The following is a 461,373-nucleotide window of genomic DNA, read 5'->3' as shown; positions in this document are numbered from 1 at the left end:
AGAAAAGTCCTACCCGAGCGGCCACCTCGCGATCGGGATGATAGAGACAGTCACCTGCGGAAATTTTATGAACACACTGTCAGAGTTTCAAAACCGCTATCCGGATGTGTCTCTCTCCATTGTAACCGGCGTATCGCAGGAGCTTGCGTCCATGGTGCTGAATCATCAACTGGACGGGGCCTTCATAACAGGTGACGTAGAGTCACCTATGTTGACAACTGAGTACGTCATACAGGATGAACTGGTCTTGCTGAGCAAAGAAGCGGGGACCGATACTCTCGATATGAATAAGGTGAAATGGGCGGTTCATCCAAAGGGATGTCCATACCGCAAAGCGTTGGAAGCATGGCTCACGAGTAGAGAGATTCCTTTTGAAAACATGATTGAAATCAGCTCGCTAGAAACGCTCCTGAGCTGTGTCAAATCCGGGCTGGCGGCGACGCTGCTTCCGGCGACCATACTTTCGGGAGAATATCAAACCCTGGCGGCTCATCCCATTTCAGAGGAGTACGGCATGGCGACCAAAAGACTCGTACGCCGTAAGGACCGCTTCTCCAGCAAGGCCTTTGCCGCTTTTGCCGAGATGATCAATCAAAGAGGGCTGTAGGGACGGAATCTTCGCGATCCCGTCATTCCCACTATAGCCTTCAGATATTTACTTAAATATCAATCCATTTTTCTTGGAATGTAGAAGCAGAACCTCCCACCTGAACATATATAACATCACCTAAGTGAACAGATACATTTACAGTAATTTCTGAGGAGCTGTTCATTGTATACCCTTGTTCAAAAGTAAAGGTTCTTTCTCTGCTTTTTTTCTTGTCATTATATTTTACTAAGTAACAAGCTAAAGCAGCATTTGATGTACCGGTAGCACTTTCTTCAGGAATGTCGTATAAAGGTGCAAAGTTCCTACAATGAGCTGTGGAATCATGTAGGGTTTCTAGTGTAAATAAATGATACCCCGTTACATTATACTTTTTACTTATTTTAGTGATGTCTTCCATATCAGGGTCTATTTCTAATAAGTCTTTAAGACTTTTTACAGGTACAATGATGTCGCGTAAGCCTGTAGAAACAATTTGGATAGGCATATTAGGCATTAATTGGTCCTCATTTATACGTAATGATCCTATTATCTCTTTAGAAGGAAGTATTTCTAAAAAACTCGGGAGGTTTTGCTGTAAGAAAATCATCTGATTGTCATAAATTTGTACATGTAGTACCCCCGCTTTTGTTTCCGTGGTATAAATTCCTGGATGTACGATTCTGCTTTGAGCTAGTAAGGAAAAAGTTGCAACCGTGGCATGCCCACATACATCTACTTCTTCATTCGGTGTAAAATACCTAATTTTATAATCTGAATTTATAGAAGGGAATATAAAAGCAGTCTCTGAAAAACCTAATGTACTTGCGATAACTTGCATATCTTTCTCTGTGAGATCTTTTGTATCTAGAACTACTCCCGCAGGGTTTCCCCCTTCTCCGTTTTTAGTGAAAGCAGATAAAACGTATACTTTAGTTCTCAATGCATTTTCCTTCTTTCGTAATTTTTACATTGATTATTTCCTATGTTACAAAGTTTGGATAGCATTTCGTCAGAAATATTATTAATAATATGAACACTTTGCTTATTTAGCGTCTGAAAAAGGCAGCCTTTAAAGCTGCCTCAGATAAAAGTAAACACTCACTTAATTATTGGTGGCTGTATTCCATGTAACCAATCTAAAATAAATGGGGCTTGATGAGGGTTTAGGTTACTTGGCATATCCTTTTTATGTATGAATTGAAGTCGTGTACTTTCCTCATTTCCTTGAACTGTACCTTCGTATTTCGTCACGTGAAAAATGATCTGTACACTAAAAACTTTGTCTCCATTTGCATATTGAGCAAAGCCATTCTTTCCAGAATATATTCCAAACAACTTTATTTGACTGATTTGAAGATTCGTTTCCTCTAAAACTTCCCTTCTAACAGTCTCTTCGAATGTTTCCCCAATTTCCAGAAGGCCACCAGGAAGACCCCAAATATCTCTTTTTTGTTGTAGTAGAATTCGTCCAGAGTCGTCTTCAATTATTGCCCCACAGCCAACGGTTAATAGAGTTTCATGACCAATGTATTTTCTCATTGTTCCTATATAGTCATTCAAAACAACTTTACCTCCCATGTACTTTTTCCAAGCTGAATTCGTCATACTAAGCTGAACTCCTTGTTAGAATAATCTTGATCATGTTACTCGTTAATACTTGTTGATTTTTATCGATAATATTGCCTTTTGTCCTTTTCTTTTACGGATACTCTTAGTTTCCAAAGTTCTTGAGCCAATTGAAAAGCTTCTTTATCATTTCCTTTTTCAATGGCTATTCCCCTTGCTTTTAATAGAGCATTCGCAGCAGGAGATAGGTCAGGAGAATCCACAACCCATATTTTAAAATCATGTTGAAATGGATCGGTATCGCTCCAAGCATAATCATGTTTTCTAAATGCAGCACCTACTGTGCTTTTAGTAAGCTCTTGCTTAGAACGAAATAGTTCTTTTTCATCATTACCTAAAAACACCAATTGCTTTTTATCCATAAATACAAGGGAGATATCTTTCTTTTTGAAAAGAATTTCATCATCTCTAAGTTTACAGGTAACTTTATCATCGTATACAGACGTTTCTAAGCTTTCATGAAAAGAGAGTAGAGTCAAGGCAATGCCCGCAATCAAGCCAAGGATCATTGTAACAATGCCTACCCATGCTCCACTATAGGATGCAATGAGTTTTAAGGGCCCCTGGAAAGGGATCCAAGGCAAAGAACTGCCCCATTTAGCAATACTCGGAAGAAACCAGCCGAACACTAAGCCGATAAGAGGGAAACCAAGCCACAAGATAACCTTGTCCGTTTTTGAAAAATTTAATAATGTATGATTCTCACTCATTTAAAGTCTCCTTTTTTAGATAATACACTTGTAATGGTTTCTCTCCATACAGCTGAAACATCAAGTTCAATGCCAATCATCGGATAATTTGATAAGTTATCAAGTGTTAACGCTAATACACATGCTTTTTCACGTAAGCCTTTTGAATCAGTGTGACCAAATTCTTCACCTTTTTGTAGTAGTCTTAAAAAACCGTCAATAAAGCCTTCTTGTACGGCCTTAATTTTTAATCTGTACTCTTTATTATGGGAAGATTCTCGGTTTCCATATAAAAGAAACTCATTTAATACCTGTACAACAAGCATTTGTGTATCTGTAGTCTCTTCACCCAACAATTGCAAGCCGTCACTAATCATCTTCTCTACAAAATTATTTTTCGTATACTCATTAATCTGAAAATATTTTTCAAAACTATATCCTTCTAAAATCCAAGCGAATACAGCGTCTACTAGTTGTTCTTTCGAAGAGTAATAATAATAGATGGATGGCTTCTGTATGCCTACAGAATTAGCGATCATGGAAAGTGAAGCTTTTTCAATTCCATACTGTCCGATCAACCATGTGGTCGTTTCAAGAATTTTTTGTCGTGTTGCTTCGCTTTTATTCATTTCCTCACCATTTTCTACCTAACGTTAGTTAGATAATATCGCCTGATTTCGCTGATTGTCAAGATGATTCATTAGAGGATTTGCTTATCCACTATGCGTGGTTGTTTTATTCGCTTCCCAACATAAAAAGAAGCCGAGAGAATACGGAATAACTCCCTGCATTCTTCTCGGCTTTTCGCCTTACTGCCTATCCGTTTTCACCACAAACTCAATGCTTCCGAGGCCACCCCATTTAGCGCTTACGACATCCCCTTCCCGTAGCTGGTGGGAACCAGTAATGCCCCCGGACAAAATCAAATCTCCCTTGTGCAGCTTGCGTCCTTCGCGAGCCAGCATGTTCGCCAGCATCGCGACCGAGTGGGCTGGATGACCGAGAACTGCCGCACCAGCCCCCAAGTCTTTGAGCTCGCCATTGATCGAAAGAGTAACACCTACCAAATCGAGTTCAAGTTCATCAGGCTTTCTCCACGTCGATCCGATAAACACACGGGAAGACGAAGCATTGTCGGCAATGACATCAGGCAAGGTAAACTGGAACTGCGCATACCTGCTGTCGATAATCTCCAGTGCGGGAACTACATAGTCAGTGGATGTCAGGACATGAGCCTCAGTGATGCCGGGACCTTCCAAATCCTCACTCAAAACAAAGGCGATTTCCGCTTCCACCTTGGGATGAATCAATTCATTGATCGGCAGAATGCCGTCCTCGATATTCATATAGTCAAAAATGTAGCCTCGAATCGGTTCGTGCACATTCATCTGCTTCATTTTTGCCTGACTGGTCAAACCCATTTTAGAGGCAAAGATTCGATGTCCCTGCTCAAGCTTGAGGGAGACCAGTTCATTTTGAATACGATATCCATCTTCCACTGTCAGCTCAGGGTATTCAGCCGTTAGTTTTACGACCTCCTCCCTATTCAACTCCGCATCCACCAGCTTCTGAGCCAACCTTTTGTACAATAGTTCCGATTGCACGCTGATCACCCCCTATCTGATTTTGGTAGAGCTATTCAATTGGGCGATTTCCGCTGCGACATCCACGATCATGTCTTCTTGTCCCCCCACGGCCTTTCGTCTTCCCAGCTCGATCAAAATGTCCCGGGAGTCGATGCCGAACTTCCTGGCTGCACGCTCGGCATGAAGCCGGAAGCTGGAATAGACCCCCGCGTATCCGAGAACGAGAGCGTCTCTGGTAATTTCCTGTGGTACTTGAAGAATCGGCGATACGATTTCCTCTGCCAGGTCCATCATTTTGTACAGATCGACGCCCGTCTGAATGCCCATTCGATCCAGTACAGCAAGGAGAACCTCGGTTTGTGTATTGCCCGCACCTGCACCCAAGCACCGAACACTGCCATCAATCCAGGTGGCACCCTCTTGAATGGCGACGAGTGTATTGGCCATGGCTAAAGACAAATTGTTGTGTGAATGGAAGCCGATGGGAATATTCAGACATTGCTTCAATGCCCGGACTCGTTCCCCTGCTTGATCAGGCAGCAGAGCGCCAGCAGAATCGACGATGTACACGACATCGGCTCCATAGCTTTGCATGAGTCCAGCTTGCTCTGCCAGTTTTTCCGGAGCAGCCATATGCGACATCATCAAAAAGCCAACTGTTGTCAAGCCAAGCTCTTTCGCCCGATAAATATGCTGAGCGGAGACGTCCGCTTCGGTCGCATGTGTGGCGATTCGTGCCATGCCTACGCCTAGCCCTGCTGCCGTATTTAAATCTTTGATCGTGCCGATTCCCGGCAGCAAGAGCACGCCCACTTTCGCTTGTTTACAAACGGAAACGGCAGCCTCGATCAGCTCCAGTTCATGGGTCCTGGACAGCCCATATTGCAGGGACGATCCGGCCAATCCATCTCCATGGGAGACTTCGATATGCGGTACGTTCGCTTCATCTAATCCTCGCGCTACCTCGACTACTTGCTCCACAGTAAACTGGTGATTGATCGCATGGCTCCCATCTCGAAGCGCTACCTCGGTGAGCACAATATCACGACTCATATGCGGTTCCTCCTTTCATCCGTGGCTATATACCCGTGCCGGTGCCGACAGCATGCTTGGCATATTCCTCTGCTACTTTCACCGCTGTCGCCGTCATGATATCCAGATTGCCTGAATACGTAGGGAGGTAGTCACCCGCGCCTTCCACTTCCAAAAAAACGGTGATTTTGTTTTCATCAAAGATCGGTTCTGAGCGCAGACGGTAACCAGGAACGAAAGATTGAATATAGGCAACGGTCTGGTGAATAGCCTTCACGATCTCCTGTCGATCCGCCTCTTCCTCCACTATTGCATAGACGGTATCTCTCATCAGGATCGGCGGCTCCGCCGGATTTAGGATGATGATCGCCTTGCCTTTCTTCGCTCCGCCGATCGCTTCGATACCACGTGCGGTCGTCTCCGTAAATTCGTCGATGTTGGAACGTGTGCCAGGACCCGCGCTTTTGCTGGAAATAGTGGCCACGATCTCTGCGTAGCTGACCGGACTCACACTCCCTATTGCATGAACGATCGGAATAGTAGCCTGGCCGCCGCATGTGATCAGGTTAATGTTCTTTTCATTCAAATGCGCACCGAGATTCACAGATGGTACTACATAGGGGCCTACAGCAGCAGGCGTCAGATCGATGGCGAGCTTTCCTGCCTCCTTGAGCGCCTTGGCATGACCAATATGTGCTTTGGCAGAAGTAGCGTCAAAGACGATATCCGCAAGATCCGCATCGCTTTCCAAAAACGGTTTCAATCCGTCGTTAAATACGTAGTATCCAGCTGCTTTTGCTCTACGCAGACCATCCGAATCAGGATCGATTCCAATCATGGACGTCAGTTCAAGAACTGGCGACCTTCCTAGCTTGATCATCAGGTCTGTCCCGATGTTCCCCGAGCCCAGTATTGCTACTTTTACTTTCTTCATGCATGCACTCCTTTCCTATTTTTTATCTGCCAAACCTGACTCCTACTGAACCAAGTCCAGCAATCCGTGTGTGAAATACATCGCCAGGCTTAGCTTCAACCGCTGCTGATAACGCACCAGACAAGATGATTTCTCCTGCTTTGAGTGTAATCCCTAATTCATACAGCTTGTTCGCCAACCACGCCACACAGGATGCGGGATTGCCCAATGCGGCGGCACCCACACCGGTATTGACCAGCTCCTGATTTTTATAAAACGCCATTCCTACTAGGGGAAGATCCAGATCTTGCGGTTTCACGGGATGCCCACCCAGCACATAGAAGCCCGAAGAGGCATTGTCCGCAACTGTGTCTTCTAGTTTGATTTGCCAGTTGGCTATACGGCTGTCCACGATTTCTAAAGCAGGCACTACATATTCCGTTGCCATCATGACGTCATAGATGGTTACATGTGGCCCTTCCAGATCGCGCTTCAGCAGGAAGGCAATTTCTGCTTCTACCTTTGGCGAAAGGACATACTCGAAAGGTAGTTCTCCGTTGTTTTCCACGACCATGTCGTCCAATAGATGTCCATAGTCTGGCTGATCCACGCCAAGCAGTGTCTGCATGGCACGAGAGGTCAGGCCGATTTTCTTCCCTGTAATCCTCGCGCCATCTTTCACTTTTCGCTCAATCGTCTTCAATTGAACGTGGTATGCCTCTATCTCGCTGAATTGCGGATCCAGTAAAGTGAGTGGCGCTACTCCCACCCCTTCACGACTCGCCGCCGCTAAATGATCGGCGAATCGCGTGATCTTTTCTTTGTCCACACGGTTCCCTCCCTGATTTGCTGTCCTTGTCCTTCTCGCTATAATTTCATGGTGACTGTCTTGACCTCGGAGTAGAATTCGAAGCTGTGACGCCCGCCTTCGCGGCCAATCCCGCTGTCCTTGGCACCGCCAAACGGAGTTCGCAAGTCACGGACATACCAGCAATTGATCCATAAAAGACCTGACTTCACTCGATCAGCCACGCGATGCGCGCGCCGCAGGTCGTTGGTCCAAACCACTCCTGCCAAGCCGTAAGCCGAATCATTGGCGATCCGAATAGCGTTCTCTTCTGTACGGAATGGAATGATCACGATGACAGGACCGAAAATTTCTTCCTGGGCCACCCTCATTTTGTTGTCTACATCATAGAGAACGGTTGGCTCTAGGAAATTGCCGTCACCCAGCCCGCTGATCCGTTTTCCGCCGTAACCGAGCTTGGCTCCTTCTTCCAGTCCGAGCTGAATGTAGTGCTCCACCGACTCCATGTGACTGCGGGACACCAATGCTCCCATATCCGTGTCTGGTTCCAGAGGATTTCCCACCTTGATCCTTTGAACAGCCGCCACAAATTTGTCCAGAAACTGATCATATACGCTTTCTTGTACCAATAAACGCGATCCCGCCAGACAAATCTCACCCTGGTTGCGGAATATTGCCTCGATCGACCCTATTACCGCTTCATCAAGATCGGCATCTTCAAATACGATATTGGCTGATTTGCCTCCCAATTCGAGCGATACCGGAATCAATTGCGAAGCGGCATTTTGCATGACAGTCTTGCCAGTGTTAGATTCTCCCACAAAAGATATCCGGCGCACATGGGGATTCGTCGTCATCGCAGTCCCGACAGTCCCACCCGGACCAGTCAGGATGTTGAGCACGCCAGGAGGCAGACCTGCTTCATTGGCAATCTCTCCGAGCATCACCGCAGAGAGAGGCGTGTACGAGGCTGGCTTTACAACGACGGTATTTCCTGCCGCTAAAGCCGCCGATGCTTTCCAGGTCATCTGCATGAAGGGCAGATTCCATGGAATGATCAGACTTGTCACACCTGCCGGAGCATATTTGGCGTAGGACATAAAATGACGCATTTCATAATGCTCATGAACCATGTACTTGGCCATTTCGGCAAAGAATCGCAAATTGGCCGCCGCTCTCGGAATATCAAAGCCCCGGCTTTCTTTGATCGGCTTGCCGACATCGAGCGTCTCCACCAAAGCCAGTTCGTCCACACGTTCCATCACCAGGTCAGCCATTTTGCAGAGAATCTTGGCGCGCTCATCTACAGACATCTCACTCCAAACGCCTGACTCAAACGTACGCTGCGCCACGCCGATCGCCCTTTTTACATCCTGTTCACTTGCATTAGCTACAGAAGCCAGCTTGAGATTTGTCGCTGGGTTGATCGTATCAAAGGTTTCACCGGAAACAGCGTCCACGTAATCTCCGTCTATGAATAGCTTGGCGTCTTTTCGTACCCGGTTTTCCTTGGCAGTCTGACTCATGGGAATCCTCCTAATTCTCGATTTCCAAGATCATCTCTACTTCTACGGCGTTATTTAGCGGGAGCTGGGCCATCCCTACAGCGGACCGCCCATGCCTGCCTTTCTCGCCGAATAGTTCCACCAACAAATCGGATGCCCCATTCATGACTTTAGGCTGATCTATGAAAGCTGGATCGCTGTTAACGAATCCGAGTATTTTGACTACTCGTTTGACTCTCCCCAGTTCCCCTAGCTCATGTTTGGCAACAGCTAGCAGATTGAGCATGCACTGCCTGGCAGCTAGGTAGCCTTCCTCTATCGTGACATCCTGTCCCAGCTTCCCGCGATATTCGTTTGTCCCTTGACCTGCCAGAAAGAGGAGATTGCCCGCTTGGACACAACCGACATAATTACCGGCCGGCTGTCTCGGTTCTGGCAGGTCAATGCCCATTGCCTGTAGACGTTGTTCCGGCGTTTCAGTCTGATGCTTCACAGTCCATTCATCTCCTTTATGTTCAGGAAGCGTAGCGCGTTTTCACCCAGCAACGCCCGCTTCTGTCCGTCCGTTAGCTCCAAAGTATGATCGATGACATCCCCGGGAGGTGTTTCACGAAGCAGGAAGGGATAATCCGAGCCCATCATGATTCTATCTTCGCCAAAGCGCTTCATCATGTATGGGATGTTCAATGGGTCGTACGTCAAGGAATCAAAGTAGAATTGTTTCGCGTACACACTAGGTGGTTGATCGGTCAGACGCAGATGCGGCCATACCTTCCAGCCTTGGTCCAGTCTGGGTAGGATAAAAGGAAAAGAGCCGCCGCCATGGGCAAAGCAGATTTTCAGGCGCGGAAACTTCTCGATCACGCCTCCCAAGATAAGACTTGCTGCGGCAAGCGCTGTCTCGCTTGGCATCCCGACGGTGTACATCAGGTTGTGCCGTGGCATCCGTTCTCTGCCCAGCGTCTCCCATGGATGTACGAAGAGTGGCACATCCCATGTCTGACACATTTCAAAAAAAGGAATCAGTCCCGGATCGTCCAGATTGTTGCCATTTACGTTGGTACCGATTTCGATTCCTCTCAGGCCGAGCTCGTGCATGCAGCGATCCATTTCCCGAATGGCTACTTCGGTGTCTTGCAATGTAACGGTACCCAATCCGATGAAATGATTCGGATGTTGGTTAACCGTCTCTGCGATAAAATCATTTTGAATCCGCGCCATCACTTCCGCTTCGGCTGCCGGGGCCCAATAGGAAAATGTAACCGGAATGGGTGACAACACCTGCATATCCACGCCTTCCCGCTGCATGTCATAAATCCGTTTTTGGGGATCCCACACCTGATCCGTCACTTCGCGAAATACTTTTCCCCCGACCATGATATTTGCCCCGCATGTGCAAGTGCGGTGCAGAACTGGCCAGCGCTCCCCATGAAATCGCTCAGTCAGGTTGGGAACATCCTCTGGAATAATGTGGGTATGGAAGTCTACTCGCATTTCCACTCACTCGCTTCCGGAGACATGACGTGCCCGCATTTTTGGCATGTCCGCAGCTCCTGATTGCTGTTGAATCCTTCGATCGCCTCTTTTACCTGCATCTCTATGTTGGTCAGTTGAATCCGTACGCGATGCATTTCGTGGTCGCAGTTTTCGCAGAACCAAGCAAAGTCCTCCAGTTCTCCCTCAGATCTGTTGCGCTCAATCACGAGTCCGATCGTATCCGCGATCCGGTGTGGGGAATGAGGAACATTCGCAGGAAGAAGGAACATTTCGCCTTCTCTGACCGTAATGATCTCACGCTTCCCATCCTGGTTCATGATCTCAACAAAGCAATCACCCTTGAGCTGGTAAAAGACTTCCTCGGATGGATCAATGTGAAAATCCCGCCGTTTATTCGGCCCTCCCACTACCATGACCATTAGTTCTGCATCTTTCCAAATCACCTTGTTATTCACCGGTGGCTTGAGCTGATCGATGTGATCCTCGATAAACTTCCACAAATGGATAGGTGCCAAAGTATGCATGTTCTATTCCCTCCTTTGTTTTTTTAACTCCTAGCGATTATGTGAGAGCGTTTCTCCTGCTGGTTTCAATGCCTTTTGCATATGAACCAGCTCTCGTGCCAATTCGTTGATTCTGCGCAAAACATCTTCGTCTGAAATTTCGTTTTGTGAGTTGAAATGATCGGCGTGTACATACACCGATCCTGGTGCTACGTAAGCGCGAAAGAAGCCCGCAATTGGTTTCAGCTGGTTTTCGATCACGAGGTAATGCTGATACGTCCCACCATTTGCCACGAAGCCCATTACTTTATGTCGAAGAACCTGAGGCTGAATATGATCAAACAAATTTTTCAGCGCCCCTGTCATCGAGCCTTGGAAAATAGGCGTACCAATCAGATAAAAGTCAGCGGATGATACCTTGTCGATCACCTTTTTTGTATCATCCGTGTATGTCGCCGGATCTCGTCCATCACACAGAGACATCCGGTGCTCGCGCAGGTCGAGTAGCTCCACTTCGATTTCCGGTGCCGTTTTTTTCACTTCATCCAGTACGCTTTGCACGACGATGCTTGTTTTCGCCCCAATTACTGTGCCTGCTATGCCCAGTAGTTTCATGGTTTTCCCTTCCCTTTCGTCTGGACTTGTTTAAAGAACCTGTTCCCTCTGCGATGCCGATTTGGCAGCAAAAACACTGAGCGCGTCATCCACCATCGTACATGCATGAGACTTCTTATAATTGTTGTAAAAAATCGCTAATTTGCGCACCGGATCACCGGTATAGTATCGCTCGTATTGCAGCAAACGCTGTCCGAAGGCTTCCCCGCACAGGTCCCAAGCGAGCTTAAACAGGCGAACCCGATCTGTACCGGAAATACCGTCACGTCCCGCATAATACTTTTCCATGTCCGCCGCAAGCTCGGAATGCTCCATGTCACTGTCTGTCGGGGACATGAGCAAACCGCCTGCTCCAATAATTTGGATGACTTCAATCGCCCGTGGGTACAGCTTCGGAAGCAGTCCGCGAATGGTTTCGAGCTGTACGTAACCCGGCATGAGCTCGCCCGACGGCAAGGTCTCGTATTCCAGTTCAGCTGTCCTCAGGAGGGCTCTGATCGATTCCAGCGATTGCGCTAGCTCCCCGAGAATGTTTTGGACATTCGGATAGACGTCTACCCCGATGGAGTCTGCCAGCCGCATGGCAACTTCCGTGGCAAATTGGAGCTTCAACAGTCCTCTCACCCCTGTCTGGTGCGCCGGCTGCTGTCCGATGCCTGTCTTTGGATAGAGCAGGTTGGCTGCTTCTACATTGTTGTACAGGAATAATCGCTCCCAAGGCACGAGTACATCATTGAAGACGAGAACAGCATCCATTTCCTCGAAGCGCGATGCCAAAGGATGGTCATAGACCGAACGATTTCCATCTTGCATGGGCTCCCTGCAAATGATGCGCAAGCCAGGCGTGTCAATTGGAATGGCAAATGCCAGGGCATAACGTTCATCGCCAGGCTTGAACCCAGGGAACGAATAAATGATGACTTCGTCCGTGATCGGTGCCAATGTCGCGAGCATTTTCGCTCCTCTGACAATCAGTCCTTCCGGCGTCTCCTCTACTGCCCCCAAATGGGTGTACACATCGTTTTGTTCGTGCGAGGACTTGCTGCGGTCATTTTGCGGATTGATAATCGCATGCGTTAAAAATAGGTCTTGGTCGCGAACATACTTGTAATAATTCTTCACGTTTTCCGCCCACTGCGGATTGTACTTCTCCAAGAAAGACGCATTGCTGTATAGCGACGTCAAGACGATATTGAGAAAATCCGGCGTTCTTCCCATCAAACCAAAAGTGGCTTCCGCATAAGCTTCGTATATGGCTCGTTTCGCTTGCAATTCCTCAGGGGTCTTTGCAACGAGAAAGGCGTTGTTCACACGCTCGCCAGTCTCCTGACAAATATGGGTAATCTTCGCTTGATACTTCTCGTCATGCTGCATGTCATACAGTTTCGCTATTTCATGAATCGGCTGTCGAAAAACAGCTTCCTCACATACCTTTGTCACCTTTCTTCCTTGCAGCCAAATCTCCGGTTGCCGTGATTTCAAGCCCCGAATGTATTGGTCACCTGTACGGATCCCCACCACAATTCCTCCCTGTTGGTTTTGGTTGGTTGAGTCGATTTTGTTCTTAAACCGCATTATAGTGTCTGGCTTTTCTGAAAAATGTAACCCGCTTAACATCACGGCTGAAAAATATAAAAGGCCGCTCACCTGATTCGTGGGCAACGGAGGATATGTAAACGAATTAACATCCATTCTGTTTTTCTTTCGACTGCTCGTCATTTTCACGTTGAAATATTGGTAAAGAGCTTTTTATTTTCATATAATCAAAAGTGATAAGTTCAGAAAATTAAGACTTAACATTGAGTGGATGATTGGAAGAGGCAAGATCATTGATGGGGAAAGGAGCGGTGATGATGGTATCTCCTTTTGAAACGGATTTGAAATGGGAAACCCTTTTAGCATACGGCACCCGTCAATTTGTGAAAGGAAAAACAGCTATCTATAAGCAAGAGACGATGGGAGAAGGTTTTTATTATCTACATAAGGGATTAGTCAAGATTGTGACCTCTACCTTCAAGGGGAACGATCGCCTGGTGAACATCGTAGTCCCTGGTCAAATCATGGGATTTCAAACCATGGATCAACAACCTCATTTCACCACGGCTATTGCTGTAAAGAATGCAGTCGTCTACCATTTCTCCTGTTTGCAATTCCTCGAAATGCTGAAGGTACGCCCTGAACTCTTGTCTCTTTTCACCCAAACCATCAATCAAAAAATGCGGATTCTTCTAACCGCCATCAACATGAAGGCACTGACTTCAGAAGAGCAAATCGCTCGTCTCCTGCTCAACATTTGCGAAGACTTTAAAAACCACGAGGTTCCCCTCACTCAACAAGAGCTAGCTGAATGTGCTGGCCTCACCCGTATCACTGTCTACAAGATCCTGAAGGCATGGAAGGAACAAGGCATCATTGAAATCAATAACCGATCCTTTGTCGTCAAACGCCCAGATATGCTGAAGCCTCCACAACTCACAGCAACTCCCTTCCCTTCTATCGAGAAGCGCCGTAACATCCATTAAGTGTGAAAGGTGGTCACAATGGCCTGTCTCCGCTATCAGTGGACCCCGTACCTCATGTATGGCAAGAAGATCGAAATGGGAAAACATACAACGATCTACCATCAAGGCGATGTGGGAACTGGATTTTATTATCTAGACAAAGGGAGCGTAAAGATCACTCTCTTATCTGAGAACGGGCATGAGCGGACTATCGATTACATTCCCATAGGTGGGTTGTTCGGGGAGCACGGCGCCTATAACGGCTCATACCTGACATCAGCCATAACCACTTCTCCTTCCGTCATTTACTTTTTCTCCGACGAGGTCTTATCGCGCATATGCCAAGACTACCCACAGTCGGCAGTGATCTTCACCAATTCACAAATCTATAAGCTCCGTCTCCTAGCTGAAATCATCGCATTCACTGACAGTCCAATTGAGCTACAGATGGCTAATTATCTGCTCAAACTGATCGCTGTGCACGGAACTAATCATATCCCTATCGATCAGACGTCTTTTGCACGCTATATTGATACGTCTCGCATTACGGTGAACAAGACTTTGCAGAAATGGCGACAGCAAGGCTTGATTGAGCTATCTGAGCGTAGTGCCATTCGAGTTGTGGATGTAGAGGGACTGCGTGGGATTTATTCTCGCATCCAATGTAAATAGGGCGAAGCCTAATCAGGCTCGCCCCTCCGCATTGAAAATAACCGTTGAAAATCTTGATACAGCCCTGTTCAGTTCTGCTTAGAGCAGATGCATCTTGGCTTCTGCTTCGTCCCATGGTACCGAGTAGCCTGCCCCCTTGGCACAAAAGATCGAGGAGGATGTATAAACCGGATCTGCATCCTTTTCATAGCTTTTCCTTTCCATCACTTCCTCCGCGTTATGGCAGCGATCGTATCCGCCAAATACACAGCGGATGCTGCCGCGTCCATGGGTGAAAGAAGCGAATTCGGTACTGTAATTCATGAATGTTGCTACGGGCACCCTTCCCGTAATCACCGCATGCGTATCCAACATCTGCGGTGGCTCGAACGAACCTGAGGCACGCTGAATATCCGAAAGTACCCTCCCCATCTCGTTCATTCCCACCTTTATTTTGAAGTCATAATAGGGTTCTAACAGCATATTCTCCGCTTTCTCCAACCCCTGCCGCAGCGCGCGGAAGGTGGCCTCACGAAAATCGCCCCCATGCGTATGTTCGTTATGCGCACGGCCTCTTAGGAGCGTAATTTTCATGTCGGTGACTGGCATGCCTGTCAATAGCCCATGATGCTCCCGTTCGTAGAGATGAGACCGAACCAGATTCTGGTAGTTAAAACTCAGTTCATCAGGATGACATACACTATTGACGTGGATTCCGCTGCCTCGCTCTCCCGGTTCAAGCAGGATGTGCACCTCCGCGTAATGCCTGAGCGGCTCGAAGTGTCCATATCCCGTCACAGCAGACTGTATCGTTTCTTTATACAAGATTTCTGGTTGTCCGAAAGAGACCACGAAACCGAAGCGTTCCTTCACAACCTGCTCCAGCACTTCTAATTGGATCAAACCCATGACGCGAATGTGAATCTCTTGCAAACTCTCTTCCCAAACCACATTTAGAGACGGGTCCTCCGCATTCAGAATGCGAAACGCACCGAGCACTTGCTGCACGTGAAGCGAACCGTCAAACTGTACTTTCGACTGTAGTGTCGGCTCAGTCTCATAAGCAAACTTGTCTGAGTAGAGCCCCACCCCTTGTCCAGCTTCGGCCTCGGACAAGCCGACGACCGCAAACAAATCGCCGGCAGCTACTTGTTCAACCGAGTGTGATTTCCTACCATTAAACATGAAGATTTGTGTGATCTTCTCTTCGTATCGCAGTCCACCGCTCTCATAGCTAAGCAGCTCCCGTACCTTCAGCTTGCCGCTCAGCGCTTTGACAAACGTTAGCCTCAACCCGTTTGCAGCGTGTTGAATTTTATAAATGCGCCCCCCGAACGGAGCCGTCTCGTTATAAGACGCAGTCGTCAACAAGGACAGTTGATTCAGGAACTCTACAACGCCATCATCCTGCAGTGCCGAGCCGCAGGTGCAGGGGAAAAGATTTCCATCTCGTATCATCTCCTGCAAGGCACCTAGCCAAAAAGCTTGATCGTCCCTTTCCTCTATGAACGCTTCTAGCAATGACTCGTTCCGCTCCGTCATCATCTCCCGTAGCCCCTCACCGACGAAACCGTTGGCGAAGTTGTCCTTGACGGAACAGACATCCCTTGTCAACTGACTGCGTATCTCCTCTTCCGTCCTGCGGGCATCCGCGCCTATGCGATCTGTTTTATTGATGAAGAAAAATGTCGGTATCCGATGTTTGCGCAACAACTGCCAGACTGTCTCGGTATGACCCTGGACACCTTCTACCGCACTGACAATCACGATAGCGTAATCCATTACCCCAATCGCCCGCTCCATCTCGGAAGAAAAATCGACGTGTCCAGGCGTGTCGATCAAATAATAAACGTCGCCCTTATGGTGCATAACCGCCTGATCGGCGAACACGGTAATGCCTCTTTTCCTCTCGATATCGTGGCTGTCCAAAAAGGCATCTTGATGATCCACCCGGCCCCGTGACCGGATGCTGTTCGTATGATATAGCAACTGTTCGGCGAAAGTAGTCTTGCCCGCATCCACATGGGCAAACAAGCCGATCGTTAGACGCTTCATGTTATCCCTCTTCCATAGCTACTCGACTGCCATTTCTTTTCTCATTAAAACATAAGAATGGAGAAGAAGAATAGTTGACTAACACTTTCTTGTAAATTGCCGTATCAATTCGCACATTTTCATATACTAAAGGCTCGTATCAGTTGCCAAACTTCCCCCATTTGCATGCTCTATACCATGCAGAGAGAAGCGAGGTGATTACTATGACTGACGTGGTAGTAATACTATTTAGACGTATCAGAGTGAATGGCGTACGGAGGCGAATTATTCGAGACGTTAGCATCATTGGAAGTGCCGCACCATGTAACCGATTTTTAATGATTGGTAGACGTGTGGGTCCTGCTGCACGTTGTCTTTTGAATAACGGGTTCCAACGTGTGTTATCAAGAGATAATGTTTTGGTGTTTATCCGAGTAAGATAAATGGGTCCGTATGAAAACGGTAGCTAATAGGGTTACCGTTTTCTTTTGTTACAAAATACTACGCATGAGGGCGGTTTGTCAGAAAAAGGACCCACCCTGTCAGAATCAGGATAGGTCCCTTTATCGTTAAGAGTCTCTGTGTAGCTACACTCATTTACATCCCATGCAAAAGGATTTGTCATCGTGACTTTACCTCAGAGCTTCGTCAAACACAGATTCTATTTGATCAACCTCTTTCGACACCGCGAATAAAACAAACGTCCCTTTCGTCTTCAAAACATGTTTTTCGATGAGAAAATACTCCTCTGGGCGATAGTCTTTCAATTTAATTGTTTGTGCCTCGATCCGTTGTTGTATTTTCTCTTTTATATACTCGGTGTCGCTCGCATCGTTGACTTTGATCACAGCCAGTTCATCCGCTTTCACATTGGATGAAGCCGTGTACAGGATGAAATCCTCTACTTTTCCTGCCTCGATCTGATACAACTTTTGCAGTTTCTCCAGATCCCCTTGCTTCATATCCTGAAAACTTACTGTTTGTTGAATTCTTTCTCCCACTTCTGCGGCCGAAAGTTCTTCGGAAGTCCCGCCGCCACTGGAGCATCCGGCCAATATGCCCATTCCGATAGCAAACATAAGCAGTACAGACAAAAATCGCTTCATTCCATTCACTCCATAATGTTCAGAATAGAGGTGTCTTCAAAAAACGTTTTGACGTTGTAAAGGAATAGCATGTCATGAAACTGCCGATCTTGTATGAGCTTTGTTACGGATTCCTCATAATAGCGAAGGTCAACGACATCGATCTCTGTGAAGTGTTCGGCCAAAAAGGGAATCAGACTATTGGCGTACGAATCTTTCACGATCAGCAGCTTCTTCCCGTCCGGATGCTCCGTTGTGATTCGGACCAGTGCATGGTTGCCGTTGAGGAATAGCGCATACTTATCCTTTTTGGACAGATTGTCCATTTGGTACAAGGAATCCGCGGTACGGCCTTCGTCCACGTACTCCACTTTCTTTTTGCTTTCCTCTTTCGGCAAATAAAGATTGATACGATCAGGCTGTAAATGGCGGAATCCGCTCTTCGAATAGAGCGATCCGTAGAATGCATCCGTCACCTGTCGGATGTTGAACGCAGCTTCGTCTTTTGGAACAATCCCCATCTGCTTGCACAACACCCGATAAGCATAATAAGCACCTTTGCTCGTCCAATGATGATCCGTTTTATAAAAAATGGCTTCTTCGCGTCCGGCATACAGCGCGGGATAGACATCAACGAAGCGAATATCAGGTTGAAGCGATTGCCGTACTCGATTCAGAGCAGCATGTTCGTCACCAATTGGTGCGTAGGCGGGCAGTTTATCCCGAAGCAACGCGGCGGCGGTCGGTACCAGCATGATGTACTTGCGAAGGTCGGGCGTTGTCTGGTGAATAGAATGAATGGCTTTCATTCTATCATTCACCTCGGCGTCTTGCGGCGATGAGAAATGTTGAATCAGGTACCCATCCTTCCCCAGATAAACACCGTTGCTATCCTTTTTGCCCATAACACGATCCGCATCCGTTTTTAGTCCGATCCAAACGTCTCGGAAAGCAAATTGATCGGTGATATAGGTCTCGTAATCTGATGTGAACTTCCCCGCCAGTAGTGATCGCAGTAAAAAAGGCGGCCTGGTCTCGAGCACCCTGTTTTCCGATTCCGAAAATGCCTGATCAGGGGTCAGTATGTTCAAAACAGCCACCATGAGGATAAACAGCGAGAACAACAAGCCCGTCACGGTTTGCGTGCGTTTGTCATATCTGGTCAAACTGCTCCCTCCCCTCAAAACCGAAAATATAAGAATGGATTGTAATCCTCAAAGACCAAATAAGCGGACGACAAAACCAAACTGATGATAGAAAGTGCCAAAGCAGCGATCATGCCTACCGAATTCCATCGGGCTTTCATCTGCTCCAATCCTTTCCGGGGCAACGGTGTCGCGCACAAGGCCAACAGAACGAGCAATCCGCCATACGTCGTCAGGTCGTAGAGCGCCTGATGATCCACCCATTCGTGACCCCCGAAACCAAACATCGCACGGATGAACATCCACGCGGAAGGCAAATGTTCAAATTCAAAAAGGACCCACCCGACAACGACAATCGTCAGCGTGTAGAGATGTCCTGCCCAGTTCGGCCAACGATTCAGCCACTTCAGCAAAAACAGCTTCTCAAACGCAACAAAACAGCCGAAATACAAGCCCCATACGATAAAGTTCCAGCTCGCCCCATGCCACAGACCGGTTAAGAACCATACGATCAAGAGGTTACGGAACTGCTTTCCCAAGCCCACCCGGTTGCCGCCGAGCGGAATATAGACATACTCCCGGAACCAAGAACCGAGGGAAATATGCCATCTGCGCCAAAATTCCGAAACGCTTCTTGAAATATACGGATGCTTGAAGTTTTCTGGGAGGTCGAAACCGAACATTTTGCCGAGCCCGCGCGCCATATCTGAATACCCGCTGAAATCGAAATAGATTTGAAACGTAAACGCCAGGATGCCAAGCCACGCGGAGAGGACAGTCAAGTCCTCCATCGGCGTCGACTTCACGTTGGTCCATAGCAGTCCAATATTGTTGGCTAGCAGCACTTTTTTGGCCAATCCCCGGATAAACCATTCCGCCCCTTCTCCGAACTGCTCCAGCGTCACTTTACGAAAGACCAGTTGCTCCGCGATATCCCCATATTTGACGATCGGACCTGCGACCAGTTGGGGAAACATCGTGACGTAAGTGCCGAAAGCGATGATATTTCGTTGTGCCGGCACTTTACCGTGGTATACATCCACTACATAGGACATCGTTTGGAACGTATAGAAGGAAATACCGACGGGCAGTGGCAGATCAGCCACTTGTATATGCAGACCGAATAGATCATTCACATTCGAAACGACAAACCCGGCATATTTGAAGAAACTGAGAATCGCCAGACTGCCGGAGATAGAGCCGAACAACACTGCTCTGGCGATCGGCTTACGGTGACTGTACTTGTCGATCACAAGCCCGTTGATATAATCAAATACGGTTGTAAAAATCATGATGATGATATAAACTGGTTCGCCCCATGCATAAAAGATGAGGCTCGCTGCGAACAGAACAGCATTTCGCAGCTTCTTGGGCGACACATAATAAACGAGCAGCACGGCGGGAAGAAATTGAAATAGGAATATCAGACTGCTGAATACCAACGTTCGCTTCCTCCCGCGCCGCTATTTTGCGTTCTTCTGACGACCCAGCTCATCTTTTACGTAATCGAGCAGGATCGGGTAAAACTCGGCTTGGAAATGAATGCCGTCCGCATCGTACATGTCAGGATGAGCGGACACGATTGACGACACATCGATGAATCCGACTTGTACCTTGCTTGCCAGCTCCTTCAGTCCCTTATTGTAGTCGCCGATATTTCGATAACGGGGCTCCGCTTTTTCTGCCTCTGCCGTAACCGGGGTAACGGATAATATCGTGATGGACGCCTCTGGAAGCTTTACTTTGATGAGATCGATCAATTGGTCGTAATACGACAACGAATATTCCTTGGGATTGTCGGTCGGCCATAAAATGTCATCCGAACCTAGCTGGATAAAAATATGCTCGGGCTTGCGCTTGACCAATTCGTCCACATCTTGCAGCGCGAATTCAGCCGTTTTCCCTGCACCTGCCAGCACGTTCTTGTCTTTCAGCACATCATGGTAAGACAATCCCTCCGTAATCGAATCTCCGAGAAAAACGCTTGTTTGATACTGTGATGCATATGAGGTTTGCTCCGGAGTGGAGATGTCTACGGCCTGCCTAGTCATCTCGGAAGCAGGTGGTTGTCCATTGGTGCCGCATGCCGCAACCGATAAGGCGACCATTACGATCAGTGTAATACCCATCATTTTCTTTTGCACTTTCATCTTTCCCCTTTCTTCTTGAACAAGGTAAAGAGTAAACGTCGGAGATCAAGATCAGATGCAGATCGTGTGCAGATTGGGTAGAAATGCAATAAAAAAAGTGCAGAACCAAGGTTCTACACTTTCTTTTTCTTTAATTCAAAATAGAACAAGACGCCTTCCTCCGTATTCATTGCCCCATAGAACGACCCATGCAGTTCTAATATCTGCTTGGAGATCGCCAGGCCCAATCCGGTTCCTCCGGTCGCACGGTTGCGGGAGTGCTCGCCGCGGTAGAAACGATCCCATATCTTCTCCAATTGCTCGGCCGGAATATGGACGCCTTTATTTTCGATGCAAATCTTGACGGTATCCTCCCCTTCAACTGTCGAGATGACAATGTCCTCTTGCTCCGGCGTGTAGCGTATGGCGTTTGTCAGGAAATTCACGATCACCTGCTCGATTCGATGCTGATTGGCGATGACTTCGACTGGGGCGAAACGGTTGTGCAACTGCAACTGCTTGCCGGAGAGGTCCGGTGCCAACTTTACGCAGATTTGCTCCAGTACCACATTAATTCGGAACGAATCCATCTGCATTCTATACGTACCGGATTCATATTTTGCCAATTCCAGCATATCCGCAACTAGAAGGTTCATCTTCTTCACTTCATCTTCCATCGCAGCAAAATAGTAGTCCCGCTTTGGGCTGTCCGCCTTATCCTTCAAAATGTAAAGGCAGCTTTCCATGACGCTGAGCGGAGTTTTCAGCTCATGCGACACATCAGCTATAAATTCTTTACGCGTTTGCTCCAGCCGCTTTTCTTTCTCGATATCCTGCTCCAGCCGGACAATATGGGCATGCAGCATATCCGAAAGCCGATTAATATTCCGTGACAGGCTGCCGATCTCATCCTCTGTCTTGATCGGAATTTTTTCAGAGAAGTCCAGTTTGGCCATTTTTTGCGTCATGTCGTCCATGCGGAGCAAAGGAGCTGCTATTCTGCGGGAATAATAGAAGGAGGCGAGCAGAACGAGCAGCAAGGTACCTGCAAGGATGTAGCCGTAATAACTTCTCATGACCTCTGTAGCTTCGTTTACAGGCTGCAATGATGTCATGGCGAATAGATAGGCGGGATTCCCTGTTGGATCGGTCACGCGCTCTACGAATATTTTGTAGTCCATATCGTTCTCATTGTAGTCCGTTATGGTGCTTGTTTGCTCCACATAATCCCCGTATAGCAGATCTGCTTGAAAAGCTTTCACCCGTTCAAGAAATAAGCGGTTCGTATAGCGGGATACATCCGCGCCTTGCGGTGTCCGGACCTGTGTGATGGTTCCGTGCACCAGTACGCTGGGATAACGCTCATGGTATTCGGTAGGACTCTTGAATCTCGGGACGACCTCATACTCTTTTTTGACGAGGGGCTGATTCTCTAGTCGATTTTCCTCTCTGAGATTGGAGACACTCCTCCCGATCCGCTGCGGAAACCATTGATTATCGATCATGATCCCTTCCATGGCAATCTGTTGACCTGCTTTCACAAAGGTATCGATGAAGGGGTTATCAGCGCTTACATCCTCCACATCCATGACCGTGTACAGCGGAACGACAATCGACTTGCCAGAAAGAGCAGGGGTGGCGTCCGAGTGCTCTAGCCGGACCTCCATCTCGAAATCGTCGGTGTATTTCAAATGACCTTTATCATCCAAACGAGCAAACCAGGCATTCGTCTTTTGATAAAACTCCTGTTCTTTCCTGACTTCATCCTGGGAATCCCCGGCATGAGTCAACTCGGTTTGCCGATAGAATTGAAGGGCTTCCTTCACCTTCTCTACCTTTTGATGCACATAAAACTGCTCGAAAAATACGGTTTGTCCGATAAAAATACTCGCGATCACAAACAGGCATAATCCCGTTGTGAGGAGAAACAGCTTGAGTACAATGCTTGTTCTCATGGCCGATCCTCGAATTTATAACCGGAACGAACAACAGTGACGATATGCTTCGCATGCTCTCCCAGCTTGGAACGCAAATTGCGAATATGGCTGCTGAGCGTACGATCCTCGCCGTCAAAGTCGTAACCCCAGATTTTTGTAAGGAGCTGTTCTCTGGTTAGGATGATGCCTTTGTTTTTCATCAAGTAGGCCAGAATTTCGAATTCCGTGTGTGTCAGGCTATAATTCTTTCCCTCAATCGAAACGGTTCTGGACGGCAAGTGAATCGTAATCCCGCCGCCGGACAACATATCCCCCGGTTCTTGAATTTGCCGATTTTCCAGCAACCGTTTGGCGCGTGCCAGCAGGATGGGAGGACTGCACGGTTTCACCACATAATCGTCCGCTCCGAGCTCGAATCCAAGCAACGTGTCATCCTCATCCGCACGAGCTGTTAACATCAGAATGGGGACGTTGGAAACTTTGCGAATGCGTCTGCATACTGACCACCCGTCCAATTCCGGCAGCATAATGTCCAGAATGATCAAATGTACTTCATGCTCTTGAAATAACGTCAGCGCCTGACTCCCGTCCCCGGCTTCCAGCACTTCGTATCCTTCGTCCATCAAGTATTCCTTCATAATCTCTCGCAAAACCTGCTGGTCTTCCACTATCAGTATCGTTTTTGTCATGCTAATGACCTCTCGTCCTCTATCTCTCCAGAAGATATTTTTTAGAATGTTATCATGAGTTTGGGGTCGTCACAATATGGCAGTACTGTCAAAGGTCGTTGAGGACGCATTTTCCATAAAAATTTTCCTCGACAGCATCTCGAATGAATCCGCTACTAACTTGATCTCCCCGGTATCGTGATAACAGATGAAAACCTTTCCTGCCGGATTGATGATAATCGGATTTTGATAACCTAGATAGAATACTCGAACAACAAAACCTAAAGGGTGTAACACAAAAAGTGACCAAATGAATGGTCACTTTTAATATTGGATGGTTCTATTATTATCTCGTAGGCTAACGATGGATGTACCTGTTGTTTTATTAGTTGACAATGAAGAAAAATAGAGTGCAAAGACATGAAGAACTTTTTTATTAGCGCTTTGTGATTAATATGCTTGATGTAATGTCGTTAAATCCGTGGGGAACCAAATCGGGAATCGTGGTGCCCTCTAGATAAGCATTACCACTAAAACTCAAACTTCTTCCAGTAAAGTTTGCATGTTCGAATATCGTTATATCATATGGTCCGACGATACGAATGGACGAAATCTTGTCATTAAGTGGGATAGTGTTCGCGCTTGAGGTAACCTTGATCCAATCGCCGCTCATTCCGTAGTTATCGTACAAGTAAACTCCATTTAGCTCTTCTTGATGTCCAGAAACATAAAGAGAAGAAGCTTCATCGTTCCCAATCTTTTCGTCACTCATGTCACGATCACTGAACAAATAAGTAGTGCTACGTCCAGTCCAATTTAAGTGTTCGAAAACAGTTACGTTGTATCGATTATCTAAAATCTTGATCGAGGAAGCTTTGTCATTGAAGAATTTTTCATCAAGTGTATTAATTCTAGTGCCCGCGTATAGACCTAAGCAGTAACCTTGATAGTCTGCATCTTCGCACAAATATGCTACTGGTGAACCTGTCCCATTCGCTGATACTGGACCTGACCCTAATACAATGAATGCCAACACGAACGTTGTTAAAGCACTTATTAACTTGATTACACCTTTCATTTTAAATCCCTCCTATTCGGTAATGTTTCATACAGCTATATGCTATTACTTTTTCCAAAATATGGCAATTAAATAATTTGTAAATATTTTGTCAATGGTTCAACAAACCCCGTTCGGGACTTACACTCTAGAGCTATCGCCCTTGCTGGGCGCACAATAAAAGCCAAATCTTGTCAGCTAACAAGATTTGGCTCATTTCTACTTAATCCTACTATCTCCATATTTTCCTGCTCCATGAGCTGGACAGTCATCCTCATCGCTTATTTTTCAATTTTGTAATAGCGATCCCCGGTCTTCGGATTGAAGTATACACGACGCTTTTCCTGCGTTACCGGATCGATCGTCACTTCATTCGTGGGCTCAAATCCGGGCGGGACGACTTCTCCGTGGTCTTGGTGCAGTCGCTTGTCCTTTATTTTGGAAATGATTAGCAAGGTGATGAAAAGCAAGATCTGAAACACAATGTAATAAACAACATAAATCATTCATTACACCTTTTCAACGACAACTGCTGTACCGTACGCGACAACCTCCCCCATATTTCCCATATTTCCAGAGTCGTAACGACACATTACCACAGCGTTAGCTCCCATGGCAGTTGCGTTTTTAATCATACGGTCAAGCGCTTGTTTGCGCGCGTCCTCCAAGAGCACCGTGTATTCCTTGATTTCTCCGCCAACTAATGAACGAAGACCTGCCATGATGTCTCCGCCAATTCCGCGTGCTCGAACGATCAAGCCGAAGGTGGTTCCTTTTACTTCAACGACACGATATCCTGGAATGTTTTCTGTTGTGACAACTATCATTTGCTTCTCCTACTTTCTATGTATTTTATTTTTCAAGATCACATGTAGCACGATGACAGCGCTAAAATGACTAATGATCGCAGCTTCTACACCATATCGCCAATATAGGAAGCCAAACAAAATGCCCAAAACAGTCATAACTCAGACGCATGAGCACCCCTCCGTAAAAAGACGACAGAATGTCGTAGAACCGTGATGAAATCGGTTCTTTACCCATTATTGTGGTCGATACCTGTACCAATAGATACCACCCAAAACGATCAGATGGAAAAAGGTAGCTCCACTCCGGACACCCAGTGATGACGATAAGGAAGACAGCCATATGTTGCTTCAACGCCCAAGATAACGCTGATGAAAGTTGATGGAAACCACACGTAACGCATTTTGGCATGTAATTCGTCAAGAAATCGAACATAAATAAGCACTTGAGTTCCCATAACATTTCTGTACTTTCTTATTTGGTTTGGCTAAATATTTTATTACATAGCACTTTTCGAAGTATGTATCATGTCGAGTGACATAAGCATTTTCTGGCAACACACAGTCAGTATTCTTGGTTACATCACTCGACAACAACTTGTCAATTACGATTCGAAACGTGAATATCTAAATGTATGCCAAATTTCATTATCATCCTTAATAGTTAGATAGATTTGCCCCGCACCATAATCCGCCATGGCTGCGTATACTTTTCCAGGGGTATATTCGCCTACATATTTACCATAATAATCGCTATCAAATGTTAATCTTCTTTCCGATATCTCAAAGGTTACCGATGTCCCTGTCGCTGCTATACATTTGACATTTACTTTATCGACTGCTGGCTGTTGATAGGTTTGATCATTTTGAGTTTGCACAGGGCTTTGCAGTCTAACAACTTCTAAATCCTTTTTTAATCCGTCATTCTTTTTCATACATGCTGACAAGGCTTCTTGTACTTCTGCCAAACGTCGCTCTAATCTGGCGATGTGTCTCAGTAATTCGTAATCGTTGTAGCGTCTGCCTTCTCCCGCCGAAATTGGATAATAACCCTCTTGTGGATACCACCCGTACATAATTTCCCTCCTCCATTGGCTTTGATACACTTTACGTTATGGTTTTTCCGCCTATTCGTTCGCCTATTTTACCAGAAACTGGTTTCAGACTAACTCCACAAAATGAAACAGCGGCCAGCTAAGACCTGAAAATAAAGTCTTATACTGGCCGCTGTTCTTATTGAACGAACGTTTACGTTAGGTTCATGTCATAACGGGGTAAGGCATCATCAAGATTTTGCCACCGCCACCAAATCGTTTCTCACTTGCGATCACAATGCTGACTTATCGCTTATCAAATTCTACGCCGTATTTATGGAAGATGGCCGTGTATTTATTCTCGAATATGGTCCATCGCTTTTCTGTTCCGTACTTTTCCTGCAACGTCTTCCAATAATGTTTAGCCGCTACTACATCATTAGATTGTAAGAGCAAATGAAAGCTTTCTTCGCTCAGATGTAAAAATGGACCTGAAGTGTAATAATCAACAATGGATCTGGCACTGGTCATCGTATCATAGAAATGGATAACCTCTTCTAATCCACTTAGCAGCGTTTTTCTTACATCATCCATATTCGTATCAGGAGTGATTGAAAATCGTTCCGGAGCAGACTCAACCATTTCTCCAATTCTTGCTCTGAAATGACACTCCGCTTCTTTAGGTGCTGTTAGAATCTCTCTCGACTGTATTTGTGCCAACTCCGCTGCATAAATGCCGCAGTTCACATAAAACATGACATTGTCCGCTGCATTGCCAGCAGATTTTTGGAAGTTGAACATGTAGATGAGGTTTTCTGTACTCTTATGGAAATTCAAACTCTTCTTTGCGAAGCCATGCTTGGAAAGGAACGGCTTTACGTCCTGTTTAATCATATCGTTAAAGAGCTGCTGCAACATGATCCCTCCTAAAGTCTACGATAGATTTCCGCCAAAAATCACGAGTGCTTACGCCAAGGCCAAGCGAGGTCGAGCAGAGAAGAGACGGCAACTCCCGCAGTGTACCGCACAAGGTCCGCCGTCAAAAAGCCTTTTCCTAATACCAACGCCCCCATAGTTGTCGCACGGAGGTAATTGATCCAATCGGCCTGATACAATTGGCTGCCCTCGATCGCAAAGCAAAACGCGAGGCTCCACCACAGCGCGAAAGAAATCTTTTTATGAGCATAAAATGTGCGAAAGCCGAAGTAGATCATGCACGCCCATAATGCATCGCCAAAATGCTCAGCTACAAAGACAGGCAACACATCAGCGAACGCTCTGGACCCTAAGCCCAAAGCCATGACAACAAAAACGGCCACGCTATAGGCGACCCTCTCTCTCCATCGACACGGGGAGCGCTCGTTACTTATGCTCATAGGTATCGTCCGGTAGTACTTCCATTCGGCTTTGTGCATACACCATCAAACTTCCTCTTTTATGTATCTATTTTTTTCACAGTCTAACATTTTATTTTTAAGTCTAAAACATTATTTTCAGTGAACAACAAGATTGAGCTACGTTATCGCCACCACGTATTTTCGTCTACTTACTACTTTGCAAGTTTTTCACTTTGCGACCTTAAATGATGTTTGGCAACGCTAAAGCTACTTCAGCGCTGGATTCAGGGAATCAGGTTTTTTTAGGATCATCCAACGTTTCATTAATCATGAATCTCTTCATCCTGAAACCAGACTTTAACATTTTCAGATTGTACTCCCTGTCTAGAAAGTTAATAAAGAAGGTGTTCGTGAGTGTACCTACACGATCCGTGATCAGCGATTGGATCAAGTACGGCAAAGCTTTCTTCATCTAATAGTTAAAAACTAATTGGATAATTGTACCTTCACCGAGCTTACTTTCTATTCTTATTTCAGCGTCATGAATGTTAGCGATCTCCTTACATAATGAAAGCCCGAGCCCGAGGCCTCCTCCATTCGCTCTCGATCTCGATTTGTCGGACATAAAGAATGGCTCAAAGACTTTTGTTATGTCGTCATCAGGAATACCGATCCCTGTATCTTTCACTTCCAGAATAATTTTCGACTCAGTATCTCTGTAAGAACGCAGAAGTATTTTATCGTTGTTCTTCGATGCTTTAATCGCATTGTCTATCAGGTTTGCAAGTAAAATTTTCATCAAATCTTTATCCATTAAAACACTAAGATGCTCCGTCGATATTTCCAGATCTATATTCTTTATGTTCAGCTTTGGAATAAAGGAATGTTTGATTTCCACAAAAAGTTCGTCAAGTTTTCCCTTTTTTAACTCAAAATCTTCTTTTCGCAAAACAATGAGCTCCATAAGCTTAAATGTCAGTTTCTCTAGCCGCTTTCCTTCTTCATAGATAAAGCTTAATGAGTTGATATAAGTCTCTTCATCATATTTATTCGTTCGTAAATAATCCGCATAGCCTATGATCGACGTTAAGGGAGTTCTTAGTTCATGTACCAGGTTATCGATAAACCTTTGCTTGTCTTCTGAAGTTTTTTTAAGCTGGTTTACTTTATCTTCTATATCAACGGCCATCAAATTGAAATTTTCCGCTAACAACCCGATTTCATCATTCGATTTCACCTTTACTCTTTCGCTGAAATTCCCGCCTGCAATAATTCTTGTTGACTTGATAAGTTTATTAATCGGTTTTACTATAAACTTGCTCATTGTTATGGTAACGATGACCAAAATTGCTGAGATAAGAGCATTTAACTTGATTAAAAGGCTTAATAAGTCTTTTCTATTTTCATAAACACTGGAAATATCTTTCACGTAAGAAAGCTTATAGTGATTATTTTCCAAATAAATATTCTTAGCTATAAATACGTAAGTCTTTTCGCCTAGATCCCGTATGATGTAATTTACTTTATCTGATGGTATGTTTAATTCTTCACGATGAGTAAGAGTTATCTTGTTGTTTTTAAAATGACTGAAAATAACCTTATTATTTTCATCTATTACATCCAGATATACATCCTGTTCTCCGAGGTTGTCCAAGTATGTACGAATCATTGAATCGATGTTTGGTTTGCCAACTCCTTCAGCATCCGGGTTTGAAGATTTTTGAACTTTAAGCAGATATAGATTTGATTCTAAAGAGTTAGCAAATCGATCCTGTTCGCTTATCCCGGAACGGATCTCCATATTGAGATTGAGTTCAAAGCTGCTATTAATCAGGTAAATGGATGCTGGTACAAAAAAGATTTCAAATATGATTAATGTACATAAAAATATCCTCTGCCAAAATTTCATTTATTCCTCCAGCCTATATCCCAATTTAAATACGGTTTTAATTTCATCTTTCCATCCCAGCTTTCTTCTTAGCTTTTGTATATGGTTGTCAATCGTCCGCGTCTCGCCAACGTAGTCATATCCCCAAATTTTTTCTATGATTTTTTCCCTCGTTAATACGATGTTTTTATTTTGCACTAAAAACACCAATAATTCGAACTCTTTCAAGGTAAGCTCAATCATTTCACCGTTCTTTTTCACCTTCATTTCTTGCAAGTATACTTCTGTGTCTTTAAAATTTATGATGTTGCTTTTTTTATTGTAATGTCTTAATACATTTTCAATCCTGGCCAGCAATTCAATTCCTTCAAAGGGTTTCGTCATATAGTCATCTACTCCCGCTTTTAATCCATACACCTTATCTGTGACCGAACTTTTCGCAGTTAAAAAAATGACAGGTATCCCTAAAGGTTTAATTTTTTCGAATAAAGTAAATCCATCCACTTTTGGAAGCATCACATCCAAAAGTATGAGATCAAAGCGATCACTTTCAATAATATTTAGGGCTTCCTCTCCATCAAAAACGACTGTACTCTCATAATTTGCCGTATTTAAATTCAATTTTATTAAATTTGCTACTGCGATATCATCTTCAACCACTAAAATTTTTATCATTCCGTTTTTACCTCGTTCCTTTTGTAACGGTTAGATGGAGTATGTACCATTTCGGGCACGTACTCCATCTAATCCATCCTACAATTTTTAATTCACTTTCAGGACTCTGAAATTCTCACGGTAGTCTTTTGCTACGGAAGGTAGAGTGATTAGTCTATCATAATTAATCTCATAACTGGATACTGAATAATTTTTCAGACTAATTGTCATTTTTACATCCCTTCCATCTTCCAGGTTGCAAAGAACACGTATGGTTCCAGAACTAGCACTCTTACTTACCTTCAGCGTATTTTCCTTCACTTTTTTCTGTTGTTTCCCAAAAAAGTTGATAACCGCAGATTTAACTTTCGCATCATTGATTGTTGTCTCTTTGCTTCGATCTTCATCAGTGAAAGCAGCTAACGAAACAATTTCGCCTGTTTTTTCATTTATGACAATGTTATTAGAAGCACCCATTGGCTGGTTTAAATCTTCAGCACGAACAAACTGTACCACGATAACATTTGCCGTATCTTTTTTGGCGTTTTCTTTTAATACAGCTGCATCTTCTTTTGAAACTATACCCATTAAGAACTTAAAGTCTTCTTGCGCGTTCGTTCGCTTTACATGCGCCTCACCAAAAGACTTCGCGTCAAGGCCCCTATAGTCTTTTAGAGCTTTGGTTGCCATTTTTACCGCTTCTGCATCACTAATCTTCCCATTTGCTACTTTGGCTACAGTGGTTTGATTTGTGCCATTTCCTGCTTTGCTTGCCATTGTTACGACGTTGTTTTTAGTAGAAGGAACCGCATTTTCGCTTGCAAATACAGCTGCAGTAGAACCGCCTACAATGGATAGTGCCATCGAAAAAACGAGAATGTTTTTTTTGTTCATGGTAATGCCTCCTGGAATTTTTGGGTTAGATGGAGTAAGTACCATTTCGGGCACTTACTCCATCTTATCCGTCCTACAATATCTTCATTTACTTACAGTTCTCTGAAATTCTCACTGTGGTCTTTTTCATCGGAAGGTAGAGGGAGTAGTCTGTCATAATTAATCTCATAACTAGATACTGAATAATTCTTCAGACTAATTGTCATCTCTACATCTCTTCCATCTTCCAGGTTGCAAAGAACACGTACGGTTCCGGAACTAGCACTCTTACTAACCTTCATCGTATTTTCCTTAACCTTTTTCTGTTGTTGATCAAAAAAGCTGATAACCGCAGATTTAACTTTCGCATCATCGATTGTTGCCTCTGAGCTTCGATTTTCATCAGTGAAAGCAGTTAGAGAAACAATTTCACCTGTTTTTTCATTTATGACAATGCGATTAGAAGCGGGCATTGACTGGTTTAAGTCTTCAGCCCGAACAAACTGTACAACGATAACATCAGCCGTATCTTTTTTGGCGTTTTCTTTTAATACAGCTGCATCTTCTTTTGAATATAAATCCATAAAGAACTTAAAGTCTTCTTGGTTGTTCGTTCGATTTACATGCGCCTCACCAAAAGATTTCGCGTCAAGCCCCCTATAGTCTTTTAGAGCTTTCGTTGCCATTTTTACCGCTTCTTCATCGCTAATCTTTCCATTTGCTACTTTGACTACATCATTTGTAGTGGTTTGAGTTGTGCCATTTCCTTCTTTGCTTTCCAACGTAACGACTTTGTTTTTCGTAGAATTAATTGCGTTATCGCTTGCAAATACCGCTGCTGTGGCACCGCCTACAATTGTTAGTGCCATTGACAAAACGAGAATATTCTTTTTGTTCATGGTAATGCCTCCTGAAATTTTTTGTTTTTGGTTTGGGCACGAAACCCTTGTTACAGTTCATAGAATATAGCGTTCATATGTTAAAAGTATCTTTCAGTTGTCTCCAAGTTGTAAATTCTATAAAAACCATTTCGTTCGTTGTTACAGAGAAGATTGAAAACCACCTGGAGGCTTACTTCAGATGGTTTTCAAGAGCAGTTTTCACATTCCTACCAATGAATGAGAGTAGAACATCGTAACCGATTCGATTTCTACTATGACTATAGAAAATATAAAGCAAAGAACAGTATCCAACAACAAATACTGTTCTTTGCTTTATATTTTCAAATTATGCTTCTTTAAGATCGAAACGATCTGCATTCATTACCTTCACCCATGCCGCTATGAAGTCACGCACAAACTTTTCTTTGTTATCGTCTTGCGCATAAACTTCTGCAATGGCACGCAGAACAGAGTTTGAACCGAATACGAGGTCAACTGCAGTCGCTGTACGCACGACTTCACCTGTTTGGCCATCACGTCCTTCAAATACGCCTCCGTCTACAGGTTTCCACTGTACGCCCATGTCTAGCAAGTTAACAAAGAAGTCGTTTGTGAGTGTGCCTACACGATCCGTGAATACACCGTGTTGTGTGCCATCGTGGTTTGTACCAATAACACGCATACCGCCAACGAGTGCAGTCATTTCTGGAGCAGTAAGGTTTAGTAGCTGTGCCTTGTCTATCAGGAGCTCCGCAGGACTGACACGATATTGCTTCTTCTGATAATTCCGGAAACCATCAGCGATTGGCTCAAGCACAGCAAAGCTTTCTGTATCGGTTTGCTCTTGTGTTGCATCGCCACGTCCAGGAGCAAAAGGAACGGTTACATCAAAGCCAGCATCTTGTGCAGCTTTTTCGACTGCGGCACTACCGCCGAGTACAATCAAATCGGCCAAGCTGACTTTCTTGCCGAAGTCCTCTTGAATGACTCCCAGGATCGTTAGCACTTTTTCAAGTTTTTTCGGCTCATTTACTTCCCATTCCTTCTGTGGAGCAAGACGGATGCGAGCACCATTTGCGCCGCCACGCATATCCGAGCCGCGGAAGGTACAAGCGGAAGCCCAAGCCGTTGTTACCAGCTCGCTGACGGTAAGGCCCGAGTCTAAGATCTGTGTCTTCAGCTCTGCTACATCTGCATCGGTTAACTCATACTCAGCAGCAGGTACAGGATCTTGCCAAATAAAATCTTCTGCTGGAACTTCTGGACCTAAATATCTTGTACGAGGCCCCATGTCACGGTGTGTGAGTTTGAACCATGCACTTGCAAATGCATCTGCAAACTCCTCTGGATTCTCATAGTAACGACGAGAAATCTTTTCGTATGCTGGATCCATACGCAAGGCCATATCCGCAGTGGTCATCATGGTTGGAACGCGAACGGATGCGTCTTCTGCATCTGGTGCAAGATGCTCAGCAGCAGGATTTACTGCAACCCACTGGTGTGCACCTGCAGGGCTCTTGGTCAGCTCCCATTCATAGCCGAACAGTAGTTCAAAGAAACCATTATCCCATTGAGTTGGATTCGCAGTCCAGGCACCTTCAATACCGCTACTGATGGTGTCGCGACCTTTACCGGAACCGTGTGTGCTCTGCCATCCTAAGCCCATTGCTTCCACAGGAGCAGCTTCCGGTTCTGGTCCAACAAGAGCAGCATCTCCTGCGCCGTGAGCCTTACCGAACGTATGGCCACCTGCCACGAGTGCAACGGTTTCTTCATCGTTCATTCCCATGCGTTTGAAGGTTTCGCGAATGTCGCGAGCGCTTGCAAGCGGATCTGGATTCCCATTCGGACCTTCCGGGTTCACATAAATAAGACCCATTTGAACAGCAGCAAGCGGATTCTCGAGATCACGATCGCCGGAGTAACGCTTATCGCCTAGCCATTCCTTTTCAGCACCCCAGTAAATATCTTCTTCTGGATGCCAAACGTCCGCGCGTCCGCCTCCAAAACCGCTTGTCTTCCCACCCATGGATTCAATAGCAGCATTACCTGCTAGAATGTACAAGTCGGCCCAAGAGATCTTGTTACCGTATTTTTGCTTGATCGGCCATAGCAGTCGACGAGCTTTATCAAGGTTGGCATTGTCTGGCCAGCTGTTAAGTGGAGCAAAACGCTGTGTGCCAGTTCCAGCACCTCCACGTCCGTCTCCTGTACGATATGTACCAGCGGAGTGCCAAGCCATACGGATAAATAATGGCCCGTAATGTCCGTAGTCGGCAGGCCACCACTCTTGGCTGTTTGTCATTAGATCATAAAGATCCTGCTTGAGAGCCTGATAGTCCAACTTTTTGAATTCTTCTGCATAATTGAAGTCTTCGCCCATAGGGTTAGATTTTCTGTCATGCTGATGCAAGATGTTCAAGTTCAACTGGTTGGGCCACCAGTGTTTATTCGACGTAGCACTTGGGTTGTGATTCGTAGTGCTACCGTGCGAAAACGGGCACTTTCCAGTGTTAGCAGTTGCCATAGAGTCCATTTGTCCCTCTCCCGTCATTTAAATTAAGTATTAAATAATAATACTTCTAATTAATTTATATAGCAGTTAACAATAGAAATCAACATCTTTTTGCTTTTTTCATCTTAAGGATTTATGGACAGTAGTAATTGGCATTGTATTGCAGGCAGAGAGGGAATCGTAAGAACACGATAAAATATATGAACTCTTTCATTTCCGAATGGCTGATTCTAACGTATGCAGGGACCGGCTAGATTATGATCTTGTCACCAGCTCGATAGCCTCTCTTCCATCACAAAAAGCCCACTATTCTCCTCTTCACGGAATGTGTGGGCTTTTTATGCGTAATCGTTTCAACTTCGCATCCTTGTTTATGTTGATCATGTCTTCCTACCATGTGATCAAAAAGAATGGTTCGAGCACTATGACATGAGATGGGATTCTCAGTCAGTAGAATCCGGAGAAATCACTTCCCATTTTCCAAACAGTGTGAAACCCGCTGCCTTCGCCAAGGCAGTAGACGCATGGTTATCGAGTTGGCATCGGTACTGTGGTTCGTATCCCTGACCATAGGCGTATTTACAGATGGAACGCACCACTTGGCGGGCGTGCCCTTGTCCTCTAAAGGACGTCAGCGTCAGTACGCCGAGATCCGCAATTTGCAGATCCTCTTCCCATGGATACATACTGGCAGCGCTAGCCAGGCAATTTTGCTCAAAAGAGCCGAACACCGCCCAGTGATCCAATTCTACATAAGCGTCGTCCAAGTCTTGTTCCGATGCGGAAGATGTGAACTCGAAGAAAACAGCCTCATCTTGCTCGGTTAGCCGGCGCAAGTTACCTTCCAGATTTTCGTGCAGCAATACGTTTTTATCCGCTTTTGAAAAATAAAAAAGATAATCTGCGCCATGCAGTGTGATGTCCGCTTCATTCAATTTCTGGCGAAAGGTCGACTCAGACAAGGATTGTTGTTGAAAGAGACCTATCTTATCAGCCAGCGCAGGTGTCAAGACCGCCATAACACGCCCGTCGGAGGTTTCCAGCATCATGACCCGACTTTCTTCGTCAAGTGTAGGATTTATGGCAACAGTAAAGGATTCATCGCTATAGAGGACGTCACCGTTCAAAAATTGCTCCCGCCAAAAGTCAGTGATCGTTTGTGAAAATACAGGTACACTACTTACTTGATCTGTCATTATGTACAATTCCTTTCATAAGGTCGATCGGATTTATTGCGTATTATAGTAAAGGTTATTTACATCTCTGATTCTTTTGAAAATAGGGTGGATCATGAAATTGATCGAGATTCGGAAGCCCCAGTAGTTTCCGCATCATTTTCGTAATACAAGCTGAATAACATGGGCTAATCCATTGTGGGCCTTACCTGCCACACGCTCTTGTTCACCATAGAAGAAATGGATCACTTCATGACCTTCGCACCAAGCAAGGATATCTTTGGGATCATATAGCATTTCAAGTTCTGGAGGCCCGCCCGTTCCATACTTTACTTGTTCCTTGGAGAAGACCTCAAGCATGAGAATTCCTTTGGGCTTTATCGCCTTTTTCATTTTATTAAGAACGGAGATCTGCGCATCTTTATGAAAATGGCCATATACCATAATCGCGACATCATATTCTTCGCTCGGCACATCCTCTTCCAAAAGGTCAATTTTTTGGGTAAGTACGTCAACGGAATGCTTCTGAGCCAGTATTTTCGTTTTTTGCAATCCGCTCTCCGAAATAGTCAATGGCTGTCACTTCAAGATTTCTTTTTGCTAAAAAAACTGCATTCCGGCCTTCACCCTCTGCAAACGCGATCACTTTTTGTCCTTGTTCTATCCGATAAGCCTGTTGTTGAATAAAAACGTTAGGTTCTTCCCCATAATAATATTCTTCCGAATGAAAGCGCTCATTCCAAATATTCGCCATACTCACCGGCCTCCTGTCATGAAAATCTATTGTAGATTTATTATATCTACAATATCTCCAAATGCATGGATGTGTCAATATCGCTTGGTATCGAGAGCATCTACAAAAGAGCCTTTCTTTGAACGTACATCTTGACCTTAGGTCTGACCTAAGGTGTATGGTTGAGATATTCCACAACATCCATAGGGAGTAACGTTTATGAAGAGTGATATTACCATTAGCGAATTAGCTAGGCTTATGAATGTGTCTGTTCATCAGATTCGTTATTTTGAAGAGAAGGGGGTTCTTCTACCTGCTTACCTAGATAACAATCAGTACAGGATGTACAGCATGGATCAAGTTTACCAGCTATCCCATATTCTGTTGCTGCGCAAATTGGGGGTGCCTGTCCAGTCGATTAAAGAATGCATGACTTCCTATTCTACTGATCAATACGGGCAGCTACTCAATCATTCTTTGAAAGAAATACATGCAGAGATACTTCGCCTTCAAGAACTACAGCATTTCATAAACAGGGTATTGCATGAACAAAAGAATTTTATTGTGCACTCCAATGACTACCAAATAAAGTGGCGTGAAACCACCTATTTGGCACGTTGGATAGAAATGGATTCACAAATAACGCTAAACGCCAAACTGTTGACTGAACAGGCCAAGTCTGTCCCGAACTTGTTCGAATCGGACCTTCATTTTATTGAGGATAATTCCAGTACCATTACGTTATACACGGAAACAGAAGCGCCTGGCGATTTTTCATTGCCCAGCGGCAACTATCTGTCTACCCAGAGGCTGATCCATGAAGAGGATGAGCTTGAACAAGTGATTGAACAGTTTTACTCCTATGCCGCAGCACAGTCTCATGTTATACAGGGACCCTTGATCCTCATTGAAAGATCTTACTTATCCCTATTTAGTCAAAACCAACTGCACTATGAACTACAAGCTTTGATCGAACCGACTACCCATTCCGAAAGGGGAAACCGATCATGACTGGATCACCAATTACAATAGAGCCGATGCATTCCACGTACAATCAACAGATTGGTCAACTTCTTGTTCACGGGTTTCGTGGGAAATTCCAAACTCTTACGAAGCTCAATGATGGCGAGCTCGCCCTCTTTTTCGAAAAATTATTTGATCATGTTCCTACAGATCGTGCGAGTCAACGAATGGTCGCGCTACAAGAGGGAGAAGTTATCGGGACGATATCCATCAAGTGGAAAACTGAATTTGATAGTAGGCGAATATTTCCTGCATGGAAGAAGAACTTCTACCGTTTTGGCAGATGGAATCTCCTGAAAATGTTCATCGGGTTATCTTTCCTAGACCATAAACCACAGGCTGGAGAATGCTATATTACAGATGTTGTTGTCCATCCGAATCATCAAGGCAAAGGAGTTGGAAACCTGCTATTGCATTGGGCGCACAATTTCGCACAAGCGCAGCCAAGCCTAGACAAGTTAAGCTTGTACGTCGCAGGTAAAAACCCTCGGGCTGAGCAGCTTTACCAGCGATTATCGTTCCATACGCAATTGCGAGAAAGCAGCCTCCTATCACATCTTTTATTTAAAGAGAAAAAATGGAGTTACATGGTGAAGAAATTGAAATGAATCATGACAAAGGGCGAATCGTCTCTACTAGACATCCGCCCTTTCGAAAGTATCGCCTTTTCCCCCTAATCTACTTCACATAAAATCTACTTCACATAAAAATCTGATTAGTCGGCAGCTCTCTAATTCTTTCATTTGTACGTTGTTTATTATCTCATTCGCAGCTAAGCGGCTGATAATAGGCGCTAGTGTAACAGCTGAATGCATAACGGTCAGATAAAGACCCTTTATTTCGTCATGAAATCCAACAATAGGGTAACCGTCTTCAGGCATGGGTCTCAAGCCTACCTGGATGCTTTCCAGTTCCAACTTCTCTCCGCCTTTTAGATTGTGCCGTAGAATTTCAAACGCCCGCTTTCCAACTGCCTCGGGTCCATTTTGTTCAGACTCATCAATATAATCTTCCGCTGCTAGTAACAGATCATCGGTTAGTTGTCTCGCTTCAAATTTAGAATTTGAAACTAAGGTGCGGATCAACTTTTCTTTCGATTTCATTCGGATCAGTATAGAAGGTGAAGGAGCGACAGGAACATCAAAGCCTAATGGCTTACAGAGTTCGGGTATAGCTGCGCCAGTGGCTACTACAATAACATCTGCTTCTAGAAAACCATTGGAGGTGTTTACCCCAACAACCTTAGATCCCTCTGTGATTATTTGCATCGCCTTTGTATCAAACAGTACGCTCGCTCCATTTTCTTCTGCTTTTTTCACCAAAAGTTTTGCAGTCAAAATTGGATCTAGTGCGCCTTCTTCGTACGCATAATAAGCTTCCTCGGGGTATTCCTTTAGATTCGGTTCTAATTCTATGATTTGCTGCCGATTTAATGGTTGTTTACGAGACTCCTCATAATCTATAGGGACTTCCCAAGTCAGTGCTCCATCCCATTTTATTTCTAGATCAGGTATCTCTTTTTCTAATTCATGATATTCGGCTATCGATGCATCATACAAATGTCGATAATTTTCTGATACCTGATACGATGGATGAATCCAACCGAAAGACTTATTAGTGGCTTCACATGCAGCAGTTGAATTCGTCTCTATTAAAGTGACATTCTGATTCTGCTTTGATAAGTAGTAGGTCATGGATGTACCAACAATACCTGCACCAACCACTACAATTTTTTGAATCTTCTTCATGAGCGCTCCCTCCTGACAACATCCCCTAAGCAAATTCTACCCCTAGGGTAATCTCAAGTCTTTTTGATAGGAAGATGAGTTTTATTAAGGATATCCCGTGATCAGGATCTTTGCTCATACAGCTTAACGATTTCGATGATGGTGTTTACAGCGTGCATCATGTTGTCAACGGAAACATACTCGAACCGCCCGTGGTAGTTTTCCCCGCCAGTGAAAATATTCGGTGTTGGCAACCCCATGTAGGATAGCTGAGAGCCATCTGTACCACCGCGTATCGGCTGAATAATCGGCAGGATTCCAAGGTTTTCTAGTGCTTGTGTAGCGATGTCCACTACTTCCATTACAGGCTCAATCTTTTCCCGCATATTGAAGTATTCGTCTTTGATTTCGAGCTCAATTCGCTTCTCTCCGTATTTTTTCTGTAGTTCTTCTACGATACGAGCTAGGTGGGACTTTCTCTCCTGAAACCGATTACGATCGTGGTCCCGGATCAAATAACGCAGCTGAGTTTGCTCGACGTCACCTTGTATGGAAGACAGATGATAGAAGCCTTCGTAGCCTTCCGTCTCCTCAGGAGTTTCATGAATCGGCAGCCTTCCATGCAGCTCCATGGCTATTTTAGCAGCGTTAACCATTTTACCTTTGGCAGAGCCAGGGTGAACATTCTTTCCTTTGCAAGTAATGATAGCTGATGCAGCGTTAAAGCTCTCGTACTCGATCCCGCCAAGAGGACCGCCATCCATCGTATAGGCATATACTGCGTCGAAGGCGGACACATCAAACTTGTCTGGGCCTCTGCCGATTTCCTCGTCCGGAGTGAACGCTACTCTCACTTTCCCGTGTTTTAGTTCTGGATGTCGAATCAGATAAGCCATAGCGGTCATGATTTCGGCAATACCGGCTTTATCGTCAGCGCCAAGTAATGTGGTACCGTCTGTCGTTATTAACGTGTGCCCTTTGTAGCCAGTCAGCTCTGAAAAATCACGCGGCGAAAGGACAATAGTAAGTGCTTCATTCAAGACTATGTCTTGTCCGTTATAATTTTCGATGACTTGCGGCTTCACGCCAGCGCCGGTAAAATCGGTGGCTGTATCCATATGAGCAAGAAAACCGATTGTTGGAATCTCTTTGTCTGTATTGGATGGTAGGGTTGCCATTACATAGCCGTTCGAATCCATCGTCACTTCCTGCATACCTATGGCTTGCAGCTCGTCCACGAGCATTTGGGCCAACACTAGCTGCCCTGGTGTTGAGGGGCAAGTTTCGCTGTTCTCATCGGATTGTGTATCAACTTGTGCGTAAGAGATGAATCTATTTATGATCTCCGTTTTCATGGTTTATATCAGCTCCAATACAATTCGTCATAGCTATTCAAGAAAGAGGCCATCTCGTGACAAATTCTACCACGATCCTCATCGATTCTTCAATCCGCACGCCATATTGACGTGCTGCCACCTGGTTATATAACTGTAAAGTGATGAAACCAACGAAGTAATCTCCATTTTCATAAAAGTTGATTTTGGACTGACTTTGAATAATAAAACAGAGGCGACCCATGACCTGAAAGTCTTTGGCTCACCGCTGTGATGATTGAAATAGCTAACCTCGTTCGTTGAAGAAGTGACATACGATCCTGAATATTACTTCCCATTCAAATGATAGATGAGTTGCACAACGCCAGAGGAGAAAGTTTTTGTATTCACCAAACTCAAATTCACCCTCTGCTTTATATCCATAAACAGCGGTTTTCCTTCTCCCAAAATAACAGGGTGAACAGATAATCGAAATTCATCTACAAGCTCTAAATGGATAAAAGTTGTAATAAGACTAGCTCCACCATATAGCCAGATGTCTTTACCAGGCTTATTCTTTAATTGATTGACTACTTCAAGAATATGATCGTTGATGAATATTGCTTTATGATCAGTCCCTTTTTGTGTCTTGGAAAACACATATTTTTCTTTACTATGAACCAATCCCCAAATCTCTTTTTCCTTATCCGTATGTTCCATTTCTGGCGAAAATTGTCCCCATAAATCATAACTTTTTCTTCCATATAGAATCGTGTCAATTTGATGTAAGAAATGAACAAACCCCATTTCAGCGTCCATTATGCACCAATCAATTTCCCCATTTTTCCCTTCAATAAAACCATCTAAGGTAACGGCTAGATCTAAAATGATTCTTCGTTTCATGAATAGTTACTCCTTTCGTTGATCATCTACTCCCATTTTAGACCTTTAAATATGTCACCTTGTGTCTTATTTGTAACAGAAGGGTTTATCACTATGGGGCGTTCTCATGTCCATGCATCGGGCAGCAAATGTCCTTCTGCTACCAGCTTTGAGTTGCCTTCCAAGTAAACGGATTCGGCAGCATAATCTGTGAGATGATAAGAAATTTTAAGTGGTCCCCCTCGAGTAAGCACGTTCACAGAGGTGTCTACATGTCCTAAAATACCGGCAATGATTGCTGCAGCAGTCGATCCAGAACCGCACGCGTAGGTCTCTGCCTCTACTCCGCGCTCATAGGTTCTGATGCTAAGCGTTTGCCTATCAATCAGTTCCACAAAATTTACATTAGTACCATGGGGAAACTGCTGCTGATCATTTCTGACCATTCGTCCCCATTCTCTGAGCTGGTCGTCCGCTATCGCGATAACATTTTCGACAAACCAGACCGTGTGGGGAACTCCGACAACACCGTAGTGGTAGACGCCGCTCGGTCCGTCCCACTCATATGGTTGATTCAGCTTCAGCGCCTGCAATTGAACGTCGGGGAACTTGACATTTACGCCGTTCTGATTGAGCTCTGCCTGATAGATGCCGGCCATCGTTTCGAAACTCATCTTCGTCTTGGCTGCCCCGATGTGGTACGCAAAGCGCGACATGCACCTTGCACCGTTACCGCACATTTCTCCTTCACTGCCATCAGCGTTAAAATACCTCATCTTAAAATCGGCGATGTTGGAGTTCTCCAGCAGCATGAACCCATCCGCACCGATTGAAGTGCCTCGCCTGCATACATTTTGGACAAAGGCTGAAAGCGCAACCTCGTTCAACAGGCCATCGCGATTGTCTACTACAATAAAGTCGTTGCCACAGCCATTCATTTTTTTAAACGGGATCCCAAGATCAAACATTTCTCTCCTCCTTTTATCCGATGTACCGTGCAAACTACAAGTTCCAGAATTATAGAGCAGTCACCTTGCTTTAAGAAGGATCGATTGCGGGAAATGATTGATAGAGATGACAAGCGACCGATTGCCCTTCTATTTCACTCAGCTTTGGCAACTCGACTTTGCATATTTCCATGCTGGACCGGCAGCGCGGATGGAATTTACATCCCTTCGGCGGATTAGACGGAGACGGGAGATCTCCGGACAACACAATTTGCTCTCGCGTATCATCAGGATCGGTAATGGGTTTGGCTGAAAGCAATGCTTGTGTATAGGGATGCAGCGGTCGTCCAAACAGCTTCTCTTTCTCAGCATACTCGATGATTTCACCTAAATACATGACCGCCACTTTATCGGCAATGTGCTCAACTACGCTCAAATCATGTGAAATGAAGACATAGGTCAACGAAAATTGTTCTTGCAAATCCTGCAGCAAATTAAGAATTTGCGATTGAATCGACACATCCAGTGCGGAGACAGGCTCATCTGCGATAATCAGCTTTGGCCGAAGAATCAGGGCGCGGGCGATGCCAATTCGTTGTCTTTGCCCTCCGGAAAATTCGTGAGGATAGCGAGATAGATGCTGCTTGCTCATGCCGACAATCTCAATCGTTTCTTCCAGTAGCGCTTGTCTCTGCTCTCGAGGAATACCGTGCGAAATCAGCGGCTCCGTCAAGATGTGCCCGATCGTTAGTTTCGGGTTCAATGTTTCAAATGGATTTTGAAAAACCATTTGCATATTTCGCCTTACTGCACGCATTTCGTTTTTGTTCATTTTTCCTATTTCGTTACCTTGGAAACGAATTTCGCCTTGGACCGGCTCCAGCAAACGCAGAATACATTTTCCCAATGTAGACTTTCCGCAGCCTGACTCCCCGACAATCCCCAGCGTTTCTCCTTCATAGACGCTCACATCAATCCCGTTTAAAGCATGAACATCATGCGGTTGTTGAAACCACCCTTTTTTCATGCGAAACAGCTTGCGCAGCCCTTTCACTTCCAGGATTGGAGTCGTCATCCACCTACCACCGAGCTTTCCTGTTCATGATCCTTGTCTTGGGTAAATAACCAGCATCGACAAGAAGAATGCTGATCCACTGGACGGAGCACAGGATTTCGCTCCCAACATATCGCCATCGCTCTATCGCATCGCGGGGCAAACCGGCACCCATTTGGTTTGTTTTCCGGTGTCGGCACACTGCCTTTTATGCTGTGAAGCCTCTTTGTGCGTTGCCTTGGTGTCGATTGGAGCAAACCTACGGTGTATGGGTGCTTCGGATTGCGCAGCAACGACCGTACGTCGGCTGTTTCAATCGCTTGTCCCGCATACATCACTATGACGCGGTCGCACACTTCAGCTACCACCCCTAAATCATGCGTAATCATGATCACTGACATGCCGATGTCCCTTCTGATTTTTTTGATCAGATTCAAGATTTGCGCTTGAATTGTCACATCCAATGCGGTCGTCGGTTCATCAGCGATCAGTAATGACGGATTACATGCGATCGCCATGGCAATCATCACCCGCTGCCTCATTCCTCCTGACAAACGGTGCGGGTAATCCCTGTAAATCTCTTCTGCTCGGGAGATGCCCACCACGGTAAGCAAATCCAGTACCCGTTGCTTTACCGCCGCTTTGCTTTCATCCTCATGCTCATGCAGTACCTCACTGATTTGTCGGCCGATCGTCAACACCGGATTTAACGAATGCATCGGTTCCTGAAAAATCATCGCCATTTCCTTGCCTCTGAGACTGCGCATCTCGGCTTCACTCAGCGCAAGCACTTCTTTCCCGTTGAATCGAATGCTTCCAGTCAAAGTGGCATTATCGTCCAACAGTCGCATGAGCGAGAGCGAAGTGACGCTCTTGCCACACCCCGACTCTCCGACAATTCCCAGCGTCTCCCCTTTTTTCACATATAAATCAAGCTGATCAACAACCGTAACCGTACCCGACTCTTTCGAGAACCGGGTTGTCAGCCCTGTCACTTCCAATACATTGTCCATAAATGGAGTCCCCCTCTCCAATCCTCTTATTGCCCATTTACTTTTGCGTACGAGGATCAAAAATATCACGCAAGGCATCTCCCAGTCGGTTTACTGCCAACACGACAATGGTGATGGCCAATCCCGGGTATGTCGCAAGCCACCAGGCATCGGACAAATAATCTTTTCCTTCATTCAACATAGTCCCCCATTCGGGAGTCGGCGGCTGCGCGCCCAAGCCGATAAAGCCCAATGCAGCCGTATCGAGAATCGCTCCCCCGACGAACAGTGTCATGTAAACGAACAATACATTCGTAATATTGGGGAGAACCTGGAAAAGAATGATCCACCAGCTCGGCGTCCCGATCGACCTGCTGGCTTCCACATATCCAGACGACATGATGACGAGAGTCGCTGCCCTGATCAGACGCGCAAAGCTGGGAATCGAAGAAATGCCGATTGCGATCATCGCATTGGTTTGACTCGGTCCAAGCGCCGCGACAATGGCCAAGGCCAAAATGATCCCCGGCAAGGCAAGCAAAATATCCATAATCCGCATGAGCAGGTGATCAATAAATCCTCCCATATACGCACTGATGACACCAATCATCGTTCCTGCCGATACGGTGATGCCGACCGCCATGACAGCAACCACAAGCGTAACGCGCGTTCCGTATAAAATACGGGAAAACAAATCGCGGCCGATCGCATCCGTTCCGAGAACATGCTTGGCAGACGGGCCTTGCAAAAAGGCTTCGTAATTACTTTCAGTAGGGTCATAAGGAGCGATCCAAGGCCCGACGATTCCGATCACAGAAATGAGTAAAAGCACCACCAAGCTTAGTTTTGCTGCTCGCTGTTTCTTGATTTTTTCCCAAAAGGCAAGCTTGGGGAAAATCGGGGAGTTGGCATGCGTCGCCCCATGTGCGACAGTTTTGCTCACCTCATTCAAGTTACCGCCCCTCCTTTTCCGTAATGAGGTCGACACGCGGATCAATCAAACCATAGAGGAGGTCGACCATCATATTTACCACGACATAGACGAAGCCCATAAGCAGCACAATGCCCTGAATCATCGGAAGATCACGGGCTGAAATCGCACGGATAGCCAATGTGCCGATACCAGGCCAGTTGAACACTTGTTCGATGATAACCGCCCCACCCAGCAGAGTCGCGATTTGCAAGCCTACCACCGTAACAACAGGAATCATGACATTGCACAAGGCGTGTCGAAATAGGATTATCGACTCCCTCAATCCCTTGGCTCGTGCCGTTCGAATGTAATCATGGGAAAGCACTTCGACCATACCTGAACGCGTCAGTCGGCTGATCATCGCGGAAGACAAAACGCCCAAGGTACAAGCAGGCAAAACAAGATCCTTCCATCCCGTACCGCCCGCGATGGGAAACCAGCCTAATTGAACAGAAAATAACATGATTACGATTAACCCCAGCCAGAAGCTCGGCAGCGATAATCCGATCGAAGCTGCTGCCATCAGCATAAAGTCCAAGAGCGTATTTTTGTATTTCGCAGCGATCATTCCCATCGTTAAGCCAATCACGACCGCGATGCCAATCCCAGCGAAGGCTAGCTTGGCCGTTGCCGGAAACCGTTCCATTATTTCCACGATGACAGGTCTTTCTGTTTGTAAGGAAGTCCCGAAATCCCCTTGGATGACTTTTTCCATGTAGGTCAGGTACTGATGAGGAAGGGGTTGATTTAGCCCCATTTGATCACGTAACTGTTCCACTTGTGCTTTTGTAGCCTTTTCCCCTAACATGATCCGTACTGGATCTCCAGGAATAAAATGAACGAGCGCAAACGAAAAGATGGAAATGCCGAGGAGGACAATCACTCCTGAGAGCATCCGATTCAACAAATACTGTTTCATGATTCGTTCGCTCCTCTCTTCCAGAATGCGTATTCATTGCTTACGGCTAAACTCGCTTGGGAATTTGGCGATAGGAGCCCATCATGCGAATTACCGTGTGACTTCCGTCTCGTATAAAGCGTACGGTTTGATCCGAACCTTCAACGTTCGCGAGAAAAACGTCTTCGTCGATAGCTTTTAAAGAGAATGAGTCCAAATGATCGACCGTTACGATCAGCGTGCCTGCATCCACGCTTACCTGAAGATGAATTCCTTCCATAGATCCGTACTCGCCCGCATATTCAAGCAGACGATCTGTCGGGAGGTCATATTCCTTATACGTGACATGCGTTGATTTCGCAGGACGATTCTCGATGCAGTGAAACGTGCCATGTGCCAATGCGGCAGCCGGCGAACCGCTGAGATTGGTGAGCGCCACGGCAGCCAATCCGTTCTCGGGGATAATGCTCATGTAGGCTTGGATCCCTTTTTCTCTGCCGCTATGGCCCAGCATCACAGCGCCGTAGAAATTGGGTGTAATCGCTACACCATACCCGTAATATTGGTTTTGCTCGCATCGGAAATAAGGGGTGGTCATCTGCTGCACACTTTCCGTGCGAAGAATTCGTTCCTTGCCAATCAAACCTTTCGTGCGAAACAGCTCGGTGTATCTCATCATGTCGGTGAGCGTTGATTTTAATCCGCCGGATGATTGAAACGGCGGTGTCTCAAATAGCGGTGTCCTATCCTCGTACCCGTGCAACTCTTCCAAAGAAAAGCAACTATGCTGCATTCCAGCTGGTTGGAGAATATGCTCCTTCACATACGTCGAATATGGCTTGCCGCTTGCCCGCTCAACAATAGCACCCAGGAGCGTATAGCAATCATTGGAATAACTGAACTCCGTACCTGGTGCGCCCAATAAAGTAAATTCCAGTTGTGCCATATAGGTCATTAATTCCTCATAGGTGTTGATTCCACGCTTGAGTGCTTCATCGACGCAAGATAATGGCGGCAAACCGGAGGAATGAGTTAGAAAGTTGTGAATGGTGATTGCTTCCGTTCCACTTCTCGTTTTTACATGAAACTCTGGCAAAAAACGGGAAACAGGATCGGCAACGGTCAGTTTTCCGGCTTCCTGTAGCTGCATGATCGCAATAGCGGTGAACGATTTCGTAATCGAAGCGATTCCGAACAAAGTATCAACTGTCGCTACCTGACCTTGCTCGGTATCACGATAGCCGAAGCCTTTGGCATAAACGAGCTGTCCGTTTTTGGCCACTCCAATTGCAGCCCCAGGCACCTTGCTTCCCATCATTGTTTCCCGGACAAACTCCTCATAACTCACGATCCATTCCTGATTGTTCATGACCTGTTCTCCTTGTTTTTTGTTTCCTCGTTTACTTAACCCACACGTCCTGATACAATTTCAGTCCGGATGGATCAAGCATCAGTCCCTGAACACGGTTGTTTACTACGACAAACCGTTTTTCCGTGTAAATGGGAATCCAAAACGCCTCCTCCACAGCGCGCTTCTGAAGATCTTCATAAATTTTCGCTCTATCGTCGCTCTTCATCGTCACCTGTCCCTTTTCCAGCAAGGAATCGATCGTTTTGTCATGGATGGCTGACCGATTCATCCCACCGATCTGAGTTGAATGCATGAACGGAAACAAGATATCAGGGTCATCAGCCACGTATCCATCCAGCGCCAAGTCAAATGTGCCGGCAGCAGTTAACTGGTCGACTGCGCTGCCTTCCAGAGTAATGATTTTCACGTCTACCCCAATCGCTTTGAACATTCCTTGCATCAACTGGGCAGGTTGAGACCATACTTCCATACTCAACAATTCGAGATGAAGCGGTTTTCCTGCTTTCTCCCTTATCCCTTGTGCATTCAGTTTCCATCCGGCTTCTTCCAGGAGCTTCACTGCTTCCTCGGGGTTGTATTTGTATGCATATTGGGCAATGGATTGATCGTATCCGAACAAATTTGCTGGTAGCGGACCATCTGCAACAATTCCTTCGCCTTGCAGATGCGACTGCACGATAGCATCTTTCTTTACTGCCATTTGCAATGCTTTGCGTACATTTTTATCTTGTAAAATCTCGTTATTCAAGTTCAGCTCGACAAACAGCCCCAAGCCGCGCTTTGTCTGCTCAAGTACCGTAAAACGATTGTTGTTCTTGAATTTCTTCGCGTCTTTCGCAGGGAGATCAGCGATGTCGATGGTTCCACTCTCCAAAGCAGCGACAGCCGTTTGCGGATTTCGAATCAATTTCAGAACTAATTTGTCCGGCCTCGGTGGTCCTTGATTTTTAAAGAAGGGCGTTGCCCAGCGATACGCATCATTTTGAATCAGTGTGATAGAGTCTCCTGATTTCCAGCTCTCCATCTTCCATGGACCGACACCAACCGGATTCCTTCCGTATTGATCCCCAAACGTTTGCACCGCGTCCCCCGAGAGCGGCTGCATCCAGCTCGCGGAAGTGAAATAGGTGAGGAGCGTGGCAGATGGTTCATTCAACTCCAAAATAAGGGTCTGATCATCTGGTGTTTTGATCGATTTGATGATGCCAAGAACCATCCCTACGCCTTTCGGAGCGATTTCCGGTGCCATAGCCCGCTCAAACGTTCGCTTGTACGCCTGTGCAGTAAGCAGTGTCCCATCATGAAAGGTCACGCCTTGGCGAATGCGAAATGTCCATGTCTTCCCATCTTCCGAAATGGAGTACGATTCGGCCAGATGGGGCTTGACCTCATTTGTTTGGGGATCTCTGTAAAGGAGAGCCCCCCCTAGATTGAGCGCGACCCCCTCCGTGCTTAACGCTGTTGATTTGTGGACATCCAGTGTATCTGGTTCACTGCCGATCGCAACGGTGATCGTACCGCCCTTTTTCTCGGATATATTGGCATCTTTTTTTCCTTCATCCGTATCTGGTTTCGTGACAAGCGTCCCGCAGCCGACCACGCTTGCCAACAATACGAAACAGGAAAGGACAATGCTCACAAACGTGGTGGTTTCCCGCTTTCTTATCCCCATGAATGGCACCACTCTCCCTTGTTTGGGACATATCCTTGCCTCCTACAATCTGAGCCAATCAACCGTTTTTTGATCCAGCTTTTTGACGAGAGCCGTCAGCAATTTCACCGTATTTTCTACATCATCATGATGAAGAATCGAAGCGTGACTGTGAATGTAGCGCGCAGGGATTGCAATAACAACTGATGGAGCCCCTTTGCCAACCATATGTGCAGCTCCTGCGTCCGTACCCGCACCTGCAATAGCACCATATTGATACGGGATGCCTTCCTCTTCAGCCGTATCAAATAACAGTTCCCGCAATTTTCGATTGGGTACGAGCGAGCCGTCGAATAGACCAATTGTAGGCCCGCCACCGCACTTGATATCAGGCAAATTAGGAGAGTCGGCGCTTCCTGGCGTGTCAAACGTTATCCCCGTCTCCAATGCAATGAATATATCTGGCTGCACCATATACGTGCTCGTGAATGCACCGCGGCATCCCACTTCTTCTTGTGCAGTAGCGCCGCTAAAGACGATGTTGGGGTGATCCGTTTCTTGTAACTGTTTCATTACTTCAATGGCTGTAAGGCAACCGCCGCGATTATCGAGCGCTTTTGCCATATACATCTTGTCATTCGCCATCACCGTGAAAGGGCAGATCGGCACAATCGGATCACCTGGACGAATCCCCAGTTCCTTTGCCTGTTCTGCACTGGATGCTCCGATGTCGATGAACATACGCTCGATCTCAACCACTTTCTTTCGTTCTTCCGAAGACAGCAGATGCGGCGGTTTTGACCCGATTACGCCGACGATATCCCCTTTGCGTGTTTTAATGTTCACGCGCTGTGCCAGCATCACCTGCGACCACCAGCCACCAAGCGGCTGGAAGGCGATGAATCCATCCTTCATGACACGCGTTACCATGAACCCCACTTCATCCATATGGCCCATCATCATGATTTTGGGTCCATTGGCCAGGCCTGTTTTCCGCCCGATTATGCTTCCCAGATTATCTGTGAACACTTCTTCTGTAAGCGGTTCCAAGTACGTGTGCATTAATTCTCGCACTTCCTGTTCTTGTCCGGGAACTCCGGAAGCCTCTGTCAGCTCTTTCAGTACCTTTACCCAACTATTCATCCCTATCTTCCTCTCCATTTGCATGTTATCTCCAGCTATCATCCATGCGATCATAGGAACCGATGCGAAGATCTGCTTTTTCGTTCGCCAGTACATGCTTGGCTATACGCTCAGATGGGGTACGAGGCAATTCACTTCGGTATTCCCAATATCGTGGAACCTTGTAGTAAGCAAGATGCTCGGCGCAATAAGAGATCAACTCATGAGGAGGCACCGTTTGGTCCGCTTTCACTACCACGTATGCCTTGATTTCTTCCCCGCGTATTTCGTCTTTCACTGGAAGACAGGCAGCATATTGCACGGCCGGATGCATTTTCATGACTTCCTCAACCTCAGCAGCCGAAATATTTTCCCCGCTCCGGCGAATCATCTCCTTTTTTCTGCCGACATAATAGATGTATCCGTCTTCGTCCATTCGCACCAAATCTCCGGTGTGGAACCAGCCGCCCTGAAAGGCAGCGCAAGTCGCATCAGGGTCTTTATAGTAGCCATCCATCATCCCCAAGCCCCGTAGGACGAGTTCGCCAACCTCGCCTCTCGAAACGGGGCGGTTGTGAATATCAACAATGCGGACGGTCCGGTCTTTATCCGGTTTTCCGATGCAGCCTGTTCCGAGCAATCGGTCATGATCGTGTGGTTTTACCGAAATATCTCCACCTGTCTCTGTCATGCCAAAAACTTCATACCACGGCGCGCCCCATCGCTCTTCCAATTCGCGGTGCAGATGCGGGGGAATGGCCGAGCAAAAGATGGTGCGAACGTTATTTTCCCTGTCTAAGGGCGAGCGTGGTGTTTTGACCATTAGCGTGGGCATGATCCCCAGGCAGTAGAAAAAGGTAACGTCATATTGCCGTACTTTCTTCCAAAATGTAGAGGGATGAAATCGATCGAGAACCACAAGCTTTGCCCCCACAGCGATCGCACCCAGCAAATTCCATTGCGGGTCCATATAGTAAAAGGGCTGCGCCGTTAACAGTACATCTGAATGGGTCAAATTGGGATGCTGCTCGATCATCTTTTTTGCTATGGTGAGCCAATATTCATGGGAAAGCATACACCCCTTGGGGAAGCCTGTCGTGCCGGATGTATATTGGATGTTGACTAAAGTTTCAGGAAAAACGGTAAGTGCTGTTGGTGTCGTGGGCGCTGTTTCACACATCGTTCTGAAATCGACAGCGTTGGGATCGTCTGATTGGTCTACTGAGAGGATTGTTTGGAGGGTTTGTAAGGAAGGTCTGATCTTCTGTAGCAGGGATAAAAACTCCTGTGAAGTTACGATAACGATTGCTTCGGAGTGGTGGAGGATATATTGTGCATCGTACTCTTTGTAATTTACATTTATCGGCACGATAGTCGCGCCCAGTTTTGCCAACGCCAGCCAAGTAAGCGGGAATTCCGGCTGGTTCCTCAGCATGACGGCTACCCGATCCCCATAGCCTACGCCCAGCACTTGGAGCATGTTGGCGATCTGGTTGGAACGGTCTTCTATCTCCTTAAATGATAGTTGTTCATTCCATTCATCAAAGACAAGCCCGATTTTTTCTCCCCATCGTTTGGCCGCCCGCGCCGTCAAAGACTTGATTTCTTGCAAGTCCAAAAGGTTTCAGCCCTCCTTCTTTATACCGATCCTTTTTTTCGGAACCCTTCAGCCGCCTGCTTGGATTCGATCGATTGCACGGTTGCCAGCGCATGCTCGATCTCCAATTCAAAAGCTGCCTCCAGATCGCATTGTGCTCCGCGATTTAGCGCAAATTTGGCTTTTGCAAGCGCTACTTGCGGGAGCTCAGCTAACCGTTTCGCCCACTTGTCAGCTTCTTCAGCTAACACTTTATGATCCACTACCTTGTTGATGAGTCCTAGATGCAGTGCTTGCGATGCACCAAACCTTTCGCCCGAAAACAGCAATTCTTTCGCCCGGACCAGTCCAATCGCGATGGGAAGGATATGTGAGATTCCTCCAGTAACACTAAGTCCGACACTCACTTCCGGAAAGCCGAATTCGGCATCTTGAGCGGCGATGATCAAATCGCATCCGAGTGCAAACTCACACCCTGCTCCTAATGCATAACCATGGACCGCAGCGATCACCGGAAAAGGAACGCGCTGAATCTTTCGTGTTATATCCTGAATTTTCTGTAGATTAAGGCGTATCTCAGCCTCATTTGCAGGCTTTTCTTCATGACGCAAATCATGTCCTGCACAAAAAGCATTCCCGCGGCCAGCCAGTATTGCCGCCCTTACTCCTTCCCGTTCCAACTTATCGAGCGATCCATACAGCTCCTCTACCAATTGTGGAATCACCGCATTTAACCGCTCGGGGCGATTCAGGTGAATCCAGCCTATCTCTTGATGGATCTCACACTCTACCACCGCCTTACGTGTTGTCATTCTTTTTTACCTCCGCCTTTATTTTGGAAAACAATGCTCTTGCATTCGAACCGAGCACCTTCTCTAGCACCTCGGGCTTTATGCTTAATTCCTTCCATTCTGCAATCGCGCGTTTCAGAGGAAATACAGGCCAGTCTGTTGCAAAGAGGATTTGATCTTGCAAGAGGTTGTTTGCTAACCTGTACATCATCTCCCACCCTGCTCCTTGCACCCCCAAATACCTTGGAGAAAGCCCGCCCAAATCCATCAGAACATTGGGGTGCTTGCGCGCTACGGCAACCATTTCAGGCACCCAGGGCCACCCCCCATGACACGCGATCAATGTTAATTCTGGGAAATCACAGGCGACTTGATCTAGTAACAGCGGGTGTTCATTCCGGATGGGATGAATCATCGAATAATTAATTCCCGTATGAATGGCAACTGCCAAGCCTAACTCGGCAGCCTTTGCGTATACGGGATATAATTTGCGATCATCGATCGGCATCTCAAAAAATGCAGGCTGGATGTTTACTCCCAGAAAGCCCAACTCTCTGATGCGGCTCACTTGTTGGACAGCGCGCATCGGTCTGAAATGCTCCATTGAAATCGTACCGAATCCTGAGAAGAGCTCAGGGTGAGCGGATATGACTTTTGCCAATGCATCATTCAGCGCATCTCCATTCTCGCCGAATTCGTATTCTGCATGCATAATGGCATGGTGTACTCCTGATTCTTTCATTTCTTGAATCAAATCGTCGAGCGTTTTCGCGATAGTCGATCTTACTTGTAACACCGCATCATATTGAGCGACGTACTCATTTCGCATTTCACCGATGCGTGCCTCACGGAACTGCTGTGGCAAGCGGACACGGGCATCAAGAATGTTCATGCGCAGCAGCCCCCAGCCATGGTTTCATAAAAAAACGAGCGGGTTCAGGCAGATCTAAATCGGAGACAGTCAGTTGCTGACCGTTTCGCTTTGCCTGTACGAGTGCAAGCGCCATATCGGAAAAATTCAAGCTGATTTCTTCCAATGAATTTGGGCCATCGGGTGAGTACCAATGGGCGACACCCGTGCACATTTGAAGCAAAGCCAGGACGGTAAGCTTGGTATTTTCTATCGTAAATACGCCCCCCTCTAATCCGTCCGTTAAAATACGATGCCAGAGCAGCTCATATTCACTGCGCAACCTGGCAATTTCTACGCGCGTATTTCCTGTCAGCGCACGGAACTCGGTATCTACTACTAACGCTGTTAGCTTGTCAATGGCATGGCTGGTAACATGAAGCTGTACAAACGCTGCCAATTGTTGTTCGGGCGCTTCAAGTTCAGCGAGCACTTCCTTTGCATTTCCAAGTAGGGTCTGTAACCCTTCTTGCATGATGGCAACGAGCAGATCCTCTTTTGTTTTCATGTAATGATAGAGGGTGGAGGAGGTTACCTCTGCTTCTAGAGCGATATCACGTATGCTGGTTGCTTCAAATCCTTTTCTTGCGAATAGCCGTAATGCTGCTTGAAATATTTTTTCTTTCGTCAAAAAAGCGCGCTCCTTTCTACTGATGATTACAGAAAACTCGAGTCGATCGATCGATCGATAGGTTGCTTGTAATCCCACTTTACTAACCACCTGGTTTAATGTCAAGATTATTTTTTATTTTCTGATATTTCCCTTAGCATAACAAAAATCTCCTCCGGTTTCCCCATGAGGAGATCTGAATTCGTTATGCCATAGCAGCTTTTACATTGGGCTCCCATACATTACGAAAGTAGATTAGATGCATTACTTCAAATATCTTCCCGTGATCGACTGTTCCGCATGGATGATCTGCGGAGGTGTGCCCTCGAAGACCACCTGACCGCCGTTGCTGCCTCCGTCCGGTCCCATATCGATAATCCAATCCGCTTGGCTGATCACATCGAGATTGTGCTCGATGACGATTACCGTATTGCCTGTATCCACGAGGCGGTTCATGATCTCCAGAAGGTGACCGATATCTGACATATGTAGGCCAGTTGTCGGCTCGTCCATCACGTAGATGCTGCCCTTCTTGTGCAGCTCGCTTGCTAGTTTGATGCGCTGGCATTCCCCGCCGGAGAGCGTGCTAAGTGGCTGGCCGAGTGTAATATAGTTTAGCCCCACATCACTCATCGCCTGGAGCTTGCGCACAACTTCTTTTAGCTCAAAAAATTCCAATGCCTGCTCCACCGTCATCTCCAGTACTTCTGCAATTGACTTGCCGTTCAGCTTGTATGCGAGCACCTCTTCCTTGAACCGTCTTCCTCCGCAGACTTCGCACGGCAGCTTGACGCTTTCGAGGAATGCAAGGTCTGTATACACAACCCCTAGACCTTGGCAGTTCTCGCAAGCCCCCTTGGAGTTGAAGCTGAACAAGCCTTGGTTGACCTTGTTCGCGGAAGCAAACGCCTTGCGCACATCATCCATGATCCCTGTGTAGGTCGCGGGATTGGAGCGTGTTGACACGCCTACCGCCGATTGGTCGATGACGATCGCATCCGAATGGTTGCTAAGGAATACTTCGTTTATCAGCGTACTCTTACCTGAGCCGGCGACACCCGTAACTACGGTCAGCACTCCGGTTGGAATATCAACACTCACGTTCTGCAGGTTGTGCAGTTTGGCATCCACAATGGATAACTTGCCGGACGGCTTCCTGTAATCTTGCTTCAGCTGGATCGGCCGCTTCATATGGGTACCTGTCAGTGTCCCTGACTCCAGCAGACCTCCAAAGCTGCCTTCATACACGATGGTACCGCCGTGGCTACCGGCGTGAGGTCCGACGTCGACGATATGATCTGCCACCTTGATCACATCAGGATCATGCTCGACGACAATGACGGTATTGCCCTTGTCGCGCAGCTTCTGGAGCAATTCATTTAATCGGTGTACATCACGGGGATGTAAACCAACGCTGGGCTCATCAAAAATGTAAGTAACATCCACCAGACTGCCGCTCAGATGCTTCACCATTTTGACACGTTGCGACTCGCCGCCGGACAAGGTATCCGTCTCACGATCCAGCGTCAAGTAGTCTAGTCCGATATCCACTAGATGCTGCAACCGTTCCGTCAACGACTTGACCATCGGTGCGGCGACCGAATCGTCAATCCCCTGAATGACGCGAATGAGCCGACCGACCTCCATGGAAGACATCTCTGCAATGTTGAGGCCATTGATTTTGCAGTTCAGTGCGGCCTGATTGAGTCTCGCACCATGACAGCTGGAGCAAGAACCTTCGGAGATGAACGGCGCAACCGCTTTTTGTGTACGCTCAGATTTCGTCTTTAGATCCTGCTTGATGTATTTGTTGGTGAATTTCTCCATGACGCCTTCTACTGTAATATTCACGGCTTTCCCGGCGAATTGCATCTCCACTTTCCTCGCCTTGGCGTACAACAGCTGCTCTAGCTCCTCATCCGAATAATCGCTCAGCTTCTTGTCAGGATTAAAGCCCGTCTGCACGAGCATATTCCATTCCATGCCGTCTACCTTATAGTCCGGCAGCATGATTGCCCCTTCATTCAACGACTTTGACATGTCCAGCGCCTTGCTCATGTCAACGCTCAGACTGCGACCGATCCCGTTGCATTCGGGACACATGCCTTGGGGGTCATTAAAGGAGAACATATGCGCTTGTCCAACATTGGGCTGACCTATTCGGGAGAAGAGCAGGCGAAGAATAGGAGAAATATCGGTAATTGTGCCCATCGTGGAATGGGAGCCGCCCCCCAGTCGCTTCTGGTCCACGATAACCGCCATACTCAGGTTCTCGATCGCGTCCGTATCCGGCTGCGGATAACGGGGCAAGAAATTGCGCACGAACATGCTGAAGTTCTCATTCAGCAATCGCGTGGATTCTGCGGCGATCGTATCGAAGACGATCGATGACTTGCCGGAGCCAGATACACCGGTGAAGATCGTAATCTTCCGCTTGGGAATGCGTAAGGATACGTTCTTGAGATTGTTTTCCCTCGCACCGGAGATTACGATATACTCCTGATTAGATTCGCTCATGCCAAACATCCTTCCGATAGTATTCATTTCTACTTATATTTACATTGTACCATTCAGAAGGAGATCTTCGCTTCTGGCAGTTCTCGCTTACAACCAAGCACTTCGCCTACCTATTATTTCCAATGGACAGCCGTTATTTTCACCAAAGCGCCCGCAAGGTGAGTATTATCCTCTAAGCATCAAGGCACAGACAAGTTCACCTTGTAGCATTCCCTTTCCTCCAGATGGAATCTTGATCAAGCAATCGGAATCTTTAATGGATACCGTAACGCTTGATTGATCCATCCCAACAGGTTTTACGAACACCTTGCCATCGATTACATAAGACTTTCCGCGAACATACCGAGGATACCCATTTATCTTTGTAAAGTCTTCGCCTAGAAAAGCAGTAAAGTCTCTCATGTATCTATTTTGAATACCCTGCATACCCAAAATCACAGGACGGACGAAGAGCTCAAAACCAACAAAGCATGCTCCCGGATTGCCTGACAAAGCAAACAAAAATTGATCATTCCAAACCCCTGCGGATGTAGGACTTCCGGGTCGCATCGCTACTTTGTTAAACAGGACCTTCCCTTTCCATTTTTCAAAAATATCTACGAGAATGTCGTAGTCGCCTACCGATACTCCACCTGATGTGATCACGAAATCCGCAACGGAAAATGCTTCAAGAATACGAGTTTGTGCCTGATCCGCTTCGTCTGGGATGGAACCCATCAGTAATGGAATCCCTCCTGCCCCCCGAATAAGTGCCGCCAGCATATAAGAGTTACTGTTTCGAATTTTACCTGCGCAAAGTGGCGCATCTACAGGTAAAAGCTCTGAACCTGTTGCAAAAATTGCGATGGTTGGGCGCTTATATACTTTGACGCGGGAGAAACCGAATGTAGCCAACAATGCGGTCTCACCAGCGAGGATTTCTGTACCTTTTTGCAGAACACAATGGCCCATTGTGATTTCGTGGCCAATCGGAGTCAGGTTCTGCCCAGGATGGACTTCTTTTTTAATGGAAATGTACGTTTTGCCCTGCTCCTCAAGGTCGTCTGTCATTTCCAGCATAATGACTGCGTCTGCATTTTCAGGTACCATGGCTCCCGTCATGATTCGGGAGGCCGTTCTTTGCGATAATTCTTTTGTAGGTAGAGCTCCACACGGAATATTGTCGATCACTTCCAAAAGGACAGGAGATTCAGATGATGCCCCTCGAGTTGAACTGGACATAATCGCAAAACCATCCATCCCAGAACGCCGGAAATGAGGCATATTGTCTGGCGCAATGATATCCTCCGCCAACGTACGACTGTAGGCATTTTCCAATGAGACTTCTTCCACATCCAGACGGTTCAGATGTTGCTCAATTCTGCGCTGTGCTTCCACAACTTGAACCGCATTTCGATGAAACCGATTCACGCAATCTACTCTATCCATGTCGTCTACACTACCCTCCAATTTGAGACATGCGCCTACCTGTTGGTACATGCGACTGACTCTCATCAACTAAAGCTTTGGCCATTTCGTGATTCAGTGGTTTGATATGCAATGCTCGAAAAAAGAGGTCGCGTACCGCTTCATCATCTCCAATGCACGTACGAACATTAAACTCATCCGACCAATATAGGCATGGCTTTATATTTCCATCTGCTGTCAAACGAAGCCGATTACAAGTTTCGCAGAAATGATCGCTCACGGGATGAATAAGCCCAAAACTCCCCTTGGCGCCTTCTATCCGAAACGTTTGTGCAGGTCCGTTGCCTCGCACTTCATGACTCTCAGCCACTTTCCAGCCCAAATGATGACAGCGTTCCAATACGAAGGACGACGTTCAACTTAATTGGATCTATCCCTACTTGTTGGCATGCAGCTATGCTATCCAAAACGCGATGGACATCTCCACCGCGGGTAATCAACGAAAAACGATCCGCTTTCAATGTATCCAGACTGATATTCACACGGTTCAAGCCGGCTTCTTTTAATTGTTGAGCCTTTCTCGCCAAGAAAATCCCATTGGTAGTCATTGCGATATCTTCGATTCCTGGAATTCCCGCTATCGCGGATACCAAATGTTCAATGCCTTTGCGGACCAATGGTTCTCCACCTGTCAGCCTTACTTTTTTGACCCCCATTTCGGCCAAAACCCTCACAACCTCGGTTATTTCGTTCAAAGACAAGATATTTTCATCAGGTTCAAATTCCATCCCATCAGCAGGCATGCAGTAAACACACCGCAAGTTGCAACGATCCGTTACCGATATGCGTAAATAGTCATGGACACGACCAAAAGCGTCCACCAATTCACTTGGAATCACTGGACTTCCCCCTTTCAACCTCTGCAATTCGTTCGGGCCACGTGTACACATTAAACTTTTGATTTCGAATAAAACCAACCGTGGAAATGCCAAGACCCTGCTCCAGACGAAGAGCCAATTCAGTAGGAGCTGACTTCGATCGGTGATTCTGTCACGATGGAATCTACCACTTCCTTCAAAGTACCATATTCATCATGCAGGAGATGTGATAAAACGCACACCGGTTGAATCATGAGCGTTTCTCTCCTTTCCTCCCATCCTGATCAAGAAATTGATCTATCTAAAACATAGACGGTCATGGCAATGTCCTCTTCAATGTTAATATCTGAAAAAATCCGCAAGACCTTTGCGTGGATGATATCTTCGAGTTTTGCTACCACCTCAGGGTCGTTATAAATGTTCTTCACGAGCTTCGTGCGTGCATCGTGTACCATTCGTTTGCCTTCATCAGACAGAATCATAAATTTTTCAACATTTGTCAGGTTCCCTTTCATCTCACAGATCACCCATGGACCACAAAAACGTGTAACGATTTCTTTCGGACCGTTACCGACGTATTCTTTTCGTATCTCACGAACTAGCATGCTGAATTGATGTTCGAGGTTTTTCGTCATTCGATGCTCTCCTTTCATTCCCCTTGTTTGTTCTTACGAGGAGCCAACAATAGGTAACAAATGACCAGGATAAGAATCACTAGCGATAGAATCAGATTATTCATAGCGTCATCACGATTGACGATGATAAAACGTATCGTGCCGGTAATGCCGATATAGATGAGGTATCGTAGCGGAAAGTGATACTCTTCCTTAAAATATTTGACGATCATAGAAACAAAAACAAAGTACAGGAAAAAGGCTAAGACTTCCTCCAAAATATCATGAACGTTAGTATTACCAAGAAGTGCAGCTGTCACAATGAAATACAGTTCGCGTACTAGATAAAAGCTCAAGACAAGCCCCAGAATGATGAGTGAAGTATTTAGCATCCGTTGATAGAAGTGCACGATTGATGTCTCGTTCATCATTCCTTTAAACCCTCTCCTAATCCTTTCAGCAGGTTTATACCAAAACCCATTGCCCGATTGATGTCTGGATCACGCAGAGCTTTCATCAAATCGAAGACACCAACCTTTTTTCCAGAGCGAAGAGCATCATCGACCCTTTGTAGACCCTTTGTAACACCGCCCATCAGCTTTTTTGTCATATCAGGATCTAGCTCTGTTAACCCACCTGCGGCAGCCATCGCATTGTTGATCATAGTAGTGACAGGTGGACGTACCATTTGCCCTACGACAATTTTGGCAATATCCTCCTTCGCCTCTACGACGGCGTTGAGTGCTCCAAGAATTCCACTTTTATGGAGTTCCTGGAGCAGCTTGATCGTTGCCTGAATCCCTTCCGGATTTTTGGCGAGCGCTTGTATGACACTTTCTACCGATTGATCTTGTTTTTCTCTTTCAGTAAGAACAGGTTCTACCACTTTTGAAATCGGTCTTGCCATTATTTTTTACCTCCCACCATGTTTACATCTGCAATCGGTTCATAATCGTCTCTCGCCCATTTGCGCTCTACCTGGACACCCAACTGAGGGTTTCGCTTTGCATAGCGGGGATTGTACATGGGCAGTGGAGTCATTCCTTTTTCTTTGAGAAACTCCATACGTACTTTTGCTTGCTTGTAGGCAGGGGTTTGCGTGCGAACGTCCCCAACGCTGCCGGTTAAAAGGTTAATGGCATTTTCATGGCTAACAGAGTGCATGGGTACATACAATTCTTTACCGCTGACTCGATCTGTCACGAGAACACGAAGCTTAATGGCTCCGTATGGAGAGACGAGCCGAACCAACGAACCGTCTTTTAGCCCCCGCTCGCGAGCAAGCTCAGGGGAAACCTCCACAAATACTTCCGGTAGCTTATATTGGATGCCTTTTGATTTATTCGTCATATTTCCTTCATGGAAATGCTCCAGTAGTCGTCCATTATTTAAGGTAAGATCAAATTCCGATGGATACTCCATAGGCGGAACATATTCAACGAGCGAAAGTCTTGCTTTTCCGTCTGGGAAGTTGAATTGATCTTTGTACAGAAGCGGCTCGTGGGTACCATCTTGTTGCACTGGCCAAAGCAAGCTGCTCCATCCTTCCAAACGATCATAAGAGACTCCAGCATAAATCGGTGCCAGGCTCGCAATTTCGTCCATGATCTCTCCTGGGTGTTGGTAACTCCAGTTTGCGCCCATTCGTTGTGCGATTAGTTGGATGATCGACCAGTCCGGTTTTGATTCTCCCAGTGGTTCCATTACTTGATACAACCGTTGGATACGTCTTTCCGTATTCACAAAGGTACCCTCTTTTTCCAGGGATGGAGACGCAGGTAAAACGACATCGGCAAATTGAGCCGTCTTGGTCAGGAATATGTCTTGTACGACAAAGAAATCAAGCTTGCTGAGCGTATCATGCACGTGGTTGGCGTTGGAGTCGACCCAAGCCATGTCTTCCCCCATCAGGTACATAGCTTTCAGTTCGCCTTTCTCCACCGCTTCCAGCATTTCAATATTGGTTAAGCCTGATTTGTTCGAGATCGTTACGTCATACGCCTTTTCAAATTTGGCCCTCGCCTGATCATCCCTAATTGGCTGATACCCTGGCAGCCAGGTGGGGAGTGTCCCCATGTCGCAAGCGCCTTGTACGTTGTTGTGTCCACGCAATGGATAGGCTCCTGCTCCTGGTCGACCGTAGTTTCCTGTTACCAGCAAGAGATTAGAGATAGCGGCTGACGTATGCGAACCCGCGATATTCTGCGTCACACCCATTCCCCACAAAATGCAAGTACCATCCGCTTCGCGAATCATTGTGGCTGTTTCAATTAACTGTTCTTTTGTCAGCCCGGCTACTTCCACAGCATACTCCAGCGTGTATTTTTCAAGCATTTTCCGATAAGAATCAAAATCGTTTACCCGGTTTTGGAGAAAGGCTTCGTCATGCCAGCCTTGATCGATGATGTACTTCGCGACTGCCGTCAGCCAGACAAAATCGGTCCCTTGCTTTGGATGCAGGTAAAGATCGGAACGTTCGACCATTTCATGCTTGCGCAGATCTGAGACAATCAGTTTTTGACCGTGTAGTTTCTTTGCCCGTTTCACGCGGGTTGCCAAGACGGGATGACCCTCTGTTGGATTCGCACCGACGATGATGACTAATCCAGCACTTGCGATATCTTGAATGGTACCCGAGTCACCACCGTATCCTACCGTTGCAAGCAACCCATCGGTGGCAGGTGACTGGCAGTACCTGGAGCAGTTGTCAATATTGTTTGATTCAAATACCTGCCGCGCCAGTTTTTGCATGAGGTAGGCATCTTCATTGGTCGTTTTGGATGAGCTAACAAATCCAAGCGCGTTGCCTCCGTAGTTTTGCTTGATGGAACCCATTCGCTCGGTGATCAGTGCAAGCGCCTCATCCCACGTAGCTGGCACAAATGCGTCTCCCTTTCGAATCAAAGGTGTAGTCAAACGTTGATCACTGTTAACAAAATCCCAGCCGAACTTCCCTTTTACACAAGTAGAGACACTGTTGACTGGAGAATCTTCCGTTGGTTCTACTTTTAGAATGTGGCGGCCTTTGGTCCATACCTCAAATGAACAGCCTACCCCACAGAACGTACATACGGTTTTCGTTTTCTTGGTCCTTGTTTCCCGCATCGCCGCCTCTACTTCAGAGATAGCAAAAATGCTGCTGTAGCCAGGCTCGACTTCTTTAATGAGATCGACCATCGGATTTAACAGGTCTTTTTTTATCCCTGACAGAAAGCCAGCTTCACCGAGCATGGATTTCTCCATTAGTGCATTGCACGGACAGACTGTCACACACTGACCGCATGACACACAAGATGATTCATTAATCGATTTATTATCATCCCAGATCACTCTGGGAATCTCTCGTTCCCAATCGATGGTGAGCGTTTCATTTACCTGTAAATCCTGACAAACCTCCGTGCAACGGCCACAGAGAATGCATTGATCGGGATCATAGCGATAAAAGGGATGCGACATATCCACTTCTTCCTTTTTTTCTCGGAACGGGCGTGTTTGGTGCTCAATTTCGAGCAGCTCTGCCGTATTGTGAACCCGACAATTTCCGTTGTTGTTGTCGCAGACGGTACAATACAGCATGTGGTTTTCCAAGATCCGGTCCATTGCTTCTGCCTGTGCACCTTTTGCCCGTTCGGAGGATGTAAGGATATGCATCCCTTCCTCGATAGGAGTCGAGCATGCCCGCATCATTTTCCCGTCAATTTCACACATGCATGTATCACAAGTTTGAATGGGCCCTAATATGGGTGAGTAGCAGATGTGAGGATGCTCTATTTCCTGTTGCAGTAAATAATCTAGGATACGGGTTCCTTCCTCCGCTTCATGCTTCACTCCATTTAGTTCAAAGCTAATTTTTTGCATCTTCTCTAAAACCTCCAAGAAAATAATAAAAGCCCACCATCAAACAACCTGAGCATGAACACATGGCCATGCGCAAATCGTTTGATGGTGGGCTAATTTCGAAGCATCCAATGATACTCGTTATCCGTCCCAACATATCTATGGGTGAGATCAGGATGATTGAGCAATTCGTCATTACTCACCAACTATGATCAGCTACGGCAACATTATATCACCGGATCTACATGGAAATCCAACTTTTTTTATGGAAGGATTGGGCACATGAAAAAGCTGTCAGGGAACATCAGTTCCTCCGACAGCGTATCTGTGTCAATCATCCTATGATTCTACTGCTTACAGAAGAGGCAAGATTGCGTTTGCGTACGCTTGGGCTCCCTTTTGATTGGGATGACCGATGGAGGCACGCTTGCAAATCTCGAAATCCAAGCCTGTGCACCCTGCTTCTGTGCAGGAGACGAGGCGCTCGGCTGCGATCAGGTCTTGAGGAGTCAGGTCCAAATTGATGCCGAATACATAGGGATCATCCGTCAGCGCCGCATGCTCCGGACCAAAATTCGGATCGGCGAAAAAGATACGCGGTTTATCGAGCTCCGCATTTCTCTCATCGATGGCTTTCCGCAAGTAGACCTTTGATTCTGCTTCAAGCTGGGCACAGCGTTTGTATACCTTTTCCAACTCAGCTGCACCCAGAATTCCTCCGGCTGCACCGCCGCCGACACCTCCGACAATGGCCCCTACGCCGATCAATAGTGCTTCTACCACAGCCATATCGCTCTTTTCAGACACAAGTGGATAATAACCGGTAACGATGACCTTGGCTTGTGTAAATTTATTCGTCACCTCGACCAGCAATTTCTTCATGCTCACAAAGAAATAGTCATAATGTAATTTCCCCAAATCGGCTGGATGGAAAGGATTCAGAACTGTCCGAACATCGACATCGTTCATACCTCCATCCAAAAGAATCAGATCCACCAAGTCAGCCTCGCCTTGGAAGAACGCACATTGCTGTAGGATCGTTGGGAATGATTTAGGTACCTCGCAGTCTACGGGGGCCACTACATCATCCTTACCCTCTCCAATAATGGCGCCGGAATGAGCGAGTACTTGTGTATATTGCTTGATATTTCCTTCTCTGGCCTGAACGGCTGCACCCACGATGGAATAAAACTTCTCATGCTCCTGCAAGCCTTGCCCCCAGCTCACGGAATCGCCCATCACGAGCATATGGAAAGTTTCTAGGGTCAGTGGAATTTCATTCGAAGGTGTCCCATCGGAAAGCCGCACTTTCAGGGTCACCTGTTCACCCGCTGGATTGCTCGCAACATCGGCCGGTCGAATCAAGGTAAATTCCATTTGTGTCGAGCTTAACATCCGTACATCGGGCATTTCTTGGTTGTTTACCAAGACAAGTGTCCCTTCGGAAAAGCCGCTTCCGTTCACGATCACTTTTTGTCCGGGCCTCACCCGTGTTTTCACTTGATTTTCCTGTTGGGCTGAAATGACTCGTGGATTCACGAAGACGGATGCCTTGTTGGAAAGAGTCGTATCTGATTGTCGTACTTGGAGCGTGCGGGAGCCCCCTGTCACGAAAGGCAAGACAAAATGGAGCATGGTATCACTTACTACCTGAGTTTTCGTTTCCGTGCCATCGATCAGCACGACATCGGTTTTGGTATAACGACTTCCTTCCAGCGTCACTGTATCACCTGCGAATGCATAGCGCGGAGATACATGGCTAATCGATGGCTCCAAGAGCTTGCGTCTGAATTCATCTGCGTCGATGGCTCGAAAGCTGACAGGTTCAGACAATCGGCCTCCCGCATATCCGACACGACCAGCATCGGCAAATGAACCCTGTTCTCCCGGTTGACCTGCTGTTCTTGGCCCTGGACCGCATGCCGTACCGAATTTTCCATTCTTGGTGTCACCCACCCCACCACCCGGTCCGCCTGCTCCAGGATTACCAGGAATTCCTCCTGCCCCCGGGCTGCCTCCCTCAATCGTAATCGCAAAGCCTTGCGAATAATTTTGGATGATCGTTTGTGGCGCGTACAGGGTCAACCGACCACCAGCGCCTCCATTGCCTCCCGGACCTCCGTATCCTGCTGCACCGCCGCGCCCTCCGTTTCCACCGGCTCCCGCTCCGGCTTTGCAGAAACCTGCCCAATCCAATTCAGCTGGCTTGCCTTTTCCTCCTCTGCCACCATCTCCACCGTCTTGCCCAGGCCCACCTTGTGTGCCATCTTGCCCTTTCAAGTCAAAATGAGGACGTCCCGCCAGATTAAGTACCCATAATTCGAGTTCAGGAGCAGCAGCGCCGTCGAATCCACGGTCTCCGGGCAATCCATCTGTTCCAGGTGTCCCCGGAATGCCGGAGAGCGTCGAAGACATCGGTGCATCAGAGGGTGTTATTGGTTTTTGTCGTTTGGCTGGAACATAGCGGTAAGGGCGCTCCCATGTAAACGTAACATTTTGTCCGACCGTCAACTTTTCGGCGATGATGATCAAGTAGCGCTGCGGATATTTCAAAATAACATTGGTTCCATCCTCGATATAAATTTCCGATGCGGCCCAATAGGCAGTGTCCACCGATATATTCAAGGCCGAAGCAGGAGATGGTACCGCTAATGTAGCCGTCATTTTTTTAGGAAACGGGATGGTTTGCAACAGTTCTGCTTTTCCACTTAACATTTGCAACGTTGATGAAGATTTAGCTGAGTCGATTCGGTACGCAGACTGAATCATGGTATTCCCACTGACGAGAGTTGGGCTTGGTTTCGTCAATCCCGACTGAGGTACTACCGTCCCACGGTTCTTGAGCGACCCCAGACTAGACAGGGATGTAATTCCGAATGACTCCAGCACCGCTTTGTGATAGGTCATTCGATCCTGAACCATTTGGGGGGCTGCTTGGAAGGTTGTCGGATTCACAGCCATGGTCGTAATCCCGAGCGTATTTCCCCCTGCATGGAAAGTGTTTGTAGAAGTTGACATTCTTTTTCCTCTCCCTTATCACAATGAATGAAATAGTTTGTGCGAGCCAGTCTCCATTGCACGGACGAATCATTCTTGGCTTACGCCGAATTCCTCTAACTCCCGAAAGCTGATTTTTCTTCTTTGTGCATGTGGTGTTTCTCCTCGATGCGCCCATATGATCTCCACATGATTGCCTTCCGGATCAAGAAAAGAAAAATGTGCATATTCGCTCTCCACATAAGGACCATGTGCCAAAATTCCGTGATCCGTCAGCCTCCTCCACACTTCCTTGAAGTGATCCAACGTATCTACCCAAAATGCCAGATGCACATGATGCGGATTGTTCAGGATGAGCAAATCATGCCTGCCCGATTGCGGATCAATCGCCAAGCATGCCGTTTCGTCGCTATGGTTCACCACTGCAAGATCAAGTGCGGTTTCATAAAAAGAGGCCAATCTGCGAACATCATGCGCATATAAGGAAATGTGACCCATGCGGCTTAGCTTTGACATGTTCCCTCCATCCTTTCGTATTGACTCGCCTGTTTCATCCTAACACCGACTATACGGGGCTCGATATTACTCGAAAGGATACATCCAAAAGGATACCCGTGCGATAAATATGAGTACCCAGTATAAAAGAAGCGTAGTAAAATCGTAGGAAGAAAAAGGAAAAACCTTGTGATGGAGCAGGTGATGCTATGAATTATCAGGATAGCCTTGAAGAGCTGGAAAGTCGTCTGTTGGTAGGACGAACCGAGGAAGTCCTTCATTTTTTGAAGTTGCTTGCGGATGAGCGGCGCTCCAAAAAAATCATGAATCTCTTCGGGACCGCAGGCGTAGGAAAAAGCTATTTGCTCGACGAGCTCAGGCGGCAGGCTCATCTGCGGCAAGCAGCTACTCTCTCTTTGGACAGCGAGCAATTTTGGCACACGCCCTCTGATTTTTGCCTGCATATTTTGCAGGCATTGCATGTCTATCATAAGGGAGAAGAGCAGCATCCATCCCAATTGTTGGAGGAATGCGTTTCGAAGCTGAATGAAAAAGCGGCCGATCAAAGACTCGTCCTCTTTCTCGACATTTACGAGAACTTGGACGGCTTGGACCATTGGTTGCGCGAATATTTTTTCAAACGATTAAGCGCGAATATCCTGATCGTGATCGCAGGGAGGCATCCGCTGTCTGAAGCTTGGCTTCTTTCGCCCGGTTGGCGGCACTTCATCAGTAGGGTCCCTTTATCCCATCTTCCTTACGATGCTGTCGAGCGGTATGCGCATTACTGTCACATTTTTGAACCGACTATCATCCAAGAAATGTGGCGGCGCTCCAAAGGGCATCCCCTTACCCTGTCATTGCTGTCCTTTACCTTGCAGCCGAAAGATCAGGAAGGAAACGGGGCTTTTCATGAGGAAATGGACACGCTGCCGTTTGTCGTAAGCCAATGGCTGCGCGAAGTTCCCGGCGAGCATTTGCGTCCTCTCGTGGAAGCAGCAGCCGTATTGCGACACTTTAATCAGGATAATCTGTCTTTTTTATTAAAAAGGGAAATCACCGCGTCCGAGTTTTTCCAATTGATCCGATTTTCGTTTGTACGGAAAGTGGACAGCGGCTGGACGATTCATTCCTTGATGAGAGAATCTATTGCCCAGGATATGCGGGCACGGACTCCGCTTCATTTTGCAGATTTGCAAAAGCGGGCCGTTCACTACTATTATGAGAAGTTCACCAAGTCAGCTCATTCGGTCCGTACACCAGAAGCTTTAGAGCTTACCTTCTTTTTAGGTGACGCACTCATCCGAGCCTTTTTAAATTGGTTCGACCCATTACCCAAACCGTTCGAATCAATCCACACTGGTCATCGGGAAGAACTATTGGAGTATATCCGCAATCAGCGGCACTGTCCCTCCCCTAAAACTATCAAGCTATTTGATCCGCACACGAACCGACATTTTGATTTTCACCTGACAGCGGAGCAAACCTTGTACCCATTGAATTGGCTTGATCATGACCGTCTATTCTCGCTGGGATACGACGTGCTTCGCGTTTTGCGCAATGATAAGGGAGCGATCTCGGCACTTGCTGCAGTTGTTCCCATCAACGAAAAAACCCTTCCTTACCTGATGGAACATTCCGGTTCTCGTTCCTATTTCACTGCTCTATCCAAAAAAGAGCTAGAACGGTTTCGCGTGCCGGAACACACACGGGCTGGCTGGTTCATCCACACCATTCATCAAGATGATTACGAGGATGTTTCCCAACATACAGCTATTGGCCATATGTTGCACGGTTTGATGTTCTCCGGAGAGTTTTTGTTGTGTTCACCTGCACCATTTCCTTTTTTCAAAGCTGCCCACGAAAGTTTGGGGTTTGATATAGCCGATTTCGCCACCCACACCAACTATGACGGAGTAACACCCACTCTCGTATTTTTCCGTGATACGCAAGGCGAGCATCTTCCCGCTTATTTGCAAAAACTGCTTAAACGATCCGGATTGGATGCGGATTTTCGCCTGGAAGAAGAAGCGACTCCAGCTGCTGCTCCACCGACATCACCTGGCATAGTCACAACGATAGAAATGAGTACGCTGACGGCACGAGAACAGGAAGTAGCCAGCCTTGTGCTGGAGGGATTGACGAATGCGGAAATCGCTGCCCGCTTGTATTTGAGCGAAGTCACAGTGAAAAAACATTTGAAATCGATCTTTGACAAAATGGATGTCAGCAACCGGACACAGTTGGTGAAAAAAATGCTTGTGTAGGACGAAAAAAGAGGAACCGTCGATGGCGGCTCCTCTTTTTATATGGCTATGGAATGTCATACGGTCGTTCAAATAAAATATTCTCGATTGCCTCTACAGCCTTTTCTGTCAAATCACGTTCCTGATCCACGTTTGTGAGATAAATAATCGTTTTATCTGTTTGAATATATCGTATCAAGTAGCTTCGATACCCCGGCCAGCCTCCACTGTGATGCACAACTTTTCCTGTCACCTGATTTTCACGCAGCCGCCAGCCATAACCATAATTTGATAAGCTGTTGTCAGTAAGCTGAACGGGGGAAAACGCTCTCTCTAGCGTTTCTTTTTTTACCAGCTTTTCTGTGTAAAGAGCTCTGTCCCACTTACGCAAATCATCCAGTGTTGAACTGACCGCGCCGTCTCCCTGAATGCCATCCAGATAAATGACAAAATCGTGCTCACTGGAATCATCCGGTAACACAAATGCTTCAGATTGAGCAGAATACACGTATCCATACGCGTAATGCTGGATCAACTCAGGCGAATATCTTCGGTTGTACACTTTCGTATGCTGCATACCTAGTGGTTGAAATATCTGTTGCTGCAAGAAATCGGCAAATTGTGTATCAGCTACGTGTTCTACGATAGATGCTAATAAAGCATAGCCGGTATTACTGTACGCATACTTTTCATTGGGTTGAAACAAGACGTTGGGTCGATGCTTGATTAGCTGTTTGAGTATGTCTTGATTCGTAGCCACTTGCGTTTTATCCCAACATTCAGAAAACAACTCCATGTAATCAGGCAAACCGGATGTATGCACCAGTAGATTCTCTACAGTCATATTGGCATAAGGAAAATCTGGAAGGAGGTCGTCAACTTTATCTGAATAGTCGAGCTTCCCTTGCTCTTGCAAGATCATGATTGCCATTGCTGTAAACGCCTTGGAAACCGATGCGAGTTCAAATACCGAATCTGGTGACAATCTTTCAGCCGTTTCTAGATTGGCCAATCCTATGGAATTTTGATAATAAGGTTTCCCTTCTTCCAAAATCAAGATGTTACCGCTCCAATTGTTTTGTTCGGCAAGCGTAGAAAAAAGCTCATCAAGCTGGCGGCATCTCGCATCGCTTACATTGGCTTGTTGGGTCATTTCTCGTTTCCCCCACTCGTTTTATAAAATTGTCTTCCAGCAAAAGACACTCGAACAATCTCATGATTTCTCAATCTGATAAACCGTGCCGAGAAATCTGTTCCAAACGCCTGTACTACAAAGAGATCTTCAGCAAATGGTCTCATTACGTAATTTTCTCCCAAAAAGGAGAGCATCAGTTGACCATTTTCTAATCTGATCGGCAATGTCCCCAACTCACTCGATTGATAATCCCCCACGAATTGTTTCATGGCTTCCTCGGTTAAAAAATCAATCTTGCTAACCAGATGAGAGGTTTCAGGAGGGCGGTTTTCCAGACTATTTAGCGCACCTACCATTACCGCCAAAACCGGCGACAATTCTAGATTGGACAGTGCCACTCCGGCCAGTCCTGTTTCGGGAAAGAAGCACATTTGAGCCGTAACCCCTTTAATACCACCACTATGTTCAACTAACTTTTTCCCGTAGTAGTCAGAAGTTATGAGCAAGCCGTACCCGTAAAATTGACCAGGTACCAAGTCAGTCGGAAAGTAAGGGGTTATCATGAGTTGTACACTCTCAGGTGTCAGGATACGATTTTCTCCTGCTGTAAGCCCACCTTTGCAGAACATGTCCGTATATCGCAACATATCCCGCACCGTTGATTTAATAAATCCTGCCGCCCGAGAAGCGGGAGTATCCCACCAATTCGGAGATGGGACCACTTCCTTGTGATCGCCTCTGTCTCGCATGATATACAGATTTGTAATATTCTCATAGCCATTCAGCTCTTCCAGAAAAAAGCTCGTGTGCTCCATCCCGATTGGATCTATGATATGCTCCTTGACATAAGTCTCATACGACTTCCCGCTGACGCGTTCAATGATCGCTCCCAGCAAGGCGAAACAATCATTGGAATAACTGAACTCTGTACCCGGTGGCCCTAAAAGCTCTAAATCTAATGTAGCGATAACACTCATCAGGTCTTCGTACGTATCGATTGGTACCGTAACATCTGTCTCGTTTTGCAGAAATGGATAGTCTTCTGCCTCATTCTCTTCCAAACTTCGCATCACACTTGCAAAAAACGTTGGCAAGGGAGGAATCCCACTCGTATTCGTCATAAAATGATGAATCGTGATTTGTCCTACATCATTATTTTTCAGTCGAAACTCCGGCAAGTATTTGACAACAGGGTCATGTACGGATAACTTACCAGCTTCTTGTAATTGCATGACCGCCACACAAGTAAAGGATTTTGTGATGGATCCAATTCCAAATACCGTATCGACTGTAACTCCTAACTGCCGTTCCACATCACGAAAGCCAAATCCGTTACTATAGAAGATTTGACCATCTTTTGCTATTCCCATAGAAACACCAGGAACCTGACCTTTTGTTATCCATTTTTGAGCATATTTTTCAAAAGACTCAATCCATCCGTTATTTGGCATGCGCTTCTCTCCTTTGTTGACATGTAGTTAGTTCTCGATCCAGCTGTCATTATATGTTGGCATGACAGATGTCCACTTGACTCCTTTTACTCGAGAATTGATGACAGTAAAGGCCTTATCGTAATAGATAGGGACAACATACGCTTGCTCAATCAGATGCTTCTGTACATCCATATACACTTGCTTTCTGGCATCAGTCTGCATGGTAGTACGCCCTTTCAAAAGGAGGGCATCCAGCTTGTCATCTTTTACTCCCGATAAGTTGTAGGGACCGCTGGAATGAAAATAAAAGTATAAAATATCAGGGTCATCATAGACGCCCGATATCAGCGTTACATCAAAATTTCCTTTGACGACTTCCTGCATGTACCCTGCTATTTCTAGATTCTGAATCTTCATGTTGATACCCGCTTCTCCCAGCATGGCTTGAAGCAATTGGGCTTCTTTGTCTAGATCTGCGGTACTCAGCAAATTCAGACTAAATGTTTTTCCGTCCTTTTCTCTCACACCACTTCCGTTTACTTTCCAACCAGCCTCGTCCAACAGCTTCTTTGCTTCGTTCACATGATACTGGTACCCGTACTTCTCTAAGGATTTGTCATACCCTAGCGTAGATGGAGATAACGCCGTATGGGCTACTTCGCCTTCTCCCTGCGTAACAGCTTGGACAATGGCTTCTTTATTGACGAGCATATTAATTGCTTTACGTACCTGAATATCCTGGAACTCCGGTCTTGTCAGATTCATTTCCAACATTAAACCCACTCCAGGACGTAAGTATTCCATCACTTGATATTTCGGATTATTCCGATAACGATTTGCATCTTTCACAGGTACTTCCGTTGCTACATCGATAGCACCACTCTCTAGCGCTGACATTCTGAGCTGGCTGTCAGCAATTGCTTTTATGATAAGTTTGTCTGCTCTAGGAGGACCTTGATTTTCATAGTAAGGCTCTCCCCACTGAAAGGCTTCATTTCTAACATAGGTGACACCTTCGCCTGTTTTCCAGCTCTCAATCTTCCAAGGCCCTACTCCCACAGGATTCCGGCCATAGCTCTCTCCAGCCTTTTCAATCGCTTTCAACGATAACGGCTGCGTTAAATAATTCCCTAGCGCATCGCGAAAGGCAGCATAGGGTTCGTGTAGTTCCAAAACGAGAGTCTGATCGTCTGGCGCTTTCACACTTTTTATTGGAGCCATTAATTCAGCAGCTGTTTTTGCTTTTGTCTGCGGATTGAGAGCACGATCGAAGGTTTCCTTAAAACTTTTTGCAGTAAGAGGTGTCCCATCGTGAAAGGTAATCCCGGAACGAATCGTGAAGGTCCACGTTTTGCCATCCTCAGAAATTTTATAGTCACTAGCAAGAGAGGGCTTGTATTCGTTTGTGGCAGGATCCTTATATAGCAGTGATCCACCGAGCAACCAGGTATAGACCCCAGCAGATGCAACAGACATGTGAGCATCTAACGTATCCGGTTCAAAGGGGTACGCTACTGTAATCGTTCCGCCTGTTTTGGGTTCAGCACCCTCCTGCTGCGCGGCTGGCACAGTTGTTTGCGTGCTGCAACCAACCACCAAGATCATACATAGAATGACAAATCCCCGCCAAAAGACACTGTACGTTTTTCGCTTGTTTTTCTTCATATGTCAGCATGCCACCTCCTTCCCTTTTCTTTTTGAAAGAGCTTCCGATGATGACAGATGATTTCACCTCCTTCGCAACTGTAACAAAGAGTACCTTTACTCTTTATCCATTTGTTGAAGTTTCCACTGTAATGCTTGGTAGAATAATTCATTTGTTTTCATATAGGATTGCAGACTAGGATACAGGATTGAGCAAATTCTTCTGAAACGTTCGAGATTTTCTGATTGGCTTGAAAGCATCTTTTCAGCAAACCGACGGAAAAATGACTGCGACACAGGGAGTTCGTCAACATCGGCAAACATCAAGACATACTCTTGAACATTCGCCTGTACGACAGGACTGTCTGGAGTTGCATGTTGCTCAGCTGCTTTTAACAACTGTTTAAGGTTTTTAAGCATTCTGGCGCTCCACATCTCCACACTGATCTTAGGCAGGTGAACTATTTCTAGGAAGGACATGACATCTTGCTTCATCTCCCGGACAATCTCTGGATTATTAAACATTTCCTCCAACTCATCTAATGCAGCCGTTTGTGCTGCCGAAAGCTTGCCTTCCAGCAACGAGGAGACGTTAACCCCTAATAAAAATATCTCTCGCCATTCCACCGGGAATTGTTCAGGAAAAACGGACGAAATCATTTTTTCCAAAATAAACTTTTCTCGTTCCAATGCATCTGTAGAAATTGATTCAATTAAATCGTGCATATAGCTCAAAGAATCACTGTTACCCTTACTCTGCTTTGTTTGTTCCAAAATGGATTTCATGCTGGCAAGCGTACGCATTTGGATGTCCAAAGCTTCGATTTGCCATTCTATCGCCATATCAACAGGTATATCCCCAGCTAACATTCTCTTAATCTCATCAATACCAAAGTTTAAATAGCGAAGGGTTAGGATCAGTTTTAACCGCCAGATTTCCTCTGCCGTATACATGCGATGACCTCCAGAAGTTATCTCAGAAGGTGAAAGCAGGCCGATCTCGTCATAATAACGAACAGTGGGTACAGAAGAACCTGTCATTTTCGCCACTTGTCCGATGAAGAACTTCACGTCCTTCATTGTTCGATCAGTTTGTTGATTTTGTGTGGTGTCTAATCTGTTCCTCGCCTTTCCGTGCACGTGACAACACCCCCTAGCCAATTATAAAACCTCTAGTAACTTGAGATTCAAGAGGCAATATGCCAACTGATGATCATGCGTTCACCGTCGTGTAATTTGAATAGGAAAAAGCCAGGTGGTTGTGACACTTGGCTTCATAAACTCGCATGATTGGACGGTTGAAGTTATTCATAGAGATCTGTGCTTAAATATTTGAGACCTGAATCATTAATCGTTAGCACAATATTGGCCCCTTTTTCTTTCCCTTTCAAAAGCTGTAAGGCAGCCGCAACATTTGCTCCCGAAGAAAATCCTGCGAATATTCCTTCTTTTCTTGCCAGTTCTCTAGCAACTTGTGTCGCTTCTTCATCTGTAACATGGATGTAGTCTGTAACGAAGTTCTTATCCAGAAGAGGTAAATCCATGGAATATCCCCCACCTTGGATCTTGTGATTGAGGTTAGTAGCAGCTTTACCAGAGTAGAACGGTGCGGTGTAAGGTTCAACTAAATAACAACGAATGTTGGGATTATACTTTTTTAACGTTTTTGCACAACCTGTAAAAGTGCCACCAGAACCAGCAAAATCAAGGAAAACGTCTACTTTTCCATTTGTTTGTTTCCAAATTTCTTCACCCGTGTGAAATTCATGAGCATGGAGATTGCCAATGTGATGAAATTGGTCAGCACGAAACGCATTCCTTTCTTTTGTGATTTGCTGTGCTACTTCTTCCACTTTAGCAAGGTCTTCACCAGAAACTTGCCCTACAGGGGAACCAGGCGCTTGGTCTACTAAAACAACTTCTGCTCCGAGCGCTTGCATCATTCTCGCTCTTTCCATTGAATTTCCTTTTGACATAACAGCAACGAATTTATACCCTTTGACTCCACAAACAATCGCAAGCCCAGTCCCTGTATTGCCACTCGTTAATTCCACAACGGTGTCATTCGGTTCTAGTATTCCAGCCTCCTCAGCCTCTTCAATAATCTGCAAAGCGATTCTATCCTTTTTGCTAAAGCCTGGATTTACATATTCCAATTTGGCGAAAATATTTCCAGCGAGATTTTCTGTTAGCCTAGAAAGATGGACCATGGGAGTGTTACCAATCGCTTGATGAACGCCTGATAAAATCGTGTTCTCCATAGACATAGCGCCTCTTTTCGTATATTTTGGACTATATAGTGTCTGCTTCAAACTATATATAGCTCGATTGTAAAGTATAACGTACACACGTGCAATATAACGTCCAAACTCTATGGAGGGCATTTTGATGGAAGAGTTTCACACAAATATCGGAGAGAACATAAAGCGTATTCGGAAAGAAAGAAACTTGAGCTTGGATAAAACTTCTGAATTAACAGGAGTTAGTAAAACGATGTTAGGACAAATTGAAAGAGGCAAGTCTGCTCCAACAATCACAACCCTTTGGAAAATAGCTAGTGGGTTGCGCTTATCCTTTTCTTCACTCGTTAGTCAATACAAGCCGAATGTTACGATCGTAAAAAAGAAAGAAGTAAATCCCATTATTGAAAATAACGGACAATATCGTGTGTATCCACTTGTCCCCTATAATCCTGAACAACAGTTTGAGATCTTTTCAGTAACCCTTGAACCAGGATGCGAGCATATAGCAGAACCGCATACAACTGGGGTTGAGGAATTCATTCTCGTAAATGAAGGCACGTTAGAGGTTGTTGTCAATGAACAAGTTTATATCGTTGAACCTGAGGATACTTTGATTTTTAAAGCAGACAGGCCACACCTTTATCGCAACACTGGAGATCGTATCGTAAAGTGTTCCGTAGTCATTCACTACTCAAGTCAATGAAAACAAAGAGAAACCCCACTACATGTAGGGTTTCTCTTCCGTTAGACACTTGTATAGATGCTATCCGCTAGCATTGTTCTCCCCATTCCTGTTTCCGTTCATGGAGCGAGCTCGCAATAATACGGTCCAGCAGCTGCGAAAAGGTCATACCTGCTGCAGCTGCACTCTTTGGAAACAGGCTGTTGGCGGTCATCCCCGGTAAGGTGTTCACTTCTAGCACGTAAGGCATATCCTGACACAAAATCATATCGACCCTTGCATAGACCTTACACTGTAGCAGTCGGTAGCTAGCAAGCGCCGCCTCGCGCACACGCTGCTGGGTAACGGGAGGAAGCTCAATCACCTTCTCCTCCGCACCGCCGTCCTCATATTTCGCTCGGTAGTCGAACCACTCTGAATGCGCGGAGCGAATGCCGATAATCGGTAGTACCTCGCCATCCAGAATCGCGCAGGTAATCTCCGTCCCTTTCAAATAGGGCTCAATCAAGATCCCCTGATCCAAATGGCTGGCTTCCTGAACAGCCGACAGCAGCTCCTTCTCATTATGCACGAGCTGGACACCGATGCTGGATCCTCCCGTATTCGGCTTCACAATCACCGGGTAACCCAATTGCTCTACCGCCTGAAGATCATAAACGTCCTTCCAGTAAAGCCCTGCAGGCGTTTGAATGCCTGCCTCCTTCAGCAGCATTTTGGACAGTTGCTTATTCATACATAGGCTGCTTGCCAGGACACCGCTTCCTGTATATGGAATACCCAGTGTCTCCAGCGCGCCCTGTACCGTGCCATCCTCGCCATATTGCCCATGCAGCGCCAATAGCGCAAAATCGATGCCTGCCTGCTGGACCTGTGTGATTAAATCCGCTCTCTGCGTAACGACAATGGGAACTGCCTCATAGCGACTGCGATCCAAATGATTGATCATCTCTTGGCCAGTCTTCAGAGAAACCTCACGCTCAGAAGAAATACCACCCATAATAACGCCTATCTTCATGATGACACCTCATTTTTCTTCAAAATGGTTGTGCGGTTTGTATTCGTTATGCCTTATGAAAGCGACGCGCCTGTTTGCCGATTATCTGAATACCTCGCTCGATATTTTCTTCCGTTACTCGTGAAAAACCAAGCCGCAACGTATTCGTCCCTGTTCCTTCTTGAATAAAAAATTTGTCGCCCGGTGTAAAAATGACACCATGTTCTGTGCAAGCTTCTAGCAGCTCGCGTGTATTTACGCCTGACGGAAAGGTAAGAAACAAATGCAAGCCCCCATCGCCAGACAGCTGCGCCAGAGGGAGATGTGCTTCACAGCATGCCTTCGTCAGCTCATATTTGCGCTTATATTCCATGCGGGCTTTTTTTACATATTTATCAAAGTTTCCGTTCAGCAAATATTGATATAAGATCGATTGATCGATGGTAGATGTATGAATGGTGCGTGCACGCTTAATGCTTTCGAGGTTGTCGATCAGTGCGCTGTCTCCAAGCACCCAGCCCACTCGTAATCCAGGGAACAGTACCTTGGAGAAGCTACCAATATAGATGACTCCGTTCCCTTTTCCTGCTGTGGCGATTAATGGCGCAACATGCGCTCCCGAGTAGCGCAGCTCTTCATTGAATCCATCCTCGATCACCGGAATCTGATAGCGCATCAGTAATTTCATAACGGCACTGCGCTTCGCTGGCGACATGACTATGCCTGTCGGATTGTGATAGGAAGGAGTCAAATAGGCCAGATCGAAGCTGTTTGTCTGCTTGTGCAAAACTGCCTCGAGCTGCTCCACATCTATACCATCACTCTCCATCGGAATGCCGGTAATCTCAAATCCTTGCAGCTTCAAATTCTTGATCGCAGTATGATGGGTCGGATTTTCACAAATGGCTGCCCCACGGCGAACAGAAGGGCGCAGTGCCGACAACACTATGTCAAAACCTTCTGTAAACCCGCTTGTAATCAGCATATCCTTGCCGCTTACATCGACGCCCTTATTCTCCATATAACGCATCAAGTAATCAATTAATGGCTTGTAACCCTTGGCATAGCCGTAGTTGAGCAGCACCTGTCCTTCGATTGCCATTCGATCCATAAAGGCTCTCTTTACATCCCCCAGATCAAACAACTGCTCATCCGGCGCGATGCTTGTAAAAGAAATGATTCCTTTTTTGGCGCGAATGCCCTGCTTCATCATGTCCAGCTCTGCAGCGGATACAGCATATTCGTTCATTCGTGCCTTCCAGTCGATCTGCCAAGAGGCGGAACTGTCAGCGCCTCCGTTATCCGCAGCCAAATGGCCCACCATAGCGGTAACATAGCTGCCTTGGCCGGGAATCGCATACGTAAAGCCGTCGTCCTCTAGGCCTTCGTAAGCTGCGATGACTGTATTCCGGCTCACCTTAAGCAAACTGCTCATTTCTCGTGTGGAGGGCAGCCTCTGATCCGCCTGGAGCGCGCCTTTGATTATTAAACGTTTGACGTATTCTTTCACTTGTATCGCAACTGGACGGTCACCAACAAGCTTGAAATCCTGGAACATCCTTCATCGCCCCCATTTATAATGATGGCATGGGAGACGCGAGAAAAAAAGAACCACCGCACTGGATTTTTCATCCTTCGGTGGTTCCTCGGTAGCAATCAGCATCCACCCAGCGGTAAAAATGAAAGTAAAAAAGAACCCATTTATCTTAAGGGTTCCTCTTTTGTAGTCATTTTTAGTAGGCCGATAGTGAATCCTTCACCAGATGCTATCCGCTTTATGGTTGTTTTGCGCCATTACAATATATTTGTCCAATTGCTGGCTTACACCCAAAACTACGTCACTTGAAAGTCCATGTTTTCCTGCCAATTCAATCATTTGCTGTCGTAGTTGTTCGATGCTTGTTTCTAGATCTAAGTGGTGGCGACTTGCTTCTATTCCCGCGCCCCAGATCTTACTCTTGCTTTTCGGGGATGTTCCTGGGTGCACAAGAACGTCCCTTTCTAATGAACTTGCGGTAGCCTTTATGTTAAGCACCTCCTATGATTTACAAAATATGACAATAATAACTATAAATGAATATGCAAGAATTCACCGACTAAGAAAAAATTGAATAGAAAAAAACATCCTATCGAAAGGATGTTTTTTGTTTGTCTTATCAACTCTTTCTAAAAATCTGCACCATGCTGATAATTAATAACGTGTGGTGTGCCAGACTTTTGGGGTTCGTAAACGATGCCACTGCTCAACCCAAACGTTAGAAGAACTGCTAGGAATACATATTTCATTCTTTTTCATCCTCTCTACTTATCATCTTTTTCGTTATTGTTGATACATCATCCTACAACTAGTTTATAAATGTAGCTTCGGCCTTCTTCTCTCCAATTACAATAGCTTGATATTGGAGAATTTGTGATGGCGAGGCAAGATGGCGATATTTTTCAAATAACTGCACACATTGCAGAGCATCATAATGGCGATTCATCAAATCCGATTGAACTAAACAGTGTAGGGTTTCATTGAGTCCACTTTCAATGCGTCCCTTTGTAAAATCATATTTTGCTTTTTGATATCGATATTGGAGGTGCTGAACCATATTAACCAACAATGTTCGTTCATGAAATCTAGCAATATCTTTAGAGAGACGTAATAAAACTTCATCCACGCAAAAATGATATTTATTAGCAGCTTCCATAATCGTAACGAGGCCCGGAAGTATTTCAGCAGGCTGTTCCGCTAGATAGTCGGTATATTCCTTAATGATTTCTTCATTCCCCATTAATACTTCCAGTGTGTAACAATTCGCCTTCGCAAAGACTGCAAACCGCTCAACGATTCTTCTCCCTTCATCGTCAAGAAGTTCAAACCAATGTAAATCGGCGTATGTTTGTACATATTCTTTGGATTGGGAATAACCGCCTTGCATCTGTAGGACCAAGCCTTTATATAAATAACCCATTCCATAGTAGTAGACGAGCGGACGTTCTGTTTTTATCAACTCTGCCTCTCGATTTTTTCTGCGTTTTTGCAGCTCATCTTGATAGATAATTTTGGAAAGCACTCTTAGCTCATCTGCGTAAGTTTCCGCTTCACTCCATTTTTGCAAAGTGAAACAAACCTTAGCCAAATTAAGTAAAGCGTCTAATTGATCCGTTTCTGGTAATCGCTTTCGATATGGGGAAAAGCGAATAACAGCCTTCTCATTTTCATCAGCATTTGTCCCGAGTATTGCCTGAAATAACCGGTAGTGACTTATCACAAACTGGGTAGAGTAGCTATCTTTCTCGTTCTCAATTACGTACTCATAGAATGGCACCGCCTTTCCCAGTTTCCCATCCTCGTATAATTGCTCTGCCACGGTAAAAAGGATGGAGATATTTTTGGGATTCTCCAGCAATTGGGAGGCAACTGCTTCAATGCAATCCTTTCGTCCATTCTCGGCGCTTCGAATTAAGTAAGGTATCAATCGGGGGCGCGAGATTTTCCCTTCATATAGACATTCATCGGGGTATAATTCATACAACCAGCCAGGCTCGTAGTCAAACACGGCAGCGAGTGCGTCTAATTGACCAATGGTGATAGCCCGAGGCGGGTTTCCATTTAGAATCTCGCTCAATGTTCCCGGATTAATTCCAGTTAGATCCCCTAGTTTGCTCAAAGTATAAGCGCGCGCTCGCCGATGTTGTTCGATTTCTGACCGCAGCGACTGGTGCATTGTCCCTAGCAGTCCCCCCATAATGGATCACCCTCTTATTTTTCCTTTATTTTACAATCAAATGATTTATTATGGAAGGTGCACGAAACATTTCTTTATCATTTTAATCGTTTTTGTAAGAGGATGTTCACATGCAAATAACCATAACAGAGATTGCTATGGTTATTTGCATGTGAGCGTGTGCGGCTGCACAGATTCTTGGGATTGTGGGAAGTACCTTAAATTGGAAACTACGAGAGTTCGGAATTGAAGCTAGTGACCGTAATGGATGAACTCATTTGCTCGCAAGCGTTCCCTATTCCTTTTTCCCGATCAACAATTCCACTTCTTCGATTTCCTTCGGGATCTGCGATGAGAGCACCTCGCAGCCGTCTTCTGTTACTAACACATTATCTTCAATCCGAATGCCAATCGCTTCTTCCTCTATGTACAGACCTGGTTCAATCGTGATTACCATACCAGGTTGCAAAGCAACATTGTAATCCGGGATATCGTGCGTATCCAGGCCAAGGTGATGAGACACGGGATGATAATAGTATTTGGACAGCTCACTGCTCTCTTGGATGAGACCGAGACGTAGCAGGCCATCTGTCAAGACATGTTTCGTGACATCATTTAGTTGTGGAAGTGTGACACCAGGCTTCACCGCTTCGATGGTCTTGATTTCTGCTTCGAGCACGAGTTGATAGATCGCTTTCTGACGCTCTGTAAAGCGACCATTCACGGGAAACGTTCGCGAAATATCAGCCGCATAGTAGTTCGATGTTGCACCGAGGTCGAGGAGAACCAAGTCACCATCTTCCGAACGCTGATTATTCGCTTCATAGTGCAAGATAGTAGCATTGATCCCACTAGCAATAATGGGTAAATAAGGTAGCTCGCGAACACCATGCGATTTCAACGCGAAATCATAGTGCGCCTCTAGCTCATATTCCATGATTCCAGGACGTGCATGCAACCACATGCGTCGGATTGCTTCATCTGTGATCGCAATCGCCCGTCTAATTTCTTCGATCTCAGCCGGACTCTTCACCTTGCGCAGTTCTTTCAGCCATAGTCCCGCATCGTGAATCTGCAGGTTCCGGTATTTCTTCTGCGCGTCTTCGGCAAAAGTCTCTGCGGGGGTCACCTCATCGCTCCACAGATAGCGATACAAGTCAAGATAGAGGGAGTACTTGCCTTCGCAGCGCCTCATAAAGGTTCCAAATGACTCTAGCCACTCATCGAGATAGTCGAAGTGTTCGATACCAGACTGCTCCTTCGCCTCTTGATCCGATAAGACGGCCCCTGTCCATTTCGCTTCCAGTTCATTTGGGCGCTGAAGAAATAACGTTTCGGTCACGATGCCAGCGCGTTTTGTGATCATGAGAATGAGGTTGCTTCGCGCAATGCCGGTTAGATAATAGAAGTTGCGGTTTGGGGTAAACGGATATTTATCGTCATGGCTGCGTGTCTTGACAACCCCTGAAAATAGTACAACCGCGCTGTGATCAGGCATTTTTTCTGCGAGTCTTTGACGGCGATTGATGAACTCTTTTGAATCCATGGTTATTGTCATTTGTTTTATACCCCTTCGCCTTAGAGTTCAGTATAGTCTGATAATTATCTGCCGATTTCACTTTTGATAGGTCGTCATATCTCCTCCGTTCTTCTATATTTTAGGATACTTTCATCATTTGGGAAACGACTTTCGTAATAAAGCTATTGTTGAGTCCATAAAACAAGGAGCAGTTGCATTAAGCAAGCTGCTCCTTGTTTTAATAGATTACGTTACTCCGCGACTCTTTTCGCCCAGCGCAGGTCCGGTGTCCCGGTTACACTAAAGCGGATGCCTTCGATCTTTTTGCTGTTGAGGTAGTTTTCGTTATTGAAATAAACCGGGATGACGGGCATGTCCTGCATCAAAATGGTTTCAGCGTCGTGCAAAAGCTTCATGCGTACTTCCTCGTTTTGTTCGACCTTCGCTTTTTCGATCAGCTCGTCAAACTTTGGATTCGCCCAGTTGGTGAAGTTGCGGGAGCTTTTCCCTGTGTACAGCTCCAGCATCGCGAGCGGATCTAGGTAATCGCCGCCCCAACCCATGCGGGCCATCTGGAAGTTTTTCTGCTTGAACGTATCGATGTACGTCTTCCACTCCTGATTTTCCAGCTTCACTTGGACGCCCATGTTTTGTTTGAACATTTCTTGCAGCGCTTCGGCGATCTTCTTGTGGTTTTCCGCGGTGCTGTATTTCAATGTAATTGGAGGAAGCTCTGTCCAGCCTTCTTCCTTCAAGCCTTCAGCTAGAAGTTGCTTCGCCTTGGCTGGATCAAACTGATAGTAAGGGGCCACTTCTTCTCGGAAGTCCTTACCCGAAGGAGTTTTCACCCCGAATGGCGTATAACCGTACGCCGGGAGCTGGCCTCCCTTGGTCACGTTTTTCGTCAGAATATCACGGTCGATCGCGTAGGAAAAGGCCTGACGAATTTTCGCATTAGTAAACGGCTTTTCCTCTACGTTAAACGTGTACGTATAAATGCTGTAGTCCGGGAATGATTTGTACTCTTCTTTTTCTTTTTCCTGCTCAATCACGTCGATCGGCAGGGAGTCAATCAGATCGAGCGCTCCTGTTTTGAACATCTGGTAGTAGGTGGTTGCTTCGTTTACCATCTTGAAGTGGACGGTGTCCATCGTTACCTTTTCTTTCTCCCAATAGCTCTGGCTTTTGGCGATTGTCAGCTGACTGTTGTGGTCCCAGCTCTCTACGGTGTATGGGCCATTGGTCACGATGCCTTTCGCTTCGACCGCCCAGTTTTTGTCTGGATCCACGACTTTCTTGTTCACCGGCAGATAGGCGCGACTCATCATGATTTTCGGGAAATAGGTGATCGGGTCTTTCAGTCCGACGATGAGTGTTCGGTCATCCTTTGCCTTGATCTGAACGTCATCCACGCTGCCTTTGCCCGTGTTGTATGCCTCCGCGCCTTGTATGTAGTAGAGTGCGGATGGTTCATAGGCGGCGGTCTGTGGATTCAGCACGCGCTTCCAGGAGTATTCGTAGTCATGTGCCGTTAACGGATCGCCGTTCGACCATTTCATTTCGGGGCGCAGGGTAAATGTGTAGGTTTTTCCGTCCGGGGAGACGTCCACCTTTTCTGCTGCGCCTTCGCTGATGTCTCCATTTTCGCTGTAACGGTACAATCCTTCATACAGATGGTCTATCACCCAGTACGAAGTGGTATCGGAAGCGAATGCCGGGTCTAATGTGTACGGTTCGCCCCGCAGGTTAGTGGTAATGACTTGTTTGACGGCTGCTCCCGTCTGTTGTTCGGAAGACGCAGCCTGTTTATTGCTGCCACACGCAGAAAGCGCAGGCACAGCGAGCACCAGCAATGCGGCAATAGCGAGTAATCCCTTTTTCATTATGATTTCCTCCTTGTTCTCCTCTATCTACTGTACAAGATGGCAAGCGATCCAGTGTCCGTGCCTCACCTCCTTCCAGACCGGCGCTGTTTCGGCACAAACACCTTGTGCAACCGGACATCTGGTGCGAAACGGGCAACCACTTGGCGGATGAATGGGGCTGGGCGGTTCTCCCGTCAGTACGATCTGCTCCCGCTCTTCGCGCTGGGCTGGATGGGAAACCGGCATAGCCGAGATCAAGGCCTGCGTGTACGGATGTAGCGGTGTGGCAAACAACTGCTCGCTCGGTGCAAGCTCCATCATCTGTCCCAAGTACATCACGCCGATCCGGTCGCTGATGTGCTTCACCATCGACAGGTCATGGGCGATAAACAGATAGGTGATAGACCGCTCTGCCTGAAGATCGGCCAAAAGATTGACGATTTGCGCTTGGATGGACACATCCAGTGCAGAAATGGGCTCATCTGCCACGATAAAACTTGGCTCCACCGCAAGTGCGCGGGCGATGCCGATTCGCTGCCGCTGTCCGCCGCTGAATTCATGCGGAAAGCGTTTTGCGTGGCTTGGGTGTAATCCTACTAGCTCCAGCAGCCGATAGACGCGTTCTTCTCGCTCTTTTCCTTTTGCCAATCCATAGGAGTCGATTCCCTCTGCGATAATGTCGCCCACTCGTAAACGCGGATTGAGTGAGGCTTGCGGATCTTGGAAGATCAGCTGCATGTGGCGGTTTGCTTCCCGTCGCTCACGTCTATCCATCCTGGCGATGTCTTTGCCTTGAAACAGGATGCGCCCCGCACTAGCTGGGTACAGGCCCACGATAGTCCTGCCCAGCGTAGACTTGCCGCATCCGCTTTCCCCAACGATTCCAAGCGTCTCCCCTCGTCTGATTTCAAAAGAGACTCGATCAACAGCTCTTACCTGTTGTCCCCCGCCAATCTCAAACGATTTAGCGAGATTCTCCACCCCTACAATGTTGTCAATCATGTGTCTCCCTCCCTGCCATCATCCACGCTTCTGTTCTCATGGCACGCGGGTCGTTCAGCCAGCAGCTTGCCTCATGCTGATTGAAAAACGAATTCGCTTGTGGCATATGCTCCAGGCAAATTTCCATGGCAAATCGGCAACGGGCAGCGAACGGGCAACCGACAGGCGGACGAAACAGATCCGGTGGTGTCCCTTCGATGGGGATCAGCCGCTCTTTTTTACCTGCATCGAGACGTGGCACAGACTGCAACAGCCCTTGTGTGTAGGGATGGCGTGGGTTGTCAAAGATCTCTCCCACCGGGCCGCTTTCCACCACTACGCCTGCGTACATGACCGCTACATGGTCGGCCACCTCTGCGACGACACCCAGATCATGGGTGATCAAAATGATCGACGTGTTCAATTGTTCCTGCAACTCTTTCATCAGACGAAGGATCTGTGCCTGAATGGTCACGTCGAGCGCAGTCGTCGGTTCGTCGGCGATAACTAACTGCGGTTGGCAGGCCAGCGCCATGGCGATTCCGACACGCTGCCGCATGCCTCCGCTTAGCTCGTGAGGATACTGCTCAAATCGCCTCGCCGCCTCCGGAATGCCTACCCTTACAAGCAGTTTCAGCGTCTCTTCCTTTGCTTCTGTCTTCGTCTGCTTTCGATGTTTGATCAGGCCTTCCGCAATCTGCTGGCCGATTTTCATTGTTGGATTCAGCGAGGTCATCGGGTCCTGGAAGATCATACCGATCTGCGACCCGCGAACCTGCTGCCATTCCAGCTTCGTCAGCCCAGTCAGTTCACGCCCGCGAAACCGAATGCTGCCGTCTTTTACATGACCGGATCGCGGAGGAATCATTCCCATCAATGCCCGGGCGGTCACACTTTTTCCGCAGCCGCTTTCTCCGACAATTGCCAACGTCTCCCCCTCCTTCACAGAAAAGGAAACCCCTCTTACCGCCTGCACCTCTCCACCGTACGTGCGAAAGGAGACGCGCAACTGATCTACTTCCAACAATGGCTTCACGATGTACTCCTCCTCATTTCCTGATCCGCGGGTCCAGTGCGTCCTGCAAACCGTCCCCGAGCGCGTTGCAAGCGAACATGGTAAGGGAAATCATGAATCCCGGAAAAAACAGCCGCCACCACTGTCCGCTCAGCATAACTGCCAGCGCGTCGTTGGCCATGGTTCCCCAGCTGGCGGTTGGTGCCTGCACTCCCAGCCCAAGAAAGCTGAGAAACGATTCGGCGAAAATCGCATGTGGTATCGTAAAGGTCAAGTTCACGATGATGACGCCGATCGTATTCGGCAACAGATGTTTCATGATGATTTTGGCATGAGAGGTACCCAGCTTTTCTGCAGCCAGCACAAACTCCTGACGCTTGATCTGCATGATCTGTCCTCTGACCAGACGGGCCATGCCGACCCAGCCGGTTAGTGAAAGGGCAATAATGATCGTTGCGAGTCCAGGCTCCAGAACCACCATCAGCAGGATTACCACCAGGAGATACGGAATGCTGTACAGAATTTCAGCCAATCGCATCAGGATGTTGTCCACACGGTCGCCCAGCTTGTTCCTCCCTGCCATGTAACCGGATATCCCGCCGATGCAAACACCGATCACTAGGTCGATGGCAGCTGCCGCCACACCAATAAATAAAGAGATTTGACCGCCTACCCAGGTACGTGCCCACATGTCCCGACCCAAGTCATCCGTTCCAAACCAGTGCTCGCCCGACAGTGGCAGATTTCCCTTCGTCAATGACTGTTCATGCGAGCTGTGGGGAACGAGCATCGGCCCGATGATGGAGAGGGTCACCACTGCCAAGAGAAGGAAGAACCCGAGCATTGCCAGCTTGTTGCGGAATACTCGCTGCAATACCTCCTGCCAATACCCAAGACTGGGACGTTCCCGAATTTCCTCAGATAGCCGGATTCGGTCTACTGGTCGAAACAGCGAATCCAGTTGTGTTGCCTGATTGGCCATAACGCTACTTCCCTCCACTCGTCAATCTGATGCGCGGGTCAATCACCCGATACAGCAGGTCGATGATGTACAAAGTAAAAATGAGGACAAAGCTGTAAAATACTGTGGTGCCCAAAATAACAGGGTAATCACGGTTAAAAATACTTTCCACGAAGTATTTGCCGAGCCCGGGAATGGCAAAAATCTTTTCCACCACAAAGGTTCCGGTCATCAGGTTGGCAAACAGCGGACCGATAAAGGTAAGAACCGGCAATATGGCATTGCGCATCCCGTGTCTAACGACAATAGAAAAGGTGCCAAGCCCTTTCGCCTCCGCTGTGCTTATGTATTCCTGTTGCCAAACCTCAAGCATGCTGGCTCGTACGAAACGAGCGATAATGGCGAGCGGACCGATAGCGAGCGCAAGCGTTGGAAGAATCGAGTGTTCCCAGCTCCCCCACGCAGCAACGGGAAACAGCTCCCATTTGACCGCCAAGTACTTGATCAACAGTGGCGCCAGAATAAAACTGGGGACGGAGATCCCGATGATGGCTGCAAACATAGACAAGAAATCCAGCGTTCGATTGTGATAGAGTGCCGCTACGATTCCCAGTGTGATTCCACCTGCTAGCGCGACAATAAACGACTGGAGTCCCAGAATAGCCGATGCGGGAAATCCTTCTGCAATCAGCGTGTTCACATCCCTCGTCTTGGACTGGATAGAGGGCCCCAAGTCAAATTGCAGCAATCCTTTCAGATAGAGCAGGTACTGTACCGTGATTGGCTGATCCAGGTTGTACTCCGCCCGCATGTTCTTTACCACTTCTTCTGGAAGCATTTTGGCGTCAGACGCGAACGGGTCACCCGGAATCAGGTGCATGGTCACAAACGTTACCGTGACAATGATCCACAGCGTAACGATCATGAGAAGGCCACGCTTGACCGCATAATGAAGCACGTTGTTTCCTCCTTCACATAACACACAGTAAAAAGATATGAATACTAAGGATTGTAAATATAGAAAACCCCTCTCCGAAAAGAAGAGGGGCGATTGCACGGTTCCCACCTTCTCATCTCGCAGAATAACTCCGCAGGAATTAGCACCGTAAGGTCAATAAGACCAAGGTTGCCGGGTTTCATCGGGCCAGCCCCTCCACCACTCTCGATAAGAATGTTCTATGAAATTTAATTTCATCGTAAAATTCTTTTTTATCTTATCATTTTACTCGGATATGTCAATGCTGTTCAATGACAATTGATTTTTCTTTATAATTTATGGAAAAAGTAAATCTTCACACACGTGTGGATATAAGGATGTCAGCCCAAATCTTAATTGTGGTAGCTAGGATCAACAAGGCAAGAATGGTCTGGAGAATCCGGGTGCCCAAACGTTTGCTGACCTTCGTACCGAGTGGCGCTGCCAGGATGCTGGCGATTACCATGATCACGGATGGCCACAGCAATATGTCCCCCGCCATCCATTTCCCTATCGTCGAACCGATGGAAGAAAGAAAAGTGATGGCAAGAGATGAAGCAATCGTAACTCTTGTCGGAATCTTGAGGATGGTCAACATGATGGGAACCAAAATAAAAGCGCCAGCTGCCCCGACAATTCCGGAGGCGCCTCCGACAATCAAAGCGGATAATACGGCTGTTGGTTTATGAAAGATAACCTCGGTCTGTTCACGTCCGTCCATCCGCTTTTTTGGCAGAAACATCAAGATTACAGCAATGGTGGCCAAGATGGCGTAAACGATATTGATAGCATCTGCCGAAAGAAATTTTCCTCCATACCCTCCAAGCAAGCTCCCAACAATAATGGCACTTCCCATATACGCAACGAGCTGGTAATGAATAAGCTTATCTTTGCGCAGAGTCCAAACAGCAGCTAGGGTGGCAAAAAATACTTGGACTGCACTTATTCCGGATACTTCGTGAGCTGTGTAAGCAACGAATCCAAGGGCGGGCGGAATGTACAGAAGCATCGGATACTTGATGATGGAGCCCCCGATTCCGACGAGACCAGAGATAAATGATCCCGCGAAACCGATAACAAACAGTGTGATCACAAGGTCGATAGTCATACGCTCACCCTTTGCAATACCTCGCTTCGTTTTATCCTCGTTCTACGATTGCCAAGCCGTCTATTTGCCATTTCAAGATTCCGCCGCTCAAATTCATGACATCCTTGAATCCGTTTGCTTTTAGAATGCTTGCGCCAATAGCGGATCGGGCACCGGAACGGCACTGTACGAGAAGCGGCTTATCGAGAGGAATCTCATCCAGCCGCTTGGCGAGCGTACCGAGCATGATGTGCTGTGCATCCGGAATATGTCCTTCCTTCCACTCAGCCAGATTCCGTACATCCACTACGTGTACTTCTCCCTTTTCCACCCGTTCTGCAATCTCCAACGGTGTTACCTCTTCGATTGTCTCGAGTGAAGACATTTCCCTTTCCATTAACTTGCCACTGTCGATAAAGCCTGTGACATAATCAATCCCTACGGAATGCAAGGCTTGCAAAATCCCGTCCAGATCATCTGGGGTGGCCATGAAGTGAACCGGGCGATCGTAATCGACAATCCAGCCCGCCCAGTTGGCAAATGACTTGTTAAAAGGAATGTGAAGTGTTCCCGCCAGATGCCCCTTCGCAAATTTCTGAAAAGGACGCGTATCAATAATCTGTCCGTTTTCCAGCGATTCCTTTACCTGTTCAAACGAGTTGAACTCTTGAACAACAGGGAGTTCCTTAAGCAAGGCAGGGCCTTCCTTATTCACGCGTTTCATCACTGCAAAATACGTTGGTGGCTCTGGTTGTCCATCCAGGAGTACCTTGACGAATTCCTCTTCACTGGCGTGTGACAGCGCCCAGTTGAACAGCTTTTCATAACCAACGGTAGAAGACGGCACGGCCCCCAGTGCTTTGCCGCAAGCACTTCCTGCGCCATGAGCTGGCCATACCTGCATATAATCCGGCAGTTGCTTGAATTTTTGGAGGGACTGGAACATGGCTCTTGCACCTGACTCGGACGTACCCTCCATTCCCGCCGCTTTTTCGAGCAAGTCCGGTCTTCCGATATCGCCGACAAAGACGAAATCTCCCGTGAAGATTCCGATTGGGCGATCTGCATTCCCTCCGAGGTCTGTCAAAAGGAAGGAGATACTTTCAGGTGTATGACCAGGGGTATGCATGACTTCAAATAGCAAGTTCCCGATAAAAAAGCGATCTCCATCTTGTACAAGCTGATGGTTCAAACCATCCAAGTATTGATACTTCCAATCTTCATCACCCTCATTGGATAAAAACAGCTTCGCCTGATAAGCTGCGCCCAGTTCCCTGGCACCAGAAACAAAATCAGCGTGAATGTGGGTTTCCGTGGCGGCTACAATGGAAACCCCCTCTGCTTTGGCGACTTGAAAATAAGGAGCCAGATTGCGGGCGGGATCGATCACAATCGCCTCTCCAGTTTTTTGGCAGCCGATCAGATAAGATGCATGGGCCAGTTTTTCATCATAAAAGTAACGTAACAACATCGTGCATTCCTCCTTTTACACCTCTATTATTTGTTTGATTTTTCCGCGAGTACTTCGAGCAGCGATTGGGTAAAGCGAAGTGTCTTTTGGACGGTCGGATCCTTCATGAGCTTGTAAAGCGTGAACACGGAAACGGGTTCGCTATTATGTTCGGCTCTTCCTTTTGCTTCTTGGAAGACAGCCATTCCATGCTCCACTTTCGCGGACACAGGAGCCATGTACGTTTTCATACCGTTGAGCAAATATTGCTGCGATTGCTTATCCTTTCCGAGACTTTCCAAAAAATCAGCAGCTTGTTCGAGAACGCTGACATACTTAACGAGCTTTGGCATCTTATCAAGCAATGTAAACAGGGCGTCTATCGATTCTTTTTCCACAAAGAAATTGGACAGTTGACCATCTACTCGCTCGAACAAATACCGTAGTGATTCCTGATCGCGCAAGATCGATGTGGCTACTTCAAGTCCCTCTTCGGCTGCCAGGATCGTATCTTTTATCTTCGGGAGCTTTCGGATCAATATAGTGATCGATTCCTGAACTTCTGGATCAGATAAATCCTCTAAAAACATGTCAGAGCTTCTCTGTTCCTTCCTGTCATTCAAAATGTTGCTCTCCCCCTCTCTTTCAAAGACTACCTTACATCAAGCCTTTTAGCATGCCATTCCAATAAAGGATGGGAAGCAGCTCGCTTTTCATCAGGTACATACTGAATCTCTCTTTAGATTGGTCAAAAGGAAAGGTTTCACACGGCATTAGGTTGTAATCAAACTCAGCCAGCACCAGTTTGTTGTACCCCGTTACGAGTGGGCAGGATGTATAACCGTCATACTTGGCAGTCAATGGATTACCATTGATCAGTGCGAGCAGGTTTTTCTCGACGACTGGCGCCTGTTTGCGAATAGCAGCTCCGGTTTTAGACGTGGGCAGATTCGCGCAATCGCCTATGCCGAAAATAGTAGGGAATCTTTTGTGCGCAAGCGTAAATGGATCGACATCGACCCAGCCTCCTGCGTCAGCCAATGCGCTGTTTGCAATGAAATCAGGTGCTTTCATGGGAGGGGTCACATGAAGCATGTCATACTTCCATACGTGCTGCTCTTTGGTGTCCAGATTCTCGAATACGGCTTCTTTGGTATCCGCCCGCACTTCCATTAGGTTATGCTTGTATCTGGTTTCGATGTTCTTGCGACGAATGACGTCATTGAGGGTATTTGCATACGTGGGAACGTCAAAAATGCTTCCCTTCGCCGATGCAAAAATGATCTCTGACTGGTTGCGAACATGTAACTTGCGAAAGTAATCATCGGCCAGATACATGATTTTCTGAGGGGCTCCGCCGCACTTTACGGGTGAGTTCGGGTGCGTAAAAATGGCAGTGCCGCCTTTAAAACTCCGGATAGCTTCCCATGTACTTTCTACTGTTTGGTAAGCGTAGTTGCTGCAAACACCATTCTTGCCTACGGAATCTTTCAGGCCCTTTACCCCCTCCCACTCTATTTGCAGACCAGCAGCTACAACGAGATAGTCATAGGAGAGGATGGTTCCTTGTTTCGTATGAAGTGTGTGTTGTTCCGGTTGAAACATGGTGACCGCATCGCAAATCCAGTCGACGCCTGCGGGAATCAGAGAGGAAAGTTCACGCTCGGATTCCTCCTTTTTCGCAGCACCCCCTCCGACTAATGTCCACAATGGCTGATAATAATGCTTGGACGCGGGGTCGATGATGGCGACTTGTCCCTTGAGCTTTTTGGAAGCCCGGACAATACGAGCAGCAACAGAGATACCGGCTGAGCCTGCTCCCACGATGACAACCGCATAATGAACTTGTTTTGCCATAGTTCCTCCTTCGACGACGATATCGTTTTCAATCGTACGATGATGGTTCATGAGGTGAAGTCTCTCTATTCAGTTTATTCCTCTGTCATTTTTTCCATATAGGGGAAGTCCCCTACTTTTTGATCTATGCGATCAAAATGCCAGATCGAGATATCTATTTTTTATGGCGTATTGGATCAATTGATGCTTGGAATCCAGTCCTAGTTTCTGCATGATATTCGTTTTGTGGTTCTCCACGGTTTTGACACTGATTAACAGCTTGTCTGCCATTTCCTTATTGGTATAGCCAAGCACAATGAGTCTGACAAGCTCCTTTTCACGTAGCGTTAAAACAGAAGGCATCGTCTTAGCATCCGATTTCAGCCATAGATGGATGATCTCTTGCGATACGGAAGTCTTGTAAAAGCGCTTTCCTTTGTAGACCTCCACAATGGCTTGAAACAGCAGCTCACCATGGCTGTTTTTTAAAATGTACCCATGGGCTCCGACGGTAATAGCCTTCTGGACAAAAATCTCCTCGTCATGCATGGTCAATATGACGATTTTCACGAAAGGATTCGACTTGCGAATCTCATTGCTTGCTGAAAACCCATCCAGCCCATTCGGCAATGACAAATCCATCAGCACCACATCGGGTTCCAACTGATTGGCTTTAAGGATGGCATCGTTCCCTGTATGACTCTCTCCGACAATTTTAATTTGAGAGTAACTTTCGAGAAGCACACGCAATCCCTTCCGAATCATCGTGTGATCATCAACCAAAAGCACTCGTATCACTCTGCTCTCCCTCCTTACCCACTACCGTTACCTTGATCGATGTACCTTCGTGGAGCACGGAGTGAATCTGAAGAGTCCCCTCCATGTGATCCACTCGTTCTTCCATATGTTTCAGACCCAGACCAACCTGCACCTGATCGCGAACAAATCCGATTCCGTTGTCCTGAATTAGTAAAGTCAGTTGGTCGTCTTCCTTGTACAAGATGACTTCAATGAGTGTCGCCTTCGCGTATTTCAGTGCATTATGTAAGGCTTCTTGGATCACACGGTACAAATTGATTTCCAAGATTGGCTGAAAATGATCGCTAACCTTGCTGTAGGAAAAGGTAATGGAAACATCCTGATGTGTTTTGTTCAAGCTAGAAACAAGATGCCGTACTGTAGGAATCAGCCCCAATTGATCGAGACTATGCGGACGCAGCTGTAGAGAATAGAGCTTGACGTCTTGTATCGCTTTTTCCAGCTCATTCACGATCTCTTGCATGAATTCCCGGAAATGCCCTTCCTTGTTGAGGCGCGCTTGAATCGCCTGAATGCCTACCGAAACGGAATACAAGGATTGTCCTACGCCGTCGTGCAGCTCCTGGGCCAAACGCTTATGTTCGTTTTCCTGGGCTTCTAGCGTTTTTTGCAGCACCTGCTTGGAGATTCTGACCTCCTCTTCTTTTTTCTTGACCGTCATATCTTTCAAGACTAAAAGGACATCCTGCATGTTATGTTCACCATTTTCATAGATGACCGCCGTGCTCATTTCCATGTCGACGTACCGCCCTTCATACGTGGGCATCGCAGAAAGAAAATAGGGAACCTCCCGTTTGGCGAGCAAATAACATCGTTCTTCTCCCGGTTCCAGCTCTCTGTTTTGGCAGTAGGAGCAGAATGGCACCTTTTCTCCTCGTTTCCAACCGGTCATTTTCTCTGCGGATGGATTCATCACCATAATTTTTCGTTCCTGATCCATGAGAATTATCCCGTCCTGCAAGTGGTCGAAGATTTGCTTCAGATAACCGTTATCCATCGCCTTCCCTTCATCGCCAGAGCGTTCAGAATAAGTCGGACTTTGATCCATTATTGGTCCTCCAAGCTACAAGTTTTGTTTTTATCCAATCGTAAGAGACAGAGGGAGTGTTTCAAATAGGTACCTTCCCCTATCTTATTGGGTTTCTGACATAATGCGAATGCCGGATGGATGATCAAAGGTTCTCCTGATAACGAATAAAGCGGTAATTCCTTCTTGCAGGAATTGCCGCTTTTTAAATATATGCGTAAAAAGAATACCTTGACTTAACTATATGGAACAGGTAATCTTTACCCGCACCACAAACGGGATTTCATAATGCAGAAAGGTTGTATTGACTTCATGGCGTTATCTCACACTACTACCAAGAAACAGGTCAACAAGGAAAAGTCTTCTATCTCTTTGCTCTCTCTTACCGTAGGCTCATTTGCCATTGGGATGACGGAATTTGTCATTATGGGTCTGCTGCCGAATGTTGCAGCGGATTTGGATGTTAGTATCTCATCTGCGGGTCAACTCATTACCATGTATGCGCTAGGGGTAGCCATCGGTGCACCGATACTGACAGTCCTCACTCACCGAATTCCCCAAAAGAAGTTACTCTGTCTACTCATGGTTCTGTTTATTCTCGGGAACGGAATCTCTGTTTTTGCTCCCAACTACGCCATATTGATGGGAGCACGCCTGATCACTGCTTTGACACACGGGACATTCTTTGGAGTTGGGGCTGTTGTAGCCTCCAGTCTTGTAAGTCCTGACAAACGTGCCGCAGCCGTTTCCATTATGATGGCAGGTCTGACGATCGCCAATATTATTGGTGTGCCTCTGGGGACTTTTATCGGTCAACATATGGGGTGGCGAGCTTCATTTGGCTCTATTGCGATCATGGGAGTCATAGCACTGATCGGAATACTCGTTTTCGTCCCAAAAATGCGACAAGAAAACACCGGGAGTATCACTGGGCAAATTACCGCTCTTCTCAAGCCCAAGCTCCTTCTGTACCTCCTTATTGGAGCACTAGGCAACGCAGGTCTATTCACCGTGTTTACGTATATTACGCCACTGCTAACGCAAATTACCGGTTTTGCTGAGTATCATGTAACGTGGATTCTTGTCCTCTTCGGCTGTGGAGTGACCATCGGAAATATCGTGGGCGGAAAGCTTGCGGATTGGAAGCTGATGCCTTCCATGCTCGGTCTTTACTTTACGATATGCATCATTCTCACGCTGTTTACGTTTACCGTATATAGTCCAATTGCTGCCGTATTGACCATTTTTCTATGGGGAGCTGCTTCTTTCGCTGTATTTCCAGGGCTGCAAGTACGTGTGATGAACCTCGCTCAGAATGCACCGGCGCTTGCTTCTACCTCCAGTCATTCTGCCGGAAATCTAGGCAATGCAGCTGGTGCTTTCATTGGCGGATGGGTTATTACTCATCTGGATATAACCGCCCTCCCGTGGGTCGGTGCTGTGCTCGTATCACTGGGTTTGATTTTAGGAATCGCTTCTTATATAGCTGAACGCAAGCTGCAACATAGTGAAAAAGGGTACTCCATTTGAGCACCCTTTTTCTTTTTCTCTGGACTAAGCCGTTCCGTACGGTTTTGCCAGGATTCGCTCCCACATCGGAATAAACTGCTTGATCAGTGGTCCGATCGCAAGGGCCGTCACAAAGGTTCCCACCGAAACGGGCCCACCAAGCAACAAGCCCAACACCATGACCGTGCACTCTATACCGATCCTGACTTTACCGACGCCCCATCCCATTCGCTCATGTAGAGCTAACATAAAACTGTCACGTGGACCGGCTCCCAATCGCGGTGAAATATACATGCCCGTGCCGATCGTATAGATGAGCAGACCAACAGCAAACAAAATGGCTCGTTCTATAACGGTCTCTCCTGTAGGAATCCAGTTCAGCCACATAAATAAGTCAATAAACAGCCCGAAGAAAAACATGTTTAAAAACATACCCACGTTAGGCCGGATCTTGCCAATGATGTAGGAAGCGAGAATGATCATGGCTCCCACGATTTGCGACCATATGCCGATGGTCAGTCCAAATGTCTTCTGTAATCCGATATGCAGTGTATCCCACGGTGCAACACCTAAATGAGCCTCAATCATCATGCCAATACCAAACGCCATGACCGCAAGTCCGATCATAAACACACTGTATCGAACGGCAAGCGGATGAAGTAGTAGCTTCCTCCACATCATTTTCTCCCCCTCTAAAAATTCTGGATTTTTCAGCACACGTAGGTGGGGATTTGGTGAATGTTACCTTATTGGCAACGATTAAATTATTCACTAGGATCACCTTCCTATTTCGAAATGGGCAACATGATTTCCACGATGGTACCCTTGTTGATCTCACTTGAGATGGTGATGGTGCCTTTATGATCTTTCATTATTTTATTGCTGACAAGTAAACCTAAGCCTGTTCCTTTCTCTTTCGTGGTATAAAAAGGTTCACCGAGTCTAGGTAGCAATTCTTGGGAAATGCCACATCCATTGTCAGTAAAGCGAATCAGCACGTGGGTTTCATGTAGGCATGTGGTTTCTATGCTGATTTCGCCATTCGCCGTGATCGCATCCAGAGAATTCTTCAAAATATTGATAAAGACTTGTTTTACTAGATTTTCTTCTCCATTAATGGCTATCGGAATATGGCTGAATATGGTGTTGATCGTAATGTTGGTTAGATTCGCTTCTGATTCGAGAAACTTTACCACACTTTCAATGAGAGGATGTAAAAGAATCCGTTTCACATTCAGAGTTTGAGGTTTAGCCAATACAAGCAGCTCACTCACGATAAAGTTGATGCGATCTAGCTCGGCCAACATAATGTCTGTATAAATGACGCCATCTGATAGTGTTGGACGCAAGTACTGAATAAAGCCTTTTAATGACGTAAGCGGATTTCTTATTTCGTGCGCGATACTTGCAGCCAATTCACCAATTACGGACAGCTTTTCTGTTCTCCTGAGAAGTTCTTCATTTTGCTTCCTCTCCGTAATATCACGTGTAACGTTGATGAAATATTGTCTTTCACTATCCGAACTGAAAAAAGGCATTCCTTTTGATTCGAGGTAGATCCATTTCTCGTTTTCCAGTTTGTATCGATACTCACATGTAATAGGTATATGGAATTGAAGCATAGTGGAAAATCGCTCACAAACGAGTGATGCATCTTCTGGATGTATGTTTCCAATGATAATTTGGCTCGTCCCTAATTTCTTCAGATGTGAAGGTGAACTATACAATACGTGACCATTCTTATCAATCACGGAGATGAAGTCTGCTGTGTGTTCGGCAATGAATCGATACTGTTCCTCGCTCTTGCGCAAAGCTTCTTCAGACTGTTTTCGCTCCGTGATATTGCGTGAAACGAATAAAAAGCTATCGTCCTCTTTGTTCTCAGACATGATCGGAACACAACGCGACTCCCAGTACACCCACGATCCATTTTTATGGCGTATTCTGATCTCCATTTGTACATTTTGGGGATTCGAGGAGAGTAAGTAACGCAGGTCTTGCACGATTTTCACATCATCGGGGTGAATGAGATCAAAACTATTCGTTTGCAGAAATTCATCCGGTGTGTATCCCAAATGGTGCTCGATAGAAGGAGATACAAAAAGATTATTCATGTGTACATCATGTTGACAAATCACATCGCTTGTATTTTCTACGAGGATACGGTACTTTGCCTCGCTTGTCACGAGAGCCTCTTCCGCCATTTTGCGGTCCGTAATATCCCTTGCGATGACGGAAGTGCCTACGATCGTTCCTTCTCGATCTCTTATAGGGGAAGCTGTTAGACCAACCTGCACGATCTGGCCATTTTTTCGTTGACGCACGGTCTCATAGCCCGTAATATTTTTTCCTTCATATTTAACCTCGTGGAAAATTTCCTTTGTTTCGTTAATGAGATCTTCAGGTACAAGACAGTACGGGTCATTCAAGAGGTCTTGATATGTCCAGCCATAGATTTTTTCAAAAGCACTATTCACAAAAAGTATACTACCCTGCATATCCCTAATTGAAATCGCGTCCGTAGTCGTTTCAACAAGTGACTGAAGCAGCTCTTTCATATTGAACTGTTCTTGTCTAAGGTCGATTCGCTGAGTTTCTTTATCCATATGTTTATACCTTCCTTAAACGAAGATTGTGAATAATGATAATATTCTATGCTTGTTGAAAATATCCTTGAGAAAATATCTATGCCACTAAAAAAAATACCGCCCCTTAAAAAGGAACGGCATCGATCATGATACCCGGTTAACCTTTCTTAGGTATCAAACAGAAAAACCACCTGACCAATCCTAGAGGTGGTTTCTGTGATGTCTGGTACCATTTCCTATCGACTCGATTCTTATTCAGGGCTTTGCTCAGAAGCCATGGCACTGGCTTTCGTCTCATGAACGGTGCCAAATGGATGATGAGGTGGTGCGTAGATGGAATATACTTTAAGCGGCGTATTACCCGTATTGATAACATTGTGCCATGTACCCGCAGGGATCATGATGGCATCGTTATCGTTGACTCTTTGTTCAAAATCTAAATGATCTTTGCGATCCCCCATCCGAACAAGTCCCTGACCTTCTTCCACTCGGATGAATTGATCCGTATTCGGATGATTTTCTAAACCAATGTCGTCTCCAACATTTATACTCATCAGCGTCACCTGCAAGTGCTTCCCTGTCCATAATGCCGTACGGAATGCGTTGTTTTGCTTTGTGGCTTGCTCAATATTCACGACAAACGGCCTTGGTCCATAATCTCTTAATTCGATGGTACGCTGATAAGGATTCCGGCTTCTATTCCAATTTGCATGGTTCCCATTGTAATAATGAGGACTCCATCCATAGTGAAAATGGTTGTTATTCCAGCTGGCAAGCATGGGATAGTGCCATTGATAGTAATAGTAAGAGTTGTTGTACATCTCCATCCCCTCTTCAGTGTATAGGATTTACCCTTTAGCCTATGTGGCTACCTGATGATAGGTAACTATCCTGAAGAGCAATTTCAGATGGTTCTTACTTCGTCTATTGCGATTGGTTGCCGGTCAGCCTTTCACGGGTATCAATTTCCACGCCAGATAATCGTTTGGTAAAGGTCGCTCGCCAATTTGTGGACAGTTCCTCTACTTCCAACAGCTTTTTCATGCCAGCGATATTGTCTTTCTCTTGATGCATGATTCGGTTTGCGTACGACACCGTTATTGCCTTTGGATGGCGAGAGAGCCTTGTCAAAACATCTGAATGAGATACCAGCCCTTCTTTCAACACGCGAAAATAGAAGCCGGTATAGCCTGTCTCTTGTACCTTTAGCAGCATGTCAGGTACGCCGTATCGTACAGACAATTTGTAACAGGGTTGCCTCGGTTGACTAACTTGTACGACCGCTTCCCCTAGCTGAAAGGTATCACCGATACAAACATCCGTTTCTACTAACCCACGGATCGTCAGATTTTCTCCGAATGCACCGATTGCCAACTCTCTTTGTAATTCAGCCTCCCAAAATGGGTAGTGCTCATACGGATAGACGCATATAGCCTTTTCCTTCCCTCCATGGTGGACAAGATCTGCCTGCCCATCTCCCTCCAAGTTCAAAAAGGATAAATAAAGAGCTTTTGTGGTCGGGGCTTTGTAAATGCCGGTAGAAACCTCTTTGTTTTGATACTGTACCTGTTTGGGTTTCCCTACATTTATGGAAAGGATTTCGATATTCACAAGAGTTCACCTCATTCTTTCATGGAATATGCATTGTGCACTACATCCATATAAATTGATAATGATTTGTTCTATAATGATAGGAAAATCCTATTATTTGGTCATAAATCGCTGGAGGGATGGTCGTTGGAGCTCAAGCAATTAGAATACTTTATGGCACTGTGCCAGGAGTTGAATTTTACTCGCGCAGCCGAGAAATTGGGCATTGCGCAGCCTTCACTCAGTCAGCAAATCCGTTTGCTTGAGCATGAAATCGGCATGCCCTTATTTGATCGTGTAGGCAAACGAACGGTTATGACGGAAGCAGGCAAAACATTGCTTCACCATAGCTATAACGTGTTTCATGAGTTGTCACAGGCACGTGCAGCCATTAGTGAACTGCAAGGCTTAAGCAGAGGCGCTTTAAAAATTGGCGTACTGCTGACAGTTGTCAATTACTTGCTCCCGCCTACTGTTATCGAGTTTCACCAGCGTTATCCGAAGGTTGAATTGTCTATTTTCGGTTTAAGAACAGGTGATATTTATGAAGGACTTTTGAAAAACGAACTCGATCTCGGCATTGTTTTTTTGCCGATGGAGCATGACGATCTGGAAACCATTCCGCTCTTTACAGAAAATCTGGCCCTAGCAGTACCAGTGGACCATCCAATCGCGAAGGAACCATTTGCTTCGCTTGCGATATTAAAAGAAACCTCCTCCATTTTATTGCCCAACACGTACTTTTTGCGTCAGTTGATTGATGAAAAGTGCCAGGAGCTGGGCTTCTCGCCACAGCCTGTTTTAGAGATGACCACAATGGAATCGATTACGAATATGGTCGGGCAAGGTGTCGGTGTCACAGTACTTTCGAAAGGCTACCTCGACTATCTCGATGATAAACGGATTCGCACAATTCCGATCCAACAGCCCACTATCACGGCACAAATCGGTATCGTTTACCGAAAAAACAAGTATTTGTGTGCAGCAAGCCGCGTTTTTATGGAGCACTTGATTGCCACAGTAAAGCGTGATGATGTTCGCTGATGCAGAGGTCAAGATCAGTTTATGACGGGCCAAATCATTGTTCAATAGCATAGTTGTTATCATTTCAATAGGTATTGCCTATCATTATTTAGTTGTTCCCAGCGGAAATATGCTCGGGGCATTCTTTCAAGGATGCTTCGTGCGAGAGATGCTTTTCCATGAACGCGCAATAATGGGGTGTATTGGAATCGCCTGTATTCGGCCGAAAATGAATGCACCCTAGACAGGGCTCTGCTACAACGAGATGGCCACGTCTTTGCATTGCTGTTATCACGGAGCCGAGCCCGTTCTCGAAATCTTCCAGTATCTCATCTGGAATAGAATGAAGGGCTTCCTCCAGTGTATACCCCCATTTTTCAAGGCTTGATGCAGCTTCTTCCCCTTTTGCAGTCAGTTGAAGCAAGGTCACTCGACGATCTTCTTTTTTAGGTACTTTCGTCATGTGTCCTTTTGTTACGAGCCCATTGATGATCTTAACAGCTGTCACATGCGTCGTTCCGATTGCTTTAGCAAAGTTACCAATGGAAGCCACGTCGCTTCTCGTATACAAAGTGAACAGTAACGCCTGAATTTGTACGGGTGACAATCCCTGTTCATCACTCTCTGCCTGGGTCACCTTTTTTATCGCCTGGGACATACGAAATAGCGCCATCATGATACGGGCTGAGCGATTTTCCTTACGTTGTTGGGGATCAAACATCATGAGCTTACCTTACCTTCCATGTTCCATTCTTCTATCCATTGTAAATGGAAACATGGTCGTGTAAAAGCAGAGGAAAAAGGAGGCGCCTCAAAAGCACCTCCTTTTCTCATTTAGCCGTTTTTCACATCTTCCAAGCTTGCCCCAAAGTTAATGTGGTAGACGTTTCCGCCAATCACGAGAGCAGGTACTGATTGAATACCAGCCTTCTCTGCTTCTTCAAGGCGATTCCGCTCTGTACCAAGGTGAACAATTTCGAGATCGATCTTTGATTGATCCAGGTAATCAAGGACGACTTGCTCTGCATCTACACATACTGGGCAACCTGCATGATAAAAAATGGCTTTCAACATTTGGAATCAGCTCCTATTGATTTTATGTAGCATTGCTACGTAATTTATTATAGGAGCGACCTTCTTTCGGAACAATTACAAATTCCCTATGATTATCATAGGGAATCACGATAAGAAACGAAGGCTCTGGAATACACGCACGCCCGATCTGACCTGTTTCTAGGAAAAGGCAAACGAACAGAGCCCCATCGGTATTCATTCCTGTCGTTAGTCCATTCCTGCTTTTTTCAACAAAACATGAACAATCAAGCCTCTTTCCGCGGAAGGAGCAATAGTGATGCTTCCCTCGTGATCTGCGACAATCGCTTGGGCGATGGCCAGACCGATCCCGCTACCTCCCCTTTTTCGTGTACGGGATTTGTCCACACGATAAAATCGCTTAAAAAGGTGGGGAATCTCTTTTGCTTGAATACCGATCCCTGTATCCTCTACCACAATGTGCACGGCCTCTTCGTCCCCATATGCTCGTACCTTCACTTGACCTTCATCTGTGTATTTCCGTGCATTGTCCAAAAGGATGTCCAATAGCTGTCGAATCCGCTCCCGATCCATCAAAAGGACAAGAGCTTCTTCCCATTCAAAAAGCAGCTTAATTTGTGGAGGGAAAATGGGTACCCACGCTTGCTTTACCTCAAGGAGCAGAGGGGTTAATGGCTGCACGACTTTCGTTGAGCCTGGTTGTGAGGTATGCTGCAATTTGGCTAGCGCCAACAGGTCATCAATGAGTTTGAAAAGTCGTTTACACTCTTGTTGAACAGCAGCGAGTGCTTCGTCCCTTACTTCTGGCTTGTGCTGCCCCCATCTTTGCAGAAGACTTACATACCCTTCAATAATGGAGAGCGGTGTACGCAACTCGTGAGATGCATCTGTGACGAATCGCTGCTGATAGACCATTGCTTCTTCCATACGATCTAACAACAGATTAAAGGCATGAATTAGCTCGTAGATTTCAGTCTCTACGTGATGATGGTGAATTCGTTGGGAGAGACGTTGAGGGAAAATGGAATGGATTTGCTGGATCAGATGATCGAGAGGCTTAAGTCCCCAGTTACTCAACCAATAGCCTCCAATCCCCGAAAGTAGCAAGGTAAAAAAGGAAGAGAGGAAAAGAATCGTGAGCAAGATGGAAAAATACCATTCCAGCGCTTCTGTCGTAGTAGAAATTTGCACAAACAAAAGCTCCGATGTAAACGGCAGCTGCACAGGTTCTTTTGCGACCAATGTCCTTTCATAATAGTCTTCCGGCTCTTTTGTCCAATTGGCTCCCTGTATCGAAGCGATTTCCTTGCCGTTTTGGTCGCTGATGTTTATGAATTGATTGACGTCAGCGTAATTCGTTAACAAACGCGTCAAATAGGTAATGGTCAGCGATGCTTCTTCGGTGATTTCTGTTTTCAAATCGGCTGCAATGGCCGTTGCCTTTTGATTGAGCAATTTTTGCTCATGTTGATGGACGAGATTAGAGGTGCTGAAAAAAATAAATATAGACAAAAAGAGAAGCAAGACCAGCATCCCGGAGCTAAAAAACAGCGTGAGTCTCCATTTGAGTGAGTATCTGCGATGTGTAAGCACTGCGTTCTCCTTTAATCTCGTAGTGTGTATCCAATTCCTCGCACGGTATGAATCAGTTTGACGGATGGATCACTTTCAATCTTGTTCCGTAAATACCGGATATACACATCCACGATGTTGGTATTCCCCATAAAGTCAAAACCCCAAACGGCTGTGAGAATTTGCTCTCGCGAGACCGCTTGCTCCTTGTTTTGAACCAGATAATAAAGCAAATCGAATTCGCGCGGTGTCAACATGATTTCCTCTTCATCGAGGAACACTCGCCGCGCGTTGGGCTGGATACGCAATCGGCCAACCACTATCTCCTGGTTCGCTTTTGATTCCCGCTGACGCAATAAGACCCGAATCCGGGCGAACAACTCCTCGATTGCAAACGGCTTTGCCAGGTAGTCGTTTGCTCCACTGTCTAATCCCGTCACGATATCCGGAACCTCTCCACGAGCCGTGATCATGATAATAGGGACATCTTTGGTTTCCCGAATTCGTCGGCATAATTCTATCCCCGATAATTCGGGCAGCATGACATCCAGGAGGATGAGGTCGTACTCAATCGTTAGTGCCTTTTCTAATCCAGAAAGCCCATCGTATTCAATATCCGTCGAAAACCCTTCATTCTCCAACTCCAACTGTAAGTATCTTGCTAAGTTATGCTCATCTTCCACGAGTAGCAAATAGCCTTTTCCATCTGGTGTAGGCATGTATATCATCTCCGTTTGAATATCTTACCAACAGTTTTCTCAGGAAACTCTCATGAAATTCTACCGGGAATCTTAGTTTTGTTCTGTACGATAAGAGCGTGGATGAGAAACACACAACAAGATCAACCATTCAGAAGGGGGAACATCATGACAAAGCGAAACTGGAAAGGTACAACTACTACGGTCGTAGCTATTCTAATGGGGACTTCTCTTCTCATGAACGGACAAGCCTACGCGGCTTCTGAGACAAGTCTCACCTCCACAACTACACAAAATCTGGATCAACAGTCAGTTGACGATCAGAACAATCAACAGGCTGAAAATGTGCAATTTGATCAAATGGTGCAAGATGGTACGAATATCGACCTGACAGCCAATGAGGAAAGTACTACTGTTAGTAATCAGAATAAACAGTCAGATAGTAACACTGCTTCCTCTTCCGACATTGCCGATCAGGTCATTTCAGAAGGATTGAAGTATAAAGGCGTACCTTATAAATTTGGTTCGAGCAAAAAAACAACACGTACATTTGATTGCTCTTCCTTTACACAGCGAGTGTTTAAAGAGGTCGGAGTAAGTCTGCCGCGAGACTCACGTCAACAGTCCAAAGTCGGTCAAAAAGTCTCGAAGAATCAGCTGCAAAAAGGAGACCTCGTTTTCTTCCGCAGCTACGGTAGCTCTTCTTCTCGCATTACCCATGTTGCTATCTACGCTGGAGACAATAAGCTGCTGCATACGTATGGTAAGCCGGGAGTTACGACAACCAAATTCAAAGGGACTTCCTGGGAAAAACGCTTTGAGCTTGGAAGACGTGTGATTTAATCATCTTCTGGGGCGCAACAAAAAAAGGCTGCTGAGCACTTCAGCAGTCTTTTTTCATCATCTTCTTAAAACTAACGCTTGATTCCCTCGCCGTGACGAAGGAAGTGGGAGTAAAAGAATGAGCAAACTACAAGAACTCTGTTACAATGACACCACCCTGATTGTCGCCAGAAAGCACATACTTCCCATTGGTAGGCACTTGAATCATGATACTAGTCGCCACTGGATAATAATAAATTTTGTAGTCACCACCATTTATCGTCCCTGACACTTCCTTGGCCTCCCGCAAGCTATTCACGTACTCCTCCAAAGATAATTGACGCTCTTGCATAATGGCGCTGTGCGGCAAACCTACAAATCGGTAATGCATAGGATTGTAAGGAACACCAGTAATTGTGACCTTTTCCTTCGGATAGCGCAGAATGAACCCGTATTTCCATGCGTTTTCTTGTAGCCACTTCCCTTCTGGGGATTGGTCGATTTTCATTTGTGTGGATGTAACGTCCAAGGCTGTACCCAGATGATGTTCGTGAAAACAATCTGACAATGCATCGTGGGCATGTCCCTTCTCTTCAGCCAGTTTTCCCGGTTTTCCCAAGCTTCGATAGCCGCTTTTGATCATAAAATGCTTTACATTGTCACTGCTTGCTGCATGGACCATCTCGTTGAACGCCTCCGCTGCGTTCTCAGACAATTCAATGGAATTGTCTTGCAAGCGATAGCCCTCCACTAAATATTTGTGCGAAGACAGAGGGATCACATCGGATGGCACCGCCTCTGAATGGATCGGATTGTTCTTGTTGACCAGTAACAGATCGCCCTGATAAATCTGGTCTTGTTCAACGCGAATCTCTTTGTATTTCGGGAAAGCTGTAGCATCCGGCTCTGTTTGCCATACGTCCTCTACAAGAGAGTGCAAAAATGGATAACCCAGTAGCAATAAAAGGATACTTAGTAAGAGAAATTGCTTTTTCATTTCCTTTTCCTCCATGGTTCAAACACTATTCTTTTTCAATATGATGATAATAGGCAATGATAAATGAAATCGTGGGCAAAAAATAAAATTTTCCTTAAATCATTTTGTTGGAAAAGGAGTGCGAAAGAAAACTGAAACGTTGTCAATTATTCCTCGTCAAATGGAGTGAAACTTCAAAAATTGACGAGGTGACTACCATGAATGTCAGACAAAATATGATGTCTCTTTCTATCATTGCTTTGTTAACTGTGTCTTTCGCCCAACCAAGCTTAGCTGCAATGACTCCTTTTACGGATCTTGCCCACTCGGGAGCGAAAGATAAAATTCTTGCCTTACAGCAACAAGGTGTGATAAAAGGCGTAGATGATAGCAAATTTGCCCCTAACGAAACGATAACGGCTGCTCAAGGTGTTCAACTGATTGTAAATGCCTTTGATTTGAGTCTGGCAGCGATCCGTTTTGTAAAGGCGCCACAAGCCACTGACTTTTTTTCCAAAGCAGATAACGATGCTTGGTATGCAGAGAGTCTGATCATAGCGGCTGCGAACGGATTGGAGTTACCAGCTGATCTCGATCCGAATGCAGAATGGACGAAAGAGCAGTTCATTCACCAGCTAATGAGAGTCATGGAGACCAAGGGTAATCTGCCCATGATCAAACTAGTACCGGTAGAAATCCAAGATAATCATGAACTCACCGTAGATTACCAAGGCTCCATTCAACGAGCTTTGGCAAGAGATATTATCGAATTGGATAAGGAAAACAAGCTTCATCCGCAAAAGCACATCACGCGTGAAGAGGCAGCCGAAATGATATATAATGCCCTTGCGTATTTGAAAAGCCATAAGCCTCTGAACTAAAACGAAAAAAATGCAGCGATCCTCGTGATGAGGAGCTGCATTTTTGGTTTACTTAACCAGTAATCATCCGATTCACTTGCCCCGTTACCAATAGCATCGCTTGCAAAACGGGCATCATGCTAACAAGATCAGGCGAATGGAAGCGTACCGTCCGTCCTTCGATGAGTTCAATTCCTGGCATCCAGCTGACTGCTGTGGCAAATTGTGATTTCGTAAACTCTACTTCTATCGTATTCTCTACTCTTTGCTCGAGCGGTTTCACTGTACTGCGATGGAGCAATGCTTCTTTTGCTTGCTGACGGATCAACTCTCTCGCACGAACGGGATGCATCGCTTGCGACGAGAGCCCCGTTATTCCTGTCTTCACAGCGACTGTAAAGACTCCAGGGATGTCTTCTTCGACCTCTTGGGATGTTTGGGAATCTCCGGTAACGAGTACGACTGGAACACCAAAGGCTCCCGCGATTGCTGCATTTAAACCTGCTTCGCCCACTTCTTTGCCATTTAAGATAAGCCGATGGATAGCGAGCCCAGACAACGTATGATTGAGTACCGCATCTCCTGTACCCGCTTTTCCATGATAACCGATGAAAAATGCGGCATCGCAGCTACTGTCGATCCCCTGCATCATACAGAGAGGCTTGAAAAAACCACGGATGACATCTGCCTGTGGGTGCAATTCTTCCAGAATGATATTGTTCATCGGTCCATGAGATTCATTGACGATAATTTGGGTAGCTCCTGCTTCCAGTGCACCCTCAATCGCCGCATTAACATCTTGGGTCAGAAGTCTTCTCCCCGCTTCGTAATGTCTGCGTCCGGGGATAACATCCTCCCATTCGCTTAGTCCAGAGATCCCTTCCATGTCCAATGAAATAAACACCTTCATGAGAAACTACCTCCCTATCTTTGATTAGGTTTCTTTCGGTATTTGGCGCGATCCCAACGCCAAGCGCTTGATCTCACCGTCTGGTTGGCGAACAAAGCGGATGAGTGAATCGACGTTGTGACGCGTGAACAGAAACGTATCTTCGCCAACAGAACGCAGCGGGAACACATCACTGCCTAGAACGAGTACGAGCTGTCTCTGTGCTTCATCGAATCTGATCTCTACTACGTCTCCTTCTCCGGATTTATATGTACCGGGACATTGCTGCAAGTAAGCAAGCGGCACTTCACAATCGGAAAACGTGGCGAACTGCGTCTCGAGCGGGCGACCGAACATGCTGTTCAACAAACCTAATGTCAGATTGGAAATGGGGGCATCATCCATGTTGGTCAAAAGAATACCGGTTACTCCCGCCTCTGGAACGATGAACATTTGCGCGGTCATCCCTTTTAAGCCGCCGGTATGGGTAAGTAAGGTGTAATCTTCGGAAAATGGAAACACGCCGAGTCCGTAACCATAGCTGCGGCTCAAGTCAATACGGACATGAGGCGTAGTCATTTGGGAGGCGCTATCTCCCGAGATGATTCTCGCTCCATTTGAAAGCCCGCCTGTCCGATAAACATCCGCATACCGAAGCATGTCACGTGCGGACGATTTGAGGAAGCCTGCAGCACGCATGGAAGGTGCATCCCACCAACCAGGGGCACGTACTACTTCACGAACTCCATCATTCATGCGCCGTGTGTACAGCATGGTAGTATTGTCGTCCTCGCCTAATTCCTCCACATGAAATACCGTGCGTTCCATGCCAAGTGGCTGTAAAATATGCTCTTGGACAAAGGCTTCGTATGGTTTGCCGCTGACACGCTCAATAATCGCCCCAAGCAAGCCAAAAGCTTCGTTCGAATAGCTGAATTCTATCCCAGCAGGTCCCAACAATTCAAAGGGCAGCTTCTCTATATATGCCATGAGGTCTTCGAAGGTATCGATTGAGTGTTTACATTGCGCTTCAAACTGGTGAAGTAATTTTTCTGCTGTCGGATCGGCTTGTAAGCTGGGTAGCATTGCGGGAATGAGAGATGGAAGTGGTGGAAATCCGAGGGTATGTGTCATGAAATGATGAATGGTGATCCTTTTCGTTTGGGCTTCATCCGGTGTGCGAAACTCCGGCAAATAGGTGATAACCGGATCATGCACGGAAAGCTTTCCTTCTTCCTGAAGCTGCATGATCGCCATGCATGTAAACGACTTCGTAATTGACCCGATGCCAAATACCGTATCCAGATCGATAAGAGCTTGCTTTTCACGGTCCCGATAACCAAACGCTTTTTCATAAGTGAGTTCTCCGTCTTTGGCTACGGCAATAATTGCACCGGGAACTTGAAAATCATCCATCAGCCTTTGGACGTATGCTTCAAACGACGCTTCCCACTCATTCATCTTCATGTCATGCCTCCTTAGGTTCATTTCTTACAAACAGGAAAGCAATTTCAGGTTTCATATCGAAGTATACACTTCAAAAAAATAGGGATATGAAGTTTGCGCACTAGTAGAATTATAAGCGGCAGATGAAAAAACAACAATATATAATTCTGAAAATAAAAAATATTGATAACAAATCGCAGTCAAATAAAAAATGGCCCTTCGTCTTGTATGACGCCGGGCTCTGAAATGTCGCTGGTCAAATCCAGCATTCCCTCTTTTCACTTGATTACGAGTATTCCTTACATAGACGACCTGCGATGATGTTCTTTTGGATTTCCGAGGTGCCTTCATAAATCTTAGTAATTCTGGCGTCCCGGTAATAACGCTCGATCGGGTATTCTTTGATGTATCCGATCCCCCCATGTATTTGTACCGCTTTATCTGCCACACGGTTATAGACTTCGGAGGCAAACAGTTTCACCATCGCGGCTTCTTTGATTACATGTTTGCCTTGATCAACGAGCGATGCGACATGATACGTAAACGCTCGCAGTGTTTCGCAGTCCAGTGCTATTTCTGCCAAGTAGTGCTGGATAATTTGTTGTTCAAAAATCGGCTTGTCAAATTGGATGCGCTCCATCGCATATTTCATAGACATATCCAGTAGTTTTTGGCAAGAACCGAGATTTCTGGCTGCCAATCCCGCCCGTCCATTCGCCAAAATTTTAAGAGCATTGGTATAGCCCATTCCCTCATGGCCAAGGACGTTTTCTACAGGCACTTCACAATCTTCAAAGAATATCTCAGCCGAATGGGAGCCCCGTAAGCCCATCTTTTCTTCTATTTTTCCGATCTGGAAGCCTGGGAAATCTTTCTCGACTAAAAAGGAGGTGATCCCTTTTGCTCCCTTGGAAGGATCGGTGACAGCCATGACCGTGAAAATGCCAGCGATGGGCGCATTCGTGATGTAATGTTTGGAGCCATTCAGGATGAACTTGTCTGCTTTTCGTACAGCCCTTGTCTTTAAATTAGTCGCATTTGAACCTGCACTTGGTTCTGTTAAAGCAAAAGCGCCAATCATTTCACCGGTAGCCATACGCGGCAAATATTTTCGTTTTTGCTCCTCCGTGCCCATCTCGACAATCCCTACAGAACCGATGCCGTTATGGCAACCAATGACGGTCGTAAACCCATTGCTTGTTTTCCCTACTTCTTCAAAAATGGCGCATTTTCCAAACATATCAATACCGAGTCCGCCGTATTGTTCTGGGATGCTCAGGCCAAACAATCCCACTTCTTTGCACATATCCATGATTTGAACTGGTATATGATCTTCGCGTTCAATAAGATCAGCGACTGGTTCGACCTTCTCGCTGATAAAACTCCTCACAGCTTTGCGCAGCTCTTCTATTTCACTGCTGAATGTAACGCTCATGTCATCCGCTCCCCTTCTTACCGTGACGTCGGTTTACTACTTCACTTCGTCTGGTATGTGATTGGTGTAGAGGGTGTTCTCCTCCACAAAGTCGTATAGCTTCTGTGCCATGCAATCTTTCCTGCCGGATTCGATTTCTTCCACAATGTGGGCAATTAGTCCGACGGCCCTCGCCGCGACTGCAAATGATTTCACGACACTGTAGTGCAACCCCATATCCGACAGCACAGCTCCAATCGCGCCTGCCGCATTTAGTGTGATCCGTTTGCCTTTTTTCGTGCTGAATTGTTCGTGAATTTCTTGCATGATAGCCGTATGGTTTCCGGCAAACCCTAGCTCCTCTGCCAATGCAAACAATTTTTCAGTGCGTGGATCAACAGGTCTATGAATCGGATGTCCGAACCCTGGCATTTGCAGTCCTTTTTCTTCACGTTCCTTCAGGATTCGTTTGGCGACCTCTTTTCTGTCGCAATCGGCACCGTACTTTTGCAACGCTTCTTGAAGCATTTGAGCAACGTATTCCATGGCTCCTAGATAGACTGAACCCGCCCCCAACAATCCGGCTGCGACTGCAGCTTGCACAGCTTCCGGTGCTCCCAGATAGGTCAAACGTGCGGAAATCGAACTGGGCGTAAATCCATGTTCACATATGGCAACCATGCATGCATTCAACATCTTTGATTCATTCTGGGTAGGCTTCCGGTGTGTTGCTCCTAGGAATGCCATATCCGCCAACGTGATCTGTCCCATTAAATCTTCTGTCAAATCATAGCCATGAACATAAATCTTGTCTGATTTTGATACACCGATGTTTGTCTGAAATTCCATTCTCTTTCCTCGCTTTCGTATGCATAGAGCTGGTTTACCTTTTTGACATATTAACAAGCAATTACCATGCCACCCTGTACACTTCCTCTCCCAACAATAAAACCGCCCTTACTTGGCGGTTTCGTGTAAAGCATCGATTTTAGCCTGCTGATGTGGACTCTGCAAACTGACTGTTGTATAAATCAGCATAAAAGCCCTCTTGCTCCATCAACTCGTCATGTGTTCCTTGTTCAATGATCGTTCCCTTGTTCATGACGAGGATCAAGTCTGCATTTCTAATCGTAGACAGTCGATGGGCGATCACGAAGCTAGTACGTCCCTTCATCAGTTCATTCATCGCTTCCTGGATATGCACTTCGGTCCGTGTATCAACGCTGCTTGTTGCTTCATCCAAAATCAGAATCGTAGGGTCTGCCAAAATAGCACGAGCGATGGTCAACAGCTGTTTTTGCCCTTGGGAGATATTGGAGGCCTCTTCATTTAACACCGTCTTGTATCCCTCTGGTAGCGTGCGAATAAAGTGATCGGCACGAGCCGCCTTCGCTGCGCGAAAGATATCTGTATCAGAGGCCTCAGGTTTTGCATAGGCCAAATTATCATGGATCGTTCCGTTAAACAGCCACGTATCTTGCAGGACCATGCCGAACAGAGAGCGAAGATCGCTTCGTTTCATGCGTGTAATATCAACGTCATCAATCAGAATCGCTCCGCCATTGAGCTCATAAAAGCGCATCAGCAAATTAATCATGGTCGTCTTACCCGCACCTGTTGGGCCCACGATCGCAATCTTTTGTCCAGGTTCTACTACGAGATTGATGTCTTGCATCAGTAAATGCCCTTCTTTATAACCAAACTTGACATGCTGAAATTCCACCTTGCCTTTAGGCGCTGCGATCGTGACTGGTTGCGTACTTTCAGGCACTTCCTCTTCTTCATCCAAAACCTCAAAGACCCGCTCCGCTGAGGCGATCGTCGACTGGATCAGGTTGGCAATGTTCGCGGTTTGCGCAATGGGCATCGTGAACTGCCGAGTATATTGGATAAAGGCTTGGATATCCCCGATTTCAATGGAACCGTTCGTAGCGAGAATCCCGCCGACAATGCAGACGAGCACGTAGCCAATATTTCCGATGAAGCTCATTACCGGCATGATAATCCCTGATATAAATTGCGCCCTCCATCCGGCTTCGTACAGCTTGGCATTGATTTGATCAAATGTCTGCTGTGACTTCTTCTCATATCCAAACGCCTTTACAACCTGATGCCCCGTAAACATTTCTTCCACATGCCCATTCAATTCACCAAGGGAGCTCTGCTGTCCGATGAAATGCTTTTGTGATTTCGAGGCGATCTGTTTCGTAGCAATGGCACTGAGCGGCAACGTCAAAATTAGAATGAGAGTCAATAATGGGCTAATCGTCAGCATCATAATGATGACACCGATGATCGTCACGATGGAAGTGATGAGCTGTGTCAGGCTTTGCTGGAGCGTGTTGCTGATATTATCAATGTCGTTCGTGACACGGCTCAAAATATCCCCATGCATTTTCGAATCAAAGTATTTCAGCGGCAGGCGGGACAATTTCTCATTTACCTGCTCACGCATGTCATAGACGATCTTCTGCGATACTCCTGCCATCACGTATTGCTGCAAATAGCTGAACAGCGCACTAATGACATACAAGACGATTAATAGGAGCAGGATATTTGCAATATACCCAAAGTCAAATACGATTTCCTTAGGCTGTCCCTGCATGAGACCGATCATGCCTGCGAAAAGACTCGTTGTCGCCTTCCCCATCAGTTTGGGACTAACAATGGCGAAGATCGTACTCAAAACGGCAGCCAGAAACACGATGATCAGCTGTATACGGTGTGGCCGAAAGTAGCCGATCAAACGCTTGAGTGTACCTTTAAAGTCCTTTGCTTTTGCTCCTGGTATCACCATTCCCATCGGTCCACCCATGTGGCCGCCACCCTTTGGAGCTTGCTTACCTCCTCGCGGTTCACTCATGCGATCTCCTCCTCTGTCAGTTGGGATCGTACGATTTCTTGATAGACTTCACAGTTTTGCATGAGCTCTTGATGTGTACCCATACCCGCAATCGAGCCTTCATCCAGCACGATAATCTGGTCTGCGTCCATCACAGTACTAACCCGCTGAGCCACGATGATTAACGTGGATTGGTTCTTCTCGATCTCTTCTTTTAAAGCTACTCGCAATAACGCATCTGTTTTGAAATCCAACGCAGAAAAGCTGTCATCAAACATATAGATGGCCGGTTGCCGGACAATTGCCCGCGCAATCGATAACCGTTGTTTTTGTCCACCGGACACGTTCGTACCGCCTTGGGAAATGTGTGCCTCGTATCCGCCCTTCATACTCGCAATAAAATCGCCTGCCTGCGCAATTATCGCGGCATGCTCGATTTCGGCGTCTGTCGCGTCCTCTTTACCGAAGCGAATATTGTCAGCGATCGAGCCTGAAAAGAGCAGCACTTTTTGTGGGACATAACCAATTTTTGCTCGCAATTGCTCTAGAGGCAGGTCACGTGTATCAAGGCCGTCTACCCGTATGGCTCCGGAAGTCACATCGTAGAATCGCTCAACCAGATTGAGTATCGTCGATTTACCGGAGCCTGTCCCTCCGATAATCGCGGTGGTCTGCCCCGGACGAGCTGTAAAGGTGATCGAGGTCAATGCGGGATGTTCCGCACCAGGATAAGAAAATGTCACATCCTGAAACTCCACCGTGCCTGGCGTTGTTGTTTTCGTTTGCGTCACAGGCTCAGAGCGATCATAAATGGTCGAATGTAAATCCAACACTTCGTTAATTCGGATAGCGGATGCAGAAGCACGCGGAACCATGACGAAGATCATCGACAGCATAACCAATGAGAACATAATCTGCGTCGCATATTGGATGAACGCCATGAGATCACCAACTTGCAGATCCATATTACTGACACGAATGCCACCAAACCAAAGAATGGCAACGGCAGACAAGTTAAAAGTCAGCATCATAATCGGCATCAAGGCTGCCATGATTCGATTCACGTTAATCGCTGTCTGTGTCAAATCAGTATTCGCCTCGTTAAAACGCCTTTTCTCCAAATCTATACGGTTAAACGAGCGGATCACACGAATTCCCGTCAAGCCTTCCCTCACGACCAAATTCAGCTTATCCAGCTTCTTTTGCATGGCTTTAAAAAGAGGCATCCCCTTGCGTGCGATCAGGAAAATAGCTAAAGCTAGAATGGGAACAACTACTGCAAGAACAAGCGTCAGCTTGGCATCCTTGGATGAAGCCATAATAATTCCACCGATACACATCATGGGAGCAGCCACCATGATACGCAAAATCATGATCAAAACCTGCTGGACTTGATTGATATCGTTCGTTGTCCTCGTAATGAGCGAGGCTGTACCAATTTGGTCGATCTCCTGCATGGAATAGTGTTCTACTTGGTTAAACACCTTGGCACGCAGCTCACGACCAAAACTCATGGCAACCTTGGATGAGAAGTAACTGGCTCCGATGGCACATAAGCCCCCACCAGCAGCGACGAGCAGCATAAAACCGCCAACCTTCCAAATAAAGAAGGTGTCGCCATGCACAATCCCGACATCAACGATATCCGCCATTAATGTTGGTAAGTACAGATCGGATAACGATTGGACGAATACAAGCACCAATATCGCTGTGATCGGCCATTTGTAGGACGTCAAGTATCGAAACAGCCTCATCATACAGATACACGCTCCCTTTCCTGCCTCTTCCATACTACAATTCCAATCGCCTTACGGTTGTATGCATGTATTTGCGATGTACGCTTGATTGCTGCCTGCACTTACCATAGGGACTACCGAAGGAGCTCTTACATCTGGATTTGCCCATGCGCTTTTCCACTGGTTCTTTTTTTGTATCCCACCAACGAAAAAAACGACCCTTTATCAGAATCGTTTCGTAGTTTGTTCTTATGAATGGAACTACATCGTTCTTTTTAGCCCACTTCCTTTTTTGAGTTCGGAAGGGGGAAAACCAAATCTGTCCTTGAACACTTTTGAAAAATGTGCAGCGTTTTCGAATCCAGTGGAGAAACAAACATCTGTAACGGATAATGACGTATTTGTAAGAAGTTCTTTGGCTTTGTCTAGCCTGCGGTTACGAATCCATTTTATAGGGGATGTATTGTACATAACTTGAAAATCCCGTTTGAACGTCGACAAGCTTCGTCCAGATAAATAAGCCAAATCGTGAAGAGAAACGGGATTCATCAGGTTTTCCTCTACTACCTTGTCAATGTTATTCCATTCTTTTCTCTTAGGTTGCAAGAGCTGGGATGAGATCTGTTCATTTGCATCAATCACATGAAACAACAGTTCCATTACTTTCACCTTAACAAGACCCTCTACGATTTCATCTGGATTATCAAAATAGGGCTCTAATGATTCGACGTATTCCAAAATACACGTATTAACCGGATTCACCGATACTGGTACTGGTGACTCAGGGTAAGTGGGCTTTATATCGCCTAATTTGATGAAATCATCCAGTATCTCTTCTTTTAGGAAAAACATCAAACCATTCAATCCGTCCCCTGAATCCAGCTCGCCCGATTTTTCAAATTCGATTGCAATTGATTTCTGCAGAAACATCATTTCATTACTGCGGACCTTGTATACTTGATCACCGTACCGAATCGTGTACACTCCCTGAAGAACGATTAACAAAAGATGATCCTTTAGAAACATCGTCCCTGTTGTGGCTTCTGCGTCAAAGCAGAAGTCGATCACAGATATCCCTTTCATTTTTAGACTTCCAATTTTAAAATCTGTTTTCGTTAACCCTTGCGGCGCCTTGATTATCCTAGTGGTTCCTACAGACAAAAATAGTCGCCTCCTTCCCCTTCCGATCAGAACGACAAACCCGCTGCCTTGCACGGAAGCAAGATTAGACGGGTTTGTCTTTTTCTGACGTGATCGGCTTTTAAGAACTGGGTTTACGTATGACGGTGGAACAGTTTCGCAATCACTTTCCATTCGCCGTTTATTTTCAGCAATTGCAGAAAGTCAGAGTATACCGCGCCATCTGAACTTTCTAAAACGACACGAACGCAAGCGGCCGTGCCTTCAATATCAAGGATATCCACTCTTGCTTGAAGATTTTGTGCAGGACCCGCTTGATCCACATAATCATATAAATATTGAATAGATCCTTCCACCAAACCAATAGGTTCGTATCCATACATAATCGCATCTTTATGGAAGCTTGGTTTCATGACTTCGCTTTTTCCAGTGGCGATTCCTTCCACATACTTATTCATCACTTCCAGAATTTCCTCGTAATCTTTGATGGGTGCTCTGCTCATCTGGCAATCCTCCTCAATTGATTTTCCAGTATGAAGGGAATGTTTTATCGACATTCCCTTCATACATCAAGAATATCAGGGGATTACGATCATTCCTTTGCTAATAAGCTCAATGAATTTGTTTATTTAGCTCAAAAATGGAGTGGTGAATGGTAATTGGTCTTGGAGCACGAACACAACAGGCAGCTTCTATTTACAGAAGCTGCCTGTTGTAAAATAGCGTTCAGCTCAATGTTGTTAATGCTTCTCGCGTAAATGGTTGAAGTTCTTCGGTATTCCCGTTACGAATTTTTGATACCCAAGCCGGATCACTCAGTAGCGCACGTCCAACTGCCACAAGATCAAACTCTTCTTGCTCAATACGCTCAATCAGATTATCGATGTTAGCGGGCTGACTACCCTTGCCTTCGGTGAATAGACTCAGGAACTCAGAGTCCAATCCAACAGATCCAACGGTGATCGTTGGTTTTCCCGTCAGTTTACGAGTCCAGCCTGCCAGGTTTAGTTCAGAGCCTTCAAACTCCGGCTCCCAGAAGCGTCGGGTGGAAGCATGGAAGATATCCACACCGGCTTCGGACAGAGGTGTAAGGAAAAGCTTCAATTCCTCAGGCGACTTTGCCAGTTTGGATTGATAATCGCTCGGTTTCCATTGGGAAAATCGAAAAATAATCGGGAAGTCTGGACCGACTGCGTCCCGCACAGCCTTAATCACCTCTACAGCAAATTTGGTGCGGTCTACGAGATCACCGCCATATTCATCTGTACGCTTGTTGGTGACTTCCCAGAAGAACTGGTCAATCAGGTAGCCATGTGCCCCGTGAATTTCCACTGCGTCAAAACCAATTTTCTTAGCTTGAGAAGCGGCTTGTGCGTAAGCCCGAATGAGATCGTTGATTTCTTCGATGCTGAGTGGTTCTGATACCTTTTCACCAGTAAGACTTAGACCAGAAGGACCGATTGGTTCGGCATCTGATTCTGGGAATTTCTCTTTTTGGCGAGCCATGCCGGTATGCCAAATCTGCGGAGCAATTTTTCCTCCCGCCTCATGTACTTCTCGAACAACGCGTGCCCATCCGTCCAGTGCTTCCTCTCCATAGAAATGGGGGACATTCTGGTCTGCACCCGCAGCTGGATGCTCGATTAGCGTTCCTTCGGTGATGATTAAGCCCACCTCGTTCTCTGCGCGGCGACGGTAATAGTCAGCTACATTGGGCCCTGGAATCCCTTTCGGTGAAAAACTGCGGGTCATGGGTGCCATAACAAACCGATTTTCAAGTTTCAGTCCTTTGTATTCAAACGGGGTGAATAACGCTGTTACAGATTTTGACGAATTCATGTGATTCCCTCTTTCTTTTCACTATTTTTTCATACTAATTTTTCCTTATCAGTCTTGTGCAATAGATGTAACATCACATTATATTAGGATTTGTTAACTCTACACCTTTGAAACCCCCACTCCATTACTGATTTTTGTGAGTAGAGCTTTCTAATGTTTTTAAATGCATGCGCACGCATCTAATTTACCATCATCCTTTTTCACCTGTCAACCGATAAGTGTAACGGCGATCCCTATAACTAATGGGAGATTAGTTTAAGATCAAACGGAGAACCGTATCTCAAATGACGGCAAGTTTATTGGTTGAAACGTAAAGAAGACAATTCAAACTGCTTCTGAAAGATGATATCTTGAATACAGATTATGCCGAGAGCGAGTGATCTTTGATGATAATTAAATTGTACAGCGAAAGGGTGAGTGATCAATAGAGGAGGTAAGCATTTGTACCACCATTTAGAACTAATGAGCATTCAAGCAAGAGTACTCTATATTCATGATCATGCTGGACGTATCACAACGATTAATGAGCCAACGAACCAGCCTGCTCCTCGATTTTTTTGGGGACAGACCGTTGCTGGCAGTATTGTAAGATTTCACAGCGACGTACCAAATCACATAATCCATGACATCATACAATTCCTGAATCAGGGTGATTCAACCAAGCGACTGCCTAATGTTATTCACGCGTTGGAGAAAGACAGAGAAATTAGAGACTTATGGATGGGGCCGGCTTTTACATTTCATGAAACCGTAAAGGATTACACAGACGCCACCTTGGTCACTGAAGAGAATAAATACTGCTTGGAACCAGGGTTTCCTACCCTTTTATCGGAACTGAAGTTTCGAGGACCTTGTTTTATGGTGACGGAAAACAACATGGCCGTATCTGTCTGTTTTAGCGCAAGAAGTAACGATAAGGCTGCAGAGGCCGGAGTCGAGACATAGAAAGATTATAGAGGAAAAGGATATGCAATGCACGTAACGTCCTCATGGGCCCAAGCGATAAGGCGGTCTCAACGGATTCCTTTATATAGTACATCTTGGGATAATTATTCTTCGCTGTCCATTGCAAAACGCCTGCGTCTTCACTTTTATGGAACGGATATTTCAATCTATTAAGGTTTACATCAAAATGAAAGGCCATATTCCGGAAAGCATGGCCTTAAAACTTACCGTTTCAGACAGCGTGGTGAAACGTATCACATGTTAAAGCAACGAGTACCTTAGTTGAATAACACGCTGAAACAGCAGGGGCTGTCTAAGACTTTACTTTCATGGTCATAAACCACCGCTTTTTCTTTAAATAGATCAATCTAAAACATTATCTTCATCAGACATATACGAAAAAAAGCCGCTATTTCCGTTGGGTAGGAAATGGTGGCTTTTTGCAATTACTTCTTTTGCACTAACAATTGTAATGCTTCATCAAATTTTCCATCTGAAAAAGCAGATTGGAGAATTTCATTCATCGTCACGAGGTATCTCTGGAGTTTTTCTTCACCTAATTCGGTCAACTGAGTATAAACGCCTCTACGGTCGTCTTCACATACATTCCTCTGTAAAGCTCTGCAATTTTTTGCCTCCAGTCTTCCAACCAGCCTTGATATCGCACTTTGACTTAATCCAACCCGTTCCTGTAATTGTTGTAACCTCAGTGTTTTATTACTTTCTTTCGATAAAAAGTAAAGGACGTAAAACTCTTTTAAAGAAAGATTGTAATTTTCTCGTAAATCTTTTTCAAGCATATTGGAAATACTTTCAGTAATGTGAGTAAGTGCCAACCAATCGTTTATAAGTTCATGATTAGGGTCGGTTTTCATAGTAAATTCCACCTGTTCTCGACTATATATCATGTTAATCCGTTTCATTATAATACAGAAAGGTATCACGCTCCAAACTCTCGTCACGAATACTTCTTTTGTTCGATTCTATCGGACTGGAAGCCAAAACAAAAAAGCCCTCACTTTCCATGAGGGCTGTGAAAAAATGAAAGCGAAATTTAGACTTGGTTAACTCGTTCAAGTATCGCCAATAGCAAAAGATGCTTCTTATTGGTCTTCGATTTCGCCATCACGATCTGTTACCGCAAAGTTGTAATTAATAGAGCGTGTAAATGGTTCGCCGTCCTCATTGATGCCAGTTACGTCAAAGGAGAGATTATAAACACCTGGTTTAGTCGGCACATTAAAATTGCCAGTAAGCTCATCTTCTTTTATGGCAAACTTCACTTCATCAAGGACGCTTGCTTTTTCGCCGTTCAGTGAACGTGTCAGGTTTGCTTTTTCCAGTAGCGATTGATCTATTTCGTTTTTACCCAAGTCGACGGAAATCTTCGCCTTGTCGCCTTTCTTGAATACCTTTTTGCTCGCCTTTACTTTCGCTTCTTCTCCGCCATTCACGGAACCCACCATGAAAAAGGCATCGTCAGAGCCCTCCACTTCAAGTGTCCATTCGCCTGCTTCAGGCTCCTCAACTTCAATGAAGTGATGAACAGCACCTTGGAATATCTCGGATTCATCCTCCGATTCGCTTTTTTCACTGCGGTCCGCTTCATACTTTTTGCCAGACGGACTGATCAGGGTCACAACAGTGTCTTCCGACGAAGTCATCGTATCCACATTGAACTGATCGATTCCGCTCTCCAGGAAAAATGTTTCCGAGACGTTGTCTTCCACTTCGCCACCACGGAGAATGACGGAGCTCTCTTCCAAAGTGCTTGATTTTGACTTGTCTTCGCTTACTTTATTTGCACGTAAAGAAGCCTTTTGCAATTTCGGTTCGACCAGATCCCATGTTTGCGAGGCTTTCGCGATTTGACCGTGGGAAATATCTTTTGTAAAGCTCTTGATCCCGTAAGTCAAACCGAAGGCAGAATCAACGGAAACAGCGCCATCATCTTCACCGGGAAGAACCGCATGACCAAACCAGGTAGGACTAAACATGCCATCATCCCCTGTTCCGGCAGCCATGTATGTCTTGGTTGAACGAATTTCGGTACGGTTGTCAGTCTGGGAACGGAAGTTTGCCATGTATGACGTTTGCAGGGAATACACCGCATCGTCTTTTTTGCCAAGAATATCAGCAAGCCAGCCTGCCCAATTGCTGTAAGCTAAGTCAGCCAATTCTGAACCTTTGTTTGGCGTGGAAAGCTGGTGAACAACATTGACATACGGATGCGCGCCATAGTGGACGAGCGCTGCCTGTGTATCTATGCCACCTTTGGAATGTGCAATGATATTGATTTTGGAGACACCATAATAATCTGCGACCTTTTTAATAACTTCGGCGAGCTTGGCTCCGTTTGTCCACATGTTGCCACCAGTACCATCCGCGTCCTTCAACTGCACAAATGCGGTACGATACCCGGCGTTATAGGCTGCATCATAATATCCGTCTGTTGTATACCAGGTTTTGTAGGTGGAGTGCAGACCTTGAACAAACAAGATCACGGGCTTGTCTTTGGATGCATTGGGAGGAACCGCACCAGTGTACCAGTCACCAAAATGACCACTTGGGTTGTCATCATGCAGAGCCGGAGGTGGAGCCGCTGCGCTTGCCGCTTGCGGGTAGACCAGCGCCGTTGATAATGTAACGGCCGTCAGCAAACGAGATAGTGCTTTCTGATTCATAAAAAGAACACCAACCTTCACCTTAGGATTTATTGTTGCCGTGCACAATCGTTAGAATTGTGCACGGATTGCAACTGCCCGTTCTACATTCAATGTGTCTTGAATGATCGCTAGGATCGGATTCATTTGGTGATGAATAAAGAAATGCCCACCAGGTATTGGAAAGAATTTGCATTCTCGCCCGCAATAGTCTCGCCACGCCACAATATCTTGGATTTCAATAGAATCTTCTTTCCCAAACAAAACCGTCATGTTGACAGGGATTTGCTGAGGAAGCTCGTTATTCATTTCGTAAGTTTGCACGGCTTGGAAATCAGCGCGAATTGTTGGCAAAAATAGCTCCAAGAGCTCGTGATTATCCAAAACTTCATCGGGTGTGCCACCAAGTGTTCGTAGTGATCCGATGAACTCGTTATGCGGCAGGTGGTATGTTTTCGCCAGTTTGTGATACGCATGTGGCACGCGGGATGCAGACAAGAACAAGTGCTGGGGCAGTGGCTTTCCATTCTGCAACAGCTTTCGTGTCAGTTCAAACGCGATTAATCCCCCCATGCTGTGACCAAAAAAGGCAAAAGGTTCTTCCCCCAGCTCTGGTGTGATCCGTTTGTATACATCCTCCAAGACCTCATAAAACGAGGTGAAAAGAACCATGCTATCACTCTGAAATGAAGGCCGTACCTCGAATGGATCAATTTCCAATAACGCTGGCGACAATCCCCGTCTCCAACTGTAATAAATGCTGGGAAGTCCACCTGCGTACGGAAAGCAGAACAATTTCATCTCTTTCCCCGCCCTTTCTTCATTACGTAATTACCTCGATATCTTTCTATGAAAAATGGACTGATACAAATCTTGTAAATCCTTCATGACGACTTGAGCAGCAAACTGATTGGTAGTCGCGCATACTGACAATTTATAGCCTGGATCGATCTCATACTGATGAAATGCCCAAGCATCGCGCGAATCATTTTGCGATATCGTAATCGATTGGTCTAGTTTTTTTCTAATGGCGAATGATTGTAGTGGAATAGACAGTCCCATGCCTCTCGCTTTGATATAGCTCTCCTTCAAGGTCCAAAGGTCGAAGAAATACGGAAGCTGTTCATCCGGATGTTTTGCCAAGAGATCTTCTACTTCGGCTGGTGCAAAATAATGAGTGGCAATATCCAAGTCAATCGGACATATTTGCTCCACATCAATCCCCACTTGCAAATCATGCGTGGCGCAGACCACCCATTCTCCGGAATGTGAGACGTTAAAGCAGAAGTTGGGAAATGATTTCAAAAAAGGTTTTCCGTATGCATTGTAGTCATACTCGATTTCGTCATTGGAAATCGAGTATGCTTCACAAATGAGAGAGCGTACGAGCACGTCCGCGAGCAACGCCCGATAGGAATCAGCCGGATTTCTGAAACGGTTGATCCGTTCCCTCTTCTCTTCGGGCAGTGCTTGCAAAAATCGGTCGAATAACTCTTTCTCCATGACAGCTGGACATTTCAAAGCGTAAATGGCAATCACGTAGCACTCACTCTTCTTTCTGTCAGTTCAAGGCCACTAACTTGTTCTGCTCGATCCTTTCGCTGCTGCACTTCATACAATTTGGCATACGTGCCGTTGTGCTCCATTAACTCTACATGGCGACCTTGCTCGATGACTTTTCCTTGATCCATCACGTAAATCACATCGGCATCCTCTACAGTCGACAGGCGATGAGCAATGACAAGTACCGTTTTATCTTTCATAAGTGCGGTTAATGCTTGCTGCACCCAATATTCCGATTCTGCATCCAAAGCGGAGGTTGCTTCATCCAGTAGAAGAATCGGCGCATTTTTCAGGATGGCCCTGGCAATGGCAATTCGCTGACGCTGTCCGCCAGATAGCTTGGCACCGCGTTCTCCTGTTTTTGTCTGGTAACCATCTGTCAGTTCCATAATAAAATCATGCGCATACGCTGCTTTGCTTGCTTTGATGACATCCTCTTCCGAAGCATCCAGGCAGCCGTAACGGATATTGTCTTCGATGGTTCCTTCGAACAAAAAGGCATCCTGAGGCACGTACGAGATCAAGCTTCTAATTTCTGCAAGAGAATAGGCTCCCATGGGCTTGCCCAGTAAATAAAGAGAGCCGCTCGCAGGTGGGTAATACCCCAACAGAAGTTTCATGACGGTGCTTTTTCCACTTCCACTCGTTCCGACTAGCCCAGCCATTTGGCCTTGCTCGACTCGCAACGAAACACCATCCAGCACGTTTGTAGCTTCGTTGTATCCGAAAACGACCTGCTCCAACTTCAGCATACTTTCGCATGGCCGGTATTTGTCGGAGCTCTTCTGATACTCTTCTGGTTCGAGAGGTTCATTCAGAAAATCGACGACCCGAGAAGCGCCTGCTAGCGAACTCTGTAACGCTGTGATGACTTGGCCAAGCTGGAGAAATGCCAGTGTCACAAGCATCTGTTGTTGAACCAAAGCGACCAGCACACCCAACCCGATCATTTGTTTGGATACCATCATGATGCCAAAAACAAGCATTCCCCCGAAGCTTAAGAATTGGATGAAAAAATTGGTCCCTTCCAATAATCCGTGTTTATGCCCTTGCTTGATCGCAGACGAAGCTACTTCTTCGTTTGCTTCCGTGTAACGTGCGGTGACAACGTTATGTAAATGGAACATTTTAATGATGGGCAACCCTGACAAAAAATCGTTTAATCTTTCTGTCCCCATTCCCATCTGCTTCTGCATTCGGTCTCCAATGCGCCGGACTGACTTGGCAAACAGCATATTCACATAAAGAGTCAATGCGCTTACGAGCAACAGGACGACGGCAATTTTCCAATCCATCGCAAACATCCCGATGATCGAGCCGATCAGTGACAGCAGGATGATGCTTAACGTTTTCAATTGCTCAGCATACGCGTTTTCCATGAGGACAACATCGTTGCCCAGCCTCGACATCGTATCTCCCGAATGGTGCTGCTCATAATAATCGAAAGGCAGCTTGCTCAAACGTTGATAGACATGAAGCCGAATGTTGGCAATGAGCTCGCGGACACATCGTCGATAGATGTAGCTAAAAAATGGAGACAAGATACTCAGCAAGAGGAACATCACAGCCATGGTGGCAATCGCTCTCGTTAATAAAACAGGGTCTTTTGTGTTCGCAAAATCCGTCAGATCCTTGAACACGAAAGGTAAAGATACCAATACAGCTGCTTGACCGATTCCGTCACCCACGAGTCCCAAAATATACGCTCGCTTTTTCGATTTCATAAACGACAGCAGTTGAAGTAGTTCCCGCATCAAATTCTGGATGAACATGCCTATACCCCCCCTGCAGCCAGCGTGCTGTGCATCTCTGTGGCAAACTGTTTTTGATACAATCTGGTGTAAACGCCGCCTTGTGCAAGCAAATCGTAGTGTGTACCTCGTTCTACAATTTGTCCTTGCTCCAAAACAAGCACTTCATCCGCGTCTTTTATCGTAGACAGTCGATGAGCAATGACGAGAACACTCCGATTTTTCATCACATTTTCCAACGCTTCCTGGACCAAAGCTTCCGATTCTGTATCTAAGGCAGACGTTGGTTCATCCAGCAGAAGAATCGGGGCGTCCTTCAAAATCGCTCGGGCAATCGCGATACGCTGTTTCTGTCCTCCGGATAAACGAGAGCCTCGTTCTCCCACTTTTGTTTGATATCCTTGCGGCAGCTCCATGATGAAGTCATGCGCATTGGCCGCTTTTGCCGCTGCAATGATCTCGTCTTGTGTCGCATGAATGCGTCCATACGAGATATTTTCTGCAATAGATACGGGGAATAGCGTCGTATCCTGAGAAACCATGGAAAGATAGCTCCGCATGTCCGTCATATTCCAATCAGTCATGGAATGCCCGAAAACATTCAGTCTTCCGTTGCCCGGCTCCATTGGATAAAACCCGCACAGCAATTTCATGATGGTACTCTTTCCACTCCCGCTGGCGCCTACTAAAGCAACGATCTTGCTCGGATGTAACGTAAAGCTAACGTTATCAAGAATCCTTGCCTGATCGTAGGCAAACGTAACGTTTTCAAACTGTACAGGAATCGCCTCTGGATCAACAGGAATTTCAGGCTGATCATTTTGTTCGACTGACTGTGTAAAAATTTCTTGCAGTCGCTTTGCCGCACCTGATGTCTCTTGTACTTGGGCAAACAAAACGGGTGCGAGTGAAAGTGGTTCGATAATAAAGTGAAGCAAATAGCTGAAGATGACCAAGCTGCCCAGATCCAATTCTCCCGCCTGAATCAAGTACCCACCATAAGCGACAAAAAACAGGATTGGGGAAGAAAACAATAAAATCCCTGGTGCCGTCATCCACGCGCGTTTTTTCTCTGCCTGGAACGCATTTTTCAATACCTGCTTCATACCCGCATGGTATTTACGATACAGAACGCCTTCCAATTGAAAAGCTTTGACCATGTGAATCCCGGAAAGCGTATCCTGAGCGATGGCGTTCGTTTGACCCAGATGGTCCTGCATTTGCTCCGAATATTTTTGAAGCGGTCTGCTCATCCACCCTGTGATAGCGATGGCAACGGGAAGGATTGCGACGCTGAAGATGATTAACTTCCAATTGATCGTCAACAACAGTCCAAGAGCTCCCACAAAAACAACTGGCAAATAAAAAAGCTGGAAAAAATGCTTTTGCAAAAAGCTTTGCAAGATTTGGGCGTCTGTTGTTAAGCGAGAAACGAGATCGCCGGAATGATATTTATCCATGGTGGACATGGGAACTTTTTCGAGATGAGAAGCCATGCTGTTTTTCAAATCTCTCATGGCTCTTGAACTGAATCTAGCTGCCGAATACGTGATGAAATATTTTGAGAGAAAACCGACGATGGTCAGACAAAAAATGATGAGAGCAATACTGACCAGCTTGTCGAAGTTGTTCGTATGTTCGACCATGGTTTTGATCAGGATTCCCATCCAAATGTTTGCCACAGCCACAAGAAGCGAGGCAATGATACAGATTATGACCCAACCTCGATAAGGCTTTACATATGAGAGTACCCAGCCAAACACGGGCGCTTTCTTTCTGTGCTGAGCTTGCTTGGTAAAAATCATTTGCTGCTCCTCTCCAAGGATGTAATGGATGAACTCCCCTTGGAAAACGTGTTCCCAAGGGGAATCATCACAAAGCCGCGACCTTATTTCAGAATGAACAGCTCTTGCAGGATGTCTCGGAGGATGGAGGCATTCATAGACACGTAATTTCCTCCCAGCATTCTGGAGTGGATTCCGTACCCTTCGTACGTCATCAGTCGTTTCGTAGCCTGTGCCCAAGCGGCTTCATTCCATTTGACTGCGACTAGATCTTCCTCGCCCGATTCCAGCTCTGATTGAATGAGATGGATCGCTGCGTTCGTTGCACCCGTATTGATCAGTTGATTGTGGTGCATGACGTAGCTGACCGTTTTTCGAATGAAGCTTTGCTTGACGAATTCATTGGCAGCGTACAAATTGAAGTCTTCTTGTGTCATGTTGAACATCTCGATGTTTTCTCCAATTTCGGCAAATAACTGGGCAATGTCACTCTCTGTTTCCGCCAGAGTCCTTTCCATCACCTTGTCTTTCCAGTATGAATCGAACAAGATGAGGTCGGTCACGACATATCCTTGGTTTTCCAGTTCTTTTGCAACATCAAACGCCAGATTGCCTCCTGATGAATATCCCATGAGCGTATACGGACCTTTTGGATCAATCGCCACGATGGCTTCGATGTACTGCTCAAGTCGATTGTCTTCTTCGATAAAATCAAAGCTGTGCAGGGAAACGCCCTTGATTTCATCAGCAAGCTTCTGGTAATAGACGCTCTGGGCACCAATTGGCGTAAAGCAGAATACCTTTCTAGCCGTCTCTTCATTTAAGAGAATGGCTCTTCCGGAGTTGCCCTCAAAGTTCTTGTTCGTGATGAAATCCGCTACCTTCTCAATGGTTGGATGCTGGAAAATGAGGTTCAACGGCAGTTCAATCTGCATGTACTCATACACCTTTGCAACCAGCAGCGTTGCTTTCAAGGAATGTCCACCCAGTTCAAAGAAATGGTCAGTGATGCCGATCGGTTCGATTCCCAAAACTTCCTGCCAAATGGATGCCAATTGATGCTCAGTCGCAGTTCTTGGTGCCACGAACTCACGTGTGGTCGCATCTGATGACTGTGGCTTCGGTAACGCTTTGCGATCCACTTTTCCATTGGCCGAAAGCGGCAGTTGATCCAACTGGACAAAATAGCTTGGAACCATGTACGCAGGCAGTTCCTTCGCCAGATGCCTTCTCAGCTCAGAAACGGATACCTCTGCTGCTGGAACAAGATACGCGCAAAGATACTGTCCGGCCGTTACGTCATCCTCATGCACAACCACCACTGCTTGATCGATGCCATTGTAAGCAAGTATGGTGCTCTCGATTTCCCCTATCTCGATGCGGTACCCTCTCACCTTCACCTGTTCGTCAGCCCTACCGATATAATCGATCGTGCCATCTGTCCGCCATTTCACCAAGTCACCTGTTTTGTACATGAGCTCTCCTGGCACAAACGGATTCGGAACGAACTTCTCTTGTGTGAGCTCTGATTTATTCAAATAACCTCTTGCAAGTCCGGGTCCTCCGATGCATAGCTCTCCCACTACGCCGATCGGTTGCAAGTGATGTTGTGTATCTACGATGTAAACCTGTACATTGGCTAGCGGTCGCCCAATCGTGATGTCTTGCCCTGCTTCGATCGAACGAGAGATGGTAGTGACGACGCTGTTTTCGGTCGGACCGTATTCATTGTTGATCTCGATTGCTGGATGTTTTTCTTTCGTTTTTTGCACAAGCTGCGCAGGTAGTTTCTCGCCTCCCAATGTTACGCAACGCAGAGGAGTGAAATCTGCAGCAGTTGAGCAATCCAGAATCGCTTGGAACAGACTCGGTACACCGTAATAATGTGTGACTCCCGTTGAGGCAATCAGCTTTTTCAGCGCTACTGGATCTTTGGCTTCTTCCTCTCTCGGCAAGACGCAACTAGCACCACCGAGAAGCGGAGCGAACAAGCTGGCTACAAACCCATCGAAGGCAAAAGAGAATACCTGCAACGCCTTGTCACCCGGTCCGAATCCATACTCATCTCTTCTCCACTGCAAGCAATTGACGATTCCCTGATGTGGAATCATGACGCCCTTCGGCTTACCGGTCGTCCCCGATGTATAGATCACATAGGCGAGATCAGTGGGTTGATTGAGTGATGCGAGATTGGCGCCATCCATCTCGACATCATGCTCTGCGTTCAGATCGAGCCAATCAAGCCCGCTCGACACGCGAGACAATAGTTCTGACAGATGAGACTGGCAGAGAAGCAGTGCTGCGTCGCTATCCTCCAGCAAGTACTGAATGCGTTCTTGCGGATACGCCGGATCGATCGGAACATACGCACCGCCTGCCTTTAAAATACCAAGGATGCCAATGATCATCTCTGGTGAACGCTCCGCCATGACTGCTACAAGACGATCAGGTCCAATTCCTTTGGTGCGCAGAACTCTTGCCAGTCTGTTGGCTCGTTCATTGAGCTCGCTGTACGTCAGTGACAGACCGTTAAAGAGAATAGCTTCCTGATCTGGCGTCTTCGCAACTTGCTCTTCGAATAATTGATGCAGCGTTTTGTCTTGTACATAGCTGACAGATGTATCATTGAAATGCTCGAAAATTTGCTGTTTCTCCTCCGCTCTGAGCATGTCGATTTCACTCAAGCGGATATGCGGATTTTGCACAACGATTTGGGCAATAGCCATGAAGTGATTGCTTAACCGTTCAATCGTCTCTCTCGTAAACAAGCTCGTGCTGTACTCCACGCCAATGCTAATCTCTTCACGCTCTTCTGTGGCAATCAGCGTCAAATCGAATTTGGAATGGTTGCCAGCCTGATCAGTCATGAAAGGAGCAAGTGTCAATCCGAGCAAATCGATGGAATCATCCGTGTTGTTCTGCACAGTAAACATAGTGTCAAAGAGCGGGTTTCTGCTTAAGTCTCGAGGAATGTCGAGTTTTTCCACCAGCTCCTCAAACGGATAATCCTGATGAGCGTAAGCGTCCAGTGCATTCTGCTTGACTTCCAGCAACAACTCGGTGAATGTTTTCCCAGCATGCGGCTTGTTTCTCATCGCCAATGTGTTTACAAACATACCGACGATTGGTTCCAATTCAGCATGGGATCTGCCTGTAATCGGCGTACCGACGATGATGTCCTCCTGCCCGGAATACTTGGAAAGCAGTACGTTGTACGTCGCAAGGAGCACCATGTACAGCGTCGTTCCCGTTTCTCGAGCCAGCTGGTTCAAGCCTTCCATGAGTTGTTTACCCGTTCCGATGGTAAACTGATCCCCTGCGAAATTTTGAATGCTTGGTCGGGTGAAATCCGTTTGCAGGTTTAGTACTGGAATTTCGTCTGCAAACACTTGTGCCCAGTGCTCTTCTTGCTTGTTGAAAGCATCGGATTGGAAAAGCTCCTGTTGCCATACGGAGAAGTCCTTGTACTGGATTCGCAGTTCTGGCAAAACGTCCCCTTGGTACAGCTGCACTAAATCTGTCAGGAGAATACCAGAAGATACACCGTCGGAAATGCTATGATGCATGTCGGTAAAGAGCACATGACGATCTTCTCCGATTTGCAGCAGACGGACGCGAAGCAACGGCGCTACTCCCAGATCGAATGGCTGAACGAGGGTTGAAAGGACCTCTTGTGCCTGGTCTTCTGTGATCGTTGTATACGAAACTTCAAAAGAAACTTCCTCGTGAACCTTCTGAACAGGTTCTCCATTTACAACGGCAAAAGACGTACGAAGACTCTCATGTCGCTCTATCAGCTGCTTGAACGCTGTCTCTAATCGTTCCGGTTCCAGCTTCCCTTCGATCAGCATGGTCGAAGGCATATTGTAGCTGATGCCGACTCCCTCAAATTGATGGAGGATATACATGCGCTTTTGAGCCGATGAAACAGGATAATACTCTTGCGCAGGTGCTGGTTGAATCGAAAGGACATATCCTCTTGCTGTCTCTTCGATGTGTGCAGCCAACTGTTGAATCGTCGGTTTTTCGAACAAAACACGAAGCGGAATATCGACTTGATATTCGTTATGCATGCTCGAAATCACACTCATCGCACGCAGGGAGTGACCGCCAATTGCAAAGAAATCATCCAGAATCCCTACTTGCTCCATATTCAGCACTTGCTCCCATACGCGGGCCAATTGCGCTTCCAACTCCGTACGAGGTGCTACATACTCCGTCGTTCTAAGCATGGATACATCTGGCGCCGGCAAGGAACGTCTGTCGATCTTCCCATTTGCGGTTAGAGGCAGCGCTTCAAGCGTTACGAAATACGATGGAATCATCGCTTGAGGCAAATCTTTTAGCAATTCCTGGCGTATTTGTGCTGTGTCGATCTCGTGCTCTGCCACCATGTACGCGCATAAATACTTTTCTTGTCTGTGATCCTCTCTTGCGATGACAACTGCTTCCAAGATTCCGTCCAGCTTGCGTAGCTGTGTCTCGATTTCGCCCAGCTCGATACGGACACCCCTGATTTTCACTTGATGATCGTTACGACCCAAGAATTCCACATTGCCATCCGCGCGCCACTTCGCCAAATCACCCGAACGATACAGCAGCTCACCTGGCGCGAAAGGATTCGGTACGAACTTCTCCAGTGTTAGATCAGGTCTGTTCAAATATCCGCGAGCGACCCCTGCTCCACCGATGCACAACTCACCCACGACTCCAACAGGCTGAAGATTCAATTGTTGATCCATCACATACATCTGCATATTCGGCAGCGGTTTTCCGATCGGTACCGTTCCCGAGCGAATGGATGAGACATCGGTTTCTTCGTAATAGCTGGAATCGATGCACGCCTCTGTTACCCCATAACTGTTAACAATGCGTAACGAATGGCTGAATCTCGTGAGCAAGGTCTTGAAGTCTTCTGCTGGACAACTGTCTGCTCCGAGAATCAGGAGCTGCATCTGACTGATGTCGAGCTTGTTTTCGTAAATGTAATGCATCAATGGCATGATCAAAGCTGGTGTCGCTTCGAAAATAGTGATTTCATACCGCTTGATAATTTCGTACAAGGAAGCAGGGTCCATTTTAACCTCATTCGGGCAAATGACCAGCTGCCCTCCTGTGAGCAATGCTCTGGCAAAATCGCCAGTCGATACGTCGAAGGCGAAGCTCGCCATTTGCAGCAAGCGAACCGGGAAGGTGTCCAAGTGATACTCATCCTGCCAGGCAAACGCGACATTCGCATAGCTCCGGTGTTCGATCACGACCCCTTTTGGCTTGCCAGTCGTACCAGAAGTATAAATGATGTAAGCCGCGTGTTCCGGCAGTGCCACAGGCTCTAGATTGCTCGCTTCTCCCTGATACAGCCCCTCTGCATCCAGATAGAGAGTCTCGTGAGGGAAAGCAAGCTGCGTATTCAACTTTTGCAAGGTAAGGAACAGCTTCGCATCGCTATCTTCCAAAATGAATGCTTGACGCTCCAATGGATAGTCTGGATCAATCGGAACGTAGGCGCCGCCGGCCTTCAAAATACCTAGCGTCCCTACTACCATGTGCAACGAGCGGTCTACCATGATGCCGACCGTGCTCTCTGGCTTGACTCCCTTTTGGCGCAAAACACGTGCGAGCTGGTTTGCTTTTTCATTTAACTCCCGATACGTTAGCTGTTCATCCTCGAAGATGACAGCTACCTGGTTCGGTGTTTTTTCGACCTGCTCTTCGAATAGCTCCTGGAATGTTTTATTCGTTGGATAAGCGGCTTTTGTTGCATTGAAATCATGCAGCATTTGTTCCATCTCATCTTTTGACAAAACACTGAACTCTGCCAGCTTGCTATCTGGATTCGCGATGATCGTCTTTAGGAGGTTGACGTAATGAGTTGCCATGCGATCAATCGATTCTTTTGCAAACAACTTCGTGCAATAGCTGAACTGCACGAGAAGCTCATCCTGTTGTTCCATCGCATCCAAAGCGATATCGAATTTCGCGATATTTCCATCTACCGGGTAAGGAGACATGTTGAGTCCTGCAATTTCTAATGCAGATGAGTCCGCAAGCCCCAGACTGAACATCGTATCGAACAGTGGATTTCGGCTTAGATCGCGCCGCACTTGCAGCTTATCTACGAGATGTTCAAACGGATAATCCTGATGTTCAAACGCATGTAGCGCATTTTGTCTCACGTCACCCAAAAACTCGCGGAAGGTCAGGTTGCCTCCTGCCACATTTTTCAAAGCAAGCGTGTTGACGAACATGCCGACGATTCGTTCCACATCTGCGTGGGATCGACCTGCAATCGGTGTGCCGACTACAATTTCTTCCTGTCCTGCGTATTTGGACAGCAGCACATTGTAGGCTGCCAAAAGCACCATGAACAGTGTGGAGCCTGTATTTGCAGCGAGTTGTCTTAATTCCACAAGCAATTCATTTCCTGTACCGATCGCTACTGTGTCGCCTTCGAAGCTTTGAACAGTAGGTCTTGGGAAGTCATTTGGCAAGTTGAGTAACGGGATCTCCCCTGCAAAGACATTCGCCCAATAATCCTCCTGTTTTTGGAAACGCTCAGACTGGGACAGTTTTGTTTGCCAAGCAGCAAAATCTTTATACTGAATGCGCATGTCAGGGAGCTGCTTTTCTTCGTACAAGCTCGCAAACTCCTTGGCGATGACTGCAAGCGATACACCATCCGAGATAATGTGGTGCATATCCATGAAGAACAAATGTCGTTCTGCTCCCAGTTTGATCAAGTCAACCCGGAACAACGGAGCCACTTCCAGATCAAACGGCTGGACCAACTCCTGAATGCGTTGCTCTACTTGGTCTTCTGTCGCCTCGGAAATACCGATGAGAAGTGCGACATCCTCATGTACTCGTTGTACGGGTTCCCCGTTTATCGAATGGAAGGATGTTCGCAAGGATTCGTGTCGTTTTACCAGTGTTCGAATCGCATGTTCAAAGCGTTCGTAATCCAGATGGCCATCTATTATCAGCACATTTGGCACGTTGTAGCTAATCCCGCTTCCTTCAAACTCATGCAGGATGTACATTCTTTTTTGTGCGAACGAGACTGGATAATAATCTGCTTGCTCTACTGGTTCAATGGTCTCGAACTGTTCAATCTCACTCGTGGTGATATACCCAGCCAGTTCATGGATCGTAGGAGATTCAAACAGTGCTTTTAACGGAAGCTCAACCTGAAATGCTTTGTGCACCTGCGTGATCACATTCATGGCTTTCAGGGAATGTCCGCCCAGTTCAAAGAAGTTGTCGTGAATACCTATCGCATGAATACCCAGTACCTCTTGCCAAATTTCAGCCAGCTTCGTCTCAGTCGCATTTTGTGGAGCGACATATGTGGAGCTTTGAACCCGATCACCAGTTGGTTCCGGCAATGCTCTTCGATCGAGCTTTCCGTTTGCAGTCAAAGGCAGTTTATCCATTTGGACATAGAAGGCTGGCACCATGTAGCCTGGCAATTCTTTGGAAATCGCTTCTCTCAACTCTGCTGCGTCGAGTTCCGTTTCTGGAACAAAGTAAGCGCAGAGAGCTTTTTGGCCGTTCGTATCATCCATCACCGTAACGACAGCTTCTTTTACCTTTGCCAGATTGGTGAGAACGGTCTCGATTTCCCCAAGCTCGATCCGATAGCCTCTGATCTTTACCTGTTGGTCGATACGTCCCAAATACTCAATTGTTCCATCCGCCTTCCATCTCGCCAAATCCCCTGTGCGGTACATGTTTTCACCAGAAACAAACGGATTCGGAACAAACTTCTCGGCAGTCAATTCTGGCTTGTTCAAATAACCTCTGGCTACCCCGTCTCCACCTACGCACAATTCACCCGGCACCCCAATTGGCTGCGGCTGATTGTAGCGATCCACGATATACGTAGTGGAGTTCGTGATCGGCTTCCCAATCGGAATATTGTCTTCGAATTCCTTCTCAATCAAATAGCATGTAGAGAAAGTAGTGTTCTCTGTCGGGCCATATCCGTTCCAAATTTCCAGAGCGGGATGGGCGCTGTTAACTTTGTTGATGTGTCTCGGAGACAGTGCTTCGCCACCGACGATTAACGCACGCAAGCCATCAAACATCTCCGGGTTATCTTGCGAAAGCTGGTTAAACAGTGGTGAAGTTAACCACATCGTTGTAATCCGATTCTCTCGCAGGAAGCTGCCTAGCTTCTCCGCATCCAACAGAACATCCTTGGTAACCAGGAACAAGCTAGCACCATGCAACAGAGCTCCGAAAATCTCAAACGTCATGGCGTCGAAGCCAATAGCGCCCGTTTGAATCATGCGATCTTCTTCGCGTACTTGAACGTAATTCGTATTTTTCACCAATCGGGTGACATTGCGATGCTCGACCATGACCCCTTTTGGTTTGCCCGTTGAACCCGACGTGTACATCACATAGGCCAAGTCTTTGGCATCATTGAAATTAGCTAGGTTGCTGGCATCTTCTTTCTCCAGGCTCTCGTCTTCCAAAATGATTGGAATGAGACCTTCTTCGACGAGATGCAACAGATGTCTTTGAACAAGGACAACCTTCACACCGCCATCTTCAAGCATGTAAGAAATGCGCTCGGATGGATGCTCTGGATCAATCCCCAGATAGGCGCCTCCCGCTTTGATGATCCCCATTATGCCTGTGATCATCTCGAGAGAACGATCTGCGATCAGTCCGACCACGGAATCCTTCCCGATTTCCTCACGGCGAAGAGCACTTGCGATCTGATTCGCTTTTTGATTCAGCTCCCGATACGTCAGCATCTGTTCGTTCATCACAACTGCAGTATGCTCGGGCGTTCTTTCCACTTGCTCCTCGAACAGCTCTTGAATCGTGCCTTCGCGAGGATATGCGGCAAACGTATTGTTGAATGCAACAGTTACAAGGTGTTTTTCTTCCTCACCGAGCAAGTTGATTTGACGCAACGCCGATGTTTGGTCTGCAATGACTCCTCGCAGCACCTGGAGGAAATGACCTGCCATTCTTTCAATCGTGTCTCTTTGGAACAATTTCGTGGAGTACACGAGACCAAAATGAATTCCTGTCTCATCTTCATGCGCTTCCAGTGTGAGATCGAATTTAGCGTTGCCTTGCTGCCCATCTCCGGAGTAGGCTTCAAATTTCAGCCCATCCAGCTCATAAGCTTTTTTGTCCAGGTTTTGCAAAATAAACATGGTGTCAAACAGCGGGTTTCTGCTGAGATCCCTCTGGATTTCCAGTTTTTCGACCAGTGCTTCAAACGGATAATCCTGGTGGGCGTATGCTTGCAGCGTATTCTGTTTGACATCTTCCAAAAATGCCTGGAACGATTTCGTTCCGTCAGGGTAGTTACGCAAAGCCAATGTATTGACAAACATCCCCAAGACTTTTTCTACATCCGCATGAGATCTGCCAGCGATCGGCGTTCCCACTACGATGTCTTCTTGGCCGCTGTATTTGGAAAGGAGCACATTGTAAGCCGCTAGCAAGACCATAAACAGCGTGGTTTGGTTCTCATGAGCGAGCTTGTATAAATCGTCCATCAGCGTTTTGTCTGTTTGGAACGAAATGCAATCTCCCTCAAAGCTTTGAACCATCGGACGAGAATAATCGGCAGGCAGATTCAGTACCGGAATGTCACCCGCGAAGGACTTCAACCAGTAGTTCTCGTGCTTTGTATAGATGTCTGTTTGGAACAGCTCAGTCTGCCAGACAGCAAAATCTTTGTATTGAACAGCAAGCTCTGGCAAATTTTCGTTCCGATACAGCTTCGAGAATTCTTCCATGATGATTCCGACAGAGACTCCATCCGAAATGATGTGATGCATATCCATCAGGAAGAGATGCCGCTTCTCTCCCAAGCAGAAGAGTCCGACCCTCAACAACGGAGCCTTCCCCAGATCAAATGCTTGCACAAATGATTCGATGGTTTGCTCGACTTGGTCTTCCGTCAAATCCTCATAGCGCACATCCAGTTCGACTGCCTCATGTACACGCTGAACAGGCTCGCCATTCACTGTGTGGAAGGATGTTCGCAACGATTCGTGTCGATTAACTAGCCCATGTATCGCGGTTTCAAAGCGTGCACGATCCAGATCGCCTTCGATATACATCACGCTTGGCATGTTATAGACTGTGCCGGTGCCTTCAAACTGGCGCAGGACAAACATCCTTTTTTGTGCAGAGGAAACAGGATAATACACTTGCAACGGTACAGGCTGAATCGGTACATGTGTGTCTTTTCCACTTGTCTCGATATACTGGGCCAATGCCTGGATGGTAGGTGTCGCAAAGAGTACTCTGAGTGGAACCTCGACTTGATACTCTCGATGGATCTGTGCGGCGAGCGACATGGCTTTCAAGGAATGCCCACCTAGCTGGAAGAAGTTGTCGAGAACACCAATGTCGTTTACCCCAAGCACACGTTCCCAAATCTCTACCAGACTGCTTTCCACAGGACTTGCTGGAGCCACATATTCTGCTCCCGTTACAGGTCTGCCTTCTGGTTTTGGCAAGGCTTTCCTGTCGATCTTTCCATTAGGCGTAAGCGGGAGAAGATCGAGCTGGACCAAGTGCGCAGGAATCATGTAAGACGGCAAGCTTTGAGACAGATACGACCACAGACTCGAGACTTCAAGCTTTTCTTCTGCCGTGTAATAAGCAGCAAGCGACGATTGGCCCTGTTGGTCCTCATGGACAATCACAACTGCCGAAGTCAGCTTTTCAAAGGAGAGCATAACCGACTCAATCTCGCCGATTTCAATCCGATATCCCCTTACTTTTACCTGTTCATCCAAGCGACCGACAAATTCAATCGTTCCGTCAGGGAGCCACTTTCCTAGATCGCCAGTCTTGTACATGCGATCGCCTTCCAAATAAGGATGGGAAACGAACTTCTCTGCTGTGAGTTCCGGCTTGTTCCAATATCCACGTGCCAAACCGTGGCCACCGATGCAAATTTCCCCGACGACGCCGATTGGCTGTAGCTGATGGAATTTGTCCACGATATAGATGCTGGTATTAGCAATGGGACGTCCGATCGTTATCGCAGAATCCAGTTGCGAAATTCGCTGCCAGGTGGCGACGACGCTGCTTTCAGTCGGACCGTATTCATTGACGATGACCAATTGCGGATTGTGCTGATTGCTCTTCTCAACGAGCTGAGCAGATACTTTTTCGCCCCCAAGTGTGACTGTTTGTAGAGAACTGATATCCGCAGCAGAACTGCATTCCAATATAGCTTGGAACAAACTTGGCACGCATGTCATTTGGGTGCATCTCGCAGCTGCAATGAGGTTTCTGAGAGATACAGGGTCTTTGGCTTCATCATCCTCCGCCAAGACGACTGTTGAACCTGAAAGGATCGGTGTAAAGAAGGAAAGAACAAAGGCATCAAACGCAAAGGATAGGGGCACCAGACTTCTATCATCGACGCTAAACTGATACTCCTCTTTCTTCCACAACACGCTGTTGACAATGCCACGATGCTCGATCATTACTCCTTTTGGCTTGCCTGTTGTCCCTGATGTATAGATGACATAAGCCAAATCGGAAGTGGTTTGAATCGGCTCGAGATTCGAACGATTGGGAGAATAGTTCTTCTCCTCCTCCAGGTACAAGCATTCCACGCTCACACTAGAAGCTAGCTTAGCTCCAAGATGTTTTTGGGTAAGCACGAGACGGGCTTCGCAATCCTCCAGCATGTAGGCTACACGATCTTCCGGATATTCAGGATCGATCGGCACGTAGGCTCCACCTGCTTTCAAAATGGCCATGATTCCCACAACCATTTCCACAGAACGGTTTGCCATGATTCCTACGAACTGGTTAGCCTTTACTCCCCGTTCACGCAAGGTAACGGCAAGCTGATTTGCTCGCTCATTCAATTCGTGATAGGACATCTGCTTATCGCCGATTTCCACCGCAGCAACCTGTGGTGTTTTTTCCACTTGCTCTTCAAATAGCTCATGGAGTGTCTTGTTCTGCGGATATTCCTTATGCGTATGGTTGAATTCTACTAACAAGCGATGCTTTTCTTCATCGGAAAGCATCGTGATTTCAGACAAGGTAATGGCTTGTTGCTCAATAACGGCATGAAGGATTCGGATGAAATGTGCCGCTATTTTTTCAATCGTTTTTCGTGTAAACAATTTGGTGCAGTAATCAAGACTAAAGACAATCTCCTCATCTTCTTCATACGCCTCTAATGACAGATCAAACTTGGCCTGATTCACTTCTGCCATATAAGGTGTAAACGTCAGTTGCTCCATTTCGAACGGCTTTTGATCCATATTTTGCAAGATAAATACGGTGTCAAACAAAGGATTGCGGCTCAGATCCCGTTGAATGTTCAGCTTATCGATCAGCTCATCCAGTGGGTAATCCTGATTCTCAAAGGCTTTCAGCGTATTGTTTTTCACTTCTGCCAAAAAGCTAAGGAAGGTCTTATCCCCCACAGGCTCGTTTCGCAAAGCCAGTGTATTGACAAACATACCGATGATCGAATCCGTTTCTGCATGGGACCTGCCAGCAGTAGGCGCACCGACAATAATGTCCTCTTGTCCAGCGTATTTGGAGAGAAGTACATTGTAGGCAGCCAAGAGAACCATGTAGAGCGTAGCTCCTGTACCATGGGCAAGTCGATTCAATTCTTTTTTCAAAAGGGCACCAGAGCTGAAAACAAATCGCTCACCCTCGAAGCTTTTCACAGTAGGTCTCGGATAATCCGTTGCAAGATTCAATACAGGAATTTCTCCCGTAAAAGTATCGATCCAATAGGCTTCCTGCGCAGCAAACTCTTCTCTCTCGAACCATTGATTCTGCCAATGGGCAAAGTCCTTGTACTGAATGCTCAGTTCTGGCAGCTCTTCCCCGTGGTAAAGCTGAGCAAGCTCTTGAACAAGAATGCCAATAGATACACCATCCACCACAATATGGTGCAAATCCAGCATGAAAAGATGGCGTTCCGGATTCAGTTTGACCAGTCCAGCGCGAATCAGAGGAGCTTTTTCCAAATCAAACGGTTGAATAAATTGCTCGACGATTTGTTTAAGCTCTCCCTCTGTTGACTCCATCAACGAGATTTCCAGCTCGACATCTTCATGTACACGCTGAACAGTCTCTCCTTTCATGGAGTGGAACGAGGTACGCAGAGATTCATGACGTCTCACCAGACTCTTGAGCGCTTGCTGCAAACGCGCTGTATCCAGCTTGCCATCGATGTACAGGATGCCCGGCATGTTGTAGCTGATGCCTGCACCTTCCATTTGTCGGAGAATAAACATTCTCTTTTGTGCAGAAGACACCGAGTAATACTCCTGCTTTTGGACAGGTTCAATCGTCGTATACTTGCCTTTGCTAGCAGTCGCGATGTATAACGACAAGTCAGCGATCGTAGGCGATTCAAACAGTGTTTTCAACGGCACATCTACTTGAAGGGTGCGATGGATCAAAGAGATGACGTTCATCGCCTTCAAAGAGTGTCCGCCCAACTCGAAGAAATGATCGTGGATCCCGATTTCGTTCACGCCAAGTACACTTTGCCAAATATCTGCGAGCGTGGCTTCCACTTCATTGCGCGGCGCTACATACACGGTTTCAGATGAAGATGCTCCCTCAGGTTGAGGCAATGCTTTGCGATCTACCTTGCCATTTGCCGTGAGCGGCAGCTTCTCCAAATAAACAAAATAAGAAGGAACCATATAAGATGGCAAATGGGAAGCCATGTAAGCTCTCAGGTCGGCTGTCTTGATTTCCTGATCGGAAACGATATAGGCGTACAAGTTGTTTTGCCCTTTTTCATCTGGACGAGCAAGGACAATGGCCGTTTTTATCCATTCATGCTGCAAAAGCCTTGCTTCGATCTCACCCAGTTCGATCCGGTGGCCTCTGATTTTGACCTGATGGTCGATGCGTCCGAGATATTCCACGTTGCCGCAGGCTAGGTACCTGACCATGTCGCCAGTACGGTACATCCTGCTATCCGGTTCAAACGGATTGTCAATGAAGCTGGCTGCTGTCAGTTCTTCACGATTCCAGTAGCCGCGGGCCAAACCATCGCCAGCAATGCACAGTTCCCCTGCAACCCCTACAGGCTGGAGCTGGTTGCTCGCATTTACGACGTACAAACGGACGTTATCAATCGGTTTGCCAATGGGAATCACTCCATACTCCGGCAAACGAGGGCAAATCCAGTATGTCGCATCAATCGTGGACTCAGTTGGGCCATAGAGGTTAATCAACTGTGCCGTTTGAGTCTCGTAAAAGCGCGAAACAAGTGCAGGTGTCAATGCTTCTCCACCGCAGAAAACGCGTTGCAAGCTCGTGCAAGAGCTCCATGCCGGTTCGGTCATGATCAGGTCCAGCAAGGAAGGAACCATCTGTAATGTCGTGATCTTCTCCTCACTGATCATGCGAGTCATGTACTCGATGTCACGATGTCCGTCTGGCTTTGCAAGGACCAGGCGTCCCCCTGTGATCAGTGGCAAATAAAATTCCCATACGGAAGCATCGAAGGAAAACGGCGTTTTTTGCAAGACAGCATCCTCTGTAGTCAGTGGGAAGGCATTCTTCATCCAAAGCATGTGATTGCAAATCGCTTGATGCGCGATCATAACCCCTTTGGGATTTCCGGTCGATCCAGATGTATAGATGACATAGGCCAAGTCATCCCGGCCAGAGACATGGTCAAGATTGGTGTCGTCACCTGCATAAATCGCTTCATCATCTACGTCGATGATTTCTCCTGCATACTCTACTGTTTCTTTCAAATGACGCTGTGTCAGTAGAATCGGAGCTTTGCTGTCGCTGAGCATGTATTGGATTCTTTCTGGCGGGTAAGTAGGATCAATTGGCGTATACGCGCCACCTGCTTTTAACACGGCCAACATGCTCACAACCATCCCGATAGAACGGTCTACCATAATTCCGATCAACGTATCTGGTTGCGTTCCTTTACTCCGCAGCAAACGAGCTACTTGATTGGCTCGGGCGTTCAACTGTCGATAGGTCAAGGTGTATCCGTCATAGGCTACAGCTACTTGATCTGGCGTAAGCAATACTTGCTCTTCAAACAATTGGTGCAAAACCTGATCAGCGGAACGTTCGACAAAAGTATCGTTGACATTCAGCATGAGAGCACGTTTTTCTGCTTCTGTCATCATGTCGATTTCTGCTAACTTGGCATTCGGTTGTGCACTAAGGGTACGCAGGATTTCCAGATAATGATGGGCCATTCTTTGGATGGTTTCTTTCTTGAATAGCTTCGTTCCAAATGCGAATTGGAATTGAATGTCAGATTGCGATTCACTCGCATTCAAAGCAAGATCGAACTTTGAAATTTTGTTAAATATCTCATACGGAGCTGCTGTCAGTTGCTCGATTTCCAGCGATTGCTGATTCGCATTTTCTAAAGAAAACATGGTGTCAAACAAAGGATTTCGGCTAATGTCACGTTGAATGGCCAGCTTTTCCACCAGCTCTTCAAATGGATAATCCTGATTGTCATAGGCCGCTAGCGCATTTTGTTTCACTTCTTGCAAGAAGTGGGTAAAGGTTTTGTCGCTCGCAGGATGATTTCTCATCGCCAACGTATTCACAAAGATCCCCATGATGTTTTCCACATCGGCATGAGAACGACCAGCGACAGGCGTACCCACAATGATATCCTCTTGGCCGGAATACTTAGACAGCAGTACATGGTAAGCCGCGAGCAAGACCATATACAGGGTTGTACCCGTATCTGCTGCTACCTTGCGCAAACGCTCGGTCAATTCTTTTCCTGTATCAAAAAGAACAAGATCCCCTTCAAAGCTTTGAATGGTTGGACGCGGATAATCAGTCGGCAGATTGAGCAAAGGAATTTCATCAGCAAACGTATTCAACCAGTGGAGCTCCTGCTTCTTGTACACGTCCGTCTGGAACAGCTCATTTTGCCAGGCAGCGAAATCCTTGTATTGGAGAGGAAGAGGCTGCAAGGCTTCCCCTTGGTACAACTTGGCAAATTCACTCAGCAAAATTTGGGATGAAACACCGTCCGAGATGATATGGTGCATGTCGAGCAGGAACAAATGACGGTCTTTGCCCAACTTGACCAAGCCTGTTCGAATCAACGGAGCGGTTCCGAGATCAAATGGACGGACAAAATCGCGCATGATCTGCTCCGCCTGGTCTTCCGTTGACTTCAGCATCAGGGTTGGTACTTCTACCTCATCATGCACTTTTTGTACAGGCTCACCATCGATACGGTGGAAGGAGGTGCGCAAGGCTTCATGGCGCTCCGCCAGTCGTTGGACCGTGCTAGCAAAACGATTGTAATCCAGCTTTCCTTCCAGCAACATTGCTCCCGAAATGTTATAGCTGATGCCACTTCCTTCAAATTGCTGAAGGATGTACATTCTTTTTTGAGCAGAAGATACGGGATAAAATTCTTTTACCTCAACCGGTTGAATGGCTGTGTACTTGCTTTTCCCCGATTTCGAGATAAAAGCAGCGAGCTGAGATACGGTCGGATTCTCGAACAGTGCCTTTACTGGCAAATCCACTTCCAACGCTTTAGAGACTTGAAAGATGACTGTCATAGCCTTCAGTGAATGTCCGCCCAAATCAAAGAAATGATCGTGAACGCCTACTCGGCTAACCCCCAGGGCCTGCTGCCAAATTTCAGCCAATTTTGTTTCCGTTTCATTCTGAGGAGCAACGTACGCTGTTCCCGTTACAACTGCACCGTCAGGCTTCGGCAATTTCTTCCGCTCTACTTTTCCATTGGCTGTCAGCGGAATTTCCTCCAAACGGACAAAGAAGGACGGGATCATGTAGGAAGGAAGTGTACTTCCCAGATGCTCTCTCAATTCCGATACGGTCAACTCCTGCTCGGAAACAATGTAGGCATACAGCACATTTTGACCACTGTCATCCTTCTCAGCAATGACGACGGCTTCCTTGATCCATTCATGCTGCGTCAAACGCGTCTCAATTTCGCCCATCTCAATCCTATGCCCACGAATTTTGACTTGATGGTCGATTCTTCCCAAGTATTCCATATTGCCGTCGGGCAGCCATTTCGCCAGATCGCCTGTTCGATACATTTTGGTCCCCGGACGGAACGGATTATCGATGAACTTTTCCTGAGTCAGATCTGGTCTATTAAAATATCCTTTGGCTACGCCATCTCCAGATATATACATCTCGCCAATGGAGCCAACGGGTATTGGCTGCATAGAGGAATCGAGCAAATAAAGCTGGACGTTGTCTGCAGGGACTCCGATTGGTACCGATTCTTGGATGGTTTTTTTAGGGTCATACAAATAAATCATGCAGCCCACAACCGTTTCGGTAGGTCCATACTCATTGAAAATCTTGACATTCTGTCCAAAGTTCTCATAGATTCTCTTCGCCAATTGGGTTGGCAAGTTCTCACCACCGACAATAAAGCGTCGGATGCTGCTGTTTGTTCCATCTATTTCTTCAATCAGCTTCAAATGTGTTGGCGTCAGCTTGATGATTCCCACTTGATTATCTTGGATGATGTCTAAAATGACCTGTACTTTATCTGTTCCCCTGTAGACATAGATCGTATTGCCTGACAGAAGCGGCGTGAAGATCGAGGTGACAGTCAAATCAAACGAAATGGAAGAGTATAGCGGAAAGTCTACAGCTTCCCCTTGGACATACTCCTTGTTAGCCCACCATATGTAATTGACTAGACCTCGGTGGGTAATCATCGCGCCTTTTGGATTCCCCGTGGACCCGGAAGTATAAATCATGTACGCCAAATCGTCCGGTGTGCATGCTGTGTCAAGATCTGTACTGTCTCCTTCAAACATGGAAGGATTGTCTAGGTAGAGGATGTCACCTTCAAACTCGACTTTTTCTTGAAGATGAGACTGTGTCAAGAGAATCGTCGTCTGACTGTCATCCAGTAAATACTGAATTCTCTCTATCGGATACTCGGGATCAATCGGCAAATAGGCGCCGCCTGATTTTAGAACTGCCATAATAGCCACGATTAACTCGAGTGAATGCTCCGCCATAATGGAGACGATACTGCCTTGGGTAATTCCTTTCCCACGCAGAGCTCTGGCCAACTGGTTGGAACGCTCCTGAAGCTCCCGATAAGTAAAGCGATCTTCACCGCAAACAACCGCAACTTTCGAAGGCGTCTGTCTTGCTTGCTCCGCGATCAGCTCGAAAATCATTTTGTCGCTTGGATAATCGGCGGTCGTGTCGTTATACGCTACCAGCAATTGCTGTTTTTCCTCATCCGTGATGATTCCGATATCTTCAAGCAGTACATTCGGATTGTGAATGACCTGCTCTATGATCGTTTTCAAGTGCCCTTCTACTCGGTTCATGAATGACTCCTCATAAACCGCTGCATTATAGCTCAACTTCACATACATCTCATTCGAAGGTGCAACCGCGACTACAACGTTAAAATCATAGGAGGTCTGTTCTTCCCCATTTTCCACGTTGAATTGAAAGCCTAAGGAATCCTCGAGATCATTCAAACCACTATCCGGGTAATTTTCATACGTTACCAAATGATCGATTAACTCCTGCTTCAGTACCGTCTTGCTCTGAATTTCGTACAGCGGAGCGAAATCATACGAAGCAGAAGCCAAGGCTTGCTTCTGAACTGTTTTTAGCAGCCCACTAAAGGTTAGTTTTTTATTCGTTTGCACGCGGGTTGGAATCGTGTTAATGAACAATCCAACCATGCTCTCAATCCCCTGGATCCCTGGCGGACGACCTGACACAACCGAACCAAATACCACATCGTCCGAATTTTTGTACTTGCTCGCCAAAATACCCCAAAGAGATTGAAACACGCTGCTCATCGTAGCCTGATTCTGATTGGCAATCTGCATCAGCTGCTGAGTCTTCTCAGGTGCGACGGTGAAAAGATTCTCCACATGGACATAATGGCCATCTTCCGCTACATTCTTCTTTTTAGGGAAATCAGCCTGATGGTCATAGCCTTCCAGATAGTTCTGCCAGTAAGTAAGTGCTTCTTCTTTGTTTTGCTTATCCAGCCATTTGATGTATTCGCTGTATGGTTTGGTCGCTTCCCGCGAAACAGCCTCGCCTTTACGAATTGCGGCATAGTACCCGAGTAGCTTATGGAGCAACACGCCCAAAGACCAACCGTCGACGATGATATGGTGGAATGCCCAAACGAACTGATATTGGTTCTCCCCCGTTTGGAAAATGGCTGCTTTCATCAAGACGTCTTTCGTCAGCTCAAATGTATGATGCTGGCTGGTATACGCTTTTATGTATTCGTTCTGATCATCTATTGGCAAATGCGCAATGTTTTCGAAATGAACGGTAACTTTTCTCTCTTTAAAAACAACCTGTCGAGGTCGCTGCAGATTTTGATAAACAAACACAGTGCGCAAAACCTCATTGTTCTCTACGAGCTTGTTCATGCTCTCTTCAAAAATGGGCAGGTGAAAATCACCTTGGAGCTTTGCGGACATCTGCAGGCAGTAGGCGCTGCTGTCCGTATCTTTGACAGCATGAAACAACATACCCTCTTGCAATGGGGTTAACGGGTAAATTTTTGCAATATTCTCTTGCTTATTCATTCTGCACCTCAACTCTGTGATTTATCGATTTATAGAGGGTTCCTCCAATAAAAGCGAAATGACACAGCTTTTATTGGAGGAATAGCATTTCTTATGTCGCCTGATTAGATTAATTCCAGGATGTTCTCCAGTTCTTCCATGGAAAGGTCATCATCTCCGAGATCGCTCGGGGTCAATTCTCCATTTTCTTTTGACATGCAATGCCCAATAATGCTGAGCAAGTGATTCCGATAGCTGTCTGCCAATTTCAAAATGGTTTCTTCCTTATACTGGAGACTGCTGTAACCAAAACTGATCTGGAGCTTTCCATCCTCGATCATGCCGGAAATATCCAACAAGAATGCTCTCTCCGATTCTGGACTGAAAAGCTGACCCGTACCAAGTGGCGAGAAAGTAAGTCCGCCTGATTTTACATCCGAATCAAATTGTCCGAGGTAGTTAAAGCTGATTTCCGGTTGCAGGCTAAATTGCAGGGATGGACGCAGCTTATCCGCCGTCATCGTGCGTAAAATCTCGTAGCCAATTCCTTTTTTCGGAATATGGCGTAAGCCCTCTTTGATTTGCTTGATTTGGTATGACAAGTCCTTTGATTTTTCCATATCAAGCACGACAGGGAACTGGGATGTGAACCACCCAATCGTTCTGGTCACATTCATTTCATTCTGAATATCTTCGCGACCGTGACCTTCCAGGTTGATGACAGCGTAGTTGGTATTTGCCCACTCTTTCACGGTTAATCCCAACGCAGTCAGCAACAGGTCATTTATTTCGGTGTGATAGGCATGATGAACGTGACGTAAAAGGTTTTCTGTCTCTTGAGCTGTCAACTCGATCTTCGCTGTACGGGTGTGCTTTTGTTTACGATCTGCTGTAACAAAATCGGTTGGCAACTTTTCTGCCGTGGTCACGCTCTCGAGGTTGTGCCAATACGCAGCTTCACGTAAAAGCTCGTCACTCTCTGCATAATCTTGCAATTGAGCCGACCAATCCTTGAATGAATCTGTCTTTTTCGGCAAGACGATCTCCTGATTGTGGAGAGCCTGCGAATAGGCAGATGAAAAATCTTCAAACAAGATGCGCCATGAGACACCATCCACGACCAGATGATGAATGGCAATTAGTAAATGGTCCCCTTCAGTTGTGGAGAAGAGTGCCAAGTGGACGAGTGGTCCCTGTTCCAAATCGATACTGCTTTGGATATGATCAGACAACTCCAAAATACGAGCTGCGCTATTTGCATGATCTTTCAAGTCATACGAATGGAAGCGGAATCGCTCACCTGTCAGCGCTCGATTGATTTGCGTGATTGTCTCATTCTCCAGTTTGTATATCATGCGCAACGCATCGTGGTGCTCGACGATTTTGTAGAACGCCTGCTGAACAAGTCCCGGATCAAAGCCATCCTCTCGGAACAGCATGACAGCCTGATTCCAGTGATGACGGTCAGTGAAATTGCATTCGAAGAACCACTTCTGGATGGGCGTCAAGCCAATCTCGCCTTCTACTACTCCCTGATCACTCTCTCTAGTGTTCGGTATGACATGGGCAGCAACTTGTTCAATGGTCGGATATTGGAACAGTTCCTTCATTGCCAGCGTCCACCCTGATGCGTGCAATCGCGTGGATACCTGAATGGCTTTGATGGAATCTCCGCCCAATTCAAAGAAGTTGTCTTTCATTCCCACTTGCTGAATTCCCAATACCTCTGCCCAGGTCGTTGCAAGTAAATGTTCCAGTTCGTTTTGCGGTGCTTCATATTCTCTGCCCGATTTCTCTTCGTGGCTTGGCTTCGGCAATGCTTTACGGTCAATTTTGTCATTTGGTGTCAACGGCATTTTATCCAACTGAACAAAGAAGGAGGGAACCATATAATTTGGCAATTCTTTTCCCATGAATTCTCGCAGTTGAGCCGGACTTACTTCCCCATCAGCTACATAGTATGCGCACAGGTAAGGTTGCCCCTTGTCATCCAAATGTGTGATGGCTGCTGCCTCAATAATCGTCTCAAATCGCAACAGAACACTCTCGACTTCGCCCAGCTCTACCCGATGACCGCGCACCTTCACTTGATGATCGATTCTGCCGAGATACTCGATATTTCCGTCTGGAAGCCATTTGGCCAGATCCCCAGTGCGATACATCTTCTCTCCTGGCACAAACGGATTATTGACGAATTTTTCAGCCGTCAATTCTGGTCGATTCCAATATCCTCTCGCGAGCGACACTCCGCTGATGCACAATTCACCTATTTGACCGACTGTCTTCAATTGCATTTGTTCATCCACGATGAACAGCTTCGTATTCTGAATAGGTTTGCCAATCGTAATGCTCTGACTAACTGGTTCATGCGGCAAAGCTTTCCAGAGTGTCGCGCAAACCGTACTCTCTGTCGGGCCGTAGCCATTGATATAGGTCACTTTCTCTTTCCATTGCTCTACCAATGCGGTAGATGCTGCCGATCCAGCAGTAATCAGGATGCGCAATGACGGCATACGGTCAGGCTCAAGATAAATGGCATACGTCGGCGGCAACGTGAGAATAGTAATTCCGTTTTTGTAGACGTATTCCTCAAATTTGCGGAAATCATTGATCGTATCGCGGGAGATGATATACAAGCTCGCTCCTGTCAAAAGAGCAATAAACATATCCCACACCGATGCGTCAAAAGAGATACTTGCAAAATGCCCTGGCCGATCTTGTGGCGTTACGCCAAGTTGATTCCTGAACACCGCTTGCAGATTGGCCGCTCCTTTGTGCTCCAGCATGACGCCCTTTGGATTGCCAGTGGTACCGGACGTGTAAATGATATAGGCAAGATCAGACGGCTTGTTGATGCAAAGCAGATTGTCTGTATGCGACGAATAGCTCCCTGCGTCGTCCAAATCGATAATTTCTGCCTGACTGGACACCTTGTGGGTCAGATGATTATGAGTTAGCACGTGCTTCGCTTGACTGTCCTCGATCATGTACCGGATTCTTTCCTCGGGATAATCCGGATCGACCGGCAAAAAGGCGCCGCCAGCTTTTAAAATGGCGAGTGTGGCAATGGCCATTTCCAAGGAACGTTCTACCATCATGACGACGATTTGCGATGGCCCTACTCCTCTTTCACGCAATACGGTGGCTAGCTGGTTCGCTCTTTCATTGAGCTCTTGGTACGTCATCTGATTCTCTTCAAATACAACGGCCGTTTGATCAGGCGTATTTGCTGCCAGTTCCTCAAAGAGCTGTTGTATGGTCTGGTTTTCCGTGTACTCTCTGTCTGTATGATTGAACTCCACCAGCAACAACTGCTTTTCTTCTGCCGTTAGCATCTCAATTGCTTGAAGTTGCTTATCAGGTTCTGCCGTAACATTTCGTAGAATTTGCATGAAATGACGCGACATTCTGTCTACGGTGTCTCTTCTAAACAGCTTGGTGCTGTACTCCAGTCGCAGCAACAGGTCTGTTTCCCGTTCAGTCAGGTGAAAAGACAGGTCGAACTTTGAAATAGCAAGCGTGCTCGTCGATTCATAGGGATGATAGGTCAGTTGACCCAGTCTTTTTTGGTACAGTTCGTCGGTTTGCAGAATGAACATGGTATCAAAAAGTGGATTGCGTCCCGGATCACGTTGAATGCCAATCTTTTCAACCAGACTCTCCAACGGATAATCCTGATGATCATAGGCATCCAGGGCATTCTGCTTGACTTCCATCAGAAACTCCTTGAAGGTCTTCTCTGCTGTCGGTTTGTTTCTGATTGCTAGCGTATTGACGAACATACCGACAATCGGTTCGAGCTCAGCGCGTGTCTTGCCGGAGATTGGCGTTCCGACAACGATATCATCCTGCGCCGTATACTTCGAAAGCAGCAAATTGTAGGCGGCTAGCAAAACCATAAACATTGTCGTTTTCGTTTCCGCAGCCAGCGCGTGTAAAGCTTCCAGCAGAGGTCTATCGGTAGCAAGTACGATTTGATCACCCTCAAAGCTTTTCACAGCTGGGCGTGGAAAATCTGTCGGAATCTCCAAGACAGTGTTATGCCCCTCAAACGCATGGCGCCAATATTCTTCCTGCTTTTTGAAGTCATCTGACTCGTTAAAGCCTTTTTGCCAGACAGAAAAGTCTTTGTATTGGATACGCAGCTCCGGTAATTGTCTGCCTTGGTACAATTCCGCCAATTCATTGAAAATAATCGTGATAGACGAGGCGTCCGAAGCAATATGATGCATGTCATACAAGAGAAGATGACGTTCATCCGAGATTTGCACGAGCCCCATGCGCAGCAGTGGCGGAACAACCAGATCAAATGGACGGACAAACGCATGGAAAATTTCATCGATCTGATCTTCTTCTGCACGCTGATACTCCATTTCCACTTTCACGTGGTCATGAATTTTTTGGACTAGCTGATCTCCTACCATCTCAAAGGAGGTTCTCCAGATTTCGTGACGATCTACCAATGCTTGCAGTGCATGCACCAATTGATCCCGATCCAGTTGACCCTCTAGCATGATCATCCCAGGCGTATTGTAGCTGATACCCGCGCCTTCCAACTGATGGAGCACGTACATCCGCTGTTGGGCAGATGATACCGGGTAGTAATCTTGTGGTTCTGCTGGTTGAATCGATGCCTCTGGCGCATTCTCACTGTTTGCTATCAGACTGGACAAGGCTCGAACGGTGGGCTGTTCAAAGAAATGCTTCAAAGGAAGATCGGTTTGAAACTCCCGATGCACATGCGCCACTATCGTCATAGCTTTTAAAGAATGTCCACCCAGCTCAAAAAAGTTATCCATCACTCCGATACCGGAGATGCCAAGGACGTTTTCCCAAATCTTTGCCAGTGTTGCCTCTACTTCATTAGCAGGCGCGACATACTCCACACCTGTTGTAGGCTTTCCTTCAGGCTTCGGCAGTGCTTTGCGATCGATCTTGCCATTTGGCGTGAGCGGGAAAGCATCCAGTTGAACGAGATAGGTCGGTACCATATACGCTGGCAGTTCTTGAGATAGATGTGTTCGAAGCGCCGCTTCCGAGATGTTGTCTTTTCCGGTGAAATAGGCAGTCAGATACGCGTCTCCGCTTCCATCCTGATAAGCAACGACAATCGCTTCATTTGTCGTTTCATAGCTGAGAAGAACCGATTCTATCTCCCCAATCTCAATCCGGTATCCTCTCACTTTTACTTGTTCATCCAGGCGTCCTGCGAATTCAATCGTGCCGTCAGGGAGCCATCTGCCAAGGTCACCCGTCTTGTACATGCGTTCACCTGGCTCAAATGGATTGGAAACAAACTTCTCTTCGGTAAGTTCCGGTTTGTTCCAATATCCGCGTGCCAAACCGAGTCCGCCTATACATATCTCTCCCACTACACCGATTGGTAGCAGCTGGTGCGAATGGTCCACGATGTATATGCTTGTGTTTGCTATTGGCCGTCCAATGGTGATCGGAGCATCCGGGAGCGTATCGCACAGATAGGTGGCGATAACACTGCTTTCTGTCGGACCGTACGCATTGACTGCAATCATCTGCGGATTCATCTCTTTGCACATCTCAACTAACTTCGGTGATAGCTTTTCTCCCCCGAGCACGGCCATTTTCATCGGACTGATCTCATCGGTGGTGCTGCATTCCAAGATCGCTTGGAACAAACTTGGCACGCATAACGTGTAGCTGCAACTCCATGTTGAGATCAGGTTTTTGAGCGCTATCGGATCTTTGGCTTCTTCATCCTTCGTCAAGACAACAGTTGAACCGGATAGAATCAACGCAAAGAAGGTAAGGACAAAACCATCAAAGGCAAAGGATAGAGCCAACAAACCTCTGTCATGGACAGATAAGGTAAACTCTTCTTTGTTCCACGTCACACTGTTGACAATACCGCGGTGCTCCACCATAACGCCTTTTGGCCTACCTGTCGTACCCGATGTGTAAATGATATAAGCCAAATTGGTAGCCGTATGAATCGGGTCAAGATTTGTGGTGATCCGAGAATAGTTACTCGTATCCTCCAGATACAGGCATTCCACTCCAGCAACAACCTTTGTTCCAAGATGCTCTTGGGAAAGCAGCAAACGAGCTTCGCAATCTTCGAGCATGTAAGCAATGCGATCATTCGGATATTCTGGATCGATAGGCACGTATGCTCCGCCAGCCTTGAGAATGGCGAGGATTCCGATCACCATCTCCAAGGAACGATTTGTCATAATCCCAACTCGTTCGTCAGCCTTTACTCCTTTTTTCCGTAATGTACGAGCAAGCTGATTGGCTTTCTTATTGAGCTCCAGATATGTCAACTGTTTGTCCCCGCAAACTAGCGCGATTTGATCAGGGGTTTTCAGTACTTGTTCTTCAAATAGCTGTGGAAGTGTGCTTTCCAACTCAACAGGCTTGAATGTGTCATTGAAATGGACCAGCAATTCCTGCTTTTCTTGCTCGGTGAGCATCTCCATCTGATAGAGAGCCAAGTCCGTGTTCGTGATGACTTGTTGCAAGATTTGGATGTAATGACGCGACATTCGTTCGATGGTCTCCTGCTTGAACAGCTTGGTGCAAAATTCGAAGCAGAACATGAGACCTGCATGGTTTTGGGTTGCTTCGAGCGACAAATCGAATTTCGCCATTTTGCCCTCTGGCACGAAAGGTGTCACTGTCATGCCTTCGATCTTGATCGGATCGGCATCCATGTTTTGCAAAATGAACAAGGTGTCAAACAATGGATTGCGGCTTCGATTTCGATTGACCGCCAGCTTTTCAACGAGTTCCTCAAACGGGTATTCCCCATGCTCAAATGCAGCGAGTGTATTGTCCTTCACTTCTCGTAAAAATTGCTTGAAGCTTTTGGTTGCCACCGGCTGATTTCTCATTGCCAGCGTGTTGACGAACATACCCGTTATGCTTTCGGTGTCAGGGTGCGTTCTTCCAGCTGTCACGGTTCCGACTACCATGTCTTCTTGCCCGGAGTATTTTGCGAGTAAAACATGATAGGCTGCCATGAGCACCATGTAGAGCGTAGTCCCCGTATCGGCCGCCACTCGTTGCAAGCCATCTAGCAGCTGTTTTTCTGTGCGGAATGAATAACGTATCCCCTCAAAACTTTGAACAGACGGTCGAGAGTAGTCCAAAGGCAGATTCAAAACAGGAATTTCACCAGCGAATCGCTCGGTCCAAAACGCTTCCTGTTTTCTGTATTCGTCTGTCTGTGCCAGACCCTTTTCCCAATCCGCGAAGTCTTTATATTGAATGCGTTGCTCTGGCAAGGATTTGTCTTGATAGAGCTGTGCAAGATCGTTCAGGATGATTTGCGAAGACACTCCGTCTGAGATGATATGGTGCATATCGATGATCATGACATGGCGCCGCTCTCCCAGTTTGACCAGTCCAACCCGACTTAATGGAGCCTTTTCCAAATCAAACGGACGCATGAAATCCGTGATGACTTGATTCAAACGTTCTTCTGCCGCTTCCATGTAAGTGATTGGCAGTTTGCATTCCTGATGGATGCGTTGAACCAGCTCACCGTTGATGGTATGGAAGGAGGTTCGCAGCGATTCATGACGACTCACCAGATTGGAAATGGCATACTCCAGCTGCTGCACATTCAATTCCCCATCGAGTACCGTCACAACGGGCAGATTGTACACCGTACTATCCGGATCGAGCTGGTTTAAAATCAGCATGCGTTTTTGCGCTGAGGATACAGGATAGTGCTCTTGCATGACGACCCGCGGAATAGCGAGATACGTTCCTTCCTCTTCACCTTCCACATACTTGGCGATTTCTTGAATGGTTGGTCTATCAAACAACACGCGAAGCGGAACATCTGCTTGGCAGTCTTTTTGCATCCGGGAAATGAGATGAATCGCCTTTAGCGAATGACCCCCCAGTGTGAAAAAATTATCCCGAATGCCAATCGGGGACACGCCGAGTACGTTTTCCCATATGGCTGCCATTTTCTGTTCCAGTTCGGTTGTCGGAGCGAGGTAATCCGCTCCCGTAAAAGCATTCCCCTCAGGTACGGGCAAGGCTCTTCTATCTGTTTTTCCATTAGGTGTGACCGGAATCCGCTCCAAGTTCATAAAGAAGGAAGGGATCATATACTCTGGCAGCGTTCGTGATAAGTAAGCACGCAGCTCCTCGTTACTGACTTCGTCTGTCAAAACGACATAGGCGCACAAATACTTTCCGCCTGTCTCATCCGTTCTATCGATGACCACGGCTTCCTTAATCAATGCGTGGTTGAGCAAGTGCGATTCAATCTCTCCCAGCTCGATACGATGACCCCTGATTTTTACCTGATGGTCGATTCGCCCTAAAAACTCGATATTGCCATCTGGCAGCCAACGAGCGAGATCACCCGTTCGATACATTCTTTCTCCTGATTGATACGGGTTCTCGAGAAACTTCTCCGCAGTCAGCTCTGGATTGTGCAAATACCCTCGCCCTACGTTCGCACCAGAGATATACAGTTCCCCAACAATACCGTTTGGTTTCATCTGCAGCTTTTCATCCAGGATATAAATGCCTGTGTTACTGATCGGTTTTCCGATTGGTGGCAGCTCTGGAATATCCATGCTTGGGTCCATCGTGTAGGTGGTTACCACATGTGTCTCCGATGGCCCGTAATGATTGTGTAAAAATACATGATGGTTCCGCAGATATTTCTGTAGCTCATGAGTGACGACGAGCTGTTCCCCGGCTGTGATAATGTGCTTGACGCAACGCGGGAAGCTTTGCGCATAATCTTTTTCGTTAAAGATAAATTTCAAGAAGGATACAGGGAGGGACAAAATGCTGATCTGTTTTTCCTGGATAAAGGCAAACAGTTTTTCTACATGACGTCTCATCTCATTCGTGATGAGATAGAGCTGTCCCCCGGAAAGCAGCGTGGAGAAAATCTCCTGGTAGCAAACATCAAAGCTGCATGTGGTATACTGCAATACTTTTTCATGAAAATCGATGTTGGTCTTGGTAAACGTAAAGTGCATCAGATTTGCCATGTTTTTATGCTCAAGCATGACGCCTTTTGGTTTCCCTGTCGTTCCTGAAGTGTAGATAATATAAAACAAGTCATCTGGATGATTGATCGTTTCGACAGATGCACTACTCTCTTCCCAGATGGCTGGAGCGCTGATATCTATTTTTTCAGTAGAAGTAGTGACTTTCTCTAGTAGATGATGCTGGGTCACTACCAATTGAATCCCGCTATGCTCGAGCATGTAGGCAATTCGTTCTTCTGGCAGTTCTGGATCAATCGGTACAAACGCACCACCGGCTTTCAAAACCCCAAGAATTCCTACAATCATCTCGATGGAGCGATCCATCATCGTACCAACCAGACTGTCTGCAGCAATCCCTTTTCCTCTCAAAAATCTGGCGAGCTGATTGGACTTTTCATCTAGCTCCCGATACGTCAACTGCTGTTCTCCGAATATGACAGCAACCTGATCGGGTGTCCTTTCCACCTGTTCCATAAAGAGCTCGTGCATGGTTTTTGTTGGATAAGCTGCTGAAGTATCGAGGTTTCTGTCCATTAGCTGTTGTTTTTCAGCTTCTGTCAGCAAGGTAACCTGTTGAATCGTGACCTTCGGATTGTTTGCCACGCAAGCCGCAATCTGATTGAGATGTCCAGCCATTTTTTGGATAAAGGCTTCATCGAAAACAGCAGCATTATAATCAAACCGCATCGCAATCTCTTCTTTGGGCATTACCATGACAGTCATGTCATAATTGGTAGGCTCAAACATCTCGACATCAGAAATAGTAAAGCCTACTTGCTGTGTCGAGGCCTTTTTCTGCAAGGCCTCAACCAACGGATAGTTTTCGATGACCATCAGGTGATCGATCAAATCTTGCTTCAATACGGAATCGTTTTGAATATCGTACAAAGGCACATGCTCATATGACTGGGATTGCAGTGTTCTTTGGTGCACAGCCTGTATCAAGTCGGCAAAGGTTTGATCGTTTTTCGCTTGAATGCGGAATGGAATGGTATTGATGAACAACCCAACCATTTTGTCGATTCCGATGATTTCAGTTGGTCGCCCGGATACAACAGAACCGAATAGCACATCATTCGTAGCGTTATAGGATTGGAGGAGAATCCCCCATAAGGTTTGAATCACAGTCGGCAATGTCACTTGATTTTGACTTGCGATCGCAGAAAGCTGCTGCGTCAGCATGCTGTCCAGCACAAAACGATATTGAGCAGGTAGAAAGGCATTGCTAGAAGACTTCCCAAACTTCGGCAAGGAAGTTTGCTGTTCAAATTGTCCCAGATAGTCTCTCCAATATGCGAGAGCAGCCTCTTTATCTTGCTTTTCCAGCCAACGAATAAATTGGCTGTATGGCTGCACCGGATCGAGGGCAATTGGAGCCCCGTTCTTTAAGGATAAATAGACGGAAAGCAGGTCATCAAAAATAATGCTAAAGCACCAACCATCCATGAGTATGTGATGAAAGCTCCAGATGATTTGGAATTCGCTCTCCGTCATTTGGAAAATAGCCACTCTCATCAACGAATCTTTCGCCAGATGAAAGGTTTTCTCTTGGTCATTCCTTTTGTATTGTGTGTAGCGATGCTGCTTTTCTTGCTCGTCGTATGCAGTTAAATCGCAAAATAGGATGGGAATGGGTCGTTCCTTCAAGACAACCTGCAAAGGCTGCTTTATTTTTTCATAGAGAAACAGCGTGCGGAACACATCATATCTCTCTACCAGCACATGCAAGCTATTGGTAAACAAACCAACATCAAGATCGCCCTGAATCGAAATGGACATCTGTACAAGATGAGAATTATGTTCTTCATCTAGCAAGGCGTGAAATAACATTCCCTCTTGCATGGGCGTCAATAAATACATATCTTGTACTTGTTCTTTGCTAAAAACACTCATTCCGGCACCTCGATATCAACTGTATTTGTCATATTTTCATAATAATGTAAGTCAAGAACATGTTTTTGCCCACAAAATATTAGCAAGCGCTTATTTAGTTAAGTGTATTGGCAAGTAATTCAAAGATGTCGTCCATTTCTTCCATTTGAAGTCCTTTCATACTAAAGTCACTGGGAGTCCGTTCGACTTCTTTTTTCTGCAAGCAATGAGTGATGATCGCCCGGAGATGTTTTCGATAGCTCTCACTCAGTTGATGAATGGACTCTTCTCTAAACTGCTCCTCGCTGTAAGTAAACGTGATGAGAAGCTCTCCACCTTCCATTCTTCCTGTAATATTCAAGGCGGTATAAATCTCGGAATCGGGACTCAGATTGTTCTTTCCATCAGCACCGAGCGAGTTACCTGAACTATACGGAGAACGGGTAAACAATTCGTTGTTAAGGCCTGAGTCAAATTGACCCAAGTAGTTAAACGTCACTTCGGGAGACAAGGAATAGGACAAGGAACGTCGTTTTTCCGGTTCTGTCATATATTTTAAAATTTCATAGCCAATGCCTTTATTGGGGATCTTCCTCAAGTTTTCTTTCGTGCATTTGATATGTTCAGGTAAGTGATTCATTTGACTCAAATCTAGTAAAACTGGATATTGGGACGTAAACCATCCGATTGTTCTTGTCACGTTAGCGTGTTCGATCACATCCTCGCGTCCGTGCCCTTCCAGATTAATCACGATTTGGTCAAGCCTGCTCCACTCTGCAACGGCCAGCCCCAACGCTGCCAGTAACAAATCATTAATTTCTGTTTGATAAGCAGAATTAGCCTGCTTCAACAATTGTTCGGATTCCTCTGCTAACAATCCGACCTGTATGTTGCGGATACTCTTCTGTTTGCAGCCATTCGTTTCATAGTCTTTCGGAAGGGAAGCATGCCTAGCTTCTGATTCAAGATTCTCCCAATACGGGATTTCTCTCACCAACTCATCACTATTTGCATACTCGTTCAGCCATACTGCCCAATTTTTAAAAGAATCCGTTTTTTCTGGGAGAATGATTTCTTTTCCTGCTAGAACTTGACTGTAGGCAGTTGCTAGATCCTCAAACAGAATGCGCCAAGAGATTCCATCCACGACTAAATGATGGATGGCCAAAAACAAATGATCGCCTTGGAGCGTATGAAACAGCGCTGCCTTTACCAACTGTCCCTCTTCTAAATTCATGCTGCTATGCAAACGTTTCGTCTCTTCTTCGATTGCTTGCTGGACATCCGAATGCGAGGTCAGATCATATTGAAGGAATTGGTATAATTCGCTACCCAATCCACGATTCTGTTGAACGATTCTCCCATTCTCGTTCCGATAGACCATGCGTAGCGCGTCATGATGCGAAAGGATTTTATCTAAGGCCTTACGGATGGCTTCAGGCTCAAATCCCTGCTCACGATACAACACATACGATTGATTCCAATGAAACATATTTGTAAAGTTCTTTTCAAAGAACCATTGTTGTATGGGCGTTAAGGTAACAGGACCTTCGATGATTCCCTGCTCGCTTCTCCTCGTCGTACTTTTGACATAGAGAGCAACCTGCGAAATTGTCGGGTAATTCAGCAAATCTTTCGTGTCTAGTTTTAGTTGATAGGCATGCAAACGAGCAGCGACCTGGATCGCTTGAATGGAATCCCCACCAAGTGAATAAAAATTATCGCGAATTCCAATTTTCTCGATTCCCAATACCTCTTGCCAAACGGTTGCGAGAATCGATTCTGTCTGATTTCTGGGAGGTTCGTAAGCAGGATTTGTCTCAGCAGTAACATCAGGTTCTGGCAATGCTTTGCGATCAATTTTGTCATTCGGCGTGAGCGGCATTTTATCCAGCTTCACGAAATAAGAAGGAAGCATGTACGCAGGTAGCTTTTGAGCGGCAAATTCTCTGATCTGCGCAGGAGTTACTTCCAGTTGCGAAATATAGTAAGCGCACAAATAGGGTTGATCGTGTTGGTCTTCCCTAGCGATTACCACTGCCTCTTTTATTTGTTCATGTTTCAGCAAAACGGACTCGATTTCTCCCAACTCAATCCGATGACCCCTGATTTTCACCTGATGGTCGATTCTGCCGAGAAACTCGATTTCTCCATTCGGCAGCCATTTGGCCAGGTCACCTGTCCTATACATCTTCTCTCCTGGAACAAACGGATTATCTACAAATTTTTCGGCGGTCAAATCTGGACGATTCCAGTATCCTCTGGCTAAGCCTACTCCACCTATGCATAATTCGCCTTCACTGCCAATTGGCTGCAATTGTAGCTCTTCATTGACAATATAAGCGTACGTATTTTGAATCGGTTTACCGATTGGGATCGTTTGGTTGAGGAGCACATTGGAAGGTGCTTCCCATATGGTCGCGCAAATGCTTGTTTCCGTAGGTCCGTATGCATTCACGTACCTAACTTTATTTTTCCATCTATTTACTAAAGGGAAGTTAGCAGCTGAACCTGCCGTAATCATGATGCGAAGTGTTGTAAAATGATCTGGGTTGAGGTGAGTCAAATAAGTGGGTGGCAACGTGATGATGGTCAATTCATTTTTATTCAAATAGTTTTCAAAACTGATGAAATCATGAATCGTCTGTTTGGAAAGGATGTAGAGGCTGGCACCGGTTAGTAAAGCCATGAACATTTCCCATACCGATGCGTCAAAAGACATGCTAGCAAACTGTCCAATCCTGTCTGCAGGTGTTACACCGAACGTATTTTGAAAGAATGATTGCAAATTAGCGATCCCTTTATGCTCCAGCATGGTTCCTTTCGGCTTGCCAGTTGTGCCTGAAGTATAGATGACATACGCCATATCAGTAGGTTTGCTTGGCAAGTGAAGATTGGAATCCGAGCGAGAATCCAGCTGTTCTTCCTCGAGTACGACTACAGGACCACGGTATCCGACGTCATAAACAAGGTTACTGACGTTTTTCTGGGTGATGACGATTTTGGTTTGACTGTCTTGCAGGATATATTGAATCCGATCTCGGGGATATTCGATATCGATGGGAACATACGCTCCGCCAGCCTTGAGGATGGCCAGAATAGCTATCACATTTTCAATGGATTTCTCCATCATCACACCGACGATGCTATCTGTTGTTATCCCTTTTTCGATCAGTGCTCTTGCTAATTGGTTAGCCTTCCTGTTGAGCTCCTGGTAAGTTAATCGCTCATTTTCATAAACGATGGCAACTCGGTGTGGCACAGCTTCTGCCTGTTCCTCGAACAACTGATGAATCGACTTATCCTGTGGATATTCAGCCTTTGTATCATTAAACAAGGCTACCTGTTCTTTTTCCCGCTCCAAGTCGATGAGATTGGTATGATTTCCCAACATGTGTCCCCTCCGATAATTGGCAAACTTTTGTCTATCATGAAGTGTGACAATACAATGTGATGGCCAAACAGGTAAACGAAACTGCAAGGAAATGGTCCGCTAAATCTGAAGATGAAGCCTCAGTGACGAATGGATCACATGGGAAACTCCCTCATCAACACCATTTAATATAATGGCCAAATGTAACAAAATATGTGGGTTTTTGTATCTTTTTTGTAAGTATTAACCATTTCTATATTACTATGGTCATGAACCAATTTTCACCTACAAATTCTCCTCGATTTTACATTTTTTCACAATGGGGATAATTCCCTGTTTGCTCAAAGCGGTTTTCAGGACAAAAGTCACTTTCCACTTTTTGGTCGAAACATGTGCGCTGGTACTCTAGACTAATGGAATCAGGACATGAATCCTGACCAATTCGAATGGAAAAAATACATTACCTGAAAACTAATGTGCTGGCCTGCACACCTCCTTACAATCCAGCAGAATAACGTATTCATATGCACCTGTTTGAGAAACTGTTATTCATTATAACAGAGAGTGTTTTGGAAATCAGTTAAAAATTAGGTATTTTTTGTTAATTGTGCTACTTTTTACCCAAACCACTCTTCAATCCCTGCAAAAAAGGCTCACACTTTCTGGTTTCATTCGAAAGTGTGAGCCTTTAGATTTACGATTTCATTGAGGAATTGAAACGGTGGACACCTATTCTTTCAGGATAATATTCTTGTCCTTCAGTCGCTTATTTGTCGTGCTTCTGACGAGGGTATATACGACGGCAAAGGCAGGGATTCCTAGCAGCATTCCCATCAACCCGAACAATGCTCCCCCAACCAATAAGGCTGCTATCACCCATAAGCCATCCAATCCGATTGAATTACCTACCACTCTTGGATAGATAAAATTACCTTCGATTTGCTGCAAGACAAGAATAAAGACAAGGAACCAAATAGCCTTCACTGGATCGATCATTAAAATAATAAAGGCACTCGGAATCGTCCCGATATAAGCACCAAAAATCGGAATGATGCTCGTTACACCAATGATCACACTCACAAGCAGTGCATACGGCATGTTAAACGCCCACATCCCCACAAAACAAAGCCCGCCAAGAATGAGAGCCTCTGTTAGCTGGCCTGAGATAAAGCCACTAAAAGCTCGATTGGTGATTTGTCCAATTTCTACAGCCCGATCCGCCTTTGCTTTTGACGAATAGGCATAAACGAGTTTTTTCGCAATGAGCGTCAACTTTTCCTTATAGAGGAGCAAATAGACGGACAACATCAGCCCCATGATGACATCGATAAAGCTAACAGTAAACATTTTCGTATACGTCAGTAATACAGGGATGGAAGTCAGGAAAAAATGGCCGAACTTATTTACAATTTCATTCCACTTCTCCATAAGTGTATTCCATAAATCGCCGGACAAGTTAAATCTCTCTGCAAAACCATCGACGAAAGCCTTTAATGATTGCATGTCATTCGGAATACTTGACGCGAGCATGGAAATACTCGTGAGAAGCTGAGGGACAATAAACCACATGAGAAATGTAAAAAATACCAGGACAGTCGCCAGCGTTAACAGGATTGAAAAAGGACGCCTTACTTTTAACCAGATTCGATTGTTACCGCGGTTAAGGGGTGAGAAAAGTCTTTCTTCATAAAATCTCATTAAAATGTTCAAGATGTAAGCAATGGCAATCCCATAAATCACAGGATCTAATAAGTCAAATATTTCATAGATAAATGACTTTACAGAAGGAAAATTCCAGACCACAGCAAACAGCAATACGGTGTAAGTCGCGATCATTATGTACTTCTTTATATCTCGCCAGTGTACTTTCTCCATCATTTTCTAGTTGACTCCTAACCTTAGTGAGTTCTAAGTTGATCTGTTTGTTCATAAACTTTTCCATTAATATGTCCACCCAAAAGTATACTATGATTTTCAACCGTTCGTTATCATTTTTCTACTTTCACTAAAACTTCCCTCGAACTTTCCACAATCATGCGTATCAAAAAGACTGCGGAAAAAATAACAGGCTACCGACTAAGGGCAGCCTGCATATCTTCTATAGGGGGCCAAACTCCCCCTTTTTTACTTGGATGAGTTAGGCAGCACGCATCAATTCCCGATCTCGTTTTCCGTGTAGCCAGTAATAAAGCGGGATACTGAAAAGGATGAAGGCAACCATCCCGACGAAAATCGTACGATATCCTGTATGCGGTACGATAAAACCGAGCAGATAGGGCCCGATTCCTAATCCTAGATCATACAAAATGTAGTACGTAGAGGTTGCTAATCCAAAACGATGCGGAGCTGTTACCTTCACAGCTACGGTTTGGGCAATGGAGTTAAAGTTACCGAAGCCTACTCCAATCAATGCAGCAGATAGCAGCAGCATCCAGGAAGTTGAGGTTTGACTGAATAGAAGCATCCCGAGCGCAAATATCACCAGGCTTGGGTATGTCACGATGTTCGCCCCTCTTGCGTCCATTAGCTTTCCTGAGAATGGTCGCGAAAGGATAATGACAATGGCATACACCAAGAAGAAATAACTGGAAGCTGAGGACAGATTAATTTCTTCCGCATAAAACGATAGAAATGACAAGACACCCGAATAGCTGAAGCCGATTATTAAGGCGATGAATGAAATCGGCAAGGCTTTCGGCTCGATGAATTTCGAAAGCAGAGAACCTTTTGCTTCCTCTTTCACATTTGCTGAAGCAAGCGGAACATTGATTTTTGCCATGGCATAAAACATCAAACAAATCAGGGAAAACACAACATTCATCGTAAAGATCCAGGTGAAACCATTTTCAAGCCGCAATAAGATCATGCCGAGAAAAGGACCAATCGCAGTGGCTAAAATCGCACTTAAACTGTAATAGCCAATCCCCTCACCCTTGCGAGACGCTGGCAAGATTTGAGCAATAATGGTACCTGTTGCTGTACTGGCAATACCAACGGCAATCCCTTGCAGCAATCGATTGACCAGTAAAAAGCTGATATGGACTGCAAAAAAGTAAAGCAACGAGGTGACAGCAAAAAATCCTAACCCAATCCAAAGCGTTTTTTTCGTACCAATATGACTAATAGCTCTACCGGTGAGTAATCGGCCAATCAAAGCACCAATGATAAAGATACTGGAAACCAGTCCTGCTGAACTAGTTGAAGCGTGAAATTCTGTTTTGGCATAAGAAGCAATCGTAACCATTAGTAAGAAAAACATAAGTGTCAAAAGAAAATTGATGAAAGAAACAATAACGAACTCTTTCGTCCAAAGCCTATCCTTTTTCACTGATTACCCTCTTCTCTTTAGGTTCATGATTATTTTTTCGAGTACTGTGGCTGCTGCGTCTCTTTCTTCTGGTGAGATGCCCTCCAATATTTCTTCCAAGAACGGATCAGTCGCTTCCATAATCGTCTTATGTAGCGCTTCACCTTTCTCTGACAGATACATAATTTTTTGCCGTTTGTCTGATCCAGATGAAATCGAAATGATTTCACGAGCGGCTAATTTTTGCGCAATGGGTGTTATGGCCGGCTTCTCTACTTGCCAATAATCGGCGACGTCACTAAAAGTAGCAGAACCGTTATTTTTCAAATAACGAATTAACGCCCATTGCGTGACGGATATACCGAATGGAAGTAACTCCTCTTGCAATTGGTTATTGTACATACGATGTGTGAATGCGACTTTTGAAAAGAACGGGTACATGTTAGCTCCTTTGTATTAGTTAATTAATTTAATTAATTATATATCTATTCTTGCTGTTTGAGAAGGTCTAAATCATGATGGCTTACCTTGTGGATTTTTCGGTGCACATTCGTCTAACGTATATCATCATACAAAAGGAGAAAATCATGCGGGCAAAAAGGTTTTTCGCCATTCCCTTCTTATTATTGCTATTCTTGGTACTTTCTTTTCCAATACCTACGCTTGCGAAGAAGTCCTTTCAAAATCCGTATTATGTGTTTAGCTGGGATGAGGCAGGCAATGTCCGCATTACTGATCTGGCGAAAAATGAAATCCTCTCTTCCATTCAGTACCAAGCCGAATATGGCACGATTTACAATGCAATGACTCCTTCCCTTCCGAAAGGAGCCAATCAAATAACGTTGGATCAAAGTCCAGCATTTCAACCAGGAGCAATCATAGAAATTCGCTCCGAATCGTTTGGCGGCATTTTGTACCATGCTCCCAACGTATCGTCACTTGAATTGAATGCAACGCAAAAACAGCTCATCGTCAATCTGGATCACATGAATGATCACAGATATGTACAGATATGTACAGCAAGGCTCAACGAATCAAGTCGGAAAAATCCGCCATGCTTCCGAATATCGTGCAAACGATGAACGGACCAATTCATTTTCGCTGGTAGTTGGGTATCAACCGAAGCTCATGCTGCGATTTATGAGTCAGCCTTCTGGTTTTTTGGCTACGCACGTATGGACAGAGCATGCTGACAAGCAGACGCTGCAAACAAATCGGGCTGTTTATTTCGGCTCCGAGAAGATTACATCGTCGGCACAAGCGACAGGCGGTTTTGTCAAACATCGAATACCAGTTACGAAAAGCGTTTTTTACTCGAATCCGTATTTTCAAGCAAAATCGCCTGTCAATGTCGCCATTGCGCAATGCCCTGAATTTTTGCAGTTTCTGGATGATCTGAATCGGAACGATAATGACATGGGTCTACATACCCTCTATCCTTACGAAATCAGGCACTATCAAAAGACTACGGAAGATGCGTTGCAAGTAATGAAAGATCACTTCCAAAGCAGTACATGGATTGACCATGGGTATTTGAAGTCCAGCTTTGCGTTTAACGCGCTAGACAACCAAACTGCGAATTACTTGGCGCATCAATGGAAAAAATACGACACATCGTATTTTTGGCACTACAGCTCAGAAGATATCGCCAATCCCAATCATGGTCTTGATCTGTACCAACCCCAAAGAGGTGACGCCCTGCGCACCCCTCTCTATTGGTCGCATCCGACAGTCACCGACCCGTTTTATTCATGGTCGGCTGCCATCATTCCGGAAGATACACTGTATCTGTATCGGGAACAAAATCTCCAGCAGCTCATTCAAAATCGTGGGGTTTTTATCAATCATACTTACTTGGCAAGAATTCCTTCCAAAAAGCACGGCGGGAAATTTATCATTCGGGATATCAAAAGTAACTGGATCATACATCCCGATTTTGACCGCTTATTGAAATGAATGGACACCCTGCGCGATCAAGGCAAATTGCATTTGACAACTGTACGTGAAATCAAAGTCTATGTGAACGGGATGAAGCCGTCGCAGAAGAAAGCGGATGGCGATCTGATTTTTTGGTTCGATCTGGAGCCGAATGCAGTCGCTGTTATTGCTGCGAACAAAGTGGATAGTATTGCACTTCAGAAATAAAATAAAAATCGGTCACATCCGGTGGTATCGAAACCCACCGGTTTTTTATTGCCCATTCCCCTTCCCTTGCCGCTTGACTCTCCCCTTAACTGGAAAGTTATACTCGGTACAGAAAAAACGTAAGTATGGAGGTTACCCCATGTTTTAAATCAGTGAATTTGCGAAGATTAGTCAAGTCTCCGTCAAAACACTTCGTTTACTATGATCAAGTTCATTTGCTTAAGCCAGCTCATACCGACAAATTTTCAGGCTATCGGTATTATTCGGCTGACCAAATGCTTCAGCTTAATCGGATTTTGGCTTATAAAGAATTGGGGTTTTCCTTGGATCAAATTCGCCAGATGATGAGCGAGCAAATCCCACTCGAACAAATCAGGGGGATGTTTCGAATCAAGCAAAGCGAGATTCAATCCATTCTGGATAAGGAGCAAGCAAGACTGAATCTGATCAACGATCGTCTGTATGCCATCGAAAATGAAGAGAAAAGCTTGTCTTCGCATGACGTTATTCTAAAAAAAGTAGAACCTCAACTTGTCCTATCCTATCGTCAAAGAACGCCGTTCAATAAAATTCCGGAGCTATTTCAAAAGCTGGACGATTATATGGGGCGTTCAGGTCAATCTTCTCTCTCCAGAATGGTTCTTTGGCATGGCTGTGAGGAGTGCGATGACAACATGGATGTGGAAGTGGCGCGTTTGCTTACTCACGATTTGCAGACCGAACCACCTTTTACCGTTAAGCGATTGCCGGAAATTCCGTTGATGGCTACACTCATCCATCATTGCCGGACGACATGCCGTTGCACTGCGAGTGTCGAATTGGCGATATGGATTGAACGAAATGGATACCGGATCAAAGAGAATGAGCCGCGTCGTGAAATTTGTGTTCGTCGTGAAAATCCCAAAGACCCGGACTCTTATGTCGCCGAGCTCCAGATGGCCGTAGAAAAAGCTTAACAATCGAACATGTGGAGAGGAGATTCAGCTTTTGAACAGACAGCAAAAGTTCCTAACTTTTACCTTATTTATATTGACCTTCGTTCTGGGTACGAGTGAATTTGTCCTCATCTCGCTGCTTAGTGATGTGGCATCCGAGTTGGGCATTTCGATTTCAACAGTAGGATCGCTCGTGTCAGCCTTTGCCATTTCATTTGCCATCGGTACACCGATCTTAACTGCGATATTCAGCCGATTTGCCAAGTATCCACTCATGCTTACGTTGATCGGCATCTTTATTACAGGGAATATTCTAACTGCCCTATCCGAGACGTATGTATTGCTTCTTGTTTCCAGAATCTTGACTGCCGTTGTGACCGGGGTTTTGATTGCACTTGCCATGGCGGTTGCCAGTGAAACGATGCCTGCTGAGAAAAGGGGGACCGCTATTTCGATCATTTTTTCGGGCTTCACGATCGCCAGCGTTATTGGGGTGCCACTTGGTACTTTTATTGGGCAATGGGGAGGTTGGCAAATGGCCTTTTGGTTTGCGGCGCTACTAGGCGTCATTTCTCTCCTTGCCAGTGCAGTGACCATCCCAAAAGGATTGAAGGGATCGAGCAGTTCCTTGCAAAAACAAATCGGGTTACTGACCCATACACGTATCATCATCGCTTTTTTTATCCCGGCATTAAGTATCGCAGCAACCTATACGGTATATACGTATTTAACTCCTTTGCTGCAAGAAGTGCTCTTCGTACCGAACCAATCGATTAGTCTCGTATTTTTACTGTACGGGGTAATTTCGATCTTTAGCACGTTGATTGGTGGAAAACTGGCAGCTCACAACGGGATTGGAAAGCTTCGGTATGTGTATCTGATGCAAGCCGCTATTCTCGCATCTCTTTATGTTTCGTCCCATACCCTTCTAGGTGGATTCATCAGCTTATCGTTTATGGCCTTGGTCGTTTATATCATGAATTCCACGATGCAATTGTATTTTATTGATTTGGCCGATAAACATTTCCCGGCTGCCAGAGATTTGGCTTCCTCATTAACTCCTGTATCAGTCAATGTTGGGATCGCCCTCGGATCAGCTTTGGGTGGATTTATTACGACAAACCGGGAACTCATTGATGTTTCCTGGGTTGGTGCGATTGTCGCGATCGCAGCATCGTTGCTGACTTTTATCAGCTATAGTTTAGATCGCAAAGCGGTGTCCTTCCACAATCATACGTTGGAGGACTGTCAAACACGAAAATCATGCAATTAAAAGAAGAAGCTTCCCTTCAGGTTTCCAGGGAAGCTTCTTATTCCTTCATCTATTGAGACAATTTTACCAAGCTGTAGTTTTTCTTGCCTTTGCGGATAATGATGAAGCGACCGCCGATAGCGAGACTTGGCGTTACTTCCAGTTCCAGATCGGAAACCCGCTCGCCATTCATCGAAATAGCGCCTTTTGTAATATCCTCACGTGCTTGACGCTTGGATGGCTCAATGCCGATCTCAACAAGCCAGTCAACGATGTTCTTCGTTTCGAGCGTAGATTCGTACGTCGGCATTTCTTTGAAACCTTGCTCGATCTCATCTGCCGATAGCGATTTAATATCACCAGTAAACAAAGCTGCTGTAATACGCTTCGCCTGCTCCAGCAATTCCTCACCGTGTACAAATCTCGTCATTTCCTCCGCCAGCGCTTTTTGCGCCTCGCGTTTGTGTGGCTCGGTCTGTACTTTTTCAGCCAACTCGTCAATTTCCTCTTTAGAAAGGAACGTGAAGTATTTCAAGTATTTCACAACATCGCGGTCATCGGTATTTGCCCAGAATTGGTAGAATTCGAATGGTGTTGTTTTGTTTGGATCAAGCCAGATGGCTCCCCCTGCTGTCTTCCCGAATTTCGTACCATCTGCCTTCAGCATCAGAGGAATGGTGAGACCGAATGCTTTTGCTTCTGATCCTTCTTTTTTGCGAATCAGATCAAGACCGCTAGTAATGTTGCCCCATTGGTCGGAACCGCCGATTTGCAACTGAACATCTTCATGATTGTACAGATGCAGGTAATCCAGCGATTGCAGAATTTGATAGGAAAACTCCGTAAACGAAATGCCGCTTTCCAGTCTGCTCGATACAACATCCTTGGCAAGCATCGTATTGATGCTGAAGTTTTTTCCGTAATCCCGCAAAAATTCAATGACATTGATCTTATGCGTCCAGTCGTAGTTGTTCACCAAACGGATTTGGTTGTCGCCTTCTGTAATGAACAGCTTTTTCATCTGTGCGGTGAGTTTGTCGACGTTTTCCTGAATTTGTTCCAGTGTTTGCAAAGAGCGCTCGGATTGACGGCCGCTCGGATCGCCAATCGTACCTGTTGCACCACCGATCAAAATAACTGGACGATGACCAGCCAGCTGGAAGCGTTTCAGTACCATGAAAGGAATCAAGTGACCGATATGCATACTGTCACCTGTTGGATCTACACCACAATATAACGAGACTGCTTTTTCATTCGTTAATTCTCGCAGTCCTTCTGCATCTGTTTGCTGATTGATGGCATCGCGCCATTCGAGTTCGTCGATAATATTCACTGCCATACACTCCTTCAATCTCCTATGGTAAAAAAACAAAAAATCGCCCCTTGTCTATTGTAGACATAGGGACGATTGAATAACCGTGTTACCACCCATCTTGCACCAATGGACCCATGCGTTAACGCAGGCCATTCATGCCACTCGTAGCGAGTTATCGTTCGCGATTCCGCTCGGCATTACCCGAGATACTCCAGAGTGTAATTCGCTCGCTTATTGTGTACCGGGTTCCATCAACCCCCGGCTTTCTAGAACAGGGAATAAGCTGCTACTGGGCTCTTTCAACGTATGTTTCATATGAAATTAAAGTCAGTATATTGAATTCAAATAGCAATGTCAACCATGTAGCAATGATTCCGCCATTATCCTTTATTTTATTTTCATGAGACCTTCGGCAGTTAGCTCATAAACAGTTGTTGCGACTTCATGTAAATACCGTCGATCATGCGAAATACTGATAATCACACCGTCAAAAGCCATTAAGGAGCGACACAGAACAGGAGTCGTCAAAGGACTAAAGTTTCTGGTCGGTTCATCCAGTATCAATATTTCACACTGATCCAAAATCATTTTTACCAGAAGCAATTTCGCTTTCTGTCCCCCAGATAAGTTTTTAATGGGTTGATGCATCTCCTCTTTTGTAAAATTCATACTGCCTAAATGCGTATACGCTTTGGTAATCGCATCTTTATTCCCGGTTCTTTCCAAGAATTCAATCGGTGTTTTCGTTGAATCCAGTCGGTCTTCATAGTTTTGGGGCATGTAACCGATCTTTAATGACGAGTGCTGGACTAGCTCATCCATGATCTTTTTCAACAACGTCGTTTTTCCGATTCCATTTTCCCCAATAATCGCGACTTTTTCTGGTCCCTTGATCGATAAATGAATCTGTTTCGATAGCTGTTTGTTCGCTATTTGCAGTACTTCCAATGAAAACTCGAGGATTTGTTTACTACCAGGCACATGTACCGCAGAATCAAATCGGAATTCGCTTGCTTCTTCTACACTTGGTGCCTCTAGAAACGTTTCCGATGCTTTCTCCATACGCTCTCTTTGATTTTTCAGAGACTTGATCTTCTTTTGCAGTCGCGGGTCCGAGCGGGATACGTTCCGATGTTGATGTTCTGCCTTATTCCAAACGTCATGCCATTTCTCCATTTGCTTTCGATGATCAGAAGCTTGCTTTCTGGCTATCTGCTCTTGTTTGTTCAGGTGGCTCTCACGATTCGCGAGGTAATTCTCATATGGTTCTCTTGAAAACGTATATTTGGGTACTTGTTTGCGCTTCGTCAGTTCCATATGAAGGATACCGTTTGCTGTATTCGCAATAAATGTTTCGTCATGCGATACGTATATGACAGGAATAGCCGTCTGTTGGATAAATTCTTCTAGCCATTCCATTGTTTGAATATCCAAATCATTCGTGGGTTCGTCCAGTAATAGAACATCAGGCTTCTGTGCCAACAGACTTAAAAAGCGGTATTTGAAACGCTCACCACCGGACAGAACACCCATCCTTTTATCTGAATCCAATGCATGAATGCCGAGATCATCCATCGCTCTTACCAGTTCTTTGGTCCATTGATTTTCGGCAAAGAAGTCGGCAATGGTCATTTGTTTTTCTTCGTCCGATAGCTCCTGTGAAAGAAAACCCATGGAACATTCGTTTCTCAACACTTTCCCTTCAAATGTGCAATACTCGGCAATCATTTGTTCCGCGTAAATCAATTTTAATAAGCTGCTTTTTCCATTTCCCTCTTCCCCGATGATGGCAATCTTGTCGCCGTTTTGCAGGGTCAGATGCAAATTTTGAATGAGAGGCCTGCCGTCTTTTTTGGTGGTAATCGTGATATTGTGCAGTTCAACCATTTGGATTCCCCATTTCGTTTTTCCATTTCTCGTCCTTTACTCTTTGTTCATCTGTATCACCCCCTTTTTTGACAACAAAAAAAGATGCTTCTGTCCAATAAACAGAAGCATCTTGCTCTCGTTCTAGAAAACGCTATATGGAAAATAAACCATACAGGAATTCAAGATATAAATTTGCGGGTGAAATTGGCTTCTTGTTTATTTATTATAGGATTGGCTTTTCCAATAAATAAACAATTGCGCAAATGATTCACCCTCCGTTCCATGTAGTTGAATTCAATATAGCATGGCCTTCTAAATATTGTCAATGAAGCTATTCGACCAAGGCTAGCAGTTGTACAAGCTTGTCTTTGATCGGGGAAGATTCCTTCTTTACCGCCTGTGCGAGCTTCTTATTCCCGCCGAAAAGGCGATAAATAACGGTTTCCCGCAGGTAATCTTCCATCGCTGCAAGCTCCCCTATGAGTGCGTCCACCAGTTCTGCACGATCGATGGTGATATTTTTCAAAGGCTTCGCCGAGTCGCTACTGCCAAGCACCAGAGAGACGAGTACTGGCATATTCTCTACGGTTACACCATGCGCCTCGATAAACGCAATAGCAAAATCGTCCTGAGCAGACTGATGCTCCGTGTCGACCAGCTCCATATAGCGACGAAAGAGTGGAAAATAATCGTTGCTAGACAAGCCGAGAGCCAATACCGCATAGGTGCCAGGCATGACGGATTTCTCACTAGGCTCTACATCCCCGTACCACGCAAACTCTTCCATCGCAAGCTCAGCATATTCTGCGATTTTCGGGTATAAGACAGGATAACGGGACGCATTCGCAAAAAACTGGTGGAGACCTGACTTCGCCAGCTTTTTTACTGGTAGGTAGTGCTTTTCGCTGCTCTTCAGCTTGAGCTTGTACCCTTTGGGAAAACCTTCACGCAAAAGACCGTTGATAAAATCTAGTGCTTCTCCGTAGGCGGCTTCTTCCTCAGATACGATACGGATGTCGATCGCTTGCAAAACGTCATTGGCGCTTGCTTGAATCAGAGTGCCTTTATACTCGTTTTCAAAGCGACCGCTGCCCCGTTTTACATAGTCCGTAGCCTGCTTGGAACCGAGCTGAACAGCGAGGTCCAGAAACTTCTTGCGGGTGTCTGGTTCCTTGTTACCAATTGCGAGAGCGATGTACAGGAAAAAGTCCAGCTCCTCCATTTCTGGTTCTTGACGCTCCTGCTCAGGTTTCAAAGCCCAATCCAGTCCATAATGCCCGGTACGATCGAAAAATTTGACTAAAAAACGCTCATCCGCCCAGCCTTTTAAAGCCAAAGTAAAGTAGTATGTCCATGAATCACTGCGCTCTTTATTGGAGCGCAGCTTTTCGCTAAGACGCTGGATGAGCGGTTCGATAACTTCCTGCTTTTGTTCCATCAAATCGGGATTGACGAGACAATGAGCAAAGAAAAAATCATCTTTTTCATTCGGACGTACGGGAAGCTCCTGCTTAATTTTTGTCTCAATAAATTGATCCAATGCTTGTTTTAGACTCTCGCGTTTTTGTTCGTTTACGAAATGGTGAGTATGGCATTGCATCGATTGTTCCCACTCGAATTCGAAGACGAGCTCGAAGCGGTAATTAAAAAAGTGAGAAGCATAGTCGGTGGAATGAAAAAGGGATTCCATGCGTTCACACAGTGCGGGCAAAAATTCTTGCATGAGAATTTCCTCTGTAAGCTCCTCCATGTAAGGACCCGCGTCGTATTTGTACGAGTCGTCACTCCAACTGTAAGGTTCATGGACATCCACGTGGATTTTGCCATTGGCCCAATTGAGTTTTCCTTTTCTCCATGCCACTCTCAGGTAGTCTTTGATCCCGACCTGCAGTCGACTCCAGTCTTTGATCTCGTTGATCCGCTGGTTCTCTTTTTTGTAAATTTCTTGGATGGAAGTCCATACTTCGTTTAGAAATGCTTCTGCTGCCTGATTCATTGACTGACTCTCCTCCTCGCCAAAACAGCGCTACGGTCTTAACCGATGACCTTGACGACATTGCCCTCGCTATCGGTAATATTGGTTTTCACAATGTTTATGGCAATTCCTTTCAGGGAAGGCATCTCAAAGCTGCTTTCCTTTGGAAGCAACTGCTTGGTAAGCGCAATCGTTGTCGCATCATCGAGGACAAATCGAATGACGTCCTCTTCTGGAATACATTCAGGCTTTTCTCCTGCCTCAAATACAACCCGGACATCAGGTCCCAGCAGGCTCAGGCTTTCCCCTTTTCGCATACGTCCGCGGAGAATCTTTCCGATGACTTCCGCTTGCTTCGCTCCCAGCTTTAAGGTCGAAGGTGTTTTTTTCAAAAAGCCTTTTTTACCTGACTCCCATCCTAGCTGGCTGACATACAAAAAAGCAGTGTTGGAGCCTTCTTGTTCCATTCCTTTTTGAACAGCATCCGAAACTGTAGAGTTGCGAAGGAGAGAATCTCGCTCGAGATCGGTTATGTAGGAAGGCATGTACGGCAAGCCAGATTGGAGTACGCCACGTGTATTCCAAGCCATCATCGCATCGAGTTCATCACCTGTGATTCCGACCATTTGCAAGAATTGCACCCGACCATGCGGCGTATCGATTTCGGGAAGCTGTGGGTCCATGACAAAAGCGAGCGCAGTCAGTTGGGTATCGGCACCCAGGCATATCGGACCGTTTGCATCCAAATGATCACCAGCTTGAAAAACATTGCCGGTGTTGAATACGTAACGCGCCATGTTTTGAAGCAGGTTCAGCGCCCAAGCAGGCGGCTCTTCCTCGTCGTCCTTTCGTGCCAATCGAAACGTCAATTCAAAGCCAAAGCCGCTTTCCTCTTCATTCTCGGATTCCTTTTCATATAACTCAGTAAAACCATACGTGACAAAATGCCAATGCGGGTAAGGCTCGTCCGCTTTGTAGGCACTTATTCCATCCAATGGATCCTGACCACCCAGCGCATACGAGATGAGCGTCCCGTAATGCTTAGGCTCCTGCTCTCCATAAATCTTTCTCATCTCCTGATCAATGGCATCCCAGCCCGCTGACATCATTTCTTCATTCACTTCTTCGTTCATTTCTTCGTTCATCTCTCTCGCCTCCTATGGAATGACTGTCTTAACAATAGCCAAAATGGAATTTGGATACTCTATTAGACGGTCAATACCACTTAGCAAATTACATTGTTCTCATTCCCTTCTATATCAAAAGTCTTTAACTGGTTTGTGTTATCCCATTCGGAACAACTGGCTTCGATAACCAGTGCTGGTCGGTTTGCACATGATTTTTACGCACAAACTTGGCGGCAGATTGTTTAAAATCTTCGTATGGAAACCTCTCCGTTACTCGTACCACGTAGCCCTCTTGTTCCCCGCCGTAGACAGATTGTTTGGTGTAGCAACTTTTTATGGTCTCTTCCTTCCAAATCCCTCTATATAAGACAGGCGCTGTTTCTAAGCCAAGTAGTTCGGCCCATTCTACCGTTTCGTCCCAAGACAAGCATTCATTGTTTTCATTCCAGATAGAGAAAACGTAGAAATAGCTCGTTAGGTGTTCGTAATAGATGGAGTGCAGCGCAAATACATTTTCTCCGCAAATTCTCCAGCCTTCCGGGATATGAAACGAAATCGTCCCGTGCAGCATCTTTACCCAATGTCTAGATGCGTGGTCTTTGCTATCCATTGACCTTGCGTGGATATGATTTCGGTAAAGAGTGGTATTTTCGCCATCCAACTTCTCTGTCACGACTACTTCTTTTCCCTCGAAATGATGAACCGTTCGCAAAATTTTATCATCGTCGGTTCTACTTCTTGACCAGGGTAAATGAAAGGTTCTCGGGTATTTTTTCAACATCGTTATTCACCTCCTTATTTCGCATAAGCATCACCTTCCTTAAAGAAGTACAGCTTCCATAGGTACTCATCGCCCAACAAATGATAAATCTCGGAAATATCTTGCTGCGTTCCGTAGTTAATCTTCATGTGCATTTGAATCAGGTTGACGACTTCGAAGATAAAATCATCTTCGAATCCTAATTCTTTTAAAAAATGGCAAGCAATTTGCGCAGAAACATGCTCATGTCCGTAGTAGGAGTAATGGCCTTTCATCGGCTTGTAGGTTTTGCAAAATGGTTTTCCTGTATCGTGAAACAAGGCGACCACTTGCATGAGAAATTTATCTTCTTCCGTGTAAAAGGCGTTTACATAATCGAAAACATGATAGGTATGCTTGCACAAAGGGTACTGATGATAAGGGTTTTCCTGATTAAACTGATACATCTCTTGGAAGATCGGAATCGCATTCAACTTGGCAAACAGCTCTTCATAGGAAGGTTCATTTTGAAGCAATTGAACAAACTCTTCTTTTCCAATGGCATAAGGAGCTGGTTCGTGCAAGAGATGAATGTGATCCCAACCTTCATTCTTAATAGGAAAATGGAAGTTCTTCCGCATCTTCGCCAAGATGTATTCGTCTACGGTTCTCTTTCGGGATCGATTGCGTTCTAGGCAAACAGAATAGGGAACATCGAAGTAATAGCATACCTTTTGGACATCGGGAAATTTGGCAAGGACCTTCATTCTTTTCTCTCTGTCAATATTGGTTGCGTCTAAGATGACATTCTTTCCAGTCGCCAGCTCCGTTGCGATTTTCGAATAAACCTCAAAAAATACTTGCGCTGACCTTTTTTGCTTTCGCTCATCACCGAATAAGTTTTGGCGAATTTCATCCGTAGACACGATGGTTGCCCGTTCCTTTTTGGCAATTTCTTGTGCCCACTTGCTTTTGCCACTGCCCGCAATGCCTGACAGGACGATTAATTTCTTTTTCACTTATATCTCACCTCCTTTCAATAGAAACTAACTTTTCGACTTACTTTTCCAATATTATACACACTTCGCGTATAGATGGCACCCTTCTTTGTTCCTAGATTTTCCGTTCTTTACAGCCACGGACCAAAGAAGTTCTGGACAGCTTGCTCGGAATAGCTATCTTCACCGCGCCAATTCACGACAGCGAAAAAGTCGTTCTTCCCGCCACGTCCTGGTCTGTCCTTGCTTGGAGCCAAAATTCCAGCGGATGCAAGAATTTCCATGAAGACATCCCGTTCATTCTTGCTAGACGGAAAGGCTCCAGTAAGGCGCTTCTCCAGTTGACGGGCGGCATCGGTTGGCTCACTGCTGGCGATGATGGCTAACACCTGACGGAGGATGGCTACATCTTCTTCCTGTACCGTAAGATTTTCTTCCTTGCTTAACAGCTCCAGATCAAGCATGAGGTACGGTAGATAATTCAGGCGGATGCCTCCCCATTTGATTCTTTCGAAATTCAGGACATTCATGTCTTCATTCGTATACTGCTCTCGACTTGCAATATGATAGCGGTCGCAAAGATGGCAGTCTCCGTACATGGCGAAATAGGTACCGTTTTCTGGATTTATATACTTGCCGACGTTACTTTCGAATGTATGGGCTGTCAAAGACTGAGTCAAAGCCCAACTAGACAAGGCGCTGCGCAGGTACACCTTTCGCGTCGAGAGGCTGTGTAAAAATGCTGCGGCGACTTGTTCTTTCGTCACTTTTTCATGCTGAGCAATGATTTTCTCTATGCACTCCTCATGACTGATCGTCAGCGGGTCAAACATGAGGCCTTTGCTTTTGGCGTATTCAAAATCTGCTCCCGAAAAATCGAATGGGCGACTCTTCCATCCGTTGCTGCTCCAAAATGTTTTCACCAAGATTTGCTTTGCTTTTTTATCCATAAAACGATTGCTCCTTTTTTCTTTGCTTTCCATATTTTAACGCGGATCGGATGTATGAAAAAAGAGTCCAACGTGTGAAAGATCGTTGGACTCTGATTGCTTGCTATCACGTACCGCAAAACGTTTGGTAAGGACGTGCCGATTCCGCTGGTAAAGTCGTGTATGCTACCTGTTCAGGCGTGTACGCATATGGATCAGAAAGGACTGCCAAAAGCCGTTCCATCACAGTGTTGTCGCCCTCTTTCCATGCTGCTTCCAACGCTTCTTCTACACGATGGTTTCGAGGGATGACTGCCGGATTGCTGTTTTTCATTACCTGTTGTACCGCTTCGATGTCTTCTGGCTGTCTTGTTAGTCGTGCTTTCCACTGCTCATGCCATTCCGTGAATTCGCTCGTGCCAAACAGCACGGTACCTTCTGGTTGATTGATCGTGAGCGCACGGAATGTATTCGTATAGTCTGCACCGTGCTCCTTCATCATGTTGAGCAGACCTTCGATCAACGCTTCGTCTTGCTCCTCTTCGTTAAACAGTCCAAGCTTTGCCCGCATTCCTCTGAGCCAATTGCTGTGATACAGCTTGCTAAATTCGCCAAGGGCATCTTCAGCCATTTTCACAGCCTGCGCTTCATTTTCATGCAGCAACGGCAATAAGGTTTCCGCAAAACGAGAGAGATTCCACACAGCAATGTACGGCTGATTTCCGTAAGCATAGCGACCTTGAACGTCAATGGAGCTAAATACCGTTGCGGGATCATACGCGTCCATGAAAGCGCAAGGACCGTAATCGATGGTTTCGCCGCTGATCGCCATGTTGTCGGTGTTCATGACTCCGTGAATAAATCCTACGAGTTGCCACTTGGCAATCAACTCCGCTTGACGCTTGATAACTCCCTTCAGTAGGAGGAGATAACGGTTTTCTTCTGTTTCGATCTCTGGGAAATGTCTTTGCAAGGTGTAATCTGCTAACGCGCGGAGATCTTCAATCGAGCACCATCTTGCCGCGAATTGAAACGTGCCTACTCTGATATGACTGGCTGCAACACGCGTCAAAATGGCACCAGGCAGCTCGGCTTCGCGATAGATAGACTCGCCGGTTGTCACTACTGCAAGGCTCCGAGTGGTAGGAATTCCGAGTCCATGCATGGCCTCACTAATGATGTATTCGCGCAGCATCGGGCCAAGGGCCGCTCTACCATCGCCGCCGCGTGAATAAGGTGTTCTGCCTGAACCTTTCAGTTGGATATCAAATCGCTCTCCGGAAGGTGTAATCTGCTCTCCAAGCAGAAGGGCCCGTCCGTCGCCCAGCATGGTAAAGTGACCGAATTGATGTCCGGCATATGCTTGCGCGAGAGGCATTGCGCCTTCTGGAGCCTCGTTTCCCGCGAGCATGGCTACAGCATCGGCGCTTTGAAGGGCTTCGGCGTTCAGCCCGAGCGACTTTGCCAATGACTCGTTTAGAATGGCGAGCTTCGGTAAATGCACAGGAGGTGGGCTCATTCGGGAATAAAATGATTTCGGCAGCGTTGTATAGCTGTTGTCGAAGTTCCATCCCGGTTCAATCGTTACTTTTTTGTCCGTCATTGTATCTCCTTTTATCCATTGGTGTATTTGAATGGAAGTAACTGTACACTTGATACATTTTGCCAGTTTATTATACCCTTTTCACGCAAGATTGGAGCACATTGGTCAGGTGAAAAAACAAAAAAAACGCCGGATTTCCCCTCGACGTTTTCCTTCGGTGTTAACAATAGGATGCTCACTAAAGCCATGAGAACCATCGTAATAAAAATCAAACTGGCAGATTGGAATAATCAATTCTTGAGATAACATTTCGTTTGCTAAAAAGAGTCTGCTGTGATAACCAGCAGACTCTTCCCAATGTTCGCAATGACTAGCTTGTCTTATTCGAATTTTGTGACAACAAATGTTCCGGTCAGCGTATTTTGGGTCATTCCTTCAAAAATGTCGTTCACTTCAGAAAGAGAAACCTCGCGATTCACCATTTTGCTAGGAGAAAGTTTTCCTTGCAACACAAAAGAGAGCAAAGAGGAGTAACCATGAACCGGCATGCCAAAGGTAGAAAGGAAGCGAATCTCTTTCTTGACCATTTCAGTCACAGGGATCGTAACATTTCCACCATCGTGTGTAATAAGCCCCCCTTGCAAGTGACGTCCGTCCTTTTTGAGGCTGAGAATCGAGTTTACACATGTTTCGGAATGGCCCAGTGCATCTACAGACACGTCCGCTCCACCCTTCGTGAGTTCCATGATGGCTTCGACGGGGTTCGTTTTACGGCTGTTAATGGTATAAGCTGCTCCCATCTGCTTGGCTAACGCTAAATTCGTATCTTGAATGTCCACACCGATTACATTTGCTCCCATTGCTGAGGCAATGTTGATCGCAGAAAGTCCAAGTCCACCACATCCATAAATGGCCACCCACTCCCCAGGCATAACTTGTGCCCGATCGACCAGACCATGGAAAGCGGTCATGAAGCGGCAGCCCAATGCCGAAGCATCGAGGAAGTCAATTTCCTCTGGTAAGTGGATGACATTCCGGTCTCCTTTTGGAACGGCGACGTATTCTGCGTAGCCGCCATCATAGGACATCCCGGGGAATGACCTGGAGTCACACAGGTTTGACTTCCCACTGAGACAAAAAGGGCACGTTCCATCACTTCCGATAAATGGAACAACTACCCGATCTCCCTTTTTAAAATGGGTCACTTCCCTACCCACTTCTTCTACGACGCCGCAGAATTCATGACCCAAAATACGGTTTGCCGGTTGTCCATGCAGCCAAAAATGCAAGTCACTCCGGCATACTCCATTTGCCATTACTTTAATAAGAATCCCGTCTTTATCAGGTGTGGGATCTTGAACATTTTTTACTTCACATTTCTGTTTATCTACGAGTACCAGTGCCTTCATTCTGTTTACCCCCTGATATGGTTTTGATTGATCTAATTGAGGTTAATTAAGACACTTTTCGTTTTTGTGTATGCTTCAATACCTTGATAGCCCATTTCCACGCCAATTCCGCTATGCTTATGCCCACCAAAGGGAAGACCATTATCCGATTTGAGGTAAGTGTTTACCCAGACAGTTCCTGCTTCTAACGCATCAATGACTTTATGCGCAGTTGTCAAGTTTTGTGTCCATACACCGGCAGCCAATCCGTATTCGGTTTCGTTAGCTCTTTCAATGACTTCCTCTATCTGTTCAAACGGCATGACGCACAAGACAGGGCCGAATATCTCCTCTTTTACGGCAGTGCAATTTTCTTCGAGATCAGTAAGAATGGTAGGCTCCAAATAATTACCGCCTGCCAGCTCGCCCTCTTCTAGAACGTTCCCACCTATTAAAACGGTAGCTCCTTCTTTTTTGGCGATTTCAATATAATTTTTCACCGATTGCAAGTGCTCTTTGGAAATCAGCGGTCCCATCTGAGTAGCTGGGTCTAGTGGGTTCCCCACTTTCATTTTTTGTGCCATTTCAACCAATTTTTCTGTGACCTGTTGAAAGACTGACTTTTCCACATAGAGCCGAGTCCCTGCCACACATATCTGGCCCTGGTTGGTAAACATTCCTATAAACGCGCCTTGAATCGCTTTGTCTAGGTCAGCATCCGCAAAAATAATGTTTGGTGATTTTCCGCCTAATTCCAGTGTGATTTTTTTCAGAGTGTCAGCGGATTTTCTCATGATGCCTTTGCCCACTTCCGTTGACCCTGTGAAACCGATTTTGTCGATATCAGGGTGACTCGTGATCGCTTCCCCAATTTTACGGCCGGAGCCTGTTACAATGTTCACCACTCCTGCGGGGAAACCCGCTTCCATGATCAGCTCACCAAGTAGCAAAGTTGTAAGGGTGGTTTGCTGGGAAGGCTTCAAAATCACGGTATTCCCTGCGGCCAGCGGAGCAGCTAACTTCCAGACAGTCCCCAGCAAAGGATAGTTCCATGGTGTGATTTGTCCGCATACCCCTAAAGGCTCTCTTCGTGTATAGGCATGAAAATTGCCACCTGATGTAAGCGGTATCGTTTGTCCTGTTAATTTTGTCGCCCATCCGGCATAATAGCGCAAATGAGCGACTGCACTTGGGACGAAGCCGTAGCGTGTTAGCGTAATCGTATTTCCGCCATCCAGCGTCTCGAGATAAGCAAATTCTTCGACGCGTTGTTCCAGCAAATCGGCGAGCTTATTGAGGAATTTTGTTCGTTCTGCAGGAGAAGTTTTGGACCAAGGCCCGTTAAATGCTACTCTTGCTGCACGAACTGCTTGATCTACGTCTGCCTCGTCTCCTTCATAAATTATCGCAATGACCTCCCCATTTGCTGGATTGATAGATTCGTAGGTTTTGCCGGAGAGAGAAGGAACCCATTCACCGTTGATCAGCATTTGTTTTGTGCCGGAAAGGAACTGTGCTACGCTTTCTTGCGGTACACCCAAAACTTTGGACATGCTTTTCATCTCCTGTCATTTGCTTTTCTTCATTTGCATCTACTTCTAGGATATGGTTTCTCTAGTGGACGCCGGTGTTAAGGAGAAGCCCTCATAGCCCTTGGCTGCGACCTCGTTGCAAATTTTGCGATAAGCTCCAACACCGCCTACATAGATGAGGAATCCACGTGGTTTGCCCTCTATATTTGCACCTGTGTACCAGGAATCTGTTTTCGTGTAGAGTGTCGAATCAGCCACTTCACTACAATGCGTGCTCCAAGCCTCCTCTGCCTCCACTTTCGCCTCAATAGATGCAATCCCATGTTCGCGCAAATATTCTATGCAATCGCCAATCCATTCCACATGCTGCTCAATGGAAACAGGAACGTTGGACAAGGAGGAAGGACTCTCAGGACCCGTAATCATAAACATGTTCGGGAAACCAGCGTTTGCGATGCCAAGGTACGTTCTCGTTTGCGGACCTCCCGCCCATTTTTCTTTGAGTGAGATCCCGTCTTTTCCACGAATATCAATCTTAAACAACGGCCCGGTCATCGCATCGTAACCCGTTGCAAAAACGAGGATATCCAGTTCATACTCTTCTTCCGTCGTTTTGATTCCCTTGGGTGTTATCTCGGTAATCGGCCTACTCTTCACATCGACTAACGTGACATTATTGCGGTTATATGTCTCATAATAATTGGTGTCCAGAACAGGCCGTTTCGCAGCGAAATAATAAGTTGGTTTCAAAAGCTCGGCCACCTTGGGGTCTTTTACAACTTCGCTTATTTTGGAGCGAATAAAATCGGCTGCTGTTTCGTTGGCTTCTGCGTTTATGATCAAGTCATTGTAAGTGCTGCCTAACCCAAAGCCTCCCCGATCCCAGACCTTTTGATATTCCCGCTGGCGTTCTTCCGGTGTATCTTCCAACGCAGATCGATCATTTTGCACTTTGTGAAGATAGCCAGTTGCAGATTCACGTGTTTGCCGTTTTATCTCGCTATAGTTGGATTTCGTCTGGCGTATAAATTCCGAATCATAGGGATGGTTTCTCGCTGGCGTGCAATACCCTGGTGTCCGCTGAAAGACAAACAGATGCGCTGCCTCCTCGGCAATGACCGGAATCGATTGGATGCCGCTTGAACCTGTACCGATCACGCCAACTCGCTTCCCCTTGAATTCTACTTTTTCATGTGGCCAATGTCCGGTGTGGTACCACTCGCCTTCGAAGCTATCAAAGCCCTTGAACTTGGGAATATTGGAGGAGGAGAGATTACCGACCCCCGTAATAAAATACGTCGCCGTTACATGTGTGCCATCTTCCATTTGGAGTCGCCACATGTTTTGTACCTCATCGAAATGGGCCGCCGTTATGCGCGTATGAAACTGGATGTCACGCCGCAAATCGAATTTGTCCGCTACATAGTTGAGGTAACTCAGAATTTCTGCCTGTTCCGGGTATCTAGAGGACCAAGTCCATTCCTGATAGAGCTCCTCAGAAAACATGTAATTGTAAATGATGCTTTCCGAGTCGCATTTCGCTCCGGGATAACGATTGGCATACCATACGCCTCCCACATCTGGAGCGGCCTCGTAGACTTGTACAGAAAATCCTGCTTCACGCAAGCGATAGAGCATGTATAGTCCTGAGAATCCTGCGCCGATGATCACTGCGTCGAAGTCGTTATTCGAATTCACCTGGGCTTTGTGCTGAGTTGATGTCATTCCTGTTCCAACCTCCCCATGAAATCATTTAGTAGAATAGTTGAAGCAACTACTTAAAGTTTATGGTTTTGTTAGTTATCCGAATATTCCTAATTCCGCACGTGGACATTCCCTCAAAAGGAGAGGTTCAAAGCTTTACTCATTCACTACTTTGATAGCCGGTATGACAAAGGTATTCTCCTGTAAAGACTCATCCGGGGTGTAGATTCTTACTACCAAACTAAAATTTGGAGCTGTCGTTGAGGTAGGCGATGGCAGCCAGTTAGTCTCTTTGCCCTTCGGTGGTGTGCTTTGAATGTAGATATCCAGCGAACCATCCTCATTGTATTTCAGCCCTTCCGTGCGATCGCCAATGGAATAGCGGTCCAACTCATTATCGATAAAGTGATTTTCAAAATTGTATAGGCTAATCGACCAGAACGATTTTGTCGGAGGGATCTGCTCTTTTTCAAAATGAATCACGTATTTTTTCTGTCCGACCAACGGAGTCCCGCCATCATCCACACGAGTTGATGCATAAACAGCTTCTTCCGGTGTATTGGCACCAATTCCATGCATGGCAACCATGGCTCTATTTAAATAATAGGTATCATAAATACCCACTCGCTCATTGTTTACTCGCCAATTTCCATTGTTGGGTCTTTGCAGAATACTGATGGAATTTTTTATGATCTCTTTTGCATCTTTTCCTGCTTTCGTCAAACCTTCCCATACAACAGGATCATCCTCTGCGTGAAATGTCCCTGCCTGATAATCCAAGCCGATGAACTCCAGCTTGCTTAGAAAAGCTTCGTCCCTTTTTGGTGGCGGGTAAAGCTTCATCAATTCAGCGAGTAATGGGTAAAATTTTGACGGATCATCGAAGTCAGCCGATTCTATTTTGGGCAGACCAATCGCGCCTAGTTTCTGGTTATCATCCAAGGGAGCTAACGTATACCCTTCTTGAATGTTATAAACGTTGGGCAAGTCTTTTTCGCCATTGACAAATGTTCTCCCGAGGATCCAAAGCATGTCCGTAGGCGCCCGAACGATCTCTACGTTACCTGGCAGCTTTCCTTCCCACTTCGGTCCCACAATAATTACTTTTCCACCTTTGTAATCATCCAAATTGGACCCGCCAATATACTTGAAGGAGTTGCTGTAGGCATCCATCATTTGTAAGGTGAAATATCGATCGATTTTGGGATAGCTCAACACTTGCGGACCTTTTGATAAATCCAGCCATGCTGTTGAGTACAACGTGTCATTGTTCGGTTTGACAAAATCTTTGAAGCTTGCATCTGCCAGCACTTTGTCGTGATGGAATGTGTTTAAAGGGGTTTTCTCAGTGAACTGCTGCATCGTTCTTGCCATTTCCACTAGGGTATAACCGTAAATGTAAGCATCCACCCCTACACTGTACGCCAAATTGGTACGGTACGGAGCTTGCACGAGTGGCGCCGAATTTCGTGTAGCCGAAGTCTGTGGCTGAACACTTCCTGCATGATATTGCTTGTTTTCGTTTGCATATGCACTACCCGTTGCCATGGACATCAGTACACTCAATGCTGTAATGAACAGTCCTGCCTTTTTCACAAGCACTTCCTCCTTTGCTGTTTGTCAGTTTACTTTTTGCACCGTGGGGATTTCGTAATTGCCTTCCAGAACAATCGGCTTGGGTAAATACAGTCTGAGCATCAAGTTAAAATCTCCTGCTGGAGTCGGTAGCCAGTTCGATTGTTTTCCAGCTGGCGGATCTTTCTGGAGGTAGATATCGAGAGACCCGTCTGCATTGTATTTCAGTTCCCTCGTGCGGTCGCCAATGGCATAACGGTTGAGACGGTTTGGTACGAAGTAATAATCTGCTCCATACAGGGTTAATGACCAAAAAGCATCAACAGGAGGAAGGTTATCTTTTGAAAAGCGAATGACATAGCGATTCTCTCCCGAAAGTGGGGTTCCATCGCGATCTACATCCGTCCTTTGGTATACGCTCTCACTCGGGATGTTGGCACCGAAGGCCGTACGAGCGACAACTGCTCGCTTTAGGTAATCCACCCCATATGTTCCGTAATCGAGGTTTAGACTCCATGTATTTTGTCCTTGTCCTTTGACAGCACTTGCCATTGCAAGGATTTCTTCCCCATCTTTTACAGCGCGCCTTAACCCTGCCAGAGTCGCTTCATCCAACGTAGTTTCATCAAAATCATCGGTTGGGGTAATTCCAATGTGTTCGAACTGCTTGACGTGAGCTTCATCCGCTGAAGCTGGCTGATTGGATTTCATGGAGCTGGTCAGAAGGCTAAAGAACGACAGCGGGTCCTTTTCGTCCAATATCGCAGCAGATGCATTCGAGGAAGAGCTGATCTTCGTTGATTGGACAAGGGGTGTAATCGTCATCTGTTTTTGAAGGGCGGTTACATTCGGAATATCTGTTTCTCCATCTATTAAAATACGCCCACCAGCAAGCACTGTATTGGTCGGGGACTTGATGACTTTCCTATTTGCTGGCAGATCGCCTTTCCAGTTTGGTCCGACGATCAAAAATTTTCCTTCTTTTGTGTCAGTGGTTCTCGTCCCAATATAGTCAAAAGAATTGGTCCAAGCGTCCATCAATTGGATGGTGTAATATCTTTTTCCGAAATCAGGTACGTGCAGAACCAGTGGACCTTGCGCAAGGTCAAGATAGGCAGCAGAGTACAACGTATCGTGATTCGGGGAGACCACGCCTCTATAATCAGCAGCAGGCAGCGCTTGAAGATGAAAAAACTGATTCAAGGGCCTTTTATCTTGTAAAGCACTCCTCTTCTTTTTTTCCAATGTCACAAGAGGATAACCGTAAATGTAGGCTTGGATACCCAGGCTGTACGCAAGATTCTCACGTGACTGTTTCGTTGATACCGTTCCCTGCGACACCATAACGTTAGCCTGTGCATGAGCTGTTAAAGCAGGGGTACTAACAGAAAAGCATAGCGTTGTCAGAACAGTAGCCAGTGATAAAATCAATCGTTTTCCTTTCAACATCGTTCCAAGCCCCCTACCCTACTTGGTTACAATCTGATCGATTGTATGCAGAAATTCCGTTATGCGAGAAATCGTCGCTTTTATCTGCTCCGGAAATACGGCCATATTCGTAAAATATCCGTGTACTAACCCCTTCTCGCATACCGCTTCAACCTTTACTCCTGCATTCTTCAAGCGTTCGGCATATGCGATTCCCTCATCGCGCAATACATCACATTCGGCAGTGATCACGATAGCAGGAGGAAGATTGCTCAAATCTCTCGCTGATAGTGGAGCTACATACGGATTGCCTTTATCATACTCATGATTGATATAACGGTTGGAAAACCACAACATCAGGTCCCGATTCAGACCAAACCCTTCTTGAAATTCCATGTAAGATGGAGAGTCAAAGCGCATGTCCGTCACTGGGTAAATAAGGACCTGTGCCTTTATTGCCGGGCCGTTTTGGTCTTTTGCAAGAAGCGAGAGAACGGTAGAAAGATTTCCTCCTGCACTATCACCACCAACTACCAAATCGGAAGCGCTTCCATTAATAGAGGAAGCATTTTCACTCACCCACTTTAACGCTGCATAGGAATCAGCGACGGGAACAGGAAACTTATGCTCCGGCGCCAATCGATAATCGACCGATACGACGATTCTTCCTGATAGATGAGCCAGCATCCGGCAGCTAGCATCTACGGTTTCAAGATCACCGATTACCCAACCGCCACCATGATAATAAACAAAAAGCGGAAACGTACCTTGACCCTCCGGTGTGTACATCCTGATGTTTATTTCGGCATCCGCTCCAGCAGGAATCAGCTTGTCCTCAACTTTTGCGAGCGGTGCAAGCTCTACCTCGACAGCAGGAATCTGTGCAAATATGTCTCTTACTGCTTGCGGCTCCAATTTATGAAGGGGCGGTAATTGGTTAATCCTTTCCAAATAAACTTTTGCTCTTGGATCTATATTTGCCACGAAGCATCCATCCTTCCCTTGATATGATGTATACTTGAAGGAAATAGATTCAGAGAAGAGCTATAATCCTTATCTTAAGCCTACTTTTTTCTGTATAATTGGAATATTCCCATTTTGTAGCGCATCGATTCCCCCAAAAGGAGATGACAAAGTGACTGCAACCTATACCATTGAAGAACAAGTTCGAAAGCTGGATGCCATAACGAATCATGAAGAAAAATTATATAAAATTCTTGAATTATACCTGGAGCTATTTCCAACTCAGGATGCTTCTTTATATCGCTATTCGCCTATTGGCTATTTTGGAGAAGGAATTATCTCTCTCTCAGCAAAAGGATTACGTCATATACGGGAAAAACGTGATGATATTCGTGGATACAGCTTTTTGCAGGATGTCATCCGTGAAAGAAAGGCCAAGTACTGTTCTGGCATTGAATTTTTTAAACAAACCAGCAGCAATTACCCTCATTCCTCCAATGCGCATGCCGTTTTAGTTTCCCCCATTTGCTACGGTTCGGTCGTCATTGGCTTTATATCCTCCAAAGAATTCCATACGGGAGCAATCATTGATGACGAAATCCTTGCGTCTGTCACTCTGTATGGCAAGCTCGTTGGGAAGTTCATTGAAGACTATCAGCGGGTAGAAAACTCTTTGCAGCTAAGCAAACGAGAACTGGAAGTGATGAAAAAAATCGCGTGGGGTGAGAGTACGAAGGAAATGGCAGATTCCATGAATATCAGTGAATTAACCGTAAAACAATACGTAAAATCCGCGATTCAAAAGCTGGGCGCTAACAATCGTTCCCATGCAGTTGGAGAGCTCTACCGCCAAGGGATTATTTGATAGGATGAGTACAAGGTCACATAAAAGCCGACAGGGCTATCTGTCGGCAGTCTGTTCTTTGTGAAAATTCCTTTCCCACTATAAGCCAAGGTTTTTGGCGATAATATTTTTCATAATTTCTGTTGTGCCTCCATAGATTGGCATCACGGCAACATCCCGATAACGACGGGCGATCGGATATTCTTCCATAAATCCGTATCCGCCATGAAGCTGTAAGCAACGGGCTGACATCTTCCTTGCCATTTCTGTAATGAACCATTTTGCCATGCAAATTTGGGTAACGATATTTTCGCCTTGCATATGTTTTTCTGTTAAATCATCAAGGAAGGTCTGCGCCATTTTTAATTCGGTTGCCATTTCTGCTATTTCAAATTGTGTATTCTGAAAGGAACTGATCGGTTTCCCGAAAGCATGTCTTTCTTTTACATAGCTCATGGTTGACTTGAGCATCTCTTCTGCTATGACCATTGCACCCAAAGCAATCAAAAGCCGTTCCTGCTGCAATTTTTCCATCAAGTAGTAGAAGCCTTGGCCTTCTTCTCCTAATAGATTAGGGACAGGAACACGCGCATCCTCAAAAATCAGCTCAACCGTATCTGTAGAATGCTGGCCCAGCTTTTTCAACTTGCGTCCGCGGGAAAATCCGGGTGTATCCGCATCCACCAAGAGGATGCTGACACCTTTCCGAGCTGGAGTTGCTTTTGGATCGGTTTTGACTGCAACGAAAAACAGCGATGCATTGATACCGTTGGAGATAAAGGTTTTCTGCCCGTTTACGATATAGTGATCGCCCTCACGAATAGCCGTTGTACTCATACTCGCCAAGTCCGATCCGATCCCAGGCTCTGTCATCGCCACTGACGTCGTTACCTCTCCACTCACACATTTGGGCAAATACCTTTTCTTTTGCTCTTCGTTTCCAAATCTTTCGAGGTAAGGGACGATAATCGAAGAGCTCGTGCTTGCCAACGTACCTACCCCAACACGGTGTAACTCTTCCGCCAAGACGAGATTGAAGCCGAAGTCGAGGCCAAGACCGCCATATTCAGGCTGCACCTGCGGACAAAGAAACCCTTGCGCACCCAGCTTCTCATAAAATTCTCGTGGCGTGTATTTTTCTTCTTCCCATTTCTCGATGTAAGGGACAGCTTCTTTTTCGAGAAATTTTTGCAAAGAAGTTCGGAACATATCATGTTCATGGGTGAGAAAACGTCTCTCTCTTCTAAATAAATCAAATGTATTTGGTTTAGATGAAGTCGTTGAATATGACACCATGCACCCCTCCTCTTTTTTGAATTGTTCATACATATAGGAAAGACCGTCTATGAGAACCGTGAGGGCTATAGTGGCAACCAATTTCACGGTACTCAAGCCGGTCAGTTAGGAAACGCAGACCAAATCTATTACCTTGATGGCAATTTCGCCTCAAAGATGCCTGAAACTTTGACTTCTCCTTCGCTGTTCTTTGCCAGTACTTCTCCCACTACAGTGTTATCCAACTTTTTTTCCAGAACTTTTCCGACAATCTGAATCGATTCGCCTGGAAGTGTCATTTTGCTAAAACGAACTTGTATTTTCTGGATATTTTTTCGAGAAACCCAGGAAGTAACTCCTTGGGACAGCATCCCCATGACCAGCATTCCGTGAGCGATGATCTTCATACCTGCTTTCTCTGCGAACTCTTCCACCAGATGCAGCGGGTGAAAATCGCCGGAAGCACCTGCAAACCGAACGAGCTGCACGCGGGTGATCGGTTCTTTTTCCAGAACAGGGAACTCGTATCCTTCACTTACATCCTCATAAAATATCATGGCGTTCTCCTTTCTTCTCATGCCCCATTAATGACGATGCACGATCGTGTTTCTCGTAATAGCTACCAGTTCTCCTCGCTGATTTCGATACTGATTTTCAGATGTGACCAAGTCCATCGATCCGCTGCTTCCTGTCTTCGTTTCGGCATCGACAACCTTGCTCGTGACTGACAGCACGTCTCCCGTGACAATGTCACCCAAGTATTCGTAGGATTGCTGTCCATGCAAAACTCTCGCCAGTTTTAATCCCAACTTCTCCATTTTTTCAACGGAACCCATGCCGCCCCACAAGTCAATAACTTGCAAAAAGGTTGGCGGGATAGGAATGCCATCGTAGCCTTCTTTTTTAGCAGCCTCTAGATCGTAATAGATCGGGTTGTCATCACCGATAGCGAGTGCCAATTCTTTTATTTTTCCTTTTTCTACGGGCATGGTGTAAGGTTTAAACTCCAGCCCGATCAAATCTTTCACATTTGACACGCTCATTCACCTCATCTGCATAAATTGGACGAAATGATTACGTCAAAGAACCGCCGTTTACCCCAAGCACTTGTCCATTGATATAGTTGGACAAGGGGGAGGCGAGGAATAAAATGCTTTCAGCTGCTTCCCTTCCGCTGCCAACTCGTTTTTGCGGAATGTTACTGATTAACTTCTCCCTTACTTTTTCTGGGATGCCCGCTGCTTCTCCGTTGACAATAAGACCTTCCTCTTTGGGACGAGTAAGCCTAGTATCGATGAAGCCAAAGGCAACTGCATTGCTGTTTATGTTGAATTGCCCCCACTCTTTCGCTACCACCTTGGTTAATCCAATGACACCTGCTTTTGCAGAAGAATAATTGGCTTGCCCCATGTTTCCTCTCACCCCGGAACCGGAGGAGACATTGATAATCTTGCGGTGATAAACGATGCCTTGTTCGATCTCTTTTTTGGCGACATCGCGCATGTATGGGGATGCTTCACGAATCAATCGGAAGGGAGCGATCAGATGGATGTCTAGCATTGCCTGGAATGCTTCGTCCGTCATTTTATGAAGAAGGCCGTCAATACAATAGCCAGCATTGTTCACCAAAATATCCAGTCGGCCAAAGGCAGAAATCGTCGCATCTACCAATTGCTTCGGATAGACTGGATCTGTTACGTTTCCGCAAAATGCGATCGCATCGCTTCCGAGATCCTTGATCGTAGAAACTACTTCTGTTGCCGGTTCTTCATCTCGATCAGCCACAACGACTCGCGCGCCATTTTCAGCTAATACCAATGCCGTTTCACGGCCGATTCCACGTCCAGCCCCTGTAACGATCGCTACTTGGTTTTCCAACATTTTTGCCATTTCCACTCTTCCTTCCATTTCGTTTTTATCCAACTCGATACATAGTTACGACGCAAGCACCACCAAGACCCAAGTTGTGATGCAAGGCAACTCTTGCATTTTCCACTTGCCGTTTCTGTGCCTGCCCGCGAAGCTGCCAGACCAGCTCCGTGCACTGGGCAAGACCCGTTGCTCCGATTGGATGTCCTTTTGACATCAAGCCACCAGAAGGATTGACAACCACTTTGCCACCGTATGTGTTATCGCCATCATTGATCAATTTCTCTGCTCCTCCTTCCTCACATATCCCCAGGCTCTCATAGGTAATGACCTCATTTGGGGTGAAGCAGTCATGGAGTTCCATCACATCGACTTCATCTGGGCCGATGCCTGCTGCCTCATAGACCTGTTTGGCGGCACGACGTGTCATATCTGCTCCCACCAGATTGAGGATATTGTCGTGACTGACATTCATATCCGTTGTCAGCGCTTGCGCCAAGATCTCGACTGCGTTGGAAATACCGTGCTTTTTGGCAAATTCCTCACTGCAAACAATAGCCGCTGCCGCGCCGCAGGTTGGTGGACAGGCCATAAGACGTGTCAGTCTAGGCATCAATTCCGGAGCACTCATGACCTCTTCTACTGTCAGTGTTTGTGTGAATAGCGAGTACGGATTTTGAACGGCATGATTCCTTGTTTTCACGGAGACTTTTGCAAAAATGTCTGGATTTGCTCCATACTTCTCCAGATACTCCTTACCTGCTGAACCAAACAAGCGGATGGCATTCGGAGACTGCGGTACTTCTGGCCACAATTCCTTCAAGCGATCCTGCAACCAGCCAGTTGCTGGTGTTCGATCATCCCAATGAGATTTCAATGCGCCCGGCTTCATTTCTTCAAAGCCAACTGCCAGTGCGCACTCTACAGCGCCAGACTCTACTGCTTGTCGTGCCAGGAACAGCGCATTGGAACCAGAGGAGCAGTTGTTGTTGATATTAAAAATCGGAATCCCGGTCATCCCCACCTGATATAACGCTCTTTGACCACACGTGCTGTCACCGTAAACGTAACTTGCATATGCTTGCTGGATCTCGGAATAGTCAATTCCCGCATCTTCCAGTGCACCTTTTACCGCTTTTGCTGCCATGACTTCATACGGCTCGTGTGCTCCCGGTTTTGTAAACGGTATCATATTGACACCAATTACTTTTACTTTTTTACCCAATAGTCTCGCCTCCTTTGGTAGATTGATGAAGTCACTTTTCATATTTGCGAATAATTAGAATCTTTAAATGAATAATAAATTTATGCTCGTATTTAATAAAGTTTAGAACGCAAAAGGTACATTAAGAAAATATTAATGGGTACGATTTTCCTCAACCAATGTACGGCGCAATATTTTGCCCACTGCCGATTTCGGCAATTGCTCCCTGAATTCGATCAATCTGGGCACTTTGTATTTCGCCAACCGTTCTTTGCACCATTCCACAATATCTTCTTCTGTCAGCGAATGGTCTTTCTTCACAACAATAGCTGCTTTGACGGTTTCTCCACGGTAGGCATCCGGGACACCGAATGTACACGCTTCTGCAACGGCTGGATGCATGTACAGGACCTCATCAATCTCGTTGGGATAAATATTGTATCCTCCTGCGATGATCATTTCCTTCTTTCTTCCGACAACATACAAGAAGCCATCCTCATCCAGCATGCCCGTGTCACCCGTAAAGAGCCATCCATCACGGATCGTTTGCGCTGTCTCTTCTGGTTTTTTCCAATATCCTTTCATGATTTGCGGACTTTTCAAAACAATTTCACCCGTTGCTCCCAGTGGCATTTCTTTCAAACCTGTTTCCATATCCACGATTTTTACATCGGCATTTGGGACTGGTATCCCTACGCTCCCTGTTTTTCGAATACCTTTACCAAATACCCGAACGATAACAGCGTTGGATTCTGTAAGTCCATACGCTTCAGAAATACGGACGCCCGACTTATGTTCAAATGCTCGCAATACTTCTAACGGGATCGGAGCAGCACCTGATCTGCATATTTTCAATGAACGCAAATCATCCTCCCGAAAATCAGGATGATTCACTAATGCGACAAAGACAGTCGGTGACGCTGAGAGATGAGAGGGACGATACTTGCGGATGATGGGAAGAGTGTCATGGATGCGAAAATGCATGATGGGAATGTAGACACCTGCATGGAAGATAGAGGCGATCATGACCATCAAGCCTGCACCATGGAACAACGGGAAAACACCAAGAAACCGTTCGCCGGGACGCTGAAGTGCCCCTTCGTCTGTGATCGAGGTATGGTACGTGGTCGCTACCGTGTTGTAATGCGTAATCATTACCCCTTTAGGTGTTCCTGTCGTTCCCCCTGTGTACTGTAGGACAGCAATATCTTCCTTGCTATTGATTTGCAAAGGAGGGAGTGTATCGTTTTGTTCTTCGATCCACTGATAGAAGTAGGCATATCCAGCTGGATTGTGATCTGTGGTTACGATCGTCAGCTTATGGTGATAGCCGGTACTTTCTAGTTTCTCGATCTGACTGCTATCACAAATCAACCAACTCGGCTCCGAGTCATCCAGCATGATAAGCAATTCCCGCTGCTGAAACATGGGATTCAGTTGGACGACAATCCCCCCTATTCGTTGAACTGCGAAATAGGCGATGATATATTCTTTGCAATTGTACAGCATGATTCCCAAGCGATCTCCCTTCTTGCATCCACGTCGATGCAAGGCACCGGCAAAACGATCCACTGCGTGCTTCAGTTCGGTATAAGTAAACGCCAGATCCGCTTCGATAATAGCTGGATGATGAGGAAAATCTTGTGCAGCTCGCTCAAGGAAATGGTAGATGGAGCACAGAGGAATTTCCATTTCAACGGGGATCGTTTTCGGATAAAAGGCGTGCCATGGCTTTTTCAAACTACCGACTCCTTTCATTAGAAAAAGTGGATTCGGATTGATGTTTTATGTAACGGCTCCGCAATTCATATTTCAATATTTTCCCAGAAGGATTTCTTGGCAAAACGTCCGTGAAGATTACTGCGCGAGGAATTTTGTAACCAGCGAGATGCTTCCGACAGAATTCAATTAACTCGGTTCTATCGATGGTATAACCAGGTTTTGCGACGATTACCGCTGCCACTATTTCGCCCCACTTCTCATCGGGAACTCCTATCACTGCTGCTTCCCATACACCATCAAAAGCATACAGAATGTTCTCTACTTCAACGGAATAGATGTTGCTGCCACCCGAAATAATCATATCTTTTTTGCGATCAACAAGTGTTATGAAGCCATCTTCATCAACGGAACACAAGTCTCCCGTATATAGCCACCCGTCACGAATTGCCTCAGCAGTAGCCTCTGGATTTTTATAATACTCCTTCATGATCATGTCGCTCCGAAGAAGCAATTCCCCAATTTCTCCTGGGGCAACTTCTTTTCCATCCTTGTCAACGACTTTAGCTTCCGTCAAGAATCTAGACTTTCCGCTTGTCCCCAGCTTTTCCTTATGATCCTCCGGATATAAGTAAATCCCGGAAGGTCCGCCTTCTGTCAATCCACAACGGTTGTTGAACTGATCCGTCTTAAACAGTTCCATACTTTTCTTGATGAGTTCAGGAGACATCGGTGCTCCACCGTACCTTAGACTTTCAATCGAGGATAAATCGTATTGGTCTGCATCTGGGACTTGCAGCATCATGTTATACATCGTTGGAACGGCAATAAATGATTGAATTTTGTATTGATCAATTGCTTTTAGAACTTCAACAGGATCAAATTTTTGTTGAATGACAATTGTTTGTCCCAAAAATAAATCCTTGAAGAGGATACTGAATCCTGCACCGTGAAAGAAAGGCATGAAATGCAAGATTCGGCTGTTCATTGTTTCCCCACTCAAACCAAGCGAATGAAAAATGAACAAAATAGCTCGATGATGATCGAATACGGCTCCTTTGGGTCTTCCTGTCGTTCCGGATGTATACAGGATGTGAGAATCATCATGCTGTTCAACCACTACATCAGGCTCATTTTCATTTTCGGTCAGAACTTGTTGCAACGACAAATGTCCTTCTACTTGCGCATGATGAACAGCAATACAATGAGCGACCTTGGCAGATCGAGCCTGTTCAATCAGCGCTCCAAACTCTTCATCATAAATGACCAGCTTGGCATCCGAATGATCGATGAGGTATGCTGCTTCTGATTTCGTCAGGCGAACGTTAATCGGAACCGTGACAGCACCGATCTTGGCGGCCGCAAACAAAGCGATCGGGAAGATATTGGAGTTTTTCATCATGAAGCATATTTTTTCACCTTTTGTAATCCCAAGTGAAAGCAAGCCATGTGCCAGTCGATTTACGATTCGATTTAGCTGTTCATACGTGTATGTCTGATCCTGATAGATGATCGCGACTCTATCCGGCATCATATTCGCGTTTCTGACAAGTGAACTCCCCATATTCACGATGACGCACCTCACCAACAAGGAAATCTCACATTATTTCCCTTTAAATTGTGGAGCCCGTTTTTCAAAAAATGCAGTAACTCCTTCTTTCAAATCTTCCGTCTGAAAACATACTCCTTGACCAAAGGCTTCCAACTCCAAAAATTCTTCTAAGCTGACATTTGCGCTATAGTGAACGAGTTGTTTGATCAGTCCAATTGACAAGCTTGGCCCTTCTGCAATCTTTTGCGCTATGGAACATGCCCGTTCCAGTAAGATGTCATCATCGACTACTTCATTCACCAACCCGAGTTGGTATGCTTGTTCTGCCGAGATGCGCTCTCCCAACATCATCAGTTCTTTTGCTCGGTGAGGCCCTAATGATTGTGTTAAAAAATGAATCCCACCGAAATCGGGAAGTGCCCCCACTTTCACGAAACTTTGAATGAAGAAAGCGGAACGGGCTGCAATCACCAAGTCACAGGCTAATGCCAGACTGACTCCTGCTCCTGCTGCGGCGCCATTTACTGCTGCTATCATGGGTTTTTCCACTTTTCTCATCATGTGGAGCAGCTCATAATACTGTTTCATTCTTTTACGGGTAGAAAAGGCATTCGAAGTATCGCCCTGAACGTTGTTCAAATTGCCACCAGCACTAAACGCACGTTCTGTACCCGTGATGATAACCGCTTTGACTTGGTCGTCATATTGAATTTCCCTAAAGGTATCGAGTAGTTCCCATGCCACTTCCGTTAAAGGATTTCTGATTTCTGGCCTGTTCAATTTGATGATGCAGACTTTGTTTTCCATAGTAGTCACGATGTTTTTTTCCTTCATACGACTCACCTCTTTGCGTACTCGGACCAAGTTTGGTCAAATGTCATTAAAACGATAATTCTGATTGTTCGGAATCTTGTATTCATGATATTCTGGTATTATCTATTTTTAAAGTTTAGAAATGAAAAGGTTCGTTATGTAAATATTAATGGCTCATATAAGCAAGCCTAAACAGTCTACTTGAAAATCAATGGTACTGAGGTGAAGCTATGCGAATCGAGCAACTAATCTACATAACTGAAATAGCAAAAACGGGATCGATTGCGAATACAGCCGAACGACTTTTTGTATCTTCTCCAGGTATAAGCCTTGCGATCAGCAGTTTGGAGGAGGAGCTGGGTGTAAAGATTTTTGATCGATCTCGAACAGGATTAGAGCCAACTGAACTGGGTAAAAAGCTGATCGCTCGTGCACAGGAAATATTAATCCATATCGAGGAATTTAAAAACGAGGCGAAATATGATTCTTCCAAGTTCGAAGGACAGCTATCCATCTCAACTGTCCCTGGCATCTGTAGAACCATCATCCCAAAAACATTGGCTTCTATTAATTTGAAATACCCAAAAGTCCATCTTCACGTGAAAGAAGCACATCTTACGCAAGTTCGAAAAGACGTTTTAAATGGTGATGTCGACATTGGCATTATCTACTCATTTCCCTCCTCCCACGAAGAAAACCAACTACTTACCACAACACATCTCACCGATACCTCCATGATGGTTTGCTTTCGAAAGGATTCGGAATTGGCATCCAAAGACATTCTTTACATGGAGGATCTATATAACTACCCGCTTGTTGGATCAACCAATTTGAGTGACACAAAAAAATTTCATGCCTATATTTTTGGGGAGTTTGATAAAATCAATTTTTTGGTTCAATCTCAAAATTATGAAACAAAAAAACATTTCATCTCACAAGGATTGGCATTGGGCTTTGAAACCTGCCTAACGACGAAAGCTGATCCATTTTTTCAAGGGGAAGATATTATTTGTAAGCCCGTCATTGCAACAGAGCCCGTGGTCTCCTATTATTGCATCAAACGAAAAAACCAATACTTTTCCAAAGTCGGTAAGGAATTTTTAAAAGAACTTCAAGCCCAGGCGAATCAATATAAAGAATAAGCAAATAATGCGTCGATGCATGAATATGACAAAGGAGCTTCAGTAAATCTGATCTCCTTTTTTTGTATAAACGTTGATCATTGGAGGAAAAATACCATTTACATAAAACCAAATGGTGTTATATCATCATGAAGTAAAACCAAAAGGTGTTATATTTTCACTACGAAACGGAGAGATTTATCGTGGAACAGAACAATCAACAAACCGTAGAAGATATTAAACAAACCATTGTTTTCGACGCCCCTATTCAAAAGGTATGGGAGAAAGTATCCACTGCGGAAGCCATTTCTGCTTGGTTTATGCCGAATGATTTTCAACCAGTGGTAGGTCACGAGTTTCATATTCAATCGCCTTTTGGACCGTCCCCATGCAAAGTGTTGGAAGTAGAAGCACCTCATCGCCTTTCTTTTGCTTGGGATACAGACGGTTGGGTAGTCTCGTTTCTTTTAAAAGACCTGGGAGATAAAACGGAGTTTACCCTTATTCATGGTGGATGGAAAGCGGCAGATGAGATCATCGGAAAAGCAAACGCGAAGAGCGCAATGATTCGTGAGAAGATGAATCAAGGTTGGGTTGGAATTGTTCACGAGCGTCTGAAAAAGGTTGTGGAGGGCTAAATGTCTGCTTCAGCAGAAAAGGTTGATGTATTTCAAGCGATCGCTGACCCTACTCGTCGAGAAGTACTTCGCTTGCTAGCTGAAAAAGAATTGCCTATCTCTTCAATTACCTCTCATTTCCCCATAAGCCGAACGGCTGTGGTCAAGCATCTTCATATACTTGCTGACGCAGATTTGGTTACGGGACATAAGGTAGGTCGCGAGAAAATCTATCGGTTGCATCCCGGTCCCCTAACAGAAGTAAAGCAATGGCTTTCCTTTTACGAGCAGTTTTGGAACAATAAGCTCTCTATGTTGAAGCATCTGGTGGAAACCGATGACGATACGGCATTAACTGTCGTGCAATCGGAACCGGATCAAAAAAGGAAATAGTTTATCATGCCCTTCCCTCTTGATCGATTGACCCAAGATCAAGAGGGTTATCTTTGATCAGGTATTTCTTATAGCAAAAAGACTGCCGATTGCTCGACAGTCTGGGTAATTGGCTTACTTATTCAACAGCTCAGTCAGTTCAGTGGATTCGGTCAAGTGCAACGGTGCTGTTCCATAAGCTTTGCCATCTTCTGAATCAAACATATGGTTTTTGTTGTCTCCGCTCAATACGAAGAACAGTGTCTTCGCCTTTACTTCTGCTTTGTTATCAGTTCCAACAGTCGCTGGCAAAGTGTTTGTCGTTACTTCAGCGTAGTTGAATTCAACTGCCAAAGCCTCTTTCTTGTCCTTCTCCACCGCTTGGGTGCTGTCATCAAAACGCATTTGGTCCGCAGGTGTTTCAAAACGTTTATTCATTAGTGCAAGAATTTCCTTGAACTTGTCATCTTCCGGCTTCAGGGATGTTTTTTCCCCTTGCTTGTACACAACGATTTCTTGTGGAGCAACGATCACCTGTTGCTCTTCTTTTTTCGCTTCTTCAGGTTTTTGCGTAGTTGCTTCACCTGCTGGTTGTTGGGTACCTGTTGCCGCTTGATCTTGTTTTGCTGGTTGCTCTGCAGTTTGCGTGTTGCCGCAAGCAGTCAGGACTGCTAACAGAAGTGCAGCTGGGATCAATGTAGACTTTTTCATGTTGAGGATCACCTTTTCTATATTCTCTCTCCACTGTTTTATTCGCGTATTAGAAATAAGGGCGATCGCGAACAATCGCGAACACGCCCGTGCCGTTACTGATACGTGGAGTGCTATTAACCCAAGCATTATATTACATATGGATATGAATAGCAAATTACTACTTATTGATTCTTACTTTGAAAGCTCCCCTAATCGATGAATCACATGGCATGTACATGAAATGCCCTGATAAAAAAGGGCCACTTTCATATTTTCATTCGGCGCATGATTCGCCTCATCTGCGTTCGCATACGGGACCATCACGGATGGGACTCCGAGAATCTGAGTCCAGACATAATCGGGGAGGCTCCCGCCGACTCCAGGTACAAGAAGAGGATCTACTCTGTACGCATCTCTGACTGCCTGTGTAACCACTTTCACGATCTCTAGTTCAGCAGAAGTACGTGAAGGTTTCATTTCTCCTTGATGCAAGACCTCTATGGAAGGATTGTGTTTTTTCACATGTTCGCAAAGCTTTTGAAAAATATCGTCTGGGTCTTGATCGATGACTAGCCGTATATCCATTTTCACACGCGCAGTGGCAGGAATAATCGTCTTGGAGCCGTCTCCCCCGTATCCACTGTGAAAACCGCAAATATTGAAAGTCGGTTCCAAGGATACCAAGCGATAAAAGGTTTCGGCATCCGCTTCGATATCTGGATATCCGATCTGCTCGATTAACACCTCACGTTCAAAAGGAAGCTTGCGAAGCAAATCCAGCTCATAGGCAGTCGGTTGGCGGATATTATCGTAAAATCCTTCGATTAGCACCCTCCCTTGCTCATCACGCATCGTTTTTAACAAGTCAATAAGCATCCATGCCGGATTGGGTGCGATATTTCCCATATTTCCCGAATGATGATCCCATTTTGCTCCGTGTGCTACCAGTTCGACACCAAGAATACCCCTGACACCTAACTCAACAGAAGGGATACCACTTCCATGCATGGGCCCATCTGATGTGTAAACAAGGTCACATGCCAATAGCTCTTTATTCTCTTCAACGAAAGTCGCGAGATGAGGACTACTGTTTTCCTCCTCCCCTTCAAATACCAGCTTCACATTGACTGGCAACTCACCAAAGCTGTCCAAATACGTTTGAATCGCCAGTACCTGAGCCATTAACTGACCTTTGTTGTCTCCTACTCCTCGACAATAAATCCTTCCGTCTCGTATGTTCGGTTCAAAGGGTGGCGACAGCCATTCCTCGAGCGGCTCAGGGGGCTGGACATCATAGTGACCATAGATCAATACTGTGAATGCATTCTCAGCCTTTATCCATTCTCCATATACAATTGGATGTCCCGCTGTTTCCATTAGGCGACTCTGTATCCCACATGCCTGCATCATCTCATTCAACAGCTCCGCACATTCTCGTACGCCTACATTGGTTGTACTTATGCTTTTCTGTTTCAACAAGGCAAACAGTTGCTGTAAATAAAGTTCTTTACGCTCCACTATCAGACGCTGAACAGTAGCTAAGCTCATGCTATATTCTCTCCTATCTATGGTTTCCTTTTTGATCAGACATAGAGATGACAAGCCACACTATGCGAATCGGTTACCTGCTGCATATCTGGTCTGATTTCTTTGCATATCTCCATCACATTCGGACATCTACTGGCAAAAGCGCAGCCCAGTGGAGAGTTGGCTGGTAAAGGCACGTCCCCTTGCAAAATGATTCGTTCTTTCCTCAATCGGGGATCTGCCACTGGGATGGCGGATAACAACGTCTTGGTATAAGGGTGTAATGGATTGGCGTACAATTGTTCCGTTGTCGCAAGCTCCGCCATTCTCCCTAAATACATGACTCCTACACGATTGCATATATGCCGAACTACCCCGAGATCATGGGAAATGAACAAGTAAGTCAGTTGAAATTCTTCTTGTAAATCCTGCATGAGATTTAAGATTTGCGACTGGATCGATACATCTAGTGCAGAGACGGGTTCATCAGCCACTACTAGCTGTGGTTGAAGAATCAGTGCACGAGCAATGCCAATTCGTTGCCGCTGCCCACCCGAAAATTCATGAGCATACCGCTCAGCATACGTGCGATTTAACCCGCAAACCTCCATCATATGATGTATTTTTTCCAAACGCTGATGTTCATCACCCAATCTATGGGCTTTTAGCGGCTCATCTAGAATTTCCTTTACCGTCAATCGTGGGTTAAGCGACGAGAATGGATCTTGGAACACCATTTGAAAATGCTTGCGCTGTTGCCTCAGTTCACTCGCTGATAAGGAGGACAGACTCCTGCCTGCAAAGCTGATATCTCCTGAAGTTGGTTTTATCAGGTTCAAAATCGCCCTGCCCATCGTCGATTTTCCACATCCGGATTCTCCTACCAGCCCGAGCGTCTCTCCTTGATTGATGGTAAACGAAACATGATCGACGGCCTTCACTACACTCTTCGTTTTTTGCAGCAGCTTGCTCTTCCCTGGATAAAACACCTGTAACTGTTGTACTTCTACTAATGGGTCCATCCCAACACCTCCCGTTCTCCTAGGCATGTAACCAGCAGCGGCACGTATGATTATTGCCGACCGAAACGATCGCGGGGTCTTCCACCCAGCAACGGTCAATAACACGATCGCACCGTTCTGCAAAGCGACAACCCTTGGTAATCGACCCTGCTGGCGGGACTTGCCCTTTGATCGTATATAAGCGGCTTCTCTTTTCTACTGAAGAGGGCATGGATTGCAGTAGACCAATGGTATAAGGATGCTTAGGATTATGGAATAAATCATCGACGTCAGCTTCTTCCACGACTTCTCCTGCATACATCACCAGAACGCGATCACACATCTCAGCGACCACCCCCAGGTCATGAGTGATTAGCATGATGGCTGTATTTTCTTTTTCTTGCAATTTTTTCATCAGGTCTAAGATTTGCAATTGAATCGTTACATCCAGCGCCGTTGTTGGTTCATCCGCAATCAACAGCTTTGGCTGGCATGCCATCCCAATCGCAATCATTACCCGTTGCCGCATTCCACCCGACAATTCGAACGGATAGCTTCGGTAGATTTGCTCAGCACGGGATATACCGACGCGCTTTAGCATCTCAATGGATTGTTCTTTTGCTTCCTGTTTGGATGCGCACGTATGAAGTAGAATAATCTCATCGATTTGTCGGCCGATCGTAAAAACAGGGTTTAAGGAGGTCATCGGCTCCTGGAAAATCATCGCGATCTCGTTTCCTCGGACCACACGCATTTCTTCCTCGGAGAGTTGGGTCAAATCCCTGTTGTTATAAACAATTTGTCCATTCGTAATGCGGCCGGGTGGGCTGATCAGGCGCATGATCGATAGTGAGGTAATGCTTTTGCCGCAACCGGATTCTCCGACGATCCCCAAGGTTTCACCCGCATGAACAATAAAGGAAATACCGTTGACGACAGTTATCTCTTCCTTTTCTTTCTTAAAAGAAACCTGTAACTGGTTGACCTCTAAAATAGGCGTATTCATTCGTTCACTTCTACTCCTTTAGCTTGGGATCGAGCGTATCTCGCAGACCGTCGCCAAACAAATTGAAGCAGACGACAGTCAGTACAATGGCGATCCCAGGAAAAAATGTTGGGTAGAAAAAATTCCGGCTGTTGTCTTTGGCTGCACTCAACATCGCCCCCCATTCCGGAGCTGTTATGTCTCCACCTAGACCGAGAAAGCTAAGAGCAGCTCCAAGCAGAATCGCTGTACCAATTCTCATCGTCAAATAAACCATGACCACAGGAAGCATACCGGGCAAAATATGCCGTATGATAATCACAAAATCCTGCACACCGATTGATTTAGCCGCTTCCACATACGTCATTTGCTTTAACGCTAAAGCACTCCCTCTGACGATGCGGATGAAGATGGGAACCGTAAAAACTGCTACTGCAAAAATAATGTTAACCATCCCAGCCCCTAGCACGGCAATCACTGCGATCGCGAGCAATATCCCCGGAAACGCCAACAAAATATCGGTTAGACGCGTAATGATCGAGTCAATCCACCTTCCGTAATATCCAGCTAATAGGCCAAGCAGCGTCCCAATAACAGCACCGATCCCGACAGATACGAAACCAATGAACAGTGTTTCACGAGTCCCAGCCAAGACACGACTGAAGATATCCCGATTTTGATGATCGGTTCCGAACCAGTGCAGTAGGGATGGCTGTTGATGTTTCCTATTGTCCATAAGTGCGATATGCGTCTGACTAGGCTGTATTTGGACGAGTACAGGCTCTTGCATCGATGTTTCAACAGCTATCGGGACAATGGTAGATACAGGCCCGATTGATACTTTCACTTGCCCGATACCCTGACCAAGCGCGGTCACCATCCCATCAGGCGTTACACGTACTACTTTTTCATCTGTCGACTGGTAATGAATTTGTCCGTCCTCTTCCGATTGCTTTTTCTTGGCTGTTACGAACCCGTTGTTTTCTTGTGAGACAGCCTTGTTCGCCCCCACTACTTGTTTCAGGTTGCTACGAATTTGTTCTAAGCCGATCAGCTTAACATCATTTGAAAGTCTGGCCTCTAGCTCAAGCTGGAAGATGTCCCCCTTCTTTACCATGCCTGCCGGACCTTGAAGCAGCAGCTGCGTAAGAATCGGTGGGGAGTCCTCTGCAGAAACGTCTAGCTTGATCTGCGTAGCGATATCTCCTTTTGCCATCAGCACCGTTGTGCTTCCTTGCCCGACTGGTGTTATGGTGATCGAGCCATTCGATTCACTGACGGTGGAAATCTGTCGGTTCGTACTTTGCAGCATAAGCTCAGACACAGGGCGTTCTGTACCATCACTCATGATCCCGCTTATTTGAATCGATCCGGTCAATTCTTTCGTTTTGTCGATTCCCTTTTCCTCATACTGCTCTGTCACAGGCCGATTCGGATCATAGGGTGTGATCCATGGCCCTGCCAACCCTAGCAGAAAGATGCCGATTAATATCCAGAAGGCTACTACCGCCATCGTCTGTTTCTTGAACTTTTTCAAAAATAGCTGAATGGGAGAGTGAGTATTCTGACTTTTCATTCGTCTGCTCCTCTTTGTTATTCATAACGGATTTGCGGATTCACAAGACTGTAGCTGATATCTACAAGAAGATTGACGATGAGAAACTGGACGGAAAAGAGCAGAATGAGCGCTTGCATGGCCGGATAATCGCGAGCGAGAACGGAATCAATCAAATACGATCCCAGCCCTGGCCAGGCAAAAACTTGCTCAACTACGACTGCTCCTCCGAGCAAAAAACCAAATTGCAACCCAGTCATCGTGATCACGGGAATCAGCGCATTACGCAATACATGCGTCCAAATGATGACTGACTCTCGCTGCCCTTTTGCCTTGGCTGTGCGTACAAAATCTTCCTGTAATACTTCAAGGACACTGGAGCGTGTAAAGCGGGCAATGATCGCAGACACTCCGAATCCTAGTGTTATCGACGGAAGCAGAAGGTGCGCAAAGGTTCCGCTGCCACTGGTTGGGAACCACCCCAACTGCACGGCAAACATTTGCATGAGCATGAGTCCGAACCAAAACTCCGGAATGCTAATGATCGTCGTGGTTGAGATAATCCCGATGCGATCCCAAATCGACTTGCGCCGAGCCGCTGAATAAATTCCGACAACCAGGCCTATAATCAGCGCCCAGAACATGGCGGCAAACGTTAATCCAAGCGTGTATAAGAACCGCTTACCGATCTCGTCAGACACATTGGTCTTTGTTTTATAGGAAACACCGAAATCGCCGGACAAAATTTGCTGAAGATAACGACCGTACTGCACATAGAGTGGATCATGAAAGCCTAGATTCGCTTTTACTTTCTCATAGGTGGCCATATCCATTTCCGCACCGTACATGATGCGGATCGGGTCGCCAGGGGTAAGATGTACGAACAAAAAAGAAAGGATCGAGATGATCACTAAAATGGGAATCATGCCCAATATGCGACCAAAAATATATCTAGCCATTTCCTACACCTTCTCTTTAGAAAACTAACTTATTGTTTGTATGCAGCCTGGAGACGAACTGTATCAAGAGTAACCCCAACATCCAAGACATTTTTCCGTTTTGCGATCACCACATCCGGGACGTACAGGAATATCCATGGGGCTTCATCCATGATGACTTTTTGTGCTTCGGTGTATTTTTGCTGTGCCATGCTGTTGGCCGTTGCTTTCAATGCTTCATTTAGCAGCTGATCGACTTGTTGGTTCTGATAATAGCCAGAGTTATTATAGTTCGGTGGAATTCGGTCAGATGCAAAGTTCGGTCGCATTCCCCAATCCGCTTCCGCTGTACCCGTACCCCATCGCCCAATATAGAGATCCGTTCCCTCTCCGGCATCCAGCCTTTCAAATAGCGTGCCGCTCTCGTAAGCTTGCACCTCTACTTTGATCCCTACAGCTTGCAGCTGCATTTTGATATTTTCAGCAATCGCGACGAATTCCGTTGAATTGCGCGTCCACAACGTAGCTGCGAAACCATCTGGATAACCAGCCTCTGTCAAAAGCTGTTTCGCTTTGTCAACGTTGTACGGATAGCCTTGCTGTTTCGCGTAGCCTTTTACCAATGGCGAAAGCGGTGAATCGGCAACTGTGCCAAAACCGTCAGCAACCTGACTGATCAATTGTTCTTTGTTGATCGCGTAGTTCATCGCCTGCCTCACCCGCTTGTCCTTGTACTTATCCAGCTTTGTATTCATACCGACATAAATCATGTTGAGCGATGGACCGGAGTAAACATCCAGATTCGGATCTGTTCCCATACTCCGCGCATCCAGGGTCGGCAAACTTGTCACAATGTCTACTTCGCTGGCTTTGAGCATATTGACCCGTGTACTCGACTCCGTCACAGGCTTAAACAGAATCCCTGCTAGCTTTGCCGGCTTCTCTTTATCCCAGTAACCATCAAAGGCAGCTACCTTCACAAACTGCCCGTTCTTCCATTCGCGGAATTGGTAGGGTCCTGTCCCTACTGGATTGCGGTCCAAGTTGTATTTCGGATCATCGATCTTTTTTTGCAATTCTTTCAGCGATTTAAAGCTGGCAGAAGGATGTGCCATATAGGCAACCATCGCAGAATTGGGTTCTTTCGCCACAACAGTGATCGTGTACGGGTCTACTACAGTAACCTCCTTGATAAATCCAAAGAAGCTCGCTCTTGCCATGCCATTCTCCTTGTTGCGTACGTAATCCAGATTCTTTTTCACTACTTCTGCATCAAAGGGTGAACCGTCATGAAAAAGGATTCCTTTGCGTAAATGAAAAGTCAGAGAAGTTGCATCAGCGCTTAATTTGTAATCGGTTGCAAGAATAGGGACAACCTCCCGATTTTCATCCAGCGTAAGCAATCCTTCGAACATCGTGGACAAAATATGCAGCGTGTTGCTATCCGTGGAATTCCAAGGATCAAGTGAGGTGGCCTCCGCTTCAAGAGCCACTGTTAATTCCGCATTTCGTACTGCCATTGCTGGTACTTCTTGTTGTTGAGCATTTCCAGGCGCTGGTCCGCTTGTTGGCGGGGGTTGACCAGAATTGCTCGTACAGGCAGATAGCATGGCTGTTGCCATCAAAAAGCTGACTGTGAGTAATCTCACTCTTCTTCTCATCTGCACGTAAATCTCTCCCCTTTCTATCAATGAAGTGAAACTACTGAATTAATTAGCATGATCTATGCCAAAAAAATAGGCAGCAGTCTATGCTGCTTCCTCGTCCTGAACCGTTGATATTTGCTGGTTTTCTCCATCAATTAATCGTGCAATGAAATACTATTTGGTTTACGATATAGAATATTCGGTTATTTCTTGCAATTAATTCAACCAAACACACCCAAATAACCAAAAGCGAGGAAGGCATGATGAACGAATTCATTTTACTAGCTGGCAGCAAAGACACCCGAATCGCGCTTGTCAATCAACTTCAGGAGATTATGGACGGGTATGTGCGGATGAGTAGTTATTCCGTCGAGGAGGAGCTTCCAACAACCCTTCATAATCAATTGGTCGTCCTCTCCCACCCGCTCGTATTAGAAGAGCCAAAAATAAGAGCATGCCTTGGAACAAATTGCAAGCTCATCATCGCCAATAGGATCATCAATTACGAAAACATCGACAGGCTCTTATACTTACCAGCTGGAACCAAAGCTTATTACGTCAATGACTCCTTAGAAACATGTTTGGAGTCCATTGAATCACTGAAAAAGCTGGGGATTGACCACATTCATTACATACCGTATTATCCCGGCATTCCGCACGTAGAAAAAATTGATCTCGCAGTGACACCAGGGGCGTTCGAGCTAATCCCTGACCATGTTCAAGATGTAGTGAGTATCGGTCCCCGCCTGATGGACATCTCGACGATTCATCAAATACTCGACCATTTCCAGCTGAACGGGCCAGGAGATGTGATCTCTCAGCGCTATTTGCGTAAAATCATTCAATTGAGCAAGCGGCTGGCTGATGCCAACCAGATCGCCACAGATTTGAATAAGCATTTGAATGAGGTGCTGGATGGCGTAAACGACGGGATCTTGACAATTACGCAAGATGGTAAGATCACGGTCTTCAATGAGGAGCTCGGCCTTCTGCTCGGTGTCTCTGCCAAGCGTGTTATTGGCAGACATATTCGTGATGTCATGGATCATCCTGAGCTCATCGACTTTTTATTTGCCCTCTCACAGGAAGAGGATCGCTGGTTTACGTTCGGTGAGGTTGAAGTCATTGTTCACCGCTTCCCTTTAAACAATGACCAATCACTCGTCGCTACGTTCAAGAATGCGAGAAAGACAATCGAGTTGGAAAGATCGCTGCGCTCCGAATTGAAAAAGAAAGGCTTTGTGGCCAAATACACATTTGACGATATGATTGGGGAAAGCTCAATCCTCACGCGCACAAAGGAAAAGGCAAAAAAACTGGCAAAAACAGACCTCACCCTCCTGATCCAAGGAGAGAGCGGCACGGGCAAGGAACTTTTTGCGAGTGCCATCCACAACGCATCGCTGCGGGATAAGAGGCCGTTTCTCGCTGTCAATTTCAGCGCCATTTCTGAGGATTTGATGGAAAGCGAGCTGTTCGGCTATGATGACGGTGCATTCACAGGGGCTAAAAAAGGTGGAAAAGTTGGCTTGTTCGAGCAAGCAAACGGCGGCACGATCTTTTTGGACGAAATCGGTGACAGTAGCCTGAAGCTACAGGCACGACTTCTGCGGGTCCTGCAGGAAAAAGAGATTATGCGAATCGGGGGAAGCCAAATCATTCCAATCGATGTTCGGATCATTGCTGCCACTAACAAAAATTTGCTGCATATGATCGAACAAGGGACTTTTCGGGAAGATTTGTATCATCGGCTACGTGTTCTCTTTGTCGATCTCCCCTCCCTGCGAACTCGAACCGATGACATCCCGCTGCTCGTTCGGCATTTTATCCGACAAAGCGTACACCCACAAGTGACTATCAAGCCGGAAGTCATCGAGAGGCTCACTACCCTACCGTGGTTTGGAAATGTGCGGGAGTTAAAGAACACCATCGATTACATGCTGGCTGTCTGTGACGAGGATATCATCCAAATTGAGGACATGCCGTGGGAAAATAGCTTTTTAAAAAGCGATCATTCACATACCGAAGCGCCGGTCATTCCTGATGAAGAAGACGAGCTGCTGCTTATCTTACGGAGTATTCAAACCATCGCTGAACGTGGCGAAAGGCCAAATCGACGGAAAATAACCGAGATGAGCAAGGATTGGGCAAAGCCACTGAGCGAGCAGCAGATTCGCAGCAGATTGGATGTACTTGAATCGCGTGGATATATTGTGAAAAGCCGGGGGCCTTTTGGGACGAGGTTAACCGATGCTGGATTGAGGGTATTGAAATAAAGATGGTCTATCTATTGCGGTCCTGGGAAAAATGATTTATGGTAGTGAACTACGAAATCTGGACTCATTTGATAAGGAGATGCTCAATGAATCATCAAAAAATCGTCCATTTCAGTGATAAGGACTTGGATGGCGTATCCTGTGCGATCCTGAGTCAAATTGCTTTTTCCAATCAAGAAGTCGATTCTCGCGGGGTAACTCCTTACACTGTCAATCAAGACGTACAAAAGTTTGTCGAAGAAGAGCTTACCTCCGAGATGTATGTCGTGATTACCGATGTAAGTGTCAATGACGAGGTCGCAACGCTCATTCAGAAAAAAGTCGATCAGGGACATGCGTTTATCTTGATCGATCATCACCCAACCGCCCTGCCACTGGCTTCCAAGTACGAGTGGGCACAGGTTATTACAGAAGAATCAGGGACAAAGACTTCGGCAACGAGCCTTTATTATGATTACCTGGTAAACCAGGGATATTTGACCCCTACTGGCGTTCTCTCTGACTATGTGGAGCTGGTTCGTGCCTTTGATACGTGGGACTGGGATGCAACCGGCACTGTACAGGCTAATCAACTGAACATTTTATTCTATATGGTCGAGCGAGACACGTTTGTTCAAAATGTGCTGGGACGCTTGCGTGGTGAAGGTGCTGATACGGATCAATTCGTATTTGACGAAGTAGAATCCATCCTCATTTATACAGAAGAAAAACGAATCGATGAATTTGAACAAAAAAAGCTGAAGCAAATGAAGCTGATTCCGGTAGAAATCGATTTAGACGAGCCAAAAACGTATCAAGTGGGTGTGGTTTTCCTCGAACAATATCACTCCACGACAGGCAATTTCTTATGTAAGAATGCGGAAATGATTGATTTCGTCGCGATGCTAGATCCTGGGAAAGGCAGAATCAGCTTTCGAACCATTCGCGAAGACGTGAATCTGTCTGTGATCGCCCAGCATTACGGTGGTGGCGGTCATCCAAAGGCTTCTGGATGTTCCTTTACGGGCGTTACGTTAAAGTCTTTCGTGTACCCTGCTTTACGAACGAATTAGAGCAAAAAACAATCAGTCCAATTTCTCCATCCGTGAAATGAGAAATTGGACTTTTTTTGTTTTATTCTCCTTGTGCCTCTCCGATCTCATATCGCAGTTGTATGGATCCACTTTTTCCGTAAAGCTTGGTTTCTATCAACTTCATGTCGTGACGTGTATGAATGTTGTCAAAGTAATATTTGCCGCTGCCCATTAAGACCGGATGAATAATGATTCGAAGTTCATCAAGTAAATCAGCATTGATCAAACTTTGAACAAGACCCGCACTTGCAGTAACAATGATATCACCCTTGATTTGTTTTTTTAGCTCCTTTATTTTTGTCATGACATCAGAATGAAGGAGTGTAACCGTATCGGCGTAATCCCCCCAATGAACTTCTGTAGGCTCACTATTTTTGGTTACGACAAACTTTTGTGTCTTATTCATAGCATCAGCCCAATCACCCTCTTGGAACGGCCAATAGCTTGCAAAACCTTCATAGGTGACTCGCCCCATCAAGATTGCGTCGACCTTCTGGAAGAACGCAAGACCATCCTCTGTGGCGTCCAAGATTCCAGGCAACGCCCAGCTAACCATATTGTCCTCTTCTCCTGTCGGTCCCGTATAGATACCATTCAATGTGCTGCTTACGTTTGCAATTATTTTCCCCATCAGATCTCCGCCATTCTTTCGTATAGTATTATCTAAAAATTACCACATTTCACTACTCAGTATTTCTTCTCGATTGCTCAAATTTCCCTTTCGACAAAAAAGAAGGTGAGGAAAACGAAACGGTTTTCCCCACCTTCTTCCTTTTAGACGCTTTTCGTCCTATTACAGTTCAACGATCTTTGTCGCGATGTTATTGCAAAATTCCCTGTCATGCTCCACAAAAAGAATCGTTGGCGAGTGTTCGAGGAGCAGCTCTTCGATTTGCATGCGAGAAATGACGTCAATAAAGTTTAGCGGCTCATCCCAAATATGAAGATGTGCTTTCTCGCAAAGACTTTTCGCAATGAGTACTTTCTTCTTCTGCCCGCCACTAAAAGCGGAGATATCCTTCTCGAATTGCACCCGGGAAAAATCCAGCTTGCGCAAAATTGATTTAAACAAGCTCTCTTCGATCTCGTTGTCTCGCGCAAAGTCAGTGAGATTGCCCTTTAGATGGGAAGTGTCTTGAGAAACATACGAGATTTTCAATTGACTCCCCTTTCTGAAGGTCCCCGTTTGTTCGATGTTCTCCCCGCAAATGAGCTTGAGAATGCTAGATTTTCCAGAACCGTTCTTTCCCGCCAGCGCAATACGCTCTCCTTGCTCAATCGTAAAGTTAACATCTGCGCATACGAGCTTCTCTCCGTAATAAATGGAGACCTTCTCCAGTTCGGCTAGTTGATTTTTATGATAAGCAAGCTGTGCAATTTTTAAGCTATCCTGGTTTTCAATGTTTTTCAGCAGCTTCGATTTTTCATCAATGGCGGATTGCTGTCTTTGCTCCATCGATTTGGAGCGCTTCATCATTTTCGCAGCCTTGTGGCCAATATACCCTTTGTCTACTTTGGAACCGGAATTCAACGTTCCATTTTTCGTCTTTTCCACAGCGTCCGACCAGTTGCTTGTACGTTTGGCTGCGTCCGACAATCGTTTAATGTCTTTTTTGAGCTTCTCATTCTCAGCGAGTTCATAGTTATCCTGTCGCTGTTTATTTTCCCACCAATCAGAGAAATTCCCTTTTTGCACCTCGATGTTCGTCTTGTTGATGGACAGGATGTGATCGACACAGTTGTCTAGAAATGCCCGGTCGTGGGACACCAAAATATAACCGCTTTTGGAATGGAGATAATCACTGACGAGCTCCCTTGCATGCATGTCGAGGTGATTGGTTGGCTCATCAATTAACAAAAAACTGTTTTCCTTTAGAAATAAGGCAGCTAACATCACTTTCGTTTGCTCCCCGTTAGACAAAGATTCAAAGGGACGATATAGAACATCCTCTGAAACCTTTAAGAGGGAGAACTCGCGCATTAATTCCCATAACTGATAGTCAGGGACAATGTCTTGAACGATATCAATGGTAAGATATTCTTTGTTCTCGACTTGGAAAGGAAAGTATTCAAAGCTGACATGCGCACTAATCTTTCCGCTGTATTCATATTTACCCAGCAACAGGTTGAGAAAGGTCGTCTTCCCTCTCCCGTTTCTTCCCGTAAACCCTAATTTCCAATCCGTATCGATTTGGAAGCTCACGTTTTCAAAAATGTTATCGAAACTGCCTTCATAGGCAAACGTCAAGTTATTTACATTGATTAATGACATACAATCATCCTCCTGTATCAAAATAGAAAAGCTACAAGAAAGTTACCCTCTCTTGTAGCTCAAATAAATACAGCAAATCCAACTCAAACAAGAGTTAGATATGGATATATTGATTGAGTGAAAAGATAATGTAACTTTCTTGCGTATAAAGAATAAAACATGCGAAGGATTTCGCTTTTTTGTTTTATTTTTTAGGCAAGAAAAGAATCCATTATACCTTTCAGCTCCCGTCATTAATTTAACAGCATTGTATCATATCCAAATTTTAGTTTCAACATGTTTCACTTTTTATCATTCCGACGACACGACTCCCTCGACCACTTAGTACCAAGAATTTTTTTCCATAAAAAGAAGGAATTTAAATTTTTGTTTTGAATTCTCATACTTATTGAAATTTTTTTACTTATTGCATTCATATGGAGGAGTTAAGCTATGAAAAAAGTAGTAAGAGGTTTGGGTATTCTCGTCTTGGCATCATCATTCCTGTTCGTCCCGACTCAAGCAGCAGATGCGGTAGGAAAAGGAAAAGACTCTATCGTCCGTCCACAAAAATATATCTTTGAAGGAAACTGGCGGTACGGTGATACGTTAGTAGTGGCATACGATACTTTCTTTCCGAATGGATGGATTTCGATTGAAAAAGAGCCACATCGCGGTACACAGCTTGGATATGAAATAGCGAAATATATTGTTGGCGCTAATTATGGGCAAGTGGAAAGAAGCCTAAGCTTTAACATCCCTTCTGGATGGGTAGAAATCGGTCGAGGTTATAACAGCAAGAGACAAGCTTATATTGATATCCGAAATGAGAATAAAAAACGCTACCAACCTCAAGAGCTGGAGAATAAATGGGTCGGTACCGGCCAGCCTGTACCATATGGCTGGGTCGTGGTAAATGTAAGTCTCTATGAAAAACATATCGTAAATATCACCAGTATCCCTACTGAATCCAGTATTGAAGCGGTCAAGCATCCTTCGCCAGCCTTTGCTTATGAAATCCCAAGAGGCTGGGAAATCACTGTAGATGGAGAGCATTCTCGAATTCTTACAAGAAAGTACTAATCATTACGGATACAATTTATTACGAAATGAGATAATGAAACGACCTGTAGGTAGCACGATGGAAAACCATTCGTGCAACCCACAGGTCGTTTTCGTTAATCGAAAGGAAAACTCTCCTGCGGCTTCCAATCAAATGTGCAGTTGAATCCGATTGCCAGAAGGATCCTCTGTTACAAAATGACCGCTCTCCTCCTGTACTGATGCGCCGATGTCTCTTAACTGAGTGATTACACGATTTCTCGCTTCCTCATTCGGGAACACCATGACAAACGATTCAAGTCCTGGGCTCTTAGGATGTGGTTGTGGAGCACCGACACCCGCCCACGTGTTCAACGCGATATGATGATGGTACTTTCCAGTGGAAATGAACAGTGCCTGTGCTCCATATCGGTTCACTACCTCAAAGCCAAGTCCTTTGGTATAAAAATGTTCAGCTTCATTCAACCTCGATACATGCAGATGAATATGTCCCATGATGGTACCAGCAGGCAGACCCTTCCACGCACTTTCTTCCCCACTGGACAACAAATCTGTAAAATTCAATGGTTCCGTTGCCATGTCTACAGTGCCCTCATGCCAGCTCCATTGATCAGAATCACGATCGGCATAAATTTCAATCCCATTTCCATCCGGGTCCGATAAGTATAGCGCTTCACTAACGAGATGATCCGAAGACCCGATACGTATATTCAACGCAGAGAAGTGTCTCACTACGTTTGCCAAATCAGATCGTTTTGGCAACAAGAGCGCAAAATGATACAAACCTGTCGTATGATTTTGTTTTGGTAATGCATCATTCAGTTGTTCGATGGAGAGCAACACAGTTTTGCCGTCAGTTGTCAGTTCCGCCTTTGTGGCAGATTGGTTCAAGATTTTGAATCCGATCACTTCCTGATAATAAGCCAGGGAGCGATCCAGGTTTTGCACCTTGAGATTGACTTGTCGGACAAACGTATGGGGACTTTGATGAAATTTCATAAGCGTGTTCCTCCTCGTTTATACAAATGAGCGTTCTTCGTACTACTGTCAAGCTGACCATAAAAGACCGTCTCTATTCAATGGTGAAGGTGCGTTTTTAACTTACGATTTGTAATAAAGTTACTATATTATATCTAATGCCAATTGTCACGAAAAATCCTCCCCAAATAAAAAAAGAGCGGTTTCTCGCTCTTTTTTCGTCGTTCTTTTAGATCGCTTTCTCCACGATTTCTGCAATGTCCAACGTTTTGACGAGATGCTCCATCTCCTTTGCCTTTGTCCCGTCACTCATCATCGTGAGACAGTATGGACAGTTACTGCCGATTGTCGTTGGATTCAGACGGAGTGCCTGCTCCGTACGCTCAATATTTACCCGTTTTCCTTGTGTTTCTTCCATCCACATCATCCCGCCGCCTGCCCCGCAGCACATCGCATCTTGTTTGTTGCGCGCCATCTCCAACACTTGAACGCCCGGAATGTGGGTAAGGATTTGCCGCGGGATATCGTAAATATCGTTATAGCGCCCAATGTAACAGGAGTCGTGATAAGCAATGGATTCTTCGACTTCCTTCGTCGGCTTGATCCGCCCTTCCTGCATCCACTTCCAGATCAATTCTGTATGATGATAGACTTCTGCCTCCAAACCGAATTCTGGATATTCATGCTTAAACGTGTTGTACGTATGTGGGCAAATCGTGACGATCTTCTTTACGCCATATCCTTGGAAGTTCGCGATGTTTTCCTGGCAGAGCTGCTGGAATAAAAACTCGTTTCCCATCCGGCGGGCTGTATCCCCGGAATTGCGTTCCTCATTGCCCAGAACAGCAAAGGAAATACCTGCCGTATTCATAATTTTGACGAAAGCCTGTGCGATCTTTTGGCTGCGAAGATCAAACGATCCCATGGAGCCTACAAAGAACAAATATTCGAACTCCTCTACCTCACTCACGGTAGGCACATGGATGTCTTCCCGCCCCTCTCGCCACTTCAACCGTTCTTTACGGTTAATCCCCCACGGATTGCTTTGTCGTTCGATATTTTGGAAATAACGAGATGCTTCATGCGGCATACTGCCTTCCGTTAACACGAGATAACGGCGCATATCAATCATTTTTTCCACATGCTCATTCGCTACCGGACATTGGTCCTCGCAATTTCTGCACGTCGTACAAGCCCATAGCTCTTCTTCTGTAATGACATCTCCGATCAGCGCGGGAGCTTGTTCTGCGGTAACAGCCACTTCATCGTGCATCGGAAAGCTCCCTTTTACCTGCGCAAACACAAAGGATGGCATCCATGCTGTACGTGATGTAATCGCTGAGCCTTTTTCCGTCAAATGATCGCGCATTTTCACAATCAGATCCATCGGCGATAACGTTTTGCCTGTACCTGAAGCAGGACACATACTGGTACATCTGCCACATTCTACACAGGCGTACAGGTCGATCAACTGATTTTGCCGGAAATCCTCGATCTTTCCGACACCATAAGTCTCTTGCTTTTCATCCTCAAAATCAATGGATGTGAGCTTCCCAACAGGTTTTGTATCGCGCAACATGATATTTACAGGCGCGAATAGTACATGTGCGTGCTTCGATTGCGGGACATAGACCATAAACGCAAGTAGCGTAAGTAGATGAACCCACCAAAACAGATAGAACAGTGCACCAGCTATTTCAGGGCGCATGCCAGCGAACAAGCTAGCGATTAACGATGAGATGGGAGCATACGACCCACCTGATCCTTCCAACCAAAGATGCTCAAAGGCCAAGGTAAAGAAAATCGAAAGCATCAGTGTTGTTAAAAAGATAATCACGAGCCCCGATTTAAACCCTCGTTTCAAACGCTTTACTTTCTCGATATAGCGTCGATAGTAGGCATACCCAACTGCCAGAAGCACGAGAAAAGTCGTAATCTCCTGACTGAGACTGAAAAACTTGTGAGCCTCTCCCATCGGGTATTCAAAGCCCTTGACGAACCCTTTGATAATGAGTTCAATCGCCCCAAACTGAAGAATGATGAAGCCATAAAACATGATGATATGCATGACACCGCTTTTCGGGTCTTTCAGCAGCTTGGTTTGGCCGAATACTTGCGTGAGAAATTCATTGACCCGTATCGCAGCATCCTTTTTCAGGTTCGCTTTTTTGCCGAGCTTGATAAAGACGATTCGACTGTACACGATTTGTACGAATAAGTATGTGGCATACCCTGTTATGGCGAGAAATGCTACAAAGTTTAGGAAGGATAACATAGATGAACCTCCTCAAGTCAGACAGGCATATAATCGGAGCGACTTTTCATGCGCCAATGATATGCTTGGGAAGCCTACTCTCTCCTTACGTATAAGAACCGCCGTTGATTTGCAGGACTTGGCCGTTGACATAATTGGAGAGCGGAGAAGCCAAATACAAAATGCCAGCGGCAGCTTCCTTCGCATCTCCAGGACGCTTCTGCGGAATTTTATCGATAAACATATTTCGGACTTTCTCCGGAATGCCTAGCTGTACCCCGTCTATGACCTCAGCCTCTTCCTTCGGTTTTGTCAGTCGTGTATCAATAAAGCCAAAGGCAACCGCGTTAGCATTGATGTTGAATTTTCCCCACTCAAGGGCAACGACTTTTGTTAAACCGATAACGCCTGCCTTGGCAGATGCATAATTGGCTTGTCCCACATTCCCCCGGATTCCGGCTACGGAAGAAACGTTGATAATTTTTCTGTGATGAACAATGCCTTGTTCGATCTCTTCTTTGGCTGCATCCCGCATATAGGGGGCTGCTTCGCGGATCAGACGGAAAGGCGCCACGAGATGGATATCCAGAATGGTATAAAATTGTTCATCCGTCATGTTATGAATCATGTTATCTAAGGTAAGTCCGGCATTGTTGACTAAAATGTCTAGTCTTCCAAATTCGGAGATGGTTGTTTCGGTTATCTTTTTCGCGAAATCTGCTTCCGTTACATCCCCGCAAAACAAGACCGCTTCTCCGCCTTTTTGCTTGATTTCCGAGACGACTTCGGCTGCTGGTGCTTCGTCTTTATCGCTAACGACAACGCGAGCACCCTGTTCTGCAAGCATCAAGGCTGTCTCTCTTCCAACACCGCGTCCTGACCCTGTAACGATTGCCACTTGATTTTCTAGCATGTTCTTCATAGAGACCTCCTTTTGGTATGTAAAATGAACTCCCCTTTATGAAAATGCTGATATCCCTAGGATCTCTCTTCCCATGATCAGTTTTTGAATCTCATTTGTTCCTTCCGCGATCGTAAAATAACGGATATCACGGTAGTAGCGTTCAACCGGAAATTCTTTTGTATAGCCGTAGCCACCGTGAATTTGCAACGCTTCTTCTGCGACTTTCAGAACCTTTTCAGTCGCGAAGTATTTGGCCATCGAGCATTCTACTTTGCATGGTTTTCCTTCATCGAGTAAATGACTCGCTTGGAGACCGAGCAGACGCATGGCACTCGTCAGCGTCACCATTTCACTGATTTTGGCTTGAATCAGTTGAAAGCTACCGATCGGTTTACCGAATTGAACGCGTTCCTTGGCATACTTCACGGAAGCGTCTACACATGCTTGAGCAATTCCAGTGGAGATAAAGGCAACCATCGCCCTTGCTCCATTGAGGAATTTCAGCCCCTGTCTCAAACCATCTCCGACGGTACCCAGCAGGTTTTCTGCCGGAATCTCACAATCTTCGAAAATGAGCTCAGCAAACGGGCAGCTCGTTGTTCCCATTTTTTCAATCGGCTTGGCTTGATAAGGAGAGATTTCTTTTTCAATGATGAAAGCGGCAATACCTTTATTCCCTTTGGATTTGTCCGTTTGGGCAATGACGATGCCGATTTCCCCTTCTACTCCGTTGGTGATAAACATTTTGGAGCCATTCAGGACCCATTTGTCTCCTCGTCGCTCTGCCCGGGTTTGAATGCTGGATGTATCGGAACCGACATTCGGCTCAGTCAAGGCAAAGAACCCAAATTTTTCACCCTTCAGTAATGGTCCTAAAAACTTCTTACGTTGTTCTTCTGTTCCGTATTCGTAAATGTGCGTCAACACCGAGTTGGAGAGTCCCACTGTTGCGCGCAACGACGGCCAGACTCTTGATAGCTCCTCGATCATCGTGAAGTACGTCGTGTAAGTAAGCCCGTGGCCACCTGCTTCCTCAGGCAGTTGCCCCCCGAGATACCCAAAAGGAACAAGTCGTTGCACAATTTCTTTTGATACTGCTTTGCCTGACTTCTCATAGCTATCTACCATTGGAAATATTTCTTTTTCCAAAAATTTGCGCACCGTATCTCGAATCATCGTTTGCTCATCGGTTAATGCAAGAGACATTATGTTCACCTCTTTGTATCAGGTTGGTCTACTTTCTTCGGATCAACATCGGCGTGGTTCCCTCTTGGACAACCTCTCCTCGCTGATTGAGCATTTTGCGTTTGAAAAAGACGATTCCACGATCAGGCTTGCTCGTTTCTTCTTTTTCTACAATTTCGACTTCCAAATGGATGGTGTCGCCTATTTTGAGCGGTCCGAGAAATCGCCAGGATTGAATACCTAACAAAGCAATCAGGGACGGGGCCATCCTTCTATTCAGCTCCGTCCTCGTAAACAATCCAGAGGAAACAGCCAATCCTAACAGACCATGAGCAACCCGTTCACCATAAATCGAGCTCTTGGCGTATTCCGCGTCCACATGGAGTGCGTTATAGTCCCCTGACAAACCAGCAAAATTAACCACATCTGCTTCCGTAATGGTTCGAGCAGGGGATGTAAAGCATGTTCCTACCTCAAAGTCTTCAAAATATAAGATTTGTTCTGACATATTCAACCGAATCGTCCTCCGGTCACATGCAGAATATCACCTGAAATATAGGAAGACTCGTCAGAAGCGAAAAACAAGACGGCGTTCGCTACATCCTCTGGTAAGCCAACTCGTGGAATCGGCGTGTCTCTTTTTTGCAGTTCCTTGATCTTTTCGTATTTGGGATGGCTTTTTAACGTCTCTGTTTCAATAAGACCAGGTGCAATCGCATTCACATTTATGTTGTGCTTTCCTAGCTCCTTGGCAAGTGATCGGGTTAAGCCAATGATTCCTGCTTTTGCGGAGGAATAGTTTGCTTGGCCTGGATTCCCCAGGTAGGCGCGGGATGAAATATTGACAATCTTCCCGTATTGTTTCTCGATCATATATGGCGCAGCATATTTCGCGCAAAGGAAGGCACCTTTCAGACATACATCCAGTACTTGATTCCAATCATCCTCATGCATGTCTGTGATTTTCATATCCCGTACGATTCCTGCGTTGTTGATGAGTATGTCCACTCTGCCATACGCCTGTACGGTCTTTTCGATTAACTTTTCAGTATCCTCGGATGTAGTTACATCCACTACCGAAGTGATGGCACGTCCCCCAGCCCGGTTGATTTCGAAAGCAGTCTCTTCACAAAGTTGGCTATGAATATCTGCTACGGTAACCAGTGCTCCCTCCTGGGCGAATTTTTGGATGATCGATTTGCCAATTCCTTTTCCTGCGCCAGTGACGATAGCTACTTTCCCTTGAAATCTCATTTAGTTCCTCCATTTCTACTGAAAGCTTTGATCGCCTTGGAGCAAGCGTCTGGCAATCGTACGCTTTTGAATTTCTGTCGTACCGTCAGGAATTCGCAAGGTTCTCGCCCATCTCCATACTTTTTCCAGCTTCATCTCATTCGTTAAGCCCATGCCGCCGTGGATTTGCATGCACCGATCGACGACGTTTTGCACCATTTCTGTGCAATAAGCTTTGATCATCGAGATTTCCTTAAGCGGGAGCTTTTCTTGTTTTTCCATTTTCCAAGCGCAGTGAAGCAGCATATTTCGAGCCGCATAGATCTCCATCGCGCAATCTGCAAGCATGATTTGGATCGCCTGATGGTTCCCAATCGTGACGCCAAACGTCTTTCGTTCATTGGCGTATTGGATCGCTTTGTCCAACGCCCATTGTGCTGCACCCACACATAATGCTGCCATGACGATCCTTCCGAGATCAACGCCGTGCAAGGCTTTGCCGAACCCTTGATGCAAATCCCCGATAATAAACTTTTCATGTACTCTCGCATTTTCCATGGAGATGATGCCTATTCGAGAGCCTAAGTGTCCCATATACGGAATAGATGAGGTAGCTACACATGTTTTTCCATCAAACGGTACAAGGAAGCAGGTAATTCCGCCCTTTCTTTTTTCCACCAATTCCGGATCGGTCACAGCGAAAATAATCGCGTATTTGGCGTAATGCGCATTCGTAATCCACTGCTTCGTACCATTCAGAATCCAGTAGTCGCCATCCTTCACCGCTTTCGTTTTGATTGCCCATACATCTGAGCCTGCGTCTGGTTCACTCAGACCAAAGCATAAGGTAGCCTCACCTTTTGCGATACTGGGTAAAAGCTCTGCCTTGGTATCAGGGTGCATGCCCAACAGCACTGGTGTCAATCCCCCCGTAAACAGACCAGCAGGGAAAATCTCCATGACTAGTGGGTCTAGCCCGTATTTTTTCAAGATGGCTTCATGAATCAACGCAACAGCAATAGGTCCAAATTCATCTCCCGTTCCCCCCAGCTCAGGATCACCAAACATCGTGTAAAATCCAGCTTCTGCTGATTTTAAGCGAACTTGTTGCAACGCTTCTTGTATCCCAGGTGAATACAAGCCGTTTTCGTCGTAAAAATATCTTTCATTTTCCAGCTCTTTTTGATATTTCTTGCGAAGCGGTTCAATTTCTACTTCAACGAATCGATAAATCGCAGAGATTACCTCTTTGATGTCCTCCGAAACCTGAAAGCTGATCATGAGTGATATCCTCCTTTGTTACCCTTTTCTAACTTCAAACTGGGCACTAACCTTTACTTCTCCTCCTTCATTGACAGCTTCTGCTTCACATAGCCAACGATCTTCCTTTTCAGCTACTACGGAGCCTTTAACGATGATTTTTTCTCCTGGTCGCGTCATGCCTCGAAACCGAACGGAGAACTTCAGGAGATCATCTGCATGAAACCACGTATGGATGGCTTGCCCGACAAAGCCCATGACCATCATGCCGTGTGCGATGACGCCACCAAGCCCTACTTCTTCGGCAACGGGCACTACCGTATGAATAGGATTGAAATCACCTGAGGCCCCGGCATATCGTACGAGTTGGCTATGTGTGATTTCCTCTTTATATAGCGGTTCGAATGGTTTACCGATCATGTTCATTCACCCCCTAGTGCCTTTCGATGATGGTCGAGCGTCCAACGACGACGGTTTCACCATGTTGATTGACGAACTCTTTTTTGATGACGACGAAGGTCATGGCCGCTTTTGTGTATACGTCCTCCACTTCTCCATAAACAGTTATGTCATCCCCGATTCTGATTTTGCCTCGGTACTCATATTCCTGTCCTCCGTGGAGAACTTTTTCAATTTTCAGACCCAAAATCTTCGAAATGGACGTTTGCGAACCCCAAAATTCGATGATAGTAGGAAAAGTTGGGGGAATGAACCCGTCCTCTACGTCAACGGACTGATTATTATCGAGTGCGCACAATAGCTCCCTGACTTTGCATCGCTCCACTTTATAAGTAAAGGGCTCTAGCTTGATCCCAACTCGATCGTCTTTTTGTTTGTTCATGAGTCTCCTCCCGCTCTAACTTCTTCGTCCACCAAAACTCTGCGGAGAATTTTCCCGACAGCCGATTTTGGCAGCTCATCTCGAAATTGGATGACGCGCGGTACTTTATAACGAGCCAGCCTTTGATGACACCACTCGAGAATCTCCTCTTCCGTGACACCTGGATACTTCCGTACGATGACCGCTTTTACCGTTTCTCCTCGGTATTCGTCTGGTATGCCGAAAACGCAAGCCTCGCTGACTGCCTCATGCTGGTAAAGCACTTCTTCAATTTCCGAGGGATATACGTTGTAGCCGCTTGCGATGATCATCTCTTTTTTTCGTCCCACAATCGAAAAGAAGCCATCTTCCCCCATCGTTGCCAAGTCACCCGTGAAGAGCCATCCGTCCTTCAATACAGCCGCTGTTTCCTGTGGATTTCGCCAATATCCCTTCATGATGCTTGGCGCTTTGACAATCAATTCCCCGGTTTCGCCTGGGGGCAATTCGTGCCTGCCTGTTACTACATCCACGATCTTTGCATCACACTCTGGGAGCGGAATGCCAATCGTCCCTACTCGTATGGCGCCTGCAGTCGGTGTGCCATGTGTGACCAGACCCTCTGACAAACCATACCCTTCTATGATGTTCAGTCCGGTTTTTCGCTTGAATTGCTGCGCCACCTCAATTGGCAATGGCGCAGTTCCGGATTGGCACAGTTTGAAGCTGGATAGGTCATCTTTTTTCAAGTCTGGATGTTGCAGCAGCGCAACATAGAGGGTAGGCATGCCCGGAAAAATGGTTGGGCGATACTGACGGATGACTTCTAATGCTTGATCGACTTTGAAACGACGCACAATGATATACGTGCCCGCTAACATTATGATTCTGTTCAAGGTCACGATGCCAAATATATGAAACAAAGGTGCAATACCTAACAATCTTTCGCCGGGGATTTGCAATTGCTTTGAAATGACAGGAAAGTTCTGAAAAACATTGCTGATCAGATTGGCGTGAGTGAGCATGACACCCTTCGAGCGACCAGTCGTTCCACCTGTATATTGCAGAAGTGCTACATCTTCACTTGGCGCAATCTCCACATTTGTAGCGTCTGCGTGGTTTTCCGAAATCCATTGGTAGAAGGTTCCGCTCTCATCGGACAGAGTGTCAACTTGAAGGAAAGTGATCGATTCAGCCATTCCGGTTTGCTCCAGTTTAGCCCCTTGCACTCCCTCGCTCACGAACCAAATCGCACCGGAATCTTCTAGGATGTGCTTCAGTTCGTGAGTGGTATACATCGGATTTACCTGTACCACGATTCCGCCCAATCGGAGTATAGCGAATAAGGAAATCACATACTCGACACTGTTAGGTAGCATGATGGCTAGTCGATCTCCCTTTTGAAAACCCCGGTGCTGGAGGGCTGCTGCCAGCCGATCCACGACCTCTTTCAATTGGGAGTAGGTAAACGTTTTTCCTCCGTCTATTACTGCTTTTTCATCGGGATATTGACTTGCCGTCCGCTTGAAAAATTCATACAAGGAGATGGACGGAATTTCCACGAGGGGGGAAACTCCGTCTGGATAAAACGCATGCCAGGGTCGAATCTCAGCTTCCTTCATGCTAACTTCTCCTCCTAAAGCGATTATCAGGTGGTTAAGTCTGACAGTGTTTTGCTTACAACCCGAGATTTTTCGCGATAATGTTTTTCATAATTTCTGTCGTACCACCGTAGATCGGCATGACAGCGACATCTCGATAGCGGCGGGCAATAGAGTACTCTTCCATGAAGCCGTATCCGCCATGAAGCTGTAGGCATCGGGCGGACATACGCCGCGCCATTTCGGTAATCGACCACTTTGCCATGGAGACTTGCGTCGTTACATTTTCGCCCTTCATATGCCGGTTTGTCAGATCATCGAGAAAGGTCTGTGCCATGGTGACTTCGGTCGCCATTTCGGCAATTTCGAACTGAGTGTTTTGAAAGGAACTGATCGGTTTTCCGAAAGCATGTCTTTCCTTTACATAAGCCATCGTCGACTTTAGCATTTCTTCGGCAACAGCCAAAGCCCCGATTGCAATCATGATCCGCTCTTGTTGCAGCTTATCCATCAAATAGTAAAAGCCCTTGCCTTCCTCACCAAGCAGATTGGATACAGGGACACGTGCCTCCTCGAAGATCAGCTCTGCCGTATCAGTAGAATGCTGCCCCAATTTCTTCAATTTGCGACCGCGAGAAAAACCCGGTGTATCGTCCTCAACCAAGAGGATGCTGATCCCCTTGTGAGCAGGAGTGGCAGTTGGGTCTGTCTTGACGCAAATGAAGAACAGCCCTGCATTGAATCCATTGGAGATGAACGTTTTTTGCCCATTCATGATGTAGTGGTCTCCATCTCGCACGGCTGTTGTCCGCATTCCCGCCAAGTCGGAGCCGATGCCTGGTTCCGTCATGCCGATCGCTGTCGTAATCTCGCCAGATACGCATTTGGGCAAGTACTTTTTCTTCTGCTCCTCGGTACCATAGCGTTCCAAATAGGGAACGATGATCGAACTGCTCATACTTGCTAAGCCGCCTACTCCGACCCGACTCAATTCTTCGGCCAAAACCATGTTAAAACCAAAGTCGAGTCCAAGTCCGCCGTACTCAGGAGCAACTTGCGGGCAGAGGAATCCTTGTTCGCCCATTTTTTGATAAAACTCGCGTGGAGTGAATTGCTCTTCCTCCCATTTCTCAATATTCGGTACGGCTTCCTTTTCCAAAAACTTGCGAAGAGAAGTGCGAAACATTTCATGCTCTTGCGTGAGAAAAGGTCGATTTCTTTTGAATAAATCGAACGTCGCTGGTTTCGATGCTGGAATGGTTTGAGACATGAATCATCCCTCCGATTTGTATGGATTAGCCGAAACGATACATCGTAACGACACAAGCTCCGCCAAGGCCCAAGTTATGTTGGAGAGCGACGCGGGCCCCTTCTACCTGCCGTTTGTCTGCCTGACCTCGCAACTGCCAGACCAGCTCTGTGCATTGTGCGAGACCGGTTGCTCCCAGCGGATGACCTTTTGACATTAAACCGCCAGATGGATTGACAACGTAGGTTCCCCCGTATGTGTTATTGCCATCGTGGATGAACTTCTCGGCCCCCCCTTCTTCACACAAGCCCAAGCCTTCATAAGTGATGACCTCATTGGGAGTGAAGCAATCGTGTAGCTCTACCACGTTGACCTCATCCGGACCGATCCCGGCCATTTCATAGACTTGTTCCGCTGCACGTCGGGTCATATCAGCACCAACTAGATTGAGGATAGATTCATGTGTAACATCGGTATCTGTTGTGAGCGCCTGACCCACAATTTCTACGGCATTCGTAATCCCGTGCTTGATCGCGAAGGCTTCACTGCATACAATCGCTGCCGCTGCTCCGCAGGTTGGAGGGCAAGCCATCAGACGTGTCAAATGAGGCATTAAGGCTGGGGCGTTCCATACCTCTTCCACCGTCAGCGGCTTATGAAAAAGAGAATACGGATTTTGAATCGCGTGACTTCTCGTTTTCACGGATACTTTGGCAAAAATGTCTGGGTTAGCTCCATATTTTTCAAGGTATTCCTTTCCTGCTGAACCAAAAATCTTGATCGCATTCGAAGCGGAATCCGGCACGTCTGGCCACAGCTCTTTTAAGCGATTTTGTGTCCAGCCTAACGGAGGAGTCCGATCTGTCCAGACACTTGCCAATGCGCCTGGCTTCATTTCTTCAAAACCAACTGCCAGTGCGCAATCTACCATACCCGATTCAACTGCTTGCCTCGCCAAAAATAGCGCAGTAGAACCAGAAGAGCAGTTATTGTTGACGTTAATGATCGGAATTCCTGTCATCCCGACCATATACAAACCTCGTTGACCACATGTACTGTCTCCATATACATAGCTCGCATAAGCTTGTTGGATGTCCGAATAGTGAATGCCCGCATCTTCCAATGCGCCTTTGACCGCTTTGGATGCCATCACCTCATACGGTTCATGCGAGCCAGGTTTTGTAAACGGTACCATATTTACACCGATGACTTTTGTTTTTCGACTCATGCCTCTTCCCCCTTTGGACGATCACTAGCCATTTCACATTTCACAACTATTAGGTTTAGCAAATGTCGTGCCAACACGTTTTTTCGCCAATGATCGACTCTGTCAAAGCCTCTTCGTTCATTGTGTATGTGCTAAATACAAAAATAATGATAGAACTGTATAAAATCCATACACTTTCAATACGCAAAAACCTCGGTTTCTTTAAGCGTTGCAATTTGTTCGTCGGTATAACCCAGAGATTTCAGTACGGGAATCGAATGCTCACCGAGTTTGCTTCCGATATGCTTATATTCTGGTTGGGCGGCGGAAAATTTGATCGGAAAACCAAATTGTCGCTGTGTGGTTCCGTCCGGCTTCGGTACATCCACAATCATCTCACGTGCTTTCAATTGCGGATGCTCGCACGCTTCTGCAAATGTAAGTACGGGTTCAACACACGCTTCTATCTCCTGAAAAATGGCTGTCCATTCCGCGAAGGTTTTCGCTCGAAATGCGTTACGAACGTAATTTTTAAAAGCTTGGACATCGTCTGGAGATTCACTGAAAGACAATGGCAACAGATCCGCGCCACCTATCGCTTCGCATAGCAGCTTACGGAATTGAGGTTCGAGACTGCCTACAGAAAAATACCGTCCATCTTTTGTTTCATAGTAGTCGTAAAAGATCCCGCCGTTTAACCGCATGACCTCTGCCTGAGGCTCTACTCCGCACGCAAGATAACCAGCTCCATGAATCGTATTCAGTACGAATGCAGCATCCGTCATGCTGACGTCAATGTATTGACCTTCGCCCGTCCGCTCGCGATGCAGCAAAGCAGCCAGCATTCCAATCACGGAGTGGAGCGAACCACCCGCAATATCTGCGATATGAAAACCATGCGGAGACGGAGGTGAGCCTTTTCTCCGGGAGTACTCATTGATTCCTGCAATGGACAAGTAGTTGTTGTCATGCCCAGGTCGATTATGATAAGGACCAGTCTGACCATATCCGGTGATCGAACAGTAGATCAGTCGCGGATTAATCGCTCGCAGTGCCTCAAATCCAAGGCCAAGTCGTTCCATGACCCCTGGACGGAACTGCTCAAGGACAATGTCGTATTCTTTCACGAGTTCTTTTACGATATCTACCGCTTCTTGTTTTTTGAGGTCAAGCGCGATGGAAGATTTCGAGCGATTCAAGTAGCCATGTGCTGCCGTTACACCCCCATCTACTTGCTTGCCTTGCCTGATACTGTCCAGTCGGGTAAACGATTCTACGCGAAGCACTTCTGCTCCCAGATCTGCTAGCATCATCGTTGCAAAAGGTCCCGGCAGCAAAGTTGAGAAATCGAGAACTTTATAGCCACGCAACAAGCTCATTTTTTCACCTCATTCAAATTGGTAGATAAAAGCTTAAAGGTAGCACTCGCTATCGCCAGCAGTTTGCCTGTACTGTTTCGTACCTCTCCTTCACCTGTGGCAAGGCTTTTGCCTATATGGCGAATTTTTGCTGTTCCAACAACGAGATCACCCTCTTTGGCAGAGGCCAAATAATGAATGTTTAAATTGACCGTTACCAGGCTGTACTCCGTCTGAGATCGGATTGTCAAACCCATCACGTGGTCGAGTAAGCTCGCTATGACACCTCCGTGCAACAAATTACCGGCGTTCAACAATTCGGATGTAATTGGCAGCTCGACTACCACATGTCCTTCTTCCCTATGCGTAATTTGAATGCCGAGATGTCGTTCAAATCCTGCTTGTATCCGTTTTGGGGGTTCCGTAATGGACATACTCTCACCTCGCTTTGCTGTTGCACTATGACACTGTTGGTTTATCTGAATTGCAAATGCCGTGCCAAAGAAACCTTCCGTTCTTATTTGAATGAAATGCATGCGATATAAATTTTATGTGCAAGTAAATCGTACACATCTAGAACAGTTGTACAAAATCTATACACATCAACACTGGACGAACAAAGTAAAAACCCTTGATTTCTCAAGGGTTAACTCGCTGAGCCTTTATTCAGGTGTCACAATAGCGGGAAATGGATCAAATTCGTCCAATAATGCTATAAACGCGTTGATTGGCGTCGCGTCACCGGTTACTTCTATTTTTCCCGTTGCCTTGGCTTGATCAAGCGATAGACGACCAAGCATCAATGCAAAGAAAGTCACTCGATCCGTTACTAGCGAAACGTCTGGATGTGCCTCCAGCTTATTTAGCTTGTTCACGAGAACGGAATTTTCCAGGTACATGGCAAAGGATAGGTCTGCATCTATGATCGTTACATTCATCGTAAACTTTTTGCCTTCTGCTTTCGGACCGTTGAGTTTCACAGCTAGCAGTGTTAAGAAATCCGAAATGGGCATGTAGGTAATGATTCCTGATAGATCAGTTGGAGAGTTGTCCTTATTTACCCCATTGCGCAGCTCAGCGGCTCCTACCAAATACATGTTTCGCCAGTTCGCGGATTCAGCTTGGTAGCCCAATTGTTCAAACGCATTGGCCAGCAAATTTTTGGCTTCAGTATGAGTGGGATCAGCCATGACCACATGCTTTACTACTTGAGCGACCCAACGATACTCGCCTTTTTCATAATCAGCCTTTGCCTGCTGCAAAATGTTACTTGCGCCACCCATGTACTGCACATATTTCTCGGCGGCTTCCACCTGTGGCAGCGGATCCAAATCAGAAGGATGCGCACTGTAATAGCCGAGATAAAAGTTGTAGATTCCTTTTACGTTATGCTTTAGCGTTCCATAGTACCCTCGATTTCCCCAGTATTTATCCAGTGCGTCCGGAAGCTTGATTGTTTCTGCTATTTCATCCATCGTATATCCATGATTGGCTAAACGCACCGTTTGATCGTGCATATATTTATACAGATCGCGTTGCATTTTTAGATGGGCAATGGCGTTTTCTTTACCCCATACTGGCCAAGCGTGGATCATCAACAGGGCATCCACTGCTTCAGCCTCAAACAAGTCAATCGTCTTATCCAGGGCGTTTGCCCATAACAAAGCATCTCGTGTTTTTGCTCCTCTTACAGTGTAGATTTGATGCATGGATTTATTGGCATTTTCCGAGACAAACAATGCTTTGTAATCGCGGATATAGAAATGCATTTCTGCAGGTGCTTCTGTATGGGGTGTTAATAAAAATTCGAAGGTCATTCCGTCGATTTCCATGGTCTGCGTCTCGTTTACGATATCAACTGTGGGCAGCGCAAAGCTGAACTTACCCGAATTGGTCACCGGGCCAATCCCGACAGAAACCGTTCCTGTAGCGTTGACCGGTAGACTTTTCCCGAATTGAAACCCTGCACGCCGGGCCATGATCGTACCAAGCAGTACATTTTCGCTCAACGCTTCTTTTGTAAAATGCTGTGGTGCGATAATGGGGATTTCGGGATTTTTCGCATACTGAAGTGCTGCTTCGGTACCAGCAAAATGGTCTCCATGACTTTGGCTGATAATAATCGCGGTAACCGGTTTTTTAGGTCGATACTGATAATATAACTCCATCGCGGCTTGCATGGATTCTACACCGGCTAACGTATCGACAACAATGACTCCCTCTTTTCCTTCGATGAAAAAGGTCGTGACGATGGATTGTCCACGTATTTGATAAACGCCCTCTACTACCTTGAACAACCCTGTAATCGCATGTAACTGCGAATTTCTCCACAAGCTAGGATTGACTGTATCGGGTGCAGGCTGATCAAGGAATCCGAGCTTTTCGATGTCCCAAACAACTTTTCCAGCCTCATTTTTTATGACTTTTGCTTCTATGGGGGCGAGGAAACCTCTATTAGCATCCTCGAAATCTTGCTTGTCTTCAAAAGGGAGAGAGGCATAAACATCCTCCTGTGCTTTTTTCGTAAAAGACGTGGCAGGTAATGACTGATTGACTTTCAAATCTGCCATTTATATACCTCCAGAATGTTTATTTTTTGAATTTTCATTGGATATTTTGTCCATGAGCTCCTAGTTGTATGCATTTGGTAAAAGCAGCAAGACCATCACTACGGCAAGAGCGATGGCCCGTAAAGTGCGGCACTTCATCCTAAAATTTGTTAATTACTGTAACTCCTACACCGGAATACGTATTCATTTCTTCGAATGATGCATTTATCTCTTCCAAGGAGATTGTTTTCGTTACCAATCTCCCGGGTGAAAGGCGCCCGCTTTCTACTAAGCGAAGCATCGTTGAAAATTCAGGCAAAGGCATGCCGATCGATCCAATAATCTGCGCTTCTTGCCGGAGTAAAAAGTTAATAGGGACGGAAGTAAGACCTCCATTCGGATTCGAACTCATACCAATCTGGACATGTCTTCCTCGCTTCGTGAGACTCAGGAGAGCATTCAAAAACGTTTCCTGGATACCGAGCGCTTCAATGGAGACGTTCGCACCGCCCTTTGTTATTTCCCGCACAGCCTCTGGCGCGTTCACTTGCTTGCTATTTACGACAGCCACTGCTCCCAGCTCTTTCGCAAAGGCCAGTTTATCATCCGCGATGTCCACCGCAATGACATTCGCTCCTGCAGCAGCAGCAATCTGAACAGCAGATAGCCCTACACCACCAGCGCCATACACGGCTACCCACTCACCAGGACGCACATTTCCTTGCGTGATGACTCCATGGTAGGCAGTCATGAAGCGACATCCCATTGCACTTGCTTCAACAAAATCAATGTTTTCAGGTAAATGCATGAGGTTTTGGTCTGCCTCTCCGATATGAATATACTGCGCAAACCCGCCATTCAAATCGAAGCCCACCAATTTGAGGTTATCGCATACATTGTGGTGACCTGCGACGCAATGCGGACATACCCCATCGCCGATATGAAATGGCACAATCACTCGATCACCTTTTTTGAAATTGCGTATGTTTTTTCCGACCTCTTCCACCACTCCACTCATCTCGTGCCCTAAAATATGCGGAAAGGATTGAATCATACTCATATGTCCTGTCCACCCATGCCAGTCACTCCGGCATACGCCTGTTGCTTCTAATTTAATGATGACCCCATCCGGAGTCAGTGTCGGATCGGCGATTTCCCTTACAACCAAAGGCTCGTTAAACGCTTCTAAAACAGCAGCTCTCATGTGCATACACCTCCCATTTCTATTGATCAGATATTTTGCTTGTTCCGTTCTTCTTCTACCAATTTGCTACGCAGGATTTTACCTACATGCGTTTTTGGAAGCGCTTCCCTAAATTCGATCAAGCGAGGAACCTTATATCTGGTCAGGCGTTCTCTGCACCAGCTCTGAATATCTTCTTCCGTCACATTTGCTTGTCTACCGAGAACAATGACGGCCTTAATCGTCTCGCCACGATATGGATCAGGAACACCGTAGACGCACGCCTCCAACACGGCCGGATGCTGGTAAATCACTTCTTCTACTTCTACCGGGTATACATTAAAGCCGCCCGTGATGATCATATCTTTCTTTCGTCCTACAATATAGAAATAACCCTCACTGTCCATGGTCCCGATATCACCTGTATACAGCCAGCCATCACGTATGGTACGCTCTGTCTCTTGTTGATTCTTCCAGTATCCTTTCATGACCTGTGGGCCTTTTACAATCAGTTCCCCTGATTCTCCCATCGGCATCTCTTTTGTTCCGGTAGCTGTGTCTACAATTTTTGCATCTGAATTGGGAAGCGGTAGACCAACACTCCCTACTTTTCGTTGCCCAACCAGTGGATTGCGCATCACTGCACATGTCGCTTCCGAAAGGCCATAACCCTCGATAATCGGAACGCCTGTTTTTTGTTCAAAATTTTTCATCACTTCAACAGGCAAAGGAGCTGAACCGCCTATACACATTTGAAAACACAAAAGGTCATCTTTCTGCAAGTCCGGGTGGTTTAAGATCGCAATATACATCGTAGGCGAACCAGTAAAATAGGTAGGCCGATGCTTGCGGATCAACTCCAGAATACGATTCATCTCAAATTTTGCGACAGGAACGTACTTCGCCCCAATTTTGACAAATTGAACGAAGCTGAACAGCCCCATACCGTGGTAGAGTGGACTAATTCCTAGCTGACAATGACCAGCTTTACTTAATACGGACTTATTTGTTTCGTATGATTGATAGAGATTCGTTATCATATTTGTGTGTGTGATCATGACGCCTTTTGATCTGCCGGTGGTTCCTCCTGTATACGTTAGGACAGCAAGCTCTTCAGGTTGTACATCCTTTTCCGGCAGGTCGGGACTCTCATGAAGAATCCAATGATGCAGATTGTCTTCCTCAAAAATCTCCCGATCTGCTGCGATGAATGTCACTTGATCAGCTAATCCGGTTTTCTTCAGCTTCTCTTTCTGTTCTCGAAAGGCTATGACCCCTGTCGCTTCTGAATCTTTGAGCAGATGTTCCAACTCGGCAGGCTGAAAATTCGGGTTGACCTGAACAACCACTCCCCCTAAACGCTGAATAGCAAAAAAGGATAGCCCATATTCCATGCTGTTTGGAACCATGATTCCGATGCGATCACCCTTTCGATAACCGCGTCGATAAAGTGCAGAAGCAATTCGTTCACACGCTTCCTTTAGTTGTAAATAGGTGATTTCTCTCTCGCTGTCAGAGATTGCGATATTAGAAGAATGTAGACGAGCCGTTCGTTCTAGCACATCATAAATGGTTATGGATGGAATCTCTACTTCGTGCGAAACTTCTTGAGGATAAAATGCGAGCCATGGTTTATTCAAGCCACTCACCCCTCGAAAAGAACGTAATCATGCAGATCCGATTATTTCAATCTTTGCATCAACGTCTCTAGCTTTCCTTTATAGGGAGCACGTGCAAATTCCTCCATCGGATTGCTTCCCGCTGGTGCTTGGAAGAGAACACCGCGTTCGTGCGAAAATTCCTTGAATCCAAAAACACCCGTATATCGTCCAATCCCGCTCTCATTGATTCCGCCAAAAGGAAGATTCGGTTCCGCCATATGCCGCATGACATCATTCACGGTTGCTCCTCCAGAAGTTGTTCTGGCTAGCAGATTGTCCACAAAACGTTGATGATCACTGAAGATGTACAAAGCTAAAGGCTTGGGCTTTGAATCCATATACTCGATCACTTCATCCAAATCGGTATACGTCAGGACTGGCATAATCGGTCCAAATATTTCTTCTTGCATGATTTTCGCTTCTAGAGGGACGTCCGTTACGAGTGTTGGGTGAATTCTTCCATCTTCAATCGTACCACCAAATCGTACTTTCGCCCCTCTGGAGACAGCATCCTCCAACAAATCTTGCAAACGCTGCAAATTACGTTCATTAATAATTTTGGCCATATCTGTTTGGGTAAGCTGTCCATTTTCAAAATAGCTACGTTGGACATACGCTTCAACATGCTGTACAAATTCTTCAAGTTGATGCTCTTTGACAAAAACATAGTCTGGAGCAAGGCAAATTTGTCCTGCATTCGCAAATTTGCCAAATGCGATGCGAGGAGTCATTTTCTCTAAATCAACATGCTCGTCGACAATCACAGGGCATTTGCCGCCCAGCTCCAACGTAACGGATGCCAGATGGTTAGCAGCTGCCTGCATGACATGCTTGCCAATCGAAGTACTCCCGGTAAAGAAGATATGGTGAAATGGAAGGGCTAGCAAAGCTTCTGCAACATCCACTCCCCCTTCAAAGATGGCAACCTCAGATTCCTCGAACACCTCGCGAACGATTTTCGACGCAAGTCGGCTGGTTGCTGGCGCCATTTCAGAAGGCTTCAAGATACATACATTCCCTGCCCCAATCGCAGGAATTAACGGAAGAAACAGCAAGTAAAATGGAAAATTCCACGCAGAGAAAATCAGGCACTGTCCTTTTGGCTCCCAAATAATTTTCGCAGTTGCTCCCATGCTTTGTGTAGCGACTTCGACAGGCTGCATCCATTGTTCCAAGCTGGCGATAAAACGATCAATCTCATGAATGACACCGAGCACTTCTGTTGTGACGGCCTCAAAAGAAGGCTTCTCCAAATCTTGTTGAAGCGCTTGTAAAATAGCAGGAGTTTGCGTACGAATGATTGTTTTTAGTTTCTGTAATTTTTGTATACGTTCTGCGGCACTGGTTCTTTTGACAACATGCTGATGTTTCTTTTGTAACTCGAATATTTGTTGAATATGATCCGTACCATCAACCATCAAGAAAGCCCTCCGATCATTCGTTCACGCATTTTCATCATCAAAATGTCGATCTTGGTGAGGAATTTTTCCGACAGTTCCTGGGATTATGATACGAGAACTTTCTTCAATTCTTCTGTCAGCAGTGGAACGACTTCAAACAAGTCTCCAACGATTCCGTAGTCGGCAATTTGAAAGATCGGTGCTTCCGGGTCTTTGTTAATGGCCACGATAATTTTTGAGTTGGACATTCCCGCCAAGTGTTGAATAGCCCCTGAGATGCCGCACGCAATATACAGATCGGGTGTCACTACTTTTCCTGTTTGTCCGATCTGCAAGGAGTAATCGCAGTAATCGGCGTCGCAAGCTCCACGGGACGCTCCCACTGCACCGCCAAGTGCCTGAGCCAATTCTTGCAGGGGTTGAAAGCCTTCCGCGCTTTTCACACCGCGTCCACCAGCGACGATGATCTTGGCTTCGCTAAGATCGATACCGCTTGCTGTTTTTCGCACGACTTCTTTGATGATGGTACGAAGATCAGTGATTTCTGGCTGAAAATCTACGATCGCGGTTTGCACAGCTGTCTCTATGATTTCAAAATTATTGGGACGCAGGGTTGCGAACACCATTCCTTCTTGGAAGTTCTTTTTTTGAAACGCTTTCCCCGCATAGATCGGACGAACAAACGTGATTTGCTCTCCGTTTGTCTCTACAGCTGTACAATCTGAAATGAGTCCCGCTCTGCATTTGGCTGCTACTCTTGGTGAGATATCTTTTCCCAATGAAGTATGACCGACCAAGACGACATCTGGCTGCACTTCATGAATGAGTTGCGTAAATGCTTGGCTATACACCTCGGTAGTGCCAGTAGATAGCGCTTGGGTTTTCGTTACATACAAGGTATTGGCTCCGTATTTGCTGACATCCTGCACATACGCTTCCGCATTCGGCGAGAACAACGCCGCGATGACTTCTCCCCCTGCCGCGACCTGATTCGCAACAGTTAATGCCTCGAGAGATACATTCCGTAATTTTCCATCCTTTACTTCGGTAAGCACCAGAACCTTTTTGCTCATGGTTAATCCTCTCCTTTTTTCTTTAGATGACCTTCGCTTCTGTACGCAGCAGTTGTGCCAATTCGATTACCTGTTCCTTGATTTCTCCGTTCAATAGGCGACCTGCTTGCTTCTTGGCAGGCAAATACTGCTCGACAATCGTTGTGCGGGCCTTTCTCTCATCGTTTGCAAGAGCCAAATCTTCCAGAGTCAAACGCTCCATTGGCTTTTTCTTCGCTTTCATAATGCCTGGCAAAGACGGGTAGCGCGGCTCGTTTAACCCTTGCTGAGCTGTTGCCAAGAGTGGAAGACCGACTTCGATGATCTCTATATCGCCTTCTACGTCTCTTTCGACGGTTGCTTTGTCGCCATCGATTGTAAGCTTCGTAATCGTAGATACGTGTGGGATACCTAATGCCTCTGCAACCCGAATCGCAACCTGTCCTCCCCCGGTATCTACTGACATATTGCCCCCGAGAATCAAATCGAATGATTGATCCTTAATCGCTGCCGTAATCAAACTAGCAATGGTGTATTCATCCGCTTCGTTTTCACCTGGATCGACGAGTATCGCTTTATCTGCTCCCATCGCAAGTGCGGTTCGAAGAGCACCCTCCGCACGCTCTGGGCCAACGGTGATCACGGTGACCTCTGCTCCGTTTTCTTCCTTGAGCTTGACTGCTTCCTCGACAGCATACTCGTCATAAGGATTCACGATAAACTCGATGCCTTCTTCATTGATCTGACCGTTCTGTATCACGATTTTTTCTTCTGTATCAAAGGTTTGTTTCAACAAGACTAAAATGTTCATCTGTATTCTCCTCCAGACTTCGTTTTATTTTCGATTATTTTGGCTGCATACGCAGTGCACCATCTAAACGGATGACTTCCCCGTTTAACATCGGGTTTTCGATAATGCTTTGAACGAGATGGGCAAATTCATTCGGCTGACCCAACCGCTGAGGAAACGGCACCATAGCGCTTAGTGCTTGCTTAACATGCTCGGGAGCCCTGCCTAGCATCGGCGTCTCAAAAAGACCTGGCGCGATCGTAACGACACGAATGCCAAGCGAGGATAGATCCCTTGCAATGGGAAGCGTCATCCCAACCACTCCGCCTTTTGACGCACTGTAGGCAGCCTGACCCATTTGTCCTTCAAAGGCAGCAGCAGATGCCGTATTGACGATAACCCCTCTTTCCCCTTGCTCGTTCGGTTCGTTCTCGCTGATTTTCGCTGCCGCTAAACGAATGACATTGAAGGTTCCGATCAAGTTGACCTGAATAATTTTGGTAAAAAGTACAAGATCGAATGGACCATTTTTTCCATACGTTTTTTGTGAACCGCCGATACCTGCGCAGTTAACGGCCGCTGTTATTTTACCGAATTTTTCAACCGCTTGGTCTAATGCTGACCTGACATCCGCTTCTTCGACGACGTTTGTATTTACATAAAGAACCTGGTCGCCTAGTGCTTCGGCTAACTGGGTTCCCTTCTCATCATTGACATCCATCATGAGTGCTTTTCCACCATGCGCTACGATACTTTTCACGGTAGCCTCTCCCAGACCTGAAGCACCGCCGGTAACTGCTACCACACTGTTTTTGAAATCCATTGCCCTTCTCTCCTTTATTGTCTAGTTCCCTTGAAATTGCGGGCTCCTTTTTTCTAAAAACGCTTGTACGCCTTCTTTTACGTCTTCTTTCAAGAACAAATCTTGGAATAACTCAGCCTCTAGCTTGAGTGCCTGCTGAAAAGGTAGCTCCATCCCTTCATCCACTGCTTTTTTTATATGCTGAAGAGCAGAAGGCGAGTTTTGGCAAATTTTTTGCGCAAGAGTCAGCGCTGCTGCCAGTCCCTCGCCAGTGGGTACGACACGATTGATCAAGCCAATCCGCATGGCTTCATCTGCGGTAATATGCTCACCTGTAAACAACAATTCTTTTGCTTTCGCCTCTCCAATCAGGCGAGGTAAACGCTGTGTACCGCCTGCCCCGGGGAGCAGCCCAAGCTTCACTTCTGGCACCCCAATAAATGCGTGCTGTTCCGCAATGCGCAGATCACATGTCAAGGCAAGCTCGCAGCCACCTCCCAGTGCGTATCCATTTATAACAGCAATCGTCAGTTTCGGAGAATAATCAATGCTGTTAAAAAAGTTGTGATTCTCCATAAATTGAGGAAGCAAATTTGGATTTCCGATTCGTTTTGGCAGCTCTTTGATATCGGCTCCCGCCACAAATGCTTTTTGCCCAGCTCCTGTCAAAATGATTGCCAGCACGTCGACGCTAGCATGGAGCTCAGCGAATATGACTCGCAATCCTTCTTTGACCCCAGCACTCAATGCGTTCATCGGTGGATTGTCGATGCTGACAATCGCGATTTTCTCCCGTTTTTCAACATTGACCAGACTCATCGCTGTCTCTCCTTCCCTGTCGATTTTGTTTTGTAAAAAGAGAAAGCAAATGTCATGCCAACACCAAAAAAGTAGTTCCTTATACAAAATCAACACGAAAAATATCGGATTGTTTGATTTTCAAACAGGTAATTCAACGCAATTATCTTGTTTTCAGACACCTACACAGACTCCACTTGAAGCGGAATATCTTTGGACGGTTGATCCGGCCTGACAAACACCAAAAAGAGAATCCCCGTTACAATGAAGAGTCCCACGATGACGTAAAGCGAGTAATGAAATCCGAGCACAAAGTTATTGCCCGCTGCTTGCACTAAGATTCCTGTTATGAGCGGAGCAACGATGGAGGCTATATTGGTAATAAACGAATAGATACTTGTCATGAAACCAGCTCGTTCAGGCATGAGCTTAATCAGTATTTGCGGTCCAACTGCAGCAATGCTGTAACTCGATGTTTTTGCTAAACACAAAGCAACAAATATCCAGATAAAAGAATCAAATACCGGCATAAAGGCGAGCGATAGTCCACCAATAAGCGTGACGATCCCTGAAACCAGAACCCGCGATTTGAAATCGCTCTTAGACTTCTTATAAAGATGATCGGAAAAGGATGATAGCACCAATACCATGACTGTAGCTGCAACACCGCTTCCAGCGACGGCATAAGCCATGTTCATCGCCTCTAAGTGCAGCACTTTTGTCAAGTACAGTGGAAGCCAAATAAGCAACCAAGTGGATAGCCAAAAAGCAGAGAACGCCAATGCAAGGGTGAGAAAACATGCTGGATTGCGCAACACGGGAGAAATATCTGCCCATCTCAATTTTTTCACCTTGGATAGAGCCATTTGATTACTCGGGTGATTCTTGTTTTTTCGATCAACAAACAACCAGATGAAAGCCAAAACCAGACTCACTACACCTAAGAGTGCAAAGGTCAAACGCCAGCCATACTTTTCTATCATCGCGACAAGGATGGGCGCTGAAATAATTCCGCCAACACTGGCACCAGAGACGATGACTGCAAAGGCTATTCCTCGTTTTTCGGGAGGAAACCATTTGGCAGCATGGCTCATCACAACCGGCCCAAATGGCCCCTCAAACGCCCCCAACAATAACCGATACAAGATCAGCATCGGCAAGGTCATGATGGCATAGGAGCCAAACTGCAGAACGGTCCAAGCAAGCAATAGAACTACGATCATTTTCGAAGTGCCAATCCGATCTGACCATGTCCCTCCAAGTAAAGCTGCGATCGCAAATAACCAGTAAAAACTGCTCCCGACCATCCCCCATTGGGCACTATTTAAGCCAAGCTCCTTCATCAAAGGGTCTGCTGCATACCCAATGATCGCCTTATCCGCATAGTTAATGACGTAGGCAAAAAACATGAGTGCTAGAACTATCCATCTCATCCCAAAACTCCCCTCCTTCGTAGTAAAAATAATAATTAGACGCAAAATTCAGAAAAAGCAAGTGTTATGCCAATCACACATGAGTCTTTTCTTATTCTTCCTTACCGTTTGGATAGATGTTGTTATGTATGGCGACTAAACACCCCTTACAGACAAATGTAAAAAATACAGACACGTAGCCATAAAAAAATGACTTCCGTTTCATCCAGAAGTCATCCATGATTTACTCTTGTACACTTAATTGGTATTTTTTCAGACGATCATATAACACAGATCTGCTTACTCCCAGTAATTTAGCTGCCTTGGATTTGTTACCGCCCGATTGCTCTAACGCTTGCTGTACAGCAGCTCTTTCTGCCTTTTCCATAAGGGTGCTCTCTGAATCAAATGAGAATGCGGTCATTTCATTTTTTCCATGACCCAACATGTATTCGGGTAAATCCGCTAGCTCAACTTTTCCGTGTTCACTGAACAGCATAGCGCGCTCCATTACGTTTCGAAGTTCACGTACGTTGCCAGGCCAATCATAGTCGATCATGGCTTTTACCGCCAGCGGGTCAATTCCGATAATGCTTGTCCCGTTCAGGCGATTTAATTCTTCCATGAAGAAAGGAATAAACAACAAAATATCTTTTTTCCTTTTCGCCAGTGGCGGAATTTCAAAAGAGATGACGTTTAATCGATAAAACAAATCGTTTCGGAATTCCCCATTTCGGACCATTTCCTCCAGGGAACGATGCGTTGCTGCTATAATGCGCACATCGACCTGGATACGCTCTGTTCCACCCACACGGTAAAATTCCTTTTCTTGGAGGACACGAAGCATTTTCGCCTGAAGCTGCAGCGACATATCTCCCACTTCATCTAGAAACAGGGTTCCCCCATTTGCCAAATCAAACTTTCCTTTTTTCCCTTTTTGCCTTGCCCCCGAGAAGGCTCCTTCTTCATATCCAAAAAATTCTGATTCTAATAAATGCTCCGGGATCGCGGCACAATTGACTGTTACAAATGGGCCATTGCTACGCCAGCTCATGCTGTGAATCGCATGGGCGAACAACTCTTTTCCTGTTCCACTCTCGCCTCTGATCAGAACAGTCGAGTTTCCTTTGGCTGTCTTCATGGCGCTGCGTATAATTTTCTCCATCTGAGGGTCCTGTGTGAGAATCTGCTCAAACGAGAATCGGGAGGTCTCGTGCTGCGCTTGTGGGGCTTGCTTCTCTTCTTTTTCACTCTTTTCCAGTCTACGTACGACTTCTTTCATTTCGTGCAGTCCACGGAACGAGATTTTCCCGATAACCCCGATGATTTCGTTGTCTTGCATAATGGGGACGCGATGCACGGTATATCGGATGCCTTTTACCTGCATCATCTCGCTATATTCTGGTAGACCTGATTTCATGACGCGCTCGAGTCCCAATTGAGGAAGAACGTCATGGATTGGCTTATATAAAATTTGCGATTCTTCAAACTCAAAAAGCTCAAGTAAAGATGGACTCACGAAGTTAACTTCTTTCCATTCATTGATCATGATCAGACCTTCATACGCATTATCGATGACCGTCTGCAAAATACTCTTCCATTTGACTACGCTCTGTAGCTCCTGAGCCATTTTTTCCACTTGCGATACATCTTGAAACAGAAGGATGCACCCTTTTTTCCCAAAGCGAGAAATACGAGTAACGGCGTGACTATTCCCCAGTTGTAGCCGATAATGATCGGAAGGCTCCATGGACTCTAATTGAATACCTGAAATGAGCGAAGTTACCTCACGCTGGAGCAATTCTGCTTGTGTCAGCCCTATCATATTGCAAATTTTCTGATTGGCGAAAGTGATCCGTTCGGAATCATCCGTGATGATCGCGCCGAGCTCTGATCGAACCAGAATTTCTTCCAGTTGATCCTTTAAAGAACTCGTTGCTCGAAACAATGTGAAAATGATGTCCGTTTTGGTAAGCATTCCGGTTACTTGGTGGTCATCATTCAAAATGACGATGTTCCCCACTTCTGATTTTTGAATGATTTCTTGGATGTCTCCTACTGAACTGTTAATGTGAGTCCAAATGACGTCTTTTTTAATGAGGGAATGAATGGCGCTCGCTAATGGTTGTCCATCCAGAATGGCTTGATTGAGGCTGCTTCTGGTCAATACTCCATGCAATTTTTGATGCTCATCGGTAACAGGAATCGTATCCCATTTTGTCCGCTGTACGAATTGAATAGCATCAGACAAGGTATGTTCGGGGGAAAGACACTCATGTACGGGAGTAATGATATCCCTAAGCTGGGGCATTTCCTTCAACTCCATACATATAATTAGGGGCTGTTTTCATTTCTAACACATCTTGTATAGTGGAAACAAATCCCTTTTCATATTGTAACATGGTTTCAGAGTTGGCTAAGGAGTTTTTTCAAATGACTCTTATTTCAGTAATTTCAGTATTGACTAAAATAACTGAAAATAATTAAGATAATACACATAACATCTTTTAGGAAGTGATGCACATGAAAAAGTCTGCTTCGATTAGTGCTGTGCTCTTGTTTCTCACTATACTCGTAGGGGTTCTTGGCTCGTACAGCATCATTATGGCACTACCACTTATTGGAGAGGAATTTCAGCTGAATCCAGTGGAGCAAGGTGCGATTGTCAGTGTTTATTTCTTAGGCTTCGCGATTTTTACCATTCCGGGAGGGATCATTGCTGATAAACGAGGATCGAAGCAAATTATTGTAATCAGCTTGGTACTGTGGGCAATATTGACTGCTCTTACAGGGGCGGTCACAGGTTTTGCTGCCTTACTCGTTGTCCGTTTTTTGTTGGGGTTTATCGATGCCCCACTAATGCCTGCTATGTTAAAAGCGATTGCCGAACGAACACCTGCAAACATCCGTACGACCACATTATCCATCGTTTCATCAGCCGAACCAATTGGGACTGGACTTGCCCCTTTTCTGGTAGCACCATTGATTGCGATACTGGGATGGCAGGAAGCTACTTTTGTTACAGCATCAATCGGCCTGCTCTTGGCCCCCATTCTCTGGATATTCCTTCCCCGTCCTTTCGTAATTGAACAACCTTCAAGCTCAGTATCAAAATCGAAACCTATCCCTTTCCTATCTCTTATACGTAACGGGCATTTGTGGAAACTAACAAGTATGCTCTGCGGAATTCAAATCGTGATGGTTGGATGCTTGACATGGGTACCTACCTACTTAACAACTGAAAAACATCTCGCTATTACCCAATCAGGCTTATATGCATCGCTTCCTCTTCTCATTTCGATGCTTGGCTATTTGGCAGGCGGTTGGTTGTTTGACCGTTATTTTCATCAAAAGTTTCGAACGATGGTCATTCCGTCCCTTCTGTTCTCAACGATTTTTCTTACGCTTATGATCCTATCTGACAATGTCAACCTGTTTCTGTTGTTTGAGTCGATCTCTTTGTTTTTTCTATCCCTTACCACTCAACCTATTCTTGGACTAACCATGCGTATCATTCCCTCAGCTGCTTTGGGCACTGCTAGTGGAATTCTGTTAACCGGAGGAAAACTGGCAAGTATTTTTACACCAATCGCGATGGGCGCATTCATTCAGGCGTACTCCTTTCAAGCCGGTTTTTCCCTGTTGCTAGTAGGTGCAGGAATCGCTTTTGTTTCATCCTTTCTTATCCATCTCAAAAGGAGTGAGGAGCTTGACTAATTTCATTCAAAAACTGCTGCAAGACATGCCTGATTTCTCACATTTTCTAACCATTGAGGAATTGGACACCTCTTCCCGTGAATTAGCAGCCGCCTATCCACATCTCGTTACCCTCAGTACCGTTGGTCACTCTACTGACGGACACCCCATCCTCATGCTGCGAATCGGAAATGGTCAACATCGGGCGCTGTTCGTCGGTTGTCCGCATCCAAATGAGCCGATTGGAGCTCTATCGCTAGAGTATCTCAGTAAAAAGCTATGTGAGGATACTGCCCTATTAGAGCAAATGGATTATACCTTTTATATCATCAAGGAAATCGATGTAGATGGCTGCCGACTGAATGAAGGTTGGTACGGTGGCCCGTTTTCTCCAGATTATTACATCCGCAGCTACTATCGTCCCAGTATACTCGAACAAGCTGAATGGACATTCCCGTATGCGTATAAAACGTTCAGCTTTAGCGAGCCCATACCGGAAACCGTTGCATTTATGCGGGCGATTGATGAAGCCAAGCCGCATTTCCTCAACAGCTTGCACAGCTCCGATCAAACTGGAACGTTTTATTATGTATCGACTCCTCTTCCCGATGCATTGTGCCAACAGATCATAAAACTGACCCATGATCATCAATTACCGCTGATGATCGGCGAACCTGAGGCACCATTCATGCCCCCTATCCAAGACGGTTTTTATCAGCTGCCTGAGCTGTCTACCATGTACGATTACTACCAAAGCATCCTACCTACTGGAGAAGACCCTGCGAAAGCAATCCTCATGGGTGGCTCATCCCGCGATTATGCTGGGTCACGTTACCGTACCTTTTGCCTTGTTTCGGAAATATCGTTGTTTACGGATCCAAGCATGGGAGATAAAACTGAAACCACTTATAGCTACAAGGATGCTATGCTGGACATAGCCAAACTGGAAGGGGAACAGATTGCTTTTTTATCCAAACAATACCAAAGCGCACAGGCATCCATAACGGTACCAACCAGATTTCAGCGATCTGTAGAGGATTTCCTGATCGGTATGGAGGAAACTCGCTCCCATCATTTAAAATTAGCGGAAAGTGATGCAGCTTTAGCGCGCTTCGCAACAGTAGCTGAAATGTTTGACTTGAAACTACGCACTCTATGGAGCTCTCTATGCTGTTGCAGCATGATGATCCGCATGCTGGACGCCCAGCCTGACAACATCACCCTTTCAGAGATTCGAGCAGATTCAGAAAAATGGCTGGATCAAGGCTTGCAAGAGCTACTCTCCTTTTTTAACTGGTCGATGAGTCCACTGCGCGAATTGTGCGGTGTCCAGCTAGGTTCTGCCTTGATGATCATGGAGTACCTTCGTCAAACCCATGAAAGCACTGCCATGCCACTAAAATAATGAGTGACATGAGCGCCTGTCAGCAGAGCAGGCGCATTTTCTTTTGGTATTTTCTGAAGAAAGCGATGACTATTGGTAGTATAATAGACAAAAGCATGGAAATCGGGAAAAACGAGGAAAAAGGAGTCATGAAGTTGGACAAATTAACGGCAGAAACGATGCAATTGATTGAAGAAATGGCTCTCCATCACGAAAATCAAGGATTATCCAGAATTGCTGGCCGGATTATTGGACTATTGATGGTCTCACAGGAACCACTTTCATCCGAGCAGATTGCCACTACATTGCAAGTCAGTCTAGGAAGTGTGTCTACCAATATACGCATTCTTTTAAAATTTGGATTCGCGGAAAAAAAGAGTGTGACAGGTGACCGTGTGAGCTATTACATCATGGCACCAAACGCCATTGAAGAAGAGATTTTACAGAATTTAGAGCGAATCCTATCATTGAAGAATGTCATAGAAAAAGGAATACAAATTGACAGTTTGAAGCAAAGTGAGCTCGTTATCCAGCGATTCCATGAGACGCTGGAAGCCATTGACCTATACAAGGAATCTCTCACCCAAATGCTCGCTGAGTGGAAGTACCGTCGCATGTAACATCAAACAGCTCGTATCAATGGAAAAGTAGAAAGGCAGCTTTGGCGCTGAAAAAGCCAAGGCTGCCTTTTTTCATAAGAGGATGGCATCGATCATTTGACAGGCGATATCTCATCTTCCGTCACCCATTTGTAGTTCTTCACTTCTCCTCCCCCTGTCGTGGGGGTGTAATCGATCATATAAACCGTCGTTGTATTTGCCGTATCAAGCTTGCCTGATGCATCGAGCATCCCTTTCACATGATCCGCCTTCAAGACGACTTCCGTTCCCGGATCATACGGTTGCTTGATGTGGTTTTTGATTTCCTCTTGAATAATCCATTTATAACCCTTCACAGGGGGCTCACCCGTTGTAGGCGTATAGGTCACTGAATAGGCCGTTGTGTCATAAGCGCCCACAATCTTTGCTTTTGCCCCTTGCATCCCCGGTTGGTGACTTGCTTTCAAGATGACTTCACTCCCTACTGTAAACGTAGGTTTCGGTACAATCTCTACTTGCTCCAGTACATCCGGTGCAGCAGGACCTCCACATGCACTTAACCCCATCGCGGTAACCAGCATGAGCGATAACAGTTTCCATCTTTTCATTCTAAACACCCCGAATTCTTAGTTGTCTGTCAAAGGTATTATGGGTACACAAGACCTTCCTTATCCACTTGCATCCTGCTCGTTGCTTTACTTGAATGCATCCTTGGACGGAATGGACAAATCCTTGTTTTCAATCAACTGTAAAAGCAGAGCATAGAATTGCTTCCTCTGCTCACTTGGTAGGTCCTTGAGAATACTTTCGGCGCCAGCAAAACTCTTGTCCATACAGACGAACCGTCCAAGTAAAATGTTTCATGTAAAAAGAAACCAGTTCTATGGACCTGCTCGTGTCCTGAACTGGTTTTCGATCTATTCCGCTGCAAGTATGTACTTTCTGAATAAATCAAGCGGGTAGAAGTTGTCCTCTGACCAACTTTTCCTTGAATCGATTCTTTCACTCCACCAATCCAAGCCGTAAGACCCAATCCTCTCGTATCTGGCCAATCAAATCCAGGAGTCATCGACAGCAAGTGAACAGCGTAATCGTGCGTTTAACGGGATCGACCGTTTTTTGCTCTAAATGGAAAATAGGAATAGATAGGAGTTTCTAAATCAGCAATCAGTCCTTGTTCGTATGCAAGATAACCGTCTTGAATGATGAGGCAGCTGGCGACCTTTTCTTTTCTGATCTTTCTGTCAAATCCATTGAAAAGCTCTGTATCGAATCGCGTTTTTGCAGGGTCTGAAAATGGAAACAAGGGTGAATGCACGTGATTGTTCCTCCTTCCACCGACTGGCTTTTAAGACTCTTTCCCCGGTATTTCCCCCCGTAGGTAACGTTCGCCCCATTCACACATGAGATCCATGATTGGTTTGAGCGTTTCACCCAATTCACTCAATTCATATTCGACCTTTGGCGGTACTTGGCTGTATACGGTCCTGATGACAATTCCGTCCTCTTCCAGCTCGCGAAGCTGCTGTGTCAGGATTTTTTGGCTAATGTCCGGCATTTGTTTTTTCAATTCGCTCGTTCTTTTTGGGCCGTAGTATAACTGACATAAAATCAAGGTTTTCCATTTGCCACCTAAAACATCTAGCGTTGCTTCAGAAGGAATCTGGTATGTATGTTTGAGCTTTGGCCTCATCGATTGGCTATCCTCCCTCATTCATACGATTTTTACAGGAACCTTTTTGTTCCTATGTTACTTTTTGGTATCGAAAGCACAAAAAAGTGCGTACTTTTCACATTCCATTATATGGTGCATGATTCGGATATACCAGCACCTTACTTGTAAAACGGGAGGGAAGAAACATGGCAAATCGCCTACTGATCGCAGGAGGCTACGGTGTCATTGGCAGTGCAATCGCTCGCCTAATCCGGAGCATCAACAAAAATGTCGAGATTGTACTGGCAGGTCGCAATCCGGAAAAAGGGGCTCCTCTCGCTCGTGAACTCGGCCATTCTCAGACAGCTTACCTTGACTTGACGAGCGGTCAAACGATAGAGAATCTTGGCGAGCTGGATTTGATTGTCGTTGCCTTGCAAGATCCTGGAGATGTGCTCCTACAAGCTGCTTTGACAAAAGGGATTGCTCACATTGGGATTACGAAGCTTGCAGATGAACTATCCACACTCACATTTGCAGCCCTGCAAACACCACCGAAACGACCTATTGTCCCACTTGGTCATGCGCAGACGGGTATTCTAACATTTGTCGCGGCACAAGCAGCTATGGACTTTGCCCTGGTGGAATCCATTGAATTGGCGAGTCTCCACGACGAACGCGATCTGATTGGACCTTCAACACTGGAAGAGTCAGAAGACTTTATCAGTCGAGCTCTGTTGCGACAAGATGCCCAATGGAAATGGGTCGATGCTACCCAACATGGAAGATTGGTGCGATTATCTGGTGATTACTCGGTGGAAGGCTTCCCGATGGCGATCTTGGATGTACCTAATTTGGCATCAATCACAGGTGCTCCGAACGTCCGCTTTGATTTTGTTTTGGGCGATTCGATTGGTACACGCGCAGGTAAATCGGCATCTCAAGATTTATATATCGAGATGAAGGGATTTTTGAAAACGGGAAAACCCGCCTCCTACCGTATTAGCATCTCTGATCCAAAGGGTCACGCCCATATGACAGCCCTTGGGGTTTTGCTATCGATTGAGCGCATTCTCGGATGGGATGGCAATCCACCCGCTGATGGAGGAGTTTATCTGCCTGACACCCTCCTCCCCATCGACACAGCTATCGCGCGCATCAAAGATTTTGGCGTACAAATTACTACAGAAATGGAGGGTGTATGAAAATGAAAGTACTGACAGTTGTTACCCATCCACGAACCAATTCCTTAACCTTTGCCGTTGCAGAACGTTTCGTTCAGGGACTAAAAGATGCAGGACATGAGGTTGAAGTTTTGGATTTGCATCGCATGGGGTTTCATCCTGTTTTATGGGAGGAAGATGAGCCAGATTGGAACAATGGGGATAAGAAATATTCCGAAGAGGTCGAGATTGAAATGGAGCGCATGAAAAAGCACGATGCGTTAGCCTTTATTTTTCCGATCTGGTGGTTCAGCATGCCTGCCATGTTGAAAGGATATATCGATCGCGTCTGGAACAACGGGTTTGCCTATGGTTCACGTAAACTGCATCATAAGCATGCATTGTGGATCGGTCTCGCAGCTGCTCCTGAAGATCATTTTCAAAAAAGAAATTATGACCAAATGATGGTTCACCACCTCAATGTCGGGATCTCCAGTTACGTCGGAATCGACGATTCGAGGGTTGAGTTCCTTTATGACACCTTGGCGCAAAATCCTGCGCATCTCGAGCAGCTGTTGGACCGTGCTTATCACATGGGATTCCATTTTGGAAAAAAAGAGAGCCTGTCTATTTAAATTTATCTGAGCTATCGGTGGGCAAATTAATGTTCTCAAAATGACCTTTCCAGACAAAGATGAGGAGTACTGGACAAAGGGCGAGGATGGAACCGTTGCCTAATGAGTTCATTTTGTAAAAGAAAAAGCACCTCGTGGGTGCTTTTTTGTCATCTATTAAGTAGGTAACTATTTCAACCAAAAATTAATAACCGTATCCCAACCTTTTTCCCCTCTAATTTCCACCGGGTCTGATACTGCGAGAATTCTATTGTTTGAGTCTACAGCATAAGCAGTTAATCTGTATAGTTTTCCAATTCTGAAACTATAAATTTTTGAGCTAGTAGTGTACGAGGTACCAGTCATATCCTCATATCCATCGGTAATATTGTAACGAACCCACTTATATCTATCTACACCTGGAATATAATTAAACTTCACCCCAATATCTTGAAACACATCTTCATACTTTTCGTCTTCATTAGGAGATATTGATAAAATGGTTGATGACGAATATTGTGTGGATGCAGTAGTTACAGGTGTTTGCTGTCCCTCCTGTGCAAATGCAGGAACTGCTGAAGTCAATAATGCTAGTGTTGCTAAACTAGTCATAAACTTTTTCATCGTAAAACACTCCTTCTTACTCTTCTTTTTACTCGCCCTCAGAAGAGAAGCAAGTTGACAGGGGAATAGACTTGGTAGCGACATTCGAACATTACAAAATATACACAATTTCCATCTCCTTCCATTTTTTACGAAAACATCATAACACGCAATTTTAAATAATACAACTGTATCATTTTAAGTTACTCTGGCATTTTTTTCGGCTAGTGTCTCCGCAGAGAGCCACCCCTCCCCGTTTATTTATCTTCCAATCGATCCGATACATTACTTCCCGCATCCGAAATTCCCCCGAATATTTCGGTGATCATTGACAGTCATCTTTTCGCGTTTTGTCTCTCATTTCTCAAGCCAATCACATCTATGAGCACGAAAAGAGAAAGCCCCCTTTTTCTTATGAGAAAAAGAAGGCTTTCGACTATGTGTATACGCGTTACGCAAGTACCTCAACTGTGAAGCCACCAGGAGCTTTCACATAAAACGTCCATCCGTGCGATCTTACTGGCGGAGCTACTTTGTAACCATCTTCTTTTAAGCGTTGATTGATTTCATTTACTTTCTCTTCGCTCTCCTGGATGAAGCCGATATGAAATGTCTTGGGATATTGGACTTCGGCACCCTTCATCAAGGTAAACACCAGGCCGTTATCGTCAAATAGGACCCCAAAATTATCGCCACGGGCATCTGCCGACGTATCTAACTTTTTCAGGCCAAAATATTTCTCCAAGAAATCAGAAGCAGCTGGAACATCCGTAACGGTAAGATTGACGTGATTCAATTTCATAATGACCACACATCCTTTGCACGAGATTAATTCAAGCGTAGCACATTCATGCAAGTGCTAATCTTGACAGGCTCTGAGGCTGATCATTGTCATGAATATCCGTCACTTATCTTTAAGGTTTCACGATAAACCTATTTGTTCACAGCTACTTTTGATTTGTTTACGATATGAATGGCATGACCTAACACCGCTTCGGCAGCCTCCAGCCATATCTCGCTTAAAGTGGGATGCGGATGCATGGTTAACGCCACATCCTCTACACGTGCAGCAAGCTCAAGTGCAAGCACACCCTCCCCGATCAGGTTCGATGCATCAGCACCTACAACGTGCATTCCCAACAGCAAATGACTTTCTTGATCCACGATCACTTCTGCAAAACCTTCTCCTTCATCCATGGCGAGTGCTCTGCCATTCGCTCGATAAGGGAAGGCTGCTAGTTTGACTTTATACCCTTGAAGCTCTGCCTCTTCTCGTGTCATCCCCACACCCGCAATTTGCGGCTCGGTAAAAATCACATAAGGGACATAAGGGGAATCTACACTGCTAGGCAGCCCTGCGATCACCTCGGCTGCCACAATCCCTTGCTTCGTCGCACGATGGGCTAACGCAGGGCCAGGTGTTACATCGCCAATGGCAAAAATATGCGACTTGTTCGTACTACCAGTCGATGTCACCGGAATATAGCCGCGCTCGTCCATTTCTACTCCCGCCTGCGCAAGGCCAAGTTCACCTGTGTTAGGCACTCGCCCAATAGTGACGAGCGTTTTATGTGCCGTGATACTTTCAGAACCGTTCTTTTCCGAAGTACATACGAGTGTGACTCTTCCGTTCGCTACCTCAGCCTTTTCTACTTTTGTCGCGATCTTTACCGTCATCCCGAGCAGTTTTGCCTGCTTGAGCACTTCTTGGGAGAGATGGGCAGCTGTTTGCGGCAAAATGCGCTGGGTTGCCTCAATGACGGTCACCTGTGATCCAAGCTTGGCAAACGCCATCCCGAGCTCCATTCCAATATAACCCCCGCCGATAATAGCCAGTGTTTCCGGTACTTCATCCAATGCCAGCATATCAGTAGAATCCAGAATATATTCCCCATCTGTTTTCAAAAACGGTGGAATGAATGGACGTGATCCTGTCGCGATAATCGCTTGTTTGAATTTGTACGTTTCAAAATCGCCACTCGTTTCTACGCCAATCCGATCACTCGAGAGAAATGTCGCTGTCCCCTTTACGACTGTAACCCCATTGGCCTGGCAGAGATAATCGACCCCATTGTTCAGTTGAGCAACGACAGAGGACTTCCACGTCTGCCAGCTCGACATATAGAAGGTCGATTTCCCTGTAGGCAGTTGGATTCCAAGCTTATTCAGACTACTTAGCTTGTGGTATTCACCTGCTGTATGAATCAATGCTTTCGACGGAATGCATCCGCGATTCAAGCAGACTCCACCCAGTACTTCTTTTTCAATTAGAACGACCGATTTCCCCAGCTGCCCGAGACGAATAGCGGCTGCATAACCTCCTGGCCCACCACCGATGACAACCACATCTGTTTCGACTGCTACTTCGCCGACTACCATCTATACCATCTCCGCAAACAATAGATTCGGATCTTCCAGCAGCTCCTTGATCCGGTTGGTAAAACGCACTGCCGTCACACCATCGATCAGGCGGTGATCAAACGAAAGTGACAAGTTCATCATCCAGCGAATGACCCCTTCATCCTCACGCACAACCCATCGTTTCTCCATTTTGTGCAAACTGATAATGGCCACTTCGGGGTGATTAATGATGGGAGTTGCTTGCAGTCCCCCGATTGGACCTACATTGCTGATCGTGAAAGTGCCGCCTGTTATGTGTTCCATGGTCAATTTGCCTTCGCGAGCCAAGCGAGCCAGTTGATCGATTTCTTCTGCGAGTTGAAAAATCGATTTGTGGTCTGCATCCTTGATGACTGGTACGATCAATCCCTCAGGCGTATCTGTAGCAATGCCGATATGGTAAAAGCGCTTGAGCAAGATTTCATTCGTATGCTCGTCAATCGATGCATTAAGCGTCGGGAATTCCTTCAGTGCAATAACCAACGCCTTGATAAAGAACGGCAGGAAGGTCAACTTGATATTTCGCTTATCCGCATGTGACTTTAACTTTTCACGCAAAGCACGCAGCTGATCCATCTCCAGCTCATCGACAGAAGTAACATGCGGAATGATTGTGACTGATTTCACCATATGCTCGGCAATCTTTTTCCGGATGCCTTTTAACGGTAGCCGTTCGATTTCTCCCTGTGACGAGGTGGCTACACGCGTAGCGGACACTGTTTTCGGCTGATCAACTGATTTAGTCTCAACCACCATTGTACTTGCCTCCAACAGACGCTCATTGCCAGTAGCCGTCGTCGGAAACTTAGCTGGTGCTGACTTTTGCAGGCGATTGGCGAATTGGCGCAAATCTTCTTCCGTCACACGCCCCGCTGCTCCTGTACCCGTGACCAACTCGATATCCAGCTTCATCTCCCGTGCTAGCTGCCGAACGTATGGCGTGGCCAATGAGCGTCGGTGATCAGCACGAGCTGGTGCGAAATTGACTGTTTTTTCCGGGTTTACGTCCTTTTCTGGAAGCTTTGTTTCTTCCTTCTTTGCATCCGTTCCTGCATCGATCACGAGAAGGGTAGTTCCTACCTCTACTGTTTCCCCTTCCGCTATGAAAATTTCACGAATGATACCAGTCACTGGCGCAGACAACTCGGCATTCACCTTGTCTGTCTGCACCTCCAAGAGTGGCTGATCCTGTTGAACGGATTCACCCGTTCGTACCAGCACTTTTACGATTTCACCTTCATGCATACCTTCTCCCACATCAGGAAGCTTGAACTCAACCATATGACTCGCTCCTTCTCTTAAAACGTAGCCGTTTCCATAATTCCGTCCTTCACGCGTTCAGCTGTTGGCAAATAGTCATCCTCGATGCTAAATTGCGGGACGGGCACGTCATATCCGGTAATCCGTTTCACGGGAGCCTTCATGTAAATCAATGCTTCATCATTGATGATGGAGATGATCTCTGCACCCAAGCCAGCAGTCTTATGCGCTTCGTGTACGACAACTGCACGTCCAGTCTTTTTGACCGAGGCTATGATCGTATCCCGATCCAATGGATAGAGCGTGCGCAGATCAATGACTTCACAACTCAAGCCGTTTTCGCGCTCGATCTGTTTCGCAGCATCCTCTGCGACACGAAGCATCGCTCCCCAAGCAAAAATGGATACATCCGAGCCTTCCTGGACGACCTTCGCTTTTCCGATGGGCACACGATACATTTCTTCCGGAACCTCTTGTTTAAATGCGCGATACAGCTTGGTCGGCTCTAAAAAAATGACTGGATCAGGATCTTCCATTGCTGCAATCAGCAAGCCTTTCGCATCATAAGGTGTGCTTGGTGCCACAACCTTTAAACCAGGGACATGGGCAAAAAACGTTTCGACACTCTCCGAATGAAGCTCAGGCCCACGAATCCCTGCCCCGTACGGCGTGCGTATGACCAGCGGTACATGGTACTGTCCGCGGGTCCGATAGCGCATGCGTGCAGCATGAGAAACAATTTGTTCAAAGCCCGGATAAATAAAAGCAAGGAATTGAATCTCGACCACAGGAATTTTCCCGTTCATGGCAAGACCGATTGCCGCCCCGATTATTCCCGCCTCAGCTAGCGGCGTGTCCACTACACGGTCCGGACCGTACTTGTGAATCAACTCTTCGGTCGCCCGGAACACGCCACCATTTACGCCAATATCCTCGCCGAGCAGCATCATGCGTGAATCATCTGCCAATTTTTGATCCATGGCTTCCGTGATTGCTTGAATCATCGTCAGTTTGCGTTTCATGCTGGGATTCCCTCCTGCTTCGATGGCTTGACGAGTTCGCTCTCCTGTTCCGTTGCCATCCACGATGGTTCAGCGTAGACGTGCTTGAACATGTCTTCCGGCTTGGACTTCGGATAGCTTTCTGCTTCGACAAGAGCGGCGTCGATTTGTTCATTCACCCGTGCGATTAGCTCTACTTCCTTCGTTTCATTCCACAACCCTTGATTCTCCAGATATACACGTAGCCGTTGGAGTGGGTCGCGTTCTTGACGCCATTCCTCGGACAAGCTCTCTTGATCCCTGTATTTCTTCGGATCATCTGCGGTTGTGTGCGCGCCATAGCGGAATGTCACCGCTTCGATCAACGTCGGTCCTTTGCCATCTAACGCACGTTGCATGGCTTCTTTCATGGTCAGCCAAACAGCAAAGATATCATTACCGTCTATCCGAACCCCAGTGATGTCATACGCGGCCGAACGTTGTGCAATCGTTTTCGATGCAGACTGCTGCGAAAACGGAACGCTGATCGCGAAGCCGTTGTTTTGACAGAAGAAGATGGTCGGCGTTTGAAACACACCTGCAAAATTCAATGCCTCATGAAAATCGCCTTCTGAGCTTGCCCCGTCACCAAAGTAGGCGATGCTGACATGCTTTTCGTTTTGCAGCTTGCTCGCCCAAGCAGTCCCTACCGCATGAACCATTTGAGTCGCGATCGGTACACATGGCGGCATGATGTGCAGATGTTTCGGGCTGATACTCCCTTCCATGTGGCCCATCCAATAGAGAAACACCCGTGCCATGGATTGACCATGGACGATTGCTGCCGCATGGTCTCGGTAGGTCGGGAAAAGCCAATCTCCAGGTGTCAGTGCCATCGCGCTGCCTACTTGTGAAGCTTCCTGCCCTTCAAAGGGAGCATACGTGCCCATTCTGCCTTGTCGCTGCAAGTTAATCGACTTGCGGTCAAACTGGCGAACCAGCACCATATTTTCATACATCTTGATCATCGTTGCCTCGTCTAATTGCCCCTTGAGATCGCCTACCAGCTCACCCGCTGGACTCAATACCTGATATAATGAAGACATGGAAACATCCCTCTCTTTTCGCTGAAAAACACCTTGGTGTCTTTCGATATTGTGACTCTGCTCGTCATGCTTCTGCTTTCCTCCCTATAGAAGAGCAAGTAGCATGCCAATCATTTGAAAGCGATTTCACAACAATACGATTCGAAAATGCTCATTTTTGCATATGCATGATTGCACACAGATGATTAATTCTGATTATTCCGTTTACAAGCCTACTTAGGAGGACTTCGATGTATCAAACCAAGTATTTCCAGGCCAGTGACAATCATGAGCTGGCAAAATTGCTGACAACCATTTTCAGTACGTCCCACGATGGATTGGCGATCTGTGACCGTAACGGCTACGTCCTGCTCTACAATGAGGCGTACTTGAACATCACGGGAGTTCCCGCCGACATCTTGAATAATTTTAGCTTTATGGAGCAAAAAGAAATGCATCTTGTTCCTGACTCTTCTGCTGTACGTACGATTTTGACAAAACAAACCCATAGTGTCGTGATCGATTATGCAAACGGTCGGCAAGCGATTAACACGGCTACTCCGCTGCTCGATCCAAACAAGGAATTATTGTTTGTCGTGGGAAATGTGCGTGACGTCACAGAGCTGAATCAGCTTCAGAAGGAGCTGGAGGAAACACGTCAAATCAGTTCGGCATATCAAAGGGCGCTGGAGCATATCCAAACCGATGGTGACTTTGACGAGCAGATCATTTATCGCAGTGGGCTCATGCATCGAATCGCTTCACTCGCCAAACGCTTTGCGACCAACGACTCCCCCGTCCTTTTGCTAGGCGAGTCGGGTGTCGGTAAGGATGTCATGGCGAATTACATTCACGCCCAAAGCGGACGTACAGGGGAATTTATTAAGATAAACTGTGGGGCCATTCCCGAGCATTTGCTCGAGTCCGAATTGTTTGGCTATGAGAAAGGCGCCTTTACGGGGGCAAGTCAATCGAAGGAGGGATTGTTTGAGCTAGCGGATCGAGGAACCATTTTTCTCGATGAGATTGGAGACCTCCCTTTTCCTTTACAGGTGAAGCTCTTGAATGTATTGCAGGATGGGCGGATTCGCAGACTCGGGGGGAAAACATCGCGTCAGGTTAACATGCGAATCATCGCTGCCACCAATAGCGACCTGGAATCGATGGTGGAACAAAAACGGTTTCGGCAGGATTTGTTCTACCGGCTAAATGTACTTGCTCTCACCATTCCACCCTTGCGTGAACGCCGCGAGGATATTCCGGCTCTCATTTTCTACTATTTGAAAAAGCTCGAATGGAAGTACCAGCAAGAAATGCGCATCGAAACAGATGCGTTAGAGGCACTGATGGATTATGACTGGCCAGGGAATACACGCGAGCTGAAAAATGTGGTGGAACGTTCTTTCCACATGTGTGAAAATGGGCGAATTACATTTGATCAGTTACCGGTGTCCATTCGCAATACCCAGCAGACAGCCCTGCCGCTCCATCTCGCCAAAATGGATGAGCTGTTGCCGCTAAAAGAAGCGGTCGAACGGTTTGAACGTGCATATATCCAACGACTCTTGAAAGAGACAGACACCATGCAGCAGTGTGCGGATAAGCTGCAAGTGAACATATCCACGCTCGTGCGAAAAAAACGCAGCCTCAGAATTAAATAGCGCAAAAGGAAAAGCCCGATACGCGTAGGTTCGGGCTTTCTCGTTATTTCAGAGTGTGGTCTCGCAAAGCATCCGAGGGCTATTTCACAAGCCCTTCTCTTAATGTGTGGATCCCATGCTCTAGATACCCCTTCAAACAGCTTAAGACGTACACCCAGCCTTCTTTATTGTCGACTATTTTTTGAAGGAGCGCAGGATCATTTTCTTGAAAACCCTCTTCGTTCACTTCAATGATCGTCGTGGCTTCATCCAACGCTTTTAACGTAATCGTTACGGTATTTTCTTCTCCAGCCCACTGGAAAAAGATGCGCTTATTCACTTCGATTTCATGAACGGTAATCCCTACTTCTGCGTTGTAAATATCGTAGAATAACGTAATGTTCTTCCCTTCCTCCCACCTTGCCGAGCTGGAAGAGAACCAGAAGTTGCCGATTTTCGCCGGGTCCACGAAAGCTTCGAACACTTCATGCGCAGGTCTGTTAATCTGAAATTTTGTAAGATTATTCATGCATCCGTCAACTCGCTTTCTGATTGCTGCTTCCACCGTATCATAATCACATTTGCGAGACAAACGATAGAATGACTCCCTTTTATTCTTTTACTGCCCCAGAAGTAAGGCCAGAGATAATCCGCCTTTGGAAAATCAACACCATTACTACGAGAGGGATCGTCACGATGATGGAGGCAGCAGATATTTCTCCCCACGGGATTGTAAACATTCCCTGAAACATGACGATTCCCACAGGCACAGTCTTCATCGCTTCCTGTGTATTCAACGTCAGGGCGAACAAAAATTCGTTCCACGCTGCTATAAAAACGAGGATGGCCGTCGTAAAAACCCCAGGCATGGCGAGTGGGAAAAACACTTTGGTCATCGTCTGCCAAATGCTCGCGCCGTCTACTTTGGCTGCTTCGCCCAAATCACTCGGTATTTTGCGGAAAAAGATGGTCAAATTCCAGATCGCAAGCGGAAGCGCGAAAGTTGTATAAGGAATGATCAGACCGATGTAGCTGTTTGTTAAGCCCATCGATTGCATGAACATAAAAATAGGCGAAATAGTAGCGATCTGCGGAAACATGGACACAGCCAGTACGACACCTAATATAATTGTCTTTCCCCGAAAGGACAGCCAGGCAATCGCATAGGCAGCAAAAGAAGCGATCGTAATGGAGTAGAGTGTGGTTAACGTCGCCACGACAGTCGAATTCCACAAGTAACGGGCAAACGGTCTTTCCGTGAAGACGCGGACAAAGTTGTCAAATGAAGGATTTTGGATGATAAAATGAAAGGCTCGCTCTCCAAACAGCTCCGCTGGTGGCTTCAATGCTGCGAGGAGAATCCATAAAAACGGGAACATCACTAGAAAGACGAATAGCAGTAAACCCACGTAAAACAAGGGACCCGTATGTTTGCGCATCCAATCACCTCCTTATTTGCCACTGCCATCACTCAGCAGATCAGCTCCTAATATTTTGACATAGCCGATGGAGATCAGCGCCACACATAAAAAGACAATGACTGCGAGCGCGGAGCCTTCTCCGAAGCTCATTTGAGCAAACATCGTTTTGTACGCGTAAATAGAAATGGTCTCGGTCGAGTTCCCAGGTGCCCCACCTGTCAGCGTGTAAATCAAATCAAACACACGAAATGCATCCAATGTACGGAACAATAATGCCACCAGAATGGTTGATTTCAGCATCGGAAGCGTAATACGAAAAAATTGCTGGGTCCGGGTTGCACCGTCCACAGAAGCTGCTTCATACAAGCTTTGCGGGATCGTTTGCAGGCCTGCGAATAAGAGCAAGGCCATGAATGGCGTCGTCTTCCACACATCTGCCAAAATAACGGAAAACATGGCGCCAGCCTTAGTCGTCAGGAGCATCCCCATATCTGAGATCAGCCCTGCCTGCTCAAAAAGATAGGCGACGATGCCATTTTGCCCGTCGTACAAAAACTTCCACATCATCGCGGAGATAACAGTTGGAATCGCCCACGGTATTAACACGGTTGCTCGAACAAGACTCCTTCCATGAAAAGGGCGATTGATCAACAGGGCAATCAATATGCCGAGCACCAATTCAATGGCAACGGAGATAACGGTAAAAAACGCTGTATTGTACAGAGCCCCCCACATCCGAGCGTCTGTTAAAAACTTCTTGTAGTAGGCAAAGCCAACAAAGTTGGGCTCGATAATCGAAGCTTCAATGCCTTGGATTACGCCAAGAGCACCCTCTGGCTTTGCAAGCAGCTTTTGTTCACTCATTTGCAAAAGAACCGCTCTGACTTCCGCCAAGCTAGTTTTGATTGCGTCTGTTTGTTCGTTCGAGAGGCTCACATATTTGAGTTCTGTGGGGACTGGTTTAAATTCCAGCAATAGCTGGTCGATCATTTGGTATCGGCTCGCGATCTCGCCTGTTTGGTTGAGGGAAGTGTTCAGTTGTTCGATTTGCGCTTGGAGCGCGTTCAGTTTTTCCTTTGATGACCCTTCTGCAGAGTCCGCCTCCCTCTTCACATACCGGAGCAGATTGGGTAACGTACTGACGTAGCGCTCCATATCTAGTCCGTATGAAGAGTGAATCTCTGATTTCGTCGGGTCGTTCAACCGGATGTCGTGCAGACTGATCCAAAAGGATCGCATGACAGGCCAAATCGCGATAACAAGTATGATGAGCAGTGCAGGAAAAATCAGCAAATACCCCATCTGTTTTTCTGAGAGAGACATTTTGGTTGATCGATTCATCCGTTCACCACCTTCCTTCCCACTAGAAGCTTGCTTGTGATTGCCCGATCGTTGTGTAACTTCCAAGGATGCCGATTAGACCCCCTTGGAAGCTCCACATGTTGCCGCTTATTTTTTCATCAGGTCGTTCATCTGCGTTTCCATGTTTTGCACCGCTTGCTCGGCTGTTTGCTGCCCTGCAAGCGCTTTGGATACTTCGATCTGGATCACTTCCGAAATTTTTGGATAGATCGGAGTCGTTGGACGAGATACAGCAGCGCTTACGCCATCGACGAAATCTTTGTTGGCAAACAACGGACTGGCTTTTTGAACATCAGCATCATCGTAGGCTGGCAAATAGGTTGGTGCGAGCCCACCTTCTACCGCGGATATTTTCTGACCCTCTGGACCTGTCATGAATTTGAGGAATGCCCAAGCTTCTTTCGGGTGCTTCGAGAACTTGTTGATTCCGCCCATCCAACCGCCGAGTGCTGCTGCGGAGCCTGCATCGCCAGCTGGCAGTGGAGCGATCCCGACTTGACCGACGATTTTGGACTGAGCCTGATCCTGCGCCAACGCGAACTGATACGGCCAGTTGCGGATAAAAGGTGCCTGCCCCTCGAGGAATGCCGTATGTGATTCCGGCTCCATGAATGTGGTGATATTGGTTGGGACGAAATCGGATTTGACGACCTCGATCATTTTTTTCAACCCTTTGATCGTAGCTGGATTGTTGACCGCTACTTTTCCTTGTTCATCCAAAATTTTTCCACCGTACGATGCACTGAACTCGACAAAGTTACAAACCAAACCTTCATATTGCTTGGCTTGCATCAAGTAGCCGAACTTCGTGCCGCCCTTGCCCTTCGTTGCTTTTGCTTGGGCAATCAAGTCATCCCACGTCTTTGGAGCATCGGTTACGAGATCTTTGCGGTAGAACAAGAGACCCGCGTCGATAAACTTGGGCATGGTCCATTGCTGGCCGCCAAAGTTCCCGGCATCCATGGCCCCTTTGATATATTTTCCGGTTTCGATTCCATCTTGCTCCATCAGGCGATCGAGCGGAAGGAGATAACCCGCTTGTGCGAATTCGGCTGGCCAAATGACATCGAGGTCAAACACGTCGATCTCAGACGATTGTGCACTGAACATCGTGACGTACTGGTCATGGCTTTGTCCTGTATCCGCAGGCATTTCGCGAATCTCAATCTCGATATTCGGATTTACTTTTTGAAACGCCTCCACGAGCTTTACAGTGGAATCCGTTGAGTCTTTGCCCCGTGCGTAGACGAGCTTGATTTTTTCTGCTGGTTGCTGTGCTGGCTCTGTTTTGGGTGCGGATGGTGTTGCAGGCTGTGATGGGGTTGTATCCGTAGAAGCTTGCTGTGGTGTGGAGGAACATGCTGCCAATGAGAAGGCCATTACTAAGGTAAGTCCAACGGATGTAAGTCTTTTCACAACTTTCATCTAAGTAACCCCCTATGCTATGTTTTAAAACGCACTGCTTCACCTTTTTGTGCGGATGCGTAGATGGCTTCGATCAATCTGTTGATGTACAAGGCTTGTTCCGGTGTGCAGAGAACCTCTGCCTTCCCTTCGATGGCGTCGATGAAATTACGGAATAAGAGTACGCGTTCTTTTTGAGGCTTTGGTTTTATTTCTGTCGAGGCAGTTACGCCGTTCCACTCGTGGTAAAGCGTGAACTGGTTATCCAATAAACGCAGGGATGCCCCGCCCTCTTGTCCATACAGTTGAAGGAAAACGTTTTCCTCTTCAATGTGAGAAGCCCAGCTTGCATCAAGCGTAAGCGACAATCCGTTTTCAAAAGTGATCATCGCTACAGCCATATCTTCCACGTCAAACTTCCCGCTATCGTCGATCCTGCCCCACTCTGACAAGCCACGTTTGTGAGGCCCGAATTGCGCGTACGTTTGCCCGAGGACGGATACAGGCTTTGGATGATCCAAGAGCCACAAGGTCAAATCGAGCATATGTACGCCGATATCAATCAACGGACCGCCGCCTGCCCATTCTTTTTGTGTAAACCAGCTTCCCCATCCTGGAATTCCATTTCGTCTGACCCAACCGGTCTTGGCGTGATAAATGTTTCCCAGCTTTCCTTCTTTCAGCCACGTTTTGACTTGTAGGGAATCGCTTCGGAATCGGTTGTTTTGTGCGACCATGAGGATTTTATCTGCTTTCTTCGCGGCTTCGATCATTTCTGTTGCTTCCTGGGCATTCATCGCCATCGGCTTTTCGCACAGCAAGTGTTTGCCTGCTGCAAGCGCACTTTTGGTTGCTTCTGCATGCAAGTAGTTCGGGACACAAACAATGATCGCGTCTGTATCAGACTCTTGTAGCATGGCCTCGTATTCGGTGAAAACCTGCGGGATGTCATGTCGCTTTGCACGATAGGAAGCCATTTCTGCGGAAATATCTGCAATGGCAACTACCTCTGCTCGCGGCTCTTCCTTGATCGCCTCCAAGTGTGCTTCTGTAATCCCACCTGCACCGATGATTCCGATTTTCCATTTGCGCCGATTCGTCATTTTCTCCCCTCCTACACCCACCATAGATTCTGGACTGGTTCTCGCAAGATGACTTGCTGTAGATTTTGAACAGCGCGCGAAAAGCCTTCCTCAATCGACATGATGGCATCCTCGTGCTCGATGCTCACGACATAATCGTATCCATTCATACGCAGTGCACTCATCATATCCGCCCACTTCTGCTGCGAATGCCCATAGCCTACGGTTCGGAAATACCAAGCACGTTCATGTAGATTGGCGTAGGAATTCATATCCGTCAGCCCGTACATGTTCACTTTTTCCTGGTCAATATACGTGTCTTTCGCATGGAAATGATAGATGGCTTTTTCTTTGCCCAAGATTTTGATCGCAGCTACCGGATCAATCCCTTGCCACCACATGTGACTTGGATCGAAGTTTGCCCCAATCCCCTCGCCTACCTGTTCCCGCAGCTTCAGCAGTGTCCCTGGCGTGTGTACGAGAAAGCCGCCATGTAGCTCCAACGCAACCTTGACATGATGCTCAGTCGCATACGCAGTCCATTCGCGCCAGTACGGGACGAGCTTCTCGTTCCATTGCCAATGGAGAACGTCTCGATACTCATTGGGCCAAGGAGCAACCGGCCAGCTCGGGTACTTCGCTCCTTCGTGGTCGCCTGCCGTGCCAGAAAAGCAATTGACCACAGGCACCTCCAGCATCTCGGCTAGCTGTACCGTTTTCACAAACGTATCGTGGGACTGCTGCGCAAAGCTTTTATCTGGTGTCAACGGGTTGCCGTGACAACTAAGCGCGCTGATTATCAATCCCCGATCCTCTACTGCTTTTTTGTACGCTCGTCTTTTTTCTGGACTTTCCAACAGCTCATCCAGATTGCAGTGTGCATTGCCCGGATAGCAGCCTGTGCCGATTTCCACCGCCTCTAAACCTGCTGCCTTCACATGATCCAGCATTTCTTCGAACGACTTCTCGCTAAAAAGAACGGTAAATACGCCAAGCTTCATATCTCTTCACCCCTTTTGAATGCGTAAACTCGTTTGCTTCTTCTATATGGTAAGACTTGTTGCCTCACTCCAATAAAGCGCTTACAGTTTGGCGAATCACGAGATGGTGTGGGACGGCGCTCATTCTCTCTACAGGTTCATGGCGGATTTGTCTGAGTAATTGCTCTGCTGCGGCTTTTCCATACATGAACGGGTCATTGTGCACGGTGGTGAGCATGGGGCGGGAAAGTGAGGCAAGCTCCAAATTGTCGAAGCCCATGACGGAGATGTCTTCTGGTACACGAATGCCATGATCGTACAAGTAATTGAGGACGCCAACCGCCATCAGGTCTGTGGCGACAAAAACGGCCGTCGGACGAATTTTTTCCTCACAAATACGGCGCATGGCTTCGTAACCGCTCTTGGCTGTGAACTCTCCTTCCACGACGAATCCTTCATGGATGGGTAAATCATGTGCCCGCATGGCTTTTCGGTAACCCCCCATGCGATCCAGACCGCACGGCGGGTCCCATAACGGACCAGATATACACGCGATTTTTGTATGGCCTTGCGAGATGAGATAGGCGGTAGCATCATAGGAGGCTTGCACATTATTGACGTTGACAGTAGGAATCTGATAGCCGGGCAAATCGTGGCCGGTAACAACAAGGGGAACCTGAATCTCTTGCAGCGTCTGGATATTGCCCTCCAGGAAATGAATACTCGCGATAATGACACCATCGATTTGTTTTTCTTTGAACAGTCGCAAGTACTTCAGCTCTTTGTCCACCACTTCATCGGATATGGCCAAAAACATGCTGTAGTCGTACTCGCTAATGACGCTGTCAATTCCGTAAATGAGATTGGAGTAAAAATTGTTGGAGATATCGGGAATCATCACCCCGATGATGCGGGTTTCTTTGCTAACCAAGCTCCTGGCAATCGCATTCGGCTGAAAGCCCGTCTCTTGCACGATTTTCAAGACTCTTTCTCGCAGCTCTGGACGGACTGGCTTGGAATTGTTCAGCACGCGCGAAACAGTCGCGATGGAAACGTTGGCGAGTTGTGCGATGTCTTTAATGGTTACAGTAATGGTTCTTCACTCACTTTCTATCTAACGGGTAAACGTTTTCCTAATCTGAAAATAACACCCAGCTTTTGTTTTGTCAATATTCAGTTAATTATAAATGCTGTTGACATCACGAGAACGTTACTAAATAATGTACCATATAATTTAGTTACTAAATTAATTATGTATGAAGGAGGTTTTGTCATGAATGTTTTGCTTACAGGAATAACAGGTTATGTTGGATCTGTAGTCGCCGAGCATTTTCAGTCTCTGGGGTATCAGGTTGCTGGACTTGTTCGATCGGAAGAGAAAGCGGAGCTGTTGCTCTCACAAGGGTTCACCCCTATTGTTGGCGATCTTGCGGATACCACACTGCTAACAGAAAGTGTTAAAAAATTCAATGGTGTCATTCATATGGCGATCTCGCACACACCTGATATGGAAAAACTCGATGTAGCAGCGGTTCAAGCCATGCTGAAAGGTTTGGAAGGCACTGGGAAGCCATTTATTTATACGAGCGGTACGCTGATCTATAACGATACGTACGAGAATGTCGTGAATGAGGACTCTCCTCTTGATCCGTTGCCTTTTCTCCAATGGAAAGCGAACCAGGAGCAGGAAGTTTTAGGAGCAGCCGAGCGTAATATTCGTACGATCGTCATACGTCCAACGCTTGTATACGGTCGAGGCGGTGGACTCGTCCAAGCAACGATTCAAAGGGCGAAGCTCTCTCAATCAGCCAACTATATCGATGACGGGCAAACGGCATGGTCTACGATCGATGTTGATGATTTAGCGAGACTTTACGAATGCGCTTTTTTACGAGCACAGCCAGGATCATTATTCAATGCAACTTCCAAGGAAATGATCACGACGAAAGAACTCATGACTTCGATTGCTAAAATAGCTGGGATAGAAAAAGTGGAATCATGGAGTTATGAGGATGCGGCCAAAGCATTAGGACCAGCCGCTTGGGGGGCAAGCATCAACCAGAGAATATCTGGATTGCGTGCGGAACAGCAGCTGCAATGGAGCCCCTCTGCGAACTCGATCCGCAAAGAGCTGGAGCAAGGTACTTATCATAAACAATAAAAAACCATAGTCCGTCATCGAACTATGGTCGTGCTTCATCGCTATCCTGATACGTATGCAGGAATCTGATTGATTTCGTTAATATGCGTATGAGTGCCTGCGCATCATCCGTACCAAGATGCTCATGCAATTGCTGAAAACGATTAAACAGCTCTTGCTCTCTCGCTGCCACAAAATCAAAGCCCTCTTTCGTAGGGGCTACGAGAATGGAGCGTCGATCCTTGGGTCCCACGGTACGGGTGATAAGCCCAAGCTGTTCGAGTGACTGAATGACATGCGTCACAGCTGCTGACGTTATTTTCAACTGCTTACCTAGCTCGGAAACTCTGATGCCGTTCGTGCCTGGGGGACTTACGTAGGTCAAGTGAACAAGCAAATTCAATTCGCTCTGACGGAGGTCTTTCGACGGACTGAAAACATGTCCGATCCGCTTTAACTGACCAAATACGAGAGCCAGCTCTTTCGTCGTATGATCAATGGTAACATCCGAGTTTGTATGGTCTGTACTCATCCGTTTAGACTCCCATTCTTTGATGGTATCAATCGATTATTTACGAAAAGAAATGACATTGTCAAGAATGAGAGTCCACATACGACTCGAAAAAGCACCGTATGCCAGGTCTGAACTCTGACATACGGTGTTTATCCTACCTACTCTATTCTGGGAAGCAGAACTGCATCTTGCTAAACGATCTGCGCAATTCGATCACCTTAGACTGGACTACCTCGGGCTTTTCCCTGCCTGACAACACACTTACAATCAGCTCTGCAATCGTATTCATCTCTTGTTCCTTCATGCCAAAGCGAGTGACTTCTGTCGTCCCGATACGCAAACCACTTGGGAAGTCCCAATCCTCTGGTCCGTCACCTGGAATCAAATTTTTGTTCGTGATGATGTTCGCTTCTGCCAACCGCTTGCCTACCTCGTAACCACCGCCAAACTCTTTTACGTCCAGAATGACTTGGTGTGTACGTGTATAGCCTTTGTGCGCGCAAAGCACGCGAATTCCCCGTTCATCGAATGCTTTTCCCAGTGCTTGTGCATTCGTCACAATTTGCGCCATGTATTCCTTGCCAAACGCCAAAAACTCCGCCGCCGCTGCAGCCAATGCCGCTACCCGGTTGACTTGATGTGTCGCGGCAAGTGCTGGGAAGATGGCATCTGTAATCGGTACCGATAGTTCCGGGTCGTTCCAGACGATGATGCCGCTTTGTGGACCGCTAAACGTTTTGCCAGCAGAGCCAGTTATCACACATGCCCCTTCTCGCAACGGGTCCTGAAATTGACCGCCACCGATCAATCCCAGCTGGTGTGCGCCGTCAAAATAAATGCGACCGCCCCATTCTTTCACGATCTCAGCCATCTCCTTCAGTGGAAATGGAAATAAGGTCATTGAGGCGCCTAAGGTAACAAGCTTTGGCCTAACTTGTCGTGCGACCTTTGCGAACTCGTCCAGATCAACGGTAAGCTCAACGGGGTCCATTGGCACATCGACAATTTGCAAACCGCGAATGCCAGCAGGCCCGTCTACCCGATTGCTGGAATGCCCCCCAAACGGTTGCGAGATCGTCATAATCGTGTCGCCCGGTTGCGTTAACGCCGCGTAGACTGTCATGTTACCGATCATGCTCGCTACCAATCGATGGTCAGCAAAATTGGCTTGGAATACTTTTTTCAATAGCTCAACACATAACGCTTCGATTTCATCGATATATTTCGTGCCAGCGAACCATCTCTGTGTGCTGCCGATATGTCCTTCCGCAGCGCGAGTACCAACCTCAGAAGCGAGCAGTTGACGTACGATGGGCGTGGTGGGTGCTTCTGGTGCGAGCAAATTCAGGCATTCCTCGCCTCGCCAAATCGCATTGCGGTTGACAGCATTCACGATCTCTTGCTGGATCAGACGGTGGGATGGACTCTCTTCGATAATGGAACGCGCCCATTGCAAAACACGTGAATCATGTACTTCCCCCTTCATTTCAACCGTACTCATGCCATTACCCCCTATTCATCATTGGAAGTGTTCGTAAGCAATTTGCCGAGGTTGATCCAGTTTTCTTCCATCAAAGAAGAGGCAAGCTGACTGTTGTTGTCTCGAATCGCTTCGATAATTCTGCGATGCTGTTCTACTGATTCCACCCCTTCTAAGGAACCGAACCGAGCAAATTCCAAACGCCGAATTTTCGGTACAACTCGCTCAAGTGCCAGGTAGATTTCACGATTCCCCGCAGCCTCGAGGATCACATCGTGAAAGCCGTCATCTGCTTCGATCGCTTTAATCACATCTTGCTGTTCGAGTGCGACCTCCAGCTTTTCATTCCACTCCTCCAGACTACGGATGACCTCTGACTCAAGTGGCATCGCCAAACGTGCTGCCAACCCGTGCAAGGCCGCAACAACAGGAAAAGCGTTCTTCGCCTCCTTTTCAAGTAAGGGTGTCACCCGCGTTAGAGAGCCCGGAACGGATTCAATAAGCCCTTCGTCCTCCAACCGTTTGAGCGCTTCTCTCACAGGTGTTCGGCTGACGCCAAATAAAGCCGCCAGCTCGTTGTCGTTGACTCGTTGTCCTGGCTTTAGTTCTAGCATGATGATCGCTTTCTTCAAGCCTTGGTATACTTGTTCGCGTAATGTGGGGCGTTCGATTTGTTTGATTAGGTTTGTGTCCATGAAACCAATATATTGGTTTTGTTTATTTCTGTCAATTTTAAATATTTAGATATATTTTCCGCGCGCGTGATTTTGAAAATCGAATGATTTTCCCCCTCTAACTATTAGCAGTTATACCAAACGTACAGAAAAAGAGACTGCCCCACCAGTATCATTTACGAATGGGATAGCCTCTTCATTTTTGAACGTAACGCTATAATTCTGCCGGAGGACAACAATACTCCCGTACAATCTGCTCCTTCATCTCTTCAACCGGAAACCCTTCCGGATAAGTCGTCATCATCAGCATTGCGCCTTGGAGCGCGGAAGAAAAATAGAGCGATCTCAATCTGGGCTGCTTTACGCCTAACTGTTTGAATATCTGGCACTGGACTTCAAACTGCCTGCGTGACTCCTCATTTAATTGCTCTCTGTAAGAAGCAAGTACCCGATCATCTTCGGGCTGCGTCTGCAAATTCAAGTAAAAACGATAGACATCCGGTCGCTGGTAAACGTTATCAAGCGCACCGTCGACAATATGGCGCAGCTGTTCGTGCGGCGTTGCGAGCTTCGTAGCAGCCTCCATCACTTCTTTTACTTCCTCGATCCGTACCTGGACCATCGCGGCGAGAAGCTCTTCTTTGCCTTTGTAATAATTGTAAAGCAGTCCTTTCGATATCTGGGCCTGTTTCGCTACATCGTCGATTGAGGTCGCGTGGTAGCCTTTTTTTATGAAGAGCGTCATCGCAGCTGCATGGATTTTGTCTTTTGCGGCTTGGCGAATACGTTCATTTTCAGCTGGGGTACGAGGCACGGTTTAGTCAATCCTCCAAAAATTCAGTGATAGCGCGAGCGATTTCTTCAGGATGCGTCAACGTCGGTTTATGATCGGCACCCGTAATCTCGATAAACCTTCTCTCTGGTAATACTTCTTTAAAATATTCAGCAATCCGCTGCGCATCCAGGGCATCTTCCTTCCCGATAATGAAGCATGCCTGATTGGCTAATTCTTTGAGCCGCTCAATGGCAGGGGGCTGCGGCCATACGGACTCCCATGTCGCCCACTCGAACATTTTCGCTAGATTATGCTTCGCCATCTCTACCAGTAGGTCCTTCTGCGGACTTGCCATCACGAAGCGGTACGGGCAGGCCGATAAGGACAGCTCTACCATTCGGTCAACATCCGGTGCTGCTTGGATTTTCTGCATCCATTCCGTGAACGGCTGACTCGGTGTATACCCTGTCACATCAGGAGCAATCAGCACGAGCTTGCTCACTCGCTGCGGATAAGTCAGCGTAAAATCCATAGCAATTCGACCGCCTATCGAGTGCCCTACGAGCGTGGCTTCGTCCAGCTGGAGATGGTCCATGACAGCAAGTAAATCATCGACGTAGTTCGCTGTCTCTGTTGGAGACGGCGATTTCCCGCATCCGCGTCCGTCGAAAGCGATGACCTGATAATGCTTCGCCAGAATCGGCGCGACGAACGTCCAATCTCGCAAATCAGCACCGCCACTGTGCAAGAGAATAACTGGTTTTCCTTCTCCTGTAACCTCATAGTACAAATCCATCGGTGATCCCTCCGTGAATTGTAGATTTGGTATATGATCCCAGTTTATTATTGAATGAACGTTTAGTCAATAATAAACAATTGCATTCCCATACAAAACAAAAAGCCCTAATCAACATGATCAGGACTTACCTCTTCACGTCAGACACAGAACAATCACGCTTCCGACTGAATACGCTTCGCCTCTGCATACAGCACTTGAATGAACTTTTTCATATTAATCCGAATATCTGAACCAGGCGATGCGGCATTGCTCTTTAACTCCGCCATCTTCTTCCACACATATGTAAAATCAAAAAACTGCGAAGCGTAATTTTCGAACTTCCAATTCGAGAGGTCTGCAAGCCCAAGAGACGCCAAATGATTCAGCGACTGATAGATCGCTCGACGGACTCTCTGCTCAGAAGCTTTGACAACCTTGGCGACTTGTGGATCGTCCACTGCTACTCCGATCCTGTCCTGTGCAACTGCCACAAAAATCTCTTTCAGGGCTGGAAATCCATTTTTAAACGTATGCGTCTGTTCGTATCCATGCAAGAAGTCCAAAATATCTAGCAAATCGTTGCTTCCATTGTCTCCCGCGATACCCAGCTCCGTTAACAGAAACTGACCCGCCTCTCGAAGTGGTTTGCCCTGTGACGGACGAAGTTGTCCGGAAGGCTGCTGGTCCACTTGCATGACGGCATTCAGCGATTTGTGAATGTCCCGTATCGAACGCTCTAGGCGAATTTTCTCGATCACTTTTTGGAGGATGGTCACGACTTCGATCTTGTTTACGGGCTTGATAATGTAGTATTCACTTCCAAGGGCGTAAGCTTGGGCAATCAAATCTTTCGTTTCTGCCTGAGAAATCATGACGATCTTTCCTGTGAATGTCGGCTTCACTTGTCGAATCGTCTCAATCCCATCCCGGTTGGGCATGAACAAATCGATCAGCAAAATATCTACGTTGCGTGCGGTTAACGTATGACCGTCTACCATCGAGCCGTCAGATGCTTCCCCCACGACTTCGCCCAGATTCTCGTCTTCAATGATTTCCGTCAACATAAGACGTACAGCATCATCGTCATCAACTAAATAAAACAGCATCTTCTCACTCTTTCTTCGTTATCGGATCAATTGGTAATCGCATGAGAAATGTTGTCCCCTTCCCATCTACTCCATCCTGTAAGGAGATTTCTCCTTGCCATTGTTCCACCAATTGTTGTACATAAGACAGTCCGATCCCTGTAGAGGGGTTGCCGGTTCGATCGTATTTCGTAGTAAAGCCAGGCTTGAACAGCAAAGCCTTTCGCCGCGGAGGTACCCCCGGTCCGTCATCGTTGATTCTGATTTCCACAACATCGCCTATCCGATCAATTTCAATGGAAATAGCTCCTGTTTGCTGGATGGCTTCCACTGCATTTGCCACCAGATTATTGATTAGGGAAAGCATCATGAAAACATGGTAGAGCGGATGTGTCCCCGAAATGGAAGCTGTGATTTGTATGTCCTTCTCCAACAAAGTTGCATACTTCATATTGCTTCGATTAATAATGTCCACGAGCTGATGGATGTCCATGTAGTCCGAAATGCTTTCATCGGATATCAGCTTGTGAAGCCCAGCAAAAATACGTTGGTTGTCCTTTTTAATCTCGTGAACCTCGCCTGCGACAATCAATGCACGCTTGGCGAAGCTCTCTACATTCGAAGATACTACCTGTTCTTTATGAAGCTCATGCAAGCCCTGGTATAGCTCGAAAGACTTCATACTGATACTTTCGGCATTTTGCAGTGTTTTTTTCAGATGAATCGATTCCTCATACAGGTTTGAAATCAGCATCAGCATATGCTCGTTCTGTTTTCTTGTCTGTTGCTCCCGCGACTGTGCTTCGTACAGCTTCATCATATTGAGAAAACTAATCACGATAAAGCTGTGGGATAGCGCGATGACAAGCATCTCTTGCACCGCTCCCCAAGTGAGGACAGTATCCAGTAGCACATATTGGGATAGAACCTCCAACAGATCAGCCAATACCTCAATGACCATCCCCATCAATCCAACCAGAATCGTCCTGTTGTGAAAACGGCGCATTCCGGTTAGATAAAACAGAACAGAATAGGCGAAATAAAAGAAAAAGCTAGAATAATGCGCTTGGAGGGAAGCCTCCCATGCTGTATGATTCCCCGCGATGAGGTCGATCACAATCCGAAAGCATACGACCGTCATCCCCGTCAAAAAGCCAGCGAGCACAGATGGAATTCGTTGAAACAGTAATAAAAAGAAGAAAAAGGTAGGAGCTCCAAAGCTAATTCGAAATGTCTCATTGACGGGATAAAATTTCAACTCTCCTGCCAACGGGACCGTAATGAGCATGAGCGCCAATATATACCAATCTCGTTTTACTTGTGTCTGAACACGCATGCCTCTCACTTCCCATGTTGTTTCTTGATGCCCCTATCTATTTTTATCGAGAATGTGTAAAAAGCACAAGTCTCAAAAAAAATGTGAAACTCACATGAAACAATCTGTGAGTTTTTGTTTTATTTTGTAGGGTGGTTGTAAAGTGATCATTATATGTATTTCGCGAAGCATGGAAGCGCTTTCTATACACTTCGCGTTAGAGCAATGTATTCGATTTTTGGGGGGAAAGGCGTTGATTCAACAGGTTTTACTCGTGGATGAATTACAACAATGGGTGGAACAATATCGTTCCAAGGCATCTGAAGGAAAATGTGCCAGTTATATCCCTGCTTTGGACAGAACGGATCCGAATCAGTTAGGTATTTGTATCATCGAGCCTACAGGAAAAATGCACACGGCGGGTGACTGGGAAGTTCCTTTCACGATGCAAAGTATTTCCAAAGTAATCAGTTTTATTGCTGCTTGCTGCTACCATGGTATCCCTTACGTGTTGGATCGGGTAGATGTAGAACCGACTGGAGATGCATTCAACTCCATTATCCGTCTGGAAATGAACAAACCAGGTAAGCCTTTTAATCCGATGATCAATGCGGGAGCGATTACGACCTCTTCACTTCTCCCTGGTCAAACACCGGATCATAAACTGCGTTACTTGTATGCATTTTTCAGTAAAATTACTGGTGTAACGCCAACGGTGAACGAGGAAGTGTTTCTTTCCGAATGGGAAAACTCTCACAGAAACCGGGCACTCGCCCACTATTTAAAGGATACTGGCTATTTGGCGTGCGAAGTGGAAGACGCTTTGGAGGTCTATCTCACCCAATGCTCGATTGAAGTTACCACCGAGCAAATTGCCTTGATCGGTCTCCTTTTGGCACTCGATGGCTACCATCCGATGCGCAACGAACAAGTTCTCCCGAAAGATGTCGTCCGTTTAGCCAAAGCACTGATGCTCACCTGTGGCATGTACGATGCATCGGGCAAATTCGCCGCGAATGTTGGCCTGCCAGCAAAAAGTGGCGTCTCTGGCGGAATCATGACACTGGTTCCTCCTAACCGCAAACCACATTCACCGTTTCAAGATGGTTGTGGAATCGGTATTTTTGGACCTTCCATTGATGGTTGTGGAAACAGTGTAGCGGGCGTTTCTTTGTTAAAACATATGGCTCAGGAATGGGATGTAACGATTTTTTAGAGAATACTAAGGAAACATTCATAAAAAAATTCGAGGTGACACGATGCAACAATTCCTACTTGATGTAACAGCTTCCATAAACGATTTTTTGTGGTCCTATATTATCATTGTCATGCTAATCGCGTTAGGCTTGTTCTTTACCTTCCGAGGTAAATTTTTGCAAGTACGTATGTTGCCGGAAATGATCCGTTCCATTAAAGAAGGCAGAGCGAAAGACGATGGTGGCATCTCCCCTTTTCAAGCTTTCGCTATTAGTATGGCCGCGCGTGTCGGCACAGGGAACATTACAGGAATTGCCATTGCCATTGCTTTAGGTGGTCCTGGCGCCGTATTCTGGATGTGGGTCATTGCCATTATCGGTTCGGCATCCAGTTTTGTTGAGAGTACGCTCGCTCAGATTTATAAAATCAAGGATAAAAACGGTTTTCGTGGCGGTCCGGCTTATTACATGGAAAAAGGGCTGAACAAACGTTGGATGGGAGCACTGTTTGCTGTCCTCATCACCCTTTCGTTTGGTCTCGTATTTAACGCCGTGCAATCCAACACTATCACAATTGCCTTTGAAAATTCGTTCGGTACCGACCGATTGACAATCGGAATTATCATGACGATCGCATTTGCATTGATTATTTTCGGTGGTGTGAAACGCATCGCAAAAATGTCTGAGTACATCGTGATTGTCTTGGCCGTGTTGTACATAGGTATGGCCCTGTTTATTGTGATGATGAACATCACCGAGATGCCTGCACTGATCGCGTTGATTGTGAAAAACGCGTTTGGATTCGAGCAATTCGCGGGTGGTACCCTGGGTGCAGCCCTGATGCACGGCATCAAGCGTGGTTTGTTCTCTAACGAAGCTGGTATGGGTAGTGCCCCGAACGCTGCAGCTACAGCAACGACAAGCCATCCAGTGAAGCAAGGTTTGATTCAAGCATTCGGTGTTCTATTCGATACCCTCGTGATCTGTACAAGCACAGCTTTCATTATTTTGCTGTCCGGCGCATACACGCAACAAGGACTGAGTGGCATTGAGCTGTCCCAAGCAGCACTGAGCATTCATATTGGTTCTTGGGCGTCTGGCTTCCTTGCCATTATGGTATTCCTGTTCGCCTTCAGTACATTGATCGGGAACTACTATTATGGCGAGACCAACATCGAGTTTTTAAAGACAAGCAAAGCATGGCTCATGCTATATCGTTTAAGTGTACTCGCCATGGTGTTGTTCGGATCAGTGGCAAAGGTACAGCTCGTATGGGATTTGGCCGATTTGTTCATGGGCCTCATGGTCATCGTCAATCTGATTGCGATCGCCATGTTGTCAAAAGTCGCCTATGCTGCGCTACATGATTATTTGGAACAGAAAAAAGCAGGAAAAGATCCTGTGTTCTACAAGGACAGTATTGAAGGTCTCGATAATATTGAAGCCTGGGATAATGCTACTCCTTCCTCCAACAAATAGCTCTACGAATAAAAACGAGAAGCCTGTGTGGTAGCGGCTTCTCGTTTTTCATTTACAATCGCGGATCGATCTCTTTTTCCTTCGCCACTTCAAAGAGCATCGTTGCGACTACTTTTTGATATTCCGTATTTTCTGGTGAAATGTCGTCGAATTTGAACCCAAGCATCCGCTCCCCCAGCCTGTGTTCCTTCATCGAAGTCTTGAGCTTTTGCGTAATATTTTTCTGATTGAACAGCTTTCGGTACTTGTGTGGAAAACGGTAGTCGTAGCCATAAATAATCGCCAAGTACTCCGGATTGCGAACCTTCATGGCAGGAACGACCTTCTGATCGATAACCTCTGGCTTGATCACGATTCCTTCCATCTTGTTTTCCAGTGTAATCGTGGAAAAGTAACGTGTCGCTAGTTCATATGCATTCGGCTCAGACAAATCGATGGCGAGAAAATGATCGTCATTTACGAAGCGATACATATCGGATGTATCCCATTTCGGCAATTGCTCCTCCCCATTCAAATAGATGGCCTTTAGAATGGAAAATGGCTTGTAGGCTAGCTCCCCTTCTCCTGCATAGAGCTCCATCTGTTTTTGGTAAATGTGATAGGCCTCCAAATGCTTGTCGACAGGAACGTAGCTCTCTTTGATTTCTCGTACATACTTGTAGTTTTGATACAAGCTCGATCCGAATTTTTCCGTGAGCGCACTCTTGGAAAGGTGGAACTGGTCTTTTTCGAATCCGCTCTCGTCATAGTTGTGAATGAGTTGGTGAAGCGCCTCTTCAAAACCATTTTCCTGCAAAAATGCAAATTCACTGTGCAGCGCGGATTCGATTGGTTTGAACTGCTTTTCGATCAAGCCCTTCCCTATTGCACTCCACGGCAACAATTCGCCATCCAAGATGAGCATTGCCATTTCATTCTGCTCCATGTATTCGCGGAACCTTGCATGTAGCTTGTCATAAATTGGTGTCAAATCAACTTGATTGATGGCATAACCGTTTCTGCTGATCGCAAAGCATTTGTCGCGATCATGATGGAGATAGAGATTGCATCTCGAACCCATGTATTTCGGCTGTAACACGACTTGCTGAATGCCTCGACTCGCGAAATAGTCCAGCCCTGCCTTCAAAGACTCCAATTCCTGAGTCGCCTGATCCTTATCCGCCGGAGGCATCGTTCCGGAAATAAAATTGACCTTATTTTGCGAGCAGTAACGGAGTCGACGGAGTTCTTCCTCTTCCAAATCTTCCATGGATACTTGTTTTTCTGCATGGAACAAGGTCGGCAGCTCATCAGTCATCACCCGATGCTCAGACTGAAACGATTTGAAAAACGGCTTGTGTGCGATCACGACGGAGGTCAAAGCATTTCCGTGCACACATCCTGTATCGAGATGGAGCTTGTTCTTCAGGCGAAACGTTTTTTGTGCCGCAATATGTCCAAAAATATGGTACGGATGGTTACTGACCGCTTCACCCGTCAAAAATGCGAGTTGCTCTTCCAATGAAGCTGTTCGGTCTATCCGAAAATTACGTTGGCGCCGCATCGAATTTGTATCAAGCTTTCCCATATACTTCTTTTTGCAGGGAGCGTGTGTTACATAATAGGACGGACCAGTCAGTGCGTTCGATCGATAAAACGGCTGAGCGAGCGTATACAGGTGATTGAACATCGCTGTTAATTCAGCATCTTTTTCCAGGACGTGTGTGGAATCAAAGTAATTCTCCAATAGCTGCGGGTCTACCCCTTTTAATTCCTTTCGCAAGTACTTGTAGACAAAATTTTCGTGGTTCCCGACAACAAACAAGAAATGCTGTTGATTTTCGTATAGAAACTCGATGATCTCCCTGGTTTGCGCTCCTTTGTCGATCCAGTCCCCTGCTATGATGATTTTGGTATGCTGCACCTTGTCAGTCGAGATGAGACGATTGTCCTCGAGCTTGAATCCGTAGTTTTGCAGGAGACCTTTTAATTCGTGGACGCATTCGTGAATGTCTCCGATGATAATGTATGTTTGGTCTTTGGGAAGGATCGTAGCCAGATAGGCATCCTTATTTTCGATCTCGACCTCATAACGTGGATTAGCCACCCCATCAGCTAGTGCGTAAAAATCTTTGTGCCGTATCCGGTGTATGTTGTGGTACCCTTCCTTGGATAATGCCCGAAGCACTTCTTGCTTTAACCGGAGAATATGGTTGGTAATCAGTTTTTTTGACCGCTCGGATGCATAGTAATCTTCCCGATTGCGATAATCAAAGAGGATCACCTCCAATCGGTAATTGTTCTCGGCTGCAATTTCGCGGACTTTCGAACGGAAGTCTTCTGCTAGTCCTGTTGTATCGACAACCACGAATTCGGCGTTGATCGGAAACGATGTCACCAAGCGTAGCTTTTCAAACAGGAGCTGAAATGCCTGCTCGCTGGCCTCAAGCATCACCTGATCATACTTGTCGTAATCATAGCCCAGCAGTTCCTGGCGAATGCTATCCGAGGAAATGTATTGGACATTTGCTTTTGCGTTTTTTTGTTCATCTTCAAAAGAAAGCCTCGGCATGAGTACTTCCTTGGCAAAAGTCGTTTTCCCACACTCAGTGGGACCGACGAGCATAAAAATCGTGTGAACCTGCGTCTGTAACAGCATCGTTACGCCCCCTTTCTCTGGACAATGACGCCTTGTGTGGTGTGTATGTCATTCACGCCGTCACCAATGGATACAAATTGGCCCTGCACCCCGGCTTCTTCCATGATCTCAGTCATCCATGCCTGGAACTCTTCTTGTCCCATTTCCCATTTATGATCGTCGTGGCGATAGCCTTCCAGTTCATAGAACGGATTGAAATCCGAGTTCGGTGTAGTTATGACAAAATGGTCAAAATCCAATCGACTACAGATTTGCTTAATGAGCACTCTCGCTTCTTCCTTGCTCATATGCTCGATGACCTCAGTCAAAATGACATCTACCTGCTCACCGTTGTAATCCTGCAAAAACTGATCAAGCGAGCGGAACAAAATCAGATTCGAGATTTCTTTTTCCTCAGCCCTGCGTCTCACTACTTCCAGCGATTGTTCATCGATATCGATGGCATAGTAATACTGCGGCAGCTTGGTAGCGAACGGGATCGCATAAAAGCCTTCTCCACATCCGATATCTACAATAGATTTGGTAAAAGGTAGCTTACTCGCGATGTAGTTCCTTCTCTGCAAACCGGTGCTGCCGTACTCCAATTGAATGGGGTAGCGGTTCGTCTTCTCGATCTCGGTCTTGTACTTGCGATAGCGCTCTCTCGTTGTCAGGAAGTTGCGAGCGAACAGGCTTCGTATGTAAAAAGGTGCGTCGATAACATGGATGCTTTTGATGTATTTATCCAGGATGTTATCGGATATGTCGATGTACTCTTTTCCAAACATACTCAAGAATAGACAGAGCACACTCACGACGTGGAGAAGCTGATGCAGACTCGTTCTCGTTGTGATGGTCAGAGCGTAGCTTTTATCGGCGTGGTGCTTGAGTTCAAAGGTAAAGTCCTTGAGGTGCTTCTCAAAAAATGTCAGATACAGCAGTCGTTCGATGTGAATCATGTTGATGAAAAAAACATGCTCATACCCTTCTGCATCCCGCTCGTCATGTTGCTTCATTGGAGCGGAAAAAAACTCATTAATCGCATTTAACGGAAACAAGGGTGTATTGTACCGGGAGACATTCAAATATTCAAAATGCTCCTGTTCGGATTGTTTATAGGAGACCTCATTTTCTGCGTCTTTAAAGTAAACGTTGTATGTATCCGTATTGGAAAACCACCCGTATGCGATGCCTTTTCGAATAGATCGTAAACTCAGTCCGGAATTCGGATTTTTCTTGATCATGTACGAAAAGTCCGGATTCTGTGATCGTAGCTGAACAATGGCCATACGTTGTCTCACCTCTGTAAAAGAAGAATGAATACCTACTGACAATATTCGCCTTTCCATCCACCTGCTGAACAGGGTAAAAGTATTACGACTTTCCCATTAACAGAAGCATTTGATTCAATTTGCTGTTCTTGGTATAGTGAAATCCGCGATAACAAACCAGCGGGAGGTGCATCAGATGCCTTATTACAAGCCGATTGAGATCGCTCGCGAGTTACATATTAGTACGAGTGCTTTGCGCCATTATGAATCATGGGGAGTCGTTCCTGCTCCTGATCGTGCAGACAATGGGTATCGAATTTATACAGAAATCCATCTTGCCTATTTTCGTTGCCTGCGCGCCATGTTTCCCGGCTTTGGTGTCGCTGTCACCTGTGAAGTCCTTCGATCGCTTCAAAAAGCGGATATGGATGCTGCCTTTTGGCTCGTGAATAAAGAACAGGCCAACCTCCAACAAGAGAAGGTCGCAGCAGACCAAACACTCGAGCTTTTGGAAAATCTCGATCTCCCCTTGCCTCCAAACAAAAAGTGGCGAAACCGCATGACGATTGGTGAAGTCGCTGCTTACACAGGAGTCACAACGTCTGCGATCCGCCATTGGGAAAAAGAAGGCTTGCTTGTACTGCCACGAGATCCTGAGAATGGCTACCGCCAATTCACTCCCATGGATATACGGAAGATTTTGCTTATCCGCACATTGCGCAATACGGTGTATTTTCTAACGAACATGAAAGAAATTGTACAAGCAGTAGAAAATCAAAGTATTGAACAGGCCAAAAAAGTGACGACGGATGCGATCAGAAGCATTCACGATCGCAATCGCCATCAGATGTACGGAGTTAGGCGGTTGGTTGAATTGTGTGAGGTATTGAAGCTCGTATGATTATCTTCCTGTAAAACGCGGTGGAGTCTTGTCTAAGAAAGCTTTGGTTCCTTCCCGGAAGTCTTCGGTGGATGCCACGAGTCCGAAGTAGTCTGCGCCTAGTAGTGCGGACTCCTCTACTGTCAGGTTACTCCCTCGATGAATCGAGTCCCACGTTAGTTTCACTGCCAGCAGCCTAGGGAGTCTGGTTGTTCCACCAAAGCCCGCCACTGCTCCAATTCGTACTTCTGGATGTCCCATTTTGGCATGGTGAACCGCAATACGCAGCGTGCACGATTCAGCGATCTCAAGGCCCCCGCCCAACGCATAGCCGTTTATTGCTGCAACGACTACTTTTCCCAACGATTCGATCTGACTCGTGACCGAAACGGCCAACTGAGCAAAATCCCTTACTTCCAACGGTGTCGCTTGATGCAGATACGAGATGTCAGCGCCGGCCGAAAATGCTTTTTCTCCCGGTCACGATTCCTTTCTCATTCTTTGTACAAAACAACCTCTTCAACGCTCATCTTTCCATCCTCCCATCGTTTTAGAAGCTACTAAATAAAAAAGCGCGTTTCGACCAGGCAAACTTCTGGGCGATACATGCATACTTTGCTTTCCAAATGAAAATTGCTTCTTCTTCCATATACAAAACAAAAAAGGATGACCCCGGAGCTTCAACCACCGAAGCACCTTTACGGTCATCCCATTTCTTATTTCTTTTCTACGGCATGTCCGCCAAATTCATTGCGCAAGGCTGCGACCACTTTTCCGTGGAACGTATCCTCGTCCAACGAACGGTAACGCATCAGTAAGGACATCGCAATCACGGGTGTGGCTGCCTGTAGATCCAGCGCGGTTTCCAGCGTCCATTTTCCTTCCCCGGAAGAATGCATGACCCCACGGATTTCATCGAGCTTGGCGTCTTTTCGAAAAGCTCGCTCTGTTAAGTCCATCAGCCAGCCACGAATGACGGAACCATTTGCCCACACGCGTGCGACCTCGGCAAAATCGTAGTTGTACTGGCTTTTCGCAAGTACCTCAAAGCCTTCCCCAATCGCCTGCATCATACCGTATTCGATCCCGTTATGAATCATTTTCAAGAAGTGGCCGCTGCCCGCTTCCCCAGCATACAAATATCCGTTTTCGACGTTAATGTCGCGAATCATTGGCTCAATATGTGTGAAGGCTTCTCGATCTCCACCAATCATCATACATGCTCCGTGGCGCGCTCCCTCCATGCCTCCACTCGTACCTGCATCCATGAAGTGAATGCCCTTTTCCTTTAAGCGAGCATAGCGATCTAATGATTGCTTGTAATGAGAGTTGCCACCGTCAATGACGATATCCCCTGCAGCAAGCAAGGTAGAGAGTTGATCAACCAATTGATCCACAATCTCTCCTGCCGGTACCATCAGCCATATTACGCGAGGTATCGGCAGCTTCGCCACAGCATCTTCCACCGAAAATGCTGGAATCGCGCCTTCATGACTCAACTCTTCTGCTCGCGTAGAATCTACATCATAGGCGACGACCTCATGCTGATGCGAGAGCAAATTAAGCGTGAGATTGTACCCCATTTTTCCTAATCCGAGGATCGCAAGTTTCATATCGTGTACGTCACTCCTTTTTGGATCATATCCGTTATCACGTATTATAAGATAAAAATTTTCATCTTTCATCAAAAATGAAGAAAATTTTTTCGAACCTATGAAAAGGAGTCTGATTTTCCTTATACTATCAGTACAGATCCACAATGGAACGTTAGGAGGTACCTATTGATGAACGCTTCCACCCCGCCTGCTCCTCGCGTGCTCACGCAATTACGCGCCATCTATACGCAATTAAGCGGGAAAGAACAACAGATCGCCGACTATATGTTGGCGCATGCCAGTGAAATTATTCACTTCTCGATCACGGAGCTAGCCGACCAATGCCAGTGTGCAGATGCTACCGTATTTCGTCTGTGTCGCAGACTGGGCTTTCGCGGCTACCAAGCATTCAAGATCGCCTTGGCGAGTGAAGTCACGAATCCGAAGCAAACCATTCACCAAGAAATCAACCTCGACGACGATGACGTCAGTGCGATTGCTGAAAAAATTTTCACAGCGAATATCGAGACGATTCGAGATACACAGCAGATTATCAATAAAGATGAGTTAATGAAAATCGTCTCCTGTTTGGAAAACGCAAACCGGATCGAGTTTTATGGCTCGGGAGGCTCAGCCGTCATCGCACAGGATGCGTACCACAAATTTATGCGGACAGGCATCCCTTGTCTCTATCATTCTGATGCTCACTATCAAGTAATGTCTGCCTCTCTGCTTACCAAAGGTGCTGTCGTCGTAGGCATCTCCCACTCTGGGTCCAATAAAGATATTTTGGCAGCCCTCCAGGTTGCCAAGGATGCCGGAGCAAAAACAATCGGCATTACGAGCTATGGAAAATCTCCTCTCGTGCGTCTGGCAGATATGTGCTTGTACACGACTTCACGCGAAACGGTATTTCGTACAGAAGCCCTGTCGTCCAGGCTTGCTCAGCTTAGCTTAATTGATCTGCTCTATGTAGCCGTATCCTTACGGAGGCAGGATGATACGATCGCCAATATCCAGCACATCCGCGAAGCCATCTCACTCAAACGCCTGTAAATCAGGCGTTTTTTCTTTTGCTTACCCTCCTCTTGCAACTTGCAGGAGAAAAATGCAAATCATACAAGCATCGTGTGAAGTGTTCAATTATGAAATAATTTTTTTCTTAATGCTTAACAAATGAAAAAAATTTCGATATAATCGCGTTATCTCCATGACAACACGTTGAAAGCGTATTCAATTAGGGGTGACTTCTATGACGCAAACCTATTTTATCGGGCTTGATATCGGGACAACCAGTACCAAAGCAATTGTATTCACTCCTTCCGGCGCCATCCGCGGTACGGGTAATATCGATTATCAGCTACTCGTTCCCCAACCGTCTTGGGCTGAGCAAGAACCGGAGACGATTTTTGCTGCTGTCATCCAGGTATTGAAGCAAGCGCTGGAGCATGCAGGCATTGCCAAAAGCGAGATCGGTGGTATTGGCTTCTCTACTGCCATGCATAGTCTGATCGCTGTCGACCCGAGTGGCAATCCCCTGACGAACAGCATCATCTGGGCTGACAATCGGAGCGTGGCACAAGCAGATCGACTAAAAGCAGACAGTGTCGGTCATCAGATTTACTTAGCGACGGGCACGCCTATCCATCCCATGTCTCCCCTGCCCAAAATCATGTGGCTACGGGAGAATTTGCCTGATACGTTTCGGCGGGCAGCCAAGTTTATTTCGATTAAGGAGTACGTCATTTATCGGCTTTTTGGTGAGTATATCGTCGATTACTCCATTGCTTCCGCTACGGGGCTGTTCAATCTGAGAAAGCTCAACTGGGATGAGGACGCGCTACGAGTCGCAGGCATTTCCAAGCAACATCTCAGTGAGCCTGTACCGACTACTCATATCCTGCGAGGAATGAAGATTCGTTATGCGGAAGAGATCGGAATCGATCCAGATACGCCTTTCGTTGTCGGTGCTAGCGATGGGGTTTTGGCAAACCTCGGCATCGGAGCCATTGATCATGGACAAGTAGCCATCACGATTGGCACGAGTGGCGCTGTAAGAACCGTAGTTCCAGAACCGATCACCGATCCAAAAGGACGGACATTCTGCTACGTGCTGACGGAAAATCATTGGGTGATTGGCGGACCCTCGAACAACGGTGGGATCATGCTTCGCTGGTTCCGTGATGAATTCAGTTGGCCCGAAGTGGAAAAAGCCAAACAGCTCGGCGTCGATCCCTATGAAGTCATGATCCAAGCTGCTGAGCATGTTCGAGCTGGTGCAGACGGGTTGCTCTTTCTCCCCTTCCTATCCGGCGAACGAGCTCCGTACTGGAACGCCCAAGCAAGAGGCTCCTTCTTCGGTATCGGCCTCCATCATAAGCGCGAGCATTTTATCCGAGCTGTACTTGAAGGAATCTTGTTTAGCGTCTACAGCATCGGTATCGCCCTGCGCGACCTGGCAGGTGGAGCCAAGGAAATCCGTGCATCGGGTGGATTCGCCCGCTCGCGGGAATGGCGCCAGATTATGTCCGACATGTTCGGGTATGAAGTGCTGATTCCGGAGAGTCATGAAAGCTCGAGCTTTGGTGCCGCTCTCTTGGCGATGCATGCCCTGGGGGCAATGGATCATTTGCAAGATGTGAAAAAGATGATTCATATTTCCCATCGCCATGAGCCTGATTTGGAACGATCCAGTGTCTATTTGGAGCATTTGGAGCTTTTCTATATATACGAGCGTGTTTATTACAACCTGCTGGAAGAGTACAAGCTGATAGCTGAATTCCAAAAGCGGTTGAACAACTAGAGACAACAACTAGGGAGGGTTCATCATGCCACTCGTCATAACACTGCTGTCTATCATCTTTCTGCTCGTTCTCATTACTCGCTTCAAACTGAACCCATTTATTGCGTTGTTATTGGCCGCTGGATTTGTGGGAATCGCATCCGGCATGCCGCTTGTAAAAGTTGTGGATTCGATCAAGGATGGAATGGGTGGCACACTCGGCTTTATCGCGATCGTGCTTGCCTTGGGAACTATGCTTGGCAAAATGATGGCAGAATCTGGCGGTGCCGAACGCATAGCCCGTACTCTCATCAATCGCTTCGGTGAGCAAAACGTACATTGGGCCATGATGTTCGTGGCATTTATCGTAGGGATTCCGGTATTTTTCCAGGTTGGTTTTGTTCTCTTGATTCCACTTGTGTTTACGATTGCCAGACAAACAGGTGTCTCCCTAGTCAAAATCGGAATTCCTCTCGTAGCCGGCCTGTCCATCGTCCACGGGATCGTGCCACCGCACCCTGCTGCTATGGCCGCTGTCGATCTGTTCCAGGCGGATGTTGGTAAAACGATTTTGCTCTCGATCATTGTCGCACTGCCTTCCGCGATTATTGCAGGACCACTCTACGGCAGTTGGATTAGCAAACGGGTCAAGACCAGTATCTCTCCAGAGCTTGCTTCCCAGTTGGCGGAACCAAAATCCGAGCGTGATTTGCCTAGCTTTGGGATCACCGTCTTCACCGTCTTGCTCCCCGTGCTGTTGATGCTGTCTGCTACGGTTGCAGATGTGACGCTGCCAAAAGAAAATACCATTCGCCAATGGGCTGATTTTATCGGTAGTCCGATTACGTCTTTGTTGATTGCCGTGATTGTTTCCTTCTGGACGCTCGGGTTTAACCGCGGCTTTACCAAAGACGATATTCTCAAATTCACAAATGATTGCTTGGCCCCAACCGCGACAATCTTGCTCGTCATCGGTGCAGGTGGCGCATTTAACAAAGTACTGCTGAACAGCGGTGTGGGTGACTATATTGCTGAGCTCGCTACTGCATCTGCGATCTCCCCTATTTTCCTGGGCTGGCTAATCGCGGCCTTGATCCGTGTAGCAACTGGCTCTGCAACCGTCTCCATGATGACGGCAGCCGGTATCGTAGGTCCGATCGCGATGCAAATCCCTGGAACAAGCCCAGAGCTTTTGGTACTGGCAACAGGTTCTGGCTCCCTGATCCTGTCTCACGTAAATGATTCCGGTTTCTGGCTGATCAAGGAATACTTCAATATGTCCGTGCAAGATACACTGAAAACGTGGACAGTGATGGAGACCATTCTTTCTGTTGTGGCAATCATCTTGATCATGGGACTATCCTATATCGTGTAACCCGAAATGAAAAACAGGTCTTTCCATCCACATCACTGGAGGTAAGACCTGTTTTTTGTCTGGCTGGGTAACTCACTACTTCATTCGTTTGGCAATTGGATGATCTTCATTCAGTTCTAGCAAATCCCACAGGTTGCCATATAAATCCTGAAAGACCGCCACCATTCCATACGGCTGTTCGCTTGGCTCTCTCACAAATTGGATTCCTTTTGCGACCATCTCATGATAATCTCTCCAAAAATCATCTGTGTTTAAAAAGAGAAACACTCTCCCGCCAGCCTGATTCCCGATAAACCGCTCTTGCTCAGGTTTGGATGCTTTGGCAAGCAAGATCGTAGTGCCAACAGAACCAGGTGGAGCTACGACAACCCACCGCTTATCCTGTTCTGCCTGATACGTATCTTCTACTAAGGTAAAATGGAGCTTCTGGGTATAAAACGCAATGGCTTCATCATAATCTTTGACCACTAGCGCGATATGGACGATGGATTGAATCATTTGCTCAATACCTCCAGCTTCAAGGTTATTTTTGGAATGAAATGATTTGTTTGGGGCATCCTATGCCTTGGGGCTGCACGTTTGATATAGCAGAACTTCCCAACACTAATCGAGGGAGTGACAATCTTGACTACTAACAACGAACGCAATCACAACGATGCTGTTGACAACGTTGACAACAACGAAGCAAACATGTCAGGCAGTGGAGCTTCTGAAGCAGTAGGAACAGTTGGCGGTGCGGCAGTAGGTGCTGCCGTAGGTTCTATTTTAGGGCCGCTTGGTACCATTGCAGGTGCGGTTGCCGGGGGTGCACTTGGCAACGAAATGGGAGAGAATGTAGCGGCTGACGGCAATGACACATGGGATGTTGCGAATAATGAGGCCGATAGAGACCGAGCAGAATAAAGCAAGCTTCATCTATGTATGACAATTACGAGGTGCGGGTGCAAAAACCTGCACCTCGTTCCCATTACTTCCCGCACATGTCTATTGCCTTACTCCTCATTACTTCTTATTTAAATAATCTTCTACTGATTTTCGCTTATACTTGCTTGTTGCTAATTCGATCATCTTTTTATATTCTTCTTGTTGTTCCTTATCATCTTTACTTTTTTTACGCTTATCTTCCCTAGCCTCCAGTGTTCTTTTCCCATTCATATTCATTTTGTTTTTACTATCATGATATTCGATGTCAGAATCATAACCAGTTATCGATCGTAATACTTGTAAGCTGCGCGATATTTTCTCTTTATATTGTGGATAGATCTCTTCTACTGTTTCCTGGTATAAATTCCTTCCTATCCGATGGTTTTTTATCCGTGTCAGAGCTAGGGTCTGTGCCTCTAGTATTTTGCTATACTGGGCCATTTTTTGCTGAATACTTTCAATCTCATCCTCTTCTTTTTTGTCTAATTCCTCCATCCATGTAGCGAACTCATCTGCTATGGTATCGAAGTCCTCCTTTTCTTTCTCAAACCTTTCCTCTTCTTCTTGTTGTACATCAAAAAATGGGTAGTAATCCGCCTCTATTTTCTTAAGTGCCATGTATTCGTTTCGAATTTTGTTTTTATCTAATTGATAAATAAATACACATTTTTTCTCGTCACGTTCGTCTAGATGGGAAATCCCTTCTGGAATAAATCTCATTTTTTCTGGCTTCTTTACATCGTCAATTTCTTCAATCTCATCGATAAGAATTTTGTTTCGCTTCAGTTTAGCTGACATGATTTCCAAAATATTGGTGGACGAAGCTTTCCCTTTTGTAACCTCACCAAAATGAGCAATTTTATTTGCTTCGTTCCCCATCCAATCTACCGGATTTTGATTTTTCAAAAAATCTGTAGGTAAAGATTGATGCATGGAGTAGCGAATCCCTTTCACTTTCTTAGCATCGAAATTATTGGAATCAATGTCATAGAGCTCCTCATTTCCGTCCTTATCGGAAAATGCAAGATTGAATCTTGCTGTGTGACTTTTTCTCGTAAAATCCAAATTTCCTTCATCCATTGTTTGAGAAAATTGTTCGAAAGAAGATTCACCCTTTGTTGGACTACTAAATTTCCAATTCTTTTTATCTGTCTTGGTCATATCCGCCTTCGCATCCCATTTAAACGGAATTCTGACTGGCAGCTGAATTTCCCATGGCTTCGTTGAATCAACCTGTTTCAATGCACCTAATTTTACCAATTGTTCTTGATCCACACTAAAGTTCCATTGATCGTATTTCACTTCAACGTTGTACACATACTCTGTACCTTTTCCCGCTCCACGTAGCATTTTTTCAATCGTATTATTATAGGAATGCTCGTTGTTTTTCACATCTTGCGGGGCTATATTCCACGCTTGGTTCGCTTCGATTCCTCGTACAATCTGATAACCGACCAAGTGTCCCCCATCGTATGCGGTTTTGGCTGCATCATTTTTTCCATCCCGTAGCAATCGCTCTTCTGTACCCAAATTGCCGATCGCACTTACAAAAGAATCGCCTTTACGATCTTTTCTCGATGTGCCTTTTTTTACGATAGCAGAAACAGAATGAGGACGATCACATGTATCTCCTAATTCAACTGTCTTGGAAAAGAATCGTTTATTTACGTTGTCCTCACCATATGTATCTTTCAACACGCCAAAAAAGGTGGGGAGGCCTTTATCTGCTCGCACAGCAGTAAATTGACCTTCATTTTCCGGATCGTTATCATACTCATCTGTTGTGTAATCGGTTGGTTCAATACCCTTGAATTTGCCTTGTATCACAAGTTGGTTATTTTTTTGCTTTTGGAGTAAATGGATCATGGCTTTATTTCCGACTTTTTTGGCGAGCTGTAAGACATGTGGCGTTGAGTTTTTAGAGTTTGGGGATAGAGAAGAATTTTCAGGGGTTTGTCGATAACTTGATTGCGAATCTTGATTCTGGAAAAACATCACATCACCTGCCAGTACGATCATTTATCGAATCTTTTCTTATCATATCATATCAAATTCTGTCTTCTTTCCCAATCCGATTGAAAAAAAACGCTACTGGACACCGACCACAGCAAAGCCAGCGGGAGAAATGCTCCTCACCCAAGCAAACTGAGGTTTCATGACCCATACTCCTTTTTTGTTGATAAAGCCCCATTTACCGTTCAACAAGGCCGGTGCCAAGCCATTTGACTGAAAGTCGCCTGCTCTTGTATCCATTCCATAATCGGGTTCAAAGCTAGGCTTAATCACTAGTTTTCCCTTGGTGTCTATATAACCAACCTTCCCGTTTGACAAAATCCACGCCAGACCTTGATGGAAGTCGCCTGCATCTGTATAGGCGGTTTTGAGCAAAATTTTTCCGTTTTTATTGATATAAGCCAGCTTGCCATTGATCATCACCTTGGCTATCCCGTTGACGAATTTGTTAGCTTGCTCAAATTGTGGTTTGATCACCCAACTTGCTTTCCCGTCCATATAGCCTAATTTTCCATTCTGATCCGCAACTGCCAAGCCCTCTGCACTGAACGAACTCGCATAGGTGAACTGCGATTTGATCGCCCATTGGCCCTTTGTATTGATAAAGCCGACTTTTCCATCCTTGTATGCCCAGGCTAACCCATTCGCGGAAAAGGAACGGTCCACAACCATGGACTTCTCTTGCTCGATAGGATGAAACTGCGGTTTGATGACCCAATGTCCCTTGCCGTTGATATAACCGATCTTACCGTATTCCGTGTTTCCTTTTATGCGGGCCTCAGCGAGTCCATTCGCGGAAAAATCGGCGGCATAGTCAAACTGTGGCTTGATGACCCACTGTCCCTTTTTATTGATGTAACCGTATTTCAGGTTTTGTGCAGCAGGCGCAAGTCCGTTTGCAGCGAAGGAACCCACGTACGAGAATTGAGGCTTAATTACCCACTTTCCTCTTTGATTAATGAAACCCCAGGATTGGTTGGCTGGACTGTCTCCCGGTGTTGCAGCGTAGAGTCCACCCGTGTCCTTCACTTCCTCGAACGTAGGTGCCACGATCCATTCTCCCTTGCTGTTGATCACGCCTTCCTTGGCGTTGGCGATGACTGGCGAAAATAGCAGAGCAGCGATGGATACAGCCATGATGGTGAATCGTTTCATCCATGATCCCTTCTTTCGCTAGCTTATTAGCAAAATCTAATACCTAATCCTATGACGTCATGGACAAGGGATTGGTTACCAAAAGAAAAGCCGACGACTCACAACATAAGTCATCGGCTTTTCTCCTTATTTGCCCACAGAGACAAAGGATTGCTCGGGCGCTTTCTTTTTCGGTGCTTTGGCATCGCCTTTCTTCTGGCTCATCTCAAAAGCGGCCAAAATCGCCTCTTGACGCTTCATACCGGATTTCTCCAACTCCTCCATCGTGGAGACGATTTGCTTGTAATCTTTTGGAATGACTTTGACAAACTGTTGGACGGTACGTTCCCACTCATCGAGCAAAGCTTGTGCATGACGGCTGCCTGTGTGGCTGACGTGGTTTTCTAGCAAGCGTTTGACTCGAGCGATTTCCCGTTGATCTTCCAGTGTCTCCAGGAGTACCATCTCCTGATTGCACGTAGCAGCAAACTGCTCTTTATCCTCCGCCAGAACGTAGGCAGTACCGCCTGACATGCCTGCTGCAAAGTTTTTGCCGACGGGGCCGAGAACAACGACACGTCCTCCTGTCATGTACTCGCAGCCATGGTCGCCTACTCCTTCAACGACTGCAGTCACTCCGCTGTTGCGAACGCAGAATCGCTCACCAGCCATCCCGTTGATATACGCCTCCCCAGAGGTCGCTCCGTAGAACGCAACGTTTCCGATAATCATGTTGTGCTCGGGAGTGAATTTGCTTTTTTTCGATGGTGCGACCGAAATTTTGCCGCCCGACAACCCTTTTCCTACGTAGTCATTCGCATCTCCCTCAAGATGAAGCGTGATCCCTCGAGGAACAAATGCCCCGAAGCTTTGACCTGCCGAGCCAGTAAAGTGCAGGCGTATTGTATCCTCCGGCAGACCGTGTTCGCCAAATCGTTTGGTTACCTCGCTGCCCAAGATCGTACCGACCACGCGATTCGTATTGGTGATAGCGAGCTTTGCCTCTACCTGCTGCTGTTTATTCAATGCTGGCTTGCACAGCTTGAGTAGTTTTTGACGATCCAGCGTTTCTTCCAGCTTGTGATCTTGGTTGCGTTGATGATAGCGGCCCACTTCCTCGGAAACATCCGGTTGGAACAAGAGCGCAGACAAATCAACGTGCTTGGCTTTCCAATGTTCTTTTGCCTTGTCGCTCATCTTCAGCACATGGCTCTGCCCGACCATCGACTCGATGGAGTGATAGCCCAGCTCCGCCATAATCTCACGAACTTCACGGGCAACGAGACGCATGAAATTCACGGCGTGCTGCGGATCGCCTTTAAACCGTTTGCGCAGCTCGGGATTTTGTGTCGCCACACCCACTGGGCATGTATCGAGGTGACATACGCGAGCCATGACACACCCTATGGAAACAAGTGGTGCCGTAGCGAAGCCGAATTCCTCCGCACCGAGTAGAGCTGCAATGACGACATCGCGTCCCGTCATCAGTTTGCCGTCCGTTTCCAGAACCACACGGTCGCGCAATTGGTTCAGCAAGAGTGTCTGATGTGTCTCAGCAAGACCGAGTTCCCATGGCAGTCCTGCGTGCTTGATGCTTGATTTTGGGGAAGCGCCTGTGCCTCCATCGTGTCCACTGACCACAATGACATCTGCAAGACCTTTCGCTACACCAGCCGCAATCGTTCCGACTCCAGCCTTGGATACGAGCTTCACGCTGATTCGCGCACGTGGATTCGCATTTTTCAAGTCAAAAATCAGCTGTGCCAAATCCTCGATTGAATAAATATCGTGATGAGGCGGCGGCGAAATGAGTCCAACTCCTGGTGTCGATCCGCGCACTTCGGCAATCCATGGGTAGACTTTGCTTCCTGGCAATTGACCGCCTTCGCCTGGCTTTGCTCCTTGTGCCATCTTAATTTGGATCTCTGAGGCATTAACCAAGTAATGACTGGATACGCCAAAGCGTCCTGATGCGACCTGCTTAATGGCACTGCGTCGCAAATCTCCGTTTTCATCCATGATGTAACGTGCCGAATCTTCGCCACCTTCCCCACTGTTGCTTTTTGCACCCAAACGGTTCATGGCGATCGCTAAGGTCTCATGCGCTTCTTTGCTGAGAGAGCCGTATGACATCGCCCCCGTTTTAAAGCGATGAACAATGGAGTCAACAGATTCTACCTCGTTTAGCGGGATCGGCTGTCGATTGGACTTGAAATCGAGCAAATGTCGCAGAGCTACGAATTGTTGTGCTGTCGCTTGCTCCGCATAGATTTTGTATTGCTCATAGCTGCCTTCCCGACAAGCTTTTTGCAGGGCATGAACCGTCTTCGGATTGAACAGGTGGAACTCACCGTCACGGCGGAACTGAAAATCGCTGCCTGCCTCCAATGCTTCCTCGGAATGCTCTGGCAAAAATGCTTTCGCATGGCGAATCAACGTCTCTTGCGCAATTACATCCAGTCCCATCCCCGAAATCTGAGAAGGCGTACGGCTAAAATAGCGATCGATGACGGTAGAATGGATGCCCACCGCTTCAAAAATTTGTGCGCCGCGGTAGCTCTGAATAGTCGAAATGCCCATCTTGGACATGACTTTTACGACACCCTCTACAGCTGATTGCAGGTACACTTCGACTGCTTCGTCGCTGGTGAGATCCTTCAGCTTACCCGATTCAACCAGATTGTTTACAGTTGAGATGGCGACGTAGGGATTAATCGCGTCGGCACCGTAACCAATCAGCATGGCGAACTGGTGTACATCACGTGGTTCTCCGGATTCGATGATGATGCTCGCTTTCGTACGTGTTCCTGTGCGGACGAGATGATGATGAAGTCCACTTCCAGCGAGCAAGGCAGGGATCGCAGCTAAATCTTGATTCATTCCGCGATCTGATAAAATCAGCAAGGTGTAGTCAGCAGCAATTGCTTCATCCGCCGAAGCGAACAATTGATCAAGTGCCAGCTCCAGTCCTTGCTCTCCCCCTTGCGCCGGGAAGAGTATCGACAATGTTTTCGCCTTGAACTCTTGGTATGGGTTCGCGCGAAGCTTCGCCAGCTCTTGATTGGAGATCAAAGGATTGGTCAAACGAATTCTGCGGCAATTGCTCGCATCCGGTGCCAAGAGGTTTCCTTCCGCGCCAAGCACAGTATGGGTCGAAGTTACGCAAGCCTCCCGTAGCGCATCAATTGGCGGATTCGTGACTTGGGCGAATGACTGTTTGAAATAGTGGTACAAAAGCTGTGCGCGATCTGACAGTACCGCGAGTGGTGTGTCTACGCCCATCGAACCAATGGGGTCTTTCTGCTCAGCAACCATCGGGGCTAGTACCTTGTCGACTTCCTCCTGGGTATAGCCAAACGCTTTTTGGTGCGCAAGCAGGCTATCTCCTTGCAGCTCCTCCGTGCGACCTGCTGCCGGTAAATCCTCGATAGCATGCAGGTTATTTTTCACCCACTCCTTATATGGCTGTTCGCTTGCGATTTTTTGCTTGATTTCCTCGTCAGATACGATTCTGCCTTCTTCGAGATCGACGAGCAGCATCCGTCCAGGGCTAAGCCGTCCTTTCTGGACAATCGTTTCATCTGGTACTTCGAGAACTCCAACCTCTGATGAGAAAATAATCGTATCATCTGATGTCACATAGTATCTCGCTGGTCGCAATCCGTTTCGATCGAGAATCGCACCGATATGTCTGCCATCCGTGAAAGAAATAGCTGTTGGACCATCCCACGGCTCCATGAGGCAGCTATGGTACTCGTAAAAAGCTTTCTTATTTTCGTCGATTCGCTCATCCTGATCCCACGGTTCAGGAATCATCATCATCGCGACATGCGGCAAGGAACGACCTGCCAGCGAGAAAAACTCCACACAGTTATCCAAAATCGCTGAATCACTACCCGCCATATCAATGACTGGCACCACTTTTGCCAAATCAGCACCAAACGCCTCGGACTGGAACATTTTTTCACGAGCCATCATCCAGTTCATGTTTCCTTGTAAGGTGTTGATTTCCCCGTTGTGAATCAAATAACGATTCGGGTGTGCCCTCTCCCATGTAGGGAATGTGTTCGTGCTGAAACGCGAGTGAACGACCGAGAAAACAGAAGTGTAAGAATTATCTTGCAAATCAAGGTAAAAAGCATCCAGTTGTCCTGGTGTGAGCAATCCTTTATAGACAATCGTACGCGAAGACATGGAAGCGGCGTAAAAATCAGCACCTGTTGCCTGTTCCACCTGCTTGCGAATGATGTATAGCTTCCGTTCAAATGCTATTTGGTCCTGTATATTCGAGTTGGCTCCAATGAATACTTGGCGGACATAAGGCTGACTCGCTACAGCCGTTTTGCCAATTTTCGTCGCATCGACAGGAACTGTTCTCCAGCCGAGCAGCTTTTGTCCCTCAGCTGCGACAATCGCTTCCAGCTGAGCTTCATACTTTTGCCGCTTCGCCTCATCCATCGGAAGAAACAGCATACCTACACCGTATTTGCCTGGCGCTGGCAGCGTGATATTCAGCTCTTTACAGGTCTTTTTGAAAAAGCTGTGTGGAATTTGCGTTAAAATCCCTGCACCGTCTCCCGTTTCCGGATCACTGCCTTGACCGCCGCGATGTTCCAATTGGCACAGAATTTTCAGACCCTTTCTGACCATATCATGCGTCGATTTCGATTTCAAATTTGCAATAAAACCAATTCCGCAAGCGTCATGTTCGAAAATCGGATCGTATAACCCTTGCTTAGCAGGCATTCCTTGTGTCGTCATGTATCTCCACTCTCCTTGCTCTCTCTGGTATGTTAATTTTAGATTGAGTGAAACGATACAAACAATATATAATTTATGCAAAATCTATCTCAAATCGAGATAAATGGGTAAGGTGGGGGTATTCATGGAGCTACGACAGATTCAATACTTCATCGAGGTTGCCAAACGAGAGCACTTCACCGAAGCCTCACATCATTTGCACGTCGCCCAGTCTGCCCTCAGTCGGCAAATCGCCAATCTGGAGGAGGAGCTCGGTGTGTCGCTGTTCCTCCGCGAAGGTCGCAATATCAAGCTGACGGCAGTTGGAAAAATCTTTTTGCAGCACGTCGAAATGGCGATGAACGAAATCGAGAAGGCAAAAGAGAAGATTGAGGAGTTCCTCGACCCGTCATGTGGCACGATTCGTGTTGGTTTTACGAGCAGCCTCGCCGCCAATCCCCTGCCGACGGTCATCTCCGGTTTTCGAGCTCGGTATCCGGACATCGGGTTTCAATTAAAGCAAGGCTCTTATCAGGGGCTGATCGATTCGGTCATCAACGGTGAAATCGACTTGGCTTTTCTTGGACCTGTTCCCACTCAGGAAAAAAATGTGCGCAGCCACATCTTCTTCGCTGAAAATATCGTCGCGCTGCTGCCCGCGAAGCACCCGCTATCCAAGCAACCGAGCTTGCGTCTCAGTCAGTTGCAGGAAGATACTTTTGTGTTGTTTCCACCCGGTTTCATCCTTCGCAATATCGCTGTCAATGCTTGCTCGCAAATGGGCTTTTCTCCTCAAGTTGCTTTTGAAGGGGAAGACATCGATGCCATTAAAGGTTTGGTGGCGGCAGGCTTGGGCGTCACATTATTGCCAGAGCTTACATTAACGGATAACGTTCCCCGTGAGACAGTGAAAATCCCGATCAGTGAGCCGTTGGTGACGCGAACAGTGGGCATTATCATCCCCAACAACCGTGAGCTCCCCCCTTCTGAAAAGCTGTTTTATCATTTTCTGAAAGAGTTTTTTGATGTGCTGAGTAAGTACAGTTAAGGGGAAAGAATGGCAAACTACTGACAGACTGTTGTCAGTAATTGGTCCTTATAATCGGAAGTACCATCCATGTAAAGGAGGAACTTCGATGATGAGTCACAACCAAACCTTGCGGGGCTTTGCTACGATCAGTTATTGGGCGGATGATGTGCAGGCGGCAAAAAAGTGGTACACGGAACTACTGGGCATTGCACCGTACTTCGAGCGGTCTGGACCGGATGGACAGCTCGCCTATGTCGAGTTTCGCATTGGAGACTACCAGCACGAACTAGGCCTCATTGACCGCCGTTTCGCACCTGTTGCTGCGGTACCTGGTCCGGGGGGCGCTGTGATGTATTGGCACGTCGACGATATTGAATCCGTACTCGATAAGCTTTTATCCATGGGAGCAAGAGAGTACGAACCCCTGATCCAGCGTGGTGACGGATTCATAACGGCTTCGGTCCTTGATCCATTTGGGAATGTCCTCGGCATCATGTACAATGCACACTACCTGGAGATTTTCGGTTCGTTCCAAAAAGAGTAAGCAAAGACAAAGTCCTGATGAACAGTGGCATCAGGACTTTTGTGTATCTTCCTTACAGTCGCAGCCAGTAGCTTTTCACAAGTGTCTCCCCGTTTGAAAAGTCTTTCTCTATGGCTCGCGTAAATCCCAGGCGTTCGTACAATTTGATTGCGGATGCCATCATGTCTGTTGTATGGAGATGAAGCGTCGTTGCTCCTAGTCTTTCCATGCGATGGATGCTTTCCGCAATTAGCTGTGCTGCAATACCATGCCCCCTCGCTTTCGGTGAAACGGCCAGAAACCGTATGATGGGGGAATCGATGCCGAGTTCTGGCTTGGCATAAGCGGCTTCTGAGGAAACAAATAGCTGAACGCTGCCTACTATTTCGCTGTCCAAGACCGCAACGATGAAGGCGAGAGTCCTACTGTTTGTTACGGATTGCCTGATTTCTTCTTTATATCGCTCCCATTTCACGGTGGATAAATGCTGCTCATATTGCTGGTAGGCTTCGAGCAGATGCTCCTCAATCTGATCGCGGTCCTCGACTCTTGCATCACGAATGCATAGATTGCCTATGTGGATTCCTCTCATGCCTCACGCGCACTCCCATTCGATGAGTTAAAAGGCGGGTACGACGGCAACTCCGTATTTGTCCTCGATGAACTTTTTGACCTCGGCTGAAGTCAAAGCAGCGTCCAGCTTTTTGATTTCTTCCCGATTCTCGTCTCCTTTTCGCACCGTAATCACGTTCGCATAGGGGGAATTCGCACCTTCACGAAATAAAGCGCTTTTCGGATCAAGCTTTGCTTCGAGAACGATGTTCGTATTGATGACGGCTCCCGCGAGATCGGGTAGCACCCGGGGTAAGGTAGCTGCTTCTGCTTCTACTTCTACGAATTCCAGTTTTTTCGGATTATCTGCTATGTCTTTCGGAGTTGCGGCGTAATTGGTTAGACCGTCTTTTAACTTGATCCAGCCTTGTTCTTGTAACAGAATCAACGCCCGGTATTCGTTGGACGGGTTGTTTGGAATGCCGATTTTCGCACCTTCCTTGATTTCGTCCTTCGAACCCAATTTGTCCGAATAGAATCCGATTGGTTCCACGTGAACTTTCGTCGTGACGACAAAATCATAGCCTTGTTCATTTTTGACCGAATCCAAATACGGCACGTGCTGGAAGAAATTCGCGTCGATTTGCTTCTCTTTTAGGGCGGGATTCAGTTGCCCCTCGTCGTCTAGCACGACCACTTCCAAGTTCACCCCTTGCTCTTTGAGCTTTGGCTTGATGAACTCCAGTATTTCAGCATGCGGGACAGGCGCGGCTCCAACTTTCAAGGTGACTTCTTTCTTCGGTTCTGTCGCTTGACCCGTGCTGTTGCTAGAGGAGGCTGATGTTGAGCACCCTGCGACCGCCAAGCTAACAGCGGTAAATAATCCAACGATCATTACGAGACTCTTTTTCCCCATGCTTTCCACTCCCCTGGTTTCATACAGCTTGAATCCTTGCTTTATTCAAACTTGTAGCGTTTCTTATGGATCGCTTTGACGATCGAATCCCCTGACCATTGAATGACTTGGACAAGCAGAATGATAATGATCACGGTTGCGATGAGAACATCTTCTCGAAAACGTTGGTAGCCAAAGCGAATGGCCAAGCTGCCTAGTCCCCCAGCACCGATTGCCCCAGCTACTGCAGTAAATTCCGTAATGCCGATAATCCCAATCGTGACACCTCGCACTAAGGCTGGCATCGCTTCCGGAATGAGCACGCGGAAAATGATTGTGATGGGCGAAGCTCCGACGGATTTGGCTGCTTCCATCTTCCCTGCACTTACTTCCTTGAGTGAGTTTTCAATGATACGCGCCAAAAATGGTGCTGCACCAATGGATAAAGAGACAATAGCAGCTGTCGGCCCGAGCGAAGTTCCCACAATGAGTCTCGACAACGGCAGTAGCAACACGATCAGAATAATGAAAGGAAGAGACCGAACGCCATTTAATATTGACCCGATCACTTTACTCAGTTTTGGTGATTCGAGAAGGCCGCCCTTTTCCGTCACGACGAGGGTGATTCCCAAAACCATTCCGATCAAAAGAGCGAACAAGGATGACCAAAACACCATGTAAAGCGTCTCAAGTAATCCTTCCCATAGTAAGTCAACCAAATCTGCGTTCATATACCCGCCCCGACTCCTTCCATTACATGGCGCTTGTCACGGTAATAGTCGATAATATGGACAAATCGCTTAGCGGTATCACTTTCCGGATGAAGGAAAAACTTCTCCACACTCCCGGTCTCGACGATTCTGCCGTTTTCGATGACCGCCATGTTGTTGCATACGTGCTGAAGCACATCCAGCTCGTGCGTGATGAGCACAATCGTCAGCTTTAACTGGCGGTTGATCTCCTTCAACAGCTCCAGAATCGAATACGTCGTCTGCGGATCGAGCGCGGATGTCGCTTCGTCACTCAGCAGCAAATCAGGGGAATTGACCAGCGCCCTGGCTATCCCGACACGCTGCTTTTGACCGCCGCTAAGCTGGGACGGATATGTGTTTTCCTTGTCTCCGAGTTGTACGAGATCTACTATTTCTCTTACGCGCTGATGAATGTATGGCCTCGGATGACCAGCTACCTCCAAAGGAAAAGCGACGTTTTGATAGACCGTTTTTGCATCCAGCAGATGAAACTGCTGAAAAATCATGCCGATTTTCTGCCTTGCCTGTCGCAGTTCTTTCTCGGCTAAATCAGTAATCACTCTTCCTCCGATCTCAATCGTCCCAGAATCTGGCTCCTCCAGCCGATTAAGACAACGAATCAGGGTTGATTTACCCGCGCCTGAAAACCCGATGATCCCGAAAATATCTCCTTTTTCAATTTGTAAATGGATGTCCTGCAAAACAGGGATGTCTCCTTTTGAGGTTTTGTATGATTTCGTGAGGTTCTGGATGTTTACCATTCGTTCACCTGTCCTTTAATGCGCTAGCAGCCAGTTCGGCAAAATAATGAGCGCCAGGTAAAAGTGCCCGTTCATCCAGCGTAAATCCGGGATGATGCCATTCCTCGGTACCGGATGTACCGAAAAAAACGAAGGAGCCCGGTATTTTCAATTGATAGTAAGCAAAATCTTCTCCAGCAGCAGACGGATCGGGCGTTACGACTTGCAAGCCTACCTTTTTTGCTACATCGATGGACAGCTTCGTCAGCTTCTCGTCATTGTGAACAGGTGGTGGTCCTGCAAACCAGCGCAGATGAACTTTGGCACCATAGGCTGACGCCACTCCCTCGATAATCGCACGCAAGCGATCGGGAATTCGCGCACGTACCTCCTCTTGAAAAGTACGGATCGTACCGCCAAGAACGACTTTGTCAGGTATCACATTCCAAGTCGTTCCGCCGTGAATGGTCGTCACGCTCACGACAGCGTTATCCAACGGACTTACATTTCTACTGACAATCGATTGCAAAGCCGTGACGATTTGCGAAGCTGCCACGATTGGATCGACCCCAGCATGTGGGATAGCTGCGTGCGTACCGATCCCTTCCACATCGATCTCGAAGCCATCTACGCTCGCCATCAGCGGTCCCGATTTAATCCCGATGGTCCCGACTTCCAGATCAGGTTTATTGTGCAAGCCAAAGATCGCCTGAACCCCTTCCAGCGCGCCCCTCTCCACCAATTGCCTCGCACCTGTTCCTTTTTCTTCTGCGGGTTGGAAAAGAAGCCGCACTGTTCCTGCCAGTGTCTTTTCCTGTTGCTTCAATAGATAAGCAGCACCGAGGATGACTGCCGTGTGGAAGTCATGACCGCAAGCATGCATTTGCCCTGGGATTTTCGATGCGTACGGCAAGCCTGTTTCCTCTTGAATCGGCAATGCATCCATATCTGCGCGTAGGGCAATGATCGGCCCGCTATTGTTCACGCCTATTTCTGCCACTACGCCTGTTTGCAGCGGGAGATCGATGATACGAATATCCGCTTCCTCTAGCCATTCACGAATAGCGCGAGTGGTTTCGAACTCTTCGTAGGCAACCTCGGGATATTGATGCAATTGTCTACGTATCGCAATCAGCTTTGACTCCAGTTCGGTTGATCGTAATGCCTCTATGCCTGTTCCCACTGCACTATCTCCTTTCTGTCAATTGTTTGCTTCGGACCTGGAACCGATTGAGCGGCTTTTTCAAATGCAGATGATCTCGTAGCGTATCGCCCTCGTACTTGAGGCGATAAAGCCCTCTTTCTTGCAAAATCGGGATGACCTTGTCGACAAACACCTCCAAGCCATGCGGGAGAATCGGAGCGATGAACATGAATCCATCTGCCGCCCCTTGGGCAAACCATTTTTCCATCGCGTCTGCGATTTGTTCAGGGGTTCCGATCCATTCCCGATTGCTTCCTCCTTCAAGTAGCGCATACAACTGGCGCAAGGTCGGATTCTTTTCGCGAATCAGCTCTGTCATCCATTCGAAATGACTCTGGATGCCATTCTCTTCTGGAAAAATGACTTCCGCAGCTGGCGTATCGAGCGAATATTTGCTGAAATCGACTTTGCCTAAATAACCTGACAAAAATCGCAAGCCTTGTTCAGGAAGCAATAAGTCATGCAACTGCTCATAAATCGCCTCTGCCTCTTCCTTCGTATCCGCAATGATCGGGGAAATGCCTTGCAAAATGTGCAATTCATCTGGCGTGCGACCGTAATCAGGCAGCTTACTTTTCAGGCTGTGATAAAACTTCTTGGCACGCTCGAAATCTTTAACGTGCGAAAAGACGACTTCTGCTGTTCGTGCTGCCAGTCGTTGTCCTGGATCCGATGCTCCCGCTTGCACGATGACAGGCTGTCCTTGCTTGGACCTGCCGATATTCAGCGGTCCTTGTACGGTGTAATGTTGCCCTTTGTAATGAAGTCTGTGCATTTTTTCTGGATCAAAAAACACACCCGTCGCTTTGTCTTGCACAAATGCGTCATCTTCCCACGAATCCCACAAGCCCTGCACGACATCGATGAATTCTTCTGCTTGCATGTAGCGTTGATCGTGTGGAACATGGGATGTACGGCAGAAGTTGCGCCCCGTTTCTCCTGTTGCATCACCCGTTGTGACCATATTCCAGCCTGCGCGACCATTGCTGATATGATCGACAGAAGCGAACAGCCGAGCCAGATTGTAAGGCTCATGGTACGTGGTAGACGCAGTCGCGACGAGACCGATTTTGGACGTAGCCCCGGCTAAAGCTGCCAATAACGTGATTGGTTCAAAACGGTTGAGAATATTCGGATGCGAAGCTTCATTGACTGCCAAGCTGTCTGCAATAAAGGCGATGTCAAACTTCCCACGCTCTGCCGTCTGAGCCAGTTGCTTGTAATATTCGATGTCGATACTCGCATTTCTTTTCGCTGCCGGTAACCGCCATGACGCTACATGTATGCCCGTACCAACTAAGTAAGCGGATAAGTGAATTTGTCGCTTTTCCATCTGCTCTTCTCCCATTCGTTCGCGTTATGGTTTAGACTTAAACGATTGTTTAAAATCGTTCAGTTCTTCGACAGTTACTTGCGTCGGGATGTAGTTTCCTTTATACGTCTCCGTGATAAAATCCGATACGATTTGGGACTGGTAGATCGCCACCAGCTTTTTTACGTCCTCCCTGTTTGCCTTTTCTTTTGTCGTCGCAATTACGTTGATGTATGGCTTCGCCGTTTTGCTTTCGTGAAACACAGCGTCTTTTAATAGAAAACCAGCCTCGACTGCTACACCGTTATTGATAATGGAGGCCGCCACATCCTTCATGACACGAGGAGTCGTTGCACCATCGACAGGGACAATTTCTAAATGCTTGGGATTCGCCTTGATCTTATCCGCCCCGCCAAATCCATCGAAATTGTCCACGACTTGAATCAGTCCAGCCTCTTGGAGCAGTAGCAAGGCACGTCCCCAGTTGGAGTCATCGTTCGGTACGGCGATCTTTGCCCTGTCCGGTATTTCTTCGATTTTTTTGAACTTATCGGAGTAGATTCCGAGGGGTGCAATGATCGTGGAACCAACGGGCACGATTTGCGAGTTGTTTTTCGTATTGAATTGGTCTAAAAAAGCGACGTGCTGAAATGCATTGGCGTCGATTTCCCCATCGAGCAAGACGGTATTCGGATTGACATTCGCGTTGAATGAAACCAATTCAATTTGCAGTCCTTCTTTTGCCGCCTGCTCCTTCACGAAGTCCCACGTACGGCTTTCCGACCCGCGAATGCCGATTGTAAGCCCTGTCGGTTCCTCTGTTTTTCCGCAACCGACTGCGAGCATGGCTATCAAGGTGCATAGTAGGGTAAGCGCTACTTTTTTCATCGCTGGTTCTCTCCTGTCTCTTCTGTTGCCTTAGTTCCGGCGAATTTTACGGGCCAGCACGTTGCCGAATGATTGAATCCCTTGGACTAGCACGACGAGGATGACGACGGTCGCAACAATTGTCACGGTGCTGAACCGCTGATATCCGTATGTAATCGCCAAGTCTCCAATCCCTCCGCCACCGATTGCACCAGCCATGGCTGTGGCTCCAATTAAGCCGATGGTAGCTGTCGTGATGCTGAGAATAATCGACCCGAGTGTTTCCGGGATGAGAAAGCGAAAAATAATCTGTAATGGCGTTGCTCCCATCGCTTCTGCGGCTTCGATGATCCCTGCGTTTACTTCCAGCAAGGAGTTTTCCACCAAGCGAGCCATGTAAGGTCCGCTGTAGATGACGAGCGGCACAATCGCCGCTGTCGTGCCGATAGAGGTCCCGACAATCAGCCTCGTCAATGGGATAATTGCCACCAGCAATATGATAAATGGAACCGAACGAAGGACGTTGATGATCGGATTCAAGATCGAAAAAATCAACGGATTCTCTAAAATGTGGCCCTTGCGCGTGACCACGAGCAAAACTCCGAGTGGAAGGCCTATCAATGTCGCAAACACGAGCGATACGCTCACCATGTAAATCGTTTCGTATACGGCTTGGATGACTTGGTCGGATGTGACTTCCATCGTTATGAAATCTCCTTAACCGTGACGTTTTGTTGCAGGATGTATTGGTACGCGCGGGCAATTTCCCGTTCGTTGCCCTGCAATTCGACAATCAAGTTGCCAAATGGTACTCCTTTCAGCTCGGTGATGTTTCCGAATAGGACATGGACGTCACTGGCAAATCGCTTCGCTACTTGCGAGAGCATCGGTTGACCAGAGCTTTCTCCGATAAAACGAATATGGAGGATCTTGGATCTTCCTTGATTCGCTTCAAGAAGCTTGTAGACACTAGATGGAATGTCGTCACGTACCACTGATTTGACAAAATGGCGAGCCGTCTCTGTCTGAGGATTCGCAAATACTTCCAAGACATTTCCTTGTTCCACGACAGCGCCTTGCTCCATGACCGCAACACGGTTGCAAACCTCTTTAATGACATTCATTTCATGGGTAATCATGAGAATGGTGACGTTGTATTCCTCGTTCACTCTTGTGAGTAATTCCAGAATGGACGCGGTCGTTTGCGGGTCCAATGCCGAGGTTGCTTCGTCGCTCAGCAAAATGGACGGGTTGGTCGCCAGTGCACGTGCGATCCCGACGCGTTGCTTTTGTCCGCCGGATAGCTGATTGGGATAGCTCTGCGCTTTTTCTGTTAAGCCTACAAATGACAGGAGCTCGCCTACGCGTTCCTGGATTTCCTTGTGCGAAGTGGTTCCGAGGCGCAACGGCATGGCTACATTTTCAAATATGGTCTTCGTAGAGAGCAGATTAAACTGCTGAAAGATCATGCCGATGTTTTTCTTCAGGCTCCTCAAATGTTTGACCGACAAAACAGACAAATCATTCCCGTCGACAATCACTCTGCCAGATGTGGGCTGCTCCAATCGATTGACCGTGCGAAGCAACGTACTTTTTCCAGCGCCGCTTAAGCCAATCACACCGAAAATGTCGCCTTTGTGCACGTTCAGCGTAACACCTTTTAATGCCTCAATCGTCGCGCCGCCACTTTCATATGATTTATGGACTTCGTGAAACTCAATCATGCTCTCTATCGGTTCAATCTTCTTCCCGTTGGACGGAAGAGATGCATGTGTCTCCTCCCTAATCGCTTGTACGCTCCCCATGTTGATCCCCCCTACCGACTGACAATCGCGATTGTAACTGATCCAGTTCTGTATGAAGCAATGCTTCGTATTTGCCATCCCCGCCGATTTCCACCACCGGGACCAGGCGCGTGCCGTATTTGACTTCCAGCACATCGCGGAGCTCGTCTTTTCCTTCTACATCAATCCATTCGAAAGGGCGTTGATTCGCTTGTAAAATAGCCTTGACGTCTGTACAAAATGAGCACCCGCTTCTTCCCCATACAATCACTTTTTGTTTGGCTGACATGTACAACTCCTCCTTCTCCCCACGCTGTCTTCCGGCGCGATCCAAAAACAAAAAGACTCCCTACCCATTGGCAGGAAGTCTCCAGTTGTCTGGTCGACATTTTTAATTCACATCGGATTACTTGGGATATTATCATTCGCAGCTTTGCCACGTCAACAGCTAATTTCACTGCATAAACGATTACCAAGGATTGAAAAAGTCATTGACAATGAAATGGGGTTACCGATAAAATCCTAGCAAATAACTATGAAATTAGCCGACTGGACATCCAGAGGCCCCCTTTGTACATGAAAACGTACGATCAGGGGGCCTCTATTTTTTTTACTTTACGAATAGGAGCGAACAACAACATGACGCTAAAACTAAGCATTTTGGATCAGAGTCCCATCCAAGAAGGAGAAACGGCAACAGAGGCTTTTTTGCATACCATTGCCTTGGTCAAGAAAGCCGAAGAACTCGGCTATCACCGATTTTGGGTGTCTGAGCATCACGACTTAGATCATGTGGTCGGCTCATCACCAGAGGTGCTCATCGCCCATTTGCTGGCGAAAACAGAACGTATCCGTATCGGTTCCGGTGGAGTAATGCTACAACACTACAGCCCGTATAAAGTAGCTGAAAATTTCCATGTACTGGCTTCCCTGGCACCTGGTCGCGTCGATCTCGGTATTGGCAGAGCTCCCGGCGGGCTTCCGTTATCGACAAAAGCACTGCAACAGGAGAGCACAGGAACCAACCGAACTCTTGCAGAAAAACTTGAAGAACTCGAGCACTTTCTCCATGACGAGCTAATACCTGCGCATTCCCTTTATGGATTAAAAGTCATTCCGACTCCGCCCGAGCCTGCTGATCTATTCTTATTGGGTACCAGTATCGAAAGCGCAGAATTAGCTGCTTCCCGGGGTATTCCATACGTATTTGCCCTGTTTATCAACCATGATGAGACGGTGAGTCAAGCCGCCATGGAAGCCTACCGAAAACAGTTTCGTCCAGGCAGAATCGCCAATCCGCATGCACTGCTTGCCCTTTCTGTCATCGTAGCCGATACCGAAGAAGAAGCGGCTCAATTAGCAAAGGAAAGCAAGGTCGCCAAAATCCATTTGCAAAGCGGAAAAACCGTAACCGTCACCAGTCTGAAAAAGGCGGAAGAATTCGGGCTTCAATCCGTCGAGCCGTATACGATTGAGGTAAAGGAAGCGAATGTCATTCACGGAACGAAAGACACGGTACGTAAAAAGCTCATCGCCATCCAGGATCAGTACGACATCGAGGAAGTCATCATTACAGCACCTATCAAAGACTTTCAAAAACGAGTGCTGTCGTATGAGCGGTTGCGGGAAGCATTTTCGGAACTGACTGTTTCCTGATTGGCGCAAGACAGATTCAAAAATGAATTTATCGTGGCTGACCCGCTTGTGTGGATATAACGGGTCAGCTTTTTTCCTATCCTTCCCTTTTGTTCCAACCTGTTAAAAAATAGTTGGCACCATGCCCCCGTCTATACGGATTGGTGAACCTTTAAATGCGGTTGCATAAGGGCTGGATACGAATGCTACGAGCCTGCCTATTTCAAAAGGCTTGATAAACCGCTGTAATTCGGATTGGGGCAGGTTTGCTGCCATAAATTGCTTTTCTTTTTCCGAAAATGCCCTATCATCAGGAAACAAACGATCGATGATTTGATATACATTTTCGGAAAGCGTTGGTCCTGGCATGATTGTATTGGAAGTGACTTCCGTTCCTATGGTTAGTTTAGATAGACTTTTTGACAGTGATAATAGCATCGATTTCGTCATGCAATACTGAGGCATTTGCCCTGAAGGCATGATCGCTTCTTCACTTGCTATAAAGATGATTCGTCCATAATTGTTCTTCAACATGTTCGGTAAGTAAAATTTAGATAATCCATTAGCGGCAAGGACATTTGTTCGGAAGTATTTTTCCCATACTTCATCGTCAACGTCTTCATAGGACATGATTTCATAAATACCCAAATTGTTAACGAGAATATCCACGTTGGGATATTTCTCAAATATAGCTTCTCTTTGCAGCCTATCCACAATATCAGCCGTAGCATTCTGAGGAGAAGTAGCCGGGAATTGCGACTTCAATTCATGTACGATTCGTTCTACCTCTTCATCATTTCGTCCATTAACGAGGACATTGACGCCTTCTCTGGCAAGCTCTATGGCAATTGCTTTCCCAATACCTTTCGTCGATCCAGTAACGAAAGCAGTTTTGTTCCTTAATCCCATATCCATAACACTTGTCTCCTTTGTAGCCATTCACGGCAAGCTGACTAGAAGTTAATCTTGGAACATCCTTGTGCTCCGGATTGAGATTATCGTACTTTGTCTGGATCGTTCGGTAACTAGCGTACAACGCCAAATTTCTTGCTTTACCCGCCAAATAGTGAAACCGGGAAAATGGTAGCCCCGATTGGGACGGGTTAGCTTGGGAATTCTTTGACGGCGGGGTTGACCCTAAAGTATTCGGAACGCCAATTGGAAGGTGTATCGCCTTCCCAAAGGCGAAAGGCCCGGTAAAATGAGTTCTGATCTTCGTATCCAATTAAGAAAGCCACTTCTTTTATATCGAGCTTGGGGTCGGCCAAGTATTCTCGTGCCTGTTCATGCCGAGCCTGTGTCAACAGTTGCTTGAACGTTGTGCATTCATCCGTAAGACGGCGCTGCAAGGTACGATCGCTCATGCCCAACTCGCTGGCAACAGCTCGAATATCAAGGCGGCCTCCTGTTAGACTTCGCTTCAAGATCCACTTGACCATCTCCGCAATGGAATGACTGCACTGCTCATCCAATGATCGGTTCAATACAGGTGTCAATATCTCCAACAATTCTTTGTTATACGAAAGAAAGAGGCGGTCCAGATCGCGTCGATGGAGTGTTAATCGGTTAACGGTGGCACCAATCCGTATCGGGCAACCGAAGTAAGCTTCGAGAGCAGTGACATCCCCCATCGAGTGAGAAAATTCCACGGACTGTGCAGTTAAACGCGTGCCAGTGCCCCGTCGCCCAAGTTCTAGAAGAAAGGCTAGCGTGGTTCCAACCAAGACTGGTGGACCGGGTTGCTCGCTGTGCATCCACTCCAATTCGATTGTACAGCGCTCGCCCTCCTCTGTTATACGCAGCCTTTCCGGAGGGCACAGTTGTTTGTATCGGGCCATTCGATTAAGCGCGTCGCGATAGTCACGAGCATGGTAGGTCGCTAAAACAGTCGGTGGGTATTGTGCCGCTTCAAAGGTGGTGGAAAGCTTGATGATTCCCACAGCAGTATCACCAATTAGATCGGCGTATGTTTGCCAGATTCTGAAATATTGGGCAGTGGTGACTACAGCAGGTTCTGTAAAAATGGTGAGCGGCAGGCGCGCTCTGTGAGCTAGGTCGAGGGGGGCAATCCCTAGTTGTTGTAAACTCGCCCAAAATCCCGCCGGGAAATTTATACGGTCTGCTTTCATTACGTATGGATCTCCTTTAGTTGCTTACCGATTCGTTCCGATTATGATTAAGTATACAGGAAGGTGATCGTACCCGTTATTTTTGCTTTCCCATCGCTTTCATGATTTCTTCAATCCCATCTATTTTCGCTAAAGCCATCGGTCCAGGTAACGACGGGTCTGCCAATTCATAGACCCGGTTGTTTTTGACGGCGTTCAAGCTATTCCAGACGTTGCTTCCTTTCAAGGCCTCTTTCACTCCACCTTGGATCGGCGCTTGCCAATTATTGATGACGAACAGATGGTCTGGATTTAATTGAGCGAGGCTCTCCAATGAAAGCTGTCCATTTTCATTGGCCCCTTCTGTACGTCTCAAGCCAAGTCCATCATAAAATGGATCGAAACGTCCATCGTTCCAAGTAATGAACTGCTCTTTCCCTCTGTACATGATGAACATGACTGACTCCTGACTGCGAAAGGCGAGCTCTTCTTTGTATGCCGCCGATTTCCGATCAAACTCAGCTAGCACATTCGTAGCCTTCTCCTCTTTTCCAATAATGGCTGCCATTTGTTGTATGGTTTCACGCCAATCATCAGCCTGTGGCAAGATGACAGTGGGTGCAATTTGCGATAATTTTTCGTATTGGTCGCGAATGTCATCAGCGGCAATGATGACATCAGGCTGAGCAGCCAGCAGCTTCTCCAGATCAACCTCCATCCCCAGATCGATCATATTTTTATCCGCTACTCGTTTACTGAGACTGGGAAAATTCGCTGTAATCGTCGATACACCTTGGGCAGCAATCGGATACTCATCCAAAACGGCCAAATAGTCAACAAAAGCAATATACGGCGTTGCGATTTTTATTGGTTTTTCCTGAATGACCGTTTCACCTGATAGATGCGAGATCGTCCGTGGAAAAGCACTCTCGCTCTTTACAGGCGTTGAGTCTTGGTGTTCCTTTTGTTTGTTCGTAGTTGGTGCAGTTGTTTTTGGGCTCGCTCCTCCACTGCATCCTGTTATCATCAGAACGAAAATGATAGCAAGGGCCATAAAAACAGTACCTTGTCGCTGCATACTCCGTCTTCTCTCCTTTTTGAGGCTCTCCTACATAAAACATTATGTAAATGAGATTCGTTATCAACGCCCCAAATGATACTACTGGTCGGTCATCCATACTACCTGTAGACGGAATAGTTTGCTGGTTATCGGGATACTGAGCCTACCTACTTAGAGGAACGTCTCACGAATACGCTTGGATTGACTCCATATTTCTCCCGGAATGCTTCCGCAAAGTAGCTCGTATTCGTATATCCGATAGCACTCGAGGTTTCGGTCACATTCATTTCCCCTTGTTGAAGTAAAAATAAGGCTTTTTCTAACCTCTTTTCTCGCAAGTAGCCAAAAACGGTCGTACCAAACATTGCTTTAAAACCTGTCTTCAGCTTGTAGTCGTTTAAACCAATCATTCGGGACAGCTCAGGTAATGAAGGCGGGTCTACCATGCATTCCAACATGATCACCCTTGCCTGCGCGATCTTTTCTTTGTCTCTTTTCGATAAGGGAACAGACGCCGTTTCGCTATCAAGCAGAAAGGATTGAAACGCCATCGAAAGCAGTCCCAAAACGCCTGTTTCCATCTCAATCTTTTTCGTTCCCGGTTTGGCAACGTACTGCATCACACGCTGGAGGGCAACGGAAGCGGCAGGAGACAGCTTTTCCTGAAAGATACGAAACGATTGTTTTCCAAGAACTTGTCCGAATTCAATGGAACGCTGTCCATTCGACTCCTCCATAAAATGATGAAAGGTCGACACAGGAATACCGATGCCAAGCATGTAGAACGGCTCATTTCCAACATATTCAAACCTTGCTTCCACTTCTGACATGAATTGAAGCGAGCAAAGTCCTGGCAGCAGCTGGTGCTCTTTGCCTTGCACACTTATGCCTCTCTCCCCTTTTAAACAAAAATTAAGCTCTACCATAGGGCTTTTCGTAGATAGAGAGATGCTCTGTGATCGGTAAAATGTATAGTCGGATACAACCACTTCCATATCATACCGAGGAAGAAATCGACGAACATACCCCTCACCCACCTCTGGATGAAGGGTCAGTTTTGTTTTCTGATCCACATTTTGTGATTCCAGATTCATTCTGTCGAAAAAAAGATGAATGTTTTCTTGAATATTTGTAGAACTCAACTCTGTCCACCCCATCCGATGCGCAAAATGCATATGATAATCATTCTCGAATTATAGCGGAATCAGAAAAGTTTTACTATGATAATGGGAATAGTTGTTCATTTCAGCAAGAGAGGTGATGTTCTGATGCTAGATTTAGCAAGTCCTATATGGGGTAAGCTACAAGGTCCTTATGGTTTGTCTGATGGCGTCCCTGCGCTCATCCAGCATGTTCAGCACGACTATTTTTCCGAAGAAAAAGAAGAGTTGTATTGGGAGCTTCTGTATCATCAAAATACAATTTATCCATGTACATATGCTGCAGTTCCCTATTTAGTAGAGATCGCTTTAAAAACAGAGAACCCTGATATTCTGTTGGACATCTTCATAACCTGCGGCATGTTCGAAGCCAGTAGCGAAAATGCTCCTCATATGGATGTGCCATCGGAGTTTTTACGAGATTCCACACCCTTATTGGATCAAGAGACCATCAGTGAGATCTATCGTGAATACCACCGCTCCATTCTATCACTGACAGAGCAAACAGAATCAATCCTTCACCTAGCACAGATGGGAGAGCATGATGCAGACAAGCGCTACATACTGGCTGCGGACGCTGCGTTTCGTGGGGACAAAGACATTGCCAACATGCTTCTCACCTTTTCAGCAGGAGACGAATATGTAACGGTGTGTCCGACGTGCGATCAGTCTATCTACATATGGCCCGATGAGGAGGAGGAGATCTTGTTCGCTTACGAAGACGATCCCGTTTCTCACGGTACAGCGAAACGATTTTCAATCATCGCCAAAAAACCGGACATGACAAATGACAGCGGACTTCAGAAATTATACCGCCGTGCGCTTGAGATTGAGGATAAAGAGCTGCTTGCCCATCTTCCTTATCTTGCTGGTGAATTGAACTGCTGCTCATGCGACACCCCTATTCAGGTTTGGACGGGACTCTTTCCATAAATAGCAAAAAGGCCACAGCTAATGCCGTGGCCTTTTTGCTTTAGATTGCAGATACATCTGCCAAGGAGCCTTTCGTTGCTTGTAACAAGCCCTCTACTGCCATCTCGATCTGGACACCAATGTTTCCGCCACTGACGATGATCGTCTCTAACGACTGTGCTCGTTGATCGATCACCGTTGGAAACAATTTCTTCATCCCCACTGGCGAACATCCACCACGAATATAGCCAGATACTTTGGTGATCTCCTTCACGGGAATCATCTCGATCTTCTTCTCTCCGACTGCTTTGGCCGCTTTTTTGAGATCAAGCTCGGCTTCAACGGGAATGACAAACACATAATACGATTTGCTCGTCCCTTGCGAAATCAATGTTTTATAGACAACATTCTTTTCGCGACCGATCTTTTGGGCGACGGCAATTCCGTCGATTTTCCCATCATCCGTTGCATATGTCAGCATGGTGTATGCGATTTTTTCTTTATCCAAAATCCGCATCGCATTCGTTTTTCCTTGCTTCACGCCAGTCCACCTCCGCTACACGCTGGTCAATAAAATATAATCTATCTTAGGGGATGGCATTCTACTTTTCAACCAAAAAACGCCACTGACACAAGCATGTCAGCGGCGTCTCGTATTATTGAATCGTTACTTCATCAATCTCGATATGGCCTGCAGGGCTAATCCATACACCCTGTACATTCTTTTGAATCGCCGCCAAGTTCTCGGAGAATCGGAACGGAATAAGCGGTGCTTCGTTCATTTCGATTTGTTGTGCTTTTTCATAGATTTGTTTGCGTTTTTCTGCGTCTGGTTCTCTGCGTCCTTCTTCAATCAGCTTGTCTACTTCCGGATTGTTGTAGAAGGAATGATTTCCTGGTGCGCCATGTGCTTTCGAATGATACAGGTTGGCCTGGTTGTAATCGGGATCGCCCGTAGCATTCCCCCATCCGCTCATGAACAGGTCTGTCTCCCCTTTGGATGCTGCTTCGATATACGCCCCGAATTCCATAACATCCAGTTGCAGGTCAATGCCGATTGGCTTCAGTTGTTGTTGCAGTACTTCGGCTACGCTAATGCGGGCCTTGTTGTCATTCAATGCGATTTTTACTTTGAAGCCGTTCGGATATCCAGCCTCTGCGAGCAATTGTTTGGCTTTCTCGACGTCATACGGAATGTCTTTTACATTCGGGCTGTACCCAACCATCGCTGGTGTAATCGAGGAGTGAGCTGGCGTTCCTACGCTATTGTAAACGCCTTCAATAATGGTTTTCTTGTCGATTGCGTGGGCAATGGCTTGGCGGACACGCACATCATCAAAAGGCTTTTTCTTTGTATTCAACCCGATGTGATCGACAGAGAACCCAGGGTATCGCCCCAACTGCATCGATGGAGAATTTTGCACGCGATCGATGTCCGTCACAGGCAGGTTTTCTGCCACTTGAACTTCACCTGTCTCAACCATGGCGAGGCGAGTCGTGTCTTCTGGTACGGTTTTGAAAACGACTTTATCCAAATTTGGTGTACCGCCATAGTAGGTATCGTTTCTCACGAGAACCACTTCTTGGCCCGGCGTCCATTTTTCGAATTTGTACGGACCCGTACCGGTTGGATGCTTGCTCAAATCTTTTCCATATTGTTCAATGGCTTTCGGGCTGATGATGCTTCCCTCTGCACTCGCCAAAACAGACAAGAGCGGTGCGTACGGGTAATTCAGAAGAAACTGTACTGTGTACTCATCTACTACTTTCACTTCTTTGATTGCTTCAAACATATTAATCCGGCTGGAGCCAACGGCAGGATCTTGAACGCGAGCGATCGTTGCCTTTACCGCTTCCGCATTGAAAGGTGCTCCATCATGGAACGTCACGCCTTGGCGCAGCTTGAACTCCCACGTCAAGTCATCGAGCTGCTTCCACTCACTTGCCAGAGATGGGACGTATTTGCTTTCTTTATCCATGCGGACAAGCCCTTCGTATACTTTGTGATGAACGATTGCTGCTGAAGGGATTTGGGACAGGAAATGCGGATCGAGGTTGTTCGCATCGGACAGACGAGCGATGACGAGGGTTCCTCCTGTTTTGCCAGCTTCTGCAGTACCCCCTGCTTGTCCAGCGCTAGTGGACGCATCCTGCCCCGACGAACACCCTGCCAAAGCCGCAGATACCGCGATTGTCATGGCAATCAGCGTGTGATAAAAGCTCTTCTTTTTCATCTGTGTTCCCCCAATTCTTGTTGCAAATGTTTTAGCATTCAAACATGTTTTATTTTAGATAATATTCAGTCATTATATTTTCACTTTGTTTACCTTTATTTTCAGTTTCTTTACAACTTTGTATATAAACAAAAAACTCTCCCCTGTGACAGCGAGAGAGAGTGATTCAAAGATTATCTGACAAATTCACTTTTTAACAGCCCATATATGTATTCATCAAAATGTCATACCCTCTACGGATGATAGTCGCGGAAAATGGCCACCCCATATTGAAAATTTCCATCCCGGGGATCGCAGTGAGTCTAGTTATACGTACCGACCATAGAAAAAAGAGAGACTCTTCAAGAATCTCTCTCCTTATCCTACAACCGAATTACAATGATCGAGTCATAGGCTTTTTCATCATATTGACGTACTGCACCACATACAAATACTGCTGCGTTAACAACTCCGCATCCGCTTTTACTTCCTGCAAATAGCGATTGCCTTCCACTTGTAGGTCTTCGATCAATGAGGCGAGGAAGCTCATATCGTATTCGGTCGCGAGTTCTTGCAGCTTTTTCAGCTCCTGCAAATCTTGCCTGTCAAACTTATGGATTCCTTTGAGTAACAAGCGTTCCTGCCAATCAGTCAGGTTTTCGGTAAAGGAATATAACTCCTCCATGATTTTACGTCCACTCCCTCACCGTTATAGGTCTAACTTAAAGCTCGTCAGCGATTTGCCCTGCATGATGCTGATCGGATAAAGACCATCTCCTATTTTTTGCACAAGCAAATACACATCGCGCAGCTCTAGCAGCCGCTTGTTTTGTTCGAGATGACGTATATTGCGGGCGAATTCCCCCTGATAAGAGATGCTCAATTGGAGGGAATGACATTGCTCGTCTTCGATCGTCAGAAGCAACTGCTGTGTCTTCTGATCGAATTCGACTTGATTGAACTTGTTCGCTTTCAATATAAAAACCGAGTCCAACGCAGTTTCAAACATATCGCCTGCCGTGTCCTTCCAGTCACTTGACCAGTCGCCAACAAGCACCTTGCCGAGATCCAACTCTTCGATATTGTCCCTGGGAACGATGGTTAGCCGTGTATCCTCGCTGGAAGACAAGCGCTGCTCCCGATTCGTCTTCGCCTGTGTCAGGATGACCTGTGAATGAGAGAGCTCCTCCATCGAGATCAACTCGCCCCAGGGTACCTTGCCTTTATAGCTGTCCTTAAAGGAAAAGGATATGCCTTCATAATACACGGGGCGCGCTTCTGTATACGTGTAGATGTGCTGATCAGAGAGCGAATAAAAGTAATACGTAATCCCCTTGTACCCTGACCGCGTCTCCCATGGATTTGCTCCCAAAGCATACAAACTTAACTGCGGAACCATATGGTACTTACTTTTGAAGCTGCCGAGCAGCTGCTTTTTCGCTTCGGTGTGATCGATCTTCTCTAGAGCAATCAAACTAAGATACACCCGGGAAAGTCGATCGAGCAGCGCTTCCGTTGAAAACTTGACATGGCGCTGAAAAAATAAGTTCAGCTCCCCATGAATGCCGCGAATGTCCTTTTCCACGCGGGGAAGATTGCCGTTATGCGCAGCAATAGCAAGCAGCTCCAGCCGTGTACAAATTGTCTGGGATAGCTTCGCCAAGCCGATGCCAAGAATCTCTGCGATCAGCGATTTGGCTTCCGCTACAACATCTGTTTCGTAGCTGACATCGGTTACGGATGCTTGTAACTGTTCACGATCCTGTAGCTGATGCATGGCCCGATAGCGCAAAATGACCTCCAGCTTGTGCAAGCAATTGCCTTTCGCCTTGCAGGAGCACATGCTTTTCCCGATCTCCGATTCACTGTCAAAAGATACGGATATATCTTGGGTGCGCAATTTCATGGTTAAAAAGGATGTTTCAACGATCTCCATTTCCTCGAAATAGTCGAGGCGAAACAACACTTCTTCCAGCTGTGCTGGGGTAAAAGCCTTGCTAATGTGAGTCGGCTGCAATTCCAAGAGCCAGCTAAAGTCAGGCTTGTAGGTCTCCAGCTCTTCCGCGGTCTCTGCTCCTGCTTGCAAATGGTTTTGGGCATAGTAGACGATGGAGATGATGATATGCTTGCATATCTTGTCAGATGGACATGAGCAGGAAAAACGATTAATATCTGCATGAAGTCGGCATACGCTGTCATCTGACAGCGCACACTCGACGTAATCGTCCCCGAACTCGTAGGAAACGTTCATTCCTTTTTCCATTTCCTTGATGGAACGATTGTAAATTCCTTTGTTCGCGTATTTGATCAGATACTCTTCGTTGCACAGCGCGATAAACCGATGAAATTCTGATGTAAAATCCGCCATCGTTATTTTCCTGCTGCTCGCATGACATCATAGACGGTTTCGCTGAAAATGCGTGTTGGAATATCGGTGAGCTTCAGTCGATCCACTGGCTTGAAGTAAAAATGCTTGTACTCGGCATCTTTATTTGGGAAGAAAGCCAACGCTTCCAGCTTCACATCCTCCATGCCCTCCCAATACGAAATGCTCGCCCCGCTGATTTTCAGCTCAGCCACCATTCCGTCATACAGTTTGTAAAACTCATAATAATAACCGGCATCGAGCGGCGTACCTTTGACCCAGCCGAATTTCTCCATCATTTTCGCAAAAGCGGTAGGTGAATACGATTCAACAGGTAGGCGGAGCAATTCATTGGCTTTTATTTCTTCTTCCGTAGGCAGGAACGCTTCACGATTCAACTGCTCGAATGGTTGAGTAATTTCGTAATCTTCCAGCTGAGTACGCCAACCGTTCAACATCTCTTCGTCCAGCTCCAGTGGGTGAATCAAACCAATGAGCTGCTCATCTGCCAACTCATACTCATCCTCGTCCACGGTGTTAAATGTCCCATCGTCCATATAGCGGAACGTATCTACGAGCTTACCATCCTCGTATACACCCCAGATGAGCCCGATTGCGAATTTTTGCATCAAAACGTTCTCCACAAAGAGACGTTTCCATGCTGCCGTTGACCAATAACGCGATTTGGACAGGGACTCCTCCAGACGAAGAGATTGCACTTTCACCATATTTTTTAGGTCTTTTTTCAATTGAGCAAAAGTCAAACGTGCTTGTTCTGCCTTCTCCTGATCGTCTTTCGCGGACGGTGCAGGCAGATTTTTGACTGCTTTTCCTGTGCTGTCGTTCGTGACTTCCAGCTCCAGCTCGTTGCTGACTTTGACCGTGAAGGTGCGGTCCCCGTAGTCAAACACTTGCTTGCCGGACGCATCGAAGCCAAGCGTGGTAACCAGTCGGTCTTCCAGTTCCATCGCAGAAATGTTCTGATTCGCAGCCGCCATGGACAGCGCCTCTTCTGCTGCTGATTTGACTTGCCTGTTTTTGATCGTACGCTTGATCTGGTCAATTAGACGCAGCGCCGTCAAATCATTCGAGAACGACAGAGCACGCACGCCATCCGCAGCCAAAGCACCGCGAGAGTGATCTGTCCAATCCTTGATCATCTGACCAATCGTATCGACTATACGTCGATCTCCGAAAGCGACGCAGAGCGGCATGACCCATTTTTCTTTGGCGACTGCTCCATTATCGAGCCATGTGCGCAAAACTTCTACGGTAAAGTCAGCAACAGATGCCGCTTGCAGAGACGGTTTCAAGTCAAGTACCAACTGGTTTGGCGCTGTCGGAAAATCGATGGAAGCGGTTAGCATGTACTCCATTACTTCCTGACCCAGCTCGTTGCCGTCTTGGTCACGAAGGACTGGCATGCGCTCCAGTGGCATCCATTTAATTCGTGTGAGCTTGCGCTTGTCGGTCAGGTTGCCTAAATGGGTCAAGCTCGCATCTGGCCCTTGCTCCTCGGCGTCGATAAATGTTTGTAGCAGCGTTTTAAATTTGCTACTCTTTTCTGTTGTCAACAGCTCTTGGAAAATCTCCTTGTTATTGTCCAGGGAGCGAATCGCATCAAGCGCCATTTCCTTGACCTTTGCTTTTTTCTCGGTTTGATAGACGTGCAAATAAAGCTCCTTGTCTTTGGCCTGAAGAAACGCTGCACCAGCAAGGCCGCTCACTTTCTTCGAGCTGTCACCCAAACCGAGCAGAATCGCTTGGTTGCGCAATTCCTCTGACAGCTTCTCCTTTGCCGCTAATAGGGTCTGCATCACAAACACGCGAAGCTCTGTATCCAGCTTGTCAAAATGAGCCAGACTCATTTCCGGATTCGCTACGACCAACGAACGATACACCTCTTCATTGACGTCTGTGTAATAATAGTGCGTCTCCTTGATCGACAAAATCTGGTAGAAAAGTGTCTCGATATCTACAGCTTCGTCCTTCTGGTAATGATCGATGATACCGGTCAATCGATCCTGGAACGCATGAGCGAAGCACATATGGCCTACTCTGCGATTGGACTTGTCTTTGTATTGGCACATGAACGGAATCAGACGAGCAATAAACGGATGGTCCACAGGCAAGAAGCTCAGCAGGATCATCTGCTGCCTTACAAGTTGTAAGTCTTCCAGATGCACATGCTCGAGCACATCCTCTAGGACAGCTTTGTCATCCAGATAGTTCGCCAGCTTTGTCGAGCCCTTCGCACGTCGCAGCGCGTCTTGAATAATCCCTTCCAAAGAAGGCTGGAAATCGGAGAGATCCACGCCTTCTGCCGCCAGCGTTTTGTGTAAAAATCCTTTGACCATCGGAATCGAAGCAAGCTCAAGCGCTCGTCTTGATTTCGTTACGTCTTCTTGCACCAGCTGCTTCACTTGCTCCCAATTTGTCGGCGGGGATAGCAAATGCTCGCGCAGTCCCAGCAGTAGATCGTAAGGCTCCTCCATGTGTACGAGTCCAAACAGTCTCTTATCTTCGGACAAGATATCAAGCGGGAACATGTCAAAAAGGATTTGCAAGGTGTTGTGCAGCTCCCGATCCATCTCCTCTTCCTTCTTCAGGAATGCACTGATCCCGCCTTTGACGTGAATGCGGAAGTACAGCAAGCTGATGACTAGCTCCATATAACGTTTCAAATGTTTCTGGTTCAAAAGGGAGCCTTCCTTGACCTGCTCTCCTGGATAATACTTTTCTCGCAATGCAGCCTTTTTCTCTTTGACGTATGAAGGATACAACGACTCGTTGGTTAGCAAATTGTTGCTCGAAAACTGCATGGTCACGACTTCTTTGGCAATGGTATGCAGCTCTTTTATATATTCGCGCGTATCACCTGTAACCAGGTAATAATAGATCGGCATTAGCTTTTCTTTTGCTTCTTCCAATAAGCTCGGAGAAATCGTGTACGCATACGAAATGAATAGCAAAAATTCGGCCCTATCAAATGTCGAGGAGTAATCACGGCTGATGCTTGCGCGATAATCCTCTGCAGCTTTTAACAAAAATTCGCCAAACAACGTATGTCCGAAATGCTCGACCGTTTTTCTCATGGCCTCCAATGCCTTCTGATCTTTTGCACGGATGTCAGCATCATTGATTTCCTTCATACTTTGCAGTTCGATCTGGTCCAGGAAGCATTCATCCATCACATTTTTCTTATCGTAAAAACGGTTGCTAGCCTTGTAGATCAGCACAGCTGCTCGATAGAAGGCCAGCTCTTCTCCGCGTTTTTTTAGCTTGTCAAATTCGGATCGAACCGTATAGCTGTAAAACCGCGGGTCCTCTACGATTGCCGGGCATTCGTCTGTGTCACCTGCAACGTAATCAGCCACTTGATCGTACAAATGCTTGTTTCGATCACTTGCACTGATAAATTCCTCCACAAATTTCTTCGTAACTGGATTCAGATCTGTCTTTCGTAAAACCATTCCTTACTCCTCCTTCTCTCTATTTGATAACCTTACCAATCCACTGCGCGAGCTCATCAGGCGTAATCGCGGCGACATTTGCTCCCATATCGCTCAATACCCTTGCAGCATGCTGGTTGTACGTAGCGTTGCCCTCGAAATCTAAAGCCGTCAGCACTAAAAACTTGCAGCCTGCGTCTATAATTTCCTTGCTTTGGCGATACATTTCCTTGATCGGATAGCCCTCCTCCAAATCGCTGACGAGGATAAATATCGTCTTCGATGGATTTTCGAGCAGTGTTCTTCCGTATTTGAGCGCTTGGGCAATATGAGTCCCCCCACCAAGTTGCACACTCATCAGCACATCGACCGGATCATCCAGTCTATCGCTCAAATCAACGACCTTTGTATCAAAAATAACCAAATGCGTCTTCAAGGCAGCGAGCTTGTAAAAAATACTTGCCATAACCGAGCTGTAAATCACAGAGTCCATCATACTGCCGCTCTCGTCCACGACAATGACGATGTTCCATTTGTTGTGATGCTGGATATTGCTGTGGAAATACAGCTCATCGATGATAAAACGGCTTTTTTTGCGATCGTAGTTTTTCAAATTTTTGCGAATCGTTTTATGCACATCCAGATTTTTCATCGACTTCGTATAGCCGCGTTTGTGGCGATTGCGTTTGCCGACAATGCTGGTCTGCACCTCATTTTCCAGCTGACGCCGCAGATCGTCTACGACCTTGCGTACAATTTCCTTTGCACTTTTCACGACCTCTCCTTTCATCCTGCCTTTAAATTGGAGGATGTTTTTCAAGAGGGTCATGTTGGGCTCCATGCTTTCCAACACTTTTTTGTCTGTCAACAGCTCTTTCATGTTATAGCGGTCCAGAGCTTGCCGCTCGAGGATTTCTACCGTCTTTTTGGGAAACAGCTTGCGGATTTTATTCAACCAGACGGGAACCGTCAATGCCGAATCTCCCCGGCCACCTTCTTTTCGATAGCCTTGCTCTTCGCCGTATTCACGGTTGTATAAAAATTCAAGAATCGAGTCTAGTTCCTGATAGGAAAACTCGGATGATTGATAGACCCCGCTGCCTTCCAATGATTCCTCGGCATGAGAGCCCAATAACAACCGCCAGCGGTTCAAGGCTTCGCGGCTCAAATCAGGTTCCATTTGGCAAACTCCTCCTTGATCGCTTCATCGAGCATGCGGGCATCACGCAAGGTACGCTCATCGATGACTGGATTCGTGACTTGCTCCACCGTCGTTTGGAAGAGAGCTGCCACTTTTTCCGAGAGCATACTAATTTCCATTGGGCTAAAATATGTAAACGCTAATCGCAGTTCAGGCACCACTTGCAAAAAGTCGTCGTAGGCCAAGGATGTAATCATCTGATGCAGATCGCGCAAGATTTCTTCTTGATGAAAGAGGTAGTCACGAGCCACGATAAAAACGCCATGTAAATACGCGGCGGTATGCAGCATTTGCTCAGGCGAGCCGAACATATAGGCACGCGCACGTCTGGAGATTTCTGCGCGTTCTATCACTTCGAGATTGCACAAGATTGCGACCACCACCCCCTCCAGTTTCGCGGGGAGCTTGTCGTTACGCAGCAATTCCAGCAGTTGATCACTGAATACCTCTCGGGAATCATCCGCCTGTCTCTTCTCACTCAGCATGTACAGGAATTTGAGCTGATCGGCCAACTCATCCAGTTCGTTGGGGTTCGGGTTTCCTTTCTCGACGATTTTGGTCACAGCCTGGTAATATACTTCTTCCACCAAGTTCTCCAGCCGTTCTGTCTCGATCAGACCGAACAACCTTTTTTGCTCCAAAAGAATCGTGAGTGTCTTCAATGTTTTGCAAAGAGAGAGAAAATGTCCATCCTGCCTAACGGACCCTTCTACAGATTCAAAGAGCCTTTCCGACAACTCTTCCAATCCCATGACGACCGCCATCATAAGCCATTTTGCCAGCTCATGGCTCTGGTGCTGCGGCATTTCTTTTACCATATCGGCTAGCTTTTGCGCAGCTGCCTCCTTCACCGTCCCACCGTAAACTGAGCTCTCGATCAGACGGGCTTCGACGAAGGAGGAATAGCTGTAGCGCCATGTTTCTCGGACAAGATTGACATTTCGATTGTTCATCCAGTCTGGTCCGGATTCTTTCGCGCAAAATTCTGTACCCAAGAACTGCATGCAGTGAAAAAACTGGCTGGCTTCGCGATGTGACTTCTTGGCATACAGCTCTAGCACCTTCTGATTACGCCCTGTTGTCGTGATCGCGAGCTTTAGTGATTTACATCTGTCTTTGCAATCGCGAACGATAGGCACATCCAGTGAATTTGGAGCAACCTCACCAATTCCGTCTCCTGTCAACAGCTCTCGCAATGTCTCGATCGGCTGTGAGGTTGCAATCGAGCGCTCGCCTTTTGTAAAAGCAGAGAGAACGGAATCGATCAACTCATAGGCGCCGCCCTCGGCCTTTTCCCGCATGACTGCCATGCCATTCATGAGGCTGTACGCTTCAATCGCATCCGCAGTCGACGTCGTTTCTCCTTTATCACGCAGCCTTTTAAGCAGTTGCGGGAGGTACACCAAGGCGCTTTTCGAGAAGGGAGCACGCTCCTTCTTCTCCAGTGCCTTCCACACACTCTCGTAGTAGTGAACGTACGGCATCCCGCTTGCGTATCCATTCAACTGATCCGCTTCCTGGTACGTGTACACCATCGGATATATTTTTTCTTCCTGCACCTTTTGTATCTTGTAGGAAGTCTTGCGCTCCTCGATGAGTCCGTATGTATGAAATCCCCCGGTAACCACGAGAATTCTCGCATGCTTTTGCTTTGCCTCTGCAATTTTTTGACGCATGTGCGCCTCACGAATTAAATCGCCTTCCGCTTCCAAAGTAGCGTCATCATAGCATTTTCGAGACAGGTAGCAGTAGGCAAAGACATCCTTGACGAAATCCTGCGTCTGTTTGCGGATACCATCAATCTCAAAAACCTTTTCCCACAGCTCATCGAAGTTCCGGCATTTCATCGTCTGGCACAATCGCTGAATAAACTGCGAGCCTGCCAGCATGCGCTCATCGTGATAGGACAGCTTTTCATTCTTCTTTTTCAAATCATGGCCGTCTTCCAAGCTTTCCAATCGACTTCCGTAGCTTAGATCAATGAAAGCAGCAGGTATCTGCCGGCGTTTTGCTTCAACCAAGGCTACATATTCCGGCGAATACAGAAGAAACGGAAAGTAACAGACGTATTTTTGCTCCCCTGAGGCGTACGCGTAATAAATGCTCACAGGAGGCTTCGTCCGTTCATCCGTCAAGATCGGAATGATATGATTGCTATGGTCCGGGCCTTCAATCAGAATGATTTCCGGTTGATACTCTTCGATCGTTTTTTTCAAATGAAACGAGCAGGCAGGACTATGATGACGAACCGGGAAATAGACGACCTGTTTGCTAAGGTTGTAGACCTCTTCTTCGACGAATGATTTTATGAAGCGGTCTTGACCGTTTATTTGATCCATTTCTTCTCGCTGTAATAAGTTCCCCATAGACCCTCTTCCTTTGCCCGTTCTTTGACCACTTTGGTAAAGTAGGTTTTCAGGATATTTGCGTCCTTTTGGTTTTCCTTGACGACCGCTCCCAGCATGTTCTGTACCAGTCGATCCATGGAAATGGGCCTGCCATCATAGTAATGGGAAGTCATTGCACTTTGGACATAGACGGATACGGCTTCGGCTGTACTCATCACGGATTGAGGGGAATCGATTTTGAATCCTTCCTTGGTCTCGCCCATACGCAGTTCCATGAAGGTCGTCGCCAATATCTCAACCACATCTCGATCGATTTCGATATTCACGCCACTTTGCTCCAGAATTACTTTTGCTTGGGATTCGATAATTTGTGCTTCCATTTTCACATGATTAATCGGCGCGATCGTCTCGAAGTTAAAACGGCGTTTGAGCGCGCTACTCATTTCATTGACGCCTTTGTCCCGCAAGTTCGCTGTTGCAATGATATTAAAACCGGGCTTGGCAAACAGGATGCCGTCTGACAGCTCGGGAATGTTCATCACCTTGTCGCTCAAAACACTAATCAACACGTCTTGAACCTCAAACGGACAACGGGTAATTTCTTCGAATCGCGTAATAATTCCTTTGCTCATACCGGTGTATAGCGGCGAAGGAACCAGCGCTTGCAGAGAAGGACCTTTGTCCAGCAGCATCGCGTAGTTCCAAGAGTATTTGATCATATCCTCTGTCGTGCCAGCGGTGCCTTGGATCGTATTCGTGCTCGTACCGGAGATGGCCGCAGACAGCAGCTCAGACAGCATCGTCTTTGCCGTTCCTGGTTCACCGACGAGCATCAAGCCGCGATTGCCTGCCAACGTGACGATCGCACGCTCAATAAGCACATCGTCTCCATAGAACTTCTTCGTAATCGGTATACTTTCGCCCTCATAAGAGAGAGGTTCATCCGTTCCTAAAATAAAATCGCGCACAGCTCTTGGCGACATCAGCCAATTGGGAGGTTTTGTCCCTGTATCATGGGAACGCAGCGCATTCAGCTGTTTTGCATATAACACTTCCATAGGTGGTTTCATTGTTTCCATCCAAATGCCCACTCCATTTCTGGTTGTTCTTGAAATATATGTATACCACTAAAAATGAAAACATATGTTTGTTAGGAAAAGAAGGGTATTTGTACCCAATATTAGGAAAGATATGTGAAAAGATGTGAAAAGAGTACTACATGCTAAAAAGCGCCCTGGGTCCCCAAGACGCTTTTCTCGCTTTTTTTGAAGAGTTTTTTTACAACAGTGTCCGCAAGCTCCAAAGCTCCGGGAAAAAACGGTGATCGAGTGCTCTGCGTAAGTACATGACGCCTGATGACCCTCCTGTTCCCGGCTTTTGGCCTATGATGCGTTCGACTGTCGTCATATGGTTAAAACGCCATTGTTGTTGCTGGCTGGCGATATCCACCAGCTTTTCTGCCAACTCGTACAGATCCCAATACTGGTTCACATTTCGATACACGGTCAGCCAGGCATGCTCTACACTCTGATTTGGTTGATATGGTTGTGACCAATCGCGATTCAAACATTCCGGATCAATCGGCAAGCCACGAGCAGCCATCTCCCTGATCGCCGCATCATAAATGCTAGGCTGCTGCAAGGCCGCACTCATTTGGGAATGAAGCTCTGGTTGATGTGCATACACCGCTAGGACATGCTGGTTCTTATATCCTAGCGTAAATTCGATGAATCGGTTTTGATAGGATTGAAATCCGGAGGAATGACCCAGCTTGTCACGGAACTGGAGGTAATCAGCTGGCGTCAATGTAGAAAGGACATCCCACGATTTAATCAATTGCTGCTGGATACGCGAGACTCGCGCGAACATTTTGAAAGCAGGCTCCAGATCATGATTGCAGATGCATTCATATGCTGCTGACAGTTCGTGCAAAATTTGTTTCATCCATAGCTCACTCACCTGATGAATGATAATAAAAAGCATTTCATCATGATGCGTGGATTGACATTGTTGACTCGACAAAATTTGATCAAGCTGTAAATAATCGCCGTACGTCATTTCTTTTTGGAAATCCGTGTGAATCTGTGTCTCCAATGAGGTGTCGTTCGGTTGATTACTTCCTTGTTCATGTGGTCTCATCGCGGCATGACCTCCTTTCCCATCTAATTCCTTTCTACCTCTCGTTACTCCTGCTGAATCTCCATCCTTCTCACCCGATATTATTTCGCTGCTTCTAAATATTTCAAATCGATCAAGCCGTCGATTTTATTACTGGAAATATAGCCGGCTTCCTGACTGATATCTGCCATTTCCTGAATAACTTTATCATTGACCTCCGTTGTTACTTCCAAACGGGAAAAGGCTGCCTGCACTTCTTTTTTGCTCAGCTCTTTGCCAGTCAGATTTTTCAAATGCTTGATGATCAGTTCTTGGCTTTCTTCGGGATTTTCCTGAATGAATTTGACTGCTTTTTTATGTGCTTGCAGATAGGCGGTTGCCAATCCTTCTCTTTTCAGAAATTCATCGCTGGCTGCTACCACCGTATTGGTTGATTCTTTCCCCCAAGCGAATTGATCCCAATCCAGAAGCAATTTTCCTTCGGCCTGATTTTCCAGTACATATCCCCACGGCTCCTGAGTTGCTGCACCATCGACGGATTTTTGCACGAATAATGCTGCCGTATCTGCTGGAGCCGCAGCATACAGTTCCACATCTCCACCATTCGTCGTCGGTTTCAGACCAACCTCATTCAGTGCTTTTCTGAGCATGACATCCTGCGTGCTTCCGATTACCGGAATCGCGATTTTTTTACCTTTTAAATCTTTTAGTTCCGTAATATTGGTTGAACCATTCATGACGAGCACTGCTCCACCATTAACCGCTCCTGAAATCAAACGATACCCAGGATGCTTGACATAAAAGTTCAATAGCGGCCCTGGCCCGACTGTCCCTACGTCAATCGCCTTCGTTGCCATTGCTTCCATAAACAATCCGCCATTGGCGACCGTTTTTGTTTGAATCTGCATATCAGCACCGAAGGCTTCCTTAAAATAGCCTTTCTCCAGCGCGATGATCGTGGCGCTATGGGTCAGATTTGGGAAATATCCGATCCTTACTTCCTTCTCAGAGGATGCTGCTCCGCCAGTAGAGCAGCCGCTTGCAATCCCCATCAATAATAGAGATGCGATAACAGTACTGAACACTTTTTTAAGCATGTGACGACACACTCCTTAGCCATTTTTCTTTATGAATGGACTCCCCACTTCATCTGAACGTTGCGTTCGATGCGTGAAAAGACAACATTATCGACGATGGTACCGATGATCGCAATAATGATCATGACTGATATCACCAAATCCATTTGTCCAAGTGAACGTCCCATCTCGAGCAGTTGCCCAAGACCACCGCCACCCCCGAGCAATTCACCAGCCATGAGTGCCCGCCAGGAAAATGCCCAAGCGATTCGAAGTCCGGAGATGATCTGCGGGACAGATGCAGGAAGAATGACTGTTCGTACAAAGTGAAAGCCAGACGAACCGTAAGTCTTGGCCACTCGCTGATATAATGGCGGGACATTTTTAAAACCGCTGGTCGCGTTGACTGTCATCGTCCAGGTCGCCCCGATCGTCACAATGAACAAAATGGAGAAGTCATTTAAGCCAAACCAAATAATCGCAAGCGGGAACCAAACAATGCTCGGGATAGACTGAAGCGCCGTCACCACAAAGCCAAGCGTATCTTCTACGAGTTTGTACCTCCAAATGAAGTAACCCAATATCAGACCGACAATAATGGCAATGAGAAAGCCCAACAGGATTCGTCCCATGCTTTTTCCAATCGCAGCGGTAATTTGTCCGCTTATCAATCCATTTACGAGTGTTTCGAAAACCTGGGTCAAGCTGGGAAACATGAAAGATGGCAGCCCAGATAATCTAGATGTGACTTCCCATATCGCCGCTATCATAGCGATGAAGATGACCCGTCTTAAAGCTGTAGTCATTGCCCATTTCCTCCTTCAGCACCTTTTCTATCTCTTCTTGCAGGATCGACAGCACCTTCTGCTCCGTGTTTAATGTCACACTGTCCGGCATGACTCCATCGCGCAAGGCAGGAACCGCAATGATTTCCTTGATTTTTCCGGGGCGTGTGGCAAAAACGACGATCCTCTCCGCAAGCTGAACGGCCTCCCGGATATTATGGGTGACGAAAAAAATCGTGACCTTGGTCGTCCGCCAAATCTCAAGCAACTCCTTATGAAGAACCATCCGCGTCTGTTCATCCAGCGCTGAGAACGGTTCATCCATCAGCAAAATATCGGGTTCCATGACAAGTGCCCGAGCTATGGCTACTCGTTGCTTCATCCCTCCTGAGAGCTGATGGGGATAGGAATGAACATACTTGCTTAAATGAACCATTTTGAGTACTTCCAACGCCTTTTCGTTGGCTTTCGCTGTAGACATTTTCTTCAACTTGAGCCCGTATGTAACATTTTCCAAAACCGTCAGCCATGGAAATAATCCCGCTTCTTGAAAAACGACGACTCTATCGGGGCCGGGCTTATTCACTTTGTTGCCAGCAACGTATATGTCACCGCTGTCCGGTTGATCCAATCCGGCAATTAAGTAGAGCAGCGTCGATTTTCCACAGCCAGAGGGGCCTACAATAGAAACGAAGCTGCCCTTTTCCACTTCCAGATTGATATCATCCAGCACCTTTACTTTTTGTTTCTGCTGATTCACGAAATGTTTCGTAACATTATCAATAGTCAGATACATGGCTGCACCTCTTTTTATTCCAACTTTGTCGATGGGGATTATGAATAAATAATGATTAATCCTATCGTTTTTGTCAACTATAATCCAATAAAAAAGGGAAGGCGGCGGGCACCTTCTCCTATTCAATGCGAGATCCAAGTTTTATGTGCAGCATTAGACGTCGTCTTCTTTACCTACTCCTTTTCCCCCTACAACTTCGTCGGATCAAATCTTCTCTCATCCAAATAAGCTCGCGCATGCCCCCAGAAATACTTGCTTGGCTGCATGTAGATTTCTAGTCCTGCCCGCTCGATTGTCCGATTCGCCTCTTCATTCGCTTCTTTGAGAATTTGCTTTTCATCCACAGTCAAAACACGGCGCTCGTCCATAATCAGCTCACCATCGACAATGACATGGTTCACATCTCCACCGACTGCCTGATAGACAACACGATGGACGTGCATGTTCTCTGGATTTAAGTGGGCCTGATGCATATTTACGGTAATGACATCCGCTTTTTTACCAGCCTCAAGCGACCCCAGCTCGTCATCCCAGCCGACACAGCGTGCCGCATCAATCGTTACCATTTCCAGCAGCTTGCCCGGCGGGAGGTAATAATAATCCCGCAGCGCCGCTTGTTGTAGTAGCTGCATTCTGCGCATGGCCTGGAACATGTCAAAAGGAGTCATCGGCGAGGTGCCATCTGTCGTGATCGCAACAGTCGCTCCCATCTCCAGTAATTCCGTAATAGGGGTGCGTGCATTGATTTGACCAAAACCAGGAGAAGCACTCACATTCGTTCCTGTTTCGGCCAAAATTTTCGCCTCGTCAAAAGAAATTCCCCGACAATGCTGCAAGTGTACGTCTGGACCGAGCAGCGCGTACTCTTTGTCTTGAATCGCTAGGTGAATCATGCCTCCAAAAGCATCGGAATGGATGCGCGTGTCGTACTTTTTCGCAATCTCCCTGATTTTCCGTGCTTGGTACCGGTCGAAATCGGTTAAGCCAAACAATTGGTCAGCAGGTGTCGGATAGGACGGATTGACAGAGGTCACGATGACAAATGGAGTTATGTAAGCTCTGGTTTTATCGTTATTCGCGTGATTCAGGGCTTCGATCACGGCTTCTGCTCCAGCGAGCACCTGCTCATAGGTGACTTCCTTCGTTATTTTTTGTCCATCGACCCAGCGGCTGAAGGGATGCGGCCAAGGTGGATTACATGGACCTGTCGCTACGATTTCCCGAACACCGACCTCGTTGTACGCTTTGGCGTGATTCAAGGCAAAGATCGGATCATCTGAGCGCGGCATCGAGCCCAAGACGCTAACACCTGTCGTAATCCCTGCTTTAAGCCGCTCCAGTGCTGACAGCTTTCCCTCGTAGTACCAGAAATCGTCTGTCACGTAGTGCTTGTATGTGTTGGTCATGATTGGCATCCAGTCGTTAATATTGTCCGTCGCAATCGTTTTGAACAACGAATGTCCGCCATGACCATGTGCGTCAATGAAGCCTGGCAGTATACAATGATGCGCGCAGTCGACTACCTTTTGCGCGGGATACTTGTCTTTTAGAAGTGGAGTGTCGCCTACCTCCAAAATTCTTCCTTTATCGATGGCGACTGCCCCGTCCTGTAATACTCGACGGTCTTTGTCCATCGTAATGACTACGCCGTTTACGAGTAACAAATCGATCAAGTTGCATCTCCCCCAGCCTCAAGAATAAGGGCGGTGCCCATGTCACCTACTTCCCTCCCTACACCTTACCGCAATTTCGACATCTTGTATTTGCAAGAAAATTACAACTTTTTATAATATGTTTACCTGTTGGTTCTAAATGAAAAAACCACCTTTCCTAAAGGAAAGATGGTCTGAAGGTTTTAGGCATCTGCTTTTCGTTTGCGGAAGAAAAAAATGAGAAAGGCTATCCCCGCAAATGCGAGTACAACATAAACGACATTGGAATATAGATCGAAATAGTACAGAATGTCTTCCCACGATTCCCCCAATAAATGACCAGCCATCACTAGGACGATGTTCCAAATAAACGTACCGAGTGTTGTAAACAGCAAAAACAGCGGGAAATTCATTTTGGTCATACCAGCAGGAACGGAAATCAGACTTCTGATTAATGGGATCATGCGGCAAAAAAAGATCGTCCAGTACCCATATCGGTCAAACCATTCGTTCGCTTTATGGATATCTGCCGTTTTAATGCGCAGAATATGCCCCCATCTCTCTACGATCTTCTCTATTTTTTGGACGTCTAGGTAATAACCGATTCCATAAAGCATGATTGCTCCGATCACCGAACCGATTGTAGCTGACAAGATTACACCAAAAACCGTTAACGATGATTGCGTCGTCATAAATCCACCGAAGGTCAAGATCACCTCAGAAGGTATGGGTGGAAATATGTTTTCCAGTGCCATCATGAGTAAGATACCGAAGTAACTATATTGTTCAATAATTTGGGTCATCCAGTTCTGCATGCTATCCCTCACAATTATTTGCCAATGCTTATCTCTCCAGTATAGAGACACGCGTTGTATAGTTCAATGAAAAGCAATAATCTTTTCCTTTATTTCAATACGAAAGAAGGAACTCTTGGGTTACCTTTCCTTCGAAACTTTTCATTTCGACTTTTTTTGATCGAAAAATATTACAAAGAGAGTTACTATATGGAATATAGAGAAGGTGCCTCCATGCCCATTTTATAAAAACGAATCGTTAGGCGTGAACTGTGTGTTTCGCAAGATTGTCCAATCACTCGTATGTCTTTTACTGGTTATGACTGCTAGCGCCGTTCATGTAAACGTGGACGAAGCAAAAGAAACCGGCATGCTATTCATTGAGAAGCCATTCAAGAAAGAAGGACTTCGGTTTCAAGTTACTGTTACCGAAAACGACAATCCAAAATACGACTCACCAGTGTACCACGTAAATACGATTGTCACGAATATTTCGCGGAAACCGATCACATACACGACTGGTCATTGTTATGGTGTGACAACACGACTAGAAGCGTATGCCTCTGGAGACTCTTGGGAGCTTCCCTACCCTGAAGACGAACCTGCCTGTACCCCGGACATCAAGGAGAGAACCTTAAAACCTGGAAGAACGATTGAGCAAGATGAATACTTCCGAACAGATGAACTGCCGGATGATCTTACCCCAGACTATTTTCAATTGAATTCTTCCATACGTATCCTCGTTGGACCTGAAGATAAGGAACGCAAAAAGGAAATCGTAAAGATGCAGACGAAATTTCTTCCAGGGCTGGCCCTCAATCCAGATGAAATCGAGCTACAGTCTGAATCGAGCGAGCTCTCTAAATCGTATTACGAACTCAAAGTGACAGGGAAAGCCTCCAATAAAGATATCAAACGCGTATCGATTCAGGTCTTCCATTCGACCATTACGTTGCGAATCGACTCGAAGTCAGGAGAGTTTTCCACAAAGAAAAAAGTAAAAGCAAAAGGCCCGTCCCTTCCATCAGGTGTACTCGAAGTGACGTATTAAGATGGAACGAAACACATCTACAACATACCCATAAAAAATACTAGCAACTGATGTTCTCCATAAAAAAAGGACTGCCATGTGTGCGTCCTTTTTTTCGTTTTATATCTGATTCTATTCTAGCTTGCTATTGCTTCTGCTTAGACCAGTAAATCATGGTGTCGTCTCTCTTTATTTCTCCAAAGCCCATTTTGACTAATATTTTTGCGGAATCTATGTTATCTAGCAAGCACTTCGCCGTAATCGTTTTCACATCTGGCTGCAACAACGCCCAATTCGCTAGGCCTTCAGCCGACTCGTACGCGTAGCCTTTTTTTCGCTCGGCTTCAATAATTCCATAGCCGATGTCCACTTCTCCCGCCGCATTCGGGACTCCCTTGAACCCTACATCCCCGATGATCTTCATGCCCTCTTTTGTAATGATCATCCACGATTCAAATCCTGTCGGTTCCCCTGTGAGTTCGAGTGCTTTGATGATTTTGGGTATCGTTTCCATCGCATCTGCATCAGGCCAGCCTTTGCCTAATGTAAGCCGCATATCCAATAATTCTTCGTAATTTTCTTGCAAAATATTCGTCGCTATTCTATGCGTAAATGGAATCAATATGAGCCGTTGTGTATGGATGCTTTTTTCATTCATGAACAGGTACCCCTTCCCTTTCCCTTCAATGTCCGTGACGATATTTACGTTGGATTTACTCTCCAAATGTTTTTTCAGAAAGGGTCTATTCCTACACCTCAGCTACTTTATACATACTCCGATAATAAGAATCACTCGGGCACCAACCATTATAGCATAATTTTCCACCCCGTTTTCTCAAACGAATTGAAGATTGATTAATTGGAATCTTTTCCGAATAATGAGAGATAACGAATGATGATGGACACCACGGAAATCCAGTTGGTAAGGAGTGAGAAAATGTCCACAACGCTAAATACTGAGCTTGTCCGCATTCAACCCTGGGCCGATCACGATCTTCCCTTGCTGCGTTATTTGAATGCACCAGCCATGATGGAACATCTTGGAGGCCCGGAGACAGAAGAGCAGCTACTTGCTCGGCACGAACGATACGTCAATAAGGACGGACAGCTAACGAGCAAGATGTTCAGCATCGTACTGCTGCCAGATCACACCCCCGTCGGAAGCATCGGCTATTGGGACCGCATCTGGCAAGGAGAAAACGTATACGAAGTAGGCTGGAGCGTCCTGCCCCCCTATCAAGGGAAAGGCATCGCCTCTGCGGCTTTAGCCTCACTCATCACACGCATCAACCAAGAACGAAGACACAAGTTTATTCATGCCTATCCCTCTGTGGACAACCCCGGCTCCAATGCCATTTGCCGTAAGCTAGGTTTCACGCTGCAGTCAGAATGCGTCTTTGAATACCCTCCTGGAAGTTTTATGCGCTCCAATGATTGGCGATTAGAAGTTGCATCGGAACAATTCCCCATTGAAAAAGTTCGGGAGCAATTCCCCGCACTACAACGAACGTACAAAGGCAAACCAGTTGCTTATCTGGATGGCCCAGGCGGCTCGCAAGTCGTAAAATCCTCCATGGACGCGATCTATCGCTATATGGCGAACGGTGGGGCCAATTTACACGGCTCTTTTCCAACGAGTAAGGAGACAGAAGCTATCCTCGCAGATGCCAAGCAAGCTATAGCAGACCTCTTCCACGTGAAGCCGCTGGAGGTAGCCTTCGGTGCGAATATGACCACCCTGACCTTTGCCATTGCGCGTGCATTAGGTCGACATTGGAATGAAGGGGATGAGATCATCGTCTCCGAGATGGATCACCGTGCTAATGTAGACCCGTGGTTGACTGTTGCTGCTGATCGTGGAATGACCGTTCGGTGGTTAAAGGTGAATAAAGAGACACTTACATTACAATTAGATAAGCTCGACACCATACTTACTTCCAGGACCAGACTTGTGGCAATCGGGCTTGCTTCTAATGCTGTCGGAACGATCCATGATCTCGCTGCCATCTCCCAAAAAGCACGTGCAAAAGGAGTCATTGTCGCTGTCGACGCCGTGCATGCGGTCCCTCACTTCTCTATCCATCGGGACGAGATTGGAGCCGATATCCTCCTCTGTTCCGCCTACAAATTTTTTGGCCCTCATGTGGGAATCGCTGTCATCCGCAAAGAAATTTTTGAAGCACTCGATGTTTACAAATTGGTTCCCGCCCCCTCTTTTTATCCAGATAAATTGGAGACCGGAACACAAAATCATGAAGGAATCGCAGGAATCAGACCCGCTATCGAATTTGTTGCTTCGCTTGGTTTCGGTGATAGCTTCTCCGAAAAAATCCGCTCTGGCTACGAATGGATTGAAGCCTATGAAAATCAGCTGGCAGAAAAGCTGCGAAAAGAACTAGGCTCAATGAATGGCGTCACACTCTATCAAGCGGGTGAAGATGTACCGAAAACACCGACGATCGCTTTTCGGATCGAAGGGTTTTCTCCCCAAGAAATATGTGAGCGATTGTGTGAAGAGCATAGCATATTCGTTGCGGACGGGGACTTCTATGCGACAACACTCGCCAATTGTTTGGGAATCAATGAAAGTGGCGGTTGGATACGAGCGGGGCTGGCACCGTACAATACCCACGAGGAAATTGACCGTCTCATTCAAGGTATCCAAGCCATCATTAGGGCATAATTCAAGACCCGGGTCAACGCGACTCGGGTCTTCCACGTTTTTATCCATGAAGCCCGCCCTGAAATCTGGCGCGGGGGCGATAGTGCCCGACCGGAATTTGAATCAGGCAGGTTTTCTCTTCAGTCTCTAGGTTGTAAAGGTCATCGCAATTCTCCACGTCAAATCCGAGTAGCGGATGGCCGCCCATTCCACACGTGAATGCTGCCAAAAGCAAGTGATGCACGACGATTCCCGCCTCCATCTGCTGAATGCGATACCCTCGGTAACCTAACTGGTTGATCAGATGATCGCGTTTACCCACCACATGAAAGCAGAGCGGCACTTGATACAAATTCACGTTGTCCAGTGTCATTCCGTCTTGAAGACGTGCTCGAAAATCTCCATAGACAATCGGATAAAGAGCGTGCTCCAGCGGTTCGTACGCGTATGCGCCATCTTGTATCCCTTCTACCTGATGAATGCTTACGAAGAGAGAAATCCTACTCCACGCTACCTCCAGATTATTTCCTAAATCATTTCCATACGATAGAGCACTCATCGTCATTTCCATGATACGCGCTACCTGATTCTGGTCTGTTTTCCTCCTGATAAAATCCACTTCCGGCGAAAAACGCTCCCGGCAATATTGCGCCAGATCGTAGTTTGGTTTCTGCGAACGAGGGAGAAGGATTCGCTCATCGGAACGACGAGGCCACTTGCTTTCCAACTGATCCGAATAACGTGTAAACGTATGGGTAGATTCCTGCATGGCAGCCTCATTCATTTCCAGGAGCGCAGGATATTGTCTCATTCTTTTTGAGCGCATCACATGCACATGCTTTTGCTCAGGCAGCTCTCTGATTAGCTCGATTGCCGTCTTCTCTCCTCGCTCTGTCCATTGTGCCGGTGAATGCGAATGCCTCTCCCCTTCTGTTTGGAGCGATAAGGGAACTACCGCGTATACACTCTCTTGATCGGTAGACAATCCTAGCAGTGCATTCATCGCTCTATCTAGGAACTGGTAATGTATTGCGGTCGTCACACCGAGTTGGTTTGCCATTTCCTGCAATTGTCCTAACAGTACACCAGCATCGAGCCCCTGCAATCGATAAGAAAACTCATCGTACTTAAAAAAGTTCTTCCAAAAATAGATGGATACGAAAGCAACTCCAAAACATGCATGTACCGGACAACTGCCATCAAGCGCTCGACTAAGGACGTGATCAAAATTCCCTTCGCGCAATTGCACGAGTCTGTGATGAGCCACATCGTAGTGGTATAGACCTGAAGGAATACTCGACAGCTTCAAATACACGTACAGCTCACTCGGATAGAGCCCTCCCCCAGACGGAACCGGTCTTCGATTCGTTACAAGCGGCAAAAACGACTCAGATCCTGCATCTGCCGTAGTCGTGGTTAAAAACGATTGGCTGATTTGGATGAGTCCGTAGCTATACCATAGCCAAGCGCCCAATTGAGGTAGAGACATCTTTTGTGAAACCGTCTGATCTACGAGCGATAGAGGCACATCTTCTGGCAGTGGAATGACAGGTAGTCCCCTGTACAGCTTGTATGTCAGTGGCGCATCCCCCCAATCCACTTCAAGGTCACTTGGTCGAGAGTTTTCTGTATCAAAATGAAGGCGGTACAAGAAATTTTCGAGACTCATCCGGCTCACTCCCAGATGCATGTTATGGAAACGGATGCGGAAAAGGATTCAACTCGTCTACACGCAGTGGTTGTTTCGCGTAACCCAGCTTCACAGGGACCTCCAATACTCTTTTCAATCCCGTTACTCGCGTGAGATGATGGCCAAAAGTCATCGGAAGCATGCCAGGAATCAATACGCGCACGCAAGATAAGCCATGGCGCCCGACCTCTGGTGTCGTTTGATCTACCACAATGACATCGAGATCTAACTTTTGGAACACGTCGAGCAACTCACGCAAATCGTCTGTTAGATCACGATGCTGGTCTCTTTTAGGAAATTGTTCAGCGAAAGAGACCATCGGACGTGCATCATCCAAAAGAAAGGATAAGCGCTCTGCTGCTTCTGGCAAGCTGTAAAGCATCGCATGATCGTCCATCTTTTTCACCAAGGACGAATCCTGGAGCATACGCAAATATTTGCCTCGGTTCGCTTCGTACTTGTCTGTCAAAGGCAGGAGCATGGCAGCTGTCTCGTAAATAGAGCTTTTTACAGCGCGGATGGGATCTGGGTGCGCTCCAGCTGCACAAACAAGGTGTATTCCTTCCTTGCTTCGGTTTTTCGCAATCGTCCATACACTCGGGATGCCATTTTCCATCGTCGCATCGAACAAGTACAAATCGTAATTCGCAACTGTCTGCATTCGATCGATCAACAAAAGCAATTCACGATCATGAATTGTAGCCGGATCGAGGCGTGGCAATGGCAATCTAGCATACCAGGTCAACAAGAATGCATCACGCTCAACCACTTCCAGGATGCCGTAAAAAATCGCTTCCTCCAAGCTGCCACCCAACGCACAACCATTTGAAGTCTCAAATACAACTCCCTCCCCGAATCCCATACTGTAATAGGCCATGAGTTCAGGTACGAGAATGGGTCGCTCTTCCTTAAAGGAATAACCCCATACCCAGTTCATTTCTCGCTTGGGATCAAACGGCTGAAACGGAAAATCTGGAAGGGCATACTGTTCTTCTGAATGGGTTCCTGCCGTCGTCGGATCAAGGGCATGGGGTGCAAGATTTGCATAGCAATCGCGAACCGTCGTCCTCTTACCACGCGGCATTACACCGCAATATCTTTCCATTCCCTCCAGAATCGCCGTTAACTCGCTATCCGCGTACGAAACGGATCTGCCTGCTGTGCCCTCATTATGCGAAAATAAAGGCAAATTGACACTTACATCTGCAAAAACAGACACGAGATCACGGACTTTCCCGTTCAAAAATCCGGTTCGGGAATCCAAATACTCGGAGGTAAGTGCTTGTTGCAACTCAGCAATGGATTTTGTGCGGTAACTATCAGGACTTCGCTTTATGTTGGGCTTCAAGCGTATTCTTGCCCGATCCTCTGAATCCTCAGGCAACCGATTACATACCGAACATAATGGATTTGGCAGAAAGAAATGGCGGGTACTTGTCAATGTTTGTAAATCAATGAATTGGATATGCTCCGATAAGTGGGCTTGCCTGCCCTCTACGAAACGTAACACCTCCGCGATTACGTGGTGTGCCACCTGTAGCAAGCCAGAGCGGGATGACCACGGATCCCGATGTATTTCGCCTTTTTCGCTCAGCATTTTTTGTACCTTCCACATCTCTTGCCGATCGCGTCCCGCCATCAAACGACGCATATCTGCGCACTGGGAGCACCCTGTTTGACCTGGTCGTACCAACGGGCCTACAATCGCTTCTCCGAATGAAACAAAACCGCGCAGCCATGGAATATTCGCTTGTTGGAAATGTTTCTCTGCATGCAGATACAAGGAAGGATGATAGGTATCGTGTAACAGAAGTGCCAAGTCTGCTACCCTTGTCGCTGATTCCATTTTCTCACTCCGCCACACGCGGTAATCCGCCATGAGACGTTCTGAAATCAGCTCTGCTAATACACCATCTCCGATTACAAGAATGTCAGCACTCATTGAAGCACCTCCCGAGAGAGCAGCAAAGCGAATACCCCGCCAAGGTCTTCCTCCAAGAAAGGCTCTATCGCCGCATTTATGATCAGAGGTTTTTTGTGATGAAGCGCTAAAACTTCGACAGCGTGCTGCCAGACTTCATGTTCAGATTCTTCTTTGCTAGGGATGAATGCCAATTCCAATGTTTCACCCGTCAATGCTACAGATTGCGCTGTAAGTACATACTTAGACAATGGTGTTGCTGGATTCTGGATACGATGCAAGGCATACATCAACGCTTTTTGCAAAGCGTCTAACTCCTGTAAGCCAACACTCCCAAACCAACCGGAGCGCGTTCCCACCCAAACAACCGGAAAACCGCATACATCATGGCCTTTGGCAATCTTCGGTTCTTCACCCCATGTAGCGAATGACCGCAAATAATACTGAGACTGCTCATCCGCAATCGTTCCAGCGTGCACAGGTCTAGCTGTTGGTTGTCGTCCTTTCATTTCTGACACATACGTGAGTGTTAAATAATGCAGTAACGCCCGACTTAACCCTTCTGCTGCCGTTTCCCCTGCTCCAATTCCGATGTTTCCATCTATCCCCATTTGAAAAGCCATGTTTTGGGTAGCGAGATGGCTCACCATTCTTTCGACATACATCTCTGCCCCAAGTAATCCTGCTTCTCTTCTCGCCTCGTCATGGTTATAACCCGCACATACAACCGATGGTAAAAGCTCTGCGGGTCCATCTGCGACGGGATCGACTGCCGTAACGATACACTGAGTGAGCGGCAATTGCGTTAGCTCACCCTCATCCCAACTGTTAAAAATTCCCGTACCCGATGAGGTCCATGATGGGAACAGAGACAGTAGACTTTCCTTTTGTTCTGCCTCTTTTGATAGACACGATTGGAGATCACGTTCATCCAATACCTCCATGCTCATCTCTTCACTCAGCATCGGATGCCGCATGAATGACTGCCAGCTTCCTTCTAATGTCTCTAGATTTAGCAAATAAACCTTGTTGGGGACCTCTGTTTCTATGGACCCTGTAACGTATTTGAACCATTCAAAAATAGCGATATTCGCCAACATGGCTGCTGCTGTCATAGAAAATGCATGATGATCAGGGTCCGCACTCAAAGCCTGTCGATGCAACCGACGCCAAGCCGATTCAAAGCAAGCCTCTGATTGCGGATGAACCAGCGGCCCTACCATTCCTTTTTGGAGTACGAAAAGCGCCGGAATAAACACCTTCTCTTGCTCTCTGCACACAGAATGAATGACACTTATTTCATCCTTGTTTGTATGTGCCGATGTGTACAAAACAGCAGTGAATGGCTCGATTGCCTCCGACCACTCTACCTTCCCCCATGGCGCTGCTTCTAGCTCTTCCAGCTTTACATGCGGGTCTTTCCTGCGCGAATTCTCGATGATCGTCTCTAGCCGCTCACGATCAGTCGGAGTCTCACCCGTCATTGCATAATGGAATTGAACGCATCCCGATTCTAACAATGCATGGATGGCAGAAAGGAGAAATGGGCCCGCTCCGATTACCAAAACGTTTTCTGCTCGATATTTTTGAAACCGATACCCTCCCGAACCGCCAAACTGGTCCAAAAATTCAATCTGCGCTGCATACGTTGACATCATTTCTCGGGATAAATCATGTGGTTTATCCTGACTCACATCTTGGAGAAATCCATTTTGCAAAAGAGTGCCCGTTACCTGGTATATTTGCTGTTGGTATTCATCCGGCAAATCGTCGGTCAATTGTTCCAGTGTATGCTCGCCATTAAACATGGGCATTAATTGGTCTACCCATTGTTCGATCATGTCACCCTTCATGCGGAAGGTCCCGATGTTATTCCGAAAAAATACACTTCCATCTGCATCGGGTATATAAACGGTATCCCGTTTCACTTTTATACGCATCGAAGGATTCAACCTATCCATTCTCCTCCCCCTCCCTTTGCGAATTCAATCTATTTGTGACGAGACATGTCACTCCCATTTTATGTAGGACTATTTGTCTCACATTCCTGTTCGTAAAAAACAAAGCTCCTGCCAAAACAATACTGTTGGCAGGAGCATAATTCGGGGTGTGATCATTAATCGTTATCAAATATGACAAAGCATGGGAAGAAGCAAGAGCAACTGCAAGAGCAACTGCAAGAACAAGAGCAACTGCATGAACAGCTACAGACGCAAGAACAGGAGCAAGAACAACTGCAACGACTGCAACGACTACAACTGCATCTACTGCAGCCACCGCATCTTCCACATCCGCCACACCGTCCGCGAACGAGCGTAGCTTCATTCATTTTTTCTTTGTCCCAACGCTGTACTTTATCCGATTTTATTTCAGATGCCTTTAGTTTTTTTAGCTCTTTTTTGAAATCATCCATTCATTTTCACCTCCGTCACATCATGGGAGCTACTCTAGATTTATGAAGTGACATTGGGTATTTGTTCCATGATCATGCGCCCATTTTTGGTTGAACATGAGAAGAACCCGCTATACTGCAAGGTTCCCAGACAAAAAAAGAAGCCACCCTCAAAGTGAAGGCAGCTTGTATGATCACTGATTTACAACTTGAAAATAATCCCCATCAGCGAGTAAATAATCACCGTCGAGAACAGCACCGTCATATGAATCAGTGAATAAATAAACATCGTTTTTGACCATTTCTGCGAATCCATTTTCCGGTATCCAAATACACTCAGAACCAGCCATAAAATATTCAGGAGCAGGGCCATCAACGTAAGACCAACGCTTAATGACCAGAATAAAAAACTGCTAGCAATTAAAATAACCAAATAAACATTTGTTTGAATGTAGGTACGTCTTGCACCTTTGACCACAGGCAACATAGGAACTCCAGCAGCCTTGTACTCATCATACTTGCGAATCGCGATCGCATAAAAGTGAGGCATTTGCCAAATGACCATGATAATAAACAGACCAAGGATAGCAGGATGCGTGATATCTGGGTGAATAGCAGCCCAACCGATGAGCGGCGGCATTGCACCAGAAATACTCCCTACCTCCGTATTGTAAACCGTTCTTCTTTTGGTCCACATCGTATAAGGCACGACATAAAAAAACAGTCCGAGAAATCCCATAATAGCAGCCAAAGGTGATGCCAAGACGAGCGCCACCAAGCCAAAAATCGTCATCAGGGATGCTAGCCATAAAACTTTCTTCGTTGATATTTCTCCTGTCACTGTAGGTCTGTTCTTCGTCCTCTCCATGACAGAATCGATATCGCGATCATACACGTTATTAAAAGCACCTGCTGCACCCATGATTAAAATAGAGCCGATTGTAGCAAATAAGATTTCTGGCAACTTATCTATTAGACTGAAGTGATACGTATATAAAGCTAATGTTAATCCGGCAAACATCGGAATCAGATTCGATTTGATAATCCCCGTTTTAACCGTTTGCGCCAAAATATTGGACATAGGCCGATTCCGCGTTGCTACGCTTTCTTCCCTCTGCATTCGTACACTGTCCCCTCTTACTAGATGATCTATATCTATCGTACTCCAAAATAGCATGACATAGTAGACGGTTAAATCCTACAAAACTGCCATTTGTATCTTACATACCAATAAGGATTTAAATACTATATGGAATGTTAATTCTATATGGTATGCTTGTCAAGAGAAGGAGGTGGACGAATGAACAGACGCAGGTTAACCCAAGCAGAGCGTAAAAAGGAAACACGGCAATTGCTCATTGATGCAGCCATTGAAACCTTTGCTCAGTTAGGCTTCCACGGGGCTTCCGTTGATAAAATCGCAGACCATGCTGGATTTACCAAAGGAGCTGTTTATGCTCATTTTCAGTCCAAAGAAGATCTCTTTCTCGCTATTTTGGAAGGTCAGATGCAATTACATGTGTCCAATATCCATCACGTAATTGATCACCAGCCATCATTATCGCATTTTATAGAAGCCATGGACGCCTATTTTATGTCCGTTCAGCAACAAAATCGCACGTGGAGCATGCTGAACCTAGAATTTTTGCTTTATGCCATGCGCGAAGAGTCAGTTCGAAAGCGATGGGCAAACATGATCTTAGAGTCGGTACAGCATCTTTCCAAGGCGATACAAACATTGATGCCAAAAGAAAGTGACTCTACTCTATCTGCGGATGAAATGGCATGGACGATTCTTGCTCTAGAGAATGGCATGACCATCTTTTCTTACATTAGCGGCGACCAGGCACCCCTGTCTTTATACGGAAAAGCTTTGCAAAACATGCTATCGTCAAAATAGCAAGTGCCTTATGTTAGAGCGATTCTAACTGGGCGGCCCGTCGCTTCATGATTCGATTGACTCTCTCAGAACCATAAAGCATGAACGCAATATAGAAAGCGATAAAAAACGGTAAAATGGAAACTGTCGTCTGTGCAGCAAGCCACCCTAGCAACGGAGGCAAAAGTGTGGCACCCGTGTACGCAACCGCCATCTGATAGCCCATCAGCTTTTGTGTTTGCTCTTTCCCAAAGCGTTCAGGGGTATCATGCAGCATACAGGGATAAATCGGAGCGAAGCCTAGCCCGAGTAACAGAAACCCGATGAGCGAACAGAAGGTCGGTAATGGCAACATCAACAGTGCTGCCCCAGCGAATGATACGAGAAGTCCACTGCGAATCAGGACGCGGTTGCTCACTTTGAAGGTAACAAAGCCCGAAATAAATCGCCCCACCGTAATTCCACCGTAATACATGGCTACCCACACCGCCGCTACAGACGCTGGTAGCTCTTTCACATTTACCAAAAAACTGCTCCCCCATAATCCCACCGATGCTTCAGCCCCACAATAGAAGAGAAAGGTCAACAAAGTCAGCTTGACGCCTTTTGTCCGTAACGGTTGTTCGCTCTGCCTACGAAACGGCTCACCCTGTGACTCTTTGACAACATGGCTCTGCAGGTTCTCCATTCGTTTCCACAAAGGAAGTGTAAACGCTAGAAGTACGACGAACGCGAATTGAATGAGCGAAATGGTCAAGTAGCCATTCCGCCATAAATCATGATCGCGCATAAAGCCAGACATAATAATAGGGCCAAGCGTAGCGCCCACACCCCAGAAGCAATGCAGCCAGCTCATGTGATGGGCTTGAAAATGCGTGGCAACATAATGATTCAATGCTGCATCCACAGAACCAGCTCCTAGTCCTAGCGGCAATGCCAATACCAATAACCATAAAATCGAAGGGGCAAAAGAAAATCCGAGCAAGGCTGCCGCCGTCATCAAGCAGCTGATCAGTGTGATCCGTCCTGTTCCCAATCGTTTTAATAATGCACCACTCATCAAGCTAGAGACGATCGTACCAGACGCAATCGCAATGTTGATCACACCTGCCATGCCAAATGCCGCGCCATATTCTGCTTGCATGACCGGCCAAGCTGCCCCCAGTAACGAATCAGGAAGGCCCAAGCTGATAAACGACAAGTAAATCATGATCAAAAAGAATGTTGCCACTATCCCCCGCCTCCTGCTCGTTTTTACATTCTTCCTGTGAGTCTATTCAGCAATTTCTCTCCCTCTGTTTTGAACCGTTTGTTCTTTTCGAGAAATTCGTTCACTTCATGTAATTGGGCTGGCCGGTAGCCTGGGCCATCACAGCCACAAGAATGATAGGTAAACCCATGCTGATAGAGGATTTCAACCTTTTTCCACTGCTTCACATCCGTTTGCTTCGGAGCCTTGAAATCATGCCCCATCACCTTCATTCCCTCACCACATTGCGGACAGCTATGCTTGATCTTGTTCCATTCTTCCTCCGTCAACTCATTCTTGGAGGTTTGCTTGAACACTTTTCTGCAAGGGAAACAGGCGTATATTTGTTTATACGGACCATACATCCCATATCGACACATGATGATCAACCCCTATCCAAATCTTTTTTCAATCTAGACAATTCCCATTTCGGTATTGCTATGTATCCCCTTTTTTGACGAGCGTACTACCGATGAAGTCAAAGCTCAAAGGCGCCCCTTTTTTGTCGGGCTGCCATCCCAGCTTGATCGCCTCTTCAATGATAGCCGCGACGTCAGCTGGCTTTATCGCTCTCATATCCAAATGCTGCACATGTGGAAACTCCGTCCAAAAATCATTTACATCTGATTTTACATACACGCGAATCAATTGACCCATACCTTCGTTGTGCTGGATCGTCAACGCGAGCAGCCCCTTTGCTGCTGGACTAATCACCCAACGATATCGCTGCTCTCCTACCGTGATTCCCCGTGTTCCTTTTTTGGGTAATGCCATAGCTACCTCCTCAAAGCGAGTACATGTTTATCAATTCTGCCAAATACGTTTTTATGCCGTCCACGATTTCGGGTGAATGCTGCACAGTTACTTCTTTCCCCAACCCAATGCAAAAAATAAAATGTCTCTTCTCGCTACATTTCCTTCTAACCAACCACTTCCATCCTGCCGCAGATGCAGCATGGATGCAAGCCAAAGTTCAGCCTCACAAGCCTGCACACCTTCAGATCCAACGGCTTCGATGCCGAATGTTCGACGGCATGAATACGGTCACAACGAAACACGCGAATATCTTGATGTTGATAACAATAAGCCGTGCTGTACCATAAACCGTTTTTTGTATAAATGCCAATCGGCTGCATCTCCCGCTTGGATTGTTGTCCGCGCGTTTCATAAGTGATAAGGAGTACTTTTTATTGGATGGCAGCATCCAGCAATATGGATAAATGCGAAGAGCTGCTCATTTACATGGCTCCTTTTCGCAGTTTACCTCGTTTTATGATAAAGAAAAACAAGCCACGATAACCCCGCAGCTTGTTCCCTCTTTTCTTTCTTTACAATTCCAGCTTATGTTTCTCCAAGAAGTTCGTAGCAAAATTCCCTGCGACAAAGTCAGGGTGCTCCAGCAGCTTCTCATGGAAGGGAACCGTCGTATGCACGCCCTCGATGACAAACTCACCTAGCGCCCTCTTCATACGAGCCAATGCTTCGTTGCGATCTGTACCCCAAACGATCAGCTTGGCGACCATCGAATCATAGAAGGGAGAGATTTCGTAGCCGGGATAAACCGCACTGTCCACGCGTACACCGTAACCGCCAGGCGGCAAGTAATTGATGACCTTACCTGGTGATGGCATAAAGTTTTTCGCAGGATTCTCCGCATTGATTCGGCACTCGATCGCCCATCCATTGATTTTCACGTCTTCTTGTGAAAAGGATAACGGATTGCCTGCTGCGACAGATATTTGTTCTTTGATCAAGTCGATTCCTGTGATCATCTCTGTCACGGGATGCTCTACCTGAATCCGTGTATTCATTTCCATGAAGTAAAATTGGCCATGCTTATCGAGCAAAAATTCAACAGTACCCGCTCCGTGGTACGAAACCGCTTTGGCTGCCGCCACCGCAGCTTGCCCCATTTGCTCGCGCAGCGTTTGGTCTAGCGCAGGAGATGGCGCTTCTTCTACCAGCTTTTGATGACGTCGCTGAATGGAGCAATCCCGCTCTCCCAAGTACACTGCACTGCCGTGCTTGTCGCCCATGATTTGAATCTCCACATGCCGTGGCTCTTCCACGTATTTTTCCAAGTACACGCCAGCGTTACCGAATGCCGTCTCCGCTTCTTTCTGGGCTTGCCGAATCGCCTTGGACAAGTCATCGGCGTCAAAAGCGACACGCATGCCTCTGCCGCCACCACCAGCCGTTGCTTTTACAATGACAGGATAGCCTATTTTCTCCGCCACCTGCAATGCCTCATCGATGTCATCAATCAAGCCGTCTGTGCCCGGGACTAATGGTACATTCGCTTGACTCATCGTTGCTTTTGCTACGGATTTGTCACCCATTTTTGTGATCGCTTCAGGATCGGGACCGATAAAGGTAATCGAGCAATCTTGGCAAAGCTGGGCAAACGAAGCGTTTTCCGCCAAGAAGCCATAGCCCGGATGGATAGCGTCTGCCTTCGTATAAAGAGCGACCGTCATAATCCGTGCCATGTTCAAATAGCTGTCCTTGGACGCCGTGGGTCCGATGCAATACGCTTCATCCGCCAATTCTACGTGCAATGCTTCCCGATCCGCCTCAGAAAAGACAGCGACTGTACGTATCCCTAGTTCCTGACAAGCGCGAATAATGCGGACAGCTATTTCGCCGCGATTGGCAATCAATACTTTCGTAAACATAGGCGCACTCCTTCCTACTGAGTTTTGACAACGAGCAATGCTTTTCCGTAATCGACAAATTGACCATCCACGACGAGAATTTCCGTAATGATGCCGCTAACTGGGGTCGTAATTTCGGCAGATAGCTGAAGAGCATCAGCCGTGCAGCGTCCAACCTTTTCGCCTACTTGAACAGTCTGCCCTATTGTCACTTCCGCATAGAACAGTCCTACTCCCGGCGACATGACTTGCTGTATCACTTCCTTGGGTACCGCAGCAACGACATCGACGGACTCAGCAGTGGCGGCTGCCTCCTGATAGCCATGCTCCACTTCGCCCACCTGTACAGGCTCATGGACAGCCACGACTTCGACTGGTGCGCTTTTCTTGATCACGATGCGGGTCTTGCCCTTCTCCCATTCCAGCTCCTCAATGGAAGACTGATTCACCAGCTTGATGAATTCACGCAGCTCATGCAGCTTCATAGCACGATCAGAGCTCCTTTCTAAAGTGGGATATTCCCGTGCTTTTTGTACGGACGATCTTCTTGTTTATTTCTGAGCATTTCCAAGGCTTGCGCCACCTTTTGGCGGGTTTCGCGCGGATCGATGACATCATCCACCATCCCGAGACTTGCCGCGACATATGGGTTGGCGAACTTTTCTCGGTAGAGGGCAATTTTCTCTGCGCGAGTCGCAGCCGGGTCCTCACTTTGTTCGATTTCCTTTGAAAAAATGACGTTAGCTGCCCCCTCGGGACCCATGACGGCAATTTCTGCATTCGGCCAAGCATACACGATATCTGCACCAATGGACTTGGAGTTGAGCGCCACATAAGCGCCTCCGTAAGCTTTGCGCAGAATCACGGTGATTTTGGGAACCGTAGCTTCTGAGTATGCATACAAGATTTTCGCCCCATGACGGATAATCCCGCCGTGCTCCTGATTGATCCCCGGGAAAAAGCCAGAGACATCTTCAAAGGTCAACAGTGGAATGTTGAAGCAGTCGCAGAAACGGATGAACCGTGCCAGCTTATCCGATGAATGAATGTCCAGTCCGCCTGCCATGACCTTTGGCTGGTTGGCGATAATGCCGACACTGTGTCCATCGATACGCGCCAGACCGATAACGATATTGCGGGCAAAGTTCGGCTGTACTTCCATGAAATCACCGTGATCCACGATTTTTTCGATGACCTTGCGCACATCGTATACTTTGGTACTTTCAGCAGGTACTAGCTCCAAGAGTTCCTCTTGCCAACCATTATTCTCCTCTGCTTTTATCACAGGTGCGCGATCGCGATTGTTTTGTGGTAGGAAGCTGAGCAACCTGCGTACTCCTTCCAACACTTCCTGTTCGGTCTCTGCCGTAAAATGGGCATTGCCGCTCACCGTAGAATGGACTTTGGCTCCGCCTAGATCCTCCGCGGATATTTTTTCACCTGTAACGGTTTCGATGACTTTTGGTCCTGTGATGAACATTTGACTCGTCTTCTCAACCATGAACACGAAATCCGTAATCGCTGGAGAGTAAACCGCTCCTCCTGCACACGGACCGAGAATGACAGAGATTTGCGGAATTACACCGGAGTAAATGGCATTGCGGTAAAAAATCGTGCCATAGCCATCCAGCGAGCTTACCCCTTCTTGAATGCGTGCGCCGCCAGAGTCGTTCAGACCGATAAAGGGAGCACCGTTTTTCGCTGCCAAGTCCATCACCTTGGCAATTTTCATCGCATGCATCTCACCCAGAGCTCCACCAAACACCGTGAAATCCTGCGCGAACAAATAGACAGGACGACCGTTGATTTTACCATAGCCCGTCACAACACCTTCGCCTGGTGCCTCCATCTGGTCGAGACCAAAATGCGTAGCACGATGCTCAACAAACGGATTCAGCTCCATAAAGGTGTCTGGGTCAAGCAGTAGCTCGATCCGCTCACGTGCGGTCAACTTACCGCGGTTATGTTGGGCATCGATACGAGCATCTCCGCCACCAAGCTGGATTTTATATTTCCGTTCCATCAATTCATCAATTTTCTCGTACATATTGTTGCTCATAAGGGCCACCATCTCTCTATTCCTTTTTCATGATCGCATTCTCGTAGATCGCCACTAATTGTTGCACGGCACTCGTCGGTGAAATCTCGCCACTCGCAACGGCTCCTTCAATGGAGGGAAGCAGCTCGGCTACTTGCTGGTTGCCAAAAAAGGTCGCGCGCAAGTAGTCCTGAGCCATACTGTGCATCCAATCGAGTAGCTGCGCTTTGCGTCTTGCCTCGAAGCCGCCTGATTGGATGGTGGTTTCACGAAATTGACCGATGACCTCCCAAATATCTTCAATGCCTTCCCCTGTCAGGGAAGAACACATATATGCCTTCGTTTCCCAGCCAGTGGTTGCCGGCTGCAAGTAATGCAGAACACGATTGTATTCACCTTTGGCGATCAAGGCACGCGTGCGATTTTCCCCATCGGCTTTATTAATCAGTAGCGCATCCGCGATTTCCATGATGCCTTTTTTGATTCCTTGCAGTTCATCGCCCGCCCCTGTCAACATCAGCAGTAAAAAGAAATCAACCATGGACCTGACTGTCGTCTCACTCTGTCCAACCCCTACCGTCTCGACCAAAATCACATCATAGCCTGCTGCCTCGCAGATCAGCATCGTTTCCCGCGTCTTCCGATTGACACCGCCTAGCGTGCCCCCTGTGGCAGAAGGTCGGATGAACGCCTGTTGATTGCGTGACAAAAGCTCCATCCGTGTCTTGTCGCCGAGAATGCTCCCGCGAGTAACCGTACTGCTCGGATCAACAGCCAAAACAGCGACACGATGACCTTTTTCACAAAGCATACTGCCGAATGCTTCAATGAACGTGCTCTTACCTGCACCTGGCACACCGGATATACCTATGCGTATAGATTGACCTGTATGAGGAAGCAGCTGCTTAATCACCTCTTGGGCCATATCCATATGAGCGGGAGCATTGCTCTCAACCAGCGTGATTGCCTGCGCCAAAACCGTTCGGTTACTATCTCGTACGCCTGTGACGTATTGATCCACTGATAAGCGCGGGAGACGTGCCTTGGAGGAAACGTTCAAGAAATTCTTGTCAGCCTTGCCCCCGGTCATTGTCCAGCAGCCTCCAGGCGATACACGATCTCTTGCAGAACGTGCTGGGCTGCTACAGGAATGACTGTTCCTGGCCCAAAGATAGCTGCGGCACCATGCTCTCGCAAAAAGGCGTAATCCTGCGCTGGTATAACACCGCCTATGACCACAACAATATCCTCTCGTCCTAGCTTCTTGAGCTCTTCCACCAGTTGGGGCAGCAAGGTTTTATGCCCTGCCGCAAGCGAGCTGAAGCCGATTACGTGCACATCATTTTCTATCGCCTGCTTCGCTGTTTCCTCAGGTGTTTGGAACAACGGACCGATATCGACGTCAAAGCCTAAATCCGCAAAGGCAGTAGCAATTACTTTCGCGCCCCTATCATGTCCGTCTTGACCCATTTTCGCGATCATAATACGGGGACGTCTGCCTTCCCACTGCTCGAATTCGTCTGCCATCTTGCGCACAGCCGCTACCTCATCGGCATCTGCGTATTCGGAACTGTAGACGCCGCTAATGGAGCGAATGACCGCCTTGTGTCTACCTACGACCTTTTCAAAGGCATCCGATATTTCGCCCAAAGAAGCTCTTGCCCGCGCCGCTTCAATGGCCAGTTCCAACAGATTGCCTTCGCCTGATTTCGCACATTCCGTAATCGCTTGAAGAGTTACTTGCACTCTCGCCTCATCTCGGTTACTGCGCAGCTCCTGCAAACGTCTGATTTGCGCTTCCCGAACCGCTGTGTTGTCCACTTCGAGAATCTCCAGCGGATCTTCCTTGTCCAGACGGTATTTGTTCACGCCAATAATGGCTTCCTTCGCCGAATCGATATGGGCCTGACGGCGTGCAGCCGCTTCCTCGATCTTCATTTTCGGCAATCCCGTCTCTATTGCTTTTGCCATACCACCAAGTGCTTCGATCTCTTCGATGTGCGCCCACGCTTTTTCCACGAGCTGCGCAGTCAAGGACTCGACGTAATAAGAACCTGCCCACGGATCGACGACCTTGGTTATCTCGGTTTCGTCCTGCAAAAACAACTGTGTATTTCGCGCGATTCTGGCTGAAAAATCGGTCGGCAACGCAATCGCTTCATCCAGAGCGTTCGTATGCAGAGATTGGGTATGCCCCAGAGCCGCGGCCATGGCTTCGATGCACGTCCGCACCACGTTGTTATACGGGTCCTGCTCCGTCAAACTCCATCCAGATGTTTGCGAGTGTGTCCGCAGTGCCATCGACTTTTCGTTTTTGGGATGGAATTGCTTGATCAGATTGGCCCAAATCAAGCGGCCTGCACGCATTTTCGCCACTTCCATGAAGTAGTTCATGCCAATCGCCCAGAAAAAGGACAGTCGTGGCGCAAACGCATCGATGTCGATGCCTGCTGCAAGGCCAGTACGAACGTATTCCAAGCCATCTGCCAACGTGTAGGCCAATTCAATATCCGCGGTCGCACCCGCTTCTTGCAGGTGATAGCCTGAAATACTGATGCTGTTGAATTTGGGCATGTGCTTGGAGGTGTAGGCAAAAATATCGGAAATGATCTTCATCGACGCTTCTGGCGGATAAATGTAAGTATTCCGAACCATGTATTCCTTCAAAATGTCATTTTGGATCGTTCCGGTTAGCTCGGCCTGCGATACCCCTTGCTCTTCTGCTGCCACGATATAGAACGCCATAATAGGTAAAACGGCTCCGTTCATCGTCATGGAGACGGACATTTTATCGAGGGGAATGCCATCGAACAAAATTTTCATATCAAGAATGGAGTCAACTGCTACGCCTGCTTTCCCGACATCACCGACTACCCGGGGGTGATCAGAGTCATAGCCGCGATGTGTCGCGAGGTCGAAGGCAATCGACAGCCCTTTTTGTCCCGCAGCCAAATTCCGTCGGTAAAATGCGTTACTCTCTTCCGCCGTAGAAAATCCGGCATATTGCCGCACCGTCCAAGGCTGAGTTACGTACATCGTCGGATATGGTCCACGCGTATACGGTGGCAAACCAGGCATGTAGCCGAGGTGATCCATACCCTCCACATCTTCCATGGTGTAAAGAGGTTTTACAGGGATCTGCTCCAGCGTCTGCCACATTTGCTCGTTTCCTGGTGGGTTTGCATCCAATTGGGGAAACAAATCAGACACATCTCGTTTGGACTGATAAGCCATTTTTGAAAAATCAGGTCGCTTCATTATGAGCTCACTCCTATCCGCTCCTGAAGTTCTCGCAACATCTCGTAGCAATTGGAACGCATGTGGATGCAATCATCTACACCCGCCGCCTTAAAAGTAGCCAGCTTCTCTGCGTCAGGCAAGCCAGCCAACAGAACCGTCATCTGAGCTACACGTTGCTTGATCGCTTGCGCCAAAGGTGGAACCTGCTCTGGATAACTCGCATCGTCCGAACAAATGACCGTGATCAACGCACCTGATGCCACCGCAGCTTCGGCCGCCTCTACAGTGGTAGAGAATGCTTGCTGACGCAATACGTCAAAACCGCCAACCGCAAAAAACTCTGATGCGAAATTTGCCCGTGCCTTATGCTTTGCCACTGAACCCATCATAGCCAAGAACACAGTCGGTCTCTTGCCTGTCGTTTTCAAGAAATCATCTGCCTGTATTCTCAAGGATTCAAAGCGTTCGGATGCCCGGTGAATACGGAGTGGTTGGATGATTGTCTCCACTGAATTTTCACGTTTCATGGCTTTTGCGATATCACCCACAGTCGCTCCATGAAGCACTGCTGTTACTGCACGTTCCACGAACTCCTCCGTATGATTCGCCAACTCATCGAGCGCTGTGGAGACGAGAGTCGCGTTTTGTTTCAACCGAAGGGATCGTGCTTCCGCTGCTCGCTCTTCGTGAATGCTCGGAAGACTCTCGGCCTGCAGTGGCTGCTCAGCCGTATTGGCATACATGTTGGTTCCAACCAAACGCTTTTTACGCGTATCGATGCTCGCTGCTTTTTGATCCGCGATCTGGGCGATCAAGCCTTGTGGGAAACCTGCTTCTAATGCGCTCAGCATGCCACCGTGCGCTTCAACCTGCTGGAACAATTCCCATGCTTTTTTCGCTAATGCATCTGTGAGCCATTCTACGTACCAAGAACCTCCGGCAGGGTCGATCACTTTTGCCAAATGCGCTTCTTCTTGCAAAATGATTTGCGTATTTCTGGCGATTCTTCTTGAAAACGCATTGGCAGGGCGTATGGATTCGTCAAATGCGGATACATGCAGACTGTCTGCTCCACCAATGACCGCTGAGAACGCTTCTGTCGTGGAACGCAGCATATTGACATACGGATCGTAAATCGTCTTCGTCCAGGCCGAAGTTCTGGCGTGAATCGTCATCTTTTGCGCTTCCAATGATCCACCGTAGGCTGCCACGATGTTTGACCAGACCATTCTTGCAGCACGCAACTTCGCGATTTCCATGAAGACGTCTGAACCGATCGAAAATGAGAACTGCATTCGTGGTGCAACTTCCTCTATAGACAGCCCCCGCTCAAGCATCGCTTGCAAATAGTCGACACCTGTGGCCAGTGAAAAAGCCAGTTCGGTTACTGCGTTTCCGCCACCGTCCTGATAAGGATGGCTTTGAACCAACATCGTTTTCAGCGCGGGCGCATGATCTTTTGCCCATTTCGTCATGCTCGCCATGGCGTGATAAGCTGTCTGCAAAGAACAAGGGAGCTTGCCCTCTGTGAGCAGAACCGCTATAGGGTCTTGCCCGATACAACCGCGAAGTTCGGAGACTTGCTGACCTGTCGCTTCAACATGTGCCAAAAGGAGCGAAAGAATGGGTAAGCCCATCGCTCCCGTGTTCACGAAAAGAGGGACCTCTGAAAGCTTCACCCCTTGAAGTGCCTGCTCTACATCCTCTCTGCAAAAAACAGATACGCCTTTGTGACCAATCGAATCTGGCAATGCTTCGTCCGGATCAAGTCCATCCAATGTCGCTTGATCCACCAGCAGATGTAGCATCGTTTGCCCGCGCTCCAAATCGTCTACGGCTGCCTGATTGAACGCCTCGGCACTCGTTGCGATGATTTCCTGACAGACATGCCATTTGTGTTCCTTTTGCTCGCCATGCTGTTGATTCCCTCTATGAAAAGGTGCCTCGCCTGGTAGCGCTTCCAGATGCGGCAATGTTTTGACATCTTCGTACCGATAGATGGGCTGGCGAACAATCCCCTCGTACGAATGCGTCAGTAACTTGGCATCAAAAGAGGCACCCTTTAGCGATTTTTCTGCCGCCTCCCGCCATTGCTCGTACGTGGGAACGGAGAATTCCTTGAACCATGTATGTTTGCTCACTCTTCCAGTCCTCCCCTTAAAAGCTGCTCCATTACGCTTGCTTCACCAGGAATAACGGCTGTCCATGCTCGACCAACTGACCGTTTTCCACCAAGACTTGGACAATCTCTCCTTTTACTTCTGCTTCAATCTCGTTAAACAGCTTCATGGCTTCGACAATACAGACAATGGTAGTTGGCTCTACCCGATCATTTATGGATACGTATGGTGCTGCGTCAACGGCAGGTGCTGCATAGAAGGTTCCCACCATGGGTGAAGTGATTTTGTACAAGTTTTCCGTCACTTCCGCCGATTTCTGAGGCGCTTCCACAGGGACCTTGTTGACCGGACGCTCAATCATTTCTTTTTTAGGCAAAGGGACAACGGGTGCCGCCGTCACGATTGGCACGCTTTTTGTTTGTACGGGAGTCTGGTGTATGGCTGTGACTTGATTCCCATTTCTTCGTTTGATTCGCAATGAAGAATCTTCATCATTTACCTCAAAAGATTCTATGTCCGTCTGCTCCAATAGCTTCACAAGTTCTCGTAATTCGTAAATGGTAAGCACGACTATTCCTCCCCTATTCCCGATTCTGACTGGCACACTCTCACGAACCGACTAGTTGGTCTGTTGTGACTGTGCAAGACCGACCAGTTGGTCTTTTTGATAGTATAACAAATGTCAGAATACTAGTACAGACCAACCAGTTGGTCTGATCGAAGAATATGATAAGGGACCATCAAGCGACTATGCCCCTGTCTCCTATCGAAAAGCTTGAGTGTAGCCGCATGATCCTTGTTAGCACCCCTACAATGGATTGAAGGAATTTCCTTCTGATTGCAGGAAAAAACGTTGAAATGCCGGGTTTTCCATCGATTCTGATTTCAAAACGGAATGAAGAACCATATCTGCATAAATATCCGCGATTTGCTCGATCGAGTACGTCCCTGACTTTTGATACCACTTGTAAATCCAGTTCACCATGCCAAAGATAGCCATGGACACAATCGGCACAGGCAGCTCCGGGCGGAACTCACCCGATTCGATTCCGTCCGAAATGACGGTGAACATGATTTTTTTATAGCGATCCCGTTTTGTTTCAATATCCGTGTAGTACTCTGGTGCTAAAAACAGACTCTCCTGATAAAAAATCGTAACCTGCGAGCGGTACAGATCAATCATCATAACGAAGGATTTTACGATTGCTTGGAGTCGCTCTGTCGGGGTGTCCCACTTCTCGTAAGCTTCCTCTGCTTTCTCCAGCACATACGTAATAAATTGATCATGAATGATATAGAGGAGTTCATCTTTTGATTTGAAGTTGTGATAAAATCCTCCCTTCGACGTGCCGCTTTCTTTCACAATTTGATCCACAGTCACTTTGTGGTAGCCATTTGCTTCAAACAAGCGCATGGATGTTTCAATAATACGTTCTCTGATTGATTTTTCGGCCATTATCTTCACCCGTGACCATTATAGCATAACTACATAGCAAAAACGCCGATTCTCTTCGGTGAGAGATCGGCGTTTCTTCCTTAATTCGTTGGTGTGGAAACGGGCACGGCACCTGAATATTCTTCGAGCGTAATCCCTTTTTCTCCAATTTCTTGCGCAATCTCGGCACCTACATAGCGCAAATGCCACGGCTCATAAATATAGCCAGTAATCGCGTCTTTTCCCTCTGGGTAGCGAATGATAAATCCAAACTTCTCGACGTTTTCATCCAGCCACTTCGCTTCTTTTGTTCCACCAAAGCAGCTCGTTGCTGCGCATTTGCCATCCTTACCGGAGACGTCAATCGCGAGTCCCGTCTCATGCTCACTCGTCCCTGGAACGGCACTGTAGGTCCGTGCCTTCTCTACGCCGTCTTTTTTTACATAGCGATTAAACAGCGTTTTCTGGTAGGCGTGGGAGCGATAGGCAGATACGCCAGCCAACTGGACGCCGTCAGCCTGGGCTGCCGCAAATAACTGTTCAAGCGCACCAGCTGCTTCTTTGCGCATTTTTCGTTTCTCGCTCTTTTCCGGGAGCAGGTAAGGAACGTTCGGAAACACTAAATCATTTGGCTGATAGTTCTCTGGAAGCTTGCGTTGTTTGTTCACCAGTACAGCAACACTCTCAGGCTCACCTACGACCTCGATGTCCGGGAACGACAGCTCAGGTGGCTGACCCGCTGGTGGCTTTTCTGCCGGCTTCGTTTCCGTAGGCTTCGCTTTCTGGGGTTGCTCCGGTTGTTCTTGCTTTGGTGTTTCAGCCGGTGGTGGCGTGGTCTCTTCTTTTGGCTTCACTTCTTCTTTCTTTGGAGGAGTTGGCGTCTCCACGGATGGTGGTGTCTGTGGTTCTTGTGGAGCAGCTGTACTGTTACATCCAGACAACACAAATGTCATTGCCGTTACGAGTACGAGCGGATGCAAAAGTCGGTGTCGAAAACTTCTCATTGTAACGTTCCTTTCGTTTTGGAGCTGATCCAATTATGTAGGTAATAAAAGTACGTACTTATTATGACATAATTGACCGGCGTTTCGTTACATGTTTTATCGAGAAATCACGACCTGATCGATATTCAGGTAACCCGCTGGACTGATGGAGAAGCCCTGAATATGGTTGCTAATCACAGCTAAATTCTCCAGATTGCGAATCGGCACGACCAAAGCATCTTGCAGCTCCACTTCTTGTGCTTTTGCGTAGATGGCGAGTCTTTTGGCAGGATCTGTTTCGATACGACCAGCCTCGATGAGACGATCCAGCTCGGGATTGCTGTATTGAAAACTGTTGCCAGCCCCGCCACCCGATGTATGAAATAAATTGTACTGATTGTAGTCGGCATCCCCGGTTGCATTTGCCCAGCCACTGACAAAAATCTCATGATCCTTCGTTTTCTCAATGGTTCGGACAAACTCATCGTAGCTGACGACTTTTAGCTCCGCGTCGATACCGATCCCTTTTAATTGCGACCGTATCACTTGGGCAACCAAGATTCGGTCCCGTCTGTTGTAGGTAATCATTTGAATAGGAAAACCATCTGAATAGCCCGCCTCTGCGAGCAAACGACGCGCTTGGTTGATGTCGTACGGGTAGCTTTTCACAGTCGGACTGTAGCCGAACACATGCGGTCCAATCGGTGAGTTCGCCTTGGTTCCCACATTGTTATACACCCCTTTAATGATCGCTCCCGTCTCGATCGCCATACTGATGGCTTTCCTCACACGGATATCATTCAGTGGTGGACGTGAAACATTAAACCCCATAAACTCCGTCCCGAGCGCATCACTGCGGTACACCCGCATCTGGTTGGACGCTTGAATCCGATCCAGCTCCATGACAGGGATGGACTCTGCAATATGTGCTTCTCCATTCTCGACCATCGCAATGCGAGCCGCATCATCCGGAACAACCTTGAAGACGACTTGATCAAGCGTAGCAGCCTCGCCCCAATAGGACTGGTTTTTGCTCAACGTAATTTGACTGCCAGGCTCCCATGATTGGAACTGATAAGGGCCAGTACCAACCGGGTGATGCGATAACTCCCGTCCGTATTTATCGATCGCAGTAGGGCTGATGATGCTCCCCTCATGACTGGCCAAAATAGAAAGCAAAGGCGCAAATGGCTTATGAAGGATGAATTGCACTCTGTACGGATCGATGACCCTTACCTGCTTTACTTTTTCGAACATGGCTGCCCGAGGAGAAGCCACCGCTGGATCTAATACACGATCAAATGTTTTCTTGACCGCCTGTGCATGAAAGGGAGTCCCATCGTGAAAAACAACACCTTGACGGAGAGTAAACTCCCAAGTAAGATCGTCGATTTGTTTCCATGACGTTGCCAGCTGTGGCTGAATGTTCATGTTCCGATCTCGTTTGACGAGCCCTTCATACACTTTTCCTTGGACGACACTCGCCTCATTAATCGTCAAAATAAAATGGGGATCGAGATTTGCGGCATCCGACATACGTGCAATGATTAACGTCCCACCCTCAACAACGTTTTGGGGTGTCGGTACGATTTGGTTGCTGTGAGGCGGCTCCTGACCGAAGGAACAGCCTGCTATAGCTATGATTGCTGCGAGTAACAGTCCAATTAGTCTGTGAAAGGATATCTGCGTGTACATTGGACCCTCCCTGCATGCTCTTATGTTTGCCTAGTTGTATGTTTAGCAAAAAGACCGCCTTCTCCCATGTTTCCCAGAGAGTAGCGGTCCACGCACTATTCTTTTTCAAATAATCGCTGAAACTCCCCGAAGCCTTCTTCCTCCAAACGATCCTTCGGAATGAAGCGCAAGGCGGCTGAATTGATGCAGTAGCGCAATCCATTTTCTCCAGGACCGTCCTCGAAAACGTGGCCGAGATGAGAATCTGCATCTTTGCTGCGAACCTCTGTACGAATCATATTATGTGTCAAATCCACATGCTCGGTTACGTTTTCCTCTTGCAATGGCTGGGTAAAGGATGGCCACCCGCAGCCGGAATCGAACTTGTCCAAAGAACTGAACAAAGGCTCGTTGGAGACGATATCTACGTAGATGCCCTCTTCCTTATGATCCCAGAATTCGTTCGTAAATGGACGTTCTGTCCCGTTATTTTGCGTCACCTCGTACTGGAGCGGGGTCAAGGTTTTTTTCAATTCTTCTTGCTTCGCACGGTCTCGCCAGGCTTCCTTGGTGAATTTCGCTCTGCCTGATGCCGCCCGATAGTATTGGTAGCGAACCGAATTTTTCTTATAGTAGTCCTGATGATATTCCTCCGCCGGATAGAATGGCTTGGCTGGCAAAATCAGCGTTGCAATGGGCTTTTGGAAACGACCGCTCGCATCCAGCTCTTGCTTGGATTTCAACGCAAGCCTTTCTTGCTCTTCATTATGATAGAAGATCGCTGGCGCATACGATTGACCTCGATCACCGAATTGACCACCAGCGTCAGTCGGGTCGATTTGTCTCCAAAACATTTGCAGCAATTCCTCGTATGTGATGAGCGACGGATCATATGTGATTTGGACCGCTTCATAGTGTCCCGTCGTATCAGAGCATACCTGTTCATAGGTTGGGTTTTCGACATGACCGCCTGTATAGCCGGAGACGACTTTTTCAATGCCTGGCATCTTGTCAAACGGACTGACCATGCACCAGAAGCACCCGCCTGCAAAGGTTGCGACTTCGAATGGATGTGTATCGCTGTTCACGCATTTCGCCTCCTGTAAATGTATGTACATTATCATTTACGATTGTACATGGTTTGCAAAAGCAAAGTCCACTCTGGAAGTGCTGCGAGAGGGTTCCAAATAGGAAAGGAGACCTTTTCACCTGAAAGGTCCCCTTTTCGCTATAGAATTGCCTCATTCTTCACTCGTATGTCGCTACTCTGACAGCGCTTTGGCAAATCCAGAGAGCATGACAACCATATGGGCAATTCCTTCCTCGAAGTCTTTCAAACGGATGGATTCGTTCGGTGCATGTACTTTGCAGCCAACCCAGCCTACTCCTGTACTAACAACAGGAAGCTTCAGCTGTTCACCGAAAATATACATCGGCCCCGTGCCTGCCGCGTTTGGAGAAAGCACTGGTTCATGTTCGTAAATGACGCGAGCCGAATCCAGCACGTGAGCAACAAATGGATGGTGGAAATCGGAACGGTACGCTTTTTGTCCGTTAATCATGCTGACGGTAATATCCGTAAAACCATGCTTCTCCAAATGGTTCTCGATGCAATTCATGATGTGCTGTGGATCTTGTCCTGGGACAAGGCGGCAATCCAACTTGGCCTTCGCGCTTTTCGGCAGTACCGTTTTCGCACCCTCTCCTGTATAGCCGCTATCCAGACCACAAATGGTCATAGTTGGGTGGAAAACCATGGCTTCTCGTGGGTCCACGTTGTTTGCTGCGGTAATCAGTGGGCGTTTCAAACCGTATAGCGCTGCTGTCGCTTCTTCACTGAACGGCAATTCGGAAACGACTTTCTTTTCATCCGCTGTCGGTTCCTCGATCCCGTCAAAGAAGCCTTCGACCAAAATCTCGTTTTGCTGATTTTTCATCGTCGCCAATGCCTGGACCAAGCGCCATGCTGCATTGTCTACATACGCACCGACAGAGGAATGCATGTCGATCTCTGCCCCAACGCATGTCAGCTCAAGGTACGCCATTCCTTTGATCCCTGCAACCATGCTGATTCGCTCATTTTCGTCCTTTCCACCGAATTCCCAAATGCAGGCATCCGCCTGGAAAAGATCCTTGTACTCTCGAAGATATGGCTCCAGATTCGGGCTGCCGATCTCTTCTTCTCCTTCGATCAGGAACTTGATGTTGCAAGGCAAACCGCCCGCTTGCTGCTGCAAAATATGAATCGCCGTCAGACGCGCAACGAGGTCACCTTTATTGTCAGCAGCCCCACGGGCATACAGCTTTCCATCAATGATCGTAGGGTCAAACGGCTCCGTGTTCCACTCATGAAACGGCTCAGGTGGTTGAACATCGTAGTGATCGTAAAACAGGATCGTTTTACTGGCGTCTCCTTCACTGCCTGCTGCAAAAGACGCATACACGACTGGATTGCCGCCAAGATTGTCGAGTACCTTTGTCTCTCCGCCAACCTCATGAATCATCTTGACCACGTATTCAACCGTCTCTGGGATGGCCTTATGCTGTGCGGATACGGTAGGAAAACGCAAATAATGCTTCAGCTTCTCGATTGCTTGCGGCAAATTTTCTTGCACGATACCTATCACTTGTTCTTTGTTCACGATCAGGCACCTCCTATTGGCATTTAGCTGCCTATTCCACTTTCTCTTTTTGGTGTACAACCAAATAGCTGTCAAACCAATCTGTCGTATATTGCAGTCTCAACACGCGTTGTTCAGGATCACCACTGCGGGATAGCTCATGACTGGCTCCCGGGAAACGGACAAATGACACCGGGGCCTTACCTTGATGCTTCAATGTTACATAAAGCTGCTCAGCCTGTTCGATTGGGCAACGGTAGTCATGTTCCCCATGCATGATCAGCAGTGGCGTCTCGATGTTCTCTACCAAGCGAATCGGTGAATGCTGCCACATTTTTTCCGGATTCGTGAATGGATTTGCCTGAATCTCTTCGGCAGTGAAGTAATAACCGATATCACTGACACCGTAAAAGCTTACCCAGTTGCAAATACTCCGATCTGTTACACCCGCTTTGAATCGATTGGTTTTACCGACGATCCAGTTCGTCATGAAGCCACCATAGCTGCCACCTGCGACACCCAAGCGGTCCTCATCGACAAAATCGAAATGATCGCATGCATATTGCACGGCCGTCATCAAATCGCGATAATCGTTCCCTCCATAGTCTCCGCAGCACGCCTGAACAAAACGCTCTCCGTAGCCAAAGCTCCCTCTCGGATTTGTATAGAGTACGGCGTAGCCTTTTGCAGCGAGCAGCTGGAACTCATGGAAAAACGTATTTCCGTACATAGAGTGAGGCCCGCCATGAATTTGCAGAACCATCGGATATTTTTTTCCTTCTTCAAAACCGACAGGCTTAAGCATCCAACCGTGCAGCTTCCAGCCATCCATCGCGACAAACTCCATTTCTTCAGGAACAGGGAGCTCGATGCCTGCAAATAGCTCTTCGTTCAGTGCTGTCAAACGTTTTTCTTCGCCGTCTTTCAGACTTACTTGATACAAGTCTCCGGGCGTAAACGGATCACTGATGGCAGCAACCACCGCTTGTTCGTTTTCATGCAGCGAAAAGCCGTAAATATTCCGGTTGCCCGTTACAACACTCGTGACTTGTCCGTCCAGCGTTACGTGATAAATGCCAGAATTTCCTCGTTCGCTGGCGATGAAATACATGCCTCCTCCGTCCGCTGTCCATACAGCCCCTGGATTCGGGTGACCTGGCGAGCGCATGTCTCCGATGGTGGAATCGCCAACCTGAACGTCCCAATCCGCTGTGATGCAAGTATAGTCGCCCTTTTCCAAATCATATACCCAGATGCGCTTCTGTGCTGCGTACAAATGCGTGTCCAATTCACTTCCGATATACGCTAGCTTGTTCCCATCATGTGACCAGGTTGGATAGGCAAAAATCCCTTTGCTGTTGGTCAGCTTTTTCCATTCTCCCCCTTCAGAAGGGATGAGAAAAACGTCAACACTATGCTGAAAATCAGGGTCTTCTGCTCGGTTCGCCGTAATGGCGAGCCATTTTCCGTCCGGCGACCAGGAGCCAAACGTATGATTGTACGGGCCATCGCTGAGTGGAGTAACCTCGCCTGTTTCTACTTGAACAATGGCCAGCTGCTTGTTTTTCTCGTAAATGAACCCGAGATCATCGGATTTGTACTTCATTCTTCCGACATGAATGGCTTTGGCCTTTTCTTTTTCCTCGGTTCCCTCGAGGTCTGCGAATGTTTCACCCTCATCCAAGATCGACGAGAAGACAATATATGTGCCGTCAGGTGACCAAGTCGGATTGCTGACGCCGTTTTTGCAACGCGTGAGCTGCCTTGCTTCTCCTCCCTTTGCATCGATCAGCCAAATCTGTGGTTTTCCAGATCGATTCGAAACAAAGCTAATCTTTGAACCATCCGGCGACCAGCGTGGGAAGGTATCGCGGGAGCCAGACGTCAGGGGCTGTGGATCATCTGCATCCAATTTGCGTAAAACCAAGTGATTTTGGTAAGCGGGGGACTCATCGATGAGATTTTCCACATAGGCAAGCGTTTTTCCGTCTGGTGATAGCTGTGGATCGCTCGCGTACCGCATTTGATACAAATCTTCAGCCGTTATGCCTCTTTTTACTTGCGTCATCCTAATCACTCCTCGATTTTATTGGTGGATGCCAGTTGCTCCAAAAAGAACTGGGAAATTTTTTGATTCAACGTGATGTGATTGTCCAGCTTTTCGGTAAAGTGGCCTTCATCCTCAAAAATGTGCAAATCGACTTCTTGTCCCCTGCCTCTCATGTCTGCTACGAGCTGCTCTGCTTCGCTGACAGGAACACGCGTATCATTGCGCCCGTGGAATACGAGAAGCGGAGCCGAGATCTTATGGGAATGATTCAAAGGAGCAATTTCTTCAAAAAAGTCATCGTCTTCGCCGAGGAACCCGTACTCCACCTCACGCAATCTCCGTCTCCATGCCCCGGTATTCTCCAGAAAGGTTTTGAAGTGGGAAATCCCCACAATATCAACACCTGCGGCCCACAGGTCAGGGTAATGCGTGAGTGCCGCCAGTGTCATGAAACCTCCGTAACTGCGACCCATGATGCCGATCGCCTTCGGGTCAACGCTTGGGCGATTGCCTAAATCTTTAACCAGCCAAGCCAAATCGGCTACAGAATCCATCCGCTTGCGGCGATCATCGAGCTGGACATATTCCCGACCATAACCCATGCTGCCGCGAACATTCGGTGCTACCACCGTAAAGCCTTCGTTCGCCAAAAACTGAAAAACGGGATGATACTCCGGTCGAATTTGGCTCTCTGGCCCGCCATGGACGTAGACGACGACTGGTCTTATCTCTGCATCATTAGCTGTATCTTTGGCATAGAGGAAATACGGTACTTCCAAGCCATCAAAAGAGGGAAAGCTGCACAATTTGGGCTCGATGAGTTTATCTTCCAGCGCATCGGATTGACCAATGTTCGTCACACGTCTGCTGGTTTGCTCCGAAATGGTATACGTCCAGATGTCGCCTGGAAGTGTAGGACTTTTCAGTGTATAGGCGAGCTGATCATCACTCACCCACGCCAAGGAAGAGATCACTCCATGTGGTGCTTCCTCCACCCGCTCCCAGCATTGCTCTGTCAAAGAATAGAGAGCAAGAACGGAGTAGCCTCCTTCATTGATCGTGAAGGCAAGTCGCTTCTCATCTGGAGATAATTTGACCTCCTCAATGTCCCATTTCGCATCGTGCACCAGTTTGTTCAGCTCTCCTGTATGCAGTGAAAAGCGGCACAACGCTTTTGTGTTTTCATCGCGGTCGGTTACGAGATATCCCGTTTGGCCGTCTTTTGACAGTACCAAGGAATGATAGCGCGCATGTTTGCTGCAAATGGCGAGCTTTTGTGCTTCCTTCGTTTGCAGATTCAACACATACAGACAATTGTCAATGTTGGTCTCCTGTACGCTGAAAATGAGTCCTGTCCCGTCTGGCAGCCAGCCGATTGGATCTGTGCGCCCATCAGAGCGGAAGACTTCCTCATGCGCACCACTCTCGACATCCTGTACAAAAATATCGAAGCTGCGCGGATTGCGACGATTGCTGGACCACGCGATCTTTTGCCCACACGGAGACCAGCCTCCTAAATAGTGAAAATAATCGGGAGCGTCTGTCAGCGGCTTCACGACTGCACCATTTTCCGTTAGCAAAAAGAACTGTTGCCGCTCGTCTCCCTTGTTGTCCATCCCCACAATCGTTTTCGTTCCGCACGGGGAATGGTCAACAGCTACCACACGATCAGGCAAAAAGGTCACTTGCTCCGAGCGGTTGGAATCTTCATTCCAGCGCCACAACTGCGCGATACCTGTCTGTTTCGTTAAAAAGGTAATCTCTCTACGCTGCGGTACCACCTTCAATTGATACGCGGATTTCACTTGCAGATAGTCCAAAATCAAGAGAAATCATCCTTTCCTCTTTTGCTAGATGTATATTGGAGTATGTAAAGAGAAAAAAGAGGAGAAGCTCCTCTTTTTTTCTATTTTTTGGTTGCCCAGCGAGCGCTCGGGAACGCGTTGACTGGGAAAGTGAGACCTTCTACATTCGGTTTCACCAAATAGTTTTGCTGGTAGTGGTAGACTGGTATGAACGGCATGTCATCCATCAAAATGGCTTCTGCCTGATGAAGCAGTTCCATACGCTTGTTCGGATCTTGCTCAACTTTTGCCGCCATATTCAACTGATCATACTCTTTGTTTACCCAACCAGTACGGTTGTTCGGACTTTCACCCAAATAGTAGTCCAGGTTAAATGCAGGGTCGTTGATTTGACCTACCCAGCCCATACGGCCCATTTGGTAGTTCTTTTGTTTCGTTGTATCCAGGTACACTTTCCACTCTTGGTTTGTCATTTTCACTTCTACGCCCAAGTTTTTCTTGAGCATTTCTTGGATCGCTTGCGCTATTTTCTTGTGGCTTTCATCGGTGTTGTACATCAGCGTAACGTCTGGCAGTGTGGACCAGCCTTCTTCTTGCATACCTTCAGCCAGCAACTTCTTCGCTGCTTCGTAATCTTCTTTGAAGTAATCTCCGCCTTCTTCGCGGAAGTCTTTTCCGTTTGGTTGCATCGCACCACGCGGAACCATGGAGTAAGCTGGTGTCTCTCCACCTTGGCTCACCATTTCGGACAGGGCTTTACGATCAAGCGACATGGCGAAAGCTTTGCGGACCTTTTTATTCGTAAACGGTTCTTTCGTTACGTTAAACATGTACATGTACGTACCATAGTAAGGAACGGATTTGAAATCTGGGCTCGCTTTTTCTTGCGCGAGGATGTCAGACGGCATCTCTTTGTTGAAGTCGAGCTCACCACTCTTGTACATCTGATAAGCAGTCGTGGCGTCATTCACCATTTTCCAGGTGATCTTATCCATTTTTACGTCAGCCTTGTTCCAATAATGCTCGTTCTTTTCTACCACGAGCTCGGAGTCATGCTTCCACGAAACAAGCTTGTAAGCACCGTTGGAGATGTAGGTATCCGCATTTGCTGCCCATTTTGGATTGGCTTCCGCCTGCTTCTTGTTGATCGGGTGCCAGTAACGGGTAGCCAGCATTTTGTCAAAGTATGAAGTAGGTGCAACCAGCTCGATTTCGAGCGTTTTTGCATCCACAGCCTTGATCCCTACATCTTCTGCTTTTCCTGTGCCCTTGTTGTATGCCTCTGCTCCTTTAATGTAATAGAGGAGGTAAGCCGTAGTGGAAGCAGTTGCCGGATCAAGGTGTTTCATGTACGTAAAGGCATAATCCTCGGCTGTCACTGGCTCGCCGTTGGTCCATTTCACATCATCACGCAAAATGAATGTATACTTCAGCTTGTCATCCGACAGCTTCACTTCCTTGGCTTGTCCCAGGATCGGATTGCCGTCCTTATCCTTGGTGTACAAGCCTTCGCCCAAGTGATCCATGATCCAGAAGGACGTGGTATCCGTCGAGGTGAGCGGGTTCAAGTCTGGTGGCTCAGACTTGGCATTGAACACAACTTCTTGTTTGGCAGCAGCGCCTGGAGTAGTGGTACCTCCAGTCGATGCTGACTCGCCGCTACCGCCGCAACCAGCTAGAGCCGGAATGACGAGCGAGAGCGACAGGGCAAAGGCAGCTAATTTCTTCACGTTGTTTCCCCCTATATATTAAGATAGAAAATCGAACTACTGATAGAGATGACAAGCAACCCAATGGTTCGGTGCGGCTTCCTGCCATTGCGGAATCTGTGCCGCGCATTGCTCCATGGCCTTCGGGCATCTTGTTCGGAAAACACAACCGCTTGGCGCGTTGGCAGGACTCGGCAAATCGCCCTGCAAAATGATGCGCTCCCGCTTGATCGTCGGATCAGGAATCGGAATCGAGGACAACAATGCTTGTGTATATGGATGAAGTGGCTTTGCATACAGCTCGAAGCTGTTTGCCATTTCTACCATTTTGCCGAGGTACATTACTCCGATTCGAGTGGAAATGTGCTTCACCATGGACAGATCGTGGGCGATAAACAAGTAAGTCAGCCCCCTGTCCTGTTGCAAGTCTTCTAATAGATTCACGACCTGCGCTTGAATCGACACATCAAGCGCCGAAATCGGTTCATCCGCGATGATAAATTCCGGTTCAACCGCAAGTGCTCGGGCAATCCCGATCCGCTGTCTTTGGCCTCCGCTGAATTCATGAGGGAATCGGTTCGCATGTTCCTTAGACAAACCAACCAGCTCCAGCAATTCTTTGACCCGATCCGCTCTTGCACCACGGGACAAGCCGTGAATATCCAAGCCCTCCGCAATAATGTCCATGACAGTCATGCGCGGATTCAGACTTGCTTGCGGGTCTTGAAAAATCATTTGGACGTCACGGTGGAACTGCTCTGCATCTTTCCCTTTTAGACGGTGTGCATTTTTGCCTTTGAACAAAACTTCTCCATCTGTATTTTCATAGAGGCGAATCATCGTTCTGCCCAACGTCGACTTACCGCAACCGCTCTCTCCGACAAGCCCGAGCGTCTCGCCGCGATTAATGGTGAAGGTCACGCCGTCGACTGCCTTTAGCGTAATCCCATTGCCGATCTCAAAATGCTTTTTTAGATTTTTGACTTCAACCAACGCTTGGCTCATCTACGTCTGCCTCCCTGCTGCCACCAATTCTTCCAGCTTCGGTGCCCGTGGATCATGTAGCCAACATGCAGCTTGGTGACCCTCGGTGAATGTGGAAGCGTCCGGCATTTGCTGCTCGCATATTTCCATCGCAAACTGACAGCGCGGAGCGAACGGACAACCTTTTGGCGGGTGGAATAAATCTGGCGGCGTTCCCTCAATCGGTACCAGTCGTTCCTTTTCCACACCATCGATCCGCGGCAGAGAGCGCATCAAGCCCCATGTGTATGGATGCTTCGGATTTGCGAAAATATCCTCTACCTTGCCTGTTTCCACCACAATTCCTGCATACATAACCACAGCCCGGTGCGCGATTTCGGCTACGACACCCAAGTCATGTGTAATCATCACGATGGAGAGCTGCTGCTTTTCCTGTAATTCTCGGAGCAAGTCCAAGATTTGTGCTTGAATCGTTACATCCAATGCTGTCGTCGGTTCATCTGCAATGACGAGCTTTGGATTATTGGCGAGTGCAATCGCGATGACGACACGTTGCCGCATTCCCCCGGAAAACTCATGCGGGTATTGATCGACACGTTTTTCCGGATCGGGGATACCGACCAGTCGAAGCATCTCCATCGCTTTTTTACGCGCCTCTTCTTTGCTGACCTGATGGGTACGAACAAATCCCTCTACAATCTGAGCGCCGACCTTCATCGTCGGGTTCAGTGCTGTCATCGGGTCTTGGAAGACCATCCCGATCTCAGCTCCACGAACCGAAAGCAATTCCTTCTTGTTCATCCCCGTGATGACTTTTCCGTCAAAACGAATCTGACCATCCACGATTCTTCCCGGCGGGTTCGGGATCAAGCCCATGATCGCTTGGGCGGTTACACTCTTCCCACAGCCGCTCTCTCCTACTACCGCAAGCGTCTCGCCACGATCAACATGAAAGGTAACTCCCCGTACAGCCTGTACCTCTCCACCGTACGTTTTGAAATGTACGCGGAGGTTTTCTACTTGTAGCAAATGATCCGCCATGTCTGATCCTCCTATCTTCGTGGCGAGGTTACTCGCGAATTCTTGGGTCCAATGCGTCCTGCAAGCCATCACCGAAGACATTGAAGGCAAACATCGTCAAAGAAATCATCAGGGCCGGGAAGAAAAGTCTCCACCAATCCCCTGTCAAAATGACGCCGAGTGCGTCGTTAGTCATCGTGCCCCAGCTAGCGATTGGTGCTTGCACACCCAACCCCAAAAAGCTGAGGAAAGATTCTGCAAATATCGCCGACGGAATGGTAAACGTCAAGTTCACGATGATGACTCCGATCGTGTTCGGAATCAGGTGGCGTAACAGAATGCGAGGGAATTTGGCACCCAGCACTTGCGCAGCCATGATGAACTCCTGGTTTTTCAATTGCAGGATTTGTCCCCGAACGAGACGAGCCATCCCTACCCAACCGGTTGCGGATAACGCGATGATGATGGTAACAATTCCAGGCTCCATGACAACCATCAGCATGATCACCACGAGCAGGTACGGCAGTCCGTACAAGACCTCGATCAATCGCATGATGATGGTATCGATTCGGTCTCCCTTTTTGCCTCGACCGGCCATGTATCCGGCAATACCACCGACAGTCACACCGATGACCAAATCAATTAACGCTGCCGATATTCCGATAATCAGTGAAATCCGCGCTCCGTACCATGTTCGTGAAAACATGTCACGACCCAGCTCATCTGTTCCGAACCAATGCTCGCTCGAAATTTCCTGATTCGCATTCAAGAGACTCTGATCGGAATAGCTGTACGGAACGAGATGTGGTCCAATGATCGCCATAGCAATCAGAAAAACAATCAGGGTAAAACCCACCATTGCCAGCTTGTTTCTGACGAGCTTTCTCGTAACTTGTTGAAAATGAGTCAGGCTCGGTCGCATCTGGGCGATCTGTCCATCTGCTTTTTGAGCTCTAGGTCGAAACAACTCATTTACCGATTGATCTACCGCCATTGGCTACCTCCCCCTACTCGATAGTTTGATTCGTGGATCGATGAACATATAGGCCAGATCAATCAAGAAGATAATGAGCACCAAGATGGCACTGTAGAATACTGTCGTTCCCAGAATAACGGGATAATCTCGATTGAAGATGCCATCGACGAAGTACTTGCCGATCCCTGGTACCGCAAAAATCTTTTCGACGACGAACGTTCCAGTTAACAACCCCGCGATAAGCGGTCCCATAAACGTGACGATCGGCAAAATAGCGTTGCGAATTCCATGCTTGATCACTATCAGAAAAGTCGGAATTCCTTTCGCCTCAGCGGTCCGTATATAGTTCTGGTTCATCACGTCGATCATGCTGGTACGCATATAGCGTGTAATGATCGCTAATGGTCCAAAAGCAAGTGCGAGTGAAGGCAGAACCGAGTGTTTCCAGCTGGTAAGCGTCGCTACTGGGAATAACGGCAATTTGATTGCCAAGTAATTAATGAGCAATGGCGCCATGATGAAGCTGGGTACAGCAATTCCTAATACGGCCATGACCATTGCCGTATAATCAATCCAGGTATTTCGGTTTAATGCCGCAATTGTTCCGAATAAAAGTCCGAAAAAAAGCGCAACCGCTATCGCCTGCAAACCGATCAGTGCAGATGCTCCGAAGCCATCTTTGATCATATCATTGACACCGCGTGTCTCCGACTTAATAGAAGGTCCTAAATCGAGCATGACCAAACTTTTTAGATAAAGTAAATACTGCATCGGAAGCGGTTCATCCAGATTGTATTTCGCACGCAGATTCAACAAAATTTGCTCGGGCAACTGATCTGACTCTGACGCGAATGGATCACCAGGGATCATGTGCATCAGGCTAAAAGTCAACGTTACAATAATCCACAAGGTGAGTACCATCATCAGAATTCTTTTAAGTAAATAACGCGACATCTATACGACCCCCTAGTCCAGACTTGCAAAAAGATTAAGAAAATTCAATGCGCCCTCCTTTTGAACAACCTCTTTAACGGAAATTGACCTAAAACATTCCTTAATTCAACAATATAGTGCCGTAATTATTTAATGTCAATTCTGATTTTTTTATTTTTTGCATCGATTCATAAAGGAATTTGCCGAAAGTTGTCAAATATACAACCATTAATACGGAATTTTTCCCTAAAACATCCCTATTTACAGCTTCGTGGTCGCTACAGCTCGCTTGCCCATCCGATGGGTTATATTCTATATATATAAGAAAGACTGGCATACTAAAATGCCGAAAAAAGGATGGCTCTCCTTCCTAACGAACTGTTTATCCCGTAGTTTAACTTTTTTGGAGGACATTTTGATGATAAAAGTTGGCATAGTCGGTCCAAAAGATTCAGTAGATGCAATGGTAGCTGTGGGACGTGAGTTTTCCGATCACATCCTGCTCACCTCCTTTATTTATCAAGGAGTGGAACAAGTACCTACCTATGTAGCCGAAAATGATATGGAAACAGATATCTGGTTCTTCTCTGGAGTCGCCCCCTATTCGATGGCAAAAGCGCATATTGGCAAGAAAAAAGCCTTTTATCCGCAAGTCAATTCAAGTGTCCTGACCAAAGTATTGCTCGAATTGGTATACCGCGATGGCTTTTCTTTAGATCGCGTGAGCTTCGATACCATTTCGGAAGCACATTTTCGTGAGACTTTAGAGGAATTAGGCCTGCATTGTGAGAATCCATACCTAATGCCATATAAAGAATTCAGACAGAGATCTGAATTGGTAGCCTATCACACCCGCCTTATTCAGGAACGCAAGGTAGACGCTTGTGTCACGGGAACGCTTTTCGTCACCGAGGAATTAAAACGACAAGGAATCAGGGTATACCGAATGGGCTTCACGCGCTTCATATTTCGAGAGATTTTCAAGCAAATTCTGCAGGAGGGCGAAACGCTCCATTTCAAGCGCTCCCAAATTGCTGTTCAATTGATTGAGGTAACCGACATGGAAAAACTCGAAAATGAGCCTGCAAACGCCTACGAACTACGCCGCCTCGACCTGAAGCTACAGGAGCTAGTGCTGGATTACACGGAGTCGATATCAGGCAGTTTCGTCGCCGTTGGCAATTCCAAGTTCATCATTTTTTCCACCCGGGGTTCATTCGAAGAAAATCCAGAATTTCACCCCACGATCCTTTTGGAAAAAATCAAGCTGCTCACCAATTCGCATGCCAATATGGGAATCGGCTTTGGTGTCACAGCATTATCTGCTGAGCGCAATGCACAGCTCGCTCTCGGCCATGCAAAAAACCATAGAGATGCCGCCATTCTTGTCGACCATGACGGTTCGATTGAAGGACCACTGCGTCAAACGAACAGCATCACCTACGAATATTGGACTCAGGACAAAGAAATCAGTGAAAATCTGAAAAAAGCCGGTGTCAGTATTACGACGTTTAACAAAATCATTTCCGTCCAAAAAGCGCTGGGGCAAAAATATATCAGCGCCTCGATGATCGCAGAATGGATGGGCATGACCCCTCGCAATGCGCGAAGAATACTAAGTGATTTAGCAGAACACAACATCATCGAGCTCATTGGGGAAGAAACGCCAACGAATCGAGGGCGCCCACGGAAGATTTATCGTATACTCCCCTCCCCACAAACCACTTAATTGTTTCTCCATGAGAAAAGCGTAAGCTTGTGATTTCCAGAAAACTTCTTTTGTGGATCATTGCTTACGCTTTTTTCTTGCGCTGTTTCTGTAAACCATCCAAATATCATACGAATTGGGGGTCATACACATGCCGGTTCATCCACAGATTCAACAAATATTAGATGTCTTCAACCGCTCACGCAATGATGTTGATTTCAGCCAATTGACACCACAGATTATGCGAATGGCGACTGATCAAAATCGAGACTCAGGCGTAGAACCTGAACAGGTAAAAAAGGTAGAGAATCTTTCGCTTCCCTTAAAAGGCCGTTCTATTCCGATTCGCATCTACACACCAGAAGGTCATGCACCCTTCCCTGCACTTGTGTACTATCATGGAGGCGGATTCGTGATCGGTAATCTCGAAACGGTAGACTCGGTATGTCGCAACATCGCAAATAACGCAAAATGTGTGGTCATTTCTATCGATTATCGGCTCGCTCCTGAGCATCCTTTTCCTGAAGGATTGGAAGATGCCTATGATTCTCTCCTCTATATTTCAGAGCATGCCGATCAGTTTGGCATTGACCCATCGCGGATTGCCGTAGGCGGAGATAGTGCAGGAGCTAATTTTGCAGCAGTAGTGAGTCTCATGGCGAAAGAACGACAGGTCCCGTCTATCGTTTTTCAATTATTAATAAATCCAGCCGTAGGAATTGTGGACACCGATCTCTATCCATCCATGCAGGAAAATGCGAGTGGCTATTTGCTAGATGTGAAATTGTTGAATTGGTTCCTCGGTCACTATATACCTCCGACTGCCGATAGACAAAATCCATATCTTGATCCGATCAATGGAGCCGATTTCACTGGTCTGCCTCCTGCCATGGTGATTACAGCCGAATACGACCCTTTGCGAGATGGCGGAAAAGCGTATGCAGACAAGCTACGCGAAAGCGGTGTGGATGTCATCTATCGAAATGAACAAGGCATGATCCATTCCTTCACTGGATTCCATACGTTTATCAAGCAAGCTCAGGAATCGCTGGATGAGATGTCGGCACAATTGCGAAAAGCTTTCAAAATGTAGGCCATATTGGATAAAAAAAGCGTAAGCATTGATTCGGGCAATTCTCACTTCCGAATCGAAGCCTACGCTTTCCTTTTCATCTTTTACAAGCAGTATGCTCTATACCGTCTTCGATGGCTGAACAGATTGTTTCTTTTGAACACTGGCAACAATCACACCCACGACAATCAACAAGGAGCCTCCCACTTGAATCGACGTTACCTGGGAACCAAGCAGTAAAAACCCGACCAGCATCGCTACAAAGGGCTGCAAGTTAAGAAAAATAGCTGCTTTACCCGTCCCTACCACTTTTAATTGTTGATTCCAGACGATTCCACATATTCCTTGCATCAGGATCGCGGTCAAAATGAGCATCGCCCATGCCCACACTTCGTGGCTGATCTGCGCCCCTGGCTCGATCGTCAACAGCGCCGCTGGAGTCAAAAACAAAGTGCCAACTGTCGTCGAGTACACGGTGGCAATAAACGGCTGCATGGTTTGCGTCAGTTTGCGAATGATGATCATGGAAGACGAGAATGTGACCATGGCAATCACAATGAGTAAGACTCCTTTGGAAATGGAGAGTCCTGCCCCAATTCCGACTACGAAGAATGTTCCCAATAGAGCCAAGCCAGACCCAAGCTTCATACGCAAGGTAAACTGTTCCTTCAAAAACAATGAAGCCAGCACTGCAGTGACGATCGGCGCCAAGGAAAGAATCAGCGATGCCGTTGTCGCATCTGTCGTCAAGAGCCCATTGAAATACGCCGTTTGATTCGCCAGCGTTCCGATCAAGCCAAGCAAGACAAGAAGTCCTAGCTCACGAGCAGTGATTTTTACGAATTTTTTGGTCAGCCACGCGTAAATGATCAGAAACATAGACGTGAAAAGCAAGCGTACATCTGCCAAAAACAGTGGCGGAAACTCTTTGACCAACATGCTTCCGAACACAAAATTACTGCCCCACAGCGTCACACAAAAAAGCAATAGCAAGTACGACCGAATCATGATTGTTCCTTCTTTCACCCGATGCATTATTCTTCCGTTAGCTATCGTACAGGAGAGTGCGCAAAAAGTCCATGAGCTGATATGCTATCGTTTGATGGAAATTATGTTTGGTTGTACACACTGTCACATAAAAAAGACCAGCGAACGACTTGGTTCACTGGTCTTCCCTTGCTTTGTTTCAGTCAGCAATTGTTCTGGTATTATTGTACCATTTCTTCCATAGGGGTTTCCTCAGTTGCCTCCAGTGCCCCTTCCATCTGCCCTGCCTCTTCTACTGCCGTCTCTGCCGCTTTCTCTTCCTCTTTCACTTCCGGCTTCTTCTCTGGCTCCGTCGGCGCGATTGCACTCGCCACGAGTGCCGCGTATTTTTGCGAGCCTTCCTTATTCGGGTGAACACCGTCTTTGTAAAAGTAAGAGCTTTGCCCTTCACTTGCGGCATACCAATCCACAAGCACGACATGCGGATGGGCTATAGCAGTTTCCGCCAGCATCTTATTCACAACACTTTCCCACGGCTTAGGTACGCGGGAATTGACGAGAATGATTTGCTCTACGCCATCCAGCGATTGCAGTAGCTTATCGAGCTGGCCTTTACTAAATGCTCCGTTCGAGCCTAATTCAATCACAACACGATTTCCCAATTGTCCTTTTGCTTTAAGCTGCGCAATCACGTCAGGAGCTTGCGACATTTGCCTTCCGATTTTGGCATCCACGATGATTCCTGGCAATAGCTTCTCCAGATAAGGAGCCACATCCAGCATGACAGAATCACCAATCACCGTGATTCCTTTTCCGGAGCCTATCGCTTTGATCGGTTCCTGTTTTTGATCAGGCTGTTTGGAAGCATTCGAATCTTTCTGCTTCTCCACAGGCTTCTGCTTTTGTGCGTTGTTATTTGGTTTCTGCTCGTTTTTCGGCTTTGTTGGTGGAGTAGCTGGTTTTTGAGCCGTTTCCGGTTTCTTTTCTACGATTGGCACCTCAGGACCATGTGGCTTGTCGGGGACCTTCGTCTCGGTGACCGTCTGCGTTGGCTGCGTCACATTTCCAGCGGTCGCATCTGACGTGAGCGAAGCGATCCCATAATACGTGACACATAGAGCGATCGCGCAACCAGTAGCCAATACACGGTTTAACCGTTTTGTTTTCTGCCCAGCCTTATTGGAACGATGCCAGATTCTGCCTAATGCACCGTAACGAATAGGCTCTTCTAGATATTTAAATGACAACGATGCCAGCAAAATGCTTGCGAGGAGCTGTAAAACCGCTCCAGGTACCGCCATCCACTCCCTGTCCGCTAAAAACGGATTCGTCCAAACGATAACAGGGTAGTGCCACAAATAAATCCCGTAAGATCGAACACCGATCCAACGCAATGGCTTGCAGCCCATCCATTTCGCCAAGCTGCTGGCCGGATGTGCGAGTACTGCGACCAGCACAGCACTGACAACAGACAGGAGGACTAGCCCGCCCTCGTACAAATAATCATCATACTGATTCGTGTTCCAAATGCTGTACAAAAGAATTCCTAAGCTCAAGAGACCGCTCAGATCAAGCGTCAATCGCGCTTTTTGGGAAATGTTCGTCGTAAGCAAGCGACTCGGCCACATCATGGCGAGTGCGGCACCGATCAGCAACCCGAATACCCGTGTGTCCGTTCCGTAATAAACACGACTCGGATCAAGACCTGGCTCATACATGACGGCCATGGAGATGGCGGATAGTGCAGCCAGAACCAAAGTAATGATCATAATTGGCCCCCTGCGCTTCAGGAAGCGGAGCCCCAGAGCGAGTACCAGCGGCCAAATGACATAAAACTGTTCTTCTACTGCCAATGACCACAGATGGCCTAGTGGTGAAGGCGGACCGAATTTTTCAAAATAAGATACGTCATGAAAGACCAGCCACCAGTTACTCACGTAAAGAACAGCTGCTCCAACATCTCCGCGGATGGTGTCCAACTGCTCTGGCGAAAAGATAGCTACTCCTGCCATCACCACAAACAGCATGAGGAAAAGCGCTGGGAGCAATCTTCTAGCACGGCGCAACCAAAAGTCTTTCATGTCGAGTCTGCCATTTCGATTCCATTCTGCAATTAATAAGTCTGTAATTAAATATCCCGATAAAACGAAGAAAATACCGACACCCAACAATCCCCCGGGTGCCCAGTCGTAATTCAAGTGATAAATAATGACTGCGAGTACCGCCAGCGCACGAAGCCCGTCGATCCCAGCCATGTATCGGCTGCTTACAGCTTTGATCGGTTCAGGCATGCTGGTGGCCTCCTATCGTTGCATGTTGGCGAGTGATTAATTCGTTCTGATTATTAATTCTTTTCGTACCCATCGTCCTTTTCGTATTTTTATGGTGATTCTTCGTGCTCGCCATGCAAAACATCTGCATTCTCCCCTTTTACTTCCGTTCTGTTTTCTTCATTTGTTGTTGGGGGCAGTCATTACACATCGGGAATTGCGTGCTCTATGAATGCAAAAACCCCTGTTTCTGGAATCGTGAGAAAACGGGGTTTGGTCTCGTTCATTATCTTTATGGAAAATGAATTCTTCCCATCATCGTTGCCCGTATTCAGGATGTGATGAACTACTCACTATCTCGTTGTTTTCTGTTCACTTACTCCCTTATATATGCATCACACCTTCCTTATTGTGGATGGTTTCACAAGGAAATTACCCGGTCCTTGTCTTACGTTAGACGCTTGCTGAATAGTTGTTTGTAACCGTATTATATGACGGTTTCGGGGGATAACTCGTTACAAACTGTTTACATTCTGACCATGTTTTTTCCCGGTAGAAACGCGGAACAAAAAAGAAGCTGCTGGTATACTTTCCCCCCATCAGCTTCACGATTGTAGATCATCGCAGACCACCACTGTCAGATGCAAAATGCAACGTGTTTACTTGTCACAAAAGATTTACTGATCAACCGCCTGCATCAGTTCGTAATTTTTTGCGAGTTGTATTGACATTCCTGATTGTCATTTGTTGATAAACCTTTGAGCCAATAAGTTTCTGCTTGATGTACTGCCAAATCCAAAAGCTTGTATGTATCGTCTCTTCCAATTTGTGAGGAATGGTTGCTTTGAATCGGTATCCCCCGAAGAAAAGCGACATCAACCCGATTATTCCCCTATCACTTCCATTTTCGCCAATCGAAACGGGAAACACAAGACAAAAATAAAATCCCCATCGATTACCAGCTCCGACGAGGATTTTCGCTTGATTATCCAATTTTAAATGTGATGAGTAAACAAATAATTCAAGAAAAAACCACCGCTGACAACTGCAATCACCATGCATACGATGCCACTTTTCACCCGTTCCGAAAGTAATCGCATAAATCCAAGACAGAAAAAGACTCCTGTGACCAAAAAGTAAGCGACTCCAACCCAAAAAACATTCCAAGGCAAGCTCGCAAAATCTACGTTACCCAAACGTGAACACCATCCCTGTCCGATTCTACTGATTCCTTCTATGTACGATACTCCATTATAGCATTTGTTCACGCTTACTTTCCCATTTTTGCAAAATGCGTAACAGAAGTGTCATACATCCCGTCTTCATGTTTTCTACACAATCGTTTGGTACGCTTTCCCCAACAGCTCAAAGGAGGAAAAAGTGCACATGAACAAACGGAAAATACGCCCATGGGCTTATCCCTTGGTTCTAGGTGGCGTTTTGCTGTTAGCCGCCTGCTCCACTGACAATACCACAATGGATCATAATGGACACAACATGAATTCTTCACCCCAAACAACAGCAGAAACGCAACCGCAGCAGATGTCTGCTTCCAGCGACTCGTCGATGGAGGTGCTTACAGGCAATACATTTACCCTCACAGCAAAAGAAAACATGCTCCACCTCGATGACAAGACCATGAAAAACGCATGGACGTACAATGGAACCGTTCCAGGTCCACAGCTTCGTGTCAAACAAGGAGAAACCATCAGCGTGACATTGAAAAACGAATTACCCGAGCCGGTCACCATTCACTGGCATGGCTTACCCGTCCCGAATAACATGGACGGAATCCCTGGTGTGACCCAAAATGCCGTAAGACCAAACGAAAGCTTCACCTACAAATTCAAGGTGGACGTTGCCGGGACATACTGGTACCACTCGCATCAAAACAGCGCCAAGCAAGTAGACAAAGGCTTGTATGGTTCACTTGTGGTAGAACCGGCTACACCAGAGCCAGCTGATAAGGACTTTACCCTCGTTCTGGATGAGTGGATGCAGGACGATAGCATGGCGGAAATGCACGGAAGTGGCATGAGCCATGGCATGAGTGCCCCTTCTTCCGATAGCTCGTCCTCTGGTGGTCACAACATGGCCGGTATGGAGATGCCCATGAGTGACGCTGAGATGATGCCGTTGATGTATACGATTTTTTCCGTGAACGGAAAAACAGGCCCGGCAATCCAGCCGCTATCTGTTAAGCAAGGAGAGAAAGTCAGAATCCGCCTGATCAATGCTGGATACTTGAACCACAAGCTGAACCTGCAAGGTCATGAATTTAAAATCGTGGCAACAGACGGGCAGCCTATTAATAATCCGCCCCTTGTAGGAGGCCAGCTCCTCAATATCGGGCCAGGAGAACGATATGATCTCGAATTTGTCGCAAACAATCCTGGCAAATGGTTATTAGAGGAGCGCAGCACAAATCCAGGCGCCAAGTCCCTCGTCGTGCCTATCGTCTACGAAGGCTCAGAAACAAAAACAGCCAAATCCGAAGCTGGCGATATGCCAACGATAGACATCACGAAATACGGCGAAGCGGCAAAAAGCAGCTTTACGCTGGATCAGAAGTATGACATTACGTATCAAATGGATCTGAACACGGAAACGGCAGATGGAAAAATGGCCTTTACCATCAATGGAAAAACGTTCCCGGATGTCCCTCCGCTCAATGTCAAAAAAGGTAACCTAGTCAAAGTCACAATGGTGAACAAATCACAAAAAGATATCCACCCGATGCATTTGCACGGACATTTCTTCCAAGTATTGAGCAAAAACGGACAGCCTATCTCAGGCTCCCCTCTGGTCAAAGATACGCTGAACATTTTGCCAGGTGAATCTTATGTAGTCGCCTTCGAAGCTGACAATCCAGGTGATTGGATGTTCCACTGCCACGATTTGGGCCATGCTGCGCAAGGAATGGTATCCGAAGTAAAATATGAAGGCTTCAAGCCAGATTTCGTCGTCGATCCTACCGTCGGCAACATGCCGGAATAACCATAGAAAAAAAAGCAGGAAGCCACAATGGCTCCTGCTTTTTCCTTACGCCAATACACCGTCCAAAGACGTTTTCCACTCTACCCCAGCTGGGAAAACATCCTGTACTTGCTGTCTCAGCTGGTCATTTTCGCTCAATTGCGGACTCAAGATCGATACCAGACCGCTATCCTCTCTCGAACGGATCAAACGCCCGATGCCTTGACGCAGTCTCAGCAGCATGTAAGGCATATCTACCTCGTCGAAAGGATTCGCTGCACTTTTTCGTTTTGCTGTAAACACCGGATCATTCGGCGGGAATGGCAGTGACCAAATGATCACATTGGACAGCGAAGGCCCCGGAACATCTAGCCCTTCCCACAGGCTCACCGCACAGAGGCTGCTTTTCTCGTCGTTCTGGAATTGAGAGATCAGATGGCTGATTTCCGCATCTCCTTCAAACAAGAATCGCAGATCCGTACAGGCAGGCTCGTTTTTGATGGCGGTCTTGAATTGCTGTAATTCCTCCATGGAGGAAAACAACAGCAGCGCACTACCCGCTGTTTTTTGCAGCAATTGGGTAGCCTGTCTCATTTTTTCCGCAAATGAGTCGGTCGCAGAAAGAGTCGGTACGTATACCTCCATTTGCTTGTCGTACTCGTACGGAGAAGCCACCGAGAAAGACAGGTATTGCTCAATACCCAAGCTGTCCGCCACATACTTGAACGATCCATCAACAGATAGAGTCGCTGACGAAAAGACAATCGGCATCTTTTGTGAGAATACGCGCTCTTCCAGTACTTCCTGCACCTTCTTTGGCATGACGACCAAGGTAGGTCCTGTAATCTCTTCACTCATCCAGGAAATGACGTGAGCCGGGTCTTGGAAAAGTCCCAGTGCCAGCTGCATCATTTCCAAATGCTCTTCGACAATTCGCAGCTGGAACTCGTCCAACGTATACAGACCACCCTCTAACGCCAGCTCTTCTTCAATCCAACTGACGAGACTCGTAAAACGGTGGATGGTTGCAATGAGTTCAGGATGGAAGTGAATCTCTTTGCGGTTAGAGCCCATCACAGCCTTGCTCTCTTCGTTTAATCGGGAGAACATTTCTTCACTCTGAGCAATGGCTTCTTCAATGGCAATGGCGAGCTCTTCTCTTATCTCACCCTTCAAGACACGCGTAATCGTTTCTTCGAACACGGAGTGATTCAGCTTGTACGTTAATGCTTTTTGGGCAGCAGGCTCCAGCAGATGACCCTCGTCAAAAATGACCGAGCTATGCGGTGGCAGCAACGGCAGCTGACCTCCGCGCTTGCGGATCTCATAGGTCCACACATGCTCCATATAAAAGTCATGGGAACAAATGATCAAATCGGCCGACTGACGGTAATGATTTCTCGAAAGGGTCTGCCCACAGCGGTGCTGTCTATCGCACACAAAGCAATCCTGAAAAGTATCCCAATTCATCTGCGCCCATTCTTGATCATCCAGATCAGGATATGTGCTACGATCCCCGTACGGATAAAACGACTGCAAGGCCTCATGTGTGTGAACAAATGAAGGCAACTCTTGATAAATATGCTGGAAAGCTTCGCCTGTCTCAGGCTGGAATCTCGCCTCATCCAGCTTGCGCAAACAGAGATATTGGTCCGGAGATTTACCGAGTCTCGCGTCAATCGTCAGGTTGAGATGACGAGCCAGTTTGGCAATATCGCCTTCGGGTTTTACGAGCTGCTCAATCAACGACTCATTCGCACAGGCAATGATGGCGGGCTTTCTGGTATATCGTGCATAGCAGATGGCGTACAGCAAGTAAGCCAATGTTTTTCCCGTGCCCACTCCCGCCTCTGCAAAAATCGTTTGCTTTTCTATAAAAGCCCGTTCAAGCTGAAAGGCCATGTAGATTTGCTCATCACGCACCTCGAATCCAGCCTCAGGCAATACTTCATAAAAAACGTCCGCTACCCAATCACTCACCTGAGAGATGAACGGCTGGGACGGATCGTAGGCAAAAGGATAACGTTCCAATTGTGACCTGCCTCCAATAATGAAAAGAATCGTCAATCATAGATACCAACATGTTATGATGACATGTCTTGACGATAAACACAATACAGATGAGAGAAAAAACCATTCCTTTTCGTGGTAAGATAAGGATGGTAGAAAAGTAGAATGAAACAGGAGTGAACAAGCCAATGGAAAAAGTAATGTTTATTGAAATAGGAATGGGCATCGACATGCATGGACAAAACGTCACCAAATCCGCAGTCCGCGCTGTTCAGAATGCCATCCATCATAATTCGATGCCTGGACTGCGTTCTGTCCTGCCAGGAAACGATATCCATAACATGAAAGTAAATGTGAGGCTGGCCGTTCCTGCTGACAAGGACAAGCTCGACTTGGAAACGGTTCGTAAAGCACTGCCTTACGGGGAAGTCTCCTTCGAAATCGTAGAGGGTGGCATGCTGACGAGCAGTGGAGTCGTGATCGCTGAAAAAGAGGACAAGAACGACCTTGCCTATATCGTCATTGCTTCGGTAGAAGTAGGATACTAGAATAGCGGCTCATCCACTACATGTGGGTGAAACTGATAACGCTCCAACTCTATTTCTCCTGCTGCTGACACGACTATCCCTTCGCTTTCCAAGGCCATTTTTTGCAGCGTGAACGAATCCAAATCTTGCAATCCGATCTTTCCTTGGGCGTTGATGACCCGATGCCAAGGAAGCTGGTGCTTTTTGGACATGGAATGAAGGATGCGAACGATTTGTCTGGCAGCCCTTGGACTCCCGGCCAACGCAGCAATTTGCCCGTACGTCATGACATGGCCCGCTGGAATCCCGGCAATAATATTTAGTGCGCGCTGCGTAAATTCGGTCATGATGACTACTCCTTCTTGCTTGATCAAATCAAAAGGCTTGTGATTTCTTGCGATCACAAGCCTTTTCTGCTTTTATCAGGTTAAAACAGACTTTCCAGCTCGTCAACCAGACTGCCGACGTATGCGACAGCCTCGCGGATTGGCTGCGGATCTGACATGTCCACGCCAGCTTTTTTCATCAGTTCCAGCGGCGTTAGTGTTCCCCCGGCTTTGAGTACCTCAATCCAGCGATCAACAGCAGGCTGTCCCTCTTCCTTGATGCTTGCTGCCATTGCTGTAGAAGCGGTCAAACCAGCTGCGTATGTGTAAGGATACAGCCCCATGTAATAGTGCGGTTGGCGCATCCATGTAAGACTCGCTGCCGCGTCCAGATCAACTGCATCACCCCAGAAGTCTGCGAGCACTTGCCCTTTCCATTCGGAGAGCTGTTTGGCAGTCAAAGGTACGTCTTTTTGCGCTGCTTCGTACACTTTTCGTTGCATTCTCGCTTCTAACAGATGCGTGACAAAGTTGTGATAGTACGTATTCATCAATTGCAAAATGACCCAACGCTTCAAACGAGGATCGTCGGATTGCTCCACGATGTGCTGCGCGAGCAAGAGCTCATTGAGTGTGGAAGGCGCTTCGATAAAGTACAGCGATGGACGAGAGTTCGTAAAGCTTTGCTCTCTTGTCGCCAGCATAAAGTGTCCGCAATGACCCAGCTCATGTGCCAGCGTGAAAGCACTGCGCATATTTCCCGACCACGTAATGAGAATGTAAGAGTGCTTGCTATATGTCGTTGAGCAGAACGCACCTGTCGATTTGCCCACGTTGTCTACGTAGTCGATCCAGCGTTCATTCAGTGCTTTTTCCATAATGGCTGTATATTCAGGACCCATTACTTGCAAGGAAGCCAGTATCTTTTGCCCAGCTTCTTCAATCGTAATCGGTGGGCTGAATTCTGGATCAAGCGGCGCCTTCAAATCACAAAAGGCCAACTTCTCAAGACCGAGCTCTTTTGCTTTCAACTTCGCATAGCGACGCATGTGCGGAGCGAGCTCATTGCCGATAATATCCAGAATGTTGTGGTACATATCCAGCGTAACTTGCTGTGGTTTAAGCAGCATGTCCGTTACGGTTTCATAGCCACGCAGGCGAGACATGACTGTCTGTCTTTTCACCTCAGTCGCGTATACCGCAGCGAAGGAGTTTTGGTAAGAAGCGAGTGTCTTCGAAAAGGATTCGTACGAAGCACGGCGCAGCGTCGTATCGGAAGACATCTCATAATCGGTCTCAAACAACGCGAAGGATACTGGACGCTCATTTCCTTCGCTATCATGGACGGGTCCAAATGACATATCCGACAGTTTTCCACGAGCGTAAATGTTGTATGGTGCAGAGAAAACCTCGCCCATCGCCGCAAACGCTTCTTCGGTCTCGGCCGACAAGCGGTACGGCTTTGTTTCCAGCAAATCATTCAGGCTTTTGCGGAATACTTTGAGTCCTGGTTCTTCCGCCAAGAAGCTCTCGATTTTTCCTTCAGGCAGTGCCAAAATCTCGGAAGGTATAAAAGAAAGCGCAGCATTCAGCTGGGACACGACATCCCCTACCCGTGCAGAGTTCGCTTGGTTTTGTGGATTCGTCCCGTCTTCAGACGACCGCAGTCTGGCATACGTCGCTGCGATATTTGCCCGAACATGGATCGCCTCGTTTGCCTCCAAGCATGCCAATAACGTCTCTCCGCTCGTATGCAGCTGACCTTTGAATGCAGTGACGACAGGCAGATGCTGTACAATTTCTACTAATTCTTGCTCCCACGCTTCCTGGCTCTCAAACAGATCGTTCAGGTTCCACGTATACTCGACAGCGACTTGATCACGTGTCTGTCTTGTCTTCACTCTGACTGCCTCCTTTAGTTCTGCCAATAAAATATTTTTTATGTAATAAAATTGCCTTTTCATTTGAATTTTCCTACAATTAACCAAAATAAACAAGTGGATAACTTGCTCGAATTAGGCCGTAATCTGTCTTTTTCTGCGCTTTCCTAGGAAATTCTTTCAAATCATAAGCAGGTGATTTCGGAGGGGAAGGTAAAATAGATAGAGTGCAAGTAAGCCTTTTGTTCTTAAAAGGAGGAAATGAACCATGTCTTTTGAAACCTTGTTTGACCGTTATGCTGATCTCGCTGTAAAAGTCGGCGTAAACGTACAGCCTATGCAAACGTTAGTAGTAACAGCTCCGCTATCGACTGCTCCTTTTGTGAGAAAGGTAGCCAAAAAAGCGTACGAAGCGGGTGCCAAGCACGTGCATATTGATTGGACCGACGATGAACTCACACGGATGAAATATGATTTGGCTCCTGATGAAGCGTTTCGTGAATACCCGCAATGGAAGGTACAGGGATTAGAGGAAATGGCGGAAAATGGCGCGGCGTTTCTCTACATTTCTGCAGCGAATCCCGATTTGCTGAAGGGTGTAAATCTAGACCGTATCTCTACTGCCAACAAAACAGCTGGTCAAGCTCTCCATAAATTCCGCAGCTATACCATGTCCGATAAAGTGAGCTGGTGCGTGCTTGCAGTTCCATCACCTGCATGGGCCGCCATGGTCTTCCCGCATTTGGCACAAGAGGAACAGGAGCCTGCCCTGTGGGATGCCATCTTCCGCGCGACTCGCGCAGATATGGATGACCCTGTCCAAGCTTGGCATGACCATCATGCGACACTGAACAGCAAGGTGGATCAGCTCAACGCCAAACAATACCGTTACCTTCATTACGAAGCTCCCGGTACCAATTTGACAATTGAGCTGCCTGCCAACCACATTTGGATTGGCGGCGGTAGCGTAAATAAGGACGGTGCCTCCTTCATGGCCAATATGCCGACAGAAGAAGTATTCACCGCGCCATTAAAAGAAGGCGTCAACGGAACCGTTCGCAGCACCAAGCCTTTGAGCTATCATGGGAATTTGATCGAGAATTTTACGCTGACTTTTGAAAAAGGAAGAATTGTCTCGGCAACTGCTGAAAAGGGAGAAGAATCCCTAAAGCAATTAATTGAAACAGATGAAGGCTCGCATTATTTGGGGGAAGTGGCCTTGGTTCCTCATTTGTCCCCCATTTCGCAATCAGATATCATTTTCTATAACACGCTCTTTGATGAGAATGCGTCCAACCATTTGGCGATCGGGAACGCTTATAGTGTGAATATCGAAGGTGGCGCTGAGATGAGCAATGAGGAACTGGCTAGCCGCGGTATCAATATCAGCCTCACTCACGTTGATTTCATGATCGGCTCCGCCGAGATGAACATTGATGGTGAAACAGCTGACGGCAAGCGTGAACCACTATTCCGCAACGGAAATTGGGCTTAAATCTAACCTGAGAATGACATAGCGAGAGGCTGGATTTGATCATCACCATGACAAATCCAGCCTCGTTCTTTTCTCGGATACAACAGCTTTTTTCGGAGCGCTTTCATGAAGGAGAAATAATCGGATACAAGTGTCCCTGCATGGCAAAGGACGCTTTACCCGTTTCCTCGGAAACAACAACGATCAGTGAATCGCTTTTTTCACTCAACCCTAAAGCAGCACGATGTCTGGTTCCCAACTTTTTTTCCCCTACGACAACTTGTGATAATGGCAGTACATTGGCCGCGGAAATGATCTGATTTTCCCGAATCAGAACGGCCCCATCATGCAAAGGGCTGCCAGGATAAAAGATCGACTCCAGCAAGGAATGGCTCATCGTTGCTCCGATCGGTATGCCAGCTTGCAGCAGTAAATCAAGTGGGTCCTCGCGCTCAACGACGATCAATGCTCCTTGACGCCTTTTGGACAAGTGCTGCACAGCCATGGACAGATCCAGGTATTTTTCCGTATAGGGAGAGAGATAGCATTGCAAATAAAACGAGGCTGCTACGGTTTCAAGTCGACTAAACTTGGTGCGTATTTGATCAAACGTCCCGAGCACACATTCGTTTTCATTTTTTAACGCATGTATGCTCTCATCTAACGTAACGGATATTCCCCTCAGCTCTTGTAGCAATTCAGCCTTTAGCGATGATGTATCACAGTTAACTTCCAACATATGAACCCCTCAATTTCCATTTCTCTTCACGCCTCGTTCTTTGTTTGATTGTTCCCTTCCCTATAGGAAATCATTCTATTTTCTAGATGATAATTCCACTACAAACCGGACATAGTAAAACTCAAATGATGAACAGCTTATGGAGCGAAACCGACATGATCACGAAATGGAATGAGTTTCTTTCCATCGCACAAGAGTCGAATGATTTTAAGCATTACCCCCTGCTGAACGAGGAAAGTCCTTTTGTTATTTCGTACTATCAAACCTTAATAAAAACAGAGCTGCTGCAAAAAAATCTCTTGCGCCCCCTTCAAGAGCGTATGGATGCAAATGAATCGATCACGGACCTGCGCCACTTTTCCTGCTTTATCCATGTGGAGGCAATTATTTATACGGACGACATACAGACAGTCGTCTCCAAAATCATGACAGGCTATGCTGCCATCCAATCGAAAGACAATCTACAGTTCTTCGCCCTCATCAATCTATCCAATCCGACTGAAGGACTGCGAACGGACAATGACACGGAAAACGAGTTTAGTGTCGTTGGACCAAAGGTAGGCTTTGTTGAAAACATCGATATCAACCTGCATCTCATCCGTCAACAAATCAGCACACCCAAATTAATCATTCGAGAGTTAACCTTAGGTACGCTCTCTCATACGCGCATAGCCGTTGTCTACTTGTCTGGTATTACGAATCCTCAGCACATTGAAACCGTCGAGCAAAGACTACAGACGATCGACTTCGATATTATTTTTGATTCATCACAGCTCGATCAAATCATGAGTGACAATTCGAATACGCCTTTCCCATTATTTCTGTCTACAGAAAGGATTGACCGGGTCATCTATGCCTTAACTCTCGGGCAAATCGTGATTATTTCTGATGCATCTCCGTATGTCATTACCGGTCCAACCACTATCTTTGATTTCTTCATTTCTCCTGAGGATTATTATTTACCGTGGATCTTATCGTCCTTGTTTCGGTTGATTCGCATTTTTGGTGTGCTTTTTTCTATTTTGATGACACCTGCCTATACGGCGGTTCTCACTTTCCATTTGGAAATGATTCCACAAGACATGCTGGCTCCGATTATTTTATCGAGGAAATACGTCCCGTTTCCCCCTGTTTTAGAGGTGCTTTTCTTGGAGCTGACGATCGAGTTCTTGCGAGAAGCAGGTGCCCGGCTCCCGACAAAGGTCGGACAGACTCTTGGAATCGTAGGTGGAATCGTCATTGGTCAAGCATCTGTAGAAGCTGCCTTGACCAGTAATATATTGCTGATCATCGTTGCTCTGTCTGCGCTTGCCTCTTTCACTACCCCCATTTACAAAATGTCAAATACGATTCGATTTCTGCGCTTCCCGCTCATTATTTTATCTGGAATATGGGGCGGGCTTGGGATTGCCATCGGTCTCATGTTCATGCTGACTCATCTTCTTCAGCTTAAATCGTTAGGAACACCTTACCTGGCTCCGCTTTACCCTTTTCGCAGACGCAGCTTCGCGGACAGCTTCATTCGCTCTTCCTACAGCAGAACGGCCAGAAGATCTGCTGTTATGCGCGTCATCTCGCAATGGAGATACGATCCTGACAAGGCCACTCAGAAAAGAGACATTGATGAATAGAAGAAGGAGCCATCGAGGAAACCATGGTTGCAATGAGGAAATGGATACTGGTGTTATTTATATGGATCATGGCTGGCTGCTCTTCGACTCGGATCGTCAGCGAAGTACAGCTGATTCATTCACTGGGGCTCGATATCGAAGATCAAAAGATGAAAGGCGCGGCTATCACCCACGTGTACGGAAAGGAAAAGACGTCGATAGAACTGTTGGAAACAAAAAGTACGAATTTATATACGATCCTCCCTGATTTTAACGCCATCACCCCTTCACAAGTGGAGCTTGGGCAGTTGCGCTCCGTCATTGTCGGGAGGAAATATGCTGAAAACGGAATGGAATCCCTGGTGCATACGCTTTGCCGCGATCCCTCTATCGGTTTTCGCCTTCAACTCGCTGTGGCGGAACCAAAGGCATTGACGATTTTGAAGGGCATCCGTCATATGCAAATTCCCTTCTTCATCTCCGATAGCGTCGCTCAAAATATCAAAACGTTGAACGTGCCCAAGACCAACCTGCATATTTTCTTGTTTAATTTGTATGGCGAGGGTCGCGATCCTTACCTTCCTTATTTCGTGATACATAATGACAGAGTGAAGCTCGATGGTCTCGCGCTTTTTCGAGATGACAAATTCGTGCATCGCATCAATTCGAAAGAAAGCTTTTTGCTAAAAATCATGGTGGAAAAAGCCAAGAGTGGTCAAATTCCATTTGAAGTGACGATAAACAATCGAAAAGAATCCGGACTGTTGAAAAATCTTCATTCCCATGCCGCATTCGATGTCAATACCGCAGAGCCTGTTCCCAGCATCATGGTAAAGCTCACGGTAAATGGGCAAATCAGAGATTATTCGAAGTGGCTGCAATTATCCAATCCACAAGTCCTACAACAAACGGAAAAAGAACTTTCCTCGTACCTGCAAAAGGAGGCGACGAGCTTTGTGAAGCATTTACAGAAGCTTGAAGTTGATCCGGTCGGATTTGGTGATTTGGTTCGCAGTCGAAGCACGTCATGGAACTACCCTCACTTCAAAAAGATTTATCCTCAGATAAAAATCGCAGTGACGGCCTCGATCAAGCTGGAGCAAACGGGTGAGTAATGAATAATCAGGAGGGATCAGGTGAGTACTTCCATTCGGGAAAGCGCTATGGTTTCACCTTTTTTTGTATTCTTTCTTGTGCATGCCAATATCGTGGGGGTCGGGATACTAGGGTTTCAACGGACAATCGTAGCCCATGCCGGATACGATGCCTGGATCTCCCAACTACTTGCTGGGGCAAGCATCCATCTTATTATTTGGATGCTCTATTCCATGTTGAATGCGGGCAGCCAAGATCTGTTCTCCCTTCACGAGTTCTGCTTTGGAAAATGGCTAGGCAAGTTGATGAGCTTTGTCGTATTGATCTACATCTGGATGGCTGCTTTTCTCATCTTGCGTTCTTACGTCAGTATTGTGAAGCAGTTTATTTTCCCGCTTATGCATACGTGGAGTACGACGCTGATTATCTTGCTCCTCATTTTGTACATTGTCGCTGGTGGTTTTCGTACGGTTACGGGCGTCTGCTTTTTCGGTGTGGTGATTCCGGCGATTTTGATGCTTCCTTTGTTTCTATTCCCTTTCGAGTACGCTCATCCGAATAATTTGTTCCCGATGTTTTCGCATAACCTCCCCTCCTTATTCGCGTCTGCCAAAGACGCTGTTATCAATTATATGGGCTTTGAATTACTGCTCTTTTACTACCCATTTATCAAACGAGCAGCTCACTCGCAAAAATGGGCCCACGCTGGCGTCCTTTTCAGCACGCTCTTGTATGTAGCAGTCGCTCTCGTAACATTCCTCATGTTTAGCCAAGGTGAACTAGATAAAATTATTTGGCCGACCTTGACCATGCTCAAAATCGTCGAAATTCCGATTTTGCAGCGATTGGAGTTCATTGTGATATCTCTTTGGCTCTTCGTGATTTTGCCAAACATCTGTCTTAATCTATGGGGGGTTACCCGCGGACTGAAACAAATATTTGGCATCAGTCAAATCCGCGCCCTTCTGCTTCTCCTAGCGTCTCTGGCAATGGGTTCCTTTCTGCTCGAAGGTACGACTCCTTTGCTCATGGCACTCGATTTTTATGGGAAAGTGAGCATCGTTTTCATTTATGGCTATATCCCGCTGTTGTTCTTGCTCTTCCTCCTCTGGGGGAAAAAGCGAAGTACCGCAGGATACCAGACTCCCGGAGCGGAAACAGAAAAAGCCCGATAGATGTCTATCGAGCAAATCGTGCTGCGATTGTCATGCCAGCTCCTACCAAAGCTTCTCGGATGCTTTGTGCGAATTCCAACGCATGGGCACCGTCGCCATGAATACAAATCGTATCGGCCTGAATCGGGATATCCACGCCTTGTTGGGTCAGGACGAGTCCCTTGCTTACCATACGTATGACTTGCTGGAGGGATTGCTGTTGGTCTGTAATCATCGCATTCGGCTGACTACGCGGTGTCAGCGTGCCATCCTGCTGATACGTGCGGTCTGCAAACACTTCATGCGCCGTAGCAAGACCGATTTTTTCCCCTGCACGCGTCAACTCGCTTCCCGCCAAGCCATACAACACCAGTTCCGGATTTACTTTGTAGATGGCCAACGCGATAGACTCAGCCAAAGCGGGTCTTGTGGCTGCCATATTGTATAAGGCCCCGTGTGGCTTCACATGATGCATGACGCCCCCTTCTGCCCGCACAAACGCTTGCAGGGCGCCGATTTGGTAGAGGACTAGCTCGTACGCCTCATCAGGGGAAATCTCCATGTTACGGCGACCGAAGCCGACCAGATCAGCGAATCCGGGATGGGCACCGATTGCCACACCAGCCTCCAAAGCCATTTGCACCGTTTTTCTCATTGTCCCTGGGTCTCCAGCATGGAAACCACAAGCCACATTTGCCGAGGTGATATAGGGCAAAATCTCTTGATCGTTGCCCAACTGATAGGCGCCAAAGCTCTCTCCCATATCACAGTTTAGATCTGCTGTTTTCATCTTTTTACCTCCATCCCACGGTTACTTCTATACCAAGCTTGATCGCCTTCATCAATGAATCCCTCTCGATAAGCGCCTTTTGAGCATCACGCAGAGAAATCTCTTGAAAGTGAATCTTTTCGCCTGGCCGCAACTGGGCGACGATCGGCAAATCTATCGTTGGCACATAGCCTATCTTCGGATAACCGCCAATGGTTTGTCTGTCTGCCATCAAGATAATAGGTTGACCGTTTGGCGGAACCTGTATCGTTCCAACGGTGACCGCAGCCGAGATCAGTTCCATCGATTGCGTAAGTTCGAGCGCCGGTCCTGTTAAACGATACCCCATCCTGTCTGATTGAGTAGACACTTGAAAGGTTTGTTCGAAAAAGCTTTGACGGCTCTCTTCCGAAAAATCTGCGAATTGCTCGCCTTGTATCACCCGTACAACCGCTTCTCCATTTTTTACAAGCGTACTAGAAGGAATAAACCAATTCGCTTGGTAGAAGGGAGCTGCTCCTGCCTTTTTTTCCAATTGGTTAGCGAGAAATTGGCTGAATGAACCTGGAGAGCTTTGAACTAGCTTATCTCCTGCCGCAAGCATTCTACCCGCAAAGCCTCCGAAGCTTCCACGGAGATTCGTACTACGGCTACCCATCACAAGTGGCACATCCCATCCACCTGCGACTGCGAGATAGGCGCGACAGCCTTCCTTGGCCAGGCCAAACTTCAAGATGCTTCCACTCCTGATCCAGACTGCTCGATTGGGCAAGACGGCTCTATCATTGATCGTGACTTTGAAGTCACCACCACAAATGGCGATTAACATGTCCTTATGAAACAATAAGCTTGGACCTCTCATCGTCAGCTCCAGAACAGCATCCGTTTGTTGATTGCCAACTAACATGTTCGCCATCTGTACAGCTTGCTCGTCCATCGCCCCACTGACGCTGACCCCAACCTGCTGAAAGCCAAATCTACCTGTATCTTGAACGGTCGTGCAAAGTCCTGGCGTAATCACCTCTATACTCACTTAGTACACCTTCTCCCCGTTATCGTATTCCCGCTCGGAGATAGGACGAAAGCGAACTTTATCACCAGCGCACAAGAGACTTGGAGAACTTTCACCTGCCTGAAATAATCTCAGTGGTGTTCTTCCGATAATTTGCCACCCACCTGGACTCTCTATCGAATAAATACCTGTTTGCAATCCTCCGATCCCTACACTACCCATTGGAATAGATAGTCGTGGCGAGGAACGTCGCGGCGTGGCCAGTCGCTCATCCATTCCACCGAGATACGGAAAGCCGGGAGCAAATCCGATCATGTACACCAGATATTCTGTTGCCGAATGGATCGAAATTACTTCCTCTACACTAAGACCATTTTGTTTGGCGACTACCTCCAGATCTGGACCAAAGCTCCCTCCATAACAAACCGGGATTTCTACCAGTCTGTACTCTGTAGAGTGAGTGTTGGAGATTTGCTGCGACATTTGCTCAAGAATAGCAACGGCACGATCGTATGGCAAAATATCATCAAGTGGATCGAAAAGAGTAATCGGATCGTAATAGACGGTAACAGTCGTAAAGCCAGGTACAGATTCGATCATCCCGGGGAAAGGATGCTCCTGTAGGTATTCAGAGAATAGGATGACCTTCTCATGGGTCTGTTGATCGATAACCTCTCCTAGTTTGACCATGACACCCGAGTCCCCAAGAGGAGAGAATTCATATCTAGGCAACGTTTTTCCCTCCATTTTCGAATATCGGTACTGCCACATGAATGGAAGGGAGGAGGGTTTCTCCTCCTGCTCAGCTAATTTGTCCGCCTTCCATGACAATATCCCGCTCATTAGATAGGGTCGTCTCGATTGCCAATCGCAAGCCTTTTACAATTGTTTCTAACGCCATGCTTGGCTGCCCTGCTTGCCTTGCTGCTTGTTCAGGCAAATAAGGGATATGGATGAACCCTCCGCGTACGGAAGCTTTTTTCTCAGCAAGGTAATGCATCAATCCATAAAAAAGATGGTTGCATACATATGTACCCGCCGTCTGCGATATGGAAGTCGGAATTCCTTGTTGTTTTAACTCATGTACAATCGCTTTGATTGGCAATGTAGACCAGTAGCCAGTAGGACCGTTTTCCCTGATCGGTGTATCAATCGGCTGATTTCCTTCATTATCCGGGATTCGAGCATCATTGACGTTAATTGCTACACGCTCAACGGCAATATCTCCTCGTCCACCTGCTTGACCGATACATAATACGATGTCCGGATTCGTTTCTTCTATCGCTGCGTACAGATGTTCGATAGATTTTTCAAAAACCGTAGGAATTTGGCGCAGCTCTACTTTATACAAATCAGACTCGATTTTTCCCAGCTCTTTTACCGATTCCCAAGCAGGGTTAACCGTTTCTCCACCAAAAGGATCAAACCCTGTTACTAAAATGGTCTTCATGATTGTTTCCTCCGATCCGCATAGGTCTCATTCGTGAGAGTCGAATATGGTCTTGTCCATACTGTCGCGAAACACGCCGTGGGCTGGATGCCACACACTCCATGACAGCACGATTGAAAATCTTATGTGTTTCTATGCAATCTCGCAATGCTCCTCCCGCAACCGTCTCATCAGCCGCTTCCGTTATTAAATCAAGCGTCACCCATTCAGGAAAACGAGAGAGTAAGGAAGGAGAGGTTCTGTTCGGCTTTGTAGGCCACCGATAAAACAAGAAATCTTGATCAGTAGGCAATGGGAAAATGGCGGGCTCCCAGTTATGTCCATACCGAATGTAGCGCTCGATAAACCGTTTATTTTTGTTCCACAGACGCGGATGATGTCTCAGCCCTTCCTCGGCTGCCTTTTGAATCGTATCAAGAGCGACAGCATGATAAGGATAGTCAGATCGCTCCATCTCGCGGCCAATCCCGTAAAAGAGTGAGATCGGCATCCAATAAGATACAGGGAATCTCGGTGGGCTATTGTACCCTGCGAATGGTTGTGTCCATTCATGCGAAGGGATTCCGTGATCATCGATGATCACATCCGGCAACCAGCGATAAAACAGTTGGGGAACTACCCGCGATTCGCCAAAAACGCTCGGCTGAAAACGGTGATTGGTGTATTCTAATCCAACGGAATTATAACGGGCAGCATGATGCTTCCAAAATGGATTATCTTTGACGAGCTCTTGATGAAGTGCGACCCCATCCGGATTGGCAAATGGAATCACGACCAGATTGAAACGAGTAAGCCAATCCATTTTTTTGGTTATGAGCTCTTCCACCAGCTCACGTGCAGCAGGCATACTGGAAACCTCGTTTGGATGATGTCCGGTTTCGAGCAAAATGGTTGGTTTATACAGAGAGAGCTTGTGAGTTGATACGTATTTGGAAATCTGGGGTGCTGTTACCTCCACTGCATAAATCGGCCGTCCTTCAAACGATTTCTCTACTTCCCATATATGTACAGACGGATGTGTAGCCAGCTCTGCCCATTCGCCCATATCTGGATAATGGTTTCGGTGTAGATAAGGAAGCTTCCGTTCTTCGATGCTGGTACTCTTTTCGTACGTTCTCAGGATGCGTGCTTTTACAGGAGCAGATTGCTCTGCCTCGAAGTATAAATGAGTTGTTTTGATAGAGAAAGCTTGTTCTTCTATATATTCTTTTACGCGAATGGTTGCCACTGGAGAGCTTGCTGGTTTGACCTTTACAAATGGTCGCACCGCCCCAGGAGAATTCCACGCCACTCCCGTTTTTCTTTCACCCAAATACGCATAGTAGTCCAGCGTATAAAAATAAATATCTTCATGCAACGCTTCTAACGACGATATGGTTTCTTCGTCTATGTCTAGCCGTTCTTCCTGTTCACTCATAGTGACGGTTACCTCTATCGAATGAAAGAGCGGAGTGTTTCCTTGATACGGTTCAATTTGTTTACATAACAATTCTTCCGTCAACTCAGGTAAAAATTGCTGCGTATAGAATTGCCAAAACCTCTCTCGATCCGTAGGAATCAAGAATTGTTCTTTAGTTGTTCCATGGGAAAAGAAGAGTCCTGACGTAGTTGGATAAGCTCGACTTTGCTCGTCGGCATACGGCACAGTGGATACAGGTACATCCAAATTCCATGTACCTAAGTGCTCCAGCCCGACTCCCCATACTTCGACTTGGTATGTAGTCGGTAGGTTCTCATCCATCACGATTGATACTTGCGACAAGGACAAGCCCAATTCTTTTTCCAACAACTGATCAACCGGGTATAATTCTTGAAGCCATCGATGAGAAAGCTCCATCCCACCTTCTCTTTCCTCTCGTTGGAAAGAGATCAAAATTCGTTCTACTCGTTCCCCTGTACGTACAAGGGACGGCAAAATCGTTTCTTTTATCCAGCACAAGCCTGGTTTAAAAGCAGAGTGAATCTGTACCGTACTATCGTTATCTGGAAGCAGCTCCGTGATTGCGCTCTTCCAGCATCGCTCCAACGCACGTCGAATCTCTTTTGGTTCTGATAAAAACGCCGTGACCGCCAGCGGAGAAGATAAGCACCCGTCCGTCTCCATTCGACTAGCAATCGCGATCAACTGCTCATGAAACAACTGTTCTATCTCATTTCGTTCGCCCTGGTCTTTCCATGTTTTCTCTATAAATAGGGGGAAATCCTTCTCTTTTGGCTCGTCTGATTCTTCCCATGCACCAAAAGTCCCCCCGAGTCGGTGCGAAGTAGCAGTCCCTAAATAATCAAGCGCCGCAACAATCGCTTGTCCTCCCCCTGAAAGCTGAATGACTCTTGTTGTCTTTTCTCTAGGGTCTGGGATTACTTCAACCACTCCACTTGCTAGAGGTGCTTCACCATTCATGCGTAAGCAAAAAGTGAGCTCCGCAATCCGATTTGCTTCTCCTGTGAGCGGGAAATGTATCCCGGTCGAGGCTAGACCAATCCGAGCTGCAAAGCGGGCGGCAGACATAACCGCCTCTGCAGTATGGATCCCTGTAAAAAATACATCTGTCCGACTCGTTAAATCCGTACGCCCCGCTTGATAGAACCCTGCCGTTGTCCAAAGCTCTGCCAGACTTTCAAGTGGAGTTGGTCTTTCTACGATAGGACTTCCCTCATGCGAGCTCATCAGCGCATACTGGGGTATCGCAATCTGACAAACAGGTGAAGCATCCGCACAAACATATAGATGAACTTCATGTAAAGAACAACGAATCCTTTCAATGTCGCCGAGTGAAGTTGTTGCAGGTGCTGCATCTGTCCAATATGCCGCCATCCAGCGCAGTAATCGACTAAGACTCTCCTCGCTTCCACCAACGAAAGCAATTCGATCGTTCCCTCGATCGAGCGTACATGACGCATCATCCACATCGCAGGATGGCTCGATACATACTGTGCAAAGCCACTCACCGCTTTTCGTGCTGCTAGCAACCATCGGTGAATCTTCCATACGAATGGAAGGCAGATCTAGCTCACTTGTTTCAAGGCCTAATCGGGCACAAAAATCAATGAATCCTTCTACGACGATTCCCGTTTGAAAACAGAAGGAAACAGACAATGAATCAGCTACACCGTCATTGTTTCGGTCCGTAACTAACCCTTTCGTTGTAAAAATATCACCTAGCCCTCTCATAGGTTAGCCCCCTTACACGCGCAGATTTGGATCTAGCTCATCACGCAGCCAATCGCCCAGCAGGTTAATTCCAAACACCGTAATCATAATGGCGATGCCAGGGAAAGTAGCAACCCACCATGCCGTCTCCAGATAGTTGCGACCGTCTGCCAGCATGCCGCCCCATGTAGGAATCGAAGGGTCTACACCCAATCCAATAAACGTCAACGATGCTTCCAACAAAATGTTGGTGGCTACATTTAACGTTGCCAATACGATGATCGAAGAAGAAACGTTTGGCAGGACATGTTTTCTGATGATCCTCAAATTCGTAGCCCCAATTGCTTTGGCAGCCTGGACGTATTCCATTTCTTTTACACTCATGACCTGTCCTCGAACCAGTCGTGCAAAGCCTACCCAGTTACTGATCCCCAGAACAAGTATGAGCTTCCATAGACCTGCCCCAAAGACCGTCATGACGATAATCGCAAACAAAATGAAAGGGAATGCCAGCTGTACATCTGCCAAGCGCATTAACAGATCATCTACCCAGCGCCCGTAAAAGCCTGCGATGAGGCCCAGAATCACCCCGATAACCAAGGAAATCAGTACGGATACGACACCAACCAATAACGATATTCGCGCTCCGTAAATGATTCGGCTCAGTAAGTCACGCCCTACCTGATCCGTACCTAGCAAATACTCGGATTTCCCCGTATCGTCCATCCACGAGGGAGCAACCAACCGTGCACGCAAATCAGCTTTATCAGGAGTAGACGGCGCTATTACCGGTGCAAAAAGTGCGGATACGACGGCAAGCATAAGCAAGAACATCCCCGTCATTGCCCACCGATTTCGAACGAATCTTCTGCCCATCTTGCTCCATTTTCCACGTTTTTTGATTGGTGGATTGGTCTGATTGTTTGTAACTGTCGCTGTCGTCATTCGCTTTTTCCTCCTTCCTGCCTAATACGTGGATCTATAAAGCCATAACTGATATCAACCAACAGGTTCACGAAGATCATCAAAAAAGACAAGATAATCACAGAGCCTTGAATCACTGGAAAGTCACGTTGCGATATCGCATCAATCAGCATACGCCCGATACCTGGCCATGAAAAAACTTGCTCAATAATCACGGTACCGCCCAACAACGTTCCAAATTGCAATCCAATAAAGGTTACCGTTGGGATTAATGCGTTTCGTAAGCCATGCTTGATGATTACAAGCCATTCCTTGATCCCTTTGGAACGAGCCGTATTGATATATTGCTGATTCATTACCTCCAGCATGGAAGAGCGAACTAATCGAGCCAAAATTCCTGACAAGATGAGTCCGAGTGCAACGGAAGGCAGAACCAAATACTCCAGACCTTCATAACCAGAAGCAGGAAACCAGCCCAACTTAACGGCAAATATGATGATTAACATAATCCCTAACCAAAAGTTAGGAAAAGAGATTCCTAGCAATGAAAAAATGCGTCCGAAAAAGTCAGCTACGCTGCCTCTGTAAACAGCGGAAATGATACCTACTGGAATCGCAATCAATAGGGCGACAAACATTCCCCCGAAGGCAAGCAGCAAAGTTGCTCCCATCTTCTCCTTCATCATGTCGATTACGCTCTCACCCGTTCGGAAAGAGGTGCCAAAGTTACCGGTAAACATATCTTTTAAATAAAGCCCGAACTGTACATAAACGGGCTCGTCCAGACCGAGATTTTTCCTAAGCTCAGTAATCGCCTCTTTGGTAGGCTCACCTGCTTGAAACATGATCGATACTGGGTCACCAGTCATTCGCACCAGGACAAAAATGACAAGAGTAATAGCAAGAACGACAAAAACACTATGTAGTAGACGTCTAATTAAAAAGGCTGCCATCCCGCTCCTCCTTTATCAAAAGTGAAGGGAATAGAAGAGACATCTTCTACTCCCCTGTTCAAAACATTCCTTATTCAACCGATACTTCGCGCAAATCGATACGTTCATCTGCCGGAGGTTGGAAGCCTTTTACTCGTTTGTTCGCAGCCCACAGGTTGATCGTTTGATAGAGCGGTACATCTGGGACTAGCTCATACAGACGTTGATTCAGCTCTTTAAATGCTGCCAGACGCTTTTCTTGGTCAAACGTGGAGCGTTCTGCTTTCAAGAGCTCCTCTACTTTTTCGTCATGGAAATCAGGGTTCCAGAACTCGCCTTTGTGATACATCAGATAGGCCGTATTATCAAAGTCGAGCGTCCATCCCCCCCAGCCATTCCGGTACATATGTCCTGCTTTTCCCTTCGGAATGAGGTCAGAAGTAAATGTGGAGCTGTCCACCAGATTCAGCTTCACCTTGAGACCGACTTGGCCTAATTGCATTTCGATCGCTTGTGCTACCTCTTTAAACGTAGCATCTGTACCAGGGAGGAAGAGATCAAGCTCAGTTCCTTCCTTCACACCTGCTTCTGCGAGCAGTTGTTTTGCTTTTTCTGGATCATAATTGCGTAATGGCAGGTTAGGATCATAGCCGAAAGACATATCGCTTTGGAATGAATTGACGCGCTTACCATATCCGCCGAGCAGCGTTTCGATAATCAAGTCTGCATCAATCGCGTAAGCAATCGCTTCACGGACTTTTACATTGTCGACTGGCTTCATCGATGTATTGAAACGAATCGAATAAACAGTTGGCGACCCGACTTGCATCAGTTCAAGATCAGACATGCCCTTGATGGATTCTGTTTGGCTAATCTCGACTTTTTTCATAATATCGATGGCACCTGTTTGCATTTCAGCGAGACGTGTAGTCGCTTCTGGAATAAAACGGAACGTTACTTTTTCCAGCCTCGGTTGACCTTGCTTCCAATAGGTTTCATTTTTCACCAGTACGACCTTGCTATCTTTTTCATAGCTATCCATTTTGAAAGGACCCGTACCTACTGGATGCGTGTTAAAGTACTCGTCCCCTTTTTCCTTGTAATACTTAGGCGGAACGATCACGGCGCCATAACCTGCCAGCTTTGTAATGAGTACAGGATCTTTTTCCTTGAGAATCATGTTGACTGTAAACTCGTCTACCACTTCTACACGGTCAATCGAAGCATAGTTCGCTTGCTGTGGTCCTTTTTTCCCTTCTTCACCAAGCAGGCGATCAAATGTAAATTTCACTGCTTCCGCGTTGAATGGCTCGCCGTTGTGGAAGGTAACTCCTTTACGAAGTTTAAATTGAAGTGTCTTGTCATCCTTGAACTCCCACGATTCAGCGAGTCCTGGCTGGATTTTCAAGTCAGTGGTACGCTCGACTAAGCCTTCAAATACAGATGTTGCTACAGTACTCCAATCAAGCAAAAACGTATCAATCGGATCCCAAGAGTGCGGATCTCCATTCACACCAAGTGTGAGTTCATTTTTTGCCGGAGCTTGCGCTTCTGTTTTAGGTTGCGGATTTGCCTGTGTGCTAGTGTCAGCCGGCTTACTCGAACATCCGCCCAAAGCAGCAGCTAGCACGAGTAATGCGGAGCAAACGGTGATACCTACCTTCTTTTTCAAAACAAGTCCCCCTTTTCTTTTCGTTCTGGAATTCATGTTGAAAAAATATGATAGCCGTCATTTGTTCCTATTGGTTATACAAATGACAGGCAACATATCGACCATCGCCCATCGATTGAAATTCGGGCTTGTCCGTTTTGCAAATTTCCATACAATCCGGACAACGCGTATGAAACGTGCAGCCACTCGGCGGATTCGCAGGACTCGGTACATCTCCAGTCAAGATGATGCGCTCACGCTTCATTTTCGGCTTGGCAATCGGAACGGCGGACAGTAATGAGCGGGTATAAGGATGCAGCGGCTCTTCATATAGCGCATTTTTGGGTGCCAGCTCAACCATCCGTCCCAAATACATCACGCCGATCCTGTCGCAAAAATGCTTCACGACGCTCAAGTTGTGAGAGATGAATATGTAAGTGAGTCCGTATTGCTTTTGCAAATCTCTCATCAGGTTCAATACCTGGGATTGAATCGATACATCGAGCGCAGATACTGGCTCATCTGCCACAATCAGCTTGGGATTAAGCGCTAGCGCACGTGCAATGCCGATCCGCTGTCGCTGACCACCACTAAATTCATGAGGAAATCGTTCCGAATTTTCCGCTTTCAGACCGACAACCTGCATCAATTCCGCTACTTTTACCTTGCGTTCTTTTGACGTTTCATACAGTTCGAATATGATCATCGGCTCTTCAATGATCTCCCCGACTGTCATTCGCGGATTGAGGGATGCGAACGGGTCTTGGAAAATGATTTGCAAATCCTTTCGCTTCATCCTCATCTCATTTGGGGAAAGTGCCGCTAAATTCTCTCCTTGAAAAATCACTTCGCCACCCGTAGGCTCGAGCAATCGCAGAATGGCTCTTCCTGTGGTTGACTTCCCGCAACCAGATTCACCTACAATTCCGAGCGTCTCCCCCGTGGCAACGGTAAAAGAGAGATCGTCAACCGCTTTGACGTGATTCGTTACCTTCTTCAATAATCCACTGCGAATCGGAAAGTATTTTTTTAACCCTCTCACTTCAAGTAAGGGCTTACATTCTGATTGTTCCAAAAGATTCACGTCCCCTCCGCTTACTCATACAGCCAGCATCTGCTTTTTGTACCATCATTCAGATCGAATAACGGTGGAGCTTGTTCGTAGCATTTGTCAAAAGCCTTCTGGCATCGTTCAGCAAAACGGCATCCTGCGGGCATCTGACCTGGACTCGGAACGGTCCCGCCAATCGTAAACAAGTACTCCTGCTCTGTGTCCATATCCGGGATCGAGCCCAACAAACCAACCGTGTACGGATGCTTTGGAGTAGCAAATAGCTTTTCTACCTCGGCTTCCTCGACGACTTGCCCTGCATACATGACGACCACCCGATCACACATCTCTGCTACCACACCAAGATCGTGCGTGATCAGCATGATGGTCATCTCGCTCTTCTGCTGTAGCTCTCTCATCAGGTCAAGAATCTGCGCCTGAATGGTCACGTCTAGTGCGGTTGTAGGCTCATCTGCAACCAATAGAGATGGACTACAGGACATCGCCATCGCGATCATCACACGCTGCCTCATCCCGCCAGATAGCTGATGCGGATACTCATCAACGATTTCTTCCGCTCTCGGAATCCCGACCAGCTTCAGCATTTGGATCGCATGCTCTTTGGCTTGTTTTTTGTTCATACTTGTATGATTTAAGACGAGCTCCATGATCTGCGCCCCGATTGTATAAACCGGATTGAGCGAGGTCATCGGTTCTTGAAAAATCATCGCGATCTCTTTGCCTCGCACCTTCCTCATCTGATCCTTGGAAAAGGCAACCAGATTTTCACCGTTGTACAGGATCTCTCCTCCGGTGATTCGCGCGGTCCTCGGCAGAAGCCCCATGATGGATAGAGAGGTGACACTTTTCCCACAACCCGACTCCCCAACTACTCCAATCGTCTCACCTTTGTTGATTTGAAAACTAACTCCATCCAAAACGGTAATTTCTCCATTATCGGTTCGGAATCTCGTCTGAAGATTTTTGATTTCCAGCATCAAAGTCCCGCCTTTGCATCTGAATATCCCAGCTTGCTCATGATTTGATTCGCTACTGCTTTTGTCTCCTGTACCAAATACCCCAATCGATCTGGCTGAAAGCGTGATGTAGCTCCAGCCAAGCTCAAGCCAGCTATGACTTGTCCCGTAAAATCTCGAATAGGTACAGCAATGGCTGCGGAATCCGGCTCCAATTCACCGTAGCTGACTGTATAACCGTTTTCACGTGCATCGTGGATCCATTGCCATAGCAGATCTTTGTCTATATTTGTGTCTGGTGAGATTTTCTTCATGTCCACCCGGTTCAACAATTCTTCGATCTCATGATCCGGCAGAAATGAGAGTAAAATGCGCGGGCATGCCCCTGCGTACAACGGTGATTTTCTACCTACCTGCGTATATACACGAACATACTGGCGGGTATCGACTTTTTCGATGTAAACCCCTTCGTCTTGATCACGAATAATCAAGTTGACTGCCTCATCCACCGTATCCCGCAGCTGCTGCATATACGGTAGCGCGATTTTCCTGATCTCCAGCCGTTGGGCAACAATGTTCCCAAACTCCAGCAGCTTCAATCCCAATTGGTATTTAGGCGGATTATGAGTGGTCGTTTTGGAGATAAAGCCGCGCATTTCGAGCGTCTGAAGAATTCGAAACACCGTACTCTTCGGCATATCTGACAACTCGACAAGCTCAGCCAGGCTTAATTCACTGTATTGGATAAAATATTCTAGAAACTCTAGCGTTTTTAATACACTTCGGTTTGCCGTTTTTTCTGTTTTGTCCATTTTCATCACCATCTTATTGTCCCAAAATACGGAACGTTATTTTGTATTTTGGCATGCCACAATATTAAATGAATTCAGTTATTTCCGTCAATACATTTTTACCCCTTAGCAATCAGGTCGTTTCTACCTACTGGCTCAGGGGTAATTTGTAGTTAAGGTTTTAGTGAATATTCTTTTTCTTAAACCGTCCACCAGAAACATCATGAATGTGACCGATTGCCAAAAATGCAGAGGAATCAATTTCCTCCACGATGGATTTCAGCTTCGCTTCTTCCAAACGGGTGATGACACAGAAGATGACTTTTTTGATATCTCCGGAGTAGCCACCTTCTCCATTCAAATAGGTGATTCCCCGCCCTAGTCTCGCCGTTAGCGCATCGCCAATTTCGGTTGGGTAATCACTGATGATCCATACTGATCTCGATTGTTCGAGCCCGACCATGGTGATATCGATCATTTTGTAAGCAATGTAGTAAGCAATTAACGAGTACATGGCCCGGTCCCACCCAAAAATGAAGCCGGCACTGCCTAAAATAAAAATGTTAAAAAACATGACCATTTCGCCGACCGAGAACGGACTTTTCCTCGTCATCAGGATCGCAACAATTTCCGTTCCATCCAAGGAGCCTCCCGTGCGAATGACAAGTCCCACACCGATTCCGATGATGATCCCCCCAAAAACGGCAGAGAGAAGCAAATCGTCCGTCAAGCTAGGAACATGATGGAGGTAGCTCGTACCCAACGACATCACGACAACACCGAACAGTGTAGAAATGGCAAATGTCTTGCCAATTTGCTTGTAGCCGATAAGTAAAAAGGGCAGGTTCAGCAGGAATAAAAATAATCCGAGTGGGCCTCCTGTCAGCTTTGAGGCCATAATGGATACACCGGTTACACCACCGTCAATGATGTTGTTTGGAACCAGAAATATTTCCAGTCCGACTGCCACCAACAAAGCTCCAATAATGATTCCGAGAGCTCTCAGTACGATCCTTCTTTTTTTCGTCCGCTTATGAGTGATCGGAGCAACTGCTTTTGCATCCATTTTGATCATCCTTAGCCGTTTTTTTCTTACCACTTCATCTTTCCCTGGTAGCAAAAAAAATAGCCAGCTAGAATTTCTCCCAGCCGACTCTTTCTCATCCGTTAGCCCCAAACAGCAATGGAAATAATGCCAATCGTGATCATCAAAGACATGGACAGACGCCATGCGCGTTGTCGCTCCTTTAGCAAGAAGACCCCGAGCAGCGTACCAAAAACCGTACTGACCTCACGAATGGGCGCAATAGCTGCCAGTGGTTCCAATGTCATAGCAAATAAAAACAACAAATACGAACCTGGTGACAAGACGGCACCGAGTACAATCGTTCGCCAGTTTTTTTGCCACTCACGGCGGATGAGTCCCTTTTTCCAAACGAAACCCCCTGCGACAATCAAACAGGCAAAGTTCGTTATTTCCAATAAAGCGAATGGAGATAATTGTTGTACGATTTGCTTGTCGGTTAACGTGTACCCTGTAATGCATAGTCCTACAGCAAATGCGTATCGTAGGGCGAGCGGATTCACTGGTTGAGCCTGACGATCTGTGCCAATCATTCCACTAATGGCGAAGACTCCGATTACGATGCAAATGACACCCAGCCATCCCGGTACAGATAAATACTCTTGAAAGAAAATCGCGCTAAAAAACGGAATGAGAAGCGTCCCCGTCCCCCTCATGATGGGGTATACCTGTGAGATATCCCCGTATGTATACGCCTTTGAAATCAATAAGGTATAGCATCCTTGAAAGAAAAAGGACATAAACAGAAAAAGAACCAAAGACCATGTCAGTTGTACGCGCATTAATTCCCAAATGAGAACAGGCAAGAGGATCACGGTTGTTGGCAATGTAATCAACCAAAGAAACGCCATTTTGCTCTCACTTTTTTTCGTGAACAGGTTCCAAACTGCGTGCGCAAGGCCAGATGATAGTACGAGCAAAATCGAAATCGATAGCATGTGTGCCCCTTCTCTCTCTTGTTGTACAAACACAACTAAAGACAATAAAACACATTGCGTTTAGTTGCTTTTCACTCGACGTGTACAGTATACACCCAGTCCCCGCAAAAATTAAGTATTGTTTCTGCTTATCGTCCAAACCATTTTATTGATCCTCTCGAACACACGCATCTTTTTCCATTCTCCGCATTTTGGGTTATAATGGAGGGATGACACTTCGTTCGGAGGATCTGACTACATGTTGCAAAGAGAGTTGACTCGGGAACAAGCGATACAGCTAGGCGAGCAAATCCTAATTGCCGTCGAAGGACACATCATTGAACGGGGCTATACGTACTTTTCAGATGGCGTCGTCTTCAATACACGCGTAGAACAAGGCCAATATTTGACCAGTGATGTTCAAGGCTCCGAGGTGTATCATGCGCGCCTCGATATGGAAACGGTTCAAAACAGTACCTGTACCTGCCCTTATTCACGTATTTGCAAGCATATTGCTGCTACTTTTTTTCAGATGTACAGTGTGTTCGAGAATCCTCGTACATTTTTGACCCGCTCCCAACAACCAAGACGAGCTACTTTTTCTCCTCATCTGCTGATTCCTGCATACAAATATAGCCATACCGCTCCTGCTCAGCAGGATACAGCGTCTATTTCCTCTCCGCTTACTGCGAACAGCTCCGTCAAAGAATGGTGGGCATTTTTTGAGAGCTGGACACGTAACCTGTTTGCGGCCATGGAATCGTATCGAGCTTCCTCTGAGTTATTATCGAGCTATCAAAATGTGCTGAGTGTTGCTGCCTCGTGGCCGAAGGATCGGGCACAACTCTTTGTCATTCATGCCAATCTGTTTCATCTCATGAAGCTGACGCAATACGTCAAAACGTACCGTCAATCCTACTGGTTTCTGGATTTGGTTCAGACAGCCGAGCGGCTATTGGATCAATTAGAAGGGACATTGTACTTCGCAGATATCCCAGCTCTCTTGACTCACCATCAGGATGCCATCGTAGATACTCTTCAACTGACAAAACAATTGAAAGAAAACGAAGCCACGTCCCTCTACTGGATATTCGCTTATCAGATGTTATGGTGGATGCTATTGAAGAAGCCAGAGTGGATGCAAGAGGAGATCCATGTGCTGGATCAGCTTATCAACAATGAAGACAGTTCTGCCGCCGAAAAGGAAAAAGGGCTGCTGCTCCGTGCCCACTTTCATGTGATGGAAAAGGAGGACGAAGCTGCTCTACAAATCTGGAAAAAAATGAGCCGTTTGAACCTCTCCTTCTATTTGTCCTATATGAAATCATTCGCTCGCAATGGGGAATGGCAGCGATTTCTCGATTGGACTGCTTCGTTGACGTCCTTAATCGGGCAAGCCGAGACACAGCAATACCGACTCGTTATCGCCATTTGGCAGGAAGCGATGCAGCAAGTGGGACGATCAGCCGAGTGCGGCGCCAAGCTGAAGCAGTTCTTACCGAGCAGTTATCACGAATATGCCGCCTATTTATATGAAGAACGACAGTTTCAGCAATGGATTGATTTGCAAATGTCGTTTCAAGTGCCAATGGCAGATATCTCGGTCGTGCAGGTGAAAGAAATCGAGGAAGCCGATCCGACTCTTCTCTTCCCTTTTTACTTGCGTGAGGTGAACAGACTTATTGCCGAACGTAACCGAACGGCCTACAAAGAAGCGATCAAGCTCATGAAAAAGGTAAGGACGATTTACAACAGAGCAAACCAAGATGCGCGCTGGGAACGATACGTTGAACAATTATCTGCCAAACATAATCGGTTACGTGCTTTTCAAGAAGAGCTAAGGAGAGGAAATTTCAACTTATGAATACCGTCACTACATTTGTTCTAGACGGAGAGCTTTTGGCAGACGGACAATTCTTGATTACTGGCAAAGACACGCAAGGAGCAGTGGTCGATCCAGAAGAATTGGCAGGAACACTGTTTGCGTGGGATGAGTCATCCTATTACGGAACCTTCCTGGACAAAAACGAGCAGGGCGTATTGCTCAGCCCTGCCAAGGCCCTCTCCTTTTTCGTCTCTCCCCAGTGGCTTTTGCATCGGACCTATTCATCCAGCACACCATTTGAACAATTTACGCATGTAGCGGGAATGATCCGTGAGACGCTCGCACAAGGCTCCATTGCCCCTGATTTTTCTTCCTGGAAAAAAGGACAAATAGGCTGGAAAGTCATGCAAACTCCCGACGATTTCCCGGAGTACGGACACAGGTGGCTTTCGCTCGTCGTGGAGGAATCTGTGCAAGGCACTGGTGAGATTGGACGAAAGTGGGAGCAGCTATTAACGCAATACCCAGCTCTGTACGCCATGGGCGCCGAGCTTTCTCCACATCTTCTGGAACAGGAATGGTTGCAATCGATAGGCTGGCTGCCAGATACGACACCATTTCGCACATGCTTGCAAATCGTCGAAGCCGAGGAGCACCCCAATGACTGGCAACTCCAAGTGTATTTGCAGAATCGTGAAGAGCCAGATCAGTTATTTCTCATTGAGCCACATCAGTTGACGGCTGAGGGAGTAGCCACCGCTCGCATCCCTGCGGACTGGCGGGAACACTGGAATCGTTTTCGCACGGACCTAGCCAAATGTAAAGAGATTCTCCCGTGGCAAAAAGACACCCAGAAGAATCAAAGCCGTTTTCTCACCCAACTGACGAACGAGCAAGCATGGATCTTTTTGACGTCAAGCAGTTTGCAGCTGGTGCAAGCCGGTATTCACGTCTTTCTGCCAGCTTGGTGGGAACAAGTACGCCGGGTAAAACCGAAGCTAAAAGCCAAGATTACATCCTCTGTCGGGGCTAGCAGACAGTCCTTCCTGGGTGTCTCCCAGCTTATGGATTTTGAATGGAAGCTCGCCTTGGGACCTGTGGAGCTCAGCGAAGAGGAATTTGAGGAACTCATTAAACAAAAGCAGCGCCTGCTGAAAATTCGTGGGCATTGGGTACAATTGACTCCCGATCTATTCTTGCAGCTACAGGAAGCACTCAAGAAAAAGCAAGCGAAAAACGGCATGACCCTGCGTGATGTCATGAGAATGCACCTCGCCCCTACTGTGGAGGTTGAGGAGCTACCCGATGATGAGTTCGATTTCGACACTTCCCTAACGGTTGAAGTTCAGCTAAACCAGCATTTGCAAGAGTTGTTGAATCAATTGCAAGAAACAAAGCGCGTCCCGATCATGGAGCAGCCATCTACTTTTCACGGGACGTTGCGAAATTACCAGCTGGAGGGCAGTTCGTGGTTGTTCTTTTTACGCCGTTTTGGATTGGGAGCTTGTCTGGCCGATGACATGGGATTGGGAAAAACGGTTCAATTTATTACGTATTTGCTTCATGTCAAACAACATGGCCCAGCCAATACTCCTTCTCTCTTAATCTGCCCGACCTCGGTCATAGGCAACTGGCAAAAAGAGCTGAAGCGCTTCGCCCCCTCTCTTCAAGTAATGATTCACTATGGCAATGATCGCCAAAAGAAGGAGGCGTTTTTGCCAGCGATCAAAGGAGCGGATCTGGTGATTACCTCCTATGCTCTGTCCCATTTGGATGAGCAGGAGCTAGGAATGGTTACATGGGATACGATATGTCTCGACGAGGCGCAAAATATTAAAAACGCCTATACAAAGCAAGCGTCCGCTGTGCGCGATTTGAAAGCATGGCACCGGATTGCTCTCACAGGCACACCCATCGAAAATCGTTTGAGTGAGCTCTGGTCCATTTTTGATTTCTTGAATCCCGGCTACTTGGGAAGTCTCGGGGAATTTACCCAGCGCTTTGTTCACCCCATCGAACGCGACCAAGACCAGCAGCTCATCAATCAAGTGCAACGACTCATTCAGCCTTTCCTGCTCCGTCGTGTGAAAACCGATCCGAACATTCAGCTCGATTTGCCGGACAAGAATGAGAGTAAGGAATATGTACCGCTGACTACCGAGCAAGGCGCACTTTATGAGACAGCGATTCAAGATATGTTTGATCGAATGGAAAAAGCCTCTCCTATGGAGCGACGCGGTCTGATTCTGACGACACTGACACGTCTCAAACAATTGTGTGACCATCCCGCTCTCATTTTGAAGGAAATCTCAACAACAGATGAAGCCAGTCGCTCACACAAATTGGAAAGGCTGCTGGAATTGGTGGAGGATATTCGCCAAAAGAAAGAGCGTTGCCTGATTTTTACCCAATACATCGAAATGGGCAATTTGCTCCAACGGGTACTGACACGAGAAGGCTATGGACCTGTCTACTTCCTAAATGGGGCCACGAAGAAAGAAAAACGCGATGAGATGATCACTCGATTTCAAGACGCGACACTCCCAGACCATGAACGCGGAGCCATCTTCATTCTTTCCTTGCGTGCGGGCGGAACCGGCTTGAACTTGACGGAAGCCAACCACGTCATTCACGTAGATCGCTGGTGGAATCCTGCGGTAGAAAATCAGGCCACTGACCGTGCTCATCGAATAGGACAGCAGCGCAATGTTCACGTCTACAAATTCATCTCGCTCGGGACGATTGAGGAACGCATTGATGAAATGATGGAGAGAAAGCTAACGTTGAGCCAGCAAATTGTCGGGACGGGCGAAAGCTGGATCACGGAGCTATCAACGGAGGAGCTGCGAGACTTGTTCACCCTGCGCCATGATTGGCTAGACACGAAAGGATAGGTGGAGAATGGAGCGAGTGCAACAAAACGACTGCAATTCCACTACGCGCCGCCCTACAGAAGAGCCCAAGCTACCCGAGGCATGGCTGCGTTTTTTGGAAGCTGTTCAAGAACAATTTTCCGATAACCAATCAAAGAAAGAATGAGTGCGAAAAACCCAAGGCCTGATCACGTTAAGGATCGAGCCTTGGGTTTGATTTTCTTAGTGGAAAGGAAACCTCCACTGTCGTCCCTTTATTCGGGGTACTCGAAAAATGGATATACCCGTCGTGTGCTTGCATGATTTTATAACAAATCATAAGTCCTAGCCCGGTCCCTTTTTCCTTAGTGCTATAAAAAGGCTCCCCTAATCGTTTTAGCCGTTCTTCCGCCATACCGCAGCCTTGATCAATGATTCTAATCATCACTTGCTCGCTTTCTTTATGCCTAGCCACGATGTGAATCGTCCCGCCATCTTCCATCGACTCAACGGAGTTTGACAGAAGATTCATGAAAAGCTGCTGAATTTGATTCTGATCGCACCAAATCGAGGCCCCTTCCACTTCCTTGACATCCAGCACCAGATGATGTCGCTCTAGCTTTATTTGCACCAATCGTGTAACCTGCCGCAGCAAATTCGCTAGATTTTTAGGTTCGTACGGTTCTGTGCACTCTCTTGATAAAAAGACGTATTCTCGTAGCACACTCTCTAATTGGTGAAATTCAGCCTGCATAATATCAAAATATTCCCGCTTCCATTGATCTCGACGGAGCAATTGTACGAAGCCTTTGATGGAAGTGACCGGGTTTCGTATTTCGTGTGCAACCCCGGCAGCCATTTGCCCAATGACGGATAGCTTGTCTATCTTTTGTAAAAACTCTTCTGTTTGCACGTGCTTCGTGTGATTTCGAATGAGAAATATGACTTGGTTCGTCTCATGTTCTTCCTGAATCACCGGGGTGCCTTTTGCCTCCAGCGTGATCTTTTTGCCATTTCTGTCCGGGCAAGTAAATGTAATGAGGCGAGGCTGCTTCTCCACCGTGATCTGACGAATCGTTTGCATAGCAAGCCTGCCCGTTTCCAGTGGCAGTACAGCTAGCAGGTGTCGATTCACTACTTCATCAGGAGCGATCTCCAGAACGGATTGAACGGATGGTGAAATATACGTAATGATCCCTTGACTATTGATGATCACGATAATGTCAGACAAGTTTTCTGCAATCAATCGATATGGCGATTCGCTCACACGTTCTGCTTCTTGTGCTTTTTTCAACTCGGTAATGTCGACACACGAAGCAATTACTTCCTTCACACGACCATCGGAAAAGATCGGACGAAAAGCAGCCAGATAGCGAATCCCGTTGACACTGCCTTCGTAAAACACGTTTTGCTCGCCGCTCCACGCTCGCTCATACGATTCCATTTTGCGTGGAATCTCTTCAACCGGGATCATATTCAGCAAATCTTGTCCAATCACTTGTTCCGGTGTCATTCCCATGCGAAAAAGCATCTCTCCTTCGCACAGCGTATGAATGAACACATCTCCCTGTTTCCGAAAAGCAAATGTCATTCCTTGTTGCTTGCGAAGAACGTCTCCTCGCTCACGCTGATCCACTTCGTATGTATCAAAAGCTCGGTGTTGTCCACCATTGAGTAGTAGAAATGCACTATTCCTAAACCTTTCCTCACGCTTCAACACACGAGCCAAGTCTTCGGCAGGCATAGGCTCACTAAACCAAAATCCTTGAGCAGAATCACAACCAAGCTGCCAAAGAAAATCTAGTTGCTCTTGCGTCTCTACACCTTCTGCCGTTACTTGCACACCCAGACTTCGTGCCATCGCCATGACGGTTTTGATAACAGTCGCCTGCGTGACATCGCTCATGCATTCCTTTACACAGGATTGATCGATTTTTAGCTTGTTCATGGGAAAACGGGATAGATGTTGAATGCTACTATAGCCCTTCCCAAAATCATCCAAGCTGATTTTTACCCCGATCCTTTTTAATTCTGCTAAAATCTCGATGGTACGCTCCCCATCCCTGGTAGAGTCCTCGGTAAATTCCAGCTCCAAATAGTGAGGCTGCAAGTTTGTTTCGTCTAAGATCGTTTGAATGGTGCTACCTAACTGCTCCGATTCCAAGGCATAGGATGACAGATTCACGCATGTCACAAGAGATGGTAGTCCAGCGTCCTGCCAAGCTTTGTTCTGCTTGCAAGCCGTTCTGATCACCCATTCCTCTACCAAAAGAATCAACCCGCTCTTTTCTGCTAACAAAAATACCCAATCCGGGGGCAGTAGCCCTCTTTGATGATGGTTCCATCTTACCAGAGCTTCTGCTCCGATTATTTTGCCTGTTCTTAGATCGTAGAGTGGTTGATAATACAGGCTAAGCTGTTGATTGACAACCGCTTGATGAAAATCTCGAACGTAGCGATCCAGTTCCTTTTGGTTCATTGTCTGTATACGAACCACGCCTTCCTGGAAATCATTCTGATTTTTCCAACTTTACCCCTGACTCTACTTTATAGGAAGAGGCTAGCACATGTCCATACGTCTACGGTGTATAGAAAAAACCCTCCACAAAGGAGGGTCAGCTACGCACGAATTCTCATCAGAGCACGCTCTTCTTCTTTTATCCGCGGACAGGTATAGCAATACTTTTGCTCCCCCGTCTTATAGTACAAACAGCATTGATTCTTGATGCGCACTTTCGCTTGGGGATCACGCATATCTTCAATCCAGCGCACACGCACGCGAAATGGATTTTTTTGCAATCCAAAGCTCTCGCCTTCCAGCTGATTACAGAGGACATCGTAATCAGCCTTCACTTGCTGCTTGATGCTATCTTGTTCTACCAACGCCACAAAAGCATCCGTATGGTAATTGAACTTGGTCGGGAACTGGCCCCAGAGCATCGCTTCGGGGTTTCCCGTTACCTTTGCAAGAGTCGTGAGCAACGGGTGCAGGAAGTCGTGGAAATACGCACGATAGCATTCCTTCAGCCAGATTGCGCGCTCTGCTTCGCTGGAAGGCGCTTCTACGATCTCATACGCCGGGATCACAAAGGCAAATTGCGGATAATCATCCTCGTAAAATAATTCAATCGTCATATTATCCAGCGTCATGGTAAGTGCACGATTCCAGACAGAGATCATATACTGAAGACCGAGAGAAGGGCTCGTGAGCCAACTGCTGATGTAAGTACCAGCAGCAGTCAGCTCATGTGCCTTGATTAGCGGAGCATAGATTTGTACGAGCTCATTCATATGTGTCGGGTCTACCAAATCTCTTGCCTTCATCGAAAATAAGGCATTGGGTCTCGGTTTAGAAGTAAGATCAAACCGTTGTGCTATAAAATCGTCATCCCACTCTTGCATCACGATCTCCCTCTCTATTCATTATCAAGAAAAGACGCTGTTTGACTGGTCGAGGTACGTGCCGAACTGTGCTTGATACAGTCTGCTATAGAGGCCTTCACGAGCCAAGAGCTGATCATGACTTCCTTGCTCGGTAATACCTTGTTCCGTTACAACGATGATTCGATCTGCATTTTTAATGGTAGCCAATCTGTGGGCGATCACCAATGTCGTACGGCCTTTGGACAATTCCTGCAAGGACTGCTGGATCGCCGCCTCCGTTTCGGTATCGAGTGCAGAAGTAGCTTCATCCAAAATCAGGATCGGCGGGTTTTTCAAGAACATGCGCGCAATCGCCAGCCTTTGTTTTTGACCACCGGACAATTTGACTCCGCGTTCACCAATGATCGTCTCCAGACCAGCAGGCTGAGAACGGATAAACTCTTCTAGTTTAGCCAGACGCGCTGCCTCCCAGATCTGTTCCTCTGAGGCGTTTAGTTTTCCATACATGATATTTTCGCGAATCGTCCCTGAAAAGAGGAACACATCTTGCTGAACGATCCCGATTTGGCTGCGCAATGATGCTAACGTGATTTGGCGAATATCCATTCCATCAATGGTGATGCTGCCCCCACCGATCTCATAAAATCTCGGCAAGAGACTGCACAATGTGGTTTTTCCTGCTCCAGAAGGGCCTACAAACGCAATTGTCTCGCCCGCCCGGATGTTCAAATCAATGTTTTGCAAAACAGATGACTCTTGGTCGTAGCTAAACGAAACATTCTTGTAGGAGATATCGCCCTTCAATGATTCTACCTGGATCGCATCTGGAGCATCCGCAATATCCGGTGCTGTATCCATGATTTCGATGTAGCGCTTAAAGCCTGCAATCCCTTTTGGATAACTCTCGATAATCGCATTAATTTTCTCCAACGGACGGAAAAACACATTCGTTAACAGCAAGAAAGCGACAAATTCACCGTAGGTCAATTCGCCTTGAATAACAAACCAGCTGCCGCAAATCAGGACAAACAAATTGACTAACCGCATCAGCACGTAACTGACAGAAATATTTTGGGCCATAATTTTGTAGGACAACAGCTTGGTGATGCGGAAACGCTGATTGTTCTCTGCGAATCTTTTGTTTTCAAATTGCTCGTTGGCAAAAGCTTGTACGACACGCATTCCGCCTACGTTGTCCTCCACACGTGCGTTGAAATCCGCCATGTCACCGTACAGACGATGGAACGCTCCCGTCATTTTTCGGTTGAAGTAAACAACGAAGAATATCAAGAGCGGAATCACACAAAACGTAAGTATCGCCATTTCTTCATTAATATTGAACATCAATAGAAATGCACCGATCAGCGTCATCACGGCGATAAACAAATCTTCCGGACCGTGGTGAGCGACCTCCCCGATCTCCATCAAGTCATTCGTTAGGCGAGATAGCAGATGCCCCGTCTTGGTATTATCGAAAAAGCGGAAAGAGAGCTTTTGAATATGGTCGTACAGCTTCTTCCGCATATCCGTCTCGATATTAATTCCAAGCATATGTCCCCAATACGTGACGACATAGTTCATCCCGGCGTTAAGACCATACAAAGCCAAAAGTCCAATGCACGCCCACACGATCATGTTCCAATCCTTGCTTGGAAGTAATTGATCGACAACCATGTTCACTGCAAGCGGAAATCCCAACTCCAACAAGGCAACGAATACTGCACACGTGAAGTCGAGGATGAATAATCCACGATAAGGCCGATAGTAAGAAAAAAATCTGCGAAGCATTGAAGCAGCAACTCCTCTCTCTCAAGAACAACATCAATCATGTATTTGATTTTGAAAATCATTTTCATTATATATGGATTTGCTTTTTATATCGATGCTTTATTGGAATTTTTTTCTTCGCGGAGCACATTCGCATAAAAAACGGTTCGAAACCCTTTATCCATCAAGGAATAAGAGGCTCGAACCGGAAATCACTCAGCGTAAATCTTGATAAGCAGGTACCCCACCCGCTCCTTTGGCAGAAAGGATCGCATTAACAACCGCTTCCGCCAGCACTTCTACACTTAGCGTCCCGACGAGATTGACCGAAGCATCCACGCCCCCTGTGGCGATGGCAAAAATCGTATCTCCATCACTCATCGTGTGAACCGGATGAATCGTTTTTGCGAGTCCATTATGCGCCATTTGCGCGACTTTATTCGCTTGTACTTTATTCAAATTCGCGTTGCTCGCGACCACTGCGATGGTAGTGTTCGTCCCTGCCGGAACCGGGGGTGTTGCAGCATCGATCATCCATGACAAGCTATCGCGGATATTGCCATCCTCTCCCCTCGCTCCTGCCAAAATTTCTCCTGTGGAGGGTAACCGCACTTCTCCGACGGCGTTCACCGCTACGATTGCACCTACCACGAGACCATTTGGCAAACGGCGAGAAGCTGTTCCAAGCCCACCCTTCATCGCTCGCTTCATCCCAGCCATTTTTCCAACTGTCGCACCCGTCCCTGCCCCAACATTTCCTTGCTGGACTGGCTGTTTGCTGGCAAGACGAGCAGCCTCGTAGCCCATTTGTTGATCCGGACGGATTTTGGCACTGCCGATCGATAAATCAAAAATAACCGCAGCTGGAATGATAGGGACCACGCCCACCCCAACATTGTAGCCTTGCCCCTGTTCTTCCATATACCGCATGACACCGCTTGCCGCATCCAAGCCATAGGCACTGCCCCCTGTTAAAACGACAGCATTGACCTCCTGGACAGAATTGATCGGATTCAACAAATCCGTTTCTCGTGTCCCAGGTGCAGAGCCTCGTACATCTACCCCGCACGCTGAGCCTTTTTCCAGCACGATCACTGTACAGCCCGTCAAGGCTTCCTCATTTTGGACTTGTCCGACTTTGACGCCAGGAACATCGACAATGGTACCACCCGCAAGCTTTGGCTTCTTTCCTTCGCTCGCTTCCTGTCCCGTAGCAGAGCCTGCTGCCAAAAACGATCCCGGTACAGCTGCAGCGAGACCAAGCATCGCTGTTCTTTGCAGGAACTTTCGCCTGGATACAGCAGGGGCTACTTGTCCCTCATCCTTCCAATCTTTGGCCATGTTCACAACCACCTTTCCTTACGTAATTGGACAGCTCTTCTTAGTTGTTAGAAAATTCAGTCTGTTTCTTTATGATAGCGCTATCGGCCGGAATGCTCAATCCTGCAAAAACGTCAAGATTTCCTCTTATTTCATTTTTGCAATAGTCCGATCATATTTCCGAATTGGTAAGCCTGAAAATGCAGTGCTAGAATGATCAGTAACAATATTCCTGCTTTTTAACTGCAAAGGTTGTGACAGAAAGATGGAATTTTCATGGAAACGTAATTTGATTGTGTTATGGATTGGGGTATTTTTCTGTAGCACCGCCTACTCCATCTCCATCCCTTTCCTGCCCATCTTCCTCCATACTTCACTGGGGGTCAATGAGCATCTGGAAGCCTGGTCCGGCATTTCGTTTGGCATTACGTTTTTAGCAAGTGCCCTCATCTCGCCATTTTGGGGCTCTCTTGCGGACAAATATGGACGAAAGCCTATGTTGATTCGCTCTGGATTTAGCCTCGCTTTGTTGTACTTCTTGACGTACTTTATTACGGACCCCTATTTGTTTCTTGTGTTACGGATCTTCCAGGGCTTGCTTGCCGGCTACGTACCTGCCGCCATTGCGTTGGTAGCGACGAATACACCAGAAAAAAACGTCGGGTACGCACTGGGGATTATGGCGACTTCGGGTGCAACAGGAGGAATCATCGGTCCGTTGGTTGGCGGTGTCGTCAGTCATGTGTGGGGAAACGCGGAAGCTTTCATTTTTTCAGGATTTGTCGTGCTCGTAGCAGCGCTGATCGCTACTTTCTTCGTGAAGGAAACGAACTTGAACCGCTCCGGCAGTCGCTCGAGTGTACGCGAAGATTTGCGCGCTGCGATGGCAAACCGCCCGTTGATGTCAATACTAGGTATGAGCTTGATGGTCACGATTTCCGTTATGCTTCTTGAACCTTTATTAACCGTGTATGTCATGCAGTTAGGCGCTTCGCAGCAAGATGCATCCCTTAGCTCCGGCATCATTTTTGCGGCAGTAGGAATCGCGACAGTCATTGCTGCTCCACAGTGGGGAAAGCTCGGGACAAAGGTCGGCTATTCCAAAATCATGTTTATCGGCTTAATGGGTGGAGCCATCGGAAATTTACTGCAATTTTTCTTCACCAATCTGTACGGATTTGGCATTTTGCGATTCGCGTACGGACTGTTTTTTGCCGCTGTTTATCCATCGATCAACGCCATGATTGTAAAAGTTACGGAACCAGAATTTCGTGGCAGAGCGTTTAGCCTGAACCAATCCTCGACGCAGCTTGCGACGATGATGGGGCCAATCATTGGCGGATTTCTCGGGGGACTCATCCCGATTCGCTTCGTCTTTATCATCAATGGCATTGCGCTGTTGATTACTGCCATCCTGATTCGATCCAAACGATCCCAATTGGCCGGACAGCCGTTGAAGCAGCAGACAACGGAGCGTCAGCTAGCGACGAAGTAACAAGTGTACCACGATCACAAGCAAAAACTCCCTCTCAAGCGTACAGGTGAGCAACTGGCGATGACAGAAGGGAGTTTTTTCACGTGATCCCGCCTTTTCTTCCACGATTGTATTCGTTACAATAGTAGGTATTCAGATGATGAACAGAAGATTCTGACAACCACAAAGTCAAATTACATACGCCATGGAACTACCCGCCTATTCCGATTTGACGAGACCACTCATTTTGTCTGAGGAAAGGGGCATACGTATTTGTCGGGGAAAACGGTGATTTTGCTTATTCTGATCATAATTGGGCTGATCTGTGTCAATCTTTTTGTCTCCAACGGTTTTATCCGCCTGCTTGCCATCGCAGGAATCTTAGGGATTACCTTTGTTCTGCAGGGGGCTGTAATTCGAAAGAGATGATGCTAGCGGTTACCAGCGAAGGTGATCTACACCATCACGCTGGCTTTTTTATGAAAACAGCAACGGGCTCGGTTGAAAACGCAAGTCCTAGCCCGCCGCTGTTACATTCGCGCAACTTACTCACGCCCTGTCTCCCTCTCATGAATGGACGAGCACAATCTTCCCACGCACTCTACCCGTTTGACTATAGAGATGCGCATCTCGAACCCCTTCAATGGTCAATGGATATATCTTAGTCAAAAAAGGCTTTACGTGTTTGGCTTCCACTAGCTCACGGATACGATTCATGTTTACCCCATCTGGACGCGTAAACACAAAAGTAACATCCAGCTCTCGTTCTTTCTCAGCCGCTTCAGCGAACGAAGGTTTCTTGGCATCACGCTCGCTGATAATGGTTGCCACTCTTCCTTGCCGCTTCATAAATGTTAAAGCATCACCGTATGCTTCTCCACCCAGCGTGTCCAGCATGAATGTAAATTGTGTAGGGGTATGAAGTGATCCCTGATCATACACGATGACTTCATCTGCTCCCAGCTCACGGACATAATCGCTGTTTTTGGAGCTGGTTGTCGTCGCCACATAGGCACCTAGTGCTTTTGCTAGCTGGATCGCCATGGAACCAATCCCGCCGCTTCCCCCCAACACAAGGACTTTATCTCCCGCTTGCACCTTCCCTACCTCCACCAATGCCTGCCAAACCGTTAGTCCGACCAGCGGAAGCGAGGCCGCTTCAGCATACGATAAACCACGTGGCATCGGGGCTACGATATTCGCGGGAACGACAATTTCATCTGCGTATGTCCCTTCTCTTTCCAGTTCTGGACGAAAGAAGACATCATCCCCGATTTGAAAATCCTGCACATTCGTACCGACAGCTGTTACCGTGCCCGCCGCATCCCACCCTAAAATAAGTGGCAGTTCAAAAGGAAAATCTGCTTGCAGCAGTCCTTCCCGCACCTTCCAATCCACGGGATTTACCCCGCTCGCTTTGATCGAAATGAGTAAATCGTCCGGCCCGATTGGTTTTATAGGCCATTCAATTTCTGTTAACTTCTGAATACCGCCGTATTGCTTGATGCCAATTCCTCTCATCGAACTTCCCCTTTTCATTCGACTATTTTTCGCAATTGGTTTTCGATGTGACTCTCTCCCCATTCACACATGACATCCAGAACCTTCGACAGAGTCTTGCCATACTCAGTCAAGTCATACTCGACGCGTGGGGGAACCTGCTGATATACATTGCGGGTGATGATGTTGTCCGCTTCCAGTTCACGCAGTTGCTGCGTTAACATTTTTTGTGTGATGGCAGGCATTGCGCGTTTCAATTCGCTTGTCCGCTTTGTTCCTTTTGCCAACAAGCAGAGGATCACCACTTTCCATTTCCCTCCAATGACCTCCAATGTTGCCTCTACAGGGATATTGTATTTTTCCATTTCCTCCCCTCCTCATATGAAGCTGTAGTCAAACTCGCTCCGGTGAATCGATATGTGCCGGGAAATAAGGCAATACTTCTTGCCCTAACTCATCGATAACCTCGTCAATGGGACGCTTGCTAGGGAACAGGGCGAAGAACAAATGATTCACGCCGACCTCTTGATACATGGCCAGCAGTTCTAAAAGCATTTTTCTACCGACTCGGTACCCTAATCGAATCGGCGTGACCGACTCATCCGGATTTTCCGCAAGATCCAAGTGAAGAGGCTGAATAAACGGCTTGAATACACCTGGATGATATATCTGGACCAGCTCTCTCCATTCTTGGATGGCATTTGCTTGATTGAATGGATCACGCGGGTAATAAATCCAACCATCTCCGTTTTGCGCAAACCAGTCCATCGTTTGTTGACTATACCCCGTGATAAAGGTAGGAATGGGCGCGGTTGATTTTGGCACCAGATTCGCTCCATCAATCATGCCGTATGGGGAGTTGATTTTTGGGAAATCCTCTGCCATGACCTTCTGCAAGTAGTCGTAGCCATCGCGAAACAGCTCCGCACGCTGTTCATGCGGCACATTCAATCCATGAAAATCAGCCCGTCGGTCCCCAGAAGAAATACCCATCATCAAGCGCTGGGGAAACAAATTTTCAATGGTCGCTGTCTCTTTTGCCACGCGCAGCGGATGCCGCAGTGGAAGCACGATACTCGAGGTACCAAAAGCGATTTTTTTGGTTTGCGCAGCCAAATAGGTTAAATAAATCATCATGTCATAAATTTGCCCGGTTGCAGGGTCACCAAAAGCGGGGTCCTGCAAAATGACATCCCGCAGCCAGATTCCGGTAAAGCCATAGTCTTCTGCCGCTTGGACGAGTTCAACCTGGCGCTCCATTGTCGGTGCTTCCCATTCGTATGCTTCCAGCGGAATGTGAAATCCCAAGGTCATCTTCCCTTCTTGGAACATTCGCTGAAAACCATAATGACCGTCGAATTTGCTCATCGATGCTCTCTCCTCACGTGATGTATTTGGAAATCAACGGCGGAAACGCATGCTTTCATCGCATCCGCCGTCTTTGTACGATTAACGACGAGCTTTTTCCAGCTTGCTGCTGATCATTGTGAGTAATGCGGCACCTAACACCATCACTCCGCCGACCCATGGCGTATGAATCAAGCCAATGGTATCGACGATGATTCCTCCCACGAAGGCTCCAATCGCAATGCCGAGATTGAAAGCAGCAATGTTAATGGCAGAAGCAACATCAACAGCACTAGGCACGTATTTTTCAGCCAACTGCACGACATATACCTGTAAGCCCGGTACGTTCATAAAAGCCAGGAGGCCCATCAACATTATCGTGAGCGTTCCCACCCATTTAAGAGGAGCGGTAAATGTTAAGATGATCAGAATGATCGCCTGAATGATGAACATCCAGCGCAGCGCTTTTATCGGATTCTTGTCAGCTGCTTTTCCCCCGACCGTATTTCCAATCGCTACCGCAATCCCATACACGAGAAGTATCAGACTAACGGCACTCGCCTGATAACCTGTGATTTCTTCCAGAATCGGACCTAAGAACGTAAAGGTTACAAAGGTACCGCCGTAGCCAAGTGCCGTAATCGCAAAGACAAGCAACAGTGGCAAGTTTGTGATTATTTTCACTTGGTCTTTAATAGAAGCAGGCTTGGCTTTCTTCAAATTGCTTGGTACCAGAATCGCTGTCGAGATAAGGGCAATCACGCCAAGAATGGCAACTCCCCAAAAAGTCGCTCTCCATCCAAACATTTGTCCAATAAACGTTCCCAAAGGTACGCCTGTAACGGTTGCAACAGTCAGACCCGTAAACATCGTTGCAATCGCGCTGGCACGCTTGTTTTCTGGCACCAGATCGGCTGCAATCGTCGAACCGATAGAGAAAAATACCCCATGAGAAAACGCGGTAAAGAAACGGGCAATAATTAATATCGCAAAGCTACTCGACAAGGCTGCCGCACTGTTTCCGACAGCAAAGACAATCATCAAAAGCATGAGCAGCGCTTTGCGTGGAATTCGACTTGTGAGTGCTGTAATAATCGGTGCTCCAATAGCTACCCCTAATGCATATCCAGAAATAAGAAGTCCAGCTAAGGTGATGGTTACTTTCAAATCCTGTGCGACTGTAGACAACAAACCGACGATAACAAATTCAGTAGTCCCGATACCAAATGCACTGATTGCGAGAGCAAGTAAAGCAAGAGTGGAGTTTTTCGCATCAGCTGTTTGCTGCTTTACGTTGGATGTAATCGTGCTCATCTGAGTTGTATCCTCCCTTAATTTTTCTTGCCATTCACAAAGCAGGGCCCTTACTTATCATGATTGGCGAATATGTTGGATCTGAATGCTATTATGTCTCATGCCTCACTTGATAGGAAGTACGTACTTTCAAGTATCATAGGCACTAAAAAGTACCTTACACCAGTAATCAAGCAATAAAAAAAGCCGGGAAGACTGACTCCCCGACTCATACCTTATCTCTCTTGCAGCGCTACTTTTAATCCTAATAAGATGTAAACAGAACCTACGATCTTGCCACTCCAGCGACCCAGCCAGGAAATTCGTTTCACCAGATGCCCCAACGGTCTGATACTGATCGCAATCAACGCGGTGTAAAAGAACCCCAAGATAGCGAAAATCAGTCCCAGGACAAGGAATTGAAGAATGGCTGCTCCACGCTCAGGATGTACGAATTGCGGCAGAAACGCCAGAAAGAACAACGCCGTCTTCGGATTCAAAACTTCTGCGAGGATGGCTTGCCCATACGATTGCAGCGGCGGCAACGGTGTTACTTTTGGCAGCTCTGGGTCAACCGGTTTTTCAAGCATGGCCCGAACACCTAAATAGACCAAGTATGCCGCTCCCGCAAATTTTACGAGATTGAATGCCCATGCAGATGTCATCAATATTGCGGATAAACCAACCGCAGCAAAAATCGTGTGAATGAAGTCGCCGGTGGCAATGCCCAGCCCTGCCATAATCCCTGCTTTACGTCCTCCCTGAACGGTACGCGTCGCAGTTAGCAGGACAGCGGGTCCCGGAATTAAAAAGAGGCCGATCACAACAGCCAAAAATGCTCCCATGGTAGTCCAATCAAACATGTGCTCTCCCTCTTTGTATCGAATATTCAAATTCTCTTCCTAATCATAAACGATGTGCAGCGAGAACGATACGGTTTAGGCTTACTTTTCGCCTTCATGAGCTCGTGGTGGAAACAAAATCGTGATGGTCGTTCCCTCACCCACTCTGCTATCCAACGAGATGATTCCCTTGTGTGCCTCTACGATCCCTTTCACAATCGTCAACCCCAATCCTGCTCCACCGCGTTCCCTTGCTCGCGAGCGATCTCCCCGATAAAAACGCTCAAAGACGTACGGGAGGTCCTTTTGATCGATGCCTGTGCCGCTGTCCTTCACTTGCAACCGGACCATCGTACTCGATTTGTCTACTGTGACTACGACTTCTCCACCCGCTGGCGTATGCTTGCAGGCATTCGTCAACAAATTGGCCACGATTTGCGCCAGTCTCTGCCTGTCCCCTTTGATCCAGACAGCGTGATCTCCTTTGAAGTGAAAATTCATTTGTGCACGGGCAAACGTAGCACTCATTGACTCAGTGACTTCTTTGACAACCTCTCGTAGTTCTACCTCTTCACTGCGCATTTGCAAGGAACCCGACTCCACCTGAATCACCTGATCTAAATCGCGGACGAGACGGCTCAAACGCAGTACCTCTGACCTTGTGCTTTCGAGATTTTTGGGAGTGGCTTCCCATATGCCGTCGATCATCCCCTCTACTTGCGCCAGCAAGGTGTTCAGTGGTGTTCGTAATTCATGGGCAATATCGGAGGTCAGTCGCTTGCGCAGCTCCTCCTGATGTTCAAGACTTTGGACCAAGTTGTTAAAAGCAGCAACCAATGACGTAACTTCATCCTTGCCACGAGGCTCCGGGACGCGTATCGACAGATTGCCACGCGCGACTCGTTGAGCTGCGGTACTCACTTGGACGACGGGACGCACCATGGTCCGAGCGAGCGGTATGCTGATGATAATGACCAAGATGAGCAGCACAGCCATCGTCCACAACGTCGTGTTTTTATGCGCCCATTGGAAATGACTTTCCAAGGTCATGTACGCACTCCGATCATCGTGGCTAATTACCAGTTGCCCGATCATGACTCCCTTACTGACAAGGGGAATCTTGTCTACACTGTAATTGCTCATATGGACTCGCGGCTTACCCCATTCGTTTTGTACTTGTTGCTGTTGATCGAGGAGAGTGATATGCAATCCCAAGACCTCAGAAACCGCTTCAAGCTTATGATAGGCTTCCGCTCCCCAGCCTTGACTGTCCTGATACGCCTGGAGTGCGACACGCGATATTTCTTGGTTATGCTGATTTCTCACTTCATTGGCATACATGGAAAAATGAACATCCATTTCCTTTACGGACAACAACGAGGAGAAAAGAACAGCGCATGCGCCGACTGTCATGATCACAAAGGCGAGCTTTACCCAAATATGCTTCATCGTGGCCTCACTTCTTCATGGGATCGTCAAAGCGATATCCCAATCCATACACCGTCTTGATATATTCAGGTTGCTTCGGGTCTACCTCTATCTTTTGGCGAAGATTTTTGATATGCGTATCAATGGTTCGGTCGTATCCTTCGAAATCAAAACCCATGACCTCACGCACGAGCTCCTCCCTGCCCCACGTTCTCCCTGGATAACGGACAAGCGTTGTGAGCAAGCGGTATTCATTTGGCGTAACCTCCAAAGCGACTCCATTTTTCGTGACTCTCTTCTCATTCATCGATATGGTCAAGTCTCCCACCTCGATGAAATCGGAGAGTGTTGAATAATCGCCCGCACGACGCATGACGGCTCGAACACGCGCTACGAGTTCTCTCGGACTAAAGGGCTTGATTAAATAGTCATCAGCGCCAATCGTAAGCCCGCGAATTCGATCCGCCTCTCCACTTTTCGCCGTTAACATCAAAATCGGGACACGAGACTCTTTACGAATTTGGACGCAGACCTCTTCCCCGCTCAGATCAGGTAGCATCAGGTCCAAAATGATACAGGTCAATGAAATCGTCGTGGCCATTTCCACTGCTTCCTTGCCTGTTTGGGCGGTCAGAACATGATAGCCTTCCTTTTGCAGATAGGAGGACAATATTTCTAAGATTTGCGGCTCATCATCAACTAGCAAAATGGTAGACATATGAATCCCCCCTACTCCTCTTGAATTTGACCCTTTCCTTTTTTCCAGAAAAGCAAAAAGACGAGAGCACCTGCCAGCAAGGCAAAGAGCAAGCGAAACTTGTTTTCACTAAAAGTAATCAGATCATGACCGACGAATGTTTCAAAAACCATCGACGGCACTTTTCCAATCAAGGTCGCTACTAAAAATTGCCCGAAAGTGATATTCGTCAAAGCCGCACCTAAATTGATCACACCGGAAGGCATCATCGGATTCAACCGGAGCAAAACGATGGCAAGACATTTGCGAAAACTCGTCGTTCCATTGATGGCATGTACCCATTTGAACGATTTCAGTTTTTCGCGCCGATCTGCTTTTTTGATCGTGTAGCGGTAAAGGAAGAAGGCAATGCAAGCACCAACTACCTCTCCCGTTAAGGAAATCAAGAACCCTCCGTACAAGCCAAACACGACCGCATTCGCACCCGATAAAAAAATGGACGGCAATACACCTGCCACACTAATCACGATGTTCAATACGATACTACCGATAATCCCCAGCATCCCTAAAGAGCGAATCCACTCTGCCAGGGCTTCTACATTCGTTATCCAATCCATCCGTCTGTATGACTCCCCTCTACCACTCTCTCTAGAGTAATCGAAACTTGTGAAGAAATCATGGAAAAAAGCAAAACAGTCGTAGCCTGATCGACTACGACTGTTTGTATGATTTGCTGCACCATTATTCTTCTGAGATCGCAATGTACAAATCTACTTGCGCGTTGTTGGGATCAGCGCAGCGCACTCCGTCATATCGTTCGAAATCTCCGGTAAATGTCCGCTTGTTCCCCGGTTGATGGGACCACTCCCACACCTTCGCCCACGCTTCCATCACAACCTCTACCATCGGGCCTACGCGCGTCGTAAATACGGCATAGGTAGAAGCCGGTAGAGTCTTGACCGTGAGCTCAGCAGGAAGCTCACCGTTCTTTTCTACAACGGTTCCTACTAACAAGGCGTACTCGCCTGTCTCGTCACTGTCGTAATCGGAATACACACCCAGAACAACACCCGGCTCTTTTTGATGGGGAGTTTTGAAGGGATGCTCTTCTTGATAATAGCGTTGCCATAGATCCCCAATTTTCGCATTCGGTCCGCATTCCGCCTCATTGGTTGTTCGAATTTGCAAGCCTGCTACACGCATTTCATCGAGTTTGACAATCGTTGGGTTCATCATTAACCACGCTCCTGTAAGAGATTGCTTACATGACTTAGTATAATGACCTTACCTTGACAACTATCTGTCAACGTTTCAACACTCATTCATAAAGTTTTGTCATTCTTTTTACTATATCCCTCATTCGTTCCCTCACATGCACAGGCTCATGTACAAACAAGGCATCGCCAAAGCTAAGCAGCATGCCGTTTAACCACTCATCGTCTGTCATCATCGTCCTTACCAAAAGCGAGCCATCCGGCATGGTCTCAATCGCCTTGGGCTCAAACATATCTCGCACTCTTACATGTACCCTCGAAGAAAATTGGAGGACAAGTGAAATTCGCTCTGACGTATCCCATTCTTCGAGCCATTCCAGCTTATCTGCTTGTTGATACGGGCGTGGCGAAAACTCCTCTGTAAGCACAGACATGTCTGCAATCCGTGACAAGCGAAACAGACGATCCTCCTGGCGCTGTAAACAATAGCCATACACGTACCACACATACCCTTTGATAATCAGTTTTACAGGCTCAATGGTGCGCTCTGTCGCATCGCCTTGCATTTTCGTATAGGTGATCCGCACACGAAGTCTCTTCTCGATGGCTTCCCGCAGCCTGTTTACTTTTTCGGCGATTGCCGGTGTACTGCCCCACGGATTGAAGTCGTAAACAACGGGATGTGCACTTCCTTGCAGAGAGGATGGTGCCGTGATGAGCAACGCTTTTATTTTTTCCAGAAGCTGTCCGATTTGCTTATCATCTGTGGAGGAATGAACGCCTTTTAGCGCAGCGATAACCGCAACCAGCTCGTCCAAGGATAAGTATTGCCGATCGATCGTAAAATTCTCCATGATCTCGTAACCGCCGCTTGCCCCAGGGTACGCTACAATCGGAATTCCGGCTGCGTTAATGGTTTCCAAATCCCGATAGACCGTACGCAAGGATACTTCAAAGTGATCGGATAGTTCACGAGCGCTCACACGGCGCTTATTCAACAGCATGATAACAATAGCGAGTAGCCGTTCTACCTTCATGGTTTGCCCCCATTTGGTTTGGGTCAACATTGTGGAGGAGAAGAAAAAGCACAGTTCTCTTCGACTCTGGCACGCCAGCAGGGGGATTGACTGTTCGTCTCCACTTCAAAAAGGGGACCGTCGAGCCAAAGCCACCCTACGGGCGGAAGATTCTCGAGGGATAAGTGTTCGACAAGCATGGTCCCCTTTTTGAAGTTCCGACTGGGTAGGCGTTGTCAAGGTCTACGAGCCCTGTGCTTTTTCTTCTCACCAGCTTTGTTGGTTCATCGATACTTTTTAAAAATTTGAAGAGCATTCCGGATCAATGATCATACAAAAAAGGGAATCTGCAGCCTAAACTTGCTGCACATTCCCTTTTTGCCTTGCTTCATTCGAAACTATACGCCCATACGTCTGCGTTGATTGTTTGGTTTTTTGGTGAGTTGGCTTTTCATGCTCTGATTTTGCGCCTTTTGATTCAACGGATTATTGGCTTGTGCTTGCGCTTGTTTTTTCTCCGCCATTTTGCGCTTCATCGCCTCTTGCAGGCTGATCTTCCCAGGCTTTTGCTCAGTGGTTTCTTTTTCGTTTTGGTTTGGCTCCGTCATGCGTAGCAACTCCTCATAGAAATTGGTTATCTTCTATGTATTCTAGTGCAAGACAGGAGGAAGCGCCAGTGGGAATCTACCCGTTATTCGCCCGAAGCTGTGATAATTTTACACCGCTCGCCTGGTACTTCAAAATTTCCTCCAAAAGCTCTGCAAGGTACGCACCTGCCTCAATCGGTAGCGTGCCACCCTTATGAATATTAGAAATAACCGTACGATCTGATTCTACCGTATTGGCATCCGGTTTGTAAATCATGTAAGCACTGAGACTTTCTGCCGTTGCAAGTCCCGGTCTTTCCCCGATCAAGGAGATGACGACCTTGCAATTTACGATGGACGCGACCTGATCTTGAATCCAGACGCGACCTTTGTTAATGAATACTGGCTTTCCTACACTGATGTTTCTCATGGAAAGACCTTGGATTAACGCAGGCAGCAAGTCTGGAATCGTCGCCTCACACGCTGAGGTGCTGAGTCCGTCCGAGATGACGATTTGAACGTCTTTTCCTTTATCCCCATTCTGCTCCAGCCAACGAGCGGATTCATCCGATAACATCCGGCCCGAGTCGAGGTTCATTAAATACTCCTCCATGCTCGTCGCTCTTGAATGGAGAACAGGAAGCTGCAAGCTCTCGATCAGTTCCGGACTGATTGTTTTCATGACCGCATCGCGAGCCGCTGCCTGATCTATGCGAAATTGCAGATAGCTACCCGTCTTCATTCGGGTACCCGCTCTACCGATTCCGATACGAGCCGGCGTTCGCTTCATCGCTTGCTCCAATGCTTCTGGATTGTTGGGGTTCTTTACCCCGCATTGCTTTTGCTCAGGAAAATCAATTACGCCCTGCCCTATTTTGGACAGCTCATCGATTACGCGCTGAACCAAGTCGTCCATATTGATCTGTTTCATCTGGCTTACCTCCCCGCTCGCTAGTCAAAAATGGTTAAATCGCCTGCACGCTCTGTCAAACGACCATTTTCCATAATGCCCATTTTCTCCAACCATTTCTCGAATTCCCGGAGAGGTCGCAGTCCCAAGAGCTCGCGGTAGCTGGCGTCATCGTGGTAGCTCGTGTCTTGGTAACTGAGCATGACGTCGTCCCCACCTGGTACGCCCATATAAAAATTCGCCCCTGCCAAGGTTGTCAGCATCCCTGCAATCTCCTGGTCATTCTGATCCGCATACATGTGATTCGTATAAGTCGGAGCGATTCCCATCGGCAAACCATGCAGCTTGCCCATGAATAAGTCTTCCAGATCAGCACGAATCATCTGTCTGCCATCATAAAGTGTTTCTGGTCCGATAAAGCCAGAGACGTTATTGACCATAAACGGCTTCCAGTGACGGCAAAAACCGTACGTACGGGCTTCTAGCGTCTGCATATCGACGCCTTCATGGGAGTCCAGCGACACTTCAGAGCCTTGCCCTGTCTCAAAATACATGACGTTTGGTCCCGACGCTGTGCCTTTTCGAAGCATCAAATCCATGGCCTCATCCAAAATCTCCTTGTTCACGCCAAACGCATCATTCGCTCGTTGTGAACCTGCCAGACTTTGGAACATCAGAGAAATGGGCGCTCCGCCGCGAAGAGCCTGCATCTGTGTCGTGATGTGAGCCAGAACGCAGTTTTGCGTAGGAATTTCCCACTTTTGCATGAAATCATGTGTCATTTTCAAGAGCTTGGTAACGCTTTCAACGGAATCATTATTGGGGTTAATTCCAATAACAGCGTCGCCAGATCCGTATGACAAGCCTTCCTTCATCGAAGCCAAAATGCCATCGGGATCATCGATTGGGTGATTCGGCTGGCAACGGAACGCCAGTCTTCCCGGCTCGCCAATCAGTGTGTTGCAGTACGCTTGATGCTTCATTTTTTGGGAAGCCATGACTAAGTCAATGCTGGACATCAGCTTGGCGGTAGCGGAAATCATCTCGCTTGTGAGTCCACGGCTAATTCTTGTGAGCTCAGGCATTCCTGTGGAAAACGACAAGATGTACTCCCGTAGCTCCCCTACTGTCCAATTTTTAATCTCATTGTAAATGGAGAGATTGATATCATCATAAATGATCCGTGTCACTTCGTCTTTTTCGTAAGGAATGACTGGATTTTCATATATATCACAAAGTTGCATTTCACTTAATACGACTTTGGCCGCCATCCGCTCCAGTGCGGAATTGGCTGCTAGTTTACTCATGTGATCGCCAGACTTTTCTTCACTCGCTTTAGCCAATACATCACGAACCGATGTAAACTGGTAATGCTGTTTACGTACAACGCAAGCCAATTTCATCTCTAGCTTCACTCACTTTCTTTTCAACTTTCCGTAAACTCTATCTCATGGAACGTAAAAAAGCGCTTCGAAACATAAGACGAAATGCTCGCCTTGGTCCAAGCGCCGTTGCTCTTCCTACGATTCACTTTTTTGCGTTCATTGTTTGCCCGTAAGCACGAACTCCACTGCCGGTAGCAGTTCTTCCTCCATGACGGGTTTGACCAGATAGGCACATATCCCTTTTGCTTTGGCTTGCATGACCATGTCCTTTTGACTGTAAGCAGTCAAGAGAAGGATGGCCGCGTCCGAATGCTCTCGGATAATCCCAGTCGCTGTCAAACCGTCCATAATTGGCATTTTGACATCCATAATAATGAGATGCGGATTCCACTTTTGCGTCAATCGAACTGCCTCTTTGCCGTTTTTTCCTTCAGCTACGACGTTATATCCCTGCTCTTGCAACATCTCGACCAGGTCCATACGCGTTATGGGGTCGTCGTCTATGATGATGACTCGATAATGCTGACGCAATACTCCACCTCCCGATCACCATTGAACGGACGTGCCAACTGCTCATCATTTCCATACGCAACCGACGCCGTTGTCGGTTTATCGCATATTTCTGAATACGTTTATTATATCTATATTTTCAGGCTAATTCCAGCTTAAATCCTGTCCATGAGCGTCAGAGATGGTATTTCCACGAACTATCCGTTTTTCCTAAAACCGCGCCTTTCACGGTACTTTTCCCGCCGAGTCTTGTCTTCGCCTAAAAAAATCAATGTACGATTTTCGGCTGCAGTCATTTTGGGTGAGCGATAAAATGAAAACATAATAATCGAGGGGGAAAAGAATGATAACGGCCGAGATGAAGTCCGAGTATTATCAGGCGTTACTGGATAAAAACTCAGAATATGAAGGTGTCTTTTTTGTTGGAGTCAAGACAACTGGCGTATTCTGTCGCCCGACATGTCCAGCTAGAAAACCTAAGTTTATTAATTGTGAGTTTTTTGATCATGCGAAACAAGCACTTCTAGCCTCATTCCGGCCCTGCCAGCGCTGCCGTCCACTTTCACATCCCAATCATGTTTCAGAGCTTGTGCGTCTGCTAGTTAGCGCTGTAGAAGAAAACCCCGAGCAGCGCTGGACGGAAAAAGATTTTCAAAGATTATCCGTGGACGCTGCAACAGCGCGACGCCAATTCAAAAAACGTTTTGGCATGACGTTCGTCGAATATGCTAGGGCGCGACGTATGGGGATTGCACTGAAAGAAATCAGAGAAGGAAAAGCAATCATTGATGCCCAACTATCCACCGGATACGAGTCCAGCAGTGGGTTTCGAGAGCATTTTCACGAATTATGGGGGCAGCACCTACTCTTCTTGGAGATCATCATGTCTTAAAGGCATCGTGGCTGGATACGCGACTGGGTCCCATGATAGCTATCGCGGATGAAACAGCGCTATATCTACTTGAATTCGTAGATCGCCGCGGCTTGGAACGAGAAGTTGAACGTCTAAGACAAAGAACGAAGTCAGCGATTATCCCTGGTTCTACAGCGCCAATTCGTTCGATTGAACGTGAGTTAATGGAGTATTTTGACGGAGAGTTAACAAAATTTGCAACGCCTTTGTTTATGTGCGGATCGCCTTTTCAAAAAATGGTCTGGGAGCATTTACAAACGATTCCCCCCGGTCAAACTTCATCCTATTCCGAGGTTGCAGCAGCTATTGGGAAACCAAGCGCCTTTCGTGCTGTCGCTCAAGCAAATGGTGCGAATCAGTTAGCGATCGTCATCCCCTGTCACCGTGTCATCAACTCCAATGGTGATTTGGGTGGGTACGGAGGAGGACTTTCACGTAAACGCTGGCTGCTTCATCATGAAAAAGAAACGCCCGCCCCATTTGACTCGGATTCGTGAAAAATCCGGCAAATGGATCATGGATGAATAAGCAAAGGAGTGTACAAATTGAGACCCATACAATCGAATAAATGGGCTGTTTTATCTGTGGTCACGCTTGTTTCGTTCATTACTAACTTAGACGCAACGATTGTGGTTATCGGTCTTCCTGCTATCATGGAAGATTTGCGTATTCCGATCAACATTGGTATGTGGACGATTACCGCGTTCTACATCATGAGCACATTATTTTTGCTTCCAGCTGGGCGTTGGTCGGATATGCTCGGAACCAAGCACATTTTTTTATGGGGGCTCACCTTGTTCACGATTTCCACTGCGCTTTGCGGACTTGCGAACTCAGGCGCAACACTGATCGGTGCTCGACTCCTTCAGGGAACTGGTGCGGCAATGGCAATGGCATCAGCAACACCAATCCTCATACGGACATTCCCACCCAATCAGCTCGGAATCGCTCTCGGGATTAACAACATATCATGGGTGACTGGATCACTCATCGGTCCGGTGATCGGAGGCGCGCTTATCGGTGATTTCGGATGGCGATCCATCTTTTTTGTAGCTGTCCCCACTGGAGTCATTGGTTTGATCTCTGGCCTCCTGGTTCTCAAAAACACGCCCCCAATCGAAAAGGGCAAGACTGACTGGCCGGGGATTTTGACCTTTGGACCCGGTTTAGTCGCTCTGCTTGTCGCACTGTCTGAGGGGCAGTCTTGGGGTTGGACATCGGTACCCACACTTAGCCTCTTTGCAACCGCTCTACTTTTATGGATAGCATTCGTACTCATCGAACTACGTGTTCGAAATCCACTTTTTCCTCTAAGCCTTTTCACCTATCGAAACTATTCGATTGGTCTTGGAATCACGATGAGTTATTGCATTGGTTACTTCGCCGTCACCATTCTCCTGATGCTATATCTGCAAGGGGCACATCGTTTAAGCCCTTTGGAAGCGGGATTGTTATTGATCCCATTATCGATTCCCCAACTCTTCACGGCCCCCTTTGGCGGTAAATTTGCCGACCGTTTTGGCCCCGTGCGTATGATTCTGTTAGGATCATTCCTAATAGGCTTAGCCCTTCTGCTACTTGGACAACTTGGTTCTCAGTTATCGAACATGGCTGTGATTATTCCGCTTCTTATCATATCCGCCGCCACTGGTCTGTCCTGGCCTTCGCTCGCAAAAGCAGTCCTATCTGCTGCTCCGCAAGAGCGCGCTGGCTCCGCTTCAGGTATGTTCTGGACCGTCTATGAAATGTGTCGGGCAATAAGTCAAGCTCTTTCATTGGTAGTTGTACAGCTAAGCGTCAAGTCTTCATCCGTCTTGCCGCTATTTTCCGAAACGGGAGCGGGAGAAATCGCTCAATCAAAGAGTGCCTTGATCTATGCAACGAACAACGGTTTCCGATTCTTTGCCATATTCTTCGCTATCGCAATCGTGTTAGGATTTTTTCTCATGAAGCCGCAATCGAAGAAAGATAGCTGGAAGGAGAAGAATATAGTCCGTCAGTCTGGATAAGTTGTGCAAGCTTCCCCACCCGTCAGGTGGCGGGAATCGACACGTTGCTGGCACTCCTTCCTCGCAAAAATGCCCTCGCATACGCAAGGGCATTTTTTTCTTACTGCGCTTTTTCTGTTATTTTTTGACGTAGGTTATCTACGAGCTCGGACATTTTCACTCCGCCCAAAATCTCCTCCATGGCATGCTGCGCACGGGTCAAAATCAACTCTAGCACAAACTGTATATTCGCTCCCACTGGACAATCAGGATTCGGTTGCTCATGGATGTGAAAAAGTTGCCCTTCTTCCACGACGTCAACTGCACGGTAAATCTCTAGAAGCGTGATTTGATCCAGTTCCTTGGCGAGAGAAGCGCCGCCAGCTCCGGCACGTACGTTCACGAGCCCAGCCTTCTTCAACAGCCCCAGCACACGTCGGATCACGACCGGATTCGTATTCACACTACCCGCGATCCATTCGGAAGTACAATGCGAATTAGAATCAATGGAAAGCAGTGATAAGATGTGGACTGCAATGGAGAAACGGCTGCTGATTTTCATACGATGTCACCCTTTCGTTGTAATGATTATAGTTACACCCCATACAAGAAGTCAAGTTAACCATACCGTCACATTTCGTCTCATCGAACTTTTATTCATTCTACTATAATAACTTTGTCAAGTGTCCCCTTAATCTGGAAGGAGTGTTGACTAAAATGATGCTTCCACAAATTGAAGTTACGCCTGCTACAGCCTTACTAGATGTTCCCGTCCACATTACACTTAGCGGGTTTGTCCCGAATCAATTAATCACCCTTCATGCCACTCTGAAAAATGGGTTGCCTGGAGGAGATTTGACTGCATCATCACATGCCATCTTTCAAGCGGACGAAAATGGCTCCGTCGATTTAGTTTCTCAAGCCCCCTTGTTTGGTACTTATGAGGGAATTGATCCGATGGGGCTGTTCTGGTCTATGAATGTCCAGACCATGCGTTTCTATCATGCTTATTCTCTGGACGATTTTCAGTTCACCCCACGCTCCACCGAGATAGAATTAACGGCAGAAGTATGCGATAAACCCGTAGCGAAAGCAGTCGTGAAACGTATTTTTGTCTCCCGCGACGTATCGATACAGAAAGTGACAGACCATGGGCTAGTCGGTCTGTATTTTTCAAAACCCCACACAGAGCAAAAACCCGCCATTGTCGTACTAGGTGGTAGCGAAGGCGGAGTTGGTTCATGCTCCCAATTTGCTGCTTTGTTCGCCTCTCACGGCTATCCAGCGCTAGCACTCGCTTACTTCCAATGCAATGATCTTCCAGACGATATTCGCCAGATCCCGATCGAATATGTTCAACACGCCATTCATTGGCTACAGCAGCAGCCCTCCGTACATCCTGATAAAATTACGTTATTCGGACGTTCCAAAGGAGCAGAATTGGCATTAGTCACAGCATCGATTGATCAAGACGTACATGCTGTTATTGCTTCGAGTCCCAGCTCTACTGTCAATATCGGGACGGATAAGGCATTCGCTGGATCAGACACATTCTCCCCACAATCCTCTTGGTCGTTTCAAGGAGAGCCACTTCCTTTCGTGCCATGGACAGAGGATCAGACAAAAGTCTCGCAGGAGCGACTCGACGCAGGTCTACGTATCGATCATATCCATGCCGAAGCCTGGGCTGCCTGTGATTGGTTAGAAGATGCCGAAATCCCGGTGGAAAAAATCAATGGCCCGATCCTCTTCCTCTCCTCGGATGACGATCACTGGTGGCCAGCAGCAGAGCAATGCGAGCATATGGTGCAACGGCTGAAGGATCATCAGTTTGCTCATTCAGTGGTGCATTTGCGTTATGCGGATACAGGACACGGAATCCGCTTTCCTTACATACCAACTACTCGCATACAGCTCAATGGTGGTACGCCCAAAAACAACGCCTACGCATCCGAGCACTCTTGGCGTGAGGTTCTTCAGTTTTTAGAGCGGACTTTTCCAGGGTAAAAAACAGGGAAAGCCTACTCGCATGACGAAGTAGGCTTTACGATCTATCATTTTAGAAAGGATGTATTGCCCTATGGACTGCCTATTTTGCAAGATTGTAAACGGAGACATTCCGTCTAAAAAAGTGTATGAGGACGAGCATGTACTGGCTTTTCACGACATTAATCCTGTTGCCCCTGTACATGTCCTGATGATTCCGAAAAAGCATATACAATCCGTTCTGGCTATCGAGCCTGAGGACAAGGAGCTGATCGGTCACCTTCATCTGTCGCTGCAAAAAGTAGCAGAAACAATGGGCGTGAACGAGGATGGCTTCCGTATCGTCACCAACATTGGCAAACACGGACAACAAACCGTCTTCCATCTGCACTACCACCTCATCGGAGGCAGACAATTGGAGTGGCAGTTCTAATCACTATCAGCTACTGCTCCCTTTGAGAGGCAATGTGGCGGGCGATACCTTCACCGTGAAACCTTCCATTTTCGATAAAAATGGCGTTTGCGTGTTGGCCCGCCGCAATGACTCCCGCTATATAGAGACCTGGGATGTTCGTCGCCATCGTCTCTGGATGATGCGCCGGAATTCCCGTTTCCTCGTCAATCATAACCCCTAACGAATGAAGGAAGGTACGATCCGGACGGTATCCAATCAATGAAAACACATGATCATTGGCAAGGGTAATGACTTCCTCCCCTGTTTTCACCTTGATAGAACGCTCCTCAATGCTCTCGACTGTTGCACCGAACAGCATGTGGATGCGTCCTTTTTTGATCAGACTCTCAAAAACAGGCCTTGTCCATGCCTTGACCTTGCCGGAGAGCTCCGTTCGGCGGCAAATCACCGTTACTTCTGCTCCTGCCCGCTCCAACTCCATCGCCGCATCTACGGCAGAGTTGTTACCCCCTACTACCGCTACTTTCAGCCCTGTATACGGATGTGCTTCCTTGTAGAAGGACGAAACCTTCGGCAGCTCCTCGCCTGGTACATCCAGCCGATTTGGATTGTCAAAGTAACCTGTGGCGATCACCAGGTTTTTCGCTTCGTACGTATGTGTGTTGGCGAATCTGTCCGTTGTCGTGATATGAAAGCCAGCTGGCGTCTTCTTCGCTTCCGTCACCGTCTCATATACGTTCACACGCAATTTTTCTCGCGCGGCTACCAGTCGATAGTAATTGAGCGCCTCCTGTCTGGTCGGCTTGTCGTTCGCCGTTGCAAAAGGGACGCCCCCAATCTCCAGTAAATCAGGTGTACTATGAAAAATCATATAGGTCGGGTAGCGATAAATCGAATGGACAAGCGACCCTTTTTCAATAATGATAGGATCAAGTCCAGCTCGCTTGCAGGCAATTGCCGCTGCCAGTCCACAAGGCCCACCGCCTACAATCAGTACGTCTTCCATTTCTCTCCGCCTCGCTTCATTCTCTCTATTCTTATTCCTTCATCATATCATATCGCATTCCCAACAAAAGAGTTCGGGCACCCCGGCAAGGTTTCTACCAAAATCTGACCAATGAAAGAATGGTTCTCTCTCCTTATACTGGATGTATGATGAAAAAACAAAACCTACATATCTGGTTAGTCTCCTTAGCTTTTTTGGTGTACGGTCTCTCTTTTGCCATAGGAGTCCCTGCATCCACAGCATCGACGAATAATTTAAAAGATATCGCAAACAGCTATGCGAAAGAGCAAATACGTTCGCTACATGCGGCAGGTGTCATCGCAGGGGATGAAAACGGGTATTTTCACCCAACTCGCCCGGTGACGCGTGCTGAGTTTGTCGCGATGCTCACACGAACGCTCGGTATTAAACCGGTGGTCAGCAACGTCGCAGCCTATTCGGATGTCCCGAAAAACTCTTGGGCATACGGGTATGTACAAGCTGCTTCTGGGCTTAACATCGCGAATGGCATTAGTCCTACTGCTTTTGCTCCGAAGCGGACGATCTCTCGCGAAGAGGCCGCTGCGTTTCTTGTACGTGCACTAGAACAGAGCATTTCGTCTTCTTACCAGTTGCCCGTGAAGGATGCCAATGCGATTTCGAGCTGGGCACGCGCCTCCGTCAGCCACGCCATGCAGAAAAAATGGCTGGTAGGCTACAATGGCTACTTCCGCCCGACTCAAGCACTTTCGAGAGAAGAAACGGCTGTTATTTTATATCGAATTCAGGAGAATCTGAAGAAGCAAAACGTTACAGCAAAACCGCTTGTCTCTCTCGGATGGCAATATGAATCCACGACAGAGGAGTTCATTGCACAAGTCAAGAAAAGCGGAGTCAACACGCTGTCACCGCGTTGGTACTTCCTGCAAAAAGATGGAACGATCAGTGACATCACGGATGCTTCACTCGTCCAGTGGGCTCATGCGAATGGCAAGCAAGTTTGGCCGCTATTCGGGAATAAATTCGATCCCGAAGCGACCCACACCATGCTGTCCAATCCCACTAAACGAAAAGCAGCCGTGCAAAAGCTTTCTTCATTCATTGATAAGTACCAACTAGATGGGATTAACATCGATTTTGAAGGGTTCTCCCCTGCGGATCGCAACAACTTCACCTTGTTTATCCAGGAGCTCGCCACTGCTCTTCACGCAAAAGGTGCTGTTCTATCTGTAGATATTCCGCCAGATGGTGATTCAGACTGGAGCGATCCTTTTGATTTTGCTAAATTAGCAAAGCATGCAGATTATTTGGTAGTAATGGCCTATGAAGAGAATTGGGTAGGCGGGTCAAAAGCAGGCTCCGTGGCATCCTTGCCTTGGTTTACGAAAGTCATTACCGACCTGCTTGACGAGGTTCCGACCCAAAAGCTGATCGTCGGAATGCCTCTTTACACACGCGACTGGTACCAATCGAATGGGTCTTTGAAATCGACAGATATCAGCATCCCCGAGTCTTACCAGTTGCTCTCTCAATACAGAGCAAAAACTGTGTGGGACGATAAAGTTGGACAATACCGTTCGACGTATCAAAAGCAAGGCGTCACGCACACGATTTGGCTGGAAGAAAGCCGTTCGATTGGGCTGAAAGCTCAGGCTAGTCTGCAATGGCAAATTGGTGGATTGGCGTACTGGTACATTGGTTCTGAATCAACTGATATGTGGACAGCCATTGCCAATTCGATAACCCTTAAACATGCACGTGAAAAACTGTAAGAATCATAAAAAGAAGCGCCCTCTTCCGGCTACAGCCGTGGCAGAGGCGCTTCTTTTTGTTTAAGCTAGGCAATTCTCACTAAGTCCCGGAAGAGCCCGCGCCTCCAGGATGTTTGGGAGCCTCGACGGCTTCGTCCGGCTTAATAAATCTAGTTTCCGACATCGATTATTTAGAGCGGTATAACTGACCGCATGCTGCGTTAATGTCCGATCCGAATTGAGTTCGGACCGTGATGCTGATACCCTTTGACTTCAAGATCCGAACAAACGCTTTAATCCGATTAGGATCAGATTGCCGATAGCTGTCTGGCGTAACATCGGTCGAATTGAATGGAATCAGGTTAACGTGGTAGAGATGTTCCCCAGGTCCCCTTCCCCTTAACAACTCAGCAACTGCTTCCGCATGCGCCGTCGAGTCGTTGACTCCTCGAAGAAGAATATACGCAATATACACCTTTCTCCCGGTATGCTGGATATGACGATCCAATGCCTTCAGCACGTCATGGACTGGGAATCGGTCGTTGATCGGCATCAGCTCGCTTCTCTGATCGTCAAACGGCGAATGCAGCGAGAAGGTTAGATTGACCTGCGGAAACTCCCGTGTCAGCTTGTCGATCCCCGGCAACAGGCCGATGGTGGAAATCGTAATTCGTCGATGTCCTAAACCAAAGAGATGCGGGTCGGTCAAAATCGTCATTGCATCAAAAATATGCGGGTTGGCAAGCGCCTCCCCCATGCCCATGAATGAGACGCTGTCCAAGGCGTGGCCGTTCAAGCGAAAGTGTAACAATTGGTCGGTAATTTCGTCGGCAGTCAGATTTCGTTTCAGGCCGATGGTACCGGTAGCGCAAAACCTACATCCGAATCCGCAGCCGCACTGCGTGGAAATACAATACGATTTCCACCCCCGCTCATAAGTAAGTCGTACGGCCTCCACTCGTTCGTCGCCCGCAATGGTAAACAGCACCTTGCTGACCTGGTTCGACGTGAGTTCCTTTACCGGAACGATGCTGCAGACGTTCGGACCAAGTATCCGGGTCAACTCGTCGCGCAAAAATTTGGGCAGTATAGTCATCCGTTCGTATTCGCCGATGTTTTGCTTGAAAATCGCGTCCATAATCTGAGCATACCGATACTCGGGCTGCTTGAAGTCGGACAATATTCGCCGAATCGTTTCATATTTCGAGGATAGTCTCATGTCTTCTCCTTACCGCCGGAGAAAACGTAAAAAAGCAACCGTCAGTTGGCACTTTGACACGTCATTAACCAACTATACAGAAAAAGCGCATACGTTTGCAGGCGGATCGCTACGTGCACCTGTCGATAGATTGGTAAACCTCCGGCAACGGATTTGTTTTTTTGTGAACCGCTTCACCTAACAGGAACCGGTTCACACAATCATCTACAACCTCAATCTCCATCGCTTTCATCCTCCTAGAAATGATTTTCTTTCAGTTTCACAAATGCAAATGAACCCGCTCGCAGAGGCTGTCAGGTTCGTTACCTTGATCAATGACATGTCGGTAACCGCCTTTATCAAAATAAAAAAGAGCTACAAGAAAGTTACCTTTCTTGTAGCTCAAAAAAATACGGCAAATCCAGCCCCGTTCAGGGAATGAAAAGGGTATATTTTTTGAGTGAAAAGAATAAGGTAACTTTCTTGCCAATGAAGAACAAAACAAACTCTGCTTTATTCTTCAAAAAGTGGCAAAAAATATTACATTATCCTCTTCAACTCCAATCGTTAATTGTCAGAACGATCTTAACATACCCCGCTTATACATTGCAACATTCTAAAAGACAACCAAAAAATCAACTTCCCATTGATTTTCATAAACAATTCAAACACACAAATAATAAAAACGGCTTCAAAGCCATTAACTGAATAGATTTGGAGGAATGATTCGTGTCCGATTTTTTGATGAACCCCGAATTAAAAAAAATAACCGAGGAAGCAATCCAAGGTCTCACTTTTACGAAAAATTTCCGATCAGCAACTGCCGAGGAATGGTATCTTTTTTTGCCAGGCTATCGCGATCCGCAGACAGAAGGGGCTTGTGGCAAAGTTATCATCCATTACGATTTGATGGGAAATCGAGAGGTGTTCATCAATACCACCGTGATTTTCGATGATCCCAAGCTGTATGACCCTACTCTGCACTCGCTAGTCTATGCAGTAGTGGATGAGACAATTAATCGTTTGGTGGGCTATGCCAATACATTACTTTCCGTGCACGCAGGCTCCAATTCCTATTCAGCTGAATACGTCAGTTAGATTCTAGTATCTTTTTCCTGAATATCCATTACTTCTGAACAAACAATAACAGAGGTTGACAGTCCAAAACCAAACGATAGATCAGGAGGCCATTATGCAACGTTTTGCTGCTCATGAATTTTTGGAAACACAAGAAGCACTCCGCTCCAAACACGCCGCGATTGAAATGCACGGATTACTTGCCGAGATGGCGCAAGACCCTCAATTAACGAGTATCATTAACCGACATCAGCAAATGATCATGACCGCATACCAGCAAGGAATTAGCCTATTGCAGGGAAAAGGATTCAACATAGCGCCAGCCCCTATTCAATTGCGTGTAGCCCAACCGACTGCCGTTGGTCTAAATAACCCACAAATGGCTGCGCCCAACCCGCACCCAACCCGCTTGTCTGATATGACAATCGCTACCTTGATGTTGAACTGGCATAAAGCGGGTTCCGCTATCGGAATGCTGTGGGCGGCAGAGTGTGTGGACCCAGGTATCCGACAATATCATGTAAATGGCGCGAATGCATGCCAGCAAATGGCGTATGAAACTTGGCAATACTTGAATGCAAGAGGCTACTACCAAGCTCCGCAGCTTGCCGATCATACGATGAATACGATGATTAACGCCTACCAGCCTCAACAACAAATGCTCCTTTAAGCCACAATAACCGTCCTTGTTTGGACGGTTTTCCATTTGTGCGAAGCATAGCAACCGGAAACGAGAAAAACCTTCCGGATTCTGGAAGGTTTTGTTTTTACATGGTGTCAGCGATCTCGAACGGTCTCGGTATTATTTGACCATCCCCAGCTTTCTATTGGTCGCTCCTCATTACCACTGCCTTTCGTCTCTTGAATATTTGGGATGACTTGTCCTTCTTCGTCGTGCTTCGAATGGTTGTCCTGCAAGTTTTTTGGTAAATCCATGGTTCTCCCCTCCGTTCCTCTTTCCTTCAAGCATGTTTTGTTAATGTGCCCATACAGCGGGAAAGACATTCAAAAGCCTTGCACAGTGCATATGATTGGATAAACAAAAAACTGCCACCTCTCTCGTATCACGTACAAGTAGAAATGGCAGTTTTCTTTTTCACTCTTTGTTTATCCGACTTGTTGGAGCAACTTTCCCCGCAGTTTTGCGAGCATGTCCTCAGTCATTTTGTCCAAGTCGTACTCCGCTTTGAAGCCCCACTCTTGCAAGGCAGCCGTAGCATCAATGGAGTTCGGCCAACTGTCGGCAATCGCCTGACGCACAGGGTCGACTTCATAAGAGAGTGTAAACTCAGGAATGTGTTTACGGATCGCTGCTGCTACATCCTCTGGCTCAATACTCATTGCAGTCACGTTGAACGCATTGCGGTGAATGAGCTTGGATGCATCTGCTTCCATCAGGGAAATAATCGCATTCAGCGCATCCGGCATATACATCATATCCATGTATGTGCCTTTGCCGATGTAGGACGTATACGCTCCGTATTGGATCGCCTTGTAGTAAATGTCTACTGCGTAGTCGGTCGTACCACCACCAGGCGGCGCTACATACGAGATCAGACCTGGGAAGCGTACGCCGCGCGTATCTACCCCGAATTTTTGATAATAGTAATCGCAGAGCAACTCACCGGATACTTTGTTTACGCCATACATGGTCGTAGGGCGTTGGATCGTGTCCTGTGGTGTGTTGTCCTTCGGTGTAGTCGGACCAAATGCACCAATCGAGCTTGGCGTAAAGAATTGGCAGTTCAACTCACGTGCTGCTTCCAGCGCGTTTACCAGCCCACCCATGTTCAGGTTCCATGCCAAGAGAGGCTTTGCTTCAGCTGTTGCAGACAACAGGGCAGCCAAATGCATGATCGTATCCACGCCATGTTTCTTCGCCAGCTCAAACATCCGGTTCCCGTCGGTGACATCAAGAACTTCGAATGGACCCGATTGCACAACAGGATCGTCTTCGTTTTTCCGGATATCTGTGGCGATGACTTGATCCGCTCCGTAAATATCGCGTAATTTCATGATGAGCTCGGAACCAATTTGTCCTAACGCCCCGGTTACCAGAATTTTTTTCATTTCAGGATCCCCATTTCTTTCCCGACTTTTTCGTAGATGCTAAGGGCACGATCCAACATTTCTTTGCTATGTGCCGCTGTTGGCATATTCCGTACACGACCGGTTCCTTTTGGTACAGTCGGGAACACAATCGCTTTCGCGTACACGCCCTCTTCATACAGTCGCTTGCTGAACTCCTGGGTTTGCTGTTCGTCTCCGATAATGCATGGAGTGATAGGCGTTTCGCTCTCCCCGATATTGAAGCCGAGTTCTTTCAAGCCTTTTTTGAGGTAATGTCCGTTATCCCACAGCTTGTCATGCAGTTCGGTGCTGTTCATCAAAATATCGATAGCCGCAATGGATGCAGCCACATCCGCTGGAGTCAGCGAAGTCGAGAACAGGAACGGTCTGCTGCGTACTTTGAGCCAGTCGATCAGCTCTTGGCGTCCCGCTACATAACCGCCGACTACCCCAATTGCTTTGGAAAGTGTACCGATTTGGAAGTCGATTTTATCAGACAGGCCAAAATGCTTAACCGTTCCTGCCCCTTTACCGAGAACTCCAGAGCCGTGGGCATCGTCTACATACGTAATCAAGTCATATTGTTCGGCAACCTCTACGATTTCCGGCAGCTTGGCAACATCGCCATCCATCGAAAATACGCCGTCAGTAATGACCATCAGTTTTTTATATTTGCCGGATTCTTTCGCTTCCTTCGCTTTCGCACGCAAGTCATCAATATCGGAGTGGTTCACACGGATAATTTGTGCACGAGACAGGCGGCATCCATCGATAATGGAAGCGTGGTTCAACTCGTCAGAAAGAATCGCATCGTCCTTGTCCATGACAGCAGAGATCGCAGCCATGTTGCAGTTAAAACCAGATTGGTAAGCAATCGCGGCTTCCGTGTGCTTGAAGGCAGCGAGCTTTTCTTCCAGCTTCACGTGCAAGTCCAAGGTACCATTAATGGTACGTACAGCCCCTGCCCCTACACCGTATTTGCTCGCTGCTGCAATCGCAGCGTCCACTAGGCGTTGATCAGTAGCCAAGCCCAGATAGTTGTTGGAGGAGAGGTTGATCAGTTCTTTTCCTGCAATCGTAATGACAGGACCGTTCGCACTTTGCAAAGGGTCAATGACGTTGTACAGTCCCTTGCTCTTCAAATCTGTCAGATTTTCATGTAAAAAATGTTCAAGTGTTTTGCTCGCCAACGAGAATCCCTCCATTATTACAGCCATCGATTAGTAAGTTCCACAAAAACAATTGTTCACACTGTATGGACACATCATTGTGATAAAATTCGCATAAAATCAACTTAATCTACAAACATTTTACCACCATTTACTTAAAACGTCCACATCACAAAGACATATTGTTAACGCTTTCAATCATTTTCCTTTTGATATTGTCATCTCTCCTACTTTCTCCTTTTGTCGTAATTCGTAGACTCCTGAAAATGAAAAAACCACTCTCTTGCTTCATGTGAGCAGATCGTGGCCTTTTCCTCATTTTTTTGCTTTTTGTGATTTTAAGATACCAGGCTTGGTGTCAATCGTACGCACAAAACCGTTCGTTTCGAAGCGATGCGTCATCAAAGCCTCTACTGGTCTGCCATTTTGAAAATGCTCTTCCACCAACAGCTGTGCATCTTCTGGCGTCACGTTTTCATACCAGATTCCTTCGGGGTACACGATCATCACGCATGCGTCCTCACAGCGTCCGTTGCATCGCGTGCGGGTTGTATGTACATAGTCATCCAAACCTGCGTTGGTAATCGCTTCGCGTATCGCTACCGTAACCTCTTCACCACCCTTGCGCATACAGCTTCCGCCATTACAGATCAACACATGATGCTTTGTCTGAGATAAGTCCCATGTTGCCACTACGAATCCTCTCCGTTCTTGTCCAACATCCATCCATACTCCCCATCATGACGGTTTCTTGTTCAATTTGCAATTCCCAGAACGTTTGGTTTTTGATAGAATATATGTTCGTATACGATTTACAAAATGATTTTGGTGGTGAAAGCATGTCCGTTACCAAACAGCGCGATGCCTTGCAGCTTTTGCAAACAGTGGGCTCCTACCCATGGTATGTTGAAAAGTTTATTGAGCATAAAAAAGCAAAAAAGAATTCACCCTCCACCTTGCTTGGATACCTTCGCGATTTCTCTTTTTTCTTTCGCTGGATGATGACAGAAGGTTTGAGTACCGCGATGGATATGAAGGACATTCCGTTAAGCGATTTGAATGACCTAAAGAAGGAAACGGTAGAAAGCTACATATTGTACTTGCAGGAGTCGCATTTATATGAGCGATCCGCTTTGCTCTCGAACCCTACCAAAAGCGCAAAGAAAGAATACAGTGACCGCACCATCAGCAGAAAAATATCGAGCCTGAAATCGCTTTTTCATTACTTGTCTGCCCTCGCTGAGGATGAGAATGGGGAATCGTATTTGACGCGGAATGTCCTCGCCAAAATCGAACTGGAGATCACAGAGCTGACTCCCCTCGCACGCGCCCACGCCATTCGGGCAAAAATCCTGATTGACGACGAAATCTATCAGTTCGTTGATTTTGTCTACAACGGATATCTGGCCCATTGTGATACGGAAAAAAAGAAGCAGTATCACATGCAAAACCGCGACCGAGATACTGCCTTGATCGCGATGATTCTCTCCGGTGGCTTCCGTGTGTCAGAGATCGTCAGTCTCGATCTATCCGACATTATTATGGAAAAAAACCAGTTGAAATTGATCCGCAAAGGAAAGAAAGAGGACGCTCCTTTTTTCAGTGACTGGGGCAAGGAGTACTTAACCAAATACTTGCAGCTGCGTGACAAATACAATCCTGAACCGCAAGAGGACGCTGTTTTTCTCGCTGTTTCCCCTTCCAATCCGAATGGGCATCGCATTGAAGTGCGGTCTGTCCAAAAGCTGGTCAAAAAGTACGCCAAAGCCTTCGGCATCCCCGATCTGTCTGTCCATAAGCTTCGTCACAGCTTTGCTACACAGTTTCTCCGCTTGAACCCTGACCCCCATCAGCTACAAGCACAACTGGGGCACTCCAAAATCGAAACGACCATGCAGTATGCCCATGTCCTAGAAGATGCTCTGGGTAAGGCTGTGAACCGAACGACGTAAGAATGCCTCAACAAGAACAAGTGACCAATCTGCATACCACTGCGGACTGGTCACTTTTTTCGTGCTTTTTCCATTCCATCTACATCCCCGCTGACCTTTGCAAGCGTTCCGCGATTTTCATAAAGTCTTCCCGCGATACACCTGGCGCAAATTCTTCTGGCAGTTCATCTAAATCCGGAACAGGGCCGCCATCCGGGACGCCTTGAATGACCTCTGCTGTTCCACCATCAGGCAACGGGCCGCGCCAAATCATCGCGATATCCTGATAGTCCTGATAGCTGAACGTAAACAGCTTGCGATTCAATCCCATCGCGATATACGGGTGAGTCGCATCGAATTGTGTGTTATCCAGATTTGGAACAGGCAGCATTTTCGTCATATCCACACCCGTAGCGATCTCCAAGGCTTTGGCGTACGCTACGATATGGACGCCCCCTCTGACGAGCAAGTAACCGATCATGGCCCGAGCTGTGGGATGATCCGTCATTTCGTACACCCTCATCTTGTGAGTACGCGCTCCGCACTCCAGAAAAAAGTTGTGCAAAAGATCAAGCACCAGATTCCCACTCGAAAATACGTAATCACCTGTCCATGATTTTCCCATGGAGTCACCTGGCATCGCAGTTTGTGCGGTTGCAATAAAATGGTACGTATTGCGCTTATTCAAACCGTTATTCAAGGGAGTCGTATCAGGGTCCCCCGGCCGTGTAATACCTTTCATGCACAAATTGATTGCATTGGAGACCAGCTCCACATGCCCGACTTCTTCCGCTGTAATGCTGGCGACCAAATCATAAAAAGGCTTTAGTTTGCTCTTTCCACGAAAGTTGAAGGATTGGAACAAATAATTGTTTAGCGTTGACATCTCACCAAAACGACCGCCCAATAGCTCCTGGACGGCCGCAGCGGCGTTGGCATCTCCATAAGCCGGTTCTGGCAGCTCAATTGCCAACCTGTTGATACGAGTAAACAACCTGCTTCCCTCCCCCGTTTTGCACCTACCTGTACTGTTTTATGTGGGCGAAGGGTTGTTTCATACCAGTTTAAAACGGCATGACCCAGACGATCTGTTGTAGGCGTACAAAAAACGTAGAACCTCCCGTCTGTAGTACCACATGGTCAGGTAGCACATCGACAACGATTCCACGGACATTTCCCTGGGTTGTTTGAATGGCAACTTCACGCTTTATAACACTCTGCAACGTCTGGTACAAATAAGGGTCAATGAAGGAATTCATAGAGGGGGTACTCGACGCTGGTTGTGCTTGTGTCTGAAAAGGATACGAACTCATGACGTTTTTGGACTCCTTCCTGTAGTTCCTCCCTGTATTTTATGCCCAAGGGTTGGGATGGGTGAGTGCATAGGAAGTTCCTAACCATTCTGTATGCCTGATCGATTCCAAAACAAATACCCCCTGCCATCTAGACAGGGGATTCCATTACATTCGTTTATTTCGCTGCACGTTTGGCAGTAGGAACAACGTAAATCTGCTCGTTCTTTGCCAATGTACTTTCGCTTTGATCAATCACTTCCAATTCGTTCATCCGGTTCAATACAACCGCTTGCCGTTGTTTGGCTCGGTCCCAGTTCTTTACCGGAGAGTAACGCTCTGGTCCTTTCGGTAAAGAAGCCAGCATGGCCGCTTCTCCCAGTGTTACCGCTCGATTCCCTGTTTCTGTTGCTTTTTTTCCGAAGTAAAAGGGAACAGCCTCGCCAATCCCGTACTTTCCGTGCCCGAAATAAATGACGTTGAGGTAGATTTCGAGCAGTTCTTTTTTGCTGTATCGCTGTTCCAATTGCAAAGCGATCGCGATTTCCTTCACTTTTCTGGTCATCGTTTTGTCGTTCGTCAGAAACAGGTTTCGCGCCAACTGCATGGTGATTGTACTTCCCCCCTGCACGTAGGCACCTTCCTTGATATCGACCCAGATCGCTCGGCTCAATCCAACAGGATCTACTCCTGGATGCTGCATAAACCGATGATCCTCGATCGCAACGAACGCCTTCCACACATGGTCAGGCATTTCGTCCAGCTTTACATAGCTGTTGGATTGCTGTACAGCAGCCAGCTTTTTCTCATCTATCCATATATTCCCTGTCCACGCAAGCACGATCGGCGCCAGGATAGCTGCCATCATGATCACGAGAAAACTGATACGCAGTCGTTTTTTCCAACGAACACCGAGTTTCTTGATGCTCTTGGGCATGCTCGCCGCTTCATACAAGTCGGTGTTTCTTCCTAATGGGATTGGAAGGTGGTTCATGCTGCATTCCCCCTTACCTTGCTTCTACTCACATTGTAGGGGATGCGCGCATTTCGTCCCATCGAATCCACTTACAGCAATCTTACAATTTCGTAAGACAAACCATTACGAATGCTGATTTTGCTGTGCCTCGTGCTGCCGCAGCTCGATCCGTCTGATTTTACCGGAGGTCGTTTTCGGCAGTTCCTGTACAAATTCGATTTTGCGCGGGTATTTATAAGGAGCAGTTAATTGCTTCACATGGTTTTGCAATTCGACGATCAACTCTTCGGATGGCTCATTCCCTTTTTTCAGGATGACAAAGGCTTTTACCACATGACCACGCTCTGGATCTGGACTGGCAACCGCCGCACACTCTGCTACTGCCGCATGCTTCACCAAGGCATCTTCGACCTCAAAGGGACCAATCGTATATCCGCCTGAGATGATAATGTCGTCCGAACGTCCTTCGAACCAGATGTAGCCATCTTCATCCATGCGACCTTGGTCGCCCGTCACGTACCAGTCACCGCGAAACGCTCTGGCAGTTCGCTGTGGATCATCCAGATAGCCTTTGAACAGTGCCACCATATGGCGATCGATGGCAATATCGCCCACTTTGCCTACTGGCAACTCCTCTCCTTCTTCGTCAATAATGGCGATTCTCACAACTGGCGATGGCTTACCCATCGAACCTGGCCTTGGCTCCATGCCGACAAAGGTACCCACCAGCAAAGTGTTCTCTGTCTGTCCGTATCCATCTCGCACGGTCAATTGGAATACGCGGCGGAATGTGTCGATCACTTCCCGATTGAGCGGTTCACCGGCCGAACATGCGGAGCGCAAGGCGGACAGCTTGTATTGTTCCAAATCCGTTACTTTTGCCATGATTCTGTACTCGGTTGGCGTCGCGCACAAGACAGAAACTGGATATTTTTGCAGAATTGTCAAATAATTATCGGCAGAAAACTTTCCTTTATAGACAAAGGCGGTCGCTCCCAGCCCTAACGTAGAGACAAACGGGCTCCAGATCCACTTGGCCCAACCAGGCCCCGCCGTTGCCCAAACCACGTCACCTTCGCGAACGTCCAGCCACTGTGTCGCGGCCACAGCCAAATGCGCAAACGGCCAACCGTGAACGTGCATAACCCCTTTGGGTCCCCCAGTCGTGCCTGACGTATAAGACAGGAAGGCCAGCTCATCCGACTTCGTGTTTACGACCTCAAATTCTGTGTCCTGCCCCTGGAGTAGCCCCTCAAGCGATATCCAACCTTCTTTCTCTTCGCCCGTCGTGATGTAGTGTTGCAGGGTGGAACAGTTGCCTCTCGTCAGATCAACCTCACTCATTGCTCCCGCGAAGCTGATCACAGCTTTGACTTTTGCATGATTGATCCGGTACTCGATATCTTTGTAACGCAGCATCTCTGACCCTGGCAAAATCACTGCCCCCAGCTTCAGCAGTGCCAAATAGAGGCCATAGGCCAAGGTTCCTCGGGAAACCAAGACGAGTACCCGATCCCCATGCTCGATTCCAATGGACCCTAGACCATTCGCAATTTTATTTGAATATTGGCGCAAATCTTCGTACGTAAGGATATGTTCCTGACCTTGTTCATCTAACTCCCAAACCGCTCGTCTCTCCGGATGTTTTCTCGCCCATTCGTCCACCTGGGCAGCGAAGTTATAGTTCACTGGAATGTTCAGTTCCATAGCACATCTCCACCTTTTCTAAGTTTGATGAATAATAATTCGACATCACTATAATTCTCCCCTTTTTCTTTCGACAAAAATGGGACAAAAAAAGGCCAACCTTTTGTATGGGTTGACCTCCCTTCTTTCATTCCTATCACTCTACTTGCTCCGTAATCGTTGCAGCCTGCAGGGAACGCTGTTTTCTTTTTTCCCTCCACGCTTGAAAGCTACCGACAATTCCGCTCGGAAAGCAGAGTACGACCAAAATATAGAGCAAGCCTAGGAAGATGACCCATCTCTCGAATATCGGGTGAAGCTTCGCCAACTCAGTCAGCCCGTGATGCGCCAGCTCTACGATTCCCGACCCCAAAATGGAGCCAAATAGCGTTCCCAGCCCACCGATCATGCTCATCAAGAGTGCATCTAGCGTCGTTTCAATCGAAAACACTTGGGTGTTCACAAAACGCAGCATGACCGCGTACAAGCCTCCACTAATCGCAGCAACCACTCCAGCGACAATGCTGACGATTACCTTATAATGAAGAATTTGATAGCCTAACGCTTCCGCACGTTGTTCATTTTGACCGATGGCTTTCAAGACCTTGCCGAGTGGAGAGTGCGTAAACGCCCGCAAGATGACGAACAGCATGACCATTAGGATCAGGCATACATAGTAAAAGGACAAACGATCACGAAACAGCTCAGGCACGGGAAAGGTGAATCCATCCCCTCCCATCGTCATTGAGCGCCATTTTTCTGCCAATACAAATAGCAGCTGGGAAATCGCCAAGGTCAGCATCGCATAAAAATGACTTTTCAATCGCAACGACAGCATCCCGATCATGTAGCTGAGAATACCGGAAAGCACGATGGCAACGAGTACGCCAAGCAAAAAATAACTGATCGTCGCATCAAAGTTTTTCAGGAATAAAGACACGGAGTACGCACCTATTCCGAAAAACATACAGTGTCCGAATGAGACGATCCCCGTATAGCCGAGCAACAAATCAAAGCTCATCGCAAAAATCGCAAAAATAAAGATTTGGGTAAACATGATGTACGTGCTTCGCGAGTCTGAAAGAAACGGCAAAACCGCCAAAGCCAAAAACACAAAAAGAATAAATCGATGGTTCAACAATCCGGATGTAGTCAACGCATGATCACCCCTTCGCTCCAAACAGGCCGGATGGTTTGATAAGCAGCACTGCCAGCATCAGCAGCATGTTCACTGCCAGTGAAAGCTCTGGAACGAAGTAAGCCATAAACGAGCCAAGCACTCCTACTAAAAGCGCCGCAATCATAGAGCCTTGAACGCTTCCCATCCCACCGACAATGACGACGATGAATGCCAGAATCGCATACTGCATACCCATTTCCGCAAAAATAACCCCTGAATACGGTGCCAGCAGACTTCCTCCGAGTGCGGCCATGCCTGCCCCCAGCAGAAAGACGAAAGTAAACACTTGTTTAATATTGATGCCGAGTGCCTGCACCATTTCCTTATCGATGACGCCCGCTCGGACGATCAAGCCTAGTCTCGTTCGCGTCAACAACAGGTGCAACCCAACGTACATAACTATTCCGACTGCAATGACAAACAAGCGATAATTGATCAGTATGATGTCGCCAAGCTCGATGCTCCCTTGCAAATAATCTGGTAATACTGCCCGAATAGGATTGGGGCTCCAAAACACCTTGAGCAATTCACTGATCACGAGCATCCCACCCAATGTCACGAGCAGTTGCTGAATATGATCACCGTACACGGGGCGGATCAGCACGCGCTCCAACACAAAACCGAGCAGCATCCCGATGACGACAGCACCTACAATGGCCAGAAGAAAGCTATCCGTCAATCCGAAAAGCCATACACCAGCAAAAGCTCCCCAGGCAAACAATCCACCGTGGGCAAAGTTCAACACACTCATTAAGCCAAAGATCAACGTGAGCCCGGAAGCGAGCAAGAAAATGAGTATGCCTGTCGCCAGTCCATTTACCAGCAAATTAATCGCGACATCCATTTCATCCTCCCCCTCCCTGTTATACGCTCAGGCAATGCCCAAATATTTTTGTCGCGTATCTGCATCATCCTTCAACTCCTGCATCGCGCCACCGCGGACAATTTTCCCTTCATCCATCAAGTAGTACTGCTCGCCGATCATGCTCGCCATCATAAAGTTTTGCTCGACTAAAAGCACAGTCGTTTTCTGCTTCATCGATTCGATGTGAAACATGAGCTTTTCAACCATGATGGGTGCCAGTCCCTTGCTCGGCTCGTCAATTAACAAGAGTCCGTTGCTGTTCACATAAGCTCGTGCAATCGCCAGCATTTGCTTTTGACCTCCGCTTAAGTGCCCGCTTTTCTTTTTCCAGTAATGTCGCAGGTCAGGGAATAGATCCAGCATCCAGGCGAGCTTTTCTTTTTGTTCGTCGTCATTTTTTTGCATGGCGAGCCGGAACGTCTCTTCTACCGTAAAATCATGAAAAATCCCTTGATTCTCGGGCACATAGCCAATCCCCTTACGCGCGATGAAATAGGTCGGCAGATGCCCGATTTCTTCTCCTAAATAGCGAATTTGGCCATGACGGATCGGGGCAAGCCCCATGATGGAACGAAGCGTCGTTGTTTTGCCCGCGCCGTTTCGTCCAAACAGGACAGTAATACTGCCTGCTTGCACGGATAGCGAGACTCCTTGCAAGATGTGAAACTGGTCGAGGTACGTTTCGATGTGATCAAGTTGCAGCATCATGCTTATACAACCCTCCCAAGTAGGCAGACTGCACCTGTTCATTTCGCATCATGTCAGTCGGTGTCCCCTCAGCCAATAGCTCTCCATGAAATAGTACGACCATGTGATCGGAGAGTGATTTGACCATGTCCATCTTGTGTTCGATCAGGATGATCGTGCACGAATTGCTTTCCTTAATCGATTCAATCACCTTCAATACAGCTGGGACTTCCTCCAGTGAAATCCCCGCAGTCGGTTCGTCTAGTAAGAGAACATCCGGACGCAGTCCAAGTAGCATAGCTAGCTCCAGCTTTCGTTTCTCCCCATGCGCCAGCAGGCTTGCCAGCACATCCGCCTTTTTCTCCAGCAATACCAGATGCAGCAAACACTCAACTTCCTCAGCCTGTCGCATCTGATCTGCCTGAGAAATCCACAAACGAAACCGAACCCCCTGTGCGGCTTGCACGGCTAATCGAATGTTTTCCCGCACCGTTAGCTTGGGAAATAAGTTTGTCAATTGAAACGATCGTCCAATACCCAATCTCGTTCGTGCTGCTGGGGGCAAGTGCGTAATATCTTGCCCCTTGTACTTGATCGTTCCTTGCGATGGAGTAAGCTGCCCGCTTAACAAGTTAAACAATGTCGTCTTTCCGGCTCCATTCGGTCCGATGATCGAAGTAAATCGCTGCTTCGGGATATTTAGCGATACCTTGTTTATGACGGTTTGCTCCCCGAATGCTACGCTTACGTCAATCGTTTCCAACAAGTAACTCATCACACACCTCCTCTACTTCTGGTTCCTGACAGGTGGTGCTGTCTCTTCCATCGTCATCTCCCGAACGAGTACAGGAACCGGATGATCGACTCCATCTTTTTTCTCTAGCTTGATCGCGTACAACGTTTGCAGTGCCTGATGGTCCTCGACCCGGAACTGCATCTGCCCCTTCGGTGTATCAAAGGTCATGCCTTCCATCGCCGTAATCAACTTCTCTGAATCTGTATCGGCGTTCGTCTTTTTCAGCGCTTCCACAATCGATACGGCTGCCGTCATCCCGCCTGCCGTAAATAAGTCAGGAATCTCGCCGTTAAAACGCTTCTTGTGCTCATCGATGAGCCAATCGTTCATTTTCGTTTTCGGGAGCGAATGGTAATACACCGAGAAGCCTTCCATTCCGATCATGGCCTCCATCGTTTTCAAGGCAGCGATATCAGGTGCTCCCGTAGACACCTTGATGCCTTTTTGCTGAACCTGCATATCTTGAAGCTGTTTCCACGGGGAGTTCGAGCCTGCCCACGTGATGAACACATATTCGGGTTTGGCGCTAATGATTTTTTGAATGTTGGCTGTAAAATCAGTCGTGTTCGTGTCCACGTATTGTTCTTCGATAATGACAGCCCCTAATTTTTCAGCCGCGGTCTTAAAGGCTTCAATCCCTTCTCGACCATAGGCGCTGTCTTGGGCCATCGTCGCGATCTTCATTCCTTTGGAAGCAATCGCCGCAGCGCCAGCAACTGCGTCCTGCGAAGAATTTCGACCAGTGCGGAAAATGTATTTGTTCCAGTTTTTCCCTGTGATACTATCTGCTACAGCCGGTTCTACGACCATGATTTTTTTGTATTCTTCTGCCAGCGGAAGGACAGCTAGCGTATCGCCTGAACTCGAGGAGCCTACGAGAAAATCTACCTTGTCGGTCTCCAGGAGCTTCGTCGCTTTTTGGACGGCGACATCCGGCTTCGTCTCTGTATCCTCAACGACAAACTCGATCTTTTTGCCAGCGATCTCTCGCTTGCCCTCTGTTGCATAATCGAGTCCAAGCTCAAAGCCTCTTACCGTCTGCTTGCCGTAGCTCTCCAATGGCCCCGTAAGCGAAGCGAGTACGCCTACCTTGATCGTATGACCACCGCCAGATGAAACGCTTTCATTTTGGCTGCAACCAACAACAAGCACGACAGACATCGCTAGCGGGAGCAACATTTTCCAACCTCTTTTTTTCACGCCGGTTCCTCCTCGAAAGTCATAATGTTCATTGCGATTCGGCTAACCATTCCAGCACGGTTGCAGCCCACGTATATCCAGTTCCAGCACTGACAGCTACGACAATATCCCCAGGGGCAAGACGTCCCTCTTGCTGTGCGACATGTAGTCCAATACACGGGTCGAGTGCAGACAAATGCCCGTAATGATCGAGATAGACGGCCTGCTCCTCGCTAAGTTGCAGACGTTCCAACAGCTCTAAGAACATCGAACGCTTTGTGTGCAAAGGAAGCAGCAGCTTCAAATCACGCAAGGAACGATTGCTTTTTGCCAATGCCTGCTCTACCACATGGACAAAGTTTGGTATGGAGACGGGATCCAGTCGTTCTTTCATATCGCTTGGATTCGGCACATCGATGTAGTGGAGTCTGTTTTCCACCGTTTCATGACTAGGTTGGTGCCTTGAGCCGCCTGCGGGTATCCTAATATCATCGTGAAAAGAACCATCGGTAATGACACAGCTGTGGAGAATTCTACTCTTTGTAGCACCACGCTTTACGAGAGCCGCTGTCCCTCCATCTGCAAAATTAAACATGAAGCGTGAGCGAGGATTGTCGTAATCGACGATTTGTGATTCTTTACAGCCAGCAACCAGCAAAATGTTTTTAATGGTTGCATCTGCCGTCAACATATCTTTGGCAACCTTTAAGGCGATTGGAAAGCACGAGCTGACGTTCATCATCTCAAAACCGTATGCGTTTGTCGCTTTTAGCTCGTATGTAATCTTCGGTGCGCTGGACCATACATAGTAATCTTTGTGCGGACTGCCGAAGTAAATAATCACGTCAATCTCAGATGGATCAATCACCGAGCCGGTCAGCTGTTGGGCAGCGAGCACAGCGAGGTCTGAGGCATGAAGCGTGTCATCTGCGACATGTTTTTGGTATAGACCGAATTTTTCGATAATGACTCGCGTGGGGATTCCGGTCTTTTCAGCCAATCGCTCAGCTGTTTCTACTCCCTCAGGAAAAAATACGGACGTCGCTTCCACTCCGATAGTCTGCTCGTGGATCGTATTCGCTTCAAGATGATTCATACTTTCGCTCCTTCCTTCGGTACGAGCATCGTCGCTGTTCCAGTCAGAACTACTTTTCCATGCTGATTCGTGCATTCCGTAAGCAATCGGATCATGCCTCTCTCTTCCTGATACTCTAGCACAGTGGCGGTCGCGGTGATTGTGTCTCCGATCAATACCGGAGCCGTAAACTGAATGGTCTGGTCCTTGTAAATGGAACCGATGCCAGGCAGCTGCATCCCGAGCAATCTGGACAACATGCTCGCCGTCAACAGTCCATGTGAGATACGCTGACCGAATCGCGTGTCTTTTGCGTACTGTTGGTCGATGTGCACCGGATTATAATCCCCACTCATTCCCGCAAATAGAACGATATCTGTTTCCGTAATCGTTCTGCTAAAAGATGCTTGCTCCCCTATTGCAAATCTCGCCATACGAATCACCTCATTGCGTAATGGAATCGCTCTTCAATCTGGTCAATGCTTGCTTGACGATTTTCCCTGTTGCATTGCGTGGCAGTTCGTTCAGAAACACGAATGACTTCGGGATTTTATACTTCGCCAGTCTTTGCTCACAGTGCGCTTTAATGTATGCTTCCGTGATGACTGCACCTGATTTGGGCACGATAAACGCCTTTGCGACCTCTCCCCATTTTTCATCGGGTACACCGACGACTGCGGCTTCCTGAACGTCATCCAGCTCACCGATGACCTGTTCCAGCTCCAGCGGATAAATGTTCTCCCCGCCTGAGATAATCATGTCTTTGCGCCTTCCTACGATATAGGCGAACCCTTCTTCATCAAAACGTGCCAAATCCCCTGTGTACAGCCACCCATCCCGGATGGTCTTGGCTGTTTCTACTGGTTTGTTCCAGTATTCCTTCATCACATTCGGACCTTTGACGAGCAGTTCTCCAATTTCGCCATGACCCACGTCTTTACCGTCATCCGAGATCAGGCGGACTTCACAAAACATGACGGGCTTACCGATTGAGCCGGCTTTTCTTTTTGCATCTTCCTTCGCAATCATAAACACAGTAGGAGATGTTTCTGTTAGGCCGTATCCTTGTCCAAAAGGGAGGCCTCGCTCCTGAAAATGCTGGATGAGTTCCATGGGGCATGGAGCGCCGCCGTTGTAAAACCAACGGACAGAATCGAATGATGTGGTAGCAAATAAGGGACTTTGACGAATGGCTTCATGGATGGCGGGCACACCCATCACGATGGTGACTTGGTGTGATTCGATTAGTTGAATCGCTTTATCAGGGTCGAACTTCCCGGCGACTACGACGCGTCCGCCAGCAAGCCATGTAGGGAAGGCAAACAGTCCGATTCCCCCGATATGAAAGAGTGGCAATAAGACAATCGAGCAGTCTTCTGAGGTGAGATCAAGCGCGGCTACATTGTGTACGGAGTTCCAAAACATATTTTCTTGGGTGAGTACTGCTCCCTTAGGCTTTCCTGTCGTTCCTGATGTATAGCAAATGATGTATGGATCATCTCCACTGCCATCATCTGCCTCGGTCCTACTGTGCTGGGATGACTCACTCGGGCCATCCTGGCTCCAAGGGAGTTCTCCCGGTTCCAGCCATATCATGTGCGCAACACTGGCCTTCCCCTTGATCAGCTCAATGGTGGCAGCGAACTCCGGCTGGGCACATAACACGCGGATACCACTATCCTCAAACTGATAGTCTAATTCTGCAGGGGTCAAGCGAATATTAAAGGGGACAGCAATCGCACCGAGTTTGGCGATGGCAAACAGCAGAAGCACATACTCCAAACTGTTTTGGGACAAAATGCCGATCCTGTCCCCCTTTTTGACCTGTAGCTCATGTCGTAAATAGTTGGCAAGACATTGCATCTGCTCATTCATTTGCTGATACGTAAGTGATTGATCGTTGGCAATCACTGCGATCCGCGTCGGAGTGATTCGGGCTCGCTTTTCAATCCAATAAGCAATTCCGTGCATGAACTCTACTCCTTTGCCTATAAAATGAATCGGTTACGGCTTGGCAGCAATCCCTTTCATAATCATCGACATGGCTGTTTCTAGCACCTCTTCCGGTACGTCTTCATTTTCCCAGTAAACCCAACGCATCCCGATGAATTGTCCGATCGACATAAGACAATAAGCCAGCGTCTCATGATCCATCTCTCGAAACGCACCTTCGTTCATGGCGTTCTTCAGACTTCGTACGTACCCCGCTGCCAGTTTGGCGTAATACCAGCGATATAGCTCCTGATCGACGAGCGCAGCCTGTTGAATAATGCTGTACATGTTGCGATGATGTTTGATCCAACGAAAAAAGGCCAGAAATCCTAGGCGCAAATTCTCTTCTTGTGTGGTTGCTCCCATGATTGCTTCTTTGATCGTCGAACGAAGCTCTCTGCTCAACTGCCTGATCAATTCATCATAAATGGCTTTCTTCGACTCGAAATAATTGTAAAACGTTCCTTGAGACACCTGTGCATGCTGTGTGATCAAGACGATAGATGCATCATAATAACCCAGCTCGCCAAACACATGCTCCGCGGCATCCAGTATTTTTTTGCGGGTTTCCTGTCCTTTTTTGGTCAAAACAGGGGTAGGTAGACTATTTTCTGACACCTGAATCACCTCTCAGTTTTTATTATAAGTATAATTCAGAATATTACAATATGTATTTTTCGCACTCATTCTAGGGAGACTCGTTTTCACAATAAGAAAAGGGACCATAGTGGCCTTTCCCTTTCACTCGACGCGTCGCGAGTTCAGCCAAGGCGGCTGGCCCTTCTTCTAAGGGAATAACTTTCTCTACTCAGTTGGCAATAATTGACGCGAAACAAAAAAAGTGAAGCAACGTCTTATTATACAAAAGCACATAAAAAAAGCTCCCGTACGAAAACACGAGAGCGGAGTAAACACTTTGAAGTTGTATGATTAGATAACACGCTTGATTTTCACTGTGCGCTTCTCCCAGTTCGTTCCATCGTACTTGGAGTAAGTCACACCAGGACTACCGTAAGTGTGCAGGATTTTTCCATTCCCTGCGTAAATAGCCACGTGTGTAATCCGATCAGAAGTACTGTTTACCGATGCCTTCATGAAGATCAGATCACCTTTTTGCAGGTTGCTTTTGGAAACAGATTTCCCAACAGTCGATTGCTGACGGGAATCGCGTGGCAGAGTAATACCCGCTTCCTTGAATACACGTTGGGTAAAGGAAGAGCAGTCGAACGTACTGGTTGTGCTACTGCTTGAACCGTATTTGTACTTCGTGCCCAAATACTTTTCGCCATTTTTAATGACCTGATCAGCTGTTTTGCTTACTGGCTGTTCTGGCTTGCTAGGCGTATTCTCTGAGGAATCAATAACACGACGAGCCCCTACAAATTTGTCACTGTACGCCGAGTATTTTTTTACAACTACCTCGTCTTCCCCTTTCGAAGAATAGACGAATTGATCACTGCCTATGTATATTCCCATAAAAGTTGGGCTGCCGCTTCCGCTAGAGGCGAAGAACACCAAATCTCCTGGCGCCACGCTTTTTTCGGATACTTTACTCCCAGTCTTGTACAGGCTAGAGATTGTGCTCCCAATGGAAATCCCTACTTGTTTGTACGCATACGTAGCCAGCTCCGCTGATCCGAATTGCTTCGGTCCCTTTGCTTTGTACTCGTAATCCTTCCCGATCAAAGAAGTAGCAATATTTGCAACCTCTGACTGTTTTGAATCTTGTGTCTTAGCGGCCACTACTCCAACTTGACCACCCATTAACAGGGACGTACTCAGCATGACTGCTACTGTTGACTTCATTACCCAATCTCGTTTCGTCACTTTCTTTTCCTCCTTGTCATGTTGTGGCACCCGTCTTGGGTACATGGACAGAATAGCGCAGGAGGAAACAGGAGGATAAGACCGTAAAATTTTCCAATGATGGAATTGGTAGCATGGGACTAGTCAGAAAACAGGGTGCAAAGTAGGCGGTTGCTACCTCTTAGTTCCATGGAACCATAAAAGTTACAAAACGGTATCAAAGGTGATTTTCGTCGCAAAAAACGGCTATTTTGCTGGCCCGAACCCCAAACAAAAACCATCTTCTGCTTGTTTCTGTCAGAAGATGGTTCTCAATTCATACCTATTTCATTTTCGCCGTAAACTGCCCCCAAGTCTCTTCTCCCCACTTGAGAGTGAGGACATCCCCATCTGTAACAGGTCCTACCCCCGCTGGCGTACCTGTGTAAATGATATCCCCTTGACCCAAGCCTAGATGTTCGGAAATATAGGCAATCATGGTTTCCAAATCAAAAATCACATCACGAAGATTACCGCGTTGCACTTGCTCTCCATTTTTCAGCAAGGAGAAATCCGTTTGGTGCAGCTCATGAATACCAGGGAAAGGATGAAAAGACGTCAAAATGGCTGAATTTTTAAACCCTTTTGCCAACAACCATGGATGCCCTGCTTTCTTCAGCTCGCTCTGAACATCCCGCAAAGTAAAGTCGATGCCGAGTGCTATTTTGTCAATCATCTCGTCAAGGGTAACTCCAGCCTCATATGGTCTCGCGATGTGAATCACAAGCTCCGCCTCATAATGGAGCTCTCCACGATATGCCGGAAGCTCAATGGCCTCGCCATTTGCCATTGCAAGCGCATGTGTTGGCTTATCAAAGATCATTGGCTTGGTTGGTACATCGTTCCCCAACTCCGCAGCATGCAATCGATAGTTGCGACCGATACAGTAAATATTTTTGACTGACTCCATTTTGTCCTCTCCTTTGGTGGCTGTCTCTTTTTTCACTATATCATGGCTGCACGGCGTATTACAGCTTGTCTTGTTCGTCCTCTTCCATGTAGTTTCGATAGCCAGGCCAAAGACGGGCATTCCCTCGTGCTTCTACTTCAATCACGGTATCACAAATGGATTCCAACGCACTTTCCAGATCCATCTCGTGCTTAGAGCACCAGGAAAATTCGTAATGGAAAATCACTTGCTGCTCTGTCACTTCGGAGAGGACAAAGGCAAACTGCTGTTGTTGTTCCACGACATGCTTTCTGGCTTCAACCGTCGCTTCTACCGAGAACAAACCATCCCATTCCGCAACCATATATGTAGAAGTAACATCAATCCACAGAGAGGGAGTATCATTCGTCCGCCGAAAAATAACAGAGTCCTCCCGATAAAACCCGTAGCCAGAGGGCAGCGCACCTGAGAGTTTAAATGGGATTCCTACCGGCAAATCCTGTGGCTTCAATGCATGGACAAGTCTCCCAGGCAAAAGATAGCAACCATCCTGCTGGCGATCTAACCGTTCTCCCATGACGAGAACCTCTTGATTGTGTGAATCACCTGTCATCTGAACGAACATCACGGCACCTCCCTCTAAAAACAGTATGGTCAGGAATGCATGACTCAAAACTAAATTTCCATCCATTTTTTTCCTGACGAAATACCGAAAAAAACAGGGTTCATCCATAGGATGCCCCCTTTATTCCTTCTAAGCTACGCACGTATGATCGCAATCACAACATGTTCGTCATCGTATGATTTTGCTTTGATTTTCACAGGGAAATCATACAAGTTGGTAAATTTAAAATCCATATAGCCATACGCTACTGTGGCATCTTGACCCACTGGCACGTATCCCACTGATTTGCTGTGGTTATGCCGTTCCACCATGATCATCCCCGCTTCAGCAGCTACATTGTAAAGCGTGCTGGAAACCTGACAAATCCCGCCTCCATAGTCATCGACGAGCTGACCATTCTGAATAACGCCGGCCTTCTGCCAACCATCCTCTGGCAAATTCGAATTTCCCACTGTTTCATTGAAAGAAAACACCTGTTGCGGTTTGATTTTTTCATTATGAATCTTGGCCAATGCTTGCTTGATGTTATGTTTACGAGTATCTGTGCTGTCTTTCATCGATGAGTAATAAAAACCGAGAACCTCCTCTTCCTTGAGGTCCATCTTCTCCACATACTTTTCCTGCAACTCGATAGCAGGAGATAACGGCTCCACTTGTAACGCCATTGCACGCTCAGGCGCGTAGTTCATGCCCAGCGAGAACACAAGGGCCACTGTCGCCATACTGATCGGCCAATGCCGAACTTTCTTCATTTCTACTTCCTCTCCCACATTTGTTGATCGATTGACTGACGCGAAGCTCCCAATTTATATAGTCTGTCATTGTTTATTACACCTTGTCTCTAACAATGTAACGTATGGGAAAAGCGACAATCAACCTGCAAATGTTGGGCTTTTTGTCCTATATCAGGTTCTACTCGTCATCCTCATCGATAACCCCGAGGGCTTTGTTCTTTTCTTTAAAGCGCTGGTTATGGGAAGAAACATACGCCATCCGATCTGCTACTGGGTCTATGTGTAATTTTGCACTGTTTACGGCCACAGCCGCATCGGTGAATGCTCCCGCGATCAGCGTGATCTTGCTGTCAAAGCTCGCAAAATCTCCCGCCGCAAAAATCCCTGGCAGATTCGTTGCCAGACGTGGACTGACAAACACGTTCCACTTATCCATGTCCAAGCCCCACTCTTTAATCCCAGTGAAATCGGCCTTCAATCCGTGATTGACGATGATGGCGTCGACATCGATTTGCTCCGTTTCGTCCGTCTCTAGATGACGTATCGTCACTTTATCGATCGTTTCTTTGTCTGAGCTTTGCAATTGCGTGACCGTATATGGGGTGCGAACGATCGCAGATGACTCTTTCATGCGCTTTACATTCCGCTCATGTCCACCAAATACATCACGGCGATGCACGACAGTTACAGACGCTGCGATTTGCACCAGTTCATTTGCCCAATCGACCGCGGAGTCGCCGCCACCTGAGATGAGGACGTGCTTCCCACGGAATGGCTCCAGTTCCTGCACCGTATAATGAAGATTTGTCACCTCGTAGCGCTCGGCCCCTTCGATCTCCAGTTTTGCCATTTTCAAAATACCTCGGCCCAGAGCCAGTATGATCGTGCGCGTCCAATGCCGTCTCCCCGATTTTGCAACGAGTATGTACGTGCCATCTTCTTGTGGCTCTAGTCCAATAATCGCCTCGCCTAGCACGATGGTGGGATCAAATGTCTTCGCTTGCTCCACCAGATTGGCAACTAGCTTTTCACATAGCTGTGGTGGTACTCCGCCTACATCCCAGATCATTTTTTCTGGATAGATCAACATTCGTCCACCAAGCTCTTCTTTCGCTTCAATGAGTTTCGTCTTCAGATCTCGCATCCCGCTATAAAAGGCAGCGTACATCCCCGCAGGGCCACCGCCAATAATGGTTACATCAAACAGCTCCAACTGTTCTCCCACAACTACCCCTCCACTGTCTTTCTGTTTGTTTACGAATCATCAAGTAATAGTGAAAATGAGATTCATTATCACAATGTGATTGTAATGGAAAATGGAGGAGGATTCAACATTCCAGAAAAAATAAAAAAGGCTCGTAATTAGCTTCATCAGCCAATTTACGAACCTGTTGTTTACCATATGGTGCGGTCGAGAGGACTTGAACCTCCACGGTGTTGCCACCACTAGAACCTGAATCTAGCGCGTCTGCCAATTCCGCCACGACCGCATAAAAATGGTGCCGGCAATAGGACTTGAACCCACAACCCCCTGATTACAAGTCAGGTGCTCTACCAATTGAGCTATACCGGCACATTACGAGAAACTATGTAATTCGCACATTCTAAAAATAGAATGGCGGAGCTGACGGGACTCGAACCCGCGACCTCCGGTGTGACAGACCGGCGTGAACTCCAAC

Annotated in this window: 377 protein-coding genes, 3 tRNA genes, 5 pseudogenes, 1 riboswitch and 1 other annotated feature (2 of these 387 cut by a window edge); of the genes and pseudogenes, 65 read left to right on the top strand and 320 right to left on the bottom strand. The window is 46.7% G+C overall.

Annotated features, from left to right (window positions below; translation table 11 throughout):
- Positions 1 to 607, top strand: partial view of a LysR family transcriptional regulator gene (locus HP398_RS03760; RefSeq protein ID WP_173621964.1) — the 3' portion only. It extends 248 nt beyond the left edge of the window; 607 of the gene's 855 nt are visible here — the last part of the coding sequence; its start codon lies off the left edge, out of view; the stop codon is at positions 605 to 607.
- Between the two features lie 52 nt (positions 608 to 659).
- Here the strand turns inward: HP398_RS03760 and HP398_RS03755 are convergent, their stop codons facing one another.
- From HP398_RS03755 to HP398_RS03690, 14 genes are all read right to left on the bottom strand, one after another.
- The gene (locus tag HP398_RS03755) at positions 660 to 1,529 is read right to left on the bottom strand and encodes a PhzF family phenazine biosynthesis protein (RefSeq protein WP_173621882.1); all 870 of its coding nucleotides are present in this window, start codon (positions 1,527 to 1,529) and stop codon (positions 660 to 662) included.
- A 158-nt stretch (positions 1,530 to 1,687) separates the two neighbouring features.
- Complete coding sequence (locus HP398_RS03750; RefSeq protein WP_173621881.1) at positions 1,688 to 2,194, bottom strand: NUDIX hydrolase; 507 nt, start codon at positions 2,192 to 2,194, stop codon at positions 1,688 to 1,690.
- 62 nt (positions 2,195 to 2,256) lie between these two features.
- On the bottom strand, positions 2,257 to 2,925 hold the full coding sequence (locus HP398_RS03745; RefSeq protein WP_173621880.1) for a YqeB family protein: 669 nt from the start codon (positions 2,923 to 2,925) through the stop codon (positions 2,257 to 2,259).
- Positions 2,922 to 3,533: a TetR/AcrR family transcriptional regulator gene (locus HP398_RS03740; protein WP_173621879.1), complete on the bottom strand. Its 612-nt coding sequence runs from the start codon at positions 3,531 to 3,533 to the stop codon at positions 2,922 to 2,924. Before HP398_RS03740 ends, HP398_RS03745 begins: the two co-directional genes overlap by 4 nt.
- 180 nt (positions 3,534 to 3,713) lie before the next feature.
- Positions 3,714 to 4,508 carry a 2-keto-4-pentenoate hydratase gene (locus HP398_RS03735; RefSeq protein WP_017248584.1) on the bottom strand — a complete coding sequence of 265 codons (795 nt, stop codon included), beginning with the start codon at positions 4,506 to 4,508 and terminating at the stop codon, positions 3,714 to 3,716.
- A gap of 12 nt (positions 4,509 to 4,520) precedes the next feature.
- A complete protein-coding gene (dmpG, locus tag HP398_RS03730) occupies positions 4,521 to 5,543 on the bottom strand; it encodes a 4-hydroxy-2-oxovalerate aldolase (RefSeq protein WP_173621878.1) in 1,023 nt (340 codons plus the stop codon).
- A 25-nt stretch (positions 5,544 to 5,568) separates the two neighbouring features.
- Positions 5,569 to 6,456 (bottom strand): acetaldehyde dehydrogenase (acetylating), encoded by an 888-nt coding sequence (locus HP398_RS03725; protein WP_017248582.1) that lies wholly within the window; start codon positions 6,454 to 6,456, stop codon positions 5,569 to 5,571.
- Between the two features lie 22 nt (positions 6,457 to 6,478).
- Positions 6,479 to 7,264, bottom strand: coding sequence for a 2-keto-4-pentenoate hydratase (locus HP398_RS03720; RefSeq protein WP_017248581.1), 786 nt, complete (start codon positions 7,262 to 7,264; stop codon positions 6,479 to 6,481).
- 38 nt (positions 7,265 to 7,302) lie between these two features.
- Positions 7,303 to 8,769, bottom strand: coding sequence for an aldehyde dehydrogenase (locus HP398_RS03715; protein WP_173621877.1), 1,467 nt, complete (start codon positions 8,767 to 8,769; stop codon positions 7,303 to 7,305).
- A 10-nt stretch (positions 8,770 to 8,779) separates the two neighbouring features.
- Positions 8,780 to 9,241 carry a RidA family protein gene (locus tag HP398_RS03710; protein ID WP_017248579.1) on the bottom strand — a complete coding sequence of 154 codons (462 nt, stop codon included), beginning with the start codon at positions 9,239 to 9,241 and terminating at the stop codon, positions 8,780 to 8,782.
- Entirely contained in the window at positions 9,238 to 10,242 is a 1,005-nt protein-coding gene (locus HP398_RS03705) for an amidohydrolase family protein (RefSeq protein WP_173621963.1), read from the bottom strand. Before HP398_RS03705 ends, HP398_RS03710 begins: the two co-directional genes overlap by 4 nt.
- Positions 10,233 to 10,769, bottom strand: a complete 537-nt coding sequence (locus HP398_RS03700; protein WP_173621876.1) for a 3-hydroxyanthranilate 3,4-dioxygenase — start codon at positions 10,767 to 10,769, stop codon at positions 10,233 to 10,235. The genes HP398_RS03705 and HP398_RS03700 overlap by 10 nt, the downstream gene beginning before the upstream one ends.
- A 30-nt stretch (positions 10,770 to 10,799) precedes the next feature.
- Positions 10,800 to 11,363, bottom strand: coding sequence for an NADPH-dependent FMN reductase (locus HP398_RS03695; RefSeq protein ID WP_173621875.1), 564 nt, complete (start codon positions 11,361 to 11,363; stop codon positions 10,800 to 10,802).
- Between the two features lie 30 nt (positions 11,364 to 11,393).
- Positions 11,394 to 12,881 carry a 4-hydroxyphenylacetate 3-hydroxylase family protein gene (locus HP398_RS03690; RefSeq protein WP_173621874.1) on the bottom strand — a complete coding sequence of 496 codons (1,488 nt, stop codon included), beginning with the start codon at positions 12,879 to 12,881 and terminating at the stop codon, positions 11,394 to 11,396.
- Positions 12,882 to 13,216: 335 nt separating this feature from the next.
- Here HP398_RS03690 and HP398_RS03685 point away from each other — a divergent pair, with 335 nt between their 5' ends.
- Together HP398_RS03685 and HP398_RS03680 are read left to right on the top strand one after the other, a co-directional pair.
- Positions 13,217 to 13,885: a Crp/Fnr family transcriptional regulator gene (locus tag HP398_RS03685; protein WP_173621962.1), complete on the top strand. Its 669-nt coding sequence runs from the start codon at positions 13,217 to 13,219 to the stop codon at positions 13,883 to 13,885.
- An 18-nt stretch (positions 13,886 to 13,903) separates the two neighbouring features.
- The gene (locus HP398_RS03680) at positions 13,904 to 14,536 is read left to right on the top strand and encodes a Crp/Fnr family transcriptional regulator (protein WP_173621873.1); all 633 of its coding nucleotides are present in this window, start codon (positions 13,904 to 13,906) and stop codon (positions 14,534 to 14,536) included.
- Positions 14,537 to 14,614: 78 nt separating this feature from the next.
- Here the strand turns inward: HP398_RS03680 and HP398_RS03675 are convergent, their stop codons facing one another.
- The 21 genes and pseudogenes from HP398_RS03675 to HP398_RS03575 all read right to left on the bottom strand — a co-directional run bounded on the left by HP398_RS03675 (position 14,615) and on the right by HP398_RS03575 (position 36,487).
- Positions 14,615 to 16,570, bottom strand: coding sequence for a GTP-binding protein (locus HP398_RS03675; RefSeq protein WP_173621872.1), 1,956 nt, complete (start codon positions 16,568 to 16,570; stop codon positions 14,615 to 14,617).
- A 611-nt stretch (positions 16,571 to 17,181) separates the two neighbouring features.
- Complete coding sequence (locus HP398_RS03670) at positions 17,182 to 17,655, bottom strand: DUF4358 domain-containing protein (RefSeq protein WP_173621871.1); 474 nt, start codon at positions 17,653 to 17,655, stop codon at positions 17,182 to 17,184.
- Between the two features lie 5 nt (positions 17,656 to 17,660).
- Positions 17,661 to 18,800 carry a DHHW family protein gene (locus HP398_RS03665; protein ID WP_173621870.1) on the bottom strand — a complete coding sequence of 380 codons (1,140 nt, stop codon included), beginning with the start codon at positions 18,798 to 18,800 and terminating at the stop codon, positions 17,661 to 17,663.
- 14 nt (positions 18,801 to 18,814) lie between these two features.
- Positions 18,815 to 20,221 (bottom strand): MBOAT family O-acyltransferase, encoded by a 1,407-nt coding sequence (locus HP398_RS03660; RefSeq protein WP_173621869.1) that lies wholly within the window; start codon positions 20,219 to 20,221, stop codon positions 18,815 to 18,817.
- 21 nt (positions 20,222 to 20,242) lie between these two features.
- Positions 20,243 to 20,929 (bottom strand): GDSL-type esterase/lipase family protein, encoded by a 687-nt coding sequence (locus HP398_RS03655; RefSeq protein WP_173621868.1) that lies wholly within the window; start codon positions 20,927 to 20,929, stop codon positions 20,243 to 20,245.
- A gap of 113 nt (positions 20,930 to 21,042) precedes the next feature.
- Positions 21,043 to 22,863 carry a HAMP domain-containing sensor histidine kinase gene (locus tag HP398_RS03650; RefSeq protein ID WP_173621867.1) on the bottom strand — a complete coding sequence of 607 codons (1,821 nt, stop codon included), beginning with the start codon at positions 22,861 to 22,863 and terminating at the stop codon, positions 21,043 to 21,045.
- Positions 22,860 to 23,534 carry a response regulator transcription factor gene (locus tag HP398_RS03645; RefSeq protein WP_173621866.1) on the bottom strand — a complete coding sequence of 225 codons (675 nt, stop codon included), beginning with the start codon at positions 23,532 to 23,534 and terminating at the stop codon, positions 22,860 to 22,862. The genes HP398_RS03650 and HP398_RS03645 overlap by 4 nt, the downstream gene beginning before the upstream one ends.
- Before the next feature lie 415 nt (positions 23,535 to 23,949).
- Entirely contained in the window at positions 23,950 to 24,591 is a 642-nt protein-coding gene (locus HP398_RS03640; protein WP_173621865.1) for a beta/gamma crystallin family protein, read from the bottom strand.
- A gap of 260 nt (positions 24,592 to 24,851) precedes the next feature.
- On the bottom strand, positions 24,852 to 25,052 hold the full coding sequence (locus HP398_RS03635) for a hypothetical protein (RefSeq protein WP_328141752.1): 201 nt from the start codon (positions 25,050 to 25,052) through the stop codon (positions 24,852 to 24,854).
- A 27-nt stretch (positions 25,053 to 25,079) separates the two neighbouring features.
- Positions 25,080 to 25,397 carry a heavy metal-binding domain-containing protein gene (locus HP398_RS03630; protein ID WP_173621864.1) on the bottom strand — a complete coding sequence of 106 codons (318 nt, stop codon included), beginning with the start codon at positions 25,395 to 25,397 and terminating at the stop codon, positions 25,080 to 25,082.
- A 584-nt stretch (positions 25,398 to 25,981) separates the two neighbouring features.
- A complete protein-coding gene (locus HP398_RS03625; protein ID WP_017248562.1) occupies positions 25,982 to 26,452 on the bottom strand; it encodes a hypothetical protein in 471 nt (156 codons plus the stop codon).
- Positions 26,453 to 26,716: 264 nt separating this feature from the next.
- On the bottom strand, positions 26,717 to 27,328 hold the full coding sequence (locus HP398_RS03620) for a DUF4304 domain-containing protein (protein WP_173621863.1): 612 nt from the start codon (positions 27,326 to 27,328) through the stop codon (positions 26,717 to 26,719).
- 38 nt (positions 27,329 to 27,366) lie between these two features.
- Complete coding sequence (locus HP398_RS03615; protein WP_254475808.1) at positions 27,367 to 27,786, bottom strand: ribosomal maturation YjgA family protein; 420 nt, start codon at positions 27,784 to 27,786, stop codon at positions 27,367 to 27,369.
- Between the two features lie 253 nt (positions 27,787 to 28,039).
- A complete protein-coding gene (locus HP398_RS03610) occupies positions 28,040 to 28,219 on the bottom strand; it encodes a hypothetical protein (RefSeq protein ID WP_017248559.1) in 180 nt (59 codons plus the stop codon).
- On the bottom strand, positions 28,220 to 29,656 hold the full coding sequence (locus HP398_RS03605; RefSeq protein WP_173621861.1) for a sensor histidine kinase: 1,437 nt from the start codon (positions 29,654 to 29,656) through the stop codon (positions 28,220 to 28,222).
- Positions 29,657 to 30,310, bottom strand: coding sequence for a response regulator transcription factor (locus HP398_RS03600; protein WP_017248557.1), 654 nt, complete (start codon positions 30,308 to 30,310; stop codon positions 29,657 to 29,659).
- An 87-nt stretch (positions 30,311 to 30,397) separates the two neighbouring features.
- Complete coding sequence (locus tag HP398_RS03595; RefSeq protein WP_017248556.1) at positions 30,398 to 31,183, bottom strand: hypothetical protein; 786 nt, start codon at positions 31,181 to 31,183, stop codon at positions 30,398 to 30,400.
- Positions 31,184 to 31,275: 92 nt separating this feature from the next.
- Entirely contained in the window at positions 31,276 to 32,061 is a 786-nt protein-coding gene (locus HP398_RS03590) for a hypothetical protein (RefSeq protein WP_173621860.1), read from the bottom strand.
- Positions 32,062 to 32,389: 328 nt separating this feature from the next.
- On the bottom strand, positions 32,390 to 34,579 hold the full coding sequence (gene katG / locus HP398_RS03585) for a catalase/peroxidase HPI (RefSeq protein WP_173621859.1): 2,190 nt from the start codon (positions 34,577 to 34,579) through the stop codon (positions 32,390 to 32,392).
- 422 nt (positions 34,580 to 35,001) lie between these two features.
- Positions 35,002 to 35,754, bottom strand: coding sequence for a GNAT family N-acetyltransferase (locus HP398_RS03580; RefSeq protein ID WP_173621858.1), 753 nt, complete (start codon positions 35,752 to 35,754; stop codon positions 35,002 to 35,004).
- Between the two features lie 135 nt (positions 35,755 to 35,889).
- Positions 35,890 to 36,487 (bottom strand): annotated as a pseudogene (locus HP398_RS03575) (class I SAM-dependent methyltransferase).
- Between the two features lie 198 nt (positions 36,488 to 36,685).
- On the opposite strand from HP398_RS03575, the gene HP398_RS03570 reads away from it, so the two are divergent.
- Both HP398_RS03570 and HP398_RS03565 read left to right on the top strand, forming a co-directional pair.
- A complete protein-coding gene (locus HP398_RS03570) occupies positions 36,686 to 37,477 on the top strand; it encodes a MerR family transcriptional regulator (protein ID WP_173621857.1) in 792 nt (263 codons plus the stop codon).
- Complete coding sequence (locus HP398_RS03565) at positions 37,474 to 38,097, top strand: GNAT family N-acetyltransferase (protein WP_173621856.1); 624 nt, start codon at positions 37,474 to 37,476, stop codon at positions 38,095 to 38,097. Before HP398_RS03570 ends, HP398_RS03565 begins: the two co-directional genes overlap by 4 nt.
- A gap of 75 nt (positions 38,098 to 38,172) precedes the next feature.
- Here HP398_RS03565 and HP398_RS03560 read toward each other — a convergent pair whose 3' ends face one another.
- The 25 genes and pseudogenes from HP398_RS03560 to HP398_RS03440 form a co-directional block, all read right to left on the bottom strand.
- Positions 38,173 to 39,237, bottom strand: coding sequence for an NAD(P)/FAD-dependent oxidoreductase (locus tag HP398_RS03560; RefSeq protein ID WP_173621855.1), 1,065 nt, complete (start codon positions 39,235 to 39,237; stop codon positions 38,173 to 38,175).
- A 101-nt stretch (positions 39,238 to 39,338) separates the two neighbouring features.
- Entirely contained in the window at positions 39,339 to 40,571 is a 1,233-nt protein-coding gene (gene pepT, locus HP398_RS03555) for a peptidase T (protein ID WP_017248547.1), read from the bottom strand.
- Positions 40,572 to 40,877: 306 nt separating this feature from the next.
- The gene (locus HP398_RS03550) at positions 40,878 to 41,432 is read right to left on the bottom strand and encodes a dihydrofolate reductase family protein (protein ID WP_017248546.1); all 555 of its coding nucleotides are present in this window, start codon (positions 41,430 to 41,432) and stop codon (positions 40,878 to 40,880) included.
- Between the two features lie 104 nt (positions 41,433 to 41,536).
- Entirely contained in the window at positions 41,537 to 42,379 is an 843-nt protein-coding gene (gene dapF / locus HP398_RS03545; protein WP_173621854.1) for a diaminopimelate epimerase, read from the bottom strand.
- A gap of 70 nt (positions 42,380 to 42,449) precedes the next feature.
- On the bottom strand, positions 42,450 to 43,433 hold the full coding sequence (locus HP398_RS03540) for an ABC transporter ATP-binding protein (protein ID WP_173621853.1): 984 nt from the start codon (positions 43,431 to 43,433) through the stop codon (positions 42,450 to 42,452).
- Positions 43,430 to 44,425 carry an ABC transporter ATP-binding protein gene (locus HP398_RS03535; RefSeq protein ID WP_173621852.1) on the bottom strand — a complete coding sequence of 332 codons (996 nt, stop codon included), beginning with the start codon at positions 44,423 to 44,425 and terminating at the stop codon, positions 43,430 to 43,432. The genes HP398_RS03540 and HP398_RS03535 overlap by 4 nt, the downstream gene beginning before the upstream one ends.
- Positions 44,426 to 44,462: 37 nt before the next feature.
- Entirely contained in the window at positions 44,463 to 45,356 is an 894-nt protein-coding gene (locus tag HP398_RS03530) for an ABC transporter permease (protein WP_017248542.1), read from the bottom strand.
- Position 45,357: 1 nt separating this feature from the next.
- The gene (nikB, locus tag HP398_RS03525) at positions 45,358 to 46,296 is read right to left on the bottom strand and encodes a nickel ABC transporter permease (RefSeq protein WP_173621851.1); all 939 of its coding nucleotides are present in this window, start codon (positions 46,294 to 46,296) and stop codon (positions 45,358 to 45,360) included.
- A gap of 46 nt (positions 46,297 to 46,342) precedes the next feature.
- On the bottom strand, positions 46,343 to 47,644 hold the full coding sequence (locus HP398_RS03520; protein WP_173621850.1) for a serine hydrolase domain-containing protein: 1,302 nt from the start codon (positions 47,642 to 47,644) through the stop codon (positions 46,343 to 46,345).
- A gap of 31 nt (positions 47,645 to 47,675) precedes the next feature.
- Positions 47,676 to 49,319, bottom strand: a complete 1,644-nt coding sequence (locus tag HP398_RS03515) for an ABC transporter substrate-binding protein (RefSeq protein WP_173621849.1) — start codon at positions 49,317 to 49,319, stop codon at positions 47,676 to 47,678.
- Between the two features lie 42 nt (positions 49,320 to 49,361).
- Positions 49,362 to 50,441: a M42 family metallopeptidase gene (locus HP398_RS03510; RefSeq protein WP_173621848.1), complete on the bottom strand. Its 1,080-nt coding sequence runs from the start codon at positions 50,439 to 50,441 to the stop codon at positions 49,362 to 49,364.
- Between the two features lie 25 nt (positions 50,442 to 50,466).
- Positions 50,467 to 52,038: an AMP-binding protein gene (locus tag HP398_RS03505; protein ID WP_173621847.1), complete on the bottom strand. Its 1,572-nt coding sequence runs from the start codon at positions 52,036 to 52,038 to the stop codon at positions 50,467 to 50,469.
- A 20-nt stretch (positions 52,039 to 52,058) separates the two neighbouring features.
- Positions 52,059 to 52,829, bottom strand: a complete 771-nt coding sequence (locus HP398_RS03500; RefSeq protein WP_017248536.1) for an enoyl-CoA hydratase/isomerase family protein — start codon at positions 52,827 to 52,829, stop codon at positions 52,059 to 52,061.
- Complete coding sequence (locus tag HP398_RS03495; RefSeq protein WP_017248535.1) at positions 52,816 to 53,700, bottom strand: amidohydrolase family protein; 885 nt, start codon at positions 53,698 to 53,700, stop codon at positions 52,816 to 52,818. The genes HP398_RS03500 and HP398_RS03495 overlap by 14 nt, the downstream gene beginning before the upstream one ends.
- On the bottom strand, positions 53,687 to 54,427 hold the full coding sequence (locus HP398_RS03490) for a TetR/AcrR family transcriptional regulator (protein ID WP_371736706.1): 741 nt from the start codon (positions 54,425 to 54,427) through the stop codon (positions 53,687 to 53,689). Before HP398_RS03490 ends, HP398_RS03495 begins: the two co-directional genes overlap by 14 nt.
- A gap of 165 nt (positions 54,428 to 54,592) precedes the next feature.
- Positions 54,593 to 56,845, bottom strand: coding sequence for an ATP-binding cassette domain-containing protein (locus tag HP398_RS03485; protein WP_173621846.1), 2,253 nt, complete (start codon positions 56,843 to 56,845; stop codon positions 54,593 to 54,595).
- Positions 56,846 to 57,010: 165 nt separating this feature from the next.
- The gene (locus HP398_RS03480; protein WP_371736705.1) at positions 57,011 to 58,273 is read right to left on the bottom strand and encodes a molybdopterin molybdotransferase MoeA; all 1,263 of its coding nucleotides are present in this window, start codon (positions 58,271 to 58,273) and stop codon (positions 57,011 to 57,013) included.
- Between the two features lie 10 nt (positions 58,274 to 58,283).
- A pseudogene (locus tag HP398_RS03475) lies at positions 58,284 to 59,151 on the bottom strand (GTP 3',8-cyclase MoaA).
- Positions 59,138 to 59,290, bottom strand: a pseudogene (locus HP398_RS03470) (formate dehydrogenase accessory sulfurtransferase FdhD); the annotation flags it as partial. The pseudogenes HP398_RS03470 and HP398_RS03475, both read right to left, overlap by 14 nt.
- 124 nt (positions 59,291 to 59,414) lie before the next feature.
- Positions 59,415 to 59,765 (bottom strand): Na-translocating system protein MpsC family protein, encoded by a 351-nt coding sequence (locus HP398_RS03465; protein ID WP_173621845.1) that lies wholly within the window; start codon positions 59,763 to 59,765, stop codon positions 59,415 to 59,417.
- Positions 59,766 to 59,779: 14 nt separating this feature from the next.
- Entirely contained in the window at positions 59,780 to 60,175 is a 396-nt protein-coding gene (locus tag HP398_RS03460) for a phosphate-starvation-inducible PsiE family protein (protein ID WP_173621844.1), read from the bottom strand.
- On the bottom strand, positions 60,172 to 60,651 hold the full coding sequence (locus HP398_RS03455) for a helical membrane plugin domain-containing protein (protein ID WP_173621843.1): 480 nt from the start codon (positions 60,649 to 60,651) through the stop codon (positions 60,172 to 60,174). The genes HP398_RS03460 and HP398_RS03455 overlap by 4 nt, the downstream gene beginning before the upstream one ends.
- Positions 60,651 to 63,602 (bottom strand): formate dehydrogenase subunit alpha, encoded by a 2,952-nt coding sequence (fdhF, locus tag HP398_RS03450; protein ID WP_173621842.1) that lies wholly within the window; start codon positions 63,600 to 63,602, stop codon positions 60,651 to 60,653. Before fdhF ends, HP398_RS03455 begins: the two co-directional genes overlap by 1 nt.
- 333 nt (positions 63,603 to 63,935) lie before the next feature.
- Positions 63,936 to 66,599: an IPT/TIG domain-containing protein gene (locus HP398_RS03445; RefSeq protein WP_173621841.1), complete on the bottom strand. Its 2,664-nt coding sequence runs from the start codon at positions 66,597 to 66,599 to the stop codon at positions 63,936 to 63,938.
- Positions 66,600 to 66,668: 69 nt separating this feature from the next.
- Positions 66,669 to 67,094 (bottom strand): VOC family protein, encoded by a 426-nt coding sequence (locus HP398_RS03440; protein ID WP_173621840.1) that lies wholly within the window; start codon positions 67,092 to 67,094, stop codon positions 66,669 to 66,671.
- A gap of 188 nt (positions 67,095 to 67,282) precedes the next feature.
- On the opposite strand from HP398_RS03440, the gene HP398_RS03435 reads away from it, so the two are divergent.
- A complete protein-coding gene (locus tag HP398_RS03435; RefSeq protein WP_173621839.1) occupies positions 67,283 to 69,340 on the top strand; it encodes a LuxR C-terminal-related transcriptional regulator in 2,058 nt (685 codons plus the stop codon).
- Between the two features lie 46 nt (positions 69,341 to 69,386).
- Here HP398_RS03435 and HP398_RS03430 read toward each other — a convergent pair whose 3' ends face one another.
- The 5 genes from HP398_RS03430 to HP398_RS03410 form a co-directional block, all read right to left on the bottom strand.
- Positions 69,387 to 70,472, bottom strand: a complete 1,086-nt coding sequence (locus tag HP398_RS03430; protein ID WP_173621838.1) for a serine hydrolase domain-containing protein — start codon at positions 70,470 to 70,472, stop codon at positions 69,387 to 69,389.
- Positions 70,469 to 71,905, bottom strand: a complete 1,437-nt coding sequence (locus tag HP398_RS03425; protein ID WP_173621837.1) for a serine hydrolase domain-containing protein — start codon at positions 71,903 to 71,905, stop codon at positions 70,469 to 70,471. The genes HP398_RS03430 and HP398_RS03425 overlap by 4 nt, the downstream gene beginning before the upstream one ends.
- Before the next feature lie 27 nt (positions 71,906 to 71,932).
- Entirely contained in the window at positions 71,933 to 73,552 is a 1,620-nt protein-coding gene (locus HP398_RS03420; RefSeq protein WP_017248520.1) for an ABC transporter substrate-binding protein, read from the bottom strand.
- 96 nt (positions 73,553 to 73,648) lie between these two features.
- The gene (locus tag HP398_RS03415) at positions 73,649 to 74,671 is read right to left on the bottom strand and encodes a MerR family transcriptional regulator (protein WP_173621836.1); all 1,023 of its coding nucleotides are present in this window, start codon (positions 74,669 to 74,671) and stop codon (positions 73,649 to 73,651) included.
- 164 nt (positions 74,672 to 74,835) lie between these two features.
- Positions 74,836 to 75,792: a PLP-dependent cysteine synthase family protein gene (locus HP398_RS03410; RefSeq protein ID WP_173621835.1), complete on the bottom strand. Its 957-nt coding sequence runs from the start codon at positions 75,790 to 75,792 to the stop codon at positions 74,836 to 74,838.
- A gap of 127 nt (positions 75,793 to 75,919) precedes the next feature.
- On the opposite strand from HP398_RS03410, the gene HP398_RS03405 reads away from it, so the two are divergent.
- Complete coding sequence (locus tag HP398_RS03405; RefSeq protein ID WP_017248517.1) at positions 75,920 to 76,477, top strand: helix-turn-helix domain-containing protein; 558 nt, start codon at positions 75,920 to 75,922, stop codon at positions 76,475 to 76,477.
- 67 nt (positions 76,478 to 76,544) lie between these two features.
- Here the strand turns inward: HP398_RS03405 and HP398_RS03400 are convergent, their stop codons facing one another.
- The 16 genes from HP398_RS03400 to HP398_RS03320 form a co-directional block, all read right to left on the bottom strand.
- Positions 76,545 to 77,471: a D-alanine--D-alanine ligase gene (locus tag HP398_RS03400; RefSeq protein ID WP_173621834.1), complete on the bottom strand. Its 927-nt coding sequence runs from the start codon at positions 77,469 to 77,471 to the stop codon at positions 76,545 to 76,547.
- 46 nt (positions 77,472 to 77,517) lie between these two features.
- A complete protein-coding gene (locus tag HP398_RS03395) occupies positions 77,518 to 79,008 on the bottom strand; it encodes an aminotransferase-like domain-containing protein (protein ID WP_173621833.1) in 1,491 nt (496 codons plus the stop codon).
- 198 nt (positions 79,009 to 79,206) lie between these two features.
- Positions 79,207 to 79,326 carry an aspartyl-phosphate phosphatase Spo0E family protein gene (locus HP398_RS30790; RefSeq protein ID WP_238144742.1) on the bottom strand — a complete coding sequence of 40 codons (120 nt, stop codon included), beginning with the start codon at positions 79,324 to 79,326 and terminating at the stop codon, positions 79,207 to 79,209.
- Positions 79,327 to 79,795: 469 nt separating this feature from the next.
- Positions 79,796 to 81,184, bottom strand: a complete 1,389-nt coding sequence (locus HP398_RS03380; protein ID WP_173621832.1) for a helix-turn-helix domain-containing protein — start codon at positions 81,182 to 81,184, stop codon at positions 79,796 to 79,798.
- Positions 81,185 to 81,458: 274 nt separating this feature from the next.
- On the bottom strand, positions 81,459 to 82,721 hold the full coding sequence (locus HP398_RS03375) for an aminopeptidase P family protein (protein WP_173621831.1): 1,263 nt from the start codon (positions 82,719 to 82,721) through the stop codon (positions 81,459 to 81,461).
- A gap of 212 nt (positions 82,722 to 82,933) precedes the next feature.
- Positions 82,934 to 84,565 carry a peptide ABC transporter substrate-binding protein gene (locus tag HP398_RS03370; RefSeq protein ID WP_173621830.1) on the bottom strand — a complete coding sequence of 544 codons (1,632 nt, stop codon included), beginning with the start codon at positions 84,563 to 84,565 and terminating at the stop codon, positions 82,934 to 82,936.
- A gap of 27 nt (positions 84,566 to 84,592) precedes the next feature.
- Entirely contained in the window at positions 84,593 to 85,549 is a 957-nt protein-coding gene (locus HP398_RS03365) for an ABC transporter ATP-binding protein (protein ID WP_173621829.1), read from the bottom strand.
- Positions 85,542 to 86,564 carry an ABC transporter ATP-binding protein gene (locus HP398_RS03360; RefSeq protein ID WP_173621828.1) on the bottom strand — a complete coding sequence of 341 codons (1,023 nt, stop codon included), beginning with the start codon at positions 86,562 to 86,564 and terminating at the stop codon, positions 85,542 to 85,544. The genes HP398_RS03365 and HP398_RS03360 overlap by 8 nt, the downstream gene beginning before the upstream one ends.
- A gap of 13 nt (positions 86,565 to 86,577) precedes the next feature.
- Positions 86,578 to 87,525: an ABC transporter permease gene (locus HP398_RS03355; protein WP_173621827.1), complete on the bottom strand. Its 948-nt coding sequence runs from the start codon at positions 87,523 to 87,525 to the stop codon at positions 86,578 to 86,580.
- 4 nt (positions 87,526 to 87,529) lie between these two features.
- Entirely contained in the window at positions 87,530 to 88,462 is a 933-nt protein-coding gene (locus HP398_RS03350; RefSeq protein WP_017248508.1) for an ABC transporter permease, read from the bottom strand.
- Positions 88,463 to 88,571: 109 nt separating this feature from the next.
- A riboswitch (SAM riboswitch) is annotated at positions 88,572 to 88,676 on the bottom strand.
- A gap of 120 nt (positions 88,677 to 88,796) precedes the next feature.
- Positions 88,797 to 89,588, bottom strand: a complete 792-nt coding sequence (locus HP398_RS03345; protein WP_173621826.1) for a sulfite exporter TauE/SafE family protein — start codon at positions 89,586 to 89,588, stop codon at positions 88,797 to 88,799.
- A gap of 31 nt (positions 89,589 to 89,619) precedes the next feature.
- Positions 89,620 to 91,038: an MBL fold metallo-hydrolase gene (locus tag HP398_RS03340; RefSeq protein WP_017248506.1), complete on the bottom strand. Its 1,419-nt coding sequence runs from the start codon at positions 91,036 to 91,038 to the stop codon at positions 89,620 to 89,622.
- A gap of 26 nt (positions 91,039 to 91,064) precedes the next feature.
- Positions 91,065 to 91,640: a DUF1641 domain-containing protein gene (locus HP398_RS03335; RefSeq protein WP_173621825.1), complete on the bottom strand. Its 576-nt coding sequence runs from the start codon at positions 91,638 to 91,640 to the stop codon at positions 91,065 to 91,067.
- Positions 91,641 to 91,674: 34 nt separating this feature from the next.
- Positions 91,675 to 92,874 (bottom strand): FAD/NAD(P)-binding oxidoreductase, encoded by a 1,200-nt coding sequence (locus HP398_RS03330; protein ID WP_173621959.1) that lies wholly within the window; start codon positions 92,872 to 92,874, stop codon positions 91,675 to 91,677.
- 132 nt (positions 92,875 to 93,006) lie between these two features.
- Positions 93,007 to 93,651 carry a response regulator gene (locus HP398_RS03325; protein WP_017248503.1) on the bottom strand — a complete coding sequence of 215 codons (645 nt, stop codon included), beginning with the start codon at positions 93,649 to 93,651 and terminating at the stop codon, positions 93,007 to 93,009.
- Complete coding sequence (locus HP398_RS03320; RefSeq protein WP_173621824.1) at positions 93,629 to 94,720, bottom strand: PAS domain-containing sensor histidine kinase; 1,092 nt, start codon at positions 94,718 to 94,720, stop codon at positions 93,629 to 93,631. The genes HP398_RS03325 and HP398_RS03320 overlap by 23 nt, the downstream gene beginning before the upstream one ends.
- A 291-nt stretch (positions 94,721 to 95,011) precedes the next feature.
- Here HP398_RS03320 and HP398_RS03315 point away from each other — a divergent pair, with 291 nt between their 5' ends.
- Positions 95,012 to 96,229, top strand: a complete 1,218-nt coding sequence (locus HP398_RS03315; RefSeq protein WP_173621823.1) for an MFS transporter — start codon at positions 95,012 to 95,014, stop codon at positions 96,227 to 96,229.
- Positions 96,230 to 96,253: 24 nt separating this feature from the next.
- Here the strand turns inward: HP398_RS03315 and HP398_RS03310 are convergent, their stop codons facing one another.
- From HP398_RS03310 to HP398_RS03295, 4 genes are all read right to left on the bottom strand, one after another.
- Positions 96,254 to 96,886 carry a YczE/YyaS/YitT family protein gene (locus tag HP398_RS03310; RefSeq protein WP_020477522.1) on the bottom strand — a complete coding sequence of 211 codons (633 nt, stop codon included), beginning with the start codon at positions 96,884 to 96,886 and terminating at the stop codon, positions 96,254 to 96,256.
- 107 nt (positions 96,887 to 96,993) lie between these two features.
- On the bottom strand, positions 96,994 to 98,814 hold the full coding sequence (locus HP398_RS03305; protein WP_017248499.1) for a PAS domain S-box protein: 1,821 nt from the start codon (positions 98,812 to 98,814) through the stop codon (positions 96,994 to 96,996).
- Between the two features lie 233 nt (positions 98,815 to 99,047).
- Complete coding sequence (locus tag HP398_RS03300) at positions 99,048 to 99,617, bottom strand: cupin domain-containing protein (protein ID WP_017248498.1); 570 nt, start codon at positions 99,615 to 99,617, stop codon at positions 99,048 to 99,050.
- Between the two features lie 103 nt (positions 99,618 to 99,720).
- Entirely contained in the window at positions 99,721 to 100,407 is a 687-nt protein-coding gene (locus HP398_RS03295; protein WP_173621822.1) for an MOSC domain-containing protein, read from the bottom strand.
- Positions 100,408 to 100,533: 126 nt separating this feature from the next.
- Here HP398_RS03295 and HP398_RS03290 point away from each other — a divergent pair, with 126 nt between their 5' ends.
- Entirely contained in the window at positions 100,534 to 101,430 is an 897-nt protein-coding gene (locus HP398_RS03290) for a LysR family transcriptional regulator (protein WP_173621821.1), read from the top strand.
- 88 nt (positions 101,431 to 101,518) lie between these two features.
- Here the strand turns inward: HP398_RS03290 and HP398_RS03285 are convergent, their stop codons facing one another.
- The 4 genes from HP398_RS03285 to HP398_RS03270 form a co-directional block, all read right to left on the bottom strand.
- Positions 101,519 to 102,133: a MarR family winged helix-turn-helix transcriptional regulator gene (locus HP398_RS03285; protein ID WP_017248495.1), complete on the bottom strand. Its 615-nt coding sequence runs from the start codon at positions 102,131 to 102,133 to the stop codon at positions 101,519 to 101,521.
- A 110-nt stretch (positions 102,134 to 102,243) separates the two neighbouring features.
- Positions 102,244 to 102,483, bottom strand: a complete 240-nt coding sequence (locus HP398_RS03280) for a glutaredoxin family protein (RefSeq protein ID WP_017248494.1) — start codon at positions 102,481 to 102,483, stop codon at positions 102,244 to 102,246.
- A 207-nt stretch (positions 102,484 to 102,690) separates the two neighbouring features.
- Positions 102,691 to 104,055, bottom strand: a complete 1,365-nt coding sequence (locus HP398_RS03275) for a sensor histidine kinase (protein ID WP_173621820.1) — start codon at positions 104,053 to 104,055, stop codon at positions 102,691 to 102,693.
- 11 nt (positions 104,056 to 104,066) lie between these two features.
- Positions 104,067 to 104,753 (bottom strand): response regulator transcription factor, encoded by a 687-nt coding sequence (locus HP398_RS03270; RefSeq protein ID WP_064199512.1) that lies wholly within the window; start codon positions 104,751 to 104,753, stop codon positions 104,067 to 104,069.
- A gap of 147 nt (positions 104,754 to 104,900) precedes the next feature.
- On the opposite strand from HP398_RS03270, the gene HP398_RS03265 reads away from it, so the two are divergent.
- Positions 104,901 to 105,575 (top strand): C40 family peptidase, encoded by a 675-nt coding sequence (locus tag HP398_RS03265; protein ID WP_017248491.1) that lies wholly within the window; start codon positions 104,901 to 104,903, stop codon positions 105,573 to 105,575.
- Between the two features lie 127 nt (positions 105,576 to 105,702).
- Here the strand turns inward: HP398_RS03265 and HP398_RS03260 are convergent, their stop codons facing one another.
- Positions 105,703 to 106,551, bottom strand: coding sequence for a M15 family metallopeptidase (locus HP398_RS03260; RefSeq protein ID WP_173621819.1), 849 nt, complete (start codon positions 106,549 to 106,551; stop codon positions 105,703 to 105,705).
- 197 nt (positions 106,552 to 106,748) lie between these two features.
- Between HP398_RS03260 and HP398_RS03255 the strand changes: the two genes are divergently transcribed.
- A complete protein-coding gene (locus tag HP398_RS03255; RefSeq protein ID WP_173621818.1) occupies positions 106,749 to 107,411 on the top strand; it encodes an S-layer homology domain-containing protein in 663 nt (220 codons plus the stop codon).
- A 52-nt stretch (positions 107,412 to 107,463) separates the two neighbouring features.
- Here HP398_RS03255 and HP398_RS03250 read toward each other — a convergent pair whose 3' ends face one another.
- The 9 genes from HP398_RS03250 to HP398_RS03210 form a co-directional block, all read right to left on the bottom strand.
- Positions 107,464 to 108,300 carry a M55 family metallopeptidase gene (locus HP398_RS03250; protein WP_173621817.1) on the bottom strand — a complete coding sequence of 279 codons (837 nt, stop codon included), beginning with the start codon at positions 108,298 to 108,300 and terminating at the stop codon, positions 107,464 to 107,466.
- Between the two features lie 24 nt (positions 108,301 to 108,324).
- On the bottom strand, positions 108,325 to 109,746 hold the full coding sequence (locus HP398_RS03245; protein ID WP_173621816.1) for a serine hydrolase domain-containing protein: 1,422 nt from the start codon (positions 109,744 to 109,746) through the stop codon (positions 108,325 to 108,327).
- A gap of 265 nt (positions 109,747 to 110,011) precedes the next feature.
- The gene (locus HP398_RS03240; RefSeq protein ID WP_173621815.1) at positions 110,012 to 111,160 is read right to left on the bottom strand and encodes an acyl-CoA dehydrogenase family protein; all 1,149 of its coding nucleotides are present in this window, start codon (positions 111,158 to 111,160) and stop codon (positions 110,012 to 110,014) included.
- A 36-nt stretch (positions 111,161 to 111,196) separates the two neighbouring features.
- Positions 111,197 to 111,988 carry a citryl-CoA lyase gene (locus HP398_RS03235; protein ID WP_173621814.1) on the bottom strand — a complete coding sequence of 264 codons (792 nt, stop codon included), beginning with the start codon at positions 111,986 to 111,988 and terminating at the stop codon, positions 111,197 to 111,199.
- 139 nt (positions 111,989 to 112,127) lie between these two features.
- Positions 112,128 to 114,002 (bottom strand): ABC transporter ATP-binding protein, encoded by a 1,875-nt coding sequence (locus HP398_RS03230; protein WP_173621813.1) that lies wholly within the window; start codon positions 114,000 to 114,002, stop codon positions 112,128 to 112,130.
- Entirely contained in the window at positions 113,999 to 115,738 is a 1,740-nt protein-coding gene (locus tag HP398_RS03225; protein WP_173621812.1) for an ABC transporter ATP-binding protein, read from the bottom strand. Before HP398_RS03225 ends, HP398_RS03230 begins: the two co-directional genes overlap by 4 nt.
- A 240-nt stretch (positions 115,739 to 115,978) precedes the next feature.
- Positions 115,979 to 116,800, bottom strand: coding sequence for a helix-turn-helix domain-containing protein (locus tag HP398_RS03220; RefSeq protein ID WP_238144719.1), 822 nt, complete (start codon positions 116,798 to 116,800; stop codon positions 115,979 to 115,981).
- A gap of 191 nt (positions 116,801 to 116,991) precedes the next feature.
- Entirely contained in the window at positions 116,992 to 117,360 is a 369-nt protein-coding gene (locus tag HP398_RS03215) for a nuclear transport factor 2 family protein (RefSeq protein ID WP_017248481.1), read from the bottom strand.
- 223 nt (positions 117,361 to 117,583) lie between these two features.
- Complete coding sequence (locus HP398_RS03210; protein WP_173621810.1) at positions 117,584 to 118,696, bottom strand: NADH:flavin oxidoreductase; 1,113 nt, start codon at positions 118,694 to 118,696, stop codon at positions 117,584 to 117,586.
- A 441-nt stretch (positions 118,697 to 119,137) separates the two neighbouring features.
- Here HP398_RS03210 and HP398_RS03205 point away from each other — a divergent pair, with 441 nt between their 5' ends.
- On the top strand, positions 119,138 to 119,641 hold the full coding sequence (locus HP398_RS03205) for a GNAT family N-acetyltransferase (RefSeq protein ID WP_254475806.1): 504 nt from the start codon (positions 119,138 to 119,140) through the stop codon (positions 119,639 to 119,641).
- 446 nt (positions 119,642 to 120,087) lie between these two features.
- Here the strand turns inward: HP398_RS03205 and HP398_RS03200 are convergent, their stop codons facing one another.
- The 12 genes from HP398_RS03200 to HP398_RS03145 all read right to left on the bottom strand — a co-directional run bounded on the left by HP398_RS03200 (position 120,088) and on the right by HP398_RS03145 (position 164,944).
- Positions 120,088 to 120,516 (bottom strand): MarR family winged helix-turn-helix transcriptional regulator, encoded by a 429-nt coding sequence (locus HP398_RS03200; protein WP_017248478.1) that lies wholly within the window; start codon positions 120,514 to 120,516, stop codon positions 120,088 to 120,090.
- Between the two features lie 228 nt (positions 120,517 to 120,744).
- The gene (locus HP398_RS03195) at positions 120,745 to 122,325 is read right to left on the bottom strand and encodes a lipase family protein (protein ID WP_173621809.1); all 1,581 of its coding nucleotides are present in this window, start codon (positions 122,323 to 122,325) and stop codon (positions 120,745 to 120,747) included.
- 51 nt (positions 122,326 to 122,376) lie between these two features.
- Entirely contained in the window at positions 122,377 to 123,105 is a 729-nt protein-coding gene (locus HP398_RS03190) for a thioesterase II family protein (protein ID WP_173621808.1), read from the bottom strand.
- Positions 123,106 to 123,135: 30 nt separating this feature from the next.
- A complete protein-coding gene (locus HP398_RS03185) occupies positions 123,136 to 123,843 on the bottom strand; it encodes a 4'-phosphopantetheinyl transferase family protein (protein WP_173621807.1) in 708 nt (235 codons plus the stop codon).
- On the bottom strand, positions 123,840 to 125,639 hold the full coding sequence (locus HP398_RS03180; protein WP_173621806.1) for an ABC transporter ATP-binding protein: 1,800 nt from the start codon (positions 125,637 to 125,639) through the stop codon (positions 123,840 to 123,842). The genes HP398_RS03185 and HP398_RS03180 overlap by 4 nt, the downstream gene beginning before the upstream one ends.
- A gap of 2 nt (positions 125,640 to 125,641) precedes the next feature.
- Positions 125,642 to 127,423: an ABC transporter ATP-binding protein gene (locus tag HP398_RS03175; RefSeq protein ID WP_173621805.1), complete on the bottom strand. Its 1,782-nt coding sequence runs from the start codon at positions 127,421 to 127,423 to the stop codon at positions 125,642 to 125,644.
- A gap of 83 nt (positions 127,424 to 127,506) precedes the next feature.
- Positions 127,507 to 146,970 (bottom strand): tyrocidine non-ribosomal peptide synthetase TycC, encoded by a 19,464-nt coding sequence (gene tycC / locus HP398_RS03170; protein WP_173621804.1) that lies wholly within the window; start codon positions 146,968 to 146,970, stop codon positions 127,507 to 127,509.
- Between the two features lie 104 nt (positions 146,971 to 147,074).
- The gene (tycB, locus tag HP398_RS03165; protein WP_173621803.1) at positions 147,075 to 157,844 is read right to left on the bottom strand and encodes a tyrocidine non-ribosomal peptide synthetase TycB; all 10,770 of its coding nucleotides are present in this window, start codon (positions 157,842 to 157,844) and stop codon (positions 147,075 to 147,077) included.
- A gap of 94 nt (positions 157,845 to 157,938) precedes the next feature.
- The gene (gene tycA, locus HP398_RS03160) at positions 157,939 to 161,217 is read right to left on the bottom strand and encodes a tyrocidine non-ribosomal peptide synthetase TycA (RefSeq protein WP_173621802.1); all 3,279 of its coding nucleotides are present in this window, start codon (positions 161,215 to 161,217) and stop codon (positions 157,939 to 157,941) included.
- Positions 161,218 to 161,925: 708 nt separating this feature from the next.
- Positions 161,926 to 163,074, bottom strand: coding sequence for an AI-2E family transporter (locus HP398_RS03155; RefSeq protein WP_017248470.1), 1,149 nt, complete (start codon positions 163,072 to 163,074; stop codon positions 161,926 to 161,928).
- Between the two features lie 259 nt (positions 163,075 to 163,333).
- Positions 163,334 to 164,524: an MFS transporter gene (locus HP398_RS03150; protein WP_017248469.1), complete on the bottom strand. Its 1,191-nt coding sequence runs from the start codon at positions 164,522 to 164,524 to the stop codon at positions 163,334 to 163,336.
- 3 nt (positions 164,525 to 164,527) lie between these two features.
- On the bottom strand, positions 164,528 to 164,944 hold the full coding sequence (locus tag HP398_RS03145; RefSeq protein ID WP_017248468.1) for a MarR family winged helix-turn-helix transcriptional regulator: 417 nt from the start codon (positions 164,942 to 164,944) through the stop codon (positions 164,528 to 164,530).
- A gap of 74 nt (positions 164,945 to 165,018) precedes the next feature.
- Here HP398_RS03145 and HP398_RS30785 point away from each other — a divergent pair, with 74 nt between their 5' ends.
- From HP398_RS30785 to HP398_RS03130, 5 genes are all read left to right on the top strand, one after another.
- Positions 165,019 to 165,585: a hypothetical protein gene (locus tag HP398_RS30785; RefSeq protein WP_254475804.1), complete on the top strand. Its 567-nt coding sequence runs from the start codon at positions 165,019 to 165,021 to the stop codon at positions 165,583 to 165,585.
- Positions 165,494 to 166,459: a hypothetical protein gene (locus tag HP398_RS30780; RefSeq protein ID WP_254475802.1), complete on the top strand. Its 966-nt coding sequence runs from the start codon at positions 165,494 to 165,496 to the stop codon at positions 166,457 to 166,459. Before HP398_RS30785 ends, HP398_RS30780 begins: the two co-directional genes overlap by 92 nt.
- A 33-nt stretch (positions 166,460 to 166,492) precedes the next feature.
- The gene (locus tag HP398_RS30775) at positions 166,493 to 166,648 is read left to right on the top strand and encodes a hypothetical protein (protein WP_254475800.1); all 156 of its coding nucleotides are present in this window, start codon (positions 166,493 to 166,495) and stop codon (positions 166,646 to 166,648) included.
- Between the two features lie 152 nt (positions 166,649 to 166,800).
- Positions 166,801 to 167,604, top strand: coding sequence for a MerR family transcriptional regulator (locus HP398_RS03135; RefSeq protein WP_371736704.1), 804 nt, complete (start codon positions 166,801 to 166,803; stop codon positions 167,602 to 167,604).
- A gap of 31 nt (positions 167,605 to 167,635) precedes the next feature.
- Positions 167,636 to 168,856 carry an MFS transporter gene (locus HP398_RS03130; protein ID WP_173621801.1) on the top strand — a complete coding sequence of 407 codons (1,221 nt, stop codon included), beginning with the start codon at positions 167,636 to 167,638 and terminating at the stop codon, positions 168,854 to 168,856.
- Between the two features lie 49 nt (positions 168,857 to 168,905).
- Here HP398_RS03130 and tyrS read toward each other — a convergent pair whose 3' ends face one another.
- The 14 genes from tyrS to HP398_RS03060 all read right to left on the bottom strand — a co-directional run bounded on the left by tyrS (position 168,906) and on the right by HP398_RS03060 (position 187,941).
- Positions 168,906 to 170,174 carry a tyrosine--tRNA ligase gene (gene tyrS, locus HP398_RS03125; protein WP_217368469.1) on the bottom strand — a complete coding sequence of 423 codons (1,269 nt, stop codon included), beginning with the start codon at positions 170,172 to 170,174 and terminating at the stop codon, positions 168,906 to 168,908.
- 58 nt (positions 170,175 to 170,232) lie between these two features.
- Positions 170,233 to 170,462, bottom strand: a binding site (T-box leader).
- A 75-nt stretch (positions 170,463 to 170,537) separates the two neighbouring features.
- A complete protein-coding gene (locus tag HP398_RS03120; RefSeq protein WP_173621800.1) occupies positions 170,538 to 172,037 on the bottom strand; it encodes an ATP-binding cassette domain-containing protein in 1,500 nt (499 codons plus the stop codon).
- A 313-nt stretch (positions 172,038 to 172,350) separates the two neighbouring features.
- The gene (locus tag HP398_RS03115) at positions 172,351 to 174,015 is read right to left on the bottom strand and encodes a DUF6138 family protein (RefSeq protein ID WP_173621799.1); all 1,665 of its coding nucleotides are present in this window, start codon (positions 174,013 to 174,015) and stop codon (positions 172,351 to 172,353) included.
- A gap of 38 nt (positions 174,016 to 174,053) precedes the next feature.
- Positions 174,054 to 175,115, bottom strand: a complete 1,062-nt coding sequence (locus tag HP398_RS03110) for a suppressor of fused domain protein (RefSeq protein WP_371736712.1) — start codon at positions 175,113 to 175,115, stop codon at positions 174,054 to 174,056.
- Between the two features lie 148 nt (positions 175,116 to 175,263).
- Positions 175,264 to 175,902: an RNA ligase family protein gene (locus HP398_RS03105; protein WP_173621798.1), complete on the bottom strand. Its 639-nt coding sequence runs from the start codon at positions 175,900 to 175,902 to the stop codon at positions 175,264 to 175,266.
- 14 nt (positions 175,903 to 175,916) lie between these two features.
- Entirely contained in the window at positions 175,917 to 176,879 is a 963-nt protein-coding gene (locus HP398_RS03100) for an AAA family ATPase (RefSeq protein WP_017248460.1), read from the bottom strand.
- Between the two features lie 110 nt (positions 176,880 to 176,989).
- Positions 176,990 to 177,808, bottom strand: a complete 819-nt coding sequence (locus tag HP398_RS03095) for a hypothetical protein (RefSeq protein ID WP_173621797.1) — start codon at positions 177,806 to 177,808, stop codon at positions 176,990 to 176,992.
- 106 nt (positions 177,809 to 177,914) lie between these two features.
- Positions 177,915 to 179,390 (bottom strand): protein adenylyltransferase SelO, encoded by a 1,476-nt coding sequence (locus HP398_RS03090; RefSeq protein ID WP_173621796.1) that lies wholly within the window; start codon positions 179,388 to 179,390, stop codon positions 177,915 to 177,917.
- 320 nt (positions 179,391 to 179,710) lie between these two features.
- A complete protein-coding gene (locus HP398_RS03085) occupies positions 179,711 to 180,739 on the bottom strand; it encodes an alcohol dehydrogenase catalytic domain-containing protein (RefSeq protein WP_173621795.1) in 1,029 nt (342 codons plus the stop codon).
- 32 nt (positions 180,740 to 180,771) lie between these two features.
- Positions 180,772 to 182,271, bottom strand: a complete 1,500-nt coding sequence (locus HP398_RS03080) for an aldehyde dehydrogenase family protein (RefSeq protein ID WP_173621794.1) — start codon at positions 182,269 to 182,271, stop codon at positions 180,772 to 180,774.
- 45 nt (positions 182,272 to 182,316) lie between these two features.
- On the bottom strand, positions 182,317 to 183,975 hold the full coding sequence (locus tag HP398_RS03075; protein ID WP_173621793.1) for a flavin-containing monooxygenase: 1,659 nt from the start codon (positions 183,973 to 183,975) through the stop codon (positions 182,317 to 182,319).
- Between the two features lie 135 nt (positions 183,976 to 184,110).
- Positions 184,111 to 185,550, bottom strand: coding sequence for a DUF1254 domain-containing protein (locus tag HP398_RS03070; protein ID WP_173621792.1), 1,440 nt, complete (start codon positions 185,548 to 185,550; stop codon positions 184,111 to 184,113).
- Positions 185,551 to 185,574: 24 nt separating this feature from the next.
- Complete coding sequence (locus HP398_RS03065) at positions 185,575 to 186,978, bottom strand: DUF1254 domain-containing protein (protein ID WP_173621791.1); 1,404 nt, start codon at positions 186,976 to 186,978, stop codon at positions 185,575 to 185,577.
- Positions 186,979 to 186,996: 18 nt separating this feature from the next.
- On the bottom strand, positions 186,997 to 187,941 hold the full coding sequence (locus tag HP398_RS03060) for an alpha/beta hydrolase (RefSeq protein WP_371736703.1): 945 nt from the start codon (positions 187,939 to 187,941) through the stop codon (positions 186,997 to 186,999).
- A 151-nt stretch (positions 187,942 to 188,092) separates the two neighbouring features.
- On the opposite strand from HP398_RS03060, the gene HP398_RS03055 reads away from it, so the two are divergent.
- Positions 188,093 to 188,785, top strand: a complete 693-nt coding sequence (locus HP398_RS03055) for a LuxR C-terminal-related transcriptional regulator (protein WP_173621790.1) — start codon at positions 188,093 to 188,095, stop codon at positions 188,783 to 188,785.
- A gap of 78 nt (positions 188,786 to 188,863) precedes the next feature.
- Here HP398_RS03055 and HP398_RS03050 read toward each other — a convergent pair whose 3' ends face one another.
- The 8 genes from HP398_RS03050 to HP398_RS03015 all read right to left on the bottom strand — a co-directional run bounded on the left by HP398_RS03050 (position 188,864) and on the right by HP398_RS03015 (position 197,217).
- Positions 188,864 to 190,060: an acyl-CoA dehydrogenase family protein gene (locus tag HP398_RS03050; RefSeq protein ID WP_173621789.1), complete on the bottom strand. Its 1,197-nt coding sequence runs from the start codon at positions 190,058 to 190,060 to the stop codon at positions 188,864 to 188,866.
- Between the two features lie 128 nt (positions 190,061 to 190,188).
- Positions 190,189 to 190,596, bottom strand: a complete 408-nt coding sequence (locus HP398_RS03045) for a MaoC/PaaZ C-terminal domain-containing protein (RefSeq protein WP_017248449.1) — start codon at positions 190,594 to 190,596, stop codon at positions 190,189 to 190,191.
- A gap of 27 nt (positions 190,597 to 190,623) precedes the next feature.
- A complete protein-coding gene (locus tag HP398_RS03040; protein ID WP_217368468.1) occupies positions 190,624 to 191,082 on the bottom strand; it encodes a MaoC family dehydratase N-terminal domain-containing protein in 459 nt (152 codons plus the stop codon).
- Between the two features lie 31 nt (positions 191,083 to 191,113).
- Positions 191,114 to 191,929 carry an SDR family NAD(P)-dependent oxidoreductase gene (locus tag HP398_RS03035; RefSeq protein WP_173621787.1) on the bottom strand — a complete coding sequence of 272 codons (816 nt, stop codon included), beginning with the start codon at positions 191,927 to 191,929 and terminating at the stop codon, positions 191,114 to 191,116.
- Positions 191,930 to 191,954: 25 nt separating this feature from the next.
- A complete protein-coding gene (locus tag HP398_RS03030) occupies positions 191,955 to 193,133 on the bottom strand; it encodes a lipid-transfer protein (protein ID WP_173621786.1) in 1,179 nt (392 codons plus the stop codon).
- Between the two features lie 132 nt (positions 193,134 to 193,265).
- On the bottom strand, positions 193,266 to 194,852 hold the full coding sequence (locus HP398_RS03025) for a long-chain-fatty-acid--CoA ligase (protein WP_173621785.1): 1,587 nt from the start codon (positions 194,850 to 194,852) through the stop codon (positions 193,266 to 193,268).
- Position 194,853: 1 nt separating this feature from the next.
- A complete protein-coding gene (locus HP398_RS03020; protein WP_173621955.1) occupies positions 194,854 to 196,395 on the bottom strand; it encodes a class I adenylate-forming enzyme family protein in 1,542 nt (513 codons plus the stop codon).
- 39 nt (positions 196,396 to 196,434) lie between these two features.
- A complete protein-coding gene (locus tag HP398_RS03015; RefSeq protein ID WP_173621784.1) occupies positions 196,435 to 197,217 on the bottom strand; it encodes an enoyl-CoA hydratase/isomerase family protein in 783 nt (260 codons plus the stop codon).
- 209 nt (positions 197,218 to 197,426) lie between these two features.
- On the opposite strand from HP398_RS03015, the gene HP398_RS03010 reads away from it, so the two are divergent.
- The 3 genes from HP398_RS03010 to HP398_RS03000 all read left to right on the top strand — a co-directional run bounded on the left by HP398_RS03010 (position 197,427) and on the right by HP398_RS03000 (position 199,327).
- Positions 197,427 to 198,338: a LysR family transcriptional regulator gene (locus HP398_RS03010; protein ID WP_017248442.1), complete on the top strand. Its 912-nt coding sequence runs from the start codon at positions 197,427 to 197,429 to the stop codon at positions 198,336 to 198,338.
- A 182-nt stretch (positions 198,339 to 198,520) separates the two neighbouring features.
- Positions 198,521 to 198,955, top strand: coding sequence for an SRPBCC family protein (locus HP398_RS03005; protein WP_144615613.1), 435 nt, complete (start codon positions 198,521 to 198,523; stop codon positions 198,953 to 198,955).
- Entirely contained in the window at positions 198,956 to 199,327 is a 372-nt protein-coding gene (locus HP398_RS03000; protein ID WP_173621783.1) for an ArsR/SmtB family transcription factor, read from the top strand.
- A gap of 114 nt (positions 199,328 to 199,441) precedes the next feature.
- Here the strand turns inward: HP398_RS03000 and HP398_RS02995 are convergent, their stop codons facing one another.
- From HP398_RS02995 to HP398_RS02965, 7 genes are all read right to left on the bottom strand, one after another.
- The gene (locus tag HP398_RS02995) at positions 199,442 to 200,017 is read right to left on the bottom strand and encodes a hypothetical protein (RefSeq protein WP_173621782.1); all 576 of its coding nucleotides are present in this window, start codon (positions 200,015 to 200,017) and stop codon (positions 199,442 to 199,444) included.
- A gap of 174 nt (positions 200,018 to 200,191) precedes the next feature.
- Positions 200,192 to 201,547 carry a M20/M25/M40 family metallo-hydrolase gene (locus HP398_RS02990; protein ID WP_173621781.1) on the bottom strand — a complete coding sequence of 452 codons (1,356 nt, stop codon included), beginning with the start codon at positions 201,545 to 201,547 and terminating at the stop codon, positions 200,192 to 200,194.
- 35 nt (positions 201,548 to 201,582) lie between these two features.
- Positions 201,583 to 202,548 (bottom strand): ABC transporter ATP-binding protein, encoded by a 966-nt coding sequence (locus HP398_RS02985; RefSeq protein WP_173621780.1) that lies wholly within the window; start codon positions 202,546 to 202,548, stop codon positions 201,583 to 201,585.
- Between the two features lie 19 nt (positions 202,549 to 202,567).
- Positions 202,568 to 203,533, bottom strand: coding sequence for an ABC transporter ATP-binding protein (locus HP398_RS02980; RefSeq protein ID WP_026043082.1), 966 nt, complete (start codon positions 203,531 to 203,533; stop codon positions 202,568 to 202,570).
- A gap of 10 nt (positions 203,534 to 203,543) precedes the next feature.
- Positions 203,544 to 205,088 (bottom strand): ABC transporter permease, encoded by a 1,545-nt coding sequence (locus tag HP398_RS02975; RefSeq protein ID WP_173621779.1) that lies wholly within the window; start codon positions 205,086 to 205,088, stop codon positions 203,544 to 203,546.
- A 17-nt stretch (positions 205,089 to 205,105) separates the two neighbouring features.
- A complete protein-coding gene (nikB, locus tag HP398_RS02970; protein WP_017248436.1) occupies positions 205,106 to 206,026 on the bottom strand; it encodes a nickel ABC transporter permease in 921 nt (306 codons plus the stop codon).
- A 29-nt stretch (positions 206,027 to 206,055) separates the two neighbouring features.
- Positions 206,056 to 207,666 carry a glutathione ABC transporter substrate-binding protein gene (locus HP398_RS02965; protein WP_217368519.1) on the bottom strand — a complete coding sequence of 537 codons (1,611 nt, stop codon included), beginning with the start codon at positions 207,664 to 207,666 and terminating at the stop codon, positions 206,056 to 206,058.
- Positions 207,667 to 207,914: 248 nt separating this feature from the next.
- On the opposite strand from HP398_RS02965, the gene HP398_RS02960 reads away from it, so the two are divergent.
- Positions 207,915 to 209,927, top strand: coding sequence for a sigma-54 interaction domain-containing protein (locus HP398_RS02960; protein WP_017248434.1), 2,013 nt, complete (start codon positions 207,915 to 207,917; stop codon positions 209,925 to 209,927).
- Positions 209,928 to 210,013: 86 nt separating this feature from the next.
- Positions 210,014 to 210,979 carry a DHH family phosphoesterase gene (locus tag HP398_RS02955; protein WP_017248433.1) on the top strand — a complete coding sequence of 322 codons (966 nt, stop codon included), beginning with the start codon at positions 210,014 to 210,016 and terminating at the stop codon, positions 210,977 to 210,979.
- 61 nt (positions 210,980 to 211,040) lie between these two features.
- Here the strand turns inward: HP398_RS02955 and HP398_RS02950 are convergent, their stop codons facing one another.
- Both HP398_RS02950 and HP398_RS02945 read right to left on the bottom strand, forming a co-directional pair.
- Positions 211,041 to 211,631 (bottom strand): dihydrofolate reductase family protein, encoded by a 591-nt coding sequence (locus HP398_RS02950; protein WP_173621777.1) that lies wholly within the window; start codon positions 211,629 to 211,631, stop codon positions 211,041 to 211,043.
- 162 nt (positions 211,632 to 211,793) lie between these two features.
- A complete protein-coding gene (locus HP398_RS02945) occupies positions 211,794 to 213,272 on the bottom strand; it encodes an Lsa family ABC-F type ribosomal protection protein (protein WP_173621776.1) in 1,479 nt (492 codons plus the stop codon).
- Positions 213,273 to 213,704: 432 nt separating this feature from the next.
- Between HP398_RS02945 and HP398_RS02940 the strand changes: the two genes are divergently transcribed.
- A complete protein-coding gene (locus HP398_RS02940; RefSeq protein WP_173621775.1) occupies positions 213,705 to 214,334 on the top strand; it encodes a hypothetical protein in 630 nt (209 codons plus the stop codon).
- A gap of 129 nt (positions 214,335 to 214,463) precedes the next feature.
- Here the strand turns inward: HP398_RS02940 and HP398_RS02935 are convergent, their stop codons facing one another.
- The 24 genes from HP398_RS02935 to HP398_RS02820 all read right to left on the bottom strand — a co-directional run bounded on the left by HP398_RS02935 (position 214,464) and on the right by HP398_RS02820 (position 242,320).
- The gene (locus HP398_RS02935; RefSeq protein ID WP_173621774.1) at positions 214,464 to 215,312 is read right to left on the bottom strand and encodes a VOC family protein; all 849 of its coding nucleotides are present in this window, start codon (positions 215,310 to 215,312) and stop codon (positions 214,464 to 214,466) included.
- A gap of 208 nt (positions 215,313 to 215,520) precedes the next feature.
- Positions 215,521 to 217,566, bottom strand: a complete 2,046-nt coding sequence (locus HP398_RS02930) for a heterodisulfide reductase-related iron-sulfur binding cluster (RefSeq protein WP_173621773.1) — start codon at positions 217,564 to 217,566, stop codon at positions 215,521 to 215,523.
- Positions 217,567 to 217,651: 85 nt separating this feature from the next.
- Positions 217,652 to 218,467 carry an SDR family NAD(P)-dependent oxidoreductase gene (locus tag HP398_RS02925; RefSeq protein ID WP_173621772.1) on the bottom strand — a complete coding sequence of 272 codons (816 nt, stop codon included), beginning with the start codon at positions 218,465 to 218,467 and terminating at the stop codon, positions 217,652 to 217,654.
- A gap of 36 nt (positions 218,468 to 218,503) precedes the next feature.
- Positions 218,504 to 219,655 carry an acyl-CoA dehydrogenase family protein gene (locus tag HP398_RS02920; protein ID WP_173621771.1) on the bottom strand — a complete coding sequence of 384 codons (1,152 nt, stop codon included), beginning with the start codon at positions 219,653 to 219,655 and terminating at the stop codon, positions 218,504 to 218,506.
- Between the two features lie 28 nt (positions 219,656 to 219,683).
- Positions 219,684 to 220,142, bottom strand: a complete 459-nt coding sequence (locus HP398_RS02915; RefSeq protein WP_035291153.1) for a MaoC family dehydratase — start codon at positions 220,140 to 220,142, stop codon at positions 219,684 to 219,686.
- Positions 220,143 to 220,144: 2 nt separating this feature from the next.
- Complete coding sequence (locus HP398_RS02910) at positions 220,145 to 220,888, bottom strand: SDR family NAD(P)-dependent oxidoreductase (RefSeq protein WP_173621770.1); 744 nt, start codon at positions 220,886 to 220,888, stop codon at positions 220,145 to 220,147.
- 15 nt (positions 220,889 to 220,903) lie between these two features.
- A complete protein-coding gene (locus tag HP398_RS02905; protein WP_173621769.1) occupies positions 220,904 to 222,148 on the bottom strand; it encodes an acyl-CoA dehydrogenase family protein in 1,245 nt (414 codons plus the stop codon).
- Between the two features lie 18 nt (positions 222,149 to 222,166).
- Positions 222,167 to 222,547, bottom strand: a complete 381-nt coding sequence (locus tag HP398_RS02900; protein WP_173621768.1) for a MaoC/PaaZ C-terminal domain-containing protein — start codon at positions 222,545 to 222,547, stop codon at positions 222,167 to 222,169.
- A 13-nt stretch (positions 222,548 to 222,560) separates the two neighbouring features.
- The gene (locus HP398_RS02895; protein ID WP_173621767.1) at positions 222,561 to 222,968 is read right to left on the bottom strand and encodes an FAS1-like dehydratase domain-containing protein; all 408 of its coding nucleotides are present in this window, start codon (positions 222,966 to 222,968) and stop codon (positions 222,561 to 222,563) included.
- A complete protein-coding gene (locus HP398_RS02890; RefSeq protein WP_173621766.1) occupies positions 222,965 to 224,569 on the bottom strand; it encodes a long-chain-fatty-acid--CoA ligase in 1,605 nt (534 codons plus the stop codon). The genes HP398_RS02895 and HP398_RS02890 overlap by 4 nt, the downstream gene beginning before the upstream one ends.
- Positions 224,570 to 224,624: 55 nt before the next feature.
- The gene (locus HP398_RS02885) at positions 224,625 to 225,818 is read right to left on the bottom strand and encodes an acyl-CoA dehydrogenase family protein (protein WP_017248419.1); all 1,194 of its coding nucleotides are present in this window, start codon (positions 225,816 to 225,818) and stop codon (positions 224,625 to 224,627) included.
- A 25-nt stretch (positions 225,819 to 225,843) separates the two neighbouring features.
- Positions 225,844 to 227,025 (bottom strand): lipid-transfer protein, encoded by a 1,182-nt coding sequence (locus HP398_RS02880; RefSeq protein WP_173621765.1) that lies wholly within the window; start codon positions 227,023 to 227,025, stop codon positions 225,844 to 225,846.
- Between the two features lie 176 nt (positions 227,026 to 227,201).
- Positions 227,202 to 228,383, bottom strand: coding sequence for a CaiB/BaiF CoA transferase family protein (locus HP398_RS02875; protein WP_173621764.1), 1,182 nt, complete (start codon positions 228,381 to 228,383; stop codon positions 227,202 to 227,204).
- A complete protein-coding gene (locus HP398_RS02870) occupies positions 228,380 to 228,796 on the bottom strand; it encodes a PaaI family thioesterase (protein ID WP_017248416.1) in 417 nt (138 codons plus the stop codon). The genes HP398_RS02875 and HP398_RS02870 overlap by 4 nt, the downstream gene beginning before the upstream one ends.
- A 228-nt stretch (positions 228,797 to 229,024) precedes the next feature.
- On the bottom strand, positions 229,025 to 230,932 hold the full coding sequence (locus tag HP398_RS02865; protein ID WP_173621763.1) for an alkyl/aryl-sulfatase: 1,908 nt from the start codon (positions 230,930 to 230,932) through the stop codon (positions 229,025 to 229,027).
- 139 nt (positions 230,933 to 231,071) lie between these two features.
- Positions 231,072 to 232,115 carry a zinc-dependent alcohol dehydrogenase family protein gene (locus HP398_RS02860; protein ID WP_173621762.1) on the bottom strand — a complete coding sequence of 348 codons (1,044 nt, stop codon included), beginning with the start codon at positions 232,113 to 232,115 and terminating at the stop codon, positions 231,072 to 231,074.
- 26 nt (positions 232,116 to 232,141) lie between these two features.
- Positions 232,142 to 233,743, bottom strand: coding sequence for a long-chain-fatty-acid--CoA ligase (locus HP398_RS02855; RefSeq protein WP_173621761.1), 1,602 nt, complete (start codon positions 233,741 to 233,743; stop codon positions 232,142 to 232,144).
- Positions 233,744 to 233,775: 32 nt separating this feature from the next.
- Positions 233,776 to 235,173 (bottom strand): aldehyde dehydrogenase family protein, encoded by a 1,398-nt coding sequence (locus HP398_RS02850; RefSeq protein WP_173621760.1) that lies wholly within the window; start codon positions 235,171 to 235,173, stop codon positions 233,776 to 233,778.
- 86 nt (positions 235,174 to 235,259) lie between these two features.
- The gene (locus tag HP398_RS02845; RefSeq protein ID WP_017248411.1) at positions 235,260 to 236,228 is read right to left on the bottom strand and encodes an electron transfer flavoprotein subunit alpha/FixB family protein; all 969 of its coding nucleotides are present in this window, start codon (positions 236,226 to 236,228) and stop codon (positions 235,260 to 235,262) included.
- 22 nt (positions 236,229 to 236,250) lie between these two features.
- Complete coding sequence (locus HP398_RS02840) at positions 236,251 to 237,018, bottom strand: electron transfer flavoprotein subunit beta/FixA family protein (RefSeq protein WP_173621759.1); 768 nt, start codon at positions 237,016 to 237,018, stop codon at positions 236,251 to 236,253.
- A 34-nt stretch (positions 237,019 to 237,052) separates the two neighbouring features.
- Entirely contained in the window at positions 237,053 to 237,820 is a 768-nt protein-coding gene (locus HP398_RS02835; RefSeq protein WP_173621758.1) for a 3-hydroxyacyl-CoA dehydrogenase, read from the bottom strand.
- A 21-nt stretch (positions 237,821 to 237,841) separates the two neighbouring features.
- Entirely contained in the window at positions 237,842 to 238,618 is a 777-nt protein-coding gene (locus HP398_RS02830) for an enoyl-CoA hydratase/isomerase family protein (RefSeq protein WP_173621757.1), read from the bottom strand.
- Between the two features lie 161 nt (positions 238,619 to 238,779).
- Entirely contained in the window at positions 238,780 to 240,030 is a 1,251-nt protein-coding gene (locus HP398_RS02825) for an MFS transporter (protein ID WP_173621756.1), read from the bottom strand.
- Positions 240,031 to 240,253: 223 nt separating this feature from the next.
- A complete protein-coding gene (locus HP398_RS02820; protein ID WP_017248406.1) occupies positions 240,254 to 242,320 on the bottom strand; it encodes a sigma-54-dependent Fis family transcriptional regulator in 2,067 nt (688 codons plus the stop codon).
- Positions 242,321 to 242,532: 212 nt separating this feature from the next.
- On the opposite strand from HP398_RS02820, the gene HP398_RS02815 reads away from it, so the two are divergent.
- The 3 genes from HP398_RS02815 to HP398_RS02805 all read left to right on the top strand — a co-directional run bounded on the left by HP398_RS02815 (position 242,533) and on the right by HP398_RS02805 (position 245,709).
- Positions 242,533 to 243,726, top strand: a complete 1,194-nt coding sequence (locus HP398_RS02815; RefSeq protein WP_017248405.1) for an MFS transporter — start codon at positions 242,533 to 242,535, stop codon at positions 243,724 to 243,726.
- On the top strand, positions 243,719 to 245,110 hold the full coding sequence (locus HP398_RS02810; RefSeq protein WP_173621755.1) for a M14 family zinc carboxypeptidase: 1,392 nt from the start codon (positions 243,719 to 243,721) through the stop codon (positions 245,108 to 245,110). Before HP398_RS02815 ends, HP398_RS02810 begins: the two co-directional genes overlap by 8 nt.
- Positions 245,111 to 245,238: 128 nt before the next feature.
- The gene (locus HP398_RS02805) at positions 245,239 to 245,709 is read left to right on the top strand and encodes a GbsR/MarR family transcriptional regulator (protein ID WP_173621754.1); all 471 of its coding nucleotides are present in this window, start codon (positions 245,239 to 245,241) and stop codon (positions 245,707 to 245,709) included.
- A 92-nt stretch (positions 245,710 to 245,801) separates the two neighbouring features.
- On the opposite strand, the gene HP398_RS02800 is transcribed toward HP398_RS02805, so the two are convergent.
- The 3 genes from HP398_RS02800 to HP398_RS02790 all read right to left on the bottom strand — a co-directional run bounded on the left by HP398_RS02800 (position 245,802) and on the right by HP398_RS02790 (position 247,381).
- The gene (locus HP398_RS02800) at positions 245,802 to 246,296 is read right to left on the bottom strand and encodes a YdhK family protein (RefSeq protein WP_173621753.1); all 495 of its coding nucleotides are present in this window, start codon (positions 246,294 to 246,296) and stop codon (positions 245,802 to 245,804) included.
- A gap of 491 nt (positions 246,297 to 246,787) precedes the next feature.
- Positions 246,788 to 247,006: a hypothetical protein gene (locus HP398_RS02795; protein ID WP_173621752.1), complete on the bottom strand. Its 219-nt coding sequence runs from the start codon at positions 247,004 to 247,006 to the stop codon at positions 246,788 to 246,790.
- A 30-nt stretch (positions 247,007 to 247,036) separates the two neighbouring features.
- Positions 247,037 to 247,381 carry a winged helix-turn-helix transcriptional regulator gene (locus HP398_RS02790; protein ID WP_007721669.1) on the bottom strand — a complete coding sequence of 115 codons (345 nt, stop codon included), beginning with the start codon at positions 247,379 to 247,381 and terminating at the stop codon, positions 247,037 to 247,039.
- Between the two features lie 167 nt (positions 247,382 to 247,548).
- Here HP398_RS02790 and HP398_RS02785 point away from each other — a divergent pair, with 167 nt between their 5' ends.
- Together HP398_RS02785 and HP398_RS02780 are read left to right on the top strand one after the other, a co-directional pair.
- Positions 247,549 to 248,547 (top strand): hypothetical protein, encoded by a 999-nt coding sequence (locus HP398_RS02785; protein ID WP_173621751.1) that lies wholly within the window; start codon positions 247,549 to 247,551, stop codon positions 248,545 to 248,547.
- Positions 248,548 to 248,549: 2 nt separating this feature from the next.
- A complete protein-coding gene (locus HP398_RS02780; RefSeq protein WP_173621750.1) occupies positions 248,550 to 249,140 on the top strand; it encodes an NAD(P)H oxidoreductase in 591 nt (196 codons plus the stop codon).
- A gap of 168 nt (positions 249,141 to 249,308) precedes the next feature.
- On the opposite strand, the gene HP398_RS02775 is transcribed toward HP398_RS02780, so the two are convergent.
- From HP398_RS02775 to pdhA, 6 genes are all read right to left on the bottom strand, one after another.
- Complete coding sequence (locus HP398_RS02775; RefSeq protein WP_017248397.1) at positions 249,309 to 249,743, bottom strand: hypothetical protein; 435 nt, start codon at positions 249,741 to 249,743, stop codon at positions 249,309 to 249,311.
- 430 nt (positions 249,744 to 250,173) lie between these two features.
- Positions 250,174 to 250,524, bottom strand: a complete 351-nt coding sequence (locus tag HP398_RS02770) for a VOC family protein (protein WP_017248396.1) — start codon at positions 250,522 to 250,524, stop codon at positions 250,174 to 250,176.
- A gap of 131 nt (positions 250,525 to 250,655) precedes the next feature.
- Complete coding sequence (gene lpdA, locus HP398_RS02765; RefSeq protein ID WP_173621749.1) at positions 250,656 to 252,101, bottom strand: dihydrolipoyl dehydrogenase; 1,446 nt, start codon at positions 252,099 to 252,101, stop codon at positions 250,656 to 250,658.
- The gene (locus HP398_RS02760; protein ID WP_173621748.1) at positions 252,102 to 253,403 is read right to left on the bottom strand and encodes a dihydrolipoamide acetyltransferase family protein; all 1,302 of its coding nucleotides are present in this window, start codon (positions 253,401 to 253,403) and stop codon (positions 252,102 to 252,104) included.
- 17 nt (positions 253,404 to 253,420) lie between these two features.
- On the bottom strand, positions 253,421 to 254,404 hold the full coding sequence (locus HP398_RS02755; RefSeq protein ID WP_173621747.1) for an alpha-ketoacid dehydrogenase subunit beta: 984 nt from the start codon (positions 254,402 to 254,404) through the stop codon (positions 253,421 to 253,423).
- Positions 254,401 to 255,468 (bottom strand): pyruvate dehydrogenase (acetyl-transferring) E1 component subunit alpha, encoded by a 1,068-nt coding sequence (gene pdhA, locus HP398_RS02750; protein ID WP_173621746.1) that lies wholly within the window; start codon positions 255,466 to 255,468, stop codon positions 254,401 to 254,403. Before pdhA ends, HP398_RS02755 begins: the two co-directional genes overlap by 4 nt.
- A 230-nt stretch (positions 255,469 to 255,698) precedes the next feature.
- Here pdhA and HP398_RS02745 point away from each other — a divergent pair, with 230 nt between their 5' ends.
- Positions 255,699 to 257,108 (top strand): sigma-54 interaction domain-containing protein, encoded by a 1,410-nt coding sequence (locus tag HP398_RS02745; protein WP_017248391.1) that lies wholly within the window; start codon positions 255,699 to 255,701, stop codon positions 257,106 to 257,108.
- Between the two features lie 79 nt (positions 257,109 to 257,187).
- Here the strand turns inward: HP398_RS02745 and HP398_RS02740 are convergent, their stop codons facing one another.
- The 7 genes from HP398_RS02740 to HP398_RS02710 form a co-directional block, all read right to left on the bottom strand.
- A complete protein-coding gene (locus tag HP398_RS02740) occupies positions 257,188 to 257,679 on the bottom strand; it encodes an SRPBCC family protein (RefSeq protein WP_173621745.1) in 492 nt (163 codons plus the stop codon).
- Positions 257,680 to 257,698: 19 nt separating this feature from the next.
- Positions 257,699 to 258,526, bottom strand: a complete 828-nt coding sequence (locus tag HP398_RS02735; RefSeq protein ID WP_017248389.1) for a carbohydrate ABC transporter permease — start codon at positions 258,524 to 258,526, stop codon at positions 257,699 to 257,701.
- Between the two features lie 12 nt (positions 258,527 to 258,538).
- Entirely contained in the window at positions 258,539 to 259,849 is a 1,311-nt protein-coding gene (locus tag HP398_RS02730; RefSeq protein WP_173621744.1) for a carbohydrate ABC transporter permease, read from the bottom strand.
- 108 nt (positions 259,850 to 259,957) lie between these two features.
- The gene (locus HP398_RS02725; RefSeq protein WP_173621743.1) at positions 259,958 to 261,295 is read right to left on the bottom strand and encodes an ABC transporter substrate-binding protein; all 1,338 of its coding nucleotides are present in this window, start codon (positions 261,293 to 261,295) and stop codon (positions 259,958 to 259,960) included.
- Positions 261,296 to 261,312: 17 nt separating this feature from the next.
- Positions 261,313 to 262,377 carry a Gfo/Idh/MocA family protein gene (locus tag HP398_RS02720; protein WP_173621742.1) on the bottom strand — a complete coding sequence of 355 codons (1,065 nt, stop codon included), beginning with the start codon at positions 262,375 to 262,377 and terminating at the stop codon, positions 261,313 to 261,315.
- 11 nt (positions 262,378 to 262,388) lie between these two features.
- Entirely contained in the window at positions 262,389 to 263,357 is a 969-nt protein-coding gene (locus HP398_RS02715; RefSeq protein ID WP_173621741.1) for a sugar phosphate isomerase/epimerase family protein, read from the bottom strand.
- A 64-nt stretch (positions 263,358 to 263,421) separates the two neighbouring features.
- Positions 263,422 to 264,408, bottom strand: a complete 987-nt coding sequence (locus tag HP398_RS02710) for a substrate-binding domain-containing protein (RefSeq protein ID WP_083261553.1) — start codon at positions 264,406 to 264,408, stop codon at positions 263,422 to 263,424.
- A gap of 201 nt (positions 264,409 to 264,609) precedes the next feature.
- Here HP398_RS02710 and HP398_RS02705 point away from each other — a divergent pair, with 201 nt between their 5' ends.
- Positions 264,610 to 265,497: an NAD-dependent epimerase/dehydratase family protein gene (locus HP398_RS02705; RefSeq protein WP_173621740.1), complete on the top strand. Its 888-nt coding sequence runs from the start codon at positions 264,610 to 264,612 to the stop codon at positions 265,495 to 265,497.
- A 22-nt stretch (positions 265,498 to 265,519) separates the two neighbouring features.
- Here the strand turns inward: HP398_RS02705 and HP398_RS02700 are convergent, their stop codons facing one another.
- The 7 genes from HP398_RS02700 to HP398_RS02670 form a co-directional block, all read right to left on the bottom strand.
- On the bottom strand, positions 265,520 to 266,008 hold the full coding sequence (locus tag HP398_RS02700) for a MarR family winged helix-turn-helix transcriptional regulator (RefSeq protein WP_173621739.1): 489 nt from the start codon (positions 266,006 to 266,008) through the stop codon (positions 265,520 to 265,522).
- Positions 266,009 to 266,153: 145 nt separating this feature from the next.
- Entirely contained in the window at positions 266,154 to 267,491 is a 1,338-nt protein-coding gene (locus tag HP398_RS02695; RefSeq protein ID WP_106833959.1) for a serine hydroxymethyltransferase, read from the bottom strand.
- Positions 267,492 to 267,502: 11 nt separating this feature from the next.
- A complete protein-coding gene (locus HP398_RS02690) occupies positions 267,503 to 268,165 on the bottom strand; it encodes a GntR family transcriptional regulator (RefSeq protein WP_017248380.1) in 663 nt (220 codons plus the stop codon).
- 193 nt (positions 268,166 to 268,358) lie between these two features.
- Entirely contained in the window at positions 268,359 to 268,958 is a 600-nt protein-coding gene (locus HP398_RS02685; RefSeq protein WP_173621738.1) for a TetR/AcrR family transcriptional regulator, read from the bottom strand.
- A 7-nt stretch (positions 268,959 to 268,965) separates the two neighbouring features.
- On the bottom strand, positions 268,966 to 269,715 hold the full coding sequence (locus tag HP398_RS02680) for an alpha/beta fold hydrolase (protein ID WP_173621737.1): 750 nt from the start codon (positions 269,713 to 269,715) through the stop codon (positions 268,966 to 268,968).
- A gap of 155 nt (positions 269,716 to 269,870) precedes the next feature.
- Entirely contained in the window at positions 269,871 to 270,803 is a 933-nt protein-coding gene (locus HP398_RS02675) for a response regulator (protein WP_017248377.1), read from the bottom strand.
- A 4-nt stretch (positions 270,804 to 270,807) separates the two neighbouring features.
- Positions 270,808 to 272,118: an ATP-binding protein gene (locus HP398_RS02670; protein WP_035291059.1), complete on the bottom strand. Its 1,311-nt coding sequence runs from the start codon at positions 272,116 to 272,118 to the stop codon at positions 270,808 to 270,810.
- A gap of 217 nt (positions 272,119 to 272,335) precedes the next feature.
- Here HP398_RS02670 and HP398_RS02665 point away from each other — a divergent pair, with 217 nt between their 5' ends.
- A complete protein-coding gene (locus HP398_RS02665; RefSeq protein ID WP_035291144.1) occupies positions 272,336 to 273,313 on the top strand; it encodes a glutaminase in 978 nt (325 codons plus the stop codon).
- Positions 273,314 to 273,356: 43 nt separating this feature from the next.
- On the top strand, positions 273,357 to 274,772 hold the full coding sequence (locus HP398_RS02660) for an alanine/glycine:cation symporter family protein (RefSeq protein ID WP_173621736.1): 1,416 nt from the start codon (positions 273,357 to 273,359) through the stop codon (positions 274,770 to 274,772).
- A gap of 52 nt (positions 274,773 to 274,824) precedes the next feature.
- Here the strand turns inward: HP398_RS02660 and HP398_RS02655 are convergent, their stop codons facing one another.
- Together HP398_RS02655 and HP398_RS02650 are read right to left on the bottom strand one after the other, a co-directional pair.
- Entirely contained in the window at positions 274,825 to 277,410 is a 2,586-nt protein-coding gene (locus HP398_RS02655) for a metallophosphoesterase (RefSeq protein ID WP_173621735.1), read from the bottom strand.
- A gap of 2 nt (positions 277,411 to 277,412) precedes the next feature.
- Positions 277,413 to 278,678 (bottom strand): class I SAM-dependent methyltransferase, encoded by a 1,266-nt coding sequence (locus HP398_RS02650; protein ID WP_173621734.1) that lies wholly within the window; start codon positions 278,676 to 278,678, stop codon positions 277,413 to 277,415.
- Positions 278,679 to 278,856: 178 nt separating this feature from the next.
- On the opposite strand from HP398_RS02650, the gene HP398_RS02645 reads away from it, so the two are divergent.
- Entirely contained in the window at positions 278,857 to 279,561 is a 705-nt protein-coding gene (locus tag HP398_RS02645; RefSeq protein WP_173621733.1) for a MerR family transcriptional regulator, read from the top strand.
- On the opposite strand, the pseudogene HP398_RS02640 reads toward HP398_RS02645, so the two are convergent.
- A pseudogene (locus HP398_RS02640) lies at positions 279,562 to 280,017 on the bottom strand (enoyl-CoA hydratase-related protein); the annotation flags it as partial.
- A gap of 239 nt (positions 280,018 to 280,256) precedes the next feature.
- Positions 280,257 to 281,153, bottom strand: coding sequence for a phosphogluconate dehydrogenase (NAD(+)-dependent, decarboxylating) (gene gnd / locus HP398_RS02635; RefSeq protein WP_017248370.1), 897 nt, complete (start codon positions 281,151 to 281,153; stop codon positions 280,257 to 280,259).
- Between the two features lie 171 nt (positions 281,154 to 281,324).
- On the opposite strand from gnd, the gene HP398_RS02630 reads away from it, so the two are divergent.
- The 3 genes from HP398_RS02630 (at position 281,325) to HP398_RS02620 (ending at position 285,292) form a co-directional block, all read left to right on the top strand.
- Positions 281,325 to 282,191 carry a MurR/RpiR family transcriptional regulator gene (locus HP398_RS02630; protein WP_173621732.1) on the top strand — a complete coding sequence of 289 codons (867 nt, stop codon included), beginning with the start codon at positions 281,325 to 281,327 and terminating at the stop codon, positions 282,189 to 282,191.
- A 196-nt stretch (positions 282,192 to 282,387) separates the two neighbouring features.
- Positions 282,388 to 283,938: a gluconokinase gene (locus HP398_RS02625; protein ID WP_173621731.1), complete on the top strand. Its 1,551-nt coding sequence runs from the start codon at positions 282,388 to 282,390 to the stop codon at positions 283,936 to 283,938.
- Positions 283,939 to 283,963: 25 nt separating this feature from the next.
- Positions 283,964 to 285,292, top strand: coding sequence for a GntP family permease (locus HP398_RS02620; protein WP_017248367.1), 1,329 nt, complete (start codon positions 283,964 to 283,966; stop codon positions 285,290 to 285,292).
- 75 nt (positions 285,293 to 285,367) lie between these two features.
- On the opposite strand, the gene HP398_RS02615 is transcribed toward HP398_RS02620, so the two are convergent.
- Positions 285,368 to 285,790, bottom strand: coding sequence for a VOC family protein (locus HP398_RS02615; protein WP_173621730.1), 423 nt, complete (start codon positions 285,788 to 285,790; stop codon positions 285,368 to 285,370).
- Positions 285,791 to 285,982: 192 nt separating this feature from the next.
- Here HP398_RS02615 and HP398_RS02610 point away from each other — a divergent pair, with 192 nt between their 5' ends.
- A complete protein-coding gene (locus HP398_RS02610) occupies positions 285,983 to 286,195 on the top strand; it encodes a glycine zipper domain-containing protein (protein ID WP_026043071.1) in 213 nt (70 codons plus the stop codon).
- A gap of 99 nt (positions 286,196 to 286,294) precedes the next feature.
- Here HP398_RS02610 and HP398_RS02605 read toward each other — a convergent pair whose 3' ends face one another.
- From HP398_RS02605 to gltB, 3 genes are all read right to left on the bottom strand, one after another.
- Positions 286,295 to 288,235, bottom strand: a complete 1,941-nt coding sequence (locus tag HP398_RS02605) for a hypothetical protein (protein WP_254475790.1) — start codon at positions 288,233 to 288,235, stop codon at positions 286,295 to 286,297.
- Positions 288,236 to 288,304: 69 nt separating this feature from the next.
- Entirely contained in the window at positions 288,305 to 289,384 is a 1,080-nt protein-coding gene (locus tag HP398_RS02600) for a WG repeat-containing protein (protein WP_173621729.1), read from the bottom strand.
- 126 nt (positions 289,385 to 289,510) lie between these two features.
- Positions 289,511 to 294,124, bottom strand: a complete 4,614-nt coding sequence (gltB, locus tag HP398_RS02595; RefSeq protein WP_173621728.1) for a glutamate synthase large subunit — start codon at positions 294,122 to 294,124, stop codon at positions 289,511 to 289,513.
- A 124-nt stretch (positions 294,125 to 294,248) separates the two neighbouring features.
- On the opposite strand from gltB, the gene gltC reads away from it, so the two are divergent.
- Both gltC and HP398_RS02585 read left to right on the top strand, forming a co-directional pair.
- Positions 294,249 to 295,151, top strand: coding sequence for a glutamate biosynthesis transcriptional regulator GltC (gene gltC / locus HP398_RS02590; RefSeq protein ID WP_017248361.1), 903 nt, complete (start codon positions 294,249 to 294,251; stop codon positions 295,149 to 295,151).
- Positions 295,152 to 295,242: 91 nt separating this feature from the next.
- Positions 295,243 to 295,677 (top strand): VOC family protein, encoded by a 435-nt coding sequence (locus HP398_RS02585; protein WP_173621952.1) that lies wholly within the window; start codon positions 295,243 to 295,245, stop codon positions 295,675 to 295,677.
- A gap of 52 nt (positions 295,678 to 295,729) precedes the next feature.
- Here the strand turns inward: HP398_RS02585 and HP398_RS02580 are convergent, their stop codons facing one another.
- The 10 genes from HP398_RS02580 to HP398_RS02535 are packed head-to-tail and all read right to left on the bottom strand — an operon-like array spanning position 295,730 to position 304,051.
- Positions 295,730 to 296,248 (bottom strand): GNAT family N-acetyltransferase, encoded by a 519-nt coding sequence (locus HP398_RS02580; RefSeq protein ID WP_173621727.1) that lies wholly within the window; start codon positions 296,246 to 296,248, stop codon positions 295,730 to 295,732.
- A gap of 27 nt (positions 296,249 to 296,275) precedes the next feature.
- Positions 296,276 to 297,124, bottom strand: coding sequence for a MetQ/NlpA family ABC transporter substrate-binding protein (locus HP398_RS02575; RefSeq protein ID WP_173621726.1), 849 nt, complete (start codon positions 297,122 to 297,124; stop codon positions 296,276 to 296,278).
- Between the two features lie 41 nt (positions 297,125 to 297,165).
- Positions 297,166 to 297,834, bottom strand: coding sequence for a methionine ABC transporter permease (locus HP398_RS02570; protein ID WP_017248357.1), 669 nt, complete (start codon positions 297,832 to 297,834; stop codon positions 297,166 to 297,168).
- Positions 297,831 to 298,616 (bottom strand): methionine ABC transporter ATP-binding protein, encoded by a 786-nt coding sequence (locus tag HP398_RS02565; protein WP_173621725.1) that lies wholly within the window; start codon positions 298,614 to 298,616, stop codon positions 297,831 to 297,833. Before HP398_RS02565 ends, HP398_RS02570 begins: the two co-directional genes overlap by 4 nt.
- 4 nt (positions 298,617 to 298,620) lie before the next feature.
- Positions 298,621 to 299,778, bottom strand: a complete 1,158-nt coding sequence (locus HP398_RS02560; RefSeq protein WP_017248355.1) for a M20 peptidase aminoacylase family protein — start codon at positions 299,776 to 299,778, stop codon at positions 298,621 to 298,623.
- Between the two features lie 4 nt (positions 299,779 to 299,782).
- Positions 299,783 to 301,132, bottom strand: a complete 1,350-nt coding sequence (locus tag HP398_RS02555; protein ID WP_173621724.1) for an LLM class flavin-dependent oxidoreductase — start codon at positions 301,130 to 301,132, stop codon at positions 299,783 to 299,785.
- A gap of 24 nt (positions 301,133 to 301,156) precedes the next feature.
- Positions 301,157 to 301,999, bottom strand: coding sequence for a MetQ/NlpA family ABC transporter substrate-binding protein (locus HP398_RS02550; RefSeq protein WP_173621723.1), 843 nt, complete (start codon positions 301,997 to 301,999; stop codon positions 301,157 to 301,159).
- Between the two features lie 30 nt (positions 302,000 to 302,029).
- Complete coding sequence (locus tag HP398_RS02545; protein WP_173621722.1) at positions 302,030 to 302,680, bottom strand: methionine ABC transporter permease; 651 nt, start codon at positions 302,678 to 302,680, stop codon at positions 302,030 to 302,032.
- A gap of 2 nt (positions 302,681 to 302,682) precedes the next feature.
- Positions 302,683 to 303,702 carry a methionine ABC transporter ATP-binding protein gene (locus HP398_RS02540; protein ID WP_173621951.1) on the bottom strand — a complete coding sequence of 340 codons (1,020 nt, stop codon included), beginning with the start codon at positions 303,700 to 303,702 and terminating at the stop codon, positions 302,683 to 302,685.
- Positions 303,703 to 303,760: 58 nt separating this feature from the next.
- A complete protein-coding gene (locus HP398_RS02535; protein WP_173621721.1) occupies positions 303,761 to 304,051 on the bottom strand; it encodes a glutaredoxin family protein in 291 nt (96 codons plus the stop codon).
- Positions 304,052 to 304,401: 350 nt separating this feature from the next.
- On the opposite strand from HP398_RS02535, the gene HP398_RS02530 reads away from it, so the two are divergent.
- On the top strand, positions 304,402 to 305,418 hold the full coding sequence (locus tag HP398_RS02530; RefSeq protein ID WP_173621720.1) for an LLM class flavin-dependent oxidoreductase: 1,017 nt from the start codon (positions 304,402 to 304,404) through the stop codon (positions 305,416 to 305,418).
- A 102-nt stretch (positions 305,419 to 305,520) separates the two neighbouring features.
- Here the strand turns inward: HP398_RS02530 and HP398_RS02525 are convergent, their stop codons facing one another.
- The 4 genes from HP398_RS02525 to HP398_RS02510 form a co-directional block, all read right to left on the bottom strand.
- Positions 305,521 to 306,312, bottom strand: a complete 792-nt coding sequence (locus HP398_RS02525) for an SDR family NAD(P)-dependent oxidoreductase (protein ID WP_173621719.1) — start codon at positions 306,310 to 306,312, stop codon at positions 305,521 to 305,523.
- A gap of 188 nt (positions 306,313 to 306,500) precedes the next feature.
- A complete protein-coding gene (locus HP398_RS02520) occupies positions 306,501 to 307,526 on the bottom strand; it encodes an AraC family transcriptional regulator (protein WP_017248347.1) in 1,026 nt (341 codons plus the stop codon).
- Between the two features lie 76 nt (positions 307,527 to 307,602).
- Positions 307,603 to 308,583 (bottom strand): ABC transporter substrate-binding protein, encoded by a 981-nt coding sequence (locus HP398_RS02515; RefSeq protein WP_173621718.1) that lies wholly within the window; start codon positions 308,581 to 308,583, stop codon positions 307,603 to 307,605.
- A 149-nt stretch (positions 308,584 to 308,732) separates the two neighbouring features.
- Positions 308,733 to 309,659, bottom strand: coding sequence for a helix-turn-helix transcriptional regulator (locus tag HP398_RS02510; protein ID WP_254475787.1), 927 nt, complete (start codon positions 309,657 to 309,659; stop codon positions 308,733 to 308,735).
- Between the two features lie 174 nt (positions 309,660 to 309,833).
- Between HP398_RS02510 and HP398_RS02505 the strand changes: the two genes are divergently transcribed.
- Complete coding sequence (locus tag HP398_RS02505; RefSeq protein WP_173621716.1) at positions 309,834 to 310,658, top strand: hypothetical protein; 825 nt, start codon at positions 309,834 to 309,836, stop codon at positions 310,656 to 310,658.
- A gap of 40 nt (positions 310,659 to 310,698) precedes the next feature.
- Here HP398_RS02505 and ybaK read toward each other — a convergent pair whose 3' ends face one another.
- From ybaK to HP398_RS02435, 14 genes are all read right to left on the bottom strand, one after another.
- The gene (gene ybaK / locus HP398_RS02500; protein WP_017248343.1) at positions 310,699 to 311,178 is read right to left on the bottom strand and encodes a Cys-tRNA(Pro) deacylase; all 480 of its coding nucleotides are present in this window, start codon (positions 311,176 to 311,178) and stop codon (positions 310,699 to 310,701) included.
- Between the two features lie 115 nt (positions 311,179 to 311,293).
- Positions 311,294 to 312,871 carry a glutathione ABC transporter substrate-binding protein gene (locus tag HP398_RS02495; protein ID WP_173621715.1) on the bottom strand — a complete coding sequence of 526 codons (1,578 nt, stop codon included), beginning with the start codon at positions 312,869 to 312,871 and terminating at the stop codon, positions 311,294 to 311,296.
- 373 nt (positions 312,872 to 313,244) lie between these two features.
- The gene (locus HP398_RS02490) at positions 313,245 to 313,535 is read right to left on the bottom strand and encodes a hypothetical protein (RefSeq protein WP_017248341.1); all 291 of its coding nucleotides are present in this window, start codon (positions 313,533 to 313,535) and stop codon (positions 313,245 to 313,247) included.
- A gap of 24 nt (positions 313,536 to 313,559) precedes the next feature.
- Entirely contained in the window at positions 313,560 to 315,218 is a 1,659-nt protein-coding gene (locus tag HP398_RS02485) for a hypothetical protein (RefSeq protein ID WP_017248340.1), read from the bottom strand.
- A 2-nt stretch (positions 315,219 to 315,220) separates the two neighbouring features.
- Entirely contained in the window at positions 315,221 to 318,688 is a 3,468-nt protein-coding gene (locus HP398_RS02480; protein ID WP_173621714.1) for a DUF4132 domain-containing protein, read from the bottom strand.
- A gap of 19 nt (positions 318,689 to 318,707) precedes the next feature.
- On the bottom strand, positions 318,708 to 319,847 hold the full coding sequence (locus HP398_RS02475) for a VWA domain-containing protein (RefSeq protein ID WP_017248338.1): 1,140 nt from the start codon (positions 319,845 to 319,847) through the stop codon (positions 318,708 to 318,710).
- Entirely contained in the window at positions 319,832 to 322,234 is a 2,403-nt protein-coding gene (locus HP398_RS02470; RefSeq protein ID WP_173621713.1) for a DUF5682 family protein, read from the bottom strand. Before HP398_RS02470 ends, HP398_RS02475 begins: the two co-directional genes overlap by 16 nt.
- Entirely contained in the window at positions 322,195 to 323,295 is a 1,101-nt protein-coding gene (locus tag HP398_RS02465; protein WP_026043067.1) for an ATP-binding protein, read from the bottom strand. The genes HP398_RS02470 and HP398_RS02465 overlap by 40 nt, the downstream gene beginning before the upstream one ends.
- A gap of 199 nt (positions 323,296 to 323,494) precedes the next feature.
- Positions 323,495 to 324,355, bottom strand: coding sequence for a tryptophan 2,3-dioxygenase (gene kynA, locus HP398_RS02460; protein ID WP_106833920.1), 861 nt, complete (start codon positions 324,353 to 324,355; stop codon positions 323,495 to 323,497).
- Between the two features lie 80 nt (positions 324,356 to 324,435).
- On the bottom strand, positions 324,436 to 325,431 hold the full coding sequence (locus HP398_RS02455; protein ID WP_173621712.1) for an aliphatic sulfonate ABC transporter substrate-binding protein: 996 nt from the start codon (positions 325,429 to 325,431) through the stop codon (positions 324,436 to 324,438).
- A 29-nt stretch (positions 325,432 to 325,460) separates the two neighbouring features.
- Entirely contained in the window at positions 325,461 to 326,216 is a 756-nt protein-coding gene (locus HP398_RS02450; RefSeq protein WP_020477521.1) for an ABC transporter permease, read from the bottom strand.
- Positions 326,149 to 326,991, bottom strand: a complete 843-nt coding sequence (locus HP398_RS02445) for an ABC transporter ATP-binding protein (protein ID WP_069845164.1) — start codon at positions 326,989 to 326,991, stop codon at positions 326,149 to 326,151. Before HP398_RS02445 ends, HP398_RS02450 begins: the two co-directional genes overlap by 68 nt.
- 188 nt (positions 326,992 to 327,179) lie before the next feature.
- Positions 327,180 to 328,664, bottom strand: coding sequence for an amidohydrolase family protein (locus tag HP398_RS02440; protein WP_173621711.1), 1,485 nt, complete (start codon positions 328,662 to 328,664; stop codon positions 327,180 to 327,182).
- Positions 328,665 to 328,846: 182 nt separating this feature from the next.
- The gene (locus HP398_RS02435; RefSeq protein ID WP_017248330.1) at positions 328,847 to 329,458 is read right to left on the bottom strand and encodes a DedA family protein; all 612 of its coding nucleotides are present in this window, start codon (positions 329,456 to 329,458) and stop codon (positions 328,847 to 328,849) included.
- A 253-nt stretch (positions 329,459 to 329,711) separates the two neighbouring features.
- Here HP398_RS02435 and HP398_RS02430 point away from each other — a divergent pair, with 253 nt between their 5' ends.
- Positions 329,712 to 330,488 carry a hypothetical protein gene (locus HP398_RS02430; RefSeq protein ID WP_173621710.1) on the top strand — a complete coding sequence of 259 codons (777 nt, stop codon included), beginning with the start codon at positions 329,712 to 329,714 and terminating at the stop codon, positions 330,486 to 330,488.
- Between the two features lie 124 nt (positions 330,489 to 330,612).
- On the opposite strand, the gene HP398_RS02425 is transcribed toward HP398_RS02430, so the two are convergent.
- Complete coding sequence (locus HP398_RS02425; protein ID WP_173621709.1) at positions 330,613 to 331,125, bottom strand: GNAT family N-acetyltransferase; 513 nt, start codon at positions 331,123 to 331,125, stop codon at positions 330,613 to 330,615.
- Between the two features lie 279 nt (positions 331,126 to 331,404).
- Between HP398_RS02425 and HP398_RS02420 the strand changes: the two genes are divergently transcribed.
- Complete coding sequence (locus tag HP398_RS02420; RefSeq protein WP_173621708.1) at positions 331,405 to 333,150, top strand: cysteine desulfurase-like protein; 1,746 nt, start codon at positions 331,405 to 331,407, stop codon at positions 333,148 to 333,150.
- A gap of 40 nt (positions 333,151 to 333,190) precedes the next feature.
- Here HP398_RS02420 and HP398_RS02415 read toward each other — a convergent pair whose 3' ends face one another.
- The 5 genes from HP398_RS02415 to cyoE all read right to left on the bottom strand — a co-directional run bounded on the left by HP398_RS02415 (position 333,191) and on the right by cyoE (position 340,252).
- Positions 333,191 to 334,798: a SagB family peptide dehydrogenase gene (locus HP398_RS02415; protein ID WP_173621707.1), complete on the bottom strand. Its 1,608-nt coding sequence runs from the start codon at positions 334,796 to 334,798 to the stop codon at positions 333,191 to 333,193.
- Positions 334,799 to 334,820: 22 nt separating this feature from the next.
- The gene (locus tag HP398_RS02410; protein WP_173621706.1) at positions 334,821 to 336,761 is read right to left on the bottom strand and encodes a TOMM precursor leader peptide-binding protein; all 1,941 of its coding nucleotides are present in this window, start codon (positions 336,759 to 336,761) and stop codon (positions 334,821 to 334,823) included.
- Positions 336,758 to 338,701, bottom strand: coding sequence for a putative thiazole-containing bacteriocin maturation protein (locus HP398_RS02405; protein ID WP_173621705.1), 1,944 nt, complete (start codon positions 338,699 to 338,701; stop codon positions 336,758 to 336,760). The genes HP398_RS02410 and HP398_RS02405 overlap by 4 nt, the downstream gene beginning before the upstream one ends.
- Before the next feature lie 155 nt (positions 338,702 to 338,856).
- Entirely contained in the window at positions 338,857 to 339,153 is a 297-nt protein-coding gene (locus tag HP398_RS31325; RefSeq protein WP_082192166.1) for a heterocycloanthracin/sonorensin family bacteriocin, read from the bottom strand.
- Positions 339,154 to 339,334: 181 nt separating this feature from the next.
- Positions 339,335 to 340,252, bottom strand: a complete 918-nt coding sequence (gene cyoE / locus HP398_RS02395) for a heme o synthase (RefSeq protein ID WP_017248322.1) — start codon at positions 340,250 to 340,252, stop codon at positions 339,335 to 339,337.
- A 180-nt stretch (positions 340,253 to 340,432) separates the two neighbouring features.
- Here cyoE and HP398_RS02390 point away from each other — a divergent pair, with 180 nt between their 5' ends.
- Entirely contained in the window at positions 340,433 to 341,032 is a 600-nt protein-coding gene (locus HP398_RS02390; RefSeq protein WP_173621704.1) for a TetR/AcrR family transcriptional regulator, read from the top strand.
- 13 nt (positions 341,033 to 341,045) lie between these two features.
- On the opposite strand, the gene HP398_RS02385 is transcribed toward HP398_RS02390, so the two are convergent.
- From HP398_RS02385 to HP398_RS02275, 23 genes are all read right to left on the bottom strand, one after another.
- A complete protein-coding gene (locus HP398_RS02385) occupies positions 341,046 to 342,242 on the bottom strand; it encodes an MFS transporter (protein WP_173621703.1) in 1,197 nt (398 codons plus the stop codon).
- A gap of 23 nt (positions 342,243 to 342,265) precedes the next feature.
- Positions 342,266 to 342,640 carry a hypothetical protein gene (locus HP398_RS02380; RefSeq protein ID WP_173621702.1) on the bottom strand — a complete coding sequence of 125 codons (375 nt, stop codon included), beginning with the start codon at positions 342,638 to 342,640 and terminating at the stop codon, positions 342,266 to 342,268.
- A 58-nt stretch (positions 342,641 to 342,698) separates the two neighbouring features.
- Positions 342,699 to 343,034, bottom strand: coding sequence for a hypothetical protein (locus HP398_RS02375; protein WP_026043065.1), 336 nt, complete (start codon positions 343,032 to 343,034; stop codon positions 342,699 to 342,701).
- 146 nt (positions 343,035 to 343,180) lie between these two features.
- Positions 343,181 to 343,396, bottom strand: coding sequence for a WYL domain-containing protein (locus HP398_RS30760; RefSeq protein WP_254475783.1), 216 nt, complete (start codon positions 343,394 to 343,396; stop codon positions 343,181 to 343,183).
- Between the two features lie 192 nt (positions 343,397 to 343,588).
- Positions 343,589 to 344,935 (bottom strand): acetyl-CoA carboxylase biotin carboxylase subunit, encoded by a 1,347-nt coding sequence (gene accC, locus HP398_RS02365; protein WP_017248316.1) that lies wholly within the window; start codon positions 344,933 to 344,935, stop codon positions 343,589 to 343,591.
- Positions 344,936 to 344,949: 14 nt separating this feature from the next.
- Positions 344,950 to 345,399, bottom strand: a complete 450-nt coding sequence (locus HP398_RS02360) for an acetyl-CoA carboxylase biotin carboxyl carrier protein (RefSeq protein ID WP_173621701.1) — start codon at positions 345,397 to 345,399, stop codon at positions 344,950 to 344,952.
- A gap of 20 nt (positions 345,400 to 345,419) precedes the next feature.
- Positions 345,420 to 346,985, bottom strand: coding sequence for an acyl-CoA carboxylase subunit beta (locus HP398_RS02355; protein ID WP_017248314.1), 1,566 nt, complete (start codon positions 346,983 to 346,985; stop codon positions 345,420 to 345,422).
- Positions 346,986 to 346,989: 4 nt separating this feature from the next.
- A complete protein-coding gene (gene meaB / locus HP398_RS02350) occupies positions 346,990 to 348,042 on the bottom strand; it encodes a methylmalonyl Co-A mutase-associated GTPase MeaB (protein ID WP_173621700.1) in 1,053 nt (350 codons plus the stop codon).
- Positions 348,039 to 350,210, bottom strand: a complete 2,172-nt coding sequence (gene scpA, locus HP398_RS02345; protein ID WP_173621699.1) for a methylmalonyl-CoA mutase — start codon at positions 350,208 to 350,210, stop codon at positions 348,039 to 348,041. Before scpA ends, meaB begins: the two co-directional genes overlap by 4 nt.
- Complete coding sequence (locus HP398_RS02340) at positions 350,210 to 352,333, bottom strand: methylmalonyl-CoA mutase family protein (protein WP_173621698.1); 2,124 nt, start codon at positions 352,331 to 352,333, stop codon at positions 350,210 to 350,212. The genes scpA and HP398_RS02340 overlap by 1 nt, the downstream gene beginning before the upstream one ends.
- A 31-nt stretch (positions 352,334 to 352,364) precedes the next feature.
- The gene (accB, locus tag HP398_RS02335; protein ID WP_017248310.1) at positions 352,365 to 352,880 is read right to left on the bottom strand and encodes an acetyl-CoA carboxylase biotin carboxyl carrier protein; all 516 of its coding nucleotides are present in this window, start codon (positions 352,878 to 352,880) and stop codon (positions 352,365 to 352,367) included.
- Positions 352,881 to 353,120: 240 nt separating this feature from the next.
- Positions 353,121 to 353,768, bottom strand: coding sequence for a TetR/AcrR family transcriptional regulator (locus HP398_RS02330; RefSeq protein WP_026043063.1), 648 nt, complete (start codon positions 353,766 to 353,768; stop codon positions 353,121 to 353,123).
- Positions 353,769 to 353,848: 80 nt separating this feature from the next.
- Entirely contained in the window at positions 353,849 to 354,751 is a 903-nt protein-coding gene (locus HP398_RS02325) for a M15 family metallopeptidase (protein WP_017248308.1), read from the bottom strand.
- A 96-nt stretch (positions 354,752 to 354,847) separates the two neighbouring features.
- A complete protein-coding gene (locus tag HP398_RS02320; RefSeq protein ID WP_173621697.1) occupies positions 354,848 to 356,425 on the bottom strand; it encodes a glutathione ABC transporter substrate-binding protein in 1,578 nt (525 codons plus the stop codon).
- A 95-nt stretch (positions 356,426 to 356,520) separates the two neighbouring features.
- On the bottom strand, positions 356,521 to 357,492 hold the full coding sequence (msrB, locus tag HP398_RS02315; protein ID WP_017248306.1) for a peptide-methionine (R)-S-oxide reductase MsrB: 972 nt from the start codon (positions 357,490 to 357,492) through the stop codon (positions 356,521 to 356,523).
- Between the two features lie 174 nt (positions 357,493 to 357,666).
- Positions 357,667 to 359,046 (bottom strand): M20/M25/M40 family metallo-hydrolase, encoded by a 1,380-nt coding sequence (locus tag HP398_RS02310; protein ID WP_017248305.1) that lies wholly within the window; start codon positions 359,044 to 359,046, stop codon positions 357,667 to 357,669.
- A 31-nt stretch (positions 359,047 to 359,077) separates the two neighbouring features.
- Complete coding sequence (locus HP398_RS02305) at positions 359,078 to 361,093, bottom strand: S9 family peptidase (protein ID WP_173621696.1); 2,016 nt, start codon at positions 361,091 to 361,093, stop codon at positions 359,078 to 359,080.
- Between the two features lie 5 nt (positions 361,094 to 361,098).
- Positions 361,099 to 362,901, bottom strand: coding sequence for a S9 family peptidase (locus HP398_RS02300; protein WP_173621695.1), 1,803 nt, complete (start codon positions 362,899 to 362,901; stop codon positions 361,099 to 361,101).
- 80 nt (positions 362,902 to 362,981) lie between these two features.
- Positions 362,982 to 364,610, bottom strand: a complete 1,629-nt coding sequence (locus tag HP398_RS02295; RefSeq protein ID WP_017248302.1) for a peptide ABC transporter substrate-binding protein — start codon at positions 364,608 to 364,610, stop codon at positions 362,982 to 362,984.
- A gap of 36 nt (positions 364,611 to 364,646) precedes the next feature.
- Positions 364,647 to 365,594: an ABC transporter ATP-binding protein gene (locus tag HP398_RS02290; protein WP_026043062.1), complete on the bottom strand. Its 948-nt coding sequence runs from the start codon at positions 365,592 to 365,594 to the stop codon at positions 364,647 to 364,649.
- Entirely contained in the window at positions 365,595 to 366,614 is a 1,020-nt protein-coding gene (locus HP398_RS02285; RefSeq protein ID WP_026043061.1) for an ABC transporter ATP-binding protein, read from the bottom strand. It lies immediately after the preceding gene.
- Between the two features lie 28 nt (positions 366,615 to 366,642).
- A complete protein-coding gene (locus HP398_RS02280; protein ID WP_173621694.1) occupies positions 366,643 to 367,587 on the bottom strand; it encodes an ABC transporter permease in 945 nt (314 codons plus the stop codon).
- A gap of 3 nt (positions 367,588 to 367,590) precedes the next feature.
- Positions 367,591 to 368,523 carry an ABC transporter permease gene (locus HP398_RS02275; RefSeq protein ID WP_017248300.1) on the bottom strand — a complete coding sequence of 311 codons (933 nt, stop codon included), beginning with the start codon at positions 368,521 to 368,523 and terminating at the stop codon, positions 367,591 to 367,593.
- A gap of 397 nt (positions 368,524 to 368,920) precedes the next feature.
- Here HP398_RS02275 and HP398_RS02270 point away from each other — a divergent pair, with 397 nt between their 5' ends.
- Both HP398_RS02270 and HP398_RS02265 read left to right on the top strand, forming a co-directional pair.
- Positions 368,921 to 370,231: a helix-turn-helix domain-containing protein gene (locus HP398_RS02270; RefSeq protein ID WP_017248298.1), complete on the top strand. Its 1,311-nt coding sequence runs from the start codon at positions 368,921 to 368,923 to the stop codon at positions 370,229 to 370,231.
- 130 nt (positions 370,232 to 370,361) lie between these two features.
- Positions 370,362 to 371,303 carry an alpha/beta hydrolase gene (locus HP398_RS02265; RefSeq protein ID WP_173621693.1) on the top strand — a complete coding sequence of 314 codons (942 nt, stop codon included), beginning with the start codon at positions 370,362 to 370,364 and terminating at the stop codon, positions 371,301 to 371,303.
- A 99-nt stretch (positions 371,304 to 371,402) separates the two neighbouring features.
- On the opposite strand, the gene HP398_RS02260 is transcribed toward HP398_RS02265, so the two are convergent.
- From HP398_RS02260 to HP398_RS02250, 3 genes are all read right to left on the bottom strand, one after another.
- The gene (locus tag HP398_RS02260; protein ID WP_173621692.1) at positions 371,403 to 372,290 is read right to left on the bottom strand and encodes a DMT family transporter; all 888 of its coding nucleotides are present in this window, start codon (positions 372,288 to 372,290) and stop codon (positions 371,403 to 371,405) included.
- A 200-nt stretch (positions 372,291 to 372,490) separates the two neighbouring features.
- The gene (locus HP398_RS02255) at positions 372,491 to 374,560 is read right to left on the bottom strand and encodes an acyltransferase family protein (RefSeq protein ID WP_173621691.1); all 2,070 of its coding nucleotides are present in this window, start codon (positions 374,558 to 374,560) and stop codon (positions 372,491 to 372,493) included.
- Between the two features lie 974 nt (positions 374,561 to 375,534).
- Complete coding sequence (locus tag HP398_RS02250; RefSeq protein WP_017248292.1) at positions 375,535 to 375,735, bottom strand: hypothetical protein; 201 nt, start codon at positions 375,733 to 375,735, stop codon at positions 375,535 to 375,537.
- 190 nt (positions 375,736 to 375,925) lie between these two features.
- On the opposite strand from HP398_RS02250, the gene HP398_RS02245 reads away from it, so the two are divergent.
- On the top strand, positions 375,926 to 377,536 hold the full coding sequence (locus HP398_RS02245; RefSeq protein WP_173621690.1) for a multicopper oxidase family protein: 1,611 nt from the start codon (positions 375,926 to 375,928) through the stop codon (positions 377,534 to 377,536).
- 45 nt (positions 377,537 to 377,581) lie between these two features.
- On the opposite strand, the gene HP398_RS02240 is transcribed toward HP398_RS02245, so the two are convergent.
- The gene (locus HP398_RS02240) at positions 377,582 to 379,546 is read right to left on the bottom strand and encodes an ATP-dependent DNA helicase (protein ID WP_173621689.1); all 1,965 of its coding nucleotides are present in this window, start codon (positions 379,544 to 379,546) and stop codon (positions 377,582 to 377,584) included.
- Between the two features lie 167 nt (positions 379,547 to 379,713).
- Here HP398_RS02240 and HP398_RS02235 point away from each other — a divergent pair, with 167 nt between their 5' ends.
- A complete protein-coding gene (locus tag HP398_RS02235) occupies positions 379,714 to 380,073 on the top strand; it encodes a Lin0512 family protein (protein ID WP_173621688.1) in 360 nt (119 codons plus the stop codon).
- Here the strand turns inward: HP398_RS02235 and HP398_RS02230 are convergent.
- Together HP398_RS02230 and pepF are read right to left on the bottom strand one after the other, a co-directional pair.
- On the bottom strand, positions 380,070 to 380,399 hold the full coding sequence (locus HP398_RS02230) for an MGMT family protein (RefSeq protein WP_106834013.1): 330 nt from the start codon (positions 380,397 to 380,399) through the stop codon (positions 380,070 to 380,072). The genes HP398_RS02235 and HP398_RS02230 overlap by 4 nt on opposite strands.
- A gap of 80 nt (positions 380,400 to 380,479) precedes the next feature.
- Complete coding sequence (gene pepF, locus HP398_RS02225; RefSeq protein WP_173621687.1) at positions 380,480 to 382,279, bottom strand: oligoendopeptidase F; 1,800 nt, start codon at positions 382,277 to 382,279, stop codon at positions 380,480 to 380,482.
- Between the two features lie 247 nt (positions 382,280 to 382,526).
- On the opposite strand from pepF, the gene HP398_RS02220 reads away from it, so the two are divergent.
- Entirely contained in the window at positions 382,527 to 383,753 is a 1,227-nt protein-coding gene (locus HP398_RS02220; protein WP_173621686.1) for an aminopeptidase, read from the top strand.
- A gap of 103 nt (positions 383,754 to 383,856) precedes the next feature.
- On the opposite strand, the gene cdaS is transcribed toward HP398_RS02220, so the two are convergent.
- The gene (gene cdaS / locus HP398_RS02215) at positions 383,857 to 384,471 is read right to left on the bottom strand and encodes a sporulation-specific diadenylate cyclase CdaS (RefSeq protein WP_173621685.1); all 615 of its coding nucleotides are present in this window, start codon (positions 384,469 to 384,471) and stop codon (positions 383,857 to 383,859) included.
- 155 nt (positions 384,472 to 384,626) lie between these two features.
- Here cdaS and HP398_RS02210 point away from each other — a divergent pair, with 155 nt between their 5' ends.
- From HP398_RS02210 to HP398_RS02200, 3 genes are read left to right on the top strand one after another with little or no spacing between them, the layout of a single operon-like run.
- Entirely contained in the window at positions 384,627 to 386,102 is a 1,476-nt protein-coding gene (locus HP398_RS02210) for a spore germination protein (RefSeq protein ID WP_017248284.1), read from the top strand.
- Between the two features lie 32 nt (positions 386,103 to 386,134).
- Entirely contained in the window at positions 386,135 to 387,196 is a 1,062-nt protein-coding gene (locus HP398_RS02205; RefSeq protein WP_254475781.1) for a Ger(x)C family spore germination protein, read from the top strand.
- A 21-nt stretch (positions 387,197 to 387,217) separates the two neighbouring features.
- Positions 387,218 to 388,351: a GerAB/ArcD/ProY family transporter gene (locus tag HP398_RS02200; protein ID WP_173621683.1), complete on the top strand. Its 1,134-nt coding sequence runs from the start codon at positions 387,218 to 387,220 to the stop codon at positions 388,349 to 388,351.
- A 4-nt stretch (positions 388,352 to 388,355) separates the two neighbouring features.
- On the opposite strand, the gene HP398_RS02195 is transcribed toward HP398_RS02200, so the two are convergent.
- From HP398_RS02195 to HP398_RS02135, 13 genes are all read right to left on the bottom strand, one after another.
- The gene (locus tag HP398_RS02195; RefSeq protein ID WP_173621682.1) at positions 388,356 to 389,120 is read right to left on the bottom strand and encodes a LamB/YcsF family protein; all 765 of its coding nucleotides are present in this window, start codon (positions 389,118 to 389,120) and stop codon (positions 388,356 to 388,358) included.
- Between the two features lie 4 nt (positions 389,121 to 389,124).
- Positions 389,125 to 390,132, bottom strand: coding sequence for a 5-oxoprolinase subunit C family protein (locus HP398_RS02190; protein ID WP_173621681.1), 1,008 nt, complete (start codon positions 390,130 to 390,132; stop codon positions 389,125 to 389,127).
- Positions 390,133 to 390,882: a 5-oxoprolinase subunit PxpB gene (pxpB, locus tag HP398_RS02185; protein ID WP_173621680.1), complete on the bottom strand. Its 750-nt coding sequence runs from the start codon at positions 390,880 to 390,882 to the stop codon at positions 390,133 to 390,135. It abuts the gene before it with no gap.
- Positions 390,883 to 390,913: 31 nt separating this feature from the next.
- Complete coding sequence (pcp, locus tag HP398_RS02180) at positions 390,914 to 391,561, bottom strand: pyroglutamyl-peptidase I (protein ID WP_017248279.1); 648 nt, start codon at positions 391,559 to 391,561, stop codon at positions 390,914 to 390,916.
- The gene (locus tag HP398_RS02175) at positions 391,533 to 394,733 is read right to left on the bottom strand and encodes a M14 family metallopeptidase (protein ID WP_173621679.1); all 3,201 of its coding nucleotides are present in this window, start codon (positions 394,731 to 394,733) and stop codon (positions 391,533 to 391,535) included. Before HP398_RS02175 ends, pcp begins: the two co-directional genes overlap by 29 nt.
- A gap of 12 nt (positions 394,734 to 394,745) precedes the next feature.
- Positions 394,746 to 395,657, bottom strand: a complete 912-nt coding sequence (locus tag HP398_RS02170; protein ID WP_017248277.1) for an ABC transporter permease — start codon at positions 395,655 to 395,657, stop codon at positions 394,746 to 394,748.
- A complete protein-coding gene (gene nikB / locus HP398_RS02165; protein WP_069845208.1) occupies positions 395,654 to 396,589 on the bottom strand; it encodes a nickel ABC transporter permease in 936 nt (311 codons plus the stop codon). The genes HP398_RS02170 and nikB (HP398_RS02165) overlap by 4 nt, the downstream gene beginning before the upstream one ends.
- Positions 396,590 to 396,659: 70 nt before the next feature.
- The gene (locus HP398_RS02160; RefSeq protein WP_173621678.1) at positions 396,660 to 398,240 is read right to left on the bottom strand and encodes an ABC transporter substrate-binding protein; all 1,581 of its coding nucleotides are present in this window, start codon (positions 398,238 to 398,240) and stop codon (positions 396,660 to 396,662) included.
- A 67-nt stretch (positions 398,241 to 398,307) separates the two neighbouring features.
- Positions 398,308 to 399,303, bottom strand: coding sequence for an ABC transporter ATP-binding protein (locus HP398_RS02155; RefSeq protein ID WP_371736695.1), 996 nt, complete (start codon positions 399,301 to 399,303; stop codon positions 398,308 to 398,310).
- Positions 399,304 to 399,314: 11 nt separating this feature from the next.
- A complete protein-coding gene (locus HP398_RS02150; RefSeq protein WP_069845210.1) occupies positions 399,315 to 400,268 on the bottom strand; it encodes an ABC transporter ATP-binding protein in 954 nt (317 codons plus the stop codon).
- Complete coding sequence (locus HP398_RS02145) at positions 400,268 to 401,059, bottom strand: IclR family transcriptional regulator (RefSeq protein WP_017248272.1); 792 nt, start codon at positions 401,057 to 401,059, stop codon at positions 400,268 to 400,270. The genes HP398_RS02150 and HP398_RS02145 overlap by 1 nt, the downstream gene beginning before the upstream one ends.
- A 160-nt stretch (positions 401,060 to 401,219) precedes the next feature.
- Entirely contained in the window at positions 401,220 to 402,104 is an 885-nt protein-coding gene (locus HP398_RS02140; protein ID WP_017248271.1) for a YitT family protein, read from the bottom strand.
- A 101-nt stretch (positions 402,105 to 402,205) separates the two neighbouring features.
- Complete coding sequence (locus HP398_RS02135) at positions 402,206 to 403,093, bottom strand: DMT family transporter (RefSeq protein WP_371736693.1); 888 nt, start codon at positions 403,091 to 403,093, stop codon at positions 402,206 to 402,208.
- Between the two features lie 205 nt (positions 403,094 to 403,298).
- Between HP398_RS02135 and HP398_RS02130 the strand changes: the two genes are divergently transcribed.
- The 3 genes from HP398_RS02130 to HP398_RS02120 are packed head-to-tail and all read left to right on the top strand — an operon-like array spanning position 403,299 to position 407,903.
- Complete coding sequence (locus HP398_RS02130; protein WP_173621676.1) at positions 403,299 to 404,903, top strand: SWIM zinc finger family protein; 1,605 nt, start codon at positions 403,299 to 403,301, stop codon at positions 404,901 to 404,903.
- A complete protein-coding gene (locus HP398_RS02125) occupies positions 404,900 to 407,758 on the top strand; it encodes a DEAD/DEAH box helicase (protein ID WP_173621675.1) in 2,859 nt (952 codons plus the stop codon). Before HP398_RS02130 ends, HP398_RS02125 begins: the two co-directional genes overlap by 4 nt.
- A 7-nt stretch (positions 407,759 to 407,765) precedes the next feature.
- The gene (locus HP398_RS02120; RefSeq protein WP_173621674.1) at positions 407,766 to 407,903 is read left to right on the top strand and encodes a hypothetical protein; all 138 of its coding nucleotides are present in this window, start codon (positions 407,766 to 407,768) and stop codon (positions 407,901 to 407,903) included.
- A 27-nt stretch (positions 407,904 to 407,930) separates the two neighbouring features.
- On the opposite strand, the gene HP398_RS02115 is transcribed toward HP398_RS02120, so the two are convergent.
- The 4 genes from HP398_RS02115 to HP398_RS02100 form a co-directional block, all read right to left on the bottom strand.
- The gene (locus tag HP398_RS02115) at positions 407,931 to 410,213 is read right to left on the bottom strand and encodes an EAL domain-containing protein (RefSeq protein WP_026043058.1); all 2,283 of its coding nucleotides are present in this window, start codon (positions 410,211 to 410,213) and stop codon (positions 407,931 to 407,933) included.
- Positions 410,214 to 410,335: 122 nt separating this feature from the next.
- Positions 410,336 to 411,118, bottom strand: a complete 783-nt coding sequence (locus HP398_RS02110; protein ID WP_173621950.1) for a Fe-S oxidoreductase — start codon at positions 411,116 to 411,118, stop codon at positions 410,336 to 410,338.
- Between the two features lie 24 nt (positions 411,119 to 411,142).
- The gene (locus HP398_RS02105) at positions 411,143 to 412,888 is read right to left on the bottom strand and encodes an ABC transporter ATP-binding protein (protein ID WP_173621673.1); all 1,746 of its coding nucleotides are present in this window, start codon (positions 412,886 to 412,888) and stop codon (positions 411,143 to 411,145) included.
- A gap of 195 nt (positions 412,889 to 413,083) precedes the next feature.
- Positions 413,084 to 414,208, bottom strand: coding sequence for a P1 family peptidase (locus HP398_RS02100; protein WP_017248263.1), 1,125 nt, complete (start codon positions 414,206 to 414,208; stop codon positions 413,084 to 413,086).
- Positions 414,209 to 414,452: 244 nt separating this feature from the next.
- Here HP398_RS02100 and HP398_RS02095 point away from each other — a divergent pair, with 244 nt between their 5' ends.
- On the top strand, positions 414,453 to 415,682 hold the full coding sequence (locus HP398_RS02095) for an MFS transporter (protein ID WP_173621672.1): 1,230 nt from the start codon (positions 414,453 to 414,455) through the stop codon (positions 415,680 to 415,682).
- Positions 415,683 to 416,228: 546 nt separating this feature from the next.
- Here the strand turns inward: HP398_RS02095 and HP398_RS02090 are convergent.
- The 14 genes from HP398_RS02090 to HP398_RS02025 form a co-directional block, all read right to left on the bottom strand.
- Positions 416,229 to 417,182 (bottom strand): NADP-dependent oxidoreductase, encoded by a 954-nt coding sequence (locus HP398_RS02090; protein WP_173621671.1) that lies wholly within the window; start codon positions 417,180 to 417,182, stop codon positions 416,229 to 416,231.
- Positions 417,183 to 417,196: 14 nt separating this feature from the next.
- Positions 417,197 to 417,526 carry a winged helix-turn-helix transcriptional regulator gene (locus HP398_RS02085; RefSeq protein ID WP_173621670.1) on the bottom strand — a complete coding sequence of 110 codons (330 nt, stop codon included), beginning with the start codon at positions 417,524 to 417,526 and terminating at the stop codon, positions 417,197 to 417,199.
- A 28-nt stretch (positions 417,527 to 417,554) separates the two neighbouring features.
- Positions 417,555 to 418,529 (bottom strand): LLM class oxidoreductase, encoded by a 975-nt coding sequence (locus tag HP398_RS02080; RefSeq protein ID WP_173621669.1) that lies wholly within the window; start codon positions 418,527 to 418,529, stop codon positions 417,555 to 417,557.
- Between the two features lie 81 nt (positions 418,530 to 418,610).
- Entirely contained in the window at positions 418,611 to 419,822 is a 1,212-nt protein-coding gene (locus HP398_RS02075; protein ID WP_173621668.1) for an MFS transporter, read from the bottom strand.
- Positions 419,823 to 420,037: 215 nt separating this feature from the next.
- On the bottom strand, positions 420,038 to 420,664 hold the full coding sequence (locus HP398_RS02070; RefSeq protein ID WP_144615922.1) for a LysE family translocator: 627 nt from the start codon (positions 420,662 to 420,664) through the stop codon (positions 420,038 to 420,040).
- 81 nt (positions 420,665 to 420,745) lie between these two features.
- The gene (locus tag HP398_RS02065; protein ID WP_173621667.1) at positions 420,746 to 422,092 is read right to left on the bottom strand and encodes a HAMP domain-containing sensor histidine kinase; all 1,347 of its coding nucleotides are present in this window, start codon (positions 422,090 to 422,092) and stop codon (positions 420,746 to 420,748) included.
- A gap of 7 nt (positions 422,093 to 422,099) precedes the next feature.
- Positions 422,100 to 422,789, bottom strand: coding sequence for a response regulator transcription factor (locus HP398_RS02060; protein ID WP_007727348.1), 690 nt, complete (start codon positions 422,787 to 422,789; stop codon positions 422,100 to 422,102).
- A gap of 11 nt (positions 422,790 to 422,800) precedes the next feature.
- Positions 422,801 to 423,385, bottom strand: coding sequence for a TVP38/TMEM64 family protein (locus HP398_RS02055; protein WP_173621666.1), 585 nt, complete (start codon positions 423,383 to 423,385; stop codon positions 422,801 to 422,803).
- Between the two features lie 124 nt (positions 423,386 to 423,509).
- A complete protein-coding gene (locus HP398_RS02050) occupies positions 423,510 to 424,004 on the bottom strand; it encodes a GyrI-like domain-containing protein (protein WP_017248252.1) in 495 nt (164 codons plus the stop codon).
- A gap of 82 nt (positions 424,005 to 424,086) precedes the next feature.
- Positions 424,087 to 425,019, bottom strand: a complete 933-nt coding sequence (locus tag HP398_RS02045; RefSeq protein WP_173621949.1) for a helix-turn-helix transcriptional regulator — start codon at positions 425,017 to 425,019, stop codon at positions 424,087 to 424,089.
- A 377-nt stretch (positions 425,020 to 425,396) separates the two neighbouring features.
- Complete coding sequence (locus HP398_RS02040) at positions 425,397 to 425,606, bottom strand: hypothetical protein (RefSeq protein WP_007727355.1); 210 nt, start codon at positions 425,604 to 425,606, stop codon at positions 425,397 to 425,399.
- Between the two features lie 76 nt (positions 425,607 to 425,682).
- Positions 425,683 to 426,516 carry an ethanolamine ammonia-lyase subunit EutC gene (eutC, locus tag HP398_RS02035; protein WP_017248250.1) on the bottom strand — a complete coding sequence of 278 codons (834 nt, stop codon included), beginning with the start codon at positions 426,514 to 426,516 and terminating at the stop codon, positions 425,683 to 425,685.
- Between the two features lie 20 nt (positions 426,517 to 426,536).
- On the bottom strand, positions 426,537 to 427,898 hold the full coding sequence (locus HP398_RS02030; RefSeq protein WP_173621665.1) for an ethanolamine ammonia-lyase subunit EutB: 1,362 nt from the start codon (positions 427,896 to 427,898) through the stop codon (positions 426,537 to 426,539).
- Positions 427,899 to 428,036: 138 nt separating this feature from the next.
- Entirely contained in the window at positions 428,037 to 428,411 is a 375-nt protein-coding gene (locus tag HP398_RS02025) for a response regulator (RefSeq protein ID WP_106833858.1), read from the bottom strand.
- 322 nt (positions 428,412 to 428,733) lie between these two features.
- Here HP398_RS02025 and HP398_RS02020 point away from each other — a divergent pair.
- Both HP398_RS02020 and HP398_RS02015 read left to right on the top strand, forming a co-directional pair.
- A pseudogene (locus HP398_RS02020) lies at positions 428,734 to 429,800 on the top strand (bifunctional transcriptional activator/DNA repair enzyme AdaA).
- A gap of 48 nt (positions 429,801 to 429,848) precedes the next feature.
- On the top strand, positions 429,849 to 431,312 hold the full coding sequence (locus HP398_RS02015; protein ID WP_173621664.1) for an MFS transporter: 1,464 nt from the start codon (positions 429,849 to 429,851) through the stop codon (positions 431,310 to 431,312).
- 100 nt (positions 431,313 to 431,412) lie between these two features.
- Here the strand turns inward: HP398_RS02015 and HP398_RS02010 are convergent, their stop codons facing one another.
- Positions 431,413 to 431,853 (bottom strand): Rrf2 family transcriptional regulator, encoded by a 441-nt coding sequence (locus HP398_RS02010; protein ID WP_012686286.1) that lies wholly within the window; start codon positions 431,851 to 431,853, stop codon positions 431,413 to 431,415.
- A 155-nt stretch (positions 431,854 to 432,008) separates the two neighbouring features.
- Between HP398_RS02010 and HP398_RS02005 the strand changes: the two genes are divergently transcribed.
- Together HP398_RS02005 and HP398_RS02000 are read left to right on the top strand one after the other, a co-directional pair.
- A complete protein-coding gene (locus HP398_RS02005; RefSeq protein ID WP_173621663.1) occupies positions 432,009 to 433,298 on the top strand; it encodes an acyl-CoA thioesterase/bile acid-CoA:amino acid N-acyltransferase family protein in 1,290 nt (429 codons plus the stop codon).
- Positions 433,299 to 433,371: 73 nt separating this feature from the next.
- Complete coding sequence (locus tag HP398_RS02000) at positions 433,372 to 433,710, top strand: histidine triad nucleotide-binding protein (RefSeq protein ID WP_007727375.1); 339 nt, start codon at positions 433,372 to 433,374, stop codon at positions 433,708 to 433,710.
- A gap of 10 nt (positions 433,711 to 433,720) precedes the next feature.
- On the opposite strand, the gene HP398_RS01995 is transcribed toward HP398_RS02000, so the two are convergent.
- Entirely contained in the window at positions 433,721 to 434,698 is a 978-nt protein-coding gene (locus tag HP398_RS01995) for a YpdA family putative bacillithiol disulfide reductase (RefSeq protein WP_173621662.1), read from the bottom strand.
- A 146-nt stretch (positions 434,699 to 434,844) separates the two neighbouring features.
- Between HP398_RS01995 and HP398_RS01990 the strand changes: the two genes are divergently transcribed.
- Positions 434,845 to 436,449 (top strand): glycosyl hydrolase family 18 protein, encoded by a 1,605-nt coding sequence (locus HP398_RS01990; RefSeq protein WP_254475779.1) that lies wholly within the window; start codon positions 434,845 to 434,847, stop codon positions 436,447 to 436,449.
- Between the two features lie 166 nt (positions 436,450 to 436,615).
- Here the strand turns inward: HP398_RS01990 and HP398_RS01985 are convergent, their stop codons facing one another.
- On the bottom strand, positions 436,616 to 437,647 hold the full coding sequence (locus tag HP398_RS01985; protein WP_173621660.1) for a Cfr family 23S rRNA (adenine(2503)-C(8))-methyltransferase: 1,032 nt from the start codon (positions 437,645 to 437,647) through the stop codon (positions 436,616 to 436,618).
- A 708-nt stretch (positions 437,648 to 438,355) separates the two neighbouring features.
- Here HP398_RS01985 and HP398_RS01980 point away from each other — a divergent pair.
- Together HP398_RS01980 and HP398_RS01975 are read left to right on the top strand one after the other, a co-directional pair.
- On the top strand, positions 438,356 to 438,724 hold the full coding sequence (locus tag HP398_RS01980) for a hypothetical protein (RefSeq protein WP_017248241.1): 369 nt from the start codon (positions 438,356 to 438,358) through the stop codon (positions 438,722 to 438,724).
- A 94-nt stretch (positions 438,725 to 438,818) separates the two neighbouring features.
- The gene (locus HP398_RS01975) at positions 438,819 to 439,373 is read left to right on the top strand and encodes a spore coat protein (protein ID WP_017248240.1); all 555 of its coding nucleotides are present in this window, start codon (positions 438,819 to 438,821) and stop codon (positions 439,371 to 439,373) included.
- Between the two features lie 107 nt (positions 439,374 to 439,480).
- On the opposite strand, the gene HP398_RS01970 is transcribed toward HP398_RS01975, so the two are convergent.
- The 4 genes from HP398_RS01970 to HP398_RS01955 form a co-directional block, all read right to left on the bottom strand.
- Positions 439,481 to 439,639, bottom strand: a complete 159-nt coding sequence (locus HP398_RS01970) for a hypothetical protein (protein WP_017248239.1) — start codon at positions 439,637 to 439,639, stop codon at positions 439,481 to 439,483.
- Positions 439,640 to 439,810: 171 nt separating this feature from the next.
- Positions 439,811 to 440,773, bottom strand: a complete 963-nt coding sequence (locus tag HP398_RS01965; RefSeq protein WP_173621659.1) for an L-threonine 3-dehydrogenase — start codon at positions 440,771 to 440,773, stop codon at positions 439,811 to 439,813.
- Positions 440,770 to 441,963 (bottom strand): glycine C-acetyltransferase, encoded by a 1,194-nt coding sequence (locus HP398_RS01960; RefSeq protein ID WP_017248237.1) that lies wholly within the window; start codon positions 441,961 to 441,963, stop codon positions 440,770 to 440,772. Before HP398_RS01960 ends, HP398_RS01965 begins: the two co-directional genes overlap by 4 nt.
- A 294-nt stretch (positions 441,964 to 442,257) precedes the next feature.
- Positions 442,258 to 442,635: a (2Fe-2S) ferredoxin domain-containing protein gene (locus HP398_RS01955; RefSeq protein WP_026043057.1), complete on the bottom strand. Its 378-nt coding sequence runs from the start codon at positions 442,633 to 442,635 to the stop codon at positions 442,258 to 442,260.
- Between the two features lie 146 nt (positions 442,636 to 442,781).
- On the opposite strand from HP398_RS01955, the gene xerS reads away from it, so the two are divergent.
- Positions 442,782 to 443,894 carry a tyrosine recombinase XerS gene (xerS, locus tag HP398_RS01950; protein ID WP_173621658.1) on the top strand — a complete coding sequence of 371 codons (1,113 nt, stop codon included), beginning with the start codon at positions 442,782 to 442,784 and terminating at the stop codon, positions 443,892 to 443,894.
- 79 nt (positions 443,895 to 443,973) lie between these two features.
- Here the strand turns inward: xerS and HP398_RS01945 are convergent, their stop codons facing one another.
- The 21 genes from HP398_RS01945 to HP398_RS01845 all read right to left on the bottom strand — a co-directional run.
- Complete coding sequence (locus tag HP398_RS01945; RefSeq protein WP_012686273.1) at positions 443,974 to 444,867, bottom strand: manganese catalase family protein; 894 nt, start codon at positions 444,865 to 444,867, stop codon at positions 443,974 to 443,976.
- Positions 444,868 to 444,937: 70 nt separating this feature from the next.
- Positions 444,938 to 445,186 carry a YuzF family protein gene (locus HP398_RS01940; RefSeq protein ID WP_173621657.1) on the bottom strand — a complete coding sequence of 83 codons (249 nt, stop codon included), beginning with the start codon at positions 445,184 to 445,186 and terminating at the stop codon, positions 444,938 to 444,940.
- A 157-nt stretch (positions 445,187 to 445,343) separates the two neighbouring features.
- Complete coding sequence (locus HP398_RS01935) at positions 445,344 to 446,159, bottom strand: transglycosylase domain-containing protein (protein WP_173621656.1); 816 nt, start codon at positions 446,157 to 446,159, stop codon at positions 445,344 to 445,346.
- 105 nt (positions 446,160 to 446,264) lie between these two features.
- Positions 446,265 to 447,848, bottom strand: a complete 1,584-nt coding sequence (locus HP398_RS01930; protein WP_173621655.1) for an acetate--CoA ligase — start codon at positions 447,846 to 447,848, stop codon at positions 446,265 to 446,267.
- 136 nt (positions 447,849 to 447,984) lie between these two features.
- Entirely contained in the window at positions 447,985 to 448,983 is a 999-nt protein-coding gene (locus HP398_RS01925; protein ID WP_173621654.1) for a branched-chain amino acid ABC transporter permease, read from the bottom strand.
- Between the two features lie 7 nt (positions 448,984 to 448,990).
- The gene (locus tag HP398_RS01920; protein WP_173621653.1) at positions 448,991 to 449,851 is read right to left on the bottom strand and encodes a branched-chain amino acid ABC transporter permease; all 861 of its coding nucleotides are present in this window, start codon (positions 449,849 to 449,851) and stop codon (positions 448,991 to 448,993) included.
- 27 nt (positions 449,852 to 449,878) lie between these two features.
- On the bottom strand, positions 449,879 to 450,580 hold the full coding sequence (locus HP398_RS01915; RefSeq protein ID WP_173621652.1) for an ABC transporter ATP-binding protein: 702 nt from the start codon (positions 450,578 to 450,580) through the stop codon (positions 449,879 to 449,881).
- Complete coding sequence (locus HP398_RS01910; protein WP_173621651.1) at positions 450,564 to 451,334, bottom strand: ABC transporter ATP-binding protein; 771 nt, start codon at positions 451,332 to 451,334, stop codon at positions 450,564 to 450,566. Before HP398_RS01910 ends, HP398_RS01915 begins: the two co-directional genes overlap by 17 nt.
- Before the next feature lie 12 nt (positions 451,335 to 451,346).
- Positions 451,347 to 452,516 carry a substrate-binding domain-containing protein gene (locus HP398_RS01905; RefSeq protein WP_371736711.1) on the bottom strand — a complete coding sequence of 390 codons (1,170 nt, stop codon included), beginning with the start codon at positions 452,514 to 452,516 and terminating at the stop codon, positions 451,347 to 451,349.
- A gap of 67 nt (positions 452,517 to 452,583) precedes the next feature.
- The gene (locus HP398_RS01900) at positions 452,584 to 453,630 is read right to left on the bottom strand and encodes a 3-oxoacyl-ACP synthase (protein WP_173621650.1); all 1,047 of its coding nucleotides are present in this window, start codon (positions 453,628 to 453,630) and stop codon (positions 452,584 to 452,586) included.
- Entirely contained in the window at positions 453,627 to 454,043 is a 417-nt protein-coding gene (locus HP398_RS01895; protein ID WP_017248225.1) for a MaoC family dehydratase, read from the bottom strand. The genes HP398_RS01900 and HP398_RS01895 overlap by 4 nt, the downstream gene beginning before the upstream one ends.
- A gap of 10 nt (positions 454,044 to 454,053) precedes the next feature.
- Positions 454,054 to 455,580 carry an o-succinylbenzoate--CoA ligase gene (locus tag HP398_RS01890; protein ID WP_173621649.1) on the bottom strand — a complete coding sequence of 509 codons (1,527 nt, stop codon included), beginning with the start codon at positions 455,578 to 455,580 and terminating at the stop codon, positions 454,054 to 454,056.
- A 33-nt stretch (positions 455,581 to 455,613) separates the two neighbouring features.
- Positions 455,614 to 456,219, bottom strand: coding sequence for a TetR/AcrR family transcriptional regulator (locus tag HP398_RS01885; RefSeq protein WP_017248223.1), 606 nt, complete (start codon positions 456,217 to 456,219; stop codon positions 455,614 to 455,616).
- A gap of 312 nt (positions 456,220 to 456,531) precedes the next feature.
- A complete protein-coding gene (locus HP398_RS01880) occupies positions 456,532 to 457,428 on the bottom strand; it encodes a C40 family peptidase (protein WP_017248222.1) in 897 nt (298 codons plus the stop codon).
- Between the two features lie 301 nt (positions 457,429 to 457,729).
- Positions 457,730 to 458,356, bottom strand: coding sequence for a fumarylacetoacetate hydrolase family protein (locus HP398_RS01875; protein WP_173621648.1), 627 nt, complete (start codon positions 458,354 to 458,356; stop codon positions 457,730 to 457,732).
- Between the two features lie 58 nt (positions 458,357 to 458,414).
- Positions 458,415 to 458,960 carry a hypothetical protein gene (locus HP398_RS01870; protein ID WP_173621647.1) on the bottom strand — a complete coding sequence of 182 codons (546 nt, stop codon included), beginning with the start codon at positions 458,958 to 458,960 and terminating at the stop codon, positions 458,415 to 458,417.
- A 134-nt stretch (positions 458,961 to 459,094) separates the two neighbouring features.
- A complete protein-coding gene (locus tag HP398_RS01865) occupies positions 459,095 to 459,712 on the bottom strand; it encodes a VanW family protein (RefSeq protein WP_173621646.1) in 618 nt (205 codons plus the stop codon).
- 160 nt (positions 459,713 to 459,872) lie between these two features.
- The gene (locus HP398_RS01860; protein ID WP_173621645.1) at positions 459,873 to 460,919 is read right to left on the bottom strand and encodes an NAD(P)/FAD-dependent oxidoreductase; all 1,047 of its coding nucleotides are present in this window, start codon (positions 460,917 to 460,919) and stop codon (positions 459,873 to 459,875) included.
- Positions 460,920 to 461,097: 178 nt separating this feature from the next.
- Positions 461,098 to 461,184: transfer RNA gene (locus tag HP398_RS01855), tRNA-Leu, on the bottom strand.
- Between the two features lie 7 nt (positions 461,185 to 461,191).
- Positions 461,192 to 461,267: transfer RNA gene (locus HP398_RS01850), tRNA-Thr, on the bottom strand.
- 43 nt (positions 461,268 to 461,310) lie between these two features.
- Positions 461,311 to 461,373 (bottom strand) — tRNA-Asp (locus tag HP398_RS01845) (it continues 14 nt past the right edge of the window).

It is taken from the genome of Brevibacillus sp. HB1.4B, from assembly GCF_013284285.1.
GTDB lineage: Bacteria > Bacillota > Bacilli > Brevibacillales > Brevibacillaceae > Brevibacillus > Brevibacillus porteri.
Note: the sequence above shows the minus strand (reverse complement) of the source record. Positions and strands in the feature narration are given on the sequence as shown.

What these genes read in the sequence shown, in the direction of transcription:
- HP398_RS03405 (WP_017248517.1), top strand. Translation starts at nt 75,920, where the DNA reads ATGGAAGAGTTTCACACAAATATCGGAGAGAACATAAAGCGTATTCGG.
- HP398_RS02210 (WP_017248284.1), top strand. Translation starts at nt 384,627, where the DNA reads ATGATCACGAAATGGAATGAGTTTCTTTCCATCGCACAAGAGTCGAAT.
- HP398_RS03540 (WP_173621853.1), bottom strand. Translation starts at nt 43,433, where the DNA reads ATGACGACTCCAATCCTGGAAGTGAAAGGGCTGCGCAAGCTGTTTCGC.
- HP398_RS02580 (WP_173621727.1), bottom strand. Translation starts at nt 296,248, where the DNA reads ATGAGAGGAATCCACATAGGCAATCTATGCATTCGTGATGCAAGAGTC.
- HP398_RS02960 (WP_017248434.1), top strand. Translation starts at nt 207,915, where the DNA reads ATGAACGAATTCATTTTACTAGCTGGCAGCAAAGACACCCGAATCGCG.
- HP398_RS03255 (WP_173621818.1), top strand. Translation starts at nt 106,749, where the DNA reads ATGAATGTCAGACAAAATATGATGTCTCTTTCTATCATTGCTTTGTTA.
- HP398_RS02410 (WP_173621706.1), bottom strand. Translation starts at nt 336,761, where the DNA reads ATGAGTGCTGACATTCTTGTAATCGGAGATGGTGTATTAGCAGAGCTG.
- HP398_RS02555 (WP_173621724.1), bottom strand. Translation starts at nt 301,132, where the DNA reads ATGGAAAAGCGACAAATTCACTTATCCGCTTACTTAGTTGGTACGGGC.
- HP398_RS02845 (WP_017248411.1), bottom strand. Translation starts at nt 236,228, where the DNA reads ATGAGCAAAAAGGTTCTGGTGCTTACCGAAGTAAAGGATGGAAAATTA.
- HP398_RS02965 (WP_217368519.1), bottom strand. Translation starts at nt 207,666, where the DNA reads ATGAGAAGAAGAGTGAGATTACTCACAGTCAGCTTTTTGATGGCAACA.
- HP398_RS01875 (WP_173621648.1), bottom strand. Translation starts at nt 458,356, where the DNA reads ATGGAGTCAGTCAAAAATATTTACTGTATCGGTCGCAACTATCGATTG.
- HP398_RS01890 (WP_173621649.1), bottom strand. Translation starts at nt 455,580, where the DNA reads ATGCACGGAATTGCTTATTGGATTGAAAAGCGAGCCCGAATCACTCCG.
- HP398_RS01975 (WP_017248240.1), top strand. Translation starts at nt 438,819, where the DNA reads ATGCAACGTTTTGCTGCTCATGAATTTTTGGAAACACAAGAAGCACTC.
- eutC (WP_017248250.1), bottom strand. Translation starts at nt 426,516, where the DNA reads ATGAAACAGATCAATATGGACGACTTGGTTCAGCGCGTAATCGATGAG.
- HP398_RS02275 (WP_017248300.1), bottom strand. Translation starts at nt 368,523, where the DNA reads ATGTCGCGTTATTTACTTAAAAGAATTCTGATGATGGTACTCACCTTG.
- HP398_RS30785 (WP_254475804.1), top strand. Translation starts at nt 165,019, where the DNA reads ATGATGGCTTACCTTGTGGATTTTTCGGTGCACATTCGTCTAACGTAT.
- tyrS (WP_217368469.1), bottom strand. Translation starts at nt 170,174, where the DNA reads ATGGCAGTGAATATTATCGACGAACTCGAATGGCGCGATGCCATCAAT.
- HP398_RS02645 (WP_173621733.1), top strand. Translation starts at nt 278,857, where the DNA reads ATGCCTTATTACAAGCCGATTGAGATCGCTCGCGAGTTACATATTAGT.
- HP398_RS03065 (WP_173621791.1), bottom strand. Translation starts at nt 186,978, where the DNA reads ATGTTGAAAGGAAAACGATTGATTTTATCACTGGCTACTGTTCTGACA.
- HP398_RS02065 (WP_173621667.1), bottom strand. Translation starts at nt 422,092, where the DNA reads ATGAAGCATATTTGGGTAAAGCTCGCCTTTGTGATCATGACAGTCGGC.
- HP398_RS03590 (WP_173621860.1), bottom strand. Translation starts at nt 32,061, where the DNA reads ATGAACAAAAAGAATATTCTCGTTTTGTCAATGGCACTAACAATTGTA.
- HP398_RS03595 (WP_017248556.1), bottom strand. Translation starts at nt 31,183, where the DNA reads ATGAACAAAAAAAACATTCTCGTTTTTTCGATGGCACTATCCATTGTA.
- dapF (WP_173621854.1), bottom strand. Translation starts at nt 42,379, where the DNA reads ATGTTTGATCTTGGGATCCCGTTTAAAAAAATGAATGGCTGTGGCAAC.
- HP398_RS03745 (WP_173621880.1), bottom strand. Translation starts at nt 2,925, where the DNA reads ATGAGTGAGAATCATACATTATTAAATTTTTCAAAAACGGACAAGGTT.
- HP398_RS30790 (WP_238144742.1), bottom strand. Translation starts at nt 79,326, where the DNA reads ATGATTGAATTGGCAGGAAAACATGGACTTTCAAGTGACGTAGTTTTG.
- HP398_RS02150 (WP_069845210.1), bottom strand. Translation starts at nt 400,268, where the DNA reads ATGCTGGAAATCAAAAATCTTCAGACGAGATTCCGAACCGATAATGGA.
- gltB (WP_173621728.1), bottom strand. Translation starts at nt 294,124, where the DNA reads ATGACGACACAAGGAATGCCTGCTAAGCAAGGGTTATACGATCCGATT.
- HP398_RS03080 (WP_173621794.1), bottom strand. Translation starts at nt 182,271, where the DNA reads ATGTCCAAAGTTTTGGGTGTACCGCAAGAAAGCGTAGCACAGTTCCTT.
- HP398_RS02695 (WP_106833959.1), bottom strand. Translation starts at nt 267,491, where the DNA reads ATGAGTACGGTTGAAATGAAGGGGGAAGTACATGATTCACGTGTTTTG.
- HP398_RS03455 (WP_173621843.1), bottom strand. Translation starts at nt 60,651, where the DNA reads ATGGCAAGACCGATTTCAAAAGTGGTAGAACCTGTTCTTACTGAAAGA.
- scpA (WP_173621699.1), bottom strand. Translation starts at nt 350,210, where the DNA reads ATGAAGCGACCTGATTTTTCAAAAATGGCTTATCAGTCCAAACGAGAT.
- HP398_RS02470 (WP_173621713.1), bottom strand. Translation starts at nt 322,234, where the DNA reads ATGGGGAACTTATTACAGCGAGAAGAAATGGATCAAATAAACGGTCAA.
- HP398_RS03180 (WP_173621806.1), bottom strand. Translation starts at nt 125,639, where the DNA reads ATGTTCATCCAGAATTTGATGCGGGAACTACTTCAACTGCTGTCGTTT.
- HP398_RS03045 (WP_017248449.1), bottom strand. Translation starts at nt 190,596, where the DNA reads ATGATATTTTATGAGGATGTAAGTGAAGGATACGAGTTCCCTGTTCTG.
- HP398_RS02285 (WP_026043061.1), bottom strand. Translation starts at nt 366,614, where the DNA reads ATGGCGGATCATTTGCTACAAGTAGAAAACCTCCGCGTACATTTCAAA.
- HP398_RS03285 (WP_017248495.1), bottom strand. Translation starts at nt 102,133, where the DNA reads ATGATGTTTGATCCCCAACAACGTAAGGAAAATCGCTCAGCCCGTATC.
- HP398_RS03120 (WP_173621800.1), bottom strand. Translation starts at nt 172,037, where the DNA reads ATGGTTGAACTGCACAATATCACGATTACCACCAAAAAAGACGGCAGG.
- HP398_RS02140 (WP_017248271.1), bottom strand. Translation starts at nt 402,104, where the DNA reads ATGGATGCAAAAGCAGTTGCTCCGATCACTCATAAGCGGACGAAAAAA.
- HP398_RS02980 (WP_026043082.1), bottom strand. Translation starts at nt 203,533, where the DNA reads ATGAATACGCCTATTTTAGAGGTCAACCAGTTACAGGTTTCTTTTAAG.
- HP398_RS01935 (WP_173621656.1), bottom strand. Translation starts at nt 446,159, where the DNA reads ATGAACCACCTTCCAATCCCATTAGGAAGAAACACCGACTTGTATGAA.
- HP398_RS02545 (WP_173621722.1), bottom strand. Translation starts at nt 302,680, where the DNA reads ATGGAAGTCACATCCGACCAAGTCATCCAAGCCGTATACGAAACGATT.
- nikB (WP_173621851.1), bottom strand. Translation starts at nt 46,296, where the DNA reads ATGAAACAGTATTTGTTGAATCGGATGCTCTCAGGAGTGATTGTCCTC.
- HP398_RS01865 (WP_173621646.1), bottom strand. Translation starts at nt 459,712, where the DNA reads ATGAAGAAAGTTCGGCATTGGCCGATCAGTATGGCGACAGTGGCCCTT.
- HP398_RS01990 (WP_254475779.1), top strand. Translation starts at nt 434,845, where the DNA reads ATGATGAAAAAACAAAACCTACATATCTGGTTAGTCTCCTTAGCTTTT.
- HP398_RS02690 (WP_017248380.1), bottom strand. Translation starts at nt 268,165, where the DNA reads ATGGACACAAACCTAATCAAACAAATCGAACGCCCCACATTACGCGAA.
- HP398_RS01895 (WP_017248225.1), bottom strand. Translation starts at nt 454,043, where the DNA reads ATGGCGAGATTTGCAATAGGGGAGCAAGCATCTTTTAGCAGAACGATT.
- HP398_RS02510 (WP_254475787.1), bottom strand. Translation starts at nt 309,659, where the DNA reads ATGAATCTGGAATCACAAAATGTGGATCAGAAAACAAAACTGACCCTT.
- HP398_RS02575 (WP_173621726.1), bottom strand. Translation starts at nt 297,124, where the DNA reads ATGGGGAAAAAGAGTCTCGTAATGATCGTTGGATTATTTACCGCTGTT.
- HP398_RS03740 (WP_173621879.1), bottom strand. Translation starts at nt 3,533, where the DNA reads ATGAATAAAAGCGAAGCAACACGACAAAAAATTCTTGAAACGACCACA.
- HP398_RS03020 (WP_173621955.1), bottom strand. Translation starts at nt 196,395, where the DNA reads ATGGGGAGTTCACTTGTCAGAAACGCGAATATGATGCCGGATAGAGTC.
- HP398_RS03550 (WP_017248546.1), bottom strand. Translation starts at nt 41,432, where the DNA reads ATGAAACGAAGAATCATTTTAGATCTAGCCGTTACCTTAGATGGTTTT.
- HP398_RS02110 (WP_173621950.1), bottom strand. Translation starts at nt 411,118, where the DNA reads ATGCAAGAGTGGGATGACGATTTTATAGCACAACGGTTTGATCTTACT.
- HP398_RS02230 (WP_106834013.1), bottom strand. Translation starts at nt 380,399, where the DNA reads ATGACCGAATTTACGCAGCGCGCACTAAATATTATTGCCGGGATTCCA.
- HP398_RS02070 (WP_144615922.1), bottom strand. Translation starts at nt 420,664, where the DNA reads ATGTTTGATTGGACTACCATGGGAGCATTTTTGGCTGTTGTGATCGGC.
- HP398_RS03280 (WP_017248494.1), bottom strand. Translation starts at nt 102,483, where the DNA reads ATGTTGAAAGCCATTTTTTATCATGCAGGTTGCCCAGTATGTGTAGAT.
- HP398_RS02000 (WP_007727375.1), top strand. Translation starts at nt 433,372, where the DNA reads ATGGACTGCCTATTTTGCAAGATTGTAAACGGAGACATTCCGTCTAAA.
- HP398_RS03560 (WP_173621855.1), bottom strand. Translation starts at nt 39,237, where the DNA reads ATGAAGAAGATTCAAAAAATTGTAGTGGTTGGTGCAGGTATTGTTGGT.
- HP398_RS03175 (WP_173621805.1), bottom strand. Translation starts at nt 127,423, where the DNA reads ATGATTTTTACCAAGCAAGCTCAGCACAGAAAGAAAGCGCCCGTGTTT.
- HP398_RS03340 (WP_017248506.1), bottom strand. Translation starts at nt 91,038, where the DNA reads ATGTTGTTACGTTACTTTTATGATGAAAAACTGGCCCATGCATCTTAT.
- HP398_RS02425 (WP_173621709.1), bottom strand. Translation starts at nt 331,125, where the DNA reads ATGAATGAAAAAAGCATCCATACACAACGGCTCATATTGATTCCATTT.
- HP398_RS03345 (WP_173621826.1), bottom strand. Translation starts at nt 89,588, where the DNA reads ATGACTATCGACCTTGTGATCACACTGTTTGTTATCGGTTTCGCGGGA.
- HP398_RS03260 (WP_173621819.1), bottom strand. Translation starts at nt 106,551, where the DNA reads ATGAAAAAGCAATTTCTCTTACTAAGTATCCTTTTATTGCTACTGGGT.
- HP398_RS02320 (WP_173621697.1), bottom strand. Translation starts at nt 356,425, where the DNA reads ATGTACACGCAGATATCCTTTCACAGACTAATTGGACTGTTACTCGCA.
- HP398_RS02975 (WP_173621779.1), bottom strand. Translation starts at nt 205,088, where the DNA reads ATGAAAAGTCAGAATACTCACTCTCCCATTCAGCTATTTTTGAAAAAG.
- HP398_RS02010 (WP_012686286.1), bottom strand. Translation starts at nt 431,853, where the DNA reads ATGAAAATCAGCAGCCGTTTCTCCATTGCAGTCCACATCTTATCACTG.
- HP398_RS03190 (WP_173621808.1), bottom strand. Translation starts at nt 123,105, where the DNA reads ATGAAATTGTTCTGCTTTCCGTACGCAGGTGGACTTCCCAGCATTTAT.
- HP398_RS02120 (WP_173621674.1), top strand. Translation starts at nt 407,766, where the DNA reads ATGGAGCGAGTGCAACAAAACGACTGCAATTCCACTACGCGCCGCCCT.
- HP398_RS01930 (WP_173621655.1), bottom strand. Translation starts at nt 447,848, where the DNA reads ATGGAACTGAACATTCCAGTGAACTATAACTTCGCTGCCCAGGTGGAC.
- tycB (WP_173621803.1), bottom strand. Translation starts at nt 157,844, where the DNA reads ATGAGTGTTTTTAGCAAAGAACAAGTACAAGATATGTATTTATTGACG.
- HP398_RS02540 (WP_173621951.1), bottom strand. Translation starts at nt 303,702, where the DNA reads ATGATTGAGTTTCACGAAGTCCATAAATCATATGAAAGTGGCGGCGCG.
- kynA (WP_106833920.1), bottom strand. Translation starts at nt 324,355, where the DNA reads ATGAGACCACATGAACAAGGAAGTAATCAACCGAACGACACCTCATTG.
- HP398_RS02875 (WP_173621764.1), bottom strand. Translation starts at nt 228,383, where the DNA reads ATGAGCTTGTTGCGTGGCTATAAAGTTCTCGATTTCTCAACTTTGCTG.
- HP398_RS02505 (WP_173621716.1), top strand. Translation starts at nt 309,834, where the DNA reads ATGCTAGATTTAGCAAGTCCTATATGGGGTAAGCTACAAGGTCCTTAT.
- HP398_RS01940 (WP_173621657.1), bottom strand. Translation starts at nt 445,186, where the DNA reads ATGAGTTCGTATCCTTTTCAGACACAAGCACAACCAGCGTCGAGTACC.
- HP398_RS03105 (WP_173621798.1), bottom strand. Translation starts at nt 175,902, where the DNA reads ATGTTGAAAAAATACCCGAGAACCTTTCATTTACCCTGGTCAAGAAGT.
- HP398_RS03220 (WP_238144719.1), bottom strand. Translation starts at nt 116,800, where the DNA reads ATGAAAGGGATATCTGTGATCGACTTCTGCTTTGACGCAGAAGCCACA.
- cdaS (WP_173621685.1), bottom strand. Translation starts at nt 384,471, where the DNA reads ATGTTGGAAGTTAACTGTGATACATCATCGCTAAAGGCTGAATTGCTA.
- HP398_RS02905 (WP_173621769.1), bottom strand. Translation starts at nt 222,148, where the DNA reads ATGATCAGCTTTCAGGTTTCGGAGGACATCAAAGAGGTAATCTCTGCG.
- HP398_RS02255 (WP_173621691.1), bottom strand. Translation starts at nt 374,560, where the DNA reads ATGCCTGAACCGATCAAAGCTGTAAGCAGCCGATACATGGCTGGGATC.
- HP398_RS03650 (WP_173621867.1), bottom strand. Translation starts at nt 22,863, where the DNA reads ATGAGAACAAGCATTGTACTCAAGCTGTTTCTCCTCACAACGGGATTA.
- HP398_RS02270 (WP_017248298.1), top strand. Translation starts at nt 368,921, where the DNA reads ATGATAAAAGTTGGCATAGTCGGTCCAAAAGATTCAGTAGATGCAATG.
- HP398_RS02280 (WP_173621694.1), bottom strand. Translation starts at nt 367,587, where the DNA reads ATGGCGGTAGATCAATCGGTAAATGAGTTGTTTCGACCTAGAGCTCAA.
- HP398_RS02670 (WP_035291059.1), bottom strand. Translation starts at nt 272,118, where the DNA reads ATGCGTGTTCAGACACAAGTAAAACGAGATTGGTATATATTGGCGCTC.
- HP398_RS02375 (WP_026043065.1), bottom strand. Translation starts at nt 343,034, where the DNA reads ATGGCATTACCCAAAAAAGGAACACGGGGAATCACGGTAGGAGAGCAG.
- HP398_RS03320 (WP_173621824.1), bottom strand. Translation starts at nt 94,720, where the DNA reads ATGGATCAAAGTCCGACTTATTCTGAACGCTCTGGCGATGAAGGGAAG.
- HP398_RS02305 (WP_173621696.1), bottom strand. Translation starts at nt 361,093, where the DNA reads ATGACGCAAGTAAAAAGAGGCATAACGGCTGAAGATTTGTATCAAATG.
- HP398_RS03430 (WP_173621838.1), bottom strand. Translation starts at nt 70,472, where the DNA reads ATGACCCAACAAGCCAATGTAAGCGATGCGAGATGCCGCCAGCTTGAT.
- HP398_RS02030 (WP_173621665.1), bottom strand. Translation starts at nt 427,898, where the DNA reads ATGAAATTGGCTTGCGTTGTACGTAAACAGCATTACCAGTTTACATCG.
- HP398_RS02585 (WP_173621952.1), top strand. Translation starts at nt 295,243, where the DNA reads ATGAGTCACAACCAAACCTTGCGGGGCTTTGCTACGATCAGTTATTGG.
- HP398_RS02625 (WP_173621731.1), top strand. Translation starts at nt 282,388, where the DNA reads ATGACGCAAACCTATTTTATCGGGCTTGATATCGGGACAACCAGTACC.
- HP398_RS02940 (WP_173621775.1), top strand. Translation starts at nt 213,705, where the DNA reads ATGAAAAAAGTAGTAAGAGGTTTGGGTATTCTCGTCTTGGCATCATCA.
- HP398_RS02830 (WP_173621757.1), bottom strand. Translation starts at nt 238,618, where the DNA reads ATGAGTCTGGTCAATGTTGAAAAACGGGAGAAAATCGCGATTGTCAGC.
- HP398_RS02060 (WP_007727348.1), bottom strand. Translation starts at nt 422,789, where the DNA reads ATGTCTACCATTTTGCTAGTTGATGATGAGCCGCAAATCTTAGAAATA.
- HP398_RS02745 (WP_017248391.1), top strand. Translation starts at nt 255,699, where the DNA reads ATGTATCAAACCAAGTATTTCCAGGCCAGTGACAATCATGAGCTGGCA.
- HP398_RS02490 (WP_017248341.1), bottom strand. Translation starts at nt 313,535, where the DNA reads ATGGAGGAGTTATATTCCTTTACCGAAAACCTGACTGATTGGCAGGAA.
- HP398_RS02730 (WP_173621744.1), bottom strand. Translation starts at nt 259,849, where the DNA reads ATGAATCGATCAACCAAAATGTCTCTCTCAGAAAAACAGATGGGGTAT.
- HP398_RS03500 (WP_017248536.1), bottom strand. Translation starts at nt 52,829, where the DNA reads ATGACAACACGTAAGGCGGTGGTAGAGTGTGAGATCCATCAAGAGATA.
- HP398_RS01915 (WP_173621652.1), bottom strand. Translation starts at nt 450,580, where the DNA reads ATGATGCTGCAACTTGATCACATCGAAACGTACCTCGACCAGTTTCAC.
- HP398_RS03510 (WP_173621848.1), bottom strand. Translation starts at nt 50,441, where the DNA reads ATGAATAGTTGGGTAAAGGTACTGAAAGAGCTGACAGAGGCTTCCGGA.
- HP398_RS03015 (WP_173621784.1), bottom strand. Translation starts at nt 197,217, where the DNA reads ATGAAGGAAAAAAACATCGTGACTACTATGGAAAACAAAGTCTGCATC.
- HP398_RS02445 (WP_069845164.1), bottom strand. Translation starts at nt 326,991, where the DNA reads ATGTATCTGACTATTGATAATGTTACGAAACATTTCGTGAATCAGCAG.
- HP398_RS03630 (WP_173621864.1), bottom strand. Translation starts at nt 25,397, where the DNA reads ATGATAGTTGTCACAACAGAAAACATTCCAGGATATCGTGTCGTTGAA.
- HP398_RS02900 (WP_173621768.1), bottom strand. Translation starts at nt 222,547, where the DNA reads ATGATCGGTAAACCATTCGAACCGCTATATAAAGAGGAAATCACACAT.
- HP398_RS02125 (WP_173621675.1), top strand. Translation starts at nt 404,900, where the DNA reads ATGAATACCGTCACTACATTTGTTCTAGACGGAGAGCTTTTGGCAGAC.
- HP398_RS03625 (WP_017248562.1), bottom strand. Translation starts at nt 26,452, where the DNA reads ATGTACGGGTGGTATCCACAAGAGGGTTATTATCCAATTTCGGCGGGA.
- HP398_RS03465 (WP_173621845.1), bottom strand. Translation starts at nt 59,765, where the DNA reads ATGACGAAAAACCTCGAACATCAATTCAGCATGCTAGTTCGTGAGATA.
- HP398_RS02820 (WP_017248406.1), bottom strand. Translation starts at nt 242,320, where the DNA reads ATGCCCCAGCTTAGGGATATCATTACTCCCGTACATGAGTGTCTTTCC.
- HP398_RS03370 (WP_173621830.1), bottom strand. Translation starts at nt 84,565, where the DNA reads ATGAAAAAGGGATTACTCGCTATTGCCGCATTGCTGGTGCTCGCTGTG.
- HP398_RS02840 (WP_173621759.1), bottom strand. Translation starts at nt 237,018, where the DNA reads ATGAACATTTTAGTCTTGTTGAAACAAACCTTTGATACAGAAGAAAAA.
- HP398_RS03535 (WP_173621852.1), bottom strand. Translation starts at nt 44,425, where the DNA reads ATGGACAATGTATTGGAAGTGACAGGGCTGACAACCCGGTTCTCGAAA.
- HP398_RS02550 (WP_173621723.1), bottom strand. Translation starts at nt 301,999, where the DNA reads ATGAAAAAAGTAGCGCTTACCCTACTATGCACCTTGATAGCCATGCTC.
- HP398_RS02735 (WP_017248389.1), bottom strand. Translation starts at nt 258,526, where the DNA reads ATGCGCAAACATACGGGTCCCTTGTTTTACGTGGGTTTACTGCTATTC.
- HP398_RS31325 (WP_082192166.1), bottom strand. Translation starts at nt 339,153, where the DNA reads ATGGATGATTTCAAAAAAGAGCTAAAAAAACTAAAGGCATCTGAAATA.
- HP398_RS02100 (WP_017248263.1), bottom strand. Translation starts at nt 414,208, where the DNA reads ATGGCCAAAGATTGGAAGGATGAGGGACAAGTAGCCCCTGCTGTATCC.
- HP398_RS02055 (WP_173621666.1), bottom strand. Translation starts at nt 423,385, where the DNA reads ATGGATTGGATAACGAATGTAGAAGCCCTGGCAGAGTGGATTCGCTCT.
- HP398_RS03395 (WP_173621833.1), bottom strand. Translation starts at nt 79,008, where the DNA reads ATGTTCCAGGATTTCAAGCTTGTTGGTGACCGTCCAGTTGCGATACAA.
- HP398_RS02805 (WP_173621754.1), top strand. Translation starts at nt 245,239, where the DNA reads ATGAAGTTGGACAAATTAACGGCAGAAACGATGCAATTGATTGAAGAA.
- HP398_RS03705 (WP_173621963.1), bottom strand. Translation starts at nt 10,242, where the DNA reads ATGCGAGTAGACTTCCATACCCACATTATTCCAGAGGATGTTCCCAAC.
- HP398_RS03050 (WP_173621789.1), bottom strand. Translation starts at nt 190,060, where the DNA reads ATGGTGTCATATTCAACGACTTCATCTAAACCAAATACATTTGATTTA.
- HP398_RS02570 (WP_017248357.1), bottom strand. Translation starts at nt 297,834, where the DNA reads ATGAACGCAGATTTGGTTGACTTACTATGGGAAGGATTACTTGAGACG.
- HP398_RS02790 (WP_007721669.1), bottom strand. Translation starts at nt 247,381, where the DNA reads ATGAGGCCAAAGCTCAAACATACATACCAGATTCCTTCTGAAGCAACG.
- HP398_RS03040 (WP_217368468.1), bottom strand. Translation starts at nt 191,082, where the DNA reads ATGAGCGTGTCAAATGTGAAAGATTTGATCGGGCTGGAGTTTAAACCT.
- HP398_RS03115 (WP_173621799.1), bottom strand. Translation starts at nt 174,015, where the DNA reads ATGAATCAGGCAGCAGAAGCATTTCTAAACGAAGTATGGACTTCCATC.
- HP398_RS03640 (WP_173621865.1), bottom strand. Translation starts at nt 24,591, where the DNA reads ATGAAAGGTGTAATCAAGTTAATAAGTGCTTTAACAACGTTCGTGTTG.
- HP398_RS02485 (WP_017248340.1), bottom strand. Translation starts at nt 315,218, where the DNA reads ATGGCGGATTTTACATCAGAATTTCATCGGTTTATCGCGCTGTGCAAC.
- HP398_RS02080 (WP_173621669.1), bottom strand. Translation starts at nt 418,529, where the DNA reads ATGAGCAAATTCGACGGTCATTATGGTTTTCAGCGAATGTTCCAAGAA.
- HP398_RS02330 (WP_026043063.1), bottom strand. Translation starts at nt 353,768, where the DNA reads ATGGCCGAAAAATCAATCAGAGAACGTATTATTGAAACATCCATGCGC.
- HP398_RS30760 (WP_254475783.1), bottom strand. Translation starts at nt 343,396, where the DNA reads ATGCAGCCGATTGGCATTTATACAAAAAACGGTTTATGGTACAGCACG.
- HP398_RS02530 (WP_173621720.1), top strand. Translation starts at nt 304,402, where the DNA reads ATGACGCTAAAACTAAGCATTTTGGATCAGAGTCCCATCCAAGAAGGA.
- HP398_RS03270 (WP_064199512.1), bottom strand. Translation starts at nt 104,753, where the DNA reads ATGCCTACACCAGATGGAAAAGGCTATTTGCTACTCGTGGAAGATGAG.
- HP398_RS02405 (WP_173621705.1), bottom strand. Translation starts at nt 338,701, where the DNA reads ATGGATAGGTTGAATCCTTCGATGCGTATAAAAGTGAAACGGGATACC.
- HP398_RS02825 (WP_173621756.1), bottom strand. Translation starts at nt 240,030, where the DNA reads ATGAGATGGATAGTTCTAGCACTCATGTTTTTTGCCTACGTCATTAAC.
- HP398_RS03600 (WP_017248557.1), bottom strand. Translation starts at nt 30,310, where the DNA reads ATGATAAAAATTTTAGTGGTTGAAGATGATATCGCAGTAGCAAATTTA.
- HP398_RS02655 (WP_173621735.1), bottom strand. Translation starts at nt 277,410, where the DNA reads ATGCTGTTACAGACGCAGGTTCACACGATTTTTATGCTCGTCGGTCCC.
- HP398_RS03485 (WP_173621846.1), bottom strand. Translation starts at nt 56,845, where the DNA reads ATGAGCGAATCTAATCAGGAGTATATCGTAATCTCCGGTGCGAGGGAA.
- HP398_RS03200 (WP_017248478.1), bottom strand. Translation starts at nt 120,516, where the DNA reads ATGAAAACCGACCCTAATCATGAACTTATAAACGATTGGTTGGCACTT.
- HP398_RS02475 (WP_017248338.1), bottom strand. Translation starts at nt 319,847, where the DNA reads ATGGAACCTGATTTGAGCCGCGAAGCCTTGAACCGCTGGCGGTTGTTA.
- HP398_RS02870 (WP_017248416.1), bottom strand. Translation starts at nt 228,796, where the DNA reads ATGTCCATTACGGAACCCCCAAAACGGATACAAGCAGGATTTGAACGA.
- HP398_RS03265 (WP_017248491.1), top strand. Translation starts at nt 104,901, where the DNA reads ATGACAAAGCGAAACTGGAAAGGTACAACTACTACGGTCGTAGCTATT.
- HP398_RS02360 (WP_173621701.1), bottom strand. Translation starts at nt 345,399, where the DNA reads ATGAAGCTGCATGAGCTGCGTGAATTCATCAAGCTGGTGAATCAGTCT.
- HP398_RS02785 (WP_173621751.1), top strand. Translation starts at nt 247,549, where the DNA reads ATGGCAAATCGCCTACTGATCGCAGGAGGCTACGGTGTCATTGGCAGT.
- HP398_RS02780 (WP_173621750.1), top strand. Translation starts at nt 248,550, where the DNA reads ATGAAAGTACTGACAGTTGTTACCCATCCACGAACCAATTCCTTAACC.
- HP398_RS02245 (WP_173621690.1), top strand. Translation starts at nt 375,926, where the DNA reads ATGAACAAACGGAAAATACGCCCATGGGCTTATCCCTTGGTTCTAGGT.
- HP398_RS03035 (WP_173621787.1), bottom strand. Translation starts at nt 191,929, where the DNA reads ATGGCAAAAATGTTGGAAAACCAAGTAGCGATCGTTACAGGGGCTGGA.
- HP398_RS02615 (WP_173621730.1), bottom strand. Translation starts at nt 285,790, where the DNA reads ATGATTCAATCCATCGTCCATATCGCGCTAGTGGTCAAAGATTATGAT.
- HP398_RS02935 (WP_173621774.1), bottom strand. Translation starts at nt 215,312, where the DNA reads ATGAAATTTCATCAAAGTCCCCATACGTTTGTCCGACAAGTCAATCTC.
- HP398_RS02145 (WP_017248272.1), bottom strand. Translation starts at nt 401,059, where the DNA reads ATGGACAAAACAGAAAAAACGGCAAACCGAAGTGTATTAAAAACGCTA.
- pxpB (WP_173621680.1), bottom strand. Translation starts at nt 390,882, where the DNA reads ATGTGGCAGTACCGATATTCGAAAATGGAGGGAAAAACGTTGCCTAGA.
- HP398_RS02095 (WP_173621672.1), top strand. Translation starts at nt 414,453, where the DNA reads ATGGAATTTTCATGGAAACGTAATTTGATTGTGTTATGGATTGGGGTA.
- HP398_RS03090 (WP_173621796.1), bottom strand. Translation starts at nt 179,390, where the DNA reads ATGACGGACAAAAAAGTAACGATTGAACCGGGATGGAACTTCGACAAC.
- dmpG (WP_173621878.1), bottom strand. Translation starts at nt 5,543, where the DNA reads ATGAGTCGTGATATTGTGCTCACCGAGGTAGCGCTTCGAGATGGGAGC.
- HP398_RS02220 (WP_173621686.1), top strand. Translation starts at nt 382,527, where the DNA reads ATGTCTTTTGAAACCTTGTTTGACCGTTATGCTGATCTCGCTGTAAAA.
- HP398_RS02800 (WP_173621753.1), bottom strand. Translation starts at nt 246,296, where the DNA reads ATGAAAAGATGGAAACTGTTATCGCTCATGCTGGTTACCGCGATGGGG.
- HP398_RS02435 (WP_017248330.1), bottom strand. Translation starts at nt 329,458, where the DNA reads ATGCAGAACTGGATGACCCAAATTATTGAACAATATAGTTACTTCGGT.
- gltC (WP_017248361.1), top strand. Translation starts at nt 294,249, where the DNA reads ATGGAGCTACGACAGATTCAATACTTCATCGAGGTTGCCAAACGAGAG.
- gnd (WP_017248370.1), bottom strand. Translation starts at nt 281,153, where the DNA reads ATGAAACTTGCGATCCTCGGATTAGGAAAAATGGGGTACAATCTCACG.
- HP398_RS03620 (WP_173621863.1), bottom strand. Translation starts at nt 27,328, where the DNA reads ATGTTGCAGCAGCTCTTTAACGATATGATTAAACAGGACGTAAAGCCG.
- HP398_RS02865 (WP_173621763.1), bottom strand. Translation starts at nt 230,932, where the DNA reads ATGGCAGATTTGAAAGTCAATCAGTCATTACCTGCCACGTCTTTTACG.
- HP398_RS02040 (WP_007727355.1), bottom strand. Translation starts at nt 425,606, where the DNA reads ATGACGGAGCCAAACCAAAACGAAAAAGAAACCACTGAGCAAAAGCCT.
- HP398_RS03195 (WP_173621809.1), bottom strand. Translation starts at nt 122,325, where the DNA reads ATGAATCAGAAAGCACTATCTCGTTTGCTGACGGCCGTTACATTATCA.
- HP398_RS02950 (WP_173621777.1), bottom strand. Translation starts at nt 211,631, where the DNA reads ATGGGGAAAATAATTGCAAACGTAAGCAGCACATTGAATGGTATCTAT.
- HP398_RS02815 (WP_017248405.1), top strand. Translation starts at nt 242,533, where the DNA reads ATGAAAAAGTCTGCTTCGATTAGTGCTGTGCTCTTGTTTCTCACTATA.
- HP398_RS03365 (WP_173621829.1), bottom strand. Translation starts at nt 85,549, where the DNA reads ATGATTGACAACATTGTAGGGGTGGAGAATCTCGCTAAATCGTTTGAG.
- HP398_RS02715 (WP_173621741.1), bottom strand. Translation starts at nt 263,357, where the DNA reads ATGAAGCTTGGCGTATTTACCGTTCTTTTTAGCGAGAAGTCGTTCGAA.
- HP398_RS03305 (WP_017248499.1), bottom strand. Translation starts at nt 98,814, where the DNA reads ATGGATAAAGAAACTCAGCGAATCGACCTTAGACAAGAACAGTTCAAT.
- HP398_RS01995 (WP_173621662.1), bottom strand. Translation starts at nt 434,698, where the DNA reads ATGGAAGACGTACTGATTGTAGGCGGTGGGCCTTGTGGACTGGCAGCG.
- HP398_RS02860 (WP_173621762.1), bottom strand. Translation starts at nt 232,115, where the DNA reads ATGAGAGCTGCTGTTTTAGAAGCGTTTAACGAGCCTTTGGTTGTAAGG.
- HP398_RS01920 (WP_173621653.1), bottom strand. Translation starts at nt 449,851, where the DNA reads ATGGATGTCGCGATTAATTTGCTGGTAAATGGACTGGCGACAGGCATA.
- HP398_RS03680 (WP_173621873.1), top strand. Translation starts at nt 13,904, where the DNA reads ATGGCCTGTCTCCGCTATCAGTGGACCCCGTACCTCATGTATGGCAAG.
- xerS (WP_173621658.1), top strand. Translation starts at nt 442,782, where the DNA reads ATGTCCGTTACCAAACAGCGCGATGCCTTGCAGCTTTTGCAAACAGTG.
- HP398_RS03695 (WP_173621875.1), bottom strand. Translation starts at nt 11,363, where the DNA reads ATGAAACTACTGGGCATAGCAGGCACAGTAATTGGGGCGAAAACAAGC.
- HP398_RS02890 (WP_173621766.1), bottom strand. Translation starts at nt 224,569, where the DNA reads ATGAAGGAAGCTGAGATTCGACCCTGGCATGCGTTTTATCCAGACGGA.
- HP398_RS03210 (WP_173621810.1), bottom strand. Translation starts at nt 118,696, where the DNA reads ATGAATTCGTCAAAATCTGTAACAGCGTTATTCACCCCGTTTGAATAC.
- pcp (WP_017248279.1), bottom strand. Translation starts at nt 391,561, where the DNA reads ATGAAGACCATTTTAGTAACAGGGTTTGATCCTTTTGGTGGAGAAACG.
- HP398_RS02495 (WP_173621715.1), bottom strand. Translation starts at nt 312,871, where the DNA reads ATGAAAAAGAAGAGCTTTTATCACACGCTGATTGCCATGACAATCGCG.
- HP398_RS02535 (WP_173621721.1), bottom strand. Translation starts at nt 304,051, where the DNA reads ATGTCAGCCAAACAAAAAGTGATTGTATGGGGAAGAAGCGGGTGCTCA.
- HP398_RS02085 (WP_173621670.1), bottom strand. Translation starts at nt 417,526, where the DNA reads ATGGAAAAATACAATATCCCTGTAGAGGCAACATTGGAGGTCATTGGA.
- pepT (WP_017248547.1), bottom strand. Translation starts at nt 40,571, where the DNA reads ATGAAAACGGAGATCATAAATAGATTCATCTCTTACGCACAAGTTGAT.
- HP398_RS03330 (WP_173621959.1), bottom strand. Translation starts at nt 92,874, where the DNA reads ATGGCAAAACAAGTTCATTATGCGGTTGTCATCGTGGGAGCAGGCTCA.
- HP398_RS03570 (WP_173621857.1), top strand. Translation starts at nt 36,686, where the DNA reads ATGAAGAGTGATATTACCATTAGCGAATTAGCTAGGCTTATGAATGTG.
- HP398_RS02195 (WP_173621682.1), bottom strand. Translation starts at nt 389,120, where the DNA reads ATGAAAACAGCAGATCTAAACTGTGATATGGGAGAGAGCTTTGGCGCC.
- HP398_RS02725 (WP_173621743.1), bottom strand. Translation starts at nt 261,295, where the DNA reads ATGAAAGTTGTGAAAAGACTTACATCCGTTGGACTTACCTTAGTAATG.
- HP398_RS02260 (WP_173621692.1), bottom strand. Translation starts at nt 372,290, where the DNA reads ATGATTCGGTCGTACTTGCTATTGCTTTTTTGTGTGACGCTGTGGGGC.
- HP398_RS03565 (WP_173621856.1), top strand. Translation starts at nt 37,474, where the DNA reads ATGACTGGATCACCAATTACAATAGAGCCGATGCATTCCACGTACAAT.
- cyoE (WP_017248322.1), bottom strand. Translation starts at nt 340,252, where the DNA reads ATGCAGAGGGAAGAAAGCGTAGCAACGCGGAATCGGCCTATGTCCAAT.
- nikB (WP_069845208.1), bottom strand. Translation starts at nt 396,589, where the DNA reads ATGGCAGCCTTTTTAATTAGACGTCTACTACATAGTGTTTTTGTCGTT.
- HP398_RS02390 (WP_173621704.1), top strand. Translation starts at nt 340,433, where the DNA reads ATGAACAGACGCAGGTTAACCCAAGCAGAGCGTAAAAAGGAAACACGG.
- HP398_RS02985 (WP_173621780.1), bottom strand. Translation starts at nt 202,548, where the DNA reads ATGGACCCATTAGTAGAAGTACAACAGTTACAGGTGTTTTATCCAGGG.
- HP398_RS03010 (WP_017248442.1), top strand. Translation starts at nt 197,427, where the DNA reads ATGCGAATCGAGCAACTAATCTACATAACTGAAATAGCAAAAACGGGA.
- HP398_RS03495 (WP_017248535.1), bottom strand. Translation starts at nt 53,700, where the DNA reads ATGAACATTCTTGATGCCCGTGTCCGCTTGCCACAGCAGTTCCGTGAG.
- HP398_RS02775 (WP_017248397.1), bottom strand. Translation starts at nt 249,743, where the DNA reads ATGAAAAAGTTTATGACTAGTTTAGCAACACTAGCATTATTGACTTCA.
- HP398_RS03235 (WP_173621814.1), bottom strand. Translation starts at nt 111,988, where the DNA reads ATGGAATTTCAGACAAACATCGGTGTATCAAAATCAGACAAGATTTAT.
- HP398_RS02920 (WP_173621771.1), bottom strand. Translation starts at nt 219,655, where the DNA reads ATGTCTCTTGCATTAACCGATGAGCAAACGATGATTCGAGATACGGTG.
- HP398_RS02910 (WP_173621770.1), bottom strand. Translation starts at nt 220,888, where the DNA reads ATGAGATTTCAAGGGAAAGTAGCTATCGTCACTGGCGCAGGAAAAGGA.
- HP398_RS02835 (WP_173621758.1), bottom strand. Translation starts at nt 237,820, where the DNA reads ATGGATTTCAAAAACAGTGTGGTAGCAGTTACCGGCGGTGCTTCAGGT.
- HP398_RS03400 (WP_173621834.1), bottom strand. Translation starts at nt 77,471, where the DNA reads ATGAAGATAGGCGTTATTATGGGTGGTATTTCTTCTGAGCGTGAGGTT.
- HP398_RS02885 (WP_017248419.1), bottom strand. Translation starts at nt 225,818, where the DNA reads ATGTCTCAAACCATTCCAGCATCGAAACCAGCGACGTTCGATTTATTC.
- HP398_RS03245 (WP_173621816.1), bottom strand. Translation starts at nt 109,746, where the DNA reads ATGAAGATGAATGAGTGGGAAGCGTCGTTTGAAGCATACGTCCAAAGG.
- HP398_RS02895 (WP_173621767.1), bottom strand. Translation starts at nt 222,968, where the DNA reads ATGAACAAACAAAAAGACGATCGAGTTGGGATCAAGCTAGAGCCCTTT.
- HP398_RS03580 (WP_173621858.1), bottom strand. Translation starts at nt 35,754, where the DNA reads ATGACAGATCAAGTAAGTAGTGTACCTGTATTTTCACAAACGATCACT.
- HP398_RS01970 (WP_017248239.1), bottom strand. Translation starts at nt 439,639, where the DNA reads ATGGATTTACCAAAAAACTTGCAGGACAACCATTCGAAGCACGACGAA.
- HP398_RS03075 (WP_173621793.1), bottom strand. Translation starts at nt 183,975, where the DNA reads ATGACATCAACTCAGCACAAAGCCCAGGTGAATTCGAATAACGACTTC.
- HP398_RS02465 (WP_026043067.1), bottom strand. Translation starts at nt 323,295, where the DNA reads ATGGAAACAATGAAACCACCTATGGAAGTGTTATATGCAAAACAGCTG.
- HP398_RS03215 (WP_017248481.1), bottom strand. Translation starts at nt 117,360, where the DNA reads ATGAGCAGAGCACCCATCAAAGATTACGAGGAAATTCTGGAAGTGATG.
- HP398_RS02630 (WP_173621732.1), top strand. Translation starts at nt 281,325, where the DNA reads ATGAACGCTTCCACCCCGCCTGCTCCTCGCGTGCTCACGCAATTACGC.
- HP398_RS03445 (WP_173621841.1), bottom strand. Translation starts at nt 66,599, where the DNA reads ATGTCAACTTCTACAAACACTTTCCATGCAGGGGGAAATACGCTCGGG.
- HP398_RS03155 (WP_017248470.1), bottom strand. Translation starts at nt 163,074, where the DNA reads ATGATGGAGAAAGTACACTGGCGAGATATAAAGAAGTACATAATGATC.
- HP398_RS01910 (WP_173621651.1), bottom strand. Translation starts at nt 451,334, where the DNA reads ATGAGTTACTTGTTGGAAACGATTGACGTAAGCGTAGCATTCGGGGAG.
- HP398_RS02955 (WP_017248433.1), top strand. Translation starts at nt 210,014, where the DNA reads ATGAATCATCAAAAAATCGTCCATTTCAGTGATAAGGACTTGGATGGC.
- HP398_RS02605 (WP_254475790.1), bottom strand. Translation starts at nt 288,235, where the DNA reads ATGATCGTACTGGCAGGTGATGTGATGTTTTTCCAGAATCAAGATTCG.
- HP398_RS03310 (WP_020477522.1), bottom strand. Translation starts at nt 96,886, where the DNA reads ATGTGGAGGAAGCTACTACTTCATCCGCTTGCCGTTCGATACAGTGTG.
- HP398_RS02235 (WP_173621688.1), top strand. Translation starts at nt 379,714, where the DNA reads ATGGAAAAAGTAATGTTTATTGAAATAGGAATGGGCATCGACATGCAT.
- HP398_RS02205 (WP_254475781.1), top strand. Translation starts at nt 386,135, where the DNA reads ATGAGGAAATGGATACTGGTGTTATTTATATGGATCATGGCTGGCTGC.
- HP398_RS02005 (WP_173621663.1), top strand. Translation starts at nt 432,009, where the DNA reads ATGATGCTTCCACAAATTGAAGTTACGCCTGCTACAGCCTTACTAGAT.
- accC (WP_017248316.1), bottom strand. Translation starts at nt 344,935, where the DNA reads ATGTTTACGAAAGTATTGATTGCCAATCGCGGCGAAATAGCTGTCCGC.
- HP398_RS02415 (WP_173621707.1), bottom strand. Translation starts at nt 334,798, where the DNA reads ATGAGTCTCGAAAATTTCTTGTACCGCCTTCATTTTGATACAGAAAAC.
- HP398_RS03435 (WP_173621839.1), top strand. Translation starts at nt 67,283, where the DNA reads ATGAATTATCAGGATAGCCTTGAAGAGCTGGAAAGTCGTCTGTTGGTA.
- lpdA (WP_173621749.1), bottom strand. Translation starts at nt 252,101, where the DNA reads ATGGTAGTCGGCGAAGTAGCAGTCGAAACAGATGTGGTTGTCATCGGT.
- HP398_RS03480 (WP_371736705.1), bottom strand. Translation starts at nt 58,273, where the DNA reads ATGGATAGAGTAGATTGCGTGAATCGGTTTCATCGAAATGCGGTTCAA.
- HP398_RS02325 (WP_017248308.1), bottom strand. Translation starts at nt 354,751, where the DNA reads ATGAGAAGTTTTCGACACCGACTTTTGCATCCGCTCGTACTCGTAACG.
- HP398_RS03225 (WP_173621812.1), bottom strand. Translation starts at nt 115,738, where the DNA reads ATGATGAGGCTGTTTCGATACTTGACGTCCTACAAATGGCCGATCACA.
- HP398_RS03145 (WP_017248468.1), bottom strand. Translation starts at nt 164,944, where the DNA reads ATGTACCCGTTCTTTTCAAAAGTCGCATTCACACATCGTATGTACAAT.
- HP398_RS01900 (WP_173621650.1), bottom strand. Translation starts at nt 453,630, where the DNA reads ATGAATCATCTTGAAGCGAATACGATCCACGAGCAGACTATCGGAGTG.
- HP398_RS02945 (WP_173621776.1), bottom strand. Translation starts at nt 213,272, where the DNA reads ATGTCATTAATCAATGTAAATAACTTGACGTTTGCCTATGAAGGCAGT.
- HP398_RS02770 (WP_017248396.1), bottom strand. Translation starts at nt 250,524, where the DNA reads ATGAAATTGAATCACGTCAATCTTACCGTTACGGATGTTCCAGCTGCT.
- HP398_RS02995 (WP_173621782.1), bottom strand. Translation starts at nt 200,017, where the DNA reads ATGAAAAAGTCTACATTGATCCCAGCTGCACTTCTGTTAGCAGTCCTG.
- nikB (WP_017248436.1), bottom strand. Translation starts at nt 206,026, where the DNA reads ATGGCTAGATATATTTTTGGTCGCATATTGGGCATGATTCCCATTTTA.
- tycA (WP_173621802.1), bottom strand. Translation starts at nt 161,217, where the DNA reads ATGTTGGGAAATCATACCAATCTCATCGACTTGGAGCGGGAAAAAGAA.
- HP398_RS03380 (WP_173621832.1), bottom strand. Translation starts at nt 81,184, where the DNA reads ATGGGGGGACTGCTAGGGACAATGCACCAGTCGCTGCGGTCAGAAATC.
- HP398_RS03375 (WP_173621831.1), bottom strand. Translation starts at nt 82,721, where the DNA reads ATGACAATAACCATGGATTCAAAAGAGTTCATCAATCGCCGTCAAAGA.
- HP398_RS03605 (WP_173621861.1), bottom strand. Translation starts at nt 29,656, where the DNA reads ATGAAATTTTGGCAGAGGATATTTTTATGTACATTAATCATATTTGAA.
- HP398_RS02045 (WP_173621949.1), bottom strand. Translation starts at nt 425,019, where the DNA reads ATGAAGGTAGAACGGCTACTCGCTATTGTTATCATGCTGTTGAATAAG.
- HP398_RS02700 (WP_173621739.1), bottom strand. Translation starts at nt 266,008, where the DNA reads ATGAGTACAGACCATACAAACTCGGATGTTACCATTGATCATACGACG.
- HP398_RS03715 (WP_173621877.1), bottom strand. Translation starts at nt 8,769, where the DNA reads ATGAGTCAGACTGCCAAGGAAAACCGGGTACGAAAAGACGCCAAGCTA.
- HP398_RS03095 (WP_173621797.1), bottom strand. Translation starts at nt 177,808, where the DNA reads ATGGATAAAAAAGCAAAGCAAATCTTGGTGAAAACATTTTGGAGCAGC.
- HP398_RS02515 (WP_173621718.1), bottom strand. Translation starts at nt 308,583, where the DNA reads ATGCAGCGACAAGGTACTGTTTTTATGGCCCTTGCTATCATTTTCGTT.
- HP398_RS03420 (WP_017248520.1), bottom strand. Translation starts at nt 73,552, where the DNA reads ATGAAGAAAAACAAGCGAAAAACGTACAGTGTCTTTTGGCGGGGATTT.
- HP398_RS03250 (WP_173621817.1), bottom strand. Translation starts at nt 108,300, where the DNA reads ATGAAGGTGTTTATTTCATTGGACATGGAAGGGATCTCTGGACTAAGC.
- HP398_RS02075 (WP_173621668.1), bottom strand. Translation starts at nt 419,822, where the DNA reads ATGAGCACGATTACATCCAACGTAAAGCAGCAAACAGCTGATGCGAAA.
- HP398_RS02170 (WP_017248277.1), bottom strand. Translation starts at nt 395,657, where the DNA reads ATGACGACAGCGACAGTTACAAACAATCAGACCAATCCACCAATCAAA.
- HP398_RS03000 (WP_173621783.1), top strand. Translation starts at nt 198,956, where the DNA reads ATGTCTGCTTCAGCAGAAAAGGTTGATGTATTTCAAGCGATCGCTGAC.
- HP398_RS02520 (WP_017248347.1), bottom strand. Translation starts at nt 307,526, where the DNA reads ATGAAAGCAGACCGTATAAATTTCCCGGCGGGATTTTGGGCGAGTTTA.
- HP398_RS03615 (WP_254475808.1), bottom strand. Translation starts at nt 27,786, where the DNA reads ATGAGCATAAGTAACGAGCGCTCCCCGTGTCGATGGAGAGAGAGGGTC.
- HP398_RS01905 (WP_371736711.1), bottom strand. Translation starts at nt 452,516, where the DNA reads ATGTCTGTCGTGCTTGTTGTTGGTTGCAGCCAAAATGAAAGCGTTTCA.
- HP398_RS02925 (WP_173621772.1), bottom strand. Translation starts at nt 218,467, where the DNA reads ATGAAGAACATGCTAGAAAATCAAGTGGCAATCGTTACAGGGTCAGGA.
- HP398_RS02675 (WP_017248377.1), bottom strand. Translation starts at nt 270,803, where the DNA reads ATGCTGTTTTATTTAGTTGATGACGATGATGCTGTACGTCTTATGTTG.
- HP398_RS02620 (WP_017248367.1), top strand. Translation starts at nt 283,964, where the DNA reads ATGCCACTCGTCATAACACTGCTGTCTATCATCTTTCTGCTCGTTCTC.
- HP398_RS02850 (WP_173621760.1), bottom strand. Translation starts at nt 235,173, where the DNA reads ATGGTTGATGGTACGGATCATATTCAACAAATATTCGAGTTACAAAAG.
- HP398_RS02880 (WP_173621765.1), bottom strand. Translation starts at nt 227,025, where the DNA reads ATGAGTCGAAAAACAAAAGTCATCGGTGTAAATATGGTACCGTTTACA.
- HP398_RS02600 (WP_173621729.1), bottom strand. Translation starts at nt 289,384, where the DNA reads ATGAAACGATTCACCATCATGGCTGTATCCATCGCTGCTCTGCTATTT.
- HP398_RS03610 (WP_017248559.1), bottom strand. Translation starts at nt 28,219, where the DNA reads ATGAAGAAAGCTTTGCCGTACTTGATCCAATCGCTGATCACGGATCGT.
- HP398_RS03670 (WP_173621871.1), bottom strand. Translation starts at nt 17,655, where the DNA reads ATGAAGCGATTTTTGTCTGTACTGCTTATGTTTGCTATCGGAATGGGC.
- HP398_RS03750 (WP_173621881.1), bottom strand. Translation starts at nt 2,194, where the DNA reads ATGACGAATTCAGCTTGGAAAAAGTACATGGGAGGTAAAGTTGTTTTG.
- HP398_RS02930 (WP_173621773.1), bottom strand. Translation starts at nt 217,566, where the DNA reads ATGTTATCCTTCCTAAACTTTGTAGCATTTCTCGCCATAACAGGGTAT.
- HP398_RS02450 (WP_020477521.1), bottom strand. Translation starts at nt 326,216, where the DNA reads ATGACTACAGCTTTAAGACGGGTCATCTTCATCGCTATGATAGCGGCG.
- HP398_RS02105 (WP_173621673.1), bottom strand. Translation starts at nt 412,888, where the DNA reads ATGCTTCGCAGATTTTTTTCTTACTATCGGCCTTATCGTGGATTATTC.
- HP398_RS03460 (WP_173621844.1), bottom strand. Translation starts at nt 60,175, where the DNA reads ATGATGAACGAGACATCAATCGTGCACTTCTATCAACGGATGCTAAAT.
- HP398_RS02990 (WP_173621781.1), bottom strand. Translation starts at nt 201,547, where the DNA reads ATGAGCTTAGCTACTGTTCAGCGTCTGATAGTGGAGCGTAAAGAACTT.
- HP398_RS03655 (WP_173621868.1), bottom strand. Translation starts at nt 20,929, where the DNA reads ATGAAAGTGCAAAAGAAAATGATGGGTATTACACTGATCGTAATGGTC.
- HP398_RS02705 (WP_173621740.1), top strand. Translation starts at nt 264,610, where the DNA reads ATGAATGTTTTGCTTACAGGAATAACAGGTTATGTTGGATCTGTAGTC.
- HP398_RS03410 (WP_173621835.1), bottom strand. Translation starts at nt 75,792, where the DNA reads ATGGAGAACACGATTTTATCAGGCGTTCATCAAGCGATTGGTAACACT.
- HP398_RS03315 (WP_173621823.1), top strand. Translation starts at nt 95,012, where the DNA reads ATGGCGTTATCTCACACTACTACCAAGAAACAGGTCAACAAGGAAAAG.
- HP398_RS03645 (WP_173621866.1), bottom strand. Translation starts at nt 23,534, where the DNA reads ATGACAAAAACGATACTGATAGTGGAAGACCAGCAGGTTTTGCGAGAG.
- HP398_RS03240 (WP_173621815.1), bottom strand. Translation starts at nt 111,160, where the DNA reads ATGAGCGTTACATTCAGCAGTGAAATAGAAGAGCTGCGCAAAGCTGTG.
- HP398_RS03440 (WP_173621840.1), bottom strand. Translation starts at nt 67,094, where the DNA reads ATGTCAAAGCTAAGCCGCATGGGTCACATTTCCTTATATGCGCATGAT.
- HP398_RS02680 (WP_173621737.1), bottom strand. Translation starts at nt 269,715, where the DNA reads ATGGATTTGTACTATGAGGTTACAGGAGAAGGAAAACCAGTTATTCTC.
- HP398_RS01965 (WP_173621659.1), bottom strand. Translation starts at nt 440,773, where the DNA reads ATGAAAAAAATTCTGGTAACCGGGGCGTTAGGACAAATTGGTTCCGAG.
- HP398_RS02265 (WP_173621693.1), top strand. Translation starts at nt 370,362, where the DNA reads ATGCCGGTTCATCCACAGATTCAACAAATATTAGATGTCTTCAACCGC.
- fdhF (WP_173621842.1), bottom strand. Translation starts at nt 63,602, where the DNA reads ATGCAAAAAATTAGCTTTGAACTAAATGGAGTGAAGCATGAAGCGGAG.
- meaB (WP_173621700.1), bottom strand. Translation starts at nt 348,042, where the DNA reads ATGACCGGGGGCAAGGCTGACAAGAATTTCTTGAACGTTTCCTCCAAG.
- HP398_RS03520 (WP_173621850.1), bottom strand. Translation starts at nt 47,644, where the DNA reads ATGAACAATCAGGAATGGATCGTGAGTTATGAGGAGTTTGTCCGGGAA.
- HP398_RS02480 (WP_173621714.1), bottom strand. Translation starts at nt 318,688, where the DNA reads ATGGTTTTACGAAAGACAGATCTGAATCCAGTTACGAAGAAATTTGTG.
- HP398_RS03355 (WP_173621827.1), bottom strand. Translation starts at nt 87,525, where the DNA reads ATGGCCAATCAGGCAACACAACTGGATTCGCTGTTTCGACCAGTAGAC.
- HP398_RS03685 (WP_173621962.1), top strand. Translation starts at nt 13,217, where the DNA reads ATGGTATCTCCTTTTGAAACGGATTTGAAATGGGAAACCCTTTTAGCA.
- HP398_RS01870 (WP_173621647.1), bottom strand. Translation starts at nt 458,960, where the DNA reads ATGTTCGTTCAGATGACAGGTGATTCACACAATCAAGAGGTTCTCGTC.
- HP398_RS02290 (WP_026043062.1), bottom strand. Translation starts at nt 365,594, where the DNA reads ATGAGCCAAGCGTTGGTTGAAGTCAAAAATCTAAAAAAGCATTTTGAG.
- katG (WP_173621859.1), bottom strand. Translation starts at nt 34,579, where the DNA reads ATGGACTCTATGGCAACTGCTAACACTGGAAAGTGCCCGTTTTCGCAC.
- HP398_RS30780 (WP_254475802.1), top strand. Translation starts at nt 165,494, where the DNA reads ATGATCACAGATATGTACAGATATGTACAGCAAGGCTCAACGAATCAA.
- HP398_RS03700 (WP_173621876.1), bottom strand. Translation starts at nt 10,769, where the DNA reads ATGCATACTTTGGCACCTATCCATTTGTGGAAGTTTATCGAGGATCAC.
- HP398_RS03230 (WP_173621813.1), bottom strand. Translation starts at nt 114,002, where the DNA reads ATGAGTGAACCGCGAGGAGGTAAGCAAGCTCCAAAGGGTGGCGGCCAC.
- HP398_RS03675 (WP_173621872.1), bottom strand. Translation starts at nt 16,570, where the DNA reads ATGAAGCGTCTAACGATCGGCTTGTTTGCCCATGTGGATGCGGGCAAG.
- HP398_RS02720 (WP_173621742.1), bottom strand. Translation starts at nt 262,377, where the DNA reads ATGACGAATCGGCGCAAATGGAAAATCGGAATCATCGGTGCAGGTGGG.
- HP398_RS02090 (WP_173621671.1), bottom strand. Translation starts at nt 417,182, where the DNA reads ATGAGAGGAATTGGCATCAAGCAATACGGCGGTATTCAGAAGTTAACA.
- HP398_RS03085 (WP_173621795.1), bottom strand. Translation starts at nt 180,739, where the DNA reads ATGAAGGCACTGGTACTCGTAGATAAACAGAAATGTGAAGTAAAAAAT.
- HP398_RS02915 (WP_035291153.1), bottom strand. Translation starts at nt 220,142, where the DNA reads ATGTCAGAACAAATCTTATATTTTGAAGACTTTGAGGTAGGAACATGC.
- HP398_RS02650 (WP_173621734.1), bottom strand. Translation starts at nt 278,678, where the DNA reads ATGGCCATTGTTCAGCTACGATCACAGAATCCGGACTTTTCGTACATG.
- HP398_RS02130 (WP_173621676.1), top strand. Translation starts at nt 403,299, where the DNA reads ATGTTGCAAAGAGAGTTGACTCGGGAACAAGCGATACAGCTAGGCGAG.
- HP398_RS02050 (WP_017248252.1), bottom strand. Translation starts at nt 424,004, where the DNA reads ATGATGAACCCAACGATTGTCAAACTCGATGAAATGCGTGTAGCAGGC.
- HP398_RS02355 (WP_017248314.1), bottom strand. Translation starts at nt 346,985, where the DNA reads ATGGTGGCCCTTATGAGCAACAATATGTACGAGAAAATTGATGAATTG.
- HP398_RS02380 (WP_173621702.1), bottom strand. Translation starts at nt 342,640, where the DNA reads ATGTGTCGATATGGGATGTATGGTCCGTATAAACAAATATACGCCTGT.
- HP398_RS02610 (WP_026043071.1), top strand. Translation starts at nt 285,983, where the DNA reads ATGTCAGGCAGTGGAGCTTCTGAAGCAGTAGGAACAGTTGGCGGTGCG.
- pdhA (WP_173621746.1), bottom strand. Translation starts at nt 255,468, where the DNA reads ATGTCTTCATTATATCAGGTATTGAGTCCAGCGGGTGAGCTGGTAGGC.
- HP398_RS02760 (WP_173621748.1), bottom strand. Translation starts at nt 253,403, where the DNA reads ATGGTTGAGTTCAAGCTTCCTGATGTGGGAGAAGGTATGCATGAAGGT.
- HP398_RS03515 (WP_173621849.1), bottom strand. Translation starts at nt 49,319, where the DNA reads ATGGGGATAAGAAAGCGGGAAACCACCACGTTTGTGAGCATTGTCCTT.
- HP398_RS02175 (WP_173621679.1), bottom strand. Translation starts at nt 394,733, where the DNA reads ATGAGAGGGCTAGGTGATATTTTTACAACGAAAGGGTTAGTTACGGAC.
- HP398_RS02660 (WP_173621736.1), top strand. Translation starts at nt 273,357, where the DNA reads ATGCAACAATTCCTACTTGATGTAACAGCTTCCATAAACGATTTTTTG.
- HP398_RS02755 (WP_173621747.1), bottom strand. Translation starts at nt 254,404, where the DNA reads ATGAAACGCAAACTGACGATGATTCAAGCAATCACGGAAGCCATGGAT.
- HP398_RS03725 (WP_017248582.1), bottom strand. Translation starts at nt 6,456, where the DNA reads ATGAAGAAAGTAAAAGTAGCAATACTGGGCTCGGGGAACATCGGGACA.
- HP398_RS02525 (WP_173621719.1), bottom strand. Translation starts at nt 306,312, where the DNA reads ATGGATATGGGATTAAGGAACAAAACTGCTTTCGTTACTGGATCGACG.
- HP398_RS01985 (WP_173621660.1), bottom strand. Translation starts at nt 437,647, where the DNA reads ATGAGACTATCCTCGAAATATGAAACGATTCGGCGAATATTGTCCGAC.
- tycC (WP_173621804.1), bottom strand. Translation starts at nt 146,970, where the DNA reads ATGAATAAGCAAGAGAATATTGCAAAAATTTACCCGTTAACCCCATTG.
- HP398_RS02420 (WP_173621708.1), top strand. Translation starts at nt 331,405, where the DNA reads ATGTCCACAACGCTAAATACTGAGCTTGTCCGCATTCAACCCTGGGCC.
- HP398_RS03425 (WP_173621837.1), bottom strand. Translation starts at nt 71,905, where the DNA reads ATGCCAAATAACGGATGGATTGAGTCTTTTGAAAAATATGCTCAAAAA.
- HP398_RS02565 (WP_173621725.1), bottom strand. Translation starts at nt 298,616, where the DNA reads ATGGTAAACATCCAGAACCTCACGAAATCATACAAAACCTCAAAAGGA.
- HP398_RS03300 (WP_017248498.1), bottom strand. Translation starts at nt 99,617, where the DNA reads ATGTACAACAACTCTTACTATTACTATCAATGGCACTATCCCATGCTT.
- HP398_RS02455 (WP_173621712.1), bottom strand. Translation starts at nt 325,431, where the DNA reads ATGCTTAAAAAAGTGTTCAGTACTGTTATCGCATCTCTATTATTGATG.